Source organism: Salinicola corii (assembly GCF_008298015.1).
In the GTDB taxonomy this organism is placed as follows: Bacteria; Pseudomonadota; Gammaproteobacteria; order Pseudomonadales; family Halomonadaceae; genus Salinicola; species Salinicola corii.
On record NZ_VTPX01000002.1, the window covers coordinates 1 to 456,057 of the forward strand.

The following is a 456,057-nucleotide window of genomic DNA, read 5'->3' on the forward strand; positions in this document are numbered from 1 at the left end:
TACGAGCCCGGCCACTTCTCGTTTGAACTCAGTAGAAAAGGAACGACGTTGTCTGGCCATGGATCACCTCTACTTTGGTGGCGACGATACCACCTAAATGGGTGTCCGGTTTTAGTGAACCACTACAGGCTCTCAAAGTCGGCGGCTGATAGGAAGACCTTGCTGAATCCCAAGCACACCACTGTCGACCCTGACGGCCAAGTCCCACAAGCTATTGCCCGCCGCTATATCGATTATCGGAGCGGAGATACGATTCCAACAGAAACTCTCCTTCAAGAGCGCGGCTGGGGCGAAGTGGCCAATATGTCCTACGGCGACTTTCTGATATGGCTCGAAAACCAGCTCAATATCGAAGCCAAAAGCGCGTTCAGCACGCTCGCAAGCAACCTGACTCGCCACTATATCGAGACCCGAGGCCTGAGCGAGGAAGAGGCCCAGGCGCGAGCCAAACGCAACGCCCAGACCTTGGGGCGCTTCAACTTCCCGGTCCATGCCTGTGGCTATAACTGGCTGCAGTCCAACTCGGATTCGGCGGCCGCATTGGCCCAACGAGTCGATAAGATCATCGCGGGCTATCGCCAGGCGCGCATGACGTGCAAGCAAGCGATTCTCGTGACCCATTCCATGGGCGGCTTGGTTGCGCGGTACTATTCGGAGGTTTATCAAGACAAGGACACGGGGCCGGGCAATGCCAACCTGCTGGGCATCGTCCATGGCGTCATGCCCACCACGGGCGCGGCGGTGTTCTACCGGCGGATGAAATCCGGCACCGAAAGCCAAGCGTTCAGTCCATTATCGTGGGCCACCAGTCAAGTGTTGGGAGCCTCGTCACGCGAGATGACCGCCGTGCTGGCGCAGGCCCCAGGTCCGCTGCAGCTGGTGCCGACACCGGAGTATGGCAACGGCTGGCTGCGTATCGAAAAGCCTGGCGGGTCAGCCTTGACCCTGCCGGCGGCCAACGACCCTTACACCGACATCTATCTCGAACGCGACCACTGGTGGGGCATGATGGACGAGGCCCTGGCCATGCCGGAACTAGGGCTAGGAGCGCCAGACCGGCAAGGGGCATTGAATGAGGCTTGGGAGGCTTATTCGAGAATCGTCAACCTATCAGTCAAGACTTTCCATTCAGCTCTCAGCGAACAGTTTCACACTAATACCTATCTGTTTTATTCGGATAGCGACGCCCATCCCAGCTATGGCACTGTCACCTGGCACGGACGAGAGGTCAGCTACGGCTCCGACACCCTGATGAGCGCAAGAATGATGGATCAATATGGCGAACGCCGGATGATCACCGAGCGCGATGCCCGTGGCCGCCCGCGTTTTTACCAATACACCATCAGCGACGCAGATGAGCCTGGCGATGGGACCGTCCCGGAGCGCTCCGGCAGCACGGGGGTTGTCCAGGCCCGGGAGAGCCTGACCGTCGCCACCGAGCACGAAAAAGCCTACGACCAGGAGGCCGCACGCTGGTTCACCCTGGCCTCGCTGCTCGAGATCGCCGAACAATGGGAATGAAAACAGTCAGGACGTCACGGATGATCACGCGATTGAGGATACCGCTCATTAGCGGGCTATTACTGCTGGCCACGGCCTGTGGCGCACCGGAACAGGGGGTCCCCGAGATGAACGACCAGGAACGCCAGACCGTTGAGGCCTATACCGACACGCAGGCGCCGATTTGCATTGGCCGCTTTCAGGTCGATATGCCGTCCCAACTGAAGCTGAGCTTCAGCAGCCTGACCGTCAATGACGCCAAGATCAGTGCCAAGCCCAACAGCCGGCAGATGTTCGAGCGCCTAATCGACAAGCGCAAAGCTGAACTGGAAGCCATGCAACCCGTGGATGCCGGCGATCAGCCCTTTCTCAAGCGGATCATCCAGGTCAGCGACGACATGGTCATCATCGATCGTAACGAAAGCCCTCATATGCCAGACGCGGCAAGGCTATTGGAGGGTTACAAATTCGAGGGGTTGACCGTGTTCCGGGTGGAGTTAACAGCTACAGACCTATCGGAAGGTAAGTATGAGCAAATGCGATCTTCCCTAAAGTCCAACAAACCCGAACGCCTCAAGCAGGTCGAGTACTTGTTGAACCACCTGTCCCCTCGACAGGCGGGAGAGGTTCCCGAACGTCCCGGTCTGTGTTTCGAACACGGCTTTCTGGCCGGTGGCGCCGACCAGGCGATTCCCGGGGCAGCGGTGCCGACGAGAAAGGAAACCGTCGCCATGATCTTCGTTGATCCAGCCCATCGCGATGTCAATATCCATATGAATGTCAATTCGACTGTGACCACTGAGAATACCCTGTTGGACCGTATGGGGGAGGCCGAAGCTGCCATGCAAGCCAAAGGAGACGACCACTTTAGTGTCTTGCGTCGAGGTAAAGTTGATCTTACCGACATCGCACAGGCAGAAGAATGGTTAGCTACGGTGACCACCGATGCCGATATCCGTGGCGATTATTTCACCCTGGAAGCCAACAGCGAGCGTGGTTCCGTTCGAGAACCGCGGATATCCATGACCTTCAATAACGGCGACTACAGTATAAATGAGGATGATCGCCCTAAAATCGACAAAGCCTCGTTGACCGATGCCGAGGCAGTGGGACTCTGGGATGCGATCACGCGAACATTCAAGCCCCGCCCCGGCGCTTTTTGATCTCACTCGCCAGTGCGAAGCAACGGCCCCTTCACTCTCTGGAGGGGGCCATTTTCAATCCCATCGAACCACTCGCCCTTACCAGATCAACCGCTCCGGTCGTGCGGGCGTGAACCATGCGCGAGAAAGCCTGGCCGTCGCCACCGAGCACGAAAAAGCCTACGACCAGGAGGCCGCACGCTGGTTCACCCTGGCCTCGCTGCTCGAGATCGCCGAACAATGGGAATGAAAACAGTCAGGACGTCACGGATGATCACGCGATTACGAGCACCGCTCATTAGCGGGCTATTGCTGCTGGCCACGGCGTGTGGCGCACCGGAACAGGGAGTCCCCGAGATGAACGACCAGGAACGCCAGACCGTCGAGGCCTATACCGACACGCAAGCGCCGGTTTGCATTGGCCGCTTTCAGGTCGATATGCCGTCGCAAATGAAACTGAGCTTCAGCAGCCTGACCGTCAATGAGGCCAAAATCAGTGCCACGCCCAATAGCCGGCAGATGTTCGAGCGCTTTATTGACAAGCGCAAAGCTGAATTGGAAGCAATGCATACCGTGGATGCCGGGGATCAGCCCTTTCTCAAGCGGATCATCCAGGTCAGCGACGACATGGTCATCATCGATCGTAACGAAAGCCCTCATATGCCAGACGCGGCAAGGCTATTGGAGGGTTACAAGTTCGAGGGATTGACCATGTTCAGCGTGAAACTGACTGCCATAGATGTGGATGATGAAAAATACAAAGCGCAGAGGAAGCTCCGCCAAAGCAATAAATCCGAACGTCAAAAACAGGTCGAGTACTTGTTGAACCACCTGTTGCCCCGAAAGGCGGGGGAGATTCCCGAGCGTCCCGGCCTGTGTTTCGAGAACGGCTTTCTGGCCGGCGACGCCGATCAGGCAATTCCCGGCGCTGCGGTGCCAACGCGCAAGGAAACCTTGGCAGTGACGTTTGTCGATCCGAAAAAGCGCGATGTTTATATGCACATCAATATCGATTCGGCGATTACCACGAGTACTACTCTGCTAGACCGTTCTAGCGACGCGGAGTCTGTATTGAAAGATGACGATAATTTTTCGGTATTGCGCAAAGGAGTCGTGAATCTTGACGATATCGATCAAGCGGAGGAATGGCTCGGTACATTGACGACTCGTGACAAAGTCAGAGGCGATAACTTTCTCCTCGAAGCTAACAGCAAGCGAGGTGGCGCTCGCCAACCACTAGTGTCGATAACCTTCAAAAATGGCGAGTACAGCCTAGTCGAAGATGAACGTCCCAAACTCGACAATGCCTCTCTAACCGATGCCGAGGCAGTGGGACTATGGGATGCGATCACACGAACGTTCAAGCCACGCCCCGGTGCCTTTTGACCTAACTCGTCGGGATGACATCGACGGCCCCTTCATGCCCTTGAAGGAGCCGTTTTCGATCAGGCGCCTCCTCTCGCCATCCCGCCATCTCTCCGTCATTGACGCGGATGAGCCTGGCGATGAGACCGTCCCCGTGCACTCCGGCAGTATGGGGCGTCCCAGGTACGGGAGAGCCTGGTCGTCGCCACCGAGCACGATCGAGATGGAACTGATCCGTCAGCGTATCCGGTTGCTAATTCTTTGCGTATGTACAGTAACCCGTTGTGACGAGTCCCGCGCAAGAATCCTTCTGAAATGGACTTAACGTTTTCGCTACGTCTACAGCTTCTTTCCATGTCATATGGCGTCCTGACGCTTGGACAAGGACGCTTTATGCTGCGCCGGCTTCTGAAACGAGCACCCGTGGCGAAGCCGCGCGATGGCTATCTGACGCCTGAGTCAGGCCAAACGCTGTTGGCGACACCACGACGTCAGCAAATGCTCAGAATGATCTGGGATCTCACATCGCTGACGCGCCCCGTTTTCGACGAGTACCTATTGGCACCGGTCGAGCGCTACGCAGCACTGGTGCAAGGCATTCCCGCCTCAGAATCTCATCACCATGCCTATACCGGCGGTATGCTGGATCACGCGCTTGAGATGGCCTGCTATGGGCTACGCCTGCGACAGCAACATCTGTTACCTCCTGGGGCCAAGCCCGAGGATCAGAGTGCTGCCGGAGAGCTTTGGAGTGCCGCCCTTGTCTACGGCGTGTTGATGCACGACGTAGCCAAAGTCCTCGTCGATATCGAGATCAAGTTGCAAGACGGGCGATCCTGGCAGGTATGGCATGGAGCGATCCCCGGACCATACCGAGTGAGGTATCGGCAGGGGCGCGAATACCACCTGCATAGTGCTGTGAACCCTGTGCTGTGCCAGCAGGTTCTGGGGGCAAAGGTCATGGATTGGCTCATGACGCAGCCCAAGCTCTTTTCCCTCTTCATGTACACCATCTCAGGACATACCGAACGTGGCGGCATCATCGCCGAACTCGTTCACCAGGCTGACCGTGCAAGTGTGGCCAAGGCACTAGGGGGCGACCCGGTACAGGCGCTGACCGCTCCCGTGGTGTCGATACAGCGCAAGCTGGCAGAGGGATTGCGGTATCTGGTGAGAGAACAGTTCTCGCTGAATCAGAAGGGCGGCCAAGCGTGGCTGACGGGTGACACCCTTTGGCTAGTTTCCCCGCGAGCGATCCACGAACTGAAAGCCCATCTTTACGCTCAAGGCATCAAAAGCATTCCGGCTGACCTGGATCGACTTTATGGCGAACTCCAGGCTCACGGAATCATTGAGCAAGTGAGCGAAGGGAAATCGGTTTGGAAGTGCGAGATTACGGAGGGCGATTGGCAGAAGTCGCTGAACATGATCAAGGTCTCGCCCACGTTGATCTGGGGGACTGATGAGCGTCCTGATGCCTTTAAAGGGCAGGTGACACCATGCGGGGCGGGTGACAGCGAGCCAACAGGAGAGAGGGATCCCGGACAACCTGGTGATAAGCCCGGGGAGGCTCGGAACCTTTCAGCAGACCTGCAGCAAGCCACTCCAATAGGCGGTCAAGTAGATAGAAGCACGTCGTTGGTAGACGATTTGGATGATTCCCTGCTTGAGCTGCTGCCAGACACGCGAGAGGGACAAGAATCAGGGCATGAGGATAGATCTGATAGCTCGGTAACAATTCGCAATAACAGCAACTTGGAAGTCTCTGATATAACAAGGGTTTCGCAAACTGAACGAGAAGAAGAGGATCAGGGTAATGCACCAGATTTGGGCACAATGTTCTGGCAATGGCTGCAAGCAGGAATTGAAGACCACTCCATCATCATCAACGATACGAAGGCCCAAGTTCATGTCGTGGAAGGAACCTATTTCCTGGTGAGCCCAGGAATTTTCAAACGATATAGTGCCAAGGTGCTTGGTGACGGAGCGCGTTGGAAGGCTGTGCAAACGCGTTTTCAGAAGCTAGGACACCACATCCGGGATGACAACAAGAATATTCATCAAGTACTGGTTGATGGTCCCAACAAGCAAAGTCGGCTGCAAGGGTACTTGATAAAAGAATCGTCTCTACTAACGAAGAGAAAGCCGATCAATAATCGGCTGTTGACGCTGGAAAAAAATCAAACGACGCGGGAAGAAAAAGATGAATGATGTGTCATTTTCGGAGTTGCTTAGCCAGTATGCAACGTACAAATACCTTCGGCCAAAAACAATAGAAACGTATATGGGGGTTGTGCGAGTATTTCGGCATTACGTTGGGCCGGATACGCTCCCCAGTATGATTACTGTAGACGTTGTTGTTAACTGGCGCAGCCGTATCATACGTTCGAAAAGCAACCCGAAAGGTATCGCGGAATCAAGTTGGAATAATTACGCACGTCACATGAAAGCGCTGTTCAAATTCGGAATTGAATACAACCTTATAGCGGTTGAGAACAACCCGTTCGACAAAGTGTCAGTGCGACAGCCAAAAAAACCTAAAAAATCACTTCGACCAGATCAGATTATGTATGCAAGAGAGGTTTTGAGTCTTGCTCGCACGTATGAGGCAAAATTTCAAGAGCGGTCAAAGCTATATCCCTCTTGGTTTTGGCAGGCTGTTATGGAGACATTTTATTATACAGGCATAAGGTTGAACCAGCTTTTACACATCACGGCAGGAGACATAAATCTCAAGAAAAAGTCGTTTAGAGCTTCGGCGGAAGGGTCTAAGACGAATGCGGAAACGACACTACCCATACCTGACGAGCTCTTCCCATATCTACAAAAACTATTGGTTGCCGCCCATAACTCTGGTTTCAAGCGAGAGGATCAGCTGTTTAATGTGAATAGATTTAGCAGTCGGCATCATCGCATTGGAATGGATACCTACCAGGTAGAAAGATTTTTCCAGGCTTTGTCGGGATTGACAGGTAGTCGAATTTCTCCGCATAGGTTTAGGCACTACCTTGGGACAACGTTAATGAGCAGTCCGAGTCGAAACATTCATCTGACGCAGCAAATACTCAACCATACAGACTTACGATCCACGATGGAGTATGTTCATCCGGATCTTGAAGAAATGAGAAAAGCCTTGAACCAACGCGTTGGATAATGACGTGGACTCTAGACGTGGGGGGAGGGAGGGCGAAGTCCCTCCTCCAGAAATCTTCATGCTTGGCTTGACAATCAGAAAATGCTTGTCCATCCTCATTCATGCCAATGCAGTGCAGAGTAGGCCGCAGCAACGAATTTCCAGCCTACGAGCGCTCATGGCGAAAGAGGTCAACCCCAAACGGGTGAGACCTGCTCTAAACCCGGCCAGCTACCCGCAACTGACTTGTAATCAGTAGGTCCCGGGTTCGACTCCTGGTGTCGGCACCAGAGCTTAGAGATTGATTTATAAGGCTTTTTAGCCTTGAAGAAAACCGCCCCTTGAGGCGGTTTTTTCGTGCAGCCCGATCCTTCATGCCGTGGAGTGGAAGGAGCGTGATGTCTGTGTAGCCTCGCGACGGATTTGGCACTAATGCACGCCGGATTTGGCACCACCTTCGCGACTTGGTGTACCTCTCATTTGCAGCCTGTTTGACACCCTAGTACATGGGATCAATGCCCAGGTTTGGGGACTCGGTGTGCTCGGCTAGAAATCCGCAGTCTTTTACTAAGCACCGATAGAACAGATCTTCCTCCGCCAGCATCGACAACCGTCCATGCTCTCTGCAATTGGGGCAGGCCCGATGGTCTGGCTGTTGAGAGGTGACCTCTTCAGGTTTGAGCCGTAGCACGAGTCCCCCCATGGGTGTCTTCTCGATGTAGTACCGGTCGAACCGGGCCTCTTTAGCAAGCCGTTCCTTGAGCTGACGATTTTCGTCGAGCAGCTCGAAATGGTGCTGCTGGAGCGCTAGCAGGGCGGACTGAGCATTACCCAAGGCGTCCAACACCTCGCTTACCGCAGTATCAAGCTTTACCTTGTCCGTCACGTCCTTTGCGGCTCGCGCGATGGTATACGCGCCTCGGACGGCAGTTACTGCTTCACCGATTCCCGTCATGTCAGCCTCCAATTGGCTTGATTAGATTTCTCATCTGCCCCATGCCTCGAGCAAAAGCCTGTTACAGATCCCTCAATGTCAGCAGGTCTCGAAAGTATTTTCTCTTGACTATGGTGGTGAAAATTCTGACCAAGGCATACGTTGGAAGCCCGTGTCCACCTAATAGGCGATGTATCTCCTCCGGCCTAAGCCCGCAAAGATCGAACGTCTCAGCCGCGATGTGCTCGGGATCATCGGGATTGTAAAATCTGACCCGAACTGAGCCGAGAGCATGGTTCTCGATCTCACTCCAGTCCACGATCCAATGTTCTTGCGGCATGCTCATTGGCCCGTCCTCGATATTTAGAACAATCCCGCCGGCTCGGCCTCGATATCCCAACTGAATATCAGCACCTCTCGAGCGTCTTGGCCCTTGCCGCCGCCGACGGTGTAGCGGATGTCGGTGCTCTCGATGTGGTACTCAGCGAACACGCGGCGGATGTCGGGGTGGCCGTTGAGGCTGATGATGGCTTTGCCTTTCAGCCTACCGATGATATCGGCCATCTGCTCGTATTCTTCGATGCCAAACGCCACGCCGTAGCCTTCGGTTTGCCAGTACGGAGGATCGAGGTAGAAGAGCGTGTGGGCGCGGTCGTAGCGGGCGATGCAGTCTTGCCAGCTCAGGTGTTCGATATAGGTGCTGGCAAGCCGTAGATGCGCGGCCGACAGGCTTTCTTCAAGCCGTAGCAGGTTGAGCCCTGGCGGTGTGGTTGTGGCGGTGACCTGCCACGGGATTTTTCCTCCATCGTCGATTAGAGTCCGATCTAACCGGAGGACGGACGATGAAACGAGCAAGATTCACGGAAGAGCAGATCATCGGCATTCTGACCGAGCATGAGGCGGGCGCGAGATGTGCAGACTTATGCCGTAAGCACGGTATGTCGGAGGGTACCTTCTACAACTGGAAAGCCAAGTTCGGCGGTATGACGGTGTCGGAGGCGAAGCGGCTGAAGGCGCTCGAGGACTAGAATGCCAAGCTGAAGAAGCTGTTGGCCGAGCAGATGCTCGACCTGGCTGCGATGAAGGAACTGGTTTCAAAAAAGTGGTGACGCCCGCCGTGAAGCGCGAGGCGGGCGCGCATCTGAAGGCCTTGCTCGGGCTGTCTGAGCGGCGGGCATGCCGGCTTGCGGGGGCGGATCGCACGATGATCCGATACCAGGCGCAGCGCGCTCCCGATTCGGTGCTGCGTGACCGACTACGGGCGTTGGCCAACGAGCGCCGACGGTTCGGCTATCGGCGACTCTTCGTTCTGCTGCGTCGCGAGGGCGAATCATCCGGGATCAACCGGATCTATCGGCTCTACCGCGAGGAAGGGCTGACGGTGCGCAAGCGAAAAGCCCGACGCAAAGCCGTCGGAACACGGGCGCCAATTCTGACCGAGGCACGCGCCAATGCACGGTGGTCGCTGGACTTCGTGCACGATCAGTTGATTGACGGGCAGCGCTTTCGAGTGCTCAACATAGTCGACGATGTCACCCGTGAGTGCCTTGCCGCCATCCCGGACACCTCGATATCAGGACGCCGAGTGGCACGTGAGCTAGCGGCGCTGATCGAGCGGCGCGGAAAGCCCGGAATGATCGTCTCGGACAACGGCACGGAGCTGACGTCCAACGCGATCCTGCGCTGGTGCGCCGAGCACCGAATCGAATGGCACTACATCGCACCGGGCAAGCCCATGCAGAATGGTTTTGTGGAGAGCTTCAACGGCCGGATGCGGGACGAACTCCTCAACGAGACCTTGTTCCGTAACCTGGCTCACGCGCGGGTTGCAATCGCTGCCTGGGCGAATGATTACAATACGGAACGTCTGCACTCGGCCCTGGATTACCAAACCCCGGTGGCTTATGCACAGACGCTGACAGCTGCACGAATAGACACGAAGACTAACGGGACTCAAATAGTCGCTGGATGAAAGTTCGGTGGCAGGTCACGGGCGATGTCGCCAGTCGTAGTAGCTACTGGTTAACACCTTCAATAGGCGGCACATCATTTTGACTGGAAAGGTTCCGCGGCAACGCTCTATCATCTGGAATCTCACTTCGATTCCTTCGCGAAGAAGGTTGCCGCTTCGCGCAAAAAATCGCGTTCCTTCTTCACCTGCCGGAGGTCGCGCTGAAGCTGGGCGATTTCTTCGTCTCTCGGATTGCCGTGGCCAGGAAATACTCGTTTGCCTGGCTCAGAGGCCTGCTTTACCCACCGGTGCAGCATGTTGTCATTGATGCCCAGATTTTGGGCGATCTGGGATACGGGTGTGTCGGATTGCTGCACCAAACGTACAGCCTATTGCTTGTACTCGGGTGGGTAACGTCTTCGTTGGGACATGGAATACCTCTCTCAAGTGGGGATTATCCACTCTTAACTGGGTATCCGTCATGTCGGGGTAGAACCACCTTGTGCTTCCTATTTCATCATCTCCACCAGTTCCTCCTGCCGAGCGTCCGATATAAAAATGGCTAGGATTTTGGCAGGCTCCGTTGCACTGGCATTCTCGCTCAGCTCGTGTGATGCGCCAGGATTTTCCGTCCAGCTCTCCCCGACGCCATAGACATTCGTCTTGCCGTCGACTCGACTCCTGATCGAGCCTTCCAGTACATAGCCAATGACGAATGCATCGCCATGCATATGCGCTGGTGTTGACGCTCCAGGTGGATACTCGACCGAAAGGCTGGTAACGACCTTCCCCGGAATATTCGGGATTTCATAACGGAACTCCTGTTCGACAGTCTCTCTCGACGCACTCGCGGTATTTTCATCCGCCAAGGACGGAACAGTGGCGATGAAAGCGAACAACGACACTACGATCGATGGTAATTTCTTCATCATCCATTCCTTCATTTTCATATGATAGATACCCTTTTCCCATCCAGGTCTCATAACACGACTGGGTGTGAGAGCTGCCAAGGCCACTGCACTCATAAAGCACCACTCAATCGGCTTTCATTCAGCGGCTAGATCAGTGAGCAATGTAGGTGTCAGCAATTGCGGTAGTACCCTGGGCTTCTCAGCCCCAGGGGCGTACCACAGATATAGGGGCACGCCCGTTCTGTCATGACGATTGAGAAAGGTCGTAATGTCAGAGTCGCCATTGGTCCAGTCTCCCACCATGGTAGTCACGCCAGCCTGTCGGAAAGCGTCACGCGTCACTTCGCGGTCAATGGCGCTCTTCTCGTTGACCTTGCAGGTGACACACCAGTCCGCCGTAAAGTAGACGAACAAAGGCGTGTTCTGCTGGCGTAACTCATCGAGGCGGTGCTCATTAAAGGTCAACCGCTGCAGGCTCTCGTCAGTGGTATTGGGAGGGGCAGAGAACGCGGCGGGAACCAGCCATCCAATGCTCAACGCCATCACTGCAGCAACCACTGATGGCCCCCAGGACCAACGTCTTCCGTTGCGCTGACGCAAGCCTGTCAACCAGAGCCCAACCACCAGGAGCATGACCACAGCCAAAATAGCGACTACACCGTCACTGGAGAGCTGTTGTCCCAGCACCCAGAACAGTGCCAGCGCGGTCACGAACATCGGGATAGCCAGGAAGTGCCTGACGCTCTGCATCCAGGGACCGGGACGTGGTAGCTTGCGACTGAGCGCAGGAAAATAGCCGACGATCAGAAAAGGCAGGGCAATGCCGAACCCCAGCCCCGCGAAAATCGCCAGCGCCGCTACCGGCGGCAGCAATATCGCGGCACCCAGGGCCGTCGCCATGAAAGGCCCCGAACAGGGCGTTGCGACAAAGGCCGCCAGCACGCCGGTCCAGAAAGCACCGGTGGCGCCACCTTTCTCGGCGAGCCGAGCGCCACCATTGAACCCACCGAGTTCAAATAACCCCGTGAGATTGAAGGCAATTGCCGTGATCAGAAGCGTTAACCCGACAATGACTCGAGGATCCTGTAGCTGAAAGGCCCAGCCAATCTGAATACCAGCGGCACGCAAGGCAATGATTCCGGCCCCGAGCAGCATGCACACCCCGACGACGCCTGCCGTGTAGGCAAGGGCTTCTCGCCTCGCCTCGCGAGGGCCACCGGACAGCCGTGCCAGGCTCAATATCTTGAGACTAAGAATAGGGAATACGCATGGCATGACATTCAGCAGGACTCCGCCGGCAACCGCTCCGAACAAGGCCGTCAGTATCACGCCTAGAGTGCCAGTCGAACTCTTTTCATCGGCGCTATCACCGGTGCCATGCCTATCGACGCTTGGCGTTGGTACAGAGCCGGCATCCGCCTGAAAGGCCAATCCAGTGCCCCCTGCAAGCGTCACTACCGCTTCGAGGGGCTCCGGGGATGTCTCTCCCGCCGCCGTCTCAACGATAAGCTCATCGCCCTGACGCCTGAAGTCCTGCTTGGCGGCCGGGTCGACCGCACCATCACTTGCGACAAACAGGTGCGGCTGATCCAGTTCGACGCTAGCTGGCAAGGGAATGGAAATGCGAATGCGATCGTCTATGTGCGCGTAAGTCGCTCGTGCTCCCAAAGGTCGTGGCAACGCTTCGCGCCAACGATCGAAGTCCGGCTGGTGACGGGTCGACGTAGCGCCATCGCCGACTGTCAGATCCGTCGACAGAGACGCCCTTTCAGGGATACAGGCATCCTCACGACAGGCCAGATATTGGAGGTCAACTCGGACAGGAATCGTAGTCCCTTCGTCCAGGTGGTCCGGCACATTCAGCGGCACCAGAATGGCGTAAGGATGCTCGTAGACATGGTTCATCAAGTTGTCGATGAGCAGAGTCTCGGGGACCGGGTAAGCCGGCTCTCCTGCCGTTACGCCATCGGGCAGCTGCCAGTCAAACTGCGGCGCAAGCCCCACGTTCCCGGGCTGCTTCCAGTAGCCGTGCCAACCGTCCTGAGGTTGCATGACGACGGCAAGAGTCGTCTGCTCTCCCGCAGCCGGACGAGCGCTCTCCGCCACGAGCGACGTCCGAATCATCACATCGCCCTGCTCCTCGGGGGAGCTTTGTGCCGTGACAGCGCTTATCGGTATCAGGGTCAGCAAACTTACTATAGAGATCAACGCCAGCAGACGTACCGCGACGAAACAGCGCAACATAGTGGTCGGCATACGCAACAAGCCCATCATGGATGGGCTTCTCCATCTAATGGATATCAGCATCAGTAATCGCTTCAGTAGCCGAGCGCTTTCATTTGGCGGCGACGCTCTCCGTGGCTTCAGCCAATGCCGTATCCTGAGGACCTAACCGCTTGGCCACATTCCCATTGCGGTCGATCAGCACGACGGTGGGTATCTGTCTGACACCGAAGGCGCGATAGACGTCACCGCTGGCATCCAGGGCGAGGGGGATGCTGATATTGTTGGATTCGCGGTAATCCTCAAGGTCTTTTTGTGATGCCCAAAGCCCGGATGAAACACCAATCCAGTCGATGTCATCTTGTTCGGCCAACGAATCCACGGTTTCACGTACACGGCGACACGCCTGGGATGTTTCCGGCTGGCTCTCTTCCAGATACCACTCGCACCAGGGGGCAAAGAACACGATGCCACGAGGTTTTCCACTACCATCGGCAGACAACTCAACGACATCACCAGCAAGCGTGCTGAGCGTGAGCCCGTCGACGCTATCACCAACGTCCAGTGCTTCCACCTCCGCGGTATCGAAGCCTTCAGCGGCACTATCGCTGTCGCCGTCCTGCACGACCTGCTGCAGAGCGTCCTCGAACTCCTGATCATCCAGATGCCCGACGTAAGAGATATGTCCACTACGGTCGATAAGCACATGCTGCGGAGTGACTCGCAGATGTAGTGCTTCGGCGAGGGTGCCATCATCTATCGTGATCGGCATGCCAAGGCCCATCTCTTCGCGATACTGACGTGCGGCTTCGGCGGTATCGCTGAAACCAGTATTGACCGCAATGACCTGCAGGTCATCGCCGTATGTCTCATATATTTTCTGGAACCCGGGCATCTGCTGACGGCAAGGCACGCACCAGGTCGCCCAGAACTTCAGATAAACGGGCTTTTCGCCGTACAGCTCGGACAACGCGATCTGTTCACCATCCAGGGTCGTGATCGTGACATCGGGCCCTGGTTGGCCGATCAGGGACTCGCCGGCGCTCTTGGCGCGACGCTCGCCGTCCGCATCCTGATCGTAGGCCTCGGCGGCCGGCTCCTCACTCTGCGTATCGCTGGCGGCGTTTGCCATAGAGATTGGCCCAAGGCTGCTGGTCATCAGCGCTAGCAACAGTCCAAACAGGGTCGTACGTGTTCGAGTTGGCATTTTGATATTCCTTGTCGCCCCGAATAGCGACAGATTGCCGCTGTGCAGTGGCGATGGAGGGTGGAGCGTGATGAGATTGGAGAGTAGTTTGGGCGCCGAACAGTGCAGAAAAAAGTACCAAGAATGGGCGTTCTCGATATACCATGAACCATGAATTCTCTCCGCATCGCCCTCGATCGCCGCCACCGGCGCTCGCTGACCGAGCAGATACACGACAGCATTGCCACCGCGATCCGCGAGGGGCATCTCTATGAGGGGGCGCGCCTACCCTCCTGGCGTGATCTAGCCACGCAGCTAGGCGTCGCCAGAGGCACGGTAAAAACCGCCTATGAACGGCTGGCCGACGAGCAACTGGTAGTCGCTCGTGGCGCCGCGGGAACCTTCGTCGCGAGCCCACTGCCCGCCGTCCAGACTCGCCAGAACGAGGTGCCCACTCGGCTGCCACTGCCAGAGCTCTATCGTGATTTTGATAGTCCACCTAAACCCTTTCAGGTCGGCGTTCCGGCCACGGACATGTTTCCGTACAAGATGTGGTCGCGCACCATCGTTCGCTATTCACGACTGGCCGCCATGGAAGCCACCCGCTACCACGACCCTCGGGGAGAAGTGGAGCTACGAAAGGAAGTTGCAGCTTATCTATCGGTCGCCCGCAGTCTGCAGTGTTCCGCCGATCAGGTCATCATCACCAATGGATATGCTGGTGCGCTTGGCCTGGCTCTGCACGCGCTGAAGCTTAGAAGCCGGCGGGTCTGGGTGGAGGATCCTGGCTACCCGCTGACTCGCCGGGCGATATCACTGGCTGGCTACACGCCGGTCCCCATCGCCGTCGACGCACAAGGGTTAAATGTCAGCGAGGGGGTGGAACGGGCACCAAGCGCGTCTCTCGCCGTTGTCACGGCTAGTCAACAGGCGCCGCTGGGCATGTCTCTCTCACCGGCTAGGCGGCGTGCACTGCTCGAATGGGGAGCTGCGGCGGGTGCTTGGATCATCGAAGATGACTACCTTAGCGAACTGAAACTCAGTGGTAAGGCTGCGCCGGCACTGGCATCTCTGGATGGCGACGGACGCGTCATCTATATAGGCACTTTCAGCAAGACCATCAGCCCCACTCTGCGGCTCGGCTTCATGGTCGTGCCATCGGCGCTGGCGAACTTCTTCGGAGACGTCGCCGCTGCACTGTCGCCGGCCTCATCGTTAGCGACCCAGTTGGCCGTGGCGGCCTTCATGCGTGATGGCCACTACCTGCGCCATATCCGGCGCATGAAGAGACTCTATGCTCAGCGTCGCGATGCCTTGCTTCAACAACTGGGGCAGGGGCTTTCATCCAACACCATGGCAGGATTATCCTTACTGCTGACGCTGCCAGACGGAGCCGATGATGTGAGAATCGCCGAGGCCGCCGAGGCGCTGGAGCTCGCCCCGTTGCCGTTGTCCTCCTGGTACGCCGATAACGGCACGGCGAGGAGTGGACTGCTACTTGGCGTGACTAACCTGTCGGACGCGGTCCTCAAGAGTAGTTGCCAACACCTCGAGGCCCTCATCCACCGTCATGCGTAACGCGCCTGACTGATACGCAATGTCAGCCCATACTCCGGACGATGAGGTAGTGAGAACAGCAGAGTTTGTTAGGGCCATCTGAATCGCCCCGAGTCTTCTAGACACCCGCCAGGCATTGGAAGTAACGGCGCTCATACTCAACGGGTGAAAGATCATCACTCGTCCCATGACGGCACGGCGCTCTCAATGACCAGGTACAACACGTAACCGATCAGGTACGGTATTGCCAAGACTCACTGCTATCGACTCGTAGTGGGTGGCACGCCCCACGCACCGTCAAACAATTGCTTGGAAGAGATCCGATCCTTCACTCAAAGGAGCGCTTAGGTAACGGGTTGAATCCGGCCAATCTAGCCCTGTTCTGAGCAATAGGGGGGAGCGTAGCTGGTGGTCAGCTTCTCAGGCGGTACCGGGCCAGCGAACGCAAACGTCAGTTGGCCCGATGAGTCCTCGCATTATGAAATGTCTTAGAAGGTAGGATCACCCATGGCAAAAGCTGCTCCTTCAATGTGATAGACCTGCGGTTCTTCCGAGAAGTATGCCTGCAGTCCCATCATGAACAGCCGATGGTCTTCACTCGTTTCGAAACCTGGAGTGTGATCCTCGAGTGATTGCCAACGCACGATCAGGTTGAATTGCTGCGGTGTTTCGATCCCTTGGGCCAGCATGTGTCCGCGGTAGCCTTTTGCGCGGCAGAGCAAATGGGCGACCTCGGCAAATGCATGCCTGAAGAGATCGATGTGTTCCTTGTGGACGGGCAGTATAGCGATCTCATAAATCATGGGATTCTCCTGAAGTGAGTTCAGTGCTTACGAGATGAGACGACGGCGCGACAGCAATCGCGATTTTTCCTTGAAGCCCGTTGTTAGGGCTCTCCAGCCGCGCGTGGGCGAGCGGAAGGTCGGCCAATGAGTAGACTGCGCCAACATGCGGGCGCAGCTGGCCGCGCGCTATCAATGTGCTTAACTCATCCAGCTTGCCGCGATTTTGTCTGGTAAAAACGAAGTGATAACTCGCGTTTTTACCCCAGGCCTCAATGAGATTTTGTGGCTGGGCAATGTCCACTATGGAGACGACTCGGCCAAGTTGAGCTAGGGCATCGGGGCTACGGGATAATGTGTTGCCGCCGATGGTGTCAAATACTACATCGACTCCGTGCCCATCCGTTTCCCGATTGATGATGTCGACATAATCCTCCTTTTGGTAATCGATGATTACATCGGCACCCATGCTTTGTGCGAATTCAAAGTTTGCTTCACGCACGGTCGTGAAGACTCTCGCTCCAATGGCTTTGGCCAACTGGATCGCTACATGACCCACGCCTCCCGCGCCTCCGTGTACCAGAATGCTTTCGCCCACTTTTAGCTCTGCTCGCACGGTCAAAGCTTCCCAAACCGTTCCGCCGACCAGGCTTAGACTGGCTGCCTCAAGATGGCTCAGTGAAGCAGGCTTCTTCCCGACAATGCTTTGGTCCGCAACGTGGTACTCGGCATAACTTCCCTGGCCGTCAAATATTTGCGGGGTGTACCAGACTTCGTCACCGGGAGCGAAGGCTGTCACACCTGGCCCGACGTCTTCGATAACGCCAGATACGTCGTGCCCGGTAATCGTCGGAAGCGGCACCAGGTCCGGATAATCGCCGCGCCGGACCTGATAGTCCAAAGGATTGATGGAGGTTGCATGTACCCGAACCAAGACTTGTCCCGAGCCTGGCACTGGCTTGGGAACGTCGTTAAGCTCGAACGATTCCGGGCCTCCGAAGGACTTGAGTAGCATAGCTTTCATTGGGAACCTCATTTCTATAAAAAGGGATATCGGGAATTATCGATGTTATGGAGCAAAAAACCAGTCCGCGAGCCCTGGGTCATTACTGAGCCACATTTCGATCGAACGAAATATCGGGATACCCGATATAACGAAATATAAATTACAGCTCTGTTCCTATGATCTCGGCAAGAGCCTTGATGGCTGCTTCGTTGCGCTTGTAGTAAGTCCACTGACCAATACGTCTGACTTCGACCAACCCCGCTCGTTGCAGAGTTGCAAGATAATCAGACACCGTCGACTGAGACAGTCCAACGCCTTCTTGGATACTACTGACGCAAACGCCAACCGTGAGCACGTCACCCTCATCTTGCGGAGGGAAACTTTTCACCGGATCCTTCAAACCCTTCAGGATTTCAAGGCGAGTACGGTTTGATAGCGCTTTGAACACTTCAAATAATTCCATGACTCCATCATATCGGAATTTTCCGATATGTCAATCCCTGATCGGGTCGCAATTCTTGTTGGGAAAGCGCCCCCTCGGAAAGTGGACTTGCCGGGGGTTGTAAACACGCTTCTTGATCCGCTCGTTCTTGAGGCTCGAAAACAACGACTCGACCACGGCGTTGACGCTCCTGTATCAACGGTGGGCTGAATCGCCCCGGGTCTGAAAGGGCAGATTGGTTAAGTTCATGCGGCCTCGGACAGACTTGTCGTCCTTCGACCACGCCAGTAGTTTGCCTCAGCTTCGGCAAGTGGGATATTACCAATCGGCACCAGCAGGCGCTCGTGGTTGAACCAGTCCACCTATTGCAGGGTTGCCCATTCGACGGCCTGACGAGATTTCCAAGGCACCCGGCGTAGGAGCAGCTCGGCCTTGTAGAGCCGTTGATCATCTCGGCTAGGCATGGCCAGAGGGCAATCTTGCGGATCGCTATAAGGACTTGCTTGAATACAATCTCATCAATGGGAAATTCGATAGCTACGAGGATCTGAGTGAATTCACCAAAAAGCAGCTCAAAGACCGTGTCGGTAATTTCGATGATGAGGCCGATGTTTTCAACGGCTATCTGAAACGCCATGGGGCAATGAGCAACTTGACGACCTGGCGAAGCAGGTCTGGCGCGAGAGTGGTATCAGAAGTCTGGGGATGAGCCGCTGCTGACGAAGATCGATAGGATTCGTGGGCAGCGGCTTTTCTATTCACGATTCTCGAGATTGCTGCTGATTGGCTGTGTAGCGGTTGAGAAGAGGATGCTACCGTTTCAACGAGGCTTTAGCCCGGTCGATATTCCCTCCCACATCCATCGAACGTATCGATAGCTGGTTTTGCTACACTTGATTCGCATGCTAATTGCTTGGCTCCGATAATGGCATCAACGGTCAAGGCCAAAAGGCCAACCGAATAAACGAAAAATATGTCATTGGAGAACGAATCATGAAAACCCGTATCCTTGCCGCCATCGCACTATCCATCGCTCTGCCCGCTGCCGCCCAGGCTAACAGCGCCCAGGTCGACGAGACTTTCGCCAAGCAGCAGCAAGCGTTGAACACACAGCAAACTTCTGAATTCCAGGCGCTGCCGACTCAGTACCGCATCAACCCGGTCAGCGGTGGCCATAGCGATGCGGCTGACCAGGCGCTGACTTATGTCTCAGCCAGCACCATGCGCGCTACCAGCATTTCGGCTGGTGACAGCAGCCTGGTTGGTGAAGGGCAGAGCGTGGCAGCTGCCCAGGCATTGCAGAACGCTGGCCAGCCGTCCGGTCATGGCAATGTCGAAATGACTTTCGCCAGCATTGACTGAGCTGGAAGCAAGATCGCAATAGCAGAACATCTGTCCCGCGTCCTGGTTATCCGGGGCGCCTTCTGGGAGATCTCCCATCGCCTTCAACTTCCCCGGCCACTCCCCTTGGCCGGGTTTTTTTGTGCCTTGTCCGTCCTGTCAGCTGATAGCGACATTGAGCGGCACGCGATGGGGGAGTGCCAGGCGTCCGTCATGATCGGGCAGGCTGATGTCGAGTTGATCGGCCTCGCCACCGCGTCAGCGGATTGAGCCTTACTCCTTTCCCGGGTGGCCGAGAGCATATCGTCGATAACTTCTCAGTGGCGAACTGGCGATTATGTCGTGCTCACTCACTAGGCTCATTCTCAGTTCCGATAGCTGCCAATGCCTATATCGAGCTTCTCCTTAGCGGTTCGGGGACAGGTTGCAGGTGCAGCCGATCACGTCCAGACATTGAGTCTCCTTGTACTTGCTCGGATAACCGCTCGGCATCTCTCTGACGAATGTCTTCGGCGGTATCTTCGATTTCGACTTCGGCATAACCCAATGCCCGCAGGCCTTCCGCGCCCATCAGGTGGGCGGACTCGACCGTCTCGCGGATCTGATAGTCGACACCCGCACGGATCAGCTCTACTGCATGCCCGCGGTCATAGCTTCGTACCAAAAGCTTGGCCTGCGGAAATTCATGTTGCGCCAGCTCTACAATTTGCATTGCTGCCTCTGGGGCGTTGATGCAGATCATGATCGCATCGGCCTCGCTTGCACCGGAGTGACGCAGGGTATCGAGCCGTATGCCATCACCGTAAAAGACCTTGAATCCAAACCGTCCTGCATCGCGGATCCGGTCGGGATCTTTGTCGATGACGGAGAGGTCGATGCCCCTCGACAACAGCGCTTGGGAAGCAATCTGACCGAAGCGGCCAAATCCGATAACGAGTATCCGCCCTTTCAGATTGTGAGCTACATCAACGCCGTCCATCGATGTGTCGGTTCGCAGCACCCGGTCCACTGCAATCATGAGCAGCGGTGTCCATGCCATGGACAGGATCACTACGGTGGTGAATAGTGCATTTTCCCGGGTATCGATCACGTCGCCCGACGTCGCCGCGGCATAGAGCACAAAAGCGAACTCTCCGCCTTGCAAAAACATGGACGTGCGGTGCAGTGCTTGATGGCCGGAAGTGCCGAACAGGCGTGCGACCGTATACACGATGGCACCTTTGGCGACGGTGAATGCAACCAGCATGGACAGAAGTAGTCGCCATTCAGCCGCAACGATCGAAAGATCCAGCGACATGCCGACAGCGAGAAAGAACAACCCCATGAGTAAACCGCGAAATGGCTCGATGTCGCTTTCTATCTGATGACGATAGCTCGAGTTCGACAGCATAACGCCGGCCAGGAAGGCGCCCATCGCCATCGACAGACCCACGGCGGCCATCAGCAGAGCCGCCCCAAGCACCACCAGCAACGCACCTGCGGTAAGTACTTCACGCGTTCGCGCCCGCGCCAGCAGCGCGAAGAAAGCATTCAAGCCCCAGCGCGATACCGCCAGGAGCGTCAGAAGCGCCGCCAATGCCAACACGATCTCCGCCCATCCCACCTGCCCCTGCGAGAGCGGCGACAGAAAGGCGACGACTGCCAGCAGCGGCACGATCATCAAATCCTCGAACAGCAGGATCGCTACCGACTTCTGGCCCTCCGCGCTCGAGATTTCGCCGCGTTCCTGCAACAGCGACATGATGACGGCAGTGGATGAGAGCACGAACCCCGCCCCGGCAACGAAAGCGACGGACGCGGTCAAATCGAAAAATATCATCCCCGTCAAAGCAAGTGCGGCGATTGCCGCAAAGACCTGCACGAGACCTAGGCCGAAAATCTGGCCGCGCATCGCTGATAGCTTGGCAGGCCGCAATTCCAATCCGATCACGAACAGGAACATCACCACGCCGAGCTCCGAGAAATGCAGAATGGACTGGGCATCGGTGAACAACCCGAGCACCGAGGGGCCGACCAGCACGCCCGCTGCAAAATAGCCCAGGACGGATCCCAGCCCGAGTCGCCGAAATAAAGGCACGGCGATTACGGCCGCGCCCATCAACATTATCGCCGGTCCAATTGTCTGACCCAAACTTGCATCGGCCATCGAGTTGCCTCTTGTCGGTGATGGATGCGGATCATCGAGTCTTGATCAGCTGTTACTCCAGTGGACGACTCACTCGCCAACTATTTCGCCTCGGGCCGTGTCTGCGGGGCGCTCTTCTCGGGGGCGAACATCGCGATGTCGCCAAGCGATGCCGTGACCGGCACCTCGTTCTGCAGGACGTCCCAATGTTCGACGAGCTTGCCTCTCGACCCGGAAAAGGTCGACGACGACTTGCGGAACCTACGCCCAGCCATGGATACGGTCGCGGTGGCCAGCGAGGTCATCGTGTTGGCGCCAGCGCAGGAGGAGACTGTCACTCGTTGAACGGATGCGGTAGCGCCCTCGAATGCAAATCTGTGTCGCACGATGGGGAACGATGCATCGAACATCGAGAATCCTCGAAGAGCGTTGAGTGGCTAGGCGCTGTTCAGATTCAAGGCTGGAGCCGGCTCGTCACGGCGCCTTTAGCGTTCCATTTTCAGCAACACGGTTAGGCAGCCTCCAGTACTAGCCTTGACGGATCCCCGGGCGCTAAATTGACGCTTGATGGCAGTGGGTCCGACTTCACTCCTGCCGCACCTGCCGAGGAGAAAGACACGCATGAGCTGGAATCCCGCACTCGAGCCTGGCTGCCCCAACGATGTTGGCATCGACGCGATCGAGACATTGATCATTCCGCGCGCCCGTGACCTGGGCGGCTTCGAAGTTCGACGCGCACTACCGGCACCCAAGCGGCAGATGATCGGGCCGTTCATCTTCTTCGATCAGGCCGGGCCGGCCGAGCTTTTGACCGGCCAAGGCATCGATGTACGCCCACACCCGCACATCGGTCTCGGCACGGTGACCTATCTTTTTCGCGGGGATTTCCATCACCGCGACAGCACCGGGGCCGACCAGGTCATTCAGCCTGGCGAGCTGAACTGGATGGTCGCTGGGCGCGGCGTTACCCACTCCGAGCGCACGACGAGGGCTGCTCGAAATGCCGTCAACAGCCTGTTCGGGATTCAAACCTGGCTGGCACTACCCGAAAGCCACGAGGACATCGCTCCTTCGTTCGAGCACCACGGTAAGGCAACGCTGCCGGTCATTGAAGATGGCGGTACGCGTGTTCGGCTGATCCTCGGTAGCGCTTACGGCAAAACCGCCCCTGCCACGATGTTCTCCGAGACCTTCTACGCTGACGTGATGCTCGAAGCGGGAAGCCTGCTGCCCCTACCGGATGACCACGAGGATAGAGGCATCTACATCGTCGAGGGCTCGATCTCGATCGCCGGCCAGGATTACGCGGCACCTCAAATGATGGTTTTTCGACCCGGCGACCGCATTACCGTCGCCGCCGGTGGACACGGTGCGCGACTGATGATTCTGGGTGGCGCCACGCTCGGCGGCCCTCGTTACATCTGGTGGAACTTCGTCGCGTCTTCTCGCGAGCGCATCGAGGAGGCCAAGGCCGAATGGCGTGCCGAAGACTGGGGCAATGGGCGCTTCGATCTTCCGATCGACGACCGGGAGGAACATATACCGCTGCCGGATTGATTGGCGCCAAACAAGGAATATCACCTGGGTGCGCCCGAATGACCGGGAACGAAATCAACGGCGGCGCGTAGCGGAGATTGACCGGGTGGAGATGCTGGACCGGTCGGCAAGCGGACACACTTTGACTGCTGCTTAGGGTGGCGTACCACATCGGTCATAGGCGTTGTCTCAAAATCGGAGATCGTTGCGCCTGGAGCCAGTCGAGAATCCTGTTCATCGAGCTGGCTCTCGCTTATCAATTATTGTGCTGGCTGAGTCTTAAGGCCGTGGCTGGAAACTCAACTTTCCCTGATATGGGATCGAACGTGAACAACGAACTGCGCTAGATATGCCTGCAGACGGTCTCGTACGTCGGTATCAACGAGATTGCCATCATCATCGAAATTCTGACCCGCACGTGACACTACCAATCGCTCACCGGACCAGAGGTCGACGCCAAGCATTCGCAGCACGGGAAGCCATGCATCCTGTGCCAACAATGTCCCGAAACCACCAGGTGAGGCTCCAATCACCGCGAATGGCTTACCACCAAAAACTCGCGGAATGTCGGTGGAGGGTCGTGAGACCCAATCGATGGCATTCTTGAAAACGCCAGGAATGCCATTGTTATATTCTGGCGTGGCGAGAATCACACCGTCGGCCGCTGCTATCGCACTCTTGAGATCATCGACCGCCGGAGGAATGCCGAATCTGGCTTCTTCGTCAGTGTTGAGAAGCGGGATATCCGCGATGCTTTTCACCTCGAGCTTGGTGTTATCAGGCATCATTTCTGCCGCAGCCCGTAGCAGGCCGAGATTGAAAGAGGCATGCCGTAGGCTTCCTGCCACACCCACAATATGAGTCATCGTTTTCTCACTCGAAAAAGGGAATGATACTAAAGGTATTGTCGTCACTGGACCGGAGCGTTGCCGTGAAGGCGCGGTCTACTTTGGGATAAGCCAGTCATCCCCATTTTAGTGGCCAGCGGCATGCTGGCCATCGCGTTCATGGGTCGAAGTTGAAGCCGATTTTCAATGAGGTGCTAGCGGCTACGGCCCATACCCGGTTTCAGCTCTGGAAGAACGCTAGCAAGTCGGCGTTGATGAGATCTGGATGTGTGGCGAACATCCCGTGCGACAGGCCTGGATAGATCTTCAAGATACCGTTGGGTAACAACTCAATTGCCTTGTGAGCCGATGCATCGACCGGTACCACCTGGTCGTCCTCGCCGTGCATCAGCAGCACCGGCAGAGACACCGTCTTCAGATCGTTGGTGAAGTCGGTTTCCGAGAAAGCGGCAATGCAGTCGAAGTGAGCTTTTGCGCTGCCCATCATGCCCTGGCGCCACCAGTTTTGAATCAAGCCCTCGCTGACCTTGGCGTCCTCGCGGTTGAAGCCATAGAAGGGACCACTGGGCACATCGAGGAAAAACTGCGCGCGGTTGTGCGAGAGCGCCTGCCGGAATCCGTCGAACACCTCCATCGGCAAGCCTTCCGGATATTGTGGCGTCGCCAGCATGATCGGGGGAACGGCACCCATCAGCACGGCTTTGGCGACACGGCCCGGCTCGCTACGGGCGACGTAGCGGATTACCTCCCCGCCGCCTGTCGAATGGCCGACATGAATCGCGTTTTTCAGATCGAGTTCGCGTGCCAGGGCCGCGACATCGGCCGCGTAGGTGTCCATGTCGTTTCCCGTGTCGGTCTGCTCGGAGCGACCATGTCCGCGCCGGTCGAATGCGACGACGCGATAGCCCCGCGAGTGAAAGAACAGCATTTGGCTGTCCCAGTCGTCCGACGATAATGGCCAGCCGTGGTGAAAGACGATGGGCTGGGCCGCTTTCGCTCCCCAGTCCTTGTAAAAGAGGTTGATGCCGTCCTGAGTCGTCATTGTCGCCATCGGGATATTCTCCTGGTCAGCGTGGGTCGGTGTCGTTACTGCGCAGGGGCGGGTGACGGGCCCCGACACGTCGCGTTCGGAGCCCGCCACGCCCTATAAAATCAGCCCGCGGTGGTGGGCACCGGCGTATTGAGCAGTTGCTGTTCCCAAAGATAGGCGATGCCGCTGCCGCTGAAGTGTTGGATGAGAATCTCGGTCAGCTCCTCGACATGCCCGGTGCGAGCCCAGTCGCGCTGCCATTCGCCAGCGAGCGCCATCACGGTCATCGGGTTCACGCCGGCCGCGATCATGCGCTGGACGGCCACCTCGTGAGACTCCTTCGAAATTCCGCCCGACGCGTCGGTGATCACCGTCACGTCCCAGCCTTCGCCGGCGGCCTGGATGGCAGGCATTGCGACGCAGACTTCGGTCCACAGCCCGGCGATGATCAGTTGCTTGCGACCGGTCGCCTTGACCGCTTCCACCACATTCTCGTCCTGCCAAGTGTTCACCCAGGTGCGATCGATGACTTCCTGGTCCGGAAAGACATCGGTGATCTGCTTGAACAGAAGTCCACCGCGCCCCGCGATGACGCTGGTGAGAACGGTCGGCACATCGAAGGCTTTTGCCAACTTCGCCAGTGCAGTCGTGGAATTGACCACAGCTTGCGGATCGTGGCTGTTCAGGTTCGCAAGCTGGTAAGGCTGATGGTCGATCAGAACGAGTACCGAGTCTTCGGGACGGAGGAGCGATTCAAGGCCGTTGCGAAAGGTCATGGCTATTCTCTATGTCTGTCATGATGGTTGGCGTTATCGTGCTGGAGGCTGCGCCGCTCGCGACGCTGCCTGGATGGACATTGCCGCGCCTGAAACGGATTCGGTAGTGATCATCCGTGTCGAGCTGTGTCGCGGAATGGGGAACGTGAATGGATATCGAAGAACTGCAGACCTTCGTGGAAATCGCCGACGCGGGAGGCGTCTCACCCGCCGCACGCCGGCTCGGTGTCTCCAAGTCGATCGTCAGCCGGCGGCTGTCGCGGCTCGAATCGGAGTTGGGCATCCAACTGCTGGCACGAACCACCCGCGGCGCGGCGCTTACCGAAGCCGGAGCCACGTTTCGTGACTATGCAGCGAGAGTCTGCGCCGAGATCGACGTGGCCAGGGAAACGATCCTCCCCGCCGGCGACCTTCGCGGCCGCTTGCGTGTTGCCGCTCCGCTCTCCTTCGGCCCGACGCATTTCTCCCCCGTGCTGGCGGAAATGGCGCGACGTCACCCGCGGCTTCACATCCACACCAGTTACAGCGACCGCTTCGTGGACCTGGTCTCGGAGGGCTACGATTGTGCGATACGGGTGGGCTATCTACAGGACTCGGACCTGGTCGCAAGACGTGTCGGCCCGATCTACGGGAAGCTCGTCGCCAGCCCGAGCTATATCGAGGCGCATGGCGCGCCCGCAACGCCGGACGAACTCGTCGAACACCAGGCCCTCATGCAAGGCACCGAGACCTGGAAACTCCTGGATGGCGACAAGACCATCACGGTTCGCCCGCAGGGCAGCTTCAAGGCCGACAACGGTCTGGCCCTGGTCGCCGCGGCTGTCGCCGGGCTCGGGATCGGCTACCTGCCTGATTGCCTCACCCATGAGCACGTGGCCGCCGGCGCGCTGGTACCGGTAATGACGGACCATCCGCCCCCGCCGGCAGGAGCCTACGTCGTCCGGCCGCCAGGCCAGTATCCCTCCCGCAAGATCCGCGCCCTCACCGAACTGCTGATCGAGAGCTTCGAACAGACCCCGCAGCGCTGGGGCTTGGGTATCGACGCATGATCGATTCGATACCTCGTCCCGGCCAGGCCTTGGCCGGCATGGCCGTGGACGCGGCTCGACCCGTCGTGGTCATGGTCGATCACTTCGACCTTGTCCTGCTCACGTCGCAAGGGCTCCATGGGCGATCGGTCGACGGGAGCTGCGTCGTTACAAGTTGATCGGCCCGGTGCTGCCCTCGACGCCGCCCTTGTCCCAGTGTTTCAGCAGCGTTTCGACGAAGCGTTCCGCGGCCGGGGAGAGCGCGCTGTCCCGGCGTCGCACCATGCCCAGTGTCCGTTTCACCAGCGGCTCGACCAGGGGGCGCTGGACCAGCAGCGGGTGCTCCTGGTCGGGCATCGACAAGCGGGGGACCGCCGCCACGCCCAGTCCGGCCTCGACCATGCCGAGCGAGGTCGACAGGTGCTGGACCTCGTAGAACCAGGTCGGTCGCTGGGTCAGCGACGAGAGTTCATGGTCCAGCAGCATCCGGTTGCCGCTCATCTTTCCCACCCCGATCAGCTTGTGCGTGCTGAGCTCGCTCCAGGTGACGCTGTCATGCGCCGCCAGCGGATGGTCGTGCCGGCACACCAGCACGAACGGCTCGACGACCAGGGGGGTAAAGACGATATCGGGGTGATGCCCGCTGAGCATGTTGATGCCGAATTCCGCCTCGCCGCTGAGCACGGCACCGAGTCCGTCGTTCGCGCTCAGGTCGAGAAGGCGAATTCGGATATTGGGATAGCGGGCGTTGTACTCCCGAATGACCGCCGGCAGGAAATAGAACGCGGCGGTGGGAATGCAGGCCAGCGTGATCTGGCCGATCCGGTTCTCGGCCAGGGCGCGAATGTTGAACAGCGCATGGTCGAACTCATCCACCAGTCGTTTGGCCTGGGGGAAGAAGTCCCGCCCCACGGTGGTGAGCGACACGCTGCGAGTCGTGCGCGCCAATAGCGGCGTACCCAGGATGGATTCCAGCTTCTTGATGCGCCGGCTCAGGGCGGGCTGGGAGAGATTGAGCGACTGCGCCGCCGCCTGGAAGCTCTCCAGTTCCGCGACCTTGAGGAACGCCTGGATCTGCTGCAGCTCATAGTTCATGACTTAAAACCCATGGTTCATGGCTCAAAACTTATAGTTCATTGGTCTAATGCCACCTCGGCAGACGCCTCTGTAAATTGCAGCGCCTGAGTCATTTTTCTCATCAATATCAATTGGTTGTATTTGTCCTGCCTATTGATGTGTCTGGTGCATCAATGCCCACGATAATTGCATTGGATCGCTTGATACAAGCGTGCGAGTTTGCCCTCCACCAGTGGCCGCGGGTCGGCCGAAACGTGGAAGGAACGATCTATGCAAGCCATTCCCTGCGTGCTGATGCGCGGTGGTACATCGAAGGGCCCGGTATTTCTGGGTAGCGATCTGCCCCGGGATCCTGCCCGGCGCGACGAGATGCTGCTGGCGCTGATGGGGTCGGGCAACGAGCTGGAGGTGGACGGCATCGGCGGCGGTTATCCGCAGACCAGCAAGGTCGCCATCGTGTCGCCCTCGTCGGAGCCCGGCATCGATGTGGATTACCTGTTCGTCCAGGTCATGGTCGAACAGCGGCGCGTGGATACCTCCCCCAACTGCGGCAACATGCTGAGCGCGGTCGGCCCCTTCGCCATCGAGCAGGGGCTGGTGGCGGCCCAGGGCGATGTCACGCGGGTCACGATCCGCAACGTCAACACCCAGAGCGTCATCGACGCCGATATCCAGACGCCGGACGGACGGGTCACTTACGTCGGCGAGACGCATATCGATGGTGTCCCCGGCACGGCCGCGCCGGTGTTGCTGGAGTTTCGCAACGCCGTGGGAGCGAAGACCGGCGAGCTCTATCCCACCGGCCATCCACGGGACGTCATCGACGGCCTCGAGGTGACCTGTCTCGACGCCGCCATGCCCATGGTACTCATCCGGGCGGCGGATCTCGGCAAGCGGGGTGACGAATCGCCGGCCGAGCTCGACGGGGATCGCGAGCTGATGGCCAGGCTGGAGTCGATCCGGCGACAGGCCGGGACCGCCATGGGGCTGGGCGATGTCGCCGACAAGGTGATCCCGAAACCCGTCCTGATCAGCGCGCCGCAAGCGGGCGGTACTCTGCAGGTGCGTTATTTCATGCCGCACCGGTGTCATCGCGCGCTTGCCATCACCGGTGCGGTGGGGCTTGCCGTGGCATGCGCCGATGCACGCGGGATCACCGAGGGTCTCGCCAGCTTGCCGGACGACAGCGGACTGATGGAGTTCGAGCATCCGAGCGGGCGGTTGGGCGTCGTCAGCCATTGGCCCGCGGGGCAGCAGTGGCCGCGCTGCTCGCTGGTGCGTACCGCTCGTCGGCTGTTCAGCGGTTCGGTATTCGTCCCGGAAACGCTGGAGCTGGATGCCGCCGGCTGAGGACGTCGGACACGCCATCCAACATAAAACCAAGAGAAGGAGAGGATATGCACGCCAAGCCGAAACTCTCGCGAATGCCTTGCCGGCGCTGGTGGATCGCCTTTGCGCTGGCGCTGTTACCGCTATTCGCCGAAGCCGACGACGTCCAGCCCACGCCCGACACGCTGACCTGGACGGTGCCGTTCGGGGTCGGCGGGGGCACCGATGTCTGGGCGCGCTTCATGTCGCACTGGATGGCGCAGTCGCTGCCCTCGCATCCCGCCATCGTCATCGACAACGTGCCCGGGGGCGGTTCGATCACCGGTACCAATCTCTTCTATACCCGCGCTCAGCCCAATGGCGAGGAGATGCTGGTCACTTCGGCCTCCACCCAGTTCCCGGCCATGCTGCAGGATCCGCGGGTCCGCTTTGATTACGATGAATGGACGCCGATCATTGCCGCGCCCACCGGCGGTGTGGTCTACGTCCAGCCACGTTTCGGCAAGGAGACCGGCGAGATCCTCGACAATCTGCGCGAGGAGCCGACGAAGTTCGCGATGCAGACGCCGACCGGGCTCGAGATGCCGGTGATGCTGGCATTCGACATGCTGGGCCTGGCGGTCGAGCCGGTCTTCGGCATGCGCAGTCGTGGCGAGGGGCGCCTGGCATTCGAGCGCGGAGAGGCCGGGGTCGATTTCCAGACCACCTCTGCCTACTTCAGCAGCGTCACGCCGCTGGTCGAATCCGGACAGGCCGTGCCGCTCTTTTCGCTGGGCGTGATGAACGAAGAGGGCGTGATCGTGCGTGACCCCGCCTTCCCCGATCTGCCCACGTTCTCGGAACTCTACCTGGCCCAGCCCGGCGCCAGCCGAGACGATGTCGCCTACGAGGTCTTCCACAAGTTCTTCGCCTCCGGCTACGCCCTGCAGAAGCTGCTGCTGGTGCCCAAGCAGGTCGACGCCAAGCTGCTGGCGCGCTATCGCGCCGGTGCCAAGGCGCTGACGACGAACGCGGACTTTCTGGCCGCCGCGCGTCGGCAGGTCGGGCCATACGAGCCGGTCGTGGGAGAGGTCGCCGCCAGGCAGCTGGCGTCCGCGATGGAACTCAGCGATGCCCGTCGTCAATGGGTCGTCGACTGGCTCAAGGATCGTTACGGCGTGCGGGTCGTGACGCGTTAACTGATTCGTCGTCGCCGAGACGGTATGAGGAGACAACACAATGATAGATGCCTTGGTCGCGAGTTTAGGCGAGGTATTCCGTGCCTCGCATCTGGTCTACATGGGCCTGGGGGTGATGATCGGTCTGCTGGTCGGCATCATTCCCGGGCTGGGGGGTATCGCCGGCATGGCGCTGCTGTTGCCGTTTCTCTACGGCATGGAGCCGGGGTTGGCGCTGGGCATGCTGATGGGCATGGTCGCAGTGATCCCCACGGGAGACACGTTCACGTCGGTACTCATGGGGATCCCTGGTTCGAGCGCCTCCCAGGCTACCGTGATGGATGGCTTCCCGCTGGCCAAGAAGGGCCAGGCGGCGCGGGCGCTGGCCAGCGCCTTCCTGTCATCGCTGTGTGGCGGTGTCATCGGCGCCATCGTGCTGACTGGGTTCATCCTGGTCGCGCGGCCGCTAGTGCTGGCGTTCTCGTCGGCGGAGCTGTTCGTGTTGACGCTGCTGGGGCTGGCCATGGTCGCGGTGCTCTCCGGCGACAGCTTGTTCAAGGGCATGGCCGCCTGCGGCCTGGGGTTGCTGGCCGGGGCAATCGGGACGGCGCCAGCGACCGGAGAGTTTCGCCTGAATCTGGGCGTCGAGTATCTGTTCGACGGCATTCCCCTGATCGTCGTGGGGCTGGCGATCTTCGCGTTGCCGGAGATCGTCGATCTGCTCATCCGGCGCGGCAGCATCGCGCGGGAGCAGACCTCGCTGGGACACGGATGGCGTCAGGGCATTCGAGATGTCGTCGACAATCGCGGTCTGGTCGCCAAGTGCGCCGGCATGGGGAGTCTTATCGGCACCATCCCCGGGCTTGCCGGCTCGGTCGTCGACTGGCTCACCTATGCGTTCGCGTCGAAGACGGCCAAGGGCGAGAAGCATTTTGGCCAGGGTGACATTCGCGGCGTCATCGCGCCGGAGTCGGCCAACAACGCCTGTGCCTGCGGGGCCATGGTGCCGACGCTGCTGTTCGGTGTGCCGGGGTCGGGCACGGCGGCAATTTTTCTGGGCGGACTGCTGCTGCTGGGACTCGAGCCCGGGGTGAGCATGATTACCACTCACCTGGATCTCACCTACACCATCATCTGGTCGCTGGCACTGGCTAATATCCTCGGTGCCGCGCTATGCCTGATGCTGGCGCGTCCGGTTTCCCAGCTCACGCGTATTCCCTTCGTGCTACTCGCGCCGGTGATCACCACGCTGATTCTGTTCGCCGCCTTTCAGGCCACCCGTTCGCTGGGAGACTGGTACACCCTGGTCGCCGTCGGCGCGATCGGACTGCTGTTCAAGCAGGCCGGTTGGTCTCGTCCTGCTTTCCTGATCGGTTTCGTGCTCGCACCGGGCGCCGAGACGTACTTCTATCAGAGCGTGCAATTCCATGGCATGGCGGCGTTTCTTCGCCCCGGCGTGATCATCATTCTGGGATTGATCGCGCTGGCGTTTTCCCTCCCGCTGATCAAGCGGTTGTTCCAGCGACGGCAGCAGCCGCTGGCGGTGGGTGCCGATGTCAACCGCCAGACAGCCGACACGCCGGTGCCGACCTTCGGCAAGATCGATCTGGTGCTGGTCGTGGGCATGCTCGCGCTGGCGGCCGCCGCCTGGTACGACGTCAGCGGCATGTCGATGATCGGCGGCATCTTTCCGATGCTGGCCATCGCGATCATGGCTATCGGCGCGTTGTTAGCCGGTGCCCAGGCCTGGAAGGGACAGGCGACCTGGGTCAGCCAGCCCATCGGCCAGCCACTGACCTGGCTCGGCGGACTGCTGGCCCTGGTCGTCGTGGCATCGCTACTCGGTTTTATCAGCACCGCGTTCCTCATGACGCTGGGCTTCATCCGATTCGTCGCCAAGGCACGCTGGTCGGCGGCGCTACTGATCGCCATCGGTATCGGGGTCTTCCTGCTTGGTATGCAGGCGCTGCTGAACCTGCACTATCCCATGGGCTGGCTGGACGCGATGTTGTTCTAGCTTCCGCTCGTGTGGGCCCGGAGGAAGAACGCTAAAGCGAGGACGGCACCGGTGACACCGGTGCCGTTTTTCATGCTCGGATTAAGGTAATTATGCCCGGGAGGTATAACCGCAGACGCCAAGTCGATGTTTATATTTCAAATCAATATAACGTTAGAGCTTTTTGGCGTTACTCTATGGGTATGCTTTCCCAAGGAGTCGTCATGAATACTTTTGCTCTCTCCCGAGGCGACAGAGATAAAGACCGACCCGACGTCGCCGGTTTTTTCGATCCTCGCACCTTCAGCATTCAGTACATCGTCAGCGACCCCGCCACGCGCCATTGCGCGATCATCGATCCAGTGCTCGATTACGACGAGAAGTCCGGCGCAACCGCGACCCATCATGCCGATGAGCTGCTGGCCTACATCGAGCGCGAAGAGCTCGTGGTCGATTGGGTTCTGGATACCCATCCGCACGCGGATCACTTTTCCGCAGCGCGCTATCTGCATGACAAGACCGGCGCACCCACTGCCACCGGACAGCCGGTCACCCAGGTTCAGGCGCTGTGGAAGGCGATCTACAACTGGCCGGCCCTGAAGGACGACGGCAGCCAGTGGGATCACCTGTTCGACGAAGGGGACGCCTTCAAGCTGGGCGAGATCGATTGCCGCGTGATGCACTCGCCGGGTCATACGCTGGCCTCGATCACCTACGTGATCGGCGACGCCGCCTTCGTTCACGACACCCTGTTCCAGCCCGATTTCGGCACCGCCCGTGCCGACTTCCCCGGGGGAAGCGCTCACCAGCTGTGGCACTCGATTCAGGCGATCCTCAAGCTGCCCGACGAGACGCGACTGTTCACCGGCCACGACTACATGCCCGACGGCCGCGAGCCAACATGGGAAAGCACCGTGCGCGAGCAGCGCGAGACCAACAAGCACCGGCTTGGCGAGAGCAGCGAAGTCGAGTACGTCGAGTTGCGCAACCGCCGCGATAGCGAGCTGCCGATGCCGAAGCTGATCCTGCACGCGCTGCAGGTCAACATTCTCGGCGGCCGCCTCCCCGAGCCGGAGAACAACGGCAAGCGCTATCTGAAACTGCCGCTCGATGCCCTGAAAGGTGCGGCGTGGGAGTGAGATGAGCCTCAGAGCATGGCACGACGCGGATAACGAGGCCGACGAATCATGAATCAGCAGCACAGAGCCGGACTGGCACGCTGGCTTCCGATCTTCGATTGGGGGCGGCGCTACAACGGCGAGTGGCTGGGCGAGGATCTGCTGGCGGCCATCATCGTGGCGCTGATGCTGATCCCGCAGGCGCTGGCCTACGCCATGCTGGCGGGACTCCCGCCAGTGGTGGGGCTGTACGCGAGCCTCGTGCCTCTGGTCGTCTATACCCTGCTGGGGAGTAGCTCGACGCTCTCGGTCGGCCCGATGGCGGTGGTGTCGTTGATGACGGCATCGGCGCTTTCACAGGTCGCCGAATCGGGCTCGCCGGATTACATCGCCGCGGCTCTGGTGCTGGCGCTGCTCTCCGGGACCATTTTGCTGGTCATGGGGCTCTGTCGGCTGGGCTTTCTGGTCAACTTCCTGAGCCATCCGGTAATGACTGGCTTCGTCAGTGCTTCGGGCGTGCTGATCGCGGCGAGCCAGCTCAAACAACTTCTCGGTGTCGAGCTTTCCGGTTCGACGCTGCCGGCCCTGTTGTCCCATTTACCTTCGGCGCTGGGCGATGTCAGTCTGCCGACCGTCATCATCGGGCTGGGGTCGCTCCTGCTGCTGTGGCTGATACGGCGGTGGGGCAAGTCCGCGCTGGAACGCTGCCACATACCGGCCGGGACGGCGGGCATGCTGGTCAAACTGGCGCCGATTGCCACCATCGTGCTGGCGGCGTTGGTTGCCAGCGCGGCGGGATGGTTGGGCCGCGACGTTGCCGTCATCGGCGAGATTCCCGCCGGGCTACCACCGTTGACCTTGCCCGACTGGGAACCGGGGCTGTGGCGGTCGCTGATCGGCTCGGCGGTGCTGATCAGCATCGTCGGCTACGTGGAATCGGTCTCGGTGGCGCAGGCGCTGGCGGTGCGCCGCGGCGAGCGCGTCGACCCGGACCAGGAACTGATCGGGCTGGGCGGGGCCAACCTGGCGGCTTCGTTCACCGGCGGCATGCCGATCACCGGCGGCTTTTCCCGCTCCGTGGTCAATTTCGATGCCGGCGCCCGCACCCCGGCCTCCAGCGCATTCACCGCCATGGGCGTCGCGCTGGCCATGCTGTTTCTGTCGCCCTGGCTGCGGGAACTGCCGATGGCGACGCTGGCGGCGACCATCGTCATTGCCGCCATCTCGCTGATCGATCTGTCGGCGTTCAGGCGCGTCTGGCGCTATGCCCGCGGCGAGGGCATCGCCATGTCGGTGACCGCGCTGGCGACGCTGATGCTGGGCGTTGACGTAGGCATCCTGGTCGGCGTTGCCATGTCGCTGGCGTTGCATCTCTATCGCACGAGTCGGCCTCACAGTGCGGAAGTCGGCCGCATTCCCGGCACCGAGCATTTTCGCAATGTCCGCCGTCACGCCGTGGAAACCGATGCCGGGGTCGCCATTCTGCGCGTCGACGAGAGTCTCTATTTCGCCAACGTTCGCCATCTGGAGGACCTGGTCACGGCGGTGGTCAATCGCAATCCCCCGCCTCGGGATCTGGTGCTGGCCTGCCAGGCGATCAACGTTATCGACGCGACGGCGCTGGAGAGCCTCGAGGCGCTCAACCGGCGCCTTCGGGATCGGCATATCCGGCTGCATCTCGCTGAAGTGAAAGGACCGGTGATGGATCGGCTGCGACGTACCGAACTGCTCGAGACGCTAAATGGTCGCGTCTTCCTGAGCACTTTCGATGCGTGGTGCGAGCTGCATGGCCGCGGCTCGGCACCGCTGAGCCATCCCTGTATCGAATCACCGATACCCGGTCATTCGGTGACTGCCGGTTGATGACGATGGTGGTGGAGATAATGGCAAGAGGAACGAGATGGAAACGATAAGTGCGTTGCAGGGGTTACTGGGCGGTGCAGTCGTTACTACGTTTATCGGTTACCGGCTCGTCTGGCGACGCCACATGCCGCTATTCGAATCCTGGTTTCAGTTGCCCATCCGCCGTGACCTCGATACCCGGCTGTTGGGCGCCGCCACGCTCTTCGGCATCGGCTGGGGGCTGACCGGTTACTGCCCGGGGACCGATGGTCGCCTCGCTGGCGGGGCTGAGCTGGCCGCTGGCGCTGTTCTGGTCGCCATGGTGGCTGGGTGGTGGCTGGCCCGTCGGTGCTCGTCCGCTCATTGATCGTCGAACTCATCCTGACATCATCGCCGTTTGCCAAACTGTGGCGGGAGCGGGTCGGGTAGAATAAGGGAGGGGCATGCGCGTACTACTCGTCGAGGACGATGCGCCGGTGGCGGCAGGCATCGAAGCGGGGCTGGCGCTGAGCGACTTCGTCGTCGATACCGTGACCACGCTGGATGGTGCACGCGGGGCGCTGGCCGCGATCGACTACGATGCCGTGGTGCTCGATCGCCGTCTGCCTGATGGCGATGGCCTAACGCTGCTGCAACAGTGGCGTCGTGCGTGCGTTGCCACGCCGGTGCTGATGCTGACGGCGAAAGATGCCGTGGCCAGCCGTGTCGAAGGGCTGCAGGGCGGGGCCGACGACTATCTGATCAAACCGTTCGATCTGGATGAGTTGACGGCGCGCCTGCAGGCGCTGTTGCGCCGAACCGCCGGGCAGGTCGACCGTTCCCTTCGCCACGGGCGCCTGGCGCTGGATCCCGTCGCTCGCAGCGTGACGCTGGATGGCGCTCCGGTGGCGCTGGTACGCCGCGAGCTGATGCTGCTGGAGGCGCTCATTCGCGCGCGCGGGCGAATTTTGAGCGCCGACCAGTTGAAGGATCGCCTCTACGGCATCGATGACGAGATCGAGAGCAATGCCCTCAACGTGCATATCTACCAGTTGCGTCGCAAGCTGGGGCGCGATGCCATCGAGACGGTTCGGGGCATCGGCTACCGTCTCGGTGCGCTTCCCATCGACCGGCCACGTCATGGCGACACGCCCTCATGAGCCTGCGGCTGCGTCTCGTCGCCACGCTCGGGATCACGCTGATGCTGCTGTGGGGGCTTACGGCAGCGTGGTCGATGCGAGATCTCTCGACCCAGCTCGAGCGTTCGCTGGATCAGCGTCTGGCACAATCGGCGCGAATGGTGTCCGGCCTGCTCGATCGCGTGCCGGCGGCGGCTTGGGGTGGGGAAGTGGGCGAGACGTCGACCATCCCCGCGCTCGAGGGCATCGCCTGCCGCGTGTCGTCGCTGCGTGGGCAGGTGGTGGCGGGCACGCACCCGGAAATGAACGATGTTCTCGCGGTCGATAACGAAGGCTACAGCTATCGCGAGCACAGCGGTCAGCGTTGGCGCGTCTATACCCTGGTCGACGACGATAAACGCATTACCGTGGCGGATCGTCTGCGGGAGCGGGAGTCGCTGCTGGCCCAGGTGCGCCGTGCGGCGTTCTATCCATTCCTGCTTGCTTCGATCGGTAGCCTGATCGCGCTGTGGTGGGGCGTGACGCGGGGGCTGTCGCCGCTTTCGAGGTTACAGCGGCGTCTGATGTCACGTGATCACGACGATCTCTCGGCACTGCCGATCCGGGGTTTGCCGGGGGAAATTCGCCCACTGATCGAGGGGTTCAATACCCTGCTCGCGCGCACCCGGCGCATGCTGGAGCTGGAGCAGCGCTTTACCGACGATGCCGCGCATGAACTGCGCACGCCGCTGACCGCGATTCGTACTCATCTGCAGATCGCACGACGCGTCGATGGCGATCCACGCCGGGAGGCGATGCAGCAGGCCGAGGCAGGGGTGGGGCGGCTGACGAAGACGCTCGACCAGTTGCTGTTGCTGGCACGCATGGAGAGCGAGGAGGCCACGCGGGGGAGTGTCGCCCCCGCGCTGCTGGGCGAGACCCTGGAGGCCGCGATGGTGGAAACCGGCAGTCGTGATCGCTGCCACTGGCACGAGTCGGTCGATCGGCTCCACGTTGGGTTATCCGGGGAATTGCTGGTGATTGCACTCCGCAATCTGCTCGAGAACGCCATGCGTCACGGTTCGCCCGACACCCCGATCGGGATCGAGACGCACGCGACGAATGGCATGGCCGTGATCGACATCGTCAACCAGGGCGAGACCATCCCGCCCGAGCAGATCGCCCGCCTGACGAAGCGCTTTCATCGCGGCAATCATCCGCGGGGCTGCGGTCTGGGGCTCTCCATCGTCGAGGCGATCGCCACACGGGCCGGCGGGAGCGTGCGGCTCGCCTCCGGCGATGGTATCGGACTGCGGGTCACGCTCTCGCTGCCCCTGGCCTGATTCGCCAGGGGCAGCGAGAGCGCCGGGTTTGGCTGCGGCGTGCAAGAGCGGGACGCTGGCCGTCAGCGTGCGAAGCGCTCAAGACTGCGATCGAGCGTGGCACGGGAAAGCTCACCGAAGTGGGTATCGACGAGTTGACCGTCGGTGTCGTAGTAGAGCGTGGTCGGCATGGCCATGGCGCCCACTGCCTGGCCAAAATCCATATTCGGATCGCGATAGAGGTGATCGAGCGAGAGGGACTCCCGTTGCAGAAACGTCTCGACGGCGTCGATGCTCTCGCCCTGATTGACGAACACGAACGACACGTCGTCCCGCGCCTGCTGGGCCTGTGCCAGCATCGGCATCTCGCGACGACAGGGTGGGCACCAGCTTGCCCAGAGATTGACCACCATGGGCCGATCGGATGCTTGCAACACGGTGGTCAGGGTCACCTGTGACCCATCGAGAGCCGTCAGCGGGATCGAGGGCAGGCCCGCGCCGCGAGGCGCCGTCAGCGTCAGCGTGCCGGCCGTCACCGACCACGCCAATGCACCCGAGAGAACCGCTGCGCCCAAGGGGCGACGCGCAGTCGGCTGCCGCCAGAAACGCCAGGCCAGATAGACGAAAGCGACAGCCAGCCCCGCCAGCGGCTCGAACCCGCGATCCCGGATGTCGAGCCAGGACCAGAATGTGTCGTAGCTCTGCCAGTAGCGGGCCACGAAAACGACACGTGCGCCGATCACGCCGATCAACAGCGCATTGAATAGAAGATCGCCGACGCTGACCTGTCGACGGCGGCCCATCCAGGCACCTACGATCAGGGCGACGATCATGGCCAGGACCAGCAGAAGCTGACCCAGGCTTACGCCCAGGGGCCCTAGCGCGATACTGCGATCGAGCGGATTCACGATGAGCTCTCCTCGGATTCGATGGCGCTCCGTCTGGCCTGTGCATAGCGGTCGAGAAAGGCCTCGGCATCCAGTTCGCCGATGATGCGAGCGCCGCGCTGCTCCTGACCGCCGGGGCCGAACCACATCAGGGTCGGCGGACCGACGATACCGAAGCGCTGCATGATGGCCTGGTCTTCGGTGTCATAATCCGTGACGTCGATACTCAGCCGCTGCACGCCCTGGATCGCATTCTTGACGCTCGGGTCGCTGAACACTTCCCGTTCGATGACCTCGCAGGAGATACACCAGTCCGCGGTGAATTCGACCAGCGTCATCTGGCCGCTGTTGGCGGTTGCCTGGACACGGCGTTCGAGCGTAGCCAGATCCTTCACATCGTCGAACGCGATAGGCTCGGACCCGCGGGTATCTTCGGAGGTCGCTTCCGCACCGCTCGGGACGTAGACTGACAGTGGCCGCCACGGATCGTGGGCGCCACCGGCGGCACCGATCAGGATCAGCGCGCTCCACAGGCCGATGATGGCAGCACCGGCTGTCGCAACCGGGGGGGAAACGCCTCCTGACCTATTGATATTCGAATCATTTCCTCTTGGATCGATGCCACGCGTCATGGCGACGAGAGAGATCGCCGCGCCTAGGCCCAGCGCGCCCCACAAGCCAAGAACGATGGCATCCGCGAGAATTCGGGCGATGAACCAGATCGCCATGCCCAGTAGTACGAAGCCGAACAGGGTCTTGACGCGCGTCATCCAGGCACCGGGCTTGGGCAGCAACTGGCTGCCGACCGAGCCGATCAGAACCAGCGGGGCGCCCATGCCCAGGCCCAGCGCGAGCAGCGCCGCGCCGCCAAGCCACGGATTGCCGGTTTCGGCGATGAAGAGCAGGGCGCCAGCGAGCGGGGCGGTCATGCAGGGGCCGACCAGCAGGGCGGAGAGCACCCCCATGACGGCGACGCCCTTGAAACGCCCACCGCGCTGTTTCGACAGTCCCGCATCCAGGCGTTGACGCAGCGCTCGTGGCAGTTCGAGCTCGAAGACACCGAACATGGCGAGCGCCAGCACCACGAACAGCACCGAGAAGATGCCGATGAACCAGGCATTCTGAAACAGCATCTGTAGATTGGCGCCGGCCATGGCCGCGGCAACCCCCAGTATCGCGTAGGTCGCGGCCATGGGCAGGGCATAGGCGAGCGAGAGCACGAAGCCGGCGGCGCGCCGATTCTCCCCGTCGCGACGTTGGCCGACGATCAGGCTGGAGAGAATGGGAATCATCGGCAGTACGCAAGGCGTGAAGGTCAACAGCAGACCCAGGCCGAAGAAAACCGTCAGCGTCCAGACCCAGTTGCCACCGGCGAGCTGCGCTGCTAGCTGCTGATCTTCCGCCATCTCCGCCGCTGCTTGGGGCTGAGGCTGGGAGGTGGGACTTGGCACGACAGAGGATGGCGTCGTGGATGACGTATTCGGCACATCGGCCGAGATATCCGTTTTCCGCGCGTCCGTGGTGTCGCTCCCCGAGGCACCGGCGACGGACTCCAGCTCGAAAGTCCGCTGCTGGGGGGGATAGCAGAGACCGGCATCGGCGCAACCTTGCCAATGAAGGGTGAGGGTATCGGCTTCCCCGGGCTGCGTAGTCATGCTCAACGCATGACGGTAGATCTCGGAACGACCAAAGTACTCGTCCTCGATTGTCTCCCCATCGGGGATCTCGAGCGGCAGTGCGCGCTCGCCGACCTGTGCGGAGAAGCTGTGGCGATAAAGATAGTAACCGGGCTCGATCTGCCAGTCGATTTCTACCGCGTCGCCGTCTTGTACCAGCGTCGGTTTGAAGGCCTGATCCGGTGGCAGGAAGTCGCCCTGTTGTCCGAACGGATCCTGTGCCACGGCCAGCGTGGCAACACCGAGCAATGCCAGCATCATGATCCACCGGACTAGCCTTGATTGCATCAACTCCTCCTTCGCTCCTGGTTAGACGCCGACAGATTGACCCATGAGGATGAGCTGAAAATGAACCCATGCCATCGCGACTTGCAGCACATATTCATTTATTGAATATCGTTATTATTTTTAGAAATCTCGACAGGGGCAAAATGGACAAGCGCCCCTCATTGCGGTAGCTCGACTCCATGGGCTGGTTCGCGGCAAACTCGGAGCGCCGAGTTGGCGACCCCAGGTTCGCCGCACACACTCTCTGATTCCTGACTGGCTGCGATCTCGCTTGCCGGCAGTGGCCGTCCATCGCCTTCGGTGCTAAGGTCTGGCGGTGGGAGATGGCATTCCTCCCGAGCGGCTTTCCCGTTCGCTCGAACCACCGTCTATCGGTTAATGATGCCTGCGAGGCGCTTCGGTCGAGGCGTGTCAGCAGGTGTCCGTGTTTCCTTCCTTGCTGGCTCGTCTCCTCGAGCGAATCATTTCACGAAATGGATCTATCGAGGACGTCAGGTATGTGGTTGTCCGTATTGTCGATTGGGGCCGGTGCCGCGATCGGTGCGAACCTGCGATGGCTGTTGGGTATCTGGCTCAATGCTCTGTTTCCGGCGATTCCGCCTGGCACGCTGGTGGCGAACCTGCTGGGGGCCTGGCTGATCGGTATCGGTCTCGCGCTTTTCGCGCAACTGCCCTCCTTGTCGCCGGAAGTCCGGCTATTCGTGATCACCGGCTTCCTGGGCGCGTTGACCACGTTCTCCACCTTCTCCGCCGAGATGTTCGGCAACATCCAGGCGGAACGTTACGGCATGGCGCTTCTGGGAATCGGCATTCATGTGCTGGGCTCGCTCGCCATGACCGGACTGGGCTTTTTGACCTACGGCGTCATCCAGAACCTGCTGGGAGGATCGCAACAATGAATCGTCTGAAAAGCGGTTACGAGGTGATATTCATCGTGCCCGAATCACGTCGGCACGGCGGCAAGCGAGTCTACGACTGGGTCGTCGAGACGGCGAAGAGCCTGGACATCGGCCGGATGACCAAGCGCAGCGATGTCGAGGGAGCCGGGGAGGATGGCAAGCTGCATTCCGCTCATTTCTTCGATCTGGCGGATCAGCCCATCGAGCTGATGTACGCGATGGACGAAGAGAAGGCGGAATGCTTCGTTGCCGCCGTCGAGGAAACTGGTGCCCCGGTTTTCTGTATCTGCCGGCCCGTCTACTTTGGTCAGTTGAACGCAAAGAACGGCTGAGTTTGGTGCAACGGGTGGCTCCCGAGGGGGGTACTTTCGTTTGGTCTCTGTCTGATGACACTATTGTCATGCTTTAATGTGTCCTCTATTCTGGACATATGGAAACTAACAGTGTCATCGCCAGTTTTGCTGCCCTGTCTCAGGAGACGCGGCTCGAGGCCTACCGGCTGCTCGTGCGTCATGAACCCGAGGGCTTGCCCGCCGGCGAGATTGCCCGTCAGCTTGGCGTGCCGCATAACACGATGTCGGCGCACCTTTCGGTGCTGGCACGGGCGGGGTGGGTCGTCTCCCAGCGTCAGAGTCGGTCGATCATCTATCGCGCCGACCTCTCGCACATGAAAGAGACGATCCGGTTCCTGGTGCGAGACTGCTGCGCGGGGCATCCGGAGGTCTGCGAGCCGTTTCTGTCTGTGCTGGGTGACTGTTCCGCTGAAGACGAACGGAACGCCGATGACATACAGAGCGCCCAAGACAAGCAGAATATCGAAGACAAGCATAACGCCAAAGACAAACAGTGAGAGTGCCATGAACCCGACGATTTACCACAACCCTGCCTGCGGTACCTCGCGCAATACGCTGGCGATGATCGAGGCTTCCGGCGAGACGCCGGAGATAATCGAATACCTGCAGACGCCGCCCACTCGCGAGCGCCTGGTCGAACTGATCTCGATGATGAGTATCACTCCGCGAGAGCTTCTGCGTCGCAAGGGAACGCCGTTCGAGGAACTCGGCCTCGACGATCCGGCCCTGAGCGATGACCAGTTGATCGACGCCATGATGGTGCATCCGATCCTGATCAATCGTCCGATCGTGGTCACCGACAAGGGCGCCCGGCTATGCCGACCTTCGGAGCGCGTGCTGGCGCTGCTGGCCAACCCGGTCGCGACGTTTACCAAGGAAGACGGCGAGGTCGTACGTGCCGATGGGGCGGGGCATGCGTGACAAGAGTCTGTGGGATAGGGCTGTGAACGACTCCGCCAACCTCGACGATCTGCCCAATATCGACCCGGAGAAGCTGCACTCGATCGATATCGAGGCGCTGGTCGGCGCCGACGCGCCACGCCATCCGCCGAAGATTTTGGTGCTCTACGGTTCGCTGCGCGAGCGCTCCTTCTCGCGGCTGGCCTCCGAAGAGGCGGGCCGACTGCTGCGCTGGTACGGCTGCGAAGTGCGAACCTTCAATCCCTCTGGCCTGCCACTGCCGGACGATGCCGAGGCGGAACATCCCAAGGTGCAGGAGCTGCGCGAACTCGCCGAGTGGTCCGACGGCATGCTGTGGGTCAGCCCGGAGCGCCACGGCGCCATGACCGGGGTCATGAAGGCCCAGGTCGACTGGATTCCGCTGTCGCTGGGCGGCGTTCGCCCCACTCAGGGCAAGACGCTGGCAGTGATGGAGGTCTCCGGCGGTAGCCAGAGCTTCAACGCCGTCAATCAGTTGCGGATCCTGGGGCGCTGGATGCGGATGATCACCATCCCCAACCAGTCTTCCGTGCCCAAGGCGTTCAACGAGTTCGACGACGCCGGACGCATGAAGCCGTCGCCGCTCTATATGCGCATTGTCGATGTCTGCGAGGAACTCGTGAAGTTCACCTGGCTGACGCGGGGAAGCTCGGCCTATCTCACCGATCGTTATTCCGAGCGGGTCGAGAGTGCCGAAGCGCTCTCGCGTCGCGTCAATCAAAGCACTCACTGAACGCAGGGGAATTCGATGCTGGCACTGGCTATTTTCGTCGTCACCCTGATTCTGGTGATCTGGCAGCCCAAGGGTTTGGGGATTGGCTGGAGCGCCCTCGGTGGGGCGCTGGTGGCATTGCTGGCAGGCGTCGTGCAGTTGTCCGATGTCGGTGTGGTATGGGATATCGTCTGGGACGCGACGTTCACCTTCGTGGCGCTGATCGTCATCTCTCTGATTCTGGACGAGGCCGGATTCTTTGCCTGGGCGGCGCTGCATGTCGCCCGCTGGGGCAATGGCAGGGGGCATCTGCTGTTTCCGTTGGTGGTGGTGCTGGGCGCGGTGATCGCGGCGTTTTTCGCCAACGATGGTGCGGCGCTACTGCTGACCCCGATCGTGATCGCGATCCTGCTGCGACTGAACTTCTCGCCGCCGGCAGCGCTGGCGTTCATCATCGCCACCGGCTTCGTCGCCGACACCACCAGCCTGCCGCTGATCATCTCCAATCTGGTCAATATCGTCAGTGCCAACTACTTCGATATTGGCTTCGACCGCTATGCTGCGGTCATGGTCCCGGTCAACCTGGTCTCGCTGGCGGCGACGCTGGGCGTGCTCTGGATCGCCTTCGGCCGGCGGATTCCCAGGCATTATTCGGTCGAAGAGCTCGATGCCCCGCGTTCGGCGATCAAGGATCTGCTGATCTTCCGTGCCGCATTTCCGCTGCTGGGGGTGTTGCTCGTCGCCTATTTCGTCACCGCGCCGCTGGGCATTCCCATCGCCTTCGTGACCGGCGCGGCGGCGATCCTGCTGATGGCGATCGCCGGTCGCTGGTGGCAGGGCGGCAAGGGCGCCGCCGTTTCGGTGACCGCGGCGTTGAAGGGTGCACCGTGGCAGATCGTGCTGTTCTCCATCGGCATGTATCTGGTGGTCTACGGCCTGGGCAACGCGGGCCTGACCGACTACGGCGCCCGGGCGTTGCAGTGGCTGGCCGGGCAGGGTGACTTCGTCGCCACCATCGGTACCGGGTTCCTCTCCGCCATCGTCGCCTCGGTGATGAACAACATGCCGTCGACGCTGGTGGGGGCGCTGGCCATTGACCGGGCCCAGGTGCCAGCGGTGACCCAGGAACTGATGGTCTACGCCAACGTGATCGGCAACGATCTGGGGCCGAAGTTCACCCCCATCGGCAGCCTGGCGACGCTTCTGTGGCTGCACGTACTGGCCGGCAAGGGTTACAGGATCGGCTGGGGGCAGTACATGAAGATCGGCCTTCTGATCACCCCGCCGGTACTGCTGGCGACGCTCGTCGCGCTGGCGTTGTGGCTGCCTGTCATTTCCACACCGTAAGGTGTGCGGTGACAAAGGTCGCCGCAAACAAGGAGTGTCGACATGACCGGGACCCGGCATCCCCACTCCCGCCGTGGGGAGATATTTCGGACGTTTCTGCTTCTCGGCCTGACCTCCTTCGGCGGCCCCATCGCGCACCTGGGGTATTTCCGCGAGGCTTTCGTGGTGCGTCGGGGGTGGCTTTCCGAGTCGGATTTCGCCGACCTCGTCGCGCTGTGCCAGTTCCTGCCCGGTCCCGCCAGCAGCCAGGTCGGCTTCGCCATCGGCCTGCGACGGGGCGGCCTACCCGGCGCGCTCGCTGCCTGGTGTGCGTTCACGTTGCCCTCGGCCATCGCGCTGGCGCTGTTCGCCTCCGGCGCGTCGGCGCTGGGGGGCGATGTCGGCCAGTCCCTGATTCATGGTCTCAAGCTGGTGGCCGTCGCCGTGGTCGCCAATGCGGTCTGGGGGATGGCCGGAAAACTGTGTCCCGACCGGACTCGGGCCGGGATCGCCCTGGTGGCCGTGTTCATGGCCGTCTTCATCGGCGGCACGGCAGGCCAGTTGGGCGCCATCGCGGCGGGAGCCGGCCTCGGCGTCTGGTGGTGTCGGCCGGCGACGGCGATGACCCGGCCCGATCGCCGCGAGCTCTCCGGGCGCGCTAGCTTCTTCGCGCTTGCGCTGTTCTTCCTTCTCCTGCTGCTGCTTCCGCTGGCGGCGACAGGGGGAGGCGAGGTCGTCGCGGTCATGGATGCGTTCTATCGAGCCGGAGCGCTCGTCTTCGGTGGCGGCCATGTCGTGCTGCCGCTGCTGCAGGCCGAGGTGGTCGATCCCGGTTGGATATCGGAGAGCACGTTCCTGACCGGTTACGGGGCAGCGCAGGCCGTGCCGGGTCCGCTATTTACCTTCTCCGCCTATCTGGGGGTGGCGATGGCGCCCGGCGTCCATGGCGGGATACTGGCGGCAGTGGCGACGGTCATGATTTTTTTGCCGGGCATGCTATTGCTGGTGGGCGTCCTTCCGCATTGGGACCGATTGCGCGCCTCGTCGACCGCGCAGACGCTGATCCAGGGAACGAATGCGGCGGTGGTCGGCATTCTGGGGGCCGCGCTGTACGCCCCAATCTGGCAAGGCGCCATTGTCGAGCCGGCCGATTTCGCGCTGGCCCTGGCCGGCTTCCTGCTGCTGACGGTATGGCGCTGGCCGGCGTGGCTGGTCGTGATCGCGCTTCCCTTGGCCAGTGTCCTGACAGGTTGACGGGGCGAGGGACGAGCCATCGGTTGATGTCGAGCGACCGAGCATGGCGATGTTACATAACGAAACATATCTTCCGTTCTTCTTTAACCTGTATGAACTTCATTGATGGCGTGAAGGCGTACGCTAATCTTGCAGCGTCAGGAAGACGCAGTGCCAAGGAAGGAGTCGCGGGAAGCGATGTTCACAAGGACGCATGGCAGGATGCCATGGCGGGTAGGCAAGGAACCGCCACGATCTAACCCCGACCCCTGCGGCCGGGGTTTTTTTGTGGGCATCACCTGGGGCGGTCGCGAAATGAAGGCGCATCTGCACGAGGAGATCGATATGAGCGAGCGGGTTCAGCGGCGAAGCGGTACGACGATGCTGGCCGCCATCCTGTTGGGTATCGGCACCATGGCGGCGCTCGACGAGATCGTCTTTCATCAGGTACTGGCTTGGCATCATTTCGTCGAAACCGACAACTCGGCGCTGGCGTCGGACGGGCTCCTGCATACGCTGGAGCTGGTAGTGCTGATTATCGGCGCTACGCTGATGTTGCGTCTCCACGAGACCGGGCGGCACGCGGCTGGATTTCGAGGCGCGGGGTTCCTGCTGGGGATGGGCGGCTTTCAGCTCTTCGATGGCATCGTCGACCACAAGATACTGGGGCTGTATCAGGTCCGCTACGTGGATAATCTGTTGATGTATGACCTTGCCTGGAACGCCACCGGCGAGTTGCCCGAACCCGTGCTGGTCTATCTGCTGGCGTGCCAATGGGGGCGGTCGCGCTATCGTGAGACGGCATCGATCGCACCCCGGGAGTCAATGGCACCACGATAGGCGCACTAGCTGCCGCCTTCGTGACGCCGCTGCTCTCTCCTCAAATGTCCTTATCCACAGGCAGTTGGACGTTGCCTCCCGACCAGACCCATTGGGTGATTCCCGGTATATCGTCGAAGTGCTCGCGAATATAGGAATGGTGTTTCTGCAGTAACGCCTGCAGATCCCCGACGAGCCCGGCGGCACCCTCCCACTGTTCCGGCAGATAGCGCAGGGCATCGAGCGCCAGATGCATGCGGCTCATCTGGTTGAGTACCGTCATGTCGAACGGCGTCGTGGTGGTGCCTTCCTCCTGATAGCCGCGGACGTGAAAGCGCTCGGTCTCGGGACGATTGTGAATCAGCTGATGGACCACGCCGCGAAAGCCATGGAAGGCGAAGACCACCGGCCGGTCGGCCGTGAACAGCTCGACGAAACGATCCTGGTCGATGCCGTGGGGATGGTCGAGGCGCAGCGTCATGAGATCGACCACGTTGACCACGCGCACGGCCAGCTCCGGCAGGTAGGTACGCAGGATGTCCACCGCCGCCAGGGTCTCCTGAGTGGCGATATCACCGGCACAGGCCATCACGATATCCGGATCGTCTTCGCCGTCGTTGCCGGCCCACTCCCAGATGCCGAGACCTTGGCGACAGTGCTCCGCGGCCTCGTCCATGGTCAGGTACTGCAGCTGGGGATGCTTGTCGATCACGATGGCGTTGAGGTGGTCGACACTGTCGAAACAGTGACGGGCGGTGGCCAGTAGCGTGTTGGCATCCGGCGGCAGGTAGATCCTGACCACCTGCGGCTGTTTGCTCAGCAGCGTGTCGATGAACCCCGGCCCCTGGTGGCTGAAGCCGTTGTGGTCGTTGCGCCAGCAGGTCGAGGTCAGCAGATAGTTCATCGACGGGACCGAGGCGCGCCACGGTACGTCGCGGGCGCGCTCCAGCCACTTGGCGTGCTGGATCGCCATGGAGTCGATGATCGAGGTGAACGCTTCGTAGCTGGCGAACAGGCCGTGACGGCCGGTCAGGACATAGCCTTCGAGCCAGCCGTTGCAGTTGTGCTCGCTCAATACCTCGAGCATGCGGCCGCCCATGGAGAGCTTCTCGTCGTTGTCGTCGAATGGCCCCATGAAGCAGCGATCGGTGGCTTCCAGCACGGCGTCGAGCCGGTTGGACTTGATCTCGTCGGGGCAGAACAGCCGGAAGTTGTGCGGATTGTCGATGTAGATATCGCGCATGAATCGGCCCAGGCGCTCGGTGGAGCCATGAAGCTCGCGACCCCGCTGCGCCTCGGCGAGCTCGACGGCGTAGTTCGCGAGTGGCCGGTAAGCCAGCGCCTGGCGCAGCCTGCCGCCGTTGGCGTGCGGGTTGGAGCCCATGCGCCGCTCGCCGGCAGGGCAGAGTGCGGTGATGATCTTTCTGGGCCTGCCCTGTGGGTCGAAGAGCTCTTCCGGGCGGTAGGAGTGCATCCACCGTTGCAGCTGCTGCAGGCGCTCGGGATGCTCCTTCAGCCCGCTCATGGGCACCTGGTGGGCACGGAAGGTGCCTTCCACCGGCAACTCGCCCACGGAGACCGGCCCGGTCCAGCCCTTGGGGGTGCGCAGTACGATCATCGGCCAAACCGGACGGCGATCGATGCCTTCGTGGCGTGCTCGTTGCTGAATCTCGTGAATCTGATCGAGCCCCTTGGAAAGCGCCGCCGCGAAGTCGCGATGGACGCTATCCGGCTCGTTGCCCTCGACGAAGATCGGCGCGTAGCCGTGGCCGCGAAAGTAGTGGTCGAGCTCGTCGTCGCTCTTGCGCGCCAGCACCGTCGCCGAGCCGATCTTGTAGCCGTTGAGGTGGAGGATCGGCAACACCGCGCCGTCCCGGGTCGGGTTGAGATAGTTGACGCCCTTCCAGGAGCCCTCCAGCGGGCCGGTTTCCGCCTCGCCGTCGCCCACCACGGCGGCCGCGATCAGCCCGGGGTTGTCGAATACGGCGCCGAAGGCGTGGGTCAACACGTAACCCAGCTCGCCGCCTTCGTGGATCGAGCCTGGCGTCGGCACGCTGACGTGGCTGGGCACGCCGCCGGGCGTGGAGAACTGGCGGAACAGTCGCCGCATGCCCTCGGCATCGCGTGGCACGTGCTCGAAATGTTCGCTGTAGCTGTTTTCCAGCCACAGATTGGCCAGCAGCGCCGGGCCGCCGTGGCCGGGGCCGGCGAGATAGATCACGTCGAGATCGCGACGCTGGATCTGGGCGTTGAGATGGGCATAGATCAGGTTGAGCCCCGGCACCGTACCCCAATGCCCGAGCAGGCGTGGCTTGATGTGGTCGAGCGTCAGCGGTTTCTCGAGCAGAGGGTTGTCGGTGAGGTAGATCTGGCCGACGGCGAGATAATTGGCGGCACGCCACCAGTGATCGACCCGCTTCAGCAGCTCCTCGTCCTTGTCGATCGGAAGTCGGCGGATCGTCGTGGATTGGCTCATGGAGGAAGTCATGCGAGTTCTCCTGGGGTAACGGTGGCTGGAACGGCGCCTGGGGCTACGCATGCGCCGACTGCTCCCGATGGAGTCGCCAGGTGTGGCGGGCGATCGGCGCCTCCTCGTCGGTGGGAATGACATGAACGGCGATGGCGCTGTTCCGGGACGAAATGCGCCCAGGTTCGGTAGCCCGGTTGGCGGATTCGTCCAACGCGACCGGCCATAGCGGTGCCAGCCGATCGACGACGGCCGCGCGGATCGGAGCGGCATGCTCGCCAATCCCGGCGGTGAAGACGATGCCGTCGATACCGCCCAGGCTGACCGCCATGCGTGCCATCTCCTGGGCAACGCGGTGGACGAAGAATTCGATCGCCAGATGCGCGCGGGGGGAATCGCTCTCCAGCAGCGTCTGCATGTCGCTGTCGATGCCGGACACCCCGAGCAGCCCAGACTGCTGGTAGAGCAACGGCTGGAGTGTCTCGGGGGTAAACCCGAGTTCCTGTTCGAGATGAAGCATCAGTCCTGGATCGATATTCCCTGGGCGCGTGCCCATCGGCAGGCCCTCGAGCGGGGTGAAACCCATGGTGGTGTCGACGCTCCTGCCGGCCTGCAAGGCACACAGGCTGGCCCCATTGCCAAGGTGCGCAACGATGGTGCGACCCTTCGCCAACCGTTCATCGACATCGTCCAGGCGTCCGGCGATGTATTCGTAGGAGAGACCGTGAAAGCCGAAGCGACGAAGGCCCTGCTCGAAGAAGCGGTAGGGCAGGCCGGTCAGCTGGGCCACGATCGGCATCTCGAGGTGGAAACTGGTATCGAAACAGGCGACCTGCAGCGTCCTGGGCGCGAACCGGCTGACGGCGTCGATCCCCTCCAGATGGTGGGGCTGGTGCAGCGGTGCCATCGGGCTCAGCGCCGCGATATCTTCACGCGTTGCGGCGTCGATGATCGTCGGGCGGGGGAAGCGGCTGCCGCCGTGGACGATACGGTGGCCGACCGCCGCCAGTTTCAGCTCGCCGAACTGTTGCGCGAGGGCTTCGTGCAACCGGGCGAAGGCGCTGTCGTGATCCGCGAGGGCGTGGTTGGCCGGCGTCTCGTCGAGAAAATCCGTTCCATCGGCCAGCCTGCCGGACAGATGCGGCGAATCGCCGATCTCTTCGGCCTGAACCCTGGCCACGAATTCGGGCGGCGCCGTCCCGTCGAGATGGTACAGCGATAGCTTGATGCTGGAGGAGCCGGCGTTGAGGGCAATGATGCAAGGACGCGCTGCTGCCATGAGGGCATCTCCTTCCGTCACGACGGTTGAACTGCCATCGCGACGAACCGACGGCGAGACTGCGATAGGGGCGAATGAGTATCAGCGTGGTCGACCCGAGCCCACCCTTCAAATCAAGAAGGCGCCCAGCCTCGATCTCGGCGCTCTTCTCGGGAGGCGGCACGGCAGTGCCGGGTCCCGCATGGTGCCTCCTGACGCCCGTCACTCTCATAGGTAACTTTCACGGGAACCGGGGAATGCGTATCGGAGCCGCGTGATGAGCGATGTCGGACTCCCGTAAGTTAGCGGGTTCAAAGGGCGAGGTGACTGATCCAGATTAAAGGAACGAGTGGATACGGGGTCGAAGCTAAAGCGTATCGCCGACTGACCTGGGTTAATGCTCTGGCGCGTAAAGCGGCGTTGACTAGGCTGAAAGCTATCGATTTGCAGGATCATCGCGGAGTCAACGGATGGCTGATCTCGAGACCTATCGCAACAAGCGTGACTTCTCGCGCTCGCCGGAGCCCCGCGGCAAACGCGGCAAGCAGCGTTCGCGGTTGAGTTTCGTGATTCACAAGCATGACGCCAGCCAACTGCACTATGACCTGCGGTTGGAAGAAGACGGCGTGTTGCGCAGCTGGGCGCTGCCGAAGGGGCCCGGTCTCGATCCCGGCGAGAAGCACCTGGCGGTTCAGGTCGAGGATCACCCGCTCGACTACGGCGATTTCGAGGGGGTGATCCCTGACGGCTACGGTGCCGGCACGGTGATGCTCTGGGATCGTGGCGAATGGCGGGTGACCGGCAAGCACGACGACGGCCAGATCGATTTCGAGCTCGACGGCGCCAAGCTCAAGGGGGCCTGGACGCTCAAGCGAATGAGTGGCCGAGGAAGCGGCGGAAAGCGGCAGGACGGCAAACAGTGGCTGATGATCAAACGCCATGACGCCACCGATTCCCACGTGCCCGACAGCCTGGACGACATCAGCGTGGCTTCGAACCGGCGCATGACGGAGATCGCCGAAGGGAAGTCCCCATCCTCTCCATTGACAGGCTCTTCATCAACGGCAGGTTCGTCACCAGCAGCCTCGTCATCAACCACCTCGGCATCGAAGTCCTCGTCGAAGAACGCCTCATCCCCTCGATCCTCATCGTCAAGAACCTCATCGAAAACCGAGAGCAAGCGCTCGACCGGTGGCCGCAAGGCCCGGACCATCAAGATCGATCCCGGTCAGCTCGAGGGCGCACGCAAGGCCAACCTACCGCCCCGTCCTGCGGCGCAGTTGGCCACGCTGGTCGAGGAAGCACCGGCCGATGACGACTGGTTCCACGAGATCAAGTTCGATGGCTACCGCATTCTGGCGCGACTCGACCGAGGCAAAGTGAGCCTGCTGACGCGCAACGGCCACGACTGGCGGGACCGGTTTCCGGAGATCGCCGAGGCGATCGAAGCGCTGCCGCTGGAGAAGGCGCTGTTCGATGGTGAGGTCGTCGCGCTGAGACGCGACGGCATCAGCGACTTCCGGCGCCTGCAGGGGGCACTGAGCGACGAGAAGACCGCCGGACTGGTGTATCAGATCTTCGATCTGCGTTATCTCGACGGCCTCGGGCTCGAGGGTATGGCGCTCGACAACGTCGCCCTGCGCGACCGCAAGGCGCTGTTGGCGCAGACCTGTGACGCGGTGAAGATCGGCAATGGTGGTCTGCTGCGCTATACCGATCATGTCGAAGGGCAGGGCGCGGCGTTCTACCAGCAGGCGAGTCGCCAGGGCCTGGAGGGCATCGTTTCCAAGCGTGCCGACTCCTTCTACCGGGGCCGTCGCAACCGGGACTGGCTGAAGGCCAAGACCGAGCGTCAGGCCGAGTTCGTGGTCGGCGGTTATACCGATCCGAAAGGGTCGCGCAGCGGCTTCGGATCGCTGTTGATCGGCGCCTACGACGACGACGGCAAGCTGCGCTACTGCGGCCGGGTCGGCGCTGGTTTCTCCAATGACCAACTCGCCGAGTGGCAGCGGGAACTGGCGCGCTCGCCGCGCAAGACCTCGCCTTTCGTCGAGCGCGATATTCCCGATCTGGCCGGTAGCCACTGGGTCACGCCCAAGCGCGTGATCGACGTCAATTTCAGCGAATGGACCAACGATGGCCGCCTGCGCCACCCGCGCTTTCGCGGCCTGCGCGAGGATCGCGATCCCCACGACATTCGGCTGAACCCGCAGCGAGTGACGGAGCCGTCCATGAGCGAGAAAGCGAGTGAACCTGCCCCCCAAAAGCGTTCGACCCGGAGGCGATCCGGTGGCGGCGACGTCGAGATCGAGGGCATTCGGCTGACGCACCCCGACCGGGTGCTGTTCGAGGACCAGGGCATCACCAAGCGGGCGCTGGCCGAATACTATGCCGAGCATGCCGGGTGGATCCTGCCCGGACTCGCCGAGCGGCCGTTGACGCTGCTGCGCTGCCCCAGCGGTGTCGGCGAGACGTGTTTCGTCCAGAAGCATCCCAGCGAGACCATGCCGGACAGCCTGCCGAGCGTGGCCATCGCCGAAAAATCCGGCAGACACGACTATCTCTACGCGCGCCGTGCCGCCGACCTGGTGGCGCTGGTCCAGATGGGCACCGTCGAATTTCACCTCTGGAACAGCCGCGTCGACGATCTCGAGCGCCCCGATCAACTGGTGTTCGATCTCGATCCGGCACCGGACTGCGAGTGGCAGGCGGTCATCGACGTCGCCGGCGAGCTGCGCCAGGCGCTGTCCGAGCTCGGACTCACCGCCTTCCTGCGCACCACCGGCGGCAAGGGCCTGCATCTGGTAGTCCCGCTCAAACCGCATGCCGATTGGGAGACCGCCAAGGGGTTTGCCGAAGCCGTATGTGAACGCTGCGCCGACCGTCATCCCGACCAGTTGACGCTCAACATGTCCAAGCAGGCTCGCCGCGGCAAGGTGTTCCTCGATTATCTGCGCAACGGTCGTGGCGCCACGGCGGTGGCTTCCTATTCGGTACGCGCCAAGCCCGGCGCGCCGGTGGCGACGCCGATTCGCTGGGAGGAGCTCGGGCCGAAACTGAGGGCCGATAATTACACGCTGGCCAATCTGCCGCGCCGGCTGGCTTCGCTCAAGCACGACCCGTGGGCAGGATTCGACGACGTCCGCGAGCGATTGACCCAGAGGCGCTGCCGGAATGGAGGTCTGAATGGCTGACGGGACCGAGGTCGGGAAGATCGTGTCGCGCAACGACTGGCACAAGGCGGACGTCGGCAAGCAGGACCGAGTTCTCTTCGACACTGACGAACTGGTGCCGACGCCTCCGCGGGATATCGAGGTGGTGCACTTTCTGCCTGAAGGCGCGATCGACCATCAGTGGTATCAGTACCTCTACTTTCTCGGGCCGGATGGCGATGGCGAGACGTCCGACGCCGCACTCGCCAACAGCGGGGGAGGGGACCGTTCACTGGGTGATGCGGCACAAGGCCCATGTCGGCGCGCCACGTGACCACGACGGCCGCAGCGGCATGAACAGGACGCAACTGATCGGGGCGCTACGACAAGGTGAATAGATCTGGCGATCGGCACCGGAATGGCTGGAATATTCACACCTCTTTGATCTGCCATCGGTGGCGACGTTGCCTGACCGACCCTTCCGACTGGGCAGAAAACCGCCGGGACAGGAAGGCGGCCAAGCAAGTACGAGCGAATGCAACATCAGGCGGCGGAGACAGCCGTGCGGTGTCGACCAGCGGCGATCAGGGCCTTCTCGAGATCCCGTATCTGGCACTTGTAGGCCGAGCAGTTCGCGCAAGTGACGTGAGCCCCTCCCTTCTGCTTGATGGGCAGACGAAACCGGTCATGGCCGCAGACGCTGCAGTCGAGGTTCAGGGTGACGGTCATCATGCCGAACGTCGCGTCGCCGGCTGTCGCTCCAGCCGGCCGACACTCTCCCTCGCCATCTGCAGAATCAGTCCGCGCGACAGGTTCAGCGCGTGAAGCGTGTAGCTGGGCGAGGCAAGATCGGCCTGATGGCCGTAGGTATCGATAAATTCACCGCACTCCTTACAGGTGATTTCATCCCAGTCCCGGGGGCTGTCTGCGGATACAGAGTGGGTATTGCCACAGCGGGTGCATGAAATGTGATGTTTCATGACCATCCCTCCTTGGTGGTTGCTGGCCGTCCTGGCCAGCGAGTTTAGGCAGTCCCTGCCTCGTGCGGTTCGACGATCCTTGTCGATTCTGGCCAGCGATCCCTGCTAGCGTTGAAACACTTTGGCATAGCCATTAACATTGTACAATATATATTTTTCGTGCAGTTTTTGTATCGATAAACAGCCCGATTCCATGGAAAGGGAGCTGTTTATCGGCAGCGTGTTTACGTCTTTATCGGTTTTTAATAAAGGTTTTTATCCTTTTTTATTATCGTTTTATATGGCTTTTGACTGCACTTGGCGATCAGGAAAGAGCCTCGTTCTCTAAATTTAATTAACTTTATTTGTACAGCGGCCAATGGAGCGTCTCACGACATGGCAGTGCCGGATCGGGGCCGCGCTCGGCGAGACGAAGGATTAGCAGATGAGGTTCGCCATCCAGTGTCAGCCATGCTTCGAAAGCGCTGTCGGCCAGCGGCTCGCCATCCAGCGTGGCGCCGGCGGGATTGTCTTCGGAGGCCCGCTCGACACGGATCATGCAGGCGCTGCCCTCGAGGTTGACGGTGGCCGAGAACCCCGGCCAGGCATCCGGGATGCAGGGGGCGACGATCAGCGTGCGCCCTTCGCGCCGGATTCCCAGGATGCCGGCCACGCCCGCCTGATACATCCATCCGGCGGAGCCGGTGTACCAGGTCCAGCCGCCGTGGCCGACGTGCGGCGGTTCGGAGTAGACGTCGGCGGCGATCACGTAGGGTTCGACCCGGTAGCGCGCCACGGCTTCTGGGGTCAAGGCATGGTTGATTGGGTTGAGCAGCGAGAATAGTGCGTGGGCCTTGTCCGCCTGCCCCAGCTTGGCGAAGGCCAGGATCGACCACATCGCGGCGTGGGTGTACTGTCCGCCATTCTCGCGTAGGCCGGGCGGATAGCCCTTGATGTAGCCGGGCTCCATCGCCGTCTGGTCGAACGCCGGCGTGAACAGCATTGCCAGACGATCGTCATGGCGAATCAGGTGGCGCTCCACCGATGCCATCGCCTGTGCCGCACGAGCGGGGTCCGCGCCTTCCGAAAGGACCGCCCAGGACTGGGCGATGGCGTCGATGCGGCAGGCGTCGTTGTCGCGGGTGCCCAGCCACTGGCCGTCGTCGAAGGTGGCGCGGCGATACCACTCGCCGTCCCAGGCGTGGTTTTCCAGCGCCTGGCGCAGCGTCTCGGCGCGCTCCCGCCAGCGTTCGGCTCGGGCGCGTGCTTCCGGCGCATCGCGCGCCTCGGCCAGCGGCGCGAACAGTTTCAGCGTGCGCAGCAGCAGCCACCCCAGCCACACACTCTCGCCGCGCCCGGCCTCGCCGATACGGTTGAAGCCATCGTTCCAGTCACCGGTGCCGATCAGCGGCAGACCGTGTTCGCCGAACTGCTCGAGCGCCTGATCCAGGGCGCGGGCGCAGTGCTCGAACAGGCAGGCCCGCTCGTCGGCCACCAGCGGCTGGGCGAAGTCATCGTGCGCCCCGGGGGCGAGTGGCGGGCCTTCCAGGAAGCCGACACCTTCGTCCAGCACGTCGGGATCGTCCGTGGTCCGAATGTAGCTGGCGGTCGCAAACGCGAGCCACACCCGGTCGTCGGAGATTCGAGTACGAACGCCCTGACCGGAGTGTGGAAGCCACCAGTGCTGGACGTCGCCTTCGACGAACTGGCGACCGGCCGCGCGAAGCAGGTGATGGCGGGCCAGCGCCGGCATGGCGAAGGTCATCGCCATGCCATCCTGCAACTGGTCGCGGAAGCCGTAGGCGCCGCTGGCCTGATAGAACGCCGAACGCGCGACGATGCGGCAGGCCAGCGTCTGATACAGCAGCCAGCCGTTGAGCATCACGTCCATCGCCGGGTCCGGCGTCGTCACCTGCAGCGTGCCATGCAGCGTCTGCCAGTAGGCTTCGACCTCGCCCAGCTTGGCATCGAGATCGGCGTGCCGGTAGCGCGTTATCAGCTCGCGGGCGGCCTCGTCGTCGTTGGCCTGGCCCATGAAAACCACGATTTCGACCGATTCGCCCGGCGCCAGTGTCAGCGAGCACTGCTGCACCGTGCATGGGTCGTAGCCCGCGCCGGTGCTGGCGGTCAGCGGGCGGAGGTCGGTCAACGCTTCCGGGGCGGCGAGCGACCCCTGACCCAGGAACTCGTGGCGATCCGCCGTCCAGCCCGTTTGGCGGCCATCCATGTCGGCGAATCCAACCCGCCCCGGGAATGCCTGGCTCCAGGGGTTGCGCATCAGCAGCGCGCCAGTGGCGGCATCGTGCCGGGATACCAGGTAAGGTGCCGTTTTGGCACGCGAAGTGCCCATCACCCACGCGGTGTAGGCGGTGACGATCAGTCTGCGAGAGGTCGCGGTGCGGTTTTCCAGCGTCAGCCGCGATATCTTGATCGGGTCGTTCAGTGGCACGTACTGCAACAGCACCATGGAGAGCTGCGGCGTGTCGTGCTCGAAGCGGCTGTAGCCAAAGCCGTGACGAGCGACATGTCGGGCCTGATGTCCGGGGCGCGTCCGGCACGGGCGGGCGGTGACGGTCGTCAGCGCGCCGCTGTCGGCGTCCTGGACGTAGATCACCTCGCCGGGCAGGTCGCTGACCGGATCGTTGGACCATGGGGTGAGCTGGTTCTCGCGGCTGTTGTCCGCCCAGGTATAGCCGCCGCCTTCCGCGGATACCTGGAAGCCGAATCCGGCATTGGCGATCACGTTGATCCAGGGTTGCGGCGTGGTATCGCCATTGTCGAGCACGCAGACATACTCGCGGCCTTCGTGATCGAAGCCGCCGGTGCCGTTGAAGAACGTCAGCTCCCCCAGTGGTGGGCGTGTCGAGGGCGCTGTCACCGGGCGGGGCAGGAACGCCGGCGCGTCGGCTCCTCCATTGGGTACGACGTGGTCGTGCTCGGGGGCGTCGGTCCGGGTGGCGAATCCGCCCGGTAGCTTGTCGGCTGGCCTTGCCAGCAGCGTGTCGAGCTGGGCGGTCAGGGCGCCCTTGCGTGCCGTCAGCACGACGCGGGCGACCGACAGCAGCAGTTCGTGACTGGCCAGACCCAGTTGGGTGGCACGCAAGGGGTAGACGGAGCCCAGCGGCGGATTGCCATCGACATGCGTGGGCGGGCGGTTGGAGCGAACCGCCGATTCGATCGCCTCCTGCAACTCCTGCAGATAGGAGTGGGCGCGCTCGTTGAGTACCACCAGGTCGACGCCGAGCCCCTTGGCGCGCCAGTATTCGTGGGCGCGCAGCAGCGTCTTCAGCCAGGCCACTTCCTCGAGATCGCCAAGCCGTAGCAGCACGATCGGCAGATCCCCGGAGATGCCCATCGGCCAGAGGTTGGATTGCATCGACAACCCGCGCTTCAGGGTCTCGGAAGCTGGCCGGAAACGGGGGTCGCTGTAAAGGATCGGCGCCGCCAGGCGCTGAAAATCGGCGGCTTCCTCCAGGTCGATATCGAGGTGGCGCAATTGCACCTGGGCCTGGGTCCAGGCAAGCGTGCGGGCGCGGTCGAAGGCGCTAGTGTCGTGATGCTTGTCGATCAGTGCCAGCAATGACTCGCGGCTGTCGGCGACCACGGTCCAGAAGTCGATGTGGGCGATGTGCCCCGGCGTGATATGCAGGACGTGCCGCAGCGAAAAGATGGGGTCCAGCACGACACCGGTCGTGTTCGACAGCGGCTGGCCGCCCAGCGCCAGGGCATGGCCGAGCCGGCGCCCCCGCCCCAGGAAGCGTGCGCGATCCGTCTCATATTGAAGCGCTTCGCCCTCACCCTTGAACACCGCGAAATGCGCCGCCCAGATCGGTGCTTCCTGGGCATCCCGACGACGACGGGTCGCGGTCAGCGCGCCGTATTCGGCGACGAATTCCGTTTCGACGAACATTTTGGCGAAGGCCGGGTGGGCGTCATCGGTGGACGGCTGGGTCAGCACGATCTCGGCGTAGGAGGTCACCTCGATCGTTGCGGCATGACGGCCGCCATTGGTCACCGAGACACGGCGGACTTCGCCGTCGTCCTCGCCGGATACCAGCACCTCCAGCGTGGTGGTGAGGTCGCCGTCGCGGCGCGTGAAATGAGCGTGATCCTCGGCGAAAACCACCTCTCGCCAATCGGCTGCCTTGGCCAGCGGATGCGCGCCGGCGGACCAGCAAACGTTGCTGTCTCGATCGCGCAGCAGGATGAAGCCGCCCCAGTCATCGCAGGTGGGGTCTTCACGCCAGCGGGTGATCGCCTGGCGCTGCCAGCGGCTATAGCCGGCGCCGGCCGCGGTCAGCATCACGCTGTAACGGCCATTGGATAGCAGATGGGTCAGTGGCGGCGCGGTGGGCTCGCCCTCGAGTCGACGTACGGCGGCCGCGGGCGCGATGGCGCTCGAGGGGGTCGCGTGATCGGCATCGTTGGGAGATGGCAGGGTCGCGACTTCCCGCGGTAGGCGTTCCTGCAGCAGCAACTCGCTGGCCTGGATCATCGGCTCTCTGTGGAAATGGCCACGCAGTCGCCCCTCCAGCAGGCTATTGGCGATGGCCGCGATGGTCATCCCCTGGTGGTGTGCCATGACGTTGCGCACGATGACGAAGGTTCGTTCGAGGGGCAGTCGCGTCGGCGTGAAGTCGATCGCTTCGAAGAACCCGAAGTGGCTTTCCGCCTTCATCGAGCGCAGGCGGGCGAAGTTCTCCAGCGCCGCGCGGGGAGCCACCATGGTCGCCAGCGCGGTGGCATAGGGGGCAATGACGAGGTTGTCGCCCAGCCCGCGCTTGAGGCCCAGTTCCGGTACGCCGAAGTTGGAATACTGATAGGTGAAGTCAATATCCCTGGCGTTGTAAGCGGATTCGGAAATGCCCCAGGGGATATCCTGGCGCTTGGCGTAGAAGCGCTGGCTGGCCACGACCAGTCGATTGGTCTGCTCGAGTAGGCTGCCCAGTGGCGCACGCATGACGAGAGAGGGCATCAGGTATTCGAACATCGATCCCGACCAGGAGATCAGCGCGACGCCATCCTTCAGCGGTGTCACCGCCCGCCCCAGACGGAACCAGTGGCGGGTGGGCAGGTCGCCCTTGGCGATCGCCAGAAGGCTGGCCAGGCGGGCCTCGGAGGCGAGCAGGTCGTAGCAGCCTTCGTCGACCAGATCCTCCCGCGGGGCGTAACCGATCGACATCAGCTTTCGCTCCGGCACCATCAGGAACTTGAAGTCCATTGCCAGGGCCAGTCGGCGCGACAGATCCGCAAGGGCGACAAGCCGCTGCCGCAGACTAGCTTCTTGCGCGGGTTCATCGACTCCCGATGGTACGTTGCCACCCGTTTTGCGCAGGGAGGACAGCGGTGCGGTGTCCTCGGCGTCGCGGCGATGCTCATCCAGACACTGCCGCAGTATCGACATCCAGTGTCGTGGCGACACCTCCCCGGTCGCGCCGTCGATCTCCGCCGCGGTGCTCTGTTGGGCGTCGAGCAGACGCAGGCAGTCGTCGATCGATCGACGTAGAGAATCGCAGTACTCGATACCGTAGTCGGTCGTATCGAGGTGGCTCGAGAGCGTGTCCAGTTCGTCGAGCAGCGCCGTTCGGGTCTCGGCGTCCAGACTCTCCGTGGCGGCGATATCCTCCCGGCATAGCAGCAGGGTGTCGGCGAGGCCCTCGCGAGGGTCGAGAACGTGGGGATGGGTTATCCACGCTTCGCAGGCGTTGGCCAGAGTGATCAGGTGGCCGGCCAGGTTGCCGCTGTCGACCGTGGAGACATAGAGGGGATCGAGCGGGGCGAGCGTTCCCGTATCGTACCAGTTGTAGAAATGGCCCTTGCAGCGCTCCATCCCGAGCAGCGTGGTCAGCGTAGCTTCCAGTCGTTCCACCGCGCGATGGGTGCCGATCCAGGCGAAATCCCTGGCGGCGACGCACGCCAGCAGATAGAGGCCGATATTGGTCGGTGAGGTGCGCTGGGCGATGACCGGTTTGGGGTCCAGCTGGAAATTGTCCGGTGGCAACGCATGGGAGTCCGCGGTCACGAAGGTGTCGAAGAACTGCCAGGTGCGCCGGGCGATACGGCGCAATGCCCGCGCCTGTGGCGGCGACAGGCGCAGGTTGTCGGTGGTATCGGCCGGGGCTCGGCTGGTCCACAGCGCGATCAGTGGCGCGATCAGCCAGAGTGCCAGCAGCGGCAGAACGAGGGCCCATGCAGGCGGTTCGACGATCGCGAGGCCCAGCGCCAGCGCCAGGCTCAACAGCGTGCCGCCGGCCATTTCGCGGCCGAAGCCGGCCGCGCCGAGACGCTCGTTGCCGGCCAGCTGCGACGCCGTCGTCCACTCCAGCAGATGGCGCTGGGAGACGTAGACGCGAAAGAGCGTGCGGAGGATGGCATCGCCCATCTGCCACGCCTGATCCGCCAGCAGGGTCAGGCTCAGCAGGCAGCGTCCCATCTCGGTTCGCAGGTCCCGGGCCAGTGTCCGCCAGTGATGGCGCCAGTTACCGTCGCGGCGATGCGGCTTGAGCGCGGAAGCGACCGGGATCAGCGCGGGGATCACCAGACACGCCAGGGTCAGTGCCATGGCAGTGATCGCGGCCGACGTCGGCAGCCAGGCGCAGATCATCAGCGCGCCGAACAGGCTCGGCGCCAGCAGCGATCGGCGCAGGTTGTCGGCGATCTTCCAGCAGCCGACGGCGGTCAGCGCCTGGCGGTCCGAACGCTTCCCCCAGAACCAGGGCAGTAGCTGCCAATCACCCCGTGTCCAGCGGTGCTGGCGTCTGGACGCGACGTCGTAACGTTCCGGGTAGGCTTCGACGACTTCGACATCCGACGCCAGACCGGCCCGCGCGAAGAGGCCCTCCAGCAGATCGTGGCTGAGCAGGCTGTTCTCGGGAATCCGGCCCACTAGCGAGCGCTCGTAGGCGTCCACGGCGTAGATACCCTTGCCCGCGAACGACCCCTCGCCGAACAGATCCTGATAGAGATCCGACACCGCGGCGGTATAGACGTCCATGCCGCCGGGAGCGGAAAACAGCCGCTGGTAGCGCGACCCCTGCCGGCCGATGGGCAGCGAGGGCGTCACCCGGGGCTGGAGAATGGCGTGGCCGCGAACGACCCGATCGTTGGGCCCGAAAACCGGCTGATTGAGCGGGTGCGCCATCTTGCCGACCAGCCTGGCGATGGTGTCGCGAGGCAGGCGGGTGTCGCTGTCCAGCGTGACCACGTAGCGCACGCCGGGCGGCACCCAGGGCGTGTGGCCATCGACGGAGATATAGGAGGTATCATCGGCGCCACGCAGCAGGCGGTTGAGCTCGGTCAATTTGCCGCGCTTGCGCTCCCAGCCCATCCAGCAGCCCTCGCTGGCATTGTAGAGTCGGCGGCGACAGAGCAGCAGGAAGCGCGGGCCTGCCGGGCCGTTGCCATGACGCTGGTTGAGGCGCGCCATGGCGTCCACCGCACTGGCCAGCAGGATGTCGTCGCTGGCGAGTTCGGCGGTATCGGCGTCGCGGCCGTCCAGCAGCAGGGCAAAGGTGATATCGCCGCCGGTTCCGGAAAGATAGTGCACTTCCAGCCGCTCGATCAGCTCGCGCAGGGCAACCGCTTCGGTCAGCATGGACGGGATCACGACCAGCGTTCTCAACGTGGCGGGAACGCCCTCCTCTAGCGCCAGCCCGGGAAGCGCCTCGCCGCCGACCCCCTCGCCCAGGGCCCGATTGGCCAAGGCTGTCGCGACCTCATAGGCGGGCAGGAAAATCAGCGCCAGCCAAGGTAGCTGCCAGGCTGGCGGTAGTCCGGTCGCATCCAGTGCCCATACGGCCGATCCCAGCAACAGTAACGTAATGACGCTGGTGGCGCAGATATAGCCGGCCAAGCCCAGCTTCAGCATGGCGCGCCGGACTCGCAGGCCCACCGGTGGTCGAAAGCCGAGCGAGCGTTCCAGCTCGCTGCGACCGTCGGCGACCAGGTAGTAGCCCGGATCGGCGCGTCGCTCCGCTTCGGCCGGCGGGCAATCCGGCGGCGGTGGCGATAGCGCGCCGTCCAGGGCCTGTTCGGTCACGAACAGCTCGTCCCGACGCGAGCCGCGGGCCAGTTGTTCGATGGCATTGCGATAGCGGTCACGGGTGACGAAGTCCATCTCCGCGAAGCGGCTGTGCGCCCGCAGACGTTGATCGACCAAACTAACCTGCTCGACCTGGGTCGCCCAGTCGAAATCGGCGATATGCCGAAGGCTGGTGATCGCGTTGCGTACGCTGACGTTGGATGCGCCCTGGCGTTGATGGGCGTTATGCACGACGTTGGCGATCGACGTGTCCTGGCGGGCGAACTCCTGCTCCAGCCAGACCAGCGCCGGCACCTTGCCGGGATCCTGATCCTTGAGGCGCTTGACCATCTGGGCGTAGAAGTGGGCGGCAAAGGGGTCGGTGATGTCGAGATGGGCGTAAGCCTGCAGCAAATGGCCATCGGCCTCCCGTCGCAGCAGGCTTTCGCACAGGGTGTCGGCCTCGTCCCGGGCTTCCCGCGCACGGATGATCTGGTCCGAGAGTCGGCGCAGGTTCTCCACCAGCACCAGGCGCAGACTGATGGCGATCGCCCACAATTCGCCGATGGTCAGCGCTTCGATACGCTGGTAGGCGTTGATGAACCGGGACAGGGTGAGGGGATCGAAATGGCTGTCGGTATGGGCGACGTAGGCCCAGGTCAGGCCGAGCACGCGCGGGTAGCCGGCGAAGGGACCGTCGGCCAGCTTGGGCAACTGGCGGTAGTAACCCGGCGGCAGATCCTCCCCGATGTCGCTGACGTGTTTCTCGACATGGTGGTAGTGGTCGAGCAGCCACTCCGCGGCTGGCACGATGCTGCGGCGCTGGGCGACTTCGTTGGCAATGCTGCGATAAGCGGCGCCCAGTGCCACCGTGTTGTCGTGCAGTCGTCGATGCAGGGGCAGTACCGCTGGCGGATGCAGGGTGATCGGCTGTGCCAGCGCGAGGCTCTGGGCGTGCTGTTCGAGCCGTTCCGGGCCGAAGAGCTCTTCGCGGACCGGGATTTCGTCATCCCAGGGGGGGCGCGGGCTGGCAATGGCGTCGCCTCGGCGCCACCAGGCGTTCATGGTCTGCCCCCGTGCGGAGAGGGGCGGGGAAGCGCGATCGGCAAATCGTAGCATCGATGCATTGGTGATCTCCTGCCGCCGACCGAGAGGACCAGAGCTCGGGTCGAGGCGGTAACGCCATGCCATGGTGAAAAACGAAGCACGCCTGCTGGCGTTAGGCGGTGTCACTCGAAAGTTCGTCGAGTGTCGAAGTGGAAAGCGCCATGACCGACCGTCACGGCGTGCGACGAGATGGGGGAATCACGAGAGGTGCAGGCCGACCACGAATGATCGGCACGCGCCTGGCGAGAGTCCGAGCAGATCGTGAAGTCAGTATGGATGCTGGATGGCGAATTAGCGAATACTAACTTCGGCGCCAGACAGGGCGTTCGGCGCGGCGACACGGTGCGCCCTTTGCGAGTTGGGCATCCTGCCGAGAAAGTAGTGGTCAGCCTTGGGATAAGCGACTAGTTTCGAGAGGCTCGGCTCTGTCGAGTCGTGCAGTTTCGAATCTCCCGGCCATACCGTTTTCCTCTCGTTCGAGAACAGGAGGCGCGCCTCCGAGGAAGTCGCGATGAAGATCACCCCGTACGAGCAGCGAGTGCTCGTTTTGAGAAAGAGAAATGCCCCCAAGGAGGGGAGTCTCACGACCAAGGCGACATTGAGTAAGGTGCCGGTAGGCACCCTCAAGACACGCATCAGGAAACTCGTCGAGAGCGGTCTCGACAGGGATCGTGCGATCGAGGTCGCGCTGGGCCGTCCCATCGGCCCGCAGGGGCGGCCAAGAAAGGTCTAAGCATTCAAGACTTTATCGAGACGCTTCTATTGCGAAAGGGGAAGTCGGTCATGGAATGCGCGGGGTTCGGGTGACGGTTCGACGCTCCTGGCCTTCGACGCGAGGTCGACCCGGCCTGACACGGTGGTGAATGGGGAATTACAGGCCAAAGCCTGCTCTCGTCGGGCTTTTGCCGAGAAGTCTATTGGATAGACTGCTCGTCGTTTCGTTTCCTGCGGAACCATTCCTTGGCCCCGATTTCGGTCGGGGCTTTTTTGTGGCTCGATACCCGCATAAGGATTACGAACTCGGCGATATCGGACGTTGGCGAAGCTGCGGCTCAACCGCCCGGTCATCACAGCCTCAGGTGCGAAGCCAACGATAAAGCAGTTTGTAGAACGCTGTGTCGGTCAGTTGATGGTATCGCGATAGATCGCGCTTTTGGCCGAATTGCAACTCAGTGAAGTATAACTCGTCCTCCGCCTTGATGACCTCCTTGGTGTCGTCCTCATCGGAAGATGAAAACAGTAGTATTCGAGAACCATGAAGAAATTACTCATCGGGAACGATGTGCAACTTGCAACTGCCGAAAGAAAAAGTCAGTTCCTGCAGCGTTGGTTCGAAGATTTCGTCGAATTTTTCCAGCATATGGATGTTTTTGTCGTAGTGGATATCGATATCTTTTAGGCCTGGTTAACTAACCAATGTTTTTGATATTAGCCTGCAATAGGTGCAAGTATTTTTTACGATTTTCTAACTCTTTTTGGAACGATGTCAGACGCTGTTGGCAGACGATAGCTTCATCTTTGATATGGTTTTTAAACTGCTCGATGTCAACCATGATGTCTTTTGCCCGACGGTATCGAGAAACTCTCCGCATTCGGCGCAGTTTATCTCGTCCCACTCGACATGCGACTCGAGCAAGATCGGTTGGCTGTGAACGCAACGGGTGCAAGCGATGATGTCTTTCACGGTCAGCCCTCCTTGGCTTGGGGGGTGGTATTCTGGCCTAACCAGACGGTGGCAATCCTTGCTGATTGATGCAGAGCATCCCTGCCCGATCGATCCGGCTTTCCCTGCCGAATACACATTTCATGCTGGCACAGCAACTTATGCTGTCCAAGGGTTGTACGGTAATGGGGTTTATGTCTTATTATCCTGTGTTAAACAGTGTCTGGTAAGTCGCTGAATCAGCTAGGCTGATGTCCAATCATGCGAATTGAAATTTTTTGTAAATCGTCTGAATTCCGAAATCTAGACACTCACTTTCACGTATATTCACGCCGTTGTTAACGTTTTGTCATCTATCGGGGACTAGAGTGTTGATGTGATACTAGGATGGTATCGACACGCAGGGAGGCGCGAAGCAGGAGGCTCGGTTCGATATCAGGGAAGATGGGTCAGTACCAGCGCTCAGCCGTGAGGCTTGGCGCTTCTTCGTTGCCGTTTGGCTCGGGTGGCTAGAGCGCTTGGACAGGACGATATCGGATTGTCGGCATTCTTAATTGAACGCCGAGGTGTCGAGAACGCTATGCTTAGCGTCAGTGACCCATCAATTCGGAATCCCCATGAGTTCTCTAAGCCAACATAAAGCGTTCATTCTCTTGCTAACGCTGGTGTCCATCGCGTTCATCTGGCTACTGCTGCCTTTCTACGGCGCCGTGCTGTGGGCCGTGATCCTGGCCATCCTCTTCCAACCCATGCATCGCCGTCTGGTCGTCCGACTCAAGGGCCGGAACAACTGGGCTGCGCTCATCAGCGTGATGGCGTGCGTATTCATCGTCATCATCCCCATGTCGCTGATTTTCGGTGCCTTGGTACGTGAGGGGGCGAGCGTGTACCAGCGCGTGGGCAGCGGCGATATCGACTTCAATCAGTACATTCAGCAGTTCCAGGGATCGCTACCGGTTTCGGTTCAGAGCTGGCTGGGTGATGCGGGCTTCGGGAGCTTGTCCGATATCAGCAACCGTCTGGCTTCCGCGCTCGAGCAGGGGAGCCGGCTGATCGCCACGCATATGCTGAGCATCGGTCAGAATACGCTCCAGTTCCTGGTCAGTGCCGGGATCATGCTCTATCTATTGTTCTTCCTGTTCCGGGACGGGCGTTTGCTCGGACAACTGATACGCACGACGATCCCGCTGAGTGATGAGTACACCTACAAGCTGATCGAAAAGTTCACTGCCGTGGTGCGTTCCACCGTGAAAGGCAATGTGATCATCGCCATTGTCCAGGGGGCGATCGGGGGCGTTGCGTTCTGGGCGCTGGGTATCGAAGCCGCGCTGCTGTGGGGCGTGATGATGGCGTTCCTGTCGTTGCTACCGGCGATCGGCTCGGCGATCGTCTGGGTTCCGGTGGCTGCTTATCTGCTGCTCAGCGGGGCCTACGTGAAAGGCGTGATTCTGGTCTTCGTCGGCGTGGTGGTCATCGGGCTCGTCGACAATTTCCTGCGCCCACCGTTGGTGGGCAAGGAGACCAAGCTGCCCGATTACGTGGTGCTGATTTCCACCGTCGGCGGGATGACGCTGATGGGGATCAACGGATTCGTGCTCGGCCCGCTCATCGCCGCGCTGTTCATCGTCGTCTGGTCGCTGTTCCGACAGGAGCAGCAGCAGGAGGCCGAGATGTCTTCACGCGAGGGTGTGGCGAACGAGGCGATTCCCGAATCTCGCGAGCGCGGTACATCGGTGGATGGCTAGGCGATACCATTGTTATAGTGCTAACTAAATTTTAGGGCTTCTCTGATCAGGACACGGATGTCTGACTTCTCTCCATTTCCCGACACCACGGCTCGATGGGCCGTTGGGGCCACACTTGCGGGAGGCTGTACCAACTATGCGGGGCTCGAACCGCAGCAGACGCCGACGAGATCGGAAGCCCCGCCCCAGTTGTCCGCCACGGGTTTGGTGATTATGATAGGCGCCGCCTAGCCGGTATAGCTCAGTTGGCAGAGCAACGCATTCGTAATGCGTAGGTCGGTGGTTCGAGTCCACTTACCGGCACCAGGTTTTCCTTCCTTACCTCTTGCTTCCTACCTCCTTGCGTCATGTCCGGCCGCGGCAGTCGACAGCCTGGAGATACCTTGATTCTGTCCGCATGGCAAAGAAGCTGCTAGGCGATAGCTGGTTCGCGGCGAGTGGCGGTATCGACTTCCATCCTGCTCATGCAGATGACCCATACGCTCCATCCGCCGGGTGGCGCCACCGCTCTCATCGCGGTGATCGGCGTCGCAGAACTCCATGCTCTGGGCTGGTCGTACGCCTTTTTGGCGGTCGCGACCGGCTGCCTGCTGATGCTGCTGATCGCGGTGTTGATCAACAACCTGGCGAGGCATCGTCGATACCCGCTGCACTGGTGGTAGGGCGCTCGAGAGGTCGGTTCCTCACCCTTTTCGCGATCGCAGTACCACACCTTTCAGGCGGCAGCCGGCGGTGGTGCTCCTTACACTCAGGCTTTTCGTCGGAATTTCGCCTCGAAGGCGGGTCGATGCGGGCGGGTCGATCCGGATGGGTCGGTGCTGACGGTCGATATTGACGGGCTAATGAGACGGGGGTGCCATGAAAACCTTTCGCTATGTCATGACCGTGATCGGCGTGGTGAGTTGGGGCCTCGGTGGAAGCGCGGCCTGGGCCAAGGGTGTGGATGCGCAGGCGCCGATGGACTGCACCGACTTCCGTTGCCATTTCGGGGATGCGCCCAAGGCCGATCTGCCATTGATCGCGGAGCCGTTCGTTTCTTTCTATCGGGACCAGGTCATCAAGCCGATGCGGCCTTACCACGACCGGGAGCCCACGGCCTGGCAACTGCCGGTATCCCGATCTCCCCGGGATAACCCTTCCGATGAGGCGGCGGTGCGCAGATCATCAGCTCGGGAGTGATCGTCCTGCCTCTGGTCTTTTACGTTCTGCCTCGAGGTGTCATGCGTTTGGATTGACTTGCGTGGTAACGACGCCCTGATCGTCACGCAGCGTTGGCTTGCCCTTGTCCGGAACGTCGTTTCCTGTCGCGAGACAGGGCGATCATCGCTTTCTCCAGATCCGCGGAGTAACACTTGAACGCCGTACAGTTGGCGCACCGCACCTGTTGTCTCTCGTCGGCTCGCACCGGGAGATGGAACTGGTCGTGGTCGCAGATCGAGCAGGTGAGATCGAGCGTGACGCGAATCATGGCGCACCTCTAGAGGGTGAAGGTTTGGTCATCGTCGTTGCGTGGGCCGTAGTGTGGCGGGCGTGTGTGACGCGATGATGAAGGCCGCATTGTCCCGTGTGCTTTTCTCCTCCACTTCCCGTCGGGAGGTAATTAAGGGTTATTTGATTTACGTTATCGTTGGCGTGATCGGTGAGTGTCACCGTGGCGTCTCCGGACGAGAGACCTCGAGGTTGAAATTCCTTGGCTCTTTTCTAGGATGGGTGTCCCACTGAAAGACAACTGAGGATCCTTTGACCCTTTCCTAATCAAGTTTAGTGCGGCGCATCATTCCGTTCGGCGCAGCGCACCTAGGACTGGATCTGAACCCTGATCACAAACTTGGAGGTGATTGGATGTCAGTACAGACCGCATCCCCTAAAACCCGAAACTCCGCGTGGACGAAGCAGGATCACTATCCGACACGCTTGCGTCAGCCGCAGGACGCGCTCTGGCAACAGCGTCAGGAGGACGTCGTCAAGGGGCGTCATCTCGATGGCCCGCTGAACGGCGAGCAACTGGATCGTTTCGAACGTGACGGTTTCCTGTTCGAGCCCAACTTTCTGGGCCAGGCGGAACTCGACGCACTACGCGCCGAGCTGGCCGCCATGCTGGACCGAGACGACTTCCGCGATCGGGATTTCTCGATCACCGAACCCCAGAGTCACGAGATCCGCTCGCTGTTCGCTGTCCACCACCTATCCCGCCGTTTTGCCGAATTGGCAGAAGACGAACGCATGGTGGGCCGCGCCCGGCAGATCGTCGGTGGCGACGTCTACGTACATCAGTCGCGGATCAACTACAAACCCGGCTTCCACGGCAAGGGCTTCAACTGGCACTCTGACTTCGAAACCTGGCACGCCGAAGACGGCATGCCGGAAATGCATGCTGTCAGCGCCTCCATCGTTCTGACGGACAACCATCATTTCAACGGCCCGTTGATGCTAATCCCCGGCTCGCACAAGGTGTTCGTGCACTGCCTCGGCGAAACGCCGGATGACAATCACAAGCAGTCGCTGAAACAGCAGGAGCTCGGGGTGCCGAGCAACGATGCGCTGCGTGAGTTGATCAAGGCGCGTGGTATCGATGCGCCCACCGGCGCAGCTGGCGGGCTACTGCTGTTCGACTGCAACACGCTGCATGGCTCCAATGCCAACATGTCACCGGATCCGCGCAGCAACGCGTTCTTCGTCTACAACCGTCGCGACAACGCCTGCGTCCAGCCATTCGGTGCCAGGAAGCAGCGGCCGTCGTTCCTGGCCCACCAGCCAGACGACGTGTGGACGCCGCAGCAGGGTACTCACTGAGGCGCCCTTGATCGCCGTCTCTCGGCCTTGAAGCATCCAGCCCGGGCCGGCGCGTGATGCCATAAGCCGCCGTTGGAGGTAGACTCGATGAGTTGCCGCCAGCGGCGGCTTCTTGTGTCTGGAGGTTGCCGTTTCGACGAGAACTTCGAGTCGTCGGGCGGTTCGTCACGTTCATCGCCATGACTTTGGAGTTCGACATGCCCTTTATCACCCGATTCCTCGACGGTCTCGAGACCGGCCTGCCGCTGGGCAAGATTCTCTGCGTGGGACGCAACTACGCGGAACATGCCAAGGAACTCAACAACCCGGTTCCCAAGTCGCCGATCCTGTTCATCAAGCCCCCGACCAGTGCCGTCGAACTGGAAGAGCCGATCGAGCGTCAGTTCAGCCACGGCGAGGTGCATTTCGAGACCGAACTGGCGCTGCTGATCGGCGAACGTATGAGTCGGGTCAGTGCGGAGGAGGCGATGAACGGCGTGGCAGGGGTCGGCCTGGCGCTGGATCTGACGCTGCGCGACGTGCAGTCCGCGCTCAAGGAGAAGGGGCATCCATGGGAGCGGGCCAAGGCGTTCGACGGCGCCTGCCCGATCTCGCGGTTCGTGCCGGTGGAGGGCGAGATCGACTGGGGCGCGATCACTTTTCACCTCGACATCAACGGCGAGCGCCAGCAGAGCGGCAAGACCAGCGACATGCTGTTCGACATGCCGGCGTTGATCGAAGAGATGACCCGGACCTTCACTCTCGAGCCGGGCGACGTGATCCTGACCGGCACGCCTTCCGGCGTGGGACAGCTTCCGCGCGATGCCGTTCTCGGGCTATCCCTGTCGCTGGGCTTGGATGTCGGCACGCGTACGCGATAAAACCCGCTACGGGCTACGGGCTACGGGCTACGGGCTACGGGCTACGGGCTACGGGCTACGGGCCACGAAGAGCGCCAGCGGCATTCACCGCTGGCGCTCTTCTCTTACCGGAGACCCTCTTGCTCTCGCGGCTCGTTACTCCAGATACGTATAGCCACTGAGCCCTTCCGACAGTTCACTGACGAACAGTTCGCGCTCTTCGACGCTCAGCGGGCTGGCGATCAGTTGCTCGGTGAGCTTCTGCTTGAGCGCCACGGCGTCGAAGTTGACGTAGCCGAGCACGTCGGCGACCGCGTCACCCTGCTGGACGTGGGAGAGCCGCCACTCGCCGTTATGGTCGAGGGCGACGTCCACCGAGTCGGTGTCGCCGAACAGATTGTGCAGGTCGCCGAGGATCTCCTGATAGGCGCCGACCAGAAACAGCCCGATCAGCTTGTCGTCATCGTCGTCCCACTCCGGCAGCGGCAGCGTGCTCTCGAGTCCCTGGCCGTCGACGTAGAGATCGATCCGGCCGTCGGAGTCGCAGGTGATGTCCTGGATCACGCCGCGGCGGGTCGGTTCGCGATCCAGCCCGGTCAGCGGCAGCACCGGGAACACCTGGTCGATCCCCCACACGTCCGGCAGCGACTGGAACAGCGAGAAGTTGGCGAACAGCTTGTCGGCGAGCTTCTCCGCCAGCTCGTCGGCGATTTCCCGGTGGGCGCGGTTGCGGCTGTCGAGTCGCTTGTGCAGGCGCTGGCACGCGGCGAAGTAGACCGACTCGCCCTCGGCGCGGGCCTGCATGTCGGCCAGTCCCAGCACGAAGCGATCCTGCAGTTCCCCCACGGCCTGGACCACGTCGTGATAGGCCTCGACCAGGTCCCGCGGCTCGCGCATGCCCTCGAGGCGATCGTAGACCCGCCATAGTTCGGCAACGTGGGCGTCTCCTTCGACCCGGCGCTCCGGTTCGATGTGCCCGAGCCGCTCCTCGCCGATCACGTTGGTGACCAGTACCGCGTGATGCGCGGTCAGCGCCCGGCCGGATTCGGAGATCAACTGGGGATGCGGCAGATTGTGGGTTTTGCAGATCTGACGGAAGGCCCACACCACGTTGGTGGCGTACTCCTGCATCGAGTAGTTGATCGAACAGAAACTGCGCGAGCGGGTGCCTTCGTAATCCACGCCCAGGCCGCCGCCGACGTCCACCGTATCGATCGGCGCGCCCAGTTCGCGCAGGCTGTGGTAGAAGCGGGCGCATTCGCGCAGGCCGCGCTGGATATCACGGATGTTGGCGATCTGCGAGCCGAGGTGGAAGTGCACCAGTTGCAGGCTGTCCAGCGCATCGGCGTCGCGCAGCCGTTCGGTGATGGCCAGCAACTGGCTGGCGGTAAGACCGAACTTGGATTTCTCGCCGCCGGTGTCCTGCCACTTGCCTTTGCCGACGGAGGAGAGTCGGGCACGCAGGCCGATGCGCGGTTTGACCTTGAGCTTTTTGGCCTCTTCCAGGATCAGGCTCAATTCGGAGTATTTCTCGACCACCAGGTAGACCTTGTGGCCGAGCTTTTCCCCCATCAGCGCCAGGCGGATGTACTCGCGATCCTTGTAGCCGTTGCAGACGATCAGCGACGAGCCCTCGTCGCCGGAGAGCGCCAGCACCGCCATCAGTTCCGGCTTGCTGCCCGCTTCCAGCCCGACCCGGCCATGGCCACGCTCCTGGGTGGCGAGAATCTCCTCGACCACGCGACGCTGCTGGTTGACCTTGATCGGATAGACCGCGGTATAGCTGCTCTGGTAGTCCTCCTCCTTCATCGCTCGGTCGAAGGCCATGCAGAGCTGTTCGACGCGATCGTGGAGGATATCGATGAATCGCACCAGCACCGGCAGACGCAGCCCGGCGTCGCGCAGGCGGTCGACCAGGGTGTCGAGCACCAGCGTCGGCCCGGGCACCTCACTGCCCAGCGGGCGGACCAGCGTGCGGCCCTGATCGTCGACATCGAAATAGCCGCTGCCCCACTGGTCGATGTTGTAGGTGCGGCGGGCTTGTGCGGCGGGGGAAGAGTGCTTCATGACGTTCTCCGAACAACCGGCGGTGATGAACCCCGGCGTGAACGATGACGGTGCCGGGAACGCATTTGGCGCGCATTATGACGATCACGGCCCTGGATGTCAGGGAAAAGCTAGTCGAAAGTCGCCACAGGTACAGTGATCGGCGTCGTTGGCTCGTCTGCCGACGACGGCTCAGGCCATGGCGTCGGGGAAACCGGGGGGCGCGGCCTCGAGCCGTTTGCCCAGCAGCGTGCGGAAGCGCGCCGGGTCGTGGGGCGTGATGTCGTGGGCCGGCGGATCGACGTGGATCACCAACAGCCGCGACAGCCAGTAACGCAGCGCCGTCATCCGCAGCATGGTTGGCCACAGTTCGCGTTCCTGCCCGGTCAGCGGGCGATGCGCGAGATAGGCGCCAAGGATGGCCTCGTAGCGATCGGCATCGAGATCGCCGGTTTCGTCGCTGGCCCAGTCGTTGATCACGATCGCCAGATCGAACAGCAACTCCCCGGTGCAGCCGTTGTAGAAATCGATGATGCCGCCGAGGCGGTCACCGTCGTAGAGGGTATTGTCGCGGAACAGATCGCCGTGGATCGCCCCCGAGGGCAGCTCGATGCCGTCGAACGCCTGAGTGTAGTCGGCGATCTCGCGGCTCATCAGGGCCTGGTCGTCGCCGGACAGAAACGGCAGCACCTCGCGATGGCGCCGCGTGAGCCAGTCGAGATCGCGCGGGTTGGCGCGCTCGCCGGTGAAATGCTGCGAGGCCTGGTGCATCCGGCCCAGGGCATCGCCGAGCGCGGCGCACTGGGCCAGGTTCGGGGCGCTGGGGTGGCTGCCCGGCATGCGCGGGAACAGCAGTGCGGGGCGCCCGGCCAGGCGCTGCAGGGCGACGCCGTCGCGATCGTGAACCGGTCCCGGCACCGGCAACCGCCGCGCAGCCAGATAGTCCAGCAGGTCGACGAAGAACGGCAGATCCTCGAACCCTCCCTGCTCGAACAGCGTCAGCACCCACTCGCCCTGTTCTGTCGTGACGAAGAAGGTGCTGTTCTCGGTGCCCTGCGGCACGCCCTTGAGCGTCTGCAGGCGGCCGACGGTGTAGCGTTCGAGAAACTCGGCGACCTGATCGTCGCTCAATGGGGTGAATACGGCCATGGGATCTCGGAATCTGGGGCGGACAGTTAGTGATAAAAAACCGCTGATGAAAAACCGCAGGATAAAAACGCAGCGCGCATTGTAGCGGCTCGCGAGGCGCTCTCCTACCGGCTATCCAGGCTGCGGGCCGAACCGCGGGCGCCTCGAGCCGAACCGCCCGCGGTCCGGTGCCGGCATCACTCCTGCTCGACCCACGCCGGTACTGCAACGCGGGACGCCTCGACGCGGGTGAAGTCGCCGTCGCCGTTGTCGTCGTAGAGGAAGTAGGGCTTGCTGTCGGCGGGCACGATGCGGATCGCATAGAGCTTGCCGTTGACGCGGTACTCGTCGATCGTGCGCTGGCCGTCCTGCTGGGACGTGATGCTGGGCTGCTCCGCGGGCTGTGCCCATGCAGGCAGCACCGACCCAGCGATCAGCAGCGTCAGCAGCAGGCTCGTCAGCGGTGCCGTCGTTCTCGATCTTGAGGTCATTCGCGGCCATCGTGACATGGCGGACTCCTTCGCTGGTCTCGGGGCACAGGCCCCCGGGGAGACGGACGCATCCAGTGTATCGCTTTCCACCCTGCCGGCGCAGGGGGGCGAACGCCCTGACGCCGAGCCGTGGCTTGCGTATCATGAGGAGATCGAAAGCCAGCCACGGATCACGCAGCTCATGGCAGATGCCCCCATCGTCCTCGTCGACGGATCGTCCTATCTCTATCGCGCCTTTCACGCGCTGCCGCCGCTCTCCACCTCCGATGGGCAGCCCACCGGCGCCGTGCGCGGCGTCCTCGCGATGCTCAAGAGCCTGATCAAGCAGTATCCGCAGAGCCCGATGGCGGTGGTGTTCGATGCCAAGGGCAAGACCTTCCGCGACGAGATCTACGCCGAGTACAAGGCCCACCGGCCGCCGATGCCGGACGACCTGCGCCCGCAGGTCGAGCCGCTGCACGACTGCGTCCGCGCCCTCGGCCTGCCGCTGCTGTGCATCGAGGGCGTGGAGGCGGACGACGTGATCGGCACACTGGCGCGGCTGGCGACGGATTCCGGCCGCGATGCGGTGATCTCCACCGGCGACAAGGACATGGCCCAACTGGTCAACCAGCACATCACCCTGGTCAACACCATGAAGGGCGAGACCCTGGATGTCGCCGGCGTCGAGGCCAAGTTCGGGATTCCGCCGTCGCTGATCATCGACTACCTGGCGCTGATGGGGGACAAGATCGACAACATTCCCGGCGTGCCGGGGGTGGGGGAGAAGACGGCGCTGGGCCTGTTGCAGGGCATCGGCGGCGGGCTGGACGCGATCTATGCCGACCTCGAGAAAGTCACCACGCTGAGTTTCCGCGGCGCCAAGACGATGCCGAAGAAGCTGGAGGAGAATCGCGAGCAGGCCTATCTCTCCTACCAGCTGGCCACCATCAAGACCGACTGCGAGCTGCCGGTGGGGCTCGACGACCTGCACTTGGCCTCACCCGACCGCGAGGCGCTGAAGGCGCTCTACACCCGGCTCGAGTTCAAGAACTGGCTGGGCGAGTTGCTCGAAGGCAAGGACGAGGGCGTGGATGATGTGGGCGCCGAGAACGCCGGCAAGTCGGAAATCGACGAGGACGTGACGCTGACCAAGCCGGCGCGCCACGACCAGACGCTGCTGACGCAGGCGGAATTCGATACCTGGCTCGAGCGGCTGAAAGCCAGCGAAGCGTTCTGCTTCGATCTGGAAACCACGAGTCTCAACTACATGGAGGCCGATATCGTCGGTATCGGCCTCTCGCTGGAGCCCGGCGAGGCGGCCTACATTCCCGTCGGTCATGACTATCTCGACGCGCCGGCGCAGCTGGATCGCGACGCCGTGCTGGCGGCGCTCAAGCCGCTGCTGGAAGACCCCGAGATCGGCAAGATCGGCCAGAACCTCAAGTACGATATTTCGGTGCTGGCGCGCTACCGGATCCGGGTCGCCGGCGCGCTGAACGACACCATGCTCGAGTCCTACGTGCTGAATTCCACCGCGACGCGCCACGACATGGATTCGCTGGCGCTCAAGTATCTCGGCGAGAAGACCATCGGTTTCGAGGAGATCGCCGGCAAAGGCGCCAAGCAGCTCACCTTCAACCAGATCGCGCTGGAAGAGGCCGTGCCCTACGCCTGCGAGGACGTCGACATTACCCTGCGTCTGCATCGCGAACTGCGGCCGAAGGTGGAGGCGTCCGGCCGTCTTGCCGAAGTGCTCGATACCCTCGAGCGCCCGCTGATTCCGGTGCTCTCGCATATGGAGCGCAATGGCGTCGCGCTGGATGCCAGGCGCCTGCACACCCAGAGTCAGGAGCTGGAAGGGCGGATTCGCGAACTGGAAACCGAGGCCTTCGAACTCGCTGGCAAGGAGTTCAACCTGGGCTCGCCCAAGCAACTGGCGGAGATTCTGTTCGAGGAGCAGAAGATCCCGGTGATCAAGAAGACACCCAAGGGCGCGCCGAGCACCGCCGAGGCCGTGCTCGAGGAACTGGCGCTGGATTACCCGCTGCCCAAGTTGATCATGGCGCATCGCGGCATGACCAAGCTCAAGTCGACCTACACCGACAAGCTGCCGCGACTGGTCAACCCGGCGACCAACCGGCTGCACACCAGCTATCACCAGGCGGTGACGGCGACCGGGCGGCTGTCGTCTTCTGATCCCAACCTGCAGAACATCCCGATTCGCACCGAGGAAGGGCGCAAGATCCGCCAGGCGTTCGTCGCCCGTGACGGCTACAGGATCGTTGCCGCCGACTACTCGCAGATCGAGCTGCGAATCATGGCACATCTTTCCGACGACAAGGGCCTGCTCGATGCCTTCGCCAACGACCGCGACATCCACGCCGCCACTGCGGCGGAAGTCTTCGGCGTGGCTCTCGACAAGGTCACCTCGGATCAGCGCCGCAGCGCCAAGGCGATCAACTTCGGGCTGATTTATGGCATGAGCGCCTGGGGGCTCTCACGGCAGCTGCACATCGAAGCCAAGCAGGCCAAGGTCTACATCGACCGCTACTTCGACCGTTATCCGGGCGTGGCCAGGTTCATGGACAACATCCGCGCCCAGGCCGGCGAGGACGGCTTCGTCGAGACCGTGTTCGGCCGCCGTCTCTACCTGCCGGAGATCAAGGCCCAGAATCACGCTCGCCGCCAGGCTGCCGAGCGCACCGCGATCAACGCGCCGATGCAGGGTACGGCGGCGGACATTATCAAGCTGGCAATGATCGACGTGCACCACTGGCTCAACCCGGCCAAGGGTAAGGCGGCATTCGACGCGTGGATGGTGATGCAGGTCCATGACGAACTGGTATTCGAGGTCAAGGATAGCCAGGTCGATGACTTCCTCATTGCGATCCGGAGCAGGATGCAGGACGCGGCCAAACTCAATGTCCCGCTGATCGTCGATGCCAATAGTGGGGCCAATTGGGACGAGGCGCACTGAAACCTGCGCTTGGCTGTCTTACACTGGTTCGACTTACACTGACGTGTCGTTTATCGCCGCATGACGGCATTATTTTCGCAAGGAGCACAAGGTAATGGCCAAACAGCAAATCGGTGTCGTCGGCATGGCCGTCATGGGGCGCAATCTGGCGCTCAATATCGAGAGCCGCGACTACACGGTGTCGATCTTCAACCGCTCGCGGGAAAAGACCGATGAGGTGATGCAGGAGAATCCCGACAGCAAGCTGGTACCGTTCTATAGCGTCGAGGAGTTTGTCGCCTCACTGGAAACGCCGCGCCGCATTCTGCTGATGGTCAAGGCGGGCGATGCCACCGACAAGACGATCGCCTCGCTGACACCGCATCTGGACCAGGGCGATATCCTGATCGATGGCGGCAATACGCCGTTCGAGGACACCATTCGCCGCAACAAGGAGCTCTCGGAAGCGGGCTTCAACTTTATCGGCACCGGCGTTTCCGGCGGCGAGGAGGGCGCGCTGAAAGGGCCGTCGATCATGCCGGGCGGGCAGAAGGAAGCCTACGACATGGTGGCGCCGATCCTCGAGAAGATCGCCGCCCGCGCCGACGACGGCGAGCCCTGCGTGGCCTATGTCGGCCCGGATGGCGCCGGTCACTACGTCAAGATGGTCCACAACGGCATCGAATACGGCGACATGCAGCTGATCAGTGAAGCCTACGCGATCCTCAAGGGCTCGCTGGGGCTCTCCAACGCCGAGCTGGCCGAGGTCTTCAGCGACTGGAACGAGGGCGAACTCGACAGCTACCTGATCGATATCACCGCCAAGATCTTCACCAAGAAGGATGACCAGAGCGACCAGGACGTGGTCGACATCATCCTCGATTCGGCGGGCCAGAAGGGCACTGGCAAGTGGACCAGCAAGAGCGCGCTGGATCTCGGCGTGCCGCTGCCGCTGATCACCGAGTCGGTCTTCGCGCGTTTCATCTCGGCGCTGAAGGACGAGCGCGTCGAAGCCTCCAAGGTGCTGAAAGGGCCAGCGGAGACGCCGCTCGAAGGTGACAGGCAGGAATTCATCGAGAAGGTGCGCAAGGCGCTCTTCTTCAGCAAAATCGCCTCCTACGCCCAGGGCTTCGCGCAGATGCGCGCGGCTTCCGAGCAGTACGACTGGAATCTCGACTACGGCGAGGTCGCCAAGCTGTTCCGCGCTGGCTGCATCATCCGCGCCCGCTTCCTGCAGAAGATCACCGACGCCTACCAGGAGAATCCCGGGCTCAAGAACCTGTTGATGGCGCCGTACTTCGGCGAGATCGCCGGCAACTACCAGCAGGCGCTGCGGGACGTGATCGCCCATGCCGTCCAGAACGGCATCCCGGTGCCGACCTTCTCCTCGGCGATCGCCTACTACGACAGCTACCGCAGCGAGAAACTGCCGGCCAACCTGATCCAGGCCCAGCGCGACTTCTTCGGCGCCCATACCTACAAGCGTGTCGATCGGGAAGGGACGTTCCACACCGAGTGGCTGCAGGACTGACGGAGACGAAGCGATGGCGGAGCTGGAACGGGATCGGGTTCGCGAGTATCTGGCGGGCCATGCGCAGCCGACGCTCGACGACGGCGCCCGAGCGCACTATCGGGAGCGTATCGCGGCGCAATTGAAGGCCCGTAACGCGGTACTGGTGGCGCACTACTACACCGATCCCGAGATCCAGGCGCTGGCGGAAGCGACCGGTGGCTGCGTGGCCGATTCGCTGGAGATGGCTCGCTTCGGCAAGAATCACCCGGCGACCACGCTGATCGTCGCCGGCGTGCGTTTCATGGGCGAGACCGCCAAGATCCTCAGCCCGGAGAAGTGGGTCTTCATGCCGACGCTGGAGGCGACCTGCTCGCTGGATATCGGCTGTCCGGCGGATGTCTTCTCCGACTTCTGCGACCAGCATCCGGAGCGTACCGTGGTGGTCTACGCCAACACCTCGGCGGCGGTGAAGGCGCGCGCCGACTGGGTAGTGACTTCGTCGATCGCGGTGGAGCTGATCGACCATCTCGACCGGCAGGGCGAGAAGATCCTGTGGGCGCCGGACCGCCATCTGGGCAACTATGTCCGCGAGCGCACCGGTGCCGACGTGCTCTGCTGGGACGGCGAGTGCATCGTCCACGACGAGTTCAAGGCCAAGGGGATTCTCGAGCTCAAGGCGCTGCATCCGGAAGCGGCGGTGCTCGTGCACCCGGAATCGCCGGCGTCGGTGGTGGAGATCGCCGATGTGGTAGGCTCCACCTCGCAGCTGATCAGTGCGGCTCAGCAGCTCGACAACCCCAGCTTCATCGTCGCCACCGATCGCGGCATCTTCTACAAGATGCAGCAGTTGATGCCTGGCAAGACCTTCATGGCCGCACCCACGGCGGGCAACGGCGCCACCTGTCGCAGTTGTGCCAACTGCCCGTGGATGGCGATGAACGGGCTCGAAAATACCCTGGCGGTGCTGGAAGACGCCAACGGCTGCGGCCAGGAGATTCACGTCGACCCCGAGATCGCACGCCAGGCGCTGGTGCCGCTGGATCGAATGCTAGCGTTCGGTGCCGAACTGAAGCGCCGCTAAATCTGTTTCGATGAAAAACTAAAGCGCCCGCCCCGGCTGACACCGGGACGGGCGCTTTTATGTCTCTACGATTTAGAAGTGGTAGTTGATGAATGCTCCCGCCCGCCACTGGGTGGCATCGCCGATATCGTCGACGATCGAGCTGTCTGCGGCATCGCCGGTCAGGCGCGAGACGCCGACCAGGCCGGTGATCGACCACTGCCGGGTGAGGTAGTAGCTGAGCGAGGCGTCGCCACCGATCGAGAAATAGCCGTCATCCGGGTCATAGGCATCGATACCCGAGCGCGCGCTCTCGCGGTTCGAGACGCCGAACATGTCGTCCGTCCAGGCGGCGCTGGTGTACTCGAAACGTGGCCCGATGGTGAAGGCCATGCGTTCGCCGAGCTTGGTGACGTGAGTCGCCTTGAACCTGACGCGGTAGCCATCGATATCGCCGCTGAAGGGCGTCTCCGCAGCGGCACTGTAGCGCCACGCCTCGTCGAGATAGCTGACGCGGAGTCCGGCGGTGGCGCCGCCGTCGACCTGGTCGAGGTCATCGATGTCGCCGGTATCGTCACGGCCGAAGGTGTAGCCGATGAACGGCGCGACCCGCCAGTTGTCCTGCTTGATCACGTTCCAGCCGATGCCGTCGGTGACGCTGACGAAGAAGGTGTCGCCGTAGGTGGCATCCAGCGACGGCCAGGCGTTCCATTCATAGTCGTCGCTACCCAGGTAGTCCGGGCTGTAGATGGCCCCGGCGCCGACGGTGCCTTCCCATTCGGGCTGGGCGGCGGCGGCCGAGGCGCTGATCGATAGGCCACCAGCGATTGCCAGCAACCAGATGCCATTCCGTGAAGCAGTCATGTCTCATATCCCTGTGACGAAGCGGGTTCGGCAAAAACATACGGTAGTGTAGGTAAAAACGCCAGCCTGTTGAGCATCATGCTCATTCCTCCACGATCGCGGCGGATTGCTCCTGAATGCCATCCGTCGCTTTGCGATCATCGCCAACCTCCTCTAAGTTGACTGTGATGCCGCCGCCTGACACGACGGCGTCCAACCGACTCCCCGGCCAGCGAACTCTCGCTGCCTGCCTCTGCCTCGCGGGCTTGCCAAACGCGCGCGGGCGACATGAGGCGCGCCCGACACGAACGATCTCGATAGCGATAACGACTCGATAGCAATAACGAACAGGATCGGGCGGAAACTGATGAGGATGACTCCATGGACGATAATCAACGATCGAGCACGGGCGTGGGTATCTACGAGCCCGGAAACGACTCGACTCAGCCCCGCTCTCCGGGCCGCCGGCGGTTTCTGCAGACGGCGGGGGTTTCCGGCTTGGCCGTGGCGGCGGCCCCGGCGCTCTCCCAGGTGAGCTACGCCGGCTCGCCGGACCAGCCGGCAACGCAGACTGATGCGCCACCTGCTGAGGGGAAAAAGCGCATCACGCTGACCGTCAACGGCCAGCGCCAGCAGCTGGACGTGACCCCCAACGTGATTCTGCTCGACGCGCTGCGCCACGGCCTTGGCCTCACCGGTACCAAGAAAGGCTGCGACCACGGCCAGTGCGGTGCCTGCACGATCCTGGTCAATGGCACCGCGATCAACTCCTGTCTCAGCCTGGCGGTCACCCACGACGGCGACGAGATCACCACTGTCGAAGGGCTCGAGAAGAGCGGGCAGCAGCATCCCATTCAGCAGGCGTTTCTCGAACACGATGCCTATCAGTGCGGCTACTGCACGGCAGGGCAGATGATGAGCGCCGTGGCGATCCTGCAGGACGAATCGATCGGCACCAGCGATGCCGACGTGCGCGAGGCGATGAGCGGCAACATCTGTCGCTGCGGCGCCTACAAGAACATCGTCGCGGCGATCCAGTCCGCCCGTGGCTCGATGACGGGAGGCAACGCATGAGACATTTCGACTATGCCCGCGCCGGGAGCGCGCAACAGGCTATCGCCGCCCACGGCAGCGACCGCGCCGTCTCGTTCCTGGCCGGTGGCACCACCCTGCTGGACCTGGTCAAGCTCGACGTCATGCAGCCCGACAAGATCGTCGACATCAACGGTGTCGCCCTCGACGAGATCGAGCGGCTCGACGATGGTCGCCTGCGTGTCGGCGCGATGGTGACCAACACCGCCCTGGCGCGCGACAAGCGTGTGGTCGAGAACTACACCGTGCTGTCCCAGGCCCTGCTGGCGGGGGCCTCGACCCAACTGCGCAACAAGGCCACCACCGGCGGCAACATCATGCAGCGGGTGCGCTGCCCCTATTTCCGCGATGGCGTTTCCGACTGCAACAAGCGCGAACCCGGCAGTGGCTGTGCCGCTATCGAGGGCGTCAATCGCACCGTTCACGCCGTGCTCGGTACCAGCGACGCCTGCATCGCCACGCACCCCTCGGACATGTGCGTGGCGATGGCCGCGATCGGCGCCACCGTCGAGGTTCAGGGGCCGGAAGGCACCCGCGAGATCGACTTCGCCGACTTCCACCTGCTGCCCGGCGACACGCCGGCGCGGGAGCACGCCCTCGAGCCTGGTGAGTTGATCACCCATGTCATCCTCGACGCGCCACTCGAAGGCAGCCGGTCGGGCTATCTCAAGCTGCGCGATCGCCAGTCCTATCAGTTCGCCCTCGCCTCCAGCGCGGTGATCGTACGGATGGAGGGCGACACCATTCGCGAAGCGCGAGTGGCGATGGGGGGCGTGGGCACCAAGCCGTGGCGCGCCCCGGAGGTGGAAGCGGCGCTCAAGGACAAGACCGCGAGCGAAGCCGTGTTTGCCGATGCGGCCAAACGCGCGTTCCAGAATGCCATCGCCTACGCCCACAACGGCTACAAGATTCCGCTCGGCCAGCAGGCCATCGTGCGCAATCTGTCCGACCTGACCGCCGCCTGATCGCCCGCGAGGAGAACCGACCATGAGCGACAAACAGCAGAGCATCATCGGCGCAGGCGTGCCGCGTATCGACGGCCCGGACAAGCTCTCCGGCCGCGCCAACTATGCCGCCGACAACCTGCCGCCCGACCTGGCCTACGGCTACGGCGTCTTCAGTACCATTGCCAGTGGCAGGGTCTCGCAGTTGAGCGTCGACGAGGCCCGCAAGATGCCCGGCGTCGTCGATATCTTCCATCACGGCCACTTTCCGTCGCTGTACCGGACGCCATCGAGCTTCGCCCAGGGCAACAAGGTCGAGGAGACCCGGCTACCGTTCGAGGACGAACGCGTCTACTACGAAGGGCAGTTCGTGGCACTGGTGGTCGCGGACACCTTCGAGAACGCCCGGGCCGCGGCACGGCGGGTCAAGGTGACCTACTCGGCCGACCAGGCCGTGGCCAATCTCGACCAGGGCGTCGAGGCCAACGGCACCCAGGCGGGCAGCGGCAATCATGATCGCGGCGATGCGGCCTCGGCGTTCGATGGCGCGGCGACCACCATCGATGTGACCTACCGCACGCCGGTGGAGACCCATAATCCGATGGAGATGCACGCTTCCACTGCCTGGTGGGACAACGGCGACCTGACGATCTTCGACGCCACCCAGGGCGTGGTGGTGGCGCGCAACGCGCTCTCCAAGATCTTCGCCATTGCGCCGGAGCGCGTTACCGTGTACGCGCCTTACATCGGCTCCGGCTTCGGCGGCAAGCTGTGGACCTGGCCGCATGCCATCGCCGCGGCGGCGGCGTCGCGTGAACTCGAGCGTCCGGTGCAACTCGTCGTGCCACGTCAGCAGATGTTCACCACGACAGGCCACCGGCCGGAAACGCGCCAGCGCCTGCGTCTGGCCACGGACGACAACGGAAAGCTAGTCTCGCTGCGTCATGAGTCGATCAACACGACGTCCTTTACCGACCAGTACGTCGAGACCTGCGGCAGCGTGACCAAAAGTCTCTACAGTTGCCCCAATCTGACGGTGAGCCACGAGACCACCCAGGTGAATCGCGGCACGCCGACCTCGATGCGAGCCCCCGGTGCCGCGCCGGGGCTGTTCGCGCTGGAGTCGGCGATCGACGAGATGGCCGCCGCCGCCGGTGTCGATCCGCTGCAGTTCCGGCTCGACAACTACGCCGAGCGCGACGAGAGCAAGGATCTCGACTTCTCCAGCAACCATATCGTCGAAGCGACGAAACGGGCTGCCGAACGCTTCGGCTGGGCCGATCGCAACCCGCAGATCGGCAGTATGCGCGAGGGACGCGAGATCGTCGGTTATGGCGTGGCGGCGTGCAATTGGGAGGCGCTGAAGATGGCCTGCGACGCGCGCGTCTCGATCCGCGCCGACGGCACGGCGTTCGCCTCCTGCGCCACGCAGGACATCGGCACCGGCACATACACCATCGTGGCCCAGACGGTCAGCGACGTGACCGGCATTCCCATCGACCGCATTACCGTCAAGCTCGGCGACTCCTCCTACCCGGATGGTCCTATCTCCGGCGGCTCCTGGGCGACGGCGACCACGCTGCCGGCCATCGCCGGGGCGGCACGCAATGCCCTCGACGAGATGAAACGCTACGCCACCGGCAGCAATGGCGCCTTCGCCGGAGCATCCAGCGACGCGCTGGATGCCACCGCCGGCGGCCTGCGCAACGCCGCCGGCAAGCAGGTGAGCTTCGCCGAGATTCTCGAGGCCGGGCGTTACGGTAGCGCCGACGGTGAAGCGCATACCGAGGCTGCCGACTCTAAGTACTCCTATCGCTCCTTCGGCGCTCATTTCGTCGAGGTGCGCTGGGATCCCGGCATTTCGCGTCTGCGCGTGGCGCGGGTGGTCAGCGCCATTGACGTGGGCAAGGTGATCAACGAAACCACCGCACGCAACCAGGTCGAAGGCGCCGTGGTGATGGGCATTGGCATGGGGTTGTTCGAGGCCACCGAGTACGACGAGCGCAACGCGCGGCCGGTCAACAACGACTACGCCGAATACGTGGTGCCGGTGCATGCCGACCAACCGGAGATCGACGTGATCCTGCTCGACTACCCGGATCTGGCGTTCAACGAGTACGGCGCCCGTGGTATCGGCGAGATCGGTACCACCGGGCTCGCGGCGGCCATTGCCAACGCGGTCCATCACGCCACTGGCAAGCGTATCCGCGAACTGCCTATCACCCTCGACAAGCTGATGGGCGACGTGCCCCAGGCACGGAGTGCATGACAGAGAGAAAGGTGCGAAGCGCGTGATGTAGAACGGCACGAAATGCCTGACGGATAGAGGGGCGTGGAGTGCGCGGCGGAGAGAGCGACGCCAAGCGCGAGCGTGACCAGCGACTGCGAAACGACGACGCCGGCCTCATGGCCGGCGTTGTTCCGATCGATGGGCTTACAGCGCAATCAGCGAGATGGCCGGCACGTAGGTGACGATCAGCAAGCCGATCAAAGAGACGATCAGGAAAGGGACAACGCCTCGGGCGATACGCCCCAATGGCAGGCCGGTGATATTGGCCGCCACGAACAGGTTGATGCCCACTGGTGGGGTGATGAGGCCGATGGAGAGCGCCGTCATCAGTGCCACGCCAAACCAGGTCGGATCGAGCCCCAGTTGCTGAACCACCGGCATGAAGATCGGCAGGGTGATGAACATGATGGTGATGGCGTCCATGAACATGCCGGCCAGCAGCAGAATCATCATCATCATCAGAACGATGACCCAGGGGCTCTGGCTCACGCCGAGCAGGGCGTCAGAGTAGTCGTTGACCAGCCCGTCCACGACCACTACCCAACCGAAGAGGCTGGCGAACGCCACGACCAGCATGACCACCGCCGATGACCCTGCCGATTCCGCCACGCAGGCGAACAACGAGCGCAGGCTGAGTGTGCGATAGACGAAGAAGCCGACGAACATGGCGAATACCGTCGCCACGATAGCCGCCTCGGTGGGCGTGAACAGCCCGCCGTAGATACCGCCGAGAATGACGACGGGTGTGAGCAGACCCCAGAAGGCTTCACGGAACGAGCGTAATAGACGTTTGGCGTAGGGTTGCCCGTCTCCTCGTTCCACTACCTGTCGAAAGGAGGTGTCTGCCGCTGCGCTTTCGCCGGCTGTCGGCGGGGGCATCAGTTTGGCGAACGGCAGCGCGCAGAGCATCAGTACGCCAAGCATCAAGCCCGGCAGAATGGCGGCCAGGAACAGGTCCGAAATGGACGTGCCCGCCAGAATCCCGTAGATCACCAAACCGATGGAGGGCGGAATGATCAGGGACAGGGCGGCGCCCGTGCAGACCAGGCCCGCCGCGAAGGCGCGGGAGTAGCCGTCGGCGACCATGCCGCGAATGATCAGCGGCCCGATCGCCGCCACCGACGCCGGCCCTGAGCCGCTGACCGCTCCCCAGAACAGGCAGACGACGGTGCCGACCAGCCCCATCCCACCCGGAAGACCGCCCACCAGTGTGCGGAAGAAGTTGATCATCTTCTCGGCAATGCCGGTGATACCCATGATGTTGCCGGCGAGGATGAAGAACGGAATGGCCAGCAGCGAGTATTTGGCGATGCCGGAGACGATCAGGTCACCGACCATGTCGAGGCCGAAGCCCATCACGTACATGGCGGCCATCGCGGAGAGCGCCAGGCTGAATGCCACCGGAACGCGAATGAGGACCAGCACGAAGAACAGGATGATCATCTGCGTACCGGCTGAGAGGTCTAGCATGAGGCGTCTCCCGGCCGGCGGAATTCGGCGATGGCCAGCTCGAGCTGGCGGATCATCAGCATGAGGAACCCCAGCGGCACGATCAGCGTGTAGTACCACTGCGGTATCTGCAGCGCGCTGGAAACGACGCCGCTGGTGAATTGGTGGCTCAGCAGCGTCACCGTGAACAGCGTGCATAGCGCCAGGGTCGCAATGATCAACAGCGTCGACAGGACGACCAGAGCCCGCTTGAAGGAAGCGGGAACGAGGTCGTAGAACACCGTGACCGCGAGGTGCTGTCCTTTCTTCGCGGCGATCGCCGCGCCGAAGACCGTCAGCAGCACCATGCCGTTGATGATCAGCTCCTGGGTCGATGCCAGCGAGTAGTTGGTGAGATTACGTACCGCGACATTGATGAAGCCCAGTAGCGTCATGCAGAGAAACACGCAGCCGCAGATGACTTCCTCGAGATGACGCCAGACTGATCGCATGATGTTCCACCCTCGTTCTGCCTGGACACCCGGCTACTGGCTGTCCGCTTCGCCGACCGACTGCTCGAAGGTCTGCACCAGATCCTCACCCACGCGCGCTGCCCACTGGTCGTAGACGTCGCTGGTAGCATCCCGGAAGGCCTGCAGCTGATCTTCATCCAGCGTGGTGATCTCCATGCCGTTCTGCTTCAGTGTGTCCACCCCGGTGCTCGTCTGCTCGCGGGCCAGGTTTCGCTGGTAGGCCATCGCCTGCTGGGCGGCGTCTCGTACCAGGGACTGCGTGTCGGCGTCCCAGCTGTTCCAGAGTCGTTCGCTGACGCCGACGAAGATCGGGTCGTAGGAGTAGTGCCACTCGGTGAGGTAGTCCTGCACCTCGTAGAGGCGCTGCGGCACGATGATCGATCCCACCGGGTTCTCCTGCCCATCGACCACGCCCTGCTGGAGCGCCGAAAAGGTCTCGGTCCACTGGATCTGTTGCGGGTTGGCGCCCAGCGCGTCGAACACATCGATATACATCGGTCCGGCGACGCGGATCTTCATGCCGCGCAGATCGTCGGGCGAGGATACCGGCTTGACGCTGTTGGTCAGCTCGCGGAAACCGTTCTCGCCCCAGGCGAGAATCTCGATACCTTTATCCCGGGCGATATCCTTCACGGCATCGCCCGGCTCGCCCTGGATGGCGCGATCCACCTGTTCGTAGTCGGTGAACAGATAGGGGAGCGAGAACACCGCCATCTCCGGAATCAGCGGGGTGACATTGATGGCCGAGGTGATGACGAAATCGATGTCCCCACGCCCCACCATCTCCGACTGCTTCATCTGGTCGCCGCCGGAGAGCACGGCATTGGGGAAGATGCGCACGCCGATGTCGCCATCGGAAGCCTGTGCCAGCAGCTCGTTGAATTTCTCTGCGCCTTTTTGCCAGGACGTGGCATCGGAAGTGTTGTGCGTCAGGCGATAGGTCTCCGCCTGAGCCAAGTTGGATGATAGCGCCAAGCACAGTGCGACTGCCGTCGGGATTATCGAGAGCTTCATCGTCGTTCGCCTTTAATGTTCCGCAAAGTGGAATTTTATTTCTTGTTGAGCGAAGAGTGACTGACGCCATCTGTCTGCGAAATTGGACGATGGTTGTAAATAGCGTCCAGTTATTTCCAGTTTTTCACTTCATTCGGCGTCATGGCACGCTTGTTTCCCCGATGGACAGGGGCGTTGTTATCGACGTTTCGGCATTGCATGGCGCTACGACGTGGGCTTTCTATGTTCCATAAAATGGAATGTAGTTAATATGTCGTATTGCTGAGGTGGGTGTGGGTTCACGATGCTCCGGGAGTCGGTCATGACTCGGCACCCACTTTCGAAGGATCAGGAGATCGTTATGCCAGTATTCAGACAGGCTTGGATCGTTGCGTTAGGTTGCGCCACTCTCGTGGCGTCGGCAGCAGTCAGTGCCGAAACGCTCAGGCTGTCCAGTGAAACCAGTGACTCCACCAGCCGCAATATGGGCGCCGAGCGTTTTGCCCAGCTAGTCGATGAGGCGACCAACGGTGACATGCAGGTTCGTGTATTCGGCAATGCGGTGCTGTCTGGCGGCGATCAATTGCGCCAGGCGGAAATGGTGGGGCGTGGGGACATCGACTTCGTGCTCTCGACCGCTATATCGGTGTCGCCGTTGATACCGGAAATGGCGGTCTTCTCCCTGCCTTACCTGTATCGCAACTACGACGAGGTCGATGCCACGCTCGAGGGCGAACCGGCTCGTCGGATGGAGCAGATCATGGCAGAGCATGGTCTGGTCGTGCTCGGCTGGGGGGAGAGCGGTTTCCGCGAGCTGACCAACAGCGTCAAGCCGGTATCCTCGCCCGACGATCTGCGCGGCATGAAGGTTCGCGTTGCCGGTCCGATGTTCATCGACGTCATGGATGAGCTGGGTGCCAACCCGCAGCAGATCCAGTGGACCGAAACCTTTTCGGCGCTGCAGCAGGGTGTGGTCGATGGGCAGGAGAATCCTGTCGGCGCCATCATCGTGCCGCAGCGGATTTACGAGGTTCAGACTTACCTGACCGACTGGCACTACTCATACGATCCCGCCTTCCTTGCCGTCAGTCGGGCGAAATGGGACTCCTGGAGTCCCGATATGCAGACGACTATGCGCCAGGCCGCCGAGGAGGCGATGGCGTATCAGAAATCACTCACTCGCGAACAGACCGAGTCCGGATACGACATCCTTGTCGAGCATGGCATGAAGGTCACGCGGCTGGAGGATGCCGAGCTGGCGGCTTTTCAGCAGGCCACGCGCCAGACGTTCGATTCCTGGTCCCGGAAGGTCGGCCCTGAGCTGGTCGAAAGTTTCGAGCAAACCATAGCTGGGGTGCGTGACGCTGAATGACTCGGCATCGGGCATCGAGCCGGCCGTCATGTCCATCGGCCGGTGCACAACAGTTGCGAGGAGGCGAACATGAAGGCGTTGCTGAATGACAGGCGCGTTATGGTTGTGGGGGCCGGCTCCTGTGGTGAGGGCTGGGGGAATGGTAAGGCAGCGGCTGTGGCCTACGCCCGTGAAGGTGCTCGCGTGATCGCCGTGGATCGCGACCTGGAGGCGGCGCGCGCAACCCAGGCCTTGATTCAGGCCGAAGGGGGATTCTGCGAAACGGTAGCGGCAGACGTGAGCCGAACCGATGACATCATTGCAATGGTCGAAGCCGCAATGGGGCATCTGGGGGGTATCGATGTGCTGCACAACAACGTGGGCATTGCCATCACGGGAGGCCCCGAGGAGACGTCGGAGGAGGAGTGGGAGCGTGTCTTGCGAATCAATCAGACCAGCGTTTTTCTGATCTGCAAGCACGTACTGCCGATCATGCGCCGGCAAGGCGCGGGAAGCATCGTGAATATCTCCTCGATTGCCGCGCTGCGCTGGATCGGTTTCGCCTACTCGGCCTACACCACTTCCAAGGCGGCGATCGTCGCCTTCACCGAGAATCTGGCGGCTCAGTATGCTGCCGACGGCATCCGCGCCAACTGCATACTGCCTGGGCTCATGAACACGCCAATGATCCATGCGCCATTGACGGCGGCCTACGGTGGTGATGCCGAGGCGATGATCGAGAAGCGCAATCGCCAATGTCCCATGGGGTTCATGGGGGATGCCTGGGACGTTGCCAACGCCTCGCTGTTTCTCGCCTCCGACATGGCACGATATGTCACCGGCGTCAGCCTGAATGTCGACGGAGGGTTCTCGCTGCGTGCCGCCGTCGGATGAGCCGGACAGTCCGGCTCACCTGGTCATCTGGGCTTTTCGGATCTTCGCCTTGAGGGCCTGGGCTTCCTTTACCAGGCGCGGGCCCAGCTCGCGCTGGCGATCCGGTTGCATGCGGCTCTCGATGGCGGCAACCGAGAGAGAGCCCAGCACCCGGCCGTGACAATCACGCACCGCGGCACCGATCCCCCACGAGCCGGAAACCACCGAGCCGCGGTTGATGCCGTAACCCAGTGCGCGGCACTCGGCAATGCGGGGGCGATGATCCTCGCGCTGATCGTTGGGGAAGCACGCAGCGCACTCCTCCGCGTTGGCCTCCAGGCACTGCTCGATCTCGTCGTCGTCCATGGCGGCGAGCATGGCGATGCCGCCGCCGCCGACCCCGAGTGGTAGCCGCGTGCCCGGTTGCAGCACATGCGTCTTGATCGGATAGCTGCCGTCCTCGCGGATCAGGCAGATCGAATGCCATTCGCTGCGCAGCGAGAAGAAGGCGCTGTCACCAGTGTCGGCGGCGATTCGTGCCACCGGCGTCGAGGCGATCTGGCTCAGTCCATAGCGCTGGTTGGCGATCACGCCCAGTGCATAGCACTCCGGGCCGAGAAAGTACCCCTCCTTGTCGCTTCTCTCGACCATGCCTTCGGCCATGAGCGCTTGAAGCAGGCGATGTACGGTGGGTTTGGAGAGCGTCGTCTGCTGGGTGATGTAGGCGAGCGAAACCCCCTTGCCCAGTTGTCCGGCGATGGCGCGAAGCACTTGCATGGTGCGATAGGTGGACTGAGCCCCCTGAATATGGCCTGAACTCATCACGTTGATCCTCGTGTTCCATAATGTGGCCTAATTATTTGGTCGATATCATCGATTTTTATGTTGAAGGCCTGATAGTCGGCGAATAACTTGAAATAAAGCCGATTTGTTTATTCCATTTTATGGAATCAGGAGAAAATATGTCAACTCGAGCGCGGATAGTCGGTTGGTCGCATCTTCCCTTCGGGAAACGTACCGAGCCGGACACGGAAGCGATGATCGGCCAGGTCGTGAAGGACGTTCTGCAGCATGGAGGCGTGCCGGCAGCCGATGTCGACGCCGTCTACCTGGGGGTCATGAACAACGGATTCTCCAAACAGGATTTCCAGGCCGCCCTGGTGGCGATGGCGGACGACGAGCTCATGCACACGCCGGCGACACGGCTCGAGAACGCTTGCGCCACCGGCTCCGCCGCCCTGCATGCGGGGCTGGATTTCATCGAATCCGGCCGCGGCAGAATCGCCCTGGTGGTAGGGGCGGAGAAAATGACGTCACTGCCGACCTCGGAGGTCGGCGACGTCCTGCTGGGTGCCAGCTATCGCAAGGAAGAGATGACCGCAGGCGGCTTTCCTGGTGTCTTCGCGAGCATCGCGGATGAGTATTTTCGTCGCTACGGCGACCGGCGCGAGGAACTGGCGCTCATCGCTGCCAAAAACCACCGCAACGGCGTTGCCAATCCTTTCGCCCATGTGCGCAAGGATCTGGGGTTCGAGTTCTGCCATACCGTCAGCGACAACAATCCCATCGTGGCCGATCCGTTGCGCCGTACCGATTGTTCGCTGGTCTCCGATGGTGCCGCGGCGATCCTGCTCGCCGACGAGGAGACGGCGCTGACGCTGGAGCGGGCCATCGCTTTCCGTTCCCGGGTTCAGAAAAACGACATCATGGCCTTGAGTCGCCGTGATCCCCTGGCGTTTGCCGGTGCGGCCGGCGCCTGGCGCGCAGCATTGGAGAGTGCCCGGATTACCCTCGATGACCTCGATTTCGTGGAAACCCATGACTGTTTCACGATCGCCGAATTGATCGAGTACGAAGCCATGGGGCTGACGGCTCCCGGTGAAGGCCATCGTGCCATTCGCGAGGGCTGGACTTACAAGGATGGCCGGCTGCCGGTCAACCCTTCCGGCGGGCTCAAGGCCAAGGGCCATCCCGTGGGGGCTACCGGCGTCTCGATGCACGTGATGGCCTGCATGCAGCTGATGGGTGAGGCCGGCGACATGCAAATCCCCGGTGCCAACCTGGCCGGTGTGTTCAACATGGGCGGAGCCGCCGTGGCGAACTACGTCAGCGTCATGGAGCGCAGCCGATGAGCGGGGCGGTACGACAGCCGGCATGCGGCATCGTGCCGGTCAGCAAGCGAGTGATGAACCTCGCCAACTTCCTGAGCCAGGCGATGCGGCGATATCCCGATGCACCGGCATTGGTGATGGGCGAAGCCTCTCTGTCATGGCGCGAGTTGGATCGGCGCGTCAGCGCGCTGGCGCTGGCGCTGAAAGCACGGGGCCTGGGCAAAGGGGATCGATTGCTGGTCCATAGCCGTAACGGTTTCGAGATGGTGGAGACCCAGCTGGCGGCGTTTCGGCTGGGGGCTGTGTGGGCACCGGCGAACTTTCGGATCTCCCCCGGCGAGGCCCAGTGGCTTGCCGAATTGACCGAAGCCAGGATCCTTGTCATCGGGGCGGAATTCGAGCGCCACTACGAGGCCATTCGCGACATCGGCCCGGGTCTCGCCTTTACCGTAAGAATTGGTGAGGGGACGTTCGGCGATGCCGCATACGACGACTTCCTGCGCGAGTACGAGGGTCAGGCGTGCGCCAACGCCGACGTGGAGCACGATGACCCCTGCTGGTTCTTCTTCACCTCGGGCACGACGGGAAAGTCGAAGGCGGCGGTGCTGACGCATGGCCAGATGGGGTTCATCACCACCAATCACCTCTGCGATCTCATGCCCGGCACGGATCAGGCGACCGATGCCAGTCTGGTCGTGGCACCGCTGTCCCACGGCTCGGGAATACACTACCTCACCCAACTGGCGCGTGGGGTCAAGACCGTGTTGCCCACGGCCAGTGGCTTCGATGGCGACGAGATCTGGCGTCTGATCGAGACGCATCGCATCACCAACCTGTTTACCGTGCCGACCATCGTCAAGATGCTGGTCGAGGATCCCGCCTGCGAGCGCTACGACCATTCATCGCTGCGCTACATCATCTATGCCGGCGCGCCGATGTATCGCGCCGATCAGAAACGGGCGCTCGAGCGGCTCGGCAAGGTGCTGGTGCAGTATTACGGCCTGGGCGAGGTCACTGGAAACATCACCGTGCTGCCACCGAGCCTCCATAGCGCCGATGACGGCGGCTTCAAGATCGGCACCTGCGGCTACGACAGAACCGCCATGCAGGTTTCCGTGCAGGATGACGAAGGGCGTGAACTGCCACCCCATGAAACGGGGGAGATCTGTGTCTGTGGCCTCGGTGTCTTCGCCGGCTACTACGCCAATCCGGAAGCCAATGCGAAGTCGTTCCGCCATGGCTGGTTCCGTACCGGCGACCTGGGGCATCTCGATGAAGAGGGATTTCTCTATATCACCGGGCGCGCTTCCGACATGTTCATTTCGGGGGGCTCCAACATCTATCCGCGGGAGATCGAGGAGAAGATGCTGACCCATCCCGGGATTCGGGAAGTGGCGATCGTCGGGATGCCGGACGAGCAGTGGGGGGAGGTCGGCGTCGCGGCGGTGGTGCCGTCCGAGGGTAGCCAACTGGACGTGGAAGCGCTGCAGGCTTGGGTCAAGGAGCGAGTCTCGAGCTACAAGGTGCCGCGCCGTTATCACCTCTTCGAGACGTTGCCGAAATCCAACTACGGCAAGATCACCAAGAAGATCATCCGGCAAGCCATCGAGGATCGGGAGGCACGCTCATGAGCCGCACGCTGCAGTCCGGTTATCACCGGCCCCGCATGCTGCGCCATGTCGGTCGCTTCAGTCCGGTGCGGATCCAGAGCATGCACTATCAAAGCGGCCGTCATATCCGGCTGCTGCTCCAGCCTGGGCGCTCGCTCTATGACGCGCTGGTCCGGCCGTTGCAGGCCATCGGCGTCACCAGCGCATCGACCACCATCCTGGGTGGCCACTTCGATCATCTCGAGTACTGCGTCGCGCCTCCCGACCCGAGCGGCAAGGCCGTCATCGCCTACTCCAGCCCCATCGACGCGGGGGCGTCGTTCATGGTGTTCGGCAATGCCACCCTGGGCAAGGACATGGAAGGGCGGCCCCTGGTCCATTGCCACGCTTCCGTTCGCGTCGAGGACGGCAGCGTCAAGGGCGGCCATATCGTGCCTCAGGCATCGATCATCGGCGCCACGCCGATTTCCGTGCTGGTCACGGCGCTCGAAGGGTTCGAGCTGCGCCAGGCGTTCGACGACGAGACCAACATTCCCTTGTTGAAGCCGTTCAAGGAGTCGTGACATGTCGACTACGGAGACGACGCGAGTCGTGATCACAGAGTCGGGGCGGATGGGGCGCGTGGCCTACGCCCGCATTGCGCCGAACGAGGACCTCGTCCAGGGCGTCGAGAAGATGTGCTTGGCCGAGGGGTTCCGGAACGCCTTCGTGCGAGGCGGACTGGGGAGTCTGGTCGACGCCAGCCTGGGCACGCGCGATGGTGGCTATCAGCAGATATCCGGTCCGGCGGTGGAGGTGGTCAGTATCGCCGGTGAGGTCCGCTCCGGAGCCGACGGCGTTCCCGTCGCCTCGCTGGCGGGTATCGTCGCGGACACCGATGGCAACGTCTACGGCGGGCCCTTCCTGGCCGGCTGGAATCCCGTCTGCATGACCTTCGAGGTGACGCTGGAGGAGTGGATACCCGACGGTGAAGAGCCGGCTTGAGTGTCAGTGGCGGGTCGCGAATCGAAAGCTCACGAGGATAGCGCTATGCAAGAGGCAGTGGTGGTGACCGGAGGGGCCTCCGGTATCGGTTTGGCCGTGGCAAGAACGTTGAAGACGCGGGGATTGGCGGTATGCCTCATCGATCGCTCCGAAGCCGGCCTGGCGGAAGCCTGCGCCGGGCTGGACGCGCCATCGTGCGATGGCATCGCGTGCGACGTCACCGACGAGGCGGCCATCGAAGCGGCCATCGCGGCCTTGTCCGAGCGCTACCGACTGGTCGGCGTCGTCAATTGCGCCGGTATCGGCATCGACAAGTCGACCATCGAAACGGGCGTCGAGGAGTTCCGCAGGATACTCGACGTCAACGTGGTCGGATCCTTTGTGGTGTCGCGCGAGCTGGCCCGCTACTGGACGACGCGAGGGCTCGCCGGGAGCATCGTCAATATTTCGTCGGTTTCGGGCCTCTGTGGCAACAAGGGGCGCAGTGCCTACGGCGCCTCCAAGGCCGGGCAGGATGCGCTGACCCGCGTGATGGCGTGCGAACTGGGCTCGCGGGGGATCCGCGTCAACTCCGTGGCCCCCGGGCCGATAGACACCCCGCTGGCGCGCGCCATCCATACCGACGACGTGCGCGACCAGTGGCATCAGCGCGTCTCGCTGAATCGATACGGCCAGCCCGATGAAGTCGCCAATGCGGTGGCGTTCCTGCTCTCCGACGAGGCTTCCTACGTCACGGGGCAGGTCCTGGCCGTCGATGGCGGGTTCGTCAGCGCAGGGTTGAGAGCGTAGCTGTACCGAAGCCGGGCCGGTTCCCGCACCGCCACCGGCTCTCCTTTCCTGGCCATGGGGTGACGGCCCTTCATCACGACATCACTCCTGCAGCGTCGCCTCGACCAGCTTCCGCATCGCCTGCTGGAGCGGTTTGACGGCGGGGCAGTCGGCGACGCCATGGCGCTGGGCGATCCAGGCCGGGTCGTTGTAGCCGAGCCAGGTCTGGCCGTCGGCATCCTGCCAGACCAGCGCCTTCATTGGCAGGTCGATCCCGGCGGTCGGGGCGCACTGCATCAGCGGCGTGCCACCCTTGGGATCGCCGAAGATGATCACTTCATTGGGCAGCAGCGCCATGCTGCGAGACATCGCGCCCTGGCGGTGATCGACCCGGGCGAATACGGTCATGCCGCTGGTCCGTGCCTGCTCGGCGAAGCGGATGGCGGTTTCGTGCACGCCGGCGTCGCTCCTGGCGACGATCATGCCGGGAACGGATGGCGTCGTCTCCTGTGCGGATTCGGCCGGCGGTGTCGACTGCGCCGATACGCCGGCGGTGAAACCCAGCAGGCCGGCGGTGATCAGCGCGAGGCGCAGTTGGCGGAAGAACGGTCGGGGCATGTGTCGTCTCCGGGTCGAGGATGTCGTTCGGTGGTGTCGCTCGAGAATGTCGCTCGAGCGTGCGTGTTCAGCGTGTCGATCAGTGATGCGCCACACCCTGGTCCCCGGTCAGCGCCGCTTCGGCCAGATCGACCTCGCGGACCAGCTTGCGCAGGACATTGTCGTTGATACGGTCGCGCTGGCGCAGCTTGTAGTACTGGCGCCGCTCGGCGCGCAGCGCCTCCAGGCGGGTGTCGCGCTCCAACTGGCGGGAGGTGGCGAGCTGCGGCGTGGCGGTGTCGGCGGAGTGCAGGTTCAGACGCTCCCGGTAGTAGCTCATCAACTGGGAGCTGATGTCGTTGAACGCCATGATCGTCTCGTCGTTGGTCTTGTTGCGGGCGAACTCGCCGGTGCGATCGTGATGGTAGCGTTCGATGCGGTAGATGGCGGCCTCGGCACCGGCGATGCGCGCCTTACGCTCCTCCTCGAATTCATGGGTGTCGTTGGGGAGCTTGAGGTTTCGCAGTACCAGCGGCAAGCCGATGCTGCCGGTGATCAGCGTGAACAGGATCACGCCGGTCGCCAGGAAGATCATCAACTCCCGCGCCGGGAAGTCGGTGCCGTCGTTCATCAGGTGCGGCAGTGACAGCGCCGCCGCCAGGGTGATCGTGCCGCGAATACCGGCCAGCGTCGCCGCCAGCATCAGCTTCACCGGAATCTGCCCGGTGCTCGCCGGCGGGGGGAGGCGCGGCTGACGCTTGATGAAGCCCATCACTCTCGACAGCCCCCGCCCGATGGCGCTGGCGAGCCAGATCCAGATGAAGCGCGAGGCGAGCAGGGCGAGCGAGATCGCCGCCACGTAGCCCAGCAGGCGCAGGAATTCGTAGTCGCCGATATCGTGCAGCGAATGGTCCAGCGCCCCGCTGATGATCGCCGGCAGCTGGAACCCCAGCAGCAAAAAGACCAGCGCGTTGAGGACGAATTCGAGCATCTCCCACACCGCCTGGGTCTGCATGCGGGTGTGGAGCTGGCCGACGCGCTTGATGTCGGCACGATTCATCACCATGCCCGCGGCCACGGCGGAGAGGATGCCGGACATGCCGAGATGTTCGGCCAGCAGGTAGGCGGCGAAGGGGAGCAGCAGCACCAGCAGGATGACCTGGACCGTGGTGGCCTCGCCCAGGTGGCGTTCGATCAGCCGCGTGCGCAGGACATTGAAGCCGAAGGCCAGCAGCCCGCCCACCGCCAGGCCGCCGATCGAGATCAGCAGGAAGCTCCCGGCCGCGTCGGTCAGCGAGAAGGTGCCGGTCAGCGCCGCCGCGACGGCGAACTTGAACGCCACCAGGCCGGAGGCGTCGTTCATCAACGACTCCCCCTCGAGGATTCGCATCAAGCGCGGCGGCACCGGCAGGCGGCCGGAGATCGACGATACCGCCACCGCATCGGTGGGGGAGAGGATCGCCGCCAGGGCAAAGCAGATCGCCAGCGGCAGCGCCGGGAACAGGAGATGGATGAAGTAGCCGACCCCGACCACCGTGAACAGCACCAGCCCCAGCGCCAGGGCCAGGATCGGCCCGCGCAGGATCATGAACTCGCGCTGGGGGAAGCGCCGGGCATCGGAAAACAGCAGTGGCGCGATGAACAGCAGCAGGAATATCTCCGGCTCGAGTTCGACGTGCAGGCCCGATGCCGGCCATGCCAGCAGGGCGCCGAGAAATATCTGCACCAGCGGTGTCGGGAGGGCGGGAACGAACCGTGTCACGACCCCGGTCGCCGAGGCAACCAGCAGCAGAATCAGAACCAGAAATAGCGTATCCATCGACCCGATCGACCGGTAGAAATTCGTTAGCCGACGAGCTTAACGGAAGTCGAATGCTTTAGGGCGCCGAGCGACAAAATTTTCTGGCGATGCATTGGGCGGGATCGGGATGAGCTGTCTATGCTGTTGTCGATGGGCGGCACTGGGTCCTGACAACACCGGCTGCCCGATCACCCCGTGACGAAACGCTTGTCTCGCTGGCTCGCGACGCAGCCGGCGATCATCGACGATGTACGCGCGCCCGTGATCCTGCCTTCCAGGACATCGTTTCGGTGTGCGGCATCATCGCTCGAGACGACGAGCCGTGGCGAGGCGCAGTGACGCGCCTGACACCCGCGGCTCTCCCAATCCAGATGAGGAGCCGGCATGATGGACGATTCCGCGCATTCCCCCCGCCCTTCCGACGAGACCGTCAGGCTCGATTTTACGCTCAACGGCGAGCCCCGCACGATCGAGGTCGCGCCCAATGCGGTACTGCTCGATGTGCTGCGCGAGCAGCTCGGGCTCGGCGGTACCAAGAAGGGCTGCGATCACGGCCAGTGCGGCGCCTGCACCGTGCATGTCGATGGCCTGGCGATGAACTCCTGTCTGCGCCTGGCGATCATGTGCCAGGGACAGCAGGTCACGACGATCGAAGGCTTGGCGAAGGATGGCCAGCTTCATCCGGTGCAGCAGAGCTTTCTCGAGTGCGACGCCTACCAGTGCGGTTACTGCACTCCCGGCCAGATGATGTCGGCCACCGCGCTGCTCGCGGACGATCGCATCGGCGCCGACGACGCCTCGGTCAAGGAGGCCATGAGCGGCAATATCTGCCGTTGCGGGGCCTACAAGAACATTCTCGAGGCGATCCAGCAGGCCCGGGTGCAATTGGGTCACGACGCCACGACGCCCCGCAAGGAGGATGTCGCATGAGAGCCTTCGCCTATTCCCGCGCCGATAGTGTCGATCACGCCGCGCATCGCATCACGCACGACGCGGCCTTCGTCGCCGGTGGCACCACACTGCTGGATCTGATCAAGCTCGACGTGCTGAAGCCGAAAAACGTGGTCGACATCAACGCGCTGCCGCTCAAGCGCGTCGAACGGCTCGACGACGGTCGGCTCAGGATCGGAGCGCTGGTCACCAATACCGACCTGGCCCACCACCCCGAGGTCAAGCGACATTATCCACTACTGTCCCAGGCGCTGCTGGCGGGGGCCTCCACCCAGCTCCGCAACATGGCGACCACGGCCGGCAACGTGATGCAGCGCACGCGTTGTCCGTATTACCGCGATGCCGCCGCGGCCTGCAATCGGCGCGAGCCGGGCAGCGGCTGCGACGCTCGGGGCGGGCTGAACCGGTTGAATGCCGTGTTGGGGGGGAGCGACGCTTGTGTCGCCGTCCACCCCTCCGACATGTGCGTGGCGATGGCCGCGATTGGCGCGACGCTGACGCTGAGTAGCGCCGACGGGGAGCGAGAAGTGGCGTTCGGGGATTTCCATCGTCTGCCCGGCGACACGCCCCACATCGAGCATGACCTCGCCGACGGCGAGCTGATCACCGCCATCACGCTGGAGCCGCCGCTGGCCCCGGCAGGCTCCTACTACCTCAAGCTTCGGGATCGAGCGTCGTATGAATTCGCCCTGGCATCGGCGGCGGCGCAGCTGTCGCTGGACGGCGAGATGATCGGCGAAGCCCGGGTCGCGCTCGGTGGGGTCGGCACCAAACCCTGGCGCTGTCCCGATGCCGAGGCGGCGCTGGTCGGCCAGCCTGCCCAGATCGCCACGTTCGAACGCGCGGCGGAGATCGCCCTGCGCGATGCCACACCGCTCGAGCACAACGCCTTCAAGATTCCGCTGGCGCGACAATCCATCGTTCGCGCGCTCCGCGAGGCGACGCGTCTCGCCCGTGACGAAGGGAAACAGGAGGGCCAGGTATGAACGATTTGACACGGCCGCGCGTGATCGGACAGCGCACCCCGCGCATCGACGGCGAATTCAAGCTTACCGGCCGCGCCGGCTACACCGGCGAGTTGCATGCCGAGGGGATGCTCTATGGCTATCCGGTCCCGGCGACGATCGCCCATGGCAAGCTCGAGGCACTGGAGCTCGACGAGGCCCAGGCCATGCCCGGTGTCGTGGATATCTTCCATCACGGCAACTTCGACACGCTGCATCGATCGCCCAACTCCATGGGCCATGGCGATCAGGTCAGCGAGGTGAGGCTGCCGTTCGAGGACGAGACGATCCATTACCACGGTCAGTACGTGGCGCTGGTGGTGGCGAAAACCTTCGAGCAGGCGCGTGCTGCCGCCTACCGCGTGGTTGCACGCTACCGCCAAGCGTCCGGCGCCGTTCCGAGCCTGCTGGGGCGTGACGACGAAGGATTGCCGATCGAGAGCGAAGGCAGTTCACGAGGCGATCCGGAAGCGGCGTTCTCGGGGGCGCCAGTCAAGATCGATCGAACCTACCACATCGCCGCCGAGAGCCATCTGCAGATGGAGATGCACGCGACGCTGGCGGAGTGGCATGACGGCGGCCGGCGGCTGGTGGTACACGAGTCGACCCAGGGTGTGGTCTATCAGCGTAACGCCATGGCCCGGATCTTCGATCTGGCGCAGGAGGATCTCGAGGTCATCTCTCACTACATCGGTTCCGGCTTCGGCAACAAGTTGTTCATGTGGCCGCACGCCGTGGCAACTGCCGTGGCCGCGCGTCGCCTGCAGCGACCGGTGAAGGTCGTGCTGCCGCGTCAGCAGGACATGATGTCCGGCGGCAACCGCCCGGCCTCGCGCCAGCATATTCGCCTGGGCGCCGGGCGCGATGGCCGGTTGACCTCGGTCATCCACGACAGCATCACCGAAACCTCGCTGGTGGATCGGTACATCGACTCGTGTGGCAGCGCCACGCCGAGTTTCTATGCCTGCGACAACCTGGCCGTCAGCCAGCGTATTCTTCCCGTCAATCACGGCACGCCCTGCCCGATGCGAGCGCCGGGAGAGGTCTCCGGCATCTTCGCGCTGGAGACTGCCATGGACGAACTGGCGGTCGAGCTGAAGATGGATCCAGTCGAGTTGAGACTCAGGAACTATGCCGAGTCGGATCCCGAAAGCGGACTGCCCTGGTCGAGCAAGCAGTTGGACAAGTGCCTCCAGAGTGCCGCCGAGCGCTTCGGATGGGACAAGCGCAATCCCGAGGTGGGCTCGATGCGCGACGGCGATGAAATCATTGGTTATGGCATGGCTTCCTGCACCTGGTTCGCTGGCCGCCAGCCGTGCCAGGCTCGGGTCGAACTGCGTGCCGATGGCTCGCTGTTCGTCGGCTGCGGCACCCAGGACATCGGTACCGGCACCTATACCATCGTGGCGCAGACGGCGGCCGAACTGACCGGTATGCCGCTGGCCGATATCGAGGTCAAGCTGGGCGAGTCCGGCCTGCCATCCGGCCCGCTTTCCGGCGGCTCGATGGCAACCGCCTCGACGTTACCGGCAGTGGCCGCGGCGGTGCGTGACGCGCTGGATGCGCTCAAGGAAGTCGCGACCGGCAACGGTGGTGCCTTCGAGGGGCTCTCCGCGGACGATCTCGAAGTAGGGCAGGGTGGCTTGAGTCATGGCGAGCATCGGGTCAGCTTCGCCGAGGTGCTCAAGACCAACAAGCTGGCCAGCGTCAACGGCCAGGGCAGCACGGCGCCGGGCGCCGAGCAGAACGCCTACAGTTTCCGCTCGTTTGGCGCACATTTCGTTGAGGTGCGTTTCGATCCGGGGATCTCGCGGGTACGCGTGGCACGGGTGGTCAGCAGCATGGACATCGGTCGCGCGATCAATCCTCCAGCGGCGCGCAACCAGGTCGAGGGCGGTATCATCATGGGAATCGGCATGGGCCTGTTCGAACAGCTCGAATACGATCCCCGCGATGCCCGGTTGATCAATTCGAACGTGGCCGACTACATTTTGCCGACCCATGCCGATGCGCCGGAGATCGACGTCGAACTGCTCGATTATCCCGACTTCGAGTTCAACGAATTTGGCGCTCGCGGCGTTGGCGAGATCGGTTTGACCGGCGTCGCCCCGGCGATCTCCAACGCGCTCTATCACGCCACTGGCAAGCGCCATCGTGACCTGCCGATCACCATCGAAGCGCTACTGGCTTCGTCGTGAGGGACGCCCCTGGACGCCATGCAGGAAAAGGTCGACACAGCGTGTCACCCGATTCTCGATCGCCGTCCTCGAAGGCGGCGACTCCAGCTGTAGTACGCGAATGAGGTGCCACTCCCCCAGCAGCATGCCGAGAAAGGCGCCGGCGAGTTCGACGGTATCGCATGCCGGCATCAGTTGCCTTTGCACCCGGCGCTCGAAGTAGTCCGCCAGGGCGAGCCGGACACGACCGGGGCCACCATCGAAGAACAGCCGTGCCAGTTGCGACTGGCGGGGGCTCTCGGCCACGACTTCGCGGTAGATGCCCAGGGTTTCCTCGTCCATGACCTTGACCAGCAGCTCGATGCCGAGACGCTGCAGCGCCGCCTCGATGGTCAGTTCGTCGACACCTTCGTCGGTCAGCGTGCCGTAGATATGATGGGAACGGCGTTCGATCATGGCCTGGAACAGGCCTTCCTTGTTGCCGAAGTGGCGATAGAGAGTGGAAAGCGAGCCGCCGGCGCGACCGACGATGTCGTTGACGCTGACCTGACCGTAGCCGCGCTCGAGAAACAGTTGCTGTGCCGCGTCGAGCAGGGCGTCCCGACGCTGACGGCCCCGCTCGGTCGTCGGGGGGGAATCTTTGGGAAGTGACGGCGACATGGCTTTCCCTCGTGTCGGCAACGCTGGATTTTTTCGATACGACGCGGTGGCGTTTTCGATAAGATAGTGTAGTCTACACTACACATCGAATGGGCGCGCACTTCTGGCAGGAAAATAGGCTCGGCATGAAGATCAAAAAGAAACTCTACACGGCAGTCGTGATACTGGTCGCGCTGGCGGTGGCGCTTGTCTTCGCGTGGCACTGGTGGCAGACCGGACGCTTCTTCATCGAGACCGACAACGCCTACGTGCACACCGATAGCGTCGCGGTGCGTGCGGAGATCAGCGCGCGAGTGACCGAAGTGCCAGTGGACGACAACCAGCGGGTTAAGCAGGGCGACCTGCTGGTTCAGCTCGACGATCGGGATACTCGCAGCCAGCTGGCCCAAGCCCAGGCGCAACTGGCCGTCAGTTCGGCCAACGTGACCCAGGCGCAGCGTCAGGTCGAGCTCGATCGGGCCAGCATCGACGAAGCCCAGGCCCAGGTGACCGCAGCCCAGTCCGATGTCGCCCAGGCGCGTCAGCATCTCGAACGCTCGCAGTCGCTGGCGGCGAACAACTACGCCTCGCGCCAGCAGTTGCAGGACGATCAGGCGTCGCTGCGGGTCGCCCAGGCGACGCTGGCGGCGCGCCAGGCGAGCGTCGAATCGGCCAAACGGCGGCTATCGGCCGACCAGGCCTCCATCGACAGCGCCAAGGCCAACCGGGACGCCGCCGAAGCGGACATCGAATACAACCAGAGCCAGCTCGCCAAGACGCGTATCGTCGCCCGGCGCGACGGTGTCATCGGCAATCTGACCGTCGAGCCCGGCGATCTCGCCCAGCCGTCGCTCACCTTGATGCAACTGGTCCCGGTCTCCAGCGCCTACGTGGTCGCCAACTACAAGGAGACCGAGATCGAGCGCATGCGCGTGGGCCAGCCGGTGGCACTGGCGGTGGATGCCTACCCGGATATCGACTTCACCGGCAAGGTCGACAGCGTGGCGCCGGCGACCGGCACCCAGTTCAGCCTGCTGCCCCAGGACAACGCCACCGGCAACTTCAACAAGATCGTTCAGCGCGTGCCGGTCAAGATCCGGGTCACTGGACCCAAGGATCAGCTATGGCGGCTGCAGTCCGGTCTCTCGGTCGAGCCCTCGGTGGATACCCGTGAGGTCGATGGCCAGGCGATCTACTTCGATCCCGGCCCCGACCTGGACGACGGGCCGCAGTCATGACGCTGCGTCGTGAGTCCATGGCATGAGTGAAGTGGCGGCACCAGGCGGCGCTGGCCCACAGGAGATGCCGTCCTGGCACTACCGCTTCGGCTTCATCGCGGCGGTGTTCGGCATGTTCATGGCGATTCTGGACATCCAGATCGTCGCCAGCTCGCTGAACGAGATCCAGGCCGGCGTCTCGGCCTCGAGCGACGAGATATCCTGGATCCAGACCTCCTACCTGGTCGCTGAAATCATCATGATCCCGCTCTCCGGCGTACTGATGCGCTGGCTGTCGACGCGGGTGGCCTTCGTCATCTCCTGTGCCGGTTTCACCCTGGCCAGCCTCGGCTGTGCGCTGGCCAACAGTATCGAACAGCTGATCGTGCTACGTGCCATCCAGGGCTTCATGGGGGGCGCGATGATTCCGATCACCCAGGCGATCAGCTTCTCACTGTTCCCGCGTCGCGCCATGGGGGCCGTCCAGGGCGTGATCGGCATGGTGGTGACCATGGCGCCGTCGATCGGCCCCACCGTTGGGGGCTATGTCACCGAGCTGTTCAGCTGGCACTGGTTGTTTCTGGCCAACGTGGTGCCGGGAATCCTGGTCACGCTGGCGGCGTGGCGCTTCCTCGATATCGATGAAGGCGATGCGAGTGTCGCCAAGCGGCTCGACTTTCGCGGCCTGATCCTGATCGCGCTGTTTCTCGGCAGCCTCGAGTTCGTGCTCGAGGAGGGGCCCGGCGACGACTGGTTCGCAAGCGAGCTGATCGTGTGGATGACACTGCTTTGCGTCGCCTCCTGCATCGGCTTCTTCTGGCGGGTGTTCACCTATCATTCGCCGATCGTGGATCTCCACGCCTTCCGCAATCTCAATTTCTCGATCGGCACCGGGCTGGTATTCGTGGTGGGGATCGCGATGTATGGTCTGGTCTATCTGATGCCGCTGTTCCTGGGCGGGGTCAGGGGGTACTCGAGCCTGCAGATCGGCGAGGTGATGTTCGTCACCGGGGTGGCGATGTTCTTTACCGCCCCGATCGTGGGGCGTCTGACCAACTCGGTGGACCTGCGCGTACTGCTGTTCTTCGGTCTGACGCTGATCGGAATCGGTACGGTGATGAACAACAACCTGACCAGCGAGTCGGGTTTCTGGGAGTTCTTCTGGCCGCAGATCGTGCGCGGCATGGGCATGATCCTGTGCATCATCCCGGCTTCGCGGATCGCGCTGGGCACGCTGCCGCCGCAGGAGCTGGGCAACGCCGCCGGACTCTTCAGCGTGATGCGCAACCTCGGTGGCGCGGTGGGCCTGGCGATGCTCGACACCGTGCGCGACTGGCGCGAGGACTATCACTGGAACCAGCTGATCCCCGCGCTCAACGAGGGGCGAGTCGTGGTTCAGCAGCAGATCGACAATTATCAGGCGATGCTGATCGGCCATGTCGCCGACCCTTACCACAGCGCGGTGGCTCTGCTCGGCCAGCGCTTCGGCATCCAGGCCCAGGTGCTCGCCTACAACGACATCTTTCTGTGGCTGGGCTGCATCTACCTGTTGTGCGTGCCGCTGGTGTTCCTGCTCAAGAAGATCGAGCATTGACTGCGGGCTGCGGGCTGCGGGCTGCGGGCTGCGGGCTGCGGGCTGCGGGCTGCGGGCCGGGATCGTCGGCGCAGCATTCTGACGAAGCTCGAAGCTCGAAGCTCGAAGCTCGAAGCTTCTTTCTGTAATCTGGCTTTCCTGCTGACCCGCCTCAGCGTTTCGTTCGATCGTTCAGGATGGTTTGCCGCTATGAAAACGCCTCAGTCAAACAAACCCGGCGCCGACGAGCCGACCCGCACCGTGCTGCGCCTGATCGGCAGCTTTGCCGCGCCGGTGGCGATCTACCTGGTGGCATGGGAACTGGTGGCGCGGCTGATCCTCCCCGGCGTGGCCGAAGGCGGGCGCGAGTTCGTGATCAACCTGTTCAGCGTGTTGATCCCGTTCGTCGGCGTGCTGGCCAGCGTCTACCTGGCCGGCACCAGAGCCGGTCGGCTGCTGGGTGGCGGCGTGATGACGGTGTTCTTCCTCTATCTCTACGTCTCCTCCGGTGTCGTGTTCAGCTGGTTGCCGGTCGCGCTGACCCTGGGCGGTGTCGTCCTCGCGGTGGCCGTCGCCCGTTACTGCCCCACGATGAAACCCGATCTGGGCGACGCATTCGGCTAGGCTCCGCCCATGGCCGCTTCGAATGCTCATCCCCCGCTCCGCGACTGGCTGGCCGGTCGCAGCGACGACCTGCGGCGCCGTCGCTGGCGAGGCGTGCTGTGGATCGCCGACGACGCGCCACAGGCGGTCCGCAAGGCGTGGGCCTGGATTGCGGCGGGACGCTGGCAGTCTCCGCTGTGGATCGGCCCCGAGTTGGCATCCTCCGGCCATGCCTTGCCATTGCCGGAGGGCGTGACGCGGCTGAGCGGCTCTCGCGCCCGCAGCCAGTTGGGCAGCGAGCACGATCTGGTGATCTTCGATGCGGTTTCCCCCGTGGCGGGATTCGATCCGGATGCCTTCGGCGCCATCAGCGGGACCATCCTGGCCGGGGGCTGGCTGGTACTGTTGACGCCGGGACACTGGCAGCGACCGACCGACGCGGAGTGGCCGCCGGACGCCGACTACCAGCGCCTCGCGCATTGGCCTCACCCCGTGGAGACCCTCTCGGCACGATATCTTCAGCGTCTGGGCGCAAGGCTGCGCGATGACGCTCGACTCGTGGTATGGCCAGCCGACGCTGGCTTACCGGGCCCGCCTCCGAAGACGGAGACTGCCGGTTCGCCGCCCGCTGGCGTCGACAGCCACTACCCAGCGGGCGCCTGCGATGACAGCGACTGCCTGACCCGGGACCAGGCCGAAGCGGTTTCGCGACTGACGCGAATGCGGCGGCGTCGGCCGGTGGTGCTGGTGGCCGATCGCGGCCGTGGCAAGAGTGCGGCATTGGGCATCGCGGCCGCGCGTCGGCTGATGCGCGGCGAGCGACGGCTGTGGATCGCGGCATCGAGTTCGATTGCGGTGGAGGCAGTGTTCGAACATCTCCAGCGGTTACTGCCCGGCGGCGAGCGTGACGCGGGGCGTTTCGAGGTTCGCGTCGACGATCGGGACTGCCGGGTCGAGTGGCTGGCCCCGGAGCAGGTCGTTCCCGCGCTGGCGGCGCTCGATATCGACACGCAGTCGCCGCCGACGCTGTTCGTCGACGAGGCGGCAGCGATTCCCGCGGCACGTCTGGTCGACTGGTTGCGTCGCTTCCCGCGGATCGCCTTCGCCACCACGGTGCATGGCTACGAAGGCACCGGTCGCGGGTTCGAGGTTCGTCTGCGCGATGCGCTGGATCGGCTGACGCCGGAGTGGCGGCGGCTACAGCTGGATACCCCCATTCGTTGGGCGGCCGGTGACCCGCTGGAAGCGTTGACCCGCGACCTGCTGTGCCTGGATGCCGAGATCGTCGCCGCCGAGTCCGTCGCCGCTGTCGCGAGCCCGATGCCGGTCGCCTATGTCTGGCTGGACCGGGCGGCACTCGTCCGGGACGACGACTTGCTGAGATCGATTTTCGGGCTGCTGGTGCAGGCCCACTACCGCACGTCGCCGAGCGATCTGCGACATCTGCTGGACGGACCCGATGTTCACCTGCTGGCGGCTTTCGTCGGCGACATGGTCGTCGGCATCTGCGTGGTGCAGCAGGAGGGGGGCTTCGATGCGGCTCTGGCCGACGCGATCCACCGGGGGCAACGGCGACCGCGAGGTCATCTGCTGGCGCAGTCGCTGGCCGCCCACGGCGGTTACCGGGAGGCCGCGCTCGCCAGCTGGTGGCGCATCATGCGGATCGCCGTTCACCCGCTGGCCAGGCGCGAGGGAACCGGCTCGGCGATGATCGAGCGGGTCGCCACGGCGGCACGGGAGCGCGCTGTCGATCATCTGGGCGTGAGCTTCGGTGCGGAGCCTTCTTTAACCCGTTTCTGGCGTCGGCAGGGGTTTCGCTCGCTGCGGATCGGGCTGACCCGGGAGGCCTCCAGCGGCGAACCGGCGCAGATGATGGCTCTGGCGCTGACGGAAGAATCGGCGCGGCTCCTCGACCGGATGCATGACGATTTCGTGCGCCATCTGCCGGACCTGCTGGCAGGTGAATTGCGGGACATGGACGCTCCCGTCGTGGCGGCCTGGCTGCATGAGGGGGCAGCGCCGGTCCTGTCCGCCGATCTCCACGAGCGACTGGCCTGGTTTGCTGCCGGCGGCGAGCTGGCCCCGGCCCGCCCCTGGTTGCGGGAAGCGTGGCTCGGCTGGTGGCGGCAACAGCCGTTGGCCGCGGTCGAGCGCTCGCTGGCGTGCGAGGAGAGCGGGCCTCCGACGCCTGGCGACCTGACGCGATCGGCGTGGGTGGCCGTCCCGGCGCTGTTCCAGTATCGCGACGAGACGCTGTTGCGGCAGGGGCGGCGCGAACGCCTGGCGACCGCGCGTGGGCTGGCGGCGGACTTGCTGGCCTGGCACTACGACCGTCGCGATGCCGGCGGCACCGCACCGGTGCCTGGCTGAGGTGCGCGAGCATTCGGCACATATGGTCAAGCCGCAGTCAGACGAGTAAGGTATTTGCACCTCAAAACGAGCCGTGGTCCGCTGGCGGCTCGGGTTTCATTCATCACTCTTTCGACACCCGTTGCGGCGAGTTGCTCGCCGCGCGACGAGGCTGGAATCGACCATGAACGATCATCTGCTGCAACTCTCCCCCGAGCCCGTGTGGCGTCATTTTCGTACGCTCTGCAATACGCCGCGCTCCTCTGGCCACGAAGCGAAGTTGATCGACACCCTGCAGCGCTGGGCCGACGACAACGGCTTGACCCATGATCGCGATAGCTACGGCAACTTGCGGATCCGCAAGGCGGCAAGTCCGGGCTGCGAGGCCGTGCCCGGCGTGATCTTGCAGGGCCATCTCGACATGGTCACGCAGGCCAACAGTGACCACCCTCACGATTTCCTCAACGATCCGCTCGATACCTACGTCGAGGATGGCTGGCTGCATGCCCGCGGTACCACGCTGGGCGCCGACAATGGTCTCGGTGTCGCGGCGGCGCTGGCGATTCTCGAGGCGGATGACATCGACCACGGTCCGATAGAGGCGCTGTTCACGCTGGAGGAGGAGACCTCGTTGCAGGGCGCGCTGTCGCTGGACGAGAACTGGCTGGAGGGGCGCTACCTGCTCAACCTCGACTCCGAGGATCGCGGCGAAGTCTATATCGGCTGCGCCGGCGGCGCCGATGTCGTGGTCGACGCCGACTTGCCGATGCGCGGCTGCGACGAGGAGGAGGTGATGCGTCGCATCTCACTGACCGGCCTGGTCGGCGGGCACTCCGGCGCCGATATTCACAAAGAGCGGGGCAACGCCAATCAGTTGCTGGTAAGGGCGCTGCGAGGACTGGGCGAGTTCGAGATTCGACTGGTGGGCTACCAGGGGGGCACGCTGCGCAATGCGCTGCCTCGTGAGGCGTTCGCCACCATCGTGGTGGACGAACACCATCTGCCGGCGGTGGAGCAGGCGCTCGCCGACCTGCAGGCGCTCTACCGCGAGGAGCTGGCCGGCGTCGACGACGACGTGACGCTCTCGCTGTCGCCGGCAGCGGTCTCCTGCGAGGACGTGGACGCACTGACCGACACCGCTACCCAGTTGCTGGTTTCCGCCCTCCACGCCGCGCCTTACGGTGTCGAGCGCATGAGCGTCGAGGTGCCGGGCGTGGTGGAGACCTCCAACAACCTGGGGGTGGTGTCGCTGGAGAAGGGACGCTTCCATCTCTGCGCGCTGGTGCGATCGCTGCGGGATAGCGCGACGCGCAACCTGGCGGACCGTTTCACGGCGCTGTTCGGCCTGATCGGCGCCCAGACGCGGGTCGAGAACGTCTACCCTGGCTGGACGCCCAGCGCCGACAGCACGCTGCTGACCCGCTTTCGCCGGCTCCACCAGGAGCAGCTGGGCAGCGATCCTGCGGTGAAGGTGATCCATGCCGGCCTCGAGTGCGGCATCATCGGTGGCAAGTACCCGCAGCTGGAGATGATCTCCTTCGGCCCGGTGATTCGCGGCGCCCACTCGCCCACCGAGCGTACCGAGCTGGCCTCGGTCGAGGAGTTCTGGAAGGTGCTCAAGGCGCTGGTCGCCGACATCGCCTCCGGCAAGGCCGCCTGACACCGATCCGAAAACGGATAGGGCGAGTGGTTCCCTCGAAGCAATGCGTTCCCGCCGGGTCGCTCTCAGGAGGACCGCTCGCCATGGTGAGGCCCCACTCCCCAAGCGCTCTACTGCCAAGGCCCCGTCCGTGCCGAGCCGAATGGCCGGCCAGCACACTTCTCGAACCCGCCAACGCAACATCCTGCCAGGTGTTCCCCAGCTCAAGTAGTTTTGCATAACGCAGCGGCCAACGGGTACTGCAAGAGGCCGCGCAGCATGAGTATCTTTACGCCAATCCGCATCGATCCATTGCCATGAATCAGACGGCCAGCACGGGGGCGGATCTCTCTTTTACGAACGGCGGCAATACAGGTAGCAAAAGAGCGATAAAAACGCCTTATTGCTGCTGCTGGCGGTGCGTGTCCTCGCGTACCGCTTCGCAGCCCTCTTCCGAGATATAGCCTTTCGCCAGCGCGTGCTCGGCGATGCTGACGCTATCCCGGGCGAGGATCAGTTCGCAACCGGCGTGCCTGACTTCATTGGCCAGGGCTTCGATCGCGGCGTCCCGCTCCGGGTCGTCGTCCACCTTGCGAATGTAGATGGCGCGGACGCGATCCGGGTGCATTTTGACGATCTCGGTGTAGACCTCTGGATCGCGCTGGCCGCTGTCGCCGATCAGAATGAACGGCAGCGTGTCGTAGAGCGATAGCATGTTGCAGATGACGTCGGACTTGTGATCCTCGGCCTTGCGTGGCCAGGGCCGCTTGAGCGTCATGCCCCACTCGCGCAGGAACAGGATCGGCCCGACCGGGATACGGTTCATGTTGAAGAACATCTCGAGAACTTCGTAGATGCTCCAGGGCCCCCGCGAGACATACAGCATCGGGCGTTTGCGATTGCCCTCGGCACCGCCGTAGAGCGCGCGATACAGCGCCGCGACGCCGGGGAAGGCCGTGCGTTGGTCCGCCTTCTCCATGAATAGCCGATAGAGCATCTTCAGCTTGTTGGCGACACCGGTGTACATCACCGTATCGTCGATATCGCTGATCACGATCAGATCGGTGCTCGCCGGCGGAATGTAGATCTCGGTCTCGGTGCTGATGGCGTCATCCTCGGAGACGACCTGCAGCTTGACCGAGTGCCAGGTCGCTTCGGCCGGAAGCGTGTGCGTGATATCGATATGGGCGTGGAAGTAACCGTCACGATCGGTGGTGACGGTGGCATGGGTCGCGCCGAGCCGGATGTCGACACGCGCATCCCTGACGCCATGCCTGACCAGGCGACGCGTGACGTCGACCAGATCGCGCGCCGTCCCTCCTTTCTCCCACTTCATCAAGCGTCCGGGCTGGCGGAAGACACGGCCCATGATGAAGGCTTCCGTATGCGAGCCGTAGCCGCGATAAGGATGTACGATCACACCACCCTCGCCCTTGTCGCCTCCGCGCATGGGGCGGATGAACAGGCGAACCAGCTTCTTGGTGAAGTGGACGAGCTTGGTCACGAACAGCCGAGGGAGCGATCCAGCGCGGGCGGTTTCGGAGGCAGTGTCGGAAGCGTGGGGCACGATAGCTGGCAATCCTCGGTCTGATCAACGAAGAGTATGGGAACTCGCGGGTTATCGTGCAAAGTCTCGGCCCATTGGTCTATTCCTCGAGCGCTTCCAGCGCTGTCAATCGATGCTGCTCCGAGATGATTTCGGCATCGAGTCTCTTGAGTTTGCGCTGGTGTTTGGCGATATCCTCCCGGTCGTCATCCTGCGTGGCTTCGTCGAGCGCTTCGCGCTGCTCCTTGCGTTCATCTTCAAGATCCGCAAGCGTTTGGCGGCTGTCGTCGATCAATGAAGCCGTCGTGCAGTGCTCCTCGACGGCGCTCAGCGCGCGACGCAGCCCTGCGGCATGGTGAGACTGACCGCTGGCATTGGCTTGCGCGAGCTGCTGCTCCAGATGCTTGCGCTTGGCATCGCAGCCGATATCGGACGCTACGGCCTGCGAGGTCATCGGAAGCGTGAGGATTAGGGCGACAGCGCAGCGGAAGATCGTCGGCCTCGGGAAGAAGTGGGTGTCGGCAAGCATGCGGGACTCCAGGTCAGGATCCGGCGGGCAGCCGGAAGAGCGGGGCGTTGGCCCACGAAAAACGCCCACCTTCGGGTGGGCGTCCGGACGGTCATTGTCGAGCGTCGATCAGGCGTGCTGCTTGCTGTGCCGGCCCTCGGCCAACTCTTCCAGCAACTTGCCGTTGAAGTCGTCGAGATCCTTCGGCGTGCGGCTGGTGACCAGGCCGCTGTCGACCACGACCGATTCGTCGAACCACTGGGCGCCGGCATTTTTCAGATCCTGCGCGACCGAGGGCACCGAGGTCATCTTGCGGCCCTCGACGACGCCGGCGTTGATCAGGATCCACGGTGCGTGACAGATCGCCGCGACCGGCTTGCCGGCTTCGAAGAAGTGCCTGACTAACGCCAGGGCCTTGTCGTTGAGTCGCAGCGTATCAGGGTTGAACAGACCACCCGGCAGCACCAGGGCATGGTAGTCGGATTCGTTGACCGCATCGAGACTCTTGTCCGCCTCGTAGGTGTCGCCCCAATCCGTCTCGGCCCAGGCGCGAATGCCCTTGCCGTCCGGGGTGATAACGTGAGTCTCGACGCCTTGGCCTTGCAGCGCGGCACTAGGGGAGGAAAGTTCTGACTCCTCGAAGCCGTTGGCGGCGAGGATTGCGACACGCTTGCCGTTGAGTTGCTGAGCCATCTTGACCTCCTGGTCTTGATATAGCGGCTTGATGTTTCGATGAATAGCAAGCCCATGGGCCATCCCGGTCCATGTCTCGGCTTACCTCGAAAGTTTGGGATAGTCTGGGCAAAGTTCAAGGAAAAACGCGCGTTGGACACTCCCGGTCTGGAGCTCGCGGCTTGCGCGCCGGCGCCGACTCGGGGATGGTGGCCGCCGCGGGGTGGCGAGTGGGCGCCAGGTCAAGAGGAAGCGATGCGATGAATGGCGGAGTGGGGGAATGGCTGTTGCAGTCGGCCGGCGGGCTCGTCCTGACCGGTGGCCTGGTGACGATCCTGATCGGCGTCGTGGTGTGGCAGCGCCAGCGTTTCGCACGCGAGCGCGACAGCCTGCTGACGCGGCTCCAGGCCAGCGAGGCACAGTGCCAGCGCCTGGAGCAGGAGTTGGCCCAGAGCGACGGCCAGCAGGACGATCTGCGCGAGCGCCAGGCGCAACTGCAGCAGCAGCTCGGCACCCGCGAGCAGCAAATCGAGGCCCTCAACGAGCGCCTGGCGACACTGCGCGAGCAGTACGGTCGGCTCGAGACCCGCCACGAGCAGCAGCAGAATCAGCACGCGGAACAGCTCCAGTTGCTGGAGCAGGCGAAGACGCGAATGGGGCACGAGTTCGAATCGCTTGCCGGGCGCATCTTCGACGAGCGCCAGCGCGCCTACAGCGCCCAGAGCCGGGACAGCCTGGAAGCCTTGCTGAAACCGTTTCGCGAGCAGGTCAGCGGCTTTCGCCAGCGTTTCGAGGAGCTTCACGGCCAGGAAGTGCGCGAACGCACCACGCTCAAGGTGCAGATCGATCAACTCGCCTCGCTCAACCGCCAGATCACCGAAGAGGCCGCCAATCTCACCCGCGCCCTCAAGGGCGACAAGAAGATGCAGGGCAACTGGGGCGAAATGATGCTGGAGTCGGTACTGGAGCGCTCGGGCCTGCGCCGCGACATCGAATACCGGCGCGAAGTCTCGATCGACGGCGAGCAGGGTCGCCAGCGCCCGGATGCGGTCATCTACCTGCCCGACGACAAGCACCTGATCGTCGATGCCAAGGTTTCGCTCAACGCCTACGTGCGCTACGTCAACGCCGAGGACGAGACCGAGCGCGAGCAGGCGCTACGCGCGCACGTTCAAGCGGTGAGAAGCCATATCGACGCCCTCTCCGGACGCGACTATCCGCGATTGCCGGGACTGCGTTCGCCCGATTTCGTATTCTTGTTCATGCCGGTCGAACCGGCCTTCGCGGTCGCCTTCCAGCATGACGAAAGCCTGTTTCAAGAGGCTTTCTCCCGCGACATCATCGTGGTTACGCCGACCACACTGCTGGCCAGCCTGCGCACTGTGGCAAGCCTGTGGAATCTGGAACGCCAGAACGAGAACGCGCGCCATATCGCCGAGCGTGCCGGCAAGCTACTCGACAAGTTCCAGGGGTTCGTGTCGAGCCTCGAGGATGTCGGCCGCCACCTGGGCCGAGCACAGGGCAGCTACGATCAGGCGATGGGACGGCTATCGACCGGGCAGGGCAGCCTGGTCGGTCAGGCGCTGGCACTCAACAAACTGGGCGTGCGGATGAAGCGCGACCTTCCGGCGCACCTGACCCGGGATGCCGATGTCGATGCAGAGGGCGATGTCGCTGACGAAGCGGGTCACCCTGGAGGCGACGATGGCTCACGACGGGTCGGTGACGCCGTCCGCGACGACCAGCCTCCCGATAGCCAATCTCGTGATGACCAGCCTGAGGATGCCCGTCCTGGCAATGACAGCCCGGCATCGTGAACGCAGACCGCCGCCCGTGGGGCGGCGGCTGTCAGGCGCGCTCGATCATGAGCGTTGATCGGTTCGGAAGAGAGGTGATCAACCCAGATAGGCGTTGAGCATCCACACGGTCTTCTCCTGCTCGCGTATATAGTCGCTGGCCAGGGAGGCGGTGCCTTCGTCGTCGGCGTCGCTGGCCTGGGAGAGCAGCTCGCGCTGGAGTTCGATCAGGACCTGAAAACCCTTCACCAGACCCTGGACGCACTGCTTGCCGTCGGCGACCTGCTTGTCCTCCTGAATCTGGGAAACCTTGGCGTAGTCGCTGTAGGCGTGCAGCGGCTGGTAACCCAGGGTCAGGATGCGCTCAGCCACTTCGTCGACCTTGGTCAGCAGGTCGGTGTAGATCTCTTCGAACTTGGCGTGGAGCTCGAAGAACTGCTCGCCCTTGACGTTCCAGTGGTAGCCGCGGGTGTTCATGTAGAACACTTGGTAGTTGGCGAGCAGCGTGTTGAGCTTCTCCGCGAGCTGCTCGGCGCTGGAGGTGTGCAGACCGATGGCATTGGTATCGATGTCGGACATGGTATCTCTCCTGAAAGGTGATGGTGACAGTGTAACCGGGCGCCCTGCGGAGCCCCATCCAAGTGTCGATATGGCGTGGATAGCGTCGTTCTATCAGGACGTTAAGCGCGTTCCGTATCAAGGTATATCAGGGCCACATGACGACAATACAAGCCTTGCGGAAGATCGCCCGCCGGCGCGTCATCCTTTGGGGCCGGCCCGCCATAGCCTCGCCAGCGTCCGCGCGCGATCGCCCAGCAGTTCGCCACAGCGAGCCAGCGCCTCGTCCAGCGTTATCGGGCCGTCAGCCAGGGCAAACGCTGCGGTGACGCCATGGTCGAAAGACACTTGCCACTGGTCGCCCAGTCGTCCGGCCAGCACGACGACGGGAACGCCGAAACGCTCGGCGCGGCGAGCGATACCGATCGGCGTCTTGCCCGACAGGCTCTGGCCGTCCAGCTGTCCTTCGCCGGTGATCACCCAGTCGGCGTCGGCCAGCAATGCGTCGAAGGCCACCTGATCCATCATCAGTTCGATGCCAGGACGCAGAGTGGCGCCGAGAAAGGCGCGAGCCGCGAAGCCCATCCCACCAGCAGCGCCAGCTCCCGGCAGTTCCCGGAAATCCTCGCCCAGAATTCTGGCGGCATGATCGGCGAAATGTGACAGCGCCCGGTCCAGCCTGTCGACATCGACCTCCGTCGCCCCCTTTTGCGGGCCGAACACGGCACTGGCACCGCGTGGCCCGAGCAGCGGGTTGTCGACATCGACGGCGGTCTGCACCGTCAGTGAGGCCAGCCGCGGGTCGAGGCCATCGAGATCGAGTGTCGCCAGTTTGGCCAGTGCGGCACCGCCGGGAGGCAGGGCGTTGCCTTCATCATCGAGCAGTCGTCCGCCGAGGGCCTCCAGCATGCCGGCGCCAGCGTCGTTGGTGGCACTGCCGCCCAGGGTCAGTACCAGTGACTCCGCTCCGGCGTCCAGCGCTGCCACGATCAGCTGCCCGACCCCGAAGGTCGAACTGTGGAGCGCAGTACGCTCGTCACGCTTGAGCTGCTGCAGGCCACTGGCCTCCGCCAGCTCGACGAACGCGGTGCGCGAAGCCTCGTGCCAGCCCCAGGTCGCGGTGGTCTCGCGTCCCAGCGCATCCCGCACACTTGCCGTCCTTCGCTCCGCGTTCGTCGCCGCCAGCAGGGCATCCAGCGTGCCTTCGCCGCCGTCGCCCATCGGACACTGATGCAGGATGGCGTCGGGCAGTTCCCGCTCGATGCCGGCGGCGATGGCGGCAGCGGCGTCGCGGGCGGGAAGTGCATCCTTGAAGCTATCGGGGGCGATGACGATGTTCATGGCATCCTCGGCTGGGAGTGAATCGAAACGCATCGTGGCAGCGCCCAGCATAACGTTGTTGCGCGTCGGCAGCGACGGGGGCATGGAGGGGCCCGAGGAGAAGTGAGATATCGGCCGAGCCGGAAGCGCAGGTGGTGAGCATGGAACGGGAATCGGGAAACTGGCATGCTGAACACCGTTCGCAATCTCCTGCGAGGATGCCGTGATGAACGATCTGCGATATCGGCTAGGTTGCTGGGCAGCGATGTGCGTCGGACTCGGCGTATTGAGCGGATGCCAGGCCATGTCGGCACCGGAACCTACCTCGGCGATGGGTGGCAACGCCTTGCCCGCCGCCTGCCGTTGGCCGGCCGGCAGCGGCGATCCGCTGGCGCGCCTGCGGGCCACGCGGGATGCCCTGGAGAGCCAGGGCTATGCGATTCTCGATACCGATGCCACCCTGGGTCTGGTCAGCGCCGAGCGCAAGACCGCACAGCCCGGCCTGGGCGCAGTGAATAGCCCGTTCGGACGTAGCGGCTTCTGGGGCGGTTTCGGCCTGGGGGGCAGGAACGGTTATTCGCTGGGGGTGTTCCAGAACTTCGGCGGTGGCTACAACACCGATCCGGTGCAGATCGAGCGTGTGTCGGTGGTGACACCGGAGAAGACGACGCTGGTCGACCGTGATTCGGTGGTGGTCGATTACAACGGTTATCTGATCGACGCGCGTAGCTACAATCAACCTTCGTTTTGCCAGCAGTTGCGTCAGGATATCGAATCTCGTCTGAACCCGTCCGCCACCGGAGTGACGCCATGAGATATCGCGAGACGACACCCCGCCGGCAAGCCGTGACATGGCGGTCCGGGGCGCGCAGGATCGCCTGGCTGGGCCTGCTGGCGGGGGGGGTGCTGCTGACGGCCTGTGCGGTGTCGCCGCAACCACAGCCGCGGAGTATCGCCGTCCAGGCCACGGCGGGAGAGACGCTCAAGGCGACACTCGCGATGCTGGCCGAGCGCGGGTTCGTGATTCGCCACGGCGACGGCGACCTGGGCCAGATCGATGCGGTGCTGGCCTCTCGCTCGGGCTACGAAGTTCACGCCCAGGTTACCAGCGGCGGCGAACGTCCCCCGGGGCTCGTGATGCAGAATGGCGATACCTACCTTACCTTGAGCGGTCGACGCGGCGGCCAGCCCCTGGACGCGCTGGCGCTCGACCCCTTGTTCGTCGACGTCCAGAACCGGCTGGGATTGCTGCCTTGAGAAGACTGTTTGTTTGGCGACACTGCGCGTGGCTGGGGTTGGCGATGGGCTTGCTGCTGGGGACGTCGCCGGCGGCGTTGGCTCATCCCCACGGCTGGGTGGACATGAGCGTCGAGGGTGTCTTCGATGATCAAGGCAACCTGACCGCGCTTCGCCAGCGCTGGCGCATGGATCCATTCTACAGCCAGGTGGTGATGGAGGAGATGGCGACCGTCAAGGACGGTACCAGCATGGCGCAGCGTCTCGATGCGCTGGGCGTGGAGATCCGCAACAATCTCGCCACCCAGCACAATCTGACCAATATCACGCTCGACGGTCAGCCCGTCGCTCAGGGGGAGGTCACCGACACCAATACCGACTATCGCGACGACCGGCTGGTGTACGAGTTCGTGCTGCCGCTGTCGACACCGCAACGGCTGGCCGGCCATACCCTGAGCTATCGGATCTTCGATCCCACCTACTACATCGAGATGGTGCACGAGGCCAACGAGGACGGCTCCCAGCCACTGCCCGATGCCCTGAAGCTCGACCACCCGCCGGCAGGCTGCACCACCCGGATCGTCAAGGCGACCCCGGACCCGCAGAAGGTGATGGAGGCGGCCATGCTGGACAAGGGCGATAGCGGCGAGCCGAACCTCGGGCGTTTCTTTGCCGAGACAGGAGAGATCGCGTGCCCGGGTTGAGAACGACACTGAGGTTCCTGGTGCCGCTGGCGATGCTGATCGCCGCGGGCGGGGTTGGTTATGCATTGGGGTGGTGGCAGCAGGTCGCGGTGCAGATCGTCTTCTGGCAGGGCGAGTTCTATCACGCCCTGGTCGAGGCCGTCAGTGCGCTGAAGCATGCTCCCGACGTGACGACCTGGGGCGTGCTGCTCGGGGTGAGCTTCGGCTATGGCGTCTTCCATGCCGCAGGGCCGGGCCACGGCAAGGTGGTGTTGAGTACCTACCTGGCGTCGCAGGGGGGCGCCTGGCGCCGCGCGCTGGGCCTCTCCGCGCTGGCGGCACTGCTGCAGGGCGTGATGGCGATCGCCATCATCGGTGTCCTGGTGTTCGGTCTGGGATGGTTGACCCGGCAGGCGATGGGCAGCATCGATCAGGCGGAGCTGGCGAGTTTCGCGATCGTCACCCTGGTCGGGCTGTGGCTCTGTATCCGGTCGCTGCGGCGGCTGTGGCAATCGTGTCATACCGCCAGCAACCCTGCCGCGACCACCACGACCCCGGCTTTCACGCCCGTCGCGACCAGCCCGGTGTCGAGTCATTCGCCGCTGGGCCCGATGGTGCCATCGCAGCGACATACCCACGATGCCCACTGCGGTTGCGGTCACGATCACCATATCGATCCCCGGCAGGCGGGAGACTGGTGCGTGGCGCTGCTGACGGTACTGTCGATCGGCATCCGTCCCTGCAGCGGTGCGGTGCTGCTGCTGGGCGCGGCCTCACTGCTGGACCAGTTCGGCAAGGGCGTGGTCGCGGTACTGGCGATGTCGCTGGGAACGGCGCTGACCGTCTCCTCGCTGGCCCTGCTCAGCGTGCTGGCGCGCGACTGGGTCAAGCGCCATCTCAAGCCCGCCAAGGGGGGCGGCCACTGGCAGTCGTGGGTCGGCTTGGCGGGCGGGGCGCTGATACTGGTGCTGGGCCTGTCGCTGACGCTGGCCCAGTGGCAGCGAGGGCCGGCCGCCGGTCCACCCATGCTTGGCGCGCCCACCGCGCAGCAATCCGACCCCACACCGGGCCCGTTCGGCGCGGGACGAGGCTGACTTCCGCCGTGGTAGCGTTGCTTCTCCCGGTCGATATCAGGGTGACGAAATTGCCGCGCTCGCCAGTCGAGCGATCTCTGCACGACGCTGCTCGAGGGCATCGCCCGAATAGGCTTCGGCGCTGCCGTGGCCCCAGACCGGGCCGGGCCAGGCGGCATCGCCGGAGAATCGCACGATGACGTGGAGGTGAAACTGCGCTACCACGTTTCCGAGCGTGGCGATGTTCAATTTGTCTCCTTCGTAGAACGCCATCATCGCTTTTCCCAGCCGTGTGGCTTCCTGCCACAGGCGCACCTGCTCGTCGCCCGGCAGATCGTAGATTTCGACGACATCCGCGCGCTGCGGGATCAGGATGACCCAGGGATAGCGGGCATCACCGCTCAGGCGAACCTGACACAAGGGCAGGTCGACGACATGAATGCTGTCCTGTTGCAAGCGAGAGTCGAGCGTGAAGTTGGGCATGACGCCTCCGACGGTGAAGGGGAGAAGCGGATCGCAAGGCGTCACTCTACGTCGAGGCTGCGGGAGCGTCGAGTTGCGCCGCGAACGGGGGCAACGGTGGTAAGCTTTCGTTTTTGCCGCTTTGCTCGTGAGTGGTCGGGCGCGGCGGCGGTCCCGGAACGAGGAACACCGTGATGAAAGCTGGATTGGGATGGCTGGCCGTCGGCTGCCTGATATTGATGCTGAGCGCCTGCAATACGATGCATGGCCTGGGCAAGGACATCGAGCGCGGCGGCGAGAAGATCCAGAATGCGTCGCAATAGCGGTTTGGACGTTAAATCCGCGAGTTAGGCAAGATATCGTACGCGTCGCGCGTCTCTCTGCTATTTTGATCACAGGCTGGCTAACAAAACGGCCCGGATGGGCCACGCGTCCATCCGCCCAAAACGTTAAGGAGGACGACATCATGAAACGCCTAATTGCTTTCTCTCTGTTCGCACTGTTCAGCGCTGGTATCCTGGCAGGCTGTAACACGGTCGATGGCGCCGGCAAGGACGTCGAAGCCGGTGGCGAAGCCGTCCAGGACGCAGCCAGCTGATAGCCGAATGCCCGATCCTCGAGGTTCGGGCGTTGGTTTCTCCTCTTATTCGACCTGGAGATTCCCCGTCCCATCCCTCCGCCGCGTGATATCGTCAGATTGCCTCCCCGGCAACCATCGATAGACCGGAGTCCACCATGACATCTCCTCTCGGCACCGAATCCAGCCCGTCTGGTCACGCAAGCGACCGCGAACCGCTGGCCAGCTACGATGATGCCAGCCCGCTCTCCCTCGACACGCTGCCCGGACCGCAGGAGTCCCCCGTTTCCATCGTTTTCAACGACACCGCCTACGCCACCGTGCTGGCGACGCCGGATCAGCTCGAGGCGTTGGCGGTCGGTTTCGCGTTCAGCGAGGGGGTGATCGACCGATACGCCGATGTCGGAGCGATCGCGGTCGAGACCAGCCGGCACGGCTTTCGGGTGCGGCTGCAAGTGGCCGAGCGGATTGCCCGACGCGCCGGCAGCCAGGCGAGGGCGACCCTGTCGACCAGCGGCTGCGGCGCCTGTGGGGTGCAGGAGGAGTCGCAACTGCTGTTCGGACTGACCCGGCTTCCTGTGGCGGCCTTGCCGCCCGTCGAGAGTCTCGGTTCGGGATTGGAGGCGCTGCGAACCGAGTCCTCGCCCGGCGTGCATCTGGCCCTGGGGCTTTCCGAGCATGGCCGGATCGTCACCGTCGGCCGCGATATCGGGCGCCACAACGCGCTGGACAAGGTGATCGGCGAAAGCCTGATGGCCGGCCTCATGCCGGCGCTGGTGATGACCTCCAGTCGCTGCAGCCTCGAGCTCGTGCAGAAGAGCGTCCGGGCCAGGATTCCGGCGCTGGCGACGCTCTCCTATCCCTCGCGGCTCGCGGTGGAAGTCGCGCGAACCTGCAATCTGACCCTGATCAACTGCCATCGGGGCAGGCGGCTCGAACTGCTGAGCCGCGGCGACGGCTGAATCAGGCCCTCGACCTTACCTCCCTCTCAAGCCCGGCGCGTATTGGCCGATACGTTATCCCGTCCCGCGCGCCTGCCTGCTCCCGCAAGTTGTCGACAGCCGAAACGTTAGCGGCGTAATATACTTTTGTATTACGACCAACGTCTGAAGCGAGCTCGTCGCGTCTCGAGTGCAGCAGGCGCTTTGCGCCGACACCGAATCCAGTATCTCATGCCGGCCCCATGCCGATCGTATCGCTGCGCGCCGACGGGCGGGCGTCCGCGATTTCCGGTCGTCACCGAACGTGTAAGGAAAAGCATGTCCCAGTTTCAACGAGAGCCCCGTCGCGAGTCCCCCGCCGAGGATGTCTCGAGCAGCGTGGTGGCCAAGGCACCCAGGATATTCAACTATCACAATCCGGCCGGTGGCTGGGGCGCGCTGAAGTCGGTGGGCAGGCATCTGTTGCACAGCCGATCGCCGGCACTCAATGCGCGCTCGCTGTTCAAGCTCAACCAGCCGGACGGATTCGACTGCCCGGGTTGCGCCTGGGGAGATCCGGAGCACGGCTCGTCGTTCGAGTTCTGCGAGAACGGTGTCAAGGCGGTAACCTGGGAAGCGACCGCCAAGCGCGTCACCCGGCAGTTTTTCGCCAGGTACAGCGTCAGCGAACTGAAGACCTGGGACGACTATCGGCTCGAGGACCAGGGGCGTCTGGTCGAGCCGATGCGCTACAACGCCGAGACCGATCATTACGAGCCGGTGGCGTGGGACGAGGCGCTCGATCTGATCGCCGCCGAGCTCAAGGCGCTGCCGACCCCGGACGACGGCATCTTCTACACCTCCGGCAAGGCCTGCAACGAATCCGCCTACGTGTTCCAGCTGCTGGCGCGTCTGTCGGGTACCAACAACCTGCCGGACTGCTCCAACATGTGCCACGAAGCCAGCGGCGTGGCGCTCAACGCTGCGCTGGGCACCGGCAAGGGCAGCGTGCGGCTGGAAGATTTCGAGAAGGCGGAGGCAATCTTTGTCTTCGGACAGAACCCGGGCACCAACCATCCGCGCATGCTCGGCGTGCTGCGGGAGGCGGCGGAGCGCGGGGCGACCATCGTCACCTTCAATACCCTGAAGGAGCGCGGGCTCGAGAAATTCGCCGATCCGCAGAAGCCGCTGGAGATGCTGCACAACGGCAGCCACCGCATCAGCAGCCACTACTTCCGGCCCAAGCTGGGCGGCGACATGGCGGTGGTGCGGGGCATGGCCAAGGCGCTGTTCGCCCGCGACGCCGCCGGGGAAGCCGTGCTCGACCACCAGTTCATGGCCCAGCACACCGCGCACCTGGAAGCCTATCGCGCTCGCGTCGAGGCGACCGAGTGGACGACGCTGGAAGCCCAGTCCGGTCTGACCCGGGAGGAGATGGAGCAGGCCGCCGAGCTCTATGCGCGCTCCAACGCCACCATCGCCTGCTGGGCGATGGGGATCACCCAGCACGTCCACTCGGTGCCGACGGTGCGCGAGATCGTCAACCTGCTGATGCTGCGCGGCAACCTGGGCAAGCCCGGCGCCGGCACCTCGCCGGTTCGTGGCCACTCCAACGTTCAGGGCGACCGCACCATGGGCATCTACGAGAAGCCCTCGGATGCGCTGCTGGATGCGCTCGAAGCGCAGTACGCGCGGCCGATGCCACGCGAACACGGGGTCGATTCCGTCGCCGCGGTCGAGGCGATGCGCGACCAGCCGGGCAAGGTCTTCCTCGGTCTGGGGGGCAACTTCACCCGCGCGATCTCCGATAGCGTCGTCACCGAACAGGCGATGGCCAACTGCCGATTGACGGCGTTCATCAGCACCAAGCTCAACCGCAGCCACCTGGTGACCGGCGAGAAGGCGCTGATCCTGCCATGCATCGGCCGCAGCGAGATCGACCGCAACGCGGCCGGGAAGTCCCAGCTGATCACGGTGGAGGACTCGATGAGCATGGTCCACGGCTCCGCCGGCATCAACAAGCCGGCGGACAGCGCGCTGCGTTCCGAGATCGCCATCCTGACCGGCATCGCCGAGCGGCTGTTCGCCAGCGATGGGATCGGCGATCAAGATCGCGGCAGCGAGGCGGTCGACTGGGCCGCGATGCGCGAGGATTACGACGTCATTCGCGAGCATATCGCCGCGGTGATTCCTGGGTTCCACGACTTCAACGCCCGCGTTCGGGTGCCGCGCGGCTTCTGGCTCGCCAATCCGGTTGTCCGGCTTGAATTCGGCACCGCGACCGGCAAGGCCGAGTTTTCCGACGATCCGCTGCCGAGCGAGGTGATGCACCAGCAGCTGGCCTCGCGGGAAGGCTGGCTGACGCTGCAGACGATGCGCTCCCACGACCAGTACAACACCACCGTCTACGGCTACGACGACCGCTATCGCGGCATCGAGGGTGGCCGACAGGTGATCTTCCTCAACCGTGACGACATCGCGCGCCTCGGCTTCGAGGCGGGGCAGTGGGTCGATCTGGTGGGCGAGTCCGGCGATGGTGTCGTCCGCCGTGTCGACGGTTTCAAGATCGTCGCCTACGACACCCCGCAGGGGTGTGCCGCCGCCTACTATCCGGAGACCAACCCGCTGATTCCGCTCGCCCACAAGGGCGACTTCAGCCACACCCCGGCCTCCAAGTCGATTGCCGTCAGGCTCGAGGCGAGCGCGCGGCTTGCCTGATCCGCTCGACCCGCAAGCCCTGCAGCGCCGGCTGGTGGCGCTGCAGGCGGAACACCCCGAACTCGACCCGCTGGCGGTGCTGGTGCTGCTGGCGGTTCGCCAGTCCGACGCGGCGAGGGAAAGCGGTGTCTCCACGGCGCTGATGTCCCGTCGGCTGGGAATCGAACACGCTCTGATTCGTCGCGCGGCGGCCGAGCTCGAAGCTGGCGGCTGGGTCACGGCCACGCCGGCCGGTGGCGCCAGTCCTGCCCTGCGGTTGATTTTGCCCGCCACTTGCTGACTCAATGCCGGTATCGACGACTGTCACGATAACCGCCAAGAGGGAGCGATATGCCAGACGATCAACTGAAGGGAAGGGTCGCCGTCGTCACCGGCGGCGGGGTGGGGATCGGTTTCGCCATCGCCCAGGCGCTGGCCGCTGCCGGGGCGCGAGTGGTTATTACCTATCGCTCCCACGAGCCCGATGCCGAGGTGCTGGCAGCGCTGACCGCGAGCGGCGGCGACACGGCGCTGGCCCGGTCGCTGGACGTGACCGATGAGTCGGCCGTCGAGGGCTTCGCGAGCTGGCTGCAAGCCGAGATCGGCGCGATCGATATCCTGATCAACAACGCCGGCGGTCTGGTCCAGCGTTCGACCATCGAAGAGATGCCGTTGTCGCTGTGGCGTCAGGTGCAGGCGCTCAACGTGGATTCGGTCTTCCTGGTCACTCACCACCTGCTACCGCTGTTTCGCGATGGTGGACGCATCGTGACCGTCTCCTCGCTGGCCGGACGCAACGGCGGCCATCCCGGTGCGACGGCCTACGCCACCGCCAAGGCGGCGCTGTTCGGCTTCACCCGGGGGCTGGCCAAGGAAGTGGCCGGTCGCGGCATCACCGTCAATGCGCTGGCGCCGGGCTTCATCGAGGCGACGCCGTTCCACGCGACCTTCACCACCGACGAATCCAAACGCGCCACCATCGAGACGATTCCCGCCGGGCGGGCCGGATTGCCCGAGGACGTCGCTTCGGCGGCGCTGTGGCTGGCCAGCGACGGTGCCGCTTTCGTCTCCGGCACCATCGTCGACATCAACGGCGCCCAGTACTTTGGTTGACGGTACTTTGGCTGACGTTACTCTGGCTAGCCGAGCTCGCTGAGAAAATCGTCGAGGCAGGCGGCCAGCGCGTCGGGGCATTCGAGCATCGGCGTATGGCCGGCATCGAGCGTCTCGAGCCTCGCATCGGCGATACCTGAAGCCAGTACCTGGGCGTGTCGAAGAGAGCGTGCCGGATCCTGTTGGCCATGGACGATGAGCGTCGGGCAGCGGATCTCGCCTAACTGCGGGGTGAGATCGAGGCCGCGCAGGCTGGTCATGGCGCGATGGGCGCGCTCGGGGCCGGTGGCGAGAGCGTAGCGACGCAGTGCATCGCCGTGACGATCCAGCGCTGCCCGTCCGACGCAGCGCAACAGGAAGGCATTGATGAAAGCCTCCCCCCACTGTGCCAGCAGGCGCTGCGGCAGATCGGGATCGCCGTGATCGACGGCGCTGGCCCCGGTACCGATCAATACCAGTCCGTCGAGGCGAGCGCCCAGTGCTGCCGCGACCTGCAACGCAACGACCCCGCCGGCCGAGTGGCCTACCAGAACCCGATGGCCCAGCTCTCGTGCCGGCCAGCGGGCGACGATCTCGCTGGCGGCGACCTCCAGGTCGCCGTCGCCCGGCCCGGCCAGCCAGTCGAGCGGCTGCCACGTCCAGCCGGCCGCGAGCGCTACCGGAGCGAAGATCGTCGGTGGCAGCAGCGTGCCGGGCAGTGCCATCAATCGTCCTGGCCCGCCGCCGACGCGATCAGCCACCGATGGCGCCGATCAGCCAGGCGAAGGCAAGCAGGATGATGCCGATGCCCCAGGCCCACAGGAAGGTGAACTTGAGATGCTCGCGCAGCTCGACGCCGGCCAGGCCGATGGCCAGATAGACGCTGGGCACCACCGGGCTGATGCTGAAGCCGGTGTTCTCGCCGATCAGCATCGCCCGGGCGACCGCCTCCACGGGAACGCCGGCGGCGGTGGCGATGTCGCGCACGATCGGCATCAACGCGAAATAGTAGGCGTCCGGCGAGAACAGCATGCCCAGCGGCACGCCGAAGACGCCGACGATCAGGTGCAGCACGCTCGCCGACCCCGCGGGCAGCAGCTCGATCAGCGCACCGGCCATGCCTTCCGACATGCCCGCGCCGGCCAGGATACCGAGCAGGATGCCGGCCGCCAGCATCACCAGCGCCATCTGCAGGGCATCGTTGGCATGCCTGGCCAGTTCCTTGCCCTGGGCTTCCGGACGCGGGTAGTTGAGCAGCAGGGCGATGCCGAGACCGACCATGAAGCTGGCATAGAGCGGAAAGGCGCCGGTGAACAGGATCAGCAGAATGATCAACGTCAGCGCCACGTTGGCCCAATAGCGCCAGTCGCTGATCGGCAGTGCCGTTTTCCGCGGCGGCAGCAGGTAGGCGCTCATGTCGCCGCCGGCATGGCCATACCCGTTGGCCCGGTTGTGGCGCTGCGTCTTGACGCCGAAGTAGCTCGCCAGCCCCAGCAGCAGCACGATCCCCAGCGCCTGCACCGGTATCAGCGGCAGCCACAGTTCGGAGGCGTCCACGCCGGCGGTGGCCGCCGCGCGGGCCGTCGGGCCGCCCCACGGCACCATGTTGATCACGCCGGCGCTCAGCCCGACCAAGCAGAGCAGGATCAGCGGGCTCATGTTGAGGCGCTGGTAGAGCGGCAGGAAGGCCGGGATCGTGAGCAGGAAGGTGGCCGCGCCGACGCCGTCGAGATGGGCGATGGCGGCCACCAGCACGGTGACGATGGCGACTCGGAGCGGCTCGCCCCGGGTGCGCTCGATCAGGAAGTTGACCAGCGGGTCGAACATGCCGCGCTCGCGCATGATCCCGAAGTAGAGAATGGCGAAGATGAACAGCGTCGCGGTCGGGGCGACGGCGGTGAGGCCATCCTTGATGAAGCCGCCGGTCTCGGCGGGAGTGAACCCCGCCAGCAGGCTGGCGGCGACCGGGACCAGGGCGAACGCCACCACCGGGGTCAGTCGTTTGAGCAGTATCAGTGCGATGATGCCCAGCATCATCACGAATCCGAGCGTTGTTATCATGATGGCTCCGTGAGTTGGCGTAGATCGGGGCGCTTGGGCGCCTCTTGGATGGAAACGGTGCGCATGGCACCGCCGTTCAGCGTCCGGTGATCGTCACGACGCGCCGATACCAGTCGCGCTCAGTCGTCGGGCGCTGGCAGACGCATGCCCAGCAGCAGGTAGCTCAGGCTCTTGCCGTGGCGGTCGAGGGTTGCGCTCTGGTTGACCCCACCCTCCAGCGCGCCCTCGATGACGAAGTTGATGCCGTCGAGCTGGGGCAGGCAGTGACGCGTGACCTTGTGCGGATGGCGGTGGCCGAAGCGCGTCGCCACCGTCTCGGCGGAGAGATATTGCTCCAGCCAGGCGTAGTGACGGCGCTCGAAGGCGAACACGGCCACGTTCAGCGTGTTGCCCTTGTCGCCGGCGCGGGCGTGGGCGAAGTCGGCGAGCAGGACGTCCGGTTTCATCGTCGATACCTCATTGCCAGGCCACAAACGGTGTCACCCGGTCGCGCGCGATCAGAAAGGAGCGGGTGCGCAGCGATTCGCCGAGCTGTCGGCGGACGCCGCCACCGCCGGCCGGCCCGTTGAGGTAGAGCGCCTCGAGCTCCTGCAGCGCCTGCTCGACGGCCTCGCGGTCGCGATCGACGATGCCCAGGCGCAGGCGGACGTCCTCGACGGCGGGGGTATCCTGCAGACGATCCGCCAGCCACTCGCCACCGCCATCGTTGAACAGGCTGGCGACGCCGATCAGGTCGAAATGGGGCTGCAGGTGCGGCAGCCGGTCGTCCAGCCGCTGACGCAGAATGTCCATGGCCAGCCGGGCTCGCTCCACCGCGCCGGGGCCGGCGTAGGAGATTCCCGCCTCGCCGAACCACAGCCCGCGCAGCCCCAGATTGCCCTTCAGCGTCGCCGGGGCCGGGTGGCCCTGAATGCCGTGTACCGCGACCCGATCCGGACCCAGCGTCTCCAGGCTTGCCCGGGAGAGATCGAGGGTGACGTCCGGGGTCAGGTAGGCCGAAGGATCGTGGACCTCGTAGAGCAGTTGCTCCTTGACCGTCTGCTCGGTGACGCAGCCGCCGCTGCCCGGCGTCTTGGTGATGACCAGGCTGGCGTCGCTGCCGACTTCGGCGATCGGGCAGCCGAGATGGGCGGGGTCGGGAATGGCCTTGCGTCCCGCGTCGGCGAAATAGCCGCCGGTAACCTGGGTGCCGCACTCCAGCAGATGGCCGGCGGCCGTGGCCACCGCCAGGCGTTGCCAGTCGTCGGCGGCCCAGCCATGGGCGTGACGCAGCGCGCCGACCACCATCGACGGATCCGCCAGCCGACCGCCGATGACGATGTTGGCGCCCTCACGCAAGGCGTCGGCAACCGCTTCCGCACCGATGTAGACGTTGCAGGAAACGATCTCGTCGCGCGGGCAGTCGGCGGGAAGCCAATCGGCCGTCGCCACCGTGCCGTCGAGCGCATCGCCCAGGTCATCGCCCAGCACGCAGGCGATTTTGGCCTCGAGCCCCTGTGATTCGAGCTCTCGCCGCAGGCGTCGCGCCGCCGCCACGGGGTTGGCGGCGCCGCCGTTGGTGATGATCGGGATGCCGTGAGTCAGGCAGGAGGCGAGGATCGGCTCGAGAAACGCGAACAGATGCGTGGCGTAGCCGAGATCGGGATCGTCCAGCCGCCGCAGCTGGGCCTCGGCCAGGGTGCGCTCGGCCAGCAGCTCGAAGAACAGATAGCGCGGGCCGTAGCGTTCGGCGAGCGCCGCCACCAGCGCGATCGCCGCGTCGGGTCGGTCGCCGGCAAAACCGGCCCCGCAGCCGATATGCGCCAGTCGTGTAGAGGGAGAGGACATGTTGGATCCGTCGATTCATCGATGGAGAGACAATGGCGCAGCGCGACAACATCAGGCAAAGCCATATATCTTATGAATTGATAAAAGATTTCTATTTGGAGCCAGGATGTTTCATCAGCGGCAGCTGCAGGCATTCGTGCGAACCGCCGAGTTGGCCAGCTTCACGCGGGCGGCGAAGGAAATTCACCTGTCGCAGCCCGCGCTGAGCTACCTGATACGAAAGTTGGAAGGGGAATTGGGCATTGCGCTGTTCGCGCGCAATACCCGCACCGTGGTCCTGACGGAGGGCGGCGCGCTGTTCCTGGGCCACGCCCGGCGTATCCTCGCCGATATGTCGCTGGCGCTGGACGACACCCGCAACGTGCGCGAACTCGAGCAGGGCAAGTTCACGGTGGCCGGGCTGCCTTCGGTGGCCTCGTCCCTGCTGCCGAGGACCATTGCGGCCTTTCGCAAGCGTCATCCCAAGGTGACCGTCGTCCTGCGCGACGGCCTGGCCGACCAGGTTCACCAGTGGGTGAGCCGGGGGGAGGTCGACATGGGGCTGGGTTCGCCGCTGCAGCGGGATCGGGAGCTCGATTTTCAGCCGCTGTTTCACGACGATCTGCTGCTGATCACGCCGCCGCGGGTGGTGAGGCGCAGCGAGTCGCCCTGGTACGGGCTCGACCAGATGCCGTACATCGCCATGACCCCGGGCTCGAGTGCCAGGCACTACGCGGATCTGGCGATGGAGCACGCCGGCAGGCAGGTCGCGCCCACCTGGGAGGTGAGCTTCATGAGTTCGGCGATCGCGATGGTGAGAGCGAAGCTGGGATACGCGCTGCTGCCGGCCTCCAGCGTCGATGTCTTCAATCTCGACGATATCACCCGGCTGCCCGTCAACATGCGCGAGCCACGGGAGATCGGCATTCTCCGGCGCAAGCCGCTGCACGCCTCGCCGGCACTGGAGGCGTTCCTTCGCCAGTTGCGCAAGCAGATCCCGTCCACCGATGACCCTGCCCCCGATGAGAACGGGAGCGCTTCCCCGGCCTAGACCCCGAACGCGTAGCGCCGCTCCAGCCGCTCGAACAGCAGGTCGGTGACGATCGCCAGCAAACCGACCAGCAGCGCGCCCTGGATCACGTAGGCCAGGTTGTTGCCGACCAGGCCGGCGATCAGTGGCGTGCCCAGGCTCTTGGCGCCGACGGTGGAACCGATGGTGGCGGTGCCGATGTTGATGATCACCGAGACGCGAATGCCGGCGATGATCACCCGCATCGCCAGCGGCAGCTCGACGCGGCGCAGGATCTGCCAGCGACTCATGCCGTTGCCGCGGGCCGCCTCCAGCGTGGTCTGCGGTACCGTGCCGAGGCCGGCGATGGTGTTCTGGATCACCGGCAGCAGGCCGTAGAGCGACAGCGCGATGATGGTCGGGGTGAAGCCGAAGCCGGCCAGCGGCACGGCGATGGCGAGCACCGCGGCGGGGGGGAAGGTCTGGCCGATGGCGGCCAGCGACGACACCATCGGTTCGAACTCGCGCCCCACCGGGCGGGTCACGAACAGGCCGGCGGCGATGCCGATCGTCACCGAGATCAGCGACGACACCAGCACCAGCCCGATATGCGCCAGCATCAGGTTGAGGAAGCTGTCGCGGGCGTAGAGCGGGTTGCCGAGATCGGGAAACAGGGCGCGAAACAGCGGCTCGAGCTGGGCCATTCCCAGCGTCAGTGCGATCAGCAGCGCAATCAGGATCAGCAGCACGCCATTGCCGGCGGAGGCTGCACGCAACGGTCGAGCACTTCGAGCTGCGCCGCTCATGAGGCCGGCTCTCCGGCGTGCAGCCCGCCGTCTGACTCGATTCCCATGATGCCCTGCATGCCCACCTCGCCGATCAGCTTGCCGGTCCCATCGACGACCGGCAGTACCATGACGCGATACCAGACCATCCGCGAGAGCGCCTCCTTCATGCTCATCTCCGGCGTGGCGATCCACTCCGCCCTGACGTCGGTATGCCGATGCTGGTCGTCCAGCCGGGCGCCCTCGAGGACGATCGGCCGGCCGGCGTCGTCGAGTCGCCAGCAGTGATCGAGGCCGGGCAGCGTGGCGTGATGCGCCAGGCTCGGTGGGCGCTGGTACTGATGGACCCAGCGCCGCGAGAGCAGCTTGAGACCCAGATCCGCCTGGCCGAAGAACTCGCGAACGAAGTCGTCCGCGGGTTTCACCATCATCTCGATGGGGCGATCGTACTGGACCAGCCTGCCGCCGTTGAGCAGCGCGATACGGGTCGCCAGCTGCAGCGCCTCGTCCATGTCGTGGGTGACGAAGACGATGGTCTTGCCGGTCTGCCGGTGAACCCGGCGCATTTCCGCCTGGAGCGCCTCGCGGGTGATCGGGTCGACCGCGCCGAACGGTTCATCCATCAGCAGCACTTCCGGATCGGCGGCGAGCGCGCGGGCCACGCCGACCCGCTGCGCCTGGCCGCCGGAGAGCTGGTGCGGATACTTGTGACGGAACTCGGCCGGGTCGAGATGGAACATCGCCATCAGCTCGTCGACCCGATCGTCGATACGGGACTTCGGCCATTTCAACAGCTGCGGCACGGTGGCGATGTTCCGGGCCACGCTCCAGTGGGGGAACAGCCCGGTCGACTGGATGGCGTAGCCGATCCGCCGCCTGAGCTGCTCGGCCGGCAGCTCGGTCACGTCGTCGCCGTTGAGAATGATGCGACCACCGCTCAGCGGCACCAGGCGATTGATCATCTTCAGGGTGGTCGACTTGCCACAGCCGGAAGGGCCGATCAGCACGCCGAACTCACCGGTCTCCAGCGTCATCGAGACGTCCTCGACGACGTTCTTGCCCGCGTAGGTCTTGGTCAGCCCTTGCAATTCAATCATGGATCTTTCCTGAACGGCGCCTGAAACAGCGTCAGCGAGTACCGGATGGACGACTCAGGCTGACCAGAATCTGCAGCGCGAAGTCGGCGATGACCGCCAGCACGATGGTCGGGATGGCACCCAGCAGCACCAGGTCGATGGCGTACTGGCCCAGCCCCTGGAAGATGAAGGCACCGAAGCCGCCGGCGCCGATCAGCGCGGCGACCACCACCAGCCCGATCGCCTGGACGGTGACGATGCGCAGCCCCGACAGGATCACCGGTAGCGCCAGCGGGATCTCCACCCGCCATAGAATCTGGCGCGGTGTCATGCCCATGCCGCGGGCCGCCTCCAGGGCACCGGTCGAGACGCCGGCGAGGCCGGAGTAGGTGTTGCGCACGATCGGCAGCAGCGAGTAGAGCACCAGGGCGATGATCGCCGGCGCCACGCCGATGCCGCTCACACCCAGCTCGCCCAGCCACGGCACGGCCCGGCCGAGCGCCGATAGCGGCGCGATGAGCAGCCCGAACACGGCGATCGACGGCAGTGTCTGGAACACGTTGAGCACGCTGAACAGGCCGTTGCGCAGGCGGGCCCGACGATTGGCCAGCAGGCCCAGCGGCAGCCCGATCAGCAGGGCGGGCAGCAGCGCACCGGCGACCAGCAGCAGGTGTCGCACCAACTGGTCGATGAAGTTGTCCCGCTGATTGGCGAATTCGCGCATGATCGACAGCGGCGAGAGCAGCTCGCCGGAGAAGCAGACGCCGATCACCGCCAGCGCCGCGACGCCGTAGAGGGCACGGCCCGACGGGCCGAGACGCAGCCGTTGCAGAGCATCGATGGCGATCAGTGCGCTGACGAACAGCAGAATCCAGAAGGTCGCGCCCTGTGAGACACGAGCGGCCGGCGAGGCCTCGGCCAGGGCGCGGTGGGCGTAGGCCCCGAGTGCCTGGAGATCGAGCGCCAGCAGTGGCAGGGTGGCGCCCAGCGACAGCCACAGCGCGATGCGTCTCGGTAGCGGTCCGGCCAGCGCCGCGACCAGCAGCAGGATGCCGATCAGCGCGAGGGTCGCGAACTGCCAGCCGGCCAGCGCCTGCCACAGCATGACCGGCTGGCCCGACACCAGCCGATTGGGCGACAGGCTGGCAAAGGGCAGCAGCGCGACGCTGGCGACGGCGGCGACCAGCAGCGTCGTCAACACCCGGTTGCCGACCAGTCGACGTCCTTCGGGCGGAGTCACGATCGAACTCAGTCCAGCAGGCCTTGCTCGGTCAGATAGTCATGGGCGACCTGGTCCGCCGGCAGTCCGTCGACCTGGATCTTGCCGTTCAGCGCCTGCAGCGTCTCGCGATCAAGGGATTCGAACACCGGCTTCAGCAGCTCCTCGATCTGCGGATAGGCCTCGAGCACCGACTGACGAACCACCGGAGCCGGCTCGTAGACCATCTGCACGCCCTGGGGATCGTCCATCACCTTTAGCTCGGCGGCGGCGATGGCGCCATCGGTTCCGTAGACCATGGCGGCGTTGGTGCCGCTGGTGCCCGCGGCAGCGGCACGGATGGTGGCGGCGGTGTTGCCGCCCGAGAGAACCAGCAACTGGTCCTCACCGAGCGTGAAGTCGTAGGCGCGCTGGAAACTGGGCAGCGCCGCATCGCTCTCGACGAATTCCGCCGAAGCGGCCAGCTTGATCTTGCCGCCGTCACTGACCCATCGGCCGAAATCGGCCATGCTGGAGAGATCGTTGTCATCGGCCACGTCCTGGCGTACGGCGATGGCCCAGGTGTTGTTGGCCGGTGCCGGCGTCAGCCATGCCAACTGATGCGCTTCGCTGTCGGCAGCCTTGATCTTGTCGTACCCCGCCTGCTCGTCCTTCCAGGCCGGATCGTCGGTGGTGTCGGTGAAGAACGCGCCGTTGCCGGTATATTCGGGATAGAGATCGATGTCGCCTGTCACCAGCGCTTGGCGCACGATATTGGTCGGGCCTAGCTGCAGCCGGCTATCGACCGGCAGATCGGCGTTTTCCAGCACGTCGACGATCATGTTGCCCAGCAGAGATCCTTCGGTGTCGATCTTGGAGGCGACGCGAATCGGCTGCTGGTCGTCCTGCGCCACGGCCTGACCCATGCCGAGGCTGGCGGTGATCGCCGCGGCGGCGACGGAGGTGATGATACGAGCGGAGAGCGACGGGCGCATGGCGGCGTTCCTTTGCGATCGATGAGCTTGAAGACTCGGTTGTTGTGGGACGTCCGTCCGGGACCGCTTGCGTGGGTGACTTGGGCAAGGGTCGGATCAACGAGAGTTTGAGTCTAGCGGCAGTGCGCCCGGTCGACCACCCGATGCCGAGTTCGGCGCGACCTGCTAGGCTTGGCGAACCCGAAGTGGCGTCCGGCTCGGGACGCCTCAATCAACGAAAGCGGTATCTCCAACAAGGAGCATGTCATGAAAATTTCCGGCGCGGCGCTGATCGTGAGTGGCTTTCTATTGGCGGGCTGCAGCACTGCACCCAAGCCCGACGAGGCGCCTCGGCCTCCCGATGTGAAGCCCGTTCCCGAAGACGCCTGCGGTGCCCAGACGGTGGGTAGTCTGGTCGGGGAAACCCTTACCGATGAGCTTCAGGCGCAGATCGCGGATCGTTCGCGGGCCGCCGACATTCGAGTCCTCGAGCCCGGCAAGAGCTACACCATGGACTACCGTGCGGAGCGGCTCGATATCAAGGTCGACGATCAGCGCATGATCACGGACATCTCCTGCGGTTGATCGCGGGAACAGCAAGCTTCGAGGGCCGACCCGTTCGGCCCTTTTCTTTCATGGAGCGGGCCGGTCGAGGAGGTTGCCATGCTACGTACCGAGATCATCACCGAAGGGACGCTGAGCTGTTTTTCTCCCGGACTGACATACGAAGACGGTTCGCCGGTCAACGTCGAGGTGTCGGCCGTGGTGTTCGACGGCCATCGTCTGATTCTGGCCAGCGACAAGCCGATTCCGGGAGCGGGGCGCTCGGCCGTCTTTGCCTTCGACCTGGTGGAGGGATTGCCGGATCCGGAGAGTCACCGGTTTCTGACCGCCGATGCCATCCGGCGCGCGGTCAAGTACGAGGACTTCGCCCTCACCGTCGATGGCCGCTACATCCTGGCGACCACTGGGTTCGACCGCATCGACGACGAGAGTCACGATCTCAACGCCTACAATCACCTGCTGATCTGGCCGGTGGGCGAGCCGGACCGGGTGCAGGTCGTGGACCCGGACCCGCGCGACGGCGTCGAGGGTTCGCTGGAGCTGCGTCGCAAGCTCGACGGTGCCATCGGCATGCCGTACTACAAGATCGAAGGGCTGGCGGCGGTTCCGGCGTCGCCCGACCTGGGCGAACCCTGCGATGGCATGCTGCTGTTCGGCGTTCGAGAGCAGGGGCGCGCGCATGATGACTTCGACTACGTGGCACGCGTGGTGGGCGTTCACTATCGCATGACGGCCGGCGGTAACCTGGAATTCGTCGACGAACTCCGCGAGTGCTACCGCTTCGATCCTTCTGAGTACGCGGGGGTCCGGCACACCTGCGGCCTGTCGAGCCTCGAATACGATCCCTTCAACGACCGCCTCTACCTGATGGCCAGTTTCGAGGTGGAAGACGAGCATGGCGAGCAGATCGGTGGCTATCTGTGGTCGATGCCGCTGGCCGACCTGAGTGCCGGGGCCTGGCCCTCGATCGTCGAGAACGTCCACGGCGAGGCGCTGGAGTTCGAGCACAAGGCGGAGGGGTTGGCGGTGCTCGACGCCGAGCGGCTGTTCGTGGCCTACGATAACGATCGCGACATGTCGCTGGGCCGAATCGACGAGCGGGACGAACGGGACGCCTGCGAGGCGCCCTACACGCTGTTGCGAATCGTGGGATGACAGAGACTTTGCCGGTGACCGGGCGCGCCTCGTGGCGCGTTGACGGAAGCCACGACAGGAAACCGGGACCATGCTGAAGGATTCCCCGCGCGCCTACGGCCGATTGACGCGAACCCTGCACTGGCTGGTCGCGGTGCTGGTCGTCACGCAGTTGAGCAGCGTGTTCGTCAACGCCGTATGGAAGGACAACGCCTTCAGCCAGGCGATCTTCCCGTGGCACACCACCATCGGGGTGGGCGTGCTGATACTGATGACGGCACGTACGCTGTGGGCGCTTTCCCAGCGTCGGCAGCGCCCGCGCCACGAAGGGAGATTGCAGCGCCTGGCCATCGGCGGTCACATCGTGATGTATGCCCTGCTGATCCTGATGCCGCTGTCGGGTGCCTTGATGACCTGGGGCATGGGTTACGGCGTCCACGTGTTCGGCAAGGCCTGGTTCGAAGGCGCCGATGCGCCCTGGGCCGCCAGCTTCGGCGGCCTGCACGGGACCTTCGCCTGGCTGTTGACGCTCATGATCGTCGGTCACGTCTGCATGGCGCTGTACCACCACTTCCGGCTTCGGGATGGCACGTTGCGCCGGATGCTCGGACCGGCGCCCGACTGACTCGCCGGATCAGGCGCCGGACTCGCGACCCGGAGGGGCGTCATGCCGTGTCCGAGACTCGCTGAGCTCGCTCTTCCAGCGTTTGACCGCCATCTGCTCCTTGAGCAGCTCCAGCATGTCGATCAGCACCTGCTGGGTAACCCGATCGGTCTTGTCGTCGACCTGCAGCCAGGCATCGACGCCGCTGCTGACCAGCTCTGCCAGCAGCGAGTGGAAATGCGGCGAGTTCAGGCCATCGATGGCTTCGTGGACGACGCGGCTGGCAATGTCGCTGAGGCTGCGCTCGATGCTCTCCGCGACGGCATCGCCCATCGGCAATCGGCGCAGGCGGCGCAGCTCGTCGTTCTCCTCCATCGTCCTGGCGACCAGGGCCGCCACGTAGCGATGCACCTGATGGTGGTTCTCGGCGTACCCCTTGCTGATCGTGCGCTCAAGCCGAGTGGCGATTTCATCGACCATTGCCGCCTTGCGGGGCTGGATCACCTCGGTCGAGATGCGCCGGGTCAGATGTTCGCTGTGATGGATCTCGTCCTGCATCTCGCCGAGCAGGTTGATGGCGACGCGATCGGAGATCTCCTCCATCAGCACGCCGTAGTAGGTGCGATAGAAGCGATAGAGGCGCCAGCGTGTCACGTCGATGAGGCCCAGGCGCTGCAGGCGGATCAACAGCGAGATGACACGCAGGACGCGCAGCAGGCGGAATCCGGCCAGCGGGATGCAGCCGAGCACGTCGTACCAGTGCACGAAGGGGTAGAAGAACCAGCGGGCATAGCGGCGCTGGGCGATGGCGATGACCCAGCCCAGCAGCACGTCGAGCAGAAAGATGGCGACGAAACAGAGGTCGATCTCGACGAAATTGGCTCTGATGCTGGTGTCGTAGGCGGCGTGAAGACCCGGCGCCACGGCATGGAAAGCGGTGTTGAGCGGCGGGATCAGGAACAGACTGTCGAACAGCAGCAGCGCCAGATTGATCGCCACCAGCACGACGACGGCAAGGTCCCAGATCATCAACAGCCGCTCGCCGAGCCGGCTGGGCCGCCTGGTGGCGCGGGATTGCTGGAATTCGGTTTCAGGCATCGAACGTCCTTGTCCGTCGGGTTGGCGACGCTATGGCAAAAGGGTGGGATGTCACTGTCCGGCCGGATAGGCCTTGAGATGTTCGGCCATGGCGTTGCGCTCCTCCTCGGCTTCCTGCTTGCGCAACTTCTTGCGTAGCGCAGCCTTCTCGAAGCGTAGCTTTTGCAGCGGGGTCTTCAATTCCAGCGAGGGCACCGGGACCGGCCTGCCGTCACTGTCGACCGCGACCATGGTCAGGTAGCAGCTGTTGGTGTGCCGTATCACCCGTTCCTGGATCGATTCGGCCAGCACCTTGATGCCGACCTCCATCGACGAGCGGCCGACGTGGTTGATCATCGCCAGGAAGGTCACCAGTTCGCCGACGTGGATCGGCTGCTTGAACAGGACCTGATCGACGGAGAGCGTCACCACGTAGCTGCCGGCATAGCGGCTGGCGCAAGCGTAGGCGACTTCGTCGAGCTTCTTGAGAATCGCCCCGCCATGCACCTTGCCGCTGAAGTTGGCCATGTCGGGGGTCATGAGTACGGTCATCGACAGCTCGTGCTGTCGGGGCAGATCATCGGGCGTCACGGTATCCTCGGTCTCGTCTGGTGCGGCATTTTTATGCGCCAGATGTACCACGTTTGGCCCGGGCTGCCCATCGATCGTCCCGCATGGTCGCTCACGTCCGCTCCCGGGCGTGAGCCTCGAGGGCGGCTAGATCAGGGTCAGCCCCAGCCCGATCACCACCCCCGTGACCGCCAGCTGGATCAGGCAGAAGCCCATGATGTCCTTGGCCTTGAGCCCGGCGATGGCGAGCACCGGCAAGGCCCAGAACGGCTGCAGCAGGTTGGTCCAGGCGTCGCCCCAGGCAACGCCCATGGCGACGCGCGAGACATCGGCTCCCAGTGCTTCGGCCGCCGGCAGCATGACCGGTGCCTGAACCGCCCACTGGCCGCCGCCGGAGGGGACGAACAGGTTGACGATGCCGGCGCTGATGAACGACCAGAAAGGCAGCGTATCGGCAGTGGCGATGGCAACGAACATCTCGGAGAGCGACTGCGCCAGACCGGACTGCATCATGATGCCCATGATGCCGGCATAGAACGGAAACTGGATCACGATCCCGGCGCCGCCCCGGATCGCCTCGTTGAGGCTGGCAAGCAGGCTGCGCGGGGTGCGATGGAACACGATGGCGAGCGACAGGAACAGGAAGTTGACGCTGTTGAGGTTGAGTCCGCCGCCGGCGAAGACGAAGTAGTGGACCATGTAGAGCAGTCCCGGCACGCCCACCAGCAGCGACAGCAGGGTGCTGTTCTCCAGGCGCTCGGCGGGTCGCTGGGCCTGGCTGGCGTCCGGGGCTTCCGGTTCCGAGAGCTGGTCGCGGCTGACGAAGACGCTCTCGTTCTCCGGTGGCAGCATCCAGCGATTGATCAGCGGCATGATGACGAACAGGGCGACGACGATGGCCAGGTTGTAGCCCGCGAAGATCGTCTGCGAGGTGGGGATGATGCCGATCTGGGCCTCGCTGAAGTGCCCCGGCGTGGCGATGGTCAGCGGGATCGAACCGGCCAGCCCTCCGTGCCACACGACGAAACCGGAGTAGGCGCTGGCGATCAGCAGCCGGTAATCGACCCGAATCTGACGCGCCAGCGCCTTGGCGAACAGGGCCCCGATGACCAGCCCGAAGCCCCAGTTGATCCAGCTCGCGGCGAGCGACACCAGGGTCACCAGAATGATCGCGCCGGCGGGCGTCCGGACCGTCGCGGCGAGTCTGTCCAGCAGGCGCTTGATCGGCGGCGAGTTGGCCAGCATGAACCCGGTCACCAGCACCATCAGCATCTGCATCGAGAACGACAGCAGGCCCCAGAAGCCGTCGCCCCAGTACTGCATGACCGCCAGCGGCGATTGCCGTTCGAACAGCATCGCGGCCAGTGCGGCGATGATCGTCAGCAGCAGCACGAAGATGTAGGGGTCGGGCAGGTAGCGCTCGACCAGCTTGACCGCCGGGCGGGAGAGGCGCTGCAGCATGAGGGGTATCTCGTCGGTGAACGTGGGGCGAGCGTAACGCATCCCTGCACTCGCCATCAGTCAACCTTGGTCTAGCGAGTTGTTTCCGGGGAGGTTTCGCCGCCGGCGGCCGGGGACCAGCGGGTCCTGCGGTAGTGCAGGTAACAGATGCCGAGAGAGGTCGAGCGGACTAGGGTGAACAACAGGAACGCAAACCACAGGCCGTGGTTGCCGTAGTCCCGTGTCAGCCACCACACCGGCAGATAGCAGGCGATGGCCAACCACACGGTGTCGCGCATCGCACGGCTTTCGGTAGCGCCGATGAAGACGCCATCGAGCAGGTAGCTCCATACCGCCAGCGCCGGCATGGCGATCATCCAGGGCAGATAGTCGGAGGCGGTGGCGCGGACCTCCGGCAGGTCGGTCAGCAGCGATATCAGCCCATCACCGGCGACCGCGAACAGCAGCATCGAGCCGCCCGCCACCAGCAGCGACAGTCTGCCGGCGGCGCTCACGGCGTCGCCGAAGTCGTTCCAGTCGCGTCGTCCCACCGAGCGCCCGGTCAGCGCCTCGGCGGCGTTGGCGAAGCCGTCCAGGGCGAACGAGACGAGCATGATGAACTGCAGCAGCACGGCGTTGGCGGCCAGGACGGTGTCGCCGAAATTGGCCCCCTGCGCGGTGAAGAACGCCTGGGCAAACAGCAGTCCCAGCGTTCGCACGAACAGATGCTGGTTGACGCGAATCAGCGCCGAGTAATGGCTCCATACCCACAGCGCCTGACGCGACAGCGATCCGCCCAGTTGCCGACAGTGGATGGCGACCCGCCACAGGCCGAAGGCCAATGCGCTGTAGTCGGCGATCAGCGAGGCCCAGGCCACGCCGTCGCTGGCCAGCCCGAAGCCGACCACGAACAGCAGGTCGAGCACGATGTTGACACCGTTGGTGAGCAGCAGGATCGCCAGCGTGATGCGCGTCTTCTGCTGACCGATGAACCAGCCCAGGATGGCGTAATTGGCCAGCACCGCCGGCGCCGAGAAGATCCGGATATGGGCGTAGTCGGCGGCAAGCTCCATCGCCGCCTCGCTGCCATCGAGCAGCCACAGGCCGAAATCGATCAACGGTTTCGACAGCAGGATCAGCGCCAGTCCGATCGTGGCCGCCATCACCAGCGATTGCGCCAGCAGCAGGCGCACGTCGCTGTCGTTCTCGCGACCCACCGCCTGGGAGGTCAGGCCGGTGGTGCCCATGCGCAGAAAGCCGAATCCCCAGTAGAGGAAACTGAACAGCGTGGCGCCGAGGGTCACCGCCGCCAGATAGCGCGAATCCGGCAGATGGCCGACGACGGCCGTGTCCACCAGGCCCAGCAGCGGTACCGTGATGTTGGAGAGGATGATCGGCCAGGCCAGCTTCCAGACGTGACGGGTCGTGTAGCGGCGGGAGGGATGATGATCGGTGGCGTTGCGATCCACGGCATTCCTTGGGCTGACGAACGTGACACGGGTCGATACCGGCGGTTCGACAGAATACGCCGAAGCGAGGCGCGTCGCGATGCCGGAATGGGCGGAGAGGACGCCAGACGGTGGCTATAGCAGGGGCAACCGCCTGACAAGGGTGTCCACTTCGGCCTGGTGAGTCAGTCGGACGAAGCGGATATGGCGATAGGTCGGGTCGATCATGGCCTCCAGGTAGCGTCTGCGGTTCTGACGCCATGTCCCCTGCGACCAGAGCAGGATCGAGCGGCGACTGAGGAAGGTCTGGCGGAAGCTTTCCCGGTTGCCGGTGCCGGGCCAGAGTTCCTCGCGGGTGACGATGCGGGCGATGGCGCGGCGAACGGATTGGCTCATCACCCGCCAGAAGCCCAGGTCGAGCCAGATGACGATATCCGCCTCGTGCCACTTGATATGACGGGTGCGATCGAAATTGCCGTCGATGACCCAGCCGTCCGGCGACGCAGCCATGGCCCGGCGGAGGCGAGCGAAGAATTCGTCGTCGGGCGTGCCCTGCCAGCCGGCTTGCCAGTAGAGCTGGTCGAGCTGGATATGCGGGATCTCCAGCACGCTGGCGAGCTGCCTCGCCAGCGTGCTCTTGCCGCTGCCACTGGTACCGACGACGTTGATCTTCATGGTGGGCGTTTCGCGAATGACGAGCGCGAGCCGGATATCCGGTCTGCCCGTCTGCAGGTCATTGGGAGGGCGTCGAGCCGGCTCAGGCCGCGGTGATGATCCGGTATTTTTCCATCAGTTGCTCCTTGCTCTCCTCGCGCTCGGGGTCGAGAGGAATGCAGTCCACCGGGCAGACCTGCTGGCACTGGGGTTCGTCGAAGTGGCCGACGCACTCGGTGCAGCGGCCCGGATCGATCACGTAGATCTCCTCTCCGGGCGAGATGGCATCGTTGGGGCATTCCGGCTCGCAGACATCGCAGTTGATGCATTCGTCGGTGATCATCAGTGCCATGTAACCGTCCTCGCGGCGCTCACGCGCCGTCTGCCGCGAACCGCCGGCGGAGTGCATCGACAACGCACGGCGATACGTGTTGGGAAACGTCCCCGCCGAGGCGCGCGATCTCGCGCACGAGGGTCGAGGAGATATACGAATTTTCGATCTCGGGCGTCAGGAACAGCGTCTCGACATCCGGTGCCTGGGCGCGGTTCATGTTGGCCAACTGCATCTCGTATTCGAAGTCCGACACCGCTCGCAGCCCGCGCAGGATGATGCGCGCCCGCTGCTGGGCCAGCAGCTCGGTGAGCAGGCCGTTGAAGCCGATCACCTCGACGTTGGGCCACTCGGCAACGACTTCGCGCGCCAGCGCCTCGCGCTCGGCGAGGGGAAGCGTCGGCTGCTTGCGCGGGCTCTCGGCGACAGCGATCACGACCTTGTCGAAGATCCTCGCGGCGCGATGGATCAGGTCCCGATGACCGTTGGTGATCGGATCGAAGGTGCCGGGGTAGACGACGATGTTCTGCATTCAGGAGACTCCGCGCTGACCGGGAACGTGGCGGACGGCCGACTCCTCGGTCGAAGTCGATTTCCTGTCCGAGCGTCGTTTACGGGCCGATCTCAGTCCAGTGTACCGAAAGGGTTGTCGACCTTCAGCGACACGGGGTTGGCGTAGCCGGGTATCCGGATCGCCTCGCGACCGACTTCCAGCTCCGGGCCCTCCAGCACGCCTTCGCCGAAACGGTAGATGACCTCGAACCGTCCGGCATCGGCGGCGGCTTCGTATTGCGCCGCGGCGATGAGCGTCTGCTCGCGACGATGGCGCCAGTCGTCGAGCGCGCGCTGGCCGTGACGCTTGGCCAGCAGGCGTTCGGTCACCTGCGGCGACAGCAGCAGGCCGGTGGCATTGTTGCCGCCGAACCCCTTGGCATTGATGAAGCTGCAGTCGGCGTCGAAGCTGAGCGGCTGCTGGAAGAACCGCAGCCGCTCGGCGTGGACGTCGTCGGCGACGGCGTCGAGGGTCGGGATGCCCGGCACCCAGCCGTGGGCGAACGTGCCGAGTGCACTGGCGATCTGATCGCCGGCGGCGCTGCCCTGGGAGTGGCCGATGAACGCCTTGACCGCGGCGACCGGCCAGTTCTCGATGCCGTTGGCCCGGGCCACCTGGTCGAAGATATGCGACTCGGTGGTGCGATTCTTCGGCGTGCTGGTGCCGTGGGCGTGGAGATAGCTGCGCTGCCGCACGCTCTGCTCGCCCAGAATCGAGGTGGCCAGGGCCACCGACTTGCCCAGGGTGAGATAGTTGCCGATGCCGGGGGCGGAGATCGAACGCTTCCAGCCATCGGCATTGACGTTCACTTCGGGCACCGCGGCCAGGATCTGGGCGCCGGTCTCCAGCACCAGCGAATCGTCCATCAGCAGCACGAACTGCGAAGCCTCGGCGATGGTGAAGCCGCAGTTGCGGGCAAACGGGCGGCAGGCCCGCTGGTAGTCCTCGTCGGTCAGCAGTTCCAGCGCATCCAGCGCCATCAGGCTCTGGTCGTCGGCCAGCGCGCTCATGGCGCGGAAACCCTCGATGATCTCCGGCGTCACCGGCGCATCGCTGGTGCCGACCATGACGATCCGGCGGCGACCCTGGCGGATGTCGTCGATGCCCAGGCGCAGGTTGTAGAGGAAGGTGGCGCAGGCGCCCTGGATCGCGCCCGTGGCTCCGACGCTGCCCAGGACGTAGGCATTGAGGAAGTCCGCCGGCATCTGGCCATAGCCCAACGGCATCTGCTTGGATGTCGTGCGGTTTCCGGTGACGAAGCTCTTGAGCATGCCGCCCCAGCCGGCGTCGTCGAGCTGGCCGATGGAGTTGCCGGCATAGACGGCGATGGCATCCGGGTCCACCCGGTTGCGCAGCGATTCCCAGTCGAGCCCGCTCTGGCCGAGACAGTCGCTGGCGCCGAAGATCGCCATCGACAGTCCACGCGGGTGGTGAACGCTGCGATAGAAGGTCTCCGGCGCGAAGCCTGCCGGTAGACAGCCGGCAGCCCGCACCAGCGCCTGCCGCCGCTCGGGCAGCAGCGTGTTCAGCGTGCCGGCGGGCACGCTGACCTCGACGGTCTGCTTGTCGAGCTCGCGGATCTCCCAGCCTTCGGGCAGCGGCTGCGGCAGCTGGCGCCGAGACGTGGTGAAGCTCACGGGCTGCGAAAACGTCAGCCGCATCTCGCGATTGCCGGGGATGCCGGCTTCACGGAAGGCGTCGTCCTCGATGCGCCGGATCAGCGTGCGCTTGAGAATCTGCTCGCGATAGCGGGTGACGACCGCCTCCTCGCCAAGCGTCTCGCCATCGGCACCTTGCCATTGGCCATCTCCGCAAGGAGTGACCAATTGCATCAGGGTCGCCAGTGCAACGAGCGTCCGGGTCTGCTCGGCCGCTGGCAGAACGTCGAGAATCGTGCGGCGGTAGGCCTGGTGCCCGGAGGTTCTACCCGCGGCGTTGACGCCGCCCATACCGACGATTACCGGTAAATGTGACAAGCCACGTCCCTCATGAACATTGGGGCAATCGGTGACCATGACATGGGGATGGATCGACTGCGATGAAAGGAGATCCCCGCCGAGAGCTCAGCTTTCGGCCCGGGCCGGTGGAGAAAAACCCCCGAGCGAGTAGGGAAGACAGTGATCGCGCATGCCATCGAAGGCCGTATTGCCAGGATTGGCTGAATGTGGGCAGGGATGATACACCTGCGCGCGCGCGCCGTCATGCCACGCGGGCCAAGCTATCGTTCGATCGCCGCTGCGAAGGTCGGGCCGGCGGCTGGTAGAATGCTCGGCCTGTCGCCAGTCCTATTATCTATCGGTGTTCTCATGCAAGCGTCATCGCGCGCCATCGTCTCAAGTCAGCAGGGGCCGCACCAGGATCTGGTGCGCCGCGTCCAGCGCGCCCGCGATAGCGAGTGGAAACGCCCGCCCGCCGAGCATACGCGCCTGGCCTTCGAGAAGGCGGACCGATGGCTGGAGGCCCAGAGCCGGCCGCTGATCCTCGATGCCGGCTGCGGCGTGGGGCTCTCCACCCGTCGGCTCGCCGAGCGTCATCCCGACCACGCCGTGATCGGCGTGGATCGCAGCGAGCTGCGACTGTCGCGAGATCACGGTGCACTGCCGGACAACGCGCGACTGGTTCGCGCCGACCTGGTCGATTTCTGGCGCCTGGCGCTTGCCGCCGGGTGGCGGCCGGCGCGGCACTATCTGCTCTATCCGAATCCTTATCCCAAGAGCACCCAGCTCAAGAGGCGCTGGCATGGGCATCCGGTCTTTCCCTCGCTGCTCGCGCTCGGCGGGGCGCTGGAGTTGCGCTCCAACTGGGCCATCTATGTCGAAGAGTTCGCGCTCGGTGTCGAGACGCTTCTCGGGGTCGAGGGCGAGATCGCTGCCTTCACGCCTGGCGCCACGTTCATGACGCCATTCGAACGAAAATACTTCGAGAGCGGCCAGACGCTATGGCGCTATCGCGTCGATCTCGCGCCCTCGCTACCGCGCGGGGAGCCCATCCGATGAGCTATCTGCTGCTCGCCCTGGCGATCGTTGCCGAAGTCGTGGCGACCAGTTCGCTGAAGGCCTCGGCCGGTTTCACGCGCTGGCTGCCCAGCCTCGTGGTGATCGTGGGCTACGGTTTCTCGTTCTATGCGCTGTCGCTGGTGCTGAAGTCGCTACCCGTCGGTATCACCTACGCGATCTGGGCCGGCCTCGGTATCGTGCTGGTGACGTTGATCGGTATCGTATTCTACGGCGAGAAACCCGACCTGCCCGCCTACCTGGGCATGGGTCTGATCATCGCCGGCGTCGTCGTCATCCAGGTTTTTTCACGGCTGTCGCACTGACGTGCGGAAGGGCTGCGCTTTCTCAGCGCTTCTGTCTTTTGGTGCTTTGACACCACACCAGGCATCGCCTCCGAGGGGCGTTAATTGGTACGCTCTGGACCAGTTGGGCCCTCATTTTCCTTTGGAGCGAGCATCCATTATGCGGCGATGGCTAGGTCGGAGTTCTCTGTTTCTCGGTGCGTTGTCACTATCGGTAGTCTCTGTCGTCGCCCAGGCGGCCGGGTTCGATCATGTTGCCCGGCTCGCCGACAAGGGGTTCGTGATCAGCGCCCAGGCGCAGTTGCTGGATAGCGGGGAGGTGCTGGGCGCGCTCAACCCTTCGCAACCGCTGTCGCCGGCGTCCGTCACCAAGCTCTACACTGCCGCCGCCGCCCTGGATCGCTGGGGGCCGCAGCACCGTTTCACCACCCGCTTCGTCTCTACCGGCGCGCTCGATGGCAACGGCGTCCTGCACGGCGACCTGGTGCTCGAGGGCGGCGGGGATCCGGCGCTGACCTCGGAAGAGCTCTGGCGGCTGATCCAGAAACTGCGGGAGCTCGGGGTCTCCAGCATCGATGGCCAACTGGTGATCAGCCAGTGGCGGTTCGGCCCGGTGACCTGCGAGACCAGCGATCGCTGCAAGACGCAGACGGAGGGCACCAACGCCTACGCGTCGCTGCTCTCTTCCGCTGCGGTCAACTATGGCAGCTGGTGCGCCACGGTGATGCCGGGCGTGGTCGGCCAGCCGGCACGGATCACCAGCTGCGACACGGTGGCGCCGACCCTGCGGATCGAGAACGACGTCACCACGGTCGCCGCGGGTGGCTCCGCCGACCTCTACGCCAAGCGGGACACCGACAGCCAGGGGGACACGCTCAAGATCAGCGGACGGATTCCTGCCGGGACCTATCCACGCCCCATCTACAAGGCGAGCTCGGATCCGGCGGACCAGACCGGGCAGACGCTGCTGTCGCTACTGCGCCAGGCGGGCGTTCCGGTCAGCGGCGGCTACGCCGTCAGTCGTCAGGCGCCGCCCCCGAGCGCCAAGGGCCTGGCCGCCGTCGAGGGCAAGCCGTTGCAGGAGCTGCTGCTGCGCACGCTCAACTACTCGAACAATTTCATGGCCGATACCCTGGCGCTGGATCTGACCTCCGGCACGCAGCAGAATCTGCCGGACGCCGGACGGGAGCTCGAGCGTTTCGCGACCAGCTTGCCGGGACACGGTGCGGCGATACTGCGCAGCGGTAGCGGCCTGACGCCGGAGAATCGGGTCTCGGCGCAGAGCGTCAACGCGCTGCTGGGGGCGATGTACGGTAATGCTTCGCTGTTTCCCACCTTCGTGGCCGGCATGCAGGTACCCACCAACGGGCCGATGCACTTCATTCGTCGCGGCAGCCAGACGTTCCAGGACCACGTGATGCTCAAGACTGGCACGCTCAATGAGCCGGTGACGGTGCGCGCGGTGGCGGGCTATTTCCGCACCGACAGCGGTCGTTGGGGCAGCTTCGCCGTGCTGGTCAACGGTACCGCGTCGACGCCTTATCTCTCCTGGCGCGAGACGCTGCCGATGGTCGCCGACGATCTGACCGCGATGATCGATCGCCACTAGGGCGGTTCGCATGATACGCCGCGAGCCGCGTGCTTCGCGCGAACGGACCTGGCTTTTTCGCTGAAATGGGGCGGCCCGGATTGTCTCCGCGGTCGCCCGCGCGCAAAATCGCCCCTTTCGCTCTCCGCTTCCCACATGAGGACATCAACGTGTTGTCACGCCTTTCCCTATTCGCCGCCGCCGTCGTCATGAGCGTGGCCGGTTGTGCCTCGAACCCGGATGACGACAGCGCCGCAACCGACGCCAACGCGCCGGCCGCCAGCGAAGCCCTGGTCGGTACCTACTGGAAGCTGACAACGCTCGACGGCGAGCCGGTGCCGGTGGCGGATAACCAGCGCGAAGCGCACCTGGTGCTCGACGCGCAGGGGCGCGTTTCCGGCTCGACCGGCTGCAACCGGCTGATGGGCGGTTACCGGCTGGAGGGCGATACGCTGACCTTCATCCAGTTGGCCTCGACCCGAATGGCGTGCCCCGGGGAGATGGCGACCCTCGAGCAGGGGTGGCTGGCGACGCTCTCCGAGACGGCGCATTACTCGATCTACGGGCAGTCGCTCGTGCTGAAAAACGCGGGTGACAGAACGCTGGCCACGCTCAAGGCCAATGCGCTGTATTGAACCCCGCGCATGCTCCCCGATTCGACCGCGAGAACCGTACCTTGACCCTGATCGACTGCGAGTTCGACCTGCACGGCGATGCCGTGCTGGCGATCTTCAACGACGCCATCCTCAATACCACTGCGCTCTACGAGTATCAGCCACGGACGCGGGGCTTCGTCGAGCAATGGTTCCGGACCAAGCGCGAAGGCGACTTTCCGGTCGTCGGCATGCTCGATGACGCTAGCGGCCGGTTGATGGGGTTCGCCAGCTATGGTCCGTTCCGGCCCCATGCCGCGTACCGCTACAGCGTCGAGCACTCGGTCTACGTGGATGGCGACTTCCGCCAGCGTGGCGTTGCCAGACAGCTGATGACGGCGCTGATCGCGCGCGCCGAGGCCCAGCAGTACCACACCCTGATCGGCGGCATCGATGCCGCCAACGCCCCCAGCATCGGGCTGCACGAACGGCTGGGCTTCGTACACGCCGGCACCGTCCGCCAGGCAGCCTTCAAGTTCGGGCGCTGGCTCGATCTGGCGTTCTACCAGCGAGTCCTGTCGACGCCGGAGCACCCCCGCGCGGAGTGATCAGGGGGCATTGCCGTCGGTGTCCGACCGGCCGGTGCTGCCGGCATCGCCGTCGATGGCGTCCGTCGGCGTACTCGGCAGCGCATCGGAGCCCATCGCCAGCTTGTCGGCGTCGGCGATGTAGACCTCCTGGCTGCTGCGCAGGAACAGGCAGAGTTCCTGGCCGGCCTGACCGTTCATGTGGTCCTGCGGGTAGTGGCCCTGGATCAGCAGTGCCGTCATGCCGGCTTCGTCGTCGAACAGCACCGGCTTGCCAGCCGGCGCGGCATCCGGAAACTGGCTAGCCTGTTGGCACTGTTCGATGACCGCCCGATCGTGCTCCTCCCAGGCGGCATCGCTGGAGGCGTGGGCGGGGCCGGCCATGGCGAGCAGGGCCGTGGCGAGACAGGTGGAGGTTGTGGAGAGCGTAGAACGGCGCATGATGAAAACGGTCCTTGTTGCCGATGGGGGGCGATACCGGTGGCGTGTCACTGGTTGCCAGGTTCGTAAGCGCATCGCGCTTGTCGGTCTCCACGACGTCATCCGCCGTGGATCTTTCTCGGGCACTCTTGGCCCGTCGTTGGAGTATAGACCTCGTATGACACTACCCGTTGCATTACTGTTTCTGGCCGTGGTGTTCTCGACCTCGGTATTGTCGGGGGTTTTCGGCATGGCCGGCGGATTGATCCTGTTGGGCTTCCTGCTGGCCTGGTTACCGGCGGCGACGGCGATCGCCGTCCACGGGGTGATCCAGCTCACCGCCAACGCATCGCGTGCCTGGCTGTCGCGGCGATTCATCGACTGGCGCATCGTCGCCATGATCGCCTGCGGCGTATTGATCGCGGCCGCGTTACTGGTCCTGGTGCGCTACTCCCCCAGCGAGACGGTGGTGCTGATCGTGCTGGGGCTGATGCCGGTGATGGTATGGATCCCCAAGCGCTGGTTCCACTTCAATGTCGCGCGGCCGGGGCATGCCGTCCTGTGCGGACTCGTCTCCGGCGGGTTGACCATTGCCGTCGGGGTATCCGGCCCGACCATCGATATCGGCTTCATCCGCACCCAGCTCGATCGGCGCACCGTGGTGGCGACCAAGGCGACCATCCAGGTCATCGCCCACAGTCTCAAGATCCTCTTCTACTGGCAGGCGGCACTGGCGATGGATCGTGGTGAGTGGGGCTGGGTGGCGCTGGCGATTCCTTTCGCTTTCCTGGGCACGCGCACCGGCAACCTGGTGTTGTCCCGGCTGACGGATGCCGGTTTTCGCTACTGGACGCGCTGGATCGTCACCGTGGTGGGTGCCTATTACCTGATCCGGGGGCTGATGGGGCTGTGGGCGTGATCGCCCCCGATGGACCGTTGCCGCGCACGACGTCTACTCCTGAGAGGGACTGACACCGAAATAGCGCTTGTACTCGCGACTGAACTGCGAGGTGCTGCGATAGCCGACATCGACGGCGGCCCTGGCCACGTTGATTTGCTGCTGGCCCAGCAGAACCCGCGCTCGCAGTAGCCGCAGGCGCTTGAGGTACTGCACCGGCGACAACTGTGTCACGCGCTTGAAGTGATGATGGAAGTGCGAGGCGCTCATGTTGGCACGCTCGGCGAGCGTCTCTACCGTCAGCGGCAGTGCGAAATGACGATGGAGGTAGTTCAGCGACTCGGCGATGCGCGCGTAGTGTCCCTGCTGCTGCACCAACTGCCGCAGCGACTGGCCTTGCGGACCGTTGAGCGCTGCGAACAGCACCTCGCGCACCCGACCCGCGCCCAGGGCCCGGCTGGTACTCTCGTCCTGCAGGCAGTTGGCCAGCCGTTGCACCGCCTCTGCCATGGGGGCGTCGATAGAGACCGCCGCCATGGGTTCGGGGGAGCGGCCATGGCTATTGGCCGGTGCCGGCAGATGGTGGACCAGCTCGCTCAACGTCAACGGGTCCACATCGATGGACAGGCCCAGCAGCGGCGCCCCGGGGCGGGCGAGCGTCTCGCACTCGAAGGGTAGCGGCATCGCCTGTACCAGATAGTTGCCGGGACCATAGTGAATGACCCTGTCCTCCAGATAACCGATCTTGTCGCCCTGCGCGATGACGAACAGCCCCGGCTCGTAGATCAACGGCGTGCGCGGACAGCTGCACTCCGAGGCGATCAGCTTCACCCCGTCGATAACGGTGTCGGAGAAGCCGTCGGTCCTGGCCAGCGGCGCCAGTGTCCGGGCCAGCTGCGAAGCCCAGCCGGCGCCCGGCCGGGTCGGTTCGAGTTTGCCGTTCCTCGATGGCTTGTCGCCTGGCGTGACCTGGAGTGAGCGCTCGAGCATGATGTCCTCTGAGGATGGTGGTGATATGAAAGATCATCGTATTAGGCATGAAAGTGACGCTATAAGATAACAAAAAACACTATTCCAAGAGAATGTGGCGGATGTTCGACAGGATCCGGCATGGCGAGCGCCGAACGTATCGATCACACTGACTCCGTTTTCGCGCCCCGTTCCACGGTGCGTCATCCGTCCTCTCGATCAAGGGATACCGTTATGACTCAGACTACCGTCGCGCTCGCCAAGGGTTATGCCGCGCACTCCGCCACGACGCCGTTGGTGCCCTGGGATTTCGAGCGCCGCGCGCCGCGCCCGGATGATGTCTCGATCGAGATCCTCTACTGCGGCGTCTGCCACAGCGACCTCCACTTCGCCCGCGATGATTGGGGCATGGCCTCCTATCCGGTGGTGCCGGGACACGAGATCGTGGGCCGCGTCACTGCCGTGGGCGACGACGTCAGCCAGTACCAGGTCGGCGATCTTGTGGGGGTCGGTTGCATGGTCGACTCCTGCCGCCAGTGCAAGGCCTGCAACGAGGGCCTCGAGAACTACTGCGCCGAAGGTTTCGTGATGACCTATGGCAGCCCCGACAGGCACGATGGCACTCTGACCCAGGGCGGCTACGCCGACAAGGTCGTGGTTAGCGAGCGCTTCGTCGTACGCATGCCCAATGGCATCGACCTCAAGTCCGCCGCGCCGATCCTGTGCGCCGGTATCACCACCTATTCGCCGCTGAAACACTACGGCGTCAAGCCGGGCGACAAGGTCGGCATCATCGGCATGGGTGGCCTCGGCCACATGGGTGTCAAGCTGGCCAAGGCGCTGGGTGCCGAGGTCACGCTGTTCACGCGGTCAGAGTCCAAGAAGGCCGAGGCCAGAAAGCAGGGCGCCGATCATGTGGTGATCTCCACCAGTGAAGACGAGATGGGCGCGATCACCGAAACCTTCGACTTCATGCTCGATACGGCGCCGGTGCAGCACGATATCAATCCTTATCTCAATGCCTTGAAGCCGGATGGCACGCATATTCTGGTCGGACTGCTCGAGCCGCTCGATCCGGCGGTATTCGGTGCCAACCTGGTCTCCCGTCGTCGGGTGCTGGCCGGTTCGCTGATCGGTGGCATGCCGGAAACCCAGGAAGTGCTCGACTTCTGTGCCGAGAATGGCATTACCTGCGACGTCGAGATGATCGACATCGATCAGATCAACGAAGCCTGGGACCGCATGCAGAAAGGCGACGTGAAGTATCGCTTCGTGATCGACATGGCGTCGATCAAAGAGAGCTAAGAGCTAAGAAAACCGCCAGTGATATCGTCACTGGCGGTTTTCGTTCCACAGCCACGCTGTTCTTCGCGGCTCGCGGCTCGCGGCTCGCGGCTCGCGGCTCAGGGCTGAACCCTCACCAGCCCCTCCTGCGCCGTCGAGGCCACCAGGCGGCCGTCGCGGTCGTAGAAGCTGCCGCGAGCGAAACCGCGTGCGCTGCCCGCCCAGGGGCTCTCCATCACGTACAGCAACCACTCGTCGATTCTGGGGTCCTCGTGGATCCACAGGGCGTGATCCAGGCTGGCAATGCGCAAGCGTGGATCGCCGAACTCCACGTCGTGGGCCAGCAGCGAGGTCAACAGCAGGTTGAAGTCCGAGCTGTAGGAGAGCAGGTAGCGGTGCAGCGCCGGATCGTCCGGCATCGGATCGCCGCCCATGCGGAACCAGATCATCCGCGAGGGGGGGCAGTCATGGCGCTCTTCCACCGTGATGAATTCGACGGGGTGTCCACGAAAGCGCTGGTGGACCGCCTTGCCTTCCGCCAGCAACGCCTCGGGTGTCGGTACATCGGGCGCCATGGGCTGGTGGCTCAGGCCGTGTTCACGTCCCTGAAAGGAGGCGCTGCAGAAGAATATCGGTTTGCCCTTCTGGATCGCGGTGACGCGCCGCGTCGTGAAGCTACCGCCATCGCGAACGCGATCGACGGAATAGATCACCGGGAGCTGGGCGTCGCCGGGGCGCAGGAAATAGCCATGCAGCGAGTGCAGATAGCGATCCTCGGGCACCGTGCGGGTCGCGGCGGCGGCGGATTGCCCCAGGGCCTGACCTCCGAAAAGTTGCGGCAGTCCCAGGTCCTGGCTCTGGCCGCGGAACAGGTTCTCCTCCAGCGCTTCCAGGCCAAGAAGCTGGATAAGGTCGTTCAGCGCTTGTGTCATTCGGGTATCCTTGATGGCGCGTCGGTGATGGCTGGTCACGAGTATATCCTGCTCGGCGGTGACTCGCCGCGACGCAGGGCGCGGCAATACGGGATGATCATGATACGCAACGATGAATTCTACATGCACCGGGCGCTGGAGCAGGCCCGGCTGGCGCTGGAGGCGGGCGAGGTGCCGGTTGGCGCCGTGGTCGTCGACGGCCGGGGCGAGCCGATCGGTGCCGGCTACAACTGCCCGGTCGGTGGCCAGGATCCGACCGCCCATGCCGAAATGCAGGCGTTGAGAAGCGCAGCGCGGGCGCTGGGCAATTATCGGCTGGACGACTGCACGCTGTTCGTCACCCTCGAGCCCTGCCTCATGTGCACGGGGGCGATCATCCATGCCCGCATCCGACGGGTCGTCTACGCTACCGCGGAGCCCAAGGGCGGTATGGTCGAATCCCGCGCCAATCTCTTTGCGCAGCCCTGGTTCAATCATCGGGTCGAGGTCGAAGGTGGCGTGCTGGCCGTGCCGGCAAAGCGGCTGCTTCAGCAGTTCTTTCGGGAACGCCGGCGGGATGCCATGCAGCCGTGAAGCGGCTCAGGTGGCGTCGGTGAGGATAACGCGATTGCGTCCGCCCTGTTTGGCACGGTAGAGCGAATCGTCGGCGGCCTGGAAGATTCGATCGCGACGGATCGGCGGCTCGTCGGTGATACTGACGCCAATGCTGAGTGTCACCGGTACGTTGCCCGGCAGGAGCAGGCCACTCTCGGCCACCGCCACACGCAGCGCCTCGGCGATCTCCCCGGCGGTCTGTCGATCGCAGTTCGGCAGGCAGGCCACGAACTCCTCTCCGCCATAACGGGCGAACAGCCCGCCCGCGTGCTCTACCGGGCGTCGACAACGCTGGGCGATCGTCCTGAGATAGCGATCGCCCTCCAGGTGCCCGAAGTGGTCATTGACGCTTTTGAAGTGATCCAGGTCGCAGATCAGCAGGGCCAGCGGTAGCGGGTCCCGTTGGTCGTCCATCCAGCGCAGCAGTTCGCGCCGATTGGGCAATTGGGTCAACTCGTCGTGACGGGCGATCCATTCGATCTCGTGCTGAAGACGCTCGCGCTCCTTCATCTCTTCGCGCAGCGAGGCGTTGGCCCGGTTGGCCAGGCGATGCTGATGGGCCAGCCGCCTATAGATGTAGAGCACCATGTGTAGCAGGTAGGCCAGCAGGATGCCGAAGGCGAGAGTGATTTCCGGCAGCCGACTCCGTTTTACCTGCAGCCAGTGCAGGGACGGCGCCACGCTCAGGGTCAGCCGGTCGGCACCCAGGGCGACCGGTCGTTGATACTGCCAGTCCGCGAGATTGCTCAGCGGGCCGTAGTAGAAGTAGAGCTGCCGGTTGTCGCTGAGCGTCACCGCTCGGTCCTGGTTGGGCGTCTGCGCCAGTAGCGAATTGAGCAACTTGTCGACGCTCACCACCATCCCCACGGCACCGCGCAGAGTTCCATCGACGACATCGCGTACCGGGAGATAGCTGATCACGCCGCGTCCGCCCTGGATGAAATCGACGATCCCCGTCTGCCCTTCGATGCCATAGACCAGTGGACGATCCAGTGCTTCCCGGATCTGTGAGTCCGCCAGGTAGAGGTTGGTGCCGAGCACTGCCTGATTGCCGCGTAGTGGATAGACGCGGATGACGGTGCCGTCGAGATCGATGAAGGCGATGTTGCGGAAGTAGCCAAAGTCGTCATGGTATAGCCTGGCCTGTTGCTCCCATTCGGAGCGGGTCGGGACATCTCCCAGCATGTTCCAGAAACTGGTGAAGCGTCGCATCGCCTTGAGGTGGGAGGCCGTCTCCGAAGCCATCCTGGTGGCGATGTCGTTGCCCTCGCCGGCGGCAAGGTCATACAGGCGCAGGTTGTCGGTCTGGCGCTGCTCCTGCCAACTGATCATGGCCAGTAGTGCAATCAACCCGCCGGTCGCCAGGGGCGGCAGGATTCGCCGCCAGTAGCGGCGGAGCGTGGGGAGAAGCGCCAGGCACTGAGCGAACCAGTAAAGCCACAACGCCGTCAGGATCGGCAGGGGCAGCCCCGTCGTGCTGGACGCGTATTCCGGGGGCGGAGCCAGCGAGCGGTAGCTGAGCCAGACGCCGCCCATAGCGACCAGCAACAGCAGCATCGGCGAGCCGAGGCCCAAGCGTGACAGCAGCAGGACGTTGAGCATCAGACCGAAGATCATGCAGAGCGAGAGAACCGGAGGCCGGCTGTGGAAGAGCTCCCAGTTTCCCGGGAGACGATCGAGACAGTACTGCCAGACATCGACGCTGAGCCAGGTCTCCGCCACCAGATAACTGGCAAGGATAGTCAGAGTGAGGAGCCCGGTAGGAATCAGTAGCCAGCGGCTGGTCCTGACCCATTGGTGCAATGCAAAAATTTGACCTAGCCAGAGCGTGCCCAGCAGTGGCATTAGCAGCCAGCGCTGATCCGGTTCGCCTGCGGGCCAGAGGGCGAATAGAGCGACCGGAAATGCCAGGTACAACGACAGACGGGACACCACCATAGGCATGGGCGTTATGGTTCTCCACGGCGCGGCCGCCGATTACAGCAGCGGGGCGACGATTTCGAAGGGCGCGGTGCTCTCCCCATCCAGCGCGCGCTCGCCCAACTGATTGAATTGCTGCTGGCTGCGGTTGACGTACTTCAATATCTCGTAATAACGGCGCACGTTACGGACGTAGATTACCGGTTCGCCGCCACGGGCGTAACCGTGGCGCACCCGGGAGTACCACTCGCGTTCCTGCAGCAACGGCAGCGCTTCGCGGACATCGGCCCAGCGCTTGGGGTCGCCGCCGCGCAGGCGAACGATCTCCTGGGCGTCGAACAGGTGCCCCAGGCCGACATTGTAGGCGGCGAGTGCCATCCAGGTTCGATCGGGTTCAGGTATGTCATCGGCAAGGCGCTGTTTGACTTGCAGCAGGTATCTGGCGCCTCCGTCGATACTCTGACGCGGGTCGAGGCGGTTATCGATGCCGACCTCGTCGGCGGTGGGGTGCGTCAGCATCATCAATCCACGAACGCCGGTCGGCGATTCGGCATCGGCCTCCCAGTGGGACTCCTGAAAACCGAGCGCGGCCAGCAGGTGCCAGTCGAAGCCGGTCTCCCGGGCGGCCTCCTTGAAGTAAGGCACGAAGCGCGGCAGCCGCGTCCCGACATGGTGAATGAAGAGTCGGGCACCAACGTACTCGAGATAATCGTCGTGGCCGAAGTAGCGTCCCACGAGCTCATCGAGATCACCATTGCGACGCTGCTCTTCCAGGAAATCGTTGGCGGCGCTGAGCAGATCGATCGACTGGTTCGCCGAGAAGGCCCAGGCCAGACTCATCGGTTTGCCCAGCGGGAAGCCACGTTCGACGTTGGGGAAGAACAACCGGTTGAGCCTGAATTGCTGAGTGTAGATCACGGCCGCATCGAGGTCGTCGCGCTCGACCATCTCCATCAGATCGGCGATGGTCAGATTCTCCGCCTCCTTCCAGCCCAGACCCGGAAGATTGCGCTGCTGGGTGCGTAGCGCCTCGGCATTGCCGGAATCGGCAATGGCGCCGATCCGTAACCCTAGCAGATCGTCCAGCGTACGTACCGGTGGCAGGCCTCGGCGATAGACTACCAGCGGCTGCAGCGTGAGGATCGGTTGGCTGTATCGAATGCCTTCTCGGTCCAGGTCGAGCGCCAGCGCCGCGGCACCTACGTCCGCGTCGCCACGTTTCACGTCGTCGATCACGCCGCCGATACTGGCCTCGGTATCGACCGACAGGCTGACTTCCAGCGACTGTGCGAAGCGGCGCATCAGCTCGTATTCGAAGCCGGTCGGGCCATGCCCCCCGGCGTAGAAGGTGATCGGCCCGCCGCGTGTCGCCACCTGCAGGAAATCGCGCTTGCGGATCGACTCCAGCCCGTCGCCGAAATGTGGCGCCAACTGAGCGGGACAGAGGACGATTGTCAGCGCCAACAGCAGTACCAGCGCGCGCCGCAGACGTGTCATGAGCTTGGACATGCAGTGGGATCGGTGACAGCGTGACGGCACACCATAGCCGCCCCCCGTCTCGCTGTCATCCATTGGCTACCGCGCTAGGCATCCCGAGGAGCGGGCGTCTCGCTCCCGTTGCAGAGGATGTTGCCACTCTGCAGTGGCCTCGAACGGCGCCAGGCCCGTTGCCTTAGCGAGCGTCGCCGCTTTCCAGTATCATGGCGCCCTGATCCCGGCATCGCCGTCCGTCTCGCACGAGACGGACGCGATCCTCGACCGTCCTGGAGGCTTTCCACGCCATGCTCGAATTGCAAGGCGCTCCCGCGCTATCTGCATTCCGTCACGCCAAACTGCTCGCCGATCTTCGCGCTGTCGTTCCCGAAGTCGAGTCCCTCAAGGCACATTACGTTCATTTCGTCGACCATCATGACGAGCTCGACGCCGAGGCGCGCCAGGTGCTGGAGCGGTTGCTGGGCCATGGCCACGGTTCCGAACCCGGACGGGACGCATCGCCCGAAGGGTATCTGTTTCTGGTCGTGCCCCGTATCGGCACGATCTCGCCGTGGTCCTCCAAGGCCACCGATATCGCCCACAACTGCGGCCTCGAGTCGATCGCGCGGATCGAGCGGGGCATCGCCTATCGGATAACGCTGAAGAGCGCGCCGGCCCCCGAAAGCTACGACGCCCTGGTGGCGCGCCTGCACGATCGAATGACGGAGACCGTGCTGTTCGACTCGAGCGACGCGGCCAAGCTGTTCTCCCATCACCGGCCGACGCCGCTGGCCACGGTCGACGTGATCCAGGGCGGGCGTCCAGCGCTGGCGGACGCCAATGGCAAGCTAGGGCTGGCTCTGGCCGACGACGAGATTGACTATCTGGTCGAGGCCTTCCGGGGCCTGGGGCGCAACCCGACCGATGTCGAGTTGATGATGTTCGCCCAGGCCAACTCCGAACACTGCCGCCACAAGATCTTCAACGCCGACTGGGTGATCGACGGCGAGCCGCAGACCCATTCGCTGTTCAAGATGATCAAGAACACCTTCGAGTGTTCCAGCGACAAGGTACTCTCCGCTTACAGCGACAACGCGGCGATCATCGAAGGACCGACAGCGGGGCGTTTTTTCCCTTTGCCGGACAATCAGGTCTATGCCGCCATCCGGGAGCCGATCCATATCCTGATGAAGGTGGAGACCCACAACCACCCGACCGCGATCGCTCCGCATCCGGGGGCGGCCACCGGCGCTGGCGGCGAGATTCGCGACGAAGGCGCCACCGGGCGTGGCGGCAAGCCCAAGGCGGGCTTGACCGGCTTCACCGTCTCCAACCTGCGCATTCCCGAATTCGTCCAGCCGTGGGAGGCGTTCGACTACGGCAAGCCCGAGCGGATCCAGTCGGCCCTCGACATCATGCTCGAAGGGCCGATCGGCGGCGCGGCGTTCAACAACGAGTTCGGCCGCCCCAACCTCAACGGCTTCTTCCGCACCTTCGAACTCGATGCTGTCGGCGCGGGCGGTGTCGAGCGGCGCGGCTATCACAAACCGGTGATGCTGGCCGGCGGCTACGGCAATGTGCGCGATGGCCACGTGCTCAAGGGCGAGATCCCGGTCGGCGCCAAGCTGATCGTGATGGGCGGCCCGGCGATGCTGATCGGCTTGGGCGGAGGTGCAGCCTCGTCGATGGCCTCCGGCGTCTCCAGCGAGGATCTCGACTTCGCCTCGGTGCAGCGCGACAATCCCGAGATCGAACGTCGCGCCCAGGAAGTGATCGACCGCTGCTGGGCGCTGGGCGATGACAACCCCATTGCCTTCATCCACGACGTCGGTGCCGGTGGTCTCTCCAATGCCTTGCCGGAGCTGGTCAAGGATGGCGGTCGCGGTGGCCTTTTCGATCTGCGCGCGGTGCCCAACGCCGAGCCGGGCATGAGCCCGCTGGAAATCTGGTGTAACGAGGCCCAGGAGCGGTACGTGTTGGCGGTGACCCCAGACCAGCTCGAGCGCTTCGACGCGCTTTGCGCCCGCGAGCGCTGCCCCTATGCCGTGGTCGGCGAGGCTACCGAGTCGCATCATCTGGCGGTTCGCGACGGTCAGTTCGAGGCCGATCCGGTCGACCTGCCGATGAGCGTGCTGTTCGGCAAGCCACCCAAGATGCAGCGCAGCTTCGAGCGCGAGACACTCAGCCTGCCGGGTCTCGGGCTCGACAACCTCGATCTGCGCGAAGCGCTGGATCGGGTGCTGCGGCTGCCGACGGTGGCGTCGAAGAGCTTTTTGATCACCATCGGCGACCGCTCGATCACCGGGATGGTTGCGCGCGACCAGATGGTTGGCCCGTGGCAGGTGCCGGTGGCGGACTGCGCGGTCACCACGTCGAGCTACGACACCCACGCCGGCGAGGCGATGGCCATGGGCGAGCGCCCGCCGGTGGCGCTGATCGATCCGGCGGCCAGCGCGCGTCTGGCGGTCGCGGAGGCGATCACCAATCTCGCCGCCGCGCCGATCGAAAGACTCTCCGACATCAAGCTCTCCGCCAACTGGATGAGCGCCGCCGATCACGTCGGCGAGAACCAGGCGCTGTATGACGCCGTTCACGCGGTGGGCATGGAGCTGTGCCCTCAGCTTGGCATCGCCGTACCGGTGGGCAAGGATTCGATGTCCATGCGCACCGCCTGGCAGACGGAGGAGGGTGACGAAAAGAGCATCACCGCGCCGTTGACGTTGAACATCACCGGCTTTGCCCCGGTCACCGACGCACTGCGCACGCTCACGCCACAGTTGCGCCTCGACCAGGACGAGAGCGACCTGATCCTGATCGATCTCGGTCGCGGCCGGAATCGCCTCGGCGGCTCCGCCCTGGCGCAGGTCTACGGCCAGGTCGGCAACGTCTGCCCGGATCTGGACGAAGCCGAGGACCTGGTGGCGTTCTTCAGCGTCATCCAGGGGCTCAACGCCGACGGCAAGCTGCTCGCCTACCATGACCGCAGCGACGGCGGCCTGATCGTGACCCTGCTGGAGATGGCCTTCGCCGGCCGCGGCGGGCTCGAGATCAAGCTCGACTGGCTCACCGACGATGCCGTCGGCGCGGTGGATGCGCTGTTCGCCGAGGAGCTGGGCGCGGTCATTCAGGTCAACCGCCAGGATACCGAATTCGTGCTGGCGCAGTTCGCCGCTGCCGGCATCGAGACCTGTGGCGTCATCGCCCGCCCGCGTTACGACGACCAGGTCCGCGTGACGCTGTTCGAAGAGCCGCTGCTGGAAACCACCCGGGCCATGACCCAGCGCGTCTGGTCGGAAACCAGCTATCGGATGCAGGCGCTGCGCGACAATCCCGAATCCGCCAAGAGCGAGTTCGACGGCCTGCTCAACCTGCGCGATCCGGGGCTGTCGGCCAGTCCCACCTTCGATGTCGACGACGACGTCGCCGCGCCTTACATCCAGACTGGGGTGCGGCCGCGGGTGGCGATCCTGCGCGAGCAGGGCGTCAACGGGCATATTGAAATGGCGGCGGCGTTCGACCATGCCGGCTTCGAGGCGGTCGATGTGCACATGAGCGACATTCTCGCCGGGCGCATTACCCTCGACGACATGAAAGGCCTGGTCGGCTGTGGCGGCTTCTCCTACGGCGACGTGCTCGGCGCCGGCGGCGGCTGGGCCAAGTCGGCGCTGTTCAACGGCCGCGCTCGCGACCAGTTCGCGGCCTTCTTCGAACGGGAAGACACCTTCGGCCTCGGGGTGTGCAACGGCTGTCAGATGTTCGCGCAGCTGAAAGAGTTGATCCCCGGCGCCGAGCGCTGGCCGCGCTTCGTGCGCAACGGCTCGGAGCAGTTCGAGGCCCGTGTCTCGATGGTCCAGGTCGAGGATAGCCCGTCGATCCTGCTCACCGGCATGGCCGGTTCGACCCTGCCGATCGCCGTCGCCCACGGCGAGGGCCAGGCGCTTTTCGAGGACAGCGGCCACCTGCGCGGCATGCAGACCAGCGGCCAGATCGCGCTGCGCTACATCGACAACGAAGGTCAGGTCACGACGCGCTATCCGGCCAACCCCAACGGCTCGCCGGCCGGCATCACCGGCCTGACCACGCCGGACGGTCGCGTCACCATCATGATGCCGCACCCCGAACGCGTCGCCCGCGCGGTCACCAACTCCTGGCGGCCGCTGGCGTGGAAGCAGGACGGCGCCTGGATGCGGATGTTCCGCAATGCGCGCGTCTGGGTAGGGTGAGCCGGGCTTGTCTCCATGCCTGATCCCTTACGCTCGCTCGACGAAGACCGGCCCGCCTCACGGCGGGCCGGTCTTTTCGTATTGGATTCTGAGAGAGCGAACCGCGAAGGTTTGCCTCAATAGCGCCCGCGCAGTACCGGAGCTCTCCGGTCTCAGCGGAGATGTCCATTCATGGCAGCTCTTCGGAGCAGTACAAGGCGAATCGATTCGGTTCCATCGATAACGCCCAGAACTTCCCGCTCTTTCCTCCGTTTCTTCCTGTCTAGTCTACGCCATTGGTCTCGAAACTATGGTTGGATGCCAAAATCCAATCATATCCACAATAATGCAACCAAACGGTATTGGATTTGTTGGGTAATGAGGAAGAGCAATGATGTACGCGGTCGAGCGTCAGCGAGCAATACTGGAACGGCTTCGGGCCAATGGGCGTATCAGCGTTCGTGATCTGAGTCGTGAACTCGACCTTTCCGTCGAGACGATTCGGCGTGACCTCATCACACTTGAGCAGCAGTCATTGCTCAAGCGCGTCCACGGTGGCGCGGTCGATATTGCTCGCCTGGCGATTCCCGAGCCGCCAATGGCCGAGCGCTCGAAGATCAAGACAGCTGAAAAGGAGCGCATTGCCGCGGCTGCCCTGGAGCATCTTCCCGACTCTGGCGTGTTGTTCATGGAGGCCGCCTCGATCTCGGTAATGATCGCCGAACGCCTACCCAATGATCGCGATTTTTTGATCGCCACCAACGGTCTGCTGGTCGCGCAGGCGCTGAGCGCACGTAAGAACGTCGAGGTCCTGATGATCGGTGGGCGTCTGCGATCGCGCAGCATGTCGACGGTGGATGACTGGGCGTTGGAGAATCTGCGCTCATTGCACCTGGACACCGCATTGCTTGGCAGTTTGGCTTATTCGTCCACAGCGGGATTGACGACCGGCGACGCCGCTGACGCGGCAGTCAAACGTCTGATCTTGCGTATTGCCGAGACAAACATCCTGCTCGCCGAAGCCGCCAAGTACGGTGCGATCTCGGTCTGTCGGTACGGAGATATCGGCGACCTGGACATGCTGATCACCGACGACTCTCTGAGCGACTCCGCGCGCGAGGAATTGCTGGAGTACGACTTGGAAATCGTCACCGCCTGAGCCGAGCAGCAGAGCGTTCGGCGTCGGCGCTACACGTTAGGCAATACGGAGAAGAGAGTATGTTGACAACTTATAAATCACTGATCTCGATCGTATTTGGGGGTTGTCTATTGGGGATGGCCGCCTCGGCTGGCGCACAGACCGGGGAGAACCCGGTGTCCTGGGACGGGGCACCGGAATCCGACGGCCAGATTGCCATGAAAATGGGCTATTCCAACAGCATTTCCTGGTCGACGCTTGGCACGACACTGCGGCGCTTTGGTCAGCTCGTTTCGATCTACAGTGACAATCAGATAAGGCCCCGAATCTATCCCGGCGGGCAGCTTGGCAGCGAGCGGGAGATGATTCAGCAGGCGCAGCAGGGTGCGGTGCAGGTCACGATCCCTGCGGCAAACAACCTGGCCCCGCTGGCGCCGACGATGAATATCTTCGTGCTGCCCTACATCGTTGATTCCACCGACAAGATGAACAACTTGCAGGACGAACTGGGGCCAACGGTGACCGATAGGGTGATCGATGAAGCCGGCGTGCGGATTGTGGGCTGGGAGAATTCCGGCTGGCGTGAGTTTTTCTACAACGCCGACGAGCCCATCTCGCAACCCTCCGATCTCAGCCGGTTCAAGATGCGGGTGCCACAGAATCCCATCATGATCGCCACCTATGAAGCCTGGGGTGCGAATCCGACACCGGTGAACTGGGTCCAGACCTACAACGCCCTGGAGCAGGGCGTCGTGCAGGGGGGAGACAGCCCTATACGAGATATTGTCGGGGCCAAGTTCACCGAAGTGGTCAACCGAGTTACCACGCTGCACTACAACATGCTGATCCATCCCATCGTGGTCTCCGAACGCTGGTTCCAGTCACTGGACGACTTCCAGAAGAAAGCGGTACTGCGCGCCGGGCGTGAGGCGACGGCTTACGTGCGTTGGTGGCAGCCACTGCGCGAGGAGCAGTGGTGGCAGCAGGCTCGTGACGAAGGTCTGATGATCAATGCCATCGAAGACGAGAGCGAATGGGAGCAGCAGGCTCAGAAGCTTTGGCCAGAATTTGTTGACTCGCTGGGTAGCGACGGCCAGCAACTGCTCGATGAAGCCAAGCGCATCAACGCGCAGTACGACCAATCCCACTGAGCGACGCGGTCAACGTCATGAACAAAATACTGGAAAACCTCTTCCTGGCGATCTCCGGCACTCTGCTGACACTGATGGTGGTGGTCGTCTTCTATGGCGTCGTCTCCCGAGAGCTGGGATGGAGCGTCGCCTGGACCACCGAGCTGGGACAGATGCTGTTTCTTGCCAGCGTCTTCACGGGTGCTGCGTACGCCACCCTGAAAAAGGCTCATCTACAGATCGGCGTGCTGTCGGGGCTGGTAAAGGGGCGCTTCAGCCAGCCCTTGCTCGAGGGGGGGCAGCAGCTCGTAGTAATTCTCTTCAGCGCGGCGGTGGCGTGGTTCGCCACTGCCAACCTGATGGATGGCTTCCGCTACCCGGATATCTCGCCGACGCTTGGGATTAACCGCAGCTATCTCTACGCCATCATGGCCGCGAGTTTCACGGTGATCGCGATCCACGGGCTCTATCGGCTGGGCCACATCGTCGTCGCGCGCGGGAGGATCCAATGAACTGGCTCTACATGGATTTCATCGTACTCCTGCCACTGCTACTGCTGCTTGGCGTGCCGATCTTTGTGTCACTCGGCATCGTCGGCATGCTGGCGGCGTATCTGATGAATAACCCGATGGTCTTCGCCACGCAGGGTATCCTCAACGGACTCGAAAACTTTGCACTGTTGGCAATACCATCGTTCATTCTGGCCGGAAACATCATGGAGAAGGGCGGAATAACCGGCGACATCATCAGGATATTCCGCAAGCTGTTCGGGCACATCCACGGCAGCCTGGGTATTGTGACCATTTTCTCGTGCATGTTCTTCGCCGCGATCTCCGGATCGGGGCCGGGCACCGTGGCTGCCATCGGCGCGATCATGATTCCCGCCATGCAGCGGCAGGGGTATCCGGCGCCATACGCGGCGAGCGTCGCGGCTACCGGCGGTACGCTGGGGGTCATGATTCCGCCCTCCAACCCGCTAATTCTCTACGGTGTTATTGCCAACGTGTCTATCGCCGACCTGTTCGCTGCCGGCGTGATACCTGGCGTGATGATCAGTTTCCTGCTGGCGGGCATGGCCTACCTGATGGCACGTCGGTCCGGTGCCGTCGCGAAGTCCGGCGGAGATAATGATAGTCGTGAACGCCAGCCTCTGGGCTGTTTGCTCTGGGAGGCGAAATTTTCCCTGTTCCTTCCGGTCCTCATTCTGGGTGGCATCTATCTGGGCTTCTTCACCCCGGTCGAGGCATCGGTTTGCGCTGTCGTCTACGCGCTGGTGGTGTCTTTCGCGGTCTACCGTCAAATCACGCTCGAGGGGTTGATCGCGGCCGTCGAGTCCACCGTCAAGCTTAGCGGTGCGCTGATGATCATCGTTGCCTGCTCGACGCTGTTTGCCAAAGTGATCGCCATCGAGCAGATCCCCCAACAGTTCATTGCGCTTTTTTCCGGCGTGACAGAAAGCCCCATTGTGCTGCTGTTGATCATCTGCGCCGTGCTGCTGGTGATCGGCACCTTCATGGAGACGTTGTCGTCGATCATTATTTTGGCGCCGATCCTGGTACCTCTGGTGGAGAGCTACGGCATCGATCCGGTGCTGTTCGGCATATTGCTGGTGGTGACCAACGAGATCGCGTTTCTGACACCACCGCTAGGAGTCAATCTCTTCGTTGCCAGCCAGATCGCTGACATCGGGATCGGGCGTTTGGCCATTGCCGTATTGCCATTTCTGGCGGTGTTGGTGCTGGCGCTCCTTATCCTGATTTTCTTCCCGTCTCTCACGCTCTGGCTGCCGACGATCATCAAGGCATAGAGCGCGCTTATAGAAGGATACGACGTTATGAATATCATTTCCGTGCTCGTTGATAGCTTCAATAAGGACGTCCTGAAAACCTATAACCCGGACAGTGATGTGCGCTGTCCCAATCTGGAAGCCTTTGCCGCACGCGCCTGCATTTTCGAAAACCACTTCGTCGGCAGCCTGCCCTGTATGCCCGCGCGTCGCGAGATCATGTCCGGGCGCAAGGATTTTCTGTGGCGCCCGTGGGGACCGATGGAAGTTTTCGATGATCGATTAGCCTCCCATATGGCCAAAGGGGGGTATCGTACGGGTATTGTTACGGATCATTATCACTACTGGGAAGAAGAAGCTAACGGCTACGTCGAAGACTTTGAATCCATTACTTTCGTGCGAGGTCACGAGCTTGACCGACATAAACTTGCTACCGAGGAGAACATCCCGCCGTGGGTTGGGAAGATGATGGAATATCGCCGGGAAGGCGCTTTGCAGTATTACGCTAACGTCAAGAATTTTGAGGGAGAAGAAGATTATTTCCCCGCCAGGGTCTTCACAGAGGCCACTGAATGGCTGGACAAAAACGCGGGAAAAACGCCTTTCTATCTACACATAGAAAGCTTCGATGTTCACGAGCCTTTCGACGTTCCCGAGCCCTATGCCAGCCAGTATCTCAAGCCGGGAGAGCGCGCCAAGGCGCTTAAGCAACGCTACAATATCTGGCCTCCCTATCAAAAATATGACGACCTATCCCGGTTTTTCGATCACACCGACGAAGCCGAACTCGACTTTATTCGCACCCAGTACAAGGGCAAGGCGAGCATGGTCGATCACTGGTTCGGCAAGCTCATGAACAAGCTCGATGAGCTCGACCTCTGGGACGATACCGTTGTCGTCTTCACCACCGATCATGGTCACGACCTGGGAGAACGCGGCGGTTTCGGCAAGCAGTACCCGCACTATGATAGCCATGCCAACATTCCGCTCATGGTCTGGCATCCGGCTCATCCCGGTGCGGGACAGCGTGTCGAATCGTTGACCCAGACAGTGGATCTGTTCGCCACCCTTCTGGACCTGGCAGGCCTTCCATGCCCGGCAAGCGCGCCTCATAGCCGTAGCTTTCTGCCGTCGGTGGTCGACTCTGAGAACACGGGGCGCGAGGCAATTCTCTACGGAACTTTCGGGCAGGGTATCTGCATCACAGATGGCGAGTGGACGCTCTTTCGGTCGCCCGCCGCGGGCAAGCCGCTGCACGCCTACTCCAGCTTCATTGCTCGCCCTCTGCTGGTCGATAACCCGGTCGATGGTCGAGTGGGGAAAATGCCGGAACCGCCGTCGGGACAGGGTTATTTCGACGGCTCCATCCCCTATCCCTTATGGCAGATCCCGGTTCAGGTGGACCCGAGAAGTCACGAGCATTTTTTGTTCAACCGCCGGAAAGATCCCGCACAGCACGATAATTTATGGCAGCGCCAACCGGAAACACGCGACCGCTTACTCGAAAAACTGCGCGGCATGATGTGCGAGGAGGGGGCGCCCGATGAACAATTCGACAGACTGCAGTTGAATTGAGCCTGGGGTCATAACTCGAATCAGAAATTTCCTGCTTCGAGATCGATTGGTAGCTCCGTGCTACGGGGCAATTATCTGTAGGGAGTCGTCATGATTACCAGTGCCGTATTTCCAGGTCGTTATATACAGGGGAGAGAAGCGCTGAATGAATTGGGAACTCATCTTGCGAACCTAGGAAATGCCGCAATACTTGTCGTTGACCCGAGTATAAGACAGTGGATGGTGCCACGTGTCATCGAGGCCATTAGCGGGGAAGTCAGGGTCGAGTCCTTCGATTTTTCTGGCGAGCCGGTCGAATATGAAATGAAGCGACTTTCGGAAATGGTCGCGGGAAAAAGCTGCGACATTGTGATCGGAGTCGGTGGCGGAAAGGCAATCGACACGGCCAAGGGCGGTGTCCATTTTGGCGGTGGCTCTCGACTGGTCGTTGTACCGACTATCGTGGCTTCGGATGCGCCATGCAGCAAAAATGCGGTCGTCTACAGCGCAGGTCATAAGGTGGTTGGCAGTCTCCATTGCCGATCCAACCCGGATCTCGTAATCGTTGATACACAGGTCATCGCAGCCGCACCTTCACGCTTTCTATCCGCCGGGATTGCTGATGGGCTGGCTACCTGGTTTGAAGCCCGTTCGAGTATCGCGGCCGGGAGACGCAATTTCACCGGTTATCGTGCGACCCGGACGGCGGAAGCGATTGCGCGTCTATGCTACGAGACATTGATCTCCCAGGGGCCATTGGCGCTGTCGCACTGTGACAATGGTTGGGCCAGCCCAGCACTGGAAGATGTTGTTGAGGCGGCCACGCTGATGAGCACCATCGGCTTCGAGAGCGGTGGTCTCGCTTCCGCTCATGGCTTTCATCAGGGAGTTTCCGAGTGGAAGGAAACCCATGACCTTTTACATGGCGAAAAGGTCGCTTTCGGTCTATTGGCGAGCCTGTTTCTCACGAACGAGTCCGAAAGCGTCATCTGCGAGACATTCGAATTTTGCAAGTCCCTACGTTTGCCGCTGACGTTCGCCGAAATCGGTGTGCATGACATGACGGACGATAAGTTGCACGTTGCCGTGCGCCGCATGATGAGGCCAGGAGAGTGTACGTTCAATGAGCCGATCGAATACGACGAGGCTGATTATGTCATCGCCATGCGAGCCGCTGATCAATATGGACGCGTTATTCACGATGTCGGGGTTGGTTGTTGAGGTAGCAATGACAACGATCAAGGGGAGGACGGCGGGTCATTATTGCGCGACGTTCAATAGGTAATGTTGGGGAGGCACGGCATGTCGATATCACCATTTGATTTGAAGGATCGAAAAGCGCTCGTCACCGGTGGTGGGCAGGGTATCGGTTTGGCGTTTGCACGGGGCCTGGCGGAAGCGGGGGCTGATGTCATGCTCGTCGCGCGTCAATCGGTACATCTGGAAGCCGCTCGAGAGGCACTGTCCGATACTGGAGCGGGAGTCGATATCTTCTCGGCAGATGTGACGCGGGAATCTGATTGCGAGGCGCTTGCCAATTACTGTCGAGAGCAGTTTGGTGAGCTGGATATTCTGGTCAACAATGCTGGCACCAACTGGCGTGGAATGCCGCAGGACTACACGTTGGAGCAATGGAAGGCCCTGATTGATGTCAACCTGACGAGCGTGTTTTTGGTCAGTCGATGCATGTTCCCCATGCTATCCATCAAGGGTGGAAAAATCATTAATGTCGGTTCCATGACCTCGATTTTCGGGACGACGCACACAGCCCCTTACGGTGCGGCGAAGGGTGGGGTCGTTCAGTTGACACGGGCGCTGGCCTCGGCACGGTACGATATTCAGGTTAATGCCATTCTGCCTGGCTGGATTGACACCGACCTCACGGCGCGGGGTCGTGAAGCGAGCCCGGAGCTTCACGACAAGGTCCTGGCGCGGACCCCGGCAGGACGATGGGGACAGCCGCAGGATTTGGTGGGGGCTGGTGTTTTTTTGGCGAGCGCGGCATCGAATTTTGTAACAGGTATTGCCATGCCAGTGGATGGAGGCTACTCCGCCGAAGGGTAACGCATATCTGCCTCCGAGCATGACCCATGGCTCCACTCCCGACGGTATTGAATGCCAACTTTTGCGGTGGGGACTCAGATTTGTCATTACGCAGTGCGACTTGTTGAGCCGTAGGGATCGCTTCGCTATCTGATGAAAGTCACCCCTTGCTTTATTCTTCTGGATACAGCATCCAATGCCTGGCCCGTATCCGCTCCAGGCAGAGTCTGAGTTCGCCATCCAGTGCGCGGTCCTCTGATACCGGGTCGAACTCTTCACGCAGCGTGTCGACCATGGCGGCAAGCGGGGCGGGCAGGGGATCGCCACGCAGGTGGACGCCCTGGAGTCCGGCCAGTAGCGCAGCGGCGGCGACCTGTTCGGTGAGCTCGAGCACGCGCAGGGCGTCGCGGGCGGCGATGGTGCCCATGCTCACCTTGTCCTGGTTGTGGCATTCGGTGGAGCGCGAGAAGACGCTGGCGGGCATGGTGCCCTTGAGCGCCTCGGCGGCCCAGGCGGAGGCGCCGATCTGGACCGCCTTGAAGCCGTGATTGATCATCGCCCGCTCGGCCGGGGCGCCGGAGAGGTTGCTCGGCAGGCCGTGGTTGTAGCGGCCGTCGACCAGCAGCGCGAGCTGGCGGTCGAGCAGGTCGGCGACATTGGCGGTCAGTGTCTTGAGGCTATCCATGGCGAAGGCGATATGGCCGCCGTAGAAGTGGCCGCCATGCATGACGTCGCCGACATCCGGGTCGATCAGCGGATTGTCGTTGGCGCTGTTGAGTTCGATCTCGATGAAACCGCGCAGCCAATCGAGGCTGTCGGCCAGGACGCCTAGCACGTGCGGCGCGCAGCGCAGCGAGTATCGATCCTGCAGGCGCTGCTGCGGTGGCAGGTTTTTCAGTTCCAGATCGGCTCTCAGCCACGCGGCGATCCTGGCCTGGCCAGGATGCGGCTTGGCCGCGAACAGCCGTGCGTCGAAGTGGTCGGGGTTGCCCCGCATGGCGGCCACGTTGAGCGCGGTGATACGGGTGGCGAGCTTTAACAGATATTCGGCACGGGCGAACGCCTGGCACGCCAGCGCGGTCATCACCGCGGTGCCGTTCATCAGCGCCAGCGCTTCCTTGGGGCGCAGCGTCAGCGGCTGCCAGCCCAGTTCGGCGTGAGCCTCGGCCGACGTCCGCACTTCCCCCTGCCAGATCACTTCGCGCTCACCGCACAGCATGGCGGCCACGTAGGAGAGCGGCGTCAGGTCGCCGCTGGCGCCCACCGAGCCCTCTTCGGGAATGCGGGGCAGCAGGTCTTCCCGCAGGCAGGCGTGAAGACGCTCGAGCAGCGCGAAGCTTACGCCGGACACGCCCTGGCAGAGCGACTGCAGGCGAGCAGCGAGCACTGCGCGCGCTGCCTCGGCTTCGAGAAAACGGCCCAGTCCGCAGCCATGAAAGGTATAGAGCTGGCGCGGCAGCGCTTCGACCAGGGAAAGTGGAATGGCGGTGACGCAGGAGTCGCCATAGCCGGTGGTGATGCCGTAGATCTGTCCCTCACGGTCCAGCAGGCCCTCGACGACCGCCGCGCCCCGATCGATCCGCGCTCGCCAAGCGGGGTCGTCGTCGAGGTTCGATGTGAAGCGGCGCTCGGCCAAGGCGACCACCGCTTCGAGAGTTAGCGGCACGGGGCCGAAGGTGACCTGCGGGGCGTTCGGGGACATGCGACGGCGTCCGGTTGAATTCAGGAAACGCCGAGTGTAGCCGTGGGTGGTGTCTCGCGGCCAGCGCAGGCCGTAGGGCAGAGGTGCCCCGGCGCGCTATTCGGGGCGGATGGCGGTGTAGAAGAAACGCACTGAAGGTTCGCCTTCGATCAACGGTGCGGTGCCTTCCTTGAACGGCGGGTAGTGCGGCATCTGCATGTGATGCTCGAAGGCGGCACGATCGCGATAGACCTCGTGCAGAACGACAACGTCTTCGCTGCCTTCCGGGGTCAGTACGTCGAACGCCAGGCAGCCTTCCTCGTTGGTCAGGGATTCGCTGGCATCGTTGTGCGCCAGCGCGAGAAAGGCCGATACCTGGCCAGGCTTGATGCTGAATTCGGCAATGACCACGAAGTGCGTGGATTCGGCCATGGTGATCTCCTTATCGAGGGGACGGGAATGGTAACGTCGAGCGCCTGGCGGTATCGATGCCGTCAGGCCGTTGTCCATGTAATCAGTGTACGCGCGGTGCCTCGCCCATGCCGAGACGTTCCTGGAATTCGGCCACGGCGCTCTTGAGGAGTTCCAGCAATCCGGGAATCAACGCCACGCCTTGCTCGGGCCCTTCGACGAACTGTTCGACGCTGACATGCACGGCTTCGTTGTGCACGACCAGTTTGGCGGCCTTCAGGGTGTTCATCACGTCGTTGGCGGTTTCCAGCAGCAGCGTGCGATTGGTGGCGGCGGCAGCCTGCCATACGCCGGGCAGCATCAATTGGAAGAAAGCCGGCTCGTCGGTGGCCACGACCAGCACGAATTCCAGCTGGTCCTGACGGATGCGCGCGGCCTGTGCGTCCATTGCCTCGATGTCGATCTCCATGGCGCGCAGCTGTTCGACGTAACGTTCGAGCGGGGTGGGAGCTTCGTGTGAAATGTCAGACTGCATGAAGGCGCTCCGAAGTCGAGTTGCGGCGACAAGGCGCCGATGACCTCTATTGTACCGTCAGTGGCCCTCGTTGTACGGCGGCGAGCCCGTTGCATGGTACTGATGAATCAGGGGGCTGTTGCCATCTCCGGATTGAGAACGGCGGCGCCAAGCGTCCGAAAGGTATCCAGGCGTTCGTCCGTGGCATCGGTGATCAGCGTCCACTGATGCGGAAACGGCGTCCAGTGCTGCTGGCTGGCATGGCCCAGCTTGGTGGCATCGGCCATCACGTAGACCTCTGCGGCACGCGCAATCATCGCCTCCTTCAGCCATGCCTGCTCCGGGCTGGCTTCGCAGAGGCCCAGTTCGGTGACGCCGTCGGCGCTGAGAAACAGTCGGTCGACCGTCAGGCGCGAGAGCGCGGCGTGGGCCAGTGGACCGTAGGCGGTCATGCTCGAGGCGCGCAGATCGCCGCCGAGCACGGTGGTGTGTCCCTCCGGCAACTGCGTCAGCCAAGGCAGTGCGGCCATGTTGTTGGTCACGACGTGAAGGCCGCGCCGCTCGCCGAGCCGGGCGGCCAGCGCCGCGGTCGTGGTGCCGCCATCGAGCAGCAGCGTATCGCCATCCTCGATGCACGCCAGTGCGCAGGCCGCGAGGCGTGCCTTGACCTCGCCTTGGCGCATGCGGCGCTGTTCCAGCGTCAATTCGGGCTCGCGCTGGCCGATGGTCGTTGCCGCACCGCCATAGGTACGAACCAGCAGACCCTGCTCGGACAGCGCGCCGAGATCGCGGCGGGCGGTCGCTTCGGAGATGCCGAAGTGGCGGCAGAGAGCCTCGATGCTGGTGATGCCGGCATGGACGGCTTCCAGCATGTCATGGCGGCGTTTGGCGACTTTCATGTGGTTCCCCCGCAATCGAACGAACCCGCCTGGGCGGGTTTCGACACCTGTTTCTGGCCAGTGGTCGCCGGCTATTGTGCCATCGCCACCGTCCGCGCCCTACCGTGGATAACGGCGAGCGCTCAGTCGGCCAGAGACAGCTGATGACGCGCCGCGACGATGTCGGAGAGCTCGGGAACGTACTTCTCGCCGTCGCCCTGGGCTTCGGCGCTGGCGTAGAGGTCGCGCACGGCCTTGGCGACGCCGGCTTCGACGTTCATTGCCTCGGCCAGCGAGGCCAGGTAACGCGTGTCCTTGTGGGCGTTCGCCAGGGTGAAGCGATGCGCGTCACGGTCGCGTTCCAGCACGTACTGGAAGAAGGTGCGGTAGAAGCCGCTATCCATGCGCGAGCCTCGAATGACGCTGTCGAAGGTCTGCGGCGTGATGCCGGCCTTGGCACCGATGGTCAGCGCCTCGGCGAAGATCGCGCCATAACCCATGGCGAGGAAATTGTTGAGCAGCTTCATGGTATGGCCGGCGCCCACCGGGCCGACATGCATGATTCTCGCGGCCCAGGTTTCGATGACCGGGCGCACTCGTTCGAGAGTGGTTTCGTCGGCACCGATGATCGCCTGGAGTTCGCCGCTCTCGGCCTGTGCCGGGATGCCGCCGAGCGGAGCGTCGATCAGCGTGATGTGATCCTGTGCCAGTGATTCGGCGAGCTTGCGCGTCAGCGTCGGTTCGGACGTCGAGCAGTCGACGATGACGAGGTTGTCGCGCCCCGCCTGCCTGGCACCGACGCGGATGCCGTGCTCGCCATCGATCAGCGATTCGACCTGAGGCGCGCCGGTCACGCAGAGAAAGACGATATCGCATTCGGCGCCCAGCGCTGCCGCGTTGGCGGCTTCTTCGGCGCCTCTGGAAACCAGGTCGTCGATGGGTTGGCGGTTACGGTGGGCCAGTACCTTGAGCGGATAACCCGCCTTGAGGATATTGCCGGCCATACCGGCGCCCATGAGTCCGAGTCCTGCAAAACCGATGATCGGCATATGTCTCTCCTGGGTATCGATGGATCGTTGTCGATGGCGCCTTTTTGATCGATCGAGATGAGGTTCAAGCGTCGGCGTCGTGACGGCTCGCCAGTTCGACGGCCTGGCGCAGGGCTTCGATCAGGCTGCGATCGTCGGCGATGCCCTTGCCGGCGATGTCGAAGGCGGTGCCGTGATCCACCGAGGTGCGCACCACCGGCAGCCCGACGGTGACGTTGACGCCGGCCTCGAGGCCCATCACCTTGACCGGGCCGTGACCCTGATCATGGTACATCGCCACCACGCAGTCGAAATCGCCGCGACCGGCGCGGAAGAACAGGGTGTCGGCGGGCAGCGGCCCCTCGACATCCCAGCCACGCTCGCGGAGCGCCTTGATCGCCGGCATGATCTTCTCTTCCTCTTCACCATAGCCGAACAGGCCGTTCTCGCCGGCGTGAGGGTTGATGCCGCAAACGGCAATACGCGGATGGGGCTGGCCGGCGCGGACCAGCGTTGCATGGGCGCGCTCGATGGTACGCGTGACCAGTCCCGGTTCGATACGCGCGATGGCGTCGATGATCCCGATATGGGTGGTGACGTGGATCACTTTCATTTTAGGCGTCACCAGCATCATCGAGACTTCCTCGGTGCCGGTCAGATGCGCCAGCAGCTCGGTATGCCCCGGGAATACGTGCCCACCGGCATGCAGCGCCTCCTTGTTGAGCGGCGCGGTGCAGATCGCGTCGAGCTCGCCGGCTTCGATCAGCTCCACGGTCCTGGCGATGTACTGATAGGCGGCATCGCCGGCGATCGGCGAGACCCTGCCCCAGGGCAGATCGGCGGGAATCAGACCGAGATCGATGCACTCGAGCGTGCCGCGCTCGAATCGTGCCTGGGCGGGCGCGTCGACGACATGCAGCTCGAGGGGCGAACCGACGATCTCCATGGCCTGACGCAGGCGGCCGGCATCGCCGATGACCAGCGGCCGGCAGGTGTCGTGGACGGCATCCTGGGCGAGCGCCTTGACGATGATTTCCGGGCCGACGCCGGCGGCGTCTCCCATGGTGATACCGATGATGGGGCGATCGCTCATGTTCGTATCCTCTGCTGAGTCTTGAAAGTGGGTGACGGATTCACTGTGGGTGGCGACTGTCCCGTGGGTAGCGGATCCCGTGTCGTGCCAGACCCGCTGGAAGGCTTCGGCATCGCCGAAGCCGCCGGCCTTGGTGATCACCTCCAGGGGCCGCTCGCCATGGCGGGTCACCAGCCGGGCCATGCCGGTATCGGGGGCGTCGATCAGCGTCAACCGGGTGATATCCGCGGCCATCAATATGGCCCGGGCGGTGGCGCCACCCGTGGCGATCAGCCGATCGACCGCGGCCAGATGCGGGGCGAGCATCACGCCGAGTTCGGCGCTGAGACGCGGTCCATCCGCGGCGTTGCGATCCTCGTTCTGGGCCAGACGAACCATGACGTCGTTGCCCGTCTGCAGCGTCTCCCCGATACGGTGAGAGAGACGCTGGGAGATCGACGCCAGCGCGGGCGACGACGAGGTCTCTTCCGTCTCGCCGAACAGCTCGGCCGGGGTGATCTCCACGACCGCGAGGTCAGGGTTGGCGGCCACCAGCGCGTCGGCCTGGACGTGCGAGATACCGCTCATGCTGCCGATCACGATCAACGTCGGGCGTCGACGCGGTGCGCGGGCGGAAGGGGCCTCGGTCGTCGAAGCGGTAAGACCCAGCGCATCCGGCAGCACCAGGCCCAGCCCGGCCGAACCGACCCAGAACACGTCGTCGAGCGTCGCGGATAGCATTGCCAGTCGACGCAGGTCGGCATCCGTCAGGGCGTCGCAGATCACGGCCTCGACACCTTCCTGCTGATACTGCCGCAGCATGTTCGAGACCACCGCATCCGTTTCATAGAGCGTCGCCAGGTCGAGGTGACGCGTGGTCAGCGCCGCGCCTTCCAGCATCTCGACCAGATCGGCGCGGCCGCGGATGCCTTCGTTGGTCCAGACCTCGGTCTCGTCGACCGGGCGTTCGTGTAGCCACTGGCGGCCGGCCCGGGTGGTGCGTCCGGTGGCCGGGTAAGCCGGGGCGACGATAGCCATGCCGGCGCTGGGTACCAGGCTCGCGATCTCGGCGGCGACATTGCCGCGCAGTGTCGAATCGATCTTCTTGAACAGATAGCGATAGCGCCCCTGCCACTGAGTCAGGCAGTCGCGATGAAGCTCTACCGCCTGCTGTGGGGAGCAGGCTCGCGAGTCGAGATCGATGGCGACGGCATTGGCGCTGGCACTGACCCTTCCCGAAGCGGAGAGCATGACTTGCGTCGAGAGCCCTTGTCGGGTGCAGCCAATCGCCGAATCGGCGGTGCCGGTCAGATCATCGGCCAGAATGAGCAGGGATGTCTGATCGGCCATCGAGGGCGGATGGGACGGGTACGAAGCAGGCGCTATCGTCATGGTTATGATTGAACCGATTAAATATTTCCGTATAAATTGATCGATTCGATCATAAATGGCAAGTCGACGAAGGTGGAACACGACCCGTCATGAGCCTGAACACGCGTGGCCACCAACCGGAAAACAAGGCCGAATTCAGTTCGACTGACTCAGACAGTGACTCGGTCAGTGATTCAGAAAGTGTTTGGGCTGGTGATTCGGCCAACGATTCGGCCAGCGATTCGTCGAGGTCAGGGCTTCAGCGCCGGACTGCCAGAATCGCCGCGTAGGGCATAGGCTTCCAGCACGCGGGCATGGACATCGGCGAGAGAGTGGTCGTGCTCGAGGGCAAGGCGATGGATATCATCGTATTCCGGTGCCACCCGGATATCGCGGCCGTCGAGGCTGCCGATCTTGACCCTGACCTCGCCCCACTCGGTTTCGACGACTTCGATTCGGCGATCCAGAATTCGCCGGCTGGATTCATGACGGCGCACGCCGAAGGTCGAGGTGTGTAGAAGCAAGAGTCGCTCCTGGGCGTCCGCCCGCGGCCACGGTGCCAATACCGTGATCAACGTTCCGGGGCGAGATTTCTTCATCGTGACCGGGGTGTAGAACACATCCAGCGCCCCGGCTTCCAGCAGCAAGCCCATCAGGTGGCCCAGTTGCTCGCCAGTGACATCGTCGAGCTGGCACTCCAGGACGGCAATCGACTCTCGCGGTTCGTCGTCGTGGGCGGTCGTGGACGATCTCTCGGCCTCGAACAGAACGCTGCGCAGCACGTTGGGATGAGCCGAGTCGCGATTGCCGGCGCCGTAGCCGATCCGCAGCGGTCTCCCGGCCGGCAATCCGCCAAAGCGCTCGACCAGCACGCCGAGAAACGCGGCGCCAGTGGGCGTGGTCAGTTCGCCCGGCGCATCGAAATCCGACAGCGGCACCCCCTTGAGCAGTTCCAGTGTCGCCGGCGCCGGGATCGGAAAGCGGCCATGGACCATGGTGACCACGCCGTATCCCACCGGCACCGGCGTCGCGGTGATCGTATCGATATCGAGGGCTTCCAGTGCCAGGCAGACGCCGAGGATGTCGATGATCGAGTCCATCGCACCCACTTCATGCAGGTGTACCTCGGCCGGATCGATCCCGTGGATTCGCCCTTCGGCTTGAGCAATGGCGGTGAAGATCGCCGTCGCCCGGCGCCTTACGCGAGGAGGCAGATCGGCATCGGCGACCATCGTCAGAATATCTCCCGCCCGGCGGAGAGGGTGGCCGGCGTGGCCGTGCACATGCTCATGACCGTGATCATGAGGATGAACGCCACCAGCGGGCTCGAGCGCGATGTCGAGCAACCGCGCGCGGATACCGCAGCGATCCACCGGCCGGGTCTCGAGTGTGAACGGATCGATCGGCAAGCGGCGCAGCGACGCCGCGATCCCTTCCAGATCGGCGCCGAGGTCCACCAGCGCCGCCAGCAGCATGTCGCCGGCGATGCCGAAGGTGCAGTCGATATGAAGCGTCTTCATGGAGTGCGTGGCCCTGTTGAGGCGGATTCGGCGGGTTCCTTGGCGGCGGCTGCCGAACTCTCGAAGCTGGCGGGCCGCGGATCGGGGCCCCGGTCGAGCAGCGAGAGAATGCTGGCGGCCTGCCAGGCGGCGCCGAAGCCGTTGTCGATATTGACCACGCTCATGCCAGTGGCGCACGCCGAGAGCATGCCGAGCAGGGCGGTGACGCCTTGCAGGCTGGCGCCGTAACCCACCGAGGTGGGTACCGCGATTACCGGATTGCGCACCAGCCCGGTGACCACGCTGGGTAGCGCGCCTTCCATGCCGGCAATCACGATCAGCACGTCGGCCCGGGTCAGGGCTTCACGATGTGCCAGCAGGCGATCGATGCCGGCGACGCCGACGTCGTTGAGCCGGGCGACGTCGGCGCCCAGCCACTCGAGGGTACCCGCGGCTTCCTCGGCCACGGGCAGGTCCGAGGTGCCGGCGCAGATCACTGCCACGGTGCCGGGGAGACGCTTCGGCGAGGCACCCCACGAAAGCAAACGGCTGATCGGATCGTAGTGGCCGTGGGGATGATCCTGAAGCACGCGTTCGGCACGCTCGGCATCGAGTCGGGTGACCAGCGCCCGCTGGTGACGATCGATCAGGCGGGCGACGATGGCGCTGATCTGATCGGCCTGCTTGCCCTCGCCGAACACGACTTCGGGGACGCCGTTGCGAGCTTCGCGAGCGTGATCGACGCGGGCGAATCCCAGGTCGGAAATGGGGCGGTCAGGGCGTTCGGTCATGCAATTTCCCGTCGAACTAAATTCAAGGCAGCAGTCGATTCATGCTGCCGCTGCGGTAGCCGGCCAGATCCAGCGTCACCCAGGCGTATCCCAGCGCCGTGAGTTCCGCGACCAGCCGGTCGTGATGTTCGAGCACCGTCGCCATGTCCTGGGGTTCGACTTCGATCCGCGCCAGTTCGCCATGATGGCGCACGCGGAGCTGGCCGATGTTCAGAGCTCTGACGCGGCGCTCGGCTTCGGCGATCCGCTCGAGTTTCTCCAGCGTGATGCGCTCGCCGTAGGCGACCCGCGATGACAGACACGCCAGCGAGGGCTTGTTCCAGGTCGGTAACCCCATGGCCTGGGAGAGTTCGCGGATCTCGGCCTTGTACAGGCCGACTTCATGCAGCGGACCACGCACGCCATACTCGCGGGCGGCCTGGGTGCCCGGGCGATGTTCGCCGTCGTCGTCGGCGATCAGGCCGAAGACGATATTATGGAATCCGGCGTCGACCATGATCGGCGCCAGATGGGTGAACAGGCCGGATTTGCAGTAGTAGCAGCGGTTGGCGTCGTTCTCGGCGTAGCCGGGAATGGCGATCTCCGAGGTCTCGATGACCCGGTGCGGCGCCTCCAGACGCCGGGCCAGTTCGCGGGCGGCATCGAGTTCCTCGAACGGATAGGATTCCGAGTCGGCGGTGACCGCCAGGACGCGTTCCCGGCCCAGCGTCTCCAGCGCGATGGCCAGCAGGAAGGTGCTGTCGACGCCACCGGAGAACGCCACCACCACGTCGCCCATCTCGCGAAGCACGTGACGCAGGCGTTCCAGCTTGGCCTCGAGTTCGGCGCCCTGGGTCACGTCGGCGGTCAGCGACACGCTGTGCGGGCGTGACGGCGCCGCCGCGTCCACGCTCAAGGCGTCGATCCGTTCGCTTCGAGCCATCGAGGTCATTGGGTCCCTCCCGTCGTGTGTCCGTCGACCGGACGTTCAGTCATCGACACAGCTCAGTCATCAACATAGGGTACCGTCAGCGGTCCCAGCGGCATCACGGCAATCGACATTTCCTCGCCGTAACGTGCTTTCAATGCCTGCAGCGTTTCGGCGATGTCATGGACGGGCTCCAACAGCGCGGCGCGTGCCTGGGCGTCGCTCAGCGTCGAGTAGAGCATCACATCGGCCCAGCTCTGGATGACCGCCTGCTTCTGCACCTGCCACTGATCGAGCATGGCGAACTCTGGATCCTCGATCATTTCGAGCAACGCCTGGGGAGAGTCCGCCATGGCCAGGATCTCGGCGAACTTGCCGTGATCGGGAATGCCATCGGAACACTCGCAGGCCATCAGGATGGTGCCGCCGCGCTTGACGATCTTGTGCGCGGCACTCATTCCCTTGACCGCCTGATACAGATTCTGATCCAGCGGGTAGCCGGAGTTGCCGGTGATCACGACATCGAAGCGCTGGCTGGCGCGTACCATGGCGTGTTCCAGCTCGTGTTCGCAACCCTGACGGTGGGCTTCGGTGAGATCGCCGGCAAAGACCCGGGTGATCGCCTTGTCGCGATTCAACGTGACGTTGAGCATGAAATGGGGCGGGCACAGCGCGTTGATCTCGCGGGTCATCGCCTGCAGCGGATTGTCGTTCATGTTGCCCCAGGTGGAACGCGGATCGCCGATCATGCGGGCGTTGTGAAACGTCATGATCGTCTCGAGACCCGCGATGCCCGGCATCACCCCCTTGGGCCCGCCGGAGAAGCCAGCGAAGAAATGGGGTTCGATGAAACCGGTGACGATACGAAAATCGGCTTCGACCCAGCGCCGATTGAGCCAGGAAGGGCAGCCGAAGCTGTTGTCTCCCACGTTGACAAGCTCATCGTAGTTGTCGCAGTGGTTGTTGATGACCTCGATGTGATCCACCACCCAGTCGCCTAGCATGCCGCGAAGCTCTTCGACCGTCTGGTCGCGGTGGGTACCGGTGCCGTTGATGATGACGAAGTTTTCACGCGGCACGTGATCGAGCGTTTCGATCAGCAGCGGTACCAGTAGATGATTGGGCGTCGGGCGGGTGATGTCGCTGATGACGATGGCGACGCGATCGCTGGCCTTGACCATCTCCTTGAGCGGCGGGGTACCGATCGGCGAAGAGAGTGCTTCGCGAACGCCGGCTTCGGGATTCTCCATCGCATGCTGCGTCGTCGGTTCGACGACGAAAGTGTCGTCTGGCAGGTCGAGTGCCAGCTCACCCTTGCCGTAGAGCAGAGAGATTTTCATGAAGGCTCCAGGATGGCGGCGCTTGCGCGCCGCCGGATGATGTCATTCGTCTCAGCATGCCACGATACGGCAGCGGCGTCGCTCAACCGTCGCGGGCGACACCGAGATCCTCGTCGACACGGGATTGCGGCTCGTCCTCAAGGGTGCCTTCGATGCCACGTCTCTTCTGCCAGCGATCTACCAGCATCACGGCGATCGGCCCCAGGATGGCGGTCGTCAGCGTGGCGATCGATATCTGCGACGTGGCGATGTTGACCAGGTCGTGATAACTCTGCGCTTCGGCGGCGCTCATCATGCCCGAGTTGGCAGCCACGGCGGCTGCGGCGGCGATGGCGGCCGGCGTTCCGGCTGCGTTACCCGCCGTGGTGGCTTCGGAGACCGGGGCGATGACGCTGGGTTCGCGGAACAGTCTGAAGATCAGAATACCGACGCCGCCGGTGAGTACGGTAGTCATGACGCCCAGCAGCAGGCCGGCACCCACGACCTCAGGATTGAAGAAGGCCGCCAGATTCATGTTCGCGCCCAGGGCAAAGGCGAAGAAGGGCACCGGCAGGATCTCGCCGGGTTTGAGGAAGGCGCGAATGTCGTGATCGAGATTGCCCAGTAGCATGCCTAGCGCGATCGGCAGCAGCACGGCGATAAAGGCGATGACCGGGAACTGGGAGCCCAGCAGACCCAGGGACATCAGGGTGAAGAACGGGCCATCGTTGAGTGACAGGATTGCCACCGCGCCGGTGTCGGAGCGATTGCCGTACTGGCTGGTAAGGGCCGCATACATGCCGCCGTTGCCGTTGGTCATGGCGGCGATGATCGCCACCGTCGAAAGACCCAGCAGGCCGTCGATCGGATCGAACATCAGCCCCAGGCCCACACCCACGGCCAGACCGGTCAGATATTTTGCGGTGACCAGTAGGGCGCCTTTCTTGAGCGCCTTGCCTCCTACGCGCAGGTTCATCTGGCTACCGGAGCAGAACAGGAACAGCGCGATCAGTACCAGCGCGCCGTCCTTGAACAGTTCCTGGGAAAAACCGCCGATACGCAGGAATTCGTACTGGCCGCTGTCGGTCTGTCCCGCGCCGAGCCACTGCAGGATCGCGGTGACCCAGGGCAGATGGAGCTGGTCGATGGTATTGAGCGCGGCACCGAAGATGAGGGGAACCACCATCAGACCTCCGGGGACCTTCTGGATCGTAGCGAGCAGTTTCATGGGGTTGACTCCCGTGCGCCATTAATGGCGAGTGGTTCACTGGTTTTCAGTGATCGGAACGCTTGCTAATTTGATCGGATCGATCATTTATGGCAATTCAACTAAAGATGTAGGGGGCGGGTCGCACGCCTTTGATCGCCGCAGTCAAAGTACGGCACCGTGGCCCGTGGCCGAGTCGTTTCCTCGGCCGCGCGACCTGAGTACCATGCCGCTCATGCCCAGACTCTCCTCGACAAATGCCGTCCCTCGACTCCGCCCCTATCAGCGTCAGGCCGTCGATAACGTCATCGCGCATTTCCGTGGTAGTGACGATCCGGCCGTGGTCGTGTTGCCAACCGGTAGCGGCAAGTCCTTGGTCATCGCCGAACTGGCCCGGCGCGCCCGCGGCCGGGTGCTGGTGCTGGCCCATGTGCGTGAACTGGTCGAGCAGAATCACGCCAAGTACCTGGCCTACGGCCTCGAAGCGGACATCTTCAGCGCCGGGCTGGGGCGCAAGGAGAGCGGGCGCCAGGTGGTGTTCGGTTCGGTGCAGTCGGTGGTCAACGGGCTGGACGATTTCGCCACCGGCGAGTTCACGCTGCTGGTGATCGACGAGTGCCATCGCCTATCGATGTCAAAAGAGGCGCTGGCGCGCGGAGCCGGCAAGGCCGACGACGATCGTCTGCGCAGCGCTTCCACCTACGAGAAGGTGATTGCGCGATTGCGCGCGGCACGGCCCAATCTCAAGGTGCTTGGGCTGACCGCCACGCCCTACCGGCTCGGCGAGGGCTTTCTCTACCACCGCCACTATCACGGTATGGTCAAGGGGCCGGAAGACGCCTTCTTCCGCGACTGCGTGTTCGAGCAGCCGCTGCGGGTCATGGTGCGTCAGGGGTATCTCGCCGAGCCCAAGCGGGTCGATGGCGCCCTGGCGTTCTACGACTTCTCCCGGTTGATGCCGCAGCGCAACGGCCAGTTCGCCGAGCGCGATCTGAACGGCGTGGTTCGAGGCAACCGCGCCACGCCGCGAATCGTTGATGACGTGATCGCACGTGCCCGGGACCGGGAGGGCGTGATGATCTTCGCCGCCACCGTCGCCCACGCCGAGGAAGTGCTGGGGCAGTTGCCGCCGGGGGAGAGCGCGCTGGTGACCGGCGCGACGCCGGGGGGGGAACGGGAGCGCCTGATCGCCGCGTTCAAGGCCCGCGAGCTCAAGTACCTGGTCAACGTGGCGGTATTGACGACCGGTTTCGATGCGCCGCACGTGGATGTGATCGCCATTCTGCGTCCGACCGAATCGGTGGGGCTCTATCAACAGATCGTCGGCCGTGGCCTGCGGCTCTCGCCGGGCAAGACCGACTGCCTGATCCTCGACTACGCCGGCAATCCGTGGGAGCTCTACGCGCCGGAGATTGCCCAGGCGCGCCCGGACGGCGAGAGCGAACCGGTGCAGGTCGAATGCCCCGAATGCGGCTTCGCCAATACCTTCTGGGGTAAGCGAGACGGCGACTTCGTGATCGAACATCACGGCCGGCGCTGTCAGGGGCTCGTTTATCGCGCCCAAGACCGCGCGAACAGCGGAAATGCAAACCCAAAGGATATTGCCGAGGTCAGCGCAGCGTCGGGCACTCTGGAGAGTCGACGCCAGTGCACCTTTCGCTTCCGCTTCAAGGTGTGCGAGCAGTGCGGCGGCGAGAACGATATCGCCGCGCGTGCCTGCGGGCACTGCGGCGAGCGCTTGGTCGACCCCGACGACAAGCTGCGCGATGCGCTCAAGCTGCGTCACGCCAAGGTGCTGCGGGTGAGTGGCATGCAGCTCGAGGCGACCACCAACGGGCGCGGCGTACCGCGGCTCAAGGTGACCTACCACGACGAGGATGGCGAGACGCTGGACGAGTGGTTCGGGCTCGACACGCCGGCGCAGCAGCATGTGTTCGCGCGCGTCTTTCTACGCCAGCATCTGCGCGCACCGGGCAGTGGCTGGCGGCCCGGCTCGGCCGAGCAGGCGGCTGCCGAAGCGGAGCGCCTGCGAGCGCCGGATTTCGTCATCGGCCGCAAGACCGGACGCCACTGGCGGGTCGACGAGAAGCTGTTCGACTATGTCGGGCGTTATCGCACGGCGGACACGGCTGGTGCCGAGGGGTAGAATCGTTTTCTTGCTAATAAAAGCATTGGGCCAAGCGCGCCCTTTGACTAGAATGAAGTGCCGCTCGTTCGAGCGCTCACCCCAAACCGAAGATCAAGGAGCTCCCCATGAGCTGGACGACCCCCGAAGTGAAGGAAATCTGCGTCGGCATGGAAATCAACGACTACATGCCCGCTGAATTTTGAGCCAACAGCAAGACACGCGCGGCGGCGCTGCCCTGCAGCTGCGCGTACTGGGGGCGGCCGCCGGTGGCGGTTCGCCTCAGTGGAACTGCCGCTGCGACGTGTGCCGCCTGGTCTGGGAAGGCGACCAGCGCGTCACGCCACGGACCCAATCCTCGATTGCCGTCAGTGTCGACGGCGAAAACTGGGCGCTGATCAACTGCGCGCCCGATATTCTCAAACAGATTCAACAGACGCCTGCACTGCATCCGCGCGAGGGTCGTCGGCACACGCCGATCGCCAGCGTGCTGCTGACCAATGCCGACGTCGATCATATCGGCGGGCTGCTCAATCTCCGTGAGAGCTCGCCGTTCCGGCTGCTGGCGACGCCGATGATTCAGGATGTACTGCGCGGCAGTCCGATCTTCGAGGTGCTGAACCCCGACTATGTCAGCCGCGAATCGATCGCCCTGGATCAGCCCTTTGCGCTGCTCGAGGGCCTGCAAGCCCGGCTGTTCGCGGTGCCGGGCAAGACCGCGCTCTATCTCGAGGGCGACCGGGTCGAGATCGGCGTCGAAGGCGAGAGCACCGTGGGCGTCGAGCTGATCGGCAATGACAAGCGTGCGTTCTACATTCCCGGCTGTGCGGCGATGACCCCGGCACTCGCCGCGCGCCTCGACGGTGCCGACCTGCTGCTGTTCGACGGCACCTTGTGGCGCGACGATGAAATGGTGCGTGCGGGCGTCGGCCACAAGACCGGCCAACGCATGGGTCACATGTCGATGTCCGGGGACGACGGCAGCATCGCGTCATTGGCCGAGCTCTCGCTGGGCCAGCGCGTCTTCGTTCACATCAACAACACCAACCCGGTGTTGATCGCCGACTCCACCGAGCGCCAGGCTGCCGAACGCGCCGGCTGGCAGATCGCCTTTGACGGCATGGAGCTCTCTTGCTGAATTTCGAAAATCATCCCGATCTCGTTGAACCGTTGAGCGTCGAGGCGCTGGAGGCGCGTCTGCGCGAAGTCGGCGAGACGCGCTATCACCATCGTCATCCGTTCCAGCTGATGTTGCAGAACGGCGAACTGGATAAGCGCCAGGTCCAGGCCTGGGCGCTCAATCGCTACTACTACCAGGCGATGATACCGATCAAGGACGCCTCGCTGATGGCGAGGCTCGACGATCCCGAACTGCGCCGCACCTGGCGCTCGCGGCTGGTCGACCATGACGGTGAAGCGCCGGGCGAGGGTGGCATCGAGCGCTGGCTGAAGCTGACCGACGGACTCGGCCTGTCGCGGGAGCTGGTCGTCTCGACCCGCGGCATCCTCCCGGCGACGCGCTTTGCCGTGGAGGCCTATACCCACTTCGTGCGCGACCGGACGCTGCTGGAGGCGATCGCCTCATCGCTGACCGAGCTGTTCTCGCCGATGGTGATCGGCCAGCGCGTGCGCGGCATGCTCGAACACTACGATTTCGTCTCCCGCGAGACGCTCTCCTACTTCGAGCCGCGGCTGACCCAGGCGCCGCGGGATGCCGAGATGGCGCTCGACTACGTCAAGCGCCACGCCAAGCGCGCCGACCAGCAGCAGGCGGTGATCGACGCACTGCGCTTCAAGTGCAGCGTGCTCTGGGCGATGCTCGATGCGCTCTCGCACGCCTATGTGTCTTCTGGCCAGGTGCCGCCCGGCGCCTGGGGCAGTGGCGTCGAGGGGGATGGCCTGGGTGGCGAAGGGAGGCTTGCCCGATGAGTGCCGATATCGACGCTGGTGGTGTGCCCGAACTCCAGGAGTCCGACGTGGTGAAGATCCCACGCGGCGTGCGCCTGCGCGAGGACAAGGCCCGCGGTGGCTGGGTGCTGCTGGCGCCGGAGCGGGTGTTTCAGCTCGATCCCATTGCCCAGCAGGTACTGATGCGCGTCGACGGCGAGCGCGATATCGCCGCCATCGTCGACGATCTGGCGCAGGCTTTTGCTGCACCGCGGGATCGCATTCTTGCCGATGTGCGTGCCATGCTCGCCGACCTGATCACCAAGAACGTTCTGGAAGTGACATGAATACCCCGTCGGAAGCGCGTCAGTCGCCCTCGATGCAGCCACCCCCTATTGGCATGCTGGCGGAGCTCACGCATCGCTGTCCGTTGCAATGCCCGTACTGCTCCAACCCGGTCGAACTGACCCGCAAGCGTGAAGAGCTGGACACGCAAGCCTGGCAGCGAGTCTTCGCCGAGGCAGCCGAGCTCGGCGTGCTGCAGGTACATCTATCCGGCGGCGAGCCGGCGTTGCGCCAGGATCTGGAAGCGCTGGTGGCGAGCTGCGCCGAGCACGGCCTCTACTCCAACCTGATCACGGCCGGGGTCAATATCGGTCGTGCGCGTCTCGAAGCGCTGGCCGACGCCGGGCTCGATCACGTCCAGCTCTCGGTGCAGGGTGCGACGGCGGAGGTCAACGATCATATCGCCAACCTGCCCGGCGCCTTCGACAAGAAGCTCGCCTTCGCGGCGGAAGTGACCGACGTCGGGCTGCCGTTGACGCTCAACACTGTGATCCATCGCGCCAACCTGCATCAGATCCCCGATCTGGTCGAACTGGCACTGGAACTGGGCGCGCGGCGCCTCGAGATCGCTCACGCGCAGTATTACGGCTGGGCGCTCCAGAACCGTGGCGCGCTGATGCCGCCGCGGGAACAGGTGATGGAGGCGATCGATCTGGTGGAGGCGGCCCGCGAGCGCCTAAAGGGCAAGCTGGTGATCGACGCCGTGGTGCCGGATTACTATGCGCGGCTGCCCAAGCCGTGCATGAACGGCTGGGGCCGACAGTCGCTCAACGTCACGCCCGCGGGCAAGGTGCTGCCTTGCCACGCCGCCGAGACGATCCCCGGTCTCGAGTTCTGGAACGTGGGCGAGCATGCGCTGGGCGATATCTGGCAGCATAGCCCCGCCTTCAATGCCTATCGCGGTACCGACTGGATGCCGGACGCCTGCCAAAGCTGCGACCGGCGCGAGATCGACTGGGGCGGCTGTCGCTGCCAGGCCTTGATGTTGACCGGCGACGCCACCCAGATGGACCCGGTCTGCGAGCTCTCTCCCTACCACGACGAGATCCAGACGCTGGCGATCGTCGACTCCCACAAGGACGACGAATTCACCTATCGGCGATTTTCGCGCCAACCCGCCTGATATCCGACGATGGCGACGTGTCCACTGTGGGTCCGTCGACGTCGTGTCGATAGGCCATCGTTGCCTGCCTTGTTAGACTGCGTTCATTATCCAGCCATGATCCGGGAGGCGGCGTGAGCGTGATCGAATCCGAACGACCCGATGCCGCCGAGGCGTCGCCGTCGGGGCAGCTGCCACTCGACTTCGTGGTCCGGGTCAACGGCGAGCGCCTGACCGAGCTGCCGCAGGATCTCTATATCCCGCCGGAAGCGCTCAAGGTCTTCCTCGAGACCTTCGAGGGGCCGCTCGATCTGCTGCTCTACCTGATCCGGCGGCAGAATCTCGACATCCTGGCCATCAACGTCGCCGCCATCACCCATCAGTACGTCGAGTACGTGGATCTGATGCAGGCGATGGAGATCGACCTGGCCGGCGAGTATCTGGTGATGGCCGCGATGCTCGCCGAGATCAAGTCGCGCACGCTGTTGCCACGGCCGCCCAAGGGCGACGACGAGGACGAGGAAGCCGATCCGCGGGCCGAGCTGATCCGGCGTCTGCAGGAGTACGAACAGCTCAAGCTCTCCGCCGAGGAACTCGACGCGCTGCCGCGCATGGGGCGCGACTGGTATCCGGCGCAGGCGGCGCTGCCGGAACTCGAGCCTCGGGTGGTCCATCCCGACGTCTCGCTGAACGATCTGCTCGGGGCCCTCGGCGGCATGCTCAAGCGGGCCGATCTGCGCCAGTCCCATCGGATCAGTCGCGAGGTGCTCTCGACCCGCGAGCGGATGCTGTCGATCATGGCCAAATTGAACGCCGATCGCTACACGCCGTTCGAGGCGCTGTTCGACCTTTCCGAGGGTCGCGCCGGGGTCATCGTCACCTTCATGGCGATTCTCGAATTAGCGCGTGAGTCGATGATCGAAATCGTGCAGAATGCGCCGCTCTCGCCAATACACCTGCGTGCCAGGCTGGCGATCGAGGACGGTGCCGCAGGCGACGATGGCGACATCGAGGGCGAGCCGGCTTTCGAGGCCGCAACGTCCGCGTCGGCGACAGGCGTCGATGAATCCGATAACGGCGACGGCGAGACCCGGGCATGAACCGCCTGACCGACCCTTACGTGATCCCAGCGCTGGACGAGATTCTGGAAGCGGTACTGCTGGCCGCCGGTGAGCCGCTCTCGCTGGAGCGGATCGAGGCGCTGTTCGGCGACGGCCCGTTCGATTCGGGGCAGCCGCCGTCCCGTGCCGCCATCCGGGAGTCGCTGAACAAGCTCGGCGACCGGTTGACGGCGGGCGGGGCGCTGGAGCTGCAGGAGTCCGCTTCGGGTTACCAGATCAGGATCCGTCAGCGCTATTCGCCGTGGGTGTCGCGGCTGTGGGACGAGAAACCGCAACGCTACTCGCGGGCACTGCTCGAGACGCTGGCGCTGATCGCCTACCGCCAGCCGGTCACCCGCGGGGACATCGAGGAGGTGCGCGGCGTGGCGGTCAGCAGCTCGATCATGCGCACGCTGGTGGAGCGGGGCTGGATCCGGGTCGTCGGCCATCGCGACGTGCCGGGACGGCCGGCGGTCTACGCCACCACCCGGGCGTTTCTCGATGACCTGGGGCTGCAGACGCTGGATTCGTTGCCGCCGATGCATGAACTCAAGTCCTTCGAGACGTTCGAAACGGCCATGCACCAGCCGTTCGCCGATGTGCCCGATGGCGTCGCTCCCGATGTCGGACCCGGCGCTGACGAGACGGGCGAGAGCGATGCCGAAGCCGGTATCGATGACACCGCACCGCTCGACGACACACCGGCCGGTTGGGAAGAGGTATCGGCAACGTCGGAACCTGAGTCCGACACTGACGAACACGCCGAGATGGCGTCCCCCGGCGAGTCGCTGAGTTTTGCCGAGCTCGAAGCGCGACTGGCCGAACGTGCCCGCAGACGTCGGGATGAATCGGAGGTGCCGGGTAGCGGCACCGATTCGGACCAGCATGGAACGGACACGGACACCTGAAGTCGCCTCGAACCGAACTGCCGACAGGCCGGGGGGGAGGTGGCGACTAGCCGATGAGGCAATGAAGCATCATGACGGATACCAATACCGAGAAATTGCAGAAAGTGCTGGCGCGCGCCGGATATGGCTCGCGACGCGAAATGGAAACCGCGATCAGCGCCGGCCGGATCAAGGTCAACGGCCAGGTCGCCAAGCTGGGCGATCGTGTCGGGTCGCGCGACCGCGTGGCGCTGGACGACCGGGCCATCAACCTGCGCGCCGTCGAGGAGGTACCTCGCCGGGTCATCATGTACAACAAGCCGGAGGGCGAGCTGTGCACGCGCAAGGATCCGGAGGGGCGGCGGACCGTGTTCGAACGCCTGCCGCGACTGAAGGGCGAACGCTGGATCGCCATCGGCCGCCTCGACATCAATACCAGCGGGCTTCTGCTATTCACCACCGACGGTGAACTGGCCAACCGGCTGATGCACCCCTCGCACCAGATCGAACGTGAATATGCCGTCCGCGTCATGGGCGAAGTGAAGCGCGAGCACGTGGTCGCCATGGTCGAGGGCGTGATGCTCGAGGATGGCCCGGCGCGCTTCTCCGACGTCCAGGAGTTCGGCGGCGAGGGTATCAACACCTGGTTCCACGTCGTGATCCTGGAGGGGCGCAACCGGGAAGTTCGGCGGCTGTGGGAGTCCCAGGGGTTGACCGTGAGCCGCCTGAAGCGGGTTCGCTACGGCAATATCTTCCTCGACAAGCGGGCCAAGGCCGGCGAGTGGACCGAGATGACCCAGGACGAGATCGACGAGCTGTCGAACCTGGCTGGCCTCGAACCGCGCAAGGTGCCCGAGCTGACGCCGGACGAGAAGAACCGCTGGAGTCGCGACAAGAACAAGCGCCGCCCGGTGACGGCGATGAAGAAACCGCGTCGTCCGCGTCGCCAGGACTCCTGATTCCGGCGTTGCGCCAGCGGCCTCGAGGCGGGAAAAAACGCTTGCCTGCTCCGAGGCTTATGAGTAATATGTGCGCCCAGTCGGAAGGGGTCGTTAGCTCAGTTGGTAGAGCAGTTGGCTTTTAACCAATTGGTCGTAGGTTCGAATCCTACACGACCCACCACTTTCCGACGGGTCGCACGATGGGTCGTTAGCTCAGTTGGTAGAGCAGTTGGCTTTTAACCAATTGGTCGTAGGTTCGAATCCTACACGACCCACCATCGATCTCCCCTCTCGCCGTTTCGGCATCACTGCGCAGCGCCCGCTGTCAGTTGCACGTTTCGGGTCGTTAGCTCAGTTGGTAGAGCAGTTGGCTTTTAACCAATTGGTCGTAGGTTCGAATCCTACACGACCCACCATTTCAATGGTCTCCCGCTTCGCCGACAAATCGATGCACGTCTTCGCGTGGCTGTGTTAATGATTGAGGATTCCCCTAGGAGACCTCTCATGACGTCCAGTTCGCTCCAGCCAGGTTTCGCCTGTTCGGTCGACGCGTCTCGCCCCGAACCGTCCCGGTCTAGCGCCATCTACCGTCATGCCGGCGAGCCGATCGGTGACATCGAGCAGGCCTACAGCGGCCGCCTGACACCCGATTTGGCGGTGAACACCTTTCGCAATATCGACCGCTTGTTTCCTACCCGAATCATCTCCGCTGGCGCTTCCCCGCGTCCGCTCGGGCAGGCGCCGACGAGCCTCGATGGAGTGATCGCCAGCGCCAACGGCGACGCCTACGATCTCTACGACTACCTGGCGCTGAACAGTGTCACCGGCCTGTTGGTGCTCCGGCACGGAGAAATCGTTCATGAGACCTACCAGCGCGGCAATCGGCGCGATACCCGCTGGATGTCGATGTCGGTGGCCAAGTCCATCTGTTCGACGCTGGCCGGCATGGCAATCCGGGACGGTCTGATCCCCGAGGGCCTGTCCTCACAGGTGACCGATTACGTGCCGGCGCTGGCGGGAAGCGCCTACGAAGGCGTCAGCCTGCGCGACCTGCTGATGATGGCGTCCGGCGTTGCCTGGAACGAGACCTACACCGATCCCCGATCCGATCGTCGCGCGCTGTTGAAGGCGCAGATCGCCCAGCAGCCGGGCAGGGCGATAAAGGTGATGGCAGCGCTGCCTCGCGCCGTCCGACCGGGCACGCTCCATAACTACAGTACCGGCGAGACGCAGATTCTCGCCGAGTTGGTTCGGCGGGCCGTGGGCCGGCCCCTGGCCGACTATCTATCGGAGAAATTGTGGCAGCCCTACGGCATGGAGAGCGACGCCTGCTGGTGGCTGGAGTCCGCCGACGGCGTCGAGATCGGCGGCAGCGGCATCGCGGCGACCTTGAGGGATTACGCGCGCTTCGGCCAGTTCATGCTCGATGGCGGCAGGCTCGACGGCCAACCGCTGCTACCCGAGGGGTGGGTCGACGAAGCCACGCGACCCACCACTCTCGTCGGGAGCCAATCGCCACTGGAATATGGCTACATGTGGTGGACTGCCTGGACGGAACCCTCGCGCCGGGATCGCGCCTTCGCCGCGAGGGGAATTCACGGCCAGCTCATCTACGTCAATCCGGCGCGTGACATCGTGATCGCGCAGAACGCCGCCGCGCCGAAACCGCTCGGCAGATTGGTGATCGATCCGATGGTGTTCTGCGATGCGGTCGTGGCACATCTCGAGGGGCAGGCCGGCGGGCCAGCCTGAGGCCATTCGGTCAGAAGCTCCGCATGGTATCGCGGTAGCCGAGGAAATCCTTGCGTCGTTGCTCGATGCGGCTGGCCATGGCGTAGTCGCCACTCTGTTTGGCGACTTTTTCGGCGGAGTCGATCTGACGAATGGCGGTGTCGATGCGACCCTCGAGCTGGAGCTGCTCGGCGCGAGCCAGCTGGCCCCAGGCATCGCGGCCGGTGCGACCGGCCGCCTCGGACAGCAGGCCGAACACGTTGGGATCCTCCGGATACTGCTCGCTCATCTCTCGCAGCACGTCGAACGCCTGCGCCGGCGCTGTCTGCACCAGCGTCTCCGCCTGCACCCACTGTGCCGGATAATAGCCGGGAGACAGCCGCAGGATGTGTCGTGCTCTCGCCAGTGCGTCCTGGTGGCGCCCGGCGTCGTAGGCGACCTGGGCGGCGGTGACGGGGATCATCGAAAGGTCGGGATAATCTCTGGCGAGCTCGTCGAGCGTCTTCAGCGCCGCGTCGGGACGCGCCTGCTGTGCGTCGGTGAGCGCTTGCAGATAGCGTACGGCAGCCGCTGGCGGATCGTCCTGCCGAAGCGCCGTCATCGCCTGGGTCGGGTTATCCCGGTTGAGCATCAGCAATGCTCGCCCGCGAATCATGGCGTAGGTCGGGTCGTCCCGGGGTGGCGGCGAGGGCAACTGATCGGCCCGGGCCTGGGTGTCACTGATCCGCGATTCGGTGACCGGGTGGGTCAGCAGGAACTCGGGGGGATTGCCGCCCTGGAGTGCGGCGAGTTTCTGCAACGTGCGGAACATCTCCGGCATGGCCTGCGGGTCGTACCCGGCCTTGGCCATGGCGCTGAGGCCAACGCGGTCGGCCTCCTGTTCGAACCGGCGGGAATAGGCGAGCTGGTCCTGGATGAACGCCGCCTGCGAACCCATCATCGCGGCAATGCCCGCACTACCGCCGCCGCCTGCCGCGATGATCATCCCGGCCAGCATCGCCGCCATGGTGGGCAATTGCGTCTCCTCGACCCGCTCCATGCGTCTGGCGTAGTGGCGCTGAGCCAGATGGCCCAGTTCGTGTGCCAGCACCGAGGCGAACTCGTCCTCGTCGGGCGCCGTGGCGAACAGACCGGCGTTGATCCCGACCACGCCTCCGGGCACGGCAAACGCGTTCAGCAGGCGGCTGTCGACCATCGTCACCACGAGTCGCTCGTTGACCCCGCTGTAGGGCACCAGCTTGGCCAGCATCGAGCGGACGTAGGTCTGGGTGACCGGGTCCTGCCACGGATCGGTCTGGGCGCGAAATTGACGCAGCCAGGCACGACCCAAACGATATTCGTCGTTGGACGTGACGGCGGCGCTGGTACTGCCGAGATCCGGGAGCTGATAGCCTTGCTGGGCGTGTGCGGGCGGCTGGGTGCCGGCCAGTCCCGCGGAAAGCAGTGAAACGGCCAGCAGGCGCCGCTTGAATGATGCCAGTCGTTGACGGTTCATGCTGACGATCTCGATCCTCATTCAGGCTGAAGCCGGGGTGGCCGATGGTGGTCTGCGCTATCATGCGTTCGACCGCAGCTTGTCGCAGACGTTGCCTAGGGCCTGTTCACACTATACGACGCGTGGATAGTGTGAACAGACCCTGGAAAATCCGGGCCTTGCAACAGCCGTCGTGGCGGGCTTATCGCGCTAGCGAGCCTCTTTCCAATCAACCTGGGGTATGTCATGTCTCAACAGCCGGATCGTCGACTGGATGCCTCCGGTCTGAGCTGCCCGTTGCCGCTGCTGAAGGCCAAGCAGGCGCTTGCGGGCATGCAGGCCGGGCAACTGCTCGAAGTGATCGCGACGGACGCCGGTTCGTGGCGGGATTTCGACAGTTTCGTCGAGCATAGCCGACATGTGCTGGTCGGGCGCGAAGAGAAGTCGGGTGTGTATCGCTACTGGCTGCGTAAAGCCGATGGAGAGGCGCGAGCATGAGTTTGAAGGGCATCCTGCGTAACTGGTTCGAGCGGTATCTGTCCGACGAGGAAGCCATCGTTCTGCTGGCACTGCTGATCGGCGGCTTTGCCATCGTCATCTGGCTCGGCGGCGCGCTGGCCCCGTTTTTTACCGCGCTGGTGATCGCCTTCCTGCTGCAGGGCGTGGTGGCCTGGCTGGAACGTCGCGGATTGCCGCGACTGCTGGCGGTTGGGCTGGTCTTCCTGCTGTTCGTGGGCGCGCTGCTGGCGCTGGCGCTGATCGTGATGCCGCTGGTCTGGAACCAACTGGTCGAACTGGTGAGGGAGGCCCCCGACATGTTCGCCAGCAGTCAGCGCTGGCTGGGCGAAATGCAGGCCAGATACCCCACCATCGTCACCCCGGACCAGGTCCAGGGCTGGATCGCCACGGCAGGCCACCAGGCGTCACAGCTTGGCCAGCGTGCGCTGACGTTCTCGCTGGCGTCGCTGGGCAACCTGATGGCGGTGATCATCTACCTGGTGCTGGTGCCGATTCTGGTCTTCTTCATGCTCAAGGACCGCGAGCGGCTGATCGATTTCATGCTGTCGATGCTACCTGGCAAGCGCACGCTGATGACTCGCATCTGGCAGGAGATGGACGACCAGATCGCCAACTACGTGCGCGGCAAGACGATCGAGATCATCATCGTCGGCAGCGTGGCCTTCATCGTCTTCTGGGCGTTCGGGTTGCCCTATTCGGCACTGCTCGGGCTAATGGTGGGCCTGTCGGTGCTGGTGCCCTACATTGGCGCGGCGGTGGCGACGCTGCCCGTCGCGGCGGTAGCCGGCTTCCACTTCGGCGTCGGGGACCAGTTCTTCTACGTGCTCGTGGCCTACGCCATCCTGCAGGCGCTCGACGGCAACGTGCTGGTGCCGATTCTGTTTTCGGAAGCGGTCAACCTGCACCCGGTCTCGATCATCCTGGCGGTGCTGTTCTTCGGCGGGCTGTGGGGGTTCTGGGGGGTGTTCTTCGCCATTCCGCTGGCGACCCTGATCAAGGCGCTGGTGCAGGCCTGGCCGCGAGGGGAGTCGGGCCAGGCCGCGATATCAGCGGAGAAGTGACGATTCGTGCTCGGCGGACGAGTCTGCGTCGGGTACGCAGGATGCCCATCGAGCGGCTTCTGTCCTGTCGCAGTGGTCGAACTTCAGAGTGTCTCGAATCCCAGCCGCAGCGCGAGCAGCACGAAGGCAGCGGCAAAGCTGGCACGAATGAACGCCATCACCCGAGGTCTGCCGATGACGTGGTCGCGCACCCAGGCCGCCATGAGTCCGTAGCCGATGAACACGAGTAGCGTCATGGCCACGAATATCAGGCCGAGAAGGAAAAACGTGGTGCGCGCCTCGGTGTTGTCGGCCGGTACGAATTGGGGCAGGAAGGCGAGGAAGAACAGACCTAGCTTGGGGTTGAGCAGATTGAGCCAGATCCCCGTGCCGATCAGCCTCAGGCTGCCGCGAGGTGAGTGCTGGGTATCGACATTCATGACTCCCCGAGCCCGCCCGACCTGCCACGCCATGAACAGCAGATAGAGCGTCCCTGCGAGGCGCAGCGCCTGGAACAGGACGTCGCTCGTCTCGAGAACGGCGGTCAAGCCCAGCGTGGCCAGCAGCAACTGAGGAGCGATGCCCAAGGTGCAACCCAGCGCTGCCAGAATGGCGGCGCGGGCCCCGCCTCCCAGCCCATTGGCCAGGGTATAGAGCACCCCGGTGCCGGGCAGCAGCACGACGATCAGGGCGGTCAACAGAAACTCGGTCGTCATGACGGTATCGGTTCCTCTTTAGACAGCCATGTCAGGCGCGCCACTGGCCTGGGGTGACGCCTAACTGGCGCACGAAGGCGCGCGTCATATGGCTCTGATCGGCGAACCCGGTCACGGCGGCTGCCTCGGTCAGCGAAAGGTTGCGACTGATTGCGGCGCAGGCCAAGCGCACACGGCGCTGTTTGAGGTAGGCGTGAGGGGTGGTACCGACTTCGCGTCGGAACCGGCGCAGCGCGGTATAAGGTGTCAGTCCGGCGATTCTGGCCAATGCCGCCAGAGAGGGCGCCTCGAGTGGATCATCATGAATTCGCTCCAACATCAGTTGAACGCCATAGGACGGCTTTGTGGCCGTTGGCGCCGTTTCCGGTGTGTCGAGCAGCGAACCGAACAGATCGCCGATAATTTCCGTGATCGCTCCGGGATCTCTGTCGGGAATATCCGCCATGCCCTGAAGGAGTCGCCGTGTCATGACGGGGTCGATCATCGCCGGATGGTGGAATTCGCGTGACGCCAGATCGGGGCAGATGGCGCGTGTGATCAAGCGGGGGGCGACGAACAGCATGCGCCAGCGACGTGCACTGTCGCCGGCGGGGATGCCGTCGTGAAGTTCGTTGGGGTTGACGGTAATCACGTGACTCGGACCTGCCTCGACTCGTCCGCGTCCACTCCACGAGACGTGTCCGCCGTCGAGCATCACGCCGATGCCGTACTCATCGTGTGAGTGACGGGGGAATCTACGATCCGACAGGATATCGACCAAGTGAACGCCGGGCAGCCCGGCATGGGTACAATGGATTCGGTGCGTCATAATCGATTTCCTTGCTCGTCCTGTAGCTTCCATTGTTTTCATCTGGTCGTTTCACGATCGATAGCGAGCTGCCATCGAGTCCGTGATGAGTGATCGGTGGATCGGCGAACGCGACTCGATTGACTATCCGCGAGATCGCCATGGGTGTCTTGAACGAAATTGACTCTTGGTGATGCAGGGCTGCCAGGGGAGCGATAGGCTGATGGGGCTTCGGCGGCAGGCCGCCTGGCAGCGGCCTGCATTCGATTAGGGCGTAACGGCATACTGGTCTTGAAGCGGGTCGAGCCGAAAACCTTCAGCCATTGAGCTCGCGCGCGGCCTCCAGCACTTCGTCGACGTGGCCGGGGACCTTGATGCCACGCCACTCGCGGGCGAGCTTGCCGTCGGCGTCGATCAGGAAGGTGCTGCGCTCGACGCCCAGGTGCTCCTTGCCGTACATCTTCTTGAGCTTTATCACGTCGAACTGACGGCAGACCGCCTCGTCGCGATCGGAGATCAGCTCGAACGGGAAGCCCTGCTTGGCCTTGAAGTTCTCATGGGACTTGAGACCGTCCCGCGAAACACCGAAGACGATCGTATTGGCGGCCTCGAATTCACCGATCTTGTCGCGAAAGTCGCCACCCTCGGTGGTGCAGCCGGGCGTGCTGTCCTTGGGATAGAAGTAAATCACCACCTGTTTGCCACGATAGTCGCCGAGCCGAAAGGGCGTGTCGCCGGTCGCTTCGGCGGAGAAGTCTTCTACGGGTTGTCCAACGCTGAGTGTCATGAGGCGCTCCGAAACCGGGAAGTGAATGGCGAACGATAGCCGATCCTGGCGGTCAATGCTCGGTAGCCGATGCCCTGGCAGGTTTCCGGAGGCCGCTTTGATCTCGGCGACAGCCAACCTGGCGGCTGTACACGTTGGGGCTGCCTGAGTACCATCTGGGGGCGTGAAATCGCGCCTGGGCAGGCGCCATGACCGCATCGACATCATGTCTGACGTGCTGGAGCCCGGAACCGGGAAGCGTTGGCCTGTCCTGCGGAGGGCACGCCAGCGAATCAGGCATCGGGGTGTATCCGGCCGGTAATTCGGTTTCCGGTCGTTCGATATCGATTGGATAAGGCGGCCGGCCGCCCATCCGGTCACAGAGAGAGAGCTGCAAGATGATCACAGGCAGTATCGTTGCCATGGCGACGCCGATGAAAGCCGGTGGCGAGATCGATTGGGAGGCGCTGCGCCGCCTGGTCAATTTCCATCTCGATCACAGCACGGACGCCATCGTTGCCGCCGGTACCACTGGCGAGCCGACCACGATGTCGTTTGCCGAGCATTTCGACGTCATCCGCACAGTGGTCGAAGAAGTCAACGGCCGAATCCCCGTCATCGCCGGCACGGGAGCCAACAACACCGCGGAGGCGGTCGAACTGGCTCGCTACGCCAGTGAAGTCGGCGCCGACTGCTGTCTCTCGGTGGCGCCGTATTACAACAAGCCGACCCAGGAAGGCTTGTATCAGCATTTCAAGGCGGTCGCCGAGGCGAGCGAACTGCCGATCATCCTCTACAACGTTCCCGGGCGGACCTGTTCCGACATCTACAACGAGACGGTTTTCCGGCTCGCGGAACTCGAGCGGATCGTTGGCCTGAAGGATGCCACCGGTAACCTGGAACGTGCCGAGGAACTGATCGATCGTCTCGAGGGTAGCGGCTTCGCGCTCTACTCCGGTGATGACGCCACCGCCTGCGACTTCATGCTGATGGGCGGCCATGGCGATATTTCCGTTACCGCCAACGTCGCGCCAAAGTCGATGCACGATCTCTGCGTCGCGGCGACCAGCGGCCAACGTGAAAAGGCGCACCAGATCAACGCGCGCCTGGCCCCACTGCACACGGCGCTCGGGATCGAATCCAATCCGATTCCGGTCAAGTGGGCGCTCAATCGCATGGGATATGCCGAGACCGGCATCCGGCTGCCACTGACTTGGCTGTCCGAGCGCTATCACGGCAACGTCGGCGAAGCGCTGCAACTCGCCAATATCGAAACGAAGTGAAATCTGCCGACGTGGTTCGAATCGCCAACCAGCCCATTGCTTCAAATAAAGGTGGATGCATGAAGCCCATCCTCAAATGGATGCCTCTGATGTTGTGCTCGTCGCTGGCCCTCTCCGGCTGCGGACTTTTCCAGGACGGTTACTATTACGACCGCAATGTCGAGTATCAGAAAGCCGAGATGGCCAAGCCGCTGGAGCTGCCGGCTTCGAGCAATCAGGTGCGTTACCAGGATTCGATGCCCGTGCCTGAGGCCGACAGCGATTTCTCCGCGTCGGATGCCATCGACGATGCGCCTCGTCCGCAACCGCTGGCATCGGGGCAGGGCGATGACCAACCCTATGCCGAGATGCGCCAGGCGGGGAGCGAACATTGGCTGCTGGTCGATGCCGCGCCGGCCAGCGTGTGGCCGCGACTGCAGGGCTTCGCCGTCGATCACGGTGTCAACCCGACGGCGATCAATGCCGCTGGCGGCCGCATCGAAACGGCTCAGGGCAGCGTGAGCCTGCGCCAGGGCCTGCGTAGCGGCACCAGCGAAGTCCGTTGCGACATCGGTAGCAGCGCCCAGTGCCTGAGTTCGATCAAGGCTTATCTGGACAACAACCACACCGCGGACAGCGGCGTCTCGTTGGCCGCCCAGCCGCTCGACCAGAGCGAACGCGTGAAACTGCGCAACCGCGGCGGCAACTGGGAACTCGATCTGGCGCTGGATGGCGAGCGCGCCTGGTCCGAACTCTACTATCAGTTGCAGAATGGCTTCGACGACAACCGCCTGACGGTGACCGACCAGAACCGAAGCGCGGGCCAGTTCTTCATCGACTACCTGCCGCTGGACGCGGATGACGGTGGCTGGTTCAACTGGTTCGGCAGCGATCCGCAGCCCAACCGCTATCGTCTCCAACTCGACTCGAACGCCGGCAACAGCGTGGTGACGGTGACCGGCTCCGATGGGCAGCCAATCGAGCCCGCCGCGGCACGGGAGCTGCTGGATGCCATCGCGTCCACGCTGCGGTGATGCCGCTGCAGTCGGTGCCCGGTCAGCATTCTTCACCGGAGGGCCGCTCTGCACCCGGGCTCAGCTTCGCCTCGCTGGGCAGCGGTAGCAAGGGCAACGCGACCTTGGTCAGCGACGGCGAGACTCTGGTGCTGGTGGATTGCGGCTTTGGCGTACGCGAGGCGGAGAAACGCCTCGCTCGCGTCGGCGTCCACCCGCGCCAGCTGGCCGCCGTGCTGGTCACCCACGAGCACAGCGACCATATCACCGGGGTTGGCGCGTTGGCGCGTCGCCATCAGTTGCCGGTCTATCTCAGTGCTGGCAGCTGGCTCTCCGGCAAGCTCGGCGAGGTGCCCAGCCATCAACTGCTGGTTCCGCAGGCACGCTTCGCCATCGGCGGACTGGAGATCGACCCGGTCACCGTACCCCACGATGCCCGCGAGCCGATCCAGTTTTGTTTTCGCGCCCACGGTCGCCGTCTCGGCGTGCTGACCGATCTCGGCCATCCGACTTCCCACGTGGTCGATGCCTTTAGCGGCTGCGATGCGCTGTTCCTCGAGTGCAATCACGATCCGCGCATGCTGGCAGAGGGGCCTTATCCGCCGCATCTCAAGCGGCGTGTCGCCGGCCGCTGGGGCCATCTGGCCAACGCTCAGGCATCGGACCTGCTGCGTTGGCTGGGGCTCGATCGGCTGCAGCGGATTGTCTGCTCGCACCTGTCGGCGCAAAATAACCACCCCGAGCGGGTACTGGAGGCACTGGTGCCATTGCTCGATGGCGATGAATCGCGTCTGCTGGTCTCGACCCAGGATCGGGGCATCGACTGGCAGCAGGTGGCGTGACGTTGGAACCCGTCCGCCCCGTCGCCACACCATACTCCAATACCCTCTTCACGAACCTGCTGCCCCACGGGGCCGCGACGGAGACAGCTCCATGCAAAAACGCGATCTTCTCTATGCCGGCAAGGCCAAGTCGGTCTATCTGAGCGACGACCCGCAGCGGCTCGTCCTGCATTTCCGCGACGATACCAGCGCCTTCGACGGCAAGAAAAAGGAGGCGCTCGAACGCAAGGGCATGGTCAACAACCAGTTCAATGCGTTCATCATGGAGAAGCTCCAGGCGGCCGGCATTCCCACGCACTTCGAGCAACTGCTGTCGGACACCGAATGCGTGGTCAAGAAGATGGAGATGATCCCGGTCGAGTGCGTGGTGCGTAACCTCGCCGCCGGCGGTCTAGTGCGGCGTCTCGGCGTCGAAGAGGGGGTTGCGCTGACGCCGCCCACCTTCGAACTGTTTCTGAAGAACGACGAGAAGGGCGATCCGATGATCAATGAGTCGCTGGCGGAGACGTTCGGCTGGGCAACCCCCCAGCAGTTGGCGACCATGAAGTCGCTGACGTTCCGGGTCAACGATGTGCTCAAGCAGCTGTTTCTCGACGGTGGCATGCTGCTGGTGGACTACAAGCTCGAGTTCGGTGTCTTCGAGGGTGAGATCGTGCTGGGCGACGAGTTCTCGCCGGACGGTTGCCGACTGTGGGACGCCGAGACGCGCGAGAAGCTGGACAAGGATCGCTTCCGCCAGGGCCTGGGCGGCGTGATCGAGGCTTATGAAGAGGTGGGGCGGCGTCTGGGCATGACCTTCTAGAAACGCCGTCTCAATTCCTGCGCGGGCAAATTGCTTTGTTGTACGCCCCCGGTGCGCCGGTCCGATCGGAATCCTCACCTATACCTCATAGGCTCCGGTTCCTGCGCGCCGTACGCCTTGCACTTCGCTCCGCTCGGAGATTGTTACAGCGCTTCTTGAGAATTGATTCTCATTAGAAGCCCCGCCGGGGCTTCTTGTTATTCGGACGCTGTAGTAAAGACCTTTTAGCGCCTCACGCCATCGTCAGTCGATGCGCTTTACGCTTTCGATGGTGATCGGGGTCTTAGGCACGTCGGCGTGCGGTCCCTGGCGCCCGGTAGGCGTTCCGGCGATCTCGTCGACCACGTCCATGCCGGATACCACATGACCGAACACCGTGTAGCCCGGGTTGTAGAGGTCGCGATAATTCAGCGCACTGTTGTCGACCAGGTTGATGAAGAACTGGCTGGTGGCGGAATCCGGGTTGGCGGTCCGCGCCATGGCGATGGTCCCGCGGGTGTTGTCGAGACCGCTCTTCTCCAGCGGGATCGGTGCGTGGGTTTCCTTGGGCTCGAGGTCCGCCGTCATGCCGCCGCCCTGGATCATGAAGTCCTGCATGACACGGTGAAAGACCGTGCCGGCGTAGAAGTCCTCATCGACGTACCGCAGGAAGTTCTCCACCGTCTTGGGCGCTGCCTGGGCGTCGAGCTCCACCTCGATGGGGCCCTGGCTCGTCTCCAGACGCACGTGGGGGTGATCGGCATCGGCGAGCGCCGGCAGCGAGAACAGGGTCAGGGCGGACAGGCACAGGGGGATCAGCGACTTTCGCATCGAAGGCACTCCAGTCTTTCATCGAAATTCGCCAGCCTAGCGGCATCGGGGCAGGCTTGCCAGCGCTGGCGATGCCGGCCGGGGCGTCACCCCGCCGAAAGGTCAATGACGAGGTGAACCATGACACGCCATGAAACCGACCGGCTGATCCTGAGAAAGCCGGATAGCGCCGACGGGCCGCGGCTGTTCGCCATCTATGGCGATCCCGAGACCCACCAATTCAACCCAGCCGGGCCCCACGCCGATGCCGCGGTATCGATGGCGGTATTGGGCGGGTGGCTCGATCACTGGCAGCGCCACGGTTTCGGGATATGGGCCATCGAGGAGAAGGCGAATCCGGGGTTCGTCATCGGCTTTGGCGGCCTTGGTTGGGCGAAAGAGGCGGGGTGGGGCTGGATTCTGAACCTGGGATATCGCTTCTCCCCCGCCGCGTGGGGCAAGGGGTACGCCACCGAGATGGGCCAGGGCGCGATCGACTATGCCGCCGAGCGACTGGCAGCGGACAGGATCCACGGCCTGGTTCGTCCGCACCACGCGAAGTCGGTTCGGGTCCTGCACAAGCTGGGCTTTCGCGAGGTCGGCACGCTGGAAGACACGCCGGGCGAGCCGGCCAGCCTGGTGCTCGAGCGATCGCTGCGCTGAGCCGTTCAGCGCGGCTCGATCGCCTCTACCCGAATGTCGGTGTCGCCATCGCGCTCGTCGACACGAAAGCGGACGTTGACGTCGCGCAGCAGGACGCCATAACGCTTCGACACGCCCTGCCGGGTCGCGGTGCTGCCGTGGTAGGCAGGGCGCGGATCCTGCCCCAGCACCTCCTCGATCAGCCGACCCAGCGCGTCGCCGTCGGGATGCCGACGAAGCGCCTCGTCGGCAGTGACGTCGAAGATGACGCGGTAGCGGGGCGGCGACGCGGGGGCGAAACCGGCATTGGCGTCCGGGCGAGACTCGGCCCAGGGGAGATACGGCTTGATGTCGAGGATCGGGGTGGCATCGCACAGATCGTGCCCCCGCAAGTGCAGCTTGACCCGGCTCTCGCATCCAGCGAGGCGGGAGCCGGCAATTGGCGTGCGGGCGAGAGAGGGGCGCGGGGTGCGCTCCACTCCGACCAGTTCCACCAGCGACTGGCCAAGCCGATTGGGACGGTGGGTGCTTCGGCTGGCGAACACGCCGACACGGCGATTGCCGCCCAGGCGCGGTGGTCGAACCCGGGGCTTCCATGTCCGGGGGCTGCGATCGAAGACGAAAGTCAGCCAGAGATGGCTCATCGCCTCGATGCCCTCCACGGCAAGCGGATCGTCGAATGGCGGTGTCAGATAGAGAATCGCCCGCGCCGACGGTGCCAGCCCGGGCTGCCGGGGGATGCCGAACTTGTCGGGATAGTCGCTGGCCACGTGACCGATCGCCTCCAGCGGGAAGGCGCTGGCGGCGGGCGGGGCGTCAAAGGGAGGCGATTGCATTGTGAAGCCAGTTCCAGAGGTGAAATTTCATAACGGTGCCATACTGCATGAGCGCTCGCGTGGCGGGTGCGTCGGCCATTCGAAGACTCGCATGATACCAAGGAGATGTGTTGGATGAGTGTCTTGCGCGTTTATCGCGAGGTGAATGGGGTCCGCCGCTGTTGAGCAGCTACGATGCCTCCCGTATCGCCCTTCGATTTCCACGCTTTGAGAAGTTGGTCGACGACGTCACGGCTTGAGACAGTCGCGATGCCGTCCCCGATGGGAGGAGAGATCGCCATGCTCGAACGAACCCGTTTCCGCCAGGCCCTGCCCAGGGATGCCTCGGATCAGGCCGAGGTCTTTCACCATGCGATCATGGAGGGGGCCGCGGGCCGGTACACGCTGGCCCAACGCGAGGCCTGGGCCGCCTCACTGCCGCGTACTGCGGAGGCGTGGGCGGCACGTCAGGCTCTCTATCCCACGCTGGTCGCCGAGTGCGATGGCCACTGTATCGGCTTCTGCGAGCGCGATATGACGGCGGGCCGCATCGAGACGCTCTACGTCTGGCCCTCGGTGGCGCGCCAAGGGGCAGGCACACGCCTGCTGTCGCTGTCTGTCGAGGCGTTGCGGGACTCGGGATTCGCGGCGGTGTCGATCGAAGCAAGCCTGGTGCTGGCGCCTGCGCTGTCCGGGCGCGGCTGGGAAACCCTTGGCCAGGAGTGGGTCGAACGCCATGGCGAACGACTGCCGAGAGTGCGTATGCGTCTCGCGCCAGCGGCTTCTGCCGGGTGACGGAGATCCCATGACCCGGATCCCGGGCGGGATTTCCCTTGGCGCGGGAAATTCGGTAGAGTTACTTCCATAATGAAAGTGACTCACGATATCTCATCTCTCTGCCCGGTGGCCCGCGCGCTGGCGTGCGTCGGCGACAGCTGGACCCTGTTGATCCTGCGCGATGCCATGCAGGGCGCGCGTCGCTTCGACGAGTTCCAGCGCGGTCTTGGCATCGCTTCCAGCATGTTGACGCGTCGCCTGGAGCGCATGGTCTCTGATGAACTTTTCGAAAAGCGCTGCTATCAGCAGCATCCGCCGCGTCACGAGTATCATCTGACGGCCAAGGGCCACGAACTCGCGCCGGTCATTCTGATGCTCTACCGCTGGGGGGAACAGCATCTGCCGATCAACGCCAATGGCTTCCATCTGATCGATCGACGGACCCAGCGCCCCGTCGAGCCGATCCTCTACGACCGCCACCACGAGCGACCGCTGTCGCCCGGGGACGTGCGACTGGCCCCGGGGCCCGATGCCAATCCGGCGGTTCATGCCCGTGTCGAACGTATGCGCAACGCCTTCGAACGAGGCGATTCTTCCGACTCGCAGCCAGCAGCGGCGCGCGCCGACTGCCACGCCGCCATGGTGGCGAGTGACTCGATCAATGACTGAAAGGACATCGTCATGCGACGTATCGTAGTGACAGGTATGGGGCTCCTCTCGCCGCTGGGTTGCGGCATTGAACCGGTATGGCAGCGCCTGCTGTCGGGCGCTTCCGGTCTGCGCCGGCTACCGGCGGAAATCGTCGAGGGGTTGGCCGCCGGTGTCGGCGGACCGGTGCCGACCATCGAGGAGGACAGTGCCGGCTTCGATCCGGATGCGACCATGGACCCGAAGGAGCGGCGCAAGATGGACCGCTTCATCCAGATGGCGGTAGCGGCAGCGGAAGAGGCACTGGCCCAGGCGAACTGGTTCCCGAAGACGGAGGCGGAGAAGGAGCGCACGGCGACCTTGATCGGCTCCGGGATCGGCGGCTTCCCGGCGATCGCCGATGCGGTACGTACCACCGACAGCCGCGGTCCGCGTCGACTCTCTCCCTTCACTATCCCCTCGTTCCTGGCCAACCTCGCCTGTGGTCAGGTATCGATTCGCCACGGCTTCAAGGGGCCGCTCGGCGCGCCGGTCACGGCGTGTGCCGCTGGCCTGCAGGCGATCGGCGATGCCGCGCGCATGATTCACGCCGGTGAAGCCGAGGTGGCGTTGTGCGGCGGCAGCGAAGCCTGTATCGATCGCGTCAGTCTGGGGGGGTTCGCTGCTGCCAAGGCGCTGTCGAGCCATTTCAACGCCACCCCGGAGCAGGCTTCCCGTCCCTTCGATCAGGCGCGGGACGGCTTCGTCATGGGCGAAGGCGCCGGGCTGATCGTGATCGAGACCCTTGAACATGCTCTGGCGCGAGGTGCGACGCCTATCGCCGAGCTGGTCGGCTATGGCACCACGTCCGACGCCTATCACATGACGGCGGGTCCGGAGGATGGCTCCGGCGCGGCACGGGCGATGCAGATCGCGCTGCGTCAGGCCGGCCTGGAAGCGTCCGAGATTCAGCATCTCAACGCCCATGCCACCTCGACGCCGGTGGGCGATCGGGGTGAGCTGGCTGCCATTCATCGGCTGTTCGGCGATCACTCGCCCGCTATCAGCGCCACCAAGGCGACCACCGGCCACCTGCTGGGCGCCGCCGGCGGGGTCGAGGCGATCTTCACGCTGATGGCACTGCGCGACCAGGTTGCACCGCTGACCCGTAACTACACCGATCCTGACCCGCTGGCGGCGGATCTGGACGTGGTCCACGGTGAATCGCGCCAGATGCCGATGGAGCACGCTATCTGCAACGGCTTCGGGTTTGGGGGCGTGAACGCCAGCATGATCTTCAAACGTTACGAGGGCTGAAACGGGCTGCGCTCGGCAATACGACACGAGCTTCGAGCTTCGACCGAAGAACGCCAGCGACGTCGTCGCTGGCGTTCTTCGTTCCGAAAGTCACGCTGTTCTTCGCGGCTCGCGGCTCGCGGCTCGCGGCTCGTGGCTCGCGGCTCGTGGCTCGTGGCTCGCGGCTCGTGGCTCGCGGCTTCAGGCCATCGTATCGACGATTCCGCCCTCGACGCGCATTGCCGCGCCGGTGGTGGCGCTGGCCTGGGGCGAGGCGAGATAGACACTGAGGTTGGCGACTTCCTCGACTTCGGCCACGCGCTGGATGATCGACGACGGCCGATTCTCCTTGACGAAGTTGGCTTCCGCTTCGGCCTCGCTGATGCCCTGCTGTCTGGCGATGTCGGCGATCATCTTGCCGACGCCCTCGGACTTGGTCGGTCCGGGAAGCACGGCGTTGACCGTGACCTGGGTGCCGGCGAGTACCTTGGCCAGCCCTCTGGAGATCGACTGCACCGCGCTCTTGGTCATGCCGTAGTGGACCATCTCGGCGGGAATGTTGAGCGCGGACTCGCTCGACAGGAACTGGATACGCCCCCAGTCGCGCTGCTTCATCCCCTGAGCGTAATGGCGCGACAGCCGCACTGCGCTCATCACGTTGACATCGAAGAACTGCTGCCACTCCTCGTCGGGGATCTCGAAGAAATCCTTGGGCCCGAAGATGCCGACGTTGTTGATCAGGATGTCGCAGGACGGCTTCTGGTCGATGAGCGTCTGGCAGCCCTCGGCCGTTCCCAGGTCCGCAGCGACCCCGTCCACGGTTGCTCCCGAAAGCTTGCGCTCGAGTTGGGTGATGGCGTCGTCGACCCGCGCCTGGGTGCGCCCGGTCACGGTGACGGTCGCACCGGCGCCGGCCAGCCCCTCGGCGATGGCCAGCCCGATGCCGGCGGTGGAGCCAGTAACGATGGCGGTCTTGCCTGTCAGATCGATTTTCATCAGGTCTCTCCTTTTTTCCCGCGCTGTGGTTCGCGTTCCGGCGCCAGCCATGCCGTCTCGAAGGCGAGGGTGATGGCTCCGACGAAAGTCGCGGGGGTACACTTCGACATCGGGGCATTGGCAGCGAACACAACCCCGTGGCGCCTTTCAGCGTAGGACGCTTTTCGCAATTCGCCGTCCCATCGCTGAAAGCCGCCCGGCTGCCGCCTCCTTATACTCAACTGAAACAACCCTAAGGAAACGCTGAATAAATCGACGAGCAGGATGAAGCGCAAGACGCGCGGAGCGCAGGAACCGGAGCCTATGGGTAGGTGAGAATTCGACCGGGCTGGCGCTCCAGCACCGCGCAACGCAGCGATTCGCCTGCGCAGGCATTTATGCAGTGCTTCCCTAAACCTCCAGGGAGAGAGACATGGCCACGAGCCCGACGCGTGACGATTTCGACCGCTACATGACCCCCAACTATTCGCCGCAGCAGGCGATTCCGGTGCGCGGCGAGGGGAGCCGTCTGTGGGATCAGGCGGGCAAGGAGTACATCGATTTCGCCGGCGGTATCGCGGTCAATGCGCTGGGGCACTGCCATCCGGCGCTGGTCGACGCGCTGACCACGCAGGCCAACAAGCTGTGGCATCTCTCCAACGTCTACACCAACGAACCGGCCCTGGCGCTGGCCAGGCAGATGGTCGAGCGGACCTTCGCCGACAAGGCCTACTTCTGCTCTTCCGGTGGCGAGGCCAACGAGGCGGCGTTCAAGCTGGCGCGGCGCTGGGCGTTCGACAACTTCGGCGAGAACAAGCACAAGATCATCTCGTTCAAGCAGGCGTTTCACGGCCGCACGCTGTTCACCGTCAGCGTCGGCGGTCAGCCCAAGTACTCCGAAGGCTTCGGCCCGATCCCGGGCGGCATCGTGCATGCCGAGTTCAACGACCTCGACAGCGTGCGTGCGCTGATCGACGACGATACCTGCGCCATCGTGGTCGAGCCGATCCAGGGCGAGGGCGGCGTGACCCCGGCGACGCCGGAATTCATGCATGGCCTGCGCGAACTGTGCGACCGGCACCAGGCGCTGCTGGTGGTCGACGAGGTGCAATCCGGCGTCGGCCGCAGTGGCAAGCTCTACGCCTACATGCACTACGGTGTGACGCCAGACATCCTGACCACTGCCAAGGCGCTGGGCGGCGGTTTCCCGATCGGCGCCATGCTGACCAGCGATCGCGTGGCGCCGTCGCTGGCGGTGGGCACTCACGGTTCCACCTATGGCGGCAATGCGCTGGCCTGCGCGGTGGGTCTGGCCGCGTTGACCACCATCGATACGCCGGAGGTGCTGTCCGGCGTCGAGCGTCGCCACGCACTGTTCCGCGAGCATCTCGAGGTCATCAACCGCAAGTACGGCGTGTTCAAGGAGATTCGCGGCATGGGGCTGCTGATCGGCGCCGAGATGAGTGATGACTTCCACGGCAAGGCGAGGGACATCCTGCCGCCGGCCATCGAACAGGGGCTGATGGTTCTGGTTGCCGGTCCCAACGTGCTGCGCATGGCGCCGTCGCTGGTGATTCCGGAGGCGGATATCCAGGAGGGCATGGCGCGGCTCGAGATCGCCATCGGGCAACTCGTCGGTCCGTCATGATCGACGCCGACGTTGTTTCAGGGGCCATGGCAGAGGGCGCGGCGCGTAGCGTCGGTCATCTGCTGGTTCGTCCGGCGCAGTCGGGCGATCTGGCCGCAATCGAACGGCTCGCCAGCGGGTCCACGCCCAAACTGACCAACCTGCCCGCCCATCGCGACCGGCTGGAGGAGCGCATTGCCCGCTCTTCCCGCTCGCTGGCGCACAATGTCGATTTTCCCGGTGACGAGCTCTACACCTTCGTGCTCGAGGATCGGGATCTGGGGGAGATTGTCGGTACCGCCAGCATCCGGGCCCAGGCGGGGGCGCAGGATGCCTATTACACGTACCGTCAGGAAACCCTGATCCACGCCTCGCAGCAGCTCAATCTGCGCCACGAGGTGCAGACACTGTCGCTCTCCCACGAGATGTCGGAAGTGTCGCTGCTATGCGCGTTGTCACTGGATTCTCGCTACCGCGGAACCAGCGCGGCTACGCTGCTACGACGGGCCCGGCTGATGTTCATTGCCCAGTATCCCGAACGCTTCGCGGAGACGCTGGGCGTCGCCTTCCCGGGCTATCTCGACGAAGTGGGCGGCTCGCCGTTCTGGGACAGTGTCGGCCGCCACTTCTTCGAGCAGGGGTACCACGAGATCAATCTGCTGGCGGGCGTGCGCTCGAAAAGCTTCATCGCCGAGGTGATGCCGCAGTTCCCGCTCTATCTGCCACTACTGACCCCGCAGGCCCGGGCGGCGATCGGGCGCGAGCATCCGGCTCACGAGCAGGCGTTGCAAGAGATGCTGGCCGAAGGGTTCGTGCGATCGCGGCATGTCGATATCTTCGACGCCGGCCCGGTGGTGAGAGGGGAACGGCAACGTCTGCATACGCTGACCCACTGCGGCTGGCACCCGGTGCGGATCCGCCCGGCGGCCTCGCTGCCGGATGCGGAGCCCGCGATGGTGGCCAATCAGCAACTGGCGGACTTTCGCTGTACCGTCGCGCGCTACGCGCTCACGCCGACCGGCCAGCTGATGCTGTCGGAAGAGCAGGCGGCGCTGCTTGGTGTCGAGGAGGGACGTGCCGTACTGGTTGCGCCGCTGGCGTTACCCAATGTCGAAGACGCGTTGGACGAGGGAGAACTGTAATGCGGCTGCGACCCATTGGGCACCACGATATCGACGAACTGCAGGCACTGGCCCAGGAGACCGGGGTCGGTTTCACCTCGCTGCCCAACAGCCGCGAATTCCTGGCGGCCAAGATCGACAACGCGGTGGCGGCCTTCGAGGGCCGCGTTCCCGAACAGGAACGACTCTACTTCTTCGTGCTCGAGGACGAGCAGAGCGGTGAACTGGCAGGCTGCTGCGCGATCGAGGCCGAGGTCGGCCGCGAGACGCCGTTCTATCACTACCGTGTCGGCAAGCTGGCCCACTCGTCGGTTCAGCTTGATCTGCATCGCACCATCGACACGCTGTTTCTGAGTTCTGACCATACCGGCGACGCCGAAGTCGCCTCGCTGTTTCTGCGTCCGGCCTATCGCCGCGATCGCAACGGCACGCTGCTCTCCAAGGCGCGCTGGCTGTTCATGGCGGAGTTTCGCGACTGTTTCCCGGCCAAGGTGCTGGCGGAAATGCGCGGCGTGTTCAGCCCTGACGGCGTCAGCCCGTTCTGGGAGAGCCTCGGCAGCCACTTCTTCCCGATGGAGTTCAAGCAGGCCGATCAGCTCACCGGGCTGGGCCAGAAGAGCTTCATCGGCGAGCTGATGCCGAAGTACCCGATCTACACGCCGTTTCTGCCCCAGGCGGCGCGGGAGTGCATCGGCCAGGTCCACGAGCACACCCGGCCCGCGCTGGAGATGCTCAAGAAGGAAGGGCTGCGCTGGGAAGGCTACATCGACATCTTCGACGGCGGCCCCACGGTCGAGGCCTATATCGACGACGTTCTGGCCATTCGCCACTCGTCCTGCGTCACGGTGGAAGTCAGCGGCGACTCTCTCGCCCAGCCCGAACGCCCCGGCTGGATGGCCGCGACCACCGGCATGAGCGACTTCCGCTGCAGCTGGATCGGTCGCGGACCCGGCGAGGACGGGGTGATCACGCTCACCATCGCGGAGGCCGAGCGGCTGGGCGTGACCAGCGGCGACGCGCTGCGGGTGCTGGAAGCTTGAGAAGACACCAGTCGGAAGAGATAAGCGCCGCTACGCGGCTAGAAGACGGCGGCGCCATGTGCCGTGAAGTTGGCAAGGAAGACGCAGGGTTTGCTTCTTTTCTCTGACCTCTTATCTCTTCCTTCTCGTTTCAGAAAAATCAGGAGCGACATATGCACGCCACACAACAACTGCTGATCGACGGTCGCTGGATCGACGGCGCCGCCACGCGTTTCGACAAGCGCGATCCTATCTCGGGCGACGTGCTGTGGCAGGCCGCGGCGGCGTCTCCCGAGCAGGTCGACGAAGCGATCGCGGCGGCGCGGCGTGCGTTCCCCGGCTGGGGGCGACGACCGTTCGCCGAGCGTCAGGCCATCGTCGAGCGCTTTCGTGACGAGCTGGAGGCCAATCGTGAACCGCTGGCCCGGAGCATCGCCCACGAGACCGGCAAGCCGATCTGGGAGGCGCGCACCGAGGTGGGCGCGATGATCGGCAAGATCGCGATCTCGCTCACCGCCTATCACGAGCGCACCGGCGAGCGCGCCCGCGACGCCGGCGGCACGCGTGCCGTGCTGCGCCATCGGCCTCACGGGGTGCTGGCGGTGTTCGGCCCCTACAACTTTCCGGGCCACCTGCCCAACGGCCATATCGTGCCGGCGCTGCTGGCGGGCAACTGCGTGGTATTCAAGCCCAGCGAGCAGACGCCGATGACCGCCGACCTGACCCTGCAGTGCTGGGAGCGGGCGGGGCTGCCCGCCGGCGTGATCGACCTGGTCCAGGGCGCGGCGGAAGTGGGGCAGGCGCTGGCGGGCAACGCCGATATCGACGGTCTGCTGTTCACCGGCAGCGCCAAGGTCGGCGGATTGCTGCATCGCCAGTTCGGCGGTCAGGTCGGCAAGATCCTGGCGCTGGAGCTGGGCGGCAACAACCCGCTGGTGGTCAAGGACGTGCGCGACCTCGATGCGGCGGTGCTGACCGTCGTGCAGTCGGCCTTCCTCTCCGGTGGCCAGCGCTGCACCTGTGCCCGTCGCCTGATCGTGCCGGAGGGCGAGGCCGGCGATCGCCTGATCGAAAAGCTCGCACGCACGCTGGCCGAACTGCGCGTGGCGGAACCGTTCAGCGAGCCGGCGCCGTTCTACGCCGGGCTGGTCAGTCCCCAGGCGGCGGAGGGGCTGCTCGATGCACAGCGCGATCTCGAGGCCCGAGGCGGGCGGGTGCTGGTACGCATGCAGTCGCTGCAGGCCGGTACCAGTCTGTTGTCACCGGGACTGGTCGACGTCACCGGCTGCGACGTGCCCGACGAGGAGCATTTCGGTCCGCTGCTCAAGATCCATCGCTACCAGCACTGGGACGAGGCGATCGAACTGGCCAACGATACCCGCTATGGGCTCTCCGCCGGCCTGATCGGCGGCGATCAGGTCGACTGGGACGACTTCCTGCTGCGGATTCGGGCCGGCATCGTCAACTGGAACCGCCAGACCACCGGCGCTTCCAGCGATGCACCGTTCGGCGGGATCGGCGACAGTGGCAACCATCGCCCCAGCGCCTACTACGCGGCGGATTATTGCGCCTATCCGGTGGCCTCGATGGAAGCGGAGACGCTGACCATGCCCACGGAGCTGCCGCCTGGGGTCGTGTTATGAGCGGCGACCTGGTGAAGGACGACGTGCTCGAGGTCAACTTCGACGGCCTGGTCGGGCCGACCCACAATTATGCCGGGCTGGCTCACGGCAACGTGGCCTCGATGCGCCATGGCGGGCTTGCGTCCAATCCGCGCGAGGCGGCGTTGCAAGGCCTGGCCAAGATGAAGTCGCTGATGGATGCCGGCTATGCCCAGGGCGTGCTGCCGCCGCAGCAGCGTCCGGATCTGGGCGCGCTGCGCTCGCTCGGTTTTTTCGGCAGCAATGCCGAGGTGCTGGCGCGGGCCGGACAAGAAGCACCGCAGATTCTGCGCGCGGTGTGTTCGGCCTCGTCGATGTGGACCGCCAATGCGGCGACGATCACGCCGAGTCCCGATGCGCCGGATGGTCGGGTGCACTTCACGCCGGCCAACCTGCAGTCGAGCTTTCATCGCTATCTCGAGCCCGAGACCACGGGCCGCGTGCTGGCCGCCATCTTCCGCGACGAGCGTCATTTCGTGCATCACGCCCAGTTGCCTGCGACGCCGGCGTTTTCCGACGAAGGCGCGGCCAATCACACCCGTTTGTGTGGCGACCCAGGGGAAGCCGGCGTGCACCTGTTCGTCTACGGCCGCCAGGCCTTCGGTGGCGGGCGTGCCCCCAAGCGCTATCCGGCCCGCCAGACGCTGGAAGCGAGCCAGGCGATCGCGCGCCAGCATGGCCTCGAGGATGCCCGGGTCGTCTTCGCCCAGCAGCACCCCGACGCCATCGATGCCGGTGTCTTCCACAACGACGTGATCGCGGTGGGCAACGGTCCGGTGCTGCTCTATCACGAGATGGCGTTTCTCGACGAAGAGAAGACGCTGGACGCGCTGCGCGCCAGGATGTCGTCGCCGCTGATACCGGTGCGGGTGCCGAGCGAGGCGATCGGACTCGAGGATGCGGTCTCGACCTATCTGTTCAACTCGCAACTGCTCTCCAATCCAGATGGCAGCATGACGTTGGTGGTACCGGGGGAGTGCCAGGAGAACGAGGCGGTATGGCGAACGATCCAGGACCTGCTGCTGGCTGGCTACAATCCGATCGGCGAGGTCACGGTCAAGGACGTCAAACAGAGCATGCGCAACGGCGGCGGCCCGGCCTGTCTGCGCCTGCGAGTGGTGCTCTCCGCTGCAGAGCGTCAGGCCTTGAGCGGCCGGGTGCTGATGAACGATGCGCTGTATGCCGATCTGGTGAGCTGGGTCGAGCGGCATTACCGCGACAGCCTGACGCCGGACGAACTGGCCGACCCGCAGCTCGCCGATGAGACACTCACGGCTTTGGACGAGTTGACCCGACTGCTGGGCATCGGCAACGTCTATCCGTTTCAACTGGCGCCGTAAACCGGCCGGTCAGCCTTGGCCGGCGGCCCCGCCGACCATCCCGCTGCGCAGGTCAGCGCTACTCGTGCGATTTCTGACATGCTGGCCCACGACATCCTCCGGTGAGCCGGCCATCTCCCGGAACATGCCCATGCTGCCGAGCAGGGCAGAGGATTCATAGGGCACGAATACGCGTTCGCCGTCCTTGGCCATGGTCGGCAGGGCCTTGATGTAGCTTTGGCCGAGCAGATAGCCCACCACGGTACGCTTGTTCTCTTCGCTCTCGCCGATGGCATTGAGCACCAGCTTGATCGATTCCTGCTCGCCCTGGGCGCGCAGGATCGCGGACTGCTTGTCGCCCTCGGCGTTGAGGATCGACGATTCGCGCTGACCCTGCGCCATGGCGATGGCAGCGGATTTTTCGCCTTCGGCTTCGGTCACGGTGGCGCGGCGCTTGCGCTCGGCGGCCATCTGCAGGCGCATGGCGCTCTCCACCTCTTCCGGCATGGCGATGTCCTGCACCTCGACGCGGGAAATCTTCACCCCCCACTTGGAGGCCGGCTCTTCCATGGCGGACTGGATTGCGTTGTTGACCTCGGCACGCGACTCGAACAGCTTGTCGAGCTCCATCTTGCCCACCACCGAACGCAGCGTGGTCTTGGCCAGCACCTCGACGGCCTGGCTCATGTTGGCGACTTCGTAGACGGCCCGCTTGGGGTCGATGATCTGATAGTAGAGTGCGCCGTTGATGGTGACCGTCACGTTGTCGGTGGTCACCACCGGCTGGCCGGGAAAGTCCATCACCGTCTCGCGGCGATCGATGCGGATCTCGTCGGTGGCGATGGGATAATACTCTTCGCCCTGCTTGCGGTAGCGGATCATGCTGATGGCGCGAGGCTGTTCGATGAACGGGATGATGAAGTTGATTCCGCTCTCGAGCAGCCGGTTGAAGGAGCCCAATCGCTCCACGACCATCACCTCCGACTGGCGAACGATCACCAGTCCCTTGACGATGAGCAGCACGCCGATGGCGACGATGATCAGGCTGAGGATCAGCCCCGGGCTGGCGAAGATATCCATATACGTTACTCCGGTGGGCGTTTCAGCGTCACGATGGCTTCGGTACCGTCGAAACGCTGAAAGATGACCGGGCTGCCCAAAGGCAGTTCGGTCGTGTCGGTATCGGCGACTCTCAGTCGATAGAAATCGCCGTTGATCTTGATGCCGCTGGCGCCATCGAAATCGCGCTTGAGCGTGCGGTATTCGTTGCCCTTCTCGACGCCGGTGCCCGTGGTGCCGTAGTCGACGCCCGGCGGCGAGAATCGGGGGCGGATCACCCGGATGACCACCGGCAGCAGCACGCCGGCGACGAGTCCCAGACCCAGCAGTTGCCAGGTCATCGAGGCACCCAGCCAGGCCAGCAGCGCCGCGGTGGCGGCAGCGATCGCTAGCGCCAGCAGTACCAGCGCGCCGGAAGCCAGCTCCGCCAGCCCCAGCAGCAGTGCGACGGCCAGCCAGACATAAGCCACGTTCCAGTCCATGTCGGTCCTCGGTGATCGATTCGGGAGGAAACTTCTCGAGGTCGGCAATCGATGGTTGACAGCGGATCCGGTCTCGTCACCCCTGTCGCGGAGCACCCCAGGATTTTGCCTGCATCGGACAGGTCAGCGTATCAGAGATCGCCGCTGCGAGAGATAAGCGTTTTCCGCCGGAACGTCCTCGAGGGCGGTCAGTCCTCTCCCAGCTTGACCATCCTGGGCCGGCCGATCAGCATGCCGGCTACGCTCTGGCCGGCGAGCAGCACGATCAGGAAGATCAACGACAGCTGCCAGTCGCCGCTCAGTCCGTGCAGTGCGCCGAACAGCAGCGGCCCGCTGGCGCCCATCAGGTAGCCGATGCTCTGGGACATGCCCGAGAGCATCGCGGCGTGCTGGGGTTGTCTCGTTCGCAGCACGATCATGGTCAGCGCGAAGCTGAAGCAGCCGCCCTGGCCGGCGCCCAGTAACAGCGCCCATAGCAGCGGCGAGGCAGTCGGTGCCAGCAGCAGCCCGAGCAGGGCCAGCGCCACCAGCGAGCAGAGACCGAGCACCAGCAGGCTGTGATGGGCCAGCCGCGAGGCCAGTCGGGCGACGATGTAGCTGCCCGGGATACTGGTGAAGTTGATCAGCGACAGCATGATGCCGGCGGTCGCCTCGGGCACGCCGGCCTGGATCGCCACCGCCGGCACCCACGTCTGCAGCGTGTAGAAGCTCAGCGACTGGGCGCCCATGAACAGCGTCAACGTCCACGCCACCGGGCTGCGGAACAGTCGCGACATCGGCGGCCGCCGTGTAGCGGCCGATTGCTCGGGCCCCAGCGAGAGCGCCACGCGCCACCACACGATGGCGGATCCTATCCCGAAGGCGGCCCACAGCCAGATCGGGGTGGACCAGCTTCCCGACAGGTTCATCAACGGAATGGCGCTGCCGGCGCTGATCGTGGCGCCGACCCCCATCATCACCGTGTAGAGCCCCATGGTGCGGCCCAGGCGGTCGCCGCGATCGCGTTTGACCAGGCTCGGCATGAACACGTTGCCGAAGGCGATACCCATCCCCGCGCACAGCGTGCCGAGCAGCATGACCGTCAGACTCTCGACGCCGCGCATCACGCCGCCGATGGCGATCAGCGTGATCGCGCAGGCGATGGCACGATCGAGGCCGACGCGGTCGGCGAAACCCGGCGCCAGCGGCGAGAGCAGGCCGAAGCAGAGAATCATCCCGGTGGTGAAGAGGCTCGCCGTACCGGCACCGATGGCCAGTGTCCCCATGATCGGTTCGAGCACCGGCCCGATCACCACGACCGGTGCACGCAGATTGATCGCCGCCAGGCCGAAGGCGACGAGCCACAGCCAGGCCGGTAGCGGGGGACGGGGGATCGGGGCTGACGACACAGGTAGCGACTCTCCGAAGGACGGGACCGCATCTTAGCATCGATGAAGGCGCCGGCGGACAGGGTTGCGCTCCGTCGTCGAGATGTCGGTTTGCATGTGTAAAATGATCGTTTTACACTCTCGACATGGATATTCGCACACGACTCATTTCGACCGCCGAGCAGCTCTTCGACCGCCACGGCTTCACCGCCACCGGCATGGACCGGCTGACCCAGGCCGCCGGCATCTCGAGCCGCACCCTCTACAAGCATGTCGGCAGCAAGAACGGCCTGATGGCCGCGGTCCTGAACGAGCGCGACCGTCGCTTTCATCGGCTCGTTAGCGGTGACAGCGTCGATGCGCTGTTCGGCGCGCTGGAAACCTGGTTCGCCGAGGAGGGCGCAAGAGGATGCCTGTTCCTGCGAGCCTGGGGGGAAACCGGTGGCAACGTGCAGGAAATCGCCGAGGCGATGGCCCGGCACAAGGATCGCCTGCGGCAACGCATCGAGGGCATCGTCGTGGTGGAGATCGGCCGCCCCGATGACGAACTGGCTGAAGCGATCCTGCTGCTGTTCGAGGGCGCCACCCATGCGGCGACCTACCGGGGTGGGGCCGCCGTCGATGGCGCTCGGCGCGCCGCACGGCGCCTGATCGAGGGCGCACGCACCCAAGGGCTCTCGTCCTGACGCAGCCAAGCATGACCTGACACGACCCTGATCCGATTCTCCGGCCCAAGACCGGCGGATTCGTCTCGGCTGTGAGGAAAACGATCATTTTACATCAAGGGCGTCGTCTCGCGGCCTTGCTGCCGCCCGACACGCCAGCCAAAAAAGGATCCTGATATGACCCGCCAAGAACGTCGACTCGTCGTTGCCGGCACCATGCTGATTGGCGTGAGCTACGGATTGGCCCGCTTCGCCTACGGGCTCTTCCTGCCCAGCATGCGTGAGGATGTCGGAATGAGTTCGGCCATGGCCGGTGCCATCGGGAGCGGTGCCTATCTCGGCTACTGTCTCGCCATCGTGGTCAGCGCGCTGCTGGTGGAACGCCTCGGCGCTCGGCGAGTGGCCGTCATCGCCGCCCTGATCGCGGCGGTGGGCATGGCGGCCATCTCCGTCAGCACCAGCGCGCCTTGGCTGGCCGGCGCCATTCTGCTGGCGGGTGCCAGTACCGGGCTGGCATCGCCGCCCATGGCCCAGGCCGTCTCCGTCACCATCGTCAACGTCCACCAGGGGCGTGCCAACACCGTCATCAACGCCGGTACCAGCCTGGGTGTCGCGATCTCCGGCCCGGTGGCCTTTGCCGCCACCGGACAATGGCGGATCGCCTACGCGGCCTTTGCCGTCGCCGCGCTGGTGAATGCACTGCTGCTGTCGATCAGCGTGCCGCGAGCGGATGCCGGCGATCGTCGATCGGATCCACTGAAAAAAGGTCGCGGTGCCGGTATCTGGCGCTCCCACGTGGCGGTGCTGGTCCTGGCTGCCGTCGGCATGGGCATGGCCAGTGCCGCCTACTGGACCTTCTCGAGCGAGGCCGTGGTCACGTTGGGGCACTTCGATCAGGCGACGGCCAATATCGTCTGGATTCTGATCGGCGTTGCCGGCTTGGCTGGCGGGCTGGCGGGTGATCTGGTCAAGCGTCTCGGTCTCGATGTCGTCCATCGCGGCGCGCTCGCTGCGCTGGCGCTCTCGCTCTGCCTGCTCGCCATGCTGCCCTTCAGCCTGCCGGCGCTGCTCGTCTCGGCCGCGCTCTTCGGTGGCGCCTACATCATGCTTACCGGCGTCTATCTCGTGTGGGGCATCCGGCTCTACGCGGATCGGCCCGCCATTGGCCTTGGGCTGCCGTTTCTGATGATTGCCGTGGGACAGATCGTCGGTTCGCCGCTGGCCGGCTATCTGATCGGCGGCCAGGGATACGCCTTCTGCTTCATCGCCTTTGCTCTGATCGCGGTGACGACGATGCTGGCGGGGTACCGCGCGGACGGGCAGAAGCGTGCCGACACTCGCCCGCCGGTGGCATTGAAAGGCATGCCGGTGTCATCGCGCCCGCCGATCCCGCCGTTCTACATGCCGGCGATGCCGCCGCTGGGGTTGATCGACAAGATTGGCCGGAAACTGAACGCCCGGCTCGGCGCCGGCACCGACCGGCGCTGAGCGATCGAGAGACCCCATGGCCTGGGGGCCTTCTACACCACCGGCGAGCGCGCCCTGGCGCGACCGATTGCCGGGGGATCAGGCTTGCAACATTGCTTCCACCACGCCGGCGTGCTGCAGCAGCGCGGCGTCGTCACCCCCGGGGCGCGACAGCATCAGGCCGATAGGCAGTTCGGCGCCGGTCGCGAAGTAGGGCAGCGAGATCGAGGCCGCGTCGAGATAGTTGAAGACGCTGGTGTTGCGCAGGGCCAGCCGATTCGCCCGCTGGAACGCGGCGGCATCGTTCTCGAGTTCGGCTCGCTTTGGCGGCAACGTCGCTACCGTCGGCAGCAGTACGGCGTCGAAGCCGGCCATCTCGGCCGCAAAGCGCCGCTGCCAGCCGGCCCGCGGCCACAGGCGCTGAAGATAATCGGCGGCACTGATGTCCCGGCCGCCCTTCAGACGCTCGGCGATCAGCGGATCGTATTCGGCTTCCGCACGCCCGAGCTGCTCGCGATGCAGCGCTGCCGCTTCCGGCACCACCAGTCCACCCTGCCGGTTGATCGCCAGCGCAGCGTCGATGGCCGCGAACGGCAGACGCTCGACGTGACACCCACTGGCTTCGAGGACAGCGACGGCCGCCTCGAAGCCGTCGCGAACCGCGTCATCGAGCTCGCTCATCAGGCCGCCTTCGGCGATCGCCAGCCGCAGCGGTCGCGGCGTGGCATCCAGGGCCGGCAGCGGCCGCTCGGCCAGAATCGACCATAGGCTTGCGCAGCACGCGACGCTGGGCGCGATGGGGCCGACGCAGTCGAGACTCGGCGCGAGCGGGTAGGCGCCTTCGGCCGGTACGGCTTGCTGACTCGGCTTGAAGCCGGTCAGGCCGCAGAAGGCGGCGGGGATCCGCAGCGAACCGCCGGTGTCGCTGCCCAGCGTGGCGGCGGCGAGGCCAAAGGCGACCGACGCGGCACCGCCGGAGGTCGAGCCGCCGGTGATGCGCTCGGCATCGAACGGATTGGGCGGCGTGCCGTAGTGCCGGTTGAGCCCGAGTCCGGAGAACGCGAATTCGCTCATGTTGGTGCGCCCGGTCAGCAGCGCGCCGGCATGGCGCAGACGCTGGACCGCGGGCGCATCGTCGCGGGCGGGCGGGCTGTCACCCAGCACGCGGGAGCCGGCTTTGGTCACTTCGCCCCGAACATCGAACAGATCCTTGATGCTGATCGGCAGGCCGGCCAGGGATTCGGTGGGATCGAGGTGCGCCAGCCGGTCGCGCAGCTTGTCGGCACTGAATTCGATGAAGGCCGTGGCGGCGACGTCGGCCTGTGACTGGGCCCGCTCGATCAGCGCCTCGAGCGCCTGGGCGGGGATGAAGTCGCCGCCGTCGATCGCCGCCTGCCAGTCGGTCAGACGGCGTTGGCGGGGAGGGCGGTTCCAGAACGCTGGCGCGGCATCCTGTGGCGTCTCTGGTGAGCTCATTGCGCGACCTCGAGTTCGATGACGGTGTAGGCGTGGCTCAGACGACGGTCGAGGACCGGGTCGTTGAGCGTCATCGAGAAGCGCGGGCTGGGCCGGATGCCGCCGATGGCAGGCACGGTACCGCACAGCAGCAGCGTGTTGGGTTCCAGCGATTCGCCTTGCTTGAGCGCGGCGGGCAGTTTGGCCAGCAGCGTCTCGACATCCAGCAGCTCGGCCAGCGTGCCTTTTTGATAGGTGACGGTCTGGCCGTTCTCGTCGATCCGGCTTTCGAGCTCCAGCGAATCCCAGTGATCGCGGATCTCGTCCCATGGCCAGGCCCGAGTGGCGACCGGCTTGGCGCAGAGCTGCTTGGATTCGGCCACGCCCACGGCTTCCAGCTTGCGATCGGTGTGGTCGGAGGCGAGCGTCACCCACAGCCGGCCGTCGCCATCGCTGATCAGACAGACTTCGGCTTCGCCGGAGCCCTCGCCGCCGAGCATCTCGACGTTTTCCGCCTGGGTCAGCAGTTGGGCGCTGGCGCGGTAGAACAGCGGCACGCTGGACGGCGGCTTGACGCCGATGGCGGCCAGCTCCTCGATATGGTGCTGGACACCGGCCTGATCGCGGCCGGCCCAGCCGGCGATGGCCAGGCGTTGCGGGGTGACGCTGAGGGAGCCTTGGGGCGTTTCGAAAGTCAGCATGAGCGGTTCCTGAATTGTCGTTGGATCGGAAGTCGGCGTCGGGTGTTGCTGTTCATGGATGAAGCGACGAATCAGAGCGAGTTCGGCAGCCACAGGGCGATGTCGGGGAACAGGATCAGCAGCACGGCCATCACGACCATGGCGGCGATGAACGGCAGCGTACCGATGATCACGTCGGAGAACGGCTTGCCGCGCCGGGATGCCTGGACGATGTAGAGGTTGAGCCCCACCGGCGGTGTGATCAGCGCCATCTCGACGAACAGGATCATCACCACGCCGAACCACACCTTGTCGAAGCCGGCGGCGAACAGCAGCGGCGCGATGATCGGCAGCGTGATCACCATCATCGACAGCGTCTCGATGAAGAAACCGAGAACCACCAGTAGTGCCAGCACGCAGAGCAGCAGCGCCATCGGTGACAGGTCCAGTTGCGTCAGCAGCTGCGTCAGCTGGTTGGAAAGACCCGCCGAGGCGAGCGCGAAGTTGAGAAACGAGGCCGCCAGCATGATGAACAGAATCATCGAGGTGGTGCGCACGCTGTTGTCGAGCGCTTCGGTCAGCATGTGCCAGTCCAGCCGGCGATTGAACGCGGCGAGGATCAGCGCGACCACCACGCCGATGGCGGCGGCTTCGGTGGGCGTCGCCCAGCCGGTGTAGATCGAGCCGACGATGGCGACGAACAGGATCAGCAGCGGCAGCAGGAACTTCAGATGACGCAGGCGCTCCGGCCAGCTCGAGTGACTGCGTGGCCCCCCGAGCGATGGCTTGACAGCGCAGAACAGGATTGCCGTCAGCATGAACAGGCCGGTCAACAGCAGCCCCGGCAGCAGCCCGGCAACGAACAGCTTGGGGATCGAGGTCTCGGTCAGAAAGCCGTAGACGATCAGGTTGATCGAGGGCGGGATCAGGATCCCCAGCGTGCCGCCGGCGGCGATGCTGCCGCAGAAGAGCCGCGGGTGATAGCCGAGCTTGTCGCCCTGGGGCAGCGCCACGGTGGAGATCGTCGCGGCGGTGGCCACCGACGATCCAGAGGTCGCCGAGAACAGCATCGAGGTCATCACGTTAGCATGCAGCAGACCGCCGGGCAGCCAGGAGAGCCAGTGATCCATGGCGCGATAGGCGCGTTCGGCGATGCCCGCGCGCACGATGATTTCGCCCATCAGCACGAACAGCGGAATCGCAATGAGCAGAAAGGAGTCGGCCGCCGACCACAGATTCTGGCCGAGCGCCCGCATCAGCGGGAAGAACGAGAAGAACTGATCGACGCCGAAGGCGAGCAGGAACAGCGCAATGGCGACCGGAATGCCGGTCAGCAGCAACGCCAGAATGCCGATGGAGAGATAGGCAAGCATCAGGATTTTCCTCCTGCCGCGGCGTTGTCGCGCTCGCTGGCCTCGAGCTGGTTGGTTTCGAGTGGTGCGGCCTCGAGCGGGTCGGCGTCGTGGCCCATGCCGATCAGCGCCCGAATCGTAGCGCTATCGCCGCCGATCGCCGCCAGCAGGGCGCGAATCGCGAGCACCGCCGCTGCAAGGGCAAACCAGGTGTAGCCCAACACCCAGACCAACTGCGGTATCCACAGCGGCGTCGACAGTGGCGTATTGGCGGTGGTGTGGTTGGAGAGTGACCCCGAGAACACCGGCCAGGCGTGGATGACGATCATCCAGCCGACCAGATTGACGGCGAGTATCGAGAGCAGATCGAGCGCTGCACGGGCGGCGATCGGCAGCTTCGAGTAGCCGACATCGATGCGGATATGGGCACGTTCGACCAGCGTGTGTGAGAGCCCCCAGGCCGAAAGAACGGCGAGGACATAACCGGCATACTCCTGGACGCCTTCGAAGGAGCGGCCCAGCAGTTTGCGACTGACCACTTCCATGATGACCATGACCACGACGGCCAGTAGCAGCAGACCGATGAGCCGAGCGGCCCAGCGCGAGATTTGACGGACGGCGCCCACGAGGGCGTCGACCAGAGAGACGAGAGTGAGCATGTTGACTACCTGCAGGCGGCTGAGATCGGGTGTCTAGGGCCGGGCACCGGCGTGCCCGGCCCTGCGACCCGTTTACTTGACGATGGGGAGCGCGACCAGCGGTGCGACGTTCGCGTTCCAGAGCGAGATCGTCTCGTCATCGATCCGCGAGGCCCAGCTCGGCAGTACGGCACCGACCAGCGCCTGGTGGGCGCGCTCGCGGTCGGCATCGGTCACTTCGACCAGTGTCATGTCGCCCGGCTTGCCGTGTTCGCACTCTCCATTGCCGGTCAGGCAGGCGATGCCCTGCTGCTCGTCCTTGGCCAGGTTGTTCCACACCGGATCGATGAAGCCGGGTTCGATCTGGTCTTCGATGGTCTGCTTGGTCTCGTCGTCGAGCGAGTTCCAGGTGTCGTTGCTGACCGCGGTAATGACGGTGTCCCAGCCGCCGATCGGTAGCGGCAGCAGATAATCGGCCACATCCTGCCAGCCGGAGTTGTAGCCGGAAAGCGAGCCGGTGACGGCACAGTCGATCACGCCGCGCTCCAGCGCGCCGGGTACCTCGTTGAAGGCCATGACCGTGCTCTGGGCACCGATGGCGGAGAGGAACTCCGCCGTGGTGCGGCCACTGGCGCGAACCTTCTTGCCCTGCAGATCGCCGAGTCCCGTGATCGGCGTGTTGCAGAACACCACCTGCGGCGTGTTGGGCGCGATCGCTAGCACATGCGCATTGTAGTGAGACTGCATCGTCTTTTCAGCGATCGGCATGAACGCCTCGCTGACCTCGCGTGCCTTGACGGGGTCGGTGGTCATCATCGGCAGGTCGAGCCCCTCCAACGCCGGCGCCTCGCCGCCGACATAGTCCGAGAACGTCATGCCGACATTGAACAGGCCGTTTTTCAGGTAGTTGAAGACATCGCTGCCTTCGATACCCATCTGATCGAAGGTCGTCATCTGCACGCTGATGTTGCCATCGCTGGCTTCGGGCAGCGTCCGGGTCCAGAACGGTGCCTCGAAGTTCTTGTGCAGCGAGACCGCGCTCCAGGTGCCGACGACGTTGAGATTCGTCTCCGCCATCGCTGGCTGCGCCAGGCCGAGGGTCAGAGTAGATAGGGCCAGGCTGGTGAGGATCGTTTTCATCTTTGGCTCTCGCATTATTGAGGTTGTTGTGCGGGTCGTATGGATAATCGGGCCGCGACATTGTCGCGGCGGCGGGTTCAGCGATACTTCAGACGGTAGTTCGGCACGTCCGTGATCAGCATGTGCCCCGGCGCGTGTGCCATCGCGAAGGGTAGCTTCGCATTCATCAGCGCGACCTGCGGCGTCACCCCGCAGGCCCAGAACACTGGAATATCGCCGGCTTCCATCACCGGCGGATCGCCGAAGTCCGGCTTGTGGATATCGTCGATGCCGATCAGCTCCGGTCGCGCCAGATGCAGGGGGGCGCCATGAACGCTGGGCATGTCGGTGGTGATCTGCACGGCGCGGATGGCATCGGCCGGCGACATGGCGCGCATCGAAACGACGTAGTTGCCGTGGAACGGGCCGGCGGGAATCAGCGGAACACGGGTTCGGTACATCGGTACGATGGTGCGCGCGGCCATATGGCGAACCGGCACGCCCTCGGCAAGCAGCGGCTCCTCGAACGAGAACGAGCAGCCGATCGAGAAGGTCACCAGATCGTCGCGCCAGCGGGAGACGAGATCGGCTGGCTCGTCGACCAGTTCGCCGTGTTCGTAGACGCGGTAGCGGGGTACGTCGGTGCGCAGGTCGATCGCGTCTCCCAGTGCCTGCGGATGAAAGCTGCCCGGTTCGCTGACATCGAGCACCGGACAGGCCGCTCGATTGGCCATACAGAAACGCAGGAAGGCGCTGGCGTAGGCCTCGGGGATGATGACCAGATTGGCCTGGGCGTAGCCATTGGCGATACCGGTGGTCGTGTTGGACCAGTCGCCGCGACGGATGGCGGCGCGCGCATCGGTCGGAGAGACGGTGGCGTCGAGAGAGGTCATTTCATCGATCCTGATTGTCATTGTCGTGGCAGCTTCGACCGCCAAGGCCGGACGCCACCTTATGCAATCCAACGCTATGGGTTCACGGCGCATCAATCCAATCGATTTTTATGATTCCCTTTCATCGGTAAAACCTTTCAACGTCAGGTTCATCGACAAAGCCCTCCAACATGAGGCCCATCGGCAAAGTCTTTTCAGCGTCAGGCGTGCTCGCGCTGGTCCCGTTGGCCGAGTTCGATCGCCAGGTCGATGACGCCATCGGCCAGCGCCTTGTCGATGTGCTGTGGCCAGGAGGCAGCGAAGTCCAGTCGTGGCAGATCACAGGGCAGTGTGACGAGCTCGCCGCGGGCGATCTCCTGCTCGACGATGCGGGGCGGGATGGCACCGACGCCGATACCATCCAGCGCCAGGCGCACGATGGTCCAGACCGAGCCGGAGCAGTGCAGCTTGATCCGCTCCAGGCGCTGCTGATGCAACAGAGACTGCAACTCCCGATAGGGGCGGCTGTCGCTGGCGAAGGTGATCAGCGGCGTGCCGCTGCGTTCCAACGCTGCCAGTGAAAAGGTGTCGGGATCGAACGCCAGGCACGGATTGACGATCAAGCCGGTCGGGTAGTGGCACAGCGGACGATTGAGGATGTCCTGGGCATCGACCGGCCCCAGCGTGAAGGCCATGTCGATCTGGCGGTTGAGCAGGCGGTTGGCGAGCCCCGGCGTGCCATCCACCTCGAGCTGAAGCGTCATGTCGGGAAAGCGGTTGGCGAGCTCGGCAATGAACGCCGGCAACCAGCTGTGAGCGATGGTCTCGACCACGCCGAGGCGCAGCACACCCTGGAAAGGGTTGTTGGCCTCGAGCATCGCCATCGCTTCCTGGCGCGTCTCCAGCATGTGCTGAGCGTGGCGGTAGAACTGTCGGCCTTTCGGCGTGGGCTGGATCTGACGCTGGGCGCGATCCAGTAACGGCCCGCCTACGAAGTCCTCGAGCCGGGCAATGCGGTCCGAGATGGAAGGCTGGGTCAGGTACAGGTGCTGTGCCGCGAGGCGGAACGATCCCAGGCGTACGATCCAGACGAAGGCTTCGATTTCCTTGAAGTCGAACATGGCGGCCTCGTTTGGCGTTCGGTGAGGGCGAAAAATGCAACGCCCGTCAGTATTGCATGGATGGCCGCTCTCAAGAGACGCGCGATTTCCGGCATCGTCGGATGTCCGCGCGCGCTCGGTGCCGTTACAATGGGGCCACCCTTTCTGTATCGGGCGCGTCCGATTCGCTTCACGAGAGCCGCTTCACAAGAGCCATCGCGTCCGAGCATTGTCATGTGACCGTGACACCTCGATGCACGCCGACCGTCATCTCTTGCTGCATCACTTCAGCCGGCATGTGTCGCTCAACCTTAGCCCGACGAGGCAGCCGAATCGTCCTCGAGGCGAACAGACGAAAACAGGAGCGCTTGATGAGTCAGGATTACCCGGAAAATACCGACCACCGTCGCCGCCACTCCGCCAACGTGGTCGATGGCCCCGGCAAGGCCGCCAGCCGCGCGATGCTGCGCGCCGTCGGTTTCACCGACGAGGACTTCAAGAAACCGCAGGTGGGCATCGCCTCGACCTGGAGCCGGGTGACGCCGTGCAACAGCCATATCAACGTGCTGGCGGAAGCGGCCAGTGACGGCGCCGACGCTGCCGGTGGCAAGGGTGTGATCTTCAACACCATTACCATTTCCGATGGCATCGCCAACGGCACCGAGGGCATGAAGTACTCGATGGCCTCGCGCGAGATCATCGCCGATTCCATCGAGGCGGTCTCCGGCTGCGAGGGGTTCGACGGGGTGGTCGCCATCGGCGGCTGCGACAAGAACATGCCCGGCTGCATGATCGGCCTGGCGCGTCTCAACCGGCCCAGCATCTTCGTCTACGGCGGTACCATCCAGCCCGGTGCCGGGCACACCGACCTGGTCTCGGTATTCGAGGCGATGGGCGCCTACTCCCAGGGCAACAAGTCGCTGATCGAGGTCAAGCAGATCGAGGAGGTCGCCATTCCCGGGCCGGGCTCCTGTGGCGGCATGTACACCGCCAACACCATGGCCTCGGCGATCGAGGCCATGGGCATGAGCCTGCCCAATTCGTCGGCTCAGGACGCGGTGTCCCAGAGCAAGAAGGACGATAGCCGCGCTGCCGGCGAAGCCGTGCTCAAGCTGCTCGAACTGGACATCAAGCCTTCGGACATCATGACCCGCAAGGCGTTCGAGAACGCCATCACCGTGGTCATCGCCCTGGGCGGCTCCACCAATGCCGTGCTGCACCTGATCGCCATGGCCAATACCATCGGCGTCGAACTCGCGCTCGACGATTTCACCGAGATCGGCAAGCGCGTGCCGGTGCTCGCCGACCTTCGCCCCAGCGGCCATTACCTGATGAGCGAACTGGTGGCGATCGGCGGCATCCAGCCGATGATGAAGATCCTGCTCGACGCGGGACTGCTCCACGGCGATTGTCTGACCGTGACCGGCAAGACACTGGCCGAGAATCTGGCCGGCGTGACGCCTTATCCGACGGGGCAGGAAATCATCAAGCCGCTGGATGCACCGATCAAGTCGAGCAGCCACCTGCGTATCCTCTACGGTAACCTGGCGCCCGAAGGTGCGGTGGCCAAGATCACCGGCAAGGAAGGCACGCGCTTCACCGGGCGTGCTCGCGTATTCAATTCCGAGGAGGAAGCCCAGGCGCGCATCAACGACCTCACCGTGGTCGCCGGCGATGTCGTCGTCATCCGCTACGAAGGGCCGAAGGGAGGGCCGGGCATGCGCGAGATGCTGACGCCCACCTCCGCGATCATGGGTCGTGGCCTGGGCGACAAGGTGGCGTTGATCACCGACGGTCGCTTCTCCGGCGGCAGCCACGGCTTCGTGGTCGGCCACATCACGCCGGAAGCCTTCGTCGGTGGCCCCATCGGCCTGGTCGAGGACGGTGACGAGATCACCATCGACGCCGAGAACGATGTCATGACCCTGCACGTCGACGATGCCGAGATGGAGCGGCGTCGCGCGGCCTGGCAGCGTCCGGCACCGCGCTACACCCGCGGGACGCTGGCCAAGTACGCCAAGACGGTCAGTTCCGCATCGAAAGGCGCGGTCACCGACCTGCCGGAGGCGCTGGAGGACTGAGCCGGCGACGAGTCGGCCGGCGCGGTCGCCTCCGCTGAATGAACGCCCCGAGGTTCGCCCTCGGGGCGTTTTTCGTGGGTAGGCGCCTGTTGCCGCTAATCATGAGGCCGGTTCATGATAGAGCTGCACAACTTTCATGCAGCCGTGCGTCTACTTGGCCTCTGGCTTGGGTATCCTTGGCGGCTGATTCATCACTACGATCCCGCCGAGGAACCCCCATGCAGACCAGCCGCGACCGCATCATCACCACCCACACCGGCAGCCTGCCGCGCACGCCGGCGCTGTCGCGCATGCTGGTCCTGCGCGAGCAGGGCAAGCCGGTCGACAGCGCGGCGTTCGAGGCCGAGGTCGCGCGCTGCCTGGATGGCGTGATCGGCGCCCAGCTCGCCGCCGGGCTCGACAGCATCAACAACGGCGAGGCGCCGCGGGTGGGTTTCTCGACCTATGTCACCGAGCGCATGAGCGGCTTCGGCGGCGAGGGGCGGCGCAAGCCGACGCTGGATATCCAGAAGTTCCCGGGCTATGCCGAGCACATGGCGCGTCAGATCGGCGTCTCCGAGGATCTGGCCAAGGTGTGGAACACCCCGCTGGCACAGCGCGCAGTTCAGTACGACCCGACGCTGGCCGGGGTCAAGGCGGAGCTGGCCTCGTTCGAGGTTGCGCTTGCCGGCAAGCCGGCACCGCGGGAGACCTTCATGACCGCGGCCTCCCCCGGCGTGGTCACCACCACCATGCTGCGCGCCCAGGACAACCCCGATTATCCCACCGACCGCGACTACGTGCTCGCCGTTGCCCGCGAGCTGAAGCAGGAGTACGAGGCGATCGTGGCCGCCGGCCACGTGCTGCAGCTGGATGCTCCGGACCTGGCCATGGAGCGCGTGATCCTGTTCGGCGATGCCGACCTGGGCACCTTCCTCGAGCGCGTCGAGCTGCACGTCGAGGCGATCAACCTGGCGCTGGAGAACATCCCGGCGGACAAGGTGCGCCTGCACGTCTGCTGGGGCAACTGGCAGGGGCCGCACCAGGACGACGTGCCGGTGGCCGAGCTGTTGCCGATCCTCTACCGGGCCAAGGTGGGGGCGCTCAGCATCCCGCTGGGCAACCCGCGCCACGAGCATGAGACGGTCTCGTTCAAGACCCATCCGCTGCCGGATCACATGCTGCTGATGCCGGGGGTGATCGACGTCACCACCAACTATCTCGAACACCCCGAAGTGGTGGCCAACCGTATCTGCGCCTCGGTCGATGCCATCGGCGACCGCGAGCGGGTGGTGGCGGGCACCGACTGCGGCTTCGGTACCTTCGCCAGCTACGAGTTCGTCGCCCAGGACGTGGCCTGGGCCAAGCTCAAGGCGTTGAGCGAAGGCGCGGCGATCGCCACCCAACGTCTCTGGGGCTGAGTGCGCCCTGCGAATCGCGCTCTTGCAATCGGTAACCTCATGGATGCCGAGGCTCTCCTATACTGCGAAGGCAAATGGCACAACAGGGAGAGGTGCAATGTCGTCTAAATGGATGAATGCCGGGCTGGGCCTGGCGCTGACTACGCTGCTGTCCGCCGGCGACGCCATGGCGCAGGACAAGACGAGCGATCAGCCCAACGTGAACAAGCAGGAGGGGGCGCAGACCAACGAGCAGGAGGCGGCCCACGAAACCGAGACTCAGTCGGAGGGCGCGCCTGCGCTGGCGCAGCAGTGCCAGGATCTCGCGCTGCAGGAAGATGATGCCGCCGAGAAGATGGAGGGGCTATCCATCTACGAGACCAACGCCAGCGATTACCAGAAGGGCGAGGCGTATGAACTCACCGTCGATCTGCTCGGCGAGGGCAATGCGAAGTACAACCTGACCTGCCAGGTCGATGCTGACGGCAACATGACCTACGAGGGCATGGGCAAGTCCACCAGCGTCAAATCATGAAGCGGACTCGTGCAACGTTTCAGACGGCCCCTCGGGGCCGTTTTCGTTTGCACGCCTCGGTCGCCACGACTTTTCATCAGGAGGTCACCGATGAGCATCACCGCAGATATTGTCGAAACGATGTCTCCGGTCGGGATCCTCTCGGATACCCACGGATTGCTGCGTGATGAGGCGCTGGCGCTGCTGGCGGACTGTCATCCGCTGATTCACCTGGGAGACGTCGGCGATCCGGCCATTCTCGAGCGCCTGGCCGAGCGGGGGCCGTTGTACAGTGTGCGCGGCAATATCGACCGGGAAGGGGCGTGCGCGGCGCTGCCCTTCCATCGACTGCTGGTGATCAACGGCCGGGCGCTGCAACTGGTCCACGATGTCGCGGATGTGGACGAGAGCCTGGCTTGCGAAGCGGTGCTTCATGGCCACTCGCACAAGCCGCGCAACGAATGGCGGGGAGAAGGTGCCGAGCGGAAGCTATGGTTCAACCCCGGCGCGGCGGGCAAGCGTCGATTCCGCCTGCCGATCACGCTGGGCAAGCTGTGGATCGACGCCAACGGTATCCGTGGCGCGATCATGCACCTGCCGCTTTGAATGCGGGAGTCACTCCTGTTCGGGGGTGATCCGGATCAGCGCGCCGTTGGCCGAGTCCGTCAGCACCCACAGCGCGCCGTCGGGGCCCTCCGCGACGTCGCGCACGCGGCCCAGCTTCTCCAAAAGACGCTGTTCGCCGCTGACGCGCTTGCCGTCGAGCGTCAGCCTCACCAATCCGCCTGGCGACAGCGACGCGATGACGAGGTTGCCCTGCCAGCCGGGGAAGCGGTCACCCTGGTAGAACGTCATGTCGCCCGGCGCGATCACCGGGTCCCAGTAATAGATGGGCTGCTCCATGCCCTCCTTGGCGGTAATGCCCTCGCCGATGGGCGCCCCGCTGTAGTCCTCGCCGTAGGTGATCACCGGCCAGCCATAGTTATTGCCGGCTTCGGGCACGTTGAGCTCGTCGCCGCCCTTGGGTCCGTGCTCGATGGTCCAGAGTTCGCCGGTGCCGGGCTGTAGCGCCGCGCCCTGCACGTTGCGATGACCGTACGACCAGATCTCGGGCAGACCGGCGCTGCCATCGGCGAACGGGTTGTCGTCGGGAATCGAACCGTCGGCGTTGATCCGCACCACCTTGCCCAGATGCGTATCCCGATCCTGGGCCAGCTGGCGGGGTTCTGGCAGCGAGCGTTCACCCAGGGTCACGTAGAGCCGGTCCTGCTCGTCCCAGGTCAGCGTGGAGCCGAAATGCTTGGTGGAGTTCCAGGCCGGTGTCTGGCGAAAGATCACTTCGACATCCGTCAACCGGCCGTGGTCGTGGCTCAGGACGCCACGGGCGACCGCAGTGCCGTTCTCGCCGTCGTCTCTCGGCTCGGCGTAGCTGAAGTAGATGCGTCGGTTGTTGGCGAAGTCCGGGTCGAGCACCACATCGAGCAGGCCTCCCTGGCCGCGGGTATCGATCTCCGGCAGCCCCTCGATGGGCGCGGACAGCGTTCCGGCGTGCAGGTCGACGGCACGCAGGCGTCCGGGGCGCTCTGTCACCAGCGCCATGTCGTTGTTGACAAAAGCCAGGCCCCACGGATGCGCCAGCCCCTCGGTGACCGGCGTTGCCGTGAGCGCGACGTCGTCGTCGAGCGCCGGCGCGCGGGTCTGGCCGTCGAATGCCGGGGTCTGATCCGGCGCGTTGGGCGGGCCGCTCTGCACCGGCTCAGCGGCGAAAGCTTCGCCGCTGAGCGATAACAACAGGGCTGCACCGGGGAAGGTCACGAGATTTCGAAGCATGTCGGTCTCCATGGCGGGGGCTGGCATCGCGTCTGGTCCATTGACTGTAGCAGCCTTCCGAGTTCGTGTGAGCGGTGGTTCCCGGCGTGGGGGCGATGTGTCACTGACAGTTTGAAACCAAAGATTGTCGACAAACGATGCCGCGTCTTGGCCAAAGTTGATATCATTAGCCTTTTATCGGAGTTCGAACTTGCCCGCTGATCCTCCCGTGCCCCGCAACCCGCCATCTCGCTCCCGTCCTCCTGCGTGGATGCGTTGGCTGCTGCTCGTGATCGGCTGCGTCATTGCCAACCGGTTGTTGAATGCGGTGCACATGCCGGCTGGCGGGTTCATCGGCCCGATGGCGGTGTCGATCGTCTACGGGGTAATGGTCGGCGGCCTGAAGTTGCCTCGGACCGGTTTCAAGCTCAGCCAAGGCGTGATCGGTGTGCTGATCGCCCAGACGCTCACCCTGTCGGTCCTGTTCAAGATCCTCGATGCCTGGCCGGTGATGCTGATCGCCACGACGATCACGCTGCTGCTGAGCCTGATTGTGGGCATAGGGCTGGTGCGCTACGGCGGGTTGCCCGGCTCGACGGCCGCCTGGGGCACCACGCCGGGGGCCGCCGCGGCGATGGTCGCGATGGCCGAGGAGAGCGATGCCGATCCACGGATCGTGGCGGCGATGCAGTACGTGCGCGTGGTCTGCGTCGTGCTGGTGGGCGCCCTGGTCAGCCACTACCTTGGCGTGACGGACAGTGGCGGCGGCGAGCACGCTGCCAGCCTGCCCGGCAGCCTGGGAGAGCTGGGCAGTTTCGCCGCCACGCTCGCCATCGTCGTCGGCGGCGTGTGGCTATTCGACCGGCGGTTGCCCGCCGGCGCGTTGCTCGGCCCGGTGGTACTGGGTAGCGTCTTGAGCCTGAGCGGCGTCATCACCATCGTGCTACCCCAGCCGCTCCTCGAACTGGCCTACGGGGTGATCGGCGCCTACGTGGGATTGCGCTTCGACCGGGAGACGGTCCACAACATCGCGCGCTCGCTCGGCAAGATGATCTTCGCTTCGCTGGTCCTGATTGCGTTGTGTGCCGTTTCCGCCTGGCTGATGACGCTGTTGATGCATGCCACCTTCATTACCGCTTACCTGGGCACGAGCCCTGGCGGCCTCGATTCGATGACGATCATCGCGATCGATACGCATGCGGATGTGGGACTGGTGGTGGCGTTGCAGACGCTGCGGCTGTTTACCGTCGTACTGGTCGGGCCGGGGATGGCGAGATTGGTGGCGCGATTCGCCAAGCCGTCGACGACCTGATGAAGGTGCCGAGGCCAGGCATCCTCGACCCTCTACCCTCTCTCGGCAAAGCCCAGTCGAGCCTAGTGGAGGCTCCATTGCCAGCGCTTGTGCCTGTGACGTCGTGGCGCCGGCGTGTGGCTGCGTACACGGCTGACCCAAGCCTGCCGCGCTTCCCAGCGGATCAGGTAGACGGTCTCGCCATCACGTAGCGGGGGGTTGGCGGGATCGATCAGGACCGCGTCGAACCAGCGTGAGAGATGATAGACCTGAAGCTTGCCACTGACGGGGTGGGTGGCAACCTGAACGGCGGCTTCCGCGCCGCTGCCGCTGTTCGGTCGGAGTGACAGGGCGATCCAGCCTGGCATGCGATATCGAAAGATCACGGCAATCGAGCACAGCCCCAGCCAAAAGATGATCTCTCCCGACGTTGTACTGAGCCATTGCTCCATGGAACCCCCTGCGATTCGGTGGCGATAGCGTCCAGTGATGGGCAATCGTCCTTATCTGCGGTGCCTTCAAGAGCCCCGTCTGTCTCTACTGGTTCTACGCGCTATCGTTACCAGCAGAATACGGATAGCCAGTGCGGCTCTCCACATCAGAACGGTAAACAATTGCTGTCTTACGTAGCGGTCCACAGTGATTATTGCGGTGATTTCCCGACCCGCGAGACGGCTCTCCTCGTTCCTTCCTCTTAGTCACTGTTCCATTTGCGTCATGGGATTTGCGGGCGAGCAGGGTCTGCAGTATTTCTGAAAGCGCAGGCTCTCCTCGTGTCATGGGGAGACAGAACGTGGCATGCGGCGGCCGACCTCACGAGCCGGCACCGTCGACAACAATGACAACGACAGCGGCGAGAGGCGGACATGAAACAGCAATCCTCCAACATTCAATACCGGCAGGAAGACGCCAGTTACTTCGAACAGCGCGGGCTTAGCCGATATGCCGGGCCCTGGTCGCTATGGGCACTGGGCGTCGGGGCGGTCATTTCCGGGCACTATTCCGGCTGGAATCTGGGGCTCTCCATCGGCGGATGGGGCGGCATGGCGATCGCGACCGCCTTGATTGCGATCATGTATCTGGGGCTGACATTCTGTATCGCCGAGATGTCCCCGGCGTTACCGCACACGGGTGCGGCGTACTCCTTCGCGCGCTCTTCGATGGGGCCGTGGGGTGGCTTCATCACCGGCCTGTGCGAGAACGTCGAGTACATCCTGACGCCGGCGGTCATCGTCTTCTTCATCGGCTCCTATCTGGGCAGCATCTTCGAAACGCCGGCGGCGATGCAGCCGCTATGGTGGGTGATAGGCTATATCCTGTTCGTGGGGCTCAACATCGTCGGCGTTGAGCTGTCGTTCAAGGTGACCCTGACGGTGACACTGATGGCGCTGGCGGTGCTGATCGTGTTCTGGGTATCGGCGATTCCCAACATCGACTTCTCCACCTGGGCGCTCAATATCGGCAGCGACGGCGAACGGTTGGAGGGCGGCGGCGGACCTTTGTTGCCGATGGGCCTCGGCGGTGCGCTGGCGGCGATGCCGTTTGCGGTGTGGCTGTTCCTGGCGATCGAGCAATTGCCACTGGCGGCGGAGGAGTCGGTCGACCCCAAGCGGGACATGCCCAAGGGCATCATTCTGGGGATGATCACACTGATCGTCTCCGCCTCGATGGTGCTGTTCCTCAACCCCTCGTTGGTCGGCGTCGGGGCCTACGCCCTCGGCCGGAGCGGCGAACCGCTGCTGGACGGCTTCGCGGCGATCTACGGTAGTGGCCTGGCCAAGGTACTGGCGCTGGTGGCGATCATCGGGCTGATCTCCAGCTTCCACACCATCATCTTCGCCCAGGGTCGTCAGATCTATTCGCTGTCGCGTGCCGGCTACTTTCCCACCTGGCTGTCGGTCACCCACGGCACCCGCAAGACGCCGCACGTGGCGATGATCGCCGGTGCCTGCCTGGGGCTCGTCATCATGCTGATACTGTTCACCGGCCTGGGAATCGATCAGGGGTCGGCGGTGATCGGCGGCACCCTGCTCAACATGGCGGTGTTCGGTGCCATGTGCTCCTACATCGCCCAGGCCGCGTCGTTCATCCTGCTGCGCAAGAACCGCTCCGACATTCCGCGCCCCTACCGCAGCCCGTTCGGGGTGTCCGGCGCCTGGGTCACCATCGTCATCGCGCTGGTGACGCTATTTTTCCAGTTGAGCGATCCCACCTACCGTATCGGCATCCTCGGCGTCATCGTCTGGTTCGCCGTGGCGATCGCCTATTTCGCCCTGGTCGGTCGTCATCGGCTGATCCTGTCGCCGGAGGAGGAGTTCGCCATGGCGCGACGCGAGGCGACAGGCGAGGATGCCGAGACGGCACCCGCCATACGGCCGGGAAGCTGATCGCATCGGATGGCGCAAACGACAAGGCCCCGATCCGGGGATCGGGGCCTTGCGCTCGAGGACCTGACGGGAGGCGGAAAACGCCGCCGCCGACGGCAATCACTGCTGGGTCTTGAAGTACTTGTCGTAGATCGTCTGGTAGGTGCCGTTGTCCTTCAGCGTGGCCAGGGCATCGTCGAAGCGCTCGGCGAGTTCCTTGTCGCGGGGACGGAAGGCGATACCGAAGCCTTCGCCGAAGTATTTTTCCGGCTCGCTGATCATGTCGCCGACGGTGACGTAGTTGCCATCCTTGCTGTCCAGCAGCGTGGATTTGCCCACCGGGAAATCGAGGAAGGCGATGTCGACGCGTCCGGCATCCATGTCCAGTACCAGGTCGTCGGCGGTGGTGTAGCGGCTGATGTTGGCATCGTCACCGTACATGTCGGTCACGTAGTTGTCCTGCAGCGTGCCGCGCTGGACGCCGATGGTCTTGCCCTTGAGCGACTCGGGGTAGGTGGTTTCGATGCCGCTGTCGGCAGCCGCGAACCAGGCGGAGGGCGGCTTGATGTACGGATCGGAGAAGAGCACGGTCTGGCGGCGCTCGTCGTTGATCGTCATCGACGACATGATGGCGTCGTACTTGCGTGCCAGCAGGCCGGGGATGATGCCGTCCCAGGCCTGGACGACCCACTCGCAGTCGGCCTTGATCTGTTCGCACATGGCGTTGCCGAGCTCGATGTCGAAGCCGGTCAGTTCGCCGTCCGGGGTGCGATATTCCATCGGCTCGTAGGGAACGTCGACACCGATACGCAGTTGTTCGGTGTCCTGGGCCTGGGCGACGCCCGCGATCAGCGCGGCGCCGAGCAGGCTGGTGGTCAGCAGTTTTTTCATGGATCGCTTCTCTCTTGTGATGCGTGTGTTCTTGTGTGTCGCGACTCGGTCCCGGTCCGTCCGACGCTTCGTGGGCGGCGAACGATCCACGACATCCGATGGATGACAACCGCAGCATAACGAAAGCTTACACGGTTGAATATCACCCCGATCAACGCTTGGCTCACGGCGCCAGCAGGTAGCCACTGCGGTGACTGCGGTGGCCGGCGATATCGGCGACGATCATGCCCGCCGTGGCCATGCGGCGCTGGCTGCGCGCGTAGAACATGCCCGCCTGCGGTGCGCGGACCGGCTCGACGCGATCGCTGATCGGGTCGATGATCTCGGCGATGAGCTGCCCGGCTTCGACGGTCATGCCTGGCGTGGCGTGGAAAACCAGCAGCCCGCCGATCGGCGCATGCAGGAAGTCCATCGCCGCCAGTTCGGTGGCGGGATAGGGCAGCCCGGGCAGGGGCGGCGCCTCGCCGGCGACGAGTCCCAGGTGCCGGAGCCAGTCGATGATCGCCTGGGCGTCGTGCGCGGCGAGATCGTGATCGACGTCGCGCTGGCCGCGTAGCTCCAGCGTCACCGACTGGCAGCCGTAATCGAGTGGGAAACGGTCGCCGAAGGTCTGCTGCAGCCGCTCCCACACCAGCGTGAAGCACTCGTCGAACGACTGCCCGCCGGAATCGGTCGCCAGCATGTTGGCCTTGGCGCCGAAGTAGCGTGCCAGCGGCTCGAACACCGGCCACGCCGCCGGGGTGGTGTAGAGGTGCTCCACCGCATCGAAATCGCAGTGCAGGTCGAGCACGAAATCGGCGCGACAGGCCAGGCGCTGCAGGGTCAGACGCATCGACTCCAGCGTGGTGGTCGGCCCGGTCTTCCCGAGAGCCGCATCGAGCGCGGCCTCGAACCGGTCGCGAATCACGTCGCGGTTGTGGGCGATGTCGTCGTTCAGCGCGGCGTCCAGGCCATCGGCGATCTCGTCGGCGACGTTGGCGTAGCGGCGGTTGAAATTGGTCAGGCTCTCGAAGTCATAGCGGCCCAGCGGCGTATCCATCAACTGCTGGTCCAGGCCCACCGGGTTGGCCACCGGGACGAGGGTGACACGACAGGCCAGCTGGCCCTGGGCTTCGAGTTCGGCCAGGCGCTGTTTCAGGGTCCAGGCCACCAGCATGCCGGGCAGCTCGTCGGCGTGCAGGGCACCCTGTATGTACAGATGGCGCTCGGCGTCCGCCGGGCCGTAGTGAAAGCTGTCGATCTGTCGCTCGGTGCCTGGCACCGGGCTGGTCAATGGGTGTTTCCGGTGTTCCACGACGCTTCCTCGGCTCGAGAATCGGGAGGCCCGGTCGCTGGCGCGGCATCGACCGGGCGGGGCTGGGTTACTGGGCGCAGTCGGCTTCGCTGGGACGCACCGACAGATCGTAGTCGAAGTACTGCTCCATCAGCTTGTCGAAGGTGCCGTCGGCGTACACCTCGCAGATCGCCTTGTCGAACTTGGCGGCCAGCGCCTTGTCGCGCTGGCGGAACGCCATGGCGGCACCCTTGCCGAAGATCGACGTCGGCGTCTTGATGCTGTCGCCGAGCTGCTTGTAGGGGCTGTCGTCCTGACGGAAATCGATGGCATCAACGGCGATCGGGAAGTCCTCGAAGGTCAGGTCGAGACGGCCGGACTGGAGGTCGTTGACCACCTCCTGGGAGGAGCCGTAGCGGTGGATGTCGAGGACGTCGCCGTACTCCTGGGTGACGTAGACGTCGCGAATGGTACCGCGCTGCACGCCGACGGAGAGGCCCTCGAGGGACTGCTTGTCGTCGATGTCGATGTCGCGATCCCGTGCGGTGATCCAGACGCTCGGCGTGTTGTAGTAGGGCAGCGAGAACATCACCTGGCGCTCGCGCTCCGGGGTGATCGCCATCGAGGAGAGGATGGCGTCGTACTTGCGCGCCAGCAGGCCGGGAATGATGCCGTCCCAGCTTTGTTCGACCCAGCTGCACTCGAGGTTGGCGCGAGCGCACAGCTCGTTGCCGAGGTCGATCTCGAAGCCCTCGAGCTTGCCGTCGGCATCGCGCATGACGAACGGCTCGTAGGGTACGTCGATGCCCAGACGAACGGTGTCCTTGTCGTCCTGAGCCATGGCCTGGCCGAGGATCTGGCCCGACACGAGTGCGCCGGCGAGCAGGGCGCTGGTGATCCACTTGTTCATATTCGACTCTCTTGTGATGGGTAGTTGATGGTCGGGAAGACGGGCCGTCGTGGCCGTGTCGCCGGCAATCAGGCCCGTGGGCGCAGATGCGCCAGCAATCGTTTCTCCAGCCTGCGGAACACGAACATGATGCTGAAGGTCAGGCAGAGATAGATCAGCGCCACGAAGATGAACGCCTGGAACGGCGCGTAGAAGCGGGCGTAGACGTAGTACGCCGCACCGGTCAGGTCCATGATCGTCACCACGCTGGCGACGGCGCTGGCGTGGAGCATGAAGATCACTTCGTTGCCGTAGGCCGGCAGGGCGCGGCGGAAGGCGCTGGGCAGGATGATACGACGCATCATCAGCTTGCGTGACATGCCGTAGGCGCGGGCTGCCTCGATCTCGCCCTTGGCGGTATTCTTGATCGCGCCATGGAAGATCTCGGTGGTATAGGCCGCCGTGTTGAGCGTGAACGCGATCAGTGCCGGGAAGAACGCCTGCTTGAACACCACCCAGAAGATGCTGTCCTGGATGCCGTCGAAGAAGACCACGCCGTAGTAGACCAGATAGAGCTGGATCAGCAGCGGCGTGCCGCGGAAGACGTAGGTGTAGGCGTAGATCGGTAGCTTGATCCAGCGACGCTTCGAGCCGCGGCCGATGGCCAGGGGCACCGCCAGGATCACGCCGATCAGCAGCGACAGGAAGACCAGCTGCACCGTCGTGACGAGCCCGCCCCAGTAGAAGCTCAGCGTATTGGCGGTGAAGATCAGGTTGCCGGACAGCAGTTCGGTGAACCAGCCGTTCAATTGTTCCATTCGCTGGACTCCCCGAAGCCGGTGTTATAGCGCTTGGTCAATTTGGCGAAGCCCCACTCGGAAAGCGTGGCGATCAGCAGGTAGATCAGCGCCACCGGGATCATGAACAGGAAGGGCTCGTGGGTCGCCTTGGTCGCCTCGGCGGCCACCCGGACCATGTCGGTCAGGCCGATGATCGAGACCAGCGCCGTGGTCTTGAGCAGCACCATCCAGTTGTTGCCGATCCCCGGCAGGGCATGGCGCATCATCAGCGGAAACCGGACGCGCCGGAAGGCCAGCAGCGGGCTCATGCCGTAGGCCCGCGCGGCTTCCATCTGCCCCTCTTCGACCGACTGGAAGGCGCCGCGGAAGGTTTCGCCCATGTAGGCCCCGAAGATCAGGCCGATGGTGATGACGCCCGCCACGAAGGCGTCGACGTTGATGAAGATGTCGATATCGAAGGCGTAGTAGAGCTGGTCGGTGAGCATGTTGATCCCGATCTGGCCGCCGTAGAACAGCAGCATCATCAGCACCAGGTCCGGCACGCCGCGCACCAGCGTGGTGTAGAGCGTGCCGATGCCGTGAACCAGCCGGTTGCGCGACAGCTTGGCGCTGGCGGTCAACAACCCCAGGATGACTGCCAGTATCAGCGAGAGCACGGCCAGTTCGACGGTGACCAGTGCCCCCTCGAGCAGCCGCGGGCCGTAGCCTTGCAGGTCGATCATGATGGTGTCCGCCTCAGTGCTTGGGCGCCAGGAACTGGCGCAGGCGCTCGGAGCGCGGGTTGTCGAGGACATCGGCCGGCTCGCCAACCTCTTCGACCACGCCCTGATGCAGATAGATCACCTGGCTGGAGACATCCCGGGCGAAGGCGATCTCGTGGGTCACCAGAATCATGGTACGGCCCTCGTCGGCGAGGTCGCGCATGACCTTGAGGACGTCACCGACCAGCTCCGGATCGAGCGCTGAGGTCGGCTCGTCGAACAGCATGACCTCCGGGTCCATCGCCAGGGCCCGGGCGATGGCGCCGCGCTGCTGCTGACCGCCGGACATCTGGGTCGGGAAGTAGTCGGCGCGATCCAGCAGACCGACGCGGTCGAGCAGGGCGCGGGCCTCGTCGATGGCCTGTTTCCTGGTTTTCTTCAGCACATGGACCGGCGCCTCGATGACGTTCTCGAGCAGGGTCATGTGCGACCAGAGATTGAAGTTCTGAAACACCATCGAAAGCTTGGCGCGAATACGCTCAACCTGTTTCCAGTCGGCGGGCTCGCGGCCGTGCTTGGTGGCGCGGAAACCGATCGTCTCGTTGTGAACGATCAGCTCGCCTTCGTCGGGCTGTTCCAGCAGGTTCATGCAGCGCAGGAACGTGCTTTTCCCGGAACCGGAAGCGCCGATTAGCGTGATGACGTCGCCTTTCTGCGCCTGGAGAGAGATCCCCTTGAGTACCTCGTGATCGCCGAAGCGCTTCTTGATGCCCTTCGCTTCCAGGGGAATGGGGGTCGCGGCCATGATGTTGTCCACCGAGTGGGTTGGCTGGCTGGCGGGGAGCGACTTGGCGTCTGACGGCCCTTGTTGCTGTCGATCGTGCCATCGTCGATGGCGTGGGCGACGCCGACTCCCCGGCGAAAAATCCGGCGATTCTAGCAGTTTCGCCGTTAGGTTCCAGACAACGCCGGATCGGAGCGCCGGCGGGGAAAGGGCAGTGGAAGGTAATCGAACGGTAAGTCATTGTTCATTGTAGAAAACTCCTGGGTCGTGTTGTCATTGTTGAACGCATCGAAAATCGTCGTGCTCGACTCGGCGATCGTGGTCGTCGATGTCGTCGTCAGGGCGAGCCGGGAAGCCCGCAGGGCCGGACCAGCAGTGCCGCGCGCGCGCCGAGCTCGACGCGGGCGTTGGGAAAGACCACCGACAGCGGCGCCGTTTCCACCACGAAAGGCCCTGACACCGCGTCCTCGGCCAGCCTTTCTCCCACCGCGAACTCGCTGAAATTGGCGACGTCCTCGGCAAAGGTGAGTCGAAAGTCGTCGCTCGTGCGCATCAGCTCGAACGCAACCTGGAAGAACCGAAGGTCGGCCACGTTGCCGTCGGCGGGCGGGACGCCCTGCGCCAGAGCGGCGAGCCATGCCCGCATGCCGTGCAGGGCGTCGAGGTCGTTATCGCCGAAGGGGCGCACCTTGCCGAGTTCCAGCGTGTAGGCCTCGGCCGCGTGGTAGTGACGCGAGTAGTGGGAGAAGGTCCAGCTGTGTCGATGCTGCAGCAGCACGGCCTGCATGCCGGCCGCGGCCAGATCGGGCCATGCCGAGCGAGGCCGGGTCTCTGCCTGCCCGTCCGTATAGGGCACCACGGCGAAGCGCGGATAGCGACTGTCGCGTATGGCGGTGTGCATGTCGAGATGCAGCGGGCGATGGCGGTGGCGGGCGAAGAAGTCGTCGACCGCATGCATCAACGCCCGTGCCCGCTTGGGCTCCTCTCCCTCCTGGTCGAGCCCGCGCTGGAACAGACGGTTGAGATTGGTGTCGATGAAACGGGTCTGCGCGCGAATCGAGGGAATGTTGCCGAGAATGATCAGCAGCGGTGCGCCCAGCGCGAGACGCCCGGCCTCCAGCGCGGCGAGCAACTCGCCGACCAGTTCGATGGGTGCCGTCTCGTTGCCATGGATGCCTGCGGAAATCACCACGCTGCGCGCATCGGGAGCGGTGACATCCGGTGTCAGTTCGAGAATCCCCTCGCCATGGACACGGTAGCGCCCGCCGGGGGGCTGGCCCCTGGCGGGTCGACCGGCGACGCTGCCCTCCAGCGTTGCAGAGAGCCAGTCATCGAGCATGGGAATCTCGGGGCATCGAGACGCTTCCCGAACGCTCCTGAAACCACAGGAAGGACGCGGTCGGCGCGAACAGAGGTTGGATCGGGTTCATGCCGATTCTCGGCTGCTTCAGGGAAAGCCCAGCTTACCCCGATCGTGGGTCCCGACAAGCGACCTCGTCGATACACTGAAAAAACGCGGCCTCATCTTGAAAACCGGGGTCACCGAACCCGACGGTGGCGTTGGCTCTCATACCCCCCGGGTGCCGGTGTAGAGGGTATAGATCGAACGGCTCGCCGCCATCAGCAGCCGGTTGCGATGCTCGCCGACGAAACAGAGATTGGCGCACACCTCCGGCAGCAGGATCCGGCCGATGCGGTCCCCGTTGGGAGAGAAGATCGAGACGCCGTCGTGGCCTTCGCCGCCGGATGTCGCCGCCCACAGGTTGTCGTCCTGATCCAGGGTGATGCCATCGTAGGTCTCGGCGTCCTTGCTCGATACCAGCGTCTCGCGGTTGCTGAGCGACTGGCCGTCCTGGGAGAGCGCCCAGCGCGACACCGTTGCCGGGCGGTCGGGGAAGTGGGAGGGAGCGGTATCGCTGGCATAGAGCGTCCGGCCGTCGCCGGACAGGGCGATGCCGTTGGGCTTGCCCAGTTCGTCGCTCAGGAGTTTGGGGGCGTCCAGCGTGTCGTCGATGTAGTAGATCGCTGGCTTGATCTCCAGCTCTCGCTTCTCGCCCTCGTAATCGACGTGGGCGCCGTAGCCGGGATCGGTGAAGATCACCCCGTCGTTGGGCAGGATCACCAGATCGTTGGGGGCGTTCAGCCGCTTGCCCTGATAACGGCTGGCCAGCACGGTGGTGGTGCCATCCCATTCGTAGCGCACGACCCGCGCCGGTGAATGCTCGCAGGCGACCAGGCGACCGTGATGGTCGAAGGCATTGCCGTTGGAGTGGCCCACGCCTTCGCGCAATACGCTGACCTGTCCGGTCATCTCGTCCCAGCGCATCTGCCGGGCACGAGGAATATCGCTGAAGACCGCATAGCGGCCGACGGCGTTCCAGGCGGGGCCTTCGAGCCACAGCCCGCCGGACCAGTGGCGTTCGAGCGGCGTGTTGAAGAGATAGTAAGGCTTGAAGCGGTCGTCCAGCACCTGCCACGCCTCATCGGGATAGCGAGCGGGAGGGGCCTCGGGGATCCGAGCCAGTAGGCTGGGCGAAAACGCGACGGAGACGCCGATCAGGGCAGAGTTGCGTAGAAGCTGGCGGCGATCGAGGGTCATGGTGGGCTCCGGGTGAGAATGGCTGTACCCACTATAGAACGTCTTTCGGCAGCTACCGCCGCAGGCCCCGGGATGTCGACCAAAGCATGAGTGCCAGCCTCAGCCGCGGGTTTGGCCCGGCCCGTCGGCACGCGGGCAGGCAGCCGGGTCCTGGGAGACCTGGACCAGTTCGTCGACCGGAAACTCGAGTTGGCGGGCCTGCGATATCAGCGCCGTATAGGTGGGCTCGTCCAGTGTCGGATCCCGCGAAAGTATCCACAGGTAGTCACGGTCCGGACCGGCGACGAGGGCATGTTGATAACTTTCGTCCAGCGCCAGCACGCTGTAGCCCGCGTAGAAAGGACCGAAGAAGCTGACCTTCAGGTGGCCGACGTTGGGGTCCCCGGCGAAGCTGGCGTGCCCCTCGGCGCTCTCCCAGCGCCTCTTCGCAGGGTCGTAGCCGCGATTGACGACGCGGATGTCGCCATCGGCGCGGCGAGTGTACTCCGCGGTGACGCACTCCAGGCCTTCCTCGAAGCCGTGGTCGAGCCGGGCGATTTCGTACCACTGGCCCAGATACTGGTCGATCTGAAAGTCACCGACGGGCTGCGTTCCCTCGGGGACGCCCGTACAACCCGCGAGCAGAGTGAAAGGGGCGAGCCAGGTCAGCCGCGGATATCGCGGGAGTCTCGAGGGCAGCAACATGAGGATCCTTCCTTTTATGGCTGTTGCTGAGAGTTTCCCGATGAGAAAAAGTTGCATCCGCCGTCGCCGGATCCTGGAGAGACAATGCAGACGACCGCTCCGGCTGGAGCGGTCGGCAGGTACCGTCATTCAGCTGGCTTCCCGGCTCTCCATCTCGTGCCGGTAGGTCCTGGCCAGATCGGCCTTCGTCGAGTCATCCAGCGCGCGCCCCGCCAACTGGAAGACCTCATGCTCCTCCTCGTCGAGATGATGCGTCACCAGATGCTGGAGTTTCTTGGCGCTGGCCAGCCAACCCGGAGAGTCGTATTCGGTGGCTTCCAGCGTTTCCAGCAGCTCGTCGATCTCGTGATGTTCGGCAACGCTGTGCCGGGCCTTCTCTTGGGTCATGTCGTATTCCATCATCGGAATATAGAGCGCCCGTTCTTCGGCGGCGGCGTGATTCTCGAGTTCGGCGCGCAGTCGTTGGAACAGCTCGTCGCGGCCTTCACTGTCGCCGTGGGTCTTGACCAGCAGATCCAGCAGGCGGCGCTGCTTGTCGTGACTTTCACGTAGGTCTTCGAAAAGCGTCATCGTCCTCATCCTTGTGTCGCGGTCCTTGCGGGTATCGGCAGCGATTCATGGTCGCCGCTCGCTACAAGGTTAGGCGATGAGGATGGGGGCTGCTAAATCCAGTTCATGACCATCTCACGGCTGGCTGCGGCTTAAGTCGGATGTCATTGCCGCGTCAACTGTGGTTATTTGTGTCAATAATATTATTGATAATATTGACAATGAGGGTGCCATGGCAACCGACGGATCCAGCGACAAGCGGCACGACAATCATGACGAGGTGCGACGGACGGGCCTCAACCAGGGCCTGGTGAACTACGGCGACGCCGGTTTCTCCCTGTTTCTGCGCAAGGCCTTCATCAAGGGCGCGGGCTACAGTGACGATGCACTCAATCGCACCATCGTCGGTATCGCCAATACGGGGAGCGGCTACAACCCCTGTCACGGCAACATGGCGCAGCTGATCGAGGCGGTGAAGCGCGGGGTGATGCTGGAGGGCGGACTGCCGATCGAATTCCCCACCATCTCGATCGCGGAGAGCTTTTCGACGCCCACCAGCATGTACCTGCGCAACCTGATGTCGATGGATACCGAGGAGATGATCCGCGCCCAGCCGATGGATTCGGTGGTGCTCATCGGCGGCTGCGACAAGACCGTACCCGCCCAGCTGATGGGCGCCGCTTCCGCCAACCTGCCGATGCTCGAGCTGGTGACCGGCGCCATGCTCACCAGCGGCCATCGTGGCGTCCGCGTGGGCGCGTGTACCGACTGTCGTCGCTACTGGGGGATGTATCGCGGCCAGGAGATCGACGAGCAGGAGATCGAGGAGGTCAACGCCAAGCTGGTCGGCAGTGTCGGCACCTGCTCGGTCATGGGCACGGCCAGCACCATGGCCTGTATCAGCGAAGCGCTGGGCATCGCCTTGCCGGGCAGCGCCTCGCCGCCGGCGGTGACCGCGGATCGCATGCGCGTCGCGGAGGCGACAGGTCGCCAGGCCGTGATCAACGCGCGGGCAGGCGTGACGCCGGACAGTATCCTGACCGAGAAGGCGTTCGAGAATGCGCTGCGGGTGCTGCTGGCGATCGGTGGTTCCACCAACGGGATCATTCACCTGACCGCCATCGCCGGACGCATGGGCATCGACATCGATCTGGCCGCCTTCGACCGCATGAGCCGCGAGACGCCGGTGCTGGTCGATCTCAAGCCATCCGGTCAGCACTACATGGAAGACCTGCATCGTGCCGGCGGGCTGTCGACGGTGCTGCGTGAACTGAAGCCGTTGCTGCATCTGGACGCCATGACCGTGACCGGTCGCACGCTGGGCGAAGAGATCGACGCGGTGCCGGTATTCGACCAGCAGGTGGTACATCGCTTCGATTCGCCGCTCTATCCCGCCGGCGGGATCGCCTTCGTGCGCGGCAACCTGGCCCCCGACGGCGCGATCATCAAGCAGTCCGCCGCGGATGCCCGGCTGATGGAGCACGAAGGGCGTGCGGTGGTGTTCGAGGATGCCGAGGACATGGCGGCGCGCATCGACGATCCGGAGCTGGACGTCACGGCGGAGGATGTTCTGGTGCTCAAGCGAATTGGCCCGGTGGGCGCACCGGGGATGCCCGAAGCCGGGTATCTGCCGATTCCGCGCAAGCTGGCCCGGCAGGGCGTGCGCGACATGTTGCGAATCTCCGACGGCCGCATGAGCGGCACCGCGGCGGGCTCCATCGTGCTGCACGTGACGCCGGAAGCCGCCCTGGGCGGGCCGCTGGCACTGGTCGAAAACGGCGACCGGATTCGCCTGAGCGTCAGCGAACGCCGCCTCGAGCTGCTGGTCGATGACGCAGAACTGGCGCGACGCCGGGAAGGCTGGCGACCGGTCGCGCTGACCGCCGAACGGGGATATCGCAAGCTGTTCCTCGAACAGATCACCCAGGCGGATCAGGGCTGCGATTTCACCTTCCTGCGACCGCCGAACATCCAGCGTCGGGTGCCGAAGTGATGGCGGGCCTCGAGGCCGATCACTCGTATCAGCCGCCTTCCCGAATCCGGTACAGATGCAGATAACGTTCTTTCGAGGGCTGGAGATGCTGGTAGCAGAGGCGATGTAGCTCGGCGCGGTCCTGGCGCTCGAGCGCGTCGATCATGGCGAGATGCTCGTCCCGGGCCAGCAGGATGGCCTGGCGGTCGGTGGTACCGATGAAACGAATGGCGTGGGCCTTCTGGGCGAACTCGTTGATCGTATCGGCGAGGTAGTCGTTGCCGCAGGCCGCGAACAGCGTGCGGTGGAAGGCGATGTTGTGGTGGAACACCGCGCGCAGGTCGCCGCTCTCCACGGCTGCGCTGTGCCGCTCCTGTATGTCGGTCAGGGCCTCGATCAACGCGGGTGGCGCCGGCATCGGAATACGGTCCGCGGCGGCCTCCTCGAGGAGCTCGCGCATGACGTAGATCCCCTCCACCTCCTGGGGCGTGTAGGACTTGACGAAGGCCCCGCGATTCTTGATCCGCTCCACCAGGCCGGCGTTTTCGAGCTGAAACAGCGCCTGGCGCACCACGTGGCGCTTGCCGGCGAAGCGCTGCATCAGGTCCTCCTCGACCAGCCTCTCCTTGGGGTGCGCGCGATTGAGCACGATGTCCTCTTCGATGGCCGAGACGATATCGGCGACGCTTGCCCCCTCGGCCTGGGTGTCCGCGGGTTCGTCGGCGAGACGATGGCCGGTGTCGGCGGTGGTCGGTCTGGCGGTGTCTCGCTTTGGCATGAATGTGTTCCCGTCACGATGAAGTTCCCGTCACTCGGTCGCCATTGTCCGCAGCGGACAGGGGTTGGAGCAAGCGTCCCACGCTGCTGGATCGGCGATATCGCGCCACGGCCGGCTGCAGAATCGATTCTGCCACGCCGATTTCGACGATGACGCTGATTTTTCGGCTTATGGCGCCATTTTTCACGACGTTACTGCTTTAGTCTCTATTGGCATTAATATTATTGACAATATAATCGATAAATTAATACGTTCTTCTCATCGCGGCAAGAACAGCAAGACAAGAACCGGCGCGACAAGGACAGAAACGACAAGGACAGATACGACAGCGAACAAGCACGACAACGATAAACAGACTCCATTAGAGAGGAATCGACCATGTACGCCAAAGCCCTTTGCCACTGGCTGACGATCACCGCCGTGGCCATCAGTCTGTCTCCCCTGGCGCAAGCCGCCGATTACGTGGGAGGCGATGAAGTCACCGTTCTGCAGGGTTTCAAGCCGGGGGGCGGGAGCGATGCCCTGGCACAGCTGGTCCAGCCGCGCCTGAGCGAGATCCTCGGCGTCGATTTCGTCAACGAGTACATGCCTGGCGCCACCGGGGCCGTGGCCTGGACGCGACTGGCCAAGCAGTCGCCCAACGACGGCAGCACCATCAGCATCACCAACACGCCGATGCTGATGACCAACTACATCATGAACGATGCCATCACCTACAACACCGACGAGATGACCCCGATCGCCAACGTGGTGACCGACCCGGGCATCGTCGTTGTCAGTGCGGACAGCCCCTATCAGACCATCGAGGATCTCTTCGCGGCCGCCGAGCAGAGCCCGGGTACCGTGACCATCGGCAACTCCGGCGTCGGCGGCGACGACTTCTTCACCACCATCCTGCTCGAGCAGGCCAAGGGGCTGTCATTCAAGAAGGTGCCGTTCCAGGGCGATGGCCCCTCTGCGACGGCGGCCATGGGCGGCAAGATCGATGCCAGCTTCAACAACGTCGGCAATGTCTACGGTCAGGTCGAGTCCGGCAACCTGAGGGCGCTGGCGGTGTTCGCCGAAAAGCGACTGACCAGCCTGCCTGACGTGCCCACCATGAAAGAGAAGGGGGTCGATGTGGTGGCGGGCTCCTCGCGTGGCTACAGCGCGCCGGCGGGCATTCCCGACGAGGCCCGGCAGCAACTGATCGCGGCGTTCCAGACCCTGGCCAAGGATCCCGACTTCCAGGCCCAGGCGGAGAAGCGCGCCATGAATCTCGATGTCGTCACCGGCGATGACTACCGCGCCATGATCGACAAGATGGAAAGCGACTATCGAGAGATATGGGATTCGGTCAAGGATCAGATAGGTCGTTGAGTAACCTGCGAGTCGTCGAGGAGTAAGGCGCCATGAACGTCAGTCGTTTGCTGCTGGGAGTGTTCGGCATCGTCGTGGCCGGCGTCTTCTTCCTCGATGCCAGCCAATATCCCCGTGCCGCCGCCCAGATGCCGATGATCTATGCGGTCTCCGTCGGGCTGCTGTCGCTGGCGATGGTGGCCAGCGAGCTGCGGCTGCAGCGTCGCGCGCCGGCCACTCGCGGCACCGTCGCCGAGCCAGTCGACCGGGAAGCTGACGAGGCATCGCTGGCGCCTAGACGCTGGGCGGCGGTCGCCGCCATCTTCCTGCTGGCGGTGGGGTACGTCGCGGTGATGACGACGCTCGGCTATGTGCTGGCCACGGCGCTGTTCATGGCCCTGGCGCTGGCGATTCTGGGCACCGTGAAGTGGGCCTTCGCGCTGATCGCTGGCGCGGTGCTGATCGGCATGGTCTGCCTGGTGTTCGTGCAGTTCCTGGGCCTGCCGATTCCGCTATTGCCGAACTTCCTTTAAGGCCTTGTCGGAACGGGTAGCCACGACGCTCGATTCGAGCACAGGAGTGTAGACGCGCATGGATTCCTCTCTGGTGATGATCGGGCTGGCCAATGTGCTCAGCGTCAACAACATTGCCTGCATCCTCGGCGGTACGCTGCTGGGGCTGTTCGTCGGGGCAATGCCAGGGCTGTCGGCGACGATGGCGCTGGCCCTGCTATTGCCGCTGACGTTCAGCTTCGATCCGGCGACCGGGCTGAGCATGCTGGCTTCGCTCTACGTTGGGGCGTCCTACGGCGGCTCCATCGCCGCGATTCTACTACGCACGCCGGGCACGCCATCGGCGGCGGCGACCGTACTCGACGGCTTCCCGCTGTCGCAGCAGGGCAAGGCGGGACAGGCGCTGGGCATCTCGCTGTTCGCCTCTTTCTTCGGCGGGCTGATGAGCGGCATCGCGCTGCTGACAGCGGCTCCGCTGCTGGGCACGCTGGTGCTCGAGTTCGGCCCGGTCGAGCTGTTCGCCATCGCCGTGCTGGGCATCACCATCATCGGCTCGCTGGCTCAGGGATCGGTGATCAGTGGTCTGCTCTCCGGTGGACTGGGGCTGCTGCTCAGCACCGTCGGGATGGACCTGACCACCGGGACGCCGCGCATGACCTTCGATCAGATCAACCTGTTCGGTGGGATCGATTTCACGGTGGCACTGATCGGTCTGTTCTCGGTGCCACAGGCGCTGACGCTGATCGAGAACTCCCACCAGGGCGGCAAGGTGGCCAGCCGTATCACCGACCGCTTGATGCCCCGGCTCGCCACACTCAAGCAGTTGATGCCCAATATTCTGCGCTCCAGCGGCATCGGCATCGTCGTGGGGCTGATCCCCGGCACCGGTGGCGATACCGCGAGTTGGTTCGCCTACAACGAGGCCAAGCGCTTCTCCAAGGACAAGAGCCGTTTCGGCAAGGGCGAGATCGCCGGGGTTGCCGCGCCGGAGGCCGCCAACAACGCAGTCGTCGGCGGTGCGCTGATTCCCACCATCGCCCTCGGAATTCCGGGAAGCTCCTCCACCGCAATCCTGCTCGGCGCGCTGATGGTGCAGGGCATTCTGCCCGGCCCCAATCTGCTCACCGACTACGGCGATGTCACCTATACCCTGATCTGGGCAGTGATTCTCGCCAACGTCGCGCTGCTGGTGGTGGGGCTGGCGTTCACCAAGATGAGCGTCTCGGTGACCAAGATTCCCGATGGCTTCATCGCCTGCGCGATTCTCACTCTGTGCATCATCGGTGCTTTCGCGATCAACAACAGCCTGTTCGATGTCGGGCTGATGCTGGGCTTCGGTCTGTTCGGCTACTGGATGAGCAAGGCGGGCGTATCGCCGGCGCCGATGGTGATCGGCCTGATCCTGGGGCCGGTGATGGAGACCAGCTTCCAGCAGTCGATGCTGATCGGCAACGATAGCTTCGGTGTGTTTCTGGAGAGCCCGATTGCGACCGTTCTGCTGCTTCTGGCGCTGCTCTCGATACTGCAGGCAACACCGTTCTTCCGTTGGCTGCGCATGCCGTTCAAGCGCCGCCTGAAGCAGAGTTGATTCGTGACGCGTGGATTCATCACATTTGGGTTAGCCCATTCTGGAGAGATGACCGATGACGAGAATTACCGATGTGCAGGCGCGAACGGTCAATGTCGCGCTGGAGAATCCGACCAGCTTTTCCAACCGGCAGGTGCTCAAGCGCGACTATGCGCTGGTCAAGGTGACCGGCGATGACGGCGTCAGTGGCATCGGCTTCTGCTATGGCGGCAACAACGCCGGTCACCTGGTGACACAGGCGGTACGCGATCTGCTCAAGCCGGTGCTGATGGGGCAGGACACTCATCGTGTCGAGGGACTGTGGCAGGAGATGTATCAGGAGGGTTTGCTGCATGGCCGCACGGGTTCGGTGATGAGGGCGCTCAGCATCCTCGACGTGGCGCTGTGGGATCGCAATGCCCGCGCCGCCAATCTGCCGCTCTATAAATTTCTCGGTGCCAGCGATGAACACAGCGTGGCAGCCTATGCCAGCGGCGGTTATTACCTCGAGGGCAAGACGCCGACCAAGCTGGCGGAAGAGATGTCCGGCTACGTGGACAAGGGCTTCAAGGCGGTCAAGATGAAGGTGGGGCGCGAGGACCTGGCTGGCGAAGAGGCGCGGCTGGCGGCCGTCCGCGAAGCCATTGGGCCCGATGTGCTGCTGATGATGGACGCCAACAACGCCTGGCATGATCTGCCGTCGGCCCTGGCATTTGCGCGCATGGCCGAGCCCTATTCCCCTTACTGGATCGAAGAGCCGTTCAGCCCGGACGATATCGACAATCATCGCCGTCTGGCCGAGCGCACGCCGATTCCGGTGGCGACGGGCGAGATCGAAGCCGGGCGCTGGCGTTTCAAGGAGCTGCTGGACAAGGAAGCGGCGATGATTCTGCAGACCGATGCGGCGGTCTGTGGCGGGGTGACGGAATTCCGGCGTATCGCCGCCACGGCGGCCAGTTATGGCGTGGAGATCTGCCCGCACTGGTTCCATGATCTTCACGTGCATCTGGTCGGCTCGACGCCGAATGCGCCTTTCGTCGAATTCTTTGCCGACGATCAAGTGCTTAACTTCCGTAGACTGATCGACACGCAGTTGACCTTCAGCGACGGACGTCTGCATCTGCCCCAGACGCCGGGTTTGGGGTTCGATTTCGACGAGGCGGCACTTTCCCGCTACGCCGTCGACCCCTGGTCCTGAGTCGATCGATCAGGGGCGACGCTTCTACCACCACCCATTACCTGCCTGCCAGAGGTCCGTGCTCATGTCGTCGAATGCGCCCTGCGGTACCGTACTTTCGCCGGTCATCACGCCGTTTCGCGATGACCTTTCCCCCGATGCGACGCGCTTCGTCGACCACTGCCGCTGGCTGATGGCCAACGATGTCGGGCTGGCGATCTTCGGCACCAACTCCGAGGCCAACTCGCTGTCGCTGCAGGAGCGTCTCGAGCTGCTCGACCATCTGGTCGCGGCGGGGATCGACACCGCCCGGCTGATGCCGGGAACCGGCTGCTGCTCGATACCCGACAGCGTGACCCTGACGCGACATGCCGTGAGCCAGGGGGCGGGAGGCGTACTGATGTTGCCACCGTTTTACTACAAGGGCGTCTCGAAAGAGGGGTTGTTTCGGTTCTACTGCGAGGTAATCGAACGGGTGGGCGACGAGCGATTACGTCTCTATCTCTATCACATCCCGCCGGTGGCACAGGTGCCGATCGGACTGGGCCTGATCGAACGTCTGCTGAAGCGCTATCCCGAGGTCGTGGCGGGGATCAAGGACAGCTCGGGCGACTGGGCCAATACCCAGGCCGTCATCGATGCTTTCGGCGCGCAAGGGTTTCGGGTCTACGCAGGCAGCGAGCGCTTCCTGCTGCCCACGCTGCGGGCCGGCGGTGTCGGATGCATCAGTGCCACCGCCAACGTCAATCCCCGCGCGATCTCGGCGCTGGGCGCCCATTGGCAAGATGAGGATGCCGATGCGAACCAGCAGGCGTTGAACGAGATTCGCGATATCTTCGAGAGCGTGCCGATGATCCCGGCGCTCAAGGCTGCTACCGCCCATTTCGGCGGTGATTCCGCCTGGAATCGCCTGCGGCCGCCACTGGTCTCGCTCGACGACGGCCAGCGCAACAAACTGCTGACGGCGCTGAAACGGGTCGGTTTCTCGATGCCGGGGCTGGCCGAGTGACTATCGCTGCCATCGTCGACATCGACAGCATCGCCGCCGTAATCTCGAGCTCTCTGCTCTACGCGTAAGGATCATTCGTGACGCGTCAACAACGCCGCCTTTCCCGTATTCGCAACTTCCTGGATCTCGAACGTGCCGGCGAGCGCCATCTTCCCCGGCCGATCCACGGATACGTCGCCAACGCAGCGGAAGAGGGCAAGAGCCTGGCCGCCAATCGCGCGGCCTTCGACGATTACTGTTTCCTGCCGCGGGCGTTGATCGATGTCTCTCGCGTTTCCCTGGAAACCGAGCTGCTGGGCCGACGCTATGCGGCGCCGTTCGGTATCGCGCCCATGGGGATCAGTGCGCTTTCCGCTTATCGGGGGGATATGGCGCTGGCTCGCGCTGCAGCGCAGGCGGAGGTGCCGATGATCATGAGCGGCTCGTCACTGATTCCGATGGAAGAGGTGGCCAGGATCGATGGCAGCGACTGGTTCCAGGCTTATCTGCCGGGGGATCGGCCTGGCATCGAGGCGTTGATTGCACGCATCGAAAGAGCCGGTTTTCGTAATCTGGTCATCACCGTCGATTATGCCGTCCCCCCCAACCCCGACAACAATCGGCGTAGCGGTTTCTCGTCACCGATCCGCCCCAGTGCCCGCTTGATGCTGGATGGGTTGCTCAAACCACGCTGGCTCTATGGCACCTTCTACAAGACGCTTCGCCACCACGGCATTCCTCACTTCGAAAACAATCACGCGACCCGGGGCATTCCGGTCATCTCACGCCACGTCAATCGCGACTTCTCAGGGCGCTCTCACCTCGACTGGGATTACCTCGCACTGGTGCGAGAGCGCTGGCCGGGGAGCTTGATCGTCAAGGGCATCCTGCATCCCGAGGATGCCCGGCGCGCCAAGGCGCAAGGTGTCGATGGAATCATCGTTTCCAATCACGGTGGCAGGCAGTTGGACGGCACGATTGCCCCGTTGCGTGCGCTCCCCGAGGTCATCGAGGCCGTGGGTGACTTTCCTGTCATGATCGATAGCGGCTTCCGGCGCGGTACCGATGTGCTGAAAGCACTGGCATTGGGCGCCCGCTTCGTCTTCTTCGGTCGCCCTTTCAATTACGCGGCCGCCTACGCCGGAGAAGCCGGTGTCAGCCATGCGATCCATCTGATGCGGGCAGAGATCACGCGGGATATGGCGCTACTTGGCATCACTGACATTCGTCAGATGAACATGAGCCGGCTACGAAAAAACCTCTGACGCCTCCGTCACGAATCGTAACTCCTTCCGACATCGTTCTCGAGTAGCCTCGATCGGTCTGGTCGCTGGGCGAGTCACGGCAATATGAGTATGCTGTGATGGACGCTCTGCGAATTGGGGGGCTAAGTCAAGGCTGCCTTTTGGCTTGGCCAAGCAATTCACAGGACAGCGCATAATAATGCAGCAGTAGGGGACAGCAACGATGCTGAAAGAGAAAGCCGGTAGCCTAATCCATGAGATAGCCGCCGTTCCTGGTGTGGTTTCGGGAACGTCAGCCACTCCGACCGGCCATGCTGGGCGATGAATCGAATAAGACCAAGTCGCAGATGTCTCTGAAACGCAATCGATTTCGGGTCGGGGTTTGTCTTTGACAATCATCATGGCGAAAGCAGACAGATCAGGGAGTCGTGACGCATGCGGCGGACATTGACCGGCTGTGTGCTACTGCTCTCTCTGTTATCCGTCGATAGTTTCGGAGACGAGCCCGCAACCGTCGTTATCGCCAACAAGACGGTACAGCAGGCTTCCCTTCCGCTGGAGACGTTGAGGGCCATTTTCGCGATGCGACAGAGAACCTTCCCCGACGGGCAGGCCGTGCACGTCTTCGTCCTGCCGGACGACAATCCGATTCACGAGGATTTTTCCAAGAAAATCTTGGGTGTTTATCCGCATCAACTCCGACTCGCCTGGGATCGTGCCGTGTTCTCCGGCACTGGGCAGGCCCCCAACGAGGTCGCCAGCGAAGCCGAAATGATCGAGGACGTCGCCTCCACGCCCGGCAGTGTCGGATACATCAAAAAAACAAGCCTGAATGGTCAGGTTCGGGTGCTCGACATTGAATAAATCGTTATCAAGTGACTTTGCGAAAGCCGCCATTGCCGTTCTCGTCATGGTCGGCCTGCTGTTTCAGGTACCCGTGAGCAGAGCCGCATCGCTGCCCGATACCTTTCAGGTGCACGGTTTCATGAGCCAGGCACTCATCGTGACCGACCATAACGATTTCTTCGGGCCCAGTAGCGAGGGCGGCGGAAGCTGGGAATACACCGAACTGGGCCTGAACGCCTCCTTTCGACCGCTCAGCAACGTGTTGGTGGCGGGACAGCTACTGGCCAGGCAAGCCGGGGATGATGGCGAGTTGAATGATCCCGAACTCGATTATGGCGTGGTGGATTATCAGTTTTTAACTGATAACGAAAATACAATGGGTGTACAGTTTGGACGATTCAAGAACCCGTTCGGGCTATATAACCAGGCAAGAGATGTCGCGATTACACGCCCCGGCATACTGTTGCCACAGTCTATCTACTTTGATCGCACCAGAAAGCCAGCGCTGAGTTCTGACGGTGTCATGGGATACGCTGAACGACGCATGGATAACAGCGTGGTCAGGTTTCAGGTCGGCGTCGGGAAACCCAGATTCGATAGCCAAGTGGCAGGATCATTGTTAGGCAGCGATGGTTTGGGGGATTTCTCTGGAGAAAATTCCTACATTGGCCAGTTAAAATACGAGTACGGTGGCGGTGCCGTTGTGCTTGCACTGACAAATGCCAGAGTAACAGCTGAGTTCGACTCCACAGATGAAGCACCGGGAAATGGTGACTTTTTCTTCGAGCCGTGGATTTTTTCTTTTCAATACAATCAGGAAAAATGGTCTTTTACGGCTGAATACGCGCTCAGAAATTTGAAGACTGAGGGCTTTACCAATCCCTATAACTACGACGTTACCGGTGAGAGCTGGTATGTCCAGTACTCAAGACGACTGAGCACCACCTGGGACTGGATTGTGAGGTATGATTCATACGTAGTGGACCGAGGAGATAGACGCGGAGAAAATTTCGCGGAACAGACCAATCGGCCTGCGTTTTCTCGATATGCCAAGGATTGGACAACCGGATTTCAATGGCAAGTTTATCCTCGTTTCCTTCTGTCGTCAGAACTGCATCATGTCGAAGGCACAGGATGGCTACCTGTGACTAGTGGTAGGGCTTCTGAAAACCAAGATAAATATTGGGACATGCTGCTATTCCAGGCTTCCTATTTTTTCTAGCGACGCCAATTTAAGGCTGATTAAATGCACAATCGGAAGGGTGTTTTTCGTGTTAGTCTCAAATGGAGGGCATTGGCATTTACCAGTCTTTTGCTGCTGGCATTAGCAAGCCTCGTCGCATGGGTGAGCAACCACGCCTTGGTAAAGCAGTTCAGTCAGTCTCAAAAAACTTTCTATGATCGCCAACGGTATGAAGTGTCACTGACTTTACAAAGTTCGGCGGATACCATGCGGCAAATAGCTAGCTTATTGGCATCCTCTCCCGACCTGAGTCATGCTCTACTTGAAGGCGATTCTTCGGATATAGAATCAGCTTTGTCACCTCAATGGCCAACGCTTCAATTGGATGCCGGACTTGATGACGTCAGTGTTTACAATAGTGACACCAAAAGAATAATAACGCTGGGCCAAGGGCAGGATGTCAATCGAGCAACGGTGGATGCCAAGTGGCTGAGAGAAGTCATCAAAGAAGAGAAGCCAATGAGAAGGCTTGTCTGCTATCTAGAGTGTCGCCAATATGTGGCCGTTCCTATATTGGCAGAAGGCACGGACGCCGGAGTCATCATGGTCTCCCGTTCGCTTGCCGACGTGACTCGCTATATGCAAAGAAGCTCGGGTAGCGAAGTTGCGCTGTTAGTCACTTCTCCGGAGTTGACCAGCTTTGACCGTGACAGGTTTTTGGGAAGCTGGAATGCGAATTTGATTGCCTTGACACATGAAGATACCAGCTGGCCGTTATTCAAATCCATTGCTGGAGAAATAGCGTTCTCCGACGTTGATGGCAAGGTCGCTCGATATAGTGAGGGTGACAAGGTCTTTGAAGTCACTGCGATTGCCATTGATAGAGACAATCAACAGACGGGCGGAAGACCCGGGTATTTCCTGCTGGTTTCGGATGTCACTAGTCAGATAAGTTCGATTTCCAGTACTACACGTATGGTTCTTCTAATTGCGTTGCTGGGATGGCTGGCTTCGGAAGTCATCCTGTTCATCATGTTGAAAAATCGAATGGACAGATTGAGGTTGATTAGTCGGAAGCTCCCTCTGTTGGCACAGCGAAGGTACGACGTGATGCGGGATTCGATGTCACCGACAAAAGCTTTCTTTCTAGATGAGCTCGATGTGCTAGAAGGCACGGCGATTGAGCTGGAAACCAAGCTAGAGGATATGGAAAGAGAAATCGGTCTCCGTGGCGTTGAACTGGAGAACCGCGTTAAGGAGCTGGCAAGAGAACGAGATTTTGTGTCAGGTCTCTTCAATACCGCTCAAGTTTTGATCGTTATCCATAACCGAAATGGCCACATTACCTTAACCAATCGATTTTGCGAGTGGCTCACGGGGCAGTCGGGTGAGCAACTGTCTGATAATAAATTCCAAGACGTGTTTGCGGCGGATCTGGTTAATATTGATGAGTTTTTTGATGGTGGTGGTCAACAGGAAAGCAAGTTAGTCTCAGGGAATGGTGAGGTTAGAACTATTGTTTGGTATCACACTCCATTGGACACGGAAGGTCGAAGTGACTATCAGGAACTCATCTCCGTCGGGGTGGATATTACCGAGCGAAAATTGGCGGAGACGAGACTGCTTTGGCTGGCCAGTCGAGATTCACTGACCGAACTTTACAACCGACGATTCTTTGAAGAGGCCCTGTCTCGCGCCGTCACGCCCAGCTCGTTTGGTGCAGTTCTCTACCTGGACCTAGACCGCTTCAAGGAAGTCAACGAGACGAGTGGGCATCAGTCAGGCGACCAGCTGTTGCGGTCGGTTGCCACGGACCTGTCGGAACTGGGCCAAGGCAATGTCGTGGCCCGCCTGGGTGGCGACGAATTCGCCATTCTCCTCGAACATGCATCTCAGCAGAGTGCTATCGACATGGCTCAGCAAATCGCGAACCATCTTGAACAGAAGACACTGCATGTCGAAGGCCGTATCCATCGGGCCAGCGCCAGCATTGGTATTGCGATCTACCCGGATAACGGTGCTTTTCCCGATGAGTTGATGGCCAATGCCGATTACGCGATGTACCTGGCGAAAGACGATGCCGTGCAGCGATGGCATCTATTGTCACCTGAGCAACAGGGACGAGAGGAGATCAAACAACGCGTATATTGGGTCGAGATGATTCGCAATGCGCTGCTCAATGACGATTTTGAACTCATGGTTCAGCCAATTTTTCGACTAGTCGATTTCGACGTCCAACACTATGAGGTTCTTCTCCGGCTGAAAGACGCCAATGGTAAGAGTTTGTCTCCCGGTACTTTCATTCCGATCGCCGAGCAGAGCGGACAGATCGTTGCCATCGACAGGTGGGTGTTGTCGAATGGTATCCGCTTAATGTCCACGCTTGGTGATACCACGGCCAACTTGGCTATTAATCTATCCGGACAGTCTTTACATGACGGTGACTTGACTGACTTCATGAAGCATGAATTCGTGCGTCATGCGGTTGATCCTGCACGGATAATTATTGAGGTTACCGAGACTGCCGCGGTGACTGATTTTGCCTCGGCGAGAGGCGTGTTGGAGAGCGTCCGAGCATTGGGTTGCAAGGTGGCGCTGGATGATTTTGGCGTTGGGTTTAGTAGCTTCCATTACCTGGGGCAGTTTCCTGCCGACTATATAAAAGTAGACGGTTCGTTTATTCAGAAGCTTCCCGAGAGCGAAGAGAGTCAGTTGATCGTCAAGGCCATCGTGGATATCGCTAAAGGGATGGGTAAGAAAACAGTGGCGGAGTTTGTCGATAGGTCTGAGCTGTTGCCCTATCTTTTAGGTTATGGGGTCGACTATGTCCAGGGTTTTTATTTAGGGAAACCTTCTGCTGTAGCTGATGCCAAGTTTTATAAGGTATAAGGGGGACGGGGTGGAGAATGAATTTTTTGACCTTTTCAATGTGATTTTTGCTGCGTCAGACAGTGACCGGCTACGAGTCTTTTCTCTCAGACACAAAGTGTATTGTGAAGAGCTTGGATATGAGCCTATTGACACGAAGAATCGAGTCGAGCGGGACGAGTTCGATGGCCGATCTCTTCATTGTCTGATAGAGCATAGAGCGACAGGGCTTTCTGCGGGTTGTATGAGAATCGTATTTCCCGATACCCGTAGTCTGCGTGGTTATGGTCTCCCTATCGAGGAACACGGTGTCGAGATTGAGCTCGATCCCGAGATTCGATCCGAGGATCTTTGCGAGATATCTCGTGTGGCGATCCCGAGTTATTTCCGGTCCAGCAGAGTTGAGGAAGCGGCGGTGGATGGCTTTGGTGAGTTTGTGTTTTCGCAACAGGAAAGGCGCTTTTTCCCTATGATCGGAGTTAGCCTTTTTTTATGCGCTACGGCATTTACGGGGTTGATTGAGCGCTTTCACGTTCTTGCAATGATGGAAAATCGTTTCCAAAGATTGTTGGCGAGGTCGGGTATTCGCTTTTCCCAGGTATCCCGGCCGATCCATTTTCGCGGTGAGCGTGCCGCGTTCTATATCGACCAGCGGTATGCCGAGGATGGTATGCGAGGTTCGATTCTTCCCCTGTATCGTTCGATTCAGGATGAGTTGTCGCGACAACTCATTGAAAAAGGCAGCGTCCCTGGCGTTATGAGCAGTAAGACGCTTTGTAAAATACTACTTTGATGCTGCCTTGCTGTAGTCGAGCAAGGTGACGCCATCATTGGAAAACGACGACGAGCCGACCCGCCGTCGCCAGTCTCGCTTCAACCAATCGCTGCGGCGATCTTCTCGCCCAGGCTCTGGGTCGTTCCCTTGCCTTTCAGATCAGGGGTGAGCGCCGACTTGTCGTCATCTGCCAGGACTTGCTCGATCGCACTGACCATCGCGTCGCCCGCCTCCTTGTAGCCCAGATGCTCGAGCATCATGGCGCCACACCAGATCTGGCCGATCGGGTTGGCGATGCCCTTGCCGGCGATGTCCGGGGCGCTGCCGTGGACCGGCTCGAACAGACTCGGGAACTTGCCTTCCGGGTTGATGTTTGCCGAGGGCGCGACGCCGATGGTGCCGGTGCAGGCGGGACCGAGGTCGGAAAGGATATCGCCGAAGAGATTGCTGGCGACGACGACATCGAACCAGTCCGGATGCAGGACGAAGTTGGCGGTCAGGATGTCGATGTGAAACTGGTCGACGCTGACCTCCGGATAACCCTTGGCCATCGCTTTCACCCGTTCGTCCCAGTACGGCATGGTGATAGAGATACCGTTGGACTTGGTCGCGGAGGTGAGTTTCCGGCGCGGTCGACTCTGGGCCAGGTCGAAGGCGTATTTCAGCACCCGGTCGACCCCGGTGCGCGTCATTACGGTCTCCTGCATGACCGTTTCCCGCTCGGTGCCCTCGAAGATCTTGCCGCCGATACTCGAATACTCGCCCTCGGTGTTTTCCCGCACCACGTAGAAGTCGATGTCACCCGGCTCGCGGTCGGCCAGCGGGCTCTTGATTCCGGGCATCAGGCGACAGGGCCGAAGGTTGATGTACTGGTCGAAGTGGCGCCGGAACTGCAGCAGGGAGCCCCATAGCGAGATGTGATCCGGCACCTTGTCCGGCCAGCCTACCGCGCCATAGAAGATGGCATCGAAGCCGGAGAGCGTCTCGAACCAGTCGTCCGGCAACATCTTGCCGTGCTCGAGATAGTAGTCGCAGCTGCCGAATTCGAAATGCTCGAACTCAAGACCGATATCGAAACGCCCGGCGGCCGCTTCCAGTGCGCGCAGTCCCTCCGGAACTACCTCGGTGCCGATGCCGTCGCCGGCGATGACGGCGATTTTGTGGGTGTTGGCTTGAGCGGGGTTGTGAGCCATGGCTGGCTTACCTCATGAAGTGGGTGAGTTGCTGGAAGACCGCATCCGGCGCTTCCTCGGGAAGATAATGGCCGCAGGGCAGGGCACTGCCTTCGACGCTGTGACTGGAAACCGCCCGCCACTCGCCGAGGGCATCGAAGCAGCGCTCGATGGTGCCGTGCTCGCCCCACCACACTGCCAGCGGAACCTGAAGATGCCGGCCGGCATCGCGGTCGGCGCGATCGTGCTCCAGATCGATGGTGCGGGAGGCCCGGTAATCCTCGCACAAGCCGTGGGCCGCGCCCGGGAGTGCCAGGCAGCGTTGATACTCGGCAATTGCGCGAGGGGCGAACGGGCCCAGCCCGGCATGGCGGCCACCCATGATCCGGGTGACATAGTCGGCGGGCGCGGCTTCGATCCAGGATTCCGGCAGAGGCCTGGGTTGAATCAGGAAGAACCAGTGCCAGTAGGCCGTGGCGAAAACGAGATCGGTGGCCTCGTACATTGCCAGTGTCGGTGCGATGTCCAGCACCATCAGCTTGCCCACTCGCTCGGGGTGATCGAGCGCCAGCCGGTGCGCGACTCGCCCGCCGCGATCGTGCCCGCAGAGGAAGAACCGCTCGAACCCCAGCGCCTGCATGGCCGCGACTTGATCCAACGCCATCCGGCGCTTGCTGTAGTTGAGGTGCCGTTCGTCTCCCTCCGGCTTGCCGGAATCACCATAGCCGCGCAGGTCGGTGGCGACCACGGTGTAGTGTTCGGCGAGCCTAGGAGCGAGAAGATGCCAGATGACATGGGTCTGCGGATGGCCGTGAAGCAGCAGCAGCGGTGGACCTTCACCCCCGATCACGCCATGAATGGCGATGTCCCGTTCTACCTCGATATCGAACTCGCGAAATCCGTCGAACATCGGTCTGGCCTCGTTCATGGGCTCGTTGGGTCGCTGGAACCAGTGTAGTCGCTGCCGGATTCGGGATAATCCGGTTAAAATCGGAACAACTATTGCGTTGAGGTGGAGAATTGGATGTCCGCGGTCGACGATCTGGCCTTCTTCCAGCGGATCGCCCAGGCAGGCAGCCTGACCGGCGCGGCCCGGGAACTGGGGCTGTCACTCTCGGCGGTCAGCAAGCGGCTGCAGCAGCTGGAGAGGCGTCTCGGCGTGTCACTGGCGGCGAGAACGACTCGCCGCTTGTCGCTGACAGCCGAGGGGGAGCGCTATCTGGCGCGCGGGGCGATGATCCTCGATGACCTGGGCGATCTGGAGAACTCGCTGCGAGACCAGGGCGCCGTGCTCTCGGGTCGGCTGAGAATCAACGCCACCTTCGGCTTTGGCCGGCGCCATGTGGCACCGCTGATCTCGCGCTTTGCCGCGTGTCATCCGCAGCTGGAGCTGCTGCTGGAGCTGACCAGCTTTCCGGTCGGCCTCGACGAGCAGGGGTTCGATATCAACATTCGCGTCGGTGAGCCGCCGGCGTCGCGCTGGATCGCCAGGCGACTGCTCGCCAATCGCCGGATACTCTGTGCCGCACCCGATTATCTGGCGAGCGCACCCAGGCTCGAGCGGCTGGAGGATCTGGCACGGCATCGCTGCCTGATCGTGCGGGAGAACGATACCGACTACTCGCTATGGCGGTTCGAGGCCACCGACGATACCCGCACCCGTCGTGCCATCCGCGTTCATGGCCGGCTGGCAAGCAACGATGCCGAGGCGATGACGCGAATGGCGCTCGATGGCCATGGCGTCTTGCTGCGCTCCTGGTGGGATGTTCACGAGCATCTGGCGAGCGGCGAGCTGGTGCCGTTGTTGCCGCAGTGGCAGGGGATCCGGGCGGACTTTCACCTGCTCTACGCCGAACGGGCAAGAGACAGTGCCCGGATTCGGCAGTTCGTCGATTTCATGACGACCGAGATGACGGGGCGGGTGCCGCCGTTGCCTTGATCGCGGGAGAATACCGCCAAGCGCTGAATGTCGGAAAGACGGATAAAGAATTTCCGGGGAGAATTTTTGACGTCGCGCCAGGGATAGCCCGAAGGGTGATCGCCGGGGATGGCAGGGCACAAAAAAATGCCCACCAGGGGATGGTGGGCAAGTAAGGGATCATTCAAGGGAACACCTACTCAGAGTCAGCCCTGCTGCATTAGTTCCAGGCGAGGACAAAAAAATCGCCACGAATTTGTAACGGTTTTTTGCTACGTCAAACCGTGACCCGGCGGTGGCTCCCGATATCTTGATCTACAAGGAGAATTTTTCCCGGACCGCTTCCCAGGCCGGCTCGCCTTCGAGCGTCGTGACATCTTTCATCATGGCTTCGACGCGGTTCGGATGGTCTTCGATCCAGGTTGTGGCGACTTCTTCCATCGGCTTCTCTGCCTGGCCGTACTGCTTGATCATCCAGCTCTGCTCCTCGGCGGAAAACGAGAACTGATCGAAGAAGGTCACGAGATTAGGGTTGGCCTTGGCGTAGTCGCTTGCCATCAGCGTGCGAACGTCGCTGGCTCCATTGCCCTCGCCGAACAGGTTCTTCGAGTCGCTGAGGTAGCGCATCGGCAGTTCGAGGTTCATCCAGTGCGGGGTCCAGCCGACCCAGACGATGGGTTCCTCGTTGGCGATATGGCTCTTGGCGGCGCTCAGCATGCCGACGGTGCTGGTGTCGACCAGCGTCCAGTCGCCAAGGCCCCAGGTATCGTCCTCGATCGCCTTGTTCAGGATTTCGCTGGCGGCGGATCCGGCACCGAACCCGTAGATCTCGCCGTTGAACTCGTCGCGATGCGAATCGAGATCGGCGAAGGAGGTGACGCCGCTGTCGTAGACATAGTCCGGCACCGCCAGCGTCATCTGCGCGCCGGTCACGTTGGTAGCCAGACGGGTGATACTGCCGTCGTCTTCCAATGGCTCCAGCATCGAGTTCTGGGCCGGCAGCCAGGCGCCCAGGAAGACGTCCACATCGCCGGTATCGAGGCCCTGATAGATCACCTGCAGGCCGATGTCCTGAGCCGTGCCCTGATACCCCAGCGGCGCCAGGAGCTGGCGGGCAATCTCGGTTTTCACAGTGATGCCGGGCCAGGCCGGGACACCGTAGGTCACGGTATCGTCAGCGGCGTGCGCAGCGCTCGCGTTGGTCAACGTCAAGCCAGCGCCCATCAACAAGCCGGTGGTCAGCGTCAGGGCGGAAATCGTTTGCGGTCGTTTCATTTGTTGTCTCCTGTCGTTCCCTAATGGGCGTGTATTCCCTGGCCAGAGTGTACCGGGGATACACGCAGAAGAGCCGCCCGGTCACGCAGTGATGACGTCGGGCGGCTCGTATCAACACCGTGCCGTTCGGTTCATCTCGACAGCACGCGCAGATGTGATTGCAACATGTCCAGGTCGAGATAGGTGCCCTGGAGATGGCGCTTGCCGGTGTTGGGGTCGAAGGCATTGCGACCGTGCAGCACGCGGCGGTTGTCGAAAGCGACCATCTGGCCGGGTTCCAGCGTCAGCTCCACGCGGCCCTCGGGGCGACGCAGGATCTGCCATAGTGCGCGATAGGCGTCGTACCAAGCCTCGATCCGGTCCGGCGGCAGGCTCAGCGTATCGCGAATCCAGTTGTTGAAGCGGATCTCGCGCGGGTTGCCGCTCTCGTCCAGGTCGAGGACCGGCTCGCGCACGGCGATATCGTGGCCGTCGTCCTGGAAGCGGAAATCGATCAGCGTCTCGGACAGTACACGGAAGGCTTCGGGGTTCTCGGCACGCAGCGTCTCGGCGGCGGCGAAGCCGTCGGCGAAGCTGGATTCGCCGCCCTCGGCGTCGTTTTCCAGGCAGTAGAGCAGCTGGATATCCGGCGGTTGGCGCCAGTTGGGCAGGTCGGTGTGCAGTTCGAGACCGATCGCCGTATAGGCGGCGTTGTTCGGATTGGGGACCGAGCGCACGTCGAACCGGGCGCCGAAGTTGGTCGAACGCATCGGGCCAATGCTCTCGGCGATGCGCGACACTTCCTCCAGCTCGCACGGCCCCTGATCGAGTATGACCAGGCCATCACGCAGCAGGGCGGTGGCCCAGCGGCTGCGACCGTCGCTGCCATCGATGAAGTCGGCATGGCTGACGTGGCTCGGCGTAAAGTGTGTCGGCCACGGCGTCGGTGTCGGCAGCAGCGTGGCGAGTTCCTGTCCGGGGCAGCGCTGATAGAGCCAGCCGGCATCGAATCGCGACACGTGTCCATCCCGCCAGGTCAGCGTCAGTGCACTGGCGTCGAACTCGAACGATGCCAGCGCGTCACCGCCGTCGAGGCGCTCCCACAGGGGATCGTCGAGCAGCTTGTAGAGGCGCTCCCGGGTCAGCGGATGGCGGCACTGGTCGCAGGCGCAGTGATCGCGGAGCCACATCAACGGGAATTGGCCGGCGCGGCCGTCGGACCAGTTCAGCGTCAGGCGGCGCGCCTGTTGCGTCACGCTCTCTAGCGTGGCGGCCGGCGCACCACTGCCCTGGCGATAGCGGCGCAGTTCGGCCATATCGATGGGCGTCTGGCCCTGACGAGCAGTCAGAGCGTCGTTGAAGGCGCCTCCGGATGACAAAAGAGCGGATGACAAAGGGCACTTCCTCGATGGCTGACAGCGCCATCTTCGTTAACGATGTGTGTCATTGAGTGCCCCTAGAATGCGGATTGCTTCGGACCATGACAAACGATTAATCTGGCCGCTAAGGCCAAGCTTGGCTAATGGCCGGCTTTGTCTATTAGCCTAACGGCTGACTCCCGGTATTTCAGCCACACCCTTCCAGCAAGTTCCTTTCAGGAAACGAGATGTCCGAACTTCCCCCGGTACTGTGGCTGCAGGCGTTCGAGGCGGCAGCGCGAACACTGAGCTTCACCGAGGCGGGTCGGGAGCTCGGCGTCACTCAGTCGGCGATTAGCCAACGTATCCGACTGCTCGAGGATCGAGTCGGGCAGTCGTTGTTCGTGCGCTATCCACGTAGCCTGGCGCTGACTCCGGCCGGGCAGGCGTGGTTGCCCAGCGTGCAGGGCGCGTTCACCCGCCTTGCCGAGGGCACCTCGGAAGTCTTCGGCCCCAGCCCCGGTGCGCCGGTCACTCTACGAGCCACGCCGGCCATGCAGCAGACCTGGTTGGCGCCGAGATTGATCCATTTCCAGCGGATGCATCCCGAGATCACCCTGCGCCTGGTCAGCGCGATCTGGGCAGACGATTTCGGCGCCGAAGGGGCGGATCTGGAAATTCGCTACGGCCATGGCGACTGGAACGACGTGATGGCGGAGTGTCTGGGGGAAGAGCGGCTGTTGCCGGTCTGCTCGACCGCGCTGGCGGCGGCACTCGACACGCCCGAGGATCTCGCCGGCAAGACGTTGCTGCACGCGGCGGGATTCGCTGCCGGCTGGCCGCGCTGGCTGGTGGAAGCGGGGTTCGCTGGTCTGGAACACCGTTGCCAGGCAATGATCTGCGACACCCACGTGACCACGCTGGCGCTGGCTTCCTACGGCGGTGGCATCGCGCTGTCGCATCGCCGTCTGCTCGAGGCCAGCCGCGATCTGGTGGCACCGTTCGATCTCGATATGCCGACCGACGAAGCCTTCTGGCTGGTCCGTCCCAGCCGTCGGCAGTTGCGTCCGTCGGCGGCGGCGCTGTGGGAGTGGCTCTCCCAGACCAGCGAATCGCCGCCGTGAATCCGCGCCCGGAATCGCGGCGGGCGCTACACTATGTTGACGTAGCAGATTCTCACCGGAGATGGACCATGCGAACGCTCATCACGCCCGCCAGGCGCCGCACCACGTTGACCGCGACCTGTCTCACGCTAATCCTGGCTGGCACGACGCTGGTCAGCGCTCCCGCCGTCGCCGATGGCGTTTCCGTCGTCGATCCCCAGACCGGCCACCGCGTCAGGCTGCCGGATAATGACCGTGACGGACGCGCCGACTACGTGCCCAAGCGCCTGGACGTCCACGTCAGTCCCGGGCTGACCTATCCGCGGGAAACGCGAGAACAACGGCCCAGCGGTGGTGGATCGATCTGCCACGGCAACGATGGCGGCTCGACCGTCTCCACGGCGCGGCGGAGCTGCAACCCCAGCGCTCCCGCCGGCGATGGCGGCGCCTGGGAAGCGCCCGATACGTCCACGAGCTCGCCGTCGACACCGACCCGCCCGAGCACGTCTTCGTCCACCCGGCTCAACTGAGCGAACCGCTTTACCCGCGTTTGAAATACTCGCCAACGACGTCGACGACGCGGTCGATATCGCCCATCGAGACATCGCGGTGGGTGACGAAGCGCGGTGCGTAGAGTGCGCCGACCAGGATATCGCGCGCTTTCAGCCAGGCGTGCAGATCGGCCGGATCGAGTGCCGGGCGGGTGAATTCGACGAATACCATGTTGGTGGCCTGTGCCGTCACCGTGATGCCGTCGATCTCCGCCAGGCCCGCCGCCAGACGCTCGGCCTTGGCATGGTCTTCCACCAGCGGCGTGAGCTGATGCTCCAGCGCGTATTCGCACGCCGCCGCCAGCATGCCGACCTGGCGCATGCCGCCGCCGACCACCTTGCGCCAGCGCCGCGCCGTCTCGATGAAATCGGCAGCCCCGACCAGCACCGATCCCGCCGGCGCCCCCAACCCTTTCGAGCAGCAGATCGAGATCGTATCGAAGGGTGTGCACAGCGCTTTCAGGCTGGCACCGGTCGCCGCCGCCGCATTGCCGATTCGCGCCCCGTCCAGATGCGTCGCCAGGCCGAAGCGACGTGCCAGAGTGGTGGCCGCTTCGACATAACCGGCGTCCAGGACCTGGCCGTGGAAGGTGTTCTCCAGCGTCAGCAGGCGCGTACGCGCGAAGTGCGGATCGATCGGTTTGACGGCGGCCTCGATCTTCTTCAGCGGCAAGGTACCGTCGGCCTCGTTCTCGATCGGCTGCGGCTGGATGCCGCCCAGCACCGCCGCGCCACCGCCCTCCATGCGATAGGTGTGCGCCTGCTGGCCGACGATGTACTCGTCGCCGCGCTGGCAGTGGCTCAACAGCGCCACCAGGTTGCTCTGGGTGCCGGAGGGGAAGAACAGTGCCGCCGCCTTGCCGGTACGCTCGGCGATATAGGCTTCCAGGTGCGCCACGCTCGGGTCGTCGCCCCACACGTCGTCACCGAGCGGGGCGTCGAACATTACCTGGCGCATCGCCTCGCTGGGGCGGGTGACGGTGTCGCTGCGGAGATCGATCATGGTGATAGCCTTGTGAGAGTTATATGGTAGGCGTCGATTTATGCTTCGATGACTAGCCCCTAGTATCCATCATTTACGGACTCTGTTTTCCAACTCGTCCAGCCACCGCTGGATATGCCCTGCGACTTCCTTCGGCGCTTCCAGCGGCAACAAGTGGCCGATACCTGCCAGTTCCTGTATTTCCGGGGTCGGTAGAAAGGGCACGAGCCGGTCGGCGAGAACGGCTGGAGGATCCACTCGATCGCACTCACCGGTCAACAGCAGCGTCGGCACATTGATGCATTGTGTCGTCTCGCTGATGTCTTCGAGCATGGCGGCGGCAGGCCAGGCGGCCTTGGCAGCCGGATCGCCGGCCAAACTGTCGGCAATGGCGCGTTCGCGCATCATCCCGGCGAGCGGCGTCTCCGTGAGCACATTATCGAGTGTCTCTTCGACACTCGCGCGGCTGTCATAGGCCGATTGCATGGCAAGACGCTGAGGCTCCGGAACATCCATTGGCAGGGCGGGGGACGATGCCACCAGCACCAGTTTCTTCAGCCAGGCCGGCCGCTGGCCCGCGAGATACTGGGCAATCTTGCCACCCATGGAATGACCGACCAGTACGACATCGCGGAGCTGATACGCGTCAATCATCCCGCTAACCGACTCGGCCAGGTCCGCAATCCGATACCCGTGCCGCGAAGGGCTGGACTGCCCCCAACCCGGCAGATCCGGCATCAGGCAACGACCCTGCCCGCCAAGTGCCGTGGCCACATCGGTCCAAGTGCGACCAGAACCGCCCCAGTAGTGCAGAAACACGAGCGTGCGATGCGCAGCGCCATGCTCCGAGACATGAAGAGTGGCACCATCCGTTTCGATCATCATCTCTTTCTACTCCCAACACGTACGAGGAGTCGCTATCCTGAATAAGATCGCCAAGCGATGGAATGTGGCAAAAATGAAATGCCATCGATCATGCAATGAGGGAATCGGGTTCATGGATCGTTTCCGACAAATCGAAGTCTTCATCGCAGCGGTCGAACACGGCAGCATCGCCGCTGCCGGAAGAGCGTTGGATCTTTCGCCTGCCATGGCTGGCAAATATCTGAGTGCGCTCGAATCGACGCTGGGAACGCGACTCATGCATCGCAGCACCCGCGCGTTGTCGCTAACCGAGGCCGGCCAGCAATACCTGGTGGCGTCAGAGCGCATTATCGATGCTCTGTTGGAGGCGGACGCCGAGGCACGCGAGGGCCGCAGTCAGCTTGCCGGGGAGATTCGTCTCGGCGTGCCGCGCGCCTTCGGTACGTTGACGCTGGCGCCGATGCTGGCTGCGTTCTGCAGCGCTCACCCAAGGATCACGCTGAACCTGCACACGGATGAGCGCTACGTGGATCTGGTCGATGGCCGGCTGGACCTTGCCGTGCGCATCGGGCAACTCCCCGATTCGGCTTTGCATACCCGCCCGCTCGGGAGTATCCGTATGGGCCTCTGCTGTGCGCCCGGCTTGCTAGCCCCTGGCGCGAGGCGAGATGTTTCGCACATTTGCCAGTTACCACGACTGGTGTTCACGGAGGCCCGCTCGCCCGGCGACTGGATGGTAAGTGATGGTAAAAATGGTGCGCACGTGATCGACGGCCCTGCCGTCATGCGCTCGGATGACATCATCCTGCTGGTTCGTGCGGCGATCGAAGGCCTCGGTATCGTGTACGCGCCCATGTTCGTGCTCGACGAGCCGCTGAAAGACGGCCGCCTGGTACGGCTCCTGGCCGATCACCAAGCGACACGACTCGACCTGCAGATCGTTTATACCGATCGCCACCATCAGCCCGCACGAGTCCGCGCCCTGATCGACTATCTGGCCGCCTGCTTTCAAGAGGCATGGACTTGATGCAGCAATACGCCTGGTTTATCTCTGTAAAGAGCGAGAGCGGGCACTCAAGTCTGTCGATTTATATATGTACAAGAACTTTCCCTATGACTTTATGACGCTCCAGTGTCTCGTGAGCATGGATGATGCTTTCTAGAGGTAAGTTCAACCCGATTTTGGGAAAATACCTCCCCGCCAATAGACAAGAGGTGATGTCCTTTATGGCTTTCTGCTTTGCCTCGTCAGGCACGTTGTAGATATAGACGAAGCGGAAGACGCATCCATGGATCATGGACTGCAGTAACGGAATGGATAATTCGTCCATCGCGCTATCGGTTGCATAGGCGCCAATAACTCCGCCTTGAGACAAGCAGGCCAGGTTGATGGCAAGATTGGACTTCAAAGCGACATCGACAATGTGATCGACGCCGAGTCCATTGGTTGCTTGTAGAACGAGATTCGCAACATCTCCTGATGCTCGGTCGAGCACCAGGTCCGCACCATTTGCCTTTGCTACAGTGGCCTGATCAGCATTCGTCACCGTTGTCGAAACCCACGCGCCAGCCCATTTTGCCAACAGAGTTGCTGCTGTTCCGACCACTCCGGCACCGCCATGTATCAATACCCGCCGACCTTCGAGATTGCCATCGGAAAACAGGCAGCGGTGAGCGGTTAACGCCGGAATGCCAAGCGAAGCACCCACTTCGAACGATACCGCGTCAGGCAAATGAACGGCTTGGCTCGATGGTAATACAACGTATTCTGCTGCCGTTCCCATTGCTCGACCAAACTGCGCTTCATAAACCCAAACCCGCTCACCACGTCTTTCGGGTGATACATTGGCGCCGACAGCATCAATAACGCCTGCGCCATCCTGGTGAGGAATGATTCGCGGGTAGGGCATTTCCGCTGAGAAGCCGGTTCTCGCCTTGATATCAGTCGGATTCAATCCGGAAACATGAATGCGCACCCGGACCTCATCCGGCCCGGGCTCTGGAGTCGGAAACTCGTCGACAACCAATACCTCCCGGGCACTGCCCTGGGCCTCATAGTAGGCTGCTTTCATCAGTATTCTCTCCACGCCCTGTATCAGAAATGTACGCGACAAGGCTGTTAGTCGCCGCGGAGATGGATTCTGGAGTCTTTCATGCGCGCTGAAAAGTAGGTACATTGTTTATACATAGGTATAAAATTTATACTAATGGGCGCTTTTCGAACGATGAAAAATCAAGAAATGCACGAATACCGATGCACTGTGGAAGCAACCGTTGCGGTCGCCGGCGGTAAATGGAAGCCGCTTGTTATTTACTATTTATTGAGTGGGACGAAACGGTTCGGGGAGCTTCGCAAGCTTATCGGTGGTGTCACTCAACGGTCTTTGACGTTGCAACTTCGAGAGCTTGAAGCACATGGCATCATCTCCCGCGAAGTGTTTGCGGAAGTTCCTCCTCGCGTAGAGTACTCACTCACGGAGCTTGGGTTGACTCTTTCCCCTGTACTTGACGCCATGAAAGCGTGGGGAGACAACTACTTATCGTGGCAACAGACCGACGAATAACAGGTGCGCAGATTGATGTCTCGGGTGTAAGACACCTTCGGAAAATATAAAGCCAAGGTTGACCATCGAGGCCAATTTGCTTGGTCAAGAAAGCTGACGCATGATGCCAATTCTCTCCAATGATCAACGAACGGCAGGAGCACCGCATGAAGCAGTATGCCGTGGTGGCTTACGACTACACCGACGACGACGCGCTCGAGCGCCGGCTGGCCAATCGGGATGCGCATCTGGCAGGCGTACGGGAGCTAACCAAACAGGGGAAGTTCCTCAGCGGCGGCGCGATCCTGGATGATGACGGCAAGATGGTCGGCTCCAACGCGCACTTTCGCTTCGACGACCGCGCCGATCTCGAAGCGTGGCTCGAGACCGAGCCCTATATGACCGGGCGGGTATGGGAGCGAATCGACATTCGCGAAGTGAAGCTCTTCGATCCGAACGCCTGAGAATCATGACCGACGCTCAATCCCTCCCCGCGCAGGTTCGCCAGCTGCTAGAGACGGCGCCTCGCGAGACTCTGCCGCTGACCTACCAGCAACTCGCCGAGGCGTTGGGATTGCGACCGCCGCGCACCATCCAGCGCGTCGCCCAGGCACTGGAGAGCACGATGCGCGAGGATGCCCAGCAAGACCGGCCCTTTATCGCCGCGCTGGTCGTCAGCCGCCGTGGTGAAGGGCTGCCGGCGCAGGGTTTCTTCGATCTCGCGGTGGAGCTGGGGCGATTTCCCGCCGGCCCGGCGCAATATGCCAAGGCCTGGCGGCAGGAGTTCGAGCGTGTGCTGGCGGCGAAGGCATAAGCGCACGCTGCCAACTGCCGATTCAAGCTGAGGCGTGGATCATGTGTCCTTGGTGCCAGTCGCCGGTAGTTCCATCAATAGTGGCCCACCGGCCAGCGCCTGCTGCAGGCGAGTGGCGAGGAGTTCCAGGATGGCGTCGTTCTCACCCACCAGCCGGGTCGTCACGACATTCAGGCTGGGGGCACGTGACATCGCCTGCGCGCAGATCTCCGCAATATCGCCGCCTTCGCCAGCGTGACGGCCCGGGGAAAGAAACAGCAAGGACAAAATCACGTCACCTTCGGCCAGCACGGGTGAGGCCAGCAACGTCTCCAGCAGTGGCTCGTTGAAGCGGTAGGCATCGCCCTCGCGGCGCTCCATGGAGGCAAAGGTCACACACTCGGCCTCATCGGCCAGCAGCGTACTCAGTTGCCCGGCGAGATAGTTGCGCACCGCCGTGACCTCCGGGATCGGGCTGCCGTGGTCGACCAGCACGACCTTTGGCCGCGACAGGTTGGCCATGCGCTCGCGGATGTTGTCCGCCAGCAGCCGGGCCAGACACAGATCCGGCGCCAGCAGCGTATCGACCAGCGGCGGGGCGACCCTCACCGACAGCTGCGGGTAGCTGGCCTGCACCTCGGCCAGACGCTCCGGCAGGTAGCGGGTCAGCGCCTGGCTGGGCCCGAAGAAGAAGGGCAGGATCAGCAGCTCGGTCACGCCCTCGGCCGCATATCGTTCGGCCAGCGGCCCCAGGGAATCCGCCTTGCGACCACCGAGCTGCTCGGGCGAAATCTTGAAGGAGTGGAGTAGCGATGCAGCCTTTACCGCCTCTCCCGTGGCCTGGCTCAAGGCATCGGCAAGACGACGCAGGTTGAGCGTCGCGGCAGGACGCAGGGAACCGTTGTCGACGAGCAGAATCTTTCGCATGGGGCCTCAAAGCTGGCGCAGATGGGTGTCAAATCAAGCCTTTCGCGGTAAGACGCGTCGCTATGAAGCCAGCATAATCGACCGCCTTCGATAGGGGAAAACAGCCAAGACGTGCGCTGATAGCGCTCTATTTTCCGCTATCGGAAAAGGGGCAGCTCGCCTCCCAGGCATGGCCTATTTGTTTTCAATACATCCTTTGAGACGCATAACATCGCCCTCATCTGGCGTTACGACTGTGTGGGCTTCTCCAGAATGAAAATCGAGAACATGGACGATCGTGCTTCCAATATGCTCCTGCCAAGAGAGCAGTACTAGATTATCGCGGATCGCGACTGCCTCGTATTCGACTCTATCAGAGAAGCCGACATTGTCGCCTGAAACGATTTCTACCGTCAGCTCCCACTCCGAATGGATAGTCATCCGTGGTGTGAACGGCTGAAAGCTGATCTCAAGCACTTGGCCAACATCAAGTGGTGATGTAGCTTGCGCTACCATTTCTATCCCCCGGCTTCTGAAAATAACGGTGTGTAAAATGGCCTGCAGAGGCATGTTGCATAGTTGTGTTTAGGCTAATAAGAGTATGTTTCTAATCAGTTTTAGTGATATTGATGTATGGTGTCAATCATTGTGCCGACTGCATGCCCAATCGAACGGAACTATCCTCGTATCACCGTAAAACAATGTTCATCATGAGTAACGCCCATTGAGACCAATTCTCTAGTCAGGATCGGCTTGGTCGCGATAGTCAGTAAGGCGAGGGGATGACTGTTGCGCGGAGGGGATTGTCGGGAGGCGAGCAGGATCAATCCCACGACTGATCGACCCCAGCCGTCTGCCTCCGCTCAAACCGCGCCAGCGTTTCCTGTCGGAAGTAGCGCTTCAGCAGGTCATAAAGCTCGAGGTAGACATCGACCAGCTGATCCGGGGCGGTGAAGAAGAGTTCGCAGCACACCGCGAAGCATTCGCCGGGGTGGGTGGCGGCGTAGTCGTCGATGGGGGTGGGTTCGTCGCGGGCGATGTGGGCTTGCAGGTCGTCCCACACGGCGGTGAAGACGCGGTGCCACTCTTGTGAGGTGACGTCGCTCGCGGCGGCAAGTGGCGGGAAGCCGTCGACATCCTGCGAGTTGCCCAGATCGAGCTTGTGCGCGAATTCGTGAATGATGACGTTATAGCCGGTGTAGTCACCGCTGTCGGCGACATCGGGAATCGCCAGCACCACGGGGCCGCGCCAGGAGGTTTCCCCGGCGCGTTCATCCATGTATTCGTGCATCACACCAAAGTCGTCCATCTCCTCGACGTGGCGATGGAAGGCGTCCGGCAGCAGGACGATCTCGGTGACGTTGTCGAAGGCGGCGCTGGCGTCGCGGTCCGACCAGCCCAGGGTGAGCAGGCTGGCCTGCGCGGCGATGGCGAGCAGGGCGGCATCGTCGACTTCGACCCCGTCACCCGCCACCCAGCGCTTGTCCTGCAGCAGTTGCCAGGCGCGCGGACCGAGACGCTCGGCATCCAAGTCGTCGAGGTCGGCCAGCAGCGGCAGGCCGTGGCGAATCGGCCGCCATGCCTCCGGGTCGAACGGCTGGCGCGAGCGTTGTCGGGCGTCGTGTCGACGGCCCCACCAGGCTTTCCACGAACCGCTCCGCAAGCCCATGGATCAGGTCTCTTCCTGGCGCGCCCCGGATTTCCACGACCAGTCGCGCAGGCGCAGATCGAACAGGTCGAGACGGCGATCCTTGAGGTTGGTCACCGCGCCTTCGGAGCGCACCAGCTTGAGCTTGGTCAGGTCGAGATCGGAGAACATCACCATTTCGGTGTTGGGCGTGGTTTCCGACAGTACCGCATCGTGGGGGAAGGCGAAGTCCGACGGCGAGAACACCGAGGACTGGGCGTACTGGATGTCCAGATTCTCGATCGAGGGCACGTTGCCCACGCTGCCGCAGACCACCACGTAGCACTCGTTCTCGATGGCGCGGGCCTGGGCGCAGTGGCGCACGCGCAGGTAGCTGTTCTTGGTGTCGGTCCAGAACGGCACGATCAGGATGTCCATGTCCTGCTCGGCCAGCAGCCGCGGCAGTTCGGGGAACTCGACGTCGTAGCAGATCAGCATGCCGACGCGGCCGGCATCGGTCTCGAACACCTGCAGCTCGTCGCCGCCCTCGACCACCCAGTCGCGCCGCTCCTGCGGAGTGATGTGCAGCTTGGCCTGACGGTCGATTTCGCCATCGCGGTGGCACAAGTAGGCAACATTGTAGAGCTTGCCGTCCTCACCCAGCTCGACCATCGAACCGGCCACGATGTTGATGTTGTAGGAGATCGCCATACGCGAGATCTCGGTCTTGAAGCGCTCGGTGAAGCCGGCCAGGAAGTGAATGGCGGCGACCTGGTCGGTCTGGTCGGTCAACCCCATCAGCGGGGTGTTGAACAGCTCCGGGAAGACCGCGAAATCGCTCTGGTAGTCGGAGATTGCGTCGACGTAGAACTCCACCTGCTGGAGCACCGCCTCCACCGAGTCGAATTCGCGCATCTGCCACTGCACCGCGCCGACGCGAACCTGGGTGCGGCGGGTCTCGATGATCCGGCTGGCCGGTTCGTAGAGGATGTTGTTCCACTCGAGCAGAGTGGCATAGCCCATCGACTTCTCGTCTTCGGGCAGATACTTGGTCAGCAGGCGCTTGACCAGGAAATCATTGGCCAGTTGGAACGACAGGATCGGGTCGTAGAACTCCTTGCGCGCCACCCGATCGATGTACTCGGCGGGGGGCATCTCGTCGGCGTGCTGGTGGTAGTTCGGGATCCGGCCGCCAGCGAGAATCGCGCGCAGGTTCATCGATCGGCACAGGTCCTTGCGCGCTTCGTAGAGACGCCGGCCGAGGCGGTAGCCGCGATAGGCCGGATCGATCAGCACATCGAGCCCGTAGAGCGCATCGCCGTTGGCATCATTGAGGATGATCTCGCGATGCCCGATCAGCTCGTCGTACTTGTGCGGGTTGGAGAAGCGGTCGTAGTCGACCAGCACCGTCAGCGCGACACCGACGATCTTGCCGTCGTCCTCGATGATGATCTGGCCGTCGGCGAACTCGCCGATCAGCTTGTCGATCGTGAGCTTCGACCAGGCGCCGCCGATGTCGTTGTAGACGGCATCCATCAGCCGCTTGAGCTGCGGATAGTCCTCGGGCGTGAGGTTGCGCAGATTGAGGTGCAGTTCTTCCAAAGACATTGAGCGCCTGACTCCATCCGAGAAAAGAAATAGGGCGTCGCCAACGAGGCTCTGACCACCGAGCGTTTAATGACAAAGTCTAACACGCCGAGTTCCCCGCGCCCCTGCGGTTATCGGGACTTGAATCGCCAAACCCACGCTAGTCGACCCTTCAGGAAGATGCCGATATGGCGACAATGTCTCCCGCGAACTTAATTTTTCTTTGCGGCGGAGACAGGTCGAGCGCGCCACCGGAGATGCTGCATGAGACGGTCTGTCTGGGGCTGATCCTGTCGGTGACGAACCTCGAAGCGGTGCCGTGGACTCAGGATTCGCGGCGGGCTATCGCATCGAGCGCGTCACGCCCTGGAGCGCTTCCTCGACCGCCTGCGAATGCCGCTTGAGGTGCAGGGCGATTCGAGATCGTGATCGGGGGCAGTATCGATATCGCCATGTTGGGGCAGGCTACCGCTGATGCTGGGCAGGCGATCCAGTTTTCCGGTATTGCGATGTATGCCGCCAAGCGTGCCGGACGCAATAGCTGGCGGTTCTACGAGGCCGCAAGTCTGGCCTGAAAGTCGCTTTCAGCCGGGCCGAGACATCTGAAAATTCTGCTCCGAGCCGATCTCGAAGTAGTCGGCCCGTCCTCCACCACGCAGGATCGGCCGCGCTGCGGCGGTCTGGTAGATGCCATCTTTCAACAGCGTCGGGTCGATATGTACGCCGACCACTTCACCGAGTACCAGCCAGTTGTCGATCTTGTCACCGGCAGCGGACTGCAACTGGATGACCTGGGTCAGCCGGCACTCGAACACCACCTGGGCTTCCTTTACATGGGGAACGCCGACCACCCGGGACTCGCCCGGCGTCAGGCCCGCCAGTTCGAATTCGTCGATCTCGGGGGCTACCGATGCCGAGCTCCGGTTCATTGCTTCGGCCAGCGGCCGGGTCGAGAGCTGCCAGCAGAATTCACCCGTCGATTCGATATTGCGCACGCTGTCCTTGTAGCCAGCGCTCGAGAAGCCGATGACGGGTGGTGTGTCGGCGAGAGCATTGAAAAAGCTGTAGGGCGCCAGATTCAACTGGCCGTCGAGGTTTCGGGAAGAGATCCAACCGATCGGTCGCGGCCCGACGATCGCCTTGAATGGGTTGTGCGGCAGATCGTGTCCACGGCTGGGTTCGTAGAAATGCGCGTTGCTCGGCATACCGGAAAATCCTGAGAGGAGGTCGTGTCGATTGAGGGGAGTGGCGGAAACTGGATCGGGGGCGATGGAAAGCAACGGCCCGGTAGACGGTGCAACCGGGCCGGAAGTCCGCCGGACGTTACTTGCGCACGATGCGATAGATACCGAGCAGCACGATCGCGCCGATCACGGCGATCACGAAACTGCCGAAGTTGAAACCGGAAACGTCACCGAAGCCGAGTGCGGTGCCGATCCAGCCGCCGACGACTGCCCCGAGAATACCGAGGATGATGGTGACGATGAAGCCACCCGGATCCTTGCCCGGCATGATCAGTTTGGCAATGGCACCGGCGATCAGGCCGAAGATGATCCACGCAATAATTCCCATGGCGTCTGTCCCTGTTGATTCATGGTAAGTCTTTCATGCCAGCGGCATGCGTCCTGACATGCCTTCTCGGAAACTAGTCGTAGATGGTGAAAACGACAAGCGCGGATCGGCGCTATCATCATGTCCTGCGCTTTGTTTCCGGGCATCATGGTGCAGAGATCGCGCCCGGGAGACGCACCTCGAGGAGTCAATCGAATGGGGAAGGAGGGAGTCATGTCTGCAGGTGGAGCCGGACAGGCGATCGCTCGGCGTGTGTTGACGCCGGATCGGTTGTCGATCGGATTGACGTTGCCGCTGATGCCGAGTGGTCAGGCGATGGTCGACGCCATCGAACAGCGGCGTCTGGCCAGACTTGCCGACGACGCCGGATTTCGCGCGTTGTGGATTCGAGACGTGCCGCTCAACAGCCGCGACTATCCCGATCCGATTGGCCATCTGGATCCGTGGAGCTGGCTGGGTGCGCTGGCGGTGGAAACGAGCCGGACCGCGCTGATCAGTGGCGCCATCGTGCTCACGCTGCGACATCCCCTGCATATCGCCAAGGCGGCAGCATCGGTTTCCACGCTCTCGGAAGGTCGCTTCATCCTGGGGTTGGGGTCCGGCGACCGGCCGCCCGAGTTTGCCGCTTTCGGCGAGAACGTCGCCGAGCGGCGGCGCCTGTTTGCGGATCACTGGCAGGTGGTGGCGAAGGCACTGGGTTCGCCGCAGCGAGTCGTCCCCGACCGCCGCGAGGCGGATTCTCCGGAATTCCAGCTGCGGCCGCAGCCACCGGAGCCCGTGCCGCTACTGGCAGTCGGCTCGGGCGGCCAGAGCGTCAACTGGATCGCCCGCAATGCCATTGGCTGGATGACCTATCATCGCGAGCCGGCCCAGCAGCTCGATCGTTACCGGATGTGGCGAACCGCCGTGGAGCAGAGCGTACCCGGTAAATTCCGCGGGTTCGGCGAGGCGATGCGTCTCGATCTTGACGCCGACCCGGGTGCTCCGGCGACGCCGATCGATCTGGGCTATCGTGCCGGCCGTGATGCCCTTGTCGAGGTGCTCGACGCGCTCAGAGGGATGGGCGTTCACCACGTGTCCCTGAATCTACGTCTCGAGGAACGGCCAGCCGATGCCATCATCGAGGAACTGGCCACCCACGTCCTGCCGCATTTTCATCAGTCCTGACCGTTCAAGACTCGCGCTGAAACGATCCTATCCGCTCCGACACGAGCTCGACTCGCTTCTCAATCGGAGCGACTTGCCAGGAAAGTCAGCGTGCGGCCATGGGCCAGCGCGGAAGCATGCTGGTTGTAGCTCGCCCGCGCCCAGCAGTTGAAGCCGTGCTCGGCGCCACCGTACAGATGCACTTCGACATCCGTGTTGCCGGCAAACGCCTGGCGGGTCTGTTCGACGTGCTCGAGCGGGATGTGATCATCCTCGGCGCCGAAGTGGAACTGGGCCGGGACCTTGAGCTCGTCGGCACGCGGCAGGTATTCGGTCACCCCGCCGGCGTAGTAGCAGACCGACGCATCGACGCCGGCATCCAGGCCGCAGAGGTAGGAGAGCACGCCGCCCATGCAGTAGCCGATCGAAGCGACCGGGCCGTCGCAGACGGGGCTTGCACGTAGCGCCTTGACCGCGGCACGGAGATCGCTGATCGCGGTGGGATAATCCAGCGCCTGCTTGTGAGCTACCGCCGCTTTCCAGTCGTCGCCGTCGTAGCCGAGTTCCACGCCCGGCTCGTCGCGCCAGAACACGTCCGGTGCGATCACGCTATAGCCATCCATGGCGTACTGCTCGGCGACGCCGCGAATGTGGCCGTTGACGCCGAAGATCTCCTGGATCAACAGGATGCCGGGGCCTTTGCCCTTGTGCGGGAGGGCCTGGTATGCCTTGAAGGTCTTGCCGTCTTCGGCGGTGATCTCGATCCACTCGGTCTTGATGTTCGTTTGGGAGTCGCTCTGAGACATGGGGTTCTCCTTGTGGGCGGTTGGCTTAACTTTGAGATGAACGCTTTCGATAAACGGTGAAGCCCGAGCCAGGAAGTTTAGCAGGCAATGGAAAAGACGAGCGCATGACGATCGTCGATCCACTAGGTGGCAGACAGATCAAACGGAGGATAGTGGTTGGCCTGGCACCGCAGCGTCACTTATCGTTGCGTCTCACCCAGAATTCTCGCGGTATCCCGAGCGGGCGGGAGCCCGAATATCCGAGAGTAGTCACGGCTGAACTGGGTGGCGCTTTCATAGCCGACCTCGAAGGCCGCGTTGGTAACGCTTTTGGCACTGGCCACCATGAGCATTCTTGCCTGGAGCAATCGAACCCGCTTTTGATACTGCAACGGGCTCAGCGTGGTGACCGCTTTGAAATGGCGATGGAAAGCCGACACGCTCATCGACGCTTTCTCGGCCAGTGTCTCCACTCGGATCGGCTCGGCGAAGTTCCGCCGAATCCACTGGATGGCCTGGCTGATGCGTGCCATGGCGGCATTCGGCGCCGCGATTTCGCGAAGCATCCAGCCGTGGGGTCCCTGCAGAACCCGATAGAGAATCTCCCGCTCATATACCGGCGCGAGGGCCGCGATTTCGTCGGGTTTGCCCATCAATCGCAGCATGCGTAGCCACGCGTCCACCAATCCCGGCGTGACCGCAGCCACCGAAAATCCTGCATTGTTGTCGCTCTCGTTCTCGCTATGCCAGGCAGGAGTGGGCAGGTCGGTCAGCAGCGTCGAGAGTACCGTGGGATCGAGCGTCAGACTCAACGCGAGGTAGGGTTCCCCCGAAGCCGCCGGATGAACCTTGCCCACCGCCGGCAATTCGATCGACATGACGAAATACGTGGCTGGGTCGTAGCGCAGCGTGCGGTTGCCGACGGTCATCGTCTTGCTGCCCTGCAGGATCAGGTTGATCATCGGATCGTAGACCGCGGCCAGCATATGTTCCGGGATCTCGCCCTGAATCATGGCCACGCGCGGGATGCCCGTTTCGGTACGGTGGTTCTCAGCCTTGGCAGCCAAAGAGCGAAGCTCGAGCAGTTGATCGTTCATGAGATCTTCCATGTAAGGCGGGACGAGTCCGCGCAAGTACAAAGCAGAAACAGGCAGGTTTCGAGCAGGAACGGCTGGGTCCCCGATAGGCGGAAGATCTATGGTAGTGGCTGGCGACATCGTCTGCACAGTGAGGCTACTACATGCTTGATCATCTCTTTCTTTCCGTCAGCGACATCGAACGCTCGATTCGCTTCTACGAGGCCGTGCTCGCCCCTCTGGGGATCACGGCGCGGCTCGATTATGACGGCAAAGATGGCCCGCCAGGCCACCCGGATCTCAAGGGATTCGGCGCCAATGGCCGGATGTTCTTCTGGCTGCGTGAGGGTGTGGTGGAAGGCAAAGCCGTTCACGTCGGTTTCGTGGCGAACAGCAAGGCAGAGGTCGAGGCGGCCTATGCCACGGCCATCAAAAACGGTGCGACCGACAATGGTTCCATCGACAACGGCGCGCCTGGGGCCCGGCTGCATTACGACCCCGACTACTACGCCGCCAACGTTCTGGATCCCGATGGCTACAGTCTCGAATTCGTCTACAAGAATTGGCAGCACACCCAATGAAAAAACTTCTGACCTACGGCGCGACCGGCTATACCGGCCGCATGGCGGCAGACCGTGCCAAGGCGTTGGGGCTCGATTTCGAGATTGCCGGGCGCAACCAGCCAAGGCTGGCATCCCTCGCTGAACAGCTGGGGGTTTCGTTGCGGGTATTTGAGGCCGATGCCGGGGCAGCGCAGGCACTGGCCGGTATCGATGTGCTGCTGAACTTCGCAGGCCCTTTCGCGAAAACCGCGGAGCCGTTGATGCGGGCGTGCCTCGAAGCCGGTGTCGATTACCTGGATATCGCCGCCGAGATTAACGTCTACCGGCTGGCGGAACGGCTGGGCGCCGAAGCGGCCGAGGCCGGCGTCATGCTGCTGCCCGGCGTTGGCTGGGACGTGGTGCCGACCGATTGCCTGGCGGTGCACGTTGCGCAGCGCGTGCAAGAGCCGCAGTCGCTTAAAGTGGCGCTTCAGGTTCCCGGTTCCATGTCGCGAGGCTCTGCCATGAGCGTCAGCGAGATCATCGGCGCGGGTCTGATGACGAGAATCGACGGCCATCTGGTTTCGGCCCCCGATGCGAAGCCGCAAGAGTTCGATTTCGGCGAGGGTTTGGTGCCGTGTGCGCCGCTGTCGTTCGCGGATCTGGTCACCGGCTGGCACTCCACCGGCATCCCCAATATCGCCATGTTCGTGCATGTCAGTGGCGATGCGTTCCCTGAGGGCGATTTATCGCAACTGCCCGATGGCCCGACCGCGGAGCAACGCGATGCCCATCGCGCCCGCGCCGTGGCCGAGGTGAGGGGTGCCGACGGCACGGTGGCCCATTCGATGATCGAAACCGTCAACGGCTATTCCTATACGCCGCTGGCGGCCTTAGAGGCCGCGCGCCGGGTACTCGAAGGGGAGCGTCGAACCGGTTTCGAAACGCCAGCGCGGCTATTCGGTGGCGGATTCGCCGAGACGATCGAGGGGACGACAATCACAGATCTGTAGAGACCGATTTATAGACAGACCAGTAGAGAGAAGCGACTCACCCCACAACCACCCACAACGGCTTCACGGCTCAAGAAGCTGTCGTGGGCTCGTCGGCTTCCAGTTCATGCGCGATAAATCGGCCGGCGGTCCGGGCGACTTGCGTCAGGCGCTCGTGGGGCATGCCGTTGCAGGCCGAGGCCGACAGCCCGCGCAAGGTGACCGAAACATAGTCGGCCAGAGACTCCGCATCCTGCGGATGGGCCTGGTCGAGGTAAGCGCGAATCGCCTGGAGTCCGCCGCTGGCAAGACTCTCGGCCATCCGACGGGCCGCCGGGTCATCCGCTCGCATTCCCTCCGTGATCATGCAGCCTCGCAGCACGCTATCTCGACCGTATTGTTTGGCAGCGGCGAGCAGCAGCGCGGGAAGCGCTTCAGCAGGGGGGCGGTCCGGTGCCAGAAGTTCGTCCAGCGGCAGGGCGTTTTCCTGCGCATAGCGCAGCATCGCCCGTTCGAACAGCTCTGCCTTGCTGCCATAGGCGGCATAAAAACTGGGCGGTTTGATGTCCATGGCGTTGGTCAGATCCGCAAGGCTGACCGCGTCATAACCACGCTCATGAAAAAGCGCCTGGGCGATAGCGACGCCCGCTTCGCGATCAAAGGCCGGGCGACGCTGCCGGGTCTTGGCGTTCATGGGACCTCGCGAAATGAAAACCACATTGTAGCGACTGCTATATCAAAGCTCCAATGCATGAGCAAGGACTTCTATATATCGACCGCTAAATAAAGTGCGTGACACATCTTGTCATGTAGCGTTCACTACATGTGGCGTTTCCGTCTCCTTCCTCGTACAGGAAAATTTCCATGTCATTCCAAGATAAAGTCGTGCTGGTTACCGGTGGCTCATCCGGTCTGGGGCTCGCGATTGCGCAGGAGTTCGCCGAGCAGGGCGCTCACGTGGTCATCACCGGGCGCCGACAGGAGGCGCTGGACGAAGCCTTGTCCAGCTTGGGCGACAACGCGGTCGCGTTTGCCGCCGATGTTTCGAACACCTCCGATCTGGCCTCGCTCTTTGGTCGTATCGAGTCGCTTCATGGCCGTCTCGATGTCCTGATCGCCAACGCCGGGACGGGGGAAATCACGCCACTGGGTACGATCACCGAAGCAAGCTTCGATCGGCTTTTCGATATCAACGTGAAAGGGGTGACGTTTACCGTCCAGGGCGCGCTGCCCTTGATGCCCAAAGGGTCCAGCATCGTCATCATCGGCTCGACTGCCTCGATGAACCCCGGCCCGGGCTTGAGCGTCTACGGCGCCACCAAGGCGGCTCTGCGTGCCATGGTCAGAAGCTGGATCCTGGACATCAAGGGTTCCGGCATTCGGATCAATCTTCTCAGTCCCGGCCCTGTCGATACGCAATCTCTGCGAAGCATGCTGGCCGATGACGCGGAGCAGATCATTCAAGCGTTCAGCGAAAAAAGTACCCTGGGGCGGATAGGCGAGGCACACGAAATCGGCAAGGCGGCGGCGTTCCTGGCGAGCGATGCCTCGAGCTATATCAACGGCGTCGAACTGTTCGCCGATGGTGGGGCGTCCCAGGTCTGATCACCCAGCGAGCCGGTAACCCATACCACTGGAGCCTCTGCGCAAAACCATGAGCATTCTCGACCACATCGAATTCGCCGTGGGCGACGCCGAGGTATCTCGGCGCTTTTATGAACTTGCCCTCGCGCCGCTGGATATCGTCCGGGTCATTACCCTCGGGCCCGAGCGCACCCGCACCGGGGGCACGCGCCACGGTTTCGGCAAGGACGGCTACCCGAGCCTCTGGATCCATGACAACGAGCCTCCAGGCGCCGGCACGCACATTGCCTTCGCGACACGGGATCGGGCCATCGTCGATGCTTTCCATCGAGCCGCGCTGAAGGCCGGTGGTATCGACAACGGCCCGCCCGGCGTCCGAACGCACTATCACGAGGACTACTACGCGGCCTACGTGCTGGACCCGGACGGCATCAATGTGGAAGTGGTGTGCCAGTATCATTGCCCGGATTAAGGTTGCTGGCCCGTACGGTCAGATGACTTCGAACACTGCACGTTCATGAGAAAGCTCGCGGAATCCATGAATGCTGTGATAACGACCTGTTCCACTAGTGTTGACCCCACCAAACGGTAGATGGCTCTCAGGCCAGTTTCTCGCCCAGCCGTTGACTGATACGCCCCCGGACGAGGTGTTGCGGAGTACATCTTCAATAAAGTCGCGTCGCTCTGAAAAAATGTTCATACCCAGCGGCTTGCCGCTCTTCCGAATGAATGTGTAGACCTCTGAGACATCGCGATAAGTGACAATTGGGAGAACGGGGCCAAATATCTCCTCCTGCATGACCAATGCATCAAGCGGCGTATCAAGCAGTATGGTCGGCTCTATCGTCAGGTTCTCTTCATCGCAGTTTCCGCCAAAAGCCACCCTCGCGCCACGTGCAACGGCGTCATCAATATATCCTTTTACACGTGAGAAGTTGCGCGAGTTGACCATGCGGGAATTTCGGTCCGCCATGAACGTCTCGCCATCATAAAAGCTGTCTCGCCATTGGTTTCCGAGCGCCTCGACGAACGGGTCGCGTAGTGATTCGGGCAATGCGACATAATCGACGCAGAGACAGGTTTGGCCATTATTCGTCATTCGCCCCATGCCGATCTCGGAAACGGCGGTGTCGAAGTTGGCGCTGTCGTCCAGAATGGCAGGGCATTTGCCACCGAGCTCCAATGTCACCGAGGCCAGATGCCTGGCCGCTGCAGCCATCACAATCTTGCCGACCGCTGGGCTTCCGGTAAGGAAAATGTGATCGAAGGGGCGTTCCAGCAGTGCGTTGGCAACATCGACACCGCCTTCAAACACTGCGACCTCGCGCTCGTCGAAAGCCTCGCGAATGATTTTGGCTGCTACGGCGCTGGATGCGGGTGTGAGTTCGTTTGGCTTGGCGATGACGCAGTTGCCCGCGGCGATCATCGGCACCATGGGGGTAAGGAGCAGGCTTATCGGGAAATTCCATGAACCGAAGACGAGAACGACGCCCCGCGGTTCATAGATCATATACGCTTGCCCCACGGGCGCGGAGGTCTGGACAGGTACGGGCTTCATCCACTCGTCAAGATGCTCGATGGCCTCATCGATATCTTCCAGGGTGACGGCCAGCTCGAACGGCATCGGCTCTTCGGCTGGGCGTCCCAAATCAGAGGCAAGCGCGTTACGGATTTCCTCCTCGTATTTGACTAATACTTCCCTGAAACGTCGGAGACGATCCTTTCGCTGTTCTGCGGTCGAAGTCCTTAGATGCCATTGATGGGCTTGCTGTAATGCGAACACACGGTCAATTTCGGATTCCATATTCATAACGAATTCCTTCGTTGTTGGGGGCAGGCGCCGGGATTGTCTTTCTCGCATATAGACGGCCCCCTTCGAAGCTGGGGATTAGCCGATCCGCTTTGCGTTTAGATGAGCGCGGAGCACCAAGCAGGAGCAGCGCTACTCGAATTCAATCTAAAGAAGTCAGTGCTGCGCGTGGCACTCCGATCCTTCCCGATCATTGCTCAATTATCTTGGCTTCCCACTAAATCGCTGAATTTCTGGGAAGACAAAGCCAGGACTCGCCGTGCCATCGTTAGCTCCCGTCGCTGATTTAGGCGATTTTGATGACGATCTTGCCAAACAGGTCTGGGGCACTCTGGGCCTGGTAGGCATGTTTCGCATCGGCGAACGGGACCACCCTGTCGATCACTGGCTTGATCTGATGCTTGTCAACGAAGTCGACCATATCGTCCAGGCCGTCGCGCGAGCCGACCGGGATGCCGCGAATGCTGACGCCCTTGGCGAGAAACAAGCCGGGCTCGATCACATCACCGAAGTTGAACAGGCCAACCAAGCCAATGTCGCCGCCAAAGGCCAGAGCCTGGACGGATTGGTTCATGGAACCGAAGCCGGCAGTATTCACCACCTTATCCACGCCGCCGGTAGCCGCGTAGACGGACTGGCCCCAGTTCTCGTCGGTGCGATAGTTGAAGACATCCTCGGCACCGAGCTCGAGCAAGCGCGAACGCTTGTTGTCCTGGCTGGTGGTAAGGTAGGTTTTCGCCCCCAGTGCTTGCGCGAACGCCATCGCGAACAGCGATACGCTACCGGTGCCCAACGACAGCACCGTCTGACCCGGTGCAACCGGATTGGCGTTCTGCAACGCCGTCCATGCCGTCAGCGCAGCGCAAGGCAGGGTCGACGCTTCCACATCGTTGAGCGTGCCCGGCGCGCGGCTCAGGCGATCCGCCGGCAACACGACGTACTCGGCCAGCACGCCATCCTCATCCAGCGAACCCAAGCCCAGACCGATACCCGCATGGGGCGGCCAATGAATGAAGTCGCGCAGGTAGACCGTGATGACCTTGTCGCCCGGGGACCACTGCTCCACGCCTTCTCCAACCGCATCGATATCGCCGGCGCCATCGGCTACCGGGATCAAGTCGCGGTCCATGCGCCAGTTGCCACCGGCATTGCCCAGGATCAGTTGTTCGCGGTAGTTCAACGACACCGCCCGAATGCGTACGCGGACTTCACCGGGCCCCGGTTCCGGTTTCACGACGTCTTCAAGGATCAGCCCCTCCAGAGTGGTCTCTCCGCTCTTCAGAACCCAGCGTTTCATGGTTTTCGCTCCTGATCAGATCATTCGAGATGTCGCTCAGGCAGCTACTTCTCATGCACTGCCAGGCACTCAAATAACTATAGGAACGCCTCCATTACTTGATAAGGTGGTGTTTGATTGATGAGCTTATGAGTGAGATTCAGTAATGAAGCGCTCAGATTTTGCGGACCTGATGGCGTTTGCGGTGATCGCCGAGGAGCGGAGCTTTACCCGGGCGGGCAATAGGCTGGGTATTTCAAGTTCCGCGCTCAGTCATGCCATGCGCCAGTTGGAGGAGCGCCTGGATGCCAAGTTGCTGAACAGAACCACCCGAAGCGTCGCCCCCACGGCTGCCGGCGAACGTCTCCTCGCGCGTCTGCAGCCGGCGCTCCAGGAAATCGGGGACGGACTCGAAGAACTTGCAGACGAGCACACCGGACCCAGTGGACTCGTGCGCATCAATACCCACCACAGCGCGGCGGCGCTCTATGTGGTTCCGAAGCTGCAAGCGCTACGTCAGACCTACCCCGGCATCACCCTGGATATCACGACCAACGAGGGGCTGGTCGATATCGTTTCGGCTGGCTACGATGCAGGCATCCGCAATGGAGAGCAATTGGCCCAGGACATGGTGGCCGTGCGTATCGGCCCCGACTACAGAACGGTCGTCGTCGCCACGCCCGAGTACCTGGAGACCGCACCTGCCATTGCAGGTCCCCAGGATCTGGTGCAACAAGCCTGTATCGCCTATCGAATGAGCACGTCCAGCACCTTGTTACGCTGGCAGTTCCAGCGCGGATCGCGCACGTTCGACGTCGCGATAAAGCCGACCTTCATCACCAACGACATGGATCTTCTGATAGAGGCAACGCTGCAAGGCATTGGTGTGGGCTATTTGCTGCGTGAGCAGGTTGCGACGCACCTCGCCTGCGGAAGGTTGGTGGAACTCCTGCCGCGATGGTCCGTGCGCCATACCGGCAGCTTTCTGTACTACCCGGGGCGTCGCCAGATGCGTCCGGCGGTGCGCGCCGTGATCGACATGCTGCGCTATGATGGCCGGGCCTGAAGGCTTCTATCTTGGCGAGCCTGGCTATCGCCACCTACCATCGGCGGGCTATGTGCCCCTACTAGCGAAGCTGCTCACTCCCTCCAACATGGTGACGAATAGCTCAGTTTCTCGCCCTGGCCCTACTCGAGTCAGTAGTCAGGTTGACCGCAATGGTGCGACGTCTCGAATGGGTGGCGCACCGAACATCCGTCGGTATTCCCGGTTGAATTGGCTAATGCTTTCGTAGCCAACCCGGATACCCGCCGTTGCAGCATCGATATTTTCCGCGATCAGCAGCCTTCTCGCCTCATAAAGGCGTAGATGTTTCTGGTACTGAAGCGGGCTCATCGAGGTCACTTTACGGAAATGGTGGTGAAGCGTAGATACGCCCATCTCGGCCAGTTCCGCCAGGGCTTCGATTTTCAACGGTTGCGTATAGTGATCACGCAACCAGGTAACGGCCTTGGCGACACGCTGGCTTTGCGTTCCCATCATGACGGTGTCGCGAAAACGGCCGCCGGCAGAGCTAGTCAGTACCCGATAAAGAATCTCTCGCTGGACAAGACTGCCCAGGTGGAGCATGTCGTGTGGCTGGTCGAGTAGCCGAACCAGTCTGCTCGTCGCGTCCATCAAGTCGACGGTCGCGGGGCCGGTCGCCATGGCTTTGTGCGGTATCTCTGCTTTCGGGCCAAGCGTCTCGACATCCGCAATCAACTGGCGAGCCATCTGCAAGTCAATCTTCATCAGTAAAGAGAGATAGGACCGCTCGGGCGATGCTTCAGTGACTTCGGTAATCGTGGGCAGGTTCACTGCCGTCAGCAGAAATCGTGACGCGTCGTAGATATACGTCGTGTTCCCCAGCACGACGCGTTTCCTCCCGCGAATGATGATGGCGAGGCTGGGCTCGTACAGATAGGGCGTCGGTGGCTGTGGCGTCGTTACCTTGAAAAAACTCAGGCCCGGCAAACTAGTTTCACGCTCCATCTGATTGCCGACGAAGCTTGAAATGAGGCCCGCCATCTCATCGCGGATGGCGGCCGTTTCTTCTCGCCGTGCCTGGTCTTCTGTACCGAGTTCGATGATCACTGTTTGCTCCTGCCTTAATGGGCATATTCCATTCTAGATCGATGACTGACCAGATTTCCGATTTTTCCCGGGATCAAGAGAACTAGGCAATCAATGGGAAGAATTGGCGTCACGAGTTCCTCCTCGAGAACCCTAACCTTTGGATCGTCCCTTGAATTAAATGCGCGGATACGGACAGCGGTACCGAGTGTCCGGGATCCATGTCGACCCAAACGGAGGAACTCCATGAACAACGCCGAGAAGCTCACCGGAACCGTAGCCCTCATCACCGGCGCGTCCAGCGGTATCGGGCAGGCGACGGCTATTCGACTGGCGAATCTGGGAGCCAGCGTTGCGCTGGTGGCCAGACGCCAGGATAGGCTCGAGTCGCTTGCCAACAGGATCGCCGCCGCTGGCGGCACCGCGTTGGTGATCGCTGCCGACATCACAGACAACCACGAAGCAGAGCGTGTGGTGGATCAGGTAATCGAACGCTTCGGTCGCCTGGATACCTTGGTCAACGCGGCGGGGCTGATGCTCAATGGCCCCTCCGTGGAATCGCCGCTTGAAGAGTGGGATCGCATGGTGGACGTCAACCTGCGGGGGTTGATGTACCTCACCAAACAGGCCCTGCCGCATCTTCTTCAGGCCGTGACGTCGAGTCCGCGTGCTGTGGCGGATGTCGTCAATATCTCCTCGGTTGCCGGGCGTATCGCTGCTCCCCAGGTCGCCATCTACAACGCCACCAAGTTTGCCGTCACCGCAGCCACCGAAGCCTGGCGTCAGGAGTTCACCAAGCAATCGCTACGCTTTTCGGTGATCGAACCCGGCGCGACCGCGACCGAGCTCTTCGAGCAGAAAGACGGACAGTGGGAAGGTTTCACCAGCATGTTTGGCGAGGTGGAGCGCCTGCATGCGGAAGATATCGCCGAGGCCGCTGCCTTCATCGTGACCAATCCCCGGCGAGTGGCGATCAACGAGATCGTCGTCAGGCCCACGGATCAACCCTGATTCATTCGACACGACCTGATCATGAGGAAGATTGCTATGTCTACACCACAGGATTTCGCCCAGAAAGTCGTGCTCGTGACCGGCGGTGGTACCGGGATCGGCAAGGCCGCGGCGATGCAGTTCGCCCGTCGGGGAGCGCGAGTGGCCATCGCGGCCCGACGGCCGGAAGTGCTCGAACAGACCGTTGCCGAGATTCAGGCGGCTGGCGGTGATGCCGCGGAGTTCCGCGCCGACATTGCCCTGGCTTCGGACGTGGAATCGCTAATTGCCAGTGTCGTCGAGCGATACGGGCAATTGGATATCGCCTTCAACAACGCGGGCATCATGGGTAAGTGGGGGCTCAGTGAGTCACTGACGGTCGAGGATTTCGACCAGGCCATCGGCATCAATCTGCGAGGTACCTGGTTGTGTTGTCAGGCCGAGATTGCCCAGATGGCCAAACAGCAGACCGGGGGTGCCATCGTGAATACCTCATCTTGGCTTGCGCATGGTGCGCTCGAGGGGTCGACGCTATATTCGCTCAGCAAGGCCGGTCTCGACAATATGGTTCGGGCGCTGGCGCTGGAGACCAGCCGTCAGGGAATCCGGATCAACAATGTCAATCCAGGCGTGATCGACACGGATATGTATCGTCAGAATACCGACGAAGCCAGCCGTAAGCCGTTTATCGCTCACACTCCCATGAGTCGGGTGGGTAGCCCCGAGGAAGTCGCTGAAGCCGTGGTTTGGCTGAGCTCTGACGCGTCTCGCTTTGTGACCGGTCAGAACCTGCTGGTTGATGGCGGTTATACCATTCCGGGTAATCGGGTCTGATGGGAAAACCGCAGCGCGGTCGCCGAGAGCGAGATGGGAACCCTCGGCCAACCCTTCCGCCAGACTCGGGTCACCGGCCTATCTCGGTTTTACCAAACTGGGCTCATGGCGCTAGTGGTTTTGAAATTTCGGCAAATGCATCGCTCACGGTCCGAACCGTCTAGGCTTGAGGGCTGTCACGCCAATCCTGCCACGACATTAGGAGCCGCATGGACGCACACAGCCCAATCTGGATTGCCGCTCAAATCGGCGGGTTCGTCGCCCTCGGCTTCATCATCGCGGCGTTCGCCAGCCGTCAGGACGATCGGCTACTGCTCTATCTCATCTTCGCCAACGTCGCCTTCGCCGTGCATTTTCTGCTGTTCGGGGAGGCCGTTGCCGCCGGCATGTCGGTCCTGGTCGTCGTCCGGATCTGGCTGGCGCGGCGGTTTCCGCGACGCCAGCCGCTCATGTGGCTGGTGCTGATCGCAACGGTGGCGGTCGCCGTGGCGACCTGGCACTCCTGGTACGACATCTTCCCGCTGCTCGCCGCCGTCTTCGGCACCCTGGCGATGTTTCTGCTGCGCGGCCTGCCCATGCGGGTGCTGCTGGCGGGTGTGGCGCTATGCTGGCTCGCCAACGCGCTGATCATCGGCTCGATAGGTGGCTTCATCGCCGAGCTGCTGGCACTGGGTACAAATCTCGTCACCATGTGGCGAATCCAGCGCGCCAAGCGCCGGCCTCAGCCCGGTTGACGGGGTCGCCTTGGTCTCGTGGCGTGGGTCCGCAGGTCCACCGCTCTCCTCGTAAGATCGTCAAAGGATCGCTAGTGTGATGTCTCGCAAGTAACGCGAAGAAATATCGGATGCATGGTGTTGCCAGACAAGGCGCGAGGAGGCGTCATATCGGGGTCTATGGCAACGACGCGCAACGCGGTATGGCGGTGCCAGGCGCCGATATTATTGGATGATATTTGTGAGACATCACACTAACCCCACGCGGTTTCGTCATCGAGTGCCTGCTGGCGCGCATCGTAGACGCTTCGCGCCTTTTCGATTTCATGGTGGTGTTGCAGCGTCCATTGATGCAGCGCGTGAAAAGGCGCCTCGAGCGTTCGGCCGAGCGGCGTGATCCGGTATTCCACGGCCACCGGAGCCGATGCGATCACGCGGCGCTCGACGATGCCATTGCGCTCCAGCCGACGTAGCGTTTGGCTGAGTGCCTTCTGAGTAATGCCCTCCAACTGGCGCTTGAGCGCATTGAAGCGCAGCGGCTCGCTGCATAGTGCCGCCAGCACCAGTACCGACCACTTGTCGGCGATCTGATCGAGAATCACGCGGCTGGGGCAATTGGCCGCCGCCGTCTGGCATGGTGAGTTGGGCATGGCGGTTTCCTCGAGGATACCTGGTGAGTTGAAAGTAGCCGATGGGTATCAGGTATAAACCATATACCGCGGTTTCCATCTTATCACTCGGAGTATTCCCATGGCCTCATCCAACGTCGATGTGCTGTTTCGGCCCTTTCAACTGAAATCCCTCTCGCTCAAGAACCGTATCGTCATGGCGCCGATGACGCGGTCGTTTTCGCCGGCGGGCATACCTGGCGACAACGTCGCCGCCTACTACCGCCGGCGGGCCGAGAACGAGGTTGGCCTGATCCTGTCCGAAGGCACCACCATCGATCGGCCGGCCGCCCGCAACGAGCCCAACATCCCGTTCTTTCATGGCGAAGAGGCGCTGGCCGGTTGGCAGAACGTCATCGATGGCGTGCATGAAGTGGGTGGCCGCATGGGGCCGCAGATCTGGCACGTGGGCTCGGTCGCCAGTTTTCTCACGGACTGGGTACAGGACGTAGCTGTCGAAAGCCCGTCCGGTCTGGTCGCGCCCGGTCAGCCGCGCGGCGAGGCCATGAGTGAAGAGGCTATCGCCGACACGCTGGATGCCTATGCCCGCGCCGCGGCCGACGCCAAGCGGCTCGGTTTCGACACGGTGGAAATTCACGCCGCCCACGGCTATCTGATCGATCAGTTCTTCTGGGCGGCCACCAATCGGCGCAGCGATCGCTACGGCGGCACTACCCTCAAGGAGCATTCCCGCTTCGCCGCGGAAGTCGTCAAGAGCGTGCGCGCTGCCGTCGGCCCCGATCTGCCGATCATCCTGCGCGTGAGTCAGTGGAAACAGCAGGACTTCGACGTACGTCTGGCCAACACGCCGGATGAGATGACCGACTGGCTCGCCCCGCTCGTGGAAGCCGGCGCGGATATCCTGCACTGCTCGCAGCGACGGTTCTGGGAGCCGGAGTATCCGGAAATCGACGGCCCCGATGGCCTGAATTTTGCCGGCTGGGCCAAGAAACTCACGGGGGCGCCCACCATCAGTGTCGGTTCGGTCGGCCTGTCCGGTGATTTCATGGGCGCCTTCAGCGGCGAGAGCTCGAGCCCGGCCAGCCTGGACAAGCTCGTGGCCCGGATGGAGCGCGACGAATTCGATCTGATCGCTGTCGGTCGCGCGTTGCTGAGCGATCCGGCGTGGGTGAGGAAGGTCCATGCCCGCGATGAGGAGTCGTTGAGCGATTTCACCAAGGAGGCGTTGGCCGAGCTGTACTGATTCGGCATTCGATCTCCGCAACGGGCTCGGACCACCGCAGGGTGGTCCAGCAGCCGGTCGGCGCTCGAGGTCGTGGCATTTCGATCCGACCCCGAGAGCTCTCGAGCCGACGGGGTCTCCCCTCGAAGGATCGGCTTCAGGCTTGTCGGCGCCGATCCGCGATGATACGCCGTCCACGAATGCAGTCGGCTTCGTGCGGCTCGTCGACCCACGGTTCGGCGACACCCTGCTCGATCCAGTCGGCGACCGACGGGTGCGCGAGCAGACGCTCGTTGTAGGTCATGGCTGTCGCCCCGAGTTTGATGCCGTAACCGCGGATGCGCACCGCGACCGGGGCGAACATGGCATCCACGGCGGTGAAGGCGTCGCCAGCGAGCCACGGGCCGCCGAAAGTGTCCAGCCCTTCCTGCCATAGCAAATCGAGCCGAGTCAGATCCTTCTCCAGCGCCTCGCTCGGCGTGCCCAGATCGATGCTCAGCGCGCAGTTCATCGAACATTCGTCGCGCAGGGCGGCAAAGCCGGAATGCATTTCGGCGCTGGCGCAGCGGGCCCAGGCACGGGCGGCGCGATCACCGGGCCAGGTCGTCGCGTGATCCTCGGCGACGTATTCGAGAATCGCCAGCGAATCCCATACCACCCGCTCGCCGTCGTGCAGGCAGGGGACCTTGGCGGTGGGCGAGAAGTGCGTGAATGCCTGCTGACTGCCGGCGCCGTCGAATGGCGTCAGCACCTCCTCGAACGGGATCTGCAGGGCCCGCAGCAGCACCCAGGGTCGCATCGACCAGGATGAGTAGTTCTTGTTGGCGATGAAGAGTCGATAAGCCATGGCAGTCTCCGGAAAAAGGGTGGGCGACCGAGTATGCGGGGATCTGCGACCGACGAAAAGCCGTCATGACGTCATCGAATAACGACAGTGCGTTTTAGCCTTTTTGATTCTCGACGGTTGCCCTAACACTAATGGGTTACCTGATTTCGGTCCGCGCGCTCTGCCGACGGTTCCGATCATTTCGTCAACGAGAGGATAGGCGTGGCGCCCATGACACTGACCGACACCAACAGCCCGCTGAACGCTGACCAGGCCAGGCGCGTGCAGCAGGCGCTGGCGGATCTGAACGACGCGCAGCGGCAGTGGTTGAGTGGCTATCTGGCGGGGCTCGGTGCCCAGTCGGCTGGTGAGTCGCCGACGGGCGATTCGTCGCCAGCGCCGGCCGCCACCACGGCGCTGACCGTGCTCTATGGCAGCCAGACCGGCAATGCCGAGGGAGTGGCCGAGCTGGCCGCCGAGCGCGCTCGCGCCAAGGGATTCGAGGTAACCCTCACCAGCATGGCGGACGCCGGAAAGAAGACGCTGAAGACCGTCGAGCGTCTGCTGGTCGTGGTCAGTACCCAGGGCGACGGCGATCCGCCCGATCCGGCGCTCGAATTCCACGAACTGGTGATGGGGCGCAAGGCGCCGAAACTGACGGGGGTTCGCTTTGCCGTGCTGGGGCTGGGCGATGCCAGCTACGAACACTTCTGCCAGACCGGCAAGGAGTTCGACGCTCGTCTTGCCGAGCTGGGTGGAGAACGGCTCAGGGATCGCGCCGATTGCGATGTCGATTACGAGGAGCGTGCCGAGGCTTGGATCGACGAGGTGCTCGAGTCGCTGGCCGGCGATCTCGCCACGCCGCCACCTGCTCAGGTCGCCGAAACCGACGCTGCGCAAGGCGCTCAGCCGTCGTACTCGAAGAAACATCCGTTCATGGCCGAGGTGTTGACACGTCAACCGCTCAACGGGCGTGGCTCCGACAAGCAGACCTTGCATCTCGAACTGTCGCTGGAGGATTCCGGGCTGGAGTATCTGCCGGGCGATGCTGTCGGTGTGGTGCCGCAGAACGACCCCGCCCATGTCGACGAGCTGATCGCGATGCTCAAGCTCGATGCCGAGTCACCACTGGAGGAAGGCCGGGTGCTGCGCGACGCGCTGCTGGCGGATTTCGAGGTGACCACGCTGACGCGCCCGTTTCTCAAGCAGTGGGCGGAGTGGTCCCAGGCGCCGGAGCTCCAGCGCCTGCTGGGTGACGAGGCCCGCGATGAACTGCGTGACTGGCTCCACGGACGCCAGATCATCGACGTGATCGAACAGTTCCCGGTCGACGGGATCGATGCCACCCAGTTTTCGGCGGCACTGCGCAAGTTGCCACCGCGCCTCTACTCCATCGCCTCGAGCCAGGCGGCGGCCTCCGACGAAGTGCATCTCACGGTCGCCGTGGTGCGCTACGAAACCCACGGCCGGGCTCGTAACGGCGTGACCACGAGCTATCTGGCCGACCGGATCGAACCCGGCGACCGGGTGCCGATCTATATCGACCGCAACAAGCAGTTCAAGCTGCCCGACGATGACGAGGCGCCGCTGATCATGATCGGCCCCGGCACCGGCGTCGCGCCGTTTCGCGCCTTCCTGCAGGAGCGCGAGGAGCGCGGCGCTGGCGGCGACAACTGGCTGTTCTTCGGCGATCGGCACTTTCGCAGCGATTTCCTCTATCAGGCGGAGTGGCTCAAGTGGCGACAGCAGGGGCTGCTGACGCGCCTTGATGTCGCTTTCTCTCGCGATCAGGCCGACAAGGTCTACGTTCAGGACAGGATGCGCGAGCAGGCCGAGAGGCTCTATGCCTGGCTGGAAACCGGCGCCTACGTCTACGTCTGTGGCGATGCCGAGTTCATGGCGCCGGACGTGCACCAGGCACTGCGCGACATCATCCGCGAGCAGGGCGGGCACGGCGAAGCCGGCGCCGATGATTACCTGCGCCAGTTGCAGCAGGAGAAGCGTTATCAGCGCGACATCTATTAGGCTTTGTACGAAAACTGCCTACGCTTGGCAATACGGCGTTAAAAATCGGCCCTCAATGCTCATTAACAACCACGTTAATTCCGCTCGAGCGCCGACTTTTGCCTAGTCTGGCCTTCGTTCGATCAGTTTTCTGGCGATTGCGGTACGACGATCCAATAGATACGACATCTAGCTCCAGTAGAGGAGGCCGACATGGACATCATCGCCAAACTGCGTGACATCCCACTCGATGAGCTGCATCCCAACGAGCGGCTCAAGATGGAGAGCGACTATCTGCGCGGCACGCTGGAAGAGAGCCTGGCCGATCGCGCCACCGGTGCCGTCGCCGAGAACGATACCCAACTGACCAAGTTTCACGGCTTCTACCAGCAGGACGATCGCGACCTGCGCGACGAACGCCGGCACCAGAAGCTCGAGCCGCTCTACAGTTTCATGGTGCGCTTGCGGCTGCCCGGCGGCCTGGTAACACCCGAGCAGTGGCAGACGCTCGACGACGTGGCCTCACGGTACGCCAACGGCACGCTGCGCGTTACCACACGCCAGACCTTTCAGTATCACGGCGTACTCAAGGAGAACCTGCGCCCGCACCTGCAGACCATCCATCAGGCCATGGTGGATACCATCGCCGCCTGTGGAGACGTCAATCGCAACGTGATCTGCACCGCCAATCCGCATCGCTCCGCCATTCATCGCCAGGTGTACGAGTTGAGTCACCGGATCAGCGCTCGCCTGCTGCCTCGCACCCGGGCCTATCACGAGATTTTCCTGGGTGAGGAGCGCGTCGCCGGCGGCGCCGAGGAACGCCCGGATGCGCCGGCGCTCGATCCCAACGAGCCGCTCTACACCCGCCATTACCTGCCACGCAAGTTCAAGGTGGCGCTGGCGATTCCGCCGGAGAACGATGTCGACCTGTTCGCCCACGACGTCGGCTTCATCGCCGATGTGGTGGAGGGCGAACTGAGCGGCTTCACGGTGTGTATCGGCGGCGGCATGGGTATGACCCACGGCGAGCCGACGACCTTTCCGCGGCTCTCCGACCCCATCGGATACTGCTCGCCGGAAGCCGCGCCCGCCGTGGCGGAAGCGATCATGCGGGTGCAGCGCGACAACGGCAATCGCCGCGACCGCAAGCAGGCACGACTGAAATATACCGTCGAGGAGATGGGGCTCGAGGCGTTCAAGACCGAGGTCGAAGGGCACCTCGGCGAAGCGCTGGCACCGGCGCGCGATTATCACTTCGACAACAACGGCGATCGGCTGGGCTGGGTCCAGGGCGACGACGGCCTTTGGCACTATGGGCTGTTCGTCCAGAACGGACGTATCGCCGACTTCTCCGACGGCCCGCAGCTACGCACCGGATTGCGCGAGATCGCCGAGCAGCATGACGGCGATCTGGTACTCACCACCAACCAGAACGTGATCATCACCCAGGTCGACGAGTCTCGCCGTGAGGCCATCGACGCGTTGCTGGATCGTCATCGGCTGGTGGCGGAGACCTCGCCGCTGCGACGTAACGCGATGGCCTGCGTGGCATTCCCGACCTGCGGGCTGGCAATGGCGGAAAGCGAGCGCTACCTGCCGTCATTGATCGACAAGCTCGAGGAGGTGATGCGCGAGGCGGGGCTGACCGACGACGCTATCATCTTGCGCATGACCGGCTGCCCCAACGGCTGCGCACGCCCCTATCTCGCCGAGATCGGCTTCGTCGGCAAGGCGCCGGGGCGTTATAACCTCTATCTCGGCGGCGGCTTCAGCGGCCAACGCCTCAACAAGCTCTACCGCGAGAACATCGATGAAGCGACCATCCTCGAGGCACTGACGCCGCTGATCCAGCGCTACGCCGTCGAGCGCGAGGCGGGTGAACCGTTCGGAGACTTCGTCATTCGCGCCGGAGTGATCCACGAGACCACGGCCGGGCGCAAGTTTCACCAGGCTTGAACGGTCGTCGTTCGAGAGAGATCAGCCCCGGTTTGGCACCGGGCGTTGTGCCGGGCCGCCATAGGGCCACAGCCAGCCCTTGGGCATCGGGCCCTTGTTGCGCCCGCCCTGGCACTGCTGCTCCCAGGCGTGGGCGAGGATGCCCACCGAGCGGGACAGGCAGAACAGGCCTCGGGCCAGCGGAGCGGGGAATCCGAGCTCGGCGTAGATGACGGCGGTGGCGCCGTCGATGTTGAGCGGGATCGGTTTTCCCTTCATGGCGATGAGCTGGCGTTCGACCTCGCGGGCGATGGCGACGAAGTTGCCGTCGACCTCGCCGCGAGCGGCGGCCTCCTCGACCAGCTGCAGCAGCCGCGGCCCGCGGGGGTCGACCGGGTGGAAGCGGTGGCCGAAGCCGGGAATGATCCGGGTCCGCTCGCGCTGCCAGATGGCGATGCCTTCCTGCACCGCGATCTCCAGAGGGTGTCCGCCGATCTGGTACTCGAGGATCGACTGGTACAGCTCGACGGCCTGTTCGCCAGCGCCACCGTGGACGTCATCGAGCACGTTGACCGCGGAAGCCATGGCGTTGTTGAGGCTGCTGCCGCAGGTCACGGCCATCCGGGCGATGGCGATGCTCGGCGCCTGCGGACCGTGGTCGACGGCGCTCATCAGAGCCGCTTCCAGCAGTGCGGCCTGGGGCCGGCCGGGCAGTTCGCCGCGAGTCATCAGCCAGACCATGTCGGTAAAGCCGACGTTGCCGATCAGCTCCTCGATCGGGTAGCCGCGATAGCGGATCTCACCGGGCCGCATGTCGATGATGTCGGTCTTCCACCACTGCCGGGCCTGATATTCGGGGGTGAGGGTATCGGTCATGAGATGTCTCCGGTCTATTCGTCGTTGGCGGCGCGGGTGGGCAGCAGGATGTCGTTGTCCTGGCCCAGCCGGGGCGGCGGGGAGGCAACGCGAGGCGCCTGGCCGTCGAAACGATACCCGCCGCTGACCACCTCCAGCGGCCGGCCGATCGTGTCGTTCCCGAACCGCTCGATCAGCCCGCGATCGCGAACCTGTGGGTGCGCCAAGGCTTCGGCGACGCTGTAGACGGGACCGGCGGGCACACCGGCCTCGACCAGCCGCGGCCACCAGTACTCGGTCGTTTCCCGTTTCAGTACCGCTTCGATGCAGTCGCTCAACGCCTGACGGTTCTCCAGGCGCGCCTGGCGCTGGGCGAAGCGGGCGTCGGTGAGCCATTCCGGGCGTTCGAGCAGGTGGCAGATCGCCTCGAACTGCTCCTGCTTGTTGGCGGCGATGTTGATCAAGCCGTCGGCGGTGGCGAAGGTGCCGGAGGGGCTGGCGGTGACATTGTCGTTGCCCATCGGTTGGGGCGGCTTGCCGGCGACCAGCAGGTTGGAGACTGCCCAGCCCATGGTGGCCAGCACCGATTCGAGCATCGAGATGTCGACGAAGTGCGCCTTGCGCGGTCGCTCGGCCAGAGCGGCATTGATCGCCATCGCCGCGGTCAGGCCGCCGACCGTGTCGGCCAGCGGATAGCCAACCCGGTAGGGCGCGTTCTCGGGCGCGCCGGTGATGCTCATCACCCCTGCCATGCCCTGGATGATCTGGTCGTAGGCCGGGTAGTTGGCCAAGGGGCCGTCTTGCCCGAAGCCGGAAATCGCGCAGTAGACCAGCTCGGGGTTGGCCTCGCACAGCGTCTCGAACCCGAGCCCCAGTCGGCGCATGACGCCGGGACGAAAGTTTTCGACCACCACGTCGGCCGTCGCCACCAGTTCGAGGAAGGTTTCGCGATCGGCCGGTCTCTTGAGATCGAGCGTCACCGAATGCTTGCCGGCGTTCTGGGCGAGGAACGAGACCCCCATCAGTTCCCGGTTGAGCGCGGGGTCGGCACCCAGTTGACGAGCCAGGTCACCGCCCTGGGGCCGCTCGACCTTGATCACCTCGGCGCCGAGATGGGCCAACTGGTGACAGCAGAACGGCCCGGCCAGCACATTGGTTAGATCGAGTACCCGGTAACCGGTCAATGGTGATGGCATTATTCCTCCTGGTGAAACGATTTCTTTCTGAGAGAATATGGTTCCATCGGATGAGTTGCAATACCGTTTTGTCTGTCGCAACATCCGCCATTAGTCCAAGTCCCGGTGACCTGATAGCAAGTCCCGATTAACTGATAGCCCGATTAACTGATAGATAGGAGCGTCCCATGGCCCAGAGACGTGTCGAGGCCGTCGAACGAGCGCTGACTCTGCTAGAGGCCTTCTCCCAGGAGCGGCGAGAGTTCTCTCTGACCGAACTCGCCAATGCCTCGGGGTTCTACAAGAGCACCATCCTGCGGCTGATGGCCTCGTTGGAGCATTTCGGCTATGTCACCCGCGACGAACGCGGTATCTATCGAATCGGCCCGGCGGTCTCGCGTCTGGCCCCACTGGCGGGCGACGGGCCGCAGCTCGAGAATCTGGTACGGCCGATACTCGAGTCGCTGCGGGACGCCAGCGAGGAGACCGCTTCCTTCTATGTTCGCGATGGCGATCACCGGATCTGCCGGCTGCGCGAAAATGGCCGACTGGAGGTCAGGCACCATCTTGAGGAGGGCGTGAGGCTGCCGCTGGGGCGAGGTGCCGCTGGGCGGGTGCTCAATTACGAAACCCCTCGCGGCCAGGTTGCCGTATCCAGCGGAGAGCGCCAGGCCGGGCTGTCGGCGGCCGCCATCGGTATCTACAACGGCGAGGGTGAGCTGATGGGGGCGCTGGCGCTATCGGGCCCCAGCGAGCGCTTCAACCTGGCGGCCAAGGATCGCCATGTGCCCCTGCTGGCCCAGTATGCGCCGCGTCTCGAGCGCCAGTGGCCGCGCGCGTTGCGCGCTTCCTGACGCTGCCGATGTCGTCGGCGCCGCAAGCCCGGCACCGACGACCAGGTGAGGTGACAAGCCCCACCCTGGCGGGAGCCGGCCTTACTGGATCAGACCGACTTCCTTGGAGATCTCCTCGATATCGGCGATCTGCTGATGAACGTACGCCTTGAACGCCTCGCCGCTGCGGTCGAAGGGGATCAAGCCGTTCTTGCTCATGACCTCCTTCCACTCCGGGCTCTCGTAGACCTTGTGCAGCGTCTCCTCCCACCAGGCCACGTCCTCGTCGGAGAGCTTCGGTGGCAGGTAGAAGCCGCGCCAGTTGATCCCTTCGACATCCACGCCCTGCTCCTTGGCGGTGGGGAATTCACTCAGCGCGCCGGGCAGGCGGCCGTCGGCGAGCACGGCGAGCACCCGAAGGTCGCCGGATTCGACGAAGCCCAGGGTCTCCGAGGCATCTCCGGAGAAGGCGTCGATATGGCCGCCGACGACCTGGGTCATCGCCTCGCCGCCACCGTCGAAGGGCAGATACTTGATCTTGTTCAGCGGCTCGATGCCATCGGCGCGGGCCATCATCAGGACCTTGAGGTGATCCCAACCGCCGCTGGCGCTGCCGCCGGCAAAACTGACGCTGGAGGGCTTCTCCTCCATCGCATCTAGCAGCGACTCGAGGTCCTGGTAAGGCGAGTCCTTGCTCACGGCGATCACGCCATAATCCGCCCCGACGGTGCCGGCCCAGTTGACCATGTCGGCGTTCAGGCCGGGGAACTGATGCTGGGCCAGACGGGTGGTGGTCGATGTCGAAGCCGAGACGATGACGTCGTTCTGTCCGGCCCGTTTCGTGACCACGTGTGAAAACGCGACACCACCGCTGGCGCCCGGCATGTTGGTGGTCTGGACGCTGCCATCGATGGCGCCGGTCTCGCTCAGAACCTGGCCCACGCTGCGGCAGGTGAAGTCCCAGCCGCCGCCGGGGTTGGCGGGGGCGATGCAGTCGATCTTCCCGCTCGGGCCGGCCGCCTGCGCCAGCATCGGCAGCGTCGCCAGCGAGAGTGCGAGGCACAGCGCGGAAGGCTTCAAGGACAAATTCATGGCGTCTCCGTTATTCTCTTTTGTAGAACGTGTTGCGACAGTAGAAATTAGGGCCGCCGAGATGCCGGGTCAATCTCGGTACTGCGAATTGCGACTAAAGAATGTCGCCAAAAGCTATATGATTCTGTCTGTCAGAACAAAAGGGCTCGGGAAGCCGGCTTGACCGCCCCCGGTCACGCAGCCGGGCGTTTCCCGGCGATGGCCGCCATGCGGCTTTTGAACCCCGGCCGGTTTTATCGACACGGAGGAAGCGTCAAACTGTCCGGGTGCGCCGGCCCGTTGCGGGCCGGCGCAGGTCCGGTGGTTGTGACCGGATGCTGAGTCACCTTTCTTCTGGCTGGACGACCCTTTATGGCGTTACGACAATCGACCCGTATCAACAAGTACATCAGCGAGAGCGGGATGTGCTCCCGTCGTGAAGCCGATCGCTTCGTGGAGCAGGGCAACGTGTGGATCAACGGCCGCCGTGCCACCACCGGCGACCAGGTGGCCGCCGGCGATCGGGTCAAGGTCAACGGCCAGGAGATCGAGCCCCGGGAAGCGGAGGATCTGGTCCTGATCGCGCTCAACAAGCCGGTGGGTATCGTCAGCACCACCGAGTCGGGGGAGAAGGACAATATTGTCGAGTTCGTCAAGCACGGGGCGCGGATCTTTCCCATCGGCCGGCTCGACAAGGATTCCCAGGGGCTGATCTTCCTGACCAACGACGGCGACCTGGTCAACAAGATCCTGCGTGCCAACAACCACCACGAGAAAGCGTATCGGGTGACGGTCGACAAGCCGGTCACCGACGAGTTCGTCGAGGGCATGCAGCGTGGCGTGCCGATCCTCGGCCAGGTGACGAAGCGCTGCCAGGTGCGCAGGGAGTCGACGTTCGTCTTCACCATCACGCTGGTGCAGGGGCTCAACCGCCAGATACGCCGCATGTGCGAGTATTTCGGCTACGAAGTCACTCAGCTGATCCGCACGCGCATCATGAACGTCTCGCTCAAGGGGCTGGCGCTGGGTGACTGGCGGGACCTGACCCCGAAAGAGATCGACACCATCATCGCGCTGACGGAAAACTCCGACGCCGCTCCGGAGAAGCGTGGTCGCGCCAAGCTCAACTCCGGCGCTCGCTCGGGAAAGGCCAGGCAGCCGGCCTCCAAGGTAGGCAGGGTATCGGCAGGGCCCGGGGCGAAGGCCGGTGTCAAGGCGGGCGGCAAAGCCGCTGCCACCAAGGCCCACCCCAAGGGTAAAAAAGCCGCGAGCGGCAAAGCGTCGCCCGGTGGCAAGAGTCATGCGGCAGGTAAGTCACACCCCAGCGCCAAAGCGGGAAAGCCCGATGCCAGGGGCAAGGCTGGCGTCAAGCCCGGCGACAGGAAGCGTTCAGGCAAGGCCGGCCCCGGCAGTCGTGCCAGGGGCGCCCCCTCCAAGAAGCGCTGACAAAGCGTCGGCGACGGCTTCAGCCGATGGCCTTGACGCCGGCTTTCGCGACCTGCACGTCCTGCTCCGGCTTGACCCCGGAAACGCCGACGCTGCCGATCACCTGGCCGTCGTGAATGACCGGCACGCCGCCCGAGAGCAGCGCGGTCATCGGTGCCGTCACGAAGGCGGTGCGGCCGTTGTTGATCATCTCCTCGAAGACCTGGGTCTCCTTGCGGCCGATCGCCGCGTTGCGCGCCTTTTCGGTGGCGACGCCGGCGCTGAAGGGGGCGGCACCGTTCATCCGGCGCAGGCCCAGCAGATGGCCGCCATCGTCGGCGACGGCGATGGTGACTGCCCAGCCCTGGGCTTCGGCTTCGGTCTGGGCGGCATCGAGGATGGCATTGACATCGTTGAGTTCGAGTGCGGCTTTGGTCTGCATGGTGAGGACTCCAGTTCCATGGTCAGGGCAGCGTCGAGCTACGAGCTACGAGCTACGAGAAAAAGCGAAAAGCCAACTCGCCGGGTGCCGCAGCGAGCTGGCCTTGCGCGGTCATGAGTGAGTCGCCGGCGTCGGACGCCGAGAGCGTTGGTTCTACGCCATGAGCGCTTCGTCGACGACTTCGATCCAATGCTTTACCGGGGTTCGTCCGGCGCCGTTGAGATGGCTCTGGCAGCCGATATTGGCGGTGACGATGGTATCCGGCGACTGGGCCTCCAGGGCGTTCATCTTGTTGTCGCGCAGTTGCCGGGCCAGCGTCGGTTGGGTGATCGAATAGGTGCCGGCGGAGCCGCAGCAGAGGTGCGAGTCCCGCACCGGTGCGAGACCGAATCCCAGCCGCGCGAGCACGCCTTCGACGGCGCCCCCCAGCTTCTGGGCATGCTGTAGCGTACACGGGCAGTGGAACGCCAGCCGCGCGGACGAGTCACTCGTGCCCAACGCCTCCAGGTCCTCCTCGCGCAAGATCTCGACCAGATCCTTGGCCAGCTCGCTGATCCGTCTGGCCTTGGCGGCGTATTCGGGATCGTCGGCCAGCATCTCGCCGTACTCCTTGACGAAGGCGCCGCAGCCGCTGGCGGTCTGGATGATCGCCTCCACTCCGGCTTGCGCGGAGGACGTCCCGCCGCGTTGCTCGATCAGCGGCCACCAGGCATCGATATTGGCGCGCATGCGCTGGCGTCCGGCGGCCTGGGCATTGAGATGGAAGTCGATGGCGCCGCAGCAGCCCGCTTCCGGGGCGGCACTCACCCCGATGCCGAGACGATCGAGTACCCGCGCCGTGGCGTCGTTGGTATTGGGCGCCAGGCCGGGTTGAACGCAGCCTTCCAGGATCAGCATCTGGCGGGCGTGTCGGGTCGGGGCGGGGCGCGCCTGGCGCCCGCGCGAACCCGGCCGCTGGCGCGGGGGGATCTTGTCGCGCAGATCGTGAGGCGCCAGCGGGCGGAACGTCTGCCCCAGGGCGAGCAGTGCCTGGAACCGCTTGGGCTCGACCAGCGCGGTGCGCAGCCCCAGTCGCAGGGCGCGCTCGCCGGGCCTGCGGCCGACCCGACGGTCGACTTCGGCACGCCCGATATCCAGCAGCTTGTGATACTCGACGCCGGAGGGGCAGGTGGTCTCGCAGCTGCGGCAGCTCAGGCAGCGGTCCAGGTGCAACTGCGTCTCCTGGGTGACCTGTTCATCGCCGTCGTCGCTCTCCAGCAGCTCCTTGATCAGATAGATGCGCCCGCGCGGGCCATCGCGCTCGTCGCCCAGCAACTGGTAGGTCGGGCAGGTGGCATTGCAGAAGCCGCAGTGCACGCAGGTACGCAGGATGCGGTCGGCCTCGTGGATGTGGGGCTTGGCACGGGCGGCCTCGGAAAAATGGGTCTGCATGGGGTAGAGGTCTCCTCACCACTCGGCATAGAGCCGGCCAGGGTTGAAGATCGCCTGTGGATCGAGCCGTTGCTTGAGCTGGCGGTGGTACTTGGCCAGCACCGGCGGCAGGGGCGTGAAAGGCGAGTCTCCGTTGGCGGTCGGCGTGAAGCGCGTGGCATGGCCGCCGGCGGCAATGGCGGCCTCGTGAATGTGGGCGTCGGCCCGCGGTTCGTCCTCGAAACCGCGTCCCTCGGAACTTTTCAGCCAGCGCTGGGCACCGGCCCAGTCGACCAGCCAGTCACCCTCGAGCGCCGGCGTGCGCGCCAGCGCCGGCAGCGACAAGCGCCACAGGACATGGGCGTCGTTATCGAAGGCGCCATTGAAGAAGGGCAGTTGCAGCTCGCGAAGCTGCGACCAGAAGCATGAATCTTCCGTTTCACCGCCAAGGCGTTGGCGCGTGGCCGAGACGGAGCCCTCGCCACCTTCGAGTCGCAGATGCAGCGCTTCACCATCGTGGGCGGCGCCGGTAATGGGCATCGGCTCGCGGCCCCAGGCCGTCAAGCGCTCGAAAGCTCCGGCCAGCGGCAGTTCGAGTCGCAGGCAGGCATGCGCATGGGGAATGGGAAGCACCTTGAACGAGACTTCGGTCAATACCCCGAGCGTACCCTGGGCGCCGACCATCAGCCGGGAGAGGTCGTAGCCGGCGACGTTCTTCATCACCTCGCCGCCGAAGCGCAACTGCTTGCCATCAAAGGTGATGATCCGCACGCCGAGCACGAAATCGCGCACGGCGCCGACCCAGGGTCGGCGAGGGCCGGAAAGCCCGGCGGCGACCATGCCGCCGACGGTGGCGTCGTCGCCGAAGTGCGGCGGCTCGAAGGCGAGGCGCTGGCCGTTGTCGGCAAGCGCCCGCTCGAGATCCCGCAGCCGCGTACCGGCGCGCACGGTGGCGACCAGCTCCACCGGATCGTAGTGGACGATGCCGTGGTGGCCGGTGGTGGAGAGCGCTTGCGCCGTCTCGACCCGGCGGCCGTAGAACGCCTTGGTATCGCCGCCGACGATGCGCAGCGTGGCGCGCTCGGCCCGAGCCCGAACCACCTGTTCGCACAAGGCTTCGCTATCGTCGCGGCCCGCGAGCGCATCGGGACCGGACTCGTTCGGCGGCGTGTATTCCGGCTGCCGGTCCTGCAGGTGGGTCATGGCGATCTCCTTGCGACTCATGCCGCCTCCGATATCAGAATCGCGGCAGTTCGGGGTGCGGCAGTTCGCCGTGATGTACGTGCATGGCGCCGAACTCGGCGCAGCGTGCCAGTGTCGGGATGTTCTTGCCGGGGTTGAGCAGACGGCGCTCGTCGAATGCCGACTTCACCGCGTGGAAGAGGGTGATCTCGTCGGCGGCGAACTGGGTACACATCTGGTTGAGCTTCTCGCGGCCGACGCCGTGCTCGCCGGTGATGCTGCCGCCGGCGTCGACGCAGAGTTCGAGAATCCTGCCGCCGAGCGTCTCCGTGGACTCCAGCTCGCCGGGCTGGTTGGCATCGAACAGGATCAGCGGATGGAGGTTGCCGTCGCCGGCATGAAAGACGTTGGCGACCCGCAGTCCGTACTGGGCCGAGAGATCGTTGATGCCCTTGAGCACCCGGGGCAGCTCACGGCGGGGAATAGTGCCGTCGATGCAGTAGTAGTCCGGCGACATGCGGCCGACGGCCGGAAACGCCGCCTTGCGCCCGGCCCAGAACAGCTGGCGCTCGGCGTCGTCCCGGGCGAGCCGGATCTGGGTGGCGCCCGCCGTCTCGAGCAACTGGCGGACTCGCTCGCAGTCGGCCTGGACGTCGCTCTCCACGCCGTCGAGCTCGCACAGCAGGATCGCCTGGGCGTCAACCGGATAGCCGGCGTGGACGAAATCCTCGGCGGCGCGAATCGCCAGGTTGTCCATCATCTCGAGACCGCCGGGGATGCAGCCGGCGGCGATGATGTCGCCCACCGCCTTGCCGGCCCGCTCGACGTCGTCGAAGCAGGCCATCAGCACCTTGGCCACTTCCGGCTTCGGCAGCAGGCGCACCGTCACTTCGGTGATCACGCCGAGCATGCCTTCCGAGCCCATGAACAGCGCCAGCAGATCGTAGCCGGGGGTATCCAGCGACTCGCCGCCGAGGGTCATGCGCTCGCCCTCGATGGTGACGATCTCCACGCTCAGCACGTTATGGACCGTGAGACCGTACTTCAGGCAGTGAACGCCGCCGGCATTCTCGGCCACGTTGCCACCGATCGAGCAGGCAATCTGCGAGGAGGGATCGGGGGCGTAGTAGAGGCCATGAGGGGCGGCCGCCTCGCTGATCGCCAGGTTGCGCACGCCTGGCTGGACCCGGGCGAGGCGAGCATCGGGATCGACGCTCAGGATCTGGTTGAAGCGCGACATCACCAGCAGCACGCCCTTCTCCAGCGGCAGCGCGCCACCGGACAGGCCAGTGCCGGCACCTCGCGTCACCACCGGCACGGCGTGCTCGTAGCAGACCCGCATCAACGCCTCGACCTCGGCCAGTGTCGTCGGCATGGCCACCAGCATCGGCAGCACGCGATAGGCCGACAGCCCGTCGCACTCGAACGGGCGCAGGTCCTCCTCGCGATCGAGCAGGGTCAGTCTGGGCGCGACCGCCAGGATGGCCGCCATCAGGCCGGACTTGTCGACGTCGGCGATCTCGCCATCGATGCGCTCATCGTAAAGCAGTTCCATGACGTCTCCTCGAAAGCTCGGATATCGCTGGCGGCGGGTGAAGATCCGGTTTGTGGAAGGCCTTTCCACATTGCACTGCGGTCATTCTGTGGAAGGCCGCCGGTGGCGGCTATTAGCCAAAAGCCCAACGTGCTGGCAAATGGTCAGACCAAATAGAGGAGCGAAATCCTCCCAGCCGCAGCCGGGAGGATGGGATCACCCGCCCATGAGCGGGTCGGTGAGGCCGAAGACATACAAGGCCAGCAGCCCGATAATGCCGGCGAACAGGCAGTAGTAGAGCGTCGGCAGGATCGTCTTGCGCAGCGTCGTGCCTTCGCGACCGAGCAGGCCGACGGTGGCCGAAGCCGCCACCACGTTGTGGATCGCGATCATGTTGCCGGCGGCGGCTCCCACGGCCTGCAGCGAGACCATCATCGCGGTGGAGACTCCCAGCACTTCGGCGACGTTGAACTGGAACGCCGACAGCATCAGGTTGGAAACGGTATTGGATCCGGCAATGAAGGCACCCAGCGCGCCGACCGCCGGAGCGAACAGCGGGTAGATCTGACCGACACCGTCGGCGACCAGTTGCGCCATGGCGACCGGCATCGAGACCAGGTCGGACTCGTTGACGCCGGAGTTGATCAGGATGCGTACCATCGGAATGGTGAACAGCAGCACGAAGCCGGCACCGAAGATGGTTTTCGAGGATTCGGCGAAGGCCGCCGTGACCTGTTGGGCGCGCATGCGATGCAGGAAGATCGTGCAGATTACCGCGATCAGGATGATACCGCCGGGGAGATAGAGCCACTCGACGCTACCGGAGATGCCCTGCTCGCCGAGAATGTTGCTCCAGCCGGTGCTGATCGAGGAGAGCCCTGCCTTGACCGAGGGAATGGTGCGCGAGATCACCAGCAAAATGGCAACGATAACGTAGGGCAGCCAGCCTCGCAGCGTCGACATCGGCGCGCGACCGGCCACGTCGTCGACCTTGATCTCGATCGTGCCCAACCACTCGGTCGGCCACTTCGAGCGCTCCGGGAAGTCCCAGGTGTCCTTCGGCAGCAGGAAGCCCTTGCGTGCGGCCGGCACCACGATCGCCAGACCGATGAGACCGCCCAGCAACGACGGAAACTCCGGGCCCAGCAAGACGCCGACCAACATCGACGGCACTACGAAACAGGCACCGACGAATAGCGCGAACGGTGTGATCGACAGGCCCTCGGTCCAGGAGCGGTTCTCGCCGAAGAAGCGCACCATCACGATGACCAGGATCAGCGGCATGAACACGCCGATGATGCCGTGAGTGATGACGACCTCGGAGGTGATCAGGCGGAAATAGGTCTCCCAGGTCGAGCCGTTGGCGGTGAGCTGTTCGGCGATCGCAGACTGGTTCACGCCGCCGGTGACACCAACCACGATCGGCGTGCCCACGGCGCCGAACGAGACCGGCGTCGACTGCAGCATCATGCCGACGACCACGGCGGCCAGGGCGGGGAAGCCCAGCGCCACCATCAGCGGCGCGGCCACGGCGGCCGGCGTGCCGAAGCCCGAGGCGCCCTCGATGAAACAGCCGAACAGCCAGGCGACGATCAGTGCCTGGACGCGGCGGTCCGGACTGATACCGGAGAAGCCGTTGCGAATCGCCATGATGCCACCCGAATGCTTCAGCGTGTTGAGCAGCAGAATGGCGCCGAAGATGATCCACAGCAGCGAGACCGTCATGATCAGCCCCTGCAGCGTCGAGGCCAGCACGCGAGTCCCGGTCATGTCCCAGGCCAGCAGCGCGATCAGTACCGCAACGACGAATACGATCGGCATCGCCGTCCGTGCCGCCATGCGGAATCCGATCAGCAAGACCCCTGCCAGCACCAGCGGCAGAAAGGCAAGCAACGAGAGAAGCGTGTGATCCATATCGAGAGCCCCTGAGTCGTTATTATCAGCGTCGGTTGTCGCCGGGGTGGTCATTGCAACGTCACGATGGCGCTTTTCAATCGCCGGCCCACTTCGTTATCTCTCTCAACATGGGACCGCGGCGATTGACTCGGAAGATAACCACAGAAAAGGGCAGTGCCAATCATGGCTAAATGGTCTTACCAATAGTTGGAGAATGGAATGAATGCCCTTCAAGTGGCTGACTTTGAAGGGTTTAGAGGCCAGTTAGCGAAGCGATATCGGGCGCCGGAGGCGCGCGTGGTGCGACTAATGGACATCGCCGTTCGATCCGAACGCTGGGACGGCGACGTCGAGCCGGGAACATGAGGGAGCCGCCATCGGGTACGTCATGGCAATGGCTTCCGGGGGGTACGAGTCTCGGATAAGCCAGCGCACGTTCATCGTGTTTGACGGCATACTCTCCCTTGGACATGCTGCGATGACCGGAACCGCGACAACCGAAATCCGACGAGGAGTGTGATATGGGCCGTAAGATGTTCGATCTGTGCGGGCGCGACGAGCGACTGCGATTCTCGCCCTACTGCTGGCGGGTCAAGTATGCGCTGGCGCATAAAGGGCTCGATTGCGAATTCGTGCCGTGGAAGTTCACCGACAAGGAGGCGATCGCCTTCTCGGATCAGACGAAGGTGCCGGTATTCGTCGATGGTGACCAGACGGTCGTCGACAGCTATGAAATCTTCCGCTATCTCGATCGCGTCTATCCGGACAAGCCATTGCTGGGCGAAGGGGCTGCCGCGGAACGGGCGCGGTTCTTCAAGTTCTACGCCGAACGTTCGCTGGCGCCGGGGGTGATGCGCACCATCCTGATGGACGTGTTCAACGCCGTGCACCCCGACGACCGCGACTATTTCCGTACCTCGCGCGAAAAGGCATTCGGTCGCACGCTGGAGGAGATGCACTCGCCGAGCCAGGGGCTATCGATGCTCGATAAGGCACTGGAGCCGATGCGCGGGCGGCTGGACGAATCGCCGTTCCTGGAGGGCGACGAGGCCGGCGCAGCGGACTATCTGGTGGTGGGCGCCTTCATGTGGGCGCGGGTCACCTCCGCTGCCGATCTGGTCTCCAACGCCGATCCGGTCTACGCCTGGTTCCAGCGGATGCTGGACCTGCATGGCGGCGTCGGCCGCAACGCCACGCGGATCGTCGATGTCGACGGCGCCTATGCCAACTGATCGCAAGCTTGGCCGATCGCGCAGGGGTTTTTGACCCTTCGAGCAGGAGGGTTGGACTCACAGAGAAGAGGCTTTTGAACGGCGCGGGGCGATGTCGGAAGACGCCGCCCCCCGCAAAGCCTATCCTGACAGCATCCGGCTTATCGCCGGGCGTCACGACAGGAGCCTGTGATGATCGATCTCTACTACTGGACGACCCCCAACGGTCACAAGATCACGCTGTTCCTCGAGGAAGCTGGGCTCGACTACCGTATTCATCCGGTCAATATCGGCAAGGGCGAGCAGTTCACGCCGGAATTTCTCGAGATCGCCCCCAACAACCGCATTCCCGCGATCGTCGATCGTGCCCCGGCCGACGGCGGTCAGCCGCTGTCGCTGTTCGAGTCCGGCGCGATCCTCGAGTATCTGGCCGACAAGAGCGGCAAGTTCCTGCCCAAGAGTGGGCGCCAACGCTATCGGGTGCTGCAGTGGCTGCACTGGCAGATGGGCGGGCTGGGGCCGATGGCGGGGCAGAACCACCATTTCCGCCACTATGCGCCGAAGAAGATCGATTATGCCGTCGAGCGCTACATGAACGAGACCTCGCGGCTCTATCGCGTGCTGGACAAGCAGCTCGACGACAATGACTTCGTCGCTGGTGACGACTACTCCATCGCCGACATGGCGATCTGGCCGTGGATCAAGCCCTACGAGAAACAGGGCCAGGATCTGGAGGATTACCCCAGCCTGCAGCGCTGGTTCGAGCAGATCGGCCAGCGCGAGGCGGTCAGGGTCGCCTACGCCAAGGCGGAAGAGATCAATCCGCAGAACAACGTGGAAATGACCGACGAGGCGCGCAAGCACCTGTTCGGGCAGTAGCGCCTGCGCCACGACGCCAGACTTGGCGATATCGACGACAACCCCGGCCTCGGCCAGGGTTGTCGTTTTGCGCTCTAGCCGGCAAAAAACTCCCGGACCTGGCGAAACGCGGTCGAGAAATAGAGTTCATAGGTGTCTTTCTCGACGAACCCGATATGTGGCGTGGCCAGCACGCGGGGGTGGGCCTGGTAGGCGCTGGCACCATCGGGCTCGTTCTCGAACACATCCAGTGCCGCCGCACCCGGCCGCCCGGCATCGAGGGCGTCGAGCAGCGCACAGGGGCGGATCAGCTCGGCGCGGCTGGTATTGACCAAGAGCGCGTCGGCGCGCATTGCGGCGAGGTCGGCCGGGGTGATCATGCCGCGCGTGTCGCCGTTGAGCTTGAGATGCAAGCTGATCACATCGCAGCGGGCCAGGAAGGCGTGTCGATCGGGCTCGAATTCGACGCCCAGCTCGAAGGCGCGCCCGGCGCTGCTCTCGCGGCCGTGGGCGACGACGTTCATGCCGAAGGCCTGGGCATAGCCGGCGACCAGGCCACCGATCTTGCCCAGCCCCCAGATGCCCAGTGTGCGCCCGTGGACGGCGTGGCCCAGCGACTCCGCCTCCAGAAGCTGGTTGGTGCGCTGCCAGTCGCCCTCGGCCTGTCGGGCGAGATAGCCGCCCAGACGCCGACAGCCCGCCATGATCAGCAGCCAGGTGAGCTCCGCCGGCGCGATCGGCGAGCCGCCACCGTCGCGTACGGCGATGCCCAGTTCCTTGCAGGCCTCGACATCGATGGCCGAGGAGAGTCGCCCGGTCTGGACCACCAGCTTGAGATTCGGCAACTGCTCAAGCAGTTCGCGGGTCAACGAGGTGCGTTCGCGGATCAGGATGATGGCGTCGCTGTCCAACAGGCGAGCGGGCAGCGCCTGGTCGTCGAGATGTCGATGTTCGATGTCCAGACGGACGTCGCTGCCGTCGAGTTCGTGGGCGGCGTCGAGAAAGGCACAGCATCCCTGATAGTCGTCCAAGACCGTAACCGTTATCGACATGACAGCTCCCTCGAAATGATGGCGTTGTCGCATTGTTGGCACTTTCGCCATCGGCTGTCGAGTCGCTTTCACCGTCTTCGATTGCCGGTCCTCGGTTCAAATCACTTCCCGCTCCAGGAACTTGCGTACCCGCTCGGTACTGGGGTTGGTGAAGAAGGTCTCCGGGTCCGCCTGTTCGATGATCAGGCCCTTGTCCAGGAACACGACCTTGTCGGACACCGCCCGGGAGAAGGCCATCTCGTGGGTGACGATGATCATGGTGTAGCCTTCGGCGGAGAGATCCTTAATCACCGCCAGCACCTCGCCGACCAGCTCCGGGTCCAGCGCCGACGTGGGCTCGTCGAACAGCATCACCTCGGGCTGCATCGCCAGGGCGCGAGCGATCGCCACGCGCTGCTTCTGGCCGCCGGAGAGGGTGCTGGGGTAGGCATTGGCCTTGGCAGACATGCCGACCTTCTCCAGCAGTTCGCGGGCGTGGGCCTCTGCCTCTGCCTTCGATTTGCCCAGCACGTAGATTGGCGCCTCGGTGACGTTGTGCAGCACGTTGAGGTGCGGCCACAGGTTGAAACTCTGGAAGACCATGCCGGTACGGGCGCGAACCTGGGCTAGCTCGCGCACCGGCATCGGCCGGCCGGCATCGTTGACGCCGATACGCTGGCCGCCGATATGAATGCTGCCGCTGTCGGGCTGCTCGAGCCAGTTGATACAGCGTAACAGCGTCGATTTGCCGGAACCGGAGGAGCCCAGGATCGTCACCACGTCGCCCTCGCGCACTTCCAGATCCACGTCGCGCAGGACCTCGACGCCGTCGAAGCTCTTCGAAAGATGACGAATCGAGACCGCGGTCCGGTCGGTGCGGGCAGCGTCGTCGGGCACGGTTTTTTCAGACGCGGTTTGTTCAGACGTGTTTTTCTCAAACATTGTCGAATCCCCGTTTGGCGCTGAAGCGGCCACATTGCTTGATGATGATCTCCATGACCACGCTGACCACCCAGTAGAAGCCGATGACCACGATGAAGGCTTCGGTGGGAATGAAATAGGTTCCCGACAGGCTGTTGGCGGCAGCGGTGAGTTCCTGCACGGTGATGATCACCAGAAAGGCGGTATCCTTGAGCGCGTAGATCAACTGGTTGCCCAGCAGCGGCCGGGTCTGCATCACGATCTGCGGCAGGATCAGACGAAAGAACATCTTGCCCTTGGTGAAGCCGTGGGCCTTGGCGGCTTCGACCTGACCGGGCGGGAAGGTCAACCGGGCGCCGCGAAAGATCTCGGCGAAGTAGCAGCCGTGATAGACCGCCAGCGCGCCGACGCCGGACCACCAGGCGTCCAGCCGGACATCGAACGCCGGCAGGCCGTAGTAGAGCAGATAAGCCAGGATCAGAAACGGCAGCATCCGCATGCCGTCGATGAACACCCGGAGTGGCACGGTGAGGCGGGGCCGGCTGCCCTCCAGCAGATAGAGCATGCCGCAGCCGATCGCGAACGCGGCGCTGATCGACAGCCCGAAGATCTCCATCGTGCTGAAGAATCCGCGCCAGAACTGATCGCGGGCGCTCCACAGAATCTCCCAGTTACTCATGGCGCCTCCTCGGCGTTGGGGTCCCGCCGCCTTGTCGTCGTCGGCTCATCACACCGCCAGCCGGTTGGCGCGGCGTTCGGCGATCCGCTGCAGCCAGACCAGGGAGCCGATCGCGGCCATGTAGAGCGCGCAGGCGACCAGAATCGGTGGCAGGGGTTCGTAGGTGACGGCCGAGATGCGATTGGTGACCCGGGTCAGGTCGACGATCCCGATCACCGCGATCGCCGGGCTGCCCTTGATCAGGAACGACATCTCGTTGATCAGCCCCGGCAGGCTGGTGATCATCATCTGCGGCAGCATGATGCGCCGGAAGATGATCCACGGCGTCATGCCGGCGGCCATGGCCGCCTCGCGCTGCTCGCGGGAGAAGTTGCGGAAGGCGCTGCGCCAGATCTCGGCGTTGAACGCCGTGGTGTTGAGCGTCAGCGCCAGGATGCCGGCGACGTTGCGGTCGAGATTGATGCCGAAGGTCGGGGCGCTGAGAAAGATGAACAGCGCCAGCGTGACCAGCGGCGTGGCGCGCGCCAGGCTGATGTAGAGGACCAGGAGCTGGTCGACGACGGGAATGCGGGCGAGGCGGATCAGGGCCAGTATCAGCCCGGCCGTGACCCCCATGGCGATGGAGATGCCGGAGATCCAGACGGTCGTCCAGGCGCCTTCCAGCAGCATGTGCCAGGCACTGGCGTTCATGGGCGGCTCCCGAAGGCTTGAGAACAGGGAAGGCGCCGCGCGAACCCGCGGCGCCGCTGACGGTATGACGTGTCAGGCGATGGGGTGTGTCATGGGACCCGACGATCGGGCCACCGCGCTCAGTCGTCCAGGCCCGCCAGTTCGTGGAACTGGTCGACACTTTCGAGCGGTTCGTCGGGCAGGTCCGGGAAGCTCTCGCCGAACCATTTCTCCTGCAGCTCGGCCAGGCGTCCGGTCTCCTTCATGTGGTCCAGGAATTCTGTCATGTAGGCGAGCAGTTCCGGGCTCGACTTGGGGATCGGCCAGGAAACGTAGCCGGCACCGGAAACCGCCGGGCCCTTGGCGAAGACGTCCGGCTTGGAGGCGACCAGGGTATTGACCGGCACTGCCGAGTCGATGACGAAGTCGAGACGACCGTTGGCCAGGTCGGCGAAGGCCTCGGGGTAGGATTCGTACTGCACCACCTCACCCAGCTCGCCGCCGTCGTCCTCGAGCATCTTCTTCAGCTCCGGCAGCCGCGACAGCAGCACGCTGCCGGCCTGAACGCCCACTTTCTTGCCGCTGAGATCGTCGACATCGCTGATGCTGTCGTCGTCGGCGCGCTTGATGGCGAAATGCTGGGCGGAGGCATAGGGCGGGGTGTAGTTGAACACCCGCAGGCGCTCGTCGGAGACCGAGGCGCCGGTCAGCGCCATGTCGTACTGGCCGGTGGAGACGGCGGCCAGCAGCCCGGTCCAGGGGAGAATGTCCTGGCGGACCTCGAAGTCGGCGTAGTTGCGCAGCTCCTCGAGCATGTCGGTGTTGAAGCCCTTGGCGTTGCCGTCCTCGATGAAGTTGAACGGGGCGTAATTATCCTCCGTCGCCACGCTCAAATAGCCGCGGCTTTCGATCTCGGGCAGGTCGGCGGCGAACGTCGCCAGCGACACAGTCGACAACGACAGCGCCATCAGCGTACCGGCCATGGCCTTGGCGGCGAGACGGGGCAGGTGAAACCGGGCGGTGGGTTTACAGGTCGGGAAGCGCAGCATGGAATACACCCTCTCATTGTTGTTGGTGATGGTGTCGGTGATTGCGTAGCGTGATTCCACCCTAAAGAATCCGGGAGCGGTTGCTGTAGAGCCAGTTGCCGAACGTCGGCTGGCCAGATCGGGGTTGCCACTCGCCAATCAGTCGAGCGCTTTCAGTGCCGCGATCAGCGCGTCGAGGGACTCGCCGGCAAAACCGATTCCCACCAGCTGACTGGCGCCCGGGCGTGGCGAGGTGGGCGTCCACTCGACGTGCCTGCCGCTCCATTGAAAGACGTAGTATCGGCCATCGGCCTGGATGAATCCCTTGGCGCGCGCCAGGCCCTCGGTATGCTCGGCGAGCAGAGACTCCAGCGTTTGGCGGTTCAGGGATGCGGGAAGTTCGATCGCAAAGCGTTGCCAGTCGGGGTCGTGTTCGTCGGTAGCGGAACGCAGAGTCAGCAATCGAGACGTCGCGGGTTTCGGTGATCTGACATCACCGGAGTCGGCGTGTTCGACGTGAGCCATGGCGTTGAGTGACCGTAGCCGACGCATCAAGTCATCGCGCTCAATGACCTTGAGCTCATCACCACGATTGAGGGAGAGCTGGCCGGCGCTGGCGATTTGGCCTGCCACCAGTTCGCCGACGCGACTGTCATTCAGGCGCCGCGCCAGACTTGCCAGGTCGACCAGCGTGACGATGCGTTCCAACCGGAAGCGGCGTGCCACGCGAATCATGTCGGCGATGCGTTGAGGCCGGGCCACGCCGCTGGTCTCAATGATCAGCGCCGCGGGCGGCTCCGGCCAGCGGCCGATACGCGAAAGCTGGGTGCCCAGTTCGTCGCTCAGCGAGCAGCATAGGCAGCCACTACTGAGCTGGAGCAGGCGCTCCCCAGCGTAGTCGATCAGCTCGGCATCGACATTGATGGTGCCGAAGTCGTTGACCAGCACCAGTGTGTCCGGCGCCACGCCGTCTCGCAGATGCGCGTTGAGCCAAGTAGTCTTTCCCGCGCCCAGATAACCGGCCACTAGTGTTACCGGAATCGAGTCCGGGGATTCGCTGGGGGTCGGGCTGTTGTCGAGCTCAGGCATTGCTGAAGACGTGGCCGCCGACGACCGTTGCCGCGACGCCGATCGATGCCAGCCGCTCCAGCGGCACGTCGTGCGGATCTTCGTCGAGCACCGCCATGTCGGCGAATTTACCCACCTCCAGGCTGCCGACGCAGTCGTCGAGTTTCAGGGTATAGGCCGCGTCCAGCGTGATCAGTCGCAGCGCCCGTTCCACGCTCAGCGCCTCGAGAGGCCCCAGCACGTCGCCGCTGGCGGTCTGGCGGGCGATGGCACACCACGCCGTGAACAGCGGCGCCAGCGGTGTGACCGGTGCGTCACAGTGGGCGGCGATGGGAATGCCCAGACGATCCGCCGAGGCCAGCGGTTCGAGACGCTGACAGCGTTCGAAGCCCAGCGTGCGCGAGCGGTGGATGTCGCCCCAGTAGTAGAGATGATTGGCGAACATGTTGAGACACACCCCGAGCCGCGCGGCACGTTTTAGCTGCGCATGATCGATGATCTGGCAGTGCTGGAGGGTGTGGCGGTGATCGGCGCGTGGCCACAGCTCCAGCGCTGATTCGATGGCGTCCAGCATCAGCTCGACGGCTTCGTCGCCGTTGGTGTGGATATGCAGCTGCAGCCCGGCCTGATGATAGCGGTGGACGATTTCGGTCAAACGTTCCGGTTCGGCGTTCCACATGCCATTGGGCGAGCCGTCGTGATAGCCGGGCCACTTCAGGCGTGCGGTGTAGCCCTGGATCGAGCCATCGGTCATCAGCTTGACCAGTCCGAAATGGAGCTTGTCGCTGCCCTTGTCGCGACAGCCCAGCACCCGCTCGATGCCGTCTTCCGGCGTGTAGGTCAGCGCGCTCATGGCCGGCGCCAGGCGCATCGGCACGTCGTCCCGGTTGCAGGTGCGCTGCATGCTTTCGACGCCGGTCTCGCTCAGTGGGTTATAGAGGTCGGTCAACGTGGTCACGCCGTGGCGCTGGCCGATGCGCGCGTAGCGTTCCAGCGTCGCTTCCTCGCTGCCGCGGTCGAAGAGGTCGAGGTCCAGTATGTCGAAGATCGCGAACATCGCTGCCATCTCGCGCAGCTCGCCGTTGGGCCGGCCGTCGTCGAAGGTCCGTACGCCCTCGATACCAGCCTGCGACTCGAGACCGGCGAAACGCAACATGGCGCCGTTGACCGTCATCATGTGCAGGTTGGCATGGATGACGACGATCGGGCGCTCGGCGTCGACGGCATCGAGATCGTCGCGGTCGAGTCGGCGCTGGGGGAAGTAGATCGGGTCGAAGCCCCAGGCGATCAGAGGCGAATCCGCCGGCAGCTTGGCTACTTGCTCGCCGAGATGGTGCTGTAGGGCGGCGATGTCGGTCAGTCCCGGCCAGGTATGGCCGTCAGGGTCCTGGCGCGGGAAGAAGCCGGCGTAGGGATACTCCCACAGCACGCCTTCCAGCGCGTGGCTGTGGCCCTCGACGAAGCCGGGCAGGATGACCTTGTCGGCGAAGCGCTCGTCGAGCTCGAAGTCACCCAGGTCCGACAGCGTTTCCAATGAGCCGACGCCGAGAATCCGGCCGTCTCGCACCGCGATGTGGGTGGCTTCCGGCTGCGAAGGATTCATGGTCAGGATGCGCCGGGCGGCAAAAATGCGATGACTCATGAGGGATTCGGCTCCTGAACGGGGGATATCTGACCGCCCCGGCTACGCTGCCATCTCATCAGCAAGGGAATGCACGCCAGCGTGATGAGGGCATAGCCACCGAAGATAGTGAGATACTGCCATGTCGCCAGCGTCGGAGCGATTGGAGTGAAGAAGAAAAGCGTCGGAATATTGACCACGATGATGGCGATATTGAAGAACGCCAGCTCCTTGGGCACCGAGGTGCTGAAGTCAGCATCCAGCATGCGCAGCAACAGCAAGCCGGTACCGGTGGAGCCACAGCAGCAGCCGAAGGCGGTGACGGCACGCTCCGGCCCGAGCCGGCCGCTGAGCCGACCGATGGCCATCGCACCGAGGAAGGTGACCAGCGTCACCGCGACCGCGATGAGCAGGATCGGTACCAGCAGGGCGGATAGTACGGCAATCTGGATGCTCATCAGGGTGGCGACGACCATAAAGTCAACCGACCCGCTGGTGATGCGCTTGAGCGTGTCGTTGTCGACCTTGTCGGCCCAGCCGAACCGATCGATCGCCATTCGCATCAGCACGCAGACCGTCAGCCCGTGAATGAAGAACAGGTTGTAGCTGAAGAATACCGACAGCACCTGATTGCCCGCCACCAGCGGTTGCATCGCGGTCAGCCAGACGTAGGTGATGACATAGGCCACGCCCAGCAGGCCCAGATGCCAGGCCAGCGAGTCGACGGTGCCGGCGTGCGAGATCTGCTTGCCGGCCGAAGGTTGAGTCTCGGGCGTGTGAAAGCCGCGCACGAAATCGTCGTCCAGCGTCGAATGGCGGTTGGTGTTGAGCCCCCGCTTGAGGAAATGGCGCGCGGCCGGCACGCCGACGACGAAGGCGGCCACGAAGCCCAGCGAGGCGAAGATGACGCCCACCTGCGCGGCGTTGGCGATGCCGTAGTCGTTCTCCCAGATCGTGCCGTAGGTCAGTGCCTGGCCCGGCCCCTGGGTGAATCCATGGGTGACGATGGCGCCGAGCAGCGGACTGAGATCGCTGCCGGTGACCAGGTCGTAGCCCGCCATCAGCCCGAATCCGATCACCGCCTGGGCGCCGAGGCTGGCGGTCCAGATCAGCGTCAGCCACAGCCCGCCGCCGACGATGCCCTGGCGCTGCTCGCTCGCGGCCGGTTTGGGGCTGCCGGTCAGACACAGCGACATGAAGCTCAGGGTGAAGAAGTGGAAGGCCAGCGCGGTGAAATCGGAAGGGCCGTAGCCAGGAATCAACCCCGAGGAGAGTCCGACGAAGCCGATGATCCCCGCGACGATACTGCCGGGAATCAGGCTGGCACGCAGCCAGGGAATACGGCTGCGCAGCAGGCTGCCGACGACCAGCAGGGCGGCGATCAGCGCAAAGGCGATGACGCCATGGAAGGTACTGCCCATGATGTAGTCCTCGTGATTGACGTTGTTATGGTCAGGTCATACTAAAGTTCGGGATGCATGGCGCTACAGGCCAGATTCTCGTCATGCTCGGGACAGTTCCGAACCCCGGCCGCCTGTCGAACAGGTCGACTGGCGCGGATCTTGCTACGTGTAGAGCTCAGCCACGGGGCGGGAGCTCGGCATGCTCGACCACTATTTTCATCTCGACTTCGACACCCGGCGCGGCCTTCAGGAGCAACTGCGCGAGGCGCTGCTCGACGCGATTCACACCGGTACCATCCCCACCGAGGAGGCGCTGCCCTCGTGCCGCAAGCTGTCGCTGCAGCTCGGCATCTCGCGTAACACGGTGGCGCTGGTCTACGAAGGGCTGGTGGAGGATGGGTACCTGGTCAGCCGGCCGCGCAGCGGTTACTACCTGCACGATGCCTATCACGAGCCCGATGCACTGGAAACGAACCCGGCAACGCACGACGAGATCGTCGATGCACCTTTTTGGGGCGGTCGTTTCACCCATCGGCCCAGCCATCTGCAGGGTGTTCTGCGCCCCAGTAACTGGATGAGTTACGAATTTCCCTTCGTCTATGGCCAGTTGGATACCCGGCTGTTTCCGCTGGAGCAGTGGCGCGAGACCTCGCGGCGGCTGCTCGGTGGACGGCGCGAACGACACTGGTTGGGCGACCGTTACGATCAGGACGACCCGATGCTGGTCGAGCAGTTGCGTACGCGGGTGCTGCCCAAGCGCGGCATCCATGCGCGCAGCGACGAGATACTGATCACGCTCGGCTCCCAGAACGCCCTGTTCCTGATCGCCCAACTGCTGTTCGACACGCGCACCCGGGTGGCGATGGAGAATCCCGGCTACCGCGAAGCGGCCAACGTCTTCCTGCGCCAGGGGGCACGACTGAGCTATCAGCGGATCGACGCTGAAGGCATGTGCCTGGATGCGGCAGCGGCCAGGAGCGACTATCTCTACGTGACGCCCAGCCACCAGGGACCGACCGGGATCACCATGAGCCGCCGTCGACGCGAGGCGCTGATCGAGCAGGTCCAGCGCCGCGACCAGATCGTGCTGGAGGACGACTACGACGCCGAGGTCAATTTCGATCGTCACGCCCAGCCGGCATTGAAGGCGAGCCGGGCGGGTTCCCGCGTGATCTACATGAGCAGTCTGTCGAAACCGCTGTCTCCCGGATTGCGGCTGGGATACGTGGTGGCCGATGCCGAACTGATCGAGGAGTTGCGGGCGCTACGGCGGTTGATGTATCGCCATCCGCCCTCCGGTCTGCAGCAGCAGTTGGCGCAGTTTCTCTCCCAGGGACACTACGACCGGTATTTGCGACAGTTCTCCGACGAGATGCGTCACCGCTGGGAGATCATGGATGCCGCGATCACTCGCGAACTGCCCGACTGTCGTCGGGTCGGGGGAGATCATGCCAGCGTGTTCTGGCTGGAGACACCGGATGCGATCGATACGCAGCGGCTGGCCTGGCAAGCGGCGCAGCGCGGCGTGCTGATCGAGCCGGGCTTCCAGCACTTCTTCGACCCGGCACCGCCACGCAACTACATGCGCCTCGGGTTCGGCGCCATCGATGCCGAGCGTATCGAACCCGGGATCCAGCGACTGGCGCAGGCCTTCGGCTAGCCCCGACCCCAGACGACAGCGACCGGCAAGTCGCCGGTCGCCAGTCCGATCTCGCGAACCCGATCAGCCAGCCGCAAACTCGCCCAGCACGTCATCGAGGATCGCCAGCCCCTCTGCGACTTCCGCGTCGCTGACGATGCACGGCGGCACCACGTGAATGCGATTCTCGACCACGAACGGTAGCAGTCCCTTGGCGATCAGCGCGTTCTTGATGGCGCCCATTCGAGCAGCCGGTAATGGGGTACGGGTATTGCGATCGCTGACCAGCTCCAGCGCGTGGAACACGCCGAGGCCGCGGGTTTCGCCGATGATGGCGTGATCCCGTGCCAGCTGCTGGAGGCCGGCAGCCAGTGGACCGTTGCCGATGCGGTCGGCGTTTTCCACGATCCCTTCGTCGCTCATCGCATCCAGCGTGGCGACGATCGAGGCCATCGCCAGCGGATGGCCCGAGTAGGTCAGCCCGCCGAAGAACATGTGATCGTCGAAATGGCGGCAGATCTCGTCGGAGATGATCACCCCGCCGGCCGGCACGTAGCCGGAGTTGACCCCCTTGGCGAACACGATCAGGTCCGGCCTGGCGCCGAAGTGCTCCAGTGCGAACCATTTGCCGGTACGGCCGAAGCCGGCCATGACCTCGTCGAAGATCACCAGAATGCCGTACTGGTCGGCCAGCTGGCGCACGCCTTCCAGGTAGCCCCTAGGCGGAATCAGCACGCCGGCGGTGCCCGGAATCGATTCCAGCAGGATGGCAGCGATGGCGTTCGGCCCCTCGCATTCGATTACCCGCTTCAGGTGCTGCAGCGCGCGCTGGCACTCCTCTTCCTCGTTGCCGGCCCAGAAGTCACTGCGGTAGAGAAACGGATTGAAGAAGTGCGCATGCCCTCGGGCGAACTCGTTGGGCACCCGCCGCGGATCGCCGGTGGCGACGATGGCCGAGCCGGTGTTGCCGTGATAGGAGCGGTAGGCCGACAGGATCTTGTCGCGACCGGTCACGCTGCGCGCCATGCGCATGGCGTTTTCGTTGGCGTCGGCGCCGGCGTTGGTGAAGAACACCTTGCCGAAGCCGGATGGCGCCCGATCGAGAATCCGCCTGGCCGCCTCGCCGCGAGCGAGATTGGCGTGCGCCGGGGCGATGGTGGTCAGCTGCTCCGCCTGGGCCTGGATGGCGGCGATCACCTTGGGATGCTGGTGACCGATGTTGGTATTGACCAGTTGGCTGCTGAAGTCCAGGTACTCCTTGCCAGCGTAGTCCCACAGCCGGCAGCCCTTGCCCCCGGCGATCACCAGGGGCGACAGGTTGCCCTGCGACGACCAGGAGTGGAACACGTGCCGGCGGTCGAGCCGATGGACATGCTCATTGGAAACGTCGTCGTTGATGAAGGTGTCGGTCATGGCAGGGTTCCTGTTGTGTGGCGTTCACTGTCTCGATTCAAGACTAGGGGGCGATGGTTCGATCGCGTAGAGCCAGAATGCGGTGGCGACCGTGACAGTCATGGAAAGATGTCCCGACCTGGTTGCCGAACTGGCCCTACCCGGCGCGGTGTTGGCTGGGTAGGGTGGCTGATTCCACGATATCGGTGGCCAGGAAAACGGCGGGAGGAGTTCGTCCCCATGATGTCATCGATGCCGCTGCTGGGATCGGCCATGGCGCTGGCGTGCTTCGCCGGACTCGTCAGGGGCTATTGCGGCTTTGGCTTCGCCATGTTGCTGGCGCTGGGGCTGACGCTGTTGCTGCCGCCGATCGAGGCGGTGCCGCTGGCGCTGCTGCTGGACCTTTTGACCAGCGTCGGCCTGTGGCGCCGGGCCAGCCGGCTGGCGGAGTGGCGCCTCCTGCGCCGGTTGCTGTGCGGCATGCTGGTGGCGACCGCCGTCGGCGTGAGCCTGATGGCCATGTTGCCGGCCGCGCCGATGCGGGTCGCCATTGCCGTGCTGGCGCTCCTTGGTGCGCTGGCGCTGCTGGTGCGTCGCGAGTCGTCCGCCAACGATGACCCGGTAGTAACCGTGTCGCGAGGGCAAGGGACGTGGCCTAGTGTCGCGGCTGGCGCCTTTTCGGGATTGTGCATGACACTGGATTCTTCGGGGGGCCCACCGCTGATGCTCTATCTGTTGCATCGGCGTATCCCTCCGCTGAAATTACGCGCGATTGCTATCCTGTTCTTCGCCGCCAGCAGTAGCGCATCGCTGATCGGACTGGAGATGGCGGGGGAATTGGGGCGAGAGACCTGGGTTCGGGCGGCCTGGCTGCTGATACCTGCGCTGGTCGGCAACCTGTTGGGGCAATGGTTCTTCGAACGCTCCCCGCCGCGCTCGATGAAACTCGCCGTGGCGCCGCTGCTGATGGTGCTGTCGCTCTGGGTGCTGGCCCATGAGGCGTGGCAGGGTTAGCTGTGCTCGGGGAGCGCCGGCAACGTGACATGGGGCGGAGATGCCCCTTTCTATCGAGATATGAAGGAGAATGACGTGAGCGATGTTGTTTTCATTACCGGGGCGACCTCCGGTTTCGGTCGTGCCGCAGCCCATCGTTTCGCCGGGGCCGGCTGGTCGCTGGTGCTATCCGGTCGCCGTGACGAGCGTCTGGAGGCGCTGAAAGCCGAATTGGCCGACAAGGTCGCGGTGCATACCATCGTGCTCGACGTGCGTGACGATGAAGCCGTGCAGAGGGCCGTCGATAGCCTGCCGGAAGACTTCAAGCGGGTACGCACGCTGGTCAACAACGCCGGACTGGCGCTGGCGCCCCAGCCGGCACAGAAGGTGGCGCTGAAGGACTGGCACACCATGATCGATACCAACGTCACCGGGCTGGTCAACGTGACCCATGCGCTGTTGCCGACGCTGATCGGGGTGGGTGAAGGGGCGACGATCGTCAACGTGGGCTCCATCGCCGGTCAGTGGCCGTATCCGGGCAGCCACGTCTACGGCGCGTCCAAGGCGTTCGTTCAGCAGTTCAGCTACAACCTGCGCTGCGACCTGCAGGGCACCGGCGTGAGGGTCACCGATCTGGCCCCGGGCATGGCCGAGACCGAGTTCACCCTGGTGCGCACCGGTGGCGATCAGACCGCGTCCGACAATCTCTATCGGGGCACCACGGCGCTGACCGCCGAGGACATCGCCGAGCAGATGTTCTACATCGCGACACTGCCGGCGCACATCAACTTCAACCGCGTGGAAGTGATGCCGACGCGACAGGCCTGGTCGGCTTTCGCCATCGATCGCGACGACTGACATTAGTCGCGGCGCCGCCTCGGCGATGGTCGCGGCCACAACGAGAAAGACCCGAGCCTGTCATTCGCAGGGCTCGGGTCTTTTCGTTCAGGGCGGCTCCGGGCTCGTCAGGTGCTCGGATTCTGCTCGATGCCCTGAACGTACCACGGCGCGCCGTCACGCAGCGCCCGTTTCAGGTGCCAGGTTTCGTTGAACTCGGTCTCCTCGCCGTTTTCCTCGAGCACGCCATGGAACAGCACGGTGGCCTCGGCTTCGTCCTTGAACTCCTGCACGCTGCCCAGTTCGGCGAACAGGCGCACGATTTCGGTGCGATTGTTGGCCGGCTGCTCCATGCGCTCCGCTTTCAGCAGGTTGTAGAGTTCGGGCGTGACGTACTCCTGAATCCGGCTCAGGTCGTTGTTGTCCCAGGCGCGCTGAAGGGTAGTGAAGTGCTCCTTGGCGCCGGCCAGGAAACGTTCGCGATCGAACCATGCAGGCTCGGTGGCGATGCCGCCGGTGCTCGTGCCCGAGGCGCCGGTGCCCATGAACGGAGCCGGCTGGGCGCTGGTGTCATGGTGCGGTTGACCGTCATCACGATGACCGGCCGGTGCGTGCCGACGACGGCCAGCCAGTAGCCGGAAGCCGATGAAAGCGACCAGCGCGATCAGCAGGAAGTCCATCATCCGCAACCCGTCGAAGGCGCCACCGAAGAACAGCGACGCCAGCAGACCGCCCGCGAGCATTCCCGCCAGCGGGCCGGCGAAGCGCGACAGTCCGGCGCTGGGCTGGCGGGGCGGGGTGGAGGCGTTGCTGCGTGTCGTGGTCGGGGTTGGCTGCTGCACCGAGCGTGAGTAGGAGCCGAAGCTCTTGCCGCCGCCCATGCGGCGAGCCTCGGCGTGGTCGACGGCGGCGGTAAAGCCGAGCAGACCGACCATCAACATGACGAGCAGATGACGCATGGCGTTCTCCTGAAAATCAACGTTATTCCGGGCCGAGTGCCCACTTCGTGCACTCGTTGCTGCGGGCATTGTTGCAGACTGGCGTGAATGGAAGCTGAACGGGCGGCATTCCCCCCTGATTCTTTCGTCGCGTCTCTACTATCCGCGATCCCGTTCGCGACGGCGAAAGACGGGTTTTCCCGGTTTGGACTCGTCGGGTACATGGCGATAGCCGGCGATATCGAATTCGGTCAGTCTCGCTGGTTCCTCGACTCGCTCACGAATCAGCCACGCGGCCATCAGGCCGCGTGCCTTCTTCGCATAGAAGCTGATGATCTTGAACTGGCCGTTCTTCTCGTCCTGAAACACCGGCGAGACCACGTCGGCCTCGAGTTTCTTGAAGTCGATCGCCTTGCTGTATTCGTTGGAGGCGAGGTTGACCAGCGTCGAACTGCCGCTGGCGGCAACGGCCTGGTCCAGGTCGAGAGTCAGTCGCTCCCGCCAATAGGCGTAGAGATCCTTACCGGCGGTGTTCTCCAGCCGGATGCCCATTTCCAGGCGATAGGGCTGGATCAGATCCAGCGGCCGTAGCATGCCGTAGAGCCCGGATAGAATCCGCAGATGATCCTGAGCGAAAGCGTTGTCTGCCTTGCTGAAGGAGGCCGCCTCCAACCCGACGTAGACATCGCCCTGGAAGGCCTGCGCCGCTGGCTTGGCATTATCCAGCGAGAACGGTGTCTTCCAGTCGGCGTAACGGGCGGCGTTGAGCCCGGCGAGCTTGTCGCTGATGCCCATCAGTTGCGACAGCTGCTGGGGGGAATAGCCGCGCAGGATGCCGATCAGCTCTCGACTCAGGTCGAGATAGTCGGGCTGGGTGACGTCTCGGGTCGTCGAAGGCGTCTCGAAATCCAGCGTCTTGGCGGGAGAGATGATGCTGAGCATGGCGCGCTTACCCGTGTTGGAAGTGGCGTTATCGGTCGCCGGCGGCGACCATCAGGACCGAGTTTCGAAAATGAGTCCCAGGGCCGAGTTTCATGGGCAGGGATTGGAAATTCGTCGATGCACGCCCTCGATCGCCTCGACGACTTCGGCGGACAGCTCGAGCCCATCGCTGTCGATATTGGCATCGAGCTGCTCGAGGGTCGTCGCACCGATGATATTGCTGGTCACGAACGGCCGAGACGTCACGTAGGCCAGCGCCATCCGGGCCGGGTCCAGTCCGTGCTCGTGGGCGATGTCGACGTAGGCCTGGGTCGCCTCCTGGGCCAGCTCGGAGGTATAGCGCGAGAAGCGCTCGAACAGGGTCAGACGGCTCTTGGGCGGCTTCCGGCCTTCGAGATATTTGCCTGACAGCACCCCGAAGGCCAGCGGCGAGTAGGCCAGCAGACCGACGGATTCGCGGTGGGCGATTTCGGACAGGCCGATCTCGAAGCTGCGGTTGAGCAGGTTGTAAGGGTTCTGGATACTGGCGACGCGCGGCAGACCCTGGGTCTCGGCCAGATGGAGACAGCGCATGACGCCCCAGGGGGTGTCGTTGGAGAGCCCGACGGCGCGGATCTTACCGGCGTCGACGGCCTCTTTCAGTGCGCCCAGGGTCTCTTCCAACGGCGTGGCGTCGCTGTCGTCGCCCGGCAGGTAGCCCAGCTGGCCGAAGCAGTTGACGTGACGGTCCGGCCAGTGGAGCTGATAGAGATCGAGATAGTCGGTCTGCAGGCGCTCGAGGCTCGCGTCCAGCGCCTGGTGAATCTGTTCGCGGGTGTGTCGCGGGCCGCCGCGAAGATGCTCCATGCCGCGTCCGGCACCCGCCGCCTTGCTGGCGATGATCAGGTCGTCGCGCTTGCCGCGCTGCTTCAACCAGCTGCCGATATAGGCCTCGGTGCGGCCCTGGGTCTCGGGTTTGGGCGGTACCGGGTACATCTCGGCGGCGTCGATGAAGTTGATGCCGGCGGCAACGGCACGATCGAGCTGCTCGTGCGCCTCGGCCTCGGTGTTCTGTTCGCCGAACGTCATGGTGCCGAGGCACAGGCGCGAAACCTGGATGTCGGTCTTGCCTAGGGGGCGTCGCTGCATGTTGCGCTCCAGATGGGAAAACGGATGTTGACGAGCCTGAGAGGGTGTTTACAAAATGCCTGCGCTCGGCAATACGGCGTTAAAATCGGCCTCAAATGCTCATTTACCCCGTGTAAACTCCGCCTTTTCGACCGATTTTGCCTTGTCTTGCCTTCGCTCGCCGAATTTGTAAACACCCTCTGAGGCGTGATGAAAAAGCCGTTGGAAATCGTATGTTACTGGCGCCGCTGGAAAGCGGCAAACCGGCGCCGGGCGCGAGGGGTTGAGTCGCCACGCGGGCAGGCGTATCCTTGCGGCCTTTCGCCGCCCGGCCTCGGCCGTGCGCGCCTGTGAAGGGTCGATTCCGACGCGCCATAGAGCGTTGCCTGGTGTTGCGGTAATAGAAAACAAGATGCGTTCAGATCGACACGGTAGTTCGGACCGTTAACGGGTCCCAGTCTCCAGGGTCACTGTCAGTTATGCCACAGACGTTTTCTTTCTTTACGCGATTCGAGTTCCGTCTGGCCACGCAGCTCAGCCACACGCGCTGGATGACGCGTTCGCCGGGCAAGCAGCGGTTGATGCTGCGCTGGTTCAAGCGTTGCGCCGATGCCGGCCATGTCCCCGCGCGGTCGCTCTACGGCCGGGTGCTGATGCATCGTGGGATCTCCCCCCGCGACAAGTCCACCGGCGCGCGTTATGTCCTGCAGGCGGCCCAACAGGGGGATCGCCATGCGCAATACCAGGCCGGGCGCATCTACGAACTGGGTTGTTCGCAGTACCAGCCCAACGAGCACCATGCAGTGACCTGGTATGCCCGCGCGGGCGAGAACGGCCATGTCCAGGCCGCAAAGCGGCTGGCCGATGCGTATCGGCATGGCGGACTGGGCCTGCCCCACGACCCCGCTCGCGCGGACGATTGGCAGCGCTGGGCCCAACACCTTACCGAAGACAGTCCCACCGGCGAGGCGCCAGCCGCGCTCACGGCGTACTGAGGCACCCACAACCTTCCGGGGCCTTCTGCGTGACCTCCGCCACCAGCCGGGTGGCTGGATGCAGTCGCGCTTCAACACTGTCATGATGGCGCATCATCGGCGTCGCAAGATGAGACGGCATCATGGAAGGAGCCCGTGACGTGTTGCTGCCCACCCTGCTAGATATCGAGGCCTCCGGCTTTGGCCGCGGCAGTTACCCTATCGAGGTCGGCTTGGCCCGATCCGATGGCAGCCGTTGCGCGTTCCTGATCCAGCCGGTGCAGGAGTGGACCCATTGGGACCCCAAGGCCGAACTGCTGCACGGGATATCCCGTGCCCGATTGATCCGCGAAGGCCATCCGCCGATCGAGGTCGCGCGCTGGCTCAACGACGAACTGGCGGAGAGCGGCATCGCCTACAGCGATAGCTGGGGCTACGACAATACCTGGCTGTCGCTGCTTTTCGATCAGGCCCGCATGCTGCCGCGGTTTCGACTGGAGGCCCTGCGGCGTCTGCTGAGCGAGGCCCAGACCGAGTGCTGGGCCGAAACCAAGGAGCGGATAGCCGCGGAGCACGACATCCGTCGTCATCGTGCCGGCGACGATGCCCGTCTGCTGCAGTTGACCTACAAGGCCACGCTGGGCGTCGACTAGCGTACCGCGCCGGCTCAACCCTCCCCGCTGACGCTCAATAGGATCTTGCCGGTATTGGCGTTGTCCGAAAGATGTTGCATGGCCGTCTCCGCTTCCTGCACTGACCAGGTGCCGGCGATCAGGGGCTTGATCTCGCCACTGGCCAGCTTGGGCCAGACGTGGGCATGGAGCGCGTCGAGAATGGCACCCTTGGCCTTCGCCGAGCGCGAACGCAAGGTGGAGCCGATCAGGCGTTGACGCTTCATCAGCATGCGTCCCAGATTGACCTGTGCCTCGGCACCACCCATCAATCCGATCAGCACCAGTCGACCGTCGGGATTGAGTACCGCGAGATCCTGCGCGATGTAGTCTCCCCCCACGGGATCGAGGATCATATCGGCACCGCCCCAGGCCTTGACCGGGTCGACGAAACTGCCGTCGTGGCGGTTCCAGCCGGCATCGGCACCCAGTCGATAGCAGGTCTCCAGCTTGTCGGCGCTACCCGCGGTCACGAAGCAGGGGTTGCCGAACGCGCGGCAGAGCTGGATCGCGGCGGTGCCGACGCCGCTGGCGGCGGCGTGCAGCAGGACGCGCTGGCCGGTCTGCACCGCACCCTCCATGTAGAGGTTGAGCCAGGCGGTGGCGAAGACCTCCGGTAGCGCCGCCGCTTCTCGTAACCCCAGGCCCTGAGGAATGGGCAGCACCTGGGCCTCGTCGACCGTTACCTGTTCGGCGTAGCCGCCACCGGCCAGCAGGGCGCAAACGCGATCGCCGCGCCGGAAGCGCTCGACGCCGCGGCCGATTTCGACGATCGTTCCACTGACTTCCAGCCCGGGGATCTCCGATGCACCTGGCGGCGGCGGGTAGTTGCCGCCACGCTGCATCAGGTCGGCCCGGTTGATGCCTGCCCAGGCGACTTCGATGCGCACTTCACTGGCGCGCAGCGCGCCGGGGTCATCGTGCTCGCGCCATATCATCTGGTTGGCTTCGATGGCGATGGCCTGCATGACTCGCTCCTCGTTTTGATCGATTCATCCACTCTAGTCAGCGGCCACGTCGTTGTCATATCTCGCCGTCATGCTACCGGCCAGGCCGCGACGGTCGGGAGGAAGCGATATGATCGACATTGCCGAGACACTCGAAAATCACGTCAAGCCGTTCCCCAAGCTGCCGCGTTGGGTGCAGCGGCTGAGTATCGCACTGATCCGCGGATTGGTCCGCGAGAGAGAGATCAACCGGTTTCTGAGTGCGCACGCCGATACCCGAGGTATCGGTTTCGTCGAACGGGTGCTCGATGAGTTTCGCTTCGGCTACACGCTGCCGTCGCGGGAGCGGGAGAACATCCCGGTGACCGGACGGGTACTGATCGTGGCGAACCATCCGCTGGGGGCGTTGGATGGCCTGGCACTGTTGAAGATGGTTTCCGAGGTGCGTCCGGACGTCAAGATCCTGGCCAGTAGCCTGTTGATGCAGCTGGAGCCGCTGCGCGACTGTCTGCTGCCGGTGGACAACCTCTCTCGCCGGGGCTTTCGCCGCAGCCTTGCCGAAATCGGCGGGGCGCTGGACCGGGAGGAGGCGGTCATCGTGTTCCCGGCCGGCGAGGTGTCGCGAGCCGGTCCCCATGGCGTGCGCGACCGGCGTTGGCAAGGCGGTTTCCTGCACCTGGCGCGGCGTTACAACGCCCCGATCCTGCCGCTGCACGTGCAGGGCAGGAACTCCTGGCTGTTCTATGCGCTGACGATGCTGCGGAACGACCTGGGCACACTGATGCTGCCGCACGAGATGTTCCGCCAGCGTGATCGTCAACTTTGCGTGCGCGCCGGTGCGCTGCTGTCGATGGAGCGGATCGATCGCGATGGGCTCTCCACCGCGGTCAAGCTCAAGTTGCTGCGCAAGCATGTCTATCGGCTGGGGCGCGGACGCAAACCGGTGTTCCTGGGGGAGGCGGGCATCGCGCACCCGGAGAGCCGCCTGGCATTGCGGGAGGCGCTGCGTGATGCCCAGCACCTGGGGGAGACCGCCGATGGCAAGCAGATACTGTTGTGTGACGGCCAGATGGACAGCGTGGTCATGCGCGAGCTGGGGCGGCTGCGCGAAATCGCTTTTCGCCGTGTCGGTGAAGGCACGGGGCGGCGCCGCGATATGGATGCCTTCGATGCGCATTATCGGCACCTGCTGGTGTGGGACGACAGGGACCTGGAGATTGCCGGCGCGTACCGGCTGGGCGAGGTCGGACGGATCCTCGACGCGCATGGCATGGAAGGGCTCTACTCGCCAACCATTTTCCACATGGAGAACGCGCCCTGGTCGGAATGGCGTCATGGGCTGGAGCTGGGGCGCAGTTTCGTCCAACCGCGATACTGGGGGCGTCGTAGTCTCGACTATCTGTGGCTCGGGCTCGGTGCCTATCTGCGCCACCATCCCGAGATACGCTGGCTGTTCGGTCCAGTGACGATCTCGGGACGCGTGCCGCTGCGAGCGCGAGAGTTGTTGGTCGGCTACTACCGTCACTATTACGGCGACTTGAGCGAATGTGTGCGCGCCAGGGCACCGTTCAGTCTCTCGGAGGCGGGGCGCATGGAGGCGGAGCGGCTGTTCGGCGGCAATGATCGCGACGAGGATTTCAGACGACTGCGCGATCAGTTGGAGGCCTTGGGCGTGAGTGTGCCCGTCCTCTACAAGCAGTACTGCGACGTGGCCGAACCGGGGGGCGTACGCTTCATGGATTTCGGTGTCGATGCCGATTTCGGCTATTGCCTGGATGGCCTGGTGGTGGTCGACGTGACACGGCTGAAGCCCGAAAAGCGACGGCGTTACATCGGTACCGACGCGAGTGTCGCCCCGGCGGGCGGTGAGGACTTCGCCACCGCCAGTCGGCCGGTCTCGCGCCGGTCACTGCCGACGCAAACAGCGTGATTAGGCAAGCCCTGCCGCCGCGTGAAGGCGGTCGAGCAGGATGTCCGTGTCGGCCTCGGCGCACAGCGCGCGTCGGGTCGATGCATCGAGGAAGCCGTGTTCGACGGTGGTATCGAGAAAGGTCAGCAGTGGCGAGTAGAAGTCGGCGACATTGAGCACGCCGATCGGTTTGCGGTGGAGGTCGAGGTAGCGCCAGGTCCAGATCTCGAATAGCTCCTCCAGTGTGCCTATGCCGCCGGGCAGAGCGACGAATGCGTCGGCGTGTGCGGCCATGGCGGCCTTGCGTTCGTGCATGTTGTCGACGCGAATCAGCCGGGTCAGACCGTGATGCGAGACCTCGCGCTGGACCAGGTGCTCGGGCATCACGCCGATCACCTCGCCGCCCTCGGCGAGACAGGCGTTGGCCAGCCTCCCCATCAGGCCGTTACGGGCACCGCCGTAGACCAGCCCCCAGCCGCGTCTGGCAATCGCCGTACCCAGCGCTTCCGTCGCCGCGGCGAAGCGGTCGTCATTGCCTTCACGTGAACCCAGGTAAACACAGATTTGCACGCTATCGCTCCTGAGAAAAACCAGTGGAAAGAGTAAAGGTTCCGCCCGCACCCCCGCTCAGGGAATGGTGGCGGCCACGCCGTGCTCCGCATCGAGCCAGCGGCCGATGGCGTTGTCCCCGCACAGGTGATGGGCGTACTGGGTGTGCAGGCAGCGCACCTGATCCCAGTTGGTGATGCCACCGACACCCCGTTCGCGCATCAGTTGCGTGTAGCCGCGCTGCTCGACCGCGTGGCGCTGTTCGTCGGTCATGAAGTGCCAGCGCTGGCGTACGTAATCGGCATGGCTCCGGTGGTAGCTGGCGAGCCACTCGGGATCCTGCTGCAGCCGGGCCTCCAGCTCCTTGATCACGCCGCTGGCCTCGAGGCGCGACAGCACCACCTTGAGGCGCTCGCAGGAGAGCCAGTAGAGCGTCGGAAAGGGCGCATCGTCGACGATCGGCGCCATGCGCAGCACCAGCGGACGACCGTGGCCGTCGGTGGCGGCGACCGCCTCGAGGCCCCGCGGCGGGCGGCCCAACTGCTCGGCGATGATCGCCAGTTGGGCGTCAGTCGGTATCTGATCGGTGTGAATCACCATCGGGGGAATCCAGTATGACCTTGTTGGAACGAGCCACGGCGCGGTAGAAGGCCTGGCTCAGCTGCATCGGCGTGGGCGAGTAGAGGTATTCGCGCAGCAGATAGTCGCGGGCGCGCTCGACCAGCACGGTGTGCAGCCGATTGAACGGCGCATCATAGTCGTAGGGGTCGGGGCCCGGCAAACGCAGATGGGGGTAATCGGCCAGTCGCTCCATGAAGTAGTGTTCCAGCACGCGCTCGACGGCGCGGTGGCGATCGAGATCGTCGGGATCGATCCATAGGTCGAAGTCTATCGACATGCGAAGGGCTACCCGCGCCGCGCCAGATCCGCGGGGCGGGCCGCGGTCAGGGCGATCAGGTCGTCGCGCGCCAGCGACAGTTCCAGCCCGCGCCGGCCGCCGCTGACGTGCACCGTGTCCAGCGTCAGGGCGCTTGCGTCGATGAAGGTGGGCAGGCGCTTCTTCTGGCCCAGCGGGCTGATGCCTCCGACCAGGTAGCCGGTGGTGCGCTCGGCCACCGGGACTTCAGCCATCCGCGCCTTGCGGACGCCGGCAGCCCTGGCCAGCGCCTTGAGATCCAGCGTGGCATCGACGGGCACCAGGGCGACCACCAGGCGATCGTCATCCAACTGGGCGAGCAGGGTCTTGAACACGCTGGCGGGCGACAGCGAGAGCGCTCGCGCGGCATCGAGGCCATAGGAGCCCTGGGAGGCGGCGTCGGATTCGCTCGTCAGGTCGTAGCTGGTGACCTGGTGGGCGACACCGCGTGACTCGAGCAGGCGAATCGCGGGGGTCATGGCGCGACTCCCGTCGCTGCCGGGACGGGTTGCGGAAGACCAGTGGATGTTTCTAAGCCGATCACGCTATGGAGACTCCCTGCCGATGGTGATGGATGCCGAGATGACCGAACGCTGCGTACGGTGCCAACGCGAAGTGCCGTTGATGCGTCTTCAATCCCATTTCCAGAACGTTGCACCGCAAGCCGCGCTATCGCAAGCCCGAATGTTTCGCACCGAAATCACCGCGTTACGGCGCCAGTCGCTGACCGGCGTCAAATCAGCCGCAGGCCCCGATAATCCTGCCAGGCTTCGGCCAGCGGCGCCGCCAGGCATTCGCGCAAATGCTCGGGCAAGCTGTCGCGAGCCGTCTCGCAGGCTTCGAATTCTCGATTGTGCAGCCAGCAGTAGGCCCAGGCGCAGGCTTCGTCGTGATCCCGAGGCAGTGGTTTGGCCGGCATCTGCACCAGCAGGAACAGTGCCGTTCTGGCCGCCCAGCGCGGCGGGGTGGCGTCACCGCTCCAGTGAGTCAGCATTTCGCCGTTCGGCGTCGACTCAGGCTCGCCCAATTTGGCGATGCGCGCCGTATCGGCCAGAATCATGGCCAGGCGGTCCGGGTCGGCCTGGCCCAGCATCAGCCAGTGGCCGACCAGTTTCGAACTACCGGCCAGGACCCGAGTGTAGAACGATCGGGAAGAAGCGCTGTCGGGCTCGTCAGGCCGCTCGCACATGTTTGTCCATCCATTCCGATGATGAGATCACTATCGTGAATTTCGATTTTGCCACGCGTATCGATCGCCGCCAGCACCCCTCCACGAAATGGCAGCAGTACGAGGAGGACGTGCTGCCACTGTGGGTCGCCGACATGGATTTCCGCTCGCCGCCAGCGGTGCTCGAGGCGCTGGCGCGACGCGTCGACCATGGGGTGTTCGGATACGCTGGCGTGCCGGAGAGTCTAAAGCAAACGCTGTGCGAGTGGAGCCGGCATCACTACGACTGGGCGATCGACGATGCCTGGCAGCTATGGGTGCCGGGCGTGGTGCCGGCGCTCAACCTGGCGGCGATGGCGTTCAGCGATCCTGGCCAGGGCGTGCTCACCGCGACGCCGATCTATCCGCCCTTCCTGAGCGTGGCCAGAAACACGGGGCGAGAGGCGCAAACCTTCGAGCTGGCCTCACCCTCCACCGCAGGCGGGCCATGGCGGCTCGATCTCGAGGCACTGGAGGCGGCGATTCAGCCCAACACCCGCGTATTGCTGTGGTGCCATCCGCACAACCCCACCGGCCGGGTATGGACGGTCGAGGAGCTGAAAGGGCTGGCTGAACTGGCGGTACGTCACGACCTGGTCGTCATCTCCGACGAGCTGCATTGCGACCTGATCCTCGACCCGTCGATAGCGCACCGGCCCCTGGGCCGGCTTTGCCCCGAGCTGTCAGAGCGACTGATCACGCTGTGGGCGCCCTCCAAAACGTTCAATATCGCTGGGCTGTCCTCCGCGTGCGCGATCATCGCCAACGACGGCCTGCGCCAGCGCTTCAAGGCCGCGGCTGCCGGTCTGTTGCCGAGCGTCAACGTGCTTGGCCTGAGCGCGTCGCAGGCCGCCTACGGCGAATGCGAGGAGTGGAGGCAGGCGCTGCTGGGCGAGCTGCGAAGCCATCTTTCACTGGTGGAAGCACACGTTTCGCGGTGGCCGGGCGTGACCATGACGGCTCCGGAAGCGACCTATCTGGCGTGGCTGGACCTGCGTCACAGCGCGTTGGCCGATGCGCCTCAGCAGCGGCTGCTCGAGGAGGCTCGCGTCGCTCTCTCCGATGGCGCCGATTTCGGCTGGCCGGGATTCGTCAGGCTCAACTTCGGTATGCCGAGGAGCTGGCTGGAGGAGGCGCTGATGAGGCTGGACCGGCTGCTGGCGCCGTGACCGAAAAGCAACGCCCGGCGCCAGCGCCGGGCGTTGCCTGCATTGCTGTTGCCACTCAGTAGAGCATGGCGAATAGACGACGGCGGTAGGCGACCGTCAGCGGGTGCTCGGCGCCCAGCGCGTCGAAAACGCGCAGCAGCGTCTTGCGTGCCGCGTCTTCGCCGTAGGCGCGGTCGCGTTTCATGACGGCCAGCAGCGCCTCCAGGCCCGCTTCGTACTGGCCGTCGGCGATCTGGCGCATGGCTCGCTGGTACTGCGCCTCGCTATCGTCGCGCTCGCCCAGGGCGTCGATGTCGGCCTGGCTCCAGGCCTCTTCGCCAAACTCGATGCGTGCACGCACGCCGCGCGCCTTCGCCGCATCGCGATGTTCCGGCGGCAGGTCGTCGAGCTTGCGTTTCGCATCGTCGGCCCGACCCGCTGCCACCAGCACCCCGGCCAGATCGATCTGGTAGTCGTAATGCTCGGGATACTGCTGTATCAGTTCCTGGTAGATGGCCTGGGCGGTTTCGGTGTCGCCGGAGGCCAGTGCTGCTTCTGCCATCTCTTCGGGGCTTTGGGACGCCTCCGCGGGCGCTTCCAGATATTTTCCCAGCCATTCGCGGACCTGCTTTTCCGGGAGCGCGCCCTGGAACTGGTCGTAGAGTTGGCCCTGGGAAATGAGCTTGACGTCCGGTACCGAGCGCACACCCAGCTGCGAGGCGATCTGCGGGAATGCTTCGATATCGAGTCGGGCCAGAACGAACGCCCCGGCGTACTCCTGGGCCAGCTTCTCGAGTACCGGCTTCAGGTTCTTGCAGGGCTCGCACCAGGAGGCCCAGCTCTGCAGCAGCACCGGATGCTGCATCGAACCCTCCAGCACGACCTGCTGAAAGTTTTCCAGCGTGACGTCGACGATGACGTCATCCGGGGCGACATTGTTGCCGGCGCCGTTGTGGCTGCTTTCTTCCGGTCCGGTCAGCGGCTGCCCGGTGCGAGGATCGACGATAGCCATGCGAAAAACCCTTGATGTTCGATTCGAGATTGGGGACTGTTATGCGGGTTGTCTCGTATCGATTCAACCCCAGCGCTCGACTTAAGCTTCGGAACCCGCCTTCTCGATGTCTCTTCCCAGTCTACTCAAGCGCATTCTGGTGAGTGCGACGTTGTCGATCGTCCTGGTCGTGGCACTGTTGTCGGGGCCGGCCTATATGCTCGCTTCCCAGCAGGTGCCGCTACATGCCAACTGGCATGACGCCGATCGTTCGTCCAGTGGATTGGCTCCCGATCCGGGCGAGGTTAACGAGGCCGTGGTTCAGGTCTATGCGGCGCGCGCCTTCGAATGGCGGGGCGCCTTCGGCGTGCATACCTGGCTCGCAACCAAGGCCGAAGGTGCCGAACGGTACCGCGTCTATCAGGTGCTGAGCTGGCGCCGGCCCACGGTGGAATCCGAATATGCGCCGCCGGATCGTCGGTGGTACGGCAATCCGCCGACGCTGCTCGCCGAGCTCCGGGGCGATAGGGCGGCGCGAGCGATCGACCGCATCGAGGAGGTCGTGCCCGACTATCCGGAAGCCGATCGCTATCGGATCTGGCCGGGCCCCAACAGCAATACGTTCATCGCTTGGGTCGTGCGACAAGTGCCGGAACTCTCCGTGGATTTTCCTCCCAATGCCATCGGCAAGGATTATCTCCCGGGCCGGGTCGTGGCGAAGGCACCGACACATACCGGCTATCAGTTCTCGCTGGGTGGTCTGTTTGGCGTGATGCTGGCCTGGGACGAGGGCTTCGAGCTGAACGTGCTGGGGCTGACGGTCGGGTTCGACTGGCAGTCGCCGGCGCTCAAGCTGCCCGGTGTCGGTCGGGTCGGCATGGCCCAGCCGACGGGGAGCTCGGGAGAGAAAAGCGTCGATCAGGACGTCCCGTGATCACATGGAGGGGGCGATCGGTGAGCGGGCCTGACGGAAGCGTGCTCGGCGTGGTGGGAGGTGTGGGGCAAAGAGCGGAGACCAAAAAAAACCGGCGCCTGGGGAAGGCACCGGTCAAATAATTTGGTAGCGGGGGCCGGATTTGAACCGACGACCTTCGGGTTATGAGCCCGACGAGCTACCAGACTGCTCCACCCCGCATCAATGTGTGGCGTATTATACGTATGGATTAGATGATGTCAATGGCCTCGGCATCACGATGACGACCATTTTGTCCCAGGTGCGCCATCACGCTATCGAAAGCCGGTTCATAGCGCTCCCAGGTCTCCATTGTTAGCGGGGCCGTCGACATCAGGCGCAACAGGGTCTGCCGGAGCTCTTCAGGGGGTGTCGGTGGCCGGCCCAGTCCATCGTTGAGCCGCGCGACCTGCACCTCGAGGCGCAGTGGCTCCAGTGCTTCGGGGATGGCGTCTCCCGCCAGCAACGCCAATTGGACCAGGCAGCGTTGCAGGGTCTCTTCGGCCTGCGCCGGTGATTGTGCCCGGCACTGCTCGGTCTGGGTCTCGATTGCCTGGCGCAGGTCTCCGGCGAGCTGGCTGGTATCGAGCTCGCCCCGGAGCGACTGACGCATCCAATGGCGGTAGTCCGGCCACTGCTTTGCTTCTTCCACCAGCGCGAGACGATCCAGCGTGATCTCGCGGGCGTGGACGATTCCCTGCCAGCGCTTTTCCATGCCGTCGCTACGCCGGCTGCGGGGCAGCGGCGCCAGCCGTTGGGCTTCCGCCAGGGCCGCATCGAGCACATGACGCTCTGTGGCGGAATCCGGCTGCCAGGCGTCCACGCGGTCGATCAGCGCCTGCATATCGTCGAAGCGTTGCTGCTGACGTGTCTGCTGCTCGCCACGGGCGGCGTCGCGGGCCGTGAAGATGTCGTCGCAATGGCTTCGGAACTGGCGCCACAGCGTCTGCTCGATGCCCTTGGGGGCGCGGCCAAGGTCTCGCCAGCGCTGTTGCAGCGACTTGGCCTGCTCGGCGCGTTGATTGGCCGGGGCCGAGTCTTCCGCCAGCCGCCTTGCCTGCTCTACCAAGTCGCGCTTGTGCCCAGCGACATCACCGGCACGTTCGTCGATCAGCGACTGCAATTGCCGGCGCAGACGCGCGTAGCGACGGCCGGTCGAGGCCGCCTGGCGTCGCGGCACCGGCCAGTGATGGTCCCACTGCTCCTGGGCGGCATCGCGGACCTTGCGCAGTCCGTCCGGATCGGCGTCGGAGGAGGGGTTGGCCAGCAGCGCTTCCAGCTGCTCGCACAGGGACTGCCGGGCGACGAGGTTATCCTGTTCCCGCGACTCTAGCTCGGCTTCCCAATCTGCCAGTTGCCCATGCAGGGCATCGGATGCGTTGCGGAAGCGCTGAGCCAGCTCACGAGTCGCTGCGGCATCGCCGAGTTGGCGCCATTCCCGAATCAGTTGCTGATGGTGGCGATGGCGCTCTGCGTCGGAGCGCTCACGCGCCTCGGCCAACCCTTCTATGGCCGCCAGCAGGGCTTCACGCTTCGGCGCCGCGGCAAAACCCCGCCAGTCTCTCAGCTCGGCGAGCCGAGCGGTCTGCTGTTTGTATACCTGATCATGAGTCGGCGACAGCGCCTGGTCGCTCGTTTCCAGGTGCTGGCGTATACGGCGATGCAACTGCGAGGCTGGTCGGTAACGACCCTGATCGAGTTCTTGCGTCAGCGCCTCGAGTTGAGCCGCAACCTCTTCCTCCGGCCAGCGGTTTTCGGTCTTGGCGGTGTTTTCCATGTTGGCGCCGTGCTGGTCGACCGCAGCCTGGCGCTGGGCATCGAGTACCAGTTCGGTTGGCGGCAGTTCGCTCGGCCACGCCAGTCGGTCGAGAACCGGCTGTAGCGGTTGTTCGCCCTTCAGACCCGCGCGAAGGGCGGGCGCTTCGGCCTGAAGTCGCTCCCAGGCCTGCCAGATCGACTGCGCGCGATGATCGAGGGCCAGATAGCGTTGCTGGAAAGACTCGCTCACACCGTAGTGGTCCGAGACGTCCTGCCAGCGCTCCTCCTGCAGATGCCACTTGCCTTGCAGGGCTTGCAGCACTTCGGGAGTCAGACGTTCTGCCTCCAGGGCAATCTTCAACGCCTGGTCCAGGGCGTCGAGAATGCCCTCGCGGGTTGCTTGCGCCTCGGATTTCTCACGCTTGACGCGTTCGATCTCGTGATGTCGATGCTCGTGCTCGGCGATTCGCTGGCGGCAGCGCGTCACGGCGGCATCGAACCGCGCATGCTGCATGTCGTCGGCGTTGCCCGTCAGCGCCTCCCAGTTCTTGACCCAGTGCTTCAGGCGCGCCTCGAACATAGGCTCCCAGGGCCGGTGAGCCTGGGTTTCCAGCGTCTCCAGCAGTTTTTCGCGCTCGGCCTCTTCCCGGGTCTGCTGCTCGGCATCGGCGCGCAGACTCGCCAGGCGCTCGCGGGCGAGACGCGCGACCTGCTTGTCTCTGCGAGCCCGCTTGATAAGCAGCGCCAGGCCCTCGGAAGAGGTGACGCGTTCCGCCGCGGCGTGACGCACGGCAGTGATGCCGTTTTCACAGGCGTGGTGGATCAGGCGGCTCTCGTCATCGATATGGGTCAGGGCGGACAAGCGCAAGGCCTGGTTGTCACCATGGCTGATCAACGCATCGATCAGTGCCAGATCCTGGAGTTGTTCGACCGTCGCCAGACGTGTGTTGAGATCCGGGCTGGGCGAGACCCGCCCGCCGAGAAGATCGACGAGGCGCTGGAAAGACTCTTCGCTGGGCGACTGGCCGTGCCATTGGAACAGCGGGTCGAGATCCTGCACCCGTGCCAATGCCGCCTGGCGAACGCTGGCCGACTCGTCCAGAGCGAGCCGACGGAGCGTATCGAGTTCATCCGGGCTCAGCTGTGACGCGGCTTGTGCTCGGACGGCGGGATCCTTGTGTCGCCAACGGGGAGAGAACAGACGTTGAAAAAGTCCTGGCATGGCCGGTGTGGCATCCTGAAAAACGACGGGCTGGCAGAGGTCGGCCTCGCAATTTCGCGGCGCCGACGGCAACTATCTATCTAACCATTTGACGGCCGGCGGTAAAAGCCCGATTCGCCGGTGGCGTCGGTTAGCGGAGACACCTGACAAAAGGTATGAGGAACCTTATGATCGGTTGCAGCGACATCCGCCCTCGCTTAGCTTAGGGCCTGTAAACGCCATTTCCCCCGCTGCGGAGTTCGGTCATGAGTCTCAACAGGGATCGGGCAGATACTGCCTTTACATTCAAGGGTGGCATGCTGCCGATGACAGTCATGGAATTGGCCAGTGGCGATCCGGAGCGCATCCGTGCGCAGTTGGCCGGCAAGATCAATCAGGCGCCAGCCTTTTTTCAGCATACGCCGGTGGTGTTGAGTGTCGAGCAGCTCGATGAGCCCCATCTTGCTCTCGAGCGCATCTGCGCCGTGTGTCGCGCACACAAGCTGCTGCCGGTAGCGGTACGTGGCGGCACGGACCCGGTCAAGCAGTCGGCGTGGGCGCTGGGGCTGGGTTGGTTTCCGCCGCAGGAGAGCCGTCCACGAGCTGTCGAGACCAAACCGGTCGAAGCAGCGGCCGAAGCGGAATTGCCGGTGCCGCCCCCGGAAACGGCCGTGCAGGCGGGAGGGCGCATCCATCGCGGCACGGTGCGTTCCGGCCAGCAGATTTCTGCTTCGGAAGGTGACCTGGTCGTGATCGGGGCCGTCAATCCCGGCGCCGAGGTGCTGGCGGCGGGGAGCGTGCATGTCTACGGGTCGTTGCGGGGACGGGCGCTGGCTGGTATCCATGGTGATCGCGAAGCCGGTATCTTCTGCCACGATTTGCATGCCGAACTGCTCTCCGTGGCAGGAACCTACAAGCGCCTCGAGGATATCGACCCCAAGATGCTGGGATGTTCGGTGCAGGTGCAGCTCAAGGAAGACCAGTTAAGGATCTCGGCGCTGACCTGAATGGCGCGGGAACGATCAATAGTTATCGGGTAACAGGAAGCTCATCTTGGCCAAGATCATCGTTGTAACATCCGGTAAAGGTGGCGTCGGTAAAACGACCAGCGCGGCGGCTATTGCCACAGGGCTGGCACTGCGCGGCAACAAGACCGTGGTCATCGACTTCGACGTGGGTCTGCGAAACCTGGATCTGATCATGGGCTGCGAGCGCCGCGTCGTCTATGACCTGGTCAATGTCATCCAGGGCGAGGCCGGTCTCAAGCAGGCCATGATTCGCGACAAGCGCTCCGAGAACCTGCATATCCTTCCCGCTTCCCAGACGCGGGACAAGGATGCGCTGACGCTGGAAGGCGTCGAGAAGGTGTTGATGGATCTCTCCGAAGAGTTCGATTACATCATCTGCGACTCGCCCGCCGGCATCGAACGGGGCGCTCAGCTGGCGCTCTATTTTGCCGACGAGGCGGTGGTGGTGACCAATCCGGAGGTTTCCTCGGTACGTGACTCCGACCGTATCCTCGGACTGCTCTCTTCCAAGTCGCGTCGCGCCGAGCAGAACCGCGATCCGATCAAGGAGCACCTGCTGGTTACTCGCTACAACCCCAACCGGGTCGACGATGGCGACATGCTCAACCTGGAGGATATCCGCGAGATTCTGGCGATCGATCTGGTCGGTCTGATTCCGGAGTCGGAGGCGGTGCTGCGTGCTTCCAACCAGGGGGTGCCGGTCATCCACGACGACAAGAGCGATGCCGGTCAGGCCTACGCCGATACCGTATCGCGCCTGATGGGTGAAGACGTGCCGCTTCGTTTCCAGTCGGTGCAGAAGCGCGGGCTGATCGCACGCATGTTCGGAGGAGGAGGCCGCCGGTGAGGCTACTCGATTTTCTCAAGGGCGAACGCAAGAAATCCGCATCCGTCGCCAAGGAACGGCTGCAGATCATCGTTGCGCACCAGCGTGGGCATCGGGGGCAGCCCGATTACATGCCGATGCTCGAGCAGGAGTTGCTCGAAGTCATTCGGCGCTACGTCAAGGTTGACCAGGACGCCATCAATATCAGTCTCGACAGCGATAATGACTGCTCGGTGCTCGAACTTAACGTCACGCTGCCCAACGAGGGCGAGACCGTTAAAGGCTAGGTCTGTCGGTGTGTTGAATGCCCAGGGTGGGGTGCATGAGTCGCATCGCCGGCTGTGCTAGGCTTGGCCTTTTGCGAAGCCGGAGAGCGGAATGGCCAACAGCGGAGCGGACCGTAGCAGAAAAGCCCGGTCTCAGGCAGAGCCCACATTCCTTTGGCATGACTACGAAACCTTCGGTGCCGATCCACGTCGGCATCGGGCCTCGCAGTTCGCCGCGATTCGTACCGATGCCGAATTCAACGAAATCGGCGAGCCGCTGACGCTCTACGCGCGTCCGGCCGACGACGATCTGCCCAACCCCCAGGCTTGCCTGATCACCGGAATTACGCCGCAGGCCGCGATGCGTCGCGGCCTGCCCGAGGTGGAATTCGCCGCGCGTATTCAGGCCGAAATGAGTGTGCCCGGCACCTGCTCATTGGGTTACAACAGTCTGCGTTTCGATGACGAGGTCAGTCGTCACCTGTTCTATCGCAACCTTTTCGATCCCTATGCCCGGGAGTGGCAGAACGGCAATTCCCGCTGGGATCTGATCGATGCCGTACGGGCCTTCTATGCCGTGCGCCCGGAGGGTATCGAGTGGCCGAAGCGCGACGACGGCGCGCCGAGCTTCAAGCTTGAGCACCTGACTGCAGCCAACGGCATTGCGCACGAGGGCGCACACGACGCGTTGGCGGACGTACGCGCCACGATCGACACGGCTCGGCTTCTGCGAACCCGAAATGCCAAGTTCTTCGACTACCTGCTATCGCTACGCAGCAAGCGTCAGGTGGCGGCGTTGCTCGATGTCGACGCGCGCAAGCCCATGCTGCATATCTCCCGTCGCTACCCCGCCAGTCGTGGCTGCAGCGCTCTGGTCGTCCCCTTGGCCAGACATCCCTCGAATCCGAATGGGATCATCGTCTACGATCTTGCCGTCGATCCCGCACCGCTGTTTGCGCTGACCCCGGCGGAGATTCGTGGGCGTATCTTTGTCAGCGACAGCGAGCTGGCCGAGGGCGAGGCGCGGATACCGCTGAAAGTGGTACATCTCAATCGCAGCCCCGTGCTGCTGCCGATCGCCACGGCAGATGACACAGTGGCCAAGCGTCTGGGGCTCGATCGGCCGCTGTGCGAGCGGCACTGGCAGGCCTTGTTGCAGAACCCGGAGTCAGCGAGCAAGGCTGCGGCGGCGTTTGCCGATGGACCTGCAGAGCCGCCGCAGGATCCCGACTTGATGCTCTATTCGGGTGGTTTCTTTTCGCCGCACGACCGTCAGGCCATGGAGCGTGTGCACGTTACGCCGCCCGGCGAACTGGGCGAGAGCGGGTTTGCTTTCCAGGATCCGCGCCTCGAGGAGATGCTGTTTCGAATGCGGGCTCGCAGCTATCCCGACACGCTCAGCAGCGAGGAAAAGGCCCAGTGGGATGCGTTTCGTTGGGCACGCTTGAATGACCCCAAGAGCGGCGGCATGACCCTCAAGGACTTTGCCCGCGAGATCGAGCGGCTCAACCAGACGTCGCTCGAGGACCGAGAGCGGCAGATTCTCGAGGAACTGGTGATGTACGTCGAATCGATCATGCCGGAGCAGGCGTTCGACGCCTACTGAGTCGCGGGCTGACGCACCCGACAAGCGGCATGAGAATGCAAGCCGCCCCGAACACTCATCTGGGGCGGCTTGCGTTGGTGTCGACGCCTGCCGAGCCTAACGCTACCGCTGCGTCAGCGGAACGAAGCCTTTCGTCATCGAATCGGTGTCGCTGGCCTGGTCGCCGGCGTCTGCGGTGACATCGAGCGCCGGGCTTTGGCGCAATGTCTGCCACGCGCTGCGGATGTCGGCGGCATTCAGCTTGTCGACCGCGGCGGCCAGTTGCTGGCGACGATCGAAGTCGGCCTGCGGGTAGGCCAGTGTCTGCCATAGTCGATCGGCCCGCGCCGAGAGCGACTGATCGCGTTGCAGGAGTTGCTGGCGCACGGCCTGGCGGTAGGGCGTTAGATCGTCATCGCTCAACGCGTCGATACGCTGATCGAACGTTTCCAGGAAAGCATCCATGCGCTCACCGATGGTGTCGCTTGCGACGCTCGGCGACTGCACCAGCATCATCAGGCCAGGCGCGTTCATGAAGGGTGCGTAACCGGCGCTGACGATGTAGCCGAGCTGCTCGTCGGTGCGCAGTTTGGCAAAGAATGGCGGGCCGATCAGTTGTCCGATCACGGCCAGGCTGGCCTGGCTTTGCAGCGCGAGATCGGGGCCCTGGAGATAGCGCAGCACCGCCGAGTCGTCCCGCGCCGTTGCTGGGTGCAGGCGCGGTGCTTCTGGCGGCACGTCGAGGACGGTCAGGGGGGGGATGTCGTTGGCGCGAAGTTCGGGCGCCAACGCATTGGCGACCAGCAGTCCCTCGCGCTTGGCAAGCGTCGCATCGAGATTGCCCACCGCCATGGTCTGCACATAGAGCTTGGCGAGGAATTGCTGTCGATAAGCGCGTACGTCCTGGGCGCTGATGTCGTCGATCGCTGCCAGCATGTTGGGAGTGCTGATCTGAGGGCGCATCAAAGCCTCGCCTAGCGTTCGTTGCATCTGTTGGTAGAGGGCATCCTGGGGGGCATTCTCCCAGCGGCGTTCCAGGCCCTGCTTGACCCGCTCGACGCTGGCGTCGGTGATCTCGCCCTGCCGCAACTGCTCGACGACGGTACGCATCAGGCGGTCCTGGTGATCGCGCCAGCCGGAGAAGGCCAGCGTGATACCGCGACCGTGGGCGTAGGCGGCGAACTCCTGCCCGGCCAGCGACGCCGGGTAGAAGCGCTCGTTGAGGCCGTCGTTCAGCCAGCCGGCGAGCAGCCGTGTCAGCACCGCATGGCGGGCGTCTCGGGACGCATCCGGATTCTGCAGGCTGAAGCGCCATTCGACGCGCGGGGCGCCGAAGTCGCTGTCGGCCTGATGCCAGATCTCGACACTGGGTGAGTCGACGAGGCGTTCGGGTTCGGCGCTATCGAACGGCTGCACGCTCAGGTCTTCGGCGATGTAAGGGTTGGCGTCGGGGAGCCCCAGGCCATCGAGGGGGGCGCCTTCGGGCCAGTCATCGCGTCGCGTCAGGGTATAGGGCGTCGAAAAGTAGCGGGTCGTCTCGTCACCTGAGACGTCCGGGCCGCTGTAGACCCGCAGCAGGTTGTCCGGCGTCAGCCGTTCGAGAATATCGTCGATTGCCGCCGCGTCGAACCGGTCCATACGGTAGGGCGCGTACTGCACGTCCTGGAGCGGGTAGTGTGCCAGGCTCATCGCCATGCCTCTGACGGTGTCGATCGGCTCACTACGTTGTTGGAAACGAAAGCTCTGCTCGGCCAGCTTGGCCTGTTCCCGGTAGCGCCAGTCTTCGACTCCGTGGTCGCGGATGCGCCGGATCTGATCGAACAGGCTGGCCTGGATGTCGTCGAGATGATGTTCCCCCTCCGGCGTCAGGCTGATCGAGACGTCGAACAGCGCGTGTCGACCGTCACCCGCGCGGGTGCCGGCGGACAAGGCGTCGGCCCAGCCTGCCTTGCGCAGGGCAGCCAGAAGGCTGCCCTCGCCCTCGTACCCGAGCAGGTTGGCGAGATAGTCGTCCGGCTTGTCGGCGTATTCGAGGGTGGGGTCGTCGATGGGAAAGAGAAATTCCAGCTGGCGACGCGCCTCATTGCTCTTGATGCGAATCGATGCCGGCAGGTCGTCGGCCCTCGCCAGTGGCTGATCGACCACGGGCTTTTGCAGGCCGCGATCGGGTATCGCGGCGAAACGTTGGCGGATCAGCCGCTCCATGGCATCCAGCGGCTCGGGGGCGAGCACGGTCAGATGCATGACATTGGCATCGTAATGGCGGTGGTAGAAATCGAGCAGCGCCTGGCGCAGCGGGCGTTTGTCGCTGTTGAGCGTCTCCAGGCTACCCACCGAAAAGTGATTGAGCGGGTGCTCGGGATTGAGCGCCTTGCCCAGCGCCTCGTTGATGCGGCGGGCATCGTCGTCGCGCCTGGCCTGGTATTCGGAGTTCACCGCGTGGCGTTCGCGGTCGACATAGTCGGGATTGAACTGCGGAGAGACGAAGAACTGCGAGAATCGATCGAGTGCGTCGGGAAAGGCGCCCGGATCCACGTCGAAGTAGAAGTTGGTGTCCTGGTCGGCGGTGAAGGCGTTGTGAGAACCCCCGTTCTGGGAAATGAAGCGCTGGTAGCCGTCCGGATCCGGGTAGCCCTCGGTTCCCAGGAACAGCATGTGCTCGAGGAAGTGCGCGAGACCAGGCATGTCGGACGGATCGTTGTTGCTGCCCACGGAGACGTCCATGGCCGCCGCGGCCTTGTCGGCCTCGGGGTCGCTGACCAGCAGCGCCTGCAGGCCGTTGTCGAGGGTGATGGCGCGGTACTGGCGGTCGTCATTGGGACTCTGGATGATGGGGCCCTGACTGACGGCAGCACGATCGGCCGATCCAGGGTCGGGAGCGGCGGTCGCCGTAACGGGGAGCGCCACCAGCCCCAGGGCCAGCGCCAGGCAACCGGCAAGATACCGGATGCCCAGTGCGGTACGTGTTGGCGACGTCATGCCGGTGAGCGCCGGACGATGGCGCGGGGAGTGAAGACGGGGTTCCTGCATACGGACTCTCTCGCTGATGACCGGGGGTGTGAAAATCAAACCGGGGCCCTGAAACGATGCTTGCCTCGGCGGGCCGTTCATGTCGTCCAGACGCGCATGGGGCCGGTGGGATAACCGCAGGCCCACTCCTGATGCGCGGGATCGTTCACCTGCTTTGATACCGGAAACGCGCCCAGCAGTTCCCGGTCGGCCGGACCGATGAGCCCGCGAACCGACGCTGGCGACGTATCCGGCGAGAGCCAGGCGTCGGTCTCGTCGGGGGCGATGACCGTGGGCAGGCGATCGCTCATGGGGGCGATGACTTCCGTCGTGGGCACCGTGATCAGGGCGAAAGAGTCGCGTGTCGAGCCCGTGTCCGGCGCGTAGCGACTCCAGATGCCGGCCAGCAGCAGTGGCGACCGGTCGGTATGGGTCACCAGGAAGGGCTGCTTGCCCCGTAGCCCGTTCTGCCAGACGTAAATGCCGGTCACGGGGAGCAGGCACCGGCGCTCGGCCAGCGCCTCGCGAAACATCGGTCGCTCGTCGAGCGATTCGGCACGGGCGCAGTGCGGCGCCTGATCCAGCACTTTCAGCCACGTCGGAGTGAGCCCCCAGAACGCGTCGCGCAGCACGGTGACCCCTGCCTCGTGGCGCAGGATCGACAGCCAGCGGCGCGGCGCCAGGTTGGGGCCGAGGATCGGCGGGTCGATGCCGCGAAAAGCGGGGCTTGCCGGATGACGGGTCCAATCGTCGACATGCAGTCGACCAGCCATGGTGTCTCCTCTTGGACGATCGAGTGGCGAGGGCAACAGCCTATGCCACAGCGTGCGCCGGGCCAAGGCGTTATTCACCTGCCGGGGCGAGATGGGGAAGGGCGCTCGCCTGCGGACGCCGGCGGTGTAAAACCCTCACGAAATCGTCACGTTAATCCGCTCGATGCTTGCGTTTGCGCGGTATGGCGATATGCTGGGAAACGCTGTTCGATTTTAAGTCGACAACAATATTTTCCGGCTTCCGACTCGTCGGCAGCGATTCGACACCATTCCGAGCGAGGAATTTCATGGCTCGACCGCGACAGCACGCCCCCGAGGCGCTCCATGCCCAGGTCATGGCGGCCTGCGATGCCTGGCTGAGAGACAATCCCGTGCACACGCTGTCGCTGCGCTCGCTGGCTCGCGATGTGGGCTGCGCGCCGAGTACGCTGCTCAAACTCTACGGCAGCTTCAGCAACCTGCTGCAGTACGTCAATATCGAGACCCTCGACAGGATGGGGGCGGCGGTATCCTGGCTCGAGGATGCCGATCCGGAGCCGCAGCTCAAGGCCCTGGCGACGGCATACTGGCAATTCGCCCAGCACGAGCCTCACCGCTGGCAGATGCTGTTCGAGTACCCGCTCGCGGACGAGGGTGAACTCGACGAGCGCCAGAGCCATATCATCGACGCACTGTTTCTGCGCGTCGAGAGCGCGCTCAAGGCCCATCAGCCGGCACTCGACGATGCCACTGCCCGGCGCATGGCAAGGACGCTCTGGGGCAGCGTGCATGGCCTGGTGCAGCTGGGGCTCAACGATCGCCTCGGCTATTGGCAGGGGCAGCCGATGGAAGTGGGAGAGCTGCTCGATCAGCTGTTGTCGATGACACTGAACGGCCTGCGCTACCTGTCGGACGACTCGTGAATTCGGGGTTACTGGCCCAGCGCCGCTTCGCGCCGTTCTTCTGGACCCAGGCCCTGGGCGCTTTCAACGACAACCTGTTCAAGAACGTCCTGCTGCTGCTGCTGACCTTCGTCGCCGTACCCCGGTACGGCTGGGATACGGGGCTGCTGAACAACCTGGCGGCGGGACTCTTCATCCTGCCGTTCTTCCTGTTTTCCGCCTGGGGCGGCACGCTCGCCGATCACCTCGACAAGCAGAGGCTGGTGCGTCGTCTCAAGTTGCTGGAGCTGGCGACGATGATCGCGGCTGCGGTGGCGGTCTGGTTCGAGCTGTTCGGCCTGTTGCTGGCGCTGCTGTTCATGATGGGCACGCAGTCGGCGCTGTTCGGTCCGGTCAAGTACGCCATATTGCCGCAACATCTCGCTGCCACTGAACTGGTCAAGGGTAATGCCTGGGTCAACCTGGGCACTTTCGTGTCGATTCTGCTGGGCACCTTGTTGGCAGGTGTGCTGGCTTCGCTGGAAGGCGCGCTGGGAAGAGCGGCCATTGCGACCAGTCTGGTCGCGATTGCCGTGGTCGGTGTCGTCATCAGCCTGAAGATTCCCGCGGCGCCGCCGAGCGCTACCGGCCGCGTGCGATGGCGTCCGCTCTCAGGTACCTGGCGAGTGATGCGCGACGGTCTCGCCGAGAAGAAGGTCAGGCCGGCGCTGATCGGGATCAGCTTCTTCTGGTTCCTGGGCGCCTGTTACCTGACTCAGTTGCCGGCATGGGTGAAAGACGTGATTCACGGAAGCGAGGGGGCCGTCAGCTTCTTGCTGGGTGCCTTCGCGGTCGGCGTGGGGTTGGGAGCACTGCTCTGCTCGCGGCTATCGGCAGGGCGTCTGGAGCTAGGGTTGGTGCCGATCGGGGCGCTGGTCATCGGGGTCTCCGGGATTGAGCTGGCCGCGCAGTCGAGCTTCGTCGGGGAGCAGTTGACGTTGGTCGAACTGCTGGCGATGACCGATTTCTGGCGCATGAGTACGCTGTTTGCGCTGGTGGGACTTGGCGGCGGCCTCTATAGCGTACCGCTCTACACTCTGATGCAACTGGCCAGTCGCGATGAGCGTCGGGCCCGCATGATCGCCGCCAACAATATCCTCAACGCGCTGTTCATGATTCTGTCCGCCGTGTTCGGGATCGTGGTGCTGAGCGTGATGGAACTGTCGCTCTTCGTGCTGTTCGCTTGTCTGGGATGGTCGGCACTGGTGGTAGGCGTGGCGCTGCTGATGCGGAACCCCCGGCCTGCACTACGCCTGCTGATTTTTGCCCTGATTCAAATGCTCTACCGGCTTCGGTGTCGTGGCCGGCAGCATGTACCGGCCACCGGTCCGGCGTTGGTAGTCTGCAATCACGTCAGTTTCATGGACGCACTGGTTCTCGGCGGTGCCTGCCCCCGTCCGCTGCGCTTCATGATGGATCGGCCGATCTACGAAAACCCCTGGGTCAACTGGTTCTTCCGGATCGCGGGTGCCATTCCCGTCGATTCCGACCGGCGTGATCCCGGCGGCGTGCGCCGCGCGCTGGAAGAGGTCAGTCGAGCTTTGCGCAATGGCGAGGTGGTGATGATCTTCCCGGAAGGGCGATTGACGCCGGATGGCGACGTGCACGCTTTTCGGCGAGGATTGGATCTAGTGCTGACGCGGGACCCGGTGCCGGTGGTACCGGCGGCGCTGTCGGGTCTGTGGGGGTCGTGGACATCCAACAAGGATGGCAAGGCACTGACCAAGTGGCCGCGCCGGCTGAGAGCGCGAGTGCTGCTGGTTTTCGGCGAGCCGATTCCCGCGGGGTACTCGCCGAGGCGCACCCTCGAGCGCCGGGTTCGAGGGCTCAAGCGGGCGGCGGATCAGAGCTTGTCCCGGAAGCTGGGTGGCCCGATCTAGGCTCTGCGCGAAAACTGTCTGCGCTCGGCAATACGGCGTTAAAATCGGCTGGTGCGCCAGCCCGGGTTCGTCTTCGCCGATGTTTGCCTTAGCTACGCGCCCCAGTCTGGCCTTCGCTCGCCGACTTTTCGTACAAACCCTAACCCGCGTCGGTCGCGATCGACGTCCTGTCCGCGCTTTATCGGCTCATTCGCTGCTTCGCCGCCGCACACCCTGCTGCCAGCAGCGCACCGATGTGATCAGGTTGTCCCCGATCTCGAGGATTTCCAGCCGGGTTGCACCGATCTGCAGGCAGGCCTGGGCATCGGGGAAGGATTCCAGCTCCTCCAGGATCAGCCCGTTGAGGGTCTTGGGGCCATCCGTCGGCAATTGCCAGCCGAGCGCCTTGTTGACCTCGCGAATGTTGGCCGTGCCTTCGATGATGTAGCCGCCATCCGTCTGCGGGTGAATGTCCTTGTAGGTGCCGGCGACGTCGGTGGTGAACTCGCCGACGATCTCTTCCAGGATGTCCTCCAGCGTGGCCAGCCCCTCGACATCGCCGTACTCGTCCACCACGACGCCGATGCGGCGCTTCTGCTGCTGAAAATTGAGCAGTTGCGTGTGCAGGGGCGTCGACTCCGGAATGAAGTACGGTTCCCGGGCTTCCTGAACGATTGCGGCCTTGTTGAGGTCCGGTTTGGAGAGGAAGCGCGAAGCGTTACGCAGATGCAGAATGCCGATGATGTTGTTGATGTCGCCCTTGAAGATTGGCAGGCGAGTGTGCTGGCTCTGGCGGATCTGGGCGAGCAGTGTCTCCAGGTCATCGTCCAGATCGAGACCGACGATCTCATGGCGGGGTACCATGATGTCGTTAACGGTGACGTTCTCGAGATCGAGAATCGACAGCAGCATCGCCTGGTGGCGGCTGGGGATGAGCGAGCCGGCTTCGTGGACCACACTGCGCAGCTCGTCGCGGGTCAGATTGTCGGCACCGGCATCCAGGTGACGGACGCCGATGAGTCGCAGTAGACCATTGGAGATGGCGTTGACCAGCCACACCACCGGGTAGAGCAGCCGTAGCAGTGGTGCGAGTATCAACGACGCGGGTAGTGCGATGTGGTCCGGTTTGACGGCGGCGTAGGTCTTGGGCGTGACCTCGCCGAAAATCAGTACGACGATGGTGAGAACCAGTGTGGCGATAGCCGGCCCGGAGACGTCGCCGAAGAAATGAATGGCGACGATGGTGGCAATGGAGGCGGCGAGGTTGTTGACCAGGTTGTTGCCGATGAGTATCACGCCCAGCAGGCGGTCGGGGCGCTTGAGCAGCTCGACGACGCGGCCAGCGGAGCGGGAACCGGCGTTGGCCTGATGATTCAATCGATAGCGATTGATCGACATCATGCCGGTTTCGGAGCTGGAGAAGAATGCTGACAGGCAGACCAGAACAAACAGCAGGCCCAGCATAAGGCCCAAGGGTATGTCGTCGCTCAAGGCGGAGAATTCCTCGTGGAGTTGTCAGATTGTTGTAGGGGGTTAACCGAAGCCTGTCAACGCGGCCGATGACCGCGTGGGGCACCACCCCGGCCGGAATCAGGCGTTGTAATGGAAGATGTATTCGAGCACGAACTTGGTGCCGAAGAATGCCAGCACCAGCGTCGCGGCACCGGTCAGTGTCCAGCGTACCGCCTTGGGCCCCCGCCAGCCGAGAAAGTGATGCCCTGCCAGCAGGCCGGCGAATATCAGCCACGCCAACAGCGACAGAATGGTCTTGTGGGCCAGGTGTTGGGCGAACAGGTTGTCGAGAAACACGAACCCGCTGACGATGGCTACCGTCAACAACAGCATGCCACACCAGATCAGCTCGAACAGGAGTTGCTCCATGCGGGTCAGCGGTGGCAGTACCTGGACGATGCCGCTGGTCTGACGGCGCTTCAGGGCATGGTGCTGAAAGCCGAGCAGCGCGGCCTGGACCGCGGCAATAGCCAGGAAGGAGAATGCGGCGATCGAACTCAGAATATGAAAATAGAGGCCGGGGGAGACGCCGGACTCGATCATCCGACTGGGCATGCCCACGACGCCAACGATGGTGATGGCTGCCAGCGGGAAGACGCAGACGCCGGCATTGAGCACGGGTTTGAACAGGCTGGCGATTAGCAGCAGGGCCACGACCAGCCAGCCTACCAGTGCTGCACTCTGGGTTAGTCCCAGGTGCAAGCCGTGCGGGCCGATGATGGCCAGAGCGACGATGAGGCTATGGCATACCAGAGCGATCAACCCGGCGCTGCGTACCCAGGCCGGGCGTTCGGCGACCCGGCGGGCAAGGCTCAGACTCTGCCACAACCCGGCGGCGAGATAACAGACAATAGCGACAAGGGCGAAAGGAAGCGCCGGCATCGGTGTTTTGGCCTCGTGGGCGGTTTTTCGAGCAGCCGCCATGACGATGAAAAGAGTACGAGATGCGGATGTGCCAGGGGCTTTTGCCGGTGGCAACGGACCCTGGATGATAGGCAATCGCGTTCCGCCGCTACTATACCCAATCACCGCCAACTCGCCCAGCCATCGACTTGTGGCGCCGCGCTGCATGGAGCCGAGCCGCATCCATGCGTATAATGCTGGCCACATTCCTTTCTAGCGGCGTCGCGGGCTCGAGTTCGAGCCTTGGTGGCGCCAGGCATCGCTGCCCGGAGCGTTTCATGTTCGAAAGTCTCTCCAATCGCCTGTCGCAGACGCTCAAGTCGATCACCGGCCAGGCGCGTCTGACCGAAGACAACATCAAGGACACCTTGCGTGAAGTGCGCCGTGCCTTGCTGGAAGCCGACGTTGCCTTGCCTGTGGTCAAGGACTTCGTCGATCGCGTGCGAGAGCGTGCGGTCGGACAAGAGGTCTCCAGGAGCCTGTCGCCGGGCCAGCAGTTCGTCAAGATCGTCCAGCAGGAGCTGGAGTCGATCATGGGCCAGACCAACGAAGCGCTGACGCTCAAGGGCACGCCCGCTGTCGTGCTGATGGCCGGCCTACAGGGCGCGGGCAAGACCACCTCCGTCGCCAAGCTGGCCAAGTATCTGCGTGAGCGCGAGAATAAGAAGGTGTTGGTGGTCTCCGCCGACGTTTACCGCCCGGCGGCCATCGATCAACTCGAGACGCTGGCCGGGGAAGTCGAGGTCGACTTCTTTCCGTCGACCAGCGCCCAGCAGCCGGTAGCGATCGCCGAGGCGGCGATCAAGCATGCCAAGATCCAGTTCCATGACGTGGTGATCGTCGACACCGCCGGGCGACTGGCGGTGGACCAGGCGATGATGGCGGAGATTCAGGCCCTGAATCAGGCGATTCAGCCCCAGGAGACGCTGTTCGTCGTCGACGCGATGACCGGCCAGGACGCTGCCAATACCGCCAAGGCGTTTCATGACGCGTTGCCGCTGACCGGAGTCATCCTGACCAAGGCCGACGGTGATGCGCGTGGCGGTGCGGCACTGTCGGTGCGTCATATCACCGGCAAGCCGATCAAGTTCATGGGGATGGGCGAGAAGGTCGATGCGCTCGAGCCGTTCCATCCCGACCGCGTGGCCTCGCGCATCCTCGGCATGGGCGATGTGTTGTCGCTGATCGAGGAGGCTGAGCGCAACGTCGACAAGGGCAAGGCCGATCGGCTGGCCAAGAAGGTCAAGAAGGGCCAGGGGTTCGACCTCGAGGACTTCCGCGATCAGCTTCAGCAGCTCAAGAAGATGGGCGGCATGGGCGGCCTGATGTCCAAGCTGCCGGGCATGGGGCAGATGGCGGATATGGCCCAGAACAAGGGCGCCGAGCAGGAGTTCGGCAAGCTTGAGTCACTGATTAACTCGATGACCCCGCAAGAGCGCCGCAAGCCCGAGATCATCAACGGCTCGCGCAAGCGTCGTATCGCCATGGGGGCGGGGCTGCAGGTGCCCGATCTCAATCGCCTGCTCAAGCAACACAAGCAGATGCAGAAGATGATGAAGAAAGCCGGCCAGAAAGGCGGCATGCAGAAGATGATGCGTGGCATGTCCGGCATGATGGGAGGCGGAGGCCCCGGAGGCCCCGGCGGGATGGGAGGCATGGGTGGTGGCGGTTTCCCCCGGCGCTGATTCGTCCGCCCGTAACTAAAAGGTTTCCAATACACGGTGTTTTCCGTAGAATGCTGCGTCTTCGTCTCGGGCGAGTGTCCGAGAAGACTCGATTTCGTGGCGTAACGATTAACTTAACCGAAGGATTATCAACGCAATGGTAACCATTCGTCTGGCACGTGGTGGCGCCAAGAAGCGTCCCTTCTATCACCTGACCGTCAGCGATTCTCGCGTTTCCCGCGATGGACGCTTCATCGAGCGCGTCGGCTTCTTCAATCCGGTCGCCCGCGGCCAGGAAGAGCGCCTGCGTGTCGATCTGGACCGTGTCACTCATTGGCAGTCCCAGGGTGCACAGGTCTCCGATCGCGTTGCCGAGCTGGTCAAAGAAGCTCGCAAAGCACAGGCCTGAGTTCGATCGTCATGCCGCAGGCGGCTCGCAAAACACTGTCGGGTGAACCCTTGCCGAAAGAATCCGAGCAGGACAGACCCATGCAGGGTGACGAGACGCAACATGTGGTGCTGGGTCGATTGACCAGCCCACACGGCGTGAAAGGGTGGCTCAAGGTCTACTCGTACACCAGCCCGGCCCAGGGCATCTTCGACTATCCAATGTGGATGTTGTCGATGCGGGGGCAGCGGCAGTCGCGACGTCTGCTCGAGGCGCGACCGCAGGGTAAGGGTCTGGTGGTGCGATTGGAAGGTATCGACACGCGGGAACTGGCCGAGCAGTGGGCCGGTGCCGAAGTGGCGGTGGCAAAGACGGCGCTACCCGAACTGGATAGCGGCGAATATTACTGGCATCAGTTGGAAGGCCTCGAGGTGGAGACCCGCGACGGCGTCAAGCTGGGTCGCGTCGACCACTTGTTCGAGACCGGCGCCAACGATGTGCTGGTGGTCAGGCCCTTCGAGGGGAGTCTCGACGATCGAGAGCGGCTGCTGCCGTTCTTGCCTGACGATGTCATCGTCCAGGTCGATCTGGCCGATCGCTCCATGATCGTCGATTGGGATCCCTCCTTCTGACGACTCCAGTGCTGGCACCATGTGCCGGTGCCGCTGTCCAGGTCAGCGAGGGCCAAGCGGTCGACGACGGGTAGGAGAAGCGTACCGTGTGGATTGGTGTCGTATCCCTGTTCCCGGAAATGTTCGAGGCTATTACCCGGCACGGTGTCACGGGGCGCGCCGTGGAGCGCGGCCTGCTGGAACTGGCGTTCTGGAATCCTCGGGATTACGCCACCGATAGGCATCGCACGGTCGATGACCGCCCCTACGGCGGTGGCCCCGGCATGCTGATGAAGGTCGACACCTTGCGCGGTGCATTGGCTGCGGCTCGCGTCGGTGCCGAATCCGCCGGCCGTCGGCCCAGCGTGATCTATCTGTCTCCCCAAGGACGCAGACTGGATCAGGCAGGGGCGCGGGAGCTGGCGACACGTGACGGGTTGATCGTCGTGGCGGGTCGTTACGAAGGTATCGACGAGCGCGTGGTCGAGGCCGATATCGATGAAGAGTGGTCGATCGGCGACTATGTGCTCAGCGGCGGCGAACTGCCGGCCATGGTGATGATCGATGCGCTGGCGCGTGAAGTGCCTGGGGTACTGGGCCACAGCGATTCGGCCAGCGAGGATTCGTTCGCCGATGGCCTGCTGGACTGCCCGCACTATACGCGGCCCGAGGTAATCGACGGTCACCGCGTGCCGGACGTCCTGCTTAGCGGCAATCACGAGTTGATTCGTCGCTGGCGGTTGAAGCAATCTCTCGGGCGCACCTGGCTCAGGCGCCCGGATATGCTGGAGAGCCGGACGTTGGATCGCGAACAGCGCAAGTTGCTCGACGAATTCATCGACGAACACGTCGCGGGAAGCACGTCCTCCCGCGACGGCGGTGCATGAGGCGGTAGAGTCTCGAACAGAGCGACCGTCGACATGTGTCATCCACGAGTCCGATTCCGCCCCGACCGTTCGTCGGACGGGCGCCGGGATCACGAAACGCCCTCCAGGGACGTTTCTTCAACGAGGAGCAAGACATGAGTAGCAAGAACAAGGTGATCCAGGCGCTCGAGAACGAGCAGATGAGCAAGGAAATCCCGGTGTTTGCGCCCGGCGACACCATCGTCGTCCAGGTCAAGGTCGTGGAAGGCAGCCGCGAGCGTCTCCAGGCTTTCGAAGGCGTCGTCATTGGCAAGCGTAACCGCGGCCTGAACTCCGCCTTTACCGTGCGCAAGATCTCCCATGGTGTCGGCGTCGAGCGTACCTTCCAGACTTACAGCCCGCTGGTGGCCGGTATCGAGGTCAAGCGTCGTGGTGACGTGCGCCAGGCCAAGCTTTACTACCTCCGCGAGCGCAGCGGCAAGTCCGCCCGCATCAAGGAAAAGCTGGGCTGATCCGGCCAGCGCCTCCGAGCGGAGGCGCATCCGGCAAGTCCGCAGGCAGAAACCCCGCGAGTCGTTCGGCTCGCGGGGTTTCCGCGTTATGATGGTGCTTTGGCCACGCCATTTTTCCGTCACGGAGCCGCATGAACGATCACGATCGACGCGATGCCTTCCTCGACGCGCTGTGGCTGGAGCGCGGCGCCAGCGAACACACGCTGAGTGCCTATCGCCGGGATCTGACAGCCTGGATCGGTTATCTCGAAGCGCAGGACGAACGGCTGCTCGCGCCGGGCGATAGCACGCTGGTGGCGTTCGTCGAGGCATGTCGCGAGCGCTATCATGCGCGGTCCATCGCCCGCCAGCTCTCCTGCCTGCGGCGCTTCTACCGCTGGGCCCTGGCCGAAGGGTTGATGACTCACGACCCGCTGGCGGAGATTCAGGCACCGCGAGTGCAGCCGGGGTTGCCATCGACGCTCGAGGAGCACGATGTCGATCGCCTGCTGCTAGCCCCGGATGTGAAAACCGCCCTGGGATTGCGTGATCGCGCCATGCTGGAAGTGCTCTACGCCTGTGGGTTGCGGGTGTCGGAACTGGTCGGGCTGACGCTGAACGCGGTCAATCTGCGCCAGGGGGTGGTGATGGTTCGCGGCAAGGGCGACAAGGAACGTCTGGTGCCGCTGGGCGAAGAGGCCCTGGCATGGGTCGATCGCTATCTGCGTCAGGGCCGCAACGAACTGATGCAGGACATTCGCCAGCCGCCGCTGTTTCCCGGGCGACACGACGGTTTCATGACCCGCCAGACCTTCTGGTACCGGCTCAAGCACTACGCGCAGCTTGCGGCCATCGACAAGCCGCTGTCGCCACATACGCTTCGCCACGCCTTCGCGACCCATTTATTGAATCATGGGGCCAATTTACGTGTCGTACAGTTGCTGCTGGGTCACAGTGACCTGTCGACCACGCAGATTTATACCCATGTGGCCCAGGCACGCCTGGAGGCGCTGCACGCCCAACACCATCCGAGAGGTTGAACATGAGAAGTCGTTTACTGCCCGCACTTGCCCTGGTAGGCGTGGTTCTGGCGCCGAGTGCGTTCGCCGAGCCCCCCGCTGATCTCGCCGACAAGTTGAATGCCCATGGCGGGCAGCCGTTGCCGATCGAGGCCATCGACGATTCACCGGTACCGGGGCTCTACGAGGTGCGCTTGCGCGGCGGTAACACGCTCTACTCGGACGCCGATGGCCAGTACCTGATCGTCGGCGATCTCTACGAAAACGCCGATGACGGCATGGTCAACCTGACAGAACAGGCAGCCAACCAGCGACGCAAGGCCCTGGTCGACGCCATTCCCGAAGATCAGCGTGTGGTCTACAAGCCGGCCGGGAAGGTGAAGGCCAGGCTCACCGTGTTCACCGATCCCACCTGCCCGTATTGTCACAAGCTGCATGCCGAGATGTCCCAGCTCAACGACATGGGGATCGAGGTGGACTACCTGGCCTTTCCGCGCATGGGCCCCAATTCGGACGTGGCACGGCAGCTCGCCCAGGTGTGGTGTGCCGACAATCGCTCCGAAGCGATGAGTGCTGCGTTCCGCGGAGACGAGGTAGGCGCGTCGAAAAGCTGCGATGCTCCCATCGCGTCCCAGTATCGGCTCGGCGTCGAATCTGGCATCCAGGGGACGCCCGCGATCATCTTCCCCGACGGCAAGATGGTGCCTGGCTACCTGCCGGCGAAGCGTCTGGCGGCGATGCTCGACGTGAACGCCGACGGCGACAGCTGATACGCCTGCGTGAATCCCCCCGAGTCAGCTTGACAAGGGGGGCTGGGCTTTCTACCGTGACCGCCCTTCAGGGCGCTTTGTGGATGAAATCCGTTCGGCAAAGAACAGGTGCCGTGACCGCGGTCACCGCTCCGGAGGGTGGTGCGGCCAGTACAACTGAGTAGGGGAGAGCGACATCTTGGATCCGGTGAGAGTGGGTATCTGCGGGCTGGGCACCGTGGGCGGTGGCACCTTCGACGTTCTGACACGCAACGCCGACGAGATCGCCCGTCGCGCGGGTCGTCCCATCGTCATCGAGCAGGTGGGTGCGCGTCGTGACAATCCCCATTGCGACACCTCCGGGGTCAAGGTGACGCGTGACATCTTCGAGGTCGCGCGCAATCCCGATATCGATGTGCTGGTCGAACTGATTGGCGGCTACGACGTCGCCCGCGAGCTGGTGATGACGGCGATCGAGCACGGCAAGCACGTGGTCACCGCCAACAAGGCGCTGATCGCCGTCCACGGCAACGAGATCTTCCACGCCGCCCACAAGAAGGGCGTCATCGTCGCCTTCGAAGCGGCCGTGGCCGGCGGTATCCCGGTGATCAAGTCGCTGCGCGAAGGCCTCGGAGCCAATCGCATTCAGTGGCTGGCTGGCATCATCAACGGTACCGGCAACTACATCCTGACCCACATGCGCGACGAAGGACGAGCCTTCGAGGACGTCCTCGCCGAAGCCCAGGCGCTGGGCTATGCCGAGGCCGATCCGACCTTCGACGTCGAGGGCATCGACGCCGCCCACAAGCTGACGATTCTTGCCTCCATCGCCTACGGTGTGCCGCTGCAGTTCGATCGCGCCTATACCGAGGGCATTGCGCGAATCACTGCCGAAGACGTCGAGCAGGCCGACAACCTGGGCTACACCATCAAGCATCTGGGAATCACCCGTCGTGGCGACAGCGGTGTCGAGCTGCGCGTGCACCCGACATTGATTCCGAAGGAGCGGCTGCTGGCCAACGTGCATGGAGTCAAGAACGCCATCGCCGTGATGGGCGACGCCGTGGGGCCGACCCTCTACTATGGTGCCGGCGCGGGTGCCGAGCCCACGGCCTCGGCCGTCGTTGCCGATCTGCTTGACGTGGCCCGTAATATCGCCACCGCCCACAGCTATCGGGTGCCCTACCTCGCCTTCAGCGGCGTCAACGACGAAGCCAATGCGCTGCCGATCCTGCCGATGGAAGAGATCGTCACGGCGTATTATCTGCGGTTGCTGGCGGTGGATCGCCCCGGAGTGCTGGCGCGAGTGGCGACAATCCTCGCCGAGCAGGGTATCTCGATCGAGGCGATCATCCAGAAGGAAGCCACCGAAGGTGAACTGGTGCCGATCATTCTGCTGACGCACCGGACCCGCGAGAAACACATGAACGAGGCGATCCGTCAGTTGGAATCGCTGGCCGACATCGCCGGGCCGGTGACGCGAATCCGCGTCGAGTCGCTGGACGAACAGGAATAACTTCAGTTCCGAGCCGTAAGCCGCGAGCGTGTCGTGCTCGAAGCCCGCAGCTCGAAGCTCGTCACTCACGGAGTGAAATATGCGTTATATCAGTACGCGCGGCCAGGCGCCGGCGCTGAATTTCGAGGAAGTGGTGCTGACCGGCATGGCGGTCGACGGCGGGCTCTACGTACCGGAGACGGTACCGCAACTGTCGCCTGAAGAGCTCGCCTCCATGGCCGGGCTCTCCTATGCCGAGATCGCCTTCCGGGTGATGAAGCCGTTCGTTGGCGGCGAGATTGACGACGAGACGTTCCGTGGGCTGGTGCGCGACGCCTACGCGACGTTCAGCCACGATGCGGTGGTGCCGCTGAATCAGCTCGACGCCAACCACTTCCTGCTCGAGTTGTTCCATGGTCCGACCCTGGCGTTCAAGGATGTCGCGCTGCAGCTGCTGGGGCGCATTCTCGATCACTTCCTGGCCAAGCGCGGCGAGCGTGCGGTGATCATGGGCGCCACCTCCGGCGATACCGGCTCGGCGGCGATCGAGGGCTGTCGCCACTGCGATCATTTGGATATTTTCATCCTGCATCCGCACAACCGGGTCTCCGAGGTGCAGCGACGCCAGATGACCACGGTACTGGCGGACAACGTCTTCAACATCGCCATCGAGGGCAACTTCGACGATGCCCAGGCGATGGTCAAGGCGAGCTTCGCCGATCAGGCTTTCCTCGACGGCGAGCGACTGGTGGCGGTCAACTCGATCAACTGGGCGCGGATCATGGCCCAGATCGTCTACTACGTGGCTGCCGGCGTGGCGCTGGGTGCACCGCATCGCGAGGTCAGTTTCTGCGTGCCGTCGGCCAACTTCGGCAACCTGTTTGCCGGCTACATGGCCTACCGGATGGGCCTGCCGGTCAAGCAGTTCGTCATCGCCACCAACGCCAACGACATTCTTCACCGCACGCTGGCCGACAACGACTTCTCCAAGCGTGAACTGGCGGCGACGCTGGCACCGTCGATGGATATCGTGGTGTCGTCGAATTTCGAGCGGCTGCTGTTCGACGCCTATGACCGCGACGGCGATGCCGTGCGCGACCTGCTCGAGCGCTTCCAGCGGGAGCCGGCCGTGCTGGCGGACGCGCCACTGGCCAGGCTGCGCGAGAAATTCTCGAGCTTCAGCGTCGACGACGACGCCATCCTCGCCGCGATTCGCGATGCGCATCATCGCACCAAGGAGCTGCTCGACCCGCATACCGCCACCGGCTACCGGGCAGCGGAGCGCGCACGTGCCGATGCCCTGACGCCGATGATCACGCTGGCAACGGCGCACCCGGCCAAGTTCGCCGAGGCGGTGGTCAAGGCGGGATTCTCCGGCGTGCCGCTGCCACCGCACATGGACGACCTGCTCGAGCGCGAAGAGCGCTACAGCGTACTGCCTGCCGACCTGAAAGCCGTGCAGGCGTTCGTCGCCGACAACCGGCGCTGAGCCGAGGCGCACGGCGCGAAACGCAGTCTTGGGATGGCAGAGCGAGGACAAGTCATGTTGAAGATCTGGGGACGGGCGAACTCCACCAACGTCAAGAAGGTGCTGTGGTGTGCCGCCGAGCTGGAGCTGCCCTTCGAACGGCTCGATGCGGGCGGTGCCTATGGCGTGGTCAACGAACCCGCCTACCGGGCCATGAACCCCAACGGCCTGATCCCTTGTATACAGGATGACGACCTCGTGCTTTGGGAATCCAACGCCATCGTGCGCTATCTGTGTGCCAGATATGGTCGCGACTCCCTGCATGACGAGGATCCCGCAGTGCGCGCCGGGGCCGACAAGTGGATGGACTGGACGACATCGTCACTGGCATCGCCCTTCAGGGATCTGTTCTGGAATACGGTGCGCCTGCCGGTCGAGCAGCGCGACGACAAGGCTGCCGAAAAAGGGCTTGCCGCCTGCGGCGCGCTACTCGGCATGGCAGACCGGACATTGGCCGAACGGCCTTTTTTGTCGGGGCCGGAGTGGGGGATGGGGGATATCCCGCTGGGCTGCTTCGCCTACGCCTGGTTCGAGATGGATATCGCGCGTCCCGACCTGCCGCACCTGGCAGCTTGGTACACGCGGCTGCAGTCGCGCCCGGCCTATCGCCAGCACGTCATGACCGCACTCACCTGAGTTCTCGATGCCTGTTTTCCCAACTTCGCCCGCTGCGATTCGCGACCACTCCCGTCGTCGCATTCAGCCGCGCTCCCGCGACGAAGACGTCTATCGGCGCGGACTGGCCGCCGGGCTCTCCGAGCTTCAGGCGCGGATTCTCGCCGGCCGCCTTCACGGCCACGAGGGCCCGCTCGAGGCGCTGACCGCGCCGGCGCTGCGCTACCTCAGCCATCCCGAGCAGCTTTGCGACGCTCGCCGTGGCGCCGAGCGCATCGCGCGGGCGGTGAGCGAGGGCGAACACATCGGCATTCTCACCGACTACGATGTCGACGGCATCACTTCCCACGTGGTGATGCTGCGTTCGATGATCGAGCTGTTCGGCGTGCCGGCGGCAAAGCTGCACAGCCTGATCGGGCATCGAATCAACGACGGCTACGGCATCAGCCTGCCGCTGGTCGAGCGCACCCTGGCGCTGAAGCCGCGCCCCAGCCTGGTGATCACCGCCGATTGCGGCTCATCGGACGAGCCACGGATCGCCCGGCTGCGCGAGGCCGGAATCGACGTGGTGGTGACCGATCACCATGCGCTGCCGGTGGAGGGCCCCCCGACCTCCGCCTATGCCACCATCAATCCCACGCGCCCCGATTGCGGCTATCCCGACAAGACCATTGCCGGATGCATGGTCGCCTGGCTGATGATGTCGCTGACCCGCTCGGTGCTGGTGGAGCAGGGCGTGCTGTCGGCATCGACGCCGAAGCTCTCGCCGTGGCTCTCCTACGTGGCGCTGGGTACGGTGGCCGACTGCGTCTCGCTGGGGGCGAGTGCCGCCAATCGCGCCGTGGTGACCTACGGCTTGAAGCTGATCAATCGGATGGAATCCGCCTGCTGGCGCGTCATGGCGGAGCGCCTCGGTGCCGACAGCGTACCGTTCGATGCCGAGACGCTGGCGTTCCAGATGGGGCCGCGCATCAACGCCCGCTCGCGCCTGGACGACCCCTATGCGGCACTGCACTACATGCTGGCGGTGGACGACGGCATCGCTCGCCAGCATCTTCAGGTCCTCGACGATGACAACCAGGCACGCAAGGCGCTCGAAGCGGACATGGTCGAGAGCGCCCGGGCGCTGGCCAGGCCACAGCTGGACGAGAACTGGCCGGCGCTGGTGATCCATCTGCCGGAAGGACACGCCGGCGTGCAGGGCATCGTCGCTTCCCGGCTGGTCCAGTCCTACGGGCGCCCGGCGCTGGTGCTGACGCCCGCTACCGCGCCGGACATGCTCACCGGGTCCGGGCGCTCGATCGAGGCGTTACATCTACGCGATGCGCTGCAGCGCGCGCACGAGCTCTCGCCATCGAGCCTGCCACGTTTCGGCGGGCATCGGGGGGCCGCCGGCGTGGGCGTACCGCTGGCCGAGATGGAGGCATTTCGGCGCGCGTTCCTGCAGGCGGTACGGGAACAGCTCGGCGAGCGGGAACTGTTTCCCGTCGTATGGACCGATGGTGCCCTGGCAGCCTCGCAATTGAGCCTCTCGACGCTGGACGAGCTCGAAGCGCTGGCGCCCTACGGCCGCGAGTTCGATGCTCCGCTGTTCGAAGCCGAGTTCTTCGTCGAACAACTGCGCCCGGTAGGTGCCGAGGGCAATCATCTGATGCTGGAACTCTCCTGCGACGCGGTCGTCTGCCGGGCGATCTGGTTCCGCGCGCTCAATCCCGGCGAAGCCGCGCCGATCTCGCTGGGCGATAGGGTGCGTTGCGCCTTCAAGCTGTCTCGCAATCGCTGGAAAGGACGGGAGTCGTTGCAGTTGATGGTCGAGCACGCCGAGCGCCTGCCGCCCTGACCCGCCCGGCGCCAGCCCGAGAATTCCTCTTTCGTCCCGTTTGTCCGGCCGCCTTCTTGGCATCGCGGTTCTCCACCTGGGAGAGTTGTTGGCGTTATAATTCCCTCGGCGCCACAAGCGCCGGGCCTGAATTCGGCTGCCTACCCGGCAGCAATACGACAACAAGGATTTCCCGATGGAAGCGACGCAACGTCACCGTTCCTACGAGGACGTACTGGCCATTTTACTGGGATCGTCGTGCGCGGCGTTGGGGTTGGCTCTCTATCACCATGCCCAAATTCTGATCGGCAGCACCGCGGGGCTGGCGTTGTTGGTGACTTATCTCACTGGCTGGAGTTTCGGGCTCGTCTTCTTCGTCATCAATCTACCGTTCTATTGGTTGGCCTGGCGACGTATCGGCCACCATTTCACGTTCAAGACCTTTGGTGCGGTGGCGTTGCTGTCATGGATATCCTGGATGCTGCCGGACTGGCTGCAGATTGGAGCGGTCGATCCGCTGTTCGCAGCGCTGGCAGGGGGCAGCCTGATCGGCCTGGGCGTTCTGTTCCTGTTCCGCCACCGAGGCAGCCTCGGCGGTTTCAACATTCTTGCGGTCTACCTGCAGGATCGTTACGGCTGGCCGGCGGGCAAGGTGCAGATGGGCCTGGACGGCTTGATCATGCTGGCCGCGTTCTTCGTGCTGCCGGTGACCAACGTGCTCTATTCGATCGTCGGTACCGTGGTGCTGGGGGCGATTCTCACCATCAACCACCGCCCGGGGCTCTACACCGGCGTCAGCCAGAGTTGAAGGGCCAGGTGCGAAGGCGGCTTCAACCGGCGCTGGCGTTCAATAGTTGGGCCACAACCCCGGCGTGACCAGCTCGAGCAGGTGGTTGTCCGGATCGCGAAAATAGAGACTCGCGCCCCCTTTCGGCCAGCGTGTCCGGCCTTCGATCTCAATGCCCCGAGCGGCCAGATGCACCTCCCAGTCGTCGAGACTTTCGGTCGGAATCGCCAGCGCCAAGTGTTGGCGACCCTCGCCGTCGTGGGGCGGGATGGTCCCCATGTCATCCGGCAGGCGGACCGTTTCGCCGGTCTGGCCCTGCTGGAACACCAGCAGCATGGTGTTGCCGGTGGGGTAGGCGGTGAAGCGCTCGTCCTCGAGATGAGGCTCGAGCCCGAGCACTCGCGTGAAGAAGTCCCGGGCCTGCTGCATGTCGGCCGTATAGAGAACGCTCTCGATGACGCCGCCCAGCGGTGGGGCGTGGTGTGGTGAAGTCATCGTTTTCTCCTTGCTGGCTTCGTCCCTGGCTGGCTGCGATCAGCCTCGCAGCCAGAACCACCAGACGATGAATAGAATTACGGCGATGCCCAGGGTATTGAGCAGAAGTGTCATGCCCTCGCTTCCTTTGCGTTGGTCTGGGTTGTCGAATCTTGGCCGTCACCGGGCCGGAACAACCGTAGACGGTTGGCATTGCTGACCACCGTGACCGAGGAGAGCGACATCGCCAGGGCCGCGATCATCGGCGACAGCAGCATGCCGGTGAACGGGTAGAGTATACCGGCGGCAATCGGGATGCCCAACGCGTTGTAGCCGAAGGCGCCCCACAGGTTCTGCTTGATGTTGGAGAGCGTGGCGCGGCTGATGGCGATGGCGTCACCGACGCCGTGCAGCGAGTTTCGCATCAGTGTCATGCCGGCGCTCTCGATAGCGATATCGGTGCCCTGGCCGATGGCGAAGCCGACCTCGGCCTGTGCCAGCGCCGGGGCATCGTTGATGCCGTCACCGACCATGCCGACGCGTTCACCGCGTTGCTGCAGCTCGGCAATGGCCTGTTGCTTGTCGCTGGGCATCAGTTCGGCACGAACCTCGTCGATACCCGCTTCCCGGGCGATGGCTTCGGCGGTGGCGCGATTGTCGCCGCTCAGCATTACCACTGTCAGACCCTCGGCCTTCAGTCGCGAGATCGCCGCTCGGCTGTCCGCCCGCAGCGCATCGCGAATAGCATAAAGGGCTGCCAGCTCGCCGCCGATAGCGAGATAGATCACGCTGGTCGCCTGTGCCTGCCACTTTTCGGCGTCGGACGCCGCAGTGGCCACATCGATGCCGTGCTCGTGCATCAGCGCGGCGTTGCCCAGGAACACTTGACTACCGTCATCCAGAGCCGCGCTGACGCCACGGCCGGTCAGGCTCTGGAAATCACGGATCGCCACCGCGTCCGCTGTATCGCCGACGTGCCCCAGCAAGGCATCGGCCAGCGGATGCTCCGAGCCGCGCTCCAGGGCGGCCACCACGGCATCGAGGCGCGCTTGCTCCTGCCAGTAGCGGCTATCGGTGACCCGCGGCTTGCCCTCGGTCAGGGTGCCGGTCTTGTCGACCACCAGGGTGGTCAACTGGCTTGCGGTCTGTAGCGCTTCGCCATCGCGGATCAGGATGCCGTACTCGGCGGCCTTACCAATGCCGATCATGGTCGAAATCGGTGTCGCGAGGCCCAGGGCGCAAGGGCAGGCAATGATCAGTACAGTGGTCGCCGCCACCAGCATGTGCATCAGCTGCGGCGCTGGGCCGAAGTCGAACCAGAGCAGCGCGGTGATGACGGCGATGATCATCACGCTGGGCACGAAGATCGCCGATACCTTGTCCGCCAGCGCGCCGATCGGCGGCCGCGACTCCTGGGCGCGGGAGACCTGGTCGACGATACGTCCCAGTCGAGTGTCGTCGCCGACATGGCTCGTACGATAGACGAGGGTTCCCTTGCCGTTGACGGTGCCGGCGCTGACCCGGTCTCCGGTCGCCTTGCGTACCGATTCCGGTTCGCCGGTGAGCATCGACTCGTCGATGAAGCTCTCTCCCTCCTCGACGTCGCCATCGACCGGCAGGCGTTCGCCCGGGCGCACCCGGATTCGATCGTTCACCTGAACCTGCTCGATCTCGATATCGCGCTCCTGTCCGTCACGGATCACCCGAGCCGTCTTGCTTTGCAGGTCGAGCAGACGGGACAGCGCCAGGCTGGTACGTCCCCGAACCTTGAGTTCCAGCATCTGGCCGATGCCGATCAGACCGATGATCATCAACGACGCTTCGAAATAGAGATGCCGGGATCCCTCGGGCATCGCCGTCGGGAACAGCACCACGGCCATCGAATAGAGCCAGGCGGCGGCACTGCCCAGGGCGATCAGCGTATCCATGTTGGCCTGATGATGACGAAACGCTTTCCAGGCGCCGTCGAAGAAGCGACGACCCGCGGTAGCCAGTACGCCCAGCGTGGCCAGCCCCAGGAGCAGCCAGATCCAGCGTTCGCTCCCCTCGAGCTGCGGGGTGTGAAAGAACATCGCCAGCATCATCGGTACGCCTAGTGCCAGGCTGACCGTCGATTCGATGGCATGGCGGCGGGCCTGACGGGAGGCGTTCTGCTGACGCTTGGCGGATGCCTCGCGCAGATCCTCGATCGGTGAGGCGCCATAGCCGGCGCTCTCGACCGCCGCGATCAGATCGGCGGTTCTGGCCTGACCACTGACCTGGGCCGTCTCGCTGGCGAAGTTGACCTGGGCATGCTGGACGCCGGGTGTTTTCGAGAGCGCCTTCTGTACCGCGTTGACGCACCCGGCGCAGGTCATGCCGCTGATCGATAGCCGCTGCAGATGACCGCTCTCCGTCGTTGCGTCCGCCTGGCTAGCGGATAAAGCGGCGGCGTCGGATGGCTGGGTACCGTCGGCCCGGTCGGGCTCGCTCTCACGCGTCTCGGTCTCGGCAACTGCCTCGTCTGCGGGCGGATAGCCGGCACTGGTCAACAGCTGAGCGATCCGATCCCGTGGCAGCGTGCTATCTACCTGAAGTTGATGGTCGGTCGGCTCACCGCTGACTTCGGCCTGGGCATCCTCGGCCTGAATGGCTTCGCGCATGCGCTTGACGCAGCCCTGGCAATGCATGGCATCGACGCGATATTGGTAGCGGTTCATGAGTCCCTCCTTCTCGGAGCGCAGCACTCACCATGGGTATCGGGCGTCTGCTCGATCAGTCGACATATGCTGTGCCCATCGGGCGTGCCATCCGGCAGTCGTGACCAGTCGCTCATTGCTCGCTCCATGCGATCCGCCAGTGCCTGGAGCTCGCGGATCCGGGCATGGATCTGCGGCAGGCGAGCGGCCAGTAGGTCGCGTACCAGCGGGCAGGGGGAGTCACCCTGATCGGCCTGCTCGAGAATGTCGGCGATCTCCTTGAGGCTGAAACCCAGCGTTCTCGCTCGCTGGATGAAGCGCAGCCGGTCGAGGTCGCGTTGATTGAACAGTTGATAGCCGTTGTCGGGGTCACGGCGCGGTTTCAACAGCGCCTGACGCGTGTAGTGGCGCACCGTCTCGGCCGTGACGCCGGCCGCCCGGGCTAGTTCAGTGACCTTCATCGGATATCCTCGCTGAGCCTGTCATGAACATGAGTCTAAAACCTGGGTGTCACACATTAGTCAAGGCGTGTTACCAGGCACTCGTTTTCACTACCGATCGGCTATAGCCGTTGGTCTTACGACCAAAGAAATGTCCAAAACTCGATTAAAACGACCGTTTGCTAATTGACGCTAAACCGCCATTCCGTCACAACGGAAAGCGACAAGTCGGGCCTTCTCATCCAGGGAAATGGCTCAGAGAAAAACGGAATCACCGACCGCATTCCAAGGCTGGCAAGACGCCGCGGCGGGCTTCCCGAGTCCAGGGGGAACCAATCATGATCATTCGTTATCGTCGTCTATCGTTGGCCATTGCACTGGTGAGCGCCGCCGCATCGGGGCCGGTCTTCGCCGCTTCTTTTCAGCTACAGGAACAAAGCGTCAGTGGGCAGGGCACGTCCTGGGCAGGACGCGCTTCCAATGTGCAGGATGCTTCCATCGTCTACGGCAACCCAGCGGGCATGTCCTTTCTCGATCGAGCCCAGATCACGGCTGGCGCCAATCTCATCGATGCCAGTGCCGATATCGACGATGCCAGCGGGACCCAGCCCGCAGTGACCGGGATCGGGCCGGGTGGCCCTGTCGTCGGGGCTGTTGCCTCCCAGGGTAGCAACGACGGTGACATGATCCCGCACAAGGCGATCCCGTTCGGTTATTACGTGCAGCCGATCAACGAGCGCTGGACCTTTGGCCTCGGTGCCTACGTGCCGTTCGGGCTGATCACCGACTACGACGACGATTTCCAGGGGCGCTATTTCGGCAATTACAGCGAGGTCGAAGTCATCACCGTCCAGCCGACGCTCTCCTACCGTTTCAGCGATCAGTTCGCGATCGGGGTCGGTGTGACATGGAACCATATCAAGGGCGAACTCGAGAGCAAGACGCCCAACCCTTTGCCGGCCGCGCTGGGCGGTACCGGTGACGGCACCGTCAACGTCGAGGGCGACGATGACGCCTGGGGTTACAACATCGGCATGATCTACCGGCCGGTCGAGTCGACGACGCTCGGCCTGACCTATCACTCCAAGGTCGATTTCGATCTCGATGGTGACGTCGATTACGACAATATCTTCAATAGTGCCGATCCTTTGGCAGGCCCCATCAATACCAGTGCCGATGCCGGACTGGCGATCACGCTACCGGAGACGATCGACTTCTCCGTGACGCACCAGCTTGACGAGCGCTGGACGCTGATGGCCGGCGCGAGTTACATCCGCTGGAGTCGTTTCGACGAAATCAAGGTGGATGTCGGTCCGGGCGCCCCGACAGGAGATATCGTCGAGGAACAAGATTACGATGATGTCTGGCAGTATCGCGCCGGCCTGTCATATCGGGTCAATCCCCAGTGGATTCTGCGTACCGGGATTGGCTACGACGAATCGCCGATCAAGGACGAACATCGTAGCCCTCGCGTTCCCTCTGCCGACCGCACGCTCGTCTCCATCGGTGCGGGGTGGACTCCGATCGACGCTCTGACTATTGACGCTGCCTACAGTTATATCTGGGAGGATAGGGCGGATATCGATCTTCAGGATGCCAACGGTACCTCCTACCGTGCCAAATACGACAACAGCCTGAGCCTGTTCGGCCTGCAGGCGACCTATCGATTCTAACCGAGACAGGATTTGATGAATTCGCCCTGGCTCCGGCCGGGGTTTTTTTTGAGCATGAGTGGAGTATCAATATGCTGGACAGTTTTCAGTAGTTCTCGAGTCATGCGCTTAGAGGCCGAAGTGATAGCGGTGCTCAGGAACGTAAAGGCAGGAGTCATAAATACGCACTTTGATACATATTGATAGCCATTGATACAGTAGAGGGGTTGGCTAGCCCCTAGATCAAGGGATACTAAGCGTACACGCAGGATGAGCGATTCCAGTACACCCAGATTTTATATAGAGTTACTGGAATTGCTCGCATTATCGCCGAAGCATGAACGCTTCGGGGAACGGAGATAGCGAGAATTCCAATGGCAAATCGTATCGAGTCATTCAGTCATGGCGATGGAGTCGCGAGAGAGACGGAAAGCGAAAAAACTTTCTTGAGTGCACTGAATAATGTAGTGCTTCCACTCCCTGCCCCGATTCTGAAAAATGTGTTAGACAGTTCGAATAATAAGGGGAATTCCGAGGCATTTTCCAAACTGCCGGAAGACGCCGAGATTCCTGAGTCACTGTCGGATATCAAACTCGTTAACGAAAGCGATCTCAAAAAAGATCAGTACAAGATATTTTCAAGCGAAGATGGTCCTGCTTATGCCATACAACGTAAAGACGATGAGATACGTTTTGAAACCCAAGATGGGAAACGCTATCTGGTTTCCAAGGAAAATAATCCCGAAGCTTTTGATCAACTGAAGACATTGCACACTGAGTGGGGAGATGTCAAAGAGGCTATCAGTGACGGTGCCAAGTTGCTTTCACCCGATGATAACATCCCTGTCCTGACCGGTGACACGAAGGTCAAGATGCTCTCGGATGGCGTGAAACTGATCGACATACCCGAGCGTGGACAGTATGTCGTGATGGAGGACTACACATCGGAGCACTATTCGATTATCACCAGCGACCAGGTTTCACTACAAACAGATGCCGTGGATGATGCATTCGCCGATGCGGGTCTACCCAAAGGCGAAGAAACCGACATCATGATGGCAGAGACCACGGAAGACGGAAAAAGCGTCAGTGAGCTTTATCAGGAATATATGGAAGAGGCATATAAGGATCTTCCAAAGGATTCCAAAAAAGCAAAGTACATGCGCCTGCTGGAAGCCGAAAATATGCTTTCGGGTGGTTTTCAGTATCTGCCTTACAATACAGGGCCCGGTCGATATGGTGGGTCTGAAACGGAATACGCTGACGGAATGTCGGAACTAAAGGCTGCCGACGCGCGTGGAATGTTGGACGAAGGCACGTTGGGAGATGAGTTGGCCGGCCTCTTGACTGATGAAGATATTATCGCGGATAGCGAAAAATTTCTCGACGACGCGGTCGACAAGATCAAGAATAAAGACGAATTAGAGGACAAGATCGCCGATTCGATGCTGGATGAGTCGTATTTAGAGACCATAGAGTCGTTGGGTGAAGATCATGCGGAAGGGGCCCAGTCGAGATTTTCCAGTGATTTGGAAGGTCTCAAACTTCTTAACGCCGACAGGGCAGAAGAAGTCCAGAATACACTTAAGTTTCGAGTTCCTATTAGCGAGCTTAACGAAATATACAAGGAAGGCGTCGATGGCGTAGGAGAGGATAATCTTTTAAACGCGTCGGGCGACGTGGCATCTTCTCTTCTACAGGGAATAGTGACAACACTCTTCGGTACAAAACGAGGTGTGGATGTATATAATAAAATTATCAATGGTGAAAAAGTCGATGTGACTCCAGAGGAGCGAAAGAAGCTCGACGTCATCAAGAGCGCTCATCAAGCGTTGACCAATGCGCTCAACGATCAGGCTGGGCGAAACTTGGAGTCCGATAATGGGCGTTCTCCCAAGCCCCTATCCATTGACGATATTGATAAAGCCATCGACAAGGCCAACGTGCCGCTGGACCAGCGTGGCGGTGTTAAAGGACTGCTTGGTGGCTTGGTAAAGTCCGGCACTTTGTCCGGTGCTGGAGGATTGGTCTCGATGGCGGCGGGCATCTATAAAATGTCCGACGGAGGACTTAGCTTAGGAGAAACGGAAAATGAGCGCATCGAAGTCGCGCGTAATTTTCTCTCATTGGTTGGCGTAACTCCTTCGCTACTTAATATGACTAACGAAGTTTATAAAGGTCTTTCTGGTAATCCTGGGATGGGAGATGCCTTGGGGATCGGGAAAAACCTCAAGGATACTTGGAATAAAAACTTTCCCACTAACTCCGATGCGCCGCCGAAGTCCTCTATTCCTTCAGAATTCGTGCATCCAGATTTTGATTTTGGTAAGGAAAGCTTTTCCAAAGATATCTGGGGGCAGGTCAGTGAGAATCTGGGAGAGACTGTCACTCCTGTCGAGGACAATCTTTCAGAACTCAGTGATGACGAGCAGGATCGCGTTCGTAGAAATATCGATAGTATCGCAAAAGACATCCGAGGACCGGATATTCCCGATCTTGATAAAAAAACAAAAACTCAATTGGTCGGCGGCTCTTTGAGTCTGCTGGGAGGGCTTGCGGATGCCGGAGGCGGCACGCTTGATATCGTCTTGGGAGCGAGAGGACTTGACGATTTGCGTAAGAATGGCGGAGAGCCTATCGAATTTGCGCAAAGGTCGCTGCAGGTTGGTTCTGGTTCTTTTTCCAGCGTCATGGGATTGTCCAGTGCATCGGAAGCTTTGGGAATCGCTCCGCAAATTGCTACCCGAGTGGCTGCGGCTGCTGGATTGGCCGGCTCTGTTCTTGGGTTTGTTGGAGCCATTCTCGGAGGGGTCATGGCCGCGCTGGCGGACAAGAAAAAGGAGGGCGTCACAGAAGATATTCGTGATGTTTTCAGGGATTTGTCTGATGATGGAGTCACCGAAGATGACTGGGGCGACAAATTCAATTTCACGATCCATGTGGAGTACAGTAAATCGACGGAGCACGATGGACGGCGCGATGCGCTCTTCGAAAGCTGGTTTCCCGAAGATATTCCCACCTGGGAGGCTCAGCCAGATAAGTATAAGGAATTTACCGAAACAGTCAGTGAAGATGGAGAAATTAGCGAGAGCTGGATTAGCGATTTCAATGGAGATAAGCCTGATCTCGTGATGCACAAGTACGGGCATGATTTTTACGATAAAAATCGCGACAAAATCGAACTTTTGAGCCGGAAGTGGACAGAGTGGGATGGCAGCGATGATATCGTTAGTCGTAAAGATTTCGAAAAAATTCTGGATGATGAGAGCACGACAAAAGAAGAAAGAGAGGCCATCAACCTTCTCTTGAGTGATAATGCTTTTTTCGATTTGTTGGACACCTTCAATTCTCAGTGGTCTGGGGGAAGACCGAAGGGGACAGATGGTAAAATCAGTAGTAAAGATCTAAATCAATGGCGACATCTTTGGATAGATCAGGAACGTGAAGACAAGGTCGAAAAAGAATACTCTCATGATTTTTACGACGAGAATAGAGATGTCATAGAATATATCAGTCGAAAATGGACTGACTGGGATGGCAGTGATGATATCGTTAGTCGTAAGGATTTTGAGAAACTATTGGATAGTGATGAAACCTCCGGCGAGGAAAAAGAGGCGGTTCAGTGGCTAATGGATGATCCTTTCTTTTTTGATCTGCTCGATACCTTCGCCAAAGGTGGTAAAACAGATGGAAAGATCAGCAGCAAAGATCTAAATCAGTGGCGTGAGCAGTGGATAGAGAAAGAGCACGAAGAAAAGGTCGAGAATAACTACTCTCAGAGTTTTTATGACGAGTATCGGGATACGATCGAGTTTATCAGTCAAAAATGGACTGACTGGGATGGCAGTGACGATATTGTCAGTCGTAAGGATTTCGAGAAAATATTGGACAGCGACGATACCTCGGATGAGGAGAAAGAAGCCGTTCAATGGCTCATGGATGATCCTTTCTTTTTTGATCTACTCGATACCTTCGCCAAAGGCGGTGATGGGGACGGCAAGATAAGTAGCAAGGATCTCAATAAATGGCGCGAGCAGTGGATGTGACGCGCACATGCTTGATTCCTATTGATTGGCACCAGGAAAAAGATGTTGGTATGCCGGCGGAGGGTTAAGTGTAAAAATGACTCATCCGTTTTTATCGCTTTGAATAAGCGCGAGGAGCGCGCCTGAGATCGGGCTGATTTTTGATGAAGTCTGGCAGATTCGAATCCCGGCCAAATGGCCGGGATTCGTCGTTCGGGTTGCTTTCTATCCATTAAACAGACCCTACCAGATCACGACGCGATCTTTCGGCGGCAGATAGAGCGCGTCGGCCGGAGATACATCGAAGGCGTCGTACCACGTAACCATGTTGCGCACGATGCCGTTGACGCGGAACTGCGACGGCGAGTGGGGATCGCTCTGCACCCGATTGATCATCTCTTCTTCGCGCATCAGGCGACGCCAGACCTGCCCCCAGGCCAGGAAGAAGCGTTGATCACCAGTGAAGCCGTCGATGACTGGCGCAGGGTCGCCATCGAGTGAGCGGTGATAGGCGCCGAGGGCGATGTTGAGCCCACCGAGATCACCGATGTTCTCGCCCATTGTCAACTGCGGGTTCAACGAATAACCGGGCACCGGCTCATACTCGGCATATTGCTGCCCTAGGCGTTTCGCCAGCGCATCGAAATGCTCGGCGTCGGTCGGCGTCCACCAATCGACTAACATCCCCGAGCCATCGGACTTGCGGCCCTGGTCGTCGAAGCCATGGCTCATCTCGTGACCGATCACCGAGCCGATACCACCGTAATTGACGGCCGCATCGGCATTGGGATCGAAGAAGGGCGGTTGCAGGATCGCCGCCGGAAAGACGATCTCGTTGCGCGATGGCGAATAGTAGGCGTTGACGGTCTGCGGGTTCATGAACCACTCGTCCCGGTCCACCGGACCGTCGAGTTTGGCGAGGTCGTCCTGCCAGTGCCAATGGCGCGCCGCACCGACGTCGCCGTAAAGATCGTCCGCACGAATGCGCATCCCTGCGTAGGTTTCCCATTCGTCGGGATAGGCGATCTTGGCGGTGAAGGCGTCGAGCTTGTCCAGCGCTCGTTGGCGGGTCTGGTCGGTCATCCAACTCACCCGGTGTTGTAGACGATCGCGGTAGGCGTCCTCGAGATTGGCGACCAGCGTCTCCATCTCGCTCTTGGCACGGGGCGGGAAATGCAGCATTACATAGAGCTTGCCGGCAGCCTGGCCCAAGAAATCGTTGATCAGCGATACGCCGCGTTTCCAGCGTTCGCGCTGCTCCGGCTGCCCGGACAGACGCTTGCCGTGGAAATCGAAATGTGCCCGGCTGAAGTCGCTCGAGAGGTACGGACTGTTGGCGTTCAGCAGTCGGAACGTCGAGTAGGTCTTGAGCGTCGAGAGCGGTGTTTTCTCGAAAAGTCGTGCCAGGTCGCGAATGGCGGTGTTTTCCGCTAGTACGACTTTGTCCTGCCCGGCGAGTCCGCTGGCCGCTAGCCATGTCTGCCAAGGAAACCCGGGGGCGTATTCGTCGAGTTGATTCTGCTGCAGCGGGTTGTAGGTCAAATCGCGGTCACGCTGTTTGGCCGGCGCCCACTCGACTCTCGCCATGGCGGTTTCCAGCTCTAGGATGCGTTGTGCGCTCTGCCGGGGATGGGGCTGCCCGGCCAATGTGAGCAGTCTGTCGATGTAGCCGAGGTAGGCCTGGCGAATTGCGTCGAAGCGCGGATTGTCGCCGAGGTAATAGTCCCGGGTCGGCAGGATCAGCGGTATCTGCGACAGATAGACGGCGTAGCGATCCGGTGCCTTGACGTCGATATCGATGCCCGGTGTCACGATGGTCGGCACCCCCAGGCGGCTGTCGGCGTTGAACCGGACCAGATCCGCCTTGCTCTCGATTTCCGCCAGGCGCTCCAGGTCCGGCATCAGCGGCGTGACGCCCTTGGCTTCGACGGCGCCCTCGTCCATCCAGGCATGGTAGAAATCGCCCAGCCGTTGCTGGGGCGAGTTCGGTGGTGTGTTGGCGCCATCGAGCTGGAGGAGAATATCGCGCACCTGCTGCTCGGCGCGCTCCGCCAGCTGCGTAAAGGCGCCGTAGTTGCTGCGATCGGGCGGAATTGACGTGCGTGCCAGCCAGCCGCCGTTGACGTAGTGGTAGAAGTCGTCGCCAGGGGCGACGCTGGTGTCGCGGGCGCTCAGGTCGATGCCCCACTTGCCCATAACGGGGGCGAGGTCCGGTGTATCGGCGAAAGCGTCTGCACCCGTCGTGCCGGCAATCGCGATGACGGCCAAGGCACACGCCGATGCCAGGGATGAAACGATGCGTTTGTGAGCCATAACCCCTCGAACCCTTGTGTACATGGATAAAAAAGCCGCTACCCAGGGTAGCGGCAACCGATCGATAAGGAACGCGGTATTCGTCAGAAAGCGTAATTGAAACGGGCGTAGACTGTGCGGCCCAAAGCATCGGCATAGCGGGCATCGTAACCGAGTTGACCGACCTCAGGCTGATTGGAGAACGGCGGATCGCGGTCGAACATGTTTTTGACCCCCATGGTGATGCGCGGTCCTGCACTAAAGGTGTAGGCCCCTAGCGCATCCCAGGTGGTATAAGAGCCCACTTTGCTATGGGTCGAGGTATCGTAGTCGTCGTAACCGGTCATGTAGTGGTTCACAACGCCGGCGCCCCAGTGGCCCTTGTTCCAGTTGACGGATAGTTTGTGCTTCCAGCGGAATATAGTGCCGTAACCGCTACGGTAGTGACCGGCACGACTGACGTAGTCTCCATCCGGGGTTTCCTGAAAGTCATAGCGATCTACATAGGTGCCGGTATAGCCAACGGTGAACAGTCCGAGGCTCGTCGGTAGCCGGTAGTTGGCCGAGACATCCACTCCGTTGGTCTTGGTTGTGCCGAGATTCTGATAGCGAACCGGGATGTAGTTGATGGCTCCGTCGTCGTCGTTACGGACGATGGTATCGGGCTCGTTGTCGATAATGTAATCGGAGGTCGGAAGGGCCACTTCGTTTTCGATCTCGATCCACCAGAAATCCAACCCCGCCGAGAAGCTCTGGAACGGCTGATAGACGAAGCCGAGTGTCCAGTTTTTGGCCTCTTCCGGCTTTAGGTCCTCGTTGCCGCCCTGCTCCTCCAGGAACTGAGTGTTACAGTCGCGGCTGGCAACGCCGCCGTTGGCGGGTGAGCCACCGGGGCAAAGTCTGGGATCATTGAGGCCGCCTGGCGAGAACGTCTGCGCCGCAGGATCATAGAGCTCATACAGGGAAGGCGCGCGGAAGCCTTCGCTATAGGCCCCACGCACCAGCAGTTGCTGAAATGGTTGCCAGCGGAAGGAAATTTTGGGGTTGGTGGTATCGCCGACGTCACTATAGTCGTCGTAGCGCACAGCCGCCGTGACTTCGAGGCCGTCGATAATCGGAACGTTCAATTCACTGTAGATGCCTTTGACATCACGACTTTCGTTGATCGAGGCATCCGGCGACAGCCCTCCGCTGGTGGCGCGGGAGGCGATGTCCGGGTCGGTCTCGAGTTTCAACCGCTCATGGCGATAGTCGGCACCTAGCGCGAAGGCCGAGGACCCCGCGCCGAACCAGTCACCGATTTCGCGACTGATCTTGCCGTCCCAGGCATAGACGTCGTTCTGCGCAGTCCACACGAGACCGCTAGCCTCGGCATCCTCCAGCGCCTGTTGACCGGCTTTGGTCAGCGGATCGGTAGAGAACGGATCGATCAGCCCGTTATTGAAAGCATCTTCCAGATCATCATCAGAGAGATAACCGCTGCGATAGTTCAGATCGGTATCACTGCGGTTCCAGGAGACGGCGCTGTCGTAGTTGAAACCGGAGAAATCGCCGGTGAAATCCAACACCAGACGCTGGGCGTCAATGGTGTTGTCGGTCACACGGGGCCCTGCGGGGATGCCGCGCCAGCGCACATCAACTGGCTGTGTTGGATCAAGCGCGGGATCATCGGGATAAAACGGTGTCCCGGGTTGGATGACAGGGCCACCGGAAGTCGGTGACGGCGCGCTCAATGAGGTGTTCTTGTTGCGCGACCACAGGTAGGAGAGCGAGACCGTATGGTTCTCCGCCAGCTTGGCTGCCGCTCGCGTATAGAGAGATGTGTTCTCCGTCTCCTGTTGAATCTGACCGTAGCGACCGTAGTCGTAGGTGCAGGTGCCGCCGCCGGTATCGACTAGTCCCTCTCCGTCACATCCGTTACCGGCAAGCGGGTTGCCCGCGACTCCGCCCTGATAATAATTGCCAGGATAGGCGTAGGAAGAGGTGCCATTAATGCCGCTGGAGGGGTCGTAGATCTGGCGGATGTTGCTGCGATCGGTATAGTCGACGTCATCCTGTTTGCGGTAGCGCATCGACCCCATGATGTTGAAGCCGTCTTCCTCGAGATCGCCGTTGCCCCAGGTAGCGCTGATATCGCCGCTGTCGCCGCCACCACTGTGGGTTGGTGCATCGTAGCCAAATTCGACGTTGCCACCGGTGAGATTTTTCTTGGTAATGAAGTTGATTACACCACCGATGGCATCGGTGCCGTAGATCGCGGAAGCGCCGTCACGTAGTACTTCCACGCGTTCGATGGCGCCGAACGGAATCGAGTTGAGATCGACGGCGCTGCCATCGAGAGAGTTGTTCGCCAGTCGCCGACCATTGAGTAATACCAATGTCTTGTCGGTGCCGATGCCGCGCAAGTTGGCGAAACTGGCACCGCCGGTGATGGCTGTGCCTGTGCCATAACCGGGCCCGTAGCTAGTGTCGTTGGCGGAAATCTGCGAGAGCAACTGGGCGGTCGAGGTGATGCCCTGTTGTCGCATCTCCTCGGCTTCGATGATCGTCACGGGCACTGCAGTCTCGGCATCGGTTCGGGCGATGGCCGAACCGGTCACCTCCATGCGGCCGAGATTCTGCGTCGGTGCCGCTGCGGGCGCCGCGACGGCCGCGGCAGGGGCGGCAGCCGCAGCGGGTGCCGCTTCGGCTGGAGCGGCTGGCGCCGGCTCGGCAATCTCCTCGGAGGCACTGGCCGGTGGGGCGACGTAATCGTCGTCACTGCTCTGCGCGATGGCCAGTGGTGCCGCAGCCAGGATCAGACAGGTCGACGCCAGTAGGGATGATTTACGCCATACGCCGGGACGCAGGGTCGAGCTTCGCCACCCGAATTTCGGGCAAAGTGGGTCCGTGGGATGCTTGGCATCCCAAATTTTTCGAGTTGTCATTGTCTGGTGTTCCTTGAATAGCAGTTGTTGGTATTCAATAGTCAATAGCTATTATTCGGATGTTCTAGATTGTTGTTATGTGGTAGTGCCGGTCCTCCTTTGTGAATGAAATGGATCGTGAGTTGTAAGGTTCAACACTCATGATCATTGTTGGGTCAGAACGGCCACTTTCTGAATGCCTGATCGCTCCAGTGCCGCCATCGCCTTGGCAACCGTGCCGTATTCCACTCCTTCATCCGCCTGAAGCTGTACGGCTTGATCGGGATTGTCGTCATGGGCCTGGACCAGTGCTTGCTCCAGATCCTCGAAGCTGTACTCCTCCTTGCCGATGAAATAAGCACCATCGGCATCGACGCTAACGACCATCGGCTCCTTGGTTTCGGGTGGGGCAACAGCACCCGTCTTGGGCAAATTGACGTGTACGGCATTGGTCATGAGCGGTGCGGTGACGATGAATACCACCAGCAGAACCAGCATCACATCGACCAACGGCGTGACGTTCATCTCGCTGAGAACTTCATCATCGTCGTGACTGGAGAAAGCCATTTGTGGTTACCTTTTCATGTAGGTTTAGGGAAAGTCCCGATGAGTCTGGATCATCCCATTGCCGGTGAAGGCGATGACACTTCCTGCGCGACAGGTCTGGGAGCTTGGCTTTGAAAGGCATGCTGCTGTGCCAGGCTGTAGAAATCGTGAGCGAAGTCATCCATCAGCGAAACGGTGAGTTTAAGGCGCCGCGTGAAGTAGTTGTAAACCAGTACCGCGGGAACCGCGGCAGCGATACCGACCCCGGTGGCGATCAGTGCGTGACCGATAGGCCCGGCCACGGTATCCAGACCCGCCTCACCGGTTTCACCGATCGTGATCAACGCCTCCATGATCCCCCAAACTGTGCCGAATAGACCGATAAAAGGAGAGGTGCTACCGATACTGGCAAGGATCGCCAGACCACCTTCGAGCGAGCGACGCTCGCGTTGAATCTGCTGTCTCAGGCTGCGCTCGAGGCGGTCGGATCGATTGATTTTTTGCGCCAGAGCCTGATTCTTCGGCGCAATATCCCTTCCGGTGACTACTGCGAAGCCGGCACGAGCAATCGAAGCCATGGTGCCCGGGCGCTTTTCACTAATGGATTCACCTTCCTCCATGCTCTTGGCTTCCCAGAATACTTTCTGGAACCGCTTGTTCTCGACACGATTCCTGGCGAACTGAAGGCCCTTTATCAGAAGAATGGCCCAGGTCGCGATGGAGAAGACAATCAGCGTCCAGAGCACGCCGGGTACGATCATGGCGGTGATATCGTTGGATTCCATCATGGTGTTTTTCCTTGCTGAAGGTGTTGCATCATTGTTGTTCGTCAGTTGGGGAGCTGGAACGCGATGGTTTGCAGTGCCCAGCCCTTGATCGGGGTATCGCCACGTCTTGCCGGCTTGAACGTCCAGCCGCGAACCGTCTCGACGGCGGCTTCATCCAGTTCTCGATGCCCACTGGATTGAGTGACCTGTACCTGACCCGCTGTGCCATCGGGCATGACCAGTATCTTCAACTGCACATTGCCCTCGTAGCCGCGGCGCAGTGCCAGAGAGGGATAGCGCGGCGGTGGATTGCCCAGGCTCTGCATGCCGGATACCGCGGGAGTGACCTCGTTGCTCGACGATGCGCTTGTGCTCTGCGTCGGCCGAGAAGTCTGAGCCTGTTTTTCTGTCGGCGCAGACTTCTTTGGGGCCGGTTTAGGCGCTGGCTTCGATTGAGGCTCGGGCTCAGGTTGCGGCTCTGGCTCGGGCTCAGGTTGCGTCTCTGGCTCCGGCTCGGGTTGCGGCTCGGGCTCAGGTTCTGGCTCCGGCTCGGGTTCCGGTGCTACGTCCTCTTCGGCGGGTGTGACAGCGACGTCATCCACGACTGGTGCCTCCTGCACGGGAGGGGGCGGCGGCGGTGGGGGCGGTGCTGGCGGAGGTGCGCTGGTCAGCGAGACCGTGACTTCCGATGCCTGGGATGCCTGGTTGGGCAGCACTTCAGCGGCAATGATGGGTTGGCGATTCAGCGACCACCATATCAATCCGTGAATCAGTGCCGATATCGCTATCAGGACCAGCACTTCCGGTCGCGATATCGAGCGTCTGTTTTTCTGCGTGAATCCCTGAATGGAAAGCGAGTTCTCGATCGCGGTCATATCTTCTCGATTGTTCTAGTGACTGCTTATTTGCGGCCCATCAATGAGGAGCCGCGTTCCCATGCCGGATGTACAGCAATTTATGTGCCAAATGATGTAAAGGTCGTCGATTTTTCAGGAAGGGGTTAAGACATCAGACGACTAGGCGATGACAGCAATATCGAATATTTTATACAAAATGGCTGGCAAGGTGTGGGTTAAAGTAATCGTTTGTTTTATGTGAAGTATTTTTATAAAAATGGCTAGGTTAACGCACTGTGAGGTGTAAAAGGTGATTGTTCGGCATTCCGTCATATCGGTCGATGATTAGGCGTCACCGTTGTCTTTACGTGTCGTCGATTAGAGTTGTGTAACCGCGCTCAAGAAAGCCCTGGTTCTGGGTGTTTATTGCACTTTGTTTGTGCGATTTTTCATAATTTGCACTCAAAGAAAACATGCATTTGTTGAATGATAATATAGAAGTTTTGAATGGTGATGGTGCGTGATGACTTTGGTGATTCAGGTCGAAATGATTTTGAAGCGTGCGGCTATGAGAACGAAAAACGCCCTCCAGTGGAGGGCGTCGTGGATGACGAAAGGCATGGAAGGTTTTTCATAGTGTCCAGGATCCGGTAGTTCTTGTCTTAGTCTTCATCCAGCCGGTCCAGAATGTCTTCCGCCTCATCGATGAGTTTGTTCATGTCTTGAATCAAATTATCATAGGGGGCCGGGGTGGCCAGATCGACGCCCGCCTTTTTCAGCAGTTGATAGCCACTCTGAGAGCCGCCCTGGGAAAGGACGTTGAGGTAGCGATCTCGCCATGCTTTGGGATCTCTCTCGAGTCCATGGGCAAACATCTGCGCCGCCGTTATCGATGTGGCGTATTGATAGACGTAAAAGTCGTAGTAGAAATGAGGAATGTAGGCCCACTCGGCATAGTCCGCCTCGTCGATGGTGGTAATGCCCTTGTCGACGCCGTAGTACTTGCGAAGAATTTCTCCGTACATCTGGGTCAGTCGGTCACCTGATAGCTGTTCACCATTCTCCGCCGCGCGATGAATGGCTAGCTCGAACTCTGCAAATTGCGCCTGGCGAAAATAAGTCCCGCGAATCGCCTCGAGTGCCTGGCCGATATAGAAGAGCTTTTCCTCCGGGGCCTTCGCCTGCTGAATCATACGATCGACCAGCAACTGCTCGTTGGTCGTCGAGGCGACTTCGGCAGTGAAGATCGAGTAGTCCGAGGTCGGATAGGGCTGATTCTCCTCGGTCAGCATGCTGTGGACGCCGTGTCCCCACTCGTGAGCATAGGTCGAGACATCGCCATAGCTGCCGTTGAAGTTCATCAGCACGTAGGGATGCACGTCGTAGGCCGAGCCATTCATATAGGCGCCGGAGCGTTTGCCCTGACTCGGGTAGGCGCTGGTCCAGGGTGAATCGGTGGCCCGCTTGAGCAGCTCGGCGTAATGCGGACCCAACGGTGCCGTCGCTTCTCGGGTCAACTGACGTGCATCGTCGAGATCGAACGTTTTGTCGAGTTCCGCGAGTGGCGGATAGATATCGTAGTAGTGCAGTTGGTCGACACCGAGAATGCGCTGACGCAGTTTAAGATAGCGGTGCAGCGTGCCCAGATGGTCGTTGGTCGAGTCGATCAGTTGTTGATAGACCGCTGGAGGAATGTCATCGCGAGAAACCGCGGCGGCCATGGCGCTTTCGTAGTGGCGCAGCCTCGACTCGGTGACGTGCTGCTGTACCTGGGAATTTAGCAGCGATCCGAAGGTGGAGGTGAACTGCTGCCAAGCCGGCCAGTAGGCATCGAACACCCGCTGGCGCACGTCGCGATCCTTGGATTCTCGCCAGTGGCTGTAACCGGCCGCATCGAGCCGCACGCTCTTCCCGTCAATGGTAATGGTGGGCCAGTCGATATCGGAGTTCGCCAGCAGCGAATAGGGTGTCTCGTGACTCATCACCGGGCCGAGGGCCGCCAGCGCGGTTTCGGTCTGCTTCGAAAGCGTGTGCGGGGCTTCGCGAATCACGTTTTCCAGAAAGCGGCGATGATCCTGAAGTTGCGGGTTGGAGAGCCAGCTCGACAGGGTGTCCCGGTCCATCTGGATCAGCGTCGGGCGCAGGTAGCCAATGGCGGATTCGAAACGCGCCATCAACTGTTCGGCCCGTCCCCGTCGCTCCTGAGCCTGGCCATCGCGCAGGTCTTCGTCTGCCTGGAGGGAGGCATAGGTCTGGGCTCGGCTCGCGGATTTTTCGACCGAGCGAATGGCATCCAGAGCCGTGGCCAGCGCTTTCGGACTTTCGGTCAGCGTCGTCTGATAGTCGCCGAGGCTCTGGATACGCCGGTCGACATCCTTCAGCGCCTGCTGCCAGTCATCCAGGGACGGATAGAGATCTGTGAGATCCCACACACCATTCTCCGCGGACGGCGGTGGTGACTGCGCCAACGCGCCCGAGGATGCCGTGAACGAGGCGCTCGTCAGTAGCGCGCCGAGGATCAATGACGTGACTGTCTTGTTGTCGGTGAGTCTGTTGAAAACCACGATGGCCTCTCGAGTCGATTGTTGTTGTTGGTCGTCTGTCGTTGGTTGCAGTCGGTTATGTCAGGCGGCGGCTTCGCTCTCCAGAAATGCCGCTTTCAGCAGCGCCTGGGTATAGGGTTCCCGGGGATTCGAGAAGATCGTTTCCGCCGAGCCGTGTTCGATGACCCGCCCCTCCTTCATCACCATCACGTCGTCGGAGAGCGCGCGAACCACCGACAGGTCGTGGCTGATGAACAGATAGGTCAGGCCGTGCTTCTTCTGCAGATCCCGTAGCAGGTCGATGACCCGCACCTGGACCGAGCGGTCGAGGGCCGAGGTCGGCTCGTCGAGCAGCAGCAGCTCGGGCTTCAGGATCAGCGCGCGGGCGATGGCGATGCGCTGGCGCTGGCCGCCGGAGAACTCGTGCGGGTAGCGGTTGCGCATGGCCGGATCGAGGGCGACCTCTTCCAGCGCGGCGATGACCTCGGCCTCGCGCTGGCGGCGGTTCAGCGCCGGGTGATGCACCTTGAGGCCTTCGCTGATGATGTCGCCCACCGTCATGCGCGGGGAGAGCGAACCGAAGGGGTCCTGGAACACCACCTGCAGGCGTGAACGCAGCGGACGCATGCCGGACTTGTCGAGTCCGGAGATGTCGGCCTCCTCGAAGCGGATCTCGCCCTCGGATTTCAGCAGTCGCAGCAGGGCGCGGCCGAGCGTCGATTTGCCCGAGCCGGACTCGCCGACGATGCCCAGCGTCTCGCCGCGGCGGATGGAGAGATCGATCCCGCGAACCGCCTCGAAGTACTCACTCTTGCCGAACAGGCGCTTCTTCAGCGCGAAGCGCACCTTGATGTCGCGGCCGCTCATCAGCACCGGTGCGTCTGCCGGGGCGGGCTCCTTGCGCCCGCGCGGAATGGCGTCCAGCAGCATGCGGGTGTAGTCGTGCTGGGGCGCTTCGAACACGTCCAGCGTGCGGCCGCTCTCGACCACCTCGCCGTAACGCATCACCGCCACACGATCGGCGAAGTGGCGAACGATGCTCAGGTCGTGAGTGATGAACAGGATCGCCATGCCGTATTCGGCCTGCAGCGACTTGAGCAGATCGAGGATCTGCGCCTGCACGGTGACGTCGAGTGCGGTGGTCGGCTCGTCGGCGATCAGCAGTTTCGGCTCGCAGGCCAGCGCCATGGCGATCATCACCCGTTGACGCTGGCCGCCGGAGAGCTCGTAGGGGTAGCTGTCGATGCGCCGTTCCGGCTCGGGGATACCGACCTGGTTCAGGAGTTCCAGGACGCGCTGCCGATTGGCCTGGCCCTTGAGCTGCTTGTGCCGGATCAGCACTTCACCGATCTGCTTGCCGATGCGGTGCAGCGGGTTGAGCGAGGTCATCGGCTCCTGGAAGATCATCGAGATGTCGTTGCCGCGCACGCGACGCATGCGCTTGGGCGTGACCTCCAGCAGGTTCTCGCCGTTGAAGCGGATCGCGCCGGTGGTCTCGGCGAGTTCGGGCAGCAGGCGCATGGCGGCGGTGGAGGTGACCGACTTGCCGGAGCCGGACTCGCCGACGAGTGCCATCGTCTCGCCCTCGGCGATGGTGAAGCTCACGTCCTTGACCGCCGTCACCGGCCCGGTGGGCAATTGAAACGTCACGCTGAGCTTGTCGATTTCGAGCAGAGAACTCATGAAACGGCTCCCGACGTTGTTGGAGAGTCGCACGCCGGCGAAAAATCGGCGAGCGATGGCCAGCCGCGGCGAACAGCTTCGAAGGCGCGGAGTTGATGGGGTATCAATGAGCAGCCTGAGGGGCTGTTCAACAATGGCTGGGCGAGCGCAGGCATTTTTCGGGCTCCTCAGCGTGTGCGCGGGTCGAGGGCATCACGCAACCCATCACCCAGGAAGTTGAGACAGAACAGCGTGGCGGCGAGGAAAAACGACGGTACCAGCAGCATCCACGGTGCACTCTCCATCATGTCCACGCCCTCGGAGATCAGCACGCCCCAGCTGGTCAGCGGCTCCTGCACGCCGAGCCCCAGGAACGACAGGAAGCTCTCCAGCAGGATCACCTTGGGTACGGTCAGGGTGACGTAGATGATCACCGGGCCGATGGCGTTGGGGATCAGGTGGCGGGTGACGATCTTGGTATCGCGCACGCCCAGCGCATGGGCCGCCTCGATGAACTCGCGACGCTTCAGCGCCAGGGTCTGGCCGCGCACGATGCGGGCCATGTCGAGCCACTCCACGGCGCCGATGGCGGCGTAGATCAGGAAGATGTTGCGGCCGAACACCACCATCAACAGGATCACCATGAACATGAAGGGCAGCGAATACATGATGTCGACGAAGCGCATCATGTAGTTGTCGACGCGCCCGCCCAGGTAGCCCGAGATGGCGCCGTAGAGCACGCCGATGACCAGACTGACGAGAGAGGCGACCAGCGCCACCGAGAGCGAGATCCGTCCGCCATACAGCACGCGGGTGAGCAGGTCGCGGCCGTTGGCGTCGGTGCCGAGGTAGTGGGCGCCTTCCAGCGTGGGGCCGGTGCCGAAGGCATTCCAGTCGACCTCGGCCAGCCCCCAGGGCAGCAGCCACGGGCCGACGATGCAGACCACGATGATCGCGATCAGCAAGGCCAGGCTGGCCATGGCGGCGCGGTTCTGGCTGAGGCGGCGCCAGGCGTCGCGGGCCAGGCTTTCACCAATAGGGGCAGCGCCGGCCTCTGGCTCCGGCGCGCGGGGCGGATTGGGGCCGCCGGCGGGTAACGGCGCGCCATCCCGCTGTTCGCCGCTATAGGGCTTGGATTCGGATGTCATCAGCGGCCTCCCTGTTGGTTGTCGTGGGCGTTGTTGTCATGGGTGTCGTTGTCGGGGGGGTTAGTCGTCATAGCGGATCTGCGGGTCGAGCGCCGAATAGAGCAGGTCGACGATCAGGTTCATCAGCACGATCAGCACGCCGTAGAAGACCACCGTGCCCATCACCAGGGTGTAGTCGCGGTTGAGCGCGCCCTGCACGAAGTAGCGGCCGATCCCGGGGATGCCGAAGATCTGCTCGATCACTACGGAACCGGTGATGATCCCGGCGATGGCCGGGCCGAGGTAGGACATCACCGGCAGCAGGGCGGGGCGAATCGCGTGGCGCCAGATCACTTCGCCCTCGTTGAGACCCTTGGCCCGCGCGGTACGGATGAAGTGGCTGCCCAGTACCTCGATCATGCTGGCGCGCATCATCCGCGCGATATAGGCGATCTGCTGGATCGACAGCGCCACCACCGGCAGCACCAGGTTGGGCAGGGCGCCACCGTTCCAGCCCCCGGCCGGCAGCCAGCCCAGCAGGACGCCGAACACCAGCGCGAAGATCGGCGCGATCACGAAGTTGGGGACGGCGATACCGGTCAGCGCGGTGCCCATGACCAGGTAATCCACGGTGGAGTTACGCTTGATCGCTGCCGCGATCCCCAGCGGCAACCCGATGATCAGGGCGAGTAGAATCGCCAGCCCGCCGATCTCCAGGCTGACCGGGAACCCCTGCATGATCAGCTCGGTGACCGAGAAGTCCTTGTACTTGAACGACGGTCCGAAATCGCCCTGGAGCAGGTTGCCCATGTAGCGCAGGTACTGCATCGGCAGCGGCTCGTCGAGATGGTAGGCGGCCATCAGGTTGGCCTCGATCTCCGGCGGCAGCTGGCGCTCGCCGTCGAACGGGCCGCCCGGCGCCACCCGCATCAGGAAGAACGAGATCGTGATCACGATCAGCAGGGTGGGAATCGCCTGCAGCAGGCGCTTGAGGGTGTAGATCAGCATGTGTTGCGGTCTCTTCTCGGCTTGGCTGCGGTCATGCGTAATTCACTCGTCGGCATCGTCATTCAGATGGGTCATTCGGGATCTTCGAAGTGCATCCAGCGGCTCAGATGATCGTCCATCGGGCTCTCCTTCCAGCCGGAGAGCGACGGCGAGACCAGTGCCGGTCGAATGTAGAAGTAGAGCGGCAACATGGCGTAGTCGTCCAGCAGAATGCCCTCCGCGTCGGCCATGAGCTGCGCGCGCTTGTCCAGATCCAACTCGTTCGAGGCGCGCTCCATCATGGCGTCGTAGTCGGCGTTGCTATAGCCGGAGTGATTGTTGGGCACGCCGGTGCGGAACAGATCCAGAAAGTTGCTGGCGTCGTTGTAGTCGGCGTTCCACGGCGCCATGCCGATCTGGAAGTCGCCCTGGCGCAATTTCGAGTAGTAGACGGCGGCGTCGCTGTTGGTGAGCGTTACCTCGACCCCGAGCGGTTTCCACATCGCGGCCATGGCAACCGGGATGCGCTTGGTGTCCTGGTTGGTGATGTAGTCGATCGTCAGATGCAGGGGGTGATCGGGGCCGTAGCCGGCGTCCTGCATGAGCGCTTTCGCTTCGGCGAGCCGCTCAGCCATCGGCTCCCGGGCAAAGTCGAACTCGGGGCCGTCATAATGGCTGATTGCGGTGGGCACCAGGCTGTAGGCGAGGGGCTGATTGAGTTTGGTGATTTGCGTCGTGATGATGTCACGACGAACGGCAAGGTTGAGCGCCTCGCGAATACGGGGATCATCAAGAACGCTGCCCGGGCGCTGGTTGAACGCGAAATAGAACGTCGCCAGCGTCGGCGTTTCATGCAGCGCGTCGGGCAGATTCTCGCGTGCCCACTCGATGCGATCGGTCGGCACACTGCTGGTCATGTCGACCTCACCGGCGCGAAAGCGATTGAGGGCGGCGCGACCGTCGTCGATGGGCAGAAACCGGACCTCGTCGAGCGCGACATTGGCGGCGTCGTGGAAGTCGGGGTTCTTCACTGCGGCGATGTGGTCGTGGGAGACCCACTCGGTTAGTTCGAAGGCGCCGTTGGAGATCATGTGACCGGGCTTGGTCCAGTCGCTGCCGTACCGCTCGATGGCGGTGCGTGGAACCGGGTAGGTCGATGCGTGGCTCAGCATCTCCAGAAAATAGCCCGTGGGGCGGGCCAGTGTGACGCTCAGCGTGTGGTCATCGCTGGCTTTGACACCCAGCGCATTGGCTGGTTGTTCGCCCTGGTTATAGGCACGGGCGTTGAGGATCGGATAGAGCATGTAGGCGTAGGGGGCGGCGAGTTCCGGGCTTAGGATTCGACGCCAGGCATAGACGAAGTCGTCGGCGGTCAGCGGCGTTCCGTCCGACCATTTTGCATCGTCACGCAAATGGAAGGTGTAGTGCAGCCCGTCGTCGGAGACGTCCCAGGATTCGGCGACGCCCGGGATCGACCCGCCAGCGGCGTCTCGAGCCAGCAGACCTTCGAACAGGTCGGCGACGATGGCTGACTCCCAGGTCCCCGTCGTCAGTTGCGGATCCAGCGACGAGGGTTCGGCCCCATTGGCGCGGCGCAGGACCTGCTTGCCCCCTTCGATATCGGCCACTGCCATCGGCGGCATCAGTGTGAACATCGCGCAGCTCGCGATAACGAGCAGTTTTCTGAATGTTGTTTTCGTCATGCCTGATTCCGCCCTCGCTCCAGCGGTGTCTCTTGTTGTTGTCATGAGTGCATCTTTGCCAACGCCGCTCGGGATGGGCCTCAGTTCCCCTGAGCTAGCGAAAGCCAGCGCGACAGGTGCCGGTTGAGCGCATTGTTTTCCCAGCCCTCCAGCCCGGGGTTGACCAGGTTGCGCGAGACGTCGACGTAGATCGGTGCCACCGCATAGTCGGAGAGCGCCTGCCGCTCCGCCTGCTGCAGCAGTTGCTGGCGGGCGGCGATGTCGGTCTCGCGGCTGGCTTTGGCCATCAGCTCGTCGAACGCCTGACTGCGATAGCCGCCGTAATTCTTGGGCGAGTCGCTCTGCAGGATGCCGAGGAAGTTGCTGGCGTCGTCGAAGTCCGCGACCCAACTGCCGCGGCCGACGTCGAAGTTGCCGTTGGCGAGCTCGGCGTAGTGCACCGCGCCCTCGGCGTTGATCAGTTGCGTCTCGACCCCCAGCGGCTGCCACATCGCGGCCAGCGCCACGGCGATGCGCTTGTTGGCCTCGGTGGTGGAGTAGCGCAGGGTCAGTTCGAGCGGATGATCGGGGCCGTAGCCGGCGTCCGCGAGCAGGCTCCTGGCCTCGGCGACCCGCTTATCCATCGTCCGGTCCAGGCCTGGCATGGTCTGGGCGTCATAGTGGCTGACGCCACCGGGGACGAAGCCGCCGGCCGGGGAGACGACGCCGCCCATGATCTTGTCGGCGATGACGTCCCGGCGGATCGCCAGGTTGAGCGCTTCCCGGACGCGCTTGTCGGCGGTGGGGTGGCCATCGCGCTGGTTGAGCGCGAAGTAGTAGTTGGCCAGCTGCGGCGCGAGGTGCACGGCGCCGGGCAGGTTCTCCTGCAGCCACTGATATCGATCCGGCGAGAAGTCGCGGACGATATCGAGACCGCCGGCGCGGAAGCGTTGCAGGCCGGCGCTGCGATCCTCGACTGGATAGTAGTCGACGCCATCGAGGGCGACGTCGTCGGCGTCGTGGAATTCGGGATTCTTGCGCGCCGCGATGTGATCGTGAGAGGTCCAGCTTGTCGGGGCGAAGGCGCCGTTGGTCGCGATGTGGTCCATCTGGGTCCAGTCGTTGCCGAACTGCTCGATCAGATGCGAGGGCACCGGTGACGCCGCGATATGTGCCAGCAGCGTCGGAAAGTAGGGCGTCGGCTGGTTCAGGGTGATCTTCAAGGTCTTGGCATCGACCGCTTCGACACCGAGTTCAGGGGCGTCCTGCTCGCCCTTGGTATGCGCTTCGGCGCCGCGAATCGGATAGAACAGGCTGGCGTAGACGGCGCCGTTGGCCGGATCGAACAGCCGCTGGAAGGCGAGCACGAAGTCCTTGGCGACCACGGGTTCACCGTCCGACCAGTTGGCGTCATCGCGCAGCTTGAAGGTATAGACGGTGCCGTCGTCACTGATGTCCCAACGGCTGGCGGCGCCGGGAATGTACTCGCCGGCCGGGTCCAGCGTGACCAGGCCCTCGAACAGGTCGCCGAGGACGTCGTTCTCCCAGGTGGTCCCCCCGATCCGGGCGGTGTCCAGCGACGCCGGTTCACCCTGGATGCCGATGCTCAGCGTGGCGGCCAGTGCTGTGTTGGCAAACGCGAGCGTACCCAGCAGCAGGGGTAGCCACAGGCGGCGCCGGCGTCCGGCGCGGTAATGGAATTCGTGCATGATCGAGTTCGTCCGTTGTCGTCGATGGTCGTACTGGGAAGCCTCTCCCGACTCGATACTAGCGCTACCCTGCGTCTGCCGCCGATTCTCTCGTCAGACATAGCCCGTCAGAGATAGCGGCGCACGGCGCACAATTGTCTTTCATAATCGCTGCCGCCGAGGCGACGACATTCGATCCGCGCGTTATTGGTCGGCGAGTGCAGCATGCGATCCTCGCCGAGATAGAGCGCGACGTGATCCACCACCAGCCGGCCTGCGTCGTCGGGCTTCTCGAAGAACAGCAGATCGCCCCCACGGCGCTCGTCCAGCGCGACCGGAAGCCCCGTCTCGACCTGGTCGTGGGCGTCCCGAGGCAGACGGATGCCGATGGCGGCGAACAGGCTGTGAACCAGCCCCGAGCAGTCGTAGCCGAAGCTCGAGTTACCGGCCCACAGATAGCGCAGCCCGTCGAAGCGCCGACCCAGCGTTTCCAGCGTCGCGGTAGTCGCCGGCAGGCCCTCGCCCGGCAACTGAACACTGTCGCGTGGCAGCCAGCCGCGTCCCAGCGATGTCTCCACCCAGACGCGGGACGCTCTCCGGTCAGCGACTTCCGGCACCGGTTCGGCCAGTTTCAGCCGAGTCAGAAAACTCAGTTTCAGCGAGCGTTCCTGGGGCAGACCCTGCAGCCAGGCGATGGGAGCCATCACCACCACCGACTCGGCATCGGCCGGGCAGCCCTCTGCCTCGACGAGCTGCGCCGCCGGGATCCAGCCGGGGTAGCCGCGCTCGTCCAGCGAGGACCGCTGGCTCGGAACCACCACGCGACACCAGTCGTTGCCGTGACCGTCACGATGGTGTTCGAGGATCCCGACCGGCGTGTCCAGCAGCACCTGGGTGGCGAGCCGCTTCTCCTTGCACAGCGTCAGACGGGTCTCGTCGTCCAGCGCGGCCAACCAGCGCTCGAGCAGAACCGGATTGCCCAGCGCTGGGGCATCGATGGCCCGGGGTGCGTCGGGGGAGGTCCACAATCCCGCCACGGCGACGGCCACGCAGCTCATGTCGATGTCCCCTGATGACTCATGCCAGTGCTTCCGGAAGACCGCTCAAGTCGTTACTCGGTGAAGTGAACCCAACGTGACGGATGATCGTCCTCCACGTTGTCTTCCCAGCCTTCGAGCTTCGGGTTCACCAGGTTGCGGGTGACGTAGGTCAGCATGGGAATGAACGCGTAGTCGTCCAGCGCCACGTTCTCCGCTTTCTCGAGCAGCTTCTCGCGGGCATCCAGATCCAGCGTCTGGGCGGCCTGGTCCATCAGCTTGTCGTACTCGGGGTTGGAGTAGGCGCCGTAGTTGTTGCCGACACCGGTGTGCAGCAGGGTGAGGAAGTTCTCGGCATCGTCGTAGTCGGCGATCCAGCCGGCCCGGGCGACGTCGAAATCGCCCTGCTGAATGGTCTGGTAGTGGACGGTGGCTTCGGAGTTGATCATCTGCACGTTGACGCCCAGCGGCTTCCACATCGCGGCAACGGCGATGGCGATCTTCTTGTGCTCGTCGCTGGTGTTGTAGCGCAGGCGCAGATTCAGCGGATGATCGGGGCCATAGCCCGCTTCCTGCAGCAGCGCCTTGGCCTTGGCCATGCGCGCGTTCATGTCGTCGCTGCCGAGGTCCATGTGCTGAGTGTCATAGTGGCTGGTACCGGGCGGGACCATGGCGGTGGAAGCCTTGAAGCTGCCGGCCATGATCTGCTCGGAGAGCACGTTGCGACGGATCGCCAGGTTGAGCGCTTCACGCACGCGCTTGTCGGCGGTGGGGCTGCCCTCGCGGTTGTTGAGCACGTAGTAGTAGGAGCCGAGATACGGGCTCATGTGGGTGGCGTCGGGGAGGTTCTCGCTCAGCCACTGGTAACGGCTGGAGGGGTACTCTCGCAGCACGTCCAGCTCACCGGCGCGGAAGCGCGAGATACCGGCGTTGCGATCTTCCGTGGTGAAGTAGTTGACGCCATCCAGGGAGACTTCGTCGGCATCGTAGTAGGTCGAGCTCTTCTCGACGCTGATCTTCGACTGCGAGACCCAGTCAACCGGCTTGAACGCGCCGTTGGTGGCGATGTGGTCGAGCTTGACCCAATCCTTGCCGTACTCGTCGACCAGGTGCTTGGGCACCGGGTAGGAGGTGTAGTGGGTCAGCAACTGCGGAAAATAGGGTGTGGCGTGATTGAGGGTGACCTTGAGCGTCTTGCCGCCATCCAGCGATTCGGCGCCCAGCGTGTCGGCGGCCTTGTCGCCGGTGTTGATCGCTTCCGCGTTGACGATCGGATAGAGCATGTAGGCGTACTTGGAGGCGTTCTCCGGCGCCAGCAGATGCTGCCAGCCGAACACGAAGTCCTCGGCGGTGACCGGCTCGCCGTCGGACCACTTCGCGCCTTCCCGCATATGGAAGGTGTAGGTCTTGCCGTCGTCGGAGACCTCCCACTCGGTGGCCATGCCCGGCAGCAGTTCGCCATCCGGCGACTTCTTGAACAGCCCTTCGTAGACATCCATCAGCACCTGGGATTCCCACACGCCGCCGGAGACCTGGGAGGTGTCGAACGAGGCGAGTTCGCCCATGACGCCGATATTGAGTGTCTCGGCCAGCGCTGGCGAGGCCATCAAAGAGGTGGTCAGCGCCAGGGCGCCCAGGGGAAACAGGGTGCGGGGGAGTTGCAGCTTCGACATCTTTGGAAAGCTCCGACTTGTTGTTGTGAAAATCCGTTGTGAAAGGCTCGCTGTAGGGTGATCGCCGCGAATGTGCCATCAGTGAAGAGGGCAATGACACCCGAGGATCGATGCGACACCTTCGCGCGAACCTCATGACCCGTCTAATTCAAATGCTCGATAGACCGTTTCATTTCATGCATATAGACGTCGGGAGTGGTTAGTGATGCCACTTCTGCTGTGATTTCAGTCACAGATAGACGTTGGTCTAGTCACTCCGGCAGATTGATCCAGCGCGAGGCATGCATATCCAACGCGTTGTCGTTCCAGCCATTGATTTCGGGATCGACCAGGTTGCGCGAGCTGTAGGTGTAGATCGGCGTCAGCGGATAGTCGGCCAGCGCCAGTGCCTCGGCCTGCTGCATCAGTTGGGCGCGCTTGGCCGGATCCTGTTCCGCATCCGATTGGCTGACCAGTCGATTGTAGTCGTCATCCTGATAGCCGCCGTAATTGTTGGTTTCCGCCGACAGCAGTTGAAGGAAGTTCTGGGCGTCGTCGTAGCTGGAGATCCAGGCGGCGCGGGCAACCTGGAAATCGCCCTCCATCAGGTCGGCGTAGTGGACGTTGGCCTCGGTGTTTCTGAGTTCGACATCGACCCCCAGGGGCTTCCACATCGCGGCGACAGCCACGGCGATCTGACGGTGCTCGTCGCCGCTGTTGAAGCGTAGCGTCAGTTCGAGCGGCTTGTCCGGATCGTAGCCGGCCTCTTCCATCAGCGATTTGGCTCGGGCCAGGCGGCTATCCATGTCGTCATCGAGCCCGGGCTGGGACTGGGCCTCATAGTCGCTGGTTCCCGGCGGTACCAGTGAGGTGGCCGGCTCGACGCCGCCTTTCAGCAACTGGCTGGCGATGACGTCGCGGCGAATCGCCAGGCTCAGCGCCTCGCGGACGCGCTTGTCCGCCACCGGCGAGCCGTCGCGCAGGTTGAACACGTAGTAGTAGGTGCCCAGCGACGGGAACAGATGGGTGGCATCGGGCAGGTTTTCGGAGAGCCGTGGATACTGCGCCGCGGGATAGTCGCGCAGGATATCCAGCTCGCCGGCACGAAAGCGCTGGATGCCGGCGTTCTTGTCCTCCAGCGGGTAGTAGTCGACGCCATCCAGGCTGACGTTGTCGGCGTCATGGAAGCGGTCGTTCTTGACCGTTTCCAGCTCGGTATTGGAAACCCACTTCACCGGCTTGAAAGCGCCGTTGACCGCGATGTGGGAAGGATCGCTCCAGTCGTCGCCGAACTCATCCACCACATGCTTGGGGATCGGGTAGGCGAACGGCAGCACCAGCGTCTTGAGGAAATAGACGGTGGGGGCGTTGAGGGTGATCTGGAGCGTCTTGCCGTCGTCCAGGGATTCCACGCCGAGCGAGTCGAGCGGCTTGCTGCCTGAGTTGATCGCCTGGGCATTGACCACCGGATAGAGGCGGTGGGCGTAGTTGGAAGCGGTCTTGGGATCGACCTGATGACGGTAGGCATAGACGAAGTCGTCGGCGGTCAACGGCTCGCCGTCGGACCATTCGAGCCCATCGCGAAGGTGAAAGGTGTAGGTCTTGCCATCGTCGGAGATCTCCCAGCTTTCGGCGGCGCCGGGGATGATCTGGCCGTCGGCGTCGATGGCGATCGGGCCTTCGAAGATGTCCCGCAGCACGTCCTCTTCCCACACGCCGCCAGTGATCTTGGCCGGGCTCAGCGAAGCGGGATCGCCGGATATGCCCATGTGCAGCGTGGCTGCCTGGATGGGCAGGGTGCTCAGGGTGGCTGCGAAACCGATGGCGGCTGCCAGGCGAGTCGGTGATATCAAAGTGGGATCCCTCGAATGGTGATGGATGATCAGGTTTCTATGCTTTCCACCTTAGCGCATCGTCTCGATTCGCACAGCGTGACACGGTCGATGGCAGGATGACGCTATGCCGGGGTTTGGCTACAATAGGCGTCCTTTTTTCGGCGAGTCGATCACTCCCCGTTTGCCGGGGAGGTTCGACGCGCCGGTGGCGACGTTGGCAGGAGCCCCATGCAAGAGATCAATCCGATCAACAACCTCATCAAGGACCTGTCCGAACGGACAGACGTCCTGAGGGGGTATCTTTGACTATGCCGAGAAGAAAGACCGGCTAGAAGAAGTCTCCCGAGAGCTGGAAAACCCGGACGTCTGGAACGATCCCGACTATGCCCAGAAACTGGGCAAGGAGCGGGCCTCGCTGGAAGCCGTGGTCGAGACCATCGACACCCTCGACAGCGGCCTGGCCGACAACCGCGAGCTGCTCGAGCTGGCGGTGATGGAGGAGGACGACGCCACCATCGACGAGGTTCGCAAGGAACTGTCGTATCTCGAGGGACAGCTCGACAAGCTGGAGTTCCGGCGCATGTTTTCCGGCGAGATGGACGAGAACAACGCCTATCTCGACATCCAGGCCGGCTCCGGCGGTACCGAGGCCCAGGACTGGGCCAACATGCTGCTGCGCATGTACCTGCGCTGGGCCGAGCATCACGGCTTCAAGGCGGAACTGACCGAAGTCTCCGCGGGCGAGGTCGCGGGTATCAAGTCCGCCACCCTCCATGTTCAGGGCGAGTACGCCTTCGGCTGGCTCAGGACCGAGACCGGTGTCCATCGGCTGGTGCGCAAGAGTCCGTTCGACTCCGGCGGCCGGCGGCACACCTCTTTCGCCTCGGTGTTTCTATCGCCCGAAGTGGACGACAGCTTCGAGGTCGAGATCAACCCGGCCGACCTGCGTACCGACACCTACCGCTCCTCCGGCGCCGGCGGCCAGCACGTCAACACCACCGACTCGGCGGTGCGAATCACCCACGAGCCGACGGGTATCGTGGTGGCCTGCCAGAGTCAGCGCAGCCAGCACGCCAACCGCGACTTCGCGATGAAGCAGTTGAAGGCGAAGTTATGGGAGCACGAGATGCAGAAACGCAACGCCGCCAAGCAGCAGGCAGAGGACAGCAAGGCCGATATCGGCTGGGGCAGCCAGATTCGCTCCTACGTCCTCGACGACCAGCGGATCAAGGACCTGCGCACCGGCGTGCAGAGCAGCAACTGCGACAAGGTGCTCGACGGCGATCTGGATCAGTTCATCGAAGCGAGTTTGAAGCAAGGTCTCTAGCTACGAGCTACGAGCTACGAGCTACGCGCGTTATGTTTTGGCTGAGACATGCGTTCGCGGCTTGCGGCTTTATTTCAATTTTCGACAGGCGACGACATGGCGAACCAGAACAACCCGCAATCTCCTTCCGATGCACAGCATGAAGCTCAGGAAGAAAACCGGCTGATCGCGGAGCGCCGTGCCAAACTGGCGGCGCGCCGTGAACAGGCGGCCGAGCAGGGCGGCAGCGCCTTCCCCAACGATTTCCGACGCGACAGTCTGGCGGCGGATCTGCAGGCGGAACTGGGTGACAAGGAGAAACCCGAGCTCGAGGCGCTCGACCGCCAGGCTTCCGTTGCCGGGCGCATCATGCGCAAGCGCGGGCCGTTCGTGGTGATTCAGGACGTCTCCGGCCAGATCCAGTTCTACGTCGACAAGAAGGGGCTGCCGGCAGACCTGCTCGAAGATATCCAGAGCTGGGATATCGGCGATATCGTCGCCGGGCGCGGCCCGGTCCACAAGTCCGGCAAGGGCGATCTTTACGTGATGCTGGTCGAGGCCAAGCTGCTGACCAAGAGCCTGCGGCCGCTGCCGGACAAGTTCCACGGCCTGACCGATCTGGAAGCGCGCTATCGTCAGCGCTACGTCGACCTGATCATGAATCCGCAGTCGCGACGGGTGTTCGAGGTGCGCTCCGGTGTCATCGCCGCGATCCGTCGGTTCATGGTCGAGCGGGGCTTCATGGAAGTCGAAACGCCGATGCTGCAACCGATCCCCGGCGGTGCCACGGCGCGCCCTTTCACGACGCATCACAATGCGCTGGATATCGACATGTATCTGCGCATCGCGCCGGAGCTCTATCTCAAGCGGCTGGTCGTCGGCGGGTTCGAGCGGGTATTCGAGATCAACCGCAATTTCCGCAATGAAGGCCTGTCGACGCGGCACAATCCCGAATTCACCATGCTCGAGTTCTACTGGGCCTACGCCGATTATCGCGATCTGCTCGACCTGACCGAGGCGATGATCCGCGACGCGGCCGAGCAGGTGCTGGGTATGACTACCGTTACCTACCAGGGCACAGACTACGATCTGGGACAGCCATTCCGCCGCCTGACCCTGCGCCAGTCGATTCTCGAATACGGTGTCGAGGCCGAGGGCGGCGCCATCGGCGAAGCCGACATCGACACTCTCGAAGCCGCCAGGGCGACCTGCGAACGCCTGGGCATCGCGATCAAACCGAGCTGGGGGCTGGGCAAGCTGCAGACCGAGATATTCGAGGAAGTCGCCGAAGCCAGGCTCGATCAGCCGACCTTCATCACCGAATATCCGGCCGAGGTCAGCCCGCTGGCGCGACGCAACGATATCAATCCCCATGTCACCGATCGGTTCGAGTTCTTCGTCGGCGGACGCGAGATCGCCAATGGCTTCTCCGAGCTCAACGATGCCGAGGACCAGGCCGAACGCTTCGCGGCCCAGGCCGCCGAGAAGGACGCCGGTGACCTCGAGGCGATGTACTACGATGCCGACTACGTGCGCGCGCTGGAGTACGGCATGCCGCCGACCGCCGGTGAAGGTATCGGCATCGACCGTCTGGTGATGCTGCTGACGGATAGTCCGTCGATCAGAGATGTGCTGCTGTTCCCGGCGATGCGCCCGGAATAACCATAACCGCTGAAGGGACTGTGCGCTGGCCGGGCGTTGTTGCGCGACAATACATCTTGCTCATGGACAACCTCGTCCACTCCGCCAATGTCTTGCCGCGCGCCTAGCCCACCACTAGCTCGCCACCTTCAGGCATATGCTTCTCGCGCATGGAAGCCAAGGCAAGAGTTGTTGGTCACGAGCGCAGCGAACGCCCATAATGGCTGCGGTTCGAATTCCGCCGACTCCGTGCGGTTCCCAAAAAGAGGTGACACCGATGAAGCTGCTCAATCGTTCCGCGCTGAGCGTCAAGCCGACCCAGGCGTTCGTCGACTGGGTCAACTCGTTGGAGCCGACCGTCGGTGAAGACGACCTGACGCTCGACGACATCGCTGGTGAAAATACCGTCTATCTGATCCCCGAGATGGATACGCCTGAGGCTCTGCAAGCCTATGTCGGGGAGCGCTACTACGATATTCTCGAAACCGAGCTGCGGGCGTGGGAAGAGGATGAGCGCCAGTGGCCGGAAAGCCTCGATTGGTCACTGTTCCAGGCATTCCTCACCCTCGAGCATAGCTACCTGGCAGTGGATCTTGACGACGAGGCAGAGTTGGAAACCTCCGAAGTCGACGACGAGCTGCTGATGGAGACCGACGAGGAGTGAGGGTTCGGACGTGGCTTGACAGCGGTATTCGCCGCTTCCCGAAGATATGCTGAAGCGTCTGTTTGAGGAGCGCCCGGGCGACGACGGTCTACCCGGGCGTGAACGCAAGCTAGCGCTGTTGGCGATGATCACCGGTACCCAGATGGCGGTACTGGATAATGGCATCGTCAATATTGCGCTTCCCACGTTAGCGGAAGAGCTTTCGATCAGCGGTTCCGAATCGATCTGGATCGCCAATGTCTATCAACTGGTGACCGCCGCGTTGCTCCTGACCTTCGCCGCGGTGAGCCGACGCGTCGGTCGTCACCGGCTCTATATCGGCGGACTGGCGTTCTTCACCCTGGCGTCGCTCGGCTGCGCGCTGGCTCGCTCGTTCGAATTTCTGTTGGTGATGCGAGGACTGCAGGCGATCGGCGCCGCCGCGATGTTGAGCATCGGACCATCTCTCTACCGAATCATCTTTCCCACCCGGCTGCTGGGGTCGGCCATCGGACTCAGTGCGCTGACGGTGGCGTTCGGTATTGCCGCGGGGCCCTCGCTGGGCGGTCTGATCCTGCATGTGGCGAGCTGGCCGTGGCTGTTCGCCATCAACGTGCCGATCGGGCTGCTGGCACTGACGCTGGGCATTCGCGCCTTGCCGCGAGAGAAGCCGATCCCGGGAAGAATCGATGTCTGGGGCGCGTTGATGTCGATCGTCATGCTCAGTGGCAGCGTCTTTGCCCTGGACCAGTTCGGCCATGGCAAGGGCGGAACGCTCGCCCTGGTGACGCTGACGCTCAGCGTGATCTCCCTGGTGGGATTCGTCTATCGTCAACGCCATGTCGCCAAACCGCTGGTGCCGTTGGCTCTATTCGCCGAGCCGCGTTTCTCGTTTGCCGCGATCGTGTCGATGTTTGCGTTTCTCGCCCAAGGCGTTGCCTTCGTGGGGCTGCCGTTCCTCTATCAGACCGTCATGGGGGTATCGCCGATCATGTCGGCGGTGCTGTTTACGCCCTGGCCGCTGGTCATCATGATTATCGGGCCACTGGCCGGGCGCCTGGCCGACAAGGGTAATCCGGCGCTGATCAGTTCTACCGGACTCCTGCTATTTCTGTTGGGCATGTTGGCATTGACCGGATTGGATGCCGACTCCGAGTATATCGATGTGATCTGGCGAACCGCGCTATGCGGTGTCGGATATGGGTTGTTCCAGGCACCGAACAATCGCGAGATGATCGGGAGTGTGTCGGTAGAGTTGAGTGCCAATGCCTCAGGCGTGCTGGCGTCGGTACGCACCTTCGGGCAGTCGCTGGGGACGGCATTGGTCGGGCTGATCCTCGGTCTCTCGTTCGGTTCGCTCACGCTATCACTGTGGGTGGGGTGTGCATCGGTGGTGATCGCACTGGCGTTGAGCCTCTATCGCACGCCGATGGCCGTCAAGGGGCTTCGGCGCTGAGCCCTTTTCTCGAGGTTTCACCCAACCCCCGAGCAAGGCGTTACAATGGTCCGGTTGGTTCAGGAGAAACTGTCATGAGTGTTCAGGCACGTATCGAAGAAAAACTCGCGACGCTCGAACCGGTCGAAATGGCGGTCGAGAACGAGAGCTACATGCATCATGTGCCACCGGATTCCGAAACCCACTTCAAGGTGACGCTGGTCTCCGAGCGGTTCGCCGGGCTGATGCCGGTCAAGCGCCACCAGTTGATCTACAGCCTGTTGGCCGATGAACTCGCGGGTCCCGTTCACGCATTAGCGCTGCATCTCTACACGCCGCAGCAGTGGTCGACCCGTGGTGGCGTACGTCCGGATTCGCCCAACTGTCGCGGTGGGGGCGGCCAGTGATCGGCGATCCCCAACGTCTGCAGTACCTCGAAGCCATGGGGATTGCCAGCTGGACTTCGCGGTATCGCTTCGTCAATGCCAAGCCGACCGCGCAGGTCGAATGGGAAGCTGCTCCCGAGCCGGAAGAACCGGCACCGGGACAGCGGCTGCAGGCGTTGCTGGAGACGCCGGCACGGCCGGTCGAGCGTAATCGTGTCGCCGATGAATCGTCGGCACAGGAAACCGCAGCGCCGCTGTCGCGAGCCCGGGCCTTGCTCGGGGGAGATACGGCCCGGGCCGTATCTCCCCGACCGTCTCCCGACCGCACTGCTGGCTCTGATGCCGCGGCGGTTTCGCCGGCGTCAAAGGCCTCTGGGCCCGAGCAGGCCCTCGCGGACGTTGCCAAGGAAGCTGCGCCCGCCGTCGATCCGCTTCGATTCACCTTGTCGCTCTCGGTCATCGGTGAGCGCTGGTGGTTGATGCTTCCCGGCGAGCGGTTGATCTCCGCCGCGGGGCAGACGCTGCTGGGACAGATGCTGAAGAGTGTCGGCATGCCCGCTGGCGGGGCACCGTTGTCGAGTCTGACTTGGCCGTTGATGGACATGCCGGCCAGCGATCCCATCGATGAGGCGCGCGAGGGCATCCAAGTTTTCTGCGCCGGACAGGCGCGCCGCCACGGCATGAACGTCGATGGTGCCATCGTCGTGGGCGACGAGGTCTGGTCTTCTCTGCTGAGCGATCCGGCGAACGAGTTCGAATGGGCCTGCCATCATCTGCCGCACCCCGACGATCTGCTGGCCTCCGCCAATGCCAAGCGTGAGTGCTGGCCTCTGTTGCAGGCGGCGGGAAGCGCCTGGCAGCAGGGCTTGAGCTCTCCTGAATAGCAGGCACCGCCTGCCGGTCTTGGAGACCTTGAACAATCCTCCTCGAGTAGCATTCCATGCCCATCGACGCTTTTCATTCCGAGGCCTACCATGGCAGGATCTCGCTGGTCCGGCTTGGCGCGGACGACCTGCCGGCGCTGGTGGCGTTCGAACGCCAGGCCAACGATGACGCCTGGTCGGAAGCACTGCTGGAGGCGGCACTGAGGGGCGAGGGCTACGCGGTCTGGGGGGCCCGATCGGCCGAAGACAGCGCGCTGTGGGCCGTTGCCATCCTGGCCTACCTGCCTTTTGACGCCGAACTGCAGTCGATCTGCGTGCTACCCGATGCACGACGCCAAGGTCTGGCGCGGGAGATGCTGGGTTGGATCATGCGATGCGCCCGTACCCAAGGCGCCGAACACCTGCTGCTCGAACTCAGAGCCTCCAACGTCGCGGCCCGGAAGCTCTACGAAAGCGTTGGTTTCGAGGTCGATGGACAACGCCGAGGCTACTACCGGCGGGAGGATGGCAGAAGCGAGGATGCACTGCTGATGTCGCGGGCGCTCGCATAGCGAGGACGTCGGGAGAGGTGATATTCCTGATCGTCGATCCAGCAGCGGCAACGGGGCTGCCCGCACGGGCGCCCCATTGAGCGCTTCAGCCGTTATCGCCAGTCGTGGTGCTGTCCAGCGACTGCAGCTTGTCGAGCAGGCCACCGAGGCGCTGTTCCCACTCGTCTCGCTCCTGCTGGAAGCGGACGTTCTCTGCCTTGAGTTCCTCGTTCTCCATCTTCAGCATCTCGATGCTGTCGACGGCATCCTGAATTTTCTGTTCCAGCTTGGCGAAGATTTCACCATTCATCTGCACTCTCCTTGAAAGTTCGTGACTCGTTCCCGAGGGATATCCGCTGGCTCGATGGCCGCAGCCTACGTGGCGCCGAAGCCGACGACAAGCGTCTCGAAGTGGCGACGTCAGCCGGTTCCGGATTGACGTCTGAAAAGCCGCCCATGGCTGTCTCCCGCGATGATTTCGCGATGAAGTTGCCAAGGGACCGGCGGGGACCAGGCAAGCTCGTGTTCCGTCTCGACATAGATGACCGCATCGGACGCCAGCCAATCGCCCATCTCGAGGTCGAGGCAGGTTTTTACGGCGAGCCCCTGGCGGAAAGGTGGGTCGAGAAAGACGAGATCGAACTTGCTGGAACTGGTTGCCAGGAACCGCTCGACGGGGACGCTGAAGACGTGTCCGGCGGCACCCAGTGTTGCGATATTCGCCTCCAGCGCCTTGGCCACCGGGGCGGTGGACTCGACGAACGTGGCTTGGGCGGCCCCGCGTGACAACGCTTCCAGGCCGAGCGCGCCGGTGCCCGAGTAGAGGTCCAGGACTCGCCGTCCGGCAATGTCGAAAGCCAGCCAGTTGAACAGGGTTTCGCGCACCCGGTCCGGCGTCGGGCGCAGACCGGGGCTGTCCGGTATCGGCAGCTTGCGGCGACGAAATTCGCCGCCTATCAGGCGCAACTGGCCACGGCCACTGCGAGAGGTGGCATGAGGGCGCTGGCGCGAGCGAGCGCTGTCGGAAACCCGGCGTGGGCGGCGTCGATTCATGGCGCGCAATTGTACCCCCGCAACCCTCGCGGTGATAGGATGAACCCTCGATAACGATATTCTCCGAAGCCGTGACGGTCGACACTGATGAGTGACGCGAGCACGGCTTTTCAGCAGTGAAGCCATCCATGTTCGGACTATTCAAGAGTCGTAAAAAACAGCAGCAGGAAGAAGAGGCACGTCGGCGCGAGTCGGAGCGGGCCGAGGCGTCGGCGGCAGAAGAAATCTCGGAAGCGGGTGTTGTCGGAGAAGGGGAGGTTGAGGGCAATAGATCCGCAGGGACTGCTGCCGACGAACCGCAGCCGGCAGCCGGGCAAGACGACCGGGACGTCGCCGCCGGGGAGGCCGAAGCGACCCCCTCCCGAGAGGCGGACGCCATTTCGGTGATCGAAACCGCCACGCCTGCCGCGGAGTCGATCATCGAGACCGAATCTCCCGATCGTTCGGTGCCGGTGGACTACCAGCCCTCGCCGGTCGAGGAAACGGCCGCCGAGGAGGCACTGGGTCAGCCGCTGGGGCAGGAATCGCCGCAATCGGCCCTGCAGGAATTTCCGGCGGATGGTACGCGCGAGGCCGACTTGGCGACCGACGTGACGCCAGCGCCCCCGGCGGAGACGACAGTCGGGCAGAGCCCGCCCGCGCCGAGGGAAAAACCCAAGGGTGGCTGGCTCTCGCGTGTGCGCGCCGGTCTCGGGCGCACGCGAGCCAACCTGACCGACGGCATCGCCGACCTGCTGCTGGGCAAGAAGCAGATCGACGATGAACTGATGGAGGACCTCGAGACCCAACTGCTGCTGGCGGACGTGGGTATCGAGGCCACCAGCGAGATCATCGAGCGCTTGGCCGGTCGGGTCTCGCGCAAGGAACTGGCCGATGCCGATGCGTTGTACTGCGCGCTTCAGGAAGAGCTGGCGGCGTTGCTCGAACCGGTTTCCCAGCCGCTGCAACTGCCGGCTAAAGGAGAAGGGCCGTTCGTGATTCTGATGGTCGGCGTCAACGGCGTCGGCAAGACCACGACCATCGGCAAACTGACCCAGCGTTTCCAGAACGAGGGGCGCAGCGTGATGCTGGCTGCCGGCGATACTTTCCGTGCCGCGGCAGTGGAGCAGCTCAAGGTCTGGGGCGAGCGTAACCGGGTGCCGGTGATCGCCCAGCACACTGGCGCTGACAGCGCCTCGGTCATCTACGATGCGGTCGCCGCCGCACGCGCGCGCAAGGTCGATGTGCTGATCGCCGACACGGCCGGGCGTCTGCACAACAAGAGCCATCTGATGGAAGAGCTCAAGAAGGTGCGGCGGGTCATGGCCAAGCTCGACGCCAGCGCCCCCCATGAAGTGATGCTGGTGCTTGACGCGGGAACGGGGCAGAACGCGATCTCCCAGGCCACCACGTTCGATGAAGCGATCCCGGTGACCGGCATTACCCTGACCAAGCTTGACGGCACCGCCAAGGGCGGCATCATCTTTGCCCTGGCCAAGAAGATGGGAACGCCGATTCGCTTCATCGGTGTCGGCGAGTCGCTGGAGGATCTGCGCCCGTTCGACGCCGAGACATTCGTCAAGGCGCTGTTCGAGCGGGACGGCGACACCGACTCATGATCGCGTTCGAGCACGTCGGCAAACGTTACGGCGGCCGTTTCGAGGCGCTGGCCGATATCAATTTCCGTGTCGAACGCGGCGAGATGCTCTTCCTCACCGGCCACTCTGGTGCCGGCAAGAGCTCGCTGCTGCGGCTGATCATGCGGCTCGAACGCCCTTCACGCGGTCGAGTGCTGGTCGCCGGCCACGACCTGGATCGGCTGCACATCAGTCAGGTTCCCTATTACCGGCGTCAGATCGGCGTCGTGTTCCAGGATCATCAGCTGCTGTTCGATCGCGATATCTTCGCCAATGTCGCCCTGCCGTTGACCATCCAGGGCGTCGAGCCCATCGATGCCGCCAGGCGCGTGCGGGCCGCTCTGGACAAGGTTGGTCTGCTGCATCGCGAGCGAGCGCTGCCGATCGAGCTCTCCACCGGCGAGCAGCAGCGCGTGGGCATTGCGCGTGCAGTGGTCAACAAGCCGGCGTTGCTGCTGGCCGATGAGCCGACCGGTAATCTCGATCCCCAGCTCTCCACCGACATCATGCGGCTGTTCGAGGATTTCAATCACATCGGTACGACGGTCCTGGTGGCGAGTCACGATCTCGCCCTCATCGCCCGGTTACGCCACCGGGTGCTGAAGTTGCGGGATGGCCGGCTTGTCGGCGACGGGGAGGCGGCATGAGCGAGCGCCAATCCACCGGCGTCTCCCGGCGAGGCGCACAGAAGCCCACGCGTCGGGCGTCCGGCGGCGGCCGGGCCTGGTTGCGGCATCACCGGGCCATGATGAGCGACAGCGCCCTGCGTCTGGTCAGACGCCCGATATCGACGTTACTGACCATGCTCGCGATCGCCATCGCGTTGATTCTGCCCGCAGGCCTGTGGCTGGCCCTGGACAGTGCGCGGTTGGTCGATGCCGAGCTGGACGAGAGCGCCACGCTGACGGTCTACTTCGACGCCGATGTCGATGAATCCCGGGCGATGAGCCTGGCGGCCGAAGTCGGCGAGCAGAGTGGGGTCGCGGGGACTCGCCTGGTGACGGCGGCGGAGGGGCTGGCAGAGTTCCAGCAGACGCTGGGTGTCGAGGATGCACTCTCTCAGCTCGAGTCCAACCCGCTGCCGGCAAGCGTCGTGGTGACTCCCGACGATACCGATCCCGCCGCCGTGCAGTCGCTGAGCCAGCATCTGCAGAAGCTCGATGGCATCGATGAAGTTCGTCTGGACCTGGCGTGGCTGGATCGGCTTCAGCAACTGGCGGCGCTCGGTCAACGTGTCGCGCTGGCGCTGGCGCTGCTATTCGGCCTGGGCGTGCTGCTGGTGGTTGGCAACACGATCAGGTTGGCGGTGGAGAGTCGGCGTCAGGAGATCGAAGTCGTGACCCTGATCGGCGCGACCCACGCTTTCGTGCGACGCCCATTCCTCTACAGTGGCGCCTGGTACGGGCTGGGAGGCGGCGTTCTGGCATTGATCATACTGGTTGTCGGGGGCAATTGGCTGGCATCGCCCGTCGCGGCGCTGGCGGAGAGCTACGGCGCCCAGTTTGCACTACCTTCCCTGGGCGTCAGCCACTCGGCTTTTCTGCTGCTTTTTAGTACACTGTTGGGCTGGCTGGGCGCGTGGCTGGCCGTTGGACGTCATCTGGCGGACATCAAGCCGCGCTAGGCTGGGAAGCGGATGCCCTAACGCTGGTCAAGCGAGGGCGGAATACGGTAAGAAGGTCACCCAGGATTCTGGGTCACCATCAGTCGACGCCTAGTTTCCGAGTCATCGAGACTGGCAAACATCTTGAACTTTTGTCTAGATTGAGGGTCTCATCAGATATCCTCGCAGACAGGCAGAATAACCTGTTGCGGTGTGTGTTCGGATGGATCGAGCCGACTGGCTCTCCATACCGGCACGCCGTCAACCATGGAGACAACGCACATGAGCACCAGTCTTCAATCCATCGGGAACCTTTCCCCGGGTCACGATCTCAATGGCTACATTCAGGCCGTCAACGGCATTCCCGTACTGACGGCGGACGAGGAGCATGACCTTGCCGTGCGGCTGCACGAGGAAGACGATCTCGAGTCGGCCCGTCGTCTGATCATGTCCCATCTCCGCTTCGTCGTTCACATCGCACGTAGCTACTCCGGTTATGGCCTGCCACAGGCGGACCTGATCCAGGAAGGCAATGTCGGCCTGATGAAGGCCGTCAAGCGTTTCGATCCGTATCAGGGCGTGCGTCTGGTGTCGTTCGCAGTGCACTGGATCAAGGCGGAGATTCACGAGTACGTGCTGCGCAACTGGCGTATCGTCAAGATCGCCACCACCAAGGCCCAGCGCAAGCTGTTCTTCAACCTGCGCAGTGCCAAGAAGCGTCTGGCCTGGTTGAATAACGACGAGGTCGATGCCATTGCCAAGGATCTCGATGTCAAACCCAAGGTGGTGCGCGAGATGGAAGGCCGTCTGGCATCCTATGACGCCGGCTTCGACGCCTCGCCTGGCGAGGACGACGAGCAGAGCTATCAGGCGCCGGCACAGTACCTCGAGGATCATAGCTTCGATCCGGCGGCACAGCTCGAGGCGGACGACTGGGAAGCCGACTACACGCGCCGCCTGCGGGAAGCACTGGGCGAGCTGGACGACCGCTCTCGCGATATCCTGCAGCGGCGCTGGCTCTCCGAGCACAAGTCCACGCTGCACGAACTGGCGGATGTCTACGGCGTTTCCGCCGAGCGCATTCGTCAGCTCGAGAAGAATGCGATGAAGAAGATCAAGCAGCAGCTCGGCGACACCATCGCGGCGTAGAAACTCCCGTGGCTGATGTATTGGGGGTGGCAAGCCCCAGACAGGCCCGAGTGGGTACATCACGACAGCTAGACACGAAAAGCCCGGCAATTGCCGGGCTTTTCGCGGTCGGACGATTCGAACTCGCTGCTAGATCGGCGTCGTCTGGTGTGTCGTGGTCAGTAGTCCCCCGCCCAGAAGGCGCCACTGATCCTCCCAGTGAGCGGTGGGCCGGTGACGGAAGTCGCTGCGCACGTACTGGCTGATCCGACCCTCGACGAAGGACGAGAGTAGGTTGGCGGCGGCGGAGACCGGCAGTTGAGGGCGCAACCCCTCGCGCAGTTCGGCCTCGCGCAGGATCTGCTTCAACTGGGTTTCGAGCCGCTCGAACAGTTGCGACATGCGGGTGCGCAGCCGAGCGGTTTCGCCCGTCAGTACGTCGCCGTCCATCAGCCGGCTGAGACCCGGGTTCTTCTCGGCGAAGACCAGCACGAGCTGAACGATCGTCTCGCAGCGAGCGAGAGCTGACGGCTCGTCGTCGAGGATGCGCCGGATGCGCTCGAACAGGCTATCCTCGATGAACTCGATCAATCCCTCGAACATGCGCGCCTTGCTCGGGAAGTGGCGGTAGAGTGCTGCCTCGCTGACGCCGACCTGGCGGGCCAGCGCGGCCGTGGTGATACGTTTGCCGCTGTCCTCCTCGAGCATCAGTGCCAGTGCCTGAAGGATCTGTTCACGGCGGGAGAGTTGGGGGGGTGCCTGCGTCATGGCGATTCTTATCTGTCGTCTCGTCGAGGCTCCTTCCTGGAGCGTCCCGGGTAGTTCGTCCACTGTCTGGCGCCCGGGAGGGCCTTCCACGCCCGCGATGTATTGGAAGGGGATATTGTCGGGTTCAGTCGCGATGATCCGTGATCTGCGTGCCGACCCCGGCATCGGTGAAGATCTCCAGCAGTGTCGAATGGACAACGCGGCCATCGACGATAACGGCGCTGTCGACACCGCCCTTGACGGCATCCAGCGCGCAACGGATCTTCGGCAGCATGCCGCCGTATATCGTCCCGTCGGCAATCAATGCGTCGACCTGTTCGGTCGAGAGGCCGGTCATCACCTTGCCCTCGGCATCCTGCAACCCCGCGACGTTGGTCAACAGCATCAGCTTCTCGGCCTTGAGCGCTTCGGCGACCTTGCCGGCGACGAGATCGGCATTGATGTTGTAGCTGTTGCCTTTGCGGTCGACGCCGATCGGGGCGATGACGGGGATGAAGTCACGCTCGGCGAGCATCTCGATCAGGTCGGTCGAGATGTGCTCCACTTCTCCGACATGGCCGATATCGATGATCTCCGACGCGGTCATTTCCGGCGTGCGGTGCTCGACCTTGAGCTGGCGCGCCAGGATCTGCGCGTTGTCCTTGCCGGTCAGGCCAATCGCCTTGCCGCCGCACTGGTTGATCTGGGTGACGATGCTCTTGTTGACCAGCCCGCCCAGCACCATCTCGACCACGTCCATGGTTTCGGCATCGGTCACGCGCATACCGTTGACGAAGCGAGATTCGATGTTGAGCCTTGCCAGCAACTGGCCGATCTGCGGGCCACCGCCATGAACCACCACCGGGTTGATGCCGACCTCCTTCATCAACACCATGTCGCGGGCGAAGGAGTCGATCAGCGTGTCCTCGGTCATGGCATTGCCGCCATACTTGACCACCACCGTCTTGCCGGAATAGCGCTGGATGTAGGGCAGCGCCTCTGACAGGATCTCGACCACTTGACGCGGGTCGCGCGGGCTCTCGTTCATGAGGCGTTATCTCTCCACTGTCTATGCTATGCGCCGTGAGTCTATCGAAACCGGCGGTGCGTTCCCTGTTGTGCGTACGTCTCGTACTCTGCGATCTCAGAACGGCAGTTCGACGTCTGGTGCCACTGCCAGCAGAGCGGCGCCGAACCGCTGCTGGATGCGCGCCAGTGCCGCCCGGTCCTTGCCTTCGAACCGCAGAACCAGCATCGGCGTAGTGTTGGAGGCCCGGCAGAGTCCCCAGCCGTCGGGGTAGTCGACGCGAATACCGTCCAGCGTCGTCTTGATGCCATCCTGACCGAAGTCGCCATTCTCGGCCAGTCGCTCTACGATCGCGAACTTCTCCTCGTCGGTCACCGGCGCGTTCAACTCCGGCGTGCTGACGTCCTGCGGAAACGCGCTGAAGTAGCGGTCGGCATCCACCGTCTGGCGCGACAGAATTTCCAGCAGCCGGGCAGCGGCATACAATCCATCATCGAAGCCATACCAGCGTTCGGCGAAGAAGATATGGCCACTCATCTCGCCGCCCAGCTGCGCGCCAGTCTCCTTCATGCGCGCCTTGATCAAGGAGTGGCCGGTGCGCCACATCTCTGGCTCGCCCCCGGCCCGTTCGATGATCCGGGCCAGGTTGCCGGTGCACTTGATGTCGAAGACGATACGCGCGCCAGGCTCGCGTTCAAGCAGATCGGTGGCGAATGCCATCATCAACCGATCCGGATAGATCATCTCGCCGGCCGGCGTCACCACACCCAGGCGATCGCCATCGCCATCGAAAGCCAGCCCGATATCGGCACCGGACTCCTTGACCTTGGCAATCAGGTCGACCAGATTTTCCGGCTTGCCGGGATCGGGGTGATGATTGGGGAAGTCCCCGTCGATCTCGGCAAACAGAGGTATGGTTTCCGCCCCCAGCGCCTCGATCAGTCGGGGGCCCAGTTCGCCGGCGACACCGTTGCCGCAATCCACGACCACCTTGAGCGGTCGCTCGCGTTGGCTCCGGTCGAGAGAGGCATCGCCCAGGATGCGCTGAAGATAGGCGTCGCGGATATCGCGCCGTTCGAGAGCACCTTCGCCTTCGCTCAACTCGCCGCTGCGAATGCGAGCGAGCAGGCCGGTGATCGCCTTACCGGAGATCGCCACGCCGTCGAGCACGATCTTGAAGCCGTTGTAGTCCGGCGGGTTGTGGCTGCCGGTCACCATCACGCCGCTACGGCTCTCGTCCAGCGTCGCGGTGGCGAAGTAGAGTACCGGGGTCGGTACGCGCCCGATATCGATCACGTCCCTCCCGGCGGAGCGCAGGCCGCGGATCAGCGCCGCCTGGAGGCGAGGACCGGAGTGGCGACCATCACGGGCGACGATCACGGTTCGCTGACCTCTTGCCGCCGCTTCGCTACCCACCGCGCGACCGATCCATTCCACGGTTTCCTCGGTCAACGTCTCGTCGACGATGCCGCGAATATCGTAGGCCCTGAAGATCGAGGCCGGTACGTCGGCACCGGGCCGTTCATTCGTCGTCATTTTCCAACCTTCCTTTGTCTTCGCCACCGAACGGCTTCGATTCGAGTTCATGTCCAGCGCTCGAACTCCAGCGCCACCGAAGCCTGGCCGTCGGTAATCAGCCACTGGTCTTCCATTCGGGTGGCATCGAGGCTCAGGTTGCGATCGACGAGCGTGGTCAGCGCCGCCAACGGTTCTGCCGGCGGACTCCAGACCGTCACCCGGGGCAGCGCCCGAACATCGCTTTCGAGCTTCTTCCACCACTGTGCGGCACTGCGCGGCGCATAGGGATAGACCAGCACCCGTTCCGCCCGGGAAAGGCCCTGCTTGATGCGCTTCAGCGACGGTTCGCCCAGCTCTATCCATGACAGGATTCGCCCATCCGCCGCCTTGAGCCAGAGATCCGGCTCGTCTTCGCTGCTCAGGCCGCGCGTCATGGCGAGATCGTTGTCCGTGCCGATGGCGTGGGCATTGTCGATGAATGCCAGCAGGCGCACCATCAGGCGCGTCGCCGTCTCGGACGGGTGACAGGCCACGGTCAGCGCATGATCGCCATAGTAGTGGCGATCCAGATCGCTGACGTTGAGTCTCGCTTTATAGATGGTTGCGCTTAGCGCCACGTGACATGTCCTCGCAGAGAGCGGTTGTGGGAGACGGGAGACGATTCACTGCCGGCCGGAGTGGCCGAACCCGCCGCCCGCGCGCTCGGTGGCGACGAACTCCTCGACGAGGTCGAGCTCGGCCTGGACCACCGGCACCAGCACGTACTGCGCCAGCCGCTCGCCGGGCTCGAGCACGAAAGTGTCCCGGCCACGGTTCCACACCGAGATCATCAGCTCGCCTTGGTAGTCGGAATCGATCAGCCCGACCAGGTTGCCCAGCACGATGCCGTGCTTGTGGCCGAGTCCGGAGCGTGGCAATACCACGCCGGCCAGCCCCGGGTCGCCGATGTGGATGGCGAGGCCGGTGCGGACCAAGGCGCTGTCGCCGGGAGCCAGCGTCAACGCTTCGTCGAGCAGTGCGCGCAGGTCCATGCCGGCGCTGCCTGCGGTGGCGTAGTGGGGCAGCGGGTAGTCGTGTACCCGCTCATCGAGAATCTTGACCGAGAGCTTGGGTCTGGCGGGCGAAGTGCTGAGTGACATGTAGCGTCGTTCCTGATGGCGCATGAAGTGAGATGACGAGCAAGTCGCCCAGCTTACCACCGCTGGGACGCCGATCGGATGCGCTAGCGCATCCGATCGGCAATGTGGTCGACGATGGCGTTGGCCAACGCCGTCTTGGGCTGCCGCGGTAGCGTGTGGCGCCGAGTCCGCTCCCGCTCTCTCCACAGCAGCGTGGCGGCATTGTCGTCGCCGCCGAAGCCGACCCCTTCGCGGGAGACATCGTTGGCGACGACCAGATCCAGGCGCTTGCGTTCGAGCTTGCTGCCGGCGTGCGTCTCCAGTGCCTGCGTCTCGGCGGCAAAGCCGACCGTGAACGGTCGGTCCGGGCGTGCCGCGATCGTGGCGACGATATCCGGATTGCGCACCAGCTCGAGGGTCAGCCCGCTGGCATCTTCCGTCTTCTTCAGCTTGTGTTCGCTGATGGCGGCGGCGCGATAGTCGGCCACCGCGGCGCAACCGATGAACAGATCGCAGGGCATGCGGGATTCGACCGCGGTCAGCATCTCGGCAGCCGAGATCACCTCGATCCGTTCGACACCGGGTGGCGTCGAGAGCGTCACCGGGCCGCTGACCAGCGTGACGCTGGCGCCACGCTCGGCGCAGGCCGCAGCCAGGGCGTAGCCCATCTTGCCGGAGCTGTGGTTGGAGAGATAGCGCACCGGGTCCAGCGCTTCGCGGGTCGGCCCGGCGGTGATGACCACGCGCCTGCCGACCAGATCCCGGTGCACGGGCATCACCCGTAACGCCTCGTCCCGGGCCGGTTCGAGCTCGTCCAGCAACTGGGCGAGAATGGTTTCCGGTTCGAGCATGCGGCCGAGGCCGACATCGCCGCAGGCCTGGTCGCCGGCGTCGGGGCCCAGCAGGATCCAGCCCAGCTCAACCAGCCGGTCGGCATTGGCCAGGGTCGCCGGGTGACGCCACATCGCCTGGTTCATGGCGGGCGCCATCAGGCAGCGGGCTTCGGTGGCGAGGCAGAGAGTGGTCAGCAGGTCGTCGGCGTGACCGTGGGCCAGGCGTGCCATCAGGTCGGCGGTAGCGGGGGCGATCAGAATGACATCCGCCCATTTCGCCAGCTCGATGTGGCCCATGCCGGCTTCGGCTTCCGGATCCAGCAGCGACGTCCGCACCGGCTCGCCGGTCAACGCCTGCAGTGTCAGCGGGGTAATGAAAGCCTGCGCGCCTTCGGTCATGACCACGCGCACCTCGAAGCCCGACTTCTTCAGCAGGCGGGCGAGGTGGGCACTCTTGTAGGCGGCGATGCCGGCGCTGATGCCAAGCAGAATTCGGGTTCCGGCCAGCCCCGGGGCAAGCGGTAGCGACATGGTAGGCGTCCTGGAAATGCAGACGCTCACCTTACCACCGGCGCCGGGGATTTGCGTAGCGTGCCAGTGCGCCGAAAAGCCGGGCTGGAATCTAATCCCGCGGCAGCAGACGCTCGACGGCGAGCTCGACACCACACAGCTCGGCCAGCCCCTTGAGCCGGCCGATCAGCGGATAGCCGGGGCGGCTGTCGCGAGTCAGGTCATCGAGCAGATGATGGCCGTGATCCGGGCGCATCGGTAGTCGGTTGCCGCCTTCACGCTGGCGTCGGCGCTGTTCCTGAACCAGCGCGCCAATCACCCCGACCATATCGACGTCGCCGTCCAGATGCTCGGCCTCGTGGAAACTGAGCGGGTTGGCTTCGCGACGGGTAGCGCGCAGATGCACGAAATGGATATGCGGCGCGAAACGCTGGGCCATGGCGACCAGGTCGTTGTCCTCGCGCACGCCGTAGGAGCCGGTGCAGAAAGTCAGGCCATTGGCGGGGCTGGGCGCACTATCGAGCACGTACTGGGCGTCCTCGGCGGTCGAGACCACGCGCGGCAGCCCCAGCAGTTCCCGGGGCGGGTCGTCCGGGTGAATCGCCAGGCGCACGCCGGCTTCCTCCGCCGTGGGCACGATAGCGCGCAGGAAGGTGCTCAGATTCTCGCGCAGCGCAGTCGCGTCGATATCGCGGTAGGCATCGAGCGCCTGGCGAAAATCTTCCAGCGTATAGTGCTCTTCGGTGCCGGGCAGCCCGGCGATGACGGTGTCGACCAGCTGCGTTCGTGCCGCCGCGTCGAGTGTCTCCAGATAGGCGCTGGCCGCTTCCCGCTCGGTCTCGCTGTAATCGGTTGCTGCTCCTTCGCGCTCGAGCAGAAACAGATCGAAGGCGGCGAAGGCGGTCTGGTCGAAGCGCAGCGCGGTGCCGCCGTTGGGTAGCGGCCAGGCCAGATCGGTGCGAGTCCAGTCGAGGATCGGCATGAAGTTGTAGCAGACCACGTCGATCCCGCACTGGCCCAGGTTGGCGAGCGTCTGGCGGTAGTTGTCGATGTAGCCCTGGGCTTCGGGCAGGCCCTGTTTGATCGCCTCGTGAATCGGCACACTTTCGACCACCGACCAGGTCAGACCGGCGGATTCGATCAGGCGTTTGCGCTCGGCGATCGCTTCCACCGGCCACACCTCGCCGTTGGGGATCTCGTGCAGGGCCGTGACGATGCCGGTGGCGCCGGCCTGGCGGATGTCGTCGAGGGTGATGGGATCGGCCGGACCGAACCAGCGCCAGGTATGTTCCATGATCAAGCATCCCGATCAGAAGAGGTGAGTGTCAGAGCGGTAATCGTGGCTTCCACGCCATCGCGTTCCAGTCGCGTCAGCGCGCCGACGATCTGTTGGGCGAACCGTCGATCATCGCGCAGCGCGGCGGGGAAGACGGCCTCGAGGGCGAGGAAGGCGTCGATCAGCGCGGCGTGGTTGTCGCCATGGCGACGATGGAGCGCGGCTAACGTCTCGGCCATGGGGTCGTCCACCGGGTGCGGCTGGCCGCTGAGGTCGGTGCCGGCGGTGTAGCGAATCCAGCCGGCGACGCCCAGCGCGGTGACGTTGATGTCGGCGCCGTCGATCGACCGCTCGACACCGCCGGCCAGCCAGCGCTGGGGCAGCTTCTGGGAGCCGTCCATGGCGATCTGCTGCAGTCGATGACGCAGGCTGTCGTTGCCGAAGCGGGCCAGCAGACCGTCGGTGTAGGCAGCGACATCGGTTGCCGCCGGCAACGACAGCGTCGGGGTCGCGTCCTGCTGCCAGTAGTGCCGGAGCAGCTGGCGGAAAGCGGGGCGCGCGACGGCGGCGTCCACCGTCTCGATACCGGCCAGCGCGCCGAGATAGGCGAGCAGCGAGTGGGCGCCGTTGAGCAAACGCAGCTTCATGGTCTCGAATGGGGTGACATCGGCGACCATCTCGACGCCTTCGGCCCCCCAGTCCGGCCGGCCCAGCGGGAAATCGTCCTCGACCACCCACTGGCTGAAGGTCTCGCAGACCACGGCGGCAGGGTCGTCGATGCCCAGTCCGGCCAGACGTGTTCTGTCCGCGTCGGTCATCGCCGGCACGATGCGATCCACCATGCTCGAGGGGAAGGCGACGCTGGCGTCGATCCAGTCGGCCAGTTCGCCATCGCGATGCCGGGCCAGCGAGACCACTGCACGCCGCGTGCGCCGGCCGTTATGGGGCATGTTGTCGCAACAGAGCACGGCGAACGGTGGGACGCCTGCCGAGCGGCGTCGCGCCAGTGCCTCCAACAGCGTGCCCGGTGCGGTATCCGGCGATTCGGGATGGGCGATGTCGTGGGCGATCGCTGGCGCGTTGGTCAGCAGCTCGCCGCTGCCCGGGCTGAGGAAGTAGCCTTTTTCGGTCACGGTGAGGGTGACGATGCGCACGGCAGGATCGCTCATCCGCGCCAGCAGCCGTTCCCGGTCCGGGCCGTCCGGCCCCGCGTAGAGCGCTTCACGGATGGCGGTGACCTCCCGCAGCGTGACATGCTCGCTGTCGCTGAATTCGGCCACGTGATAGCGGCAGTCGCCGTCGCGCAGTTGATCGACCAGGGTGCGATTGGCGCGGATATTGGCGCTGCTGATGCCCCAGTCGTCCGCACCGGTTCGGTCGAGGTGTCGCTGCAGGTACACCGCCTGATGAGCGCGGTGAAAGGCGCCCAGGCCCAGGTGGACGATGCCGATCCCGCTCGGGGGCCGTCGGCTCGGTTCTCGCTCGATATGGATGTCGGCTGCGGCCATGAGGCTATTTCCCCATCAGCAGATTGGGCAACCATAGCGACAGCGCCGGCACGAACGACACCAGCATCAGCACGATCAGGTTGCAGATCAGGAAGGGCACGATGGCTTTCGCCACCCGCAGCATGGGCAGCTTGCCGATGCTCGATACCACGAACAGGCAGACGCCCACCGGCGGCGTGGTCAGGCCGATCATCAGGTTGAGTACCGCCATCACGCCGAAGTGGATCGGGTCCATGCCGATCCCCGTCGCCACGCCCAGCAGCGCCGGGAACAGGATGATCAGCGCGGCGATGGTCTCCATGAAGGCGCCGACGAACAGCAGGATCAGGTTGAGGATCAGGATGACCACGATCGGGTTGCTGCTGATGCCGAGAATGGCATCGGCGAGCATCTGGGGGATCTGCTGGCTGGTCAGGATCCAGCCGAACAGATTGGCCAGGCCGACCAGCAGCATCAGCGAGGCGGAGGTGATGACGGTATCGGAAAGGATGCCGCCCAGGTTGCGCCAGTTGATGCCCTTGTAGATGAAGGTGCCCACCAGCAGAGCGTAGAGGCTGGCGACGATCGACGCCTCGGTCGGCGTGAACAGGCCGCCGATGATGCCGTAGAGGATGATGAAGGTCATCAGCAGCGCCCAGAACGCGCTGCGGCCCTCCTTGAGCAACTCCCTGGCGGTGGCGCGCTTCTCCTTGGGGTAGCCGCGCCGCACCGCCAGCCAGTACGCGGTGATCATCATCGCCACGCCCAGCAGCAGGCCGGGCAGCGCACCGGCGAGGAACATGCGGCCGACGGAGATGCCGGAGAGCGAACCGACGATGATCATCGGTACGCTGGGTGGAATGATCGGGCCGATGGTGGAGGAGGCGGCAGTCACGGCAGCGGCGAACGGCTTGTCGTAGCCGGCCTTGGACATGCCCGGAATCATCACCGAGCCGATGCTGGCGGCGTCCGCCACCGCGGTGCCGGAGATGCCGCTGAAGATCATCGAACCGCCGACGTTGGCCAGGCCCAGGCCGCCGCGGATATGGCCGACCAGAGCGTTGGAGAAGCGCACGATATGCTGGGTGATATTACCCACGTTCATCAGGTTGCCGGCCATCACGAAGCCGGGAATGCAGAGCAGCACGAAGGAGTCGATGCCGGAAAACATGCGCTGCGGCACGATGGTCAACGAGATGCCGCCCAGCATCAGGTAGGCGAGTGACGACACGCCGAGGCAGAAGGCGATCGGCAGACCGATCAGCAGCAGTGCCAGAAAGGTGATGAAGAGAACGGCGATTTCCATCAGAGCGCCTCCTGTCGGGTGGCTTCGGCGCGGTCGCCACGAACCATGGCGGTGATGCCCTCGGCGAGGCCGATCAGGCTGTAGAGCAACAGCGCCCCGAACAGCACCACCGAAGAGAGAAAGATGTAGAGCATGGGGATGCGCAGCGTCGGCGAGGTCTGGAACGCGCCGATCTGGGCGAACTGCCAGGCGTTGGGCAGTACCACCAGCGTGAAGGCGAAGGTGATTGCCGAGATCAGCGCAAGGTAGGCGGCCCGACCACGGAAACCGAGCCAGCCGTGGAACAGCTCCACATTGACGTGGCGGTGACGGTGCTGCACGACGCCGGCACCCAGCGCCACCATGTAGATGAAGAGGTAGCGGGTGAGCTCTTCGGTCCACGACAGCGTGATTGGCAGGAACAGGCGTGACGCGACCTGCAGCAGCACGGTCAGCGACAGGCTCACCAGCGCGATGACGGCCAGTGTCAGCAGAACGCGGTCGAGCGCGTTGGCTAGTCGGCCAATGGGGCCGCCCAGTCGCGGAACGCGAGTCAGTATCTCGAGATTTTCCTGGATGTCCTGATGAATGTCCGTCTCTTGTTCCGACATGGCGGTCTCCGAACGAGATGAGAAACGGGAGCGGCGATCGCGCTGCCCCCGCATGCCTTGGCGCGGTAATCCGAAGGGGGATTACAGATCCTGGATGGCCTTGTAGAGCGCTTTTTGGTCGTCATTCAAGGCGTCGAGCACGGCGGGCTCGGCTTTCTTGGCGAAGGCGGCCTGATCCACCTCGACGAACTCCATGCCCTTGTCCTTGAGCGCCTGTTCGAGACGCTTCTGGTCCTCGACGAACAGTTTTTCCTCATAGGACTGCATCTCGCTGGCGGCGTCTCTCACCACGCTCTGCAGGTCGTCCGGCATCGACTCGAGCTTCTGCTTGCCGATCACCACGTAGATCCAGCTGCGCACGTGGTCGGTCATGTCCACGTACTGCTGGACTTCGTTGAAGCTGGCGCTTTCGATCAGGCTGAGCGGGTTCTCCTGGGCCTCGATGGTGTTCTGCTGCAGCGAGGTAAAGACTTCGCTGAAGGCCATCGGGGTCGGGCGGGCGCCCAGCGCTTCCCAGGTATCGACGAACAGCGGCACGTTGGGCACGCGAATGCGCAGGCCGTCGAGGTCGTCAGGGGTCTTGATCGGGCGGTTGGAGGTCAGTTCGCGCGGACCGCGCTCGAACCAGGCGATCGGCACCAGCCCGGTGCGCTCGGTGATCTGCGCCTCGATCTGCTTGCCGACGTCGCCTTCCACGGCCTTGCGCATCTGGTCCGCATCACGGAACAGGTAGGGCACGGCCATCATCGCCGCCTTGGGCGCCCAGTTCTGGAGACTCTCGCCGGTGATGGTCATGTCGGCGGTGCCCAGCTGGATGCTGTTGATCACATCCATTTCGCTGCCGAGCTGCTCGTTGGGGAACACCTGGACCTCGATCCGGCCGTCGGAGTTGGCTTCCACCAGCTCCTTGAACTTCAGCGCGGCCTGGTTCCAGATGTTCTGCTCGTTGGCCAGATGGCCGAATTTCAGCGTGTAGTCCGCAGCCATTGCCGCGTGGCTGCCCAGCAGCGTGGCGCCGAGGGCAGCGCCGGCCAGCAGATGCTTGAGGGTTGTCGTCGTCAACATGGCGTGAGTCTCCTGTCGCGTTGATACGCGTCGGTGTTGTTGTCCGGGCCAGCGCTATTCCGGGTCTCTTCCGGCATGGGTGGCGGACTCGATCGGACGTTCAAGGCGAGATTTTCACCAGCACCTTGCGCGCCCGTTCCGGGTGGTTCTCGAGCAGATCGATGGCGCCGGGCATCTCGGTGAGCGGGACGCGATGACTGATCAGCGCCCGGGGCTCGAGACGACCCGCGGCGATATGCTCGATCACCTCCGGGAATTTGCGGTTGTTCAGGCGGGAGCCGACCAGCGTCAGCTCCTTCTTGATCACTTCCAGCTGAACCAGGTCGCTGGGCGTCGGGCTGAAACCGAGTAGGCCGATGCGTCCGGCGGGGCAGGCCATCCGCAGCATGGCGGGCAGCATGGCCGGTACGCAGGCGGCATCGGCGATCAGCGGAATGCCCTCGCCATCGGTGGCGGCCAGCACCGCCTGTTCGAGATCTTCGCGGCGACCGTTGATCACGTGGCTGGCACCCAGCTCGCGCGCCGTGGCGAGGCGTTCGTCGAGGATGTCGGTGACGATCACCTCCTCGAGGCCCATGGCGCGCGCCATCTGCAGCACGGTCAGGCCGATCACGCCGGCACCGATCACCAGCAGACGGTCGCCCGGGTGTGGCGCCATCCGCGCGAGCACGTTGGCGGCGATCGAGTAGGGCTCGACCAGGGCGGCAGCGTCGAGATCGAGATCGTCGGGGATGCAGTGGGCGTTGGCCGCCGGCACGTTGACCTGCTCGGCAAAGCCGCCATTTCTGTGAACGCCGATCACCTGCATCGCGCTGCAGACGTTGGGCCGGCCGATACGGCAGGGATAGCATCGGCCGCAGTTGACCACCGGGTCGATGCAGACCCGCTCGCCGACACGGGCGAGATCGACGCCATCGCCCACGGCGCGGATCACCCCGGCGAACTCGTGGCCGGTGATCCGCGGAAACTGCACGAAGGCGTTGTCGCCGTGGATGATGTGCATGTCCGAGCCACAGATGCCGGCGAACGCGACGTCGACGACCACTTCACCTGCTGCCGCACGCGGTGCAGGCTGATCGCCGACGGCAAATGTATGCGGGGCGCTGACTCCAAAGGCTTGCATCGATGACTCTCCTGAATGTGTCGCAATCGGCCTGGCGCGGGCTCACCGGTGCCGTGTTCACCAATGCCAAAGTGTGCCGTCCTCGAGCCGGTTGACCGGCAGGCTGGCACGCTTGAACGGATGCCGGGCGGCGGCTTCCTCGTCGATATCGACGCCATGCCCCGGGGTTTCGCCGACCAGGAAGTGGCCATCCTCGAAGCGATAGTCGTGGGGAAAGACCGAATCGGTCAGTTCGTCGTGGGGCATGTGTTCCTGAATGCCGAAGTTGGGCACCCAGGTATCGAAGTGGATCGCGGCGCCGAGGCACACCGGTGACAGGTCGGTGGGGCCGTGGAAGCCGGTGCGCACATGGTAGAGCGATGCCAGGTCGGCGATCCGGCGCACATGGGTAATGCCGCCGCCGTGGGTCAGCGGTGTGCGGATGTAGTCGATCCACTGGTTCTGGATCATCTCGCGGCAGTCGTGGATCGAGTTGAACACCTCGCCGATGGCCAACGGCGTGGTGGTGTGTTCGCGGATCAGACGCAGGCTCTCCTGGTTTTCGGCCGGCACGCAGTCCTCGAGCCAGAACAGGTGGTAAGGCTCCACCGCTTTGCCCAGCCGTGCGGCTTCGATCGGTGTCAGCCGGTGGTGGACGTCATGCAGCAGGTGCAGCTCGTGGCCGAAGCGCTCGCGCACCGCGGCGAACAGCTGCGGCACGTGGTTGAGATATTTTTCGGTGCTCCAGACGTGTTCGGCAGGGAGCTCGGCATCGGCCGGCTCGTAGCGCTCGCCTTCCCGCTTGGCGACGCCGTAGATCGTCTCGATTCCGGGGACGCCGGCCTGAACGCGCACCGCCTTGTAGCCCAGCTCGACGTGACGGGCGACTTCCTCCAGGCAGCTGTCGATGTCCTTGCCGGTGCAGTGGGCGTAGGTCATCACCCGCTCGCGACTCTTGCCGCCCAGCAACTGGTAGAGCGGCATGTTGGCGGCCTTGGCCTTGATGTCCCACAGCGCCATGTCGACGGCGCCGATGGCGCTCATGGTCACCGGGCCGCGGCGCCAGTAGGCGCCGCGATAGAGGTACTGCCAGGTGTCTTCGATACGGCTGGCATCGCGGCCGATCAGCGCCGGCACCACGTGCTCTTCCAGATAGGCCGCGACCGCCATTTCGCGGCCGTTGAGCGTGGCGTCGCCGATACCGTAAGTGCCTGATTCGGTAATCAGCTTGAGGGTGACGAAATTGCGTCCCGGGCTGGTGACGATGACGCGGGCGTCGATGATTTTCATGGAGTCTCCGGCTGGGGAAAGCGGCAGCTTCAGTGGGTGGCGAACAGGTCGGGGAAGCGATCGATCAGGCGAGGCAGCGATGTCAGCAGCTCTCTCAGGTGTGCCTGCACGGCTCTCTCGGCGGCTTCCGGATCGCGAGCGTCGATCGCCGCGACGATGCTGGCGTGCTGGTCGACCAGCGTTTCCAGCGGCGTGCCGTCGGGCACGCTGATGTACCGAACGCGGTCGAAATGCGCCTTGACCTCCTCGGTGAAACGCCAGGCCGATTCATGCCCCGCTTCCCGGGAGAGGGTCTGGTGGAAGGCTTCGTCGAGTACGTAGAAACGGTCGTAATCGCCGCTGTCGATGGTTCGGCGCTGGCGTTCGACCAGTTCCAGGAGGTCCTCCATCCCGCGCCGGGAGAGTCCCTGTTCGGCGGCCGACTTAGCCACGGCCACCTCGATCGCCTCGCGCACGAAACGCGCGCTATAGACGGCTTGTGGCGAAATCTTGACCACGAAGGTGCCGCGCTGGGGGCGAACCTCGACCAGCCCCGCTTCCGAGAGTCGGATGAACGCTTCGCGAACTGGCTGGCGGCTGACCTCGAAAGTGTCGGCGATCTCCTTTTCGGAGAGTGCCTGGCCCGGTGCCAGCACCAGCCGGATGATGGCGTGGCGCAGCACGTCGTAGAGCCGCTGACGCACGTGTCCGGCTTCCGAGGCGTTCCAGAGTGTCTGCAGGGTCGTCGTGGTCAAGGGCGCTCCGGTGTTCATGGCTGACTGTCTTGTCTGACTAGTATGGTAGTTCTCTTGCCGTGCTGACGATTCGACTTTGGGCGCATGAACGACAGTGGACACCATCACAGTTTTAGCCGGCTCTGCCGATGTCTCTTGCAATCGGCTACGGGCCAAGGCCCATAGCCAAGATTCGTCATCGAAGGAGGTGGGGCAGCGATGGGCATACGCGATTGGCCGGAGGGGGAGCGACCGCGGGAGAAACTGTTGACGCTGGGGGCCGCGGCACTGTCCGACGCCGAGTTGCTGGCGATCTTTCTGCGCGTCGGGGTCAAGGGGCGCTCGGCGGTGGATCTGGCGCGGGATTTGCTGAGCAGCTTCGGTGGGCTACGCCAATTGCTGGAAGCGAGTCGCCAGCGATTCTGTGCCGAGCATGGTTTGGGTGAAGCGAAGTTCGTGCAGCTCCAGGCCACGCTCGAGCTGTCGCGCCGTCATCTGGGCAGCCTGCTCGAGCGGGAGGCGGCGCTGACCTCGCCGGCGCTGGTACGGACCTTCCTGAGTGCGCAGCTGCGGCATCTGGAGCATGAGGCGTTCGCGGCGCTGTTCCTGGACACCCAGCATCGCGTGATCCGCTTCGAGATCCTCTCCGAGGGCACCCTGGACAGCGCCTCCGTCTATCCGCGGGAAGTCGCCCGACGGACGCTTGCGCACAATGCCGGCGCGGTGATCTTCGCCCATAATCACCCCTCCGGCGTGGCCGAGCCCAGCGACGCCGACCGTCGGATTACCGAGCGCCTGCGCGAGGCGCTGGCGCTGTTCGACATTCGGGTGCTGGACCACTTCGTGATCGGAGACAGCGAGGTGATCTCCTTCGCCGAACGGGGATGGCTGTAAGCAGCGCATCGATTTCGAGATTCGGATGGGAAGACGTGCCGGATTCGGGTAACATGCCGCGCCATGTTCTCGGGTGGTCGCCGCTGCGGCGGCGTGTCGGCAACGATGGACGCTGCAGTTGCAGGGCGCCAAATTGTTGCGAAGCGCAGGGGGCTCTGGTATAAAGTACGCCCTTTGAATCGGGGCATACGGCGAGAGCAACTCATTTCGCGCCTTCCCAGATGCCCGAGATAAACCGAACAACCCAACCCGTCAGTGGTCGGAGGCTTCCATGTCCCAAGTTTGTCAGGTTACCGGTAAGCGTCCGGTGACTGGTAACAACGTCTCGCACTCACAGCGCAAGACACGTCGTCGTTTCGTCCCGAACCTGCATACGCATCGTTTCTGGGTCGAATCCGAGAAGCGTTTCGTCAAGCTGCGTCTGTCCTCCAAGGGCATGCGCATCATCGACAAGAAGGGCATCGAAGCAGTGCTCAGCGACATTCGCAAGCGTGGCGCCAGCCTTTAAGGAGTCGAGACATGCGTGACAAGATCAAGTTGGTGTCCAGTGCCGGTACCGGCCACTTCTACACCACCGCGAAGAACAAGCGTAACACCCCGGACAAGCTGGAATTCAAGAAGTACGATCCGGTCGTTCGCAAGCACGTCATCTACAAGGAAGCCAAGATCAAGTGATCTAGCTTTCCGATAGCGCTGAAATGTCAGCGCTGGGATGACAGTACGGAAACCCGGTCCTCGACCGGGTTTTCTCGTTTGCGGTGAACGAATCGCGAGACCAGTCGCATGCCCGAGCTTCCCGAAGTCGAAACCACCCGGCGCGGTATTGCGCCCCACGTCGAGAGGCGCGAGATCGTCGAGGTGATCGTGCGCCAGCGCAGCCTGCGCGTACCGGTCCCCGGCGATCTGGAGTCGTCGCTGATCGGCCAGCGCCTCGGCGAGCTGGCCCGGCGCGCCAAGTATCTGCTGTTGCCGCTGGGCGAGCGCAAGCTGCTGTGGCATTTGGGGATGTCCGGCAGCCTGCGCATTGCCCGCGTCGGCGATCAGCCCAAGAAGCACGACCACGTCGATGTGGTGTTCGAGGGCGGCAATATCCTGCGCTACCACGATCCCCGCCGCTTCGGCTTCGTCGATTGGCTGGCGGGAGACGTCGCCTCGGACGTCCGACTGTCGAGGCTGGGGCCGGAGCCGCTGTCGCCGGATTTCGACGGGCAGCGGCTCTATCGGCTGTCCCGGGGTCGTCGCGCGGCCGTCAAGACCTTTATCATGGACAACGCCGTGGTCGTGGGGGTGGGCAATATCTACGCCACCGAGGCGCTGTTCATGGCCGGGATCGATCCGCGCCGCGCCGCCGGACGCGTCTCCCTCGAGCGTTTCGAACGCCTGGCCGTCGCGATCAAGACGGTGCTGGCCTCGGCGATCGCCCAGGGCGGAACGACGCTGCGGGATTTCGTCAGCGGCACCGGCGAACCGGGTTACTTCGCCCAGCGGCTCAACGTCTATGGACGCGGAGGCGAACCCTGCCGGCATTGCGGCCTGGAACTGCGCCAGACCGTGCTGGGTCAGCGTGCCAGCGTGTTTTGCGCGATCTGCCAGACTTGACCCTGGAGACCGGTCTCGCGCCGAGGGCACATCGGCGAGGGTGTTGCCTCTAACGATCGGTCTTCGATCCGGTGATATCGTCTCGGTGGGTTCGCCCCCAGCGCTGGCGCGGTAGAATACGCCCGAACGCTCTCTCTACGCCTGCATTTCCTCGCAACGCCACAACCTCTTTACCTGATGGAGTCCTGCACATGGAGTCAACCGTGACCCAGACCCTGCGTCTCAAGAAGAACGCCGATCGACGCTTGAAGGCAGGCCATCTCTGGCTCTACTCCAACGAGATCGATATTCAGGCCACGCCGCTCAAGGGCCTGGAGCCGGGGGCGCAGGTGACCATCGAAGCGGCCAACGGCAAGGCGCTGGGTGTGGCATACGTCAATCCGAACTCCTTGATCTGCGCCCGCGTCGTCTCCCGCGACGCCGGTGTGCGGTTGGATCGTTCGCTACTAGTCCATCGCTTCAATCAGGCGCTGGCGCTGCGTGAACGACTCTTCGCCAAGCCGTTCTATCGTCTGGTTCACGGCGAGGGCGATCTGCTGCCGGGACTGATCGTCGACCGTTTCGGTGACGTGTTGGTCGTGCAGCTCAACACCCTTGGCATGGAGACGGTGCGCGACGAGGTGATCGCGGCGCTGGACAAGGTGCTGGCGCCTCGGGCGATCGTGTTCAAGAACGACTCCAGCGGGCGTCGGCTCGAGCAGCTAGAGTCAGAGGTGGCGGTGGTTCACGGAGAATTGCCGGACGAGGTACTGCTGGAAGAGAACGGCGTTCGTTTCGTGGCGCCGGTGCTGGATGGTCAGAAGACCGGCTGGTTCTACGACCACCGTGCCAACCGCGCCTGGCTCAACAGCTTGGTCGCCGGCAAGCGGGTGCTCGATCTGTTCAGCTATGTGGGAGGCTGGGGCGTTCAGGCGGCGGCCCACGGCGCCAGCGAGGTGCTCTGCGTCGACGCTTCCCAGACGGCGCTGGAGCGGGTGGCCGAGAACGCCGCGCTCAACGGACTCCACGAGCAGGTGTCGGTCGGCCACGGCGACGTGTTCGAAGCCATGACGGCGCTGCGCGCCGAGGGCGAGAAGTTCGATGTCGTGGTGCTCGATCCGCCGGCGTTCATCAAGAAACGCAAGGATCTGGCCAATGGCGAACGGGCCTACGCGCGGCTCAATCGCGAGGCGATGCGGCTGCTGGGGCGTGATGGCCTGCTGATGTCGGCCTCCTGCTCCATGCACCTGTTCGAGGAGCGTCTTGTCGAGTGCGTGCGAGGCGCGGTACGCCATCAGGATCGCCACGGCCAGATCCTCTATCGCGGTGGCCAGGCCGGTGATCACCCGGTGCATCCGTCGATTCCCGAGACCGCTTACCTGAAAGCGCTCGGCGTGCGGGTTTTTCGGAACTGATGGTCGCGACGATCCGGTGTCATTGACATGACCGTCGAACGGGTTTGCATCTTTCGTCACTCCAATGTCTTGTTGGTCAGTCATGTTCGTAACCTGATCGAAAGCGCTGGCCTGTCGGCCACGTTGCGCAACATGACCCTGGCCGGCGGGGCGGGGGAGCTGCCGCCCGATCAGTGCGAGGCCGAGGTCTGGGTATCCGCCGCCGCCGAGACGCTGGCGGTTCAACTGGTCCGGGAAGCGCTCGATGGACCCACCGCGGCCTTGCCGGCATGGCGCTGCCAGGGCTGCGGGGAGCGGCTCGATGGCGTGTTCGACACTTGCTGGCAGTGCGGCCGCGATCGCCCGGATCAGGGGGGCTGCTGATCTCGGTCGCTCCGGTGTCGTCTGATTCAACCCAGGAGGTTTGCATGGACTGGGACCTACCCACGCCTTTCGTGATCGATATCGATGTGGAGCGCTCGAGCATCGATCATTATGGCCACGTCAACAACGCCGAGTATCTACGCTGGGTCGAGCGTGCCAGCTGGGCGCATTCGCGCGCGCTGGGGCTGACGCTGGAGGACTATCGTGCGCTCAATCGCGGCATGGTCGTTCACCGTCACGAGTTGGACTACCTCGCGCCGGCCTTCGAGGGCGACCGCTTGCAGCTCTCGACCTGGATCGTCAGTTGCGATGGCCGCCTGTCGCTGGAACGGCGCTTCCAGCTGTGCCACGTCGATAGCGGCCGCACACTGCTGCGCGCCCATACTCGCTTCGCCTGTATCGACATGGCGAGCTGCCGTCCCAAGCGCATGCCAGCGCGCTTCGTCGAGGTCTATGGCGGCGCCTGCGTTACCGCTGACCGCTGAATCGCCGATTCGAAAGACCGCCGGCCCCGCTTGTCGCGACGAGCGGGGCCGGTGGCGCGTCGGCTCATGTCATGGCGGACGAGGACGTCGGCTTGCGCTCGCCGGTTGCGCGCGATGTCGGCCGGCCAGGGGCGACGATCGGCATGAAGCGGTCGAGTGTCGCGTCGCTGGCCGGTCGCGTGACGCGCGAGACGAGCACGAACAGCGGCAGATTGACGATCAAACCCCAGGCCCCGGCGTGGACGCCGAATGGGTTGGGCCATACCAGCGTGAACAGTGCGGTCACGATGAACCCGACCGTCAGCCCGCACAATACCCCGGCTCGAGTGGCTCGCGGCCATACGAACAGGCCGATGAACGCTGGCAGCATCTGGGCGGCGAAGCCGAGCCCGACCAGCAGAATCATGATCAGGTTGCCGGGATTGAGCATCGCCACCGGGCCGACGATCAGCAGCATGATCGGGAAGATCAGGTAGCGCGCGAGCTGGCCGGTGCGCCGTTCCGAGAGCTTGAACAGCGGACGGATCACGTCCCGGGTCCAGGTCAGCGCGGTGCCGTGGATGTAGGGCTCGCTGGAGGACATCGCGGCGGCCAGGGTGCCGGCGCCGAGCAGGCCCACCAGTACCGGCGGCATCTGCTGGAATGCCAGCTGCAGGGCGACGGTGTCGGCGCGCTCCAGGTGGGGCAGGCTGAAGATGCCGATGAAACCGACCACCACCATCGGCAGGATGACGAAGTAGTAGGTCGGCAGCCAACTGGCGCTGCGACGGATGCTCTGGGCCGAGTCGGCGCTCATCCACTGCAGCCAGACCGGCTGCTGGAACGAGAACATCGAGACGATGATCGACGAGGTCCAGAAGGCGAAGCTCATGTCACCGAGGCCGCCCGGCAGCGTCAGAAAGTCGACATGGGTTTCGCGCAGGCGCTCGAAGACCCCGCCGAACCACCAGTCGCCGGTCATCCGATGGGCTGCCCATAGGCCGATCGTCCAGGCCACGACCAGCATCAGGCCGCCCTGAAACGCGTTGGTCACGCCGATGGCGCGCTGACCGCTGATGAACAGATAGATCGCAATGGTGCCAAGCACCAGCCAGATATTGAGCGCGAAGGGCAGCAGGCCGCCGCTCATCACCTCCAGGATGTAGGCCGCGCCGATGGTCTGGAGAACAGCGTAGGCGAGCGCGCCGATCGACATCACTAGCGAGGTCAGCGCGCCGAGAAGCGGGCTCTCGAAGCGGTCCGCCACCGCCTGGGCCTGGGTGACATGGCCGAGCCTGGCGCCGAAGGCCCACACCCGCGGGCCGCAGTACCAGGCGATCAGCGCCAGGTAGCTCAGGTAGATGACGACGTAGAACACCGGCACGCCCTTGCTCCAGGCCCAGCCCGGCGCGCCCATGAAAGTGTAGGCGCTGATGCTGCCGGCGCCCATCAACAGATACATCACCAGCGGCCCCATGCTGCGCCCGGCGACGCCCCACTGTTCGAGACTGTCCATGCGGTGGCTGCCTCGGGCGCGGATCCCCAGCCACAGCGCGATCGCCACGTAGGCCAGGGTCATCAGCAGCGGAATCGGATCACTCATTGGCTGCGGTCTCCGGCTGGTCCTGGGTGCGACGGATCGACTCGGGCAGTGGCAGCAGTCGATTGGCGATCAGCATGACCGCGGTCGAGGCGACGATGATCAGGCAAGACCAGGTCGCCAGCGCCGGCAGTCCCAGCACCAGCACGGCGTGGTTGGCCAGCAGCACCGCCGGCCACAGGCCCGCCAGGATCACCACCGTGAAAAGCGCCAGTATCAGCTTGCCGCGCGTCGTGGCAGGAAGGATCAATCGATGGTTCATCAACTCGCTCCGCAATCTTGTCGTTATCAGGCTACCGGCTGTCGGGGACCGCGTCTCGCGCGCGCCACCTCAGCGGGCCGGCGGCCGAGGCCAGCAGCGGATCGGCCCGCGCCAGGTCTCGAAGGCGTGGGCCAGTTTCAGCACGCGCTGATCCTCGAAGCGCGGCGCGATCAGTTGAACGCCGATCGGCAACCCTTCCCGGCTGAAACCGGCGTTGATCGATAGCGCCGGCTGCTCGCCCATGTTCCACGGCAGGGTGAAGCCGAGATGCTCGAAGGGCCGCTCGGGGTCGTTCGAGGGGTGGCCGTACTCGGCAGGGAACGAGTAGAGCGGCGTGGTCGGCGAGAGGATGGCGTCGACGTCGTCGAACGCCGCCTCGGTGGTGCGGCGCATGGCGAAGGTCTGCTCGAAGCCGTGGACGACATCGACCGCGCTCAACTCGGCGCCGCTTGCCGCCCACTGGGTGATCATCGGGAACACGCGGTCGCGATCCGCCTCGCTCAGCGTGGCCAGCGTCTTCCACTGCCTCGCCCGCCAGAAGTTGTCGAGGCCGTCGAGCATGGCGCGGGTCATCACCGGCGCCACGGGCACCAACGTGGCGCCGGCGCGTTCGAACTGCGCGGCGACGGTTTCCACCGTGGCCAGGATCTCGGGGTCGACGTCCATGCCGCAGCCGGCATCGAGCATGACGCCAAGTCTGAGTCTCGACAGGTCGAGCGAGCAGTTCATCCAGTCGATGGAATCCGGTGGCAGACGGGTGGCGTCACGGCGATCCGTCCGCGAGAGCGTCGCCATCAGCAGCGCCGCGTCCTCCACCGTGCGCGTCATGGGCCCGGCACAGCGCCCGGTGTAGTAGGGGTCGATGGGAATCCGGCCCAGCGTCGGCTTGAAACCGACCAGGCCGCACCACGCCGCCGGCAGACGGACAGAACCGCCGATGTCGGTGCCCACGTGCAGCGGGCCCAGGCCGGCGGCCGCCGCCGCGCCGGCGCCGGAGCTGGAACCGCCGGGATTGGTGTCGAGCTTCCACGGGTTGCGGGTCAGGCCGTGGAAAGTCGAGACGCCGGAGGACATCATGCCGAAATCGGGGCAGGTAGTCTTGGCGAAGATCAGTGCATGGTCTTCCCGTAACCGTGCCGATGGCGGCGCATCCTCGCGAGCCGGGGTCAGTTCGGTGACCGCGGTCCCTTGCGGAATCGGCACGCCGCGGGTGGCGATCAACTCCTTGATCGTGACCGGAATGCCGTCGAGAGCTCCCATCGGGGTGCCATTGTGCCAGCGCTGGGTAGCTTCGGCGGCCGCTGTCGTCAGCGTTGCTTCGTCGTAGGCATAGAGCGCGTTGATGTGAGGTTCCCAGGCATGGATGTGCGGGATGAGCTCGGCGACGTAGTCGGCGGGCGAGCAGCGACCGTCGCGAAAACCGGCCAGCAGCGCGGTCGCGGATGCATCGAGAAGGTTCATGGCGAGAGGGCCTCGTCGGATTGTCGTTGGTCTTTAGCATGCAGCGTATTGGCGGGTTATCGCTACTGCGAATCGGCGAGCACGCTGTCTCGATCTGGTCTGCACCAGGCTATGCCGGATGTTAACGCGACGGCCACAGTGGGTTCTTTGCATGTTTGGCTCATTTATCTTTTTATGGCTTATTTTTAGGAATTATTTTTTGCCAATATCTTTTTTTTAGTGATTTTGCGTGTTTTTTATCGCTATATCCCGTCTTTATTGCTGTTGTGCTGTAATTCTCTCGATCCTTCAATGACAACCAACGATCGAGGCAACGACCATGCATATTGGCGTCCCCAAGGAAATCAAGAACCATGAATATCGCGTCGCCCTGACACCGGGCGGCGTGCGTGAACTGGTGGCGCGAGGCCACCGGGTGTCTGTACAGGCGGAGGCGGGTACAGGATCCGGCTATCAGGACGATGCCTATCGGGAGGCCGGTGCCGACGTCGTGGCCGATGTCGATGCGCTATGGGCGAGCGCGGAGCTGATCCTCAAGGTCAAGGAGCCGCAGGCGGAAGAGGTCGCCCGGCTGCGTCCGGAGCAGACGCTGTTCACCTACCTGCACCTGGCCGCCGAGGAGCGGCTGACTCGCGGCCTGATCGACAGCGGCGCCACCTGCATCGCCTACGAGACCATCACCGATGACCTGGGCGGCTTGCCGCTGCTGGCGCCGATGAGTCGCGTCGCCGGCCGCATGGCGGTACAGGCCGGAGCGCACAGCCTGGAGAAGGCCCAGGGCGGTGCTGGCATTCTGCTGCCGGGGGTGCCAGGCGTGGCGCCGGCCAAGGTCACGGTGATCGGCGGCGGCGTGGTCGGCGAGAATGCCGCGCGCATGGCGCTGGGGCTGGGTGCCGAGGTGACCATTCTCGATAAGTCGCTGCCCCGGCTGGAAGTGCTCGATCATCGATACCAGGGCCGGATTCGCACGGTCTATTCGACCACCGAGACGCTGGAAGTCGCCGTGCGCGAGTCCGACATGATCATTGGCGCCGTGCTGGTGCCCGGCGCGGCCGCGCCCAAGCTGATCACCCGTGCGATGCTGGGCGAGATGAGACCGGGCAGCGTGCTGGTGGACGTGGCGATCGACCAGGGCGGCTGCTTCGAGACCAGCAGGCCCACCACCCACGCCGATCCCAGTTACGTGGTCGACGGGATCGTCCACTACTGCGTTGCCAACATGCCCGGTGCGGTGGCGCGCACCTCGACCCAGGCGCTGACCAACGCCACGCTGCCGTTCGTGATCGCGCTGGCCGACAAGGGCTGGCAACGGGCGCTGGCCGATGATGCGCATTTCCGCGCCGGCCTCAACGTTCATGCCGGTCAGGTGACCTACGCCGCCGTCGGCGAAGCGTTCGGGCTGGACGTGGCTTCAACCGAGCAGATTCTCAAGGGCTGAGGTCGAGCACCCTCCGAGGCGGGGGCCAGCAGGCGAGATCGACCGATCAGCGGCGCCGACACTGTCGACGCCGCTTTCGGTTTCAGGCTGTGGTCATGCGGCCTTGCATGCAATGCAGCGGGTCAGAATCTCGCTATGTGAGACGAACTCGACAACACGTCTCGGTATGCTCGACAGAGATCCCGGTTTCGAGTCGTCGACGTGCCATCAACTCCGCGTGAATCCTCCCAGACACCTTCCACCCTGCGCCACGTGATGGCACTGCTGCGGGCAACCGCGGCGTGCGGTGCCCGCGGCGCGGGCATCGACGATTATCTCGATGCCACCGAACTGAGCCGCCCCACCATCTACCGACTGCTCAAGGGGCTGCGCGAGGAGGGGTTCCTGCGTCCCTCTCCACTGCGTCATCGCTATCTGCTGGGTTACGAGCTGCTGGTACTCGGCGCCGAAGCAGGCAACGGCGGCAGCCTTCGCGACCTGGCTCGCCCCAGATTGCTCGAGCTGGCGCAGCGACTTGGCGACAGCTTTTACCTGTTTGCCCACGACGGCCGCCACGCGGTCTGCCTCGAAGTCCAGAACGGCGCCTATCCGGTGGGCAGTTTCGTGGCCTCGATCGGCGGTCGCGTGCCGCTGGGAGTGGGGCAGGCTTCGATCGCGCTGCTGGCCTCGCTCGAGAGCCGGGAGCGTGAATGGATCCTCGCGGCCAACCGCGAGCTGCTACAAGACCGCTACGAGATCAGCGTCGACGCCGTCGAGCGGGAGATCGCGCGTTTCCATCAGGAGGGCCACGCCCGCGGCGTCGAGGGTTCGAGCCTGCCTGAATTCACGGGCCTGGCGATTCCCATTCTCGACCACAGCGGACGCTGTCTCGGCGCCTTCAGTTGCTCGATGCTCAAGTCGCGGATGACGCCGGCTCATCGCCAGGAGGTACTGGCGATGATGGCGGAGCAGGCCGAGAGCCTGGTGTCGCAAGCCCACGGTTTACTGCAGGCGGAATGACGATCATGTCGAAAGCGGTTCAACCGTCCCATCTTCGCCCTTGCGGCTGGCAGGCACTGCTGCCCGCCCCGACTTCGCGACCCGAGCTCCAGGGGGATCAGGTCGCGGATCTGGCGATCGTGGGCGCGGGCTACACCGGCGTCGCCGTGGCGCGGACCTATCATCGTCTGGCGCCGGACCGTCGCATCGTGATGATCGATGCCGAGGCGGCCGGGGAGGGCAGTCCGGGACGCAACTCCGGATTCATGCTGGAGATCGCGTTGGCCAACGATGCCTCCGCGGATCAACTGGCGCGAATGTCGACACTCAATGCGCTGAGCCGTGGGGCGATGGCGACGCTCAAGGCGCAGGTCGACGAGCACGCCATCGATTGCCAGCTCCAGCGCACCGGTACCTATCGGGCCGCCCGGGGCGACGAGGGGCGACGTGCGCTGGCCCGGTATCGGGGTTTTCTGGAGGCTGCGGGGCTGCCCCATCGGCGCCTCGAGCGCGAGCAGCTCGACGCCGCGCTGGGCACCCGCTACTACGCCGAAGGAATCTACTCGCCCGACTGCTATCTCGTTCAGCCGGCGGCGCTCATCCGCGGATTGGTCGACGCGCTGCCGGCGGCGGTGGCGTGTCACGAACGGAGCCCGGCACTGGCCGTGCAACGGGACAACCGGGCGTGGCGGGTCAGCACCCCGCAAGGGTCGCTGCGGGCCCGGCAGGTGGTGCTCGCCAACAATGCCTTTTCGCGTCCTCTGGGCGCCGACGCCTCACGCCTTACCGCCATCTACACATACGCCGCGCTGACTGCACCCCTCTCGCCGGGGCTGACGGCCGCCATCGGAGCCGGGCCCTGGGGGCTGCTGCCAACCCACCGGCTGGGTTGCACGTTACGCACCACCGCGGATGGCCGCTTGATGATCCGCGCCCAGTACAGCTACGAGCGGGAAAGGGACAATGCGGCCGTCGCCGCCGGACTCAAGTCGAGCCTGGTCGCACGCTATCCGGAACTGTCGGCCATTGAATTCGAGCGGGTCTGGGGCGGTACCACCGGCCTGACCTACAACGGTGCCCCTCTGTGGGGGGAGGTGGCGGAAAACCTGTTCGTGTCGGCGGGGTGTAACGGCGGCGGCATCGTCAAGGGCACCTTGCTGGGCGAGGCCCTGGCGAAGCTCGCGCTGAAACAGCCGGTAGTCGATATTTCCGGCCTCTTCGGCAAGCCGAGCTGGATGCCGCCCGAACCCATTCGCAGGCTGGCCTTCAACGCCATTCGCGCCCACGAACAGCGCAAGGGGCGTGACGAGGCCTGAGCACGCTTGGCCGCTTTCGGCTGAAAACCCATCACTACCGAAGCGTCATCGAGACCCACAACGCACAACAATCAAGGAGTCATCATGGACCCTCAGGTGCACTACGGCATGCTGTCACTGTTGCCGGCTTGTCTTGCCATCGTCTTGGCGTTTGCGACGCGTAACACGATCTTCTCCCTTGCCGTGGCCTGCGTCGTCGGCGTCACGGTCATGGGGCGGGGGCTGTTCGGCTTTCCCAATCTGCTCAAGACGTCATTGGGGACCACGGATTTCTCCTGGATTCTGCTGCTGGAGCTGTTCATCGGCACGGTCATCGCCTTTTTCCAGCGTACCGGGGCGATCCGCAACTTCACCGCCTGGGTCGAGGCGCGCGCGCTGTCGCGGGTGCGAGTTCAACTGGTCGGCTGGTTCATGGGCATGTTCGTGTTCTTCAGCGACTACTTCAGCCCGCTGTTCGTCGGTTCCACCATTCGCGGGCTGACGGACCGCTACCGGGTCTCGCGCGAGAAACTGGCCTATATCGCCGATTCCACTTCCGCACCGGTCAGCGTGCTGGTGCCGATTACGGGGTGGGCGGTATTCATCTCGGGGCTCTTGATCGGCATGGGGCCCATCGAGACCGCAGGCGATGCCATGCAGGCCTTCGTCTACGCCGTACCCTTCAATCTCTATGCCTGGATGTCGGTGCTGATGGTCGGGTTGGTGATTGTCGGGGGCGTGCCGCTTTTCGGCCCGCTGAAGCGCGCCGAGGCCCGCGCCCAGAACGAGGGCAAGGTGTTTCGCGACGGCGCCGATCCGCTGCTCGGCGAGGAGCTCACCGACCTGCAGCCGTTCGAGGGCGTGCGCACCAACCTGTTTCTCAACTTCGTGCTGCCGGTGCTGATCGTGATCGGCGTTGCGGTGGGAACTTTCGCGTTCATGGGCTCGGCCAAGACGATGGAGGCGTTCCTCGCCGCGGCGGTGGTGCTGGGGGTGATCATGCGGCTGCAGGGCATCCCCCTCAACGACATCATGAAGACGGCCACGGCAGGCATGAAGGGAGTGATGCCGGCAATCCTGATCCTGGCGCTGGCCTATTCGCTGAATCAGCTTTCGAAGGAGATGGGGACGGCCGCCTTCATCGTCGAGATCAGCCATGACTGGCTGTCACCGACGCTGCTGCCCGCGATCACCTTCCTGCTGGCGGCGATCATCGCTTTCGCCACCGGCTCTTCCTGGGGAACCTTCGCGATCATGATGCCGATTTCGGTACCGGTCGCCTTCGTGTTCACCGGTGATACGCTGACGCCGCTGGTCTACGCCACCATCGCCGCGGTGGCTGGCGGCGGGGTGTTCGGCGACCACTGCTCGCCGCTGTCGGATACCACGGTGCTCGCCTCCACCGGCTCCGCCTGCGACCACATGGACCACGTGCGTACCCAGATTCCCTACGCGCTGGCGGTGGCGGCGGTGTCGCTGCTGGCCTACCTGCTGATCGGCATCGGTCTGTAGAGGTCCCCGCGGGTGTTCGCTCTGGGGAAGGTGGCAGGGTAAACTGCCCGCACTGCCACTTTCCCCAAGCGATTCGAAGAGTTCATGAGCAAGCGACGCGTTCTTACCGGTATCACCACCACGGGTACGCCGCATCTGGGCAATTATGTCGGCGCGATCAAGCCGGCCATCGCCGAGAGCCAGAATCCCGACGTCCAGTCCTACTACTTTTTGGCCGACCTGCATGCGCTGATCAAGGCGCAGGATCCCCGGCGGGTGCAGCAGTCGCGCCTCGAGATTGCCGCCACCTGGCTGGCGCTGGGCCTGGATACCGACAACGCCATCTTCTATCGCCAGTCCGATATCCACGAGATTCCCGAGCTGACCTGGCTGCTCTCCTGCGTCTGTGCCAAGGGGCTGATGAACCGGGCCCACGCCTACAAGGCGGCGGTGGCCGACAACGAAACCGATGGCCAGAGCGATCCCGATCGCGGCATCACCATGGGGCTGTTCGGTTACCCGGTGCTGATGGCGGCCGATATCCTGATGTTCAACGCCCACAAGGTGCCAGTGGGGCGCGACCAGATCCAGCATATCGAGATGGCCCGCGACGTGGCGGGGCGTTTCAACCATATCTACAAGGGCGACTACTTCACCCTGCCCGAGGCGATCGTTGACGATAAGGTCGAGGTGCTGCGGGGCCTCGACGGCCGCAAGATGTCGAAGAGCTACGATAACACCATCCCGCTGTTCGTCTCCGAGAAGAAGCTGCAGAAGCTGGTGCGCAAGATCAAGACCAATTCGCTGGAGCCCGGCGAACCCAAGGACCCGGATACCTGCACGCTGTTCCAGATCTATTCTGCCTTCGCCACGGAAGAAGAGAGCCTGGACATGCGTCGCCGCTACGCCGAGGGGATCGGCTGGGGCGACGCCAAGAACGAGGTGTTCGAGTACCTCAACGCGCACCTGCGCGCACCTCGCGAGCGCTATGAAGCGCTGATGAACGATCCCGGACATATCGAGCAGGTGCTGTTGAAAGGCGCCGAGCGGGCACGGGCAGAAGCGAATGCATTGATGGAGAGGTTGCGCGTTGCGGTAGGGCTGGGGCGGTTTCAATAAGCTGCGGGCTGCGCCAGCGACGAACGCCGCTGGCGCTTTTCTCTGCAATGACCGCATCGATCCTCGCGGCTCCTCGATGTTCATCAATAACCAGAACGTCTATCGAAAGACCGTATTGTCGTTTTCGAATTCCTGAGTAAAAGACTAAAGTATCGGCCATTCGATTTTAGTCTAAGAAAGGGGTTGTTTTATGACGACTTTGACGAAAACGGCGCCTCCCGGCATCGGCCGGCTTTCGCCCAAGGCGTGGATCGCCGCGCTGCTGCTCGTTCTCGGTGCGCTGGCCGTCGGCCTCGCCTTCGGTGGCAGTCAGGGGTGGCTGATGTTGGTCGGCGGCGGTCTGGGCATCGTGCTCTATCACGCCTCCTTCGGTTTCACCTCCGCGTGGCGAGTGTTCATCACTGAGCGCCGCGGCCGCGGGCTGCGCGCACAGATGGTGATGCTGGCGCTGGCGGTGGTGCTGTTCTTCCCGGCGCTGGGAGCGGGAACGCTGTTCGGCCATCCGGTCGAGGGGTTCGTCTCGCCCATCGGTATCTCCGTCATCGTCGGCGCCTTCCTGTTCGGTATCGGCATGCAACTGGGCGGTGGCTGTGCGTCCGGCACGCTGTTCACCGTGGGGGGCGGCAACGCCCGCATGGTCATCACGCTGCTCTTCTTCATCGTCGGCTCGGTGATCGGCACCGCCCACTTCGCCTGGTGGCAGAGCCTGCCGGCGTTCCAGCCCACCTCGATGATCGATCTGTTCGGCACGGGGGGCGGGATGGCTGCTAGCCTGGTGCTGTTTGCGGGCATTGCCGCCTTGACCGTCGTCATGGAGAAGCGTCGTCACGGCCAACTGGAGCAGGCATCATTGGTTTCTCGGGGGCCGGGCCGCTGGCTGACCGGACCGTGGCCGATCCTGGCTGGGGCGATTGGCCTGGCACTGCTCAACTTCCTGACGCTGTCATTGGCCGGCCGGCCCTGGGGAATTACCTCGGCCTTCGCGCTGTGGGGCGCCAAGGTGTTCCAGGCCGTCGGCGGCGACGTAACGGCCTGGGGCTACTGGCAGAACCCCGGGCGTGCCGCCTCTCTCGACAGCAGCATCTTCAGCGATATCACCACGGTGATGAACATCGGCGTCATCCTGGGTGCGGGCCTGGCGGCATCGCTGGCAGGGCGTTTCGCGCCCAGCTTGCGTATCCCGCTACGTTCCGTGGCGGCGGCCGTGATTGGTGGGCTGCTGCTGGGCTATGGCGCGCGCCTAGCGTTCGGTTGCAATATCGGCGCCTACTTCAGCGGCATTGCGTCCGGCAGCCTGCACGGCTGGCTGTGGCTGGTCGCCGCGTTCGCCGGCAACATGTTCGGCGTCAAGCTGCGCCCGCTGTTCTTCCCGGGGCCGGCAAAACCGGTTGCGGCGAGTTGCTGAACGGTCGGGCGGCGACCGGCCAGGCCCCGCCACAGCGGGGCTTCTCGGGGGCCGTCATGTCTTTGGTAAGGGTTTCCACGGCGGACATGCCATCGGCGGCGGCAGATGGCATACTGGTCGGCCCCCGGTCGGCTTCGGCTCGTCCGGGGCGTCCGTTCGGTTGCGTGGCAGCCGCACGGTCGATAACGACAATGCGCCATCGGGCCTGCACCAACGACCGGTGAGATCGCCCGTCCGACAGGCGCGTTTCATTCGTTGGTTACCGCGAGAGTCGATTCATGTCCGATCACGCCAAGCGCCCGCTTTACATCCCCTACGCTGGACCGTCGTTGCTGGAAACGCCGCTGCTCAACAAGGGCAGCGCCTTTACCCGCGAGGAACGGGTCGAGTTCAATCTGGTGGGTCTGCTGCCGCAGAACGTCGAGAGCATCGAAGAGCAGCTCGAACGGGCCTACCACCAGTACACGCTGTGCCAGAACAACCTCGACAAGCATATCTACCTGAGGGCGATTCAGGACGACAACGAGACGTTGTTCTTCCGTTTGCTGGAAGAGCATCTCGAGGAGATGCTGCCGATCATCTACACCCCGACGGTGGGCGAGGCGTGCGAAGAGTTTTCCAACATCTATCGCAACCATCGCGGCCTGTTCATCTCCTATCCCGACCGCCATCGGATGGACGACATCCTGCGCAGCGCGACCAAGGACAAGGTGCGCGTGATCGTGGTCACCGATGGCGAACGCATCCTCGGCCTGGGCGATCAGGGCATCGGCGGCATGGGCATTCCGATTGGCAAGCTTTCGCTCTACACCGCCTGTGGCGGCATCAGCCCGGCCTATACGCTGCCGATCACGCTGGATGTCGGTACCAACAACCAGAAGCTGCTCGACGATCCGATGTACATGGGCTGGCGCCACAAGCGCGTGTCGCCGGACGAGTACGCCGAGTTCATCACCCTGTTCATGGAGTCGCTGAAGGCTCGCTGGCCCAACGTGCTGCTGCAGTTCGAGGATTTCGCCCTGACCAACGCCATGCCGCTGCTGGAGCGTTATCGGGACGAGCTTTGCTGTTTCAACGACGATATCCAGGGGACCGCCTCGGTCTGCGTGGCGACGTTGCTGGCGTCGTGCAAGGCCAAGAATGCCAAGCTCAGCGAGCAGACGATCACCTTCGCGGGGGCCGGGTCCGCCGGCTGCGGCATCGCCGAGCAGATCGTGATTGCGATGACGCGCGAAGGGCTATCGGAAGCCGACGCGAGAAGACGCATCTTCATGGTCGACAAGGACGGTCTGCTGACCACCGACATGGACGGGCTGCACAGCTTCCAGCAGCGGCTCGCCCACGATCCCGCCGAGTTGAGCTTCGACAGCGATACCCGCCTGTTGCTCGATGTGGTCCGCAACGCCAAGCCGACCATCCTGATCGGCGTGTCCGGCCAGCGCGGCCTGTTCACCGAGGAGGTGATCAAGACGCTCAACGCCAACTGCGAGAACCCGCTGATCATGCCGCTCTCCAACCCCACCTCCAAGGTCGAGGCGGTCCCGCAGGACGTACTGGCGTGGACCAACGGCCAGGCGATGGTGGCGACGGGTAGTCCGTTCCCGCCGGTGGAGATCAACGGTCGCACGATTCCCATTGCCCAGTGCAACAACTCCTACATCTTCCCAGGTATCGGTCTCGGGGTGATTGCCGCCAATGCGACGCGTGTCACCGACAACATGTTGATGGCGGCCTCCAACGCACTCGCCGACAGCGCCCCGATCGTCAAGACCGGCGAAGGCGCGCTGTTGCCGGCGCTGGGCGACATTCGCGAGATCAGCCAGCTGATCGCTTTCGCCGTTGGCAAGCAGGCCCAGAAGGATGGCGTCGCGCTCAGCTCCAGCGACGAGGTGCTGTGGGAGGCGATCCACGGCCACTTCTGGTACCCGCGCTACCGGCAGTATCGTCGGCGTTCGATCTGATACGTGAGCTAAGAGCTACGAACAAGCCCCGCCCGAGAGCGGGGCTTGTTCGTAGATGGCTATACTGATTGATTTCATATCGATGATTTCTCAACTGATGGCTTCTCTACGACCGTTTTCGTCGTTAATGCGAGGGGCAAGCCCCTCGCGCTCCCCTTTTTGACGCCACAAGACGACGAAACCCTGGTCATTCGATCGACTCGCTCGGGTCGGCGCGAAAGGGCATCCTGCCCAACGCGCCTCTTGCGACATCCCTGTCGCAAGCCCCGGCTCGCCGCTCGAACGTCCAGCGTCGTCTCGCGAGGCGTCATTTGGGCGATGAATTCCCAGCATGGAGACAAAAAAGCCCCACCGATCGGTGGGGCTTCGCTGCTGGCGAGCAACGCCATTCCAACGACGCGATACGCGCTTACAGCATGCTGCGCAACACGTAGTGGAGGATGCCGCCGTGGCGGTAGTACTCCAGTTCGTTGGCGGTGTCGATGCGGCAGAGCGCGTCGATCTTCTTCTCGCCCTTGTCGCCGGCGATGGTCACCTTGACGGTGGCGCCGGGAGAAAGATCCGCCAGACCCTCGATGGAGATCGTTTCGTCGCCGGTGAGCCCCAGCGTCTCGCGGCTTTCGCCTTCGGGGAACTGCAGCGGCAGCACGCCCATGCCGATCAGGTTGGAGCGGTGGATCCGCTCGTAGGACTCGGTGATGACGGCGCGCACGCCGAGCAGCCGCGTGCCCTTGGCCGCCCAGTCGCGGGAGGAGCCGGTGCCGTACTCCTTGCCGGCGATGATCACCAGCGGGGTGTCGTCCTCGGCATACTTCATCGCCGCGTCGTAGATCGACATCTGCTCGCCGCTGGGCACATGGCGGGTGTAGCCGCCCTCGACGTTCTCCAGCATCTCGTTGCGGATACGCACGTTGGCGAAGGTGCCGCGCATCATCACTTCGTGGTTGCCGCGACGCGAGCCGTAGGAGTTGAAATCCTTCACCGCCACGCCGTTTTCCTGCAGGTACCTGCCGGCGGGGCTGTCCGGCTTGATCGAGCCGGCCGGCGAGATATGGTCGGTGGTGACGGAGTCGCCCAGCTTGGCCAGCACGCGGGCGTTCTTGACGTCCTCGACCGGTTTCGGCTCTTTTTCCATGCCTTCGAAGAACGGCGGGTGCTGGATGTAGGTGGAGTCCTTGGACCAGGCGTAGACCTCGCTCTCCGGGAACTCGATCGATTGCCAGATTTCGTCGCCGTCGAAGACCTCGGCATACTCTTTGCGGTACATCTCGGTCTTGACCTTCTCGACCGCTTGGGCGATCTCGGCCTGGGAGGGCCAGATGTCCTTCAGGTAGACGGGCTTGCCATCCTTGCCTTCACCCAACGGCTCTTTCGATAGATCCTTGCGGACGTTGCCGGCCAGTGCATAGGCGACGACCAGGGGCGGCGATGCCAGCCAGTTGGTCTTGACCAATGGATGCACACGGCCTTCGAAGTTGCGGTTGCCGGAGAGCACCGAGGCGACGGTCAGGTCGCCTTCATTGACCGCCTTCTCGATCGGTTCGGGCAGCGGGCCGGAGTTGCCGATACAGGTGGTGCAGCCGTAACCGACCAGGTTGAAGCCCAGCGCATTGAGATCGTCCTGGACGCCACCGGCGGCCAGGTAGTCAGTCACGACCTTGGAGCCGGGCGCGAGCGAGGTCTTGACCCACGGCTTGGTGTCGAGCCCTTTCTCCTTGGCCTTTCGCGCCAGCAGGCCGGCGGCCATCATCACGCTGGGGTTGGAGGTGTTAGTGCAGGAGGTGATCGCGGCAATGACTACGGCGCCGTGATTGAGAGAGAACGTCTCGCCCGCGTACTCCACTTCCTGACTGTCGCCGGTCCGATAGGCTTCTCCGTCGGCGGGTGGCGCACCGATGGCGGTATCGCCGCCTTCCGACATCCACTTGCCTTGCTCTTCGGATGAGACGTCCGGCTTGTCGCCGTTCATCAGCTTCTCGAAGGTGGATTTCATGTCGGAGAGCGCGACGCGATCCTGCGGGCGCTTGGGGCCGGCCAGCGAGGCTTCGACTTCGCCCATGTCTAGTGCCAGCGAGTCGGTGAAGGTCGGCTCGGCACCCGGTTCGCGCCACAGCCCCTGGGCTTGGCTGTAGGCCTTGACCAGTTCGATCTGATCTTCCTCGCGACCGGTCAGGCGCAGGTAGTTGAGCGTTTCGTCGTCGACGGGGAAGAAGCCGCAGGTGGCGCCGTACTCCGGGGCCATGTTGGCGATGGTGGCGCGGTCGGCCAGCGGTAGGTCGTTGAGGCCGTCGCCGTAGAACTCGACGAACTTGCCCACCACGCCTTTCTTGCGCAGCATCTGGGTGACGGTCAGCACCAGGTCGGTGGCGGTGATGCCCTCCTTGAGCTTGCCGGTCAGTTTGAAGCCGACGACTTCGGGAATCAGCATCGAGACCGGCTGGCCGAGCATGGCAGCTTCGGCCTCGATACCGCCCACGCCCCAGCCGAGAATGCCCAGGCCATTGATCATGGTGGTGTGGGAGTCGGTGCCAACCAGCGTGTCCGGGAAGGCGTAGGTCTTGCCGTCGATCTCCTTGCTCCACACCGTCTTGCCGAGATATTCCAGGTTGACCTGGTGGCAGATACCGGTGCCCGGCGGCACGACACGGAAATTGTCGAACGCTTTCTGGCCCCAGCGCAGGAACTCGTAGCGCTCCAGGTTACGTTCCATTTCCATGGCGACGTTGTCCTTGAAAGCGGACGCATCGCCAAAATGGTCGACCATGACGGAGTGGTCGATAACGAGATCGACCGGCGACAGCGGATTGATACGTTCAGCCTTGGCGCCCAGTTTCTTGACCGCATCGCGCATAGCGGCCAGATCGACGACGCCGGGGACACCGGTGAAATCCTGCATCAGCACGCGCGCCGGGCGATAGCCGATTTCGCGAGTCGACTTGCCTTCCTTGAGCCAGTCGGCCAGCGCCTGGATATCCTCTTCGGCCACGGTGGGGTCGTCGGCGTAGCGCAGTTGGTTTTCCAGCAACACCTTGAGCGTCATCGGCAACTTGTCGATGTTGCCGAGCGTCTCGGCCGCCTTGGGCAGGCTGTAGTAATGGAAAGTCGTGCCGTTGACGTCGAGCGTCGCTAGCGTATGACTCGGGTCGGTAGACATCAGGGGGTTCCTCCTCATGGCGGCGGCTGGCCTCGGTGGTCGGGCGCCAGCTAGCCTGTCAGGTTCCTTTGCGACGATTCGACAGCGTGCTCCCGGCTGTCGACCGTCTTTCGATGGGGTGTCAGTACACCGCTCTTTTGTCTGGGTTTGTCCGGGCTCTGCTGCCACGCCGTGCCCAGCGAGAGACCTGGCTGCCGTTGGCAGTTGTCGAACGAACAGGTTGTCGACAATCATCATGGGCACGATAGCATGTATTTTCAATCGGATGCTTCACGACTATCGTCCGGTACGACCTTGAAAGCGCGTCCCATTGCCTCCAACTTCAGCGTAGCTCGTGGCGAGACACTCTGCCGGGCAACCACAGGGCTGGAGATGACCCATGCCACAAGATTCGCTCATCGATTGGCCTGTTCACTGTCCATACTGCGATGCGCCGTTCTCTTTGCTACTGGATGTGAGCGCGGGCGGTTACGACACCTGGGAGGACTGTGCGATCTGCTGTCAGCCGATTCATGTCGTAGTCGAGACGACCCTTTCGGGGGAGCTGCAAGGCGTTACGTTGGCCAGCGACGACGACGTGGTATAAGTCCCTGCCCCGATAGGAAGAGCGAAGAGGTTCGATAGCCAATTGCTATATGATTCATTACGCCAATCAAATTGGCCCATGAGTGGTTAGTCTTTAGTCTAGCTATTCTAAAATTCGCCACCACACGACGACTCAACACAGGAGATGCTTAATGAGCGTACTCGTAGGACGCCAAGCCCCGGATTTCGAAACTGCCGCCGTGATGCCCGACGGTTCCATCAAGGATGACTTCCGCCTGTCCGATAGCAACGGCAAGCTGCGTGTGCTGTTCTTCTGGCCGCTGGACTTCACCTTCGTTTGCCCGTCCGAAATCATCGCTCACGACAACCGCCTGGCGAAGTTCAAGGAGCTCGGCGTCGAGGTGATCGGTGCGTCCATCGATTCTCAATACACGCACCATGCCTGGCGCAAGACTTCGCCGGACGCTGGCGGCATCGGCGAAGTCGGCTTCCCTGTCGTGGCCGATGTCAAGCACGAGATCTGCCAAGCCTATGGCATCGAGCACCCGGAAGCCGGCGTCGCGCTGCGCGCCTCCTTCCTGATCGACGAGGACGGCGTCGTGCAGCACCAGACGGTCAACAACCTGCCGTTGGGCCGCAACGTCGACGAAATGCTGCGCATGGTCAAGGCGCTCAAGTACCACCAGACCAACGGCGAAGTCTGCCCGGCTGGCTGGGAAGAGGGCCAGGAAGGTATGAAGGACACTGCCGAAGGTGTGGCCAAGTACCTGGGCACCTACGCCGGCAACCTGTAAGGGAAACACTGTATAAATGTCTGCGCAGACGAATCGCTGCGTTGCGCGTGGTGCTGGAGCGCCAGCCCGGTCGAACCCTCACCTATACCCCATAGGCTCCGGTTCCTGTGCTCCATGCGCCTTGCGCTTCAACCTGCTCGTCAATTTATTCAATATTTCCTAAGCGGCATGATGTCGGAGGCGGCCCGTCGGGCCGCCTTTGTCGTTTCTGGTATCATGCCTGCCAATCGCAGTGTCCTGTGGCATGACTCGGGTTCGGAACATGCCACAGGGTGTTGAGTAACCATACACACCAACCGAAGCGTTGATCTGAATCGAGGTAGTCATGAGCGATGCGCGTCACGAACGTCTGATTATTCTGGGCTCCGGTCCGGCGGGTTACACGGCGGCGGTCTACGCGGCGCGGGCCAATCTCAAGCCGTTGCTGATCACCGGTATGCAGGCTGGCGGTCAGTTGACGACCACCACCGACGTGGACAACTGGCCCGGCGACGACGAGGGCGTACAAGGTCCGGAGTTGATGGAGCGCATGCGCAAGCACGCCGAGCGCTTTCAGACGGAAGTGCTGTTCGACCATATTAACGAGGTCGAACTGCGCGAGAAGCCGTTCACCCTCAAGGGAGACAACGGTACCTATACTTGCGACGCGCTGATCATTGCCACCGGGGCCAGCGCTCGTTACCTCGGACTGCCTTCCGAGCAACAGTTCATGGGGCAGGGCGTGTCGGCTTGCGCGACCTGCGACGGTTTCTTCTATCGCAATCAGCACGTCGTCGTCGTCGGTGGCGGCAACACGGCGATGGAGGAGGCGTTGTACCTCTCCAATATCGCCTCGAAGGTCACGCTGGTGCACCGGCGCGATAGCCTCCGTGGCGAGAAGATTCTGCAGGATCGCCTTTTCGAGAAAGTCGAGAACGGCAATATGGCGATCGAGTGGAACCATACTCTCGACGAGGTGCTGGGCGACGGCAGCGGTGTCACCGGGGCGCAGCTCCGATCCACGTTGACGGGAGAGACCAAGCAGCTCGATGCCATGGGGGTCTTCATCGCCATCGGTCACACGCCGAATACCGGCATTTTCGAGGGGCAGCTCGACATGGCCAACGGCTATATTCGCGTGCAGTCCGGTCTGGAAGGTAATGCGACAGCGACCAGTGTTCCTGGCGTGTTCGCGGCGGGTGATGTCATGGATCACGTCTATCGCCAGGCCATTACTTCCGCTGGCAGCGGTTGCATGGCAGCGCTGGACGCAGAGCGGTTTCTGGACGGTCTCGACTGACGCGAATCATCTCTCCGTCCACGACGAAGCCCGGTTACTGCCGGGCTTCGTCGTGTTCGGGGGAGCGCCGGACAATTGGCTGCCGTGATCAGTAGTGGGGTGGCAGTTCGTCCTCGGGGCGCGGCATCTCGCCGCCCTGCTCGTCGATGGCCTGACGCTGCTCGTTGAGCCGTTCACGCATCAGCGCATTGACGCGGCCGAGTCGTTCGAGTTCGGTCGCCTGCTGTCTCACCAGGCGGTCGAGCGTTTCCAGCCAGTCTTCCTGGAATGTCAAGCGGCTCTCGAGTGCATCGAGGCGAGCTTCCGAGGTCGTACGCGAGGGCGTCTCGACCGTGCTAGACTGCCGACGCTGTGTGTCATCTTTCATTCACGGCACCTTTAGTTAGTGAAAGTCGATTAACGATATTGGGTCTGAAAATCGTTTCCGCTTGCCGAGAAGGCGCGGTGAATTTTCCTTGTTCCGACGTCCAGAGATATGAGAATCCATGAATAGCAAGGTAATTTTGCGTTGTACGCTGATCAGTCTACTCCTCTCGATACCCTCGCCATTGCTGATCGGTCTTTTGATCACGCTGATCAGCAGCATGCTGGCCACCGACCTGACATGGTTTTTGAACGTGGAAGGTGTTTCGGCGATGTATGGTGCGACGGTGATCGCCGTCTTCATCGTTCTGTGGCTGGGCACGTTGGCCATGGCTTTGCTGGCGCCAGCGAACCCTCGTGCGGTCACGGCTGCCATGTTGGCAGACGTGGAGAACGACGATCGCGAGCTGGGTGAAGTCAAATGGTTCAATGTCAATAAAGGCTACGGCTTCATCACGCGCGCCGACGGTGAGGACGTGTTCGTGCACTTTCGAGCGATCCGGGGCAAGGGCCACCGGACTCTCGCCGAAGGGCAGAAGGTACGTTACCACGTGATCGAGAACGACCGCGGACTGCAGGCGGACGACGTTACCGTCATCACCTGACAGCCTTGGCTGGACTGCTCGATAACCCCCGGAGGCCTGTCTTCGGGGGTTTTTCGTTCAAGCGCCGAAGGACGATGGGGTTTCGTCGACTCCCGCGCGTGCTTCGGCCTCGACGAATACCCGCTTGACGCCATCGTGGGCCTGTTTGATTTCCCGGTCGAGCTTGGCGATGGCACGCTCGATGCGCTCCGCCGTGGCACTGCGGGCAAAACGAACGCTGAGATTGACCAGGATGAAGTTGGGGCCCATGTGCATGGTCAGGACTTCATTGACGCCCTCCACTCCGTCGGCATCCCCCGCCAGTTGGCGGATGCTCTCGACCACGTGTTGGTTGGCGCTTTCCCCGATCAGCAGGCTCTTGGTCTCCTTGGCAAGCCAGATCGCCGTGCCGCCAAGGATCAAGCCGATGATCACCGAAGCAATACCGTCGAAGAGCAGAATTCCCGTCCACTGGGAGAGGGCGACACCGGCCAGTGCCACCAGCAGGCCGAGCAGAGCGGCGGAGTCCTCGAAGATCACCACGAACATCGAGGGGTCCTTGCCGCGGTGTACTGCCTCGACGTAGCCCCATTTGCCCTTGGTCTTGCGGAATTCGTTGAGCGCGAAGGCCCAGGACGCGCCCTCGAACAGGATGCCCAGCCCGAGCACGACGTAGTTGACCAGTGGCGACTCGATCGGCTCGGGGTTCAAGATGTGGATCACGCCTTCGTAGAGGGAGACGCCGGAGCCTATCGCGAAGATCAACAGCGCCACCACGAAGCTCCAGAAGTAGACCTCCTTGCCGTGGCCGAAGGGGAATTGGGGACTCGGAGGACGCTTGGCCCGCTTCATGCCCAGCAGCAATAGAATCTGATTGCCGGTGTCCACCACCGAGTGAATGCCTTCGGAGAGCATGGCGGAACTGCCGGTGATGGCGGCCGCGACGAACTTGGTGATCGCGATGAGCAGATTGCCGCCCATGGCGGCGTAGATGACTGGCTTGGATTCCGCCATGTGAGTGACTCCCTGTCGGATGGGCCGCGTGATGGCGGCGACGGCGTGATCAGCGGCCCGAGTCGGGCCACTCTATGGTGCTCTCGCGACCGTCCGGCGTTACCTGCCAGAAACGATCGGGATCGTCGCCGGGCTGCCAGCCACCCAGCGAGCAGCGGGCCTCGCAACCCAGCTCACGAGCGGCGTCACGCGCGCAGTCGGCATCTCTGAGCCAGGGCGTGGCGTCGCAGTCGAACCACAGGCTGGCGTAACCATCGGCGGCCCGTTCGACGAGCATGATGCCGATGCTGCGCTCGGCGTCCGTGGTCCTGCCACGCCAGATTCCCTTGCCGGCCCGGTTCAGCGTCAGAGTGTTGTCGTCTAGAGCCTGCCGTAGCCATTGCGTAATGGCGTCGACGTCGGCAACGGCCAGGTAGATTTCGATATCAGGAAAACGCTCCATGGGGTCCTCTGGCGAACAGCCGCTCGAGTATTGCCTCGTAGATGCGGCTCAGGGTATCGAGGTCGTCGGCACGGATGCGTTCGTTGACCTGGTGGATGGTGGCATTGACGGGGCCCAGCTCGATCACCTGCGTGCCCAGTGTAGCAATGAAGCGTCCGTCCGACGTGCCGCCGGAGGTCGAAAGCGCCGGGCGATGGCCGGTGATCGTCTCGCAGGCACGCCGTGCCGCCTCGAGAAGCTCCCCCTCCGCGGTCAGGAAGGGTTCGCCATTGAGCGTCCAGTCGAGCTGGTAATCGAGCCCGTGGGCGGCCAGCTTCTGCTCGACCCGTTCGCGCAGTTGCATCTGCGTGACTTCGCTGGAGTAGCGAAAGTTGAACGTCACTTCCAGCTCGCCGGGAACGACATTGGTGGCGCCGGTTCCCGCATGCAGGTTGGAGATCTGGAAGCTGGTCGCCGGAAAGAAGTCGTTGCCGGCGTCCCATGGCTCGTTGACCAGTTCGGACAGAGCGGACAGAGCCTGGTGAATCGGATTGCGGGCCAGATGGGGATAGGCCACGTGACCCTGAATGCCGCGCACCCGCAGCACACCGCCCAGCGAACCGCGGCGGCCGTTCTTGATCACGTCGCCCAGATGGCTGGTGGAGGAGGGCTCGCCGACGATGCAGTAGTCCAGCGGCTCGTGACGCTCGCGCAGTCGCTCCACCACGGCCCGGGTGCCGTGTACCGCAGGGCCTTCCTCGTCGGCGGTGATCAGAAAGGCGATTCTGCCGTGGTGGTCAGGATGGGCGGTGACGAAGCGCTCGACCGCCGTCACCATTGACGCCAGGCTGCCTTTCATGTCGGCGGCCCCGCGCCCGCAGAGAAAGCCCGCTTCGTCGATGCGCGGCTCGAACGGCGGATACTGCCACTCGCTCTCCGGTCCGCTGGGCACCACGTCGGTATGACCGGCAAAGGCGAGCATCGGGCCGTGCTGACCCCGGGTGGCCCAGAAATTGTCGATGCCGCCGATCGACATCCGCTCGATCCGGAAGCCGATGCGCTCCAGGTGTTCGATCATCAGCGCCTGGCAGCCGTGATCGTCCGGCGTCACCGACGGTCGCTGGAGTAACTCGAGAGCCAGTGCCAGCGTGTCGGTAGGCGCGGTCGTCATTGACGCTTGGGGCATGCGGTTCTCCAGGGCAGCCGGTCGGGCCGAATCAATTGTGGGCGTGCAGCGCTTCATTGAGAGTGACGGCGCTCTTGTTGGTGCGGCACTCCAGGCGCCCGGTCACCGAGTGGCGAATGAACAGCAGGTCGTCCTGGCCGGCGAGTTCGCGTGCGGCCACGGTCTGGACGGCTTCACCCCGATCGTCCAGCACGGTGACCTTGGAGCCCGCGGTGACATAGAGGCCAGCTTCGACGGTGCAGCGGTCGCCGAGCGGGATGCCCAGGCCGGCATTGGCACCGATCAGGCAGTTCTCGCCGATCTTGATCACCACGTTGCCGCCGCCCGAGAGCGTACCCATGGTCGAGCAGCCGGCGCCCAGGTCGGAGCCCTTGCCGACGAAGACGCCGGCCGAGATACGGCCTTCGACCATGCCGGGCCCTTCGGTGCCGGCGTTGAAGTTGCAGAAGCCCTCGTGCATGACCGTGGTGCCTTCCCCCAGGTACGCGCCGAGGCGCACGCGGGCAGTGTCGCCGATCCGGATTCCCTTGGGCACGACGTAGTCGGTCATCTTCGGGAACTTGTCGACGCAGTCCACCGAGAGCGGGCGTCCGGCCAGACGGGCCTTGAGGCGGCGCGCAGGGAGTTCCTCGACGTCGATGGCGCCTTCGTTAGTCCAGGCGATGTTCTTGAGCAGGCCGAACATGCCATCGAGCTTGACGCCATGGGGCTTGATCAGCCGATGGGACAGCAGGTGCAGCTTCAGATAGACCTCCGGCACGCTGGCCGGCGCATGATCGTCGTTCAGGAACACCGCGACCAGCGGGCGCCTGGCATCGACGAACGACTCGGCCAGTTCGGCCTGATCGGCGGCGCCAGCTGCTCGCAGCGCCTCGGCGAGGCCGATTGCGTGCTCCGGCAGGAAGCTGACGACTTCCTCGGTCGTGTCGGCAGCCAGTGCCTGACGTGCGGCGGCGACGAGATCGGCGGCGGGCTGATGCAGCGGAGCCGGATAGTAGACTTCGAGCCAGTCGCCCTGGCTGTTCTGGGTGCCGATTCCTAGCGCGAAGCTCAACATCGCAGGTTCCTTATCATGTGCGTCGAGGGGTGTCGTGGAAGGTCGTGGGGTCGGCGCGAGCTCGCCCGCTAGGCGAGCGTTGCGTAGCGGGCGGGGTCGAAGCCGACGATCAGGGTGTCCTGGCTGGCAGGGCCGGTGCGCTGCAGTAGCGGGCGCTTCAGCAATGTCGGGTTGGCCAGCATCAGCTCGCGCGCACGCTCGGCGTCCAGCGGCTCCTTGTCCGCGGCATCGAGCTGTCGCCAGGTGGTGCTGCGGGTGTTCAGCAGTGTCTGCCAGCCGGCGGTGGCCAGAAAGGCATCCAGTCGTTGCGGATCGAGTCCGTCCTCCCGCAGGTCGTGATAGCGATACGGGATACCCAGCTCGTCGAGCTGGCGGCGGGCCTTGCGGCAGGTGTCGCAGGTCTTGATGCCGTAAACGGTGATGGTCATGTCGCTGGCCTGTCGGGCGCTGCCGGAGAAGCGGCAGATTATAGGCGCCCACGGACGGCGGCTCAAACCCCACCGCTGCGACGCCAGCCGCGTGTCGGTCGGGGCCCGGTCCGACTGGGTGTCGATGAAACGACAGTCGAGCGTCTCGGGTCGCGCTTGACCTATGGGTGACACCATGGTGCTAGCGTCAAACTTTTCCCTGGGGAGAATTGACGAATGACGACTTCAAAGCGCTGGTTGGCCGGTATCGCAGCCGCCGGCTCACTGGTGTTTGCCGCCAGTGGTCTGGCTCAGCAGCAGGGCGATGGTCATGGCGACCATCAGGTCCGTTCCGAAGCGTCCGGACAATCCAGCGAGGCCAGCGAGGCCTACCGTGAGGCGGCGACGAGAATGCAGCACGACATGGAGCTGGCGAACAGCGGTGATCCGGATGTCGACTTTGCCACCGGCATGCTGGCCCATCACATGGGGGCAGTGGCGATGGCCGAGGTCGAGCTCGATCACGGCAAGGATCCGGAAATGCGAGCGTTGGCTCAAAAGATCATCGAGGCCCAGCAGGCCGAGATAGAACAGATGCGGGCCTGGCTGAAAGCCAACCCCGCACCGGCCGATTGAGGAGGTCTGGAGCTGGCACGACCGGGCACTACACGTCCAGAACTTCGTAAAGGCGCTCGCGCAGTCGTGCCTGGGCTTCGGGGTCGGTCAGCGGCCGTCCGTGCTTGTCGGTGATGAAGAAGACGTCCTCGACCCGCTCGCCGAGCGTGGCGATCTTGGCCGTTGACAGCGCGATGTTCTGTTCCATGAAGATTCGACCGACCCGAGCCAACAGGCCCGGGCGATCGGGGGCGATCAGCTCCAGCGAGGTGCGCGCGTTGGCGGGATCCTGCTCGATGATTACCTCGACTGGTACGCGGAAGTGCTTCAGTTGTCGAGGCGTATGGCGGCTGACGATCTGCGGATAGTCGTCGGGATCGTCGAGCTCCTCGACCAGATGCCGACGGATCGTCTCCAGTCGCGCCGGATCGCGGATGGCGTCGTCGTCGTCGTCGAGCAGGATGAAGGTATTGAGTGTCCAGTCGTCGCTGGAGGTGGCGATGCGGGCGTCGTGGATCGACAGGCCCAGTTGCTCGATGGCGGCTGCCGTCGCGGCGAACAGGTCGTCGGCCGAACGCGTATGAATGAACAGCTTGGTGCCGCCCTCGGTCATGTCCTCGCTGGGCGCACTGACCAGGACCAACGGCAGGTGATCGTCGTGATGGGCGAGAATTCCCTGGGTCTGCCAGACGATCTCACTGGGCGTGTACTGCAGGAAGTAGTCCTCGCCGAAGGTCTGCCAGAGTTCTGCGACGCGGGCTACGTCAGCATCGACGGCCCGCAACAGTCCTAACGCCTCCTCGCGGGTCTCGCTGACCCAGCCCTGCCGGTCGACGGTATTGTCGAGGCCACGGCGCAGCACGCGGCGGGTCTCGGTGTAGAGCTGACGCATCAGCGAGGCGCGCCAACCATTCCATAGCGTCGGGTTGGTGGCGCTGATATCGGCGACGGTGAGCACGTAGAGATAGTCGAGGTGAGTCTCGTCTCGAACCGTGCGGGCGAAGGCGTGGATCACGTCCGGATCGGAGATGTCGCGTTTCTGCGCCGTCTTCGACATCAGCAGGTGGTGCTCGACCAGCCAGGCCACCAGTTGCGTATCCCAGCTCGACAACGCATGACGACGGCAGAATTCGGTGGCATCGATGGCGCCGAGTTCCGAGTGATCGCCACCGCGACCTTTGCCGATATCGTGATAGAGCCCGGCGATCCACAGCAGTTCGAGCTTGGGCAGTTTCTGAACCACATCGATGGCGACGGTATATTCGTCGGTGTCCCGCTCTTCGCGAAAACGCTGCAGGAAACTGAGCAGGCGCAGGGTATGTGCGTCGACGGTATAGATGTGGAAAAGATCGTGCTGCATCAGGCCGATGGCCTCGCCGAACTCGGGCAGATATTTGCCGAGGACCCCGTATCGATTCATCCGAGTGAGCTGAGTGGGGACATCGCCGCCACTGCGCAGCAGTTCCATGAACAGGCTCTGATGGCGCAGGTCGTCGCGGAAAGCGTCGTCGATCAAGTGACGATGATCGCGAATCTGGCGGATGGTGTCGGCTCGTACGCCCTCGATTTCCGGATGCTGGGCCATCAGCAGGAATAGTTCCAGCAGAGCGCCGGGGCGCCGCAGAAAGACATTGGAGTGACGGAGTTGGATATAGCCGCCACGATTTTCGAAGCGCGCATTGATCGGCTGGGTCTCGAACGATTCGCCGGCGTGGAGAATCACTTCGTCGAAATGCTGCAGCAGCATGTCGTTCAGCCCGGCCAGCGCGGTGACGTGGCGATAGTAGGCTTTCATGAACTGCTCGACTGCCAGCCGCTGCGGTGTGTCCGTGTAGCCGAACAGCTTGGCCAGAGCGCGCTGGTGGTCAAACAGCATGCGATCCTCGGCACGTCCGGCGATCATGTGCAGGGCGTAGCGAACCTGCCACAGGAACGCCTGGCCCTGACTGAGAATCCGCAGCTCGGCATCGTTCATGAAGCCTTGCGCGACGACGTCTTCATAGCGCAGTGGACCGAAATGACGCTTGGCCACCCAGCCGATCATCTGGATGTCGCGCAGGCCACCCGGCGCGCTCTTGAGGTTGGGCTCCAGGTGATACTCGGAGTTGTTGTGCCTGTAGTGACGGGCGATCTGCTCCTGCCACTTGCCTTCGAAGAACGCCGCCGATGACCACATGTGGTGAGTGGAAAGGCGCTCCCGCATGGCGCTGCGTAGGGCTTCCGGGCCCGCCAGGGTACGGGTTTCCAGCAGGTTGGTGATGACCGTGATGTCGCTTCGGGCTTCCCGCTCGCAGTCATTGAGCGAACGCACGCTCTGCCCGACCTCGAGACCGATATCCCACAGCAGGGTAATGAACCCGGTCAGCGACTCGCGATAGGGCGTGTCGTCGTCCGTACCGAGCAG

The 456,057-nt window shown here is 63.3% G+C and carries 410 protein-coding genes, 5 tRNA genes, 5 pseudogenes and 1 riboswitch (1 of these 421 only partly in view); of the genes and pseudogenes, 217 read left to right on the top strand and 203 right to left on the bottom strand.

Going from position 1 to position 456,057, the window contains the following annotated elements; all coding sequences use genetic code 11:
* Positions 1–159 precede the first annotated feature (159 nt).
* From F0A16_RS03975 to F0A16_RS03995, 5 genes are all read left to right on the top strand, one after another.
* Positions 160–1,521, top strand: coding sequence for an esterase/lipase family protein (locus F0A16_RS03975; protein WP_149434117.1), 1,362 nt, complete (start codon positions 160–162; stop codon positions 1,519–1,521).
* Positions 1,522–1,628: 107 nt separating this feature from the next.
* The gene (locus tag F0A16_RS03980; protein ID WP_149434118.1) at positions 1,629–2,663 is read left to right on the top strand and encodes a T6SS immunity protein Tli4 family protein; all 1,035 of its coding nucleotides are present in this window, start codon (positions 1,629–1,631) and stop codon (positions 2,661–2,663) included.
* A gap of 336 nt (positions 2,664–2,999) precedes the next feature.
* The gene (locus F0A16_RS03985; protein WP_149434119.1) at positions 3,000–4,028 is read left to right on the top strand and encodes a T6SS immunity protein Tli4 family protein; all 1,029 of its coding nucleotides are present in this window, start codon (positions 3,000–3,002) and stop codon (positions 4,026–4,028) included.
* 294 nt (positions 4,029–4,322) lie between these two features.
* Positions 4,323–6,218 carry a MobH family relaxase gene (gene mobH / locus F0A16_RS03990; protein ID WP_149434120.1) on the top strand — a complete coding sequence of 632 codons (1,896 nt, stop codon included), beginning with the start codon at positions 4,323–4,325 and terminating at the stop codon, positions 6,216–6,218.
* Positions 6,211–7,161, top strand: coding sequence for a tyrosine-type recombinase/integrase (locus F0A16_RS03995; RefSeq protein ID WP_149434121.1), 951 nt, complete (start codon positions 6,211–6,213; stop codon positions 7,159–7,161). Before mobH ends, F0A16_RS03995 begins: the two co-directional genes overlap by 8 nt.
* Positions 7,162–7,639: 478 nt before the next feature.
* Here F0A16_RS03995 and F0A16_RS04000 read toward each other — a convergent pair whose 3' ends face one another.
* Together F0A16_RS04000 and F0A16_RS04005 are read right to left on the bottom strand one after the other, a co-directional pair.
* The gene (locus tag F0A16_RS04000) at positions 7,640–8,095 is read right to left on the bottom strand and encodes a hypothetical protein (RefSeq protein WP_149434122.1); all 456 of its coding nucleotides are present in this window, start codon (positions 8,093–8,095) and stop codon (positions 7,640–7,642) included.
* A 342-nt stretch (positions 8,096–8,437) separates the two neighbouring features.
* The gene (locus F0A16_RS04005) at positions 8,438–8,929 is read right to left on the bottom strand and encodes a DNA adenine methylase (RefSeq protein ID WP_223119703.1); all 492 of its coding nucleotides are present in this window, start codon (positions 8,927–8,929) and stop codon (positions 8,438–8,440) included.
* Between F0A16_RS04005 and F0A16_RS04010 the strand changes: the two are divergent.
* Positions 8,917–10,046 (top strand): annotated as a pseudogene (locus F0A16_RS04010) (IS3 family transposase). The gene F0A16_RS04005 and the pseudogene F0A16_RS04010 overlap by 13 nt on opposite strands.
* Positions 10,047–10,168: 122 nt before the next feature.
* Here the strand turns inward: F0A16_RS04010 and F0A16_RS04015 are convergent.
* The 4 genes from F0A16_RS04015 to F0A16_RS04030 all read right to left on the bottom strand — a co-directional run bounded on the left by F0A16_RS04015 (position 10,169) and on the right by F0A16_RS04030 (position 14,552).
* A complete protein-coding gene (locus F0A16_RS04015; protein ID WP_187775898.1) occupies positions 10,169–10,402 on the bottom strand; it encodes a transposase in 234 nt (77 codons plus the stop codon).
* A 132-nt stretch (positions 10,403–10,534) separates the two neighbouring features.
* On the bottom strand, positions 10,535–10,975 hold the full coding sequence (locus F0A16_RS04020; RefSeq protein ID WP_223119704.1) for a cupin domain-containing protein: 441 nt from the start codon (positions 10,973–10,975) through the stop codon (positions 10,535–10,537).
* Positions 10,976–11,071: 96 nt separating this feature from the next.
* A complete protein-coding gene (locus F0A16_RS04025; RefSeq protein ID WP_223119705.1) occupies positions 11,072–13,210 on the bottom strand; it encodes a protein-disulfide reductase DsbD family protein in 2,139 nt (712 codons plus the stop codon).
* Between the two features lie 61 nt (positions 13,211–13,271).
* A complete protein-coding gene (locus F0A16_RS04030; RefSeq protein WP_187775899.1) occupies positions 13,272–14,552 on the bottom strand; it encodes a TlpA family protein disulfide reductase in 1,281 nt (426 codons plus the stop codon).
* Here F0A16_RS04030 and pdxR (F0A16_RS04035) point away from each other — a divergent pair.
* Complete coding sequence (gene pdxR, locus F0A16_RS04035; protein ID WP_149434125.1) at positions 14,517–15,923, top strand: MocR-like pyridoxine biosynthesis transcription factor PdxR; 1,407 nt, start codon at positions 14,517–14,519, stop codon at positions 15,921–15,923. The two genes, F0A16_RS04030 and pdxR (F0A16_RS04035), sit on opposite strands and share 36 nt — an antisense overlap.
* A 467-nt stretch (positions 15,924–16,390) precedes the next feature.
* On the opposite strand, the gene F0A16_RS04040 is transcribed toward pdxR (F0A16_RS04035), so the two are convergent.
* The 4 genes and pseudogenes from F0A16_RS04040 to F0A16_RS04055 all read right to left on the bottom strand — a co-directional run.
* Positions 16,391–16,705, bottom strand: coding sequence for an antibiotic biosynthesis monooxygenase family protein (locus F0A16_RS04040; RefSeq protein WP_149434126.1), 315 nt, complete (start codon positions 16,703–16,705; stop codon positions 16,391–16,393).
* Positions 16,695–17,708, bottom strand: coding sequence for a zinc-dependent alcohol dehydrogenase family protein (locus tag F0A16_RS04045; protein ID WP_149434127.1), 1,014 nt, complete (start codon positions 17,706–17,708; stop codon positions 16,695–16,697). The genes F0A16_RS04040 and F0A16_RS04045 overlap by 11 nt, the downstream gene beginning before the upstream one ends.
* Positions 17,709–17,850: 142 nt before the next feature.
* Entirely contained in the window at positions 17,851–18,153 is a 303-nt protein-coding gene (locus F0A16_RS04050; RefSeq protein ID WP_149434128.1) for an ArsR/SmtB family transcription factor, read from the bottom strand.
* 224 nt (positions 18,154–18,377) lie between these two features.
* A pseudogene (locus tag F0A16_RS04055) lies at positions 18,378–18,592 on the bottom strand (IS3 family transposase); the annotation flags it as partial.
* A 533-nt stretch (positions 18,593–19,125) separates the two neighbouring features.
* On the opposite strand from F0A16_RS04055, the gene F0A16_RS04060 reads away from it, so the two are divergent.
* Complete coding sequence (locus tag F0A16_RS04060; RefSeq protein ID WP_149434129.1) at positions 19,126–19,494, top strand: hypothetical protein; 369 nt, start codon at positions 19,126–19,128, stop codon at positions 19,492–19,494.
* Between the two features lie 367 nt (positions 19,495–19,861).
* Here F0A16_RS04060 and F0A16_RS04065 read toward each other — a convergent pair whose 3' ends face one another.
* Both F0A16_RS04065 and F0A16_RS04070 read right to left on the bottom strand, forming a co-directional pair.
* Positions 19,862–21,619, bottom strand: a complete 1,758-nt coding sequence (locus F0A16_RS04065; RefSeq protein ID WP_149434130.1) for a monovalent cation:proton antiporter-2 (CPA2) family protein — start codon at positions 21,617–21,619, stop codon at positions 19,862–19,864.
* Between the two features lie 80 nt (positions 21,620–21,699).
* Complete coding sequence (locus tag F0A16_RS04070; protein WP_149434131.1) at positions 21,700–21,903, bottom strand: hypothetical protein; 204 nt, start codon at positions 21,901–21,903, stop codon at positions 21,700–21,702.
* A 316-nt stretch (positions 21,904–22,219) separates the two neighbouring features.
* Between F0A16_RS04070 and F0A16_RS04075 the strand changes: the two genes are divergently transcribed.
* A complete protein-coding gene (locus tag F0A16_RS04075; protein WP_149434132.1) occupies positions 22,220–23,155 on the top strand; it encodes a pirin family protein in 936 nt (311 codons plus the stop codon).
* A gap of 278 nt (positions 23,156–23,433) precedes the next feature.
* Here the strand turns inward: F0A16_RS04075 and F0A16_RS04080 are convergent, their stop codons facing one another.
* From F0A16_RS04080 to F0A16_RS04090, 3 genes are all read right to left on the bottom strand, one after another.
* Positions 23,434–24,000 carry an NADPH-dependent FMN reductase gene (locus F0A16_RS04080; RefSeq protein WP_149434133.1) on the bottom strand — a complete coding sequence of 189 codons (567 nt, stop codon included), beginning with the start codon at positions 23,998–24,000 and terminating at the stop codon, positions 23,434–23,436.
* Between the two features lie 202 nt (positions 24,001–24,202).
* Entirely contained in the window at positions 24,203–25,033 is an 831-nt protein-coding gene (locus F0A16_RS04085; protein ID WP_149434134.1) for an alpha/beta fold hydrolase, read from the bottom strand.
* 101 nt (positions 25,034–25,134) lie between these two features.
* Positions 25,135–25,788 carry a hydrolase gene (locus F0A16_RS04090; protein ID WP_149434135.1) on the bottom strand — a complete coding sequence of 218 codons (654 nt, stop codon included), beginning with the start codon at positions 25,786–25,788 and terminating at the stop codon, positions 25,135–25,137.
* 149 nt (positions 25,789–25,937) lie between these two features.
* On the opposite strand from F0A16_RS04090, the gene F0A16_RS04095 reads away from it, so the two are divergent.
* Positions 25,938–26,837 carry a LysR family transcriptional regulator gene (locus F0A16_RS04095; protein WP_149434136.1) on the top strand — a complete coding sequence of 300 codons (900 nt, stop codon included), beginning with the start codon at positions 25,938–25,940 and terminating at the stop codon, positions 26,835–26,837.
* Between the two features lie 147 nt (positions 26,838–26,984).
* Here F0A16_RS04095 and F0A16_RS04100 read toward each other — a convergent pair whose 3' ends face one another.
* Positions 26,985–27,911, bottom strand: coding sequence for a LysR family transcriptional regulator (locus tag F0A16_RS04100; RefSeq protein ID WP_149434137.1), 927 nt, complete (start codon positions 27,909–27,911; stop codon positions 26,985–26,987).
* A gap of 252 nt (positions 27,912–28,163) precedes the next feature.
* Between F0A16_RS04100 and F0A16_RS04105 the strand changes: the two genes are divergently transcribed.
* The 8 genes from F0A16_RS04105 to F0A16_RS04140 all read left to right on the top strand — a co-directional run bounded on the left by F0A16_RS04105 (position 28,164) and on the right by F0A16_RS04140 (position 37,775).
* Positions 28,164–29,243, top strand: a complete 1,080-nt coding sequence (locus F0A16_RS04105; protein WP_149434138.1) for a 4-oxalomesaconate tautomerase — start codon at positions 28,164–28,166, stop codon at positions 29,241–29,243.
* Positions 29,244–29,290: 47 nt separating this feature from the next.
* Positions 29,291–30,400 (top strand): type 2 periplasmic-binding domain-containing protein, encoded by a 1,110-nt coding sequence (locus F0A16_RS04110; RefSeq protein ID WP_239023705.1) that lies wholly within the window; start codon positions 29,291–29,293, stop codon positions 30,398–30,400.
* 40 nt (positions 30,401–30,440) lie between these two features.
* On the top strand, positions 30,441–32,396 hold the full coding sequence (locus F0A16_RS04115; protein ID WP_149434139.1) for a tripartite tricarboxylate transporter permease: 1,956 nt from the start codon (positions 30,441–30,443) through the stop codon (positions 32,394–32,396).
* Between the two features lie 203 nt (positions 32,397–32,599).
* Positions 32,600–33,514 (top strand): MBL fold metallo-hydrolase, encoded by a 915-nt coding sequence (locus F0A16_RS04120; protein ID WP_149434140.1) that lies wholly within the window; start codon positions 32,600–32,602, stop codon positions 33,512–33,514.
* Positions 33,515–33,562: 48 nt separating this feature from the next.
* On the top strand, positions 33,563–35,356 hold the full coding sequence (locus F0A16_RS04125; protein WP_149434141.1) for a SulP family inorganic anion transporter: 1,794 nt from the start codon (positions 33,563–33,565) through the stop codon (positions 35,354–35,356).
* 37 nt (positions 35,357–35,393) lie between these two features.
* Positions 35,394–35,702 (top strand): DUF6691 family protein, encoded by a 309-nt coding sequence (locus F0A16_RS04130; RefSeq protein WP_149434142.1) that lies wholly within the window; start codon positions 35,394–35,396, stop codon positions 35,700–35,702.
* A gap of 76 nt (positions 35,703–35,778) precedes the next feature.
* The gene (locus F0A16_RS04135) at positions 35,779–36,474 is read left to right on the top strand and encodes a response regulator (protein WP_149434143.1); all 696 of its coding nucleotides are present in this window, start codon (positions 35,779–35,781) and stop codon (positions 36,472–36,474) included.
* Positions 36,471–37,775, top strand: coding sequence for an ATP-binding protein (locus tag F0A16_RS04140; protein WP_149434144.1), 1,305 nt, complete (start codon positions 36,471–36,473; stop codon positions 37,773–37,775). The genes F0A16_RS04135 and F0A16_RS04140 overlap by 4 nt, the downstream gene beginning before the upstream one ends.
* Positions 37,776–37,837: 62 nt before the next feature.
* On the opposite strand, the gene F0A16_RS04145 is transcribed toward F0A16_RS04140, so the two are convergent.
* Complete coding sequence (locus F0A16_RS04145; protein ID WP_149434145.1) at positions 37,838–38,662, bottom strand: TlpA disulfide reductase family protein; 825 nt, start codon at positions 38,660–38,662, stop codon at positions 37,838–37,840.
* Positions 38,659–40,605, bottom strand: a complete 1,947-nt coding sequence (gene dsbD, locus F0A16_RS04150; RefSeq protein ID WP_149434146.1) for a protein-disulfide reductase DsbD — start codon at positions 40,603–40,605, stop codon at positions 38,659–38,661. The genes F0A16_RS04145 and dsbD overlap by 4 nt, the downstream gene beginning before the upstream one ends.
* Before the next feature lie 310 nt (positions 40,606–40,915).
* Positions 40,916–41,000, top strand: a riboswitch (Fluoride riboswitch).
* Positions 41,001–41,102: 102 nt separating this feature from the next.
* Between dsbD and crcB the strand changes: the two genes are divergently transcribed.
* From crcB to F0A16_RS04190, 8 genes are all read left to right on the top strand, one after another.
* A complete protein-coding gene (crcB, locus tag F0A16_RS04155; protein ID WP_149434147.1) occupies positions 41,103–41,504 on the top strand; it encodes a fluoride efflux transporter CrcB in 402 nt (133 codons plus the stop codon).
* Complete coding sequence (locus tag F0A16_RS04160) at positions 41,501–41,836, top strand: DUF190 domain-containing protein (RefSeq protein WP_149434148.1); 336 nt, start codon at positions 41,501–41,503, stop codon at positions 41,834–41,836. The genes crcB and F0A16_RS04160 overlap by 4 nt, the downstream gene beginning before the upstream one ends.
* A gap of 98 nt (positions 41,837–41,934) precedes the next feature.
* Positions 41,935–42,354, top strand: coding sequence for an ArsR/SmtB family transcription factor (locus tag F0A16_RS04165; protein ID WP_149434149.1), 420 nt, complete (start codon positions 41,935–41,937; stop codon positions 42,352–42,354).
* 7 nt (positions 42,355–42,361) lie between these two features.
* Positions 42,362–42,778, top strand: coding sequence for an arsenate reductase (glutaredoxin) (arsC, locus tag F0A16_RS04170; protein WP_149434150.1), 417 nt, complete (start codon positions 42,362–42,364; stop codon positions 42,776–42,778).
* A complete protein-coding gene (gene arsH / locus F0A16_RS04175) occupies positions 42,771–43,529 on the top strand; it encodes an arsenical resistance protein ArsH (protein WP_149434151.1) in 759 nt (252 codons plus the stop codon). The genes arsC and arsH overlap by 8 nt, the downstream gene beginning before the upstream one ends.
* A 15-nt stretch (positions 43,530–43,544) precedes the next feature.
* A complete protein-coding gene (locus F0A16_RS04180; protein ID WP_149434152.1) occupies positions 43,545–44,855 on the top strand; it encodes an arsenic transporter in 1,311 nt (436 codons plus the stop codon).
* Positions 44,856–44,897: 42 nt separating this feature from the next.
* Positions 44,898–46,088: a chromate efflux transporter gene (gene chrA, locus F0A16_RS04185; protein WP_149434153.1), complete on the top strand. Its 1,191-nt coding sequence runs from the start codon at positions 44,898–44,900 to the stop codon at positions 46,086–46,088.
* 324 nt (positions 46,089–46,412) lie between these two features.
* Positions 46,413–46,907, top strand: a complete 495-nt coding sequence (locus F0A16_RS04190; protein WP_149434154.1) for a DUF2243 domain-containing protein — start codon at positions 46,413–46,415, stop codon at positions 46,905–46,907.
* A 40-nt stretch (positions 46,908–46,947) separates the two neighbouring features.
* On the opposite strand, the gene F0A16_RS04195 is transcribed toward F0A16_RS04190, so the two are convergent.
* Both F0A16_RS04195 and F0A16_RS04200 read right to left on the bottom strand, forming a co-directional pair.
* Positions 46,948–49,374, bottom strand: a complete 2,427-nt coding sequence (locus F0A16_RS04195; RefSeq protein WP_149434155.1) for a phosphoketolase family protein — start codon at positions 49,372–49,374, stop codon at positions 46,948–46,950.
* Between the two features lie 43 nt (positions 49,375–49,417).
* A complete protein-coding gene (locus F0A16_RS04200; protein ID WP_149434156.1) occupies positions 49,418–50,632 on the bottom strand; it encodes an acetate/propionate family kinase in 1,215 nt (404 codons plus the stop codon).
* Positions 50,633–51,081: 449 nt separating this feature from the next.
* Here F0A16_RS04200 and ligD point away from each other — a divergent pair, with 449 nt between their 5' ends.
* Entirely contained in the window at positions 51,082–53,805 is a 2,724-nt protein-coding gene (gene ligD, locus F0A16_RS04205) for a DNA ligase D (RefSeq protein WP_149434157.1), read from the top strand.
* Complete coding sequence (locus tag F0A16_RS04210; protein ID WP_149434158.1) at positions 53,798–54,097, top strand: Ku family protein; 300 nt, start codon at positions 53,798–53,800, stop codon at positions 54,095–54,097. The genes ligD and F0A16_RS04210 overlap by 8 nt, the downstream gene beginning before the upstream one ends.
* Positions 54,098–54,306: 209 nt before the next feature.
* Here F0A16_RS04210 and F0A16_RS04215 read toward each other — a convergent pair whose 3' ends face one another.
* The 3 genes from F0A16_RS04215 to F0A16_RS04225 form a co-directional block, all read right to left on the bottom strand.
* Positions 54,307–54,495, bottom strand: coding sequence for a hypothetical protein (locus F0A16_RS04215; protein ID WP_149434159.1), 189 nt, complete (start codon positions 54,493–54,495; stop codon positions 54,307–54,309).
* On the bottom strand, positions 54,492–54,743 hold the full coding sequence (locus F0A16_RS04220) for a hypothetical protein (RefSeq protein WP_149434160.1): 252 nt from the start codon (positions 54,741–54,743) through the stop codon (positions 54,492–54,494). Before F0A16_RS04220 ends, F0A16_RS04215 begins: the two co-directional genes overlap by 4 nt.
* A 340-nt stretch (positions 54,744–55,083) precedes the next feature.
* A complete protein-coding gene (locus F0A16_RS04225; protein ID WP_239023706.1) occupies positions 55,084–63,861 on the bottom strand; it encodes a GH36-type glycosyl hydrolase domain-containing protein in 8,778 nt (2,925 codons plus the stop codon).
* Positions 63,862–64,360: 499 nt separating this feature from the next.
* Between F0A16_RS04225 and F0A16_RS04230 the strand changes: the two genes are divergently transcribed.
* Positions 64,361–64,582: a hypothetical protein gene (locus tag F0A16_RS04230; RefSeq protein ID WP_149434162.1), complete on the top strand. Its 222-nt coding sequence runs from the start codon at positions 64,361–64,363 to the stop codon at positions 64,580–64,582.
* Between the two features lie 753 nt (positions 64,583–65,335).
* Here the strand turns inward: F0A16_RS04230 and F0A16_RS04235 are convergent.
* Positions 65,336–65,533 (bottom strand): hypothetical protein, encoded by a 198-nt coding sequence (locus F0A16_RS04235; RefSeq protein WP_149434163.1) that lies wholly within the window; start codon positions 65,531–65,533, stop codon positions 65,336–65,338.
* A gap of 596 nt (positions 65,534–66,129) precedes the next feature.
* On the opposite strand from F0A16_RS04235, the gene F0A16_RS04240 reads away from it, so the two are divergent.
* The 4 genes from F0A16_RS04240 to F0A16_RS04255 all read left to right on the top strand — a co-directional run bounded on the left by F0A16_RS04240 (position 66,130) and on the right by F0A16_RS04255 (position 68,436).
* Positions 66,130–67,257 (top strand): AI-2E family transporter, encoded by a 1,128-nt coding sequence (locus tag F0A16_RS04240; protein ID WP_149434164.1) that lies wholly within the window; start codon positions 66,130–66,132, stop codon positions 67,255–67,257.
* 230 nt (positions 67,258–67,487) lie between these two features.
* Positions 67,488–67,563: transfer RNA gene (locus tag F0A16_RS04245), tRNA-Thr, on the top strand.
* A gap of 158 nt (positions 67,564–67,721) precedes the next feature.
* Complete coding sequence (locus F0A16_RS04250) at positions 67,722–67,919, top strand: HPP family protein (protein ID WP_149434165.1); 198 nt, start codon at positions 67,722–67,724, stop codon at positions 67,917–67,919.
* A 196-nt stretch (positions 67,920–68,115) separates the two neighbouring features.
* Positions 68,116–68,436 carry a hypothetical protein gene (locus tag F0A16_RS04255; RefSeq protein ID WP_149434166.1) on the top strand — a complete coding sequence of 107 codons (321 nt, stop codon included), beginning with the start codon at positions 68,116–68,118 and terminating at the stop codon, positions 68,434–68,436.
* A gap of 82 nt (positions 68,437–68,518) precedes the next feature.
* Here the strand turns inward: F0A16_RS04255 and F0A16_RS04260 are convergent, their stop codons facing one another.
* The gene (locus F0A16_RS04260; protein ID WP_149434167.1) at positions 68,519–68,725 is read right to left on the bottom strand and encodes a hypothetical protein; all 207 of its coding nucleotides are present in this window, start codon (positions 68,723–68,725) and stop codon (positions 68,519–68,521) included.
* Between the two features lie 374 nt (positions 68,726–69,099).
* Between F0A16_RS04260 and thpD the strand changes: the two genes are divergently transcribed.
* Together thpD and F0A16_RS04270 are read left to right on the top strand one after the other, a co-directional pair.
* Complete coding sequence (gene thpD, locus F0A16_RS04265; RefSeq protein WP_149434168.1) at positions 69,100–70,050, top strand: ectoine hydroxylase; 951 nt, start codon at positions 69,100–69,102, stop codon at positions 70,048–70,050.
* A 197-nt stretch (positions 70,051–70,247) separates the two neighbouring features.
* Positions 70,248–70,910, top strand: coding sequence for a fumarylacetoacetate hydrolase family protein (locus tag F0A16_RS04270; protein ID WP_149434169.1), 663 nt, complete (start codon positions 70,248–70,250; stop codon positions 70,908–70,910).
* Positions 70,911–71,045: 135 nt separating this feature from the next.
* Here F0A16_RS04270 and speA read toward each other — a convergent pair whose 3' ends face one another.
* The 3 genes from speA to F0A16_RS04285 all read right to left on the bottom strand — a co-directional run bounded on the left by speA (position 71,046) and on the right by F0A16_RS04285 (position 74,554).
* Complete coding sequence (speA, locus tag F0A16_RS04275) at positions 71,046–72,956, bottom strand: biosynthetic arginine decarboxylase (RefSeq protein WP_149434170.1); 1,911 nt, start codon at positions 72,954–72,956, stop codon at positions 71,046–71,048.
* A gap of 171 nt (positions 72,957–73,127) precedes the next feature.
* A complete protein-coding gene (locus F0A16_RS04280; protein ID WP_149434171.1) occupies positions 73,128–74,084 on the bottom strand; it encodes a homoserine kinase in 957 nt (318 codons plus the stop codon).
* Positions 74,085–74,260: 176 nt separating this feature from the next.
* Positions 74,261–74,554: a DUF2782 domain-containing protein gene (locus F0A16_RS04285; RefSeq protein ID WP_149434549.1), complete on the bottom strand. Its 294-nt coding sequence runs from the start codon at positions 74,552–74,554 to the stop codon at positions 74,261–74,263.
* 181 nt (positions 74,555–74,735) lie between these two features.
* Between F0A16_RS04285 and polA the strand changes: the two genes are divergently transcribed.
* The 3 genes from polA to nadA all read left to right on the top strand — a co-directional run bounded on the left by polA (position 74,736) and on the right by nadA (position 80,086).
* On the top strand, positions 74,736–77,513 hold the full coding sequence (gene polA, locus F0A16_RS04290) for a DNA polymerase I (RefSeq protein WP_149434172.1): 2,778 nt from the start codon (positions 74,736–74,738) through the stop codon (positions 77,511–77,513).
* A 94-nt stretch (positions 77,514–77,607) separates the two neighbouring features.
* A complete protein-coding gene (gndA, locus tag F0A16_RS04295) occupies positions 77,608–79,023 on the top strand; it encodes an NADP-dependent phosphogluconate dehydrogenase (RefSeq protein WP_149434173.1) in 1,416 nt (471 codons plus the stop codon).
* A gap of 13 nt (positions 79,024–79,036) precedes the next feature.
* Entirely contained in the window at positions 79,037–80,086 is a 1,050-nt protein-coding gene (gene nadA, locus F0A16_RS04300; RefSeq protein WP_149434174.1) for a quinolinate synthase NadA, read from the top strand.
* A 72-nt stretch (positions 80,087–80,158) separates the two neighbouring features.
* Here the strand turns inward: nadA and F0A16_RS04305 are convergent, their stop codons facing one another.
* A complete protein-coding gene (locus F0A16_RS04305) occupies positions 80,159–80,929 on the bottom strand; it encodes a MipA/OmpV family protein (protein ID WP_149434175.1) in 771 nt (256 codons plus the stop codon).
* 360 nt (positions 80,930–81,289) lie between these two features.
* Between F0A16_RS04305 and F0A16_RS04310 the strand changes: the two genes are divergently transcribed.
* Genes F0A16_RS04310 through F0A16_RS04320 form a run of 3 tightly spaced genes read left to right on the top strand, consistent with a single transcriptional unit; the run spans position 81,290 to position 85,213 of the window.
* Positions 81,290–81,982, top strand: a complete 693-nt coding sequence (locus tag F0A16_RS04310) for a (2Fe-2S)-binding protein (RefSeq protein ID WP_149434176.1) — start codon at positions 81,290–81,292, stop codon at positions 81,980–81,982.
* A complete protein-coding gene (locus F0A16_RS04315; protein WP_149434177.1) occupies positions 81,979–82,965 on the top strand; it encodes an FAD binding domain-containing protein in 987 nt (328 codons plus the stop codon). Before F0A16_RS04310 ends, F0A16_RS04315 begins: the two co-directional genes overlap by 4 nt.
* 22 nt (positions 82,966–82,987) lie before the next feature.
* A complete protein-coding gene (locus F0A16_RS04320) occupies positions 82,988–85,213 on the top strand; it encodes a xanthine dehydrogenase family protein molybdopterin-binding subunit (protein WP_149434178.1) in 2,226 nt (741 codons plus the stop codon).
* 165 nt (positions 85,214–85,378) lie between these two features.
* Here the strand turns inward: F0A16_RS04320 and F0A16_RS04325 are convergent, their stop codons facing one another.
* Genes F0A16_RS04325 through F0A16_RS04335 form a run of 3 tightly spaced genes read right to left on the bottom strand, consistent with a single transcriptional unit; the run spans position 85,379 to position 88,209 of the window.
* Entirely contained in the window at positions 85,379–86,704 is a 1,326-nt protein-coding gene (locus F0A16_RS04325; RefSeq protein WP_149434179.1) for a TRAP transporter large permease, read from the bottom strand.
* Positions 86,698–87,174, bottom strand: a complete 477-nt coding sequence (locus tag F0A16_RS04330) for a TRAP transporter small permease (protein ID WP_149434180.1) — start codon at positions 87,172–87,174, stop codon at positions 86,698–86,700. Before F0A16_RS04330 ends, F0A16_RS04325 begins: the two co-directional genes overlap by 7 nt.
* A 33-nt stretch (positions 87,175–87,207) precedes the next feature.
* Positions 87,208–88,209, bottom strand: a complete 1,002-nt coding sequence (locus F0A16_RS04335; RefSeq protein WP_149434181.1) for a DctP family TRAP transporter solute-binding subunit — start codon at positions 88,207–88,209, stop codon at positions 87,208–87,210.
* A gap of 340 nt (positions 88,210–88,549) precedes the next feature.
* On the opposite strand from F0A16_RS04335, the gene F0A16_RS04340 reads away from it, so the two are divergent.
* Both F0A16_RS04340 and F0A16_RS04345 read left to right on the top strand, forming a co-directional pair.
* Positions 88,550–89,560, top strand: a complete 1,011-nt coding sequence (locus F0A16_RS04340; protein ID WP_149434182.1) for a DctP family TRAP transporter solute-binding subunit — start codon at positions 88,550–88,552, stop codon at positions 89,558–89,560.
* 69 nt (positions 89,561–89,629) lie between these two features.
* On the top strand, positions 89,630–90,433 hold the full coding sequence (locus F0A16_RS04345; protein WP_149434183.1) for an SDR family NAD(P)-dependent oxidoreductase: 804 nt from the start codon (positions 89,630–89,632) through the stop codon (positions 90,431–90,433).
* 15 nt (positions 90,434–90,448) lie between these two features.
* Here the strand turns inward: F0A16_RS04345 and F0A16_RS04350 are convergent, their stop codons facing one another.
* The gene (locus F0A16_RS04350) at positions 90,449–91,234 is read right to left on the bottom strand and encodes an IclR family transcriptional regulator (protein WP_149434184.1); all 786 of its coding nucleotides are present in this window, start codon (positions 91,232–91,234) and stop codon (positions 90,449–90,451) included.
* Positions 91,235–91,374: 140 nt separating this feature from the next.
* On the opposite strand from F0A16_RS04350, the gene F0A16_RS04355 reads away from it, so the two are divergent.
* From F0A16_RS04355 to F0A16_RS04375, 5 genes are read left to right on the top strand one after another with little or no spacing between them, the layout of a single operon-like run.
* Complete coding sequence (locus F0A16_RS04355) at positions 91,375–92,544, top strand: acetyl-CoA acetyltransferase (protein ID WP_149434185.1); 1,170 nt, start codon at positions 91,375–91,377, stop codon at positions 92,542–92,544.
* The gene (locus F0A16_RS04360; protein ID WP_149434186.1) at positions 92,541–94,154 is read left to right on the top strand and encodes an acyl-CoA synthetase; all 1,614 of its coding nucleotides are present in this window, start codon (positions 92,541–92,543) and stop codon (positions 94,152–94,154) included. Before F0A16_RS04355 ends, F0A16_RS04360 begins: the two co-directional genes overlap by 4 nt.
* Positions 94,151–94,696 carry a PPC domain-containing DNA-binding protein gene (locus F0A16_RS04365; RefSeq protein WP_149434187.1) on the top strand — a complete coding sequence of 182 codons (546 nt, stop codon included), beginning with the start codon at positions 94,151–94,153 and terminating at the stop codon, positions 94,694–94,696. The genes F0A16_RS04360 and F0A16_RS04365 overlap by 4 nt, the downstream gene beginning before the upstream one ends.
* A gap of 1 nt (position 94,697) precedes the next feature.
* Positions 94,698–95,117: a PPC domain-containing DNA-binding protein gene (locus tag F0A16_RS04370; protein WP_149434188.1), complete on the top strand. Its 420-nt coding sequence runs from the start codon at positions 94,698–94,700 to the stop codon at positions 95,115–95,117.
* 45 nt (positions 95,118–95,162) lie between these two features.
* On the top strand, positions 95,163–95,906 hold the full coding sequence (locus tag F0A16_RS04375; protein ID WP_149434189.1) for an SDR family NAD(P)-dependent oxidoreductase: 744 nt from the start codon (positions 95,163–95,165) through the stop codon (positions 95,904–95,906).
* A gap of 81 nt (positions 95,907–95,987) precedes the next feature.
* On the opposite strand, the gene F0A16_RS04380 is transcribed toward F0A16_RS04375, so the two are convergent.
* Together F0A16_RS04380 and F0A16_RS04385 are read right to left on the bottom strand one after the other, a co-directional pair.
* Positions 95,988–96,503, bottom strand: a complete 516-nt coding sequence (locus F0A16_RS04380; RefSeq protein WP_223119706.1) for a DUF302 domain-containing protein — start codon at positions 96,501–96,503, stop codon at positions 95,988–95,990.
* Between the two features lie 79 nt (positions 96,504–96,582).
* Complete coding sequence (locus tag F0A16_RS04385; protein ID WP_149434190.1) at positions 96,583–98,301, bottom strand: Na+/H+ antiporter; 1,719 nt, start codon at positions 98,299–98,301, stop codon at positions 96,583–96,585.
* Between the two features lie 366 nt (positions 98,302–98,667).
* Here F0A16_RS04385 and F0A16_RS04390 point away from each other — a divergent pair, with 366 nt between their 5' ends.
* From F0A16_RS04390 to F0A16_RS04400, 3 genes are read left to right on the top strand one after another with little or no spacing between them, the layout of a single operon-like run.
* A complete protein-coding gene (locus tag F0A16_RS04390) occupies positions 98,668–99,213 on the top strand; it encodes a (2Fe-2S)-binding protein (RefSeq protein ID WP_149434191.1) in 546 nt (181 codons plus the stop codon).
* Entirely contained in the window at positions 99,210–100,220 is a 1,011-nt protein-coding gene (locus F0A16_RS04395; RefSeq protein WP_149434192.1) for an FAD binding domain-containing protein, read from the top strand. Before F0A16_RS04390 ends, F0A16_RS04395 begins: the two co-directional genes overlap by 4 nt.
* Positions 100,217–102,436, top strand: coding sequence for a xanthine dehydrogenase family protein molybdopterin-binding subunit (locus tag F0A16_RS04400; protein ID WP_149434193.1), 2,220 nt, complete (start codon positions 100,217–100,219; stop codon positions 102,434–102,436). The genes F0A16_RS04395 and F0A16_RS04400 overlap by 4 nt, the downstream gene beginning before the upstream one ends.
* Here the strand turns inward: F0A16_RS04400 and F0A16_RS04405 are convergent.
* On the bottom strand, positions 102,419–103,075 hold the full coding sequence (locus tag F0A16_RS04405; protein WP_149434194.1) for a TetR/AcrR family transcriptional regulator: 657 nt from the start codon (positions 103,073–103,075) through the stop codon (positions 102,419–102,421). The two genes, F0A16_RS04400 and F0A16_RS04405, sit on opposite strands and share 18 nt — an antisense overlap.
* 125 nt (positions 103,076–103,200) lie before the next feature.
* Between F0A16_RS04405 and F0A16_RS04410 the strand changes: the two genes are divergently transcribed.
* From F0A16_RS04410 to F0A16_RS04430, 5 genes are all read left to right on the top strand, one after another.
* Complete coding sequence (locus tag F0A16_RS04410; RefSeq protein ID WP_149434195.1) at positions 103,201–104,292, top strand: HlyD family secretion protein; 1,092 nt, start codon at positions 103,201–103,203, stop codon at positions 104,290–104,292.
* Between the two features lie 22 nt (positions 104,293–104,314).
* Positions 104,315–105,865, top strand: coding sequence for a DHA2 family efflux MFS transporter permease subunit (locus F0A16_RS04415; protein ID WP_149434196.1), 1,551 nt, complete (start codon positions 104,315–104,317; stop codon positions 105,863–105,865).
* 189 nt (positions 105,866–106,054) lie between these two features.
* Entirely contained in the window at positions 106,055–106,468 is a 414-nt protein-coding gene (locus F0A16_RS04420) for a hypothetical protein (RefSeq protein WP_149434197.1), read from the top strand.
* Positions 106,469–106,477: 9 nt separating this feature from the next.
* Positions 106,478–108,817, top strand: a complete 2,340-nt coding sequence (locus tag F0A16_RS04425; RefSeq protein WP_149434198.1) for a tRNA(Met) cytidine acetyltransferase TmcA — start codon at positions 106,478–106,480, stop codon at positions 108,815–108,817.
* A 163-nt stretch (positions 108,818–108,980) separates the two neighbouring features.
* A complete protein-coding gene (locus tag F0A16_RS04430) occupies positions 108,981–110,456 on the top strand; it encodes an aminoacyl-histidine dipeptidase (RefSeq protein WP_149434199.1) in 1,476 nt (491 codons plus the stop codon).
* Positions 110,457–110,835: 379 nt separating this feature from the next.
* Here F0A16_RS04430 and F0A16_RS04435 read toward each other — a convergent pair whose 3' ends face one another.
* The 3 genes from F0A16_RS04435 to F0A16_RS04445 all read right to left on the bottom strand — a co-directional run bounded on the left by F0A16_RS04435 (position 110,836) and on the right by F0A16_RS04445 (position 113,182).
* Positions 110,836–112,002 (bottom strand): App1 family protein, encoded by a 1,167-nt coding sequence (locus F0A16_RS04435; RefSeq protein WP_338100590.1) that lies wholly within the window; start codon positions 112,000–112,002, stop codon positions 110,836–110,838.
* Between the two features lie 79 nt (positions 112,003–112,081).
* Positions 112,082–112,510: a DUF1090 domain-containing protein gene (locus F0A16_RS04440; protein ID WP_149434200.1), complete on the bottom strand. Its 429-nt coding sequence runs from the start codon at positions 112,508–112,510 to the stop codon at positions 112,082–112,084.
* A 108-nt stretch (positions 112,511–112,618) separates the two neighbouring features.
* Complete coding sequence (locus F0A16_RS04445) at positions 112,619–113,182, bottom strand: type 1 glutamine amidotransferase domain-containing protein (RefSeq protein WP_149434201.1); 564 nt, start codon at positions 113,180–113,182, stop codon at positions 112,619–112,621.
* A 239-nt stretch (positions 113,183–113,421) separates the two neighbouring features.
* Between F0A16_RS04445 and F0A16_RS04450 the strand changes: the two genes are divergently transcribed.
* Positions 113,422–114,978 (top strand): DNA recombination protein RmuC, encoded by a 1,557-nt coding sequence (locus F0A16_RS04450; protein ID WP_149434202.1) that lies wholly within the window; start codon positions 113,422–113,424, stop codon positions 114,976–114,978.
* 78 nt (positions 114,979–115,056) lie between these two features.
* On the opposite strand, the gene F0A16_RS04455 is transcribed toward F0A16_RS04450, so the two are convergent.
* Complete coding sequence (locus F0A16_RS04455) at positions 115,057–115,536, bottom strand: Dps family protein (RefSeq protein ID WP_110598074.1); 480 nt, start codon at positions 115,534–115,536, stop codon at positions 115,057–115,059.
* Positions 115,537–115,716: 180 nt separating this feature from the next.
* Positions 115,717–116,856, bottom strand: a complete 1,140-nt coding sequence (locus F0A16_RS04460; RefSeq protein WP_149434552.1) for a glycerate kinase — start codon at positions 116,854–116,856, stop codon at positions 115,717–115,719.
* 205 nt (positions 116,857–117,061) lie between these two features.
* Between F0A16_RS04460 and F0A16_RS04465 the strand changes: the two genes are divergently transcribed.
* The 4 genes from F0A16_RS04465 to F0A16_RS04480 are packed head-to-tail and all read left to right on the top strand — an operon-like array spanning position 117,062 to position 119,848.
* Positions 117,062–117,649 carry a hypothetical protein gene (locus tag F0A16_RS04465; RefSeq protein ID WP_149434203.1) on the top strand — a complete coding sequence of 196 codons (588 nt, stop codon included), beginning with the start codon at positions 117,062–117,064 and terminating at the stop codon, positions 117,647–117,649.
* Complete coding sequence (locus F0A16_RS04470; RefSeq protein ID WP_149434204.1) at positions 117,646–118,092, top strand: hypothetical protein; 447 nt, start codon at positions 117,646–117,648, stop codon at positions 118,090–118,092. The genes F0A16_RS04465 and F0A16_RS04470 overlap by 4 nt, the downstream gene beginning before the upstream one ends.
* The gene (locus F0A16_RS04475) at positions 118,089–118,775 is read left to right on the top strand and encodes a DUF1007 family protein (RefSeq protein ID WP_239023707.1); all 687 of its coding nucleotides are present in this window, start codon (positions 118,089–118,091) and stop codon (positions 118,773–118,775) included. Before F0A16_RS04470 ends, F0A16_RS04475 begins: the two co-directional genes overlap by 4 nt.
* The gene (locus tag F0A16_RS04480; RefSeq protein ID WP_239023708.1) at positions 118,763–119,848 is read left to right on the top strand and encodes a nickel/cobalt transporter; all 1,086 of its coding nucleotides are present in this window, start codon (positions 118,763–118,765) and stop codon (positions 119,846–119,848) included. The genes F0A16_RS04475 and F0A16_RS04480 overlap by 13 nt, the downstream gene beginning before the upstream one ends.
* Positions 119,849–119,884: 36 nt before the next feature.
* Here F0A16_RS04480 and F0A16_RS04485 read toward each other — a convergent pair whose 3' ends face one another.
* Positions 119,885–120,310 (bottom strand): HIT domain-containing protein, encoded by a 426-nt coding sequence (locus F0A16_RS04485; RefSeq protein WP_149434205.1) that lies wholly within the window; start codon positions 120,308–120,310, stop codon positions 119,885–119,887.
* 173 nt (positions 120,311–120,483) lie between these two features.
* On the opposite strand from F0A16_RS04485, the gene F0A16_RS04490 reads away from it, so the two are divergent.
* The 6 genes from F0A16_RS04490 (at position 120,484) to F0A16_RS04515 (ending at position 125,596) form a co-directional block, all read left to right on the top strand.
* A complete protein-coding gene (locus F0A16_RS04490) occupies positions 120,484–120,612 on the top strand; it encodes an entericidin A/B family lipoprotein (RefSeq protein WP_149434206.1) in 129 nt (42 codons plus the stop codon).
* A gap of 143 nt (positions 120,613–120,755) precedes the next feature.
* Entirely contained in the window at positions 120,756–120,887 is a 132-nt protein-coding gene (locus tag F0A16_RS04495; RefSeq protein ID WP_071232719.1) for an entericidin A/B family lipoprotein, read from the top strand.
* Positions 120,888–121,024: 137 nt separating this feature from the next.
* Positions 121,025–121,828, top strand: a complete 804-nt coding sequence (locus F0A16_RS04500; protein ID WP_149434207.1) for a formate dehydrogenase accessory sulfurtransferase FdhD — start codon at positions 121,025–121,027, stop codon at positions 121,826–121,828.
* A gap of 297 nt (positions 121,829–122,125) precedes the next feature.
* Positions 122,126–124,504 carry an FdhF/YdeP family oxidoreductase gene (locus tag F0A16_RS04505; protein ID WP_149434208.1) on the top strand — a complete coding sequence of 793 codons (2,379 nt, stop codon included), beginning with the start codon at positions 122,126–122,128 and terminating at the stop codon, positions 124,502–124,504.
* Positions 124,497–124,784, top strand: a complete 288-nt coding sequence (locus tag F0A16_RS04510; RefSeq protein ID WP_149434209.1) for a MarR family transcriptional regulator — start codon at positions 124,497–124,499, stop codon at positions 124,782–124,784. The genes F0A16_RS04505 and F0A16_RS04510 overlap by 8 nt, the downstream gene beginning before the upstream one ends.
* Before the next feature lie 50 nt (positions 124,785–124,834).
* Positions 124,835–125,596 carry an SDR family NAD(P)-dependent oxidoreductase gene (locus F0A16_RS04515; RefSeq protein WP_149434210.1) on the top strand — a complete coding sequence of 254 codons (762 nt, stop codon included), beginning with the start codon at positions 124,835–124,837 and terminating at the stop codon, positions 125,594–125,596.
* Positions 125,597–125,622: 26 nt separating this feature from the next.
* Here F0A16_RS04515 and F0A16_RS04520 read toward each other — a convergent pair whose 3' ends face one another.
* The 4 genes from F0A16_RS04520 to F0A16_RS04535 all read right to left on the bottom strand — a co-directional run bounded on the left by F0A16_RS04520 (position 125,623) and on the right by F0A16_RS04535 (position 129,463).
* On the bottom strand, positions 125,623–126,300 hold the full coding sequence (locus F0A16_RS04520) for an alpha/beta fold hydrolase (protein WP_149434211.1): 678 nt from the start codon (positions 126,298–126,300) through the stop codon (positions 125,623–125,625).
* A 28-nt stretch (positions 126,301–126,328) separates the two neighbouring features.
* Complete coding sequence (locus F0A16_RS04525) at positions 126,329–127,636, bottom strand: CitMHS family transporter (protein WP_149434212.1); 1,308 nt, start codon at positions 127,634–127,636, stop codon at positions 126,329–126,331.
* Positions 127,637–127,755: 119 nt separating this feature from the next.
* A complete protein-coding gene (locus tag F0A16_RS04530; RefSeq protein ID WP_149434213.1) occupies positions 127,756–128,082 on the bottom strand; it encodes an AtuA-related protein in 327 nt (108 codons plus the stop codon).
* A 10-nt stretch (positions 128,083–128,092) separates the two neighbouring features.
* Positions 128,093–129,463, bottom strand: a complete 1,371-nt coding sequence (locus F0A16_RS04535) for an acyclic terpene utilization AtuA family protein (protein ID WP_149434214.1) — start codon at positions 129,461–129,463, stop codon at positions 128,093–128,095.
* 106 nt (positions 129,464–129,569) lie between these two features.
* Here F0A16_RS04535 and F0A16_RS04540 point away from each other — a divergent pair, with 106 nt between their 5' ends.
* Positions 129,570–130,493: a LysR family transcriptional regulator gene (locus tag F0A16_RS04540; RefSeq protein ID WP_149434215.1), complete on the top strand. Its 924-nt coding sequence runs from the start codon at positions 129,570–129,572 to the stop codon at positions 130,491–130,493.
* Here the strand turns inward: F0A16_RS04540 and F0A16_RS04545 are convergent.
* Genes F0A16_RS04545 through osmF form a run of 4 tightly spaced genes read right to left on the bottom strand, consistent with a single transcriptional unit; the run spans position 130,490 to position 134,505 of the window.
* Positions 130,490–131,257, bottom strand: a complete 768-nt coding sequence (locus F0A16_RS04545) for an ABC transporter permease (RefSeq protein WP_149434216.1) — start codon at positions 131,255–131,257, stop codon at positions 130,490–130,492. The two genes, F0A16_RS04540 and F0A16_RS04545, sit on opposite strands and share 4 nt — an antisense overlap.
* On the bottom strand, positions 131,254–132,333 hold the full coding sequence (locus tag F0A16_RS04550) for an ABC transporter ATP-binding protein (protein ID WP_149434217.1): 1,080 nt from the start codon (positions 132,331–132,333) through the stop codon (positions 131,254–131,256). Before F0A16_RS04550 ends, F0A16_RS04545 begins: the two co-directional genes overlap by 4 nt.
* Positions 132,334–132,364: 31 nt before the next feature.
* Positions 132,365–133,552: an ABC transporter permease gene (locus tag F0A16_RS04555; protein ID WP_239023709.1), complete on the bottom strand. Its 1,188-nt coding sequence runs from the start codon at positions 133,550–133,552 to the stop codon at positions 132,365–132,367.
* Positions 133,553–133,560: 8 nt separating this feature from the next.
* Complete coding sequence (gene osmF, locus F0A16_RS04560) at positions 133,561–134,505, bottom strand: glycine betaine ABC transporter substrate-binding protein OsmF (protein ID WP_223119707.1); 945 nt, start codon at positions 134,503–134,505, stop codon at positions 133,561–133,563.
* A gap of 246 nt (positions 134,506–134,751) precedes the next feature.
* Between osmF and F0A16_RS04565 the strand changes: the two genes are divergently transcribed.
* The 3 genes from F0A16_RS04565 to F0A16_RS04575 all read left to right on the top strand — a co-directional run bounded on the left by F0A16_RS04565 (position 134,752) and on the right by F0A16_RS04575 (position 136,807).
* Positions 134,752–135,069 (top strand): I78 family peptidase inhibitor, encoded by a 318-nt coding sequence (locus F0A16_RS04565; RefSeq protein ID WP_149434218.1) that lies wholly within the window; start codon positions 134,752–134,754, stop codon positions 135,067–135,069.
* Between the two features lie 78 nt (positions 135,070–135,147).
* The gene (locus tag F0A16_RS04570) at positions 135,148–136,203 is read left to right on the top strand and encodes a hypothetical protein (RefSeq protein WP_149434219.1); all 1,056 of its coding nucleotides are present in this window, start codon (positions 135,148–135,150) and stop codon (positions 136,201–136,203) included.
* A 70-nt stretch (positions 136,204–136,273) separates the two neighbouring features.
* A complete protein-coding gene (locus tag F0A16_RS04575) occupies positions 136,274–136,807 on the top strand; it encodes a cytochrome b (protein WP_149434220.1) in 534 nt (177 codons plus the stop codon).
* Positions 136,808–136,816: 9 nt separating this feature from the next.
* On the opposite strand, the gene F0A16_RS04580 is transcribed toward F0A16_RS04575, so the two are convergent.
* The 9 genes and pseudogenes from F0A16_RS04580 to F0A16_RS04615 all read right to left on the bottom strand — a co-directional run bounded on the left by F0A16_RS04580 (position 136,817) and on the right by F0A16_RS04615 (position 144,808).
* On the bottom strand, positions 136,817–137,884 hold the full coding sequence (locus F0A16_RS04580; protein ID WP_239023710.1) for an ion transporter: 1,068 nt from the start codon (positions 137,882–137,884) through the stop codon (positions 136,817–136,819).
* Positions 137,885–137,935: 51 nt separating this feature from the next.
* The gene (locus F0A16_RS04585; RefSeq protein ID WP_149434221.1) at positions 137,936–138,415 is read right to left on the bottom strand and encodes an acyl-CoA thioesterase; all 480 of its coding nucleotides are present in this window, start codon (positions 138,413–138,415) and stop codon (positions 137,936–137,938) included.
* A gap of 165 nt (positions 138,416–138,580) precedes the next feature.
* On the bottom strand, positions 138,581–139,894 hold the full coding sequence (locus tag F0A16_RS04590; RefSeq protein WP_149434558.1) for a short-chain fatty acid transporter: 1,314 nt from the start codon (positions 139,892–139,894) through the stop codon (positions 138,581–138,583).
* Positions 139,895–139,965: 71 nt separating this feature from the next.
* Positions 139,966–141,342 (bottom strand): MATE family efflux transporter, encoded by a 1,377-nt coding sequence (locus F0A16_RS04595; RefSeq protein ID WP_149434222.1) that lies wholly within the window; start codon positions 141,340–141,342, stop codon positions 139,966–139,968.
* 114 nt (positions 141,343–141,456) lie between these two features.
* Positions 141,457–141,996 (bottom strand): P-loop NTPase family protein, encoded by a 540-nt coding sequence (locus F0A16_RS04600; RefSeq protein WP_149434223.1) that lies wholly within the window; start codon positions 141,994–141,996, stop codon positions 141,457–141,459.
* An 82-nt stretch (positions 141,997–142,078) separates the two neighbouring features.
* Complete coding sequence (locus tag F0A16_RS04605) at positions 142,079–142,327, bottom strand: YfhL family 4Fe-4S dicluster ferredoxin (protein WP_110598201.1); 249 nt, start codon at positions 142,325–142,327, stop codon at positions 142,079–142,081.
* Positions 142,322–142,390, bottom strand: a pseudogene (locus F0A16_RS22180) (hypothetical protein); the annotation flags it as partial. The gene F0A16_RS04605 and the pseudogene F0A16_RS22180, both read right to left, overlap by 6 nt.
* A pseudogene (gene coaD, locus F0A16_RS04610) lies at positions 142,365–142,838 on the bottom strand (pantetheine-phosphate adenylyltransferase); the annotation flags it as partial. The pseudogenes F0A16_RS22180 and coaD, both read right to left, overlap by 26 nt.
* Positions 142,839–142,930: 92 nt before the next feature.
* Positions 142,931–144,808 carry a beta-ketoacyl synthase gene (locus F0A16_RS04615; protein ID WP_149434559.1) on the bottom strand — a complete coding sequence of 626 codons (1,878 nt, stop codon included), beginning with the start codon at positions 144,806–144,808 and terminating at the stop codon, positions 142,931–142,933.
* Between the two features lie 357 nt (positions 144,809–145,165).
* Here F0A16_RS04615 and trmB point away from each other — a divergent pair, with 357 nt between their 5' ends.
* The 5 genes from trmB (at position 145,166) to F0A16_RS04640 (ending at position 148,946) form a co-directional block, all read left to right on the top strand.
* The gene (gene trmB, locus F0A16_RS04620) at positions 145,166–145,855 is read left to right on the top strand and encodes a tRNA (guanine(46)-N(7))-methyltransferase TrmB (RefSeq protein ID WP_149434225.1); all 690 of its coding nucleotides are present in this window, start codon (positions 145,166–145,168) and stop codon (positions 145,853–145,855) included.
* Entirely contained in the window at positions 145,852–146,178 is a 327-nt protein-coding gene (locus tag F0A16_RS04625; RefSeq protein ID WP_149434226.1) for a DMT family transporter, read from the top strand. The genes trmB and F0A16_RS04625 overlap by 4 nt, the downstream gene beginning before the upstream one ends.
* Before the next feature lie 139 nt (positions 146,179–146,317).
* Positions 146,318–147,766 (top strand): D-alanyl-D-alanine carboxypeptidase/D-alanyl-D-alanine endopeptidase, encoded by a 1,449-nt coding sequence (gene dacB, locus F0A16_RS04630; RefSeq protein WP_149434227.1) that lies wholly within the window; start codon positions 146,318–146,320, stop codon positions 147,764–147,766.
* A gap of 149 nt (positions 147,767–147,915) precedes the next feature.
* The gene (locus F0A16_RS04635; RefSeq protein ID WP_187775900.1) at positions 147,916–148,380 is read left to right on the top strand and encodes an META domain-containing protein; all 465 of its coding nucleotides are present in this window, start codon (positions 147,916–147,918) and stop codon (positions 148,378–148,380) included.
* 41 nt (positions 148,381–148,421) lie between these two features.
* The gene (locus F0A16_RS04640) at positions 148,422–148,946 is read left to right on the top strand and encodes a GNAT family N-acetyltransferase (RefSeq protein ID WP_149434229.1); all 525 of its coding nucleotides are present in this window, start codon (positions 148,422–148,424) and stop codon (positions 148,944–148,946) included.
* Here F0A16_RS04640 and F0A16_RS21660 read toward each other — a convergent pair whose 3' ends face one another.
* Entirely contained in the window at positions 148,947–149,366 is a 420-nt protein-coding gene (locus F0A16_RS21660; RefSeq protein ID WP_187775901.1) for a hypothetical protein, read from the bottom strand. It abuts the gene before it with no gap.
* Between the two features lie 157 nt (positions 149,367–149,523).
* Here F0A16_RS21660 and F0A16_RS04650 point away from each other — a divergent pair, with 157 nt between their 5' ends.
* Positions 149,524–150,264, top strand: coding sequence for a TSUP family transporter (locus tag F0A16_RS04650; protein ID WP_149434230.1), 741 nt, complete (start codon positions 149,524–149,526; stop codon positions 150,262–150,264).
* A gap of 33 nt (positions 150,265–150,297) precedes the next feature.
* On the opposite strand, the gene F0A16_RS04655 is transcribed toward F0A16_RS04650, so the two are convergent.
* On the bottom strand, positions 150,298–151,233 hold the full coding sequence (locus F0A16_RS04655; protein ID WP_149434231.1) for an AraC family transcriptional regulator: 936 nt from the start codon (positions 151,231–151,233) through the stop codon (positions 150,298–150,300).
* A 213-nt stretch (positions 151,234–151,446) separates the two neighbouring features.
* On the opposite strand from F0A16_RS04655, the gene F0A16_RS04660 reads away from it, so the two are divergent.
* Positions 151,447–152,517 (top strand): NAD(P)-dependent alcohol dehydrogenase, encoded by a 1,071-nt coding sequence (locus F0A16_RS04660; RefSeq protein WP_149434232.1) that lies wholly within the window; start codon positions 151,447–151,449, stop codon positions 152,515–152,517.
* Positions 152,518–152,615: 98 nt separating this feature from the next.
* Here the strand turns inward: F0A16_RS04660 and F0A16_RS04665 are convergent, their stop codons facing one another.
* Entirely contained in the window at positions 152,616–153,428 is an 813-nt protein-coding gene (locus F0A16_RS04665) for an acyl-CoA thioesterase domain-containing protein (RefSeq protein WP_149434233.1), read from the bottom strand.
* Between the two features lie 102 nt (positions 153,429–153,530).
* Here F0A16_RS04665 and tadA point away from each other — a divergent pair, with 102 nt between their 5' ends.
* The gene (tadA, locus tag F0A16_RS04670) at positions 153,531–154,001 is read left to right on the top strand and encodes a tRNA adenosine(34) deaminase TadA (RefSeq protein WP_149434560.1); all 471 of its coding nucleotides are present in this window, start codon (positions 153,531–153,533) and stop codon (positions 153,999–154,001) included.
* Between the two features lie 6 nt (positions 154,002–154,007).
* Here tadA and F0A16_RS04675 read toward each other — a convergent pair whose 3' ends face one another.
* Both F0A16_RS04675 and mltF read right to left on the bottom strand, forming a co-directional pair.
* Positions 154,008–155,966, bottom strand: a complete 1,959-nt coding sequence (locus tag F0A16_RS04675) for a sensor domain-containing diguanylate cyclase (RefSeq protein WP_149434234.1) — start codon at positions 155,964–155,966, stop codon at positions 154,008–154,010.
* Positions 155,967–155,999: 33 nt separating this feature from the next.
* Entirely contained in the window at positions 156,000–157,451 is a 1,452-nt protein-coding gene (gene mltF, locus F0A16_RS04680; RefSeq protein ID WP_149434235.1) for a membrane-bound lytic murein transglycosylase MltF, read from the bottom strand.
* 272 nt (positions 157,452–157,723) lie between these two features.
* On the opposite strand from mltF, the gene purL reads away from it, so the two are divergent.
* From purL to F0A16_RS04720, 9 genes and pseudogenes are all read left to right on the top strand, one after another.
* The gene (gene purL / locus F0A16_RS04685; RefSeq protein ID WP_149434236.1) at positions 157,724–161,638 is read left to right on the top strand and encodes a phosphoribosylformylglycinamidine synthase; all 3,915 of its coding nucleotides are present in this window, start codon (positions 157,724–157,726) and stop codon (positions 161,636–161,638) included.
* A 373-nt stretch (positions 161,639–162,011) separates the two neighbouring features.
* A pseudogene (locus F0A16_RS22225) lies at positions 162,012–162,170 on the top strand (DeoR family transcriptional regulator); the annotation flags it as partial.
* A gap of 45 nt (positions 162,171–162,215) precedes the next feature.
* On the top strand, positions 162,216–162,776 hold the full coding sequence (locus F0A16_RS04690; protein WP_239023711.1) for a DeoR/GlpR family DNA-binding transcription regulator: 561 nt from the start codon (positions 162,216–162,218) through the stop codon (positions 162,774–162,776).
* 116 nt (positions 162,777–162,892) lie between these two features.
* Positions 162,893–163,906: a TRAP transporter substrate-binding protein gene (locus F0A16_RS04695; protein WP_239023732.1), complete on the top strand. Its 1,014-nt coding sequence runs from the start codon at positions 162,893–162,895 to the stop codon at positions 163,904–163,906.
* A 17-nt stretch (positions 163,907–163,923) separates the two neighbouring features.
* The gene (locus F0A16_RS04700) at positions 163,924–164,397 is read left to right on the top strand and encodes a TRAP transporter small permease (protein WP_149434239.1); all 474 of its coding nucleotides are present in this window, start codon (positions 163,924–163,926) and stop codon (positions 164,395–164,397) included.
* On the top strand, positions 164,394–165,692 hold the full coding sequence (locus F0A16_RS04705; RefSeq protein WP_149434240.1) for a TRAP transporter large permease: 1,299 nt from the start codon (positions 164,394–164,396) through the stop codon (positions 165,690–165,692). Before F0A16_RS04700 ends, F0A16_RS04705 begins: the two co-directional genes overlap by 4 nt.
* 27 nt (positions 165,693–165,719) lie before the next feature.
* Complete coding sequence (locus tag F0A16_RS04710) at positions 165,720–167,246, top strand: sulfatase (protein WP_149434241.1); 1,527 nt, start codon at positions 165,720–165,722, stop codon at positions 167,244–167,246.
* Positions 167,247–167,336: 90 nt separating this feature from the next.
* On the top strand, positions 167,337–168,446 hold the full coding sequence (locus F0A16_RS04715) for a glycerol dehydrogenase (RefSeq protein WP_149434242.1): 1,110 nt from the start codon (positions 167,337–167,339) through the stop codon (positions 168,444–168,446).
* 81 nt (positions 168,447–168,527) lie between these two features.
* A complete protein-coding gene (locus F0A16_RS04720; protein WP_149434243.1) occupies positions 168,528–169,289 on the top strand; it encodes an SDR family NAD(P)-dependent oxidoreductase in 762 nt (253 codons plus the stop codon).
* Between the two features lie 151 nt (positions 169,290–169,440).
* On the opposite strand, the gene F0A16_RS04725 is transcribed toward F0A16_RS04720, so the two are convergent.
* The 11 genes from F0A16_RS04725 to F0A16_RS04775 form a co-directional block, all read right to left on the bottom strand.
* The gene (locus tag F0A16_RS04725; RefSeq protein WP_149434244.1) at positions 169,441–170,970 is read right to left on the bottom strand and encodes an HAL/PAL/TAL family ammonia-lyase; all 1,530 of its coding nucleotides are present in this window, start codon (positions 170,968–170,970) and stop codon (positions 169,441–169,443) included.
* 96 nt (positions 170,971–171,066) lie between these two features.
* Positions 171,067–171,381: a putative quinol monooxygenase gene (locus F0A16_RS04730; RefSeq protein WP_149434245.1), complete on the bottom strand. Its 315-nt coding sequence runs from the start codon at positions 171,379–171,381 to the stop codon at positions 171,067–171,069.
* Between the two features lie 82 nt (positions 171,382–171,463).
* Positions 171,464–171,895 (bottom strand): hypothetical protein, encoded by a 432-nt coding sequence (locus tag F0A16_RS04735; RefSeq protein ID WP_149434246.1) that lies wholly within the window; start codon positions 171,893–171,895, stop codon positions 171,464–171,466.
* Between the two features lie 107 nt (positions 171,896–172,002).
* Positions 172,003–172,773, bottom strand: coding sequence for a DeoR/GlpR family DNA-binding transcription regulator (locus F0A16_RS04740; protein WP_149434247.1), 771 nt, complete (start codon positions 172,771–172,773; stop codon positions 172,003–172,005).
* Positions 172,774–172,895: 122 nt separating this feature from the next.
* The gene (locus F0A16_RS04745; protein ID WP_149434248.1) at positions 172,896–173,801 is read right to left on the bottom strand and encodes an NAD(P)-dependent oxidoreductase; all 906 of its coding nucleotides are present in this window, start codon (positions 173,799–173,801) and stop codon (positions 172,896–172,898) included.
* A gap of 64 nt (positions 173,802–173,865) precedes the next feature.
* Positions 173,866–176,202, bottom strand: coding sequence for a 4-hydroxythreonine-4-phosphate dehydrogenase PdxA (pdxA, locus tag F0A16_RS04750; RefSeq protein WP_149434249.1), 2,337 nt, complete (start codon positions 176,200–176,202; stop codon positions 173,866–173,868).
* Positions 176,203–176,474: 272 nt separating this feature from the next.
* On the bottom strand, positions 176,475–177,743 hold the full coding sequence (gene larC / locus F0A16_RS04755; RefSeq protein WP_149434250.1) for a nickel pincer cofactor biosynthesis protein LarC: 1,269 nt from the start codon (positions 177,741–177,743) through the stop codon (positions 176,475–176,477).
* The gene (gene larB / locus F0A16_RS04760) at positions 177,740–178,513 is read right to left on the bottom strand and encodes a nickel pincer cofactor biosynthesis protein LarB (protein ID WP_149434251.1); all 774 of its coding nucleotides are present in this window, start codon (positions 178,511–178,513) and stop codon (positions 177,740–177,742) included. Before larB ends, larC begins: the two co-directional genes overlap by 4 nt.
* A 22-nt stretch (positions 178,514–178,535) precedes the next feature.
* Positions 178,536–179,444 carry an ATP-dependent sacrificial sulfur transferase LarE gene (larE, locus tag F0A16_RS04765; protein WP_223119709.1) on the bottom strand — a complete coding sequence of 303 codons (909 nt, stop codon included), beginning with the start codon at positions 179,442–179,444 and terminating at the stop codon, positions 178,536–178,538.
* Positions 179,445–179,497: 53 nt separating this feature from the next.
* Positions 179,498–180,760: a nickel-dependent lactate racemase gene (gene larA / locus F0A16_RS04770; RefSeq protein WP_149434252.1), complete on the bottom strand. Its 1,263-nt coding sequence runs from the start codon at positions 180,758–180,760 to the stop codon at positions 179,498–179,500.
* A gap of 82 nt (positions 180,761–180,842) precedes the next feature.
* Positions 180,843–181,967 (bottom strand): 2-keto-3-deoxygluconate permease, encoded by a 1,125-nt coding sequence (locus F0A16_RS04775; protein ID WP_149434253.1) that lies wholly within the window; start codon positions 181,965–181,967, stop codon positions 180,843–180,845.
* 214 nt (positions 181,968–182,181) lie between these two features.
* Here F0A16_RS04775 and F0A16_RS04780 point away from each other — a divergent pair, with 214 nt between their 5' ends.
* The 13 genes from F0A16_RS04780 to F0A16_RS04840 all read left to right on the top strand — a co-directional run bounded on the left by F0A16_RS04780 (position 182,182) and on the right by F0A16_RS04840 (position 192,085).
* Positions 182,182–184,092 carry a DEAD/DEAH box helicase gene (locus tag F0A16_RS04780; RefSeq protein WP_149434254.1) on the top strand — a complete coding sequence of 637 codons (1,911 nt, stop codon included), beginning with the start codon at positions 182,182–182,184 and terminating at the stop codon, positions 184,090–184,092.
* Between the two features lie 107 nt (positions 184,093–184,199).
* Positions 184,200–184,277 (top strand): pyrroloquinoline quinone precursor peptide PqqA, encoded by a 78-nt coding sequence (pqqA, locus tag F0A16_RS22230; RefSeq protein ID WP_075569317.1) that lies wholly within the window; start codon positions 184,200–184,202, stop codon positions 184,275–184,277.
* Complete coding sequence (pqqB, locus tag F0A16_RS04790) at positions 184,274–185,209, top strand: pyrroloquinoline quinone biosynthesis protein PqqB (protein ID WP_239023712.1); 936 nt, start codon at positions 184,274–184,276, stop codon at positions 185,207–185,209. Before pqqA ends, pqqB begins: the two co-directional genes overlap by 4 nt.
* Positions 185,203–186,000: a pyrroloquinoline-quinone synthase PqqC gene (pqqC, locus tag F0A16_RS04795; protein ID WP_239023713.1), complete on the top strand. Its 798-nt coding sequence runs from the start codon at positions 185,203–185,205 to the stop codon at positions 185,998–186,000. The genes pqqB and pqqC overlap by 7 nt, the downstream gene beginning before the upstream one ends.
* Positions 185,997–186,305 (top strand): pyrroloquinoline quinone biosynthesis peptide chaperone PqqD, encoded by a 309-nt coding sequence (pqqD, locus tag F0A16_RS04800; protein WP_149434255.1) that lies wholly within the window; start codon positions 185,997–185,999, stop codon positions 186,303–186,305. The genes pqqC and pqqD overlap by 4 nt, the downstream gene beginning before the upstream one ends.
* Complete coding sequence (pqqE, locus tag F0A16_RS04805; protein WP_149434256.1) at positions 186,302–187,426, top strand: pyrroloquinoline quinone biosynthesis protein PqqE; 1,125 nt, start codon at positions 186,302–186,304, stop codon at positions 187,424–187,426. Before pqqD ends, pqqE begins: the two co-directional genes overlap by 4 nt.
* 119 nt (positions 187,427–187,545) lie before the next feature.
* Positions 187,546–188,505, top strand: coding sequence for a segregation and condensation protein A (locus F0A16_RS04810; protein ID WP_420853067.1), 960 nt, complete (start codon positions 187,546–187,548; stop codon positions 188,503–188,505).
* Positions 188,502–189,413: an SMC-Scp complex subunit ScpB gene (gene scpB, locus F0A16_RS04815; RefSeq protein WP_149434258.1), complete on the top strand. Its 912-nt coding sequence runs from the start codon at positions 188,502–188,504 to the stop codon at positions 189,411–189,413. The genes F0A16_RS04810 and scpB overlap by 4 nt, the downstream gene beginning before the upstream one ends.
* A 71-nt stretch (positions 189,414–189,484) precedes the next feature.
* Positions 189,485–190,351, top strand: a complete 867-nt coding sequence (rluB, locus tag F0A16_RS04820; protein ID WP_110598005.1) for a 23S rRNA pseudouridine(2605) synthase RluB — start codon at positions 189,485–189,487, stop codon at positions 190,349–190,351.
* A gap of 87 nt (positions 190,352–190,438) precedes the next feature.
* Positions 190,439–190,514: transfer RNA gene (locus F0A16_RS04825), tRNA-Lys, on the top strand.
* Between the two features lie 21 nt (positions 190,515–190,535).
* Positions 190,536–190,611 (top strand) — tRNA-Lys (locus tag F0A16_RS04830).
* A 62-nt stretch (positions 190,612–190,673) separates the two neighbouring features.
* A tRNA-Lys gene (locus F0A16_RS04835) sits at positions 190,674–190,749 on the top strand.
* 88 nt (positions 190,750–190,837) lie between these two features.
* Complete coding sequence (locus tag F0A16_RS04840) at positions 190,838–192,085, top strand: serine hydrolase domain-containing protein (protein WP_223119710.1); 1,248 nt, start codon at positions 190,838–190,840, stop codon at positions 192,083–192,085.
* A 10-nt stretch (positions 192,086–192,095) separates the two neighbouring features.
* Here the strand turns inward: F0A16_RS04840 and F0A16_RS04845 are convergent, their stop codons facing one another.
* Entirely contained in the window at positions 192,096–193,559 is a 1,464-nt protein-coding gene (locus F0A16_RS04845) for a M48 family metalloprotease (protein WP_149434260.1), read from the bottom strand.
* A 225-nt stretch (positions 193,560–193,784) separates the two neighbouring features.
* On the opposite strand from F0A16_RS04845, the gene F0A16_RS04850 reads away from it, so the two are divergent.
* Both F0A16_RS04850 and F0A16_RS04855 read left to right on the top strand, forming a co-directional pair.
* On the top strand, positions 193,785–194,036 hold the full coding sequence (locus F0A16_RS04850) for a sulfurtransferase TusA family protein (protein ID WP_149434261.1): 252 nt from the start codon (positions 193,785–193,787) through the stop codon (positions 194,034–194,036).
* On the top strand, positions 194,033–195,118 hold the full coding sequence (locus F0A16_RS04855) for an AI-2E family transporter (RefSeq protein WP_149434262.1): 1,086 nt from the start codon (positions 194,033–194,035) through the stop codon (positions 195,116–195,118). The genes F0A16_RS04850 and F0A16_RS04855 overlap by 4 nt, the downstream gene beginning before the upstream one ends.
* Before the next feature lie 83 nt (positions 195,119–195,201).
* Here F0A16_RS04855 and F0A16_RS04860 read toward each other — a convergent pair whose 3' ends face one another.
* The 3 genes from F0A16_RS04860 to F0A16_RS04870 form a co-directional block, all read right to left on the bottom strand.
* Entirely contained in the window at positions 195,202–195,813 is a 612-nt protein-coding gene (locus F0A16_RS04860; RefSeq protein WP_149434263.1) for a LysE family translocator, read from the bottom strand.
* Positions 195,814–195,844: 31 nt separating this feature from the next.
* Positions 195,845–196,621, bottom strand: coding sequence for an AraC family transcriptional regulator (locus tag F0A16_RS04865; RefSeq protein ID WP_187775903.1), 777 nt, complete (start codon positions 196,619–196,621; stop codon positions 195,845–195,847).
* Positions 196,622–196,916: 295 nt separating this feature from the next.
* The gene (locus F0A16_RS04870) at positions 196,917–197,387 is read right to left on the bottom strand and encodes a peroxiredoxin (protein WP_149434265.1); all 471 of its coding nucleotides are present in this window, start codon (positions 197,385–197,387) and stop codon (positions 196,917–196,919) included.
* Positions 197,388–197,764: 377 nt separating this feature from the next.
* On the opposite strand from F0A16_RS04870, the gene dapA reads away from it, so the two are divergent.
* From dapA to purC, 4 genes are all read left to right on the top strand, one after another.
* Entirely contained in the window at positions 197,765–198,649 is an 885-nt protein-coding gene (gene dapA / locus F0A16_RS04875) for a 4-hydroxy-tetrahydrodipicolinate synthase (RefSeq protein ID WP_149434266.1), read from the top strand.
* Positions 198,650–198,708: 59 nt separating this feature from the next.
* Complete coding sequence (gene bamC / locus F0A16_RS04880) at positions 198,709–199,662, top strand: outer membrane protein assembly factor BamC (protein WP_149434267.1); 954 nt, start codon at positions 198,709–198,711, stop codon at positions 199,660–199,662.
* Entirely contained in the window at positions 199,662–200,483 is an 822-nt protein-coding gene (locus F0A16_RS04885; RefSeq protein ID WP_149434268.1) for an MBL fold metallo-hydrolase, read from the top strand. The genes bamC and F0A16_RS04885 overlap by 1 nt, the downstream gene beginning before the upstream one ends.
* A gap of 91 nt (positions 200,484–200,574) precedes the next feature.
* Entirely contained in the window at positions 200,575–201,285 is a 711-nt protein-coding gene (gene purC / locus F0A16_RS04890; RefSeq protein ID WP_149434269.1) for a phosphoribosylaminoimidazolesuccinocarboxamide synthase, read from the top strand.
* 243 nt (positions 201,286–201,528) lie between these two features.
* Here the strand turns inward: purC and F0A16_RS04895 are convergent, their stop codons facing one another.
* Positions 201,529–202,095 carry a peptidylprolyl isomerase gene (locus F0A16_RS04895; protein ID WP_149434270.1) on the bottom strand — a complete coding sequence of 189 codons (567 nt, stop codon included), beginning with the start codon at positions 202,093–202,095 and terminating at the stop codon, positions 201,529–201,531.
* Between the two features lie 120 nt (positions 202,096–202,215).
* Between F0A16_RS04895 and F0A16_RS04900 the strand changes: the two genes are divergently transcribed.
* The gene (locus F0A16_RS04900) at positions 202,216–202,737 is read left to right on the top strand and encodes a GNAT family N-acetyltransferase (RefSeq protein ID WP_149434271.1); all 522 of its coding nucleotides are present in this window, start codon (positions 202,216–202,218) and stop codon (positions 202,735–202,737) included.
* Positions 202,738–202,742: 5 nt separating this feature from the next.
* Here F0A16_RS04900 and tsaA read toward each other — a convergent pair whose 3' ends face one another.
* Positions 202,743–203,552, bottom strand: coding sequence for a tRNA (N6-threonylcarbamoyladenosine(37)-N6)-methyltransferase TrmO (gene tsaA, locus F0A16_RS04905; RefSeq protein ID WP_149434272.1), 810 nt, complete (start codon positions 203,550–203,552; stop codon positions 202,743–202,745).
* A gap of 279 nt (positions 203,553–203,831) precedes the next feature.
* Here tsaA and F0A16_RS04910 point away from each other — a divergent pair, with 279 nt between their 5' ends.
* The 3 genes from F0A16_RS04910 to fabF all read left to right on the top strand — a co-directional run bounded on the left by F0A16_RS04910 (position 203,832) and on the right by fabF (position 206,252).
* Positions 203,832–204,326, top strand: a complete 495-nt coding sequence (locus F0A16_RS04910) for a GNAT family N-acetyltransferase (protein WP_149434273.1) — start codon at positions 203,832–203,834, stop codon at positions 204,324–204,326.
* 72 nt (positions 204,327–204,398) lie between these two features.
* Entirely contained in the window at positions 204,399–204,977 is a 579-nt protein-coding gene (locus F0A16_RS04915; protein ID WP_149434274.1) for a winged helix-turn-helix transcriptional regulator, read from the top strand.
* 12 nt (positions 204,978–204,989) lie between these two features.
* On the top strand, positions 204,990–206,252 hold the full coding sequence (fabF, locus tag F0A16_RS04920; RefSeq protein ID WP_149434275.1) for a beta-ketoacyl-ACP synthase II: 1,263 nt from the start codon (positions 204,990–204,992) through the stop codon (positions 206,250–206,252).
* Positions 206,253–206,432: 180 nt separating this feature from the next.
* On the opposite strand, the gene F0A16_RS04925 is transcribed toward fabF, so the two are convergent.
* Entirely contained in the window at positions 206,433–207,227 is a 795-nt protein-coding gene (locus F0A16_RS04925; protein WP_149434276.1) for an SDR family NAD(P)-dependent oxidoreductase, read from the bottom strand.
* A gap of 412 nt (positions 207,228–207,639) precedes the next feature.
* Between F0A16_RS04925 and F0A16_RS04930 the strand changes: the two genes are divergently transcribed.
* The 5 genes from F0A16_RS04930 to astB all read left to right on the top strand — a co-directional run bounded on the left by F0A16_RS04930 (position 207,640) and on the right by astB (position 213,974).
* Positions 207,640–208,854, top strand: a complete 1,215-nt coding sequence (locus tag F0A16_RS04930) for an aspartate aminotransferase family protein (protein ID WP_149434277.1) — start codon at positions 207,640–207,642, stop codon at positions 208,852–208,854.
* 26 nt (positions 208,855–208,880) lie between these two features.
* The gene (locus tag F0A16_RS04935; protein WP_149434564.1) at positions 208,881–209,975 is read left to right on the top strand and encodes an arginine N-succinyltransferase; all 1,095 of its coding nucleotides are present in this window, start codon (positions 208,881–208,883) and stop codon (positions 209,973–209,975) included.
* Positions 209,975–210,994, top strand: coding sequence for an arginine N-succinyltransferase (gene astA / locus F0A16_RS04940; protein WP_149434278.1), 1,020 nt, complete (start codon positions 209,975–209,977; stop codon positions 210,992–210,994). The genes F0A16_RS04935 and astA overlap by 1 nt, the downstream gene beginning before the upstream one ends.
* A 152-nt stretch (positions 210,995–211,146) precedes the next feature.
* The gene (gene astD, locus F0A16_RS04945) at positions 211,147–212,616 is read left to right on the top strand and encodes a succinylglutamate-semialdehyde dehydrogenase (protein WP_149434279.1); all 1,470 of its coding nucleotides are present in this window, start codon (positions 211,147–211,149) and stop codon (positions 212,614–212,616) included.
* Positions 212,613–213,974 (top strand): N-succinylarginine dihydrolase, encoded by a 1,362-nt coding sequence (astB, locus tag F0A16_RS04950; protein WP_149434280.1) that lies wholly within the window; start codon positions 212,613–212,615, stop codon positions 213,972–213,974. Before astD ends, astB begins: the two co-directional genes overlap by 4 nt.
* 9 nt (positions 213,975–213,983) lie before the next feature.
* Here the strand turns inward: astB and F0A16_RS04955 are convergent, their stop codons facing one another.
* From F0A16_RS04955 to F0A16_RS04965, 3 genes are all read right to left on the bottom strand, one after another.
* Positions 213,984–215,033, bottom strand: coding sequence for an SPFH domain-containing protein (locus F0A16_RS04955; protein WP_149434281.1), 1,050 nt, complete (start codon positions 215,031–215,033; stop codon positions 213,984–213,986).
* 5 nt (positions 215,034–215,038) lie between these two features.
* Entirely contained in the window at positions 215,039–215,494 is a 456-nt protein-coding gene (locus tag F0A16_RS04960; RefSeq protein WP_149434282.1) for a nodulation efficiency, NfeD-like protein, read from the bottom strand.
* Between the two features lie 188 nt (positions 215,495–215,682).
* Positions 215,683–216,882 carry an MFS transporter gene (locus F0A16_RS04965; RefSeq protein WP_149434283.1) on the bottom strand — a complete coding sequence of 400 codons (1,200 nt, stop codon included), beginning with the start codon at positions 216,880–216,882 and terminating at the stop codon, positions 215,683–215,685.
* 125 nt (positions 216,883–217,007) lie between these two features.
* Between F0A16_RS04965 and F0A16_RS04970 the strand changes: the two genes are divergently transcribed.
* Positions 217,008–217,547 (top strand): TetR/AcrR family transcriptional regulator, encoded by a 540-nt coding sequence (locus F0A16_RS04970; RefSeq protein WP_149434284.1) that lies wholly within the window; start codon positions 217,008–217,010, stop codon positions 217,545–217,547.
* Positions 217,548–217,703: 156 nt separating this feature from the next.
* The gene (locus F0A16_RS04975; protein WP_149434285.1) at positions 217,704–219,014 is read left to right on the top strand and encodes an MFS transporter; all 1,311 of its coding nucleotides are present in this window, start codon (positions 217,704–217,706) and stop codon (positions 219,012–219,014) included.
* Positions 219,015–219,092: 78 nt separating this feature from the next.
* Here the strand turns inward: F0A16_RS04975 and F0A16_RS04980 are convergent, their stop codons facing one another.
* From F0A16_RS04980 to F0A16_RS05010, 7 genes are all read right to left on the bottom strand, one after another.
* A complete protein-coding gene (locus tag F0A16_RS04980; protein ID WP_149434286.1) occupies positions 219,093–220,469 on the bottom strand; it encodes an amidase in 1,377 nt (458 codons plus the stop codon).
* Positions 220,466–221,149, bottom strand: coding sequence for a DUF2848 domain-containing protein (locus tag F0A16_RS04985; RefSeq protein WP_149434287.1), 684 nt, complete (start codon positions 221,147–221,149; stop codon positions 220,466–220,468). The genes F0A16_RS04980 and F0A16_RS04985 overlap by 4 nt, the downstream gene beginning before the upstream one ends.
* A gap of 71 nt (positions 221,150–221,220) precedes the next feature.
* On the bottom strand, positions 221,221–222,501 hold the full coding sequence (locus F0A16_RS04990; RefSeq protein WP_149434288.1) for a TRAP transporter large permease: 1,281 nt from the start codon (positions 222,499–222,501) through the stop codon (positions 221,221–221,223).
* Positions 222,501–223,139 (bottom strand): TRAP transporter small permease subunit, encoded by a 639-nt coding sequence (locus F0A16_RS04995; RefSeq protein WP_149434289.1) that lies wholly within the window; start codon positions 223,137–223,139, stop codon positions 222,501–222,503. Before F0A16_RS04995 ends, F0A16_RS04990 begins: the two co-directional genes overlap by 1 nt.
* 72 nt (positions 223,140–223,211) lie before the next feature.
* Entirely contained in the window at positions 223,212–224,258 is a 1,047-nt protein-coding gene (locus F0A16_RS05000) for a TRAP transporter substrate-binding protein (RefSeq protein WP_239023714.1), read from the bottom strand.
* Positions 224,259–224,335: 77 nt separating this feature from the next.
* Entirely contained in the window at positions 224,336–225,130 is a 795-nt protein-coding gene (locus tag F0A16_RS05005; protein ID WP_149434291.1) for a putative hydro-lyase, read from the bottom strand.
* Between the two features lie 200 nt (positions 225,131–225,330).
* Positions 225,331–226,230: a LysR family transcriptional regulator gene (locus F0A16_RS05010; protein ID WP_149434292.1), complete on the bottom strand. Its 900-nt coding sequence runs from the start codon at positions 226,228–226,230 to the stop codon at positions 225,331–225,333.
* Positions 226,231–226,580: 350 nt separating this feature from the next.
* Here F0A16_RS05010 and ilvD point away from each other — a divergent pair, with 350 nt between their 5' ends.
* From ilvD to F0A16_RS05030, 4 genes are all read left to right on the top strand, one after another.
* The gene (ilvD, locus tag F0A16_RS05015) at positions 226,581–228,290 is read left to right on the top strand and encodes a dihydroxy-acid dehydratase (RefSeq protein ID WP_149434293.1); all 1,710 of its coding nucleotides are present in this window, start codon (positions 226,581–226,583) and stop codon (positions 228,288–228,290) included.
* A 218-nt stretch (positions 228,291–228,508) separates the two neighbouring features.
* Positions 228,509–229,690, top strand: coding sequence for a uroporphyrinogen decarboxylase/cobalamine-independent methonine synthase family protein (locus tag F0A16_RS05020; protein ID WP_149434294.1), 1,182 nt, complete (start codon positions 228,509–228,511; stop codon positions 229,688–229,690).
* A gap of 97 nt (positions 229,691–229,787) precedes the next feature.
* Positions 229,788–230,204 (top strand): hypothetical protein, encoded by a 417-nt coding sequence (locus F0A16_RS05025; RefSeq protein WP_149434295.1) that lies wholly within the window; start codon positions 229,788–229,790, stop codon positions 230,202–230,204.
* Between the two features lie 90 nt (positions 230,205–230,294).
* On the top strand, positions 230,295–230,789 hold the full coding sequence (locus tag F0A16_RS05030; RefSeq protein WP_223119711.1) for a metallophosphoesterase family protein: 495 nt from the start codon (positions 230,295–230,297) through the stop codon (positions 230,787–230,789).
* 9 nt (positions 230,790–230,798) lie between these two features.
* Here the strand turns inward: F0A16_RS05030 and F0A16_RS05035 are convergent, their stop codons facing one another.
* On the bottom strand, positions 230,799–232,013 hold the full coding sequence (locus F0A16_RS05035; RefSeq protein ID WP_149434296.1) for a PQQ-dependent sugar dehydrogenase: 1,215 nt from the start codon (positions 232,011–232,013) through the stop codon (positions 230,799–230,801).
* Positions 232,014–232,203: 190 nt separating this feature from the next.
* Between F0A16_RS05035 and F0A16_RS05040 the strand changes: the two genes are divergently transcribed.
* Positions 232,204–233,304, top strand: a complete 1,101-nt coding sequence (locus F0A16_RS05040; protein WP_239023715.1) for an AbrB family transcriptional regulator — start codon at positions 232,204–232,206, stop codon at positions 233,302–233,304.
* A 62-nt stretch (positions 233,305–233,366) separates the two neighbouring features.
* On the opposite strand, the gene F0A16_RS05045 is transcribed toward F0A16_RS05040, so the two are convergent.
* Entirely contained in the window at positions 233,367–233,735 is a 369-nt protein-coding gene (locus F0A16_RS05045) for a hypothetical protein (protein WP_149434298.1), read from the bottom strand.
* A 414-nt stretch (positions 233,736–234,149) separates the two neighbouring features.
* Between F0A16_RS05045 and F0A16_RS05050 the strand changes: the two genes are divergently transcribed.
* Entirely contained in the window at positions 234,150–235,670 is a 1,521-nt protein-coding gene (locus tag F0A16_RS05050) for an amino acid permease (protein ID WP_149434299.1), read from the top strand.
* Between the two features lie 99 nt (positions 235,671–235,769).
* Here F0A16_RS05050 and F0A16_RS05055 read toward each other — a convergent pair whose 3' ends face one another.
* The 10 genes from F0A16_RS05055 to F0A16_RS05100 form a co-directional block, all read right to left on the bottom strand.
* A complete protein-coding gene (locus F0A16_RS05055) occupies positions 235,770–236,540 on the bottom strand; it encodes an ABC transporter substrate-binding protein (RefSeq protein WP_149434300.1) in 771 nt (256 codons plus the stop codon).
* Between the two features lie 163 nt (positions 236,541–236,703).
* Positions 236,704–237,834: a succinylglutamate desuccinylase/aspartoacylase family protein gene (locus F0A16_RS05060; protein WP_149434301.1), complete on the bottom strand. Its 1,131-nt coding sequence runs from the start codon at positions 237,832–237,834 to the stop codon at positions 236,704–236,706.
* A gap of 67 nt (positions 237,835–237,901) precedes the next feature.
* Complete coding sequence (locus tag F0A16_RS05065; protein ID WP_149434302.1) at positions 237,902–238,723, bottom strand: transporter substrate-binding domain-containing protein; 822 nt, start codon at positions 238,721–238,723, stop codon at positions 237,902–237,904.
* Positions 238,724–238,791: 68 nt separating this feature from the next.
* Complete coding sequence (locus F0A16_RS05070) at positions 238,792–239,520, bottom strand: ABC transporter permease (RefSeq protein ID WP_149434303.1); 729 nt, start codon at positions 239,518–239,520, stop codon at positions 238,792–238,794.
* Positions 239,508–240,224, bottom strand: a complete 717-nt coding sequence (locus F0A16_RS05075; protein ID WP_149434304.1) for an ABC transporter permease — start codon at positions 240,222–240,224, stop codon at positions 239,508–239,510. Before F0A16_RS05075 ends, F0A16_RS05070 begins: the two co-directional genes overlap by 13 nt.
* Before the next feature lie 13 nt (positions 240,225–240,237).
* Positions 240,238–241,008 carry an ABC transporter ATP-binding protein gene (locus F0A16_RS05080; protein WP_149434305.1) on the bottom strand — a complete coding sequence of 257 codons (771 nt, stop codon included), beginning with the start codon at positions 241,006–241,008 and terminating at the stop codon, positions 240,238–240,240.
* A 316-nt stretch (positions 241,009–241,324) separates the two neighbouring features.
* On the bottom strand, positions 241,325–242,326 hold the full coding sequence (locus F0A16_RS05085; RefSeq protein WP_149434306.1) for a succinylglutamate desuccinylase: 1,002 nt from the start codon (positions 242,324–242,326) through the stop codon (positions 241,325–241,327).
* Positions 242,327–242,554: 228 nt separating this feature from the next.
* Positions 242,555–243,586 (bottom strand): SMP-30/gluconolactonase/LRE family protein, encoded by a 1,032-nt coding sequence (locus F0A16_RS05090; RefSeq protein WP_149434307.1) that lies wholly within the window; start codon positions 243,584–243,586, stop codon positions 242,555–242,557.
* Positions 243,587–243,685: 99 nt separating this feature from the next.
* Positions 243,686–244,270, bottom strand: a complete 585-nt coding sequence (locus tag F0A16_RS05095; RefSeq protein WP_149434308.1) for a lipocalin family protein — start codon at positions 244,268–244,270, stop codon at positions 243,686–243,688.
* Positions 244,271–244,399: 129 nt separating this feature from the next.
* On the bottom strand, positions 244,400–244,840 hold the full coding sequence (locus F0A16_RS05100; RefSeq protein ID WP_149434309.1) for a hemerythrin domain-containing protein: 441 nt from the start codon (positions 244,838–244,840) through the stop codon (positions 244,400–244,402).
* A gap of 211 nt (positions 244,841–245,051) precedes the next feature.
* Between F0A16_RS05100 and F0A16_RS05105 the strand changes: the two genes are divergently transcribed.
* Entirely contained in the window at positions 245,052–246,812 is a 1,761-nt protein-coding gene (locus F0A16_RS05105) for an IlvD/Edd family dehydratase (protein WP_149434310.1), read from the top strand.
* Positions 246,813–246,840: 28 nt separating this feature from the next.
* Here the strand turns inward: F0A16_RS05105 and F0A16_RS05110 are convergent, their stop codons facing one another.
* Positions 246,841–247,569: a GntR family transcriptional regulator gene (locus F0A16_RS05110; protein WP_149434311.1), complete on the bottom strand. Its 729-nt coding sequence runs from the start codon at positions 247,567–247,569 to the stop codon at positions 246,841–246,843.
* Positions 247,570–247,947: 378 nt separating this feature from the next.
* Between F0A16_RS05110 and F0A16_RS05115 the strand changes: the two genes are divergently transcribed.
* The 10 genes from F0A16_RS05115 to F0A16_RS05160 all read left to right on the top strand — a co-directional run bounded on the left by F0A16_RS05115 (position 247,948) and on the right by F0A16_RS05160 (position 260,085).
* The gene (locus F0A16_RS05115) at positions 247,948–248,928 is read left to right on the top strand and encodes a tripartite tricarboxylate transporter substrate binding protein (RefSeq protein WP_149434312.1); all 981 of its coding nucleotides are present in this window, start codon (positions 247,948–247,950) and stop codon (positions 248,926–248,928) included.
* A gap of 32 nt (positions 248,929–248,960) precedes the next feature.
* Entirely contained in the window at positions 248,961–249,440 is a 480-nt protein-coding gene (locus F0A16_RS05120) for a tripartite tricarboxylate transporter TctB family protein (protein WP_149434313.1), read from the top strand.
* Between the two features lie 58 nt (positions 249,441–249,498).
* Entirely contained in the window at positions 249,499–251,007 is a 1,509-nt protein-coding gene (locus tag F0A16_RS05125) for a tripartite tricarboxylate transporter permease (RefSeq protein WP_149434314.1), read from the top strand.
* A 55-nt stretch (positions 251,008–251,062) separates the two neighbouring features.
* Positions 251,063–252,184, top strand: coding sequence for a mandelate racemase/muconate lactonizing enzyme family protein (locus F0A16_RS05130; protein ID WP_149434315.1), 1,122 nt, complete (start codon positions 251,063–251,065; stop codon positions 252,182–252,184).
* Between the two features lie 64 nt (positions 252,185–252,248).
* Positions 252,249–253,172 (top strand): dihydrodipicolinate synthase family protein, encoded by a 924-nt coding sequence (locus F0A16_RS05135; protein ID WP_149434316.1) that lies wholly within the window; start codon positions 252,249–252,251, stop codon positions 253,170–253,172.
* Positions 253,173–253,249: 77 nt separating this feature from the next.
* A complete protein-coding gene (locus tag F0A16_RS05140) occupies positions 253,250–254,416 on the top strand; it encodes an alpha-hydroxy acid oxidase (RefSeq protein WP_149434317.1) in 1,167 nt (388 codons plus the stop codon).
* Positions 254,417–254,830: 414 nt separating this feature from the next.
* Entirely contained in the window at positions 254,831–255,259 is a 429-nt protein-coding gene (locus F0A16_RS05145; protein ID WP_239023716.1) for a hypothetical protein, read from the top strand.
* Complete coding sequence (locus F0A16_RS05150) at positions 255,252–256,463, top strand: hypothetical protein (protein ID WP_239023717.1); 1,212 nt, start codon at positions 255,252–255,254, stop codon at positions 256,461–256,463. Before F0A16_RS05145 ends, F0A16_RS05150 begins: the two co-directional genes overlap by 8 nt.
* Positions 256,464–256,535: 72 nt before the next feature.
* Positions 256,536–259,313 (top strand): bifunctional diguanylate cyclase/phosphodiesterase, encoded by a 2,778-nt coding sequence (locus tag F0A16_RS05155; RefSeq protein WP_187775904.1) that lies wholly within the window; start codon positions 256,536–256,538, stop codon positions 259,311–259,313.
* 10 nt (positions 259,314–259,323) lie between these two features.
* Positions 259,324–260,085, top strand: a complete 762-nt coding sequence (locus F0A16_RS05160) for a PEP-CTERM/exosortase system-associated acyltransferase (RefSeq protein WP_187775905.1) — start codon at positions 259,324–259,326, stop codon at positions 260,083–260,085.
* An 80-nt stretch (positions 260,086–260,165) separates the two neighbouring features.
* On the opposite strand, the gene F0A16_RS05165 is transcribed toward F0A16_RS05160, so the two are convergent.
* The gene (locus F0A16_RS05165) at positions 260,166–261,260 is read right to left on the bottom strand and encodes a tartrate dehydrogenase (protein WP_149434320.1); all 1,095 of its coding nucleotides are present in this window, start codon (positions 261,258–261,260) and stop codon (positions 260,166–260,168) included.
* A gap of 7 nt (positions 261,261–261,267) precedes the next feature.
* Entirely contained in the window at positions 261,268–262,149 is an 882-nt protein-coding gene (locus tag F0A16_RS05170) for an alpha/beta fold hydrolase (RefSeq protein ID WP_149434321.1), read from the bottom strand.
* 114 nt (positions 262,150–262,263) lie between these two features.
* Here F0A16_RS05170 and F0A16_RS05175 point away from each other — a divergent pair, with 114 nt between their 5' ends.
* On the top strand, positions 262,264–263,178 hold the full coding sequence (locus F0A16_RS05175) for a LysR family transcriptional regulator (RefSeq protein ID WP_149434322.1): 915 nt from the start codon (positions 262,264–262,266) through the stop codon (positions 263,176–263,178).
* Between the two features lie 294 nt (positions 263,179–263,472).
* On the opposite strand, the gene F0A16_RS05180 is transcribed toward F0A16_RS05175, so the two are convergent.
* Together F0A16_RS05180 and F0A16_RS05185 are read right to left on the bottom strand one after the other, a co-directional pair.
* On the bottom strand, positions 263,473–264,432 hold the full coding sequence (locus F0A16_RS05180) for an ABC transporter substrate-binding protein (RefSeq protein WP_420853064.1): 960 nt from the start codon (positions 264,430–264,432) through the stop codon (positions 263,473–263,475).
* A gap of 131 nt (positions 264,433–264,563) precedes the next feature.
* Complete coding sequence (locus F0A16_RS05185) at positions 264,564–265,805, bottom strand: TauD/TfdA family dioxygenase (RefSeq protein WP_239023718.1); 1,242 nt, start codon at positions 265,803–265,805, stop codon at positions 264,564–264,566.
* Positions 265,806–266,017: 212 nt separating this feature from the next.
* On the opposite strand from F0A16_RS05185, the gene F0A16_RS05190 reads away from it, so the two are divergent.
* Positions 266,018–266,893, top strand: a complete 876-nt coding sequence (locus tag F0A16_RS05190; RefSeq protein ID WP_149434323.1) for a LysR substrate-binding domain-containing protein — start codon at positions 266,018–266,020, stop codon at positions 266,891–266,893.
* Positions 266,894–266,961: 68 nt separating this feature from the next.
* The gene (locus F0A16_RS05195) at positions 266,962–267,402 is read left to right on the top strand and encodes a hypothetical protein (protein WP_149434324.1); all 441 of its coding nucleotides are present in this window, start codon (positions 266,962–266,964) and stop codon (positions 267,400–267,402) included.
* A 10-nt stretch (positions 267,403–267,412) separates the two neighbouring features.
* Here F0A16_RS05195 and ltaE read toward each other — a convergent pair whose 3' ends face one another.
* Both ltaE and F0A16_RS05205 read right to left on the bottom strand, forming a co-directional pair.
* Positions 267,413–268,426 (bottom strand): low-specificity L-threonine aldolase, encoded by a 1,014-nt coding sequence (gene ltaE / locus F0A16_RS05200; protein ID WP_149434325.1) that lies wholly within the window; start codon positions 268,424–268,426, stop codon positions 267,413–267,415.
* Positions 268,427–268,495: 69 nt separating this feature from the next.
* Positions 268,496–269,290: an alpha/beta fold hydrolase gene (locus F0A16_RS05205; RefSeq protein ID WP_149434326.1), complete on the bottom strand. Its 795-nt coding sequence runs from the start codon at positions 269,288–269,290 to the stop codon at positions 268,496–268,498.
* A 112-nt stretch (positions 269,291–269,402) separates the two neighbouring features.
* Here F0A16_RS05205 and F0A16_RS05210 point away from each other — a divergent pair, with 112 nt between their 5' ends.
* Positions 269,403–270,296 (top strand): LysR family transcriptional regulator, encoded by an 894-nt coding sequence (locus F0A16_RS05210; RefSeq protein WP_187775906.1) that lies wholly within the window; start codon positions 269,403–269,405, stop codon positions 270,294–270,296.
* A 61-nt stretch (positions 270,297–270,357) separates the two neighbouring features.
* On the opposite strand, the gene F0A16_RS05215 is transcribed toward F0A16_RS05210, so the two are convergent.
* The gene (locus F0A16_RS05215) at positions 270,358–271,341 is read right to left on the bottom strand and encodes an NADPH:quinone reductase (RefSeq protein ID WP_149434328.1); all 984 of its coding nucleotides are present in this window, start codon (positions 271,339–271,341) and stop codon (positions 270,358–270,360) included.
* A gap of 153 nt (positions 271,342–271,494) precedes the next feature.
* On the opposite strand from F0A16_RS05215, the gene F0A16_RS05220 reads away from it, so the two are divergent.
* From F0A16_RS05220 to F0A16_RS05230, 3 genes are all read left to right on the top strand, one after another.
* Positions 271,495–271,833, top strand: coding sequence for a winged helix-turn-helix transcriptional regulator (locus F0A16_RS05220; protein WP_149434329.1), 339 nt, complete (start codon positions 271,495–271,497; stop codon positions 271,831–271,833).
* Between the two features lie 146 nt (positions 271,834–271,979).
* On the top strand, positions 271,980–272,276 hold the full coding sequence (locus F0A16_RS05225; RefSeq protein WP_149434330.1) for a YciI family protein: 297 nt from the start codon (positions 271,980–271,982) through the stop codon (positions 272,274–272,276).
* Positions 272,277–272,281: 5 nt separating this feature from the next.
* Positions 272,282–272,626: a hypothetical protein gene (locus F0A16_RS05230; protein ID WP_149434331.1), complete on the top strand. Its 345-nt coding sequence runs from the start codon at positions 272,282–272,284 to the stop codon at positions 272,624–272,626.
* A 39-nt stretch (positions 272,627–272,665) separates the two neighbouring features.
* Here the strand turns inward: F0A16_RS05230 and F0A16_RS05235 are convergent, their stop codons facing one another.
* From F0A16_RS05235 to F0A16_RS05250, 4 genes are all read right to left on the bottom strand, one after another.
* On the bottom strand, positions 272,666–273,532 hold the full coding sequence (locus F0A16_RS05235) for a sirohydrochlorin chelatase (protein ID WP_149434332.1): 867 nt from the start codon (positions 273,530–273,532) through the stop codon (positions 272,666–272,668).
* Positions 273,533–273,706: 174 nt separating this feature from the next.
* Positions 273,707–274,081: a MoaF-related domain-containing protein gene (locus F0A16_RS05240; RefSeq protein WP_149434333.1), complete on the bottom strand. Its 375-nt coding sequence runs from the start codon at positions 274,079–274,081 to the stop codon at positions 273,707–273,709.
* 253 nt (positions 274,082–274,334) lie between these two features.
* Complete coding sequence (locus F0A16_RS05245) at positions 274,335–275,180, bottom strand: M90 family metallopeptidase (protein ID WP_149434334.1); 846 nt, start codon at positions 275,178–275,180, stop codon at positions 274,335–274,337.
* A 3-nt stretch (positions 275,181–275,183) separates the two neighbouring features.
* Positions 275,184–276,746 (bottom strand): bifunctional GNAT family N-acetyltransferase/carbon-nitrogen hydrolase family protein, encoded by a 1,563-nt coding sequence (locus tag F0A16_RS05250; RefSeq protein WP_149434335.1) that lies wholly within the window; start codon positions 276,744–276,746, stop codon positions 275,184–275,186.
* 404 nt (positions 276,747–277,150) lie between these two features.
* Here F0A16_RS05250 and F0A16_RS21665 point away from each other — a divergent pair, with 404 nt between their 5' ends.
* Positions 277,151–277,300 carry a hypothetical protein gene (locus F0A16_RS21665; protein WP_187775907.1) on the top strand — a complete coding sequence of 50 codons (150 nt, stop codon included), beginning with the start codon at positions 277,151–277,153 and terminating at the stop codon, positions 277,298–277,300.
* Positions 277,301–277,309: 9 nt separating this feature from the next.
* Here the strand turns inward: F0A16_RS21665 and F0A16_RS05255 are convergent, their stop codons facing one another.
* Entirely contained in the window at positions 277,310–277,930 is a 621-nt protein-coding gene (locus tag F0A16_RS05255) for a flavin reductase family protein (protein WP_149434336.1), read from the bottom strand.
* A gap of 118 nt (positions 277,931–278,048) precedes the next feature.
* On the bottom strand, positions 278,049–278,297 hold the full coding sequence (locus F0A16_RS05260) for a GlsB/YeaQ/YmgE family stress response membrane protein (protein WP_110597918.1): 249 nt from the start codon (positions 278,295–278,297) through the stop codon (positions 278,049–278,051).
* A 213-nt stretch (positions 278,298–278,510) separates the two neighbouring features.
* Here F0A16_RS05260 and F0A16_RS05265 point away from each other — a divergent pair, with 213 nt between their 5' ends.
* Positions 278,511–279,464, top strand: a complete 954-nt coding sequence (locus F0A16_RS05265; protein ID WP_149434337.1) for a TIGR03571 family LLM class oxidoreductase — start codon at positions 278,511–278,513, stop codon at positions 279,462–279,464.
* A 59-nt stretch (positions 279,465–279,523) separates the two neighbouring features.
* On the opposite strand, the gene F0A16_RS05270 is transcribed toward F0A16_RS05265, so the two are convergent.
* Both F0A16_RS05270 and F0A16_RS05275 read right to left on the bottom strand, forming a co-directional pair.
* Positions 279,524–280,249: a dienelactone hydrolase family protein gene (locus F0A16_RS05270; protein ID WP_149434338.1), complete on the bottom strand. Its 726-nt coding sequence runs from the start codon at positions 280,247–280,249 to the stop codon at positions 279,524–279,526.
* Positions 280,250–280,428: 179 nt separating this feature from the next.
* Complete coding sequence (locus F0A16_RS05275; protein ID WP_187775908.1) at positions 280,429–281,325, bottom strand: AraC family transcriptional regulator; 897 nt, start codon at positions 281,323–281,325, stop codon at positions 280,429–280,431.
* A 143-nt stretch (positions 281,326–281,468) separates the two neighbouring features.
* Here F0A16_RS05275 and F0A16_RS05280 point away from each other — a divergent pair, with 143 nt between their 5' ends.
* Both F0A16_RS05280 and F0A16_RS05285 read left to right on the top strand, forming a co-directional pair.
* Positions 281,469–281,885, top strand: a complete 417-nt coding sequence (locus tag F0A16_RS05280) for a VOC family protein (RefSeq protein ID WP_149434339.1) — start codon at positions 281,469–281,471, stop codon at positions 281,883–281,885.
* Positions 281,882–282,859 carry a saccharopine dehydrogenase family protein gene (locus F0A16_RS05285; RefSeq protein WP_149434340.1) on the top strand — a complete coding sequence of 326 codons (978 nt, stop codon included), beginning with the start codon at positions 281,882–281,884 and terminating at the stop codon, positions 282,857–282,859. Before F0A16_RS05280 ends, F0A16_RS05285 begins: the two co-directional genes overlap by 4 nt.
* Before the next feature lie 70 nt (positions 282,860–282,929).
* Here F0A16_RS05285 and F0A16_RS05290 read toward each other — a convergent pair whose 3' ends face one another.
* Complete coding sequence (locus F0A16_RS05290; protein ID WP_149434341.1) at positions 282,930–283,532, bottom strand: TetR/AcrR family transcriptional regulator; 603 nt, start codon at positions 283,530–283,532, stop codon at positions 282,930–282,932.
* 170 nt (positions 283,533–283,702) lie between these two features.
* On the opposite strand from F0A16_RS05290, the gene F0A16_RS05295 reads away from it, so the two are divergent.
* Complete coding sequence (locus tag F0A16_RS05295) at positions 283,703–284,443, top strand: SDR family NAD(P)-dependent oxidoreductase (protein ID WP_149434342.1); 741 nt, start codon at positions 283,703–283,705, stop codon at positions 284,441–284,443.
* Positions 284,444–284,492: 49 nt separating this feature from the next.
* Complete coding sequence (locus tag F0A16_RS05300) at positions 284,493–284,894, top strand: VOC family protein (protein WP_149434343.1); 402 nt, start codon at positions 284,493–284,495, stop codon at positions 284,892–284,894.
* Between the two features lie 18 nt (positions 284,895–284,912).
* Here F0A16_RS05300 and F0A16_RS05305 read toward each other — a convergent pair whose 3' ends face one another.
* Both F0A16_RS05305 and F0A16_RS05310 read right to left on the bottom strand, forming a co-directional pair.
* Positions 284,913–286,232 (bottom strand): aldehyde dehydrogenase family protein, encoded by a 1,320-nt coding sequence (locus F0A16_RS05305; RefSeq protein ID WP_149434344.1) that lies wholly within the window; start codon positions 286,230–286,232, stop codon positions 284,913–284,915.
* Between the two features lie 286 nt (positions 286,233–286,518).
* Positions 286,519–287,529, bottom strand: coding sequence for a zinc-dependent alcohol dehydrogenase family protein (locus F0A16_RS05310; protein WP_149434345.1), 1,011 nt, complete (start codon positions 287,527–287,529; stop codon positions 286,519–286,521).
* A 145-nt stretch (positions 287,530–287,674) separates the two neighbouring features.
* Here F0A16_RS05310 and F0A16_RS05315 point away from each other — a divergent pair, with 145 nt between their 5' ends.
* Positions 287,675–288,574, top strand: coding sequence for a LysR family transcriptional regulator (locus tag F0A16_RS05315; protein WP_149434346.1), 900 nt, complete (start codon positions 287,675–287,677; stop codon positions 288,572–288,574).
* Positions 288,575–288,712: 138 nt separating this feature from the next.
* On the opposite strand, the gene F0A16_RS05320 is transcribed toward F0A16_RS05315, so the two are convergent.
* A complete protein-coding gene (locus tag F0A16_RS05320; RefSeq protein ID WP_223119712.1) occupies positions 288,713–289,642 on the bottom strand; it encodes an AraC family transcriptional regulator in 930 nt (309 codons plus the stop codon).
* Between the two features lie 225 nt (positions 289,643–289,867).
* On the opposite strand from F0A16_RS05320, the gene F0A16_RS05325 reads away from it, so the two are divergent.
* The 3 genes from F0A16_RS05325 (at position 289,868) to F0A16_RS05335 (ending at position 292,179) form a co-directional block, all read left to right on the top strand.
* Complete coding sequence (locus F0A16_RS05325) at positions 289,868–290,632, top strand: SDR family NAD(P)-dependent oxidoreductase (RefSeq protein WP_149434347.1); 765 nt, start codon at positions 289,868–289,870, stop codon at positions 290,630–290,632.
* Positions 290,633–290,668: 36 nt separating this feature from the next.
* On the top strand, positions 290,669–291,445 hold the full coding sequence (locus F0A16_RS05330) for an SDR family NAD(P)-dependent oxidoreductase (RefSeq protein ID WP_149434348.1): 777 nt from the start codon (positions 290,669–290,671) through the stop codon (positions 291,443–291,445).
* Between the two features lie 209 nt (positions 291,446–291,654).
* A complete protein-coding gene (locus F0A16_RS05335; RefSeq protein ID WP_149434349.1) occupies positions 291,655–292,179 on the top strand; it encodes a YgjV family protein in 525 nt (174 codons plus the stop codon).
* Positions 292,180–292,412: 233 nt separating this feature from the next.
* On the opposite strand, the gene F0A16_RS05340 is transcribed toward F0A16_RS05335, so the two are convergent.
* Positions 292,413–292,808 carry a winged helix-turn-helix transcriptional regulator gene (locus F0A16_RS05340; protein ID WP_149434350.1) on the bottom strand — a complete coding sequence of 132 codons (396 nt, stop codon included), beginning with the start codon at positions 292,806–292,808 and terminating at the stop codon, positions 292,413–292,415.
* A gap of 100 nt (positions 292,809–292,908) precedes the next feature.
* Here F0A16_RS05340 and F0A16_RS05345 point away from each other — a divergent pair, with 100 nt between their 5' ends.
* On the top strand, positions 292,909–294,030 hold the full coding sequence (locus F0A16_RS05345; protein ID WP_149434351.1) for an NADH:flavin oxidoreductase: 1,122 nt from the start codon (positions 292,909–292,911) through the stop codon (positions 294,028–294,030).
* 136 nt (positions 294,031–294,166) lie between these two features.
* Here F0A16_RS05345 and F0A16_RS05350 read toward each other — a convergent pair whose 3' ends face one another.
* On the bottom strand, positions 294,167–294,856 hold the full coding sequence (locus F0A16_RS05350) for a glutathione S-transferase family protein (protein WP_149434352.1): 690 nt from the start codon (positions 294,854–294,856) through the stop codon (positions 294,167–294,169).
* A 210-nt stretch (positions 294,857–295,066) separates the two neighbouring features.
* Between F0A16_RS05350 and F0A16_RS05355 the strand changes: the two genes are divergently transcribed.
* Together F0A16_RS05355 and cysI are read left to right on the top strand one after the other, a co-directional pair.
* Positions 295,067–296,860: an assimilatory sulfite reductase (NADPH) flavoprotein subunit gene (locus F0A16_RS05355; RefSeq protein ID WP_149434353.1), complete on the top strand. Its 1,794-nt coding sequence runs from the start codon at positions 295,067–295,069 to the stop codon at positions 296,858–296,860.
* A 192-nt stretch (positions 296,861–297,052) separates the two neighbouring features.
* Positions 297,053–298,798 carry an assimilatory sulfite reductase (NADPH) hemoprotein subunit gene (gene cysI / locus F0A16_RS05360; protein WP_149434354.1) on the top strand — a complete coding sequence of 582 codons (1,746 nt, stop codon included), beginning with the start codon at positions 297,053–297,055 and terminating at the stop codon, positions 298,796–298,798.
* Between the two features lie 21 nt (positions 298,799–298,819).
* On the opposite strand, the gene F0A16_RS05365 is transcribed toward cysI, so the two are convergent.
* Together F0A16_RS05365 and F0A16_RS05370 are read right to left on the bottom strand one after the other, a co-directional pair.
* A complete protein-coding gene (locus tag F0A16_RS05365) occupies positions 298,820–299,653 on the bottom strand; it encodes a citryl-CoA lyase (protein WP_149434355.1) in 834 nt (277 codons plus the stop codon).
* Between the two features lie 14 nt (positions 299,654–299,667).
* Positions 299,668–300,828: a CaiB/BaiF CoA transferase family protein gene (locus F0A16_RS05370; RefSeq protein WP_149434356.1), complete on the bottom strand. Its 1,161-nt coding sequence runs from the start codon at positions 300,826–300,828 to the stop codon at positions 299,668–299,670.
* A gap of 167 nt (positions 300,829–300,995) precedes the next feature.
* Between F0A16_RS05370 and F0A16_RS05375 the strand changes: the two genes are divergently transcribed.
* On the top strand, positions 300,996–301,661 hold the full coding sequence (locus F0A16_RS05375) for an IclR family transcriptional regulator (RefSeq protein WP_149434357.1): 666 nt from the start codon (positions 300,996–300,998) through the stop codon (positions 301,659–301,661).
* Between the two features lie 81 nt (positions 301,662–301,742).
* On the opposite strand, the gene F0A16_RS05380 is transcribed toward F0A16_RS05375, so the two are convergent.
* The gene (locus tag F0A16_RS05380) at positions 301,743–302,732 is read right to left on the bottom strand and encodes a Bug family tripartite tricarboxylate transporter substrate binding protein (RefSeq protein WP_187775910.1); all 990 of its coding nucleotides are present in this window, start codon (positions 302,730–302,732) and stop codon (positions 301,743–301,745) included.
* 351 nt (positions 302,733–303,083) lie between these two features.
* Between F0A16_RS05380 and rluF the strand changes: the two genes are divergently transcribed.
* Positions 303,084–304,157 carry a 23S rRNA pseudouridine(2604) synthase RluF gene (gene rluF / locus F0A16_RS05385; RefSeq protein ID WP_149434358.1) on the top strand — a complete coding sequence of 358 codons (1,074 nt, stop codon included), beginning with the start codon at positions 303,084–303,086 and terminating at the stop codon, positions 304,155–304,157.
* Positions 304,158–304,176: 19 nt separating this feature from the next.
* Here the strand turns inward: rluF and F0A16_RS05390 are convergent, their stop codons facing one another.
* The 5 genes from F0A16_RS05390 to F0A16_RS05410 all read right to left on the bottom strand — a co-directional run bounded on the left by F0A16_RS05390 (position 304,177) and on the right by F0A16_RS05410 (position 310,618).
* On the bottom strand, positions 304,177–304,578 hold the full coding sequence (locus F0A16_RS05390; RefSeq protein ID WP_149434359.1) for a GlcG/HbpS family heme-binding protein: 402 nt from the start codon (positions 304,576–304,578) through the stop codon (positions 304,177–304,179).
* A 153-nt stretch (positions 304,579–304,731) separates the two neighbouring features.
* Positions 304,732–306,009, bottom strand: coding sequence for a glycolate oxidase subunit GlcF (gene glcF, locus F0A16_RS05395; RefSeq protein ID WP_149434360.1), 1,278 nt, complete (start codon positions 306,007–306,009; stop codon positions 304,732–304,734).
* A gap of 15 nt (positions 306,010–306,024) precedes the next feature.
* Complete coding sequence (glcE, locus tag F0A16_RS05400; protein ID WP_239023719.1) at positions 306,025–307,212, bottom strand: glycolate oxidase subunit GlcE; 1,188 nt, start codon at positions 307,210–307,212, stop codon at positions 306,025–306,027.
* Between the two features lie 13 nt (positions 307,213–307,225).
* Positions 307,226–308,725, bottom strand: coding sequence for a glycolate oxidase subunit GlcD (gene glcD, locus F0A16_RS05405; protein WP_149434361.1), 1,500 nt, complete (start codon positions 308,723–308,725; stop codon positions 307,226–307,228).
* A gap of 195 nt (positions 308,726–308,920) precedes the next feature.
* Entirely contained in the window at positions 308,921–310,618 is a 1,698-nt protein-coding gene (locus F0A16_RS05410) for an L-lactate permease (protein WP_149434362.1), read from the bottom strand.
* 503 nt (positions 310,619–311,121) lie between these two features.
* Between F0A16_RS05410 and F0A16_RS05415 the strand changes: the two genes are divergently transcribed.
* Positions 311,122–311,832 carry a glutathione S-transferase N-terminal domain-containing protein gene (locus tag F0A16_RS05415; protein WP_149434363.1) on the top strand — a complete coding sequence of 237 codons (711 nt, stop codon included), beginning with the start codon at positions 311,122–311,124 and terminating at the stop codon, positions 311,830–311,832.
* A 171-nt stretch (positions 311,833–312,003) separates the two neighbouring features.
* Positions 312,004–312,690 carry a glutathione binding-like protein gene (locus F0A16_RS05420; RefSeq protein ID WP_149434364.1) on the top strand — a complete coding sequence of 229 codons (687 nt, stop codon included), beginning with the start codon at positions 312,004–312,006 and terminating at the stop codon, positions 312,688–312,690.
* 74 nt (positions 312,691–312,764) lie between these two features.
* Here F0A16_RS05420 and F0A16_RS05425 read toward each other — a convergent pair whose 3' ends face one another.
* From F0A16_RS05425 to F0A16_RS05460, 8 genes are all read right to left on the bottom strand, one after another.
* A complete protein-coding gene (locus tag F0A16_RS05425; protein WP_338100592.1) occupies positions 312,765–313,721 on the bottom strand; it encodes a D-2-hydroxyacid dehydrogenase family protein in 957 nt (318 codons plus the stop codon).
* A gap of 96 nt (positions 313,722–313,817) precedes the next feature.
* Entirely contained in the window at positions 313,818–314,597 is a 780-nt protein-coding gene (locus tag F0A16_RS05430) for an amino acid ABC transporter ATP-binding protein (RefSeq protein ID WP_239023720.1), read from the bottom strand.
* Between the two features lie 37 nt (positions 314,598–314,634).
* On the bottom strand, positions 314,635–315,300 hold the full coding sequence (locus tag F0A16_RS05435; RefSeq protein ID WP_149434366.1) for an amino acid ABC transporter permease: 666 nt from the start codon (positions 315,298–315,300) through the stop codon (positions 314,635–314,637).
* Between the two features lie 48 nt (positions 315,301–315,348).
* Positions 315,349–315,990: an amino acid ABC transporter permease gene (locus tag F0A16_RS05440; RefSeq protein WP_149434367.1), complete on the bottom strand. Its 642-nt coding sequence runs from the start codon at positions 315,988–315,990 to the stop codon at positions 315,349–315,351.
* A gap of 119 nt (positions 315,991–316,109) precedes the next feature.
* On the bottom strand, positions 316,110–317,078 hold the full coding sequence (locus F0A16_RS05445; protein ID WP_239023721.1) for a transporter substrate-binding domain-containing protein: 969 nt from the start codon (positions 317,076–317,078) through the stop codon (positions 316,110–316,112).
* Positions 317,079–317,156: 78 nt separating this feature from the next.
* Positions 317,157–318,086: a CobW family GTP-binding protein gene (locus F0A16_RS05450; RefSeq protein WP_149434368.1), complete on the bottom strand. Its 930-nt coding sequence runs from the start codon at positions 318,084–318,086 to the stop codon at positions 317,157–317,159.
* The gene (locus F0A16_RS05455; RefSeq protein ID WP_149434369.1) at positions 318,079–319,707 is read right to left on the bottom strand and encodes an amidohydrolase; all 1,629 of its coding nucleotides are present in this window, start codon (positions 319,705–319,707) and stop codon (positions 318,079–318,081) included. The genes F0A16_RS05450 and F0A16_RS05455 overlap by 8 nt, the downstream gene beginning before the upstream one ends.
* Positions 319,704–321,107: a sodium/glutamate symporter gene (locus F0A16_RS05460; protein ID WP_149434370.1), complete on the bottom strand. Its 1,404-nt coding sequence runs from the start codon at positions 321,105–321,107 to the stop codon at positions 319,704–319,706. The genes F0A16_RS05455 and F0A16_RS05460 overlap by 4 nt, the downstream gene beginning before the upstream one ends.
* A 181-nt stretch (positions 321,108–321,288) precedes the next feature.
* Between F0A16_RS05460 and pdxR (F0A16_RS05465) the strand changes: the two genes are divergently transcribed.
* Positions 321,289–322,749 (top strand): MocR-like pyridoxine biosynthesis transcription factor PdxR, encoded by a 1,461-nt coding sequence (pdxR, locus tag F0A16_RS05465; RefSeq protein ID WP_149434371.1) that lies wholly within the window; start codon positions 321,289–321,291, stop codon positions 322,747–322,749.
* Between the two features lie 63 nt (positions 322,750–322,812).
* Here pdxR (F0A16_RS05465) and F0A16_RS05470 read toward each other — a convergent pair whose 3' ends face one another.
* Positions 322,813–324,141 carry an aspartate aminotransferase family protein gene (locus F0A16_RS05470; RefSeq protein WP_149434372.1) on the bottom strand — a complete coding sequence of 443 codons (1,329 nt, stop codon included), beginning with the start codon at positions 324,139–324,141 and terminating at the stop codon, positions 322,813–322,815.
* Between the two features lie 219 nt (positions 324,142–324,360).
* Here F0A16_RS05470 and F0A16_RS05475 point away from each other — a divergent pair, with 219 nt between their 5' ends.
* Both F0A16_RS05475 and F0A16_RS05480 read left to right on the top strand, forming a co-directional pair.
* Positions 324,361–325,134: a sulfite exporter TauE/SafE family protein gene (locus tag F0A16_RS05475; protein WP_223119713.1), complete on the top strand. Its 774-nt coding sequence runs from the start codon at positions 324,361–324,363 to the stop codon at positions 325,132–325,134.
* 75 nt (positions 325,135–325,209) lie between these two features.
* Positions 325,210–325,971, top strand: coding sequence for an SDR family NAD(P)-dependent oxidoreductase (locus F0A16_RS05480; RefSeq protein ID WP_149434373.1), 762 nt, complete (start codon positions 325,210–325,212; stop codon positions 325,969–325,971).
* 107 nt (positions 325,972–326,078) lie between these two features.
* On the opposite strand, the gene F0A16_RS05485 is transcribed toward F0A16_RS05480, so the two are convergent.
* From F0A16_RS05485 to F0A16_RS05495, 3 genes are all read right to left on the bottom strand, one after another.
* Positions 326,079–326,909 carry a Tim44 domain-containing protein gene (locus F0A16_RS05485; protein ID WP_149434374.1) on the bottom strand — a complete coding sequence of 277 codons (831 nt, stop codon included), beginning with the start codon at positions 326,907–326,909 and terminating at the stop codon, positions 326,079–326,081.
* A 138-nt stretch (positions 326,910–327,047) separates the two neighbouring features.
* Positions 327,048–327,830: a peroxide stress protein YaaA gene (yaaA, locus tag F0A16_RS05490; RefSeq protein WP_149434375.1), complete on the bottom strand. Its 783-nt coding sequence runs from the start codon at positions 327,828–327,830 to the stop codon at positions 327,048–327,050.
* A gap of 90 nt (positions 327,831–327,920) precedes the next feature.
* Complete coding sequence (locus tag F0A16_RS05495) at positions 327,921–328,958, bottom strand: NADP(H)-dependent aldo-keto reductase (RefSeq protein WP_149434376.1); 1,038 nt, start codon at positions 328,956–328,958, stop codon at positions 327,921–327,923.
* A gap of 458 nt (positions 328,959–329,416) precedes the next feature.
* Here F0A16_RS05495 and F0A16_RS05500 point away from each other — a divergent pair, with 458 nt between their 5' ends.
* Together F0A16_RS05500 and F0A16_RS05505 are read left to right on the top strand one after the other, a co-directional pair.
* On the top strand, positions 329,417–329,932 hold the full coding sequence (locus F0A16_RS05500) for a tetratricopeptide repeat protein (RefSeq protein ID WP_149434377.1): 516 nt from the start codon (positions 329,417–329,419) through the stop codon (positions 329,930–329,932).
* Positions 329,933–330,054: 122 nt separating this feature from the next.
* The gene (locus tag F0A16_RS05505) at positions 330,055–330,564 is read left to right on the top strand and encodes a 3'-5' exonuclease family protein (RefSeq protein WP_149434378.1); all 510 of its coding nucleotides are present in this window, start codon (positions 330,055–330,057) and stop codon (positions 330,562–330,564) included.
* A gap of 14 nt (positions 330,565–330,578) precedes the next feature.
* On the opposite strand, the gene F0A16_RS05510 is transcribed toward F0A16_RS05505, so the two are convergent.
* Complete coding sequence (locus F0A16_RS05510) at positions 330,579–331,550, bottom strand: NAD(P)H-quinone oxidoreductase (RefSeq protein ID WP_149434379.1); 972 nt, start codon at positions 331,548–331,550, stop codon at positions 330,579–330,581.
* A 109-nt stretch (positions 331,551–331,659) separates the two neighbouring features.
* Between F0A16_RS05510 and olsF the strand changes: the two genes are divergently transcribed.
* On the top strand, positions 331,660–333,459 hold the full coding sequence (gene olsF, locus F0A16_RS05515; RefSeq protein ID WP_149434380.1) for a bifunctional ornithine lipid synthase OlsF: 1,800 nt from the start codon (positions 331,660–331,662) through the stop codon (positions 333,457–333,459).
* Here olsF and F0A16_RS05520 read toward each other — a convergent pair whose 3' ends face one another.
* The 5 genes from F0A16_RS05520 to F0A16_RS05540 form a co-directional block, all read right to left on the bottom strand.
* Complete coding sequence (locus tag F0A16_RS05520; RefSeq protein ID WP_187775911.1) at positions 333,460–334,008, bottom strand: LOG family protein; 549 nt, start codon at positions 334,006–334,008, stop codon at positions 333,460–333,462.
* A gap of 57 nt (positions 334,009–334,065) precedes the next feature.
* Positions 334,066–334,587: a DUF501 domain-containing protein gene (locus tag F0A16_RS05525; RefSeq protein WP_149434381.1), complete on the bottom strand. Its 522-nt coding sequence runs from the start codon at positions 334,585–334,587 to the stop codon at positions 334,066–334,068.
* Positions 334,556–334,885, bottom strand: coding sequence for a hypothetical protein (locus tag F0A16_RS05530; RefSeq protein WP_149434382.1), 330 nt, complete (start codon positions 334,883–334,885; stop codon positions 334,556–334,558). The genes F0A16_RS05525 and F0A16_RS05530 overlap by 32 nt, the downstream gene beginning before the upstream one ends.
* 8 nt (positions 334,886–334,893) lie before the next feature.
* Positions 334,894–335,382: a Cys-tRNA(Pro) deacylase gene (ybaK, locus tag F0A16_RS05535; RefSeq protein ID WP_149434383.1), complete on the bottom strand. Its 489-nt coding sequence runs from the start codon at positions 335,380–335,382 to the stop codon at positions 334,894–334,896.
* A gap of 254 nt (positions 335,383–335,636) precedes the next feature.
* Positions 335,637–336,092, bottom strand: a complete 456-nt coding sequence (locus tag F0A16_RS05540) for a hypothetical protein (RefSeq protein ID WP_149434384.1) — start codon at positions 336,090–336,092, stop codon at positions 335,637–335,639.
* Positions 336,093–336,127: 35 nt separating this feature from the next.
* On the opposite strand from F0A16_RS05540, the gene F0A16_RS05545 reads away from it, so the two are divergent.
* Positions 336,128–337,279 carry a MalY/PatB family protein gene (locus F0A16_RS05545; RefSeq protein ID WP_149434385.1) on the top strand — a complete coding sequence of 384 codons (1,152 nt, stop codon included), beginning with the start codon at positions 336,128–336,130 and terminating at the stop codon, positions 337,277–337,279.
* Positions 337,280–337,334: 55 nt separating this feature from the next.
* Here the strand turns inward: F0A16_RS05545 and F0A16_RS05550 are convergent, their stop codons facing one another.
* Positions 337,335–338,270, bottom strand: a complete 936-nt coding sequence (locus F0A16_RS05550; protein ID WP_149434386.1) for a tetratricopeptide repeat protein — start codon at positions 338,268–338,270, stop codon at positions 337,335–337,337.
* Positions 338,271–338,376: 106 nt separating this feature from the next.
* Here F0A16_RS05550 and F0A16_RS05555 point away from each other — a divergent pair, with 106 nt between their 5' ends.
* The gene (locus tag F0A16_RS05555) at positions 338,377–339,183 is read left to right on the top strand and encodes a DUF3750 domain-containing protein (RefSeq protein ID WP_149434387.1); all 807 of its coding nucleotides are present in this window, start codon (positions 338,377–338,379) and stop codon (positions 339,181–339,183) included.
* A 124-nt stretch (positions 339,184–339,307) separates the two neighbouring features.
* Here the strand turns inward: F0A16_RS05555 and F0A16_RS05560 are convergent.
* Positions 339,308–339,384: transfer RNA gene (locus F0A16_RS05560), tRNA-Met, on the bottom strand.
* A 28-nt stretch (positions 339,385–339,412) separates the two neighbouring features.
* The gene (locus F0A16_RS05565) at positions 339,413–342,181 is read right to left on the bottom strand and encodes a DUF349 domain-containing protein (protein WP_149434388.1); all 2,769 of its coding nucleotides are present in this window, start codon (positions 342,179–342,181) and stop codon (positions 339,413–339,415) included.
* 245 nt (positions 342,182–342,426) lie between these two features.
* On the opposite strand from F0A16_RS05565, the gene minC reads away from it, so the two are divergent.
* From minC to sbcB, 4 genes are all read left to right on the top strand, one after another.
* Positions 342,427–343,167 carry a septum site-determining protein MinC gene (minC, locus tag F0A16_RS05570; RefSeq protein WP_149434389.1) on the top strand — a complete coding sequence of 247 codons (741 nt, stop codon included), beginning with the start codon at positions 342,427–342,429 and terminating at the stop codon, positions 343,165–343,167.
* A gap of 46 nt (positions 343,168–343,213) precedes the next feature.
* Entirely contained in the window at positions 343,214–344,035 is an 822-nt protein-coding gene (gene minD, locus F0A16_RS05575; RefSeq protein WP_110597870.1) for a septum site-determining protein MinD, read from the top strand.
* Positions 344,032–344,301, top strand: coding sequence for a cell division topological specificity factor MinE (gene minE, locus F0A16_RS05580; RefSeq protein ID WP_110597869.1), 270 nt, complete (start codon positions 344,032–344,034; stop codon positions 344,299–344,301). The genes minD and minE overlap by 4 nt, the downstream gene beginning before the upstream one ends.
* Before the next feature lie 91 nt (positions 344,302–344,392).
* Positions 344,393–345,886, top strand: a complete 1,494-nt coding sequence (gene sbcB / locus F0A16_RS05585) for an exodeoxyribonuclease I (RefSeq protein ID WP_149434390.1) — start codon at positions 344,393–344,395, stop codon at positions 345,884–345,886.
* Positions 345,887–345,988: 102 nt separating this feature from the next.
* Here the strand turns inward: sbcB and F0A16_RS05590 are convergent, their stop codons facing one another.
* A complete protein-coding gene (locus F0A16_RS05590; RefSeq protein ID WP_239023722.1) occupies positions 345,989–348,895 on the bottom strand; it encodes an insulinase family protein in 2,907 nt (968 codons plus the stop codon).
* Between the two features lie 77 nt (positions 348,896–348,972).
* On the bottom strand, positions 348,973–349,647 hold the full coding sequence (locus F0A16_RS05595; RefSeq protein ID WP_149434391.1) for an SOS response-associated peptidase: 675 nt from the start codon (positions 349,645–349,647) through the stop codon (positions 348,973–348,975).
* Between the two features lie 287 nt (positions 349,648–349,934).
* On the opposite strand from F0A16_RS05595, the gene F0A16_RS05600 reads away from it, so the two are divergent.
* Positions 349,935–350,549 carry a TetR/AcrR family transcriptional regulator gene (locus tag F0A16_RS05600; protein ID WP_149434392.1) on the top strand — a complete coding sequence of 205 codons (615 nt, stop codon included), beginning with the start codon at positions 349,935–349,937 and terminating at the stop codon, positions 350,547–350,549.
* The gene (locus F0A16_RS05605; protein ID WP_149434393.1) at positions 350,546–352,447 is read left to right on the top strand and encodes an MFS transporter; all 1,902 of its coding nucleotides are present in this window, start codon (positions 350,546–350,548) and stop codon (positions 352,445–352,447) included. The genes F0A16_RS05600 and F0A16_RS05605 overlap by 4 nt, the downstream gene beginning before the upstream one ends.
* A 186-nt stretch (positions 352,448–352,633) precedes the next feature.
* On the opposite strand, the gene F0A16_RS05610 is transcribed toward F0A16_RS05605, so the two are convergent.
* Both F0A16_RS05610 and F0A16_RS05615 read right to left on the bottom strand, forming a co-directional pair.
* Positions 352,634–353,917 carry an HlyC/CorC family transporter gene (locus tag F0A16_RS05610; protein WP_149434394.1) on the bottom strand — a complete coding sequence of 428 codons (1,284 nt, stop codon included), beginning with the start codon at positions 353,915–353,917 and terminating at the stop codon, positions 352,634–352,636.
* A gap of 99 nt (positions 353,918–354,016) precedes the next feature.
* Positions 354,017–354,820: a cytochrome C assembly family protein gene (locus tag F0A16_RS05615; protein ID WP_149434395.1), complete on the bottom strand. Its 804-nt coding sequence runs from the start codon at positions 354,818–354,820 to the stop codon at positions 354,017–354,019.
* 299 nt (positions 354,821–355,119) lie between these two features.
* Between F0A16_RS05615 and ffh the strand changes: the two genes are divergently transcribed.
* The 12 genes from ffh (at position 355,120) to F0A16_RS05675 (ending at position 366,894) form a co-directional block, all read left to right on the top strand.
* Complete coding sequence (gene ffh, locus F0A16_RS05620; RefSeq protein ID WP_149434396.1) at positions 355,120–356,526, top strand: signal recognition particle protein; 1,407 nt, start codon at positions 355,120–355,122, stop codon at positions 356,524–356,526.
* Positions 356,527–356,662: 136 nt separating this feature from the next.
* Positions 356,663–356,914 carry a 30S ribosomal protein S16 gene (gene rpsP / locus F0A16_RS05625; protein WP_110597861.1) on the top strand — a complete coding sequence of 84 codons (252 nt, stop codon included), beginning with the start codon at positions 356,663–356,665 and terminating at the stop codon, positions 356,912–356,914.
* Positions 356,915–356,994: 80 nt separating this feature from the next.
* A complete protein-coding gene (rimM, locus tag F0A16_RS05630; RefSeq protein ID WP_149434397.1) occupies positions 356,995–357,525 on the top strand; it encodes a ribosome maturation factor RimM in 531 nt (176 codons plus the stop codon).
* Positions 357,526–357,611: 86 nt separating this feature from the next.
* Complete coding sequence (trmD, locus tag F0A16_RS05635; RefSeq protein WP_149434398.1) at positions 357,612–358,391, top strand: tRNA (guanosine(37)-N1)-methyltransferase TrmD; 780 nt, start codon at positions 357,612–357,614, stop codon at positions 358,389–358,391.
* Positions 358,392–358,525: 134 nt separating this feature from the next.
* Positions 358,526–358,882 carry a 50S ribosomal protein L19 gene (rplS, locus tag F0A16_RS05640; protein WP_149434399.1) on the top strand — a complete coding sequence of 119 codons (357 nt, stop codon included), beginning with the start codon at positions 358,526–358,528 and terminating at the stop codon, positions 358,880–358,882.
* Between the two features lie 131 nt (positions 358,883–359,013).
* Complete coding sequence (gene xerD / locus F0A16_RS05645) at positions 359,014–359,901, top strand: site-specific tyrosine recombinase XerD (RefSeq protein ID WP_149434400.1); 888 nt, start codon at positions 359,014–359,016, stop codon at positions 359,899–359,901.
* Between the two features lie 2 nt (positions 359,902–359,903).
* A complete protein-coding gene (locus tag F0A16_RS05650; protein WP_149434401.1) occupies positions 359,904–360,650 on the top strand; it encodes a DsbC family protein in 747 nt (248 codons plus the stop codon).
* A 178-nt stretch (positions 360,651–360,828) separates the two neighbouring features.
* Complete coding sequence (locus F0A16_RS05655; protein ID WP_149434402.1) at positions 360,829–362,145, top strand: homoserine dehydrogenase; 1,317 nt, start codon at positions 360,829–360,831, stop codon at positions 362,143–362,145.
* 79 nt (positions 362,146–362,224) lie between these two features.
* On the top strand, positions 362,225–363,613 hold the full coding sequence (gene thrC, locus F0A16_RS05660; RefSeq protein ID WP_149434403.1) for a threonine synthase: 1,389 nt from the start codon (positions 362,225–362,227) through the stop codon (positions 363,611–363,613).
* 54 nt (positions 363,614–363,667) lie between these two features.
* Positions 363,668–364,288: a glutathione S-transferase family protein gene (locus F0A16_RS05665; RefSeq protein WP_149434404.1), complete on the top strand. Its 621-nt coding sequence runs from the start codon at positions 363,668–363,670 to the stop codon at positions 364,286–364,288.
* A gap of 7 nt (positions 364,289–364,295) precedes the next feature.
* Positions 364,296–366,107, top strand: a complete 1,812-nt coding sequence (locus tag F0A16_RS05670) for a single-stranded-DNA-specific exonuclease RecJ (protein WP_149434405.1) — start codon at positions 364,296–364,298, stop codon at positions 366,105–366,107.
* A gap of 175 nt (positions 366,108–366,282) precedes the next feature.
* Entirely contained in the window at positions 366,283–366,894 is a 612-nt protein-coding gene (locus F0A16_RS05675; protein ID WP_149434406.1) for a YitT family protein, read from the top strand.
* A gap of 39 nt (positions 366,895–366,933) precedes the next feature.
* On the opposite strand, the gene F0A16_RS05680 is transcribed toward F0A16_RS05675, so the two are convergent.
* From F0A16_RS05680 to F0A16_RS05690, 3 genes are all read right to left on the bottom strand, one after another.
* Positions 366,934–367,368, bottom strand: a complete 435-nt coding sequence (locus tag F0A16_RS05680) for a VOC family protein (protein ID WP_149434407.1) — start codon at positions 367,366–367,368, stop codon at positions 366,934–366,936.
* 110 nt (positions 367,369–367,478) lie between these two features.
* A complete protein-coding gene (locus tag F0A16_RS05685) occupies positions 367,479–370,046 on the bottom strand; it encodes a heavy metal translocating P-type ATPase (RefSeq protein WP_239023723.1) in 2,568 nt (855 codons plus the stop codon).
* Complete coding sequence (locus F0A16_RS05690; protein WP_149434408.1) at positions 370,043–370,486, bottom strand: MerR family transcriptional regulator; 444 nt, start codon at positions 370,484–370,486, stop codon at positions 370,043–370,045. The genes F0A16_RS05685 and F0A16_RS05690 overlap by 4 nt, the downstream gene beginning before the upstream one ends.
* A gap of 317 nt (positions 370,487–370,803) precedes the next feature.
* Between F0A16_RS05690 and F0A16_RS05695 the strand changes: the two genes are divergently transcribed.
* Positions 370,804–372,138, top strand: coding sequence for an OmpP1/FadL family transporter (locus F0A16_RS05695; RefSeq protein WP_149434409.1), 1,335 nt, complete (start codon positions 370,804–370,806; stop codon positions 372,136–372,138).
* Between the two features lie 353 nt (positions 372,139–372,491).
* The gene (locus tag F0A16_RS05700) at positions 372,492–376,163 is read left to right on the top strand and encodes an HrpF/NolX family T3SS translocon protein (RefSeq protein ID WP_149434410.1); all 3,672 of its coding nucleotides are present in this window, start codon (positions 372,492–372,494) and stop codon (positions 376,161–376,163) included.
* Positions 376,164–376,385: 222 nt separating this feature from the next.
* Here the strand turns inward: F0A16_RS05700 and F0A16_RS05705 are convergent, their stop codons facing one another.
* From F0A16_RS05705 to F0A16_RS05770, 14 genes are all read right to left on the bottom strand, one after another.
* Positions 376,386–378,455, bottom strand: a complete 2,070-nt coding sequence (locus tag F0A16_RS05705; RefSeq protein ID WP_187775912.1) for a M13 family metallopeptidase — start codon at positions 378,453–378,455, stop codon at positions 376,386–376,388.
* Positions 378,456–378,538: 83 nt separating this feature from the next.
* Positions 378,539–381,406 (bottom strand): TonB-dependent receptor, encoded by a 2,868-nt coding sequence (locus tag F0A16_RS05710; RefSeq protein WP_223119714.1) that lies wholly within the window; start codon positions 381,404–381,406, stop codon positions 378,539–378,541.
* Positions 381,407–381,505: 99 nt separating this feature from the next.
* Positions 381,506–381,907, bottom strand: a complete 402-nt coding sequence (locus F0A16_RS05715) for an ExbD/TolR family protein (protein WP_149434412.1) — start codon at positions 381,905–381,907, stop codon at positions 381,506–381,508.
* A 50-nt stretch (positions 381,908–381,957) separates the two neighbouring features.
* Positions 381,958–382,674, bottom strand: coding sequence for a MotA/TolQ/ExbB proton channel family protein (locus F0A16_RS05720; protein WP_223119715.1), 717 nt, complete (start codon positions 382,672–382,674; stop codon positions 381,958–381,960).
* A 41-nt stretch (positions 382,675–382,715) separates the two neighbouring features.
* The gene (locus tag F0A16_RS05725) at positions 382,716–383,528 is read right to left on the bottom strand and encodes an energy transducer TonB (RefSeq protein WP_223119716.1); all 813 of its coding nucleotides are present in this window, start codon (positions 383,526–383,528) and stop codon (positions 382,716–382,718) included.
* A 623-nt stretch (positions 383,529–384,151) separates the two neighbouring features.
* On the bottom strand, positions 384,152–386,053 hold the full coding sequence (gene pepF / locus F0A16_RS05730; protein ID WP_187775913.1) for an oligoendopeptidase F: 1,902 nt from the start codon (positions 386,051–386,053) through the stop codon (positions 384,152–384,154).
* 60 nt (positions 386,054–386,113) lie between these two features.
* Positions 386,114–387,715: an ABC transporter ATP-binding protein gene (locus tag F0A16_RS05735; RefSeq protein ID WP_149434414.1), complete on the bottom strand. Its 1,602-nt coding sequence runs from the start codon at positions 387,713–387,715 to the stop codon at positions 386,114–386,116.
* A gap of 167 nt (positions 387,716–387,882) precedes the next feature.
* Positions 387,883–388,842: an ABC transporter permease subunit gene (locus F0A16_RS05740; protein ID WP_149434415.1), complete on the bottom strand. Its 960-nt coding sequence runs from the start codon at positions 388,840–388,842 to the stop codon at positions 387,883–387,885.
* Positions 388,843–388,902: 60 nt separating this feature from the next.
* On the bottom strand, positions 388,903–389,829 hold the full coding sequence (oppB, locus tag F0A16_RS05745) for an oligopeptide ABC transporter permease OppB (RefSeq protein ID WP_071231767.1): 927 nt from the start codon (positions 389,827–389,829) through the stop codon (positions 388,903–388,905).
* A gap of 71 nt (positions 389,830–389,900) precedes the next feature.
* A complete protein-coding gene (locus tag F0A16_RS05750) occupies positions 389,901–391,463 on the bottom strand; it encodes a peptide ABC transporter substrate-binding protein (protein WP_187775914.1) in 1,563 nt (520 codons plus the stop codon).
* 128 nt (positions 391,464–391,591) lie between these two features.
* Positions 391,592–393,199, bottom strand: coding sequence for a peptide ABC transporter substrate-binding protein (locus tag F0A16_RS05755; RefSeq protein WP_149434417.1), 1,608 nt, complete (start codon positions 393,197–393,199; stop codon positions 391,592–391,594).
* A gap of 107 nt (positions 393,200–393,306) precedes the next feature.
* Positions 393,307–394,236 (bottom strand): C40 family peptidase, encoded by a 930-nt coding sequence (locus tag F0A16_RS05760; RefSeq protein ID WP_149434418.1) that lies wholly within the window; start codon positions 394,234–394,236, stop codon positions 393,307–393,309.
* 53 nt (positions 394,237–394,289) lie between these two features.
* The gene (locus tag F0A16_RS05765) at positions 394,290–395,888 is read right to left on the bottom strand and encodes a peptide ABC transporter substrate-binding protein (RefSeq protein ID WP_149434419.1); all 1,599 of its coding nucleotides are present in this window, start codon (positions 395,886–395,888) and stop codon (positions 394,290–394,292) included.
* 251 nt (positions 395,889–396,139) lie between these two features.
* A complete protein-coding gene (locus F0A16_RS05770) occupies positions 396,140–397,720 on the bottom strand; it encodes a peptide ABC transporter substrate-binding protein (RefSeq protein ID WP_239023724.1) in 1,581 nt (526 codons plus the stop codon).
* A 210-nt stretch (positions 397,721–397,930) separates the two neighbouring features.
* Between F0A16_RS05770 and prfB the strand changes: the two genes are divergently transcribed.
* The 7 genes from prfB to F0A16_RS05805 all read left to right on the top strand — a co-directional run bounded on the left by prfB (position 397,931) and on the right by F0A16_RS05805 (position 404,548).
* A protein-coding gene (prfB, locus tag F0A16_RS05775) for a peptide chain release factor 2 (protein WP_149434420.1) occupies positions 397,931–399,029 on the top strand; the annotation gives its coding sequence in 2 pieces (ribosomal slippage) (positions 397,931–398,005 and positions 398,007–399,029; 1,098 coding nt in all).
* 96 nt (positions 399,030–399,125) lie between these two features.
* Positions 399,126–400,670 (top strand): lysine--tRNA ligase, encoded by a 1,545-nt coding sequence (gene lysS / locus F0A16_RS05780; RefSeq protein ID WP_149434421.1) that lies wholly within the window; start codon positions 399,126–399,128, stop codon positions 400,668–400,670.
* Between the two features lie 256 nt (positions 400,671–400,926).
* The gene (locus tag F0A16_RS05785) at positions 400,927–401,313 is read left to right on the top strand and encodes a hypothetical protein (RefSeq protein ID WP_149434422.1); all 387 of its coding nucleotides are present in this window, start codon (positions 400,927–400,929) and stop codon (positions 401,311–401,313) included.
* Positions 401,314–401,359: 46 nt separating this feature from the next.
* Complete coding sequence (locus F0A16_RS05790) at positions 401,360–402,748, top strand: MFS transporter (RefSeq protein ID WP_149434423.1); 1,389 nt, start codon at positions 401,360–401,362, stop codon at positions 402,746–402,748.
* Positions 402,749–402,822: 74 nt separating this feature from the next.
* Positions 402,823–403,134 carry a BolA family protein gene (locus F0A16_RS05795; protein ID WP_149434424.1) on the top strand — a complete coding sequence of 104 codons (312 nt, stop codon included), beginning with the start codon at positions 402,823–402,825 and terminating at the stop codon, positions 403,132–403,134.
* On the top strand, positions 403,131–403,997 hold the full coding sequence (locus tag F0A16_RS05800; protein WP_149434425.1) for a hypothetical protein: 867 nt from the start codon (positions 403,131–403,133) through the stop codon (positions 403,995–403,997). The genes F0A16_RS05795 and F0A16_RS05800 overlap by 4 nt, the downstream gene beginning before the upstream one ends.
* Before the next feature lie 56 nt (positions 403,998–404,053).
* Positions 404,054–404,548 (top strand): GNAT family N-acetyltransferase, encoded by a 495-nt coding sequence (locus tag F0A16_RS05805; protein WP_149434426.1) that lies wholly within the window; start codon positions 404,054–404,056, stop codon positions 404,546–404,548.
* A gap of 85 nt (positions 404,549–404,633) precedes the next feature.
* Here the strand turns inward: F0A16_RS05805 and F0A16_RS05810 are convergent, their stop codons facing one another.
* The gene (locus F0A16_RS05810; protein ID WP_149434427.1) at positions 404,634–404,837 is read right to left on the bottom strand and encodes a cell division protein ZapB; all 204 of its coding nucleotides are present in this window, start codon (positions 404,835–404,837) and stop codon (positions 404,634–404,636) included.
* Between the two features lie 110 nt (positions 404,838–404,947).
* Positions 404,948–405,580, bottom strand: a complete 633-nt coding sequence (gene rsmD, locus F0A16_RS05815) for a 16S rRNA (guanine(966)-N(2))-methyltransferase RsmD (protein WP_149434428.1) — start codon at positions 405,578–405,580, stop codon at positions 404,948–404,950.
* A gap of 128 nt (positions 405,581–405,708) precedes the next feature.
* On the opposite strand from rsmD, the gene ftsY reads away from it, so the two are divergent.
* From ftsY to rpoH, 4 genes are all read left to right on the top strand, one after another.
* Positions 405,709–407,178: a signal recognition particle-docking protein FtsY gene (ftsY, locus tag F0A16_RS05820; protein ID WP_149434429.1), complete on the top strand. Its 1,470-nt coding sequence runs from the start codon at positions 405,709–405,711 to the stop codon at positions 407,176–407,178.
* Complete coding sequence (gene ftsE / locus F0A16_RS05825) at positions 407,175–407,843, top strand: cell division ATP-binding protein FtsE (protein WP_149434430.1); 669 nt, start codon at positions 407,175–407,177, stop codon at positions 407,841–407,843. The genes ftsY and ftsE overlap by 4 nt, the downstream gene beginning before the upstream one ends.
* On the top strand, positions 407,840–408,820 hold the full coding sequence (ftsX, locus tag F0A16_RS05830; protein ID WP_149434431.1) for a permease-like cell division protein FtsX: 981 nt from the start codon (positions 407,840–407,842) through the stop codon (positions 408,818–408,820). Before ftsE ends, ftsX begins: the two co-directional genes overlap by 4 nt.
* Before the next feature lie 261 nt (positions 408,821–409,081).
* Entirely contained in the window at positions 409,082–409,948 is an 867-nt protein-coding gene (gene rpoH / locus F0A16_RS05835; protein ID WP_149434432.1) for an RNA polymerase sigma factor RpoH, read from the top strand.
* A 129-nt stretch (positions 409,949–410,077) separates the two neighbouring features.
* On the opposite strand, the gene slmA is transcribed toward rpoH, so the two are convergent.
* The 14 genes from slmA to F0A16_RS05905 all read right to left on the bottom strand — a co-directional run bounded on the left by slmA (position 410,078) and on the right by F0A16_RS05905 (position 424,530).
* Complete coding sequence (slmA, locus tag F0A16_RS05840) at positions 410,078–410,695, bottom strand: nucleoid occlusion factor SlmA (RefSeq protein ID WP_149434433.1); 618 nt, start codon at positions 410,693–410,695, stop codon at positions 410,078–410,080.
* 124 nt (positions 410,696–410,819) lie between these two features.
* On the bottom strand, positions 410,820–411,722 hold the full coding sequence (argB, locus tag F0A16_RS05845) for an acetylglutamate kinase (RefSeq protein ID WP_149434434.1): 903 nt from the start codon (positions 411,720–411,722) through the stop codon (positions 410,820–410,822).
* Between the two features lie 96 nt (positions 411,723–411,818).
* Positions 411,819–413,237, bottom strand: a complete 1,419-nt coding sequence (locus F0A16_RS05850; protein ID WP_149434435.1) for a phosphomannomutase/phosphoglucomutase — start codon at positions 413,235–413,237, stop codon at positions 411,819–411,821.
* Positions 413,238–413,284: 47 nt separating this feature from the next.
* Entirely contained in the window at positions 413,285–413,836 is a 552-nt protein-coding gene (locus tag F0A16_RS05855) for a YaeQ family protein (protein ID WP_149434436.1), read from the bottom strand.
* Between the two features lie 45 nt (positions 413,837–413,881).
* Entirely contained in the window at positions 413,882–414,358 is a 477-nt protein-coding gene (dut, locus tag F0A16_RS05860; RefSeq protein WP_149434437.1) for a dUTP diphosphatase, read from the bottom strand.
* 83 nt (positions 414,359–414,441) lie between these two features.
* Entirely contained in the window at positions 414,442–415,701 is a 1,260-nt protein-coding gene (gene coaBC, locus F0A16_RS05865; protein WP_149434438.1) for a bifunctional phosphopantothenoylcysteine decarboxylase/phosphopantothenate--cysteine ligase CoaBC, read from the bottom strand.
* Positions 415,702–415,792: 91 nt separating this feature from the next.
* Complete coding sequence (gene uxuA, locus F0A16_RS05870) at positions 415,793–416,974, bottom strand: mannonate dehydratase (RefSeq protein ID WP_149434439.1); 1,182 nt, start codon at positions 416,972–416,974, stop codon at positions 415,793–415,795.
* Positions 416,975–416,976: 2 nt separating this feature from the next.
* On the bottom strand, positions 416,977–418,464 hold the full coding sequence (locus F0A16_RS05875) for a mannitol dehydrogenase family protein (RefSeq protein ID WP_149434440.1): 1,488 nt from the start codon (positions 418,462–418,464) through the stop codon (positions 416,977–416,979).
* Positions 418,465–418,468: 4 nt separating this feature from the next.
* Positions 418,469–419,749, bottom strand: a complete 1,281-nt coding sequence (locus tag F0A16_RS05880) for a TRAP transporter large permease (RefSeq protein ID WP_149434441.1) — start codon at positions 419,747–419,749, stop codon at positions 418,469–418,471.
* Positions 419,749–420,339, bottom strand: a complete 591-nt coding sequence (locus tag F0A16_RS05885; RefSeq protein ID WP_149434442.1) for a TRAP transporter small permease — start codon at positions 420,337–420,339, stop codon at positions 419,749–419,751. The genes F0A16_RS05880 and F0A16_RS05885 overlap by 1 nt, the downstream gene beginning before the upstream one ends.
* A gap of 81 nt (positions 420,340–420,420) precedes the next feature.
* On the bottom strand, positions 420,421–421,404 hold the full coding sequence (locus F0A16_RS05890) for a TRAP transporter substrate-binding protein (protein WP_149434443.1): 984 nt from the start codon (positions 421,402–421,404) through the stop codon (positions 420,421–420,423).
* Positions 421,405–421,504: 100 nt separating this feature from the next.
* Positions 421,505–422,527, bottom strand: a complete 1,023-nt coding sequence (locus tag F0A16_RS05895) for a Zn-dependent oxidoreductase (protein WP_149434444.1) — start codon at positions 422,525–422,527, stop codon at positions 421,505–421,507.
* A 57-nt stretch (positions 422,528–422,584) separates the two neighbouring features.
* Positions 422,585–423,796: a D-mannonate dehydratase ManD gene (manD, locus tag F0A16_RS05900; protein WP_149434445.1), complete on the bottom strand. Its 1,212-nt coding sequence runs from the start codon at positions 423,794–423,796 to the stop codon at positions 422,585–422,587.
* Positions 423,797–423,825: 29 nt separating this feature from the next.
* Positions 423,826–424,530 (bottom strand): GntR family transcriptional regulator, encoded by a 705-nt coding sequence (locus F0A16_RS05905; protein WP_239023725.1) that lies wholly within the window; start codon positions 424,528–424,530, stop codon positions 423,826–423,828.
* Between the two features lie 198 nt (positions 424,531–424,728).
* Here F0A16_RS05905 and radC point away from each other — a divergent pair, with 198 nt between their 5' ends.
* The 7 genes from radC to F0A16_RS05940 all read left to right on the top strand — a co-directional run bounded on the left by radC (position 424,729) and on the right by F0A16_RS05940 (position 429,244).
* Entirely contained in the window at positions 424,729–425,403 is a 675-nt protein-coding gene (gene radC, locus F0A16_RS05910) for a RadC family protein (RefSeq protein ID WP_149434447.1), read from the top strand.
* Positions 425,404–425,674: 271 nt separating this feature from the next.
* Complete coding sequence (rpmB, locus tag F0A16_RS05915; RefSeq protein ID WP_075568200.1) at positions 425,675–425,911, top strand: 50S ribosomal protein L28; 237 nt, start codon at positions 425,675–425,677, stop codon at positions 425,909–425,911.
* Between the two features lie 11 nt (positions 425,912–425,922).
* Positions 425,923–426,078: a 50S ribosomal protein L33 gene (rpmG, locus tag F0A16_RS05920; protein WP_035472447.1), complete on the top strand. Its 156-nt coding sequence runs from the start codon at positions 425,923–425,925 to the stop codon at positions 426,076–426,078.
* 108 nt (positions 426,079–426,186) lie between these two features.
* The gene (mutM, locus tag F0A16_RS05925; protein WP_149434448.1) at positions 426,187–427,002 is read left to right on the top strand and encodes a bifunctional DNA-formamidopyrimidine glycosylase/DNA-(apurinic or apyrimidinic site) lyase; all 816 of its coding nucleotides are present in this window, start codon (positions 426,187–426,189) and stop codon (positions 427,000–427,002) included.
* 203 nt (positions 427,003–427,205) lie between these two features.
* Positions 427,206–428,396, top strand: coding sequence for a class I SAM-dependent rRNA methyltransferase (locus F0A16_RS05930; protein WP_149434584.1), 1,191 nt, complete (start codon positions 427,206–427,208; stop codon positions 428,394–428,396).
* A gap of 27 nt (positions 428,397–428,423) precedes the next feature.
* Positions 428,424–428,759, top strand: coding sequence for a putative signal transducing protein (locus F0A16_RS05935; RefSeq protein ID WP_149434449.1), 336 nt, complete (start codon positions 428,424–428,426; stop codon positions 428,757–428,759).
* 44 nt (positions 428,760–428,803) lie between these two features.
* Positions 428,804–429,244 (top strand): acyl-CoA thioesterase, encoded by a 441-nt coding sequence (locus tag F0A16_RS05940; protein ID WP_149434450.1) that lies wholly within the window; start codon positions 428,804–428,806, stop codon positions 429,242–429,244.
* Positions 429,245–429,308: 64 nt separating this feature from the next.
* On the opposite strand, the gene F0A16_RS05945 is transcribed toward F0A16_RS05940, so the two are convergent.
* From F0A16_RS05945 to F0A16_RS05955, 3 genes are all read right to left on the bottom strand, one after another.
* Positions 429,309–430,826: a sodium:solute symporter family protein gene (locus F0A16_RS05945; protein WP_149434451.1), complete on the bottom strand. Its 1,518-nt coding sequence runs from the start codon at positions 430,824–430,826 to the stop codon at positions 429,309–429,311.
* On the bottom strand, positions 430,819–431,085 hold the full coding sequence (locus F0A16_RS05950) for a hypothetical protein (protein ID WP_149434452.1): 267 nt from the start codon (positions 431,083–431,085) through the stop codon (positions 430,819–430,821). Before F0A16_RS05950 ends, F0A16_RS05945 begins: the two co-directional genes overlap by 8 nt.
* 69 nt (positions 431,086–431,154) lie before the next feature.
* Entirely contained in the window at positions 431,155–432,546 is a 1,392-nt protein-coding gene (locus F0A16_RS05955; protein WP_149434453.1) for an amidase, read from the bottom strand.
* Positions 432,547–432,865: 319 nt separating this feature from the next.
* On the opposite strand from F0A16_RS05955, the gene ald reads away from it, so the two are divergent.
* From ald to F0A16_RS05990, 7 genes are all read left to right on the top strand, one after another.
* On the top strand, positions 432,866–433,984 hold the full coding sequence (gene ald / locus F0A16_RS05960) for an alanine dehydrogenase (protein WP_149434454.1): 1,119 nt from the start codon (positions 432,866–432,868) through the stop codon (positions 433,982–433,984).
* A 201-nt stretch (positions 433,985–434,185) separates the two neighbouring features.
* Positions 434,186–434,983 (top strand): IclR family transcriptional regulator, encoded by a 798-nt coding sequence (locus F0A16_RS05965; protein WP_239023726.1) that lies wholly within the window; start codon positions 434,186–434,188, stop codon positions 434,981–434,983.
* A gap of 5 nt (positions 434,984–434,988) precedes the next feature.
* Entirely contained in the window at positions 434,989–436,278 is a 1,290-nt protein-coding gene (locus F0A16_RS05970) for an NAD(P)/FAD-dependent oxidoreductase (RefSeq protein WP_187775915.1), read from the top strand.
* A gap of 84 nt (positions 436,279–436,362) precedes the next feature.
* Positions 436,363–437,769, top strand: coding sequence for a Na+/H+ antiporter NhaC family protein (locus F0A16_RS05975; protein ID WP_149434456.1), 1,407 nt, complete (start codon positions 436,363–436,365; stop codon positions 437,767–437,769).
* Positions 437,770–437,853: 84 nt separating this feature from the next.
* Positions 437,854–438,867 (top strand): tryptophan--tRNA ligase, encoded by a 1,014-nt coding sequence (locus F0A16_RS05980; RefSeq protein ID WP_149434457.1) that lies wholly within the window; start codon positions 437,854–437,856, stop codon positions 438,865–438,867.
* Positions 438,868–439,057: 190 nt separating this feature from the next.
* A complete protein-coding gene (locus F0A16_RS05985; RefSeq protein ID WP_149434458.1) occupies positions 439,058–440,272 on the top strand; it encodes a YeeE/YedE family protein in 1,215 nt (404 codons plus the stop codon).
* A 278-nt stretch (positions 440,273–440,550) separates the two neighbouring features.
* The gene (locus F0A16_RS05990) at positions 440,551–442,233 is read left to right on the top strand and encodes an NAD-dependent malic enzyme (RefSeq protein WP_149434459.1); all 1,683 of its coding nucleotides are present in this window, start codon (positions 440,551–440,553) and stop codon (positions 442,231–442,233) included.
* 409 nt (positions 442,234–442,642) lie between these two features.
* Here F0A16_RS05990 and acnA read toward each other — a convergent pair whose 3' ends face one another.
* Positions 442,643–445,387, bottom strand: a complete 2,745-nt coding sequence (gene acnA / locus F0A16_RS05995; RefSeq protein WP_149434460.1) for an aconitate hydratase AcnA — start codon at positions 445,385–445,387, stop codon at positions 442,643–442,645.
* A gap of 379 nt (positions 445,388–445,766) precedes the next feature.
* On the opposite strand from acnA, the gene F0A16_RS06000 reads away from it, so the two are divergent.
* From F0A16_RS06000 to trxB, 3 genes are all read left to right on the top strand, one after another.
* Positions 445,767–445,973 (top strand): zinc ribbon domain-containing protein, encoded by a 207-nt coding sequence (locus F0A16_RS06000; RefSeq protein WP_149434461.1) that lies wholly within the window; start codon positions 445,767–445,769, stop codon positions 445,971–445,973.
* A gap of 151 nt (positions 445,974–446,124) precedes the next feature.
* Entirely contained in the window at positions 446,125–446,727 is a 603-nt protein-coding gene (locus F0A16_RS06005) for a peroxiredoxin (RefSeq protein ID WP_149434462.1), read from the top strand.
* 325 nt (positions 446,728–447,052) lie between these two features.
* A complete protein-coding gene (gene trxB / locus F0A16_RS06010; protein ID WP_149434463.1) occupies positions 447,053–448,006 on the top strand; it encodes a thioredoxin-disulfide reductase in 954 nt (317 codons plus the stop codon).
* 88 nt (positions 448,007–448,094) lie between these two features.
* Here trxB and F0A16_RS06015 read toward each other — a convergent pair whose 3' ends face one another.
* Positions 448,095–448,373: a SlyX family protein gene (locus F0A16_RS06015; protein ID WP_149434464.1), complete on the bottom strand. Its 279-nt coding sequence runs from the start codon at positions 448,371–448,373 to the stop codon at positions 448,095–448,097.
* A 118-nt stretch (positions 448,374–448,491) separates the two neighbouring features.
* Between F0A16_RS06015 and F0A16_RS22095 the strand changes: the two genes are divergently transcribed.
* Positions 448,492–448,974, top strand: coding sequence for a cold-shock protein (locus F0A16_RS22095; protein WP_149434465.1), 483 nt, complete (start codon positions 448,492–448,494; stop codon positions 448,972–448,974).
* A gap of 57 nt (positions 448,975–449,031) precedes the next feature.
* Here F0A16_RS22095 and F0A16_RS06025 read toward each other — a convergent pair whose 3' ends face one another.
* From F0A16_RS06025 to F0A16_RS06045, 5 genes are all read right to left on the bottom strand, one after another.
* Positions 449,032–449,967: a cation diffusion facilitator family transporter gene (locus tag F0A16_RS06025; protein WP_149434466.1), complete on the bottom strand. Its 936-nt coding sequence runs from the start codon at positions 449,965–449,967 to the stop codon at positions 449,032–449,034.
* A 49-nt stretch (positions 449,968–450,016) separates the two neighbouring features.
* Entirely contained in the window at positions 450,017–450,409 is a 393-nt protein-coding gene (locus F0A16_RS06030; protein WP_149434467.1) for a hypothetical protein, read from the bottom strand.
* Positions 450,393–451,574, bottom strand: a complete 1,182-nt coding sequence (gene dapE, locus F0A16_RS06035) for a succinyl-diaminopimelate desuccinylase (RefSeq protein ID WP_149434468.1) — start codon at positions 451,572–451,574, stop codon at positions 450,393–450,395. Before dapE ends, F0A16_RS06030 begins: the two co-directional genes overlap by 17 nt.
* 31 nt (positions 451,575–451,605) lie before the next feature.
* Positions 451,606–452,631, bottom strand: a complete 1,026-nt coding sequence (dapD, locus tag F0A16_RS06040; protein WP_149434469.1) for a 2,3,4,5-tetrahydropyridine-2,6-dicarboxylate N-succinyltransferase — start codon at positions 452,629–452,631, stop codon at positions 451,606–451,608.
* Positions 452,632–452,699: 68 nt separating this feature from the next.
* Entirely contained in the window at positions 452,700–453,236 is a 537-nt protein-coding gene (locus F0A16_RS06045) for an ArsC family reductase (RefSeq protein ID WP_338100595.1), read from the bottom strand.
* Between the two features lie 39 nt (positions 453,237–453,275).
* On the opposite strand from F0A16_RS06045, the gene copM reads away from it, so the two are divergent.
* Positions 453,276–453,674, top strand: coding sequence for a CopM family metallochaperone (copM, locus tag F0A16_RS22100; RefSeq protein ID WP_149434470.1), 399 nt, complete (start codon positions 453,276–453,278; stop codon positions 453,672–453,674).
* Positions 453,675–453,702: 28 nt separating this feature from the next.
* On the opposite strand, the gene F0A16_RS06055 is transcribed toward copM, so the two are convergent.
* On the bottom strand, positions 453,703–456,057 hold the 3' portion of the coding sequence (locus F0A16_RS06055) for a [protein-PII] uridylyltransferase (protein ID WP_149434471.1). The gene runs 321 nt beyond the window's last position; the window shows 2,355 of its 2,676 coding nt (coding positions 322–2,676); the start codon falls outside the window, past its right edge — the gene reads right to left on this strand; its stop codon occupies positions 453,703–453,705.

Bases quoted from the DNA above. Each gene is read 5' to 3' on its own strand.
- F0A16_RS03980 (WP_149434118.1), top strand. From the start codon at position 1,629: ATGAACGACCAGGAACGCCAGACCGTTGAGGCCTATACCGACACGCAG.
- copM (WP_149434470.1), top strand. From the start codon at position 453,276: ATGACGACTTCAAAGCGCTGGTTGGCCGGTATCGCAGCCGCCGGCTCA.
- larC (WP_149434250.1), bottom strand. From the start codon at position 177,743: ATGAAGACGCTTCATATCGACTGCACCTTCGGCATCGCCGGCGACATG.
- F0A16_RS04855 (WP_149434262.1), top strand. From the start codon at position 194,033: ATGAGTTTGAAGGGCATCCTGCGTAACTGGTTCGAGCGGTATCTGTCC.
- F0A16_RS05280 (WP_149434339.1), top strand. From the start codon at position 281,469: ATGCTTGATCATCTCTTTCTTTCCGTCAGCGACATCGAACGCTCGATT.
- F0A16_RS05045 (WP_149434298.1), bottom strand. From the start codon at position 233,735: ATGGAGCAATGGCTCAGTACAACGTCGGGAGAGATCATCTTTTGGCTG.
- F0A16_RS05540 (WP_149434384.1), bottom strand. From the start codon at position 336,092: ATGTGCGAGCGGCCTGACGAGCCCGACAGCGCTTCTTCCCGATCGTTC.
- F0A16_RS05595 (WP_149434391.1), bottom strand. From the start codon at position 349,647: ATGGCTGGTCGACTGCATGTCGACGATTGGACCCGTCATCCGGCAAGC.
- F0A16_RS04525 (WP_149434212.1), bottom strand. From the start codon at position 127,636: ATGATAACAACGCTCGGATTCGTGATGATGCTGGGCATCATCGCACTG.
- rpoH (WP_149434432.1), top strand. From the start codon at position 409,082: ATGAGCACCAGTCTTCAATCCATCGGGAACCTTTCCCCGGGTCACGAT.
- F0A16_RS04995 (WP_149434289.1), bottom strand. From the start codon at position 223,139: ATGCTCACTCTCGTCTCTCTGGTCGACGCCCTCGTGGGCGCCGTCCGT.
- F0A16_RS04585 (WP_149434221.1), bottom strand. From the start codon at position 138,415: ATGACCGTACTCATGACCCCCGACATGGCCAACTTCAGCGGCAAGGTG.
- F0A16_RS05665 (WP_149434404.1), top strand. From the start codon at position 363,668: ATGTTGAAGATCTGGGGACGGGCGAACTCCACCAACGTCAAGAAGGTG.
- F0A16_RS03995 (WP_149434121.1), top strand. From the start codon at position 6,211: ATGAATGATGTGTCATTTTCGGAGTTGCTTAGCCAGTATGCAACGTAC.
- F0A16_RS04090 (WP_149434135.1), bottom strand. From the start codon at position 25,788: ATGACCTTTCGCAACGGCCTTGAATCGCTCCTCCGTCCCGAAGACTCG.
- glcE (WP_239023719.1), bottom strand. From the start codon at position 307,212: ATGAGTCGCAAGGAGATCGCCATGACCCACCTGCAGGACCGGCAGCCG.
- F0A16_RS04625 (WP_149434226.1), top strand. From the start codon at position 145,852: ATGAGCTATCTGCTGCTCGCCCTGGCGATCGTTGCCGAAGTCGTGGCG.
- F0A16_RS04590 (WP_149434558.1), bottom strand. From the start codon at position 139,894: ATGCTGCAGCGCCTCTCCCGCCCGGCGGTCAAGCTGGTCGAGCGCTAC.
- F0A16_RS04025 (WP_223119705.1), bottom strand. From the start codon at position 13,210: ATGATGGGCTTGTTGCGTATGCCGACCACTATGTTGCGCTGTTTCGTC.
- F0A16_RS03985 (WP_149434119.1), top strand. From the start codon at position 3,000: ATGAACGACCAGGAACGCCAGACCGTCGAGGCCTATACCGACACGCAA.
- F0A16_RS04440 (WP_149434200.1), bottom strand. From the start codon at position 112,510: ATGCTTGCCGACACCCACTTCTTCCCGAGGCCGACGATCTTCCGCTGC.
- F0A16_RS04345 (WP_149434183.1), top strand. From the start codon at position 89,630: ATGAAGGCGTTGCTGAATGACAGGCGCGTTATGGTTGTGGGGGCCGGC.
- F0A16_RS05945 (WP_149434451.1), bottom strand. From the start codon at position 430,826: ATGAGTGATCCGATTCCGCTGCTGATGACCCTGGCCTACGTGGCGATC.
- F0A16_RS05000 (WP_239023714.1), bottom strand. From the start codon at position 224,258: ATGAAAACGATCCTCACCAGCCTGGCCCTATCTACTCTGACCCTCGGC.
- F0A16_RS05670 (WP_149434405.1), top strand. From the start codon at position 364,296: ATGCCTGTTTTCCCAACTTCGCCCGCTGCGATTCGCGACCACTCCCGT.
- F0A16_RS04365 (WP_149434187.1), top strand. From the start codon at position 94,151: ATGAGCCGCACGCTGCAGTCCGGTTATCACCGGCCCCGCATGCTGCGC.
- F0A16_RS05175 (WP_149434322.1), top strand. From the start codon at position 262,264: ATGTCCGCGGTCGACGATCTGGCCTTCTTCCAGCGGATCGCCCAGGCA.
- F0A16_RS04780 (WP_149434254.1), top strand. From the start codon at position 182,182: ATGCCCAGACTCTCCTCGACAAATGCCGTCCCTCGACTCCGCCCCTAT.
- manD (WP_149434445.1), bottom strand. From the start codon at position 423,796: ATGAAAATCATCGACGCCCGCGTCATCGTCACCAGCCCGGGACGCAAT.
- F0A16_RS05265 (WP_149434337.1), top strand. From the start codon at position 278,511: ATGTCTGCAGGTGGAGCCGGACAGGCGATCGCTCGGCGTGTGTTGACG.
- F0A16_RS05295 (WP_149434342.1), top strand. From the start codon at position 283,703: ATGTCATTCCAAGATAAAGTCGTGCTGGTTACCGGTGGCTCATCCGGT.
- F0A16_RS04545 (WP_149434216.1), bottom strand. From the start codon at position 131,257: ATGAGCGGCGCAGCTCGAAGTGCTCGACCGTTGCGTGCAGCCTCCGCC.
- F0A16_RS04915 (WP_149434274.1), top strand. From the start codon at position 204,399: ATGAAAGTGACTCACGATATCTCATCTCTCTGCCCGGTGGCCCGCGCG.
- F0A16_RS05880 (WP_149434441.1), bottom strand. From the start codon at position 419,749: ATGGAAATCGCCGTTCTCTTCATCACCTTTCTGGCACTGCTGCTGATC.
- astB (WP_149434280.1), top strand. From the start codon at position 212,613: ATGAGCGGCGACCTGGTGAAGGACGACGTGCTCGAGGTCAACTTCGAC.
- F0A16_RS04040 (WP_149434126.1), bottom strand. From the start codon at position 16,705: ATGATTTATGAGATCGCTATACTGCCCGTCCACAAGGAACACATCGAT.
- speA (WP_149434170.1), bottom strand. From the start codon at position 72,956: ATGAAGCACTCTTCCCCCGCCGCACAAGCCCGCCGCACCTACAACATC.
- F0A16_RS04305 (WP_149434175.1), bottom strand. From the start codon at position 80,929: ATGACTGCTTCACGGAATGGCATCTGGTTGCTGGCAATCGCTGGTGGC.
- F0A16_RS05110 (WP_149434311.1), bottom strand. From the start codon at position 247,569: ATGCCAAAGCGAGACACCGCCAGACCGACCACCGCCGACACCGGCCAT.
- oppB (WP_071231767.1), bottom strand. From the start codon at position 389,829: ATGCTGATCTACACCCTCAAGCGCCTGCTGCAGGCGATTCCCACCCTG.
- F0A16_RS04165 (WP_149434149.1), top strand. From the start codon at position 41,935: ATGGAAACTAACAGTGTCATCGCCAGTTTTGCTGCCCTGTCTCAGGAG.
- astD (WP_149434279.1), top strand. From the start codon at position 211,147: ATGCACGCCACACAACAACTGCTGATCGACGGTCGCTGGATCGACGGC.
- F0A16_RS04340 (WP_149434182.1), top strand. From the start codon at position 88,550: ATGCCAGTATTCAGACAGGCTTGGATCGTTGCGTTAGGTTGCGCCACT.
- purL (WP_149434236.1), top strand. From the start codon at position 157,724: ATGCTCGAATTGCAAGGCGCTCCCGCGCTATCTGCATTCCGTCACGCC.
- F0A16_RS04260 (WP_149434167.1), bottom strand. From the start codon at position 68,725: ATGATTCGCGTCACGCTCGATCTCACCTGCTCGATCTGCGACCACGAC.
- F0A16_RS05210 (WP_187775906.1), top strand. From the start codon at position 269,403: ATGGATCGTTTCCGACAAATCGAAGTCTTCATCGCAGCGGTCGAACAC.
- F0A16_RS05255 (WP_149434336.1), bottom strand. From the start codon at position 277,930: ATGCCGAGCAACGCGCATTTCTACGAACCCAGCCGTGGACACGATCTG.
- nadA (WP_149434174.1), top strand. From the start codon at position 79,037: ATGGCGGAGCTGGAACGGGATCGGGTTCGCGAGTATCTGGCGGGCCAT.
- F0A16_RS04215 (WP_149434159.1), bottom strand. From the start codon at position 54,495: ATGATGACCGTCACCCTGAACCTCGACTGCAGCGTCTGCGGCCATGAC.
- ftsX (WP_149434431.1), top strand. From the start codon at position 407,840: ATGAGCGAGCGCCAATCCACCGGCGTCTCCCGGCGAGGCGCACAGAAG.
- arsH (WP_149434151.1), top strand. From the start codon at position 42,771: ATGCGTGACAAGAGTCTGTGGGATAGGGCTGTGAACGACTCCGCCAAC.
- F0A16_RS05125 (WP_149434314.1), top strand. From the start codon at position 249,499: ATGGATTCCTCTCTGGTGATGATCGGGCTGGCCAATGTGCTCAGCGTC.
- F0A16_RS06000 (WP_149434461.1), top strand. From the start codon at position 445,767: ATGCCACAAGATTCGCTCATCGATTGGCCTGTTCACTGTCCATACTGC.
- F0A16_RS05875 (WP_149434440.1), bottom strand. From the start codon at position 418,464: ATGGCCGCAGCCGACATCCATATCGAGCGAGAACCGAGCCGACGGCCC.
- slmA (WP_149434433.1), bottom strand. From the start codon at position 410,695: ATGACGCAGGCACCCCCCCAACTCTCCCGCCGTGAACAGATCCTTCAG.
- mltF (WP_149434235.1), bottom strand. From the start codon at position 157,451: ATGTCCAAGCTCATGACACGTCTGCGGCGCGCGCTGGTACTGCTGTTG.
- F0A16_RS05030 (WP_223119711.1), top strand. From the start codon at position 230,295: ATGAGCATCACCGCAGATATTGTCGAAACGATGTCTCCGGTCGGGATC.
- F0A16_RS04775 (WP_149434253.1), bottom strand. From the start codon at position 181,967: ATGAAACTGCTCGCTACGATCCAGAAGGTCCCCGGAGGTCTGATGGTG.
- F0A16_RS05195 (WP_149434324.1), top strand. From the start codon at position 266,962: ATGCGAACGCTCATCACGCCCGCCAGGCGCCGCACCACGTTGACCGCG.
- glcF (WP_149434360.1), bottom strand. From the start codon at position 306,009: ATGCAGACCCATTTTTCCGAGGCCGCCCGTGCCAAGCCCCACATCCAC.
- F0A16_RS04930 (WP_149434277.1), top strand. From the start codon at position 207,640: ATGGCCACGAGCCCGACGCGTGACGATTTCGACCGCTACATGACCCCC.
- F0A16_RS04660 (WP_149434232.1), top strand. From the start codon at position 151,447: ATGACTCAGACTACCGTCGCGCTCGCCAAGGGTTATGCCGCGCACTCC.
- dapA (WP_149434266.1), top strand. From the start codon at position 197,765: ATGATCACAGGCAGTATCGTTGCCATGGCGACGCCGATGAAAGCCGGT.
- F0A16_RS05650 (WP_149434401.1), top strand. From the start codon at position 359,904: ATGAGAAGTCGTTTACTGCCCGCACTTGCCCTGGTAGGCGTGGTTCTG.
- radC (WP_149434447.1), top strand. From the start codon at position 424,729: ATGGGCATACGCGATTGGCCGGAGGGGGAGCGACCGCGGGAGAAACTG.
- F0A16_RS22095 (WP_149434465.1), top strand. From the start codon at position 448,492: ATGAATAGCAAGGTAATTTTGCGTTGTACGCTGATCAGTCTACTCCTC.
- F0A16_RS04385 (WP_149434190.1), bottom strand. From the start codon at position 98,301: ATGGATACGCTATTTCTGGTTCTGATTCTGCTGCTGGTTGCCTCGGCG.
- F0A16_RS05435 (WP_149434366.1), bottom strand. From the start codon at position 315,300: ATGAGTAACTGGGAGATTCTGTGGAGCGCCCGCGATCAGTTCTGGCGC.
- F0A16_RS05310 (WP_149434345.1), bottom strand. From the start codon at position 287,529: ATGAAACGCTGGGTTCTGAAGAGCGGAGAGACCACTCTGGAGGGGCTG.
- F0A16_RS05455 (WP_149434369.1), bottom strand. From the start codon at position 319,707: ATGAGTCATCGCATTTTTGCCGCCCGGCGCATCCTGACCATGAATCCT.
- F0A16_RS05420 (WP_149434364.1), top strand. From the start codon at position 312,004: ATGATCGATCTCTACTACTGGACGACCCCCAACGGTCACAAGATCACG.
- F0A16_RS04675 (WP_149434234.1), bottom strand. From the start codon at position 155,966: ATGCCTATGGTGGTGTCCCGTCTGTCGTTGTACCTGGCATTTCCGGTC.
- dapE (WP_149434468.1), bottom strand. From the start codon at position 451,574: ATGCCCCAAGCGTCAATGACGACCGCGCCTACCGACACGCTGGCACTG.
- F0A16_RS05530 (WP_149434382.1), bottom strand. From the start codon at position 334,885: ATGTCGATAGACTTCGACCTATGGATCGATCCCGACGATCTCGATCGC.
- ilvD (WP_149434293.1), top strand. From the start codon at position 226,581: ATGAGTCAGGATTACCCGGAAAATACCGACCACCGTCGCCGCCACTCC.
- F0A16_RS05205 (WP_149434326.1), bottom strand. From the start codon at position 269,290: ATGATGATCGAAACGGATGGTGCCACTCTTCATGTCTCGGAGCATGGC.
- F0A16_RS05050 (WP_149434299.1), top strand. From the start codon at position 234,150: ATGAAACAGCAATCCTCCAACATTCAATACCGGCAGGAAGACGCCAGT.
- osmF (WP_223119707.1), bottom strand. From the start codon at position 134,505: ATGCGCCCGTCGCTCTCCGCTCGTATCATCACCTCCGTCGCCGCCGCG.
- F0A16_RS04895 (WP_149434270.1), bottom strand. From the start codon at position 202,095: ATGCGAAAGTCGCTGATCCCCCTGTGCCTGTCCGCCCTGACCCTGTTC.
- F0A16_RS04970 (WP_149434284.1), top strand. From the start codon at position 217,008: ATGGATATTCGCACACGACTCATTTCGACCGCCGAGCAGCTCTTCGAC.
- F0A16_RS05105 (WP_149434310.1), top strand. From the start codon at position 245,052: ATGGCAACCGACGGATCCAGCGACAAGCGGCACGACAATCATGACGAG.
- F0A16_RS05285 (WP_149434340.1), top strand. From the start codon at position 281,882: ATGAAAAAACTTCTGACCTACGGCGCGACCGGCTATACCGGCCGCATG.
- ftsY (WP_149434429.1), top strand. From the start codon at position 405,709: ATGTTCGGACTATTCAAGAGTCGTAAAAAACAGCAGCAGGAAGAAGAG.
- thrC (WP_149434403.1), top strand. From the start codon at position 362,225: ATGCGTTATATCAGTACGCGCGGCCAGGCGCCGGCGCTGAATTTCGAG.
- F0A16_RS05345 (WP_149434351.1), top strand. From the start codon at position 292,909: ATGGCCTCATCCAACGTCGATGTGCTGTTTCGGCCCTTTCAACTGAAA.
- F0A16_RS05180 (WP_420853064.1), bottom strand. From the start codon at position 264,432: ATGAAACGACCGCAAACGATTTCCGCCCTGACGCTGACCACCGGCTTG.
- F0A16_RS05250 (WP_149434335.1), bottom strand. From the start codon at position 276,746: ATGTCTTTGGAAGAACTGCACCTCAATCTGCGCAACCTCACGCCCGAG.
- F0A16_RS04840 (WP_223119710.1), top strand. From the start codon at position 190,838: ATGACGTCCAGTTCGCTCCAGCCAGGTTTCGCCTGTTCGGTCGACGCG.
- F0A16_RS05290 (WP_149434341.1), bottom strand. From the start codon at position 283,532: ATGAACGCCAAGACCCGGCAGCGTCGCCCGGCCTTTGATCGCGAAGCG.
- dut (WP_149434437.1), bottom strand. From the start codon at position 414,358: ATGTCACTCAGCACTTCGCCCGCCAGACCCAAGCTCTCGGTCAAGATT.
- ald (WP_149434454.1), top strand. From the start codon at position 432,866: ATGCATATTGGCGTCCCCAAGGAAATCAAGAACCATGAATATCGCGTC.
- F0A16_RS21660 (WP_187775901.1), bottom strand. From the start codon at position 149,366: ATGCGCCGTTCTACGCTCTCCACAACCTCCACCTGTCTCGCCACGGCC.
- F0A16_RS05675 (WP_149434406.1), top strand. From the start codon at position 366,283: ATGGAAGCGACGCAACGTCACCGTTCCTACGAGGACGTACTGGCCATT.
- F0A16_RS05365 (WP_149434355.1), bottom strand. From the start codon at position 299,653: ATGACCGATACCCTCACCCCCGAATATCAGGCCCGGCAGTGGTGGAAG.
- acnA (WP_149434460.1), bottom strand. From the start codon at position 445,387: ATGTCTACCGACCCGAGTCATACGCTAGCGACGCTCGACGTCAACGGC.
- rpsP (WP_110597861.1), top strand. From the start codon at position 356,663: ATGGTAACCATTCGTCTGGCACGTGGTGGCGCCAAGAAGCGTCCCTTC.
- pdxA (WP_149434249.1), bottom strand. From the start codon at position 176,202: ATGGCCGATCAGACATCCCTGCTCATTCTGGCCGATGATCTGACCGGC.
- F0A16_RS05785 (WP_149434422.1), top strand. From the start codon at position 400,927: ATGAAGCTGCTCAATCGTTCCGCGCTGAGCGTCAAGCCGACCCAGGCG.
- F0A16_RS04400 (WP_149434193.1), top strand. From the start codon at position 100,217: ATGAACGATTTGACACGGCCGCGCGTGATCGGACAGCGCACCCCGCGC.
- F0A16_RS05190 (WP_149434323.1), top strand. From the start codon at position 266,018: ATGTCCGAACTTCCCCCGGTACTGTGGCTGCAGGCGTTCGAGGCGGCA.
- F0A16_RS05805 (WP_149434426.1), top strand. From the start codon at position 404,054: ATGCCCATCGACGCTTTTCATTCCGAGGCCTACCATGGCAGGATCTCG.
- rluF (WP_149434358.1), top strand. From the start codon at position 303,084: ATGGCGTTACGACAATCGACCCGTATCAACAAGTACATCAGCGAGAGC.
- F0A16_RS04845 (WP_149434260.1), bottom strand. From the start codon at position 193,559: ATGAACCGTCAACGACTGGCATCATTCAAGCGGCGCCTGCTGGCCGTT.
- F0A16_RS04050 (WP_149434128.1), bottom strand. From the start codon at position 18,153: ATGGAATTATTTGAAGTGTTCAAAGCGCTATCAAACCGTACTCGCCTT.
- F0A16_RS05810 (WP_149434427.1), bottom strand. From the start codon at position 404,837: ATGAATGGTGAAATCTTCGCCAAGCTGGAACAGAAAATTCAGGATGCC.
- F0A16_RS05415 (WP_149434363.1), top strand. From the start codon at position 311,122: ATGGGCCGTAAGATGTTCGATCTGTGCGGGCGCGACGAGCGACTGCGA.
- F0A16_RS05095 (WP_149434308.1), bottom strand. From the start codon at position 244,270: ATGTTGCTGCCCTCGAGACTCCCGCGATATCCGCGGCTGACCTGGCTC.
- rimM (WP_149434397.1), top strand. From the start codon at position 356,995: ATGCAGGGTGACGAGACGCAACATGTGGTGCTGGGTCGATTGACCAGC.
- F0A16_RS05425 (WP_338100592.1), bottom strand. From the start codon at position 313,721: ATGTCGATAACGGTTACGGTCTTGGACGACTATCAGGGATGCTGTGCC.
- F0A16_RS04465 (WP_149434203.1), top strand. From the start codon at position 117,062: ATGAACGATCTGCGATATCGGCTAGGTTGCTGGGCAGCGATGTGCGTC.
- F0A16_RS05410 (WP_149434362.1), bottom strand. From the start codon at position 310,618: ATGGATCACACGCTTCTCTCGTTGCTTGCCTTTCTGCCGCTGGTGCTG.
- F0A16_RS05940 (WP_149434450.1), top strand. From the start codon at position 428,804: ATGGACTGGGACCTACCCACGCCTTTCGTGATCGATATCGATGTGGAG.
- F0A16_RS04655 (WP_149434231.1), bottom strand. From the start codon at position 151,233: ATGCTCGAGCGCTCACTCCAGGTCACGCCAGGCGACAAGCCATCGAGG.
- F0A16_RS04470 (WP_149434204.1), top strand. From the start codon at position 117,646: ATGAGATATCGCGAGACGACACCCCGCCGGCAAGCCGTGACATGGCGG.
- dsbD (WP_149434146.1), bottom strand. From the start codon at position 40,605: ATGCAATCAAGGCTAGTCCGGTGGATCATGATGCTGGCATTGCTCGGT.
- F0A16_RS05555 (WP_149434387.1), top strand. From the start codon at position 338,377: ATGTCTCTTCCCAGTCTACTCAAGCGCATTCTGGTGAGTGCGACGTTG.
- F0A16_RS04925 (WP_149434276.1), bottom strand. From the start codon at position 207,227: ATGAAAATCGATCTGACAGGCAAGACCGCCATCGTTACTGGCTCCACC.
- scpB (WP_149434258.1), top strand. From the start codon at position 188,502: ATGAACCGCCTGACCGACCCTTACGTGATCCCAGCGCTGGACGAGATT.
- bamC (WP_149434267.1), top strand. From the start codon at position 198,709: ATGAAGCCCATCCTCAAATGGATGCCTCTGATGTTGTGCTCGTCGCTG.
- larE (WP_223119709.1), bottom strand. From the start codon at position 179,444: ATGACCTCGATGGCTCGAAGCGAACGGATCGACGCCTTGAGCGTGGAC.
- F0A16_RS04425 (WP_149434198.1), top strand. From the start codon at position 106,478: ATGGCCGCTTCGAATGCTCATCCCCCGCTCCGCGACTGGCTGGCCGGT.
- F0A16_RS04850 (WP_149434261.1), top strand. From the start codon at position 193,785: ATGTCTCAACAGCCGGATCGTCGACTGGATGCCTCCGGTCTGAGCTGC.
- F0A16_RS04130 (WP_149434142.1), top strand. From the start codon at position 35,394: ATGGAAACGATAAGTGCGTTGCAGGGGTTACTGGGCGGTGCAGTCGTT.
- F0A16_RS04405 (WP_149434194.1), bottom strand. From the start codon at position 103,075: ATGTCGCCGTCACTTCCCAAAGATTCCCCCCCGACGACCGAGCGGGGC.
- F0A16_RS05325 (WP_149434347.1), top strand. From the start codon at position 289,868: ATGAACAACGCCGAGAAGCTCACCGGAACCGTAGCCCTCATCACCGGC.
- F0A16_RS05475 (WP_223119713.1), top strand. From the start codon at position 324,361: ATGATGTCATCGATGCCGCTGCTGGGATCGGCCATGGCGCTGGCGTGC.
- F0A16_RS06030 (WP_149434467.1), bottom strand. From the start codon at position 450,409: ATGGAGCGTTTTCCTGATATCGAAATCTACCTGGCCGTTGCCGACGTC.
- F0A16_RS05315 (WP_149434346.1), top strand. From the start codon at position 287,675: ATGAAGCGCTCAGATTTTGCGGACCTGATGGCGTTTGCGGTGATCGCC.
- F0A16_RS04960 (WP_149434282.1), bottom strand. From the start codon at position 215,494: ATGGACTGGAACGTGGCTTATGTCTGGCTGGCCGTCGCACTGCTGCTG.
- F0A16_RS05340 (WP_149434350.1), bottom strand. From the start codon at position 292,808: ATGCCCAACTCACCATGCCAGACGGCGGCGGCCAATTGCCCCAGCCGC.
- F0A16_RS04115 (WP_149434139.1), top strand. From the start codon at position 30,441: ATGATAGATGCCTTGGTCGCGAGTTTAGGCGAGGTATTCCGTGCCTCG.
- F0A16_RS05035 (WP_149434296.1), bottom strand. From the start codon at position 232,013: ATGCTTCGAAATCTCGTGACCTTCCCCGGTGCAGCCCTGTTGTTATCG.
- F0A16_RS04500 (WP_149434207.1), top strand. From the start codon at position 121,025: ATGACATCTCCTCTCGGCACCGAATCCAGCCCGTCTGGTCACGCAAGC.
- F0A16_RS05130 (WP_149434315.1), top strand. From the start codon at position 251,063: ATGACGAGAATTACCGATGTGCAGGCGCGAACGGTCAATGTCGCGCTG.
- ftsE (WP_149434430.1), top strand. From the start codon at position 407,175: ATGATCGCGTTCGAGCACGTCGGCAAACGTTACGGCGGCCGTTTCGAG.
- F0A16_RS05335 (WP_149434349.1), top strand. From the start codon at position 291,655: ATGGACGCACACAGCCCAATCTGGATTGCCGCTCAAATCGGCGGGTTC.
- thpD (WP_149434168.1), top strand. From the start codon at position 69,100: ATGTCAGTACAGACCGCATCCCCTAAAACCCGAAACTCCGCGTGGACG.
- F0A16_RS05440 (WP_149434367.1), bottom strand. From the start codon at position 315,990: ATGAACGCCAGTGCCTGGCACATGCTGCTGGAAGGCGCCTGGACGACC.
- F0A16_RS05720 (WP_223119715.1), bottom strand. From the start codon at position 382,674: ATGATGGAATCCAACGATATCACCGCCATGATCGTACCCGGCGTGCTC.
- F0A16_RS05270 (WP_149434338.1), bottom strand. From the start codon at position 280,249: ATGTCTCAGAGCGACTCCCAAACGAACATCAAGACCGAGTGGATCGAG.
- fabF (WP_149434275.1), top strand. From the start codon at position 204,990: ATGCGACGTATCGTAGTGACAGGTATGGGGCTCCTCTCGCCGCTGGGT.
- F0A16_RS05850 (WP_149434435.1), bottom strand. From the start codon at position 413,237: ATGACGACGAATGAACGGCCCGGTGCCGACGTACCGGCCTCGATCTTC.
- F0A16_RS05700 (WP_149434410.1), top strand. From the start codon at position 372,492: ATGGCAAATCGTATCGAGTCATTCAGTCATGGCGATGGAGTCGCGAGA.
- F0A16_RS04355 (WP_149434185.1), top strand. From the start codon at position 91,375: ATGTCAACTCGAGCGCGGATAGTCGGTTGGTCGCATCTTCCCTTCGGG.
- lysS (WP_149434421.1), top strand. From the start codon at position 399,126: ATGGCGAACCAGAACAACCCGCAATCTCCTTCCGATGCACAGCATGAA.
- F0A16_RS05240 (WP_149434333.1), bottom strand. From the start codon at position 274,081: ATGCCTCTGCAGGCCATTTTACACACCGTTATTTTCAGAAGCCGGGGG.
- F0A16_RS05170 (WP_149434321.1), bottom strand. From the start codon at position 262,149: ATGTTCGACGGATTTCGCGAGTTCGATATCGAGGTAGAACGGGACATC.
- F0A16_RS04705 (WP_149434240.1), top strand. From the start codon at position 164,394: ATGAACTGGCTCTACATGGATTTCATCGTACTCCTGCCACTGCTACTG.
- F0A16_RS04230 (WP_149434162.1), top strand. From the start codon at position 64,361: ATGAAGATCACCCCGTACGAGCAGCGAGTGCTCGTTTTGAGAAAGAGA.
- F0A16_RS04195 (WP_149434155.1), bottom strand. From the start codon at position 49,374: ATGACTTCCTCCATGAGCCAATCCACGACGATCCGCCGACTTCCGATC.
- F0A16_RS04990 (WP_149434288.1), bottom strand. From the start codon at position 222,501: ATGCTTGCCTATCTCTCCATCGGCATTCTGGCGTTGCTGCTGACCGGC.
- pdxR (WP_149434125.1), top strand. From the start codon at position 14,517: ATGAATTCTCTCCGCATCGCCCTCGATCGCCGCCACCGGCGCTCGCTG.
- F0A16_RS04255 (WP_149434166.1), top strand. From the start codon at position 68,116: ATGAAAACCTTTCGCTATGTCATGACCGTGATCGGCGTGGTGAGTTGG.
- F0A16_RS05755 (WP_149434417.1), bottom strand. From the start codon at position 393,199: ATGCACGAATTCCATTACCGCGCCGGACGCCGGCGCCGCCTGTGGCTA.
- xerD (WP_149434400.1), top strand. From the start codon at position 359,014: ATGAACGATCACGATCGACGCGATGCCTTCCTCGACGCGCTGTGGCTG.
- F0A16_RS04975 (WP_149434285.1), top strand. From the start codon at position 217,704: ATGACCCGCCAAGAACGTCGACTCGTCGTTGCCGGCACCATGCTGATT.
- F0A16_RS05355 (WP_149434353.1), top strand. From the start codon at position 295,067: ATGACACTGACCGACACCAACAGCCCGCTGAACGCTGACCAGGCCAGG.
- F0A16_RS04730 (WP_149434245.1), bottom strand. From the start codon at position 171,381: ATGGCCGAATCCACGCACTTCGTGGTCATTGCCGAATTCAGCATCAAG.
- F0A16_RS04060 (WP_149434129.1), top strand. From the start codon at position 19,126: ATGAAAACCCGTATCCTTGCCGCCATCGCACTATCCATCGCTCTGCCC.
- F0A16_RS04740 (WP_149434247.1), bottom strand. From the start codon at position 172,773: ATGAAAGTCGCCAAACGCCGCCATGACATGCTGGAAGCCGTCCATGCC.
- F0A16_RS05390 (WP_149434359.1), bottom strand. From the start codon at position 304,578: ATGCAGACCAAAGCCGCACTCGAACTCAACGATGTCAATGCCATCCTC.
- F0A16_RS05305 (WP_149434344.1), bottom strand. From the start codon at position 286,232: ATGAATATGGAATCCGAAATTGACCGTGTGTTCGCATTACAGCAAGCC.
- F0A16_RS04285 (WP_149434549.1), bottom strand. From the start codon at position 74,554: ATGACCTCAAGATCGAGAACGACGGCACCGCTGACGAGCCTGCTGCTG.
- F0A16_RS05235 (WP_149434332.1), bottom strand. From the start codon at position 273,532: ATGCGAAAGATTCTGCTCGTCGACAACGGTTCCCTGCGTCCTGCCGCG.
- F0A16_RS04565 (WP_149434218.1), top strand. From the start codon at position 134,752: ATGAAAATTTCCGGCGCGGCGCTGATCGTGAGTGGCTTTCTATTGGCG.
- F0A16_RS04910 (WP_149434273.1), top strand. From the start codon at position 203,832: ATGCTCGAACGAACCCGTTTCCGCCAGGCCCTGCCCAGGGATGCCTCG.
- F0A16_RS05765 (WP_149434419.1), bottom strand. From the start codon at position 395,888: ATGTCGAAGCTGCAACTCCCCCGCACCCTGTTTCCCCTGGGCGCCCTG.
- F0A16_RS05590 (WP_239023722.1), bottom strand. From the start codon at position 348,895: ATGCAGGAACCCCGTCTTCACTCCCCGCGCCATCGTCCGGCGCTCACC.
- F0A16_RS05075 (WP_149434304.1), bottom strand. From the start codon at position 240,224: ATGATCGACCTGCAAGGCTACGGCCCGCGGCTGCTCGAGGGGGCACTG.
- F0A16_RS04710 (WP_149434241.1), top strand. From the start codon at position 165,720: ATGAATATCATTTCCGTGCTCGTTGATAGCTTCAATAAGGACGTCCTG.
- F0A16_RS05890 (WP_149434443.1), bottom strand. From the start codon at position 421,404: ATGTTGACGACGACAACCCTCAAGCATCTGCTGGCCGGCGCTGCCCTC.
- F0A16_RS04870 (WP_149434265.1), bottom strand. From the start codon at position 197,387: ATGACACTCAGCGTTGGACAACCCGTAGAAGACTTCTCCGCCGAAGCG.
- pdxR (WP_149434371.1), top strand. From the start codon at position 321,289: ATGCTCGACCACTATTTTCATCTCGACTTCGACACCCGGCGCGGCCTT.
- ybaK (WP_149434383.1), bottom strand. From the start codon at position 335,382: ATGACCCCCGCGATTCGCCTGCTCGAGTCACGCGGTGTCGCCCACCAG.
- F0A16_RS05020 (WP_149434294.1), top strand. From the start codon at position 228,509: ATGCAGACCAGCCGCGACCGCATCATCACCACCCACACCGGCAGCCTG.
- F0A16_RS05090 (WP_149434307.1), bottom strand. From the start codon at position 243,586: ATGACCCTCGATCGCCGCCAGCTTCTACGCAACTCTGCCCTGATCGGC.
- F0A16_RS04085 (WP_149434134.1), bottom strand. From the start codon at position 25,033: ATGGCGACAATGACGACTCAGGACGGCATCAACCTCTTTTACAAGGAC.
- F0A16_RS05895 (WP_149434444.1), bottom strand. From the start codon at position 422,527: ATGCAAGCCTTTGGAGTCAGCGCCCCGCATACATTTGCCGTCGGCGAT.
- pqqA (WP_075569317.1), top strand. From the start codon at position 184,200: ATGAGCTGGACGACCCCCGAAGTGAAGGAAATCTGCGTCGGCATGGAA.
- F0A16_RS04725 (WP_149434244.1), bottom strand. From the start codon at position 170,970: ATGTCCCCGAACGCCCCGCAGGTCACCTTCGGCCCCGTGCCGCTAACT.
- F0A16_RS04600 (WP_149434223.1), bottom strand. From the start codon at position 141,996: ATGAAGATCAACGTCGTCGGTACCAGTGGCAGCGGCAAGAGCACGCTG.
- F0A16_RS04350 (WP_149434184.1), bottom strand. From the start codon at position 91,234: ATGAGTTCAGGCCATATTCAGGGGGCTCAGTCCACCTATCGCACCATG.
- gndA (WP_149434173.1), top strand. From the start codon at position 77,608: ATGGCCAAACAGCAAATCGGTGTCGTCGGCATGGCCGTCATGGGGCGC.
- F0A16_RS04745 (WP_149434248.1), bottom strand. From the start codon at position 173,801: ATGCCGATCATCGGTTTTGCAGGACTCGGACTCATGGGCGCCGGTATG.
- trmB (WP_149434225.1), top strand. From the start codon at position 145,166: ATGCAAGCGTCATCGCGCGCCATCGTCTCAAGTCAGCAGGGGCCGCAC.
- larB (WP_149434251.1), bottom strand. From the start codon at position 178,513: ATGACCGAACGCCCTGACCGCCCCATTTCCGACCTGGGATTCGCCCGC.
- F0A16_RS05690 (WP_149434408.1), bottom strand. From the start codon at position 370,486: ATGAAGGTCACTGAACTAGCCCGGGCGGCCGGCGTCACGGCCGAGACG.
- F0A16_RS05525 (WP_149434381.1), bottom strand. From the start codon at position 334,587: ATGGTGATTCACACCGATCAGATACCGACTGACGCCCAACTGGCGATC.
- F0A16_RS04140 (WP_149434144.1), top strand. From the start codon at position 36,471: ATGAGCCTGCGGCTGCGTCTCGTCGCCACGCTCGGGATCACGCTGATG.
- F0A16_RS05145 (WP_239023716.1), top strand. From the start codon at position 254,831: ATGCGGCGGACATTGACCGGCTGTGTGCTACTGCTCTCTCTGTTATCC.
- F0A16_RS04485 (WP_149434205.1), bottom strand. From the start codon at position 120,310: ATGCCCAACTTCACGCTCGACTCTCGCTTGCAACAGGACAGCATTCAT.
- F0A16_RS06045 (WP_338100595.1), bottom strand. From the start codon at position 453,236: ATGGTGTCACCCATAGGTCAAGCGCGACCCGAGACGCTCGACTGTCGT.
- F0A16_RS04250 (WP_149434165.1), top strand. From the start codon at position 67,722: ATGCAGATGACCCATACGCTCCATCCGCCGGGTGGCGCCACCGCTCTC.
- trxB (WP_149434463.1), top strand. From the start codon at position 447,053: ATGAGCGATGCGCGTCACGAACGTCTGATTATTCTGGGCTCCGGTCCG.
- F0A16_RS06025 (WP_149434466.1), bottom strand. From the start codon at position 449,967: ATGGCGGAATCCAAGCCAGTCATCTACGCCGCCATGGGCGGCAATCTG.
- F0A16_RS04335 (WP_149434181.1), bottom strand. From the start codon at position 88,209: ATGAAGCTCTCGATAATCCCGACGGCAGTCGCACTGTGCTTGGCGCTA.
- cysI (WP_149434354.1), top strand. From the start codon at position 297,053: ATGGACATCATCGCCAAACTGCGTGACATCCCACTCGATGAGCTGCAT.
- F0A16_RS06015 (WP_149434464.1), bottom strand. From the start codon at position 448,373: ATGAAAGATGACACACAGCGTCGGCAGTCTAGCACGGTCGAGACGCCC.
- F0A16_RS04020 (WP_223119704.1), bottom strand. From the start codon at position 10,975: ATGAAAATGAAGGAATGGATGATGAAGAAATTACCATCGATCGTAGTG.
- F0A16_RS05225 (WP_149434330.1), top strand. From the start codon at position 271,980: ATGAAGCAGTATGCCGTGGTGGCTTACGACTACACCGACGACGACGCG.
- F0A16_RS05260 (WP_110597918.1), bottom strand. From the start codon at position 278,297: ATGGGAATTATTGCGTGGATCATCTTCGGCCTGATCGCCGGTGCCATT.
- F0A16_RS05215 (WP_149434328.1), bottom strand. From the start codon at position 271,341: ATGAAAGCAGCCTACTATGAGGCCCAGGGCAGTGCCCGGGAGGTATTG.
- F0A16_RS04455 (WP_110598074.1), bottom strand. From the start codon at position 115,536: ATGTCCGACATCGATACCAATGCCATCGGTCTGCACACCTCCAGCGCC.
- F0A16_RS05460 (WP_149434370.1), bottom strand. From the start codon at position 321,107: ATGGGCAGTACCTTCCATGGCGTCATCGCCTTTGCGCTGATCGCCGCC.
- F0A16_RS04515 (WP_149434210.1), top strand. From the start codon at position 124,835: ATGCCAGACGATCAACTGAAGGGAAGGGTCGCCGTCGTCACCGGCGGC.
- F0A16_RS05135 (WP_149434316.1), top strand. From the start codon at position 252,249: ATGTCGTCGAATGCGCCCTGCGGTACCGTACTTTCGCCGGTCATCACG.
- mobH (WP_149434120.1), top strand. From the start codon at position 4,323: ATGGACTTAACGTTTTCGCTACGTCTACAGCTTCTTTCCATGTCATAT.
- F0A16_RS04375 (WP_149434189.1), top strand. From the start codon at position 95,163: ATGCAAGAGGCAGTGGTGGTGACCGGAGGGGCCTCCGGTATCGGTTTG.
- F0A16_RS04575 (WP_149434220.1), top strand. From the start codon at position 136,274: ATGCTGAAGGATTCCCCGCGCGCCTACGGCCGATTGACGCGAACCCTG.
- F0A16_RS05735 (WP_149434414.1), bottom strand. From the start codon at position 387,715: ATGAGTTCTCTGCTCGAAATCGACAAGCTCAGCGTGACGTTTCAATTG.
- arsC (WP_149434150.1), top strand. From the start codon at position 42,362: ATGAACCCGACGATTTACCACAACCCTGCCTGCGGTACCTCGCGCAAT.
- F0A16_RS04520 (WP_149434211.1), bottom strand. From the start codon at position 126,300: ATGGCACTGCCCGGCACGCTGCTGCCACCGACGATCTTCGCTCCGGTA.
- F0A16_RS04955 (WP_149434281.1), bottom strand. From the start codon at position 215,033: ATGGATATCTTCGCCAGCCCGGGGCTGATCCTCAGCCTGATCATCGTC.
- F0A16_RS05750 (WP_187775914.1), bottom strand. From the start codon at position 391,463: ATGTTCACACTGATGCCGCCGATGGCAGTGGCCGATATCGAAGGGGGC.
- F0A16_RS04095 (WP_149434136.1), top strand. From the start codon at position 25,938: ATGGATATCGAAGAACTGCAGACCTTCGTGGAAATCGCCGACGCGGGA.
- F0A16_RS05220 (WP_149434329.1), top strand. From the start codon at position 271,495: ATGAAAAATCAAGAAATGCACGAATACCGATGCACTGTGGAAGCAACC.
- F0A16_RS05550 (WP_149434386.1), bottom strand. From the start codon at position 338,270: ATGGCTATCGTCGATCCTCGCACCGGGCAGCCGCTGACCGGACCGGAA.
- F0A16_RS04120 (WP_149434140.1), top strand. From the start codon at position 32,600: ATGAATACTTTTGCTCTCTCCCGAGGCGACAGAGATAAAGACCGACCC.
- F0A16_RS04415 (WP_149434196.1), top strand. From the start codon at position 104,315: ATGAGTGAAGTGGCGGCACCAGGCGGCGCTGGCCCACAGGAGATGCCG.
- crcB (WP_149434147.1), top strand. From the start codon at position 41,103: ATGTGGTTGTCCGTATTGTCGATTGGGGCCGGTGCCGCGATCGGTGCG.
- F0A16_RS04320 (WP_149434178.1), top strand. From the start codon at position 82,988: ATGAGCGACAAACAGCAGAGCATCATCGGCGCAGGCGTGCCGCGTATC.
- F0A16_RS05370 (WP_149434356.1), bottom strand. From the start codon at position 300,828: ATGCCATCACCATTGACCGGTTACCGGGTACTCGATCTAACCAATGTG.
- F0A16_RS05495 (WP_149434376.1), bottom strand. From the start codon at position 328,958: ATGCAGCGACGCCCCCTAGGCAAGACCGACATCCAGGTTTCGCGCCTG.
- F0A16_RS05725 (WP_223119716.1), bottom strand. From the start codon at position 383,528: ATGACCGCGATCGAGAACTCGCTTTCCATTCAGGGATTCACGCAGAAA.
- F0A16_RS04410 (WP_149434195.1), top strand. From the start codon at position 103,201: ATGAAGATCAAAAAGAAACTCTACACGGCAGTCGTGATACTGGTCGCG.
- rsmD (WP_149434428.1), bottom strand. From the start codon at position 405,580: ATGAATCGACGCCGCCCACGCCGGGTTTCCGACAGCGCTCGCTCGCGC.
- F0A16_RS04270 (WP_149434169.1), top strand. From the start codon at position 70,248: ATGCCCTTTATCACCCGATTCCTCGACGGTCTCGAGACCGGCCTGCCG.
- F0A16_RS04070 (WP_149434131.1), bottom strand. From the start codon at position 21,903: ATGACCTCGCTGGCCACCGCGACCGTATCCATGGCTGGGCGTAGGTTC.
- F0A16_RS04860 (WP_149434263.1), bottom strand. From the start codon at position 195,813: ATGACGACCGAGTTTCTGTTGACCGCCCTGATCGTCGTGCTGCTGCCC.
- F0A16_RS04650 (WP_149434230.1), top strand. From the start codon at position 149,524: ATGACACTACCCGTTGCATTACTGTTTCTGGCCGTGGTGTTCTCGACC.
- rpmB (WP_075568200.1), top strand. From the start codon at position 425,675: ATGTCCCAAGTTTGTCAGGTTACCGGTAAGCGTCCGGTGACTGGTAAC.
- ligD (WP_149434157.1), top strand. From the start codon at position 51,082: ATGGCTGATCTCGAGACCTATCGCAACAAGCGTGACTTCTCGCGCTCG.
- F0A16_RS04700 (WP_149434239.1), top strand. From the start codon at position 163,924: ATGAACAAAATACTGGAAAACCTCTTCCTGGCGATCTCCGGCACTCTG.
- F0A16_RS04935 (WP_149434564.1), top strand. From the start codon at position 208,881: ATGGCAGAGGGCGCGGCGCGTAGCGTCGGTCATCTGCTGGTTCGTCCG.
- F0A16_RS05505 (WP_149434378.1), top strand. From the start codon at position 330,055: ATGGAAGGAGCCCGTGACGTGTTGCTGCCCACCCTGCTAGATATCGAG.
- F0A16_RS04225 (WP_239023706.1), bottom strand. From the start codon at position 63,861: ATGCTACGATTTGCCGATCGCGCTTCCCCGCCCCTCTCCGCACGGGGG.
- F0A16_RS04135 (WP_149434143.1), top strand. From the start codon at position 35,779: ATGCGCGTACTACTCGTCGAGGACGATGCGCCGGTGGCGGCAGGCATC.
- F0A16_RS05275 (WP_187775908.1), bottom strand. From the start codon at position 281,325: ATGAACGATCAACTGCTCGAGCTTCGCTCTTTGGCTGCCAAGGCTGAG.
- F0A16_RS04370 (WP_149434188.1), top strand. From the start codon at position 94,698: ATGTCGACTACGGAGACGACGCGAGTCGTGATCACAGAGTCGGGGCGG.
- F0A16_RS04690 (WP_239023711.1), top strand. From the start codon at position 162,216: ATGGCCGAGCGCTCGAAGATCAAGACAGCTGAAAAGGAGCGCATTGCC.
- glcD (WP_149434361.1), bottom strand. From the start codon at position 308,725: ATGGAACTGCTTTACGATGAGCGCATCGATGGCGAGATCGCCGACGTC.
- pqqD (WP_149434255.1), top strand. From the start codon at position 185,997: ATGAGTGCCGATATCGACGCTGGTGGTGTGCCCGAACTCCAGGAGTCC.
- F0A16_RS04460 (WP_149434552.1), bottom strand. From the start codon at position 116,856: ATGAACATCGTCATCGCCCCCGATAGCTTCAAGGATGCACTTCCCGCC.
- F0A16_RS05380 (WP_187775910.1), bottom strand. From the start codon at position 302,732: ATGAATTTGTCCTTGAAGCCTTCCGCGCTGTGCCTCGCACTCTCGCTG.
- F0A16_RS04180 (WP_149434152.1), top strand. From the start codon at position 43,545: ATGCTGGCACTGGCTATTTTCGTCGTCACCCTGATTCTGGTGATCTGG.
- F0A16_RS04325 (WP_149434179.1), bottom strand. From the start codon at position 86,704: ATGCTAGACCTCTCAGCCGGTACGCAGATGATCATCCTGTTCTTCGTG.
- uxuA (WP_149434439.1), bottom strand. From the start codon at position 416,974: ATGGAACATACCTGGCGCTGGTTCGGTCCGGCCGATCCCATCACCCTC.
- F0A16_RS04505 (WP_149434208.1), top strand. From the start codon at position 122,126: ATGTCCCAGTTTCAACGAGAGCCCCGTCGCGAGTCCCCCGCCGAGGAT.
- F0A16_RS04445 (WP_149434201.1), bottom strand. From the start codon at position 113,182: ATGGCTCAGCAACTCAACGGCAAGCGTGTCGCAATCCTCGCCGCCAAC.
- F0A16_RS05010 (WP_149434292.1), bottom strand. From the start codon at position 226,230: ATGTTCGACTTCAAGGAAATCGAAGCCTTCGTCTGGATCGTACGCCTG.
- F0A16_RS04360 (WP_149434186.1), top strand. From the start codon at position 92,541: ATGAGCGGGGCGGTACGACAGCCGGCATGCGGCATCGTGCCGGTCAGC.
- F0A16_RS05450 (WP_149434368.1), bottom strand. From the start codon at position 318,086: ATGCCTGAGCTCGACAACAGCCCGACCCCCAGCGAATCCCCGGACTCG.
- F0A16_RS04330 (WP_149434180.1), bottom strand. From the start codon at position 87,174: ATGCGATCAGTCTGGCGTCATCTCGAGGAAGTCATCTGCGGCTGCGTG.
- F0A16_RS05115 (WP_149434312.1), top strand. From the start codon at position 247,948: ATGTACGCCAAAGCCCTTTGCCACTGGCTGACGATCACCGCCGTGGCC.
- F0A16_RS04110 (WP_239023705.1), top strand. From the start codon at position 29,291: ATGCACGCCAAGCCGAAACTCTCGCGAATGCCTTGCCGGCGCTGGTGG.
- F0A16_RS05705 (WP_187775912.1), bottom strand. From the start codon at position 378,455: ATGGCTCACAAACGCATCGTTTCATCCCTGGCATCGGCGTGTGCCTTG.
- F0A16_RS05990 (WP_149434459.1), top strand. From the start codon at position 440,551: ATGTCCGATCACGCCAAGCGCCCGCTTTACATCCCCTACGCTGGACCG.
- F0A16_RS05165 (WP_149434320.1), bottom strand. From the start codon at position 261,260: ATGGCTCACAACCCCGCTCAAGCCAACACCCACAAAATCGCCGTCATC.
- F0A16_RS05955 (WP_149434453.1), bottom strand. From the start codon at position 432,546: ATGAACCTTCTCGATGCATCCGCGACCGCGCTGCTGGCCGGTTTTCGC.
- larA (WP_149434252.1), bottom strand. From the start codon at position 180,760: ATGAAAATCTCTCTGCTCTACGGCAAGGGTGAGCTGGCACTCGACCTG.
- F0A16_RS06005 (WP_149434462.1), top strand. From the start codon at position 446,125: ATGAGCGTACTCGTAGGACGCCAAGCCCCGGATTTCGAAACTGCCGCC.
- polA (WP_149434172.1), top strand. From the start codon at position 74,736: ATGGCAGATGCCCCCATCGTCCTCGTCGACGGATCGTCCTATCTCTAT.
- F0A16_RS05950 (WP_149434452.1), bottom strand. From the start codon at position 431,085: ATGAACCATCGATTGATCCTTCCTGCCACGACGCGCGGCAAGCTGATA.
- F0A16_RS04985 (WP_149434287.1), bottom strand. From the start codon at position 221,149: ATGCTGACTTTCGAAACGCCCCAAGGCTCCCTCAGCGTCACCCCGCAA.
- mutM (WP_149434448.1), top strand. From the start codon at position 426,187: ATGCCCGAGCTTCCCGAAGTCGAAACCACCCGGCGCGGTATTGCGCCC.
- F0A16_RS05080 (WP_149434305.1), bottom strand. From the start codon at position 241,008: ATGGCCGCGACCCCCATTCCCCTGGAAGCGAAGGGCATCAAGAAGCGC.
- F0A16_RS04190 (WP_149434154.1), top strand. From the start codon at position 46,413: ATGAGCGAGCGGGTTCAGCGGCGAAGCGGTACGACGATGCTGGCCGCC.
- F0A16_RS04865 (WP_187775903.1), bottom strand. From the start codon at position 196,621: ATGACGCACCGAATCCATTGTACCCATGCCGGGCTGCCCGGCGTTCAC.
- F0A16_RS05065 (WP_149434302.1), bottom strand. From the start codon at position 238,723: ATGAACAAGTGGATCACCAGCGCCCTGCTCGCCGGCGCACTCGTGTCG.
- F0A16_RS04720 (WP_149434243.1), top strand. From the start codon at position 168,528: ATGTCGATATCACCATTTGATTTGAAGGATCGAAAAGCGCTCGTCACC.
- F0A16_RS05120 (WP_149434313.1), top strand. From the start codon at position 248,961: ATGAACGTCAGTCGTTTGCTGCTGGGAGTGTTCGGCATCGTCGTGGCC.
- F0A16_RS05350 (WP_149434352.1), bottom strand. From the start codon at position 294,856: ATGGCTTATCGACTCTTCATCGCCAACAAGAACTACTCATCCTGGTCG.
- rpmG (WP_035472447.1), top strand. From the start codon at position 425,923: ATGCGTGACAAGATCAAGTTGGTGTCCAGTGCCGGTACCGGCCACTTC.
- F0A16_RS05085 (WP_149434306.1), bottom strand. From the start codon at position 242,326: ATGCTCGATGACTGGCTCTCTGCAACGCTGGAGGGCAGCGTCGCCGGT.
- F0A16_RS04390 (WP_149434191.1), top strand. From the start codon at position 98,668: ATGATGGACGATTCCGCGCATTCCCCCCGCCCTTCCGACGAGACCGTC.
- F0A16_RS04490 (WP_149434206.1), top strand. From the start codon at position 120,484: ATGAAAGCTGGATTGGGATGGCTGGCCGTCGGCTGCCTGATATTGATG.
- ffh (WP_149434396.1), top strand. From the start codon at position 355,120: ATGTTCGAAAGTCTCTCCAATCGCCTGTCGCAGACGCTCAAGTCGATC.
- F0A16_RS04200 (WP_149434156.1), bottom strand. From the start codon at position 50,632: ATGGCAGCAGCGCGTCCTTGCATCATTGCCCTCAACGCCGGCTCCTCC.
- F0A16_RS05740 (WP_149434415.1), bottom strand. From the start codon at position 388,842: ATGACATCCGAATCCAAGCCCTATAGCGGCGAACAGCGGGATGGCGCG.
- F0A16_RS05510 (WP_149434379.1), bottom strand. From the start codon at position 331,550: ATGCAGGCCATCGCCATCGAAGCCAACCAGATGATATGGCGCGAGCAC.
- F0A16_RS05600 (WP_149434392.1), top strand. From the start codon at position 349,935: ATGGCTCGACCGCGACAGCACGCCCCCGAGGCGCTCCATGCCCAGGTC.
- purC (WP_149434269.1), top strand. From the start codon at position 200,575: ATGCAAAAACGCGATCTTCTCTATGCCGGCAAGGCCAAGTCGGTCTAT.
- F0A16_RS05680 (WP_149434407.1), bottom strand. From the start codon at position 367,368: ATGACTTCACCACACCACGCCCCACCGCTGGGCGGCGTCATCGAGAGC.
- F0A16_RS04100 (WP_149434137.1), bottom strand. From the start codon at position 27,911: ATGAACTATGAGCTGCAGCAGATCCAGGCGTTCCTCAAGGTCGCGGAA.
- F0A16_RS04430 (WP_149434199.1), top strand. From the start codon at position 108,981: ATGAACGATCATCTGCTGCAACTCTCCCCCGAGCCCGTGTGGCGTCAT.
- F0A16_RS05685 (WP_239023723.1), bottom strand. From the start codon at position 370,046: ATGAACCGCTACCAATATCGCGTCGATGCCATGCATTGCCAGGGCTGC.
- F0A16_RS05500 (WP_149434377.1), top strand. From the start codon at position 329,417: ATGCCACAGACGTTTTCTTTCTTTACGCGATTCGAGTTCCGTCTGGCC.
- F0A16_RS04420 (WP_149434197.1), top strand. From the start codon at position 106,055: ATGAAAACGCCTCAGTCAAACAAACCCGGCGCCGACGAGCCGACCCGC.
- F0A16_RS04695 (WP_239023732.1), top strand. From the start codon at position 162,893: ATGGCCGCCTCGGCTGGCGCACAGACCGGGGAGAACCCGGTGTCCTGG.
- F0A16_RS04550 (WP_149434217.1), bottom strand. From the start codon at position 132,333: ATGATTGAATTGCAAGGGCTGACCAAGACCTACGCGGGCAAGAACGTC.
- F0A16_RS04210 (WP_149434158.1), top strand. From the start codon at position 53,798: ATGGCTGACGGGACCGAGGTCGGGAAGATCGTGTCGCGCAACGACTGG.
- F0A16_RS05070 (WP_149434303.1), bottom strand. From the start codon at position 239,520: ATGGAACAATTGAACGGCTGGTTCACCGAACTGCTGTCCGGCAACCTG.
- F0A16_RS04065 (WP_149434130.1), bottom strand. From the start codon at position 21,619: ATGGCCGATGCAAGTTTGGGTCAGACAATTGGACCGGCGATAATGTTG.
- F0A16_RS04315 (WP_149434177.1), top strand. From the start codon at position 81,979: ATGAGACATTTCGACTATGCCCGCGCCGGGAGCGCGCAACAGGCTATC.
- F0A16_RS04535 (WP_149434214.1), bottom strand. From the start codon at position 129,463: ATGTCCTCTCCCTCTACACGACTGGCGCATATCGGCTGCGGGGCCGGT.
- F0A16_RS05970 (WP_187775915.1), top strand. From the start codon at position 434,989: ATGTCGAAAGCGGTTCAACCGTCCCATCTTCGCCCTTGCGGCTGGCAG.
- F0A16_RS05795 (WP_149434424.1), top strand. From the start codon at position 402,823: ATGAGTGTTCAGGCACGTATCGAAGAAAAACTCGCGACGCTCGAACCG.
- minC (WP_149434389.1), top strand. From the start codon at position 342,427: ATGAGTCTCAACAGGGATCGGGCAGATACTGCCTTTACATTCAAGGGT.
- F0A16_RS05025 (WP_149434295.1), top strand. From the start codon at position 229,788: ATGTCGTCTAAATGGATGAATGCCGGGCTGGGCCTGGCGCTGACTACG.
- astA (WP_149434278.1), top strand. From the start codon at position 209,975: ATGCGGCTGCGACCCATTGGGCACCACGATATCGACGAACTGCAGGCA.
- argB (WP_149434434.1), bottom strand. From the start codon at position 411,722: ATGAACGAGAGCCCGCGCGACCCGCGTCAAGTGGTCGAGATCCTGTCA.
- F0A16_RS05975 (WP_149434456.1), top strand. From the start codon at position 436,363: ATGGACCCTCAGGTGCACTACGGCATGCTGTCACTGTTGCCGGCTTGT.
- F0A16_RS05790 (WP_149434423.1), top strand. From the start codon at position 401,360: ATGCTGAAGCGTCTGTTTGAGGAGCGCCCGGGCGACGACGGTCTACCC.
- F0A16_RS04540 (WP_149434215.1), top strand. From the start codon at position 129,570: ATGTTTCATCAGCGGCAGCTGCAGGCATTCGTGCGAACCGCCGAGTTG.
- F0A16_RS05485 (WP_149434374.1), bottom strand. From the start codon at position 326,909: ATGCGTCATCTGCTCGTCATGTTGATGGTCGGTCTGCTCGGCTTTACC.
- F0A16_RS04080 (WP_149434133.1), bottom strand. From the start codon at position 24,000: ATGACTCATATTGTGGGTGTGGCAGGAAGCCTACGGCATGCCTCTTTC.
- dacB (WP_149434227.1), top strand. From the start codon at position 146,318: ATGCGGCGATGGCTAGGTCGGAGTTCTCTGTTTCTCGGTGCGTTGTCA.
- F0A16_RS04000 (WP_149434122.1), bottom strand. From the start codon at position 8,095: ATGACGGGAATCGGTGAAGCAGTAACTGCCGTCCGAGGCGCGTATACC.
- F0A16_RS04240 (WP_149434164.1), top strand. From the start codon at position 66,130: ATGAGTTCTCTAAGCCAACATAAAGCGTTCATTCTCTTGCTAACGCTG.
- pqqE (WP_149434256.1), top strand. From the start codon at position 186,302: ATGAATACCCCGTCGGAAGCGCGTCAGTCGCCCTCGATGCAGCCACCC.
- dapD (WP_149434469.1), bottom strand. From the start codon at position 452,631: ATGTTGAGCTTCGCGCTAGGAATCGGCACCCAGAACAGCCAGGGCGAC.
- F0A16_RS04075 (WP_149434132.1), top strand. From the start codon at position 22,220: ATGAGCTGGAATCCCGCACTCGAGCCTGGCTGCCCCAACGATGTTGGC.
- F0A16_RS04980 (WP_149434286.1), bottom strand. From the start codon at position 220,469: ATGAGCTCACCAGAGACGCCACAGGATGCCGCGCCAGCGTTCTGGAAC.
- yaaA (WP_149434375.1), bottom strand. From the start codon at position 327,830: ATGCTCAGCATCATCTCTCCCGCCAAGACGCTGGATTTCGAGACGCCT.
- ltaE (WP_149434325.1), bottom strand. From the start codon at position 268,426: ATGATCGATCTCCGCAGCGACACCGTCACCCGCCCCAGCGAGGCGATG.
- F0A16_RS04220 (WP_149434160.1), bottom strand. From the start codon at position 54,743: ATGAAACATCACATTTCATGCACCCGCTGTGGCAATACCCACTCTGTA.
- F0A16_RS04495 (WP_071232719.1), top strand. From the start codon at position 120,756: ATGAAACGCCTAATTGCTTTCTCTCTGTTCGCACTGTTCAGCGCTGGT.
- F0A16_RS04900 (WP_149434271.1), top strand. From the start codon at position 202,216: ATGACACGCCATGAAACCGACCGGCTGATCCTGAGAAAGCCGGATAGC.
- F0A16_RS05885 (WP_149434442.1), bottom strand. From the start codon at position 420,339: ATGTCGGAACAAGAGACGGACATTCATCAGGACATCCAGGAAAATCTC.
- F0A16_RS05980 (WP_149434457.1), top strand. From the start codon at position 437,854: ATGAGCAAGCGACGCGTTCTTACCGGTATCACCACCACGGGTACGCCG.
- F0A16_RS05230 (WP_149434331.1), top strand. From the start codon at position 272,282: ATGACCGACGCTCAATCCCTCCCCGCGCAGGTTCGCCAGCTGCTAGAG.
- F0A16_RS04105 (WP_149434138.1), top strand. From the start codon at position 28,164: ATGCAAGCCATTCCCTGCGTGCTGATGCGCGGTGGTACATCGAAGGGC.
- F0A16_RS04530 (WP_149434213.1), bottom strand. From the start codon at position 128,082: ATGAAACCGGACGTCCTGCTCGCCGACTTCGCCCACGCCCGCGCCGGC.
- rluB (WP_110598005.1), top strand. From the start codon at position 189,485: ATGACGGATACCAATACCGAGAAATTGCAGAAAGTGCTGGCGCGCGCC.
- F0A16_RS05565 (WP_149434388.1), bottom strand. From the start codon at position 342,181: ATGCCAGGACTTTTTCAACGTCTGTTCTCTCCCCGTTGGCGACACAAG.
- F0A16_RS04735 (WP_149434246.1), bottom strand. From the start codon at position 171,895: ATGCAGTCTGACATTTCACACGAAGCTCCCACCCCGCTCGAACGTTAC.
- F0A16_RS04310 (WP_149434176.1), top strand. From the start codon at position 81,290: ATGGACGATAATCAACGATCGAGCACGGGCGTGGGTATCTACGAGCCC.
- F0A16_RS05470 (WP_149434372.1), bottom strand. From the start codon at position 324,141: ATGACCGACACCTTCATCAACGACGACGTTTCCAATGAGCATGTCCAT.
- chrA (WP_149434153.1), top strand. From the start codon at position 44,898: ATGACCGGGACCCGGCATCCCCACTCCCGCCGTGGGGAGATATTTCGG.
- F0A16_RS05375 (WP_149434357.1), top strand. From the start codon at position 300,996: ATGGCCCAGAGACGTGTCGAGGCCGTCGAACGAGCGCTGACTCTGCTA.
- F0A16_RS04715 (WP_149434242.1), top strand. From the start codon at position 167,337: ATGATTACCAGTGCCGTATTTCCAGGTCGTTATATACAGGGGAGAGAA.
- F0A16_RS04580 (WP_239023710.1), bottom strand. From the start codon at position 137,884: ATGCCTGAAACCGAATTCCAGCAATCCCGCGCCACCAGGCGGCCCAGC.
- F0A16_RS05935 (WP_149434449.1), top strand. From the start codon at position 428,424: ATGACCGTCGAACGGGTTTGCATCTTTCGTCACTCCAATGTCTTGTTG.
- F0A16_RS04160 (WP_149434148.1), top strand. From the start codon at position 41,501: ATGAATCGTCTGAAAAGCGGTTACGAGGTGATATTCATCGTGCCCGAA.
- F0A16_RS04125 (WP_149434141.1), top strand. From the start codon at position 33,563: ATGAATCAGCAGCACAGAGCCGGACTGGCACGCTGGCTTCCGATCTTC.
- F0A16_RS05760 (WP_149434418.1), bottom strand. From the start codon at position 394,236: ATGAGCTGCGTGGCCGTCGCCGTGGCGGGATTGTGGACCTCCCCCGAC.
- rplS (WP_149434399.1), top strand. From the start codon at position 358,526: ATGAGTAGCAAGAACAAGGTGATCCAGGCGCTCGAGAACGAGCAGATG.
- F0A16_RS05100 (WP_149434309.1), bottom strand. From the start codon at position 244,840: ATGACGCTTTTCGAAGACCTACGTGAAAGTCACGACAAGCAGCGCCGC.
- F0A16_RS04045 (WP_149434127.1), bottom strand. From the start codon at position 17,708: ATGAAAGCTATGCTACTCAAGTCCTTCGGAGGCCCGGAATCGTTCGAG.
- F0A16_RS05615 (WP_149434395.1), bottom strand. From the start codon at position 354,820: ATGCCGGCGCTTCCTTTCGCCCTTGTCGCTATTGTCTGTTATCTCGCC.
- F0A16_RS05055 (WP_149434300.1), bottom strand. From the start codon at position 236,540: ATGAAAAAACTGCTGACCACCAGCCTGCTCGGCGCCGCGCTGATCGCG.
- F0A16_RS05005 (WP_149434291.1), bottom strand. From the start codon at position 225,130: ATGACCTCTCTCGACGCCACCGTCTCTCCGACCGATGCGCGCGCCGCC.
- coaBC (WP_149434438.1), bottom strand. From the start codon at position 415,701: ATGTCGCTACCGCTTGCCCCGGGGCTGGCCGGAACCCGAATTCTGCTT.
- F0A16_RS04615 (WP_149434559.1), bottom strand. From the start codon at position 144,808: ATGGGCGGCGTCAACGCCGCGGGTAGAACCTCCGGGCACCAGGCCTAC.
- F0A16_RS05330 (WP_149434348.1), top strand. From the start codon at position 290,669: ATGTCTACACCACAGGATTTCGCCCAGAAAGTCGTGCTCGTGACCGGC.
- F0A16_RS04605 (WP_110598201.1), bottom strand. From the start codon at position 142,327: ATGGCACTGATGATCACCGACGAATGCATCAACTGCGATGTCTGCGAG.
- F0A16_RS05695 (WP_149434409.1), top strand. From the start codon at position 370,804: ATGATCATTCGTTATCGTCGTCTATCGTTGGCCATTGCACTGGTGAGC.
- F0A16_RS04395 (WP_149434192.1), top strand. From the start codon at position 99,210: ATGAGAGCCTTCGCCTATTCCCGCGCCGATAGTGTCGATCACGCCGCG.
- olsF (WP_149434380.1), top strand. From the start codon at position 331,660: ATGATCGACATTGCCGAGACACTCGAAAATCACGTCAAGCCGTTCCCC.
- F0A16_RS05245 (WP_149434334.1), bottom strand. From the start codon at position 275,180: ATGGGCTTGCGGAGCGGTTCGTGGAAAGCCTGGTGGGGCCGTCGACAC.
- F0A16_RS05985 (WP_149434458.1), top strand. From the start codon at position 439,058: ATGACGACTTTGACGAAAACGGCGCCTCCCGGCATCGGCCGGCTTTCG.
- sbcB (WP_149434390.1), top strand. From the start codon at position 344,393: ATGGCCAACAGCGGAGCGGACCGTAGCAGAAAAGCCCGGTCTCAGGCA.
- F0A16_RS04280 (WP_149434171.1), bottom strand. From the start codon at position 74,084: ATGGCCGTATTCACCCCATTGAGCGACGATCAGGTCGCCGAGTTTCTC.
- F0A16_RS05715 (WP_149434412.1), bottom strand. From the start codon at position 381,907: ATGGCTTTCTCCAGTCACGACGATGATGAAGTTCTCAGCGAGATGAAC.
- F0A16_RS04665 (WP_149434233.1), bottom strand. From the start codon at position 153,428: ATGACACAAGCGCTGAACGACCTTATCCAGCTTCTTGGCCTGGAAGCG.
- F0A16_RS05300 (WP_149434343.1), top strand. From the start codon at position 284,493: ATGAGCATTCTCGACCACATCGAATTCGCCGTGGGCGACGCCGAGGTA.
- F0A16_RS04380 (WP_223119706.1), bottom strand. From the start codon at position 96,503: ATGCCCCGACCGTTCTTCCGCCAACTGCGCCTCGCGCTGATCACCGCC.
- F0A16_RS04570 (WP_149434219.1), top strand. From the start codon at position 135,148: ATGCTACGTACCGAGATCATCACCGAAGGGACGCTGAGCTGTTTTTCT.
- tsaA (WP_149434272.1), bottom strand. From the start codon at position 203,552: ATGCAATCGCCTCCCTTTGACGCCCCGCCCGCCGCCAGCGCCTTCCCG.
- F0A16_RS04885 (WP_149434268.1), top strand. From the start codon at position 199,662: ATGCCGCTGCAGTCGGTGCCCGGTCAGCATTCTTCACCGGAGGGCCGC.
- F0A16_RS04450 (WP_149434202.1), top strand. From the start codon at position 113,422: ATGAATGGCGGAGTGGGGGAATGGCTGTTGCAGTCGGCCGGCGGGCTC.